Source organism: Candidatus Lokiarchaeum ossiferum (assembly GCA_025839675.1).
Classification (GTDB): domain Archaea; phylum Asgardarchaeota; class Lokiarchaeia; order Sigyniarchaeales; family Promethearchaeaceae; genus Lokiarchaeum; species Lokiarchaeum ossiferum.
In genome coordinates, this window is the sequence record CP104013.1 from 865,071 (window position 1) to 1,326,443 (window position 461,373).

Sequence of the window (461,373 nt, forward strand, 5' to 3'; positions counted from 1 at the left end):
GGGACAAATCACCTAACATAGTAAACGACCAATAACATCCAGCACTGATAATTGCAGCACCTAAATTCGAACTGGGAATCCATCTATCATAGACATATGGCCCACAATCAAGAACTTGAGTGACATTTGTAAAAACATCCATAGAGTCCAATTGATAAATAATTTCTGTTCCAATATTTTCTATCACTAAATTAATAGCCATTTCAGAAGGATCGCGCGAAGCATTAATTAATTGAATGCTTGTATGGATGCGAGAAAATTCCCGATCGTAATTGTTTTCCTGAGCTTCTGTTATCAATTCATTAGAACTTTGAAAAGCTGAATAAAGCATAGATCCCACTAACAGAGTACAAAGAAATAACATTCCAAAGGAAATTGATACTGATTGTCCCATTTTTTTTCAAGTTTTTTTTATGTTCAAAGAAAATTTCAAATTGAAAATTGATAAATTTCACTAATTCCTGATATAGCGATAACTATTTGATGAGAACCAGAATTAATTGACTCACCATCAGGAAAATACATGCGAACTATAATTGTCTCGAGTGGATCCCAAATATTGTTTCCATTGTCGTTCAAGATAGTTGCATTCCATCGAAAAAGACTTGTGTCCGCACTGTCAAGGTAATAATAGTCCCCATCTAAGAAGACATCCATTTCAGAGAAGGACCCCACAGATGCATCCCCAAGATTCTTCACATAACCATATATTGTTGAATTCCCCGCTTCTGTGTTTCCTATAGCAAGTACTTCAAAATCAGTATTAATTTGATTAGCAAAATTTTGACCGCTGTTGTTAATTGATGCACCTATTGCAGCCGCTACAGTAAAAGCCGCTGCGATGACAACTATAGTTGTTACAATCGACGCTGTAGACATTATTCCAGTTGATACTGCATTATCACTCATATAGAATACCTAAAAGGTTGACCTTTAGTTACTAGTTCTTAGTGAATTCCTTGCCAAATATTAAGAGTTTAAAATGATTTTTTGGAAAGATTTTGAAATAATTCTAAGGTCTTTTTTTGAAGGGAGAAATAATAGGGAGAAGATTGCATACTTTCGTTAATAGTCATGACAGAAGCAAAAGATTTATTATTAGTTTGGATCGGTCAAGCGGGAGTAAATATTGCCGAAAGATTTTGGGCATATGCATATGAAACGCTAGGTATTCCAGTACCAATCAAAACGGGAGATATTCCCGCAGACATTGATAAGATGCTCGATAAGAAGTTAGAAATGACAGAATTCTATACAGAATACGAAATTGAAGAAGCACGTCGGATGTTCTTCTACAATCTGCTAGATGATAAAGATCGAGCTAGTAATAAACAAAAAAAATATATCCCGCGATCTATTTTTATTGATTTGGAAGCCCAACCAGTTCGGAGTTTTCATGAACGAAATTCCCATATTTTTCCAAAGGATGATTTTATCTACAATACATTCGGATCTCATTCAATGTGGGCACGGGCCAAGCGTATTGGTACCAATTTAAAACCATACATCCTTGATCGAATTCAATCTCTTATTCAAATGCGTGCGATTCAAAACTTAGAAGGCATAATAATAATTCATGCAACGGGAGGTGGAGCAGGATCTGGACTTCTTGATAGTGTATTTGAAGTTCTGCAAGATAAGTTCCCAAAAGTCCCTACCCTCACTTTTTCAATTTTTCCAAGTCGAAAACTCAGTGGAAATGTTATTGAAGCATATAATACAATTTATGCAGCAAACAGTTTATTAGCAAATGCAAGTGCAACAGTGTTACTTGACAATGATAAAATAATTAATTTGGTAAAAGAAAAATATCAGATTGAATCACCCACTTATGAAGATATTAATATGATAATCTCTCGGTTAATATTCAGTGTGATTATGCAAATTGCAATGCCTGGTGCCATCATTCGGGCGGATTTCAATAAATTATTCACAAATTTAGTACCCTACAAATACATGAAATTTTTGTTAGCAGGTATTGCTCCCTTTAAATTTGATGAATTTTCTCAAAATTCTACAGAAGATCTAGTGAAAGAGCTCACTGATGAGCAGAATTATATGGCCGATGTAAACTTTGGTACAGGTAAATATGTATCTACCATGTATTTCTTCATGGGAAAACTAGGTCCTGAAGTGAAAACTCCTCTCCGAATTGCCAAAGAAAATATGGATTTTATGCCATGGATTCCGACTGGTATGTTCATAGGAATTACTCCACGAGAAAAAATGACCCTTGATGGGATGCCTCTTTTACGTCAAGGAATTGTTTTAGCAAATAATTCGGCAATGCGGTTTATATTTCAAAGAACTATGGCACAATTTCAAGTGATGTTTAATAAAGGTGCATTTATGCACCATTTTAAGAAAGAAAACATAGATGCGGAAAAAGAATTGAAACAAGCCGCAGCCAATATTACACGAATGATGAAATTTTATGAGATTGCAGAAAAATCTACAACTAAAAAACGAACTGTTAAATCCTAATTTTTTCCTTTCATTGTTTTCAATAAAACTAAACATTGTTTAATTTCAGAACTCCATTAGAAATCGCTTTTTTTTCTATATGATTAACAACATTGAAATATATTGTGATTTCATTCTCATTAACGATTTTTTTTAATACTTGAAGTTTAATTTCGGTTCCTGGAAGTACCATACCGGTAAATTGGCAATATATTTCCTTAACATTTGAAGGATTCCCTCCAGATTCTCGGTTGATAATAGAACTTACAGCTATAGCCAGAGTAGCAGTCCCCTGTAAAATATTACCGGGTAATTTAACAGAATGTGCAAATTTTGGAGAAGTATGAATTGGGAAGACTATATTTGTACATCCATCGTAGACATAGGGAAGACATAGATCAATGAATATATCTTCAACCCATTCAGGTTTTCCTTGCCATTTGTTATCCAAATAGGACGGCATAGTGGGAAGGTTACTAATCTCTGCCCCTTCTGGAGAACATTTCACACCTCGCAACATAATGCCTGTGTATTCGGTAAACACTCTATATCCTTTTCTGTCGGTGGCTTTAAATTCTCCAATAAAATGACTTCCCGCACGATGAGGTTTTATCGCTGCAATCTGCCCTTCGATCTGTAGACGATCCTTGGGTTTAATCAACCTATGGACAATAATATGTTCTGAATAATGAACCCCACGGGCTAAAAAATGTTGAGGAAAGTTTTGATCGATGATAAATTCAGAAATATTTTCAATTATTGGCCAATTTACAACAACTGGAAAGAGTGGATGAGCTACGAGCCCACCCTTTTGTTCATCATCGAAATAATAAGGATTGGAATCTTTTATTGATGCAGCATAATTTGTGGTTTGTCGCCAAGTTACTCGCGTTTTATATGGTTTAAGGATAGTTCCAACATATTTTAAATCGAGTTCCATTCTATTCTAAATTGTATTTTCTGTTCATTTTAAACTTTACTTCACTGGAAAGGAGTAATATACCAAAACTACTCGTATCTATTTCAGATTTGTAATAATCGAAGAAATTTTAAACTTCTATATTTGAAAGAAGAATCAATCATAAAAAATGCATTAGGAAACACCTTTCCATTTATAGAAGATTTATGTTTTTCACTAAAATTTTTACAAAATTTTTTTGCAAAATCATCTATATTAGTCGAAGGTGATAAATTTCTAGTAATCCGGAGAATTTTTTTCTATTCGGAACGGTGAATCATATGTCTGTACAAATCGAGGATATTTCTAATACCTATATTATGACAAAATCAGAAACTTTGTTTAAGATTTTGCAAGCGTTGAGCTTTAAGGGTGGTAGTTCAAGCACATCTTCATTAAAAATTGCTGTAATGCTGGATGATAACATTATCGCCGCAGCTTTGAAGGGTGGAGAACTTTTAAAATTCATTGAAAAAGATGAAGATGAATACGCCCTCACAGCTGAAGGTGAACGAATTTTAGAAGTCAGTAAAAAAGAACAACAAGATATGGTGGCTAAAAGCTATTATGCTATTGAGGGCTATCGAGATATTGTTTTTCGCATGAAAATGGCAAGCAATCAGATGCAAATGAAAGAACTTGAAAAAGCATTCTATATATTGGAAAAAGATATGCGTGATGAACTAAGAAAAGTAATTGTTGATAGTTTTATAGATTTTGGTCTTTATGCAAATGTTTTAGAAACTAATAATAATGCAGCCAATCCAGGAGTTTTATTAACCGCTAATGGAGTTTCGCAATTAGATGCAGTATTAGCAGCGAAAAAACGCAAACGTAAGGGAGGTACTGCCCCCACAGCAGCCAGTTCTGGTGGAGGCATTGTAAGTGATTTATCTTGTCAATCTTGTGGAAAAGCGATTATGCCAGACTTTGCCATGTGCCCCTATTGCGGTACTGCGTTAAAACGTTCCTGTAGCAATTGCGGTAAGGAATTACAACCAGGCTGGAAAATGTGTCCCTTCTGTGGAACCGGACAATAATCAATCACATCCTAAGGAATGTTTTGTCTTTATTCTTTTTTCTCTTTTATTAACAGGTCTTGCATTTATTTCCAAAAACAATTCTAAAATCCATATATATATATCTTCCAAACATCTTATTAAGTAGAGGTTTTAGTAGAGGCTTTCCATGAGTATTGGCGCAGATGATAAAGATGATCTTTTGTTTATCTTCATTGGTCAACGAGGACTTCAAATCGGTAGTATCTTCTTTAATTTAATTAAGGACGATTATAAAGGAAAGCGATATGATATTTTGGATTTTTTTTCCAAGGTATTTTTTATTTGTGAAACCGAAAGTCAATTCCGAGAAATTGGAACCATGATAGAAGGATATGTTCCCGAAGAAAATGTGCTTTTAATGGGAGAATTAAATACAAGCGGAGATTTATGGTCAAATATTGAAGAAAATGACGATATATTCGCAAGTAGAGTTTTTGCTCCATTAATGTACGCTGTTGATCAACTCGCAAAGCCAAATATTCTTCTTTTTTATGACCTTTCAAATGGAAAACAAGCAGGAATTTGTGATTATTTATTGATCAATTTTCCTTTAGTAAAACAACAAATGCCAATCTATGTGATTGCCACAACATCTATCGATGAAGGAGCAGGTGCTTTATCTATTTATTGGAGTATTTTAGGGCTAAACTCGATCATTCAAGGATCCACAGCAAAAGCTTGTATTCTATTAGATTATGAAGCAATTGGAAATTCAATTTTTCTAAAACGAATTAAGAAAATGGATGATATTGATTTTGAGAGTTATAACTATGTTGTAGCCCAATTAATTTACTCCATCACATATTATGATAGAGAACCATATTCAAATGCTGTGCCATTTTGTCAAATGATTGATAAACTCGTGATTTTCAATGACATGAAATTCATCATTCCCTTCATGACAATGCCTCGTCGTGAATTGATCGAAGATGAAACGTTTTCGGGCTATTTAAACGAGTTGGTAAATGATTGCAACCTATTTTCAATGAATTATAAACGCCCCATAGATGAAAATGGCGTTGAACAAGATTATCCTAAAATTAGTCTCGCTAATGCATTTATTGCCTTTGGGGAAAAACAAGATACACACTATCTAAACTTAATCCGGAATAATTTACCTCCGATCATGGAATATTTGCCTGGCACTAAAACGTTTTATACATATCCCCGCGGGGACCCTTTCTCCGTTTTTTTAGAGAATAATACAGTTGTTCGTCAATATTTTCAAGACCTTTTGGAGAAATTTGATATTCTTATCTCCCATCATTCTTATCTACATGTTCTTGAGGATTTAGGAATCACCGTAGATTCATTTTCGGATGCCTTAGACAAATTGGTCTCAATAGTGGATGCATACCAAGAAAGTGAGGATCTGCTCTATGATGATGAAGAATTCGATTATGAAGAAGAAATATCCAAGTATGATCAACCTGTTGATGAAGAGGAAGAACTAAAACGAAAGTATGGAGATACTACAGAAGGCACTTTAGAAGGAGAAATATCTGAGAAAATAAAGGGAATAAGCGACGCAAATGATCCTGAAAATAATGAATTTCAAGGAGAAGAAGGAAGCAAACCAGAAATTTCTTCACCAAAAACTGATGCTTCGGAAGATTCAATAAATAAAACACCAAAATTGGATAAAACTCAAATCATTAGAACAAAAGATGATGAAATCAATGATATTGATAAATTATCACAAAATATTGACGCCAAATCAATTTCAAACTTAAATGAACAAGCAATAAAACAAAATCCACGAAGATCCCGTCCAACTCGCACTCTGAAATTACAAAAAGCCGATCCAATTTTAGTCTCAAGGGAAGGAGGTCGAATTGTGAAAGAAGAAAAACCAGATAAAGCGGAAGGAAGCGCTTTAGGTTGGTTAGAAATGCGTGCCAATAAGGAAAAAGAAAAAGTTCAGCAAGAGAAGGCTGAAATCACCAGAGAACGAGAACGCATTGAACTTGAAAAACGCGAATTTGAAGAAGCACAAGAACTCATTCGGTTAGAAGAAGAGAAGAAAACCCAAGAAGAAACGGAAAAAACATTAAAGAAAAAAGAAGAACTGAAAGAATTAGCTAAAATGTTTGAAAATCTATAGGTTTTTTTATCCCTTACTTTTTAATTTTGATCGTTATGATGAAGAGTATTTTGCTTAAATTCTTGAAAAGTTGTCTCTAACCAAGCCATTCGATTTTTCCTCTTCACATATCTTGAATAAAGAAATATCAAGATTAAAGTTAGTGCTATTGTTGGAAGAATAAAGTACATTGCTGATCCCCGCACGATCAAAATATATCCCCATAACAAAATCGTAATCCCAAACCCATACAAAAATATTTTTTTTTCCAATGCCGCATCGGGAATCATAGTGTTCCCTTCTTCATGAGAATCAACCAAATCCTGATCTAATTTTGCACCTTCCATCTCATCTTGGTTGACTTGGATACCAATTTTTTCTGAAATGATTTTCTAACCTCCGAAACTTTTATGAAAATACAAGAAAAACATAGGTATTTGTATGTTTGGAGAAAAGTTTTTCGATTAAATTCTAAAAAAAATGAATAAGGAAAAATTCCATTAAAATATTAATTAATTAAAATCTATTCAGTAAAGAGAGTTTAGAATATATTAACCACTTGTTGAACCTAATTCTAAGAAATAATTGGAATTAAAAGCTATTCGATAAGATTCAACACACTTCTAAGAGAGAAGGATGAAAAATGAATGGTGAGAAAGAAAAATAGTTAAAACTTTAGAAAAAATTAAGAATTCGCTTCGTCTTGAATCAAAGAAGGTAAATTTTCTTTCGCTTTTATCGTTTTATAGAGAAGTAAAACAAAAACAATCCCTATGACTAAGAAAAGCAAAGAAATATATTCAAAATCGCGTGAAAAGGATCGAATAATGATAAAAAAGACATAGGAAATGCCGATTAGTGCGATTAAACCGTATTGGAATTTAATATGGTAATCAATCTCTAAATTAGCGATAACCCAGCCTGCAAACAGAGCAAGATTGAAAATTATGCCAAATTTGACTTCCGATAAGAATCCAGTCATCATCAAACTAATGATCACAACCATTAGAGAATAATAAAATCGATAGAGAAGATATTTTTCATTAGTTTTAGGACGATTAGAATATAAAAGTGAAACTATACAAGTACAGGCAATAACTGCAGTATAAATAAAGAGAAAATTGAATTCAAAATTATCGTCCATTATCCCCACTAACATTCCGAGACCAGAAAGACACGTAATTCCAAGTTGTTGCCACATTTTAGGGTGATATGAGAATAAAAATGTTAACAATATTTGCAATAGAATTATTTGTATCCAGAAATATTCACCAGAGATGAAAGTTTGTTGGATGAAACTACCGTAATAATATATTACTGCGAAGGAAATGACAGAAAATCCAAAATTAAAAATTAAATTCACGAGTAACAATTTTTGATCCTGGTTCGACGTTTTTGATTTTTTTTCTTTATGATTTTGCCGATCAAGAACCGAAAGACTAAGCTCAATAATTAACAAAAGAACAAAAACCAAAGGAATAAAGAGTCCAAACTGGGTGAAATCACTCTCAAATATAAAAATAACACAAATAGAATTCATGAGATTTAAAATCAACATGTAAGAAGAAGTTGAAATTGGATTCTCGGAGATTATATTTTTCATCCAGAAAACAAGAGTAGCGCCAAGAATAATGACAATTTTTGTCCAGGTTGCTAATAGATTATTGTAAGAATAATTAATCACTAATATTACAATGATGTTAATCGAATGGGCAAGAAAAGTGTTAATTTTTACATTGATTTGAGTATAAAAAATAATAAGCTGGAAAGCTACCCAAAAAATAGAGATAAATATTATCCAATAACTTGAATACCGAAAGAATTGAATACTCTTTAAAGATAATAAATAAATGGAAGCGAAATATGTTAAGATCCCATACTGCAATACAGATTTTTTGGAAAGATTGGTGTCCTGAGTTAAGAAAAACTTGCCGAATAGACCGGTGATTAATAATCCACCCATAAATATCGAAAATAGCACGAGAGTTTCTTGCATTATTGTCAAAATGAAAAGGACCCCTATGGAGGTTAAGAAAATATGAAGAAGGTTTATTTTAGTTTTTGCATACTCTACGAATTGGTCTTTTTTGGAATCTTGTAATATTTTCATGCCTACGATAAACGGATAAATAAAAAAGCATAAAATTAGAATAAATTCAACAATTTGTGTGGATCCCTCAAGATCTCCCATATATAGTTGAAGGATAAGAAAGTTAGTTAAGGATGTGATGAGAAGTTGAAGTGAAATAGCACTTTTTTCTCCAGAACCATCGATCGTTCTTGAATAATAGAGGGAAAATCCCAAGATTATCATAGTAATAATGAAGAATGCTGGTTTATCGGACGTATTTCTTTCGAAAAGACATATAATGAAACCAATCCTCGCCATCAATAAGTAAAATAAACGGACAAAAACTCGCACTTTGGAATATTCAAATTCCAAAAATTGAGTCATACTTAATGCCACGTAAAAGCTGAGAATGAACCCCAAAATAACAGCGAAATTATCCCAGATTACTCTAGAGAAAAGTGAAAAATTCAATAAGGTTATAAGGTTGATGAAAATTTGAACGGCGTGATTAATAAAAACAAGGAGCAGATAGGGAGTTTTTAGATCATGGCTTAAATCTTGCTTAATAATCCCAATTTGCTCTTTAATCTGAATATAAAACTGAGCTTGAAGAATGATGAATAAAACAACTATTTCTATACTCGAAGAATCTCGGTGATGAATATTGATTACAAGGAAATAATAAGCCGCCATTGGTAAAATTTGATTAATAATGAGAAGGACAAACTTAACTACACTGTTTTTGTAAAATTCATAGTGATCTCCGTATCCCTTTAATAGCAATCTCCCAAATATAATATTTACACAGATAATCAAACTTAGATTCAGGGATATAATTTCAGAAAATTCACCAATAAACGAGAGAATTGAGATGCTAATCATGACTGCAACTAAAGGAGTGAGGGATATTTTTTTAAGAGCTAACCCTGTTGCAACAATGATTAATGCAGCATAGAAGATTGTGTTAAGATTTTGATAATATATTCCTAAAAACTGATTATTAATAAAAGATGGAATTAAAACCAAGATAAGAATGCTCAAAAAGACTTCTCCAATGAAAAAATCATTGCGATACTTTATAAGAAGTATGATAAATACGAAAATGAGTGATATAATAGATAAGCACCATATTATTACGTTTAATACAGAGTCCCCAGATAAAACTGCTGTTGGGAGAATATATGCAAGCGACAGCCCAATTACCCCTAATCCGATAAAACTCCACGGAAAGATAAAAAGTTGTGATTTTTGAGATTTTATGTATTTATTTATCAGATAAAATCCAGCGATTAAGAATCCGGCTGATAAAATATAAATATAGATAAAAATATTTAAAAAGGTCAAAAAACCTTCCTCAAGCCACCTTATTAACATTAGAAAACTAATGTAAATTGTTACAGACAGTAAAATATAAAAGAAAAATAGAAGAAGATAGGGTTTTTTTTGATCGGAAGGAGTATTATACGTATTCCTTTGCGATTTTTTAGTTTGCTGGACCGATTTATTGTCATTTATACCTGGAGATCTTACTCGAGTATATTTCGATAATTCCTTGTGTTGAAGTAAATCTTTGTTTAAAAGTGGTACACTGGCAAGTTTTTTCTGAATAAAATTTTGCTCTTTTTGAATTTTTTGTTGAGAAACTGCATCAAACTTAGATACTTTTGTTGATTCTGTTAGTTTTTTTTTAGAATAAGATAAATCAGAAGGAAGATGAGGGAGAGCACTAACCAAATGATTTTTTTTAACCTCGTTTGTAGGTAGAGTTTTTTTCATCCCCAATCGCATCTGAATGGAATCTAAACTTGTAGCAATAGTATCAACTTTCATTTCTAATGAGGAAATTCGTTGAATCATGTTTTTGAGTTCAGAATTGGAATTGGGATCTGAAGATTTTTCTTTTTGTATTTTATCTTCCATTATTGCTTGATAGATTTTTGAATTTTAAACTTTTTTGGTCAAATTCTTTGTATTTTCCATTAAACCTATCTCCTTTATCATTATAATTTTTTATACTTGAATATGTATTCATCTAAGTTGAAATAAAAATGAATTATCTTAAACACATTAACTTTAAAAGAGAAAAAAATACACATTTTTAATATTTATAGTCAAGGGATTAATAATTTAAATCAGAAAGACCAGTATATGCTCTCGATCAATAGTCTTATTCCCAATACTCATCCTGGCAGTTACAAGACAGTGTGTTTTAGGAATTTCAACAAATTTTAGAATATTGTTCTCTAAACATCCCCATTACCTCGATCAAGGCTTTGTTTGTCCGAAAGTTTAAAATTTGGAAATCTCAATTAAAAAAATAACAAAAATACTCAATATATTTGACATTATAGGCTTCCAATGGTAATTGGATTACTATTGTATTATTGATTCTCTATTTTCCCTACATATTCTAATAATTTACTCTGGAATATATAGGATAAAATAAGAACTTCACTAAAGAGCCACTTTAAGATAATTTTTTGCTTTAATCTTCTTTCCTTCGTGCGTCATCTTTAAAAAAAAAAATTTCCATTGTTCGAAAAATAGGAAAATATATTTGTGAATAAGTATTCAGATAATATGATATAATTTGAATGCATTACAGTTTGAAAAAATGAAAAAAAGCTATTTTTATGATGAATTCATGCAGAAAGCTTTAGAATATGACAATCTCAAAATGGAAGATTATATGCATTTCATGCCCAAGGTTCTCCCTTTGATTTTAGCTCATACAGAAAGAGATCCTGTAGAACTTTTCCAAACCCTAATGGAAGAGTTACGAGAATTATGGGATGCTTCCGAAGAAATTCCTTTTCATGGTCCTTGGCATCATGGAATAATTCCCGCAGTATTGCTGCAAACTTTGCAAAATAATGGAGATAATATTTTAAAAGAAGATATAGTAGAAGCTTATGGGCGAGGTTTGAAAATAACAGCTGGAAGTTGTGGGTTTTGTGGTATATGTGGAGCGGGATCTGGGGTTGGAATAGCCTTGAGTATCGCATTGAAAGCAAATCCATTTCAGAATCATCCCCGAACATCAGTATTCGGTGCAAGTGCTCAAACAATCAAGAAAATTGGGCAGTTAGGTGGCCCTCGCTGTTGTCGATTAAGTTCCTATGTTGCTCTTGAAAAAGGAACGGAATTCCTCTCAAAAGCGGGATTTACGATAGAACCGCGCAAACTTACAGGATATTGCACAATCTTTGAGAGAAATGCAGAATGTCATACTATTCGTTGTCCATATTATTCTAAAAATAAATCTAGGATAGAAGAATGAACTTCACTTTCCCAATCTATCATTTTTTCAGTATTTCATCTTCAATCTGAATACTTCAATCCCAAAATTTAGTCGTAATTAAGAATTTTTTTGCTTAAAGATGGATTAAGAAAGAAAAAAAAATTGATACGAATTATTCTTCGTCTCGTTTATATTCATCGCTGAGTTTCTGAACGTTGTCTCGAGCCCCTGCGAAATCGTCTTTGGACATACCTTCAATTTCATACCAATTCAAGAATGCACCCTTGTCGAACATAAGGTTAAATTGGGCTAAGATCCGATTGAAAATTTCAGCCACACCAGTGTGATTAATTAAAGCAGACCCACTGCGTTCCAAACCTTCAGGAGCGGTGCCAGTCATACCATACTTAATACCGGTAGGAATGAATGAACTAAATTTAATGCGTCCTTTGATGTCTAAGAGAGCATTGGTAATATCTTGAGCAGTGTTTTCACCCCGGAAGAGGAGAGAACAGGCCAAGAATGTGCCTTTGGTGACATCGACTGCAGCCATCATATAATTTTCTTCGAAGAGAGCATTAGCGAGGTTACTGGTGGTCAATTTCGCATATTGGCGATCTTCCGCAGTTGCCATCGGAGCAAAGGAAGCCATGAGAAAATGACTGCGTGGATAAGGAACCAAGTTGACCAAGAATTCCTTCATATCGGTGTTGAGTGAACCTTTGAAGCGAAGGGAGGCAGTAATATCAGATAAAGCCTGAGAGATCACATGGTTCAAATCATCGTAAATAGGATCATCAATACCCATATTCTTCGTGACAATTTGGAACAAAGCATGATTGTCAATAACGACGGTTTCATCAGTATATTGAATCATTTTATCCAAAGACAAGATGGCGTTGTATGGTTCTACGACCGCATCGCTTAATAAGGGGCTTGGTAGGATGGAATAACTCCACAAAATTTTCTTGGGATATTCTTCTTTAATCTTTTCCATGATTAAACATCCCAAACCTCCACCAGATCCACCACCAACAGCATGGGTCATGATAAATCCTTGAAGAGATTCACATTTTGCAACTTCTTTCTTCAGTTGTTCCATGATATTGTCAATCATATCGCGACCTTCACCCAAATAACCTTTTGCAAAACTGTTTGCACCCCCATAGAGTCCATGGATCAGGTTTTTAGGATCGAAGAAACTTGGTAATTGTTCATTGCCAACTTGTCGAACGACCTTTGGTTCTAAATCAATCAAAAGAGCTCGTGGAACATATTTTCCACCACTTGCTTTCATAAAGAAACAATCAGGATCACCTTTAATATCCCCACCAATAGGGGCACCATTATGATCTAAATTGTGCTCAGCACAGATTTGTTTCCAATACATTGCACCAACTTGAATACCAGCTTGTCCAACGTGTAACATAATAACTTCTCGGCCCATTTTATGCGTCCTCCGTTAATTTTCTGTAATCATCGATCACTTTTTGGACCAATGCACGAGCATCATCGAGATCTTTTTCTTCGAAACCAGAATCAGTAAACCAGTGAGCGAATGCTTTTCGAGACCAAAGTCGATCAAAATTAGCGCCAATTCGCTCAAAGACTGAGACAATTTCAGAGTTGTTTCCTAACATAATGACACCTAAAGCACTATCTTTTGGAGAAGTTTCACTCTTTGAAATCTTGAATCCTGTTGGAATCCAGTTTACAAAGGAATTCTGTTCTTTGACAGTAGCCATAGCTTCATTTACATCACTAGTTTTGACAGCACCACGGAATAGTACGGAAGCTGCAAGATATCTCCCAGTGGTAGGTTTGCATGCCGCGCAAATATATTCATCACCAAATACTTGTGCCGATAATTCTTTGGCGGTCATTTTTTCATAACTTTCTTTACCTGCCAACACGAGTGGAGCAGTAGAAGCCATTAAGAAATGTAAGTTAGAGAATGGGACTAAGTTGGTGACTAATTTGCCAAGATCAAGGTTCAAAGTTCCGCTAAATCGTAAGGATGCGGTCACATTGGTCAATACTTGAGCAATGATTAAGTTTAAGTCTTCTAAACTTGGATTTTCCACTTCTAATTTCTTTTCTGCAATGCTAAATAAGGCTTCATTATCTAAAACAATGGAACAGCTAGCATATTTGATTAAATTAGATAATGTCATGATGGCATTATATGGTTCAACCACAGTTTCAGAAATTTTAGGACTTGGGAAGATACTGAAGGTAAAGATTGGGACCTTTGGATATCTTTCACGAATGGTTTTCAAAATTTTTGAACCAAATCCGGATCCGGTTCCACCACCACAGCTGTGGGTTAATATGAAGCCCCCGATCGATTCGGTTTCAGATACACGTTGTTCAACAACTTGCATAACTTTTTCTAATGTCTCAGCTCCGTGTTCATTGAAGCCAATTGCAAAGTTATTTCCGGCACCATCAGCACCTGAGACAATTGATTTAGGATCAAAGAGAGTCCCAAATTTTTCACGAATATTTTCCACTACTGCTGGTTCTAAATCCACAACGACGGCTCGTGGAATATATTTATCCCCAATAGTATTAAAGAAAATATCGGTATCGCCAACTACATCGATGGCTTTACCATTTACAGGATCAATGCCGTGTTCTGCGCAAATTTTTTGCCAAAACGCACCAGCAATTTGGTTTCCGGCTTGACCGACCTGTATACAAACGATTTCTCCTGCCATGTTTATCATACCCACTTGAAATTTTGCATTTCGAATATTATCGTTAAATTATTGGTCTTTATGATGTGAGACTCAATAACTATCGCGAAATATTTAATTCAAGAGTTATGTCAATTTTATGCGATCGAGCTAATAATAATATATTTTAAAAAATAGGGTCGAAAAATGATTGAAAAAAGCATGGAAAAATTTCTAATGTTGAAATATAAAAGAAACCACTAAATATCTATGAAAAATTAGTAGGATTGGAAAAATTTATTTTCTTGAAAAAAGGACGAAATCGGTAAAAAATGTTTTAAATTGGAAGATGGATTACCGACGATCCAAATACCGTGAAATAAAATAATAAATAACTAAAAAGCCAACTTCAGTAATAGAGAAAATAATACTTACAAGGAGCTGTGGAAAGATTCCCATTGCTTCTGTGATCCAATAGAAACTGATGATAATAAAAAGCATAGTAAAGATACGAATGATATCTTTTCGTTTAATAAAGGAATATACTATCAGCCCTAATAAAGCAACCATTAGTAATGCAGGAATGATATATAAATTACTAAAACGTTGCATACAAAAAATGGAAATTGTAAAGGAGAATATAAAATTAATTCCAGACATCACTAAATAGGTCAGCCCGATTTTATCAGTTAAAATTTCCCAATCCTCACTAGTATATAACAAATCTTTTTTTTCTTTTTTAACTTCAGTCATTAAAAATTACCGTCCCAGGATGAGAGTCATAATAATTCATGCAAAGAAGACTAATTTCAAGGAGTGTGATCACTAAAACAGGCCACACCCCCCAAATGTCTAATAATGCTAAAATGGTAAGAAACGTGCAAGCCACGATGATGTACGAAAAGATATTAATCATCAGAGAAAAATAATCTTTACGAACGAAAATCCAAAATAGAAGACCTAAAATACTAATTATTACAATAGGGAGGATCCATAAGTAAACTTTACTTTCTGAAACCAAAAAAATGACCCCTACAATAATAACAAGCAAATTAATAAAGGCATAAACAAGATGTGTGAATGAATTAGTTCTTACCATTTCTCCGGGAGTTTCTTCATTTCGATCAAAAATGCGTTCACTTCCATCACGAATCATAATAGATTAAGCTAATTTTTCCCTTTATTTGAACATTCAGAAATTTAGAGATAGAGATCGATCTACTTTATATGAACTCCTAAAATAGATAATAATCTTAATTTAAGGCTTTATAGCAGGAGCATTATCGAAATATTGGTTATTCATAAAATTAAGGAAAAAACTAAAAGAAGAACGAGAAATAAGAGATGAAAAGGAAAAAAAAAGGAATAGTTTTGAATTGTGACTTGTTTCTTACAATAATTTCATCATTTTCTTCAAATTACCAGACATGATTAATTGCATCACACCACGTGAGCCACCAATAACTTCTTGGATAGAAGAAACACCCCAAGTCCGCATCACACGAGTATTATCTGTCACAGAGACGCCACCCATCAATTGTTGAGTTTCATAAGCCGTTTCTGCAGCTAATTTTGCACAAAGATATTTAATTTGACCGGACCATTGAGCACTGGCTTTAGACATTTCTGGAGTGACTTTTTCACCACGTTGCATTACTTGCAATACATTCTCATCATACATCTTTGCAATATTAAAGGCTGCCATTGTAGCCGAAGAAACACGAATTAGAAGGTCAGAGAATGGATAGGATACAGCTTGATACTTCATGATTGGTTTTCCAAATTGGTTTCGAAGATTGCTATAAATTATACCATTAAGGATCGAACTCCAACAAATACCTAAACTGGAACCTACGATAGAGAGTCGTTCTGGAACTAAGCCATCAAATAAATTATGGTAACCTTGACCGGGTTTACCTGTGATCATTGCTTCAGGAACAACTATACCATTATAATGAGTTTTCCCAATATGTACTCTAGGCACGGCATTAATTTTCAACCGTTCAGTAGTTATCCCCATATCTCGGCTTAACATTGCTTGAACCATAGTACCGCGAGGATTCGCCTCATCTACGCAACCATACCCTAAGAAATAATCGGATTTTGGACCATTAGTGGTAAATATTTTCATTCCTTCAAATTTATATCCACCATCCACGGGGCTAACTTTAGCTTCCATATTGACTGTATCAGATCCATGGTTAGCTTCGGTCATTGCAATACACCCAACTTTGGTCCCTGAAAGTAATTCATCTTGGACTTTATCTAATTCAGGAGTCCCTCCATGTTGGAAAGTAGGATTTCCACACAAAATTCCAGAAGCAAGTCGTGCCAGATCAAATTCAGCATCCATCATAGCAAGGTTCATTCCCAATAACATTTCATATTTACAACCCGCTAATTTAAACTCCTTCCAAGGATTTAGGCGTTGAATGTATCCCTTTTTCCCAAAATCAGGAAACATTCCATAAACATCGGTTTCATAGTTGATCTTTGGATCATAATCAATACAAAATTCTTGTAATTCTTTCACAAACCCACGTTCTTCCTCTGTTAAGAGAAGATTGACTTGATCATTCCATAGTTTATACACATTTTCAAGGCGCATCTGTTCCTCGATATCTTGTGGAATTATTTTTACTTTATCGACCATATTATTCACTTTTTTAGAAAAATCCATACCCATTTTATACTAATTTATAAAAATGGACTATCAGTTTAGATTTAGAATGCAGAAAATAAAAAAGCTTTACCCACAAATATTTACAAATAGCTGATTATGTCGAGAAAATGCTGCAAAATAGTCATTTCTGCGGAAATTATAGGCATGAAAGATCATCATCAGTAATTTTCATGCCCCTTGAAATTAAATAATTCGGATTAGCGATATAAAAAGGTCTAACAAGAATCAAATTTTGGATGGTTAAAAAAAAAGAATAAAGTGTCAGGTTCTTCGGATGTAATGAAAATTGTTGTCAAAAAATTCTTTTTATTCTATTAGCACCATATAGTTACATGACTACCCCATGGATGAAACGATCGCTTTATTTGTAAGTCTTGGATTAATTGTGATTTTTATTTCATATACTGTATTGTACTATCTAATAGTTGTTAAAAAGCGTGAAGATATACAAGAAGGCTCAATAACAAGATCCGCAGTTCAAACATTAGAGGATTTATTTAAAGAACAAGAAATGGAATCGATCCGTTCGAAATTAGCGAATTTACACCAAATCGCGTCAACTAAAGGAATTCAAGAAGCGGGTCCACTTTCTATAAAGAAAGACGAAAAATTGCTTATTGATGAAGGAGAACAATTATGGAAAGAATGGAATGCCGAATTAGGGGAAGCCGAACCAATTTCTGATGAACAGCGTCAAAAAGATATTGAATTATTAAAAACAACCGTTTCTGCTTTAGAACAATTGGATAAAGAGCATTATAACGAATTAGAGAAAGAAGAAGTAGATATGGGGAAAGGAATGTTTTATGATTCGATCTCACGAAAGTTGGGGAGAATTTTAAAAAATAAAAATTGGAAAGAATTACCATTTATTCAAGCGGAAAAATTGGAAAATGAAGCATTAGGAACAGTTAAACACCTCGAACATGATGATTTTAAGGAAACTCTCAAATTGATGAAAGTTGTTGGGATATTTAAAGACATTGTTGAAATTGATCCTCATACTACACTCTTAGTTTTTACTAAAACGCCTTTAAAATTTTCCCTTGTTGAAAAAGTAGTGCTAAGTTTTATTGCCCATTCTGAAAATTCCTCGATCACCGAATTACAAAAGTTAACTGGATGGAAATCTTCATATTTATATCAAGTTATCGAAGATCTGGAACAGAGAAAAATAATTTTAAAACAAGAAAACCAACTCCAAGCAATTGGATTCATGACAAAGGAGGAACGCACAAATCGGCATCAAAAACTCCATGAAATTCAACTGAAAAAGGAAGAAAAAGAAAATAAAGTTAATCAGCTCCAACGTGAACAACAAGCGAAAATGAAAGCGGAACAAAAAGAGAAGGAACTTCAACAGAAATTAGAACTGGAACGGAAGCAGAAGGAATTAGAAGATGCACGATTGAAAGCAGAAATCGAAGCTCAAAGCGAATCTATGAAAATAGATGTTGATGAACCTGTTATGGAATCTTCAACTCCAGAATTGCTTGAAGTTCAAAAACGCGAAGAAATTATTCAAAATATTCAACAAATTTTTACAAACACAATGCCCTTAACGGGAGGAATTATCATCCTCCAAGCTTTACTATACTATATTAATCAAGGACCATATCCAAACATGCAAAAGATTGAATTGCTTCATTACATCGATATTATGAAAGAACGTCAAATCATTTATGAAGAAATTTCCTATTCGGGAGTAGATATCTACATTTTCCAAGATCTTATGATTGATGATGAAATGAAAGTAGCGCTCCGTCATTTTGTCACCCATGGAGAAATGGATATGGAGGATCTTGAAACTGCTACGGACTGGGATACTGAACATGCAAAACGAGTATTAAAACGTTTTTATGATCAAAAAATATTACAACTTAATCAGCGGAATCACTTTTATATACCGGGATTGTTCAATACTAATTAGAAAAATAGGAACCAAAAAAAAATGTTGTTGAACCTTCTCTCCAATGAAGGACAGCCGAAGATTAACGGAATTCTTTTTAAGATTTCATGCCTAAAACAAAATCAGCTAATAATTTTGCGGCGTCCTTGGGATTTAGAGTTCCTTTGGGAGGATTTTTAAATCCATAGCATGAAATTTCATTAATTGACCCGGAAGATCCTTGATGTAGAGCAATTTTCGTTGCACGGATAATGTCAGCTAAAATAGCACCTCCATTAGGTCCATCTTGAGTCTGAATTTTAACATCCATAACAATTTCTGATCCTAAAAAACCATGTCCCACAATCCAAAGCATAGAATTACGAGCATTACCCATGTGGGGAACATAATCAGAAGTACCTGCTACAATTGGTGCATCAATTTTTAGAGAAGAAGCAACAGTTTTACTTTTTATGTCACGTTTCAATTTTCGAGATCGATGAATTGTATTAAGGGATTCTGCTCCACCTCCAACATCTAATGCATAACTTTCTTTTATATGAACCCCTTGTTGAAGCATCTGTTGCAAAATCATTTTATGAACGATGGTTGCACCAAATTGGTCTTGTAAATCATCTCCAATGAGAGGCAACCCCGCATCATGATATTTTCGAGCAAATTCTTTATTTCCCGCAATAGTTGTCGGAGTTGCGTTGATAAAAGCACAACCAGCGCTTAAAGCAATATCTGCATAATATTCTACAGCCTTCGTTGCCCCAGAAGGAAGTAAACACAGGACTATTTCAGCAAGACTTTCTTTTAATTCTTGCACAATATTTACAGGTGTTTCCTCCGATGGATTAATTATTTTACGAGTTTCATCAATTACTCCATCCAAAATTTCACCCATTTGCACTTTAACTTCCGATGTAGGCATTGCCACTTGAAGAACAAATTCATTAGCTGCAATAGCTTCATTTAATGGTTTTCCCACTTTTTTTGCGGATATATCAAAAGCGGAAACAACTTCAATATCTGAAATGTGATATCCTGCCAAAGTCGGGTGTAATAACCCAATATTATTATTTCGGGCTTTATAAAATTCTATACCTTGAATTAAAGCTGAAGCGGCATTTCCGACTCCAATGATTGCTAAATTTATTTTTTGAGGCATTATTTGGACCTTATTTCGTTTTTTTATACGAGAAACCGTCATTCTGGAGATGTTGAAATGCTCCATCGCCTCATTATATGTATGAGATCCGAGGTAGCGAAGAACTTCATCGTCTCGAAATTTGGAATTCATTGATCAAAATATGTTACTATTATTTTTTAATGTTACTTTACAACTCCTAGCGTATTTTGTTTTTTTTGTTCTTATTCTTTTTTAAAAAGCGCATTATTTTCATGATTTTCTCTCAGATTCCAAAATTCTGGAAAATTTTCTTTCAATCAATACTAGTTTTTTGAATCAAATGTCACCACATTTTCCATAGATTTATTTAGGTTAACTGCAACAATATTGTCAGAATGCCAAATACTAAAACAAAAACTAAAACAAAATCTAAAAGTAAAGTGACAAAAAAGAGTTCAAAAAAAAATGTAAAAAGAAAATCCTCAAAAAAATCAAATAAGTCCTCTTTAAAAAAAACCAAAAAAACAAATTCTAAAAACAATCAAAAATCTACTAGTACACAAAGCGATTCTTCTAATCTCAAAAAAGAGGTTAAGTCACAAATGCAATTAAAATCGGAAGTAAAACCAAATAATATCCATAAGAAAGACAATGTGGAACCAAAATCTACAGTTGTTGCACGAAATCTTCTTCGACTTTATCAATACCTTCAAATGGACAAACCTATTGAAGAAACTAAATTGATAGAAGAAATGGAATTGAATACCCCAAATGAAAAATTACGACAAAAATTGATGCAAATTGAATTAGAAAGTCAATCGATTTATGAGGAAAATCATGCATTGAGGCAAAGCGCCCTTCAAACCCAAATTGAAGCTGAAGAAAAGGTTGAAGCTATTGAAATGGAGAATGAAGAATTAAAGGGAAAAATCAAACAATTTAATACACGAATTAAAGTTGAACTTGAAAAAGTGGCTCAGAAATATGAAGCGATTATAAAAAAATTAAAACTTGAATTAAATTCCGCCCAAAGTAAAAATGAAGAAATATCGGTGGTTAGTGACGGAATTGAAGGGTTACAAGCCAAATTCACATTACTATTTCAACAAAATGAAGATCTTCAAACTGAAAATACCGCATTAAAATCCACCATTGAAGATTTAAATGAAAAAATTGTTGAAAGCAACGAAAAACGAGAAAAACAACAAAAGAAAGAACGGGAACTGGAGAAAAAAGTGGAATTGCAGAAAATGGTAATAGATGGGTATAAAAGAAAAGAACAAAAAGAAACCCAATAGTGAATTCTTCAAAAGTTGATTTAATAGTAGTGGATTTCTAATTTGTTTCTATCTCTTAGATACATTTTTTTCCTTATAACAATTAAAGTTCTAATTTCCAATCTTCAATCTTTTCCAACAGTAAACTGGAGACATTTTCATGGATTATATCCATACCCGGTTTTATTTTACGCTCAAAAGTTTTTATATCAAACAATATTTTATGACCACCTGTGATAATGAATAACTCTTCCTTTGAAGCTTTAATGACCGACAATAATTCATGAGCAGTGCTAATGGACCGGACTTTTCTCTCTAAATCATTCAAAACATCCAACGCAGTTTTATTTTCTTGCGGATCTTGTTTTGAAAAGTTTTCTGAATTCATATCAGTAAATTTTAACGACAGTTTAGATAGATGATTCTTAATTTTTTGCGCTTCATTGAGAATTTCTGATCGAGAACGGTTCGTTTCATGCAATTGATATTTCAAATCTCGTAATTCATGAACTTCTTCTTCAATTTTACCAACTTTATCAGATAAGATCGAAAGTTCGTGTTTCATTTCACCTATATTCTGTATAAGATTTAAGCCAAAATTTTGCAAGATTTGACCAAAACCATTAATTTTTTCTTCAAGAGATTTCTTTGATAATTGATCTTGTGGGTTCGCCATACTAAATCACATATTTAGATATTGAAACTATAAAACAAATAATACACTTATAATCCTATTAATTAAGTAATAAGTTAATAAGATTTATATCTAAAGTATTTATTAAGAAAGAAAAAATCACTCAAAGCCGATTAAAAGAATGATACAACATGTCAATATTTTAACTATCGATGGAAAATCGCTACTTTTTCGTGAATATGGTGCAACTAAAGTAGATCAAGACTTACTTGCAGGATTTTTAAGTGCTTTCAGTGGATTTATGATGGAAATTTCCCAATCTGAAATTAAATCAACAATCACTGGCAAGTCAAAATTCATATATAGTAAAGCGAAATCAATAATCGTGGTGATTTGTGCAGATATTGCAGATAAGGATGATGAAATCATCCCAATTTTAGAAACGATTTTAAAAAAATTTATCGATCGGTATTGGGATGTGTTTAGAAATGATAATTGGAATGGGGAACGTTCTCTTTTCAATGATTTTTTTGACGAAATTGATAAACTTATTTTAGGTCCAATTAAAGTATCCATTTTAGGATATGCCGGTGTTGGAAAAACAACGATTACCCGCTTGATAATCGGAAAAGAAGCTAATTTAGAATATATCCCTACAATTACGGCAGATATCGCAAATTATGATAAATTGGGAAGTCGAACAATAGTTCTCTGGGATTTTGCAGGTCAAATTCAATTTACTGATTTATGGAATTCCCTATTAAAAGGAACTCGAATTATTCTTCTAATCACCGATTCAACTTATAAAAATGTGCAAGCTTCAAAAAAAATTATTGAAAAATTTGTAGAAAAACGTTATTCTGATGCCGAAATCATTGGAATTGCCAATAAGCAAGATCTTCCTAACCGATTAACAAGCACATTCGTTGAAAAAATCTTAAACATTCCAACATATGGTATGATTTCTACGAATGCCGACTATCGATTAATGATCCACGAGATTTTAAAAAAATCTATTGATCGAATTAATCAACAAGACAGTTTTCGCGAGATAAAATAGACGTTTTACCAAAAATTTTTTTTAACAAAAATAAATAGGTCTTTATTATGCAGCTACAAGTCGAACCCCTAGCAATTCAAGAATCAGATAAATTTGATGTGGTAAAATTACCCCTACTTTCTGAAGAACAACAGAAGATAATTAACCCTATAGTCCCGCCTACCTCAGGAATTCGAATGGTTATTTTGGACAAAAAGAATGATTTGTTATTGATGCCCGCAAATCGGCAATATATGTTCCTACGCGTATTCAAAGCAATAAGTGAAGTCGCAAAACAAGAAATAGGTAAACCCCAACCGGGAGTTTTGCTTGTTTCCGACGATCGACCTTCGGCAAATCATCTCGTTGGATTATACGCAAAAATATTGGCTTATGATGGATATAAAATTTATTTCCAAAAAACCTATGATCCCCAATCGAAAGCGGAAGCAGATAACGAGCCCTTTTATAGTCGCATGGGCACCCCTCATGGGAGTGCAAGTGTTGCTTTATTTGAGGAAATAGATTTAGTGATCGTATTAACTGCCAGTCATAATGATCTGATCTGGAATGGGGTGAAGTTTTACATTGATTTACCAATGCCTATTAGTGGAAGGGTTATGCAATCTGTTTCACAACGAGCATTAGAAATGTCCGAAATTCGGATGCAAAAGGATTTTTGTGCCCAATACATAGATGCAGATAAACGAAATAATGATTACATAATAGATTTAACCAAAAAAGTCATAGATCTTTCGATATTGAGAAATACGAAGTTACTTTTATGGCCATATATGGGACGTGCGCCAGAATTACGAGATCTATTCGAACGCGTTGGTGTAAATGTCGTTTTAATAGAAAGAGCCATGGAGCCCCCTAATCCAACAGTGAATATTGACTATCCGTATCTTGAATCCAAAATGCAGGAGCATCAAATATCCGTCGCAATTTTATTAGATACAGATCGCGATCGCATTGTCTTGGTAACACGTAATTCTAAAACTTCCAAACTGGAAACATTTTTACCTAATTCCCTGTATGCAGCGATGCATAGCATTCTTGCAAAAGATTTTCACAAAAATATAATTAATGTGCGGACAATCCCAAGCGATCCACGCGGTGATAGCGCTTGTAAATTGAGTTTTGTTACTGGAGTAGGATATAAACACCTTGGCATGATATTATATGGTGCTTTGGGAAAAACCATCGATACAGCCAAATTTGATACAGGGATATTGTACGTTGAACAAAATTCTAAATATGAAAAATTAAAACACATCCACGATATTCAACGAGCAATTCAACAATCTCCCATTCGTGGAGAAGATATCCTAATGGTCTTATGGGAAGAATCGGGAGGGCACACAATCAACCTCCTTGACATCACCGAAGACAACAATCACATGCAAATTTCCTCGAAAATCCCTACCATTGGGGATAAATATCCTGCAGAAGCATTATTAATCATTTGCACTCTATTAGCCAAAGGATATAATTTTAGTGACATACTCTCTAAGGAGATCGCAGGTACGCGAAAAATGATTGAGGCAGATGATGAAAAAAAAGTGAAAATTGTTTCAACTTTTGCCCAAATGGAAGGTCAATCTTTCCAAGTAAAGGAGCAAACATATACAATCAACACGTTTCAACAAGTCAATAACCAAATTGCGATCATTTATCTTAGTTCTTTGCAGACTAAAGTTTATTTCCGCCCCTCTGGAACGGGTCCGGGAGTGCGTGTCTATATTTTTGGTCCGAAAAACACCATTGACCAAGAATTAGATCAAATTATTGGTAGGATCAATACAATGTTTTAACTCTTTTTTCTACTTCTTTCTTTTCTTTAGAGATCTTCTTAGACAAATACAATCAAAAGATTCTTGTAAACTAATTTTACACGAATGAATAACTAATTAAAAGAGAAGTTCAAGTTACTAAAGGTTTAATTTTGAGTAAAAGGGGTAAAACAGTCTTCAAGGTTATAAACGATCCGAATTAAATCGCCTATAACCGTTCCAAGCTGAAAACCGATCAAGTTATAAAAGGGAAAGAAGAAATAATATTGAATCTATATGATATCTTTACAGTCACGGGCGATTCCCCAATCGACCGACTGCTCTTTCCCTAAGGATATCTTTCTTTTGAAAGAATTTAAAGCTTTACTTAATGAGCAGATCAAACTATTGGGGCTGGCCAAACGATTCCGTCCTCGGCTATATACATGGGCTGATTTTGTCTTCCCAAAATTATATGCACTTACTCGACAAATCTCAGTCCATGTTGCTTCTGAAGGTCTAAATGCTTTCCTTGTTAGACATTACAAGTCAAAATATCGCTTACAACCCAAACGATTTCAAGATAAAGTACGTCATCGACGATTTATCCCACATCAGACCGATGTCGACAAATTTTTCCGCCGGTTATCGAAAAAAGAAGTTCAAAATCTCTTCGGAAATATCAATATGGCCCTCTGTCGTAAGATCGCTACTTTCTTTGGTCCTTCTCAAAAATGGCGATTCTTGGTCGATAATACGGAATATCCTTATTATGGTTCAACTCAGACCCCGTATGAACAGAAGACCTTCAAGCGTCACATGGGTACAAAACAGTGCGTATGTTTCAAGGTCATTCAACTCATTGTCAAAATATTACCCTCTTTACCGATTTCTATTTACTGCAGAAAGGGGTGGGACGTTGGCTATCAATCCCAAATTCTGTTGATTGGTTGAAATTCAATAATTTTGGGTTTAATTATGGTCTAATGGATCGGGAATTTTATCGAGTACAACTCGTGAAAATGTTAAAAGATCGTAAAATTCCGATCATAATGCCAGCAAAGAAATACTCACATGTTAAACGCCGAATTAAAAACTACTTGCTAAAAACGGCCCCTTTAGTCTCAACTTACTTATTTAAACAGAAACCAGGTGCAAAACCCTGGCAAAGTTCGGTGAATCTACATATTGTCATTGTAGGACATGATGATCAACCTGCGTGGAAAATCCGTGATCAATTCTGGAAGAAGCAAATCACTTATGATGAGGCGATTCACCAATTATCAGCATTCTTTACAACCTTGGATCCTTGGAAAAATAAACGATCGTGGGCAAAATGGTTGACTAAGACCTATAAAATTCGATGGAATCAGGAAACAGGGTTCAGCTCTTTAAATAGAATTCATGAACAATTCCGATACCGCTATCCAACTGTACATCTGGCGGAATTGTACCTTCGTGTAATGATCCACAATGGATGGCAGTTTTATCGTAATCAAGGTTTAAAACAAGGGATTCATCATCAAGAATTAACTCTTTTTTGGTATAGAAATCGTATGTTAAATCAACTTGAGGAAATCATTGTAAGATCAAGCTATGAAAATGTAAAATATTTACAAAAAAGGAAAAGGAGGCTATACTTTGAAATATAGGTTATAACCTTTAAGACTGGGTAAAAAAAAAAGATGAATAAATTCATCTTGAATACTTAAACAAGTATATGCTTGCTACTTAATGTCGTTTTTTGTAAATTAAAGCGGACATGGTAATAGCGGCAATACCCATTAAAGCAACTACTGAGAAACCAGGAATACCTTTTGGAATTTCAGAATAGTCGAAGTCCCAGAGGTAGAAGTACAATTTACCCATAGCATTTCGAGCGGTGTTCTTACATCCAGTGAAGTATACGGATCGAGCGTTGCTAACGTATAAGTATGCCCAGACACCTTGATCAATAACACGTGCTTGAATGTCTTTGTAAATTTGTTCACGGAGGGTTTCATTGGTTTCAACTAAACCGGCTTCCATTAAGTCATTTAATCCAACAACAGGTGTTGAATCATTTACGTGTGCATGGTTAGAGGTTGAGGTTGGGGATAATAATGGGTTGATAAAGTTGCTAGGATCATTATAGTCTGGACCCCATCCCAACATAAAGATTTGGCATGATCCGTCATCTAATGAGTCTAAGAATTCACCCCAGGTTAATCCACTAACGGTGACTTTGATTCCAATTTTAGCGAAGTTAGCTTTTGCTAATTCTCCAACTCCTTCACGCATGGCGTTTCCAGAGTTATAGGTGTATGTGTAAGAAACAACGGTAGCTGCTTCCCATTGATCATCGGTAGAGCTTGCGGTTAATCCAGTGGTTTGTGATAAGGCTAAATCTCCAGTTCCTTCACCAGCTGCAATAGCGGCTAACATCTTTTCACGTGCCAAAGTAAGGTTTTGGACAGGTGCTTTAATGGTGTCATCATGGTACATAATACCTTTTGGCACAATAGAGGTCATTTGAGCTAATTCACCTTGACCTAATTCTTCAATGATGTAAGTATAGTTCAAAGCGGCTTGCATAGCGTTTCGAGTGTTTTTCTCAATCTTATTGAAATCGAATCCCATGTAAATGATAACGGTTCCTTGCATTCGGTCTCCAACGTCATGATATTCACTTGATTCGTATTCGTCCATGAATTCCATACTGATTCCACCGATTGCATCGATATCTCCAGAGAGGAAAGCTTGGTTCAAAGTGGTTGCATCATCGTATAATACCCAGTGCATTTCTAAAATGTCAGGGGCATCTCCACCATACCAGTCTTCAAAGTATTTGAATACAGTTAAACGGTCGGTGTTAGATTCTTGATAGTATGGACCGGTTCCGATTAAAGTATCGGTTGCGGTTACATAATAATCATCTTCAGGTGTACTTCCTTCGAAGTCGGATAAGATTACGGAACCTGCAAAGCATAATAATGGAATGAAGGCGACGTATTCATAGTTTAATAAGAATTTAACGTGGGTTGCATTAATTGCGGTAGTGCTGTAGATCAACAATGGAGTGTTTGGATATAATGAAGCCAAAGGTTCATATAATTCTGCGATTTGGGTGGCTGATTCGTTTGAACATAAGAAGTTTAATCGATCGAATGTAAAAACAACATCGTCAGCATTAAAATCGGATCCATCATGGAATTTAACTCCAGTTTTTAATTCAACGGTATAACTATATTTAGTTCCGTTTGTTGTACTTTCTTCACCCCAAACACCGAAGGCTTTAGCCAATTGTGGTTGGATGGCGAGGCTTGGATCGGTTAAATCATAAGAGAATAGACCTTCACATACTTGATCAATGTGGTCGATTGATGCACTATCCCATGCAAATTGTGGGTCTAAATCCACAACGAGCGAGGAAGTTCCATAAATCATAGGTCGAGGCTCTAATGCTTCATCAGCTGCTGCAATAGGTAACAGTGCGCTGAGAACCAAAGCTGCCATTACGACAAATACATTTATTTTTTTCATTTTAATCACACAGTTCCCAAATTTTTATTAAAAAACTTGAAAATTTTTAGGAACATTTACTATTTAGAATTTTGACTTTAAAAAAGCTTCCTTTTTGGGCTAAGTTAAGATCCTACCTTTTTATATTGTCAGTAAGATTTTTCGCCCGATCAAAAAATCATTGAATAAATGTGATTTTTATGGTCATCGGAAGAAAATGAGAATGAAAAATTTGATAAAGGAATAAGTTAGAAATATGGCCCAAAATTGCACCAAAATGGACTATTGATCAAATAGTGATCTAATCAATTAATACTATATGATACCATTTAAATTTTTCAACTGAAATCGACGTCGAAAATAATCGCTTGCAAAAAAAAAATTTCTACAGTGGATTATGCTAATGTTGAGCACAGAAAAAACCGAATAAATTACCAAATTTGGAAAATAATTTCACGTGATGAAGAATTTTTGATTATTCACAACTTCATTTTTCAAATTTGAAAAAATCCAATTCAAAGTGATTTTAAACCTGCAAAAAACTAGATTGAAACTAATATTAATATGAAATTTATCAAATACTTCTGTTTTCATATAACAGTAGAATTACAGGAAATGTGCACAATAAGGAACAAATCGGTAGCTTTGTGATGAAGCAAGACAAAACAAATTGGAGGTAATTTCTTTTTATTCAGTAGAAGAAGAAAATGAAAATTATGAACTTTAAACATACAAAAAATAATTTTATTGAAATTATTGAATAATTCTATAGACGCTGAGAATTCAGATCATAAGTTATTATTCCAATTTATAGAACGAGTCTTCCAAGGTATTATCACTGTACAGCGGAAAAAAACTTTTATAAAATGAGAATAAAAATTAATTATCATCAAAAACTTGTTTTAGTAAATTAAATTCAATTGAAATAAAATTTATTTTTGTCCCGCTTTTTTTTCATGCTGGAAAATTTCGATAAGCTTTGCTAGGTGATATTTTCAAATTGGAAGGAAAAGTTAATAAAAAATTGAACTTCGTTTGGTTTCAAAATTATGTAAAAATGAAAAGTTTTTTATTATTATCCTTTTTCATTTTTATTAAGATTTGATTTCTCAAAGCTAGAGTATCAAAATACCTAAAAACAATTACTCAAATGAAAAATCAAACGGTATTTGTTTTTTTATAATTTACATAAAACAATTTTTTTATATAGAGTTGAAAATTATGGTTGAAGAAACAGAAAAAAAAAAATTTTCCATAGATTTTAAGCGAATAACAAAATTTGTTGTAGCATTTTTGTTAATTAACTTCTTATTCTTCGGTTGGATTTGTAATACAGGTTTATATGATTCGATCCAGTTAGATCCAAACTATATTATGAATCTGATGGAAACGGAGTATATCCGAGAACCGAGGTTATTGTTCGTATACACAAATTTATGGGACTTCACAAATACATTCACACCAATGGGGATCCATTTACCTCCTGTAGTCGATTTTGTCGAATATTTACCAGGAGCCTTTTCTATCCTAATTTTGTTTTTTATTGGGATATATCAAGGATATCAAGAAGATTTTATGGTGTATTCCATCAAAAATAATTTCTGGATGGTTCCTTTCATTGTTCTTTTGTCGTGGATCTGGTCCGCAGTAGTGTACGTTGGAACTCGAAATATTTTCCAAATTATTGGAGACTATTTTAGCAGTTATCATGGGTATTTAAACATAATCTTCCTTGTTATCTGGTACACGAGCGCAGGAATTGTGGGAGGCATTTTGAAAAGTTACTTCTATCAGAAGGCCCATGCAGTTGAAGCAGGAGTTCTTGCTGAAGAAGAAGCGAGTGAAGAAATTGCAGCATAATTTTTTTTAGAATAATATAAAATGAAAATGGTTGAAAAATATGAGTTTATTAAAATATACTATTAGAAGGATATTAGCTTTAATTCCTATCCTCTTCGGAGTATTATTCATGTCGTTTGTGCTCACTCGTGCGATGCCCGATAATCCATATAAGGCACTACTTGGAGATGGGGGTTTCAAATCAGACGCGCAAAGACAAGAATATCTCAACAATGTGGAGAGATTGGGGTTAGATAAACCGGTTATCTCACAATTCCTTATTTATGTTGGAGCTTTATTCCGAGGGGATTGGGGAACATCTATATCTATGCAAAACGGGGCGGATGTATGGGATTTATTGATGGCAGCTTTTCCAAAGTCCATTGAAATTACCATTTATTCAATGGTTTTTGCCACAATAATTGGAATTCGTGCAGGAATTATTTCTGCAGTAAATAGAAATCGCCCTAAAGATACAGCCATTCGATTCGTGGCTTTGGCAGGGGTTGCAATCCCAGTTTTCTGGATGGGTTTAATGCTCCAATATATATTAGTTATCAAAGGACAAATTTTACCTTTCGCAACTAACTATAATTCAACGAAGTATGAAATTAGTTACGCTGATGATAAAATTACTGGATTACGTTTGTTGGATTCTTTAATCAACTTAGATTTCGGAATGTTCTGGGATACTTTCTTACACTTGATTTTACCAGTTTTCTGTCTGAGTTTCATTACCATCGCAGGAATCACGCGACAAACCAGATCGAGCATGTTAGAAGTACTGGAATTAGATTATATTCGAACTGCTCGAGCTAAAGGATGCACCGAAAAACAAGTTATCTACAAACACGCTTGGCGAAATGCCATGATCCCTACGATCACAATTGTTGGTCTGAATGTAGCGGGATTAATGGGAGGCGCAGTCTTAACCGAGCACACTTTCAATCTTTCAGGAATGGGAGTCACGACCTTACTTGCCATCAGAGCAGTTGATTATTATGTAATTAATGCAGCGGTTTTCTTAATGACCTTCATCTTTGTTGTGGTGAACTTAATTACCGATTTAATCTATGGGCTCGTAGATCCTAGGATCCGTTATTAAGGAGGAAAAAAATATGTCAGCAGAAGAAAATAATATTGAAGCACCTACCTCCGTCGTAGGAACTATTGATGGAGAAAAAGCCTGGGCGATTCGTCAAAGCAAATTGTACAAACCATCAAGCTACAAAGAACAGTTAAAAGAGGTTAAAGAAAAATACATTAAATTTATCTTAACCCCAAATGCTAAAGATGATGAGCTGATTCGACGAGATTTTGAATTTAATAAATTGAAAAGCAAACGTAAATTTGCATCAAAATTAAATAACTTCTTAACCGTCTTTGGAATATTAATTATCGGAATGATTTTATTATGGGTAGTTTTTGCCCCATGGATAGTATCTCGATTCTCATTTTCAGTTTTATCAGGAGTAAATGAAAGTATTCCCCCATATGCACCTCCAGACGATACTTATTGGTTAGGTACTGCAAAATTTGGGCGTGATGTATATGGCCGATTGATTTGGGGAGCTCGCTCTTCAATCACCATGGGGTTATTCTCAATCGCAATAAGTTCCATTTTTGGAGTGATGTTAGGAATCTACGCAGCCTTCCAAGGAGGTATCATTGATAATATCATTATGAGAATAATGGACATCATTATGGCTTTCCCAGGATTAATCATCATCATCATCATCCTCTCCATTGTTGGAACATCCATGCAAACGATCTTGCTTATTTGGGGATTTTTAGGGATTCCAGGATATGCTCGATTAATTCGTGGATCAGCCTTACAAGAAATTGGAAAAACTTATGTCGAAGCCGCAAAAGTAGCAGGGACAAAAGATGGTCGAATCATGTTCAAACATGTAATGCCTAATTGTATTGCTCCTGTCGTAGTATCAGTCACCTTCAATATTGGAGGAATGATCTTAGGTCTTGCGGGATTAAGTTATCTTGGGTTTAATGACCCCACATTAATTGAATGGGGAAATGATATTAGTTTAGCTCGAGATAAATTGTATAATGCAATCTGGGCCGCTTTAGTACCTGGGTTGGGTATTTTCATCACTGTGTTAGGTTTTATGTTGTTAGGTGACGGATTACGTGATGCAATGGATCCACGCCTTCAAGGGCATAAGATGAAAAAAGTCAAAAAATCAAAAAAGAAAAAAGCGGAATAAATTGAGATGAATATAAAAAATGAGCACAACTAAAAATTACGAAAATCTACTCGAAGTAAAAGATTTGCATACATATTTCTACACCGAAGAGGGAGTTGTTAAGGCCGTTGATGGTGTATCATTTTCAATTAAAGAAGATGAAATTCTTGGATTAGTCGGAGAAACAGGATGTGGCAAGTCAGTTACCGCTTTATCTGTCGTCAGATTAATTCGATCTCCTGGAGAAATTGTTTCTGGTGAAATATTCTTTCAAGGGGAAGATATGACAAAAAAAACTGAAAATGAAATGTTGAAGTATCGAGGAAATTCCATAACAATGATTTTCCAAGATCCAATGAATTCTTTAAATCCAGTGTTAAAATGTGGAGATCAATTATCTGAAGTCTATCTGATTCACCAAAAAGAATTCTTAGAAGCAGAATTGGAAAAAGCAAAACAAGAAAATGCTGTTTTAAAACAGAAATTATCTCAAATGAAACAGAATTTAAAGACAGCTTCTGCTGAAGGGGTTGAAACATTGAAAAAACAAATCAAAGCAATCAAAAGCCGAATTAAAACTCGAATTTCCTTGCAAGATATTGCAAATCGAGAATCAGCGAAGCTTTTAGATCGTATTGGACTTCCCAATGCTGAAACTTTGATTGATCGATACCCACACGAACTTTCAGGAGGGATGCGCCAACGGATCATGATTGCAATGGGTCTAGCTTGTAATGCTAAACTTTTAATTTGTGATGAACCAACTACTGCATTGGATGTAACCATTCAAGCCCAGATTCTGGATATGATTCGGGAGCTCAAAAAGAAACTTCATAATTCCGTACTATTCATTACTCACTCTTTAGGTGTAATATATGAATTGTGCGACAAAGTAGCAGTGATGTATTCGGGAAATATTGTAGAATATGGAACGGTGAAAGATATTTTTGAAAACCCTCAACACCCATACACAAAGGGGTTACTTGCAGCAATACCTCGAGTTACCCGTGAAGATAGAAGTCGAGAATTGGCAATTATTCCTGGAATGGTGCCAAACTTAATTTATCCCCCACGAGCTTGTCGTTTCCATCCTCGATGTGAACATGCAATGACAATTTGCCAAGAAATCGATCCAAAGTTGATCAAAATGCCAAATGATGTTCAAGTTGCATGTCATTTATTTAATGAAGATAAATCGGATCCAGAATTGTATCGAAGATTAACACTATCTGAACGTTTGGAGGATGAATTATAATGACAGAAGAAGTATCTGAAAATATTGAAGAAGTATATGATAAAACTAAAGAAATAATGACCGTAGAAAATCTTCAAGTGAATTATCCAATTCTCGGAGGGATTTTCATGCGAAAAATTGGTGAAGTACGCGCTGTGCGAGATGTTTCTTTTAAATTATATCCAGAACAAACTCTGGGAATTGTCGGAGAAAGTGGATGTGGAAAAACAACCATTGCCAAGGCATTGTTAAACCTTGTTGAATCCTCTGGAGGCGAAGTTTATTACCGGAATACTCGAATCGACAATCGATTGGACAAAGAACGAATGATTCGCCAAAAAGTCCAAATGGTATTCCAAGATCCTGATGCTTCATTAAACCCCCGATGGAAAATAGTTGATATTATTGGGGAACCTCTCCGAAATTTGCGAGGTGTTAAGGATAAAACAAAATTGCGAACAAAAGTTTTGGAACTCCTTCGATTAGTTTCACTCAAGGCAGAACATTTAGATCGATTCCCTCATGAATTTTCTGGAGGTCAAAAACAACGTATCGTAATTGCTCGTGCTTTGGCATGTGATCCTGAGATAATCGTTCTTGACGAACCAACTTCCGCATTAGATGTATCGGTCCAAGCCCAAATTTTGAATTTATTACAAAAAATTCAAAAAGAATTCCACTTAGCATATATTTTTATTACTCATGATTTAAGTGTAATTCATCACATTGGACATCGGATTGGTGTCATGTATCTGGGTAAATTTGTTGAAACAGGGGATATTGAAGATATTTTCTACAATACATCTCATCCCTATACCCGAGCATTACTTTCCGCCCGACCAGCAGTAAGTGAAATTGAAAAACAAGAAAAAATCATTCTTGAAGGAGAAATTCCAAGTCCTGCCAATCCTCCAAATGGATGTTCTTTCCACCCTCGGTGTCAAGAAAAAATGTTGCCTGAATGCAACAAGAAAATTCCGGAAGAAACCATATTAACTGACAGTCACCATGTATGGTGCTGGAAATACGCTAATCGCGACTAGATAGATTACTATCTCCTTTTTTTATTATTTTTAAACTTATTCAAGTGAGATTCAAATGTTTTCCAAAAATCAAAGTAATTCAAGAAAATCAATGTCAAAAATGCCGACAAAAAAAAATGATGGCGCTCCTATGATACCCTTCATAGATATTTTGAAAAGTAAAAATTTTCCTCAACCCATTTTGCCTATGCCTTGCAGGATAGATAAGGTTGTTAATGGAAGTACCTCTTTAACCATGCTACCAAAAAAACCAATCTCGATCGAATATGATTCCAAGATCATCACTTATGATTTTCATAAATTGTATTTATCTTTCTACCAAAATATCATCTATTACGCCAAAATCAAATACAAAGAAATGACTCAACGAGAACTCCCAATTTCATTAGCAAAAAAATGGTGGGTTCAGTCGAAACCTCTTAAAGGTCAGATTAAGAATTATTCTCAAGATATAGATTTTCTTTTAACAAGCTACTTAAAGGCTTACATTAATTATTTACAATCTAATAACCAAGAAGAAGCCTTATTGGAATATTGCAAAGAAATTATTGACTATTGTCAAAAAAAAATTGAAGAAAACTCAATAACCTTCAATTTTAAGGAAAAAGAAATTACAAAAAGAATGTATCGAACCAAAAAGAAGTACCATTTTCCAGATATTTGGGAGTTTGATGTTTTAAGTGAAGAAACACAAAAAACAACAAGAAAAGCTTTCATCCCAGTGATGATTTACGATGATCTACTTGAAAGCTTTCTTTATAATAAAATGAATTTAGAAAAGAAAATGGGGAACCTTCAGGAAGAATATGGGGAAACCGAAGAAAATGAAGATGAGATTGACGTGAATTCTATAGAATTTGTAGGTTTCAAAGAGTTAGAAGATATGAAAATTATAGTTCATATTCCAACGAATCAATACAAAGAAAATGATGTTGATTTAAAAAATATTATTAATAAAATTGAGTTTAGCGATATCTTTATTGATGTAGAGGAAGAAGACGATGATTTCTTCAATATCTAATTTTTTATCTCCTTATTATATATAACATTTTTAATGGAAAATTCATTAGCATGCATAGTAGGAGAGTTTATTAAAATATAATTTTTGACGAACGATTTTAAAGTAGAAATGAGAAAAAATTACAGATTTTGAATTTCCAAAATTTGTTTTTCGATTTTTTGTTTTAGTAATTCTAATCTTCCAACCTTCTGTTCATAATCTTCATCTGAAAGATCTCCAGTAATGTTTTCCATCTCAAGATCTAACATTTTGTTGTTTACATTCGCTAATTTAATTTTTAATTCAGTTACCATTTGTACAGAAGATTTAGTTTCCGTTGAAATTGACTCAGCTTTAACCGGAGGTGAAACATCGTGTTTATTAGAACTTTGGTCGAGATGTGGAATCGGGGGCGGAATAACAGCAGAAACAGATGCATTTGAAGAAGATGGTTCGTTTATGGGAGATAATATACTCGGACTTATACCCAAAGTAGCTTTTGAAAGCGGATTTTCTGGAGATTTGGGGGTTTCTTTTTTTGCTTGTAATTTGTTTAATAACATCCCCAATTGGTCCAGTTGTTGAGGGGGCTGAGATGCACCATCAGGAAGAACGGTTGATTTTGGTGCTGGAGGAACTTGTACAGAAGGCTTCGGAGGCACCTGAACGGGTGGTGCGGGAGGGACTTGCACGGAAGATGCTGGAGGAACTTGTACAGATGGCTTCGGAGGCACCTGAACGGGTGCTGCGGGAGGAACCTGCACGGAAGGTGCTGGAGGAACTTGTACAGATGGCTTCGGAGGCACCTGAACGGGTGCTGCGGGAGGAACCTGCACGGAAGGTGCTGGAGGAACTTGTACAGAAGGTTTCGGAGGCACCTGAACGGGTGCTGCGGGAGGAACCTGCACGGAAGGTGCTGGAGGAACTTGTACAGAAGGTTTCGGAGGCACCTGAACGGGTGCTGCGGGAGGAACCTGCACGGAAGGTGCTGGAGGAACTTGTACAGATGGCTTCGGAGCGTTTTGAATTGGTGTAGATGAAGAATCTTGGCTTGCAGGTGCCATTTGCTTTAGTATGGAGCGTATTTTCTGAGATTTTTCATTAAAATCTTGACTTACTCGATCGTCCCCTAATTCCAAGCTCAAATCAGCAAGCGTTTCAAATAATTTTACAGCAGCAAGAAAGTCTCCCCCTTCAAGAGCTTGTTCAGCTTCTTTTAATTTTCTATCGCGCTCTAATAGAGGTTTTAATAATGGTGAAACTTCCCCAGACATTTCTAAAATGTCAGCAATAATTGTAATCATTTTATCGCGATTATCCGGATCTGTAGCAATCATAGAATAAGCTTTGATATTCAAGTGTCTTTCAATATCTGCAATGGGAAGTGCATCTGGCAAATCTTGTTTGTTTCCAATTGCAGCTGCATGAGCATAAGGAGCTTCTTTTTTAATTAATTCAACAAAATATTTACTCTTTTCACAATTTTCCAGTGAAGAATCAGTGATCAATAACACTGCATCGGAACCTTTAATGAAATTATTCCACAAGAAACTAAATTGTTCCTGTCCTGCAAAATCCCATAAATGGAAATGCAGTTTTCCAATTTTTATTGTTCCAATATCTCCTGTAATCGTAGGTACATGTTCAACAGGAATATCTTCAGCAGTGATCAAACGAGTGATGGTAGTTTTCCCAACTCCTGAAAAACCCACTAAAGAAATTTTCGGCCGAAGATTCTTATGAATTAATTCAATTGTGGGATCAAAAATCTCAAAAGTATCTTCATCGAGTTTTTCATCCATAATTGATCCAAACATATCCATAAATTCTTTTCTGCACCGGGATAATTCTTTTTTCACGTTTGCAAATTTATCAGATAAATCAGAAACGAAGAAGAAAATTACGTTTTGTTCTGGAACGGATAAATAATTAATACGATATTTAAAGAAATCATGAAATTGAGTGTTTTCGGTTGCAATCTTAAAAGCTTCAGAAGATATTTGTTTATAGGCTTGATTGAATCCCTCATCATCTAACCCTTTTCCAAAATCTCGTTTGTAAATAATTTCACTATCTTTTGTTATGTAAACTTGTCGTAGCATGAATTTGATGCCTCACTCGGTATACTGTTTCTTCCTAGTAACAATTAATATATAGTTAATATAAATGATTTTATCCCCTTAATAGTTTCAGAGCGATTATTTTTTTGCGAGATTTTTGATTAAATGTTTGAAAATAGGAAAGCGATCTTCATTGATTTGATCTTGGTTTTCATGGGTTAATTCTAAGAATTCTTCATGCAAATCCAAATTCTCTATTTTAAATGATATAGGATTATTTGTAGATCTATCCAATGTGGAACTAATCCGTGTTATACTGGGCATATATTGAGCTAAATCTACATCTTTTGATACATAACTCATTAAATAAACGTGCTTTGCGAATGTTATTATGATATTGGCATCTTCCGATTCTAAAACTAAGCTACTAATGCTTTTCACCCCTAGTTCATCACCAACTTTATCCCTTTGGAGAATTAGATCCCATAATCGAGGAGAAATTAATTTCCCTTTTTGAAATTTTTGAATTTTTGAAGCTAAAATAATACCGTATTTATTTATAATGGCAGTATTGGTCCCTATCATATCAAAAATTTGCTGGACAACACTTTTCCAATTTATTTCTTCCGTTGTAGCCGATGTTTGCTGAGTCATTTTTTTTCTTGAATCGCTAATTTAATTATTTTAATAAGTAATATTTGGTTTCAGACCATATATATTTTTAACATGTTAATTTAATTATCCCTCAAAAGTCTAATGGGAATGCTTTTTTACTTTTAAAAAACAATTAATTAATTAGAAAGAAAATCAAGAATATATTATAAAAAAAATTGCTTCATTACATATTAGCATGGATTTAGTGACTAAAAATGGGAGATAAAGATTTAGAAAACATTATTTCTTCTATTGGACAAGAAGAAATGGCAGTAGCTCAAAAACAAGCTCAAATAGATCGCCTTAAACAGTTAATTATTAAGCAAAAAACAGAGATGGCGGAACAACAGAAATTGATTCAAGAATTGCAAGGACGAATAAATAATATGTATGATTTGCCTGCAGATATCGAAGAATTAAAACGAATGGTTGGAGAGATGAGGGCTGAAAATAATCATAAAGATCAACAATTACAAATGGCTTATGGAACTATTGCTGAAAAGGATGCTGAATTAAAAACAACCAAAGTCCAGATAGAACCATTATCGCGCAATCTTGATACGTACATCGCACAAGTTGGAGAATTAAAAGCGAAATTAATTGAACAAAATGGACTTATCAATATGAAGCAAAAAGAAATTGATGAACTCCAAATGGCCAACGAGGCTACAAACCAAAATTTAGAAAAAATGGAAATGGAATTTGCCCAACGGGTACAAGCGAGATTGAAACAATTCATGGATACTGAAGATCAGTATCAAAGCCGAATTTCTAAAATGGAAGCAGAATTCGAAGAACGCACCAAGAAAATGCAAGAACAATATAGTGTACAAGTTGATAAAGCTCAAGGATCAGTTCAAGACACGTATGAGCAATTAGCATCATTGAAAAGTGATTTAGCTCAAAAAGATGTTAAGATCACTATTTTGAGTCGAGAGCTTCAGGAAGCGAATACTTCGATTGTCCAAGAAAAATCAACTAACGAAGCTTTACAGAAAGAAATTAATTCAATTAAAGATAATCTTCGAGAAAAAGATATCGTATCTGCAGATTTTAAGAGTAAAATCGAAGCGGAATTAAAAAACGAGTTATTTACCGCAAAATCAGAATTTACTCGAAAAATTAATGAGCTTGAATCTCAATTATTAGATAAAAATCTTAAAATTCAGGAACTCACCCAAAACAGCCAAAGCGCAGATAAACGTGTGATCGAAATCAAAGCCCATTTAGACGAATTAATGGCAAAAAACAATGAAATCTCAACAAAATACCAAGAAATGTTGGAAAAATCTGAAAATCAAGATAAAACAAACGCTGATTTAATCGCATTTAAGAAGAAAAATGAAGGAATTGCAAAAAATATGGAAGGATTAATGCAATTATTCGAAGAAGAACCTCTATTCCGGACTTATTTATTAGTAAGAGATGTTGGTGCAATGGATCCGGGTTTATTAAAGAATGCCTTAGGTGTTCCAAGTATTACGGTGCAAAAATATATTGAGAAGTTTATGAAAGTGGATCTTTTTGAAAAGGTGGGTGAAAAGATTACTCTTAAACATAAACTTGCTAATTAGGGAATTTTTTTTTTATTAATTTGAGTTTTTTTGTAAACTTTTTTTTCGAGAATCAATCTTTTTCCAATTTAACTCTTTATCATGATCATATCAAGTTTTTCATGATATTTGAACCAATTATTTACAAAATCTTAAAAGTTAGTAGAGCTGAGTTATCATTATAGAATTATTGAATCGCAATATACTAAGTGGAGTAAAAAAAAAAATGCCTCAAGGAATTTTAGTATTACGCTGGGATAATGAAATAGGACCAGTTTTAATCGCAAGCTACCCTGAAAACTTAAAGGTTACCAACAATCTTTTAACTCAAGTTTATTCGGCACACAGATATTCATCTTTAACACCGGGTTTCAGTTCCCTGACATTAAAAAATAATAAAGTTGTTTCGTTCTTTTCCGGCTTGGGGGAAAAATATGTCGAAGTAGAAAACTATGTTGTTGCCTTATTATTACGTCGAGATGAAAGTGTGGCAAAATATAGAGGCATTTTGAATAAAATTGCAGCGAATATTTTAGGAAACATTGAAAACAACAAATATAAAAAATTGATTCCAAAACTATATCAAGATCTATCCCGTGTATAGATTTGTTTTACTGAAAATAATCTCGATCCATTTTTTCCAATTTCTTAAAAATCATTCAAGTTGAATAGGAGCTTTTGAATCTACTTTAACATCATAAAATGCAATTCCCTTCACATAATATTGTTTTTTTTTGATCTAAATTGATCCAATTTTGAAGAAAAATTAAGAAATCTTTAGAATTAATCTTCCAACTTTTAAGATTTTCGGTATATGTATATCTAAAAATATCTTAGTTAGAGATAAACTGCTAAAATTGAGAGTGATTGTCATTTCCGAAATGATTACTAAATTTTTTTTATAGTGCATGATTATCATATTTTATATATGACACGTAAAACGTTGAAAAAACTAGTACCTTTGATAATTCTATTTATAGTAATATATTCCATAAATTTTGGACCTATTAAAGAACAAAGATCCCGTAATAATACATCAATTGAACAGCCATCACCTTCAGAAATGGTTGGAACAATCCTTAATCCGCAATATTTTTGGATAGACCATCCTTTCGAAATTTCCTTTCGGATTGGGAATGAATATTTATTAAATTTTACACCTTATTTCGCAGGAGAAACCCCCCTAAGATGGGAAATCCACCACCAATTAAATGGAAGTCGAATATTAAATGGAACCTTCTCAAATGCAACATTAATAAGTCAAAATATCGCACCTAACTTTACGATTGATGGATTTTATTACATTAATTTGTGTTTTTATACTACAAATCACTTGTTCAACTCTTCGATCTCCGTAGATGTGCAAGAACGTCCTTCTGGACAGTATTTTTATACCAATCCACATGAAGTTGAAAATCAAATTCTCATAAATCAACCTTCTCAAATGGAATGGATTCCATATTTTGCAGGATATTCTGCTCAAGGTTGGGAACTTTTTGCAGGACAAATGGTTGAAGGAAATGACCCACAGCATCAATTAATTTACAGCGGTGATTATTATGATGGGGTGCCGTTTGTGTTAGATATTGGAAATATTTTTGACACTCCTGATAATTATGAACTTATATTAATTTTTGATACAGGGGAAGATCAGGTATTTTCATACTATTTCTATTACGAAGTTTTAGCAGAAGAATATTCCACTTACTTTGAAATAACTCATAATTCAAACATTCAGTTTAACTTAGGACAAATTCAGATTTTAGAGTACACACCTCATTTTTCGAACTATACTCCCTGGAGATATGAATTCTCTTATATTGATACTCATTCGGTCCTCGATATGGGAAGCTATGTAAATGCTGGATTTATTCAATATAATATTTCTCAGTGGTTTGAAAATCCTGGAAATTATACATTTAAAATGACTTTCTTGACCAAAGAGCTGAGATCCTTCACTGCAAACACAACGGTTGAGATATTTGAACAGTTAGAAGAAGATTCCACCCCTCCAGAGTGGAATGATCCAATAAACAATATTACAATCTTTGTAGGAACTCCAATTAATATTAATTTAAATTTCAGTGATTCTGGGGGTATTGCGAGCATAAGTACCAATGATTCAAGCCATATTTCAATAAATGAAACTGGTTTTATTCGCAATAGTTCAACTTGGAATGTTGGATCATTTGATATTAACATCTCAATCGAAGATTACAGTGGCAACATTCTAATAATCACCATTTCAGTATTCGTTCTCTCAACAAATGTAACTGAAACAACTTCTACATCAACAACAACTACTACTGAAACGACAGAAGAACCAACAAATTCGACCAGTAGTAAATCAGAGGGGAATGAATCTTCAAGTTTCTCGAATATTCCCGGATTTAAATCCCAAATCCTTGGTTTATCTAGTCTATTCATTCTTTTTAAGATATACAGAAAAAACAAAAAAGATAAATTGCATTAAGGAAGTTTTACTACTTTTTTTTACTTTTGCTTTTTACAGCATGAGAATTTATATTTCCACTTTGGAAGGATGACTACATTGTTTGATATTTCATCCCTTTCTCAAAGGCTTTCAAATTGACTTCATGATATTTTGAGGGAATATTCAATTTGATAGATTCCTTAAGATGATCTTCAGAAAATGGCATGTTGGAATTTCTTGCGAGAGCACCTAATAAAATGACATTCATTGATTGACTTAATCCCAATTCAGTACTATCTTTAAAGGCATCTACAAGAACAACATTTTTTGTCCAATTTTTCAACTCTTGAGTTAATTCTGAGATGGAAGGAGATTTGACTTTTCCATTTGATATCCTCACAGTTAAAGGTTGAAAAATAGTCGAATTGACAACGACAACTCCATCCTTCTTTAACCGTGGTAGGGATCTTACGGATTCCAATGCTTCCAAAGCAATAAGTACGTCTGCTTCCCCATCGGAACAAATGGGTGATTCTGTAGGATCAAAACCAATTGCTAAATCAGACACAACAACCCCCCCTCGTTGAGCTAAGCCATGAGTTTCCATTGTCATCACGGTGAGTCCAGCTAATTGAGCAGCCCGTGCAATTATTCGTGAGGTCGCCCCAATGCCTTGACCCCCCATACCAGTAATGTGTACTTTTAATTGTTTATTCATATCTCTCACCTTAAATTCGAGTAAAATCCTCCATTTGTTTTATCGGTTTCTCTTTCATCGGACAAGTTTGAACACAGCACCCACATCCAATGCATAATGAAGTATTTATTTCTGCTTGACCATTAATTTCTTCTATAGCTGGACAGGCAAATTCAAGCAAGCATTTCTTTATATTTCTACAAATATCATGATCGATATAGTATGGATTTGCTAAAGTCCCCGCTTTTCTCTCGGCCGTGCTCCTCATTAAGGCACAAGGTTCTTCTTGAATAACCACCGCAAGAGTCTTTTCAGTTTTAGCAAAATTAAAAGCATCAACAAGGGCATTTTCAAGCAACTCCTCATTATAAGCCGGCACTCGCTTAATAAATTTCACCCCCCATGCAGATAAAGTATCATCCATACTAATGGTTTTTGCATCAGCATATTTATGAGATAACTTCGCTCCCCGTGACTTTTTCCCAGTGTTTGGATTTGGTTGATGCCCAGTCATCGCAGTAATTCCATTATCCATGATCATCAACACTTGCATGTGCTTATTGAATATTGTATTCACAATCCCAGGCATACCTGCGTGGAAGAAGGTTGAATCACCGAGGAACGACATAATTGGAACATCTTTAAGTGCTAAAGACATCCCAGATGCAGAGGGCACTCCAGAGCCCATACTATAAAGTACTTTTCCTTGTTCATAGGGGGGGAGATAACCTAAAGTATAGCATCCAATATCAGCCATAGAATATCCCTTCAGTTTTTTCATTATTTTAGTCGCGACATGAAATGATGTTCGATGTCCGCACCCTGGGCATAGCTGAGGAGGTCTTTTAGGAACATCCAAAGTTGGCGTATATATTTGGGAAGGATTATCTATGCCTAGAATATCGGCCAGCATTTGAACCAAACGACTGGGGGAATATTCTGAAATCATTAGATCTATAAAATTCTTTTCTTTCATTTTGCCAATAATTTCCACATTGGATATTTGATTGTCAAAAAGAGCAATTTTTATAGCCGATTCGAAAATTGGATCTAATTCTTCAAGTATCTTGATTTTTTTATACTTTTTTATGAAGGCAAGTATTTTTTCAATCGGCAAAGGGTAAACAATCCCAATTTTTAGAATTGCAACACTTACACCTAACAGTCGAAGAGCGCTTTTAAGAGCAGCATAAGCATGACCACTGGTAATAATTCCAATTTGAGGAGATTCATCCCCATAGATTTCTTCAGTTAAAAGTTCTCCAGAGTTTGCCAAAGTTTTCCATTTTTCTAAATTTTCTAATGCTTTTCTTCTTAGAGGAGCTAAAGTAGCAGGCAATGGAATATAGCCACCTTCAAGATTTGGATCAAATTTTCTTGGGATTTCACTTACATGTTTGGGTCCAAACTTTACTACACCAGTCTGATGACAAATTCGAGTCGTAGAACGGATTACAACAGGCATTCTCCATTCTTGAGAATATTTCATGGCAAAACAGAAGAAATCTTTTGCTTCTTGCGCATTAGAGGGTTCCAACATAGGAATTTTTCCCAACTTTGCATAGTGACGATTGTCTTGTTCATTTTGAGATGAATGGGGACCTGGATCATCCCCTAAAATTATCACCAATCCTCCCGGTAAAGTATATTTACTTAATTGAACAAAAGAATCGGATGCAACATTCAATCCCACACTTTTCATGAACATGCACGATGGGGCTCCGCCAATTGAAGCCGTTGCAGCTATTTCTAAAGCGACTTTCTCATTTGTCGAAAATTCAAAATAAATATCACTTTCATCTTGTATTTGTGATAATCGAACCCCCATTTCACTTGTAGGAGATCCAGGATATGCTGTTGCCACTTTAACACCCGCTTCAATCATTCCCCGAACAAAAGCATCATTTCCTAATAGAATTTCTTGATGGGGGGCATCCTTCAGAATTGAGAATTTATAATCAACCATTTTTATTTATCGACCTCATTTTTGTCCACCTTAGATTTAGTTGATAGGGAGTCTATTTAAAAATTTAGCTTAAATTTTAATTGTGAAGTTAAAAAAAACCCTATAAAACGTGAGAATTAAGTGATACATGCCTAATTTTTGATTAAACATAAATATGAAAAAAATATGTTGAAATGACTAATTAAATTCCGTGCCACACAATTGACTGTGAAATCTATCCCCCTTTAAAGTGAAATAAAAACCCAATCATCGATCTGCGAATTTTCTATCTTTACTCAACTTGTTTTGAAAATTCTTGATTCGATGGAGATTTGAAAGAAAATTTCCGATAAATAGCAGGAGTATGTTTTTGATAAATATATATTAAATTGCACCATCCTACTCCAATGAAACCAATCAAATATGGCCAATTCAATTTATTATCTTTAGTTAAGGAAAACACATTTAATGCCAATCCAAAACTATTGATTCCTAAATTCAGGAACAAAATGAGGAGATAAGTGAAATGATTTCGGTAAGGATCCTCCTTCCTGTATTTTTGGTGAAATTTTTTAAATAAATAACCGTGGCTTAACAGCAGAATTCCTATACTAAGGCCAATTGAAATATATACAAGTAAATTCATATTTGCATAGACCCACACTTCATTTCTGTTTTCTTGAGGTGGTTCTTGGGAAAAGGTCCAATTTAAAATAAAGAGTATCAAGAGATACACGGCGGTTGTGAGAAATGTGGTAATGATAATCAAGAAATTCGCAGCTTGATTATATGGTTCTTCTATATTATTGCTATCAAATTGGTTCAATTTATTTTACCCTTGTCATTTTAAGTATTGCTTCAAATTTTAAATTTCTTCAATTTATTTTGTTGTTATATCCTTCTTTAGGAAAAATCCAAGAGTTTAAATCCAAAATAAAAAAACTCAACTTTTTCTCTTTAATTATTTCTAAAATAAAATAACCTATCTTCCAAAATCTCGACCCTTGTTTCCTATATATTATTTCTTCCTCGACAAAAATATCGTATATTTTCGGTTCGACTCTTCACAGTTTGCACCACTTTAGAGGTTCGGTTAAAAACTTTACTTCTTATCCGAAAGTTTTTTATGGTTTCTCTCACTACTGATCATAATCTTCTTCACTTTGTGTTGGTGGAGTCGAGGATGCAATGGTTCAACACATCCGAGATAGCCAAGCCTGGTCAATTTTGGTGTACTGGTAAATTCCTATATTAGATTATGGGTCAGACCTAAGACTATCGGCGCTGGACTTAAGATCCAGTTTCATAGGAATACGTGCGTTCGAAGCGCACTCTCGGAACTATCTTTTTCTTCTATTTAATGACGATAAGCGACTTTTGGGATACATATTCAAATTTCATTTAGTAAGGATGTGTACATTATATTGACATTAATAAATAAACTTGAGAAAGTCGACTGAATCTACCATTAGAAACAAAAAAATTGGTAAAGTTTAGCAATGAGTTCTTTGCTAAAAAGGGAATGAAAAAAAGTTAATTGAGAATAAATTTGCTCAACTTTTCAGATAAAGTTAAAAATAAACTCCCCGCAACCCTCTCTTCTTTAGCGACTAATTCTTTTCGGGAAGCGGAACATAATTTCAATAATTCAGAAACACCATCCATAAGAGAAAGATCAATAAAGGTTTTATGAGGTCGGAGAATCCGATCAGGATTTTGAAGGCTCACCACTATTTTTGGGGCAATTTCATCAATCACAGCATGCAATTGAGCATCTTTTCGATCGGGTTCAAAACTTTTATCCAGAATAGAATGCATTTTTTGCAAAACATCTTCGAGAAATTGTTTCATGGTATGATTTGGAGGGAAATTAATTTTGTCTGCCACTCGGCGTTCGGTAAATTTCATGATTTCTTCCCAAATGTGAGTGTATCGCCGCACTTGATTATAAACAACCTTATTGATTTCGGTGGAAACATGACCATGAAATTCTTTATCGGGTTTATCCATATAGTCATTAGAAGCTTGCATTATTGCAGTATTATCTAAAAACTCAAGAGTCGTGCGACCAATAGGCCCATTTGGATGACATATAGCAGGTAAAATGACAGCCCCTGTTTTTTTATGAAGAGAAATAAAACTTTGAGGAGTGTGAATTAGATAAGGTAGCTTACCATGGAGACAAGGGGTTCGAAGCTGGGAAGAAGAGGCATAATCATGGTAAACAACAATGGAATGATTATTTTTCAAATCTCGGGTTAAATGGGGAGCAAGGAAGGAAAAAGATGTGCTCCCATAAATATAGAAATTATCGTACCGTTCTCGATTGTTGTATTCATACATGGGAATATTCTTGATGCTCCCGATAGTTGACACTTTATAATGATTAGGATGGCAAACTAATCCGAAATTTGCATGAAAAAATTGACCCACATGCGGGGTAGTAATAATAACCCCTTTTCCTTGAGCAATCGCAGCTTCAAAACGCTCAAAATGTTTTAAGGATATATTTTTTCTTCCATTCCTGTGAACGATTAAGGGAAAATTGAAGAAAATATCCATCATTAAGGAACCCATATATTTGGAACTTGCATCACATAATTTTCGGATTGATTTTTCAGAATAATTTGGATGAAGTGCTCGAAGACCCGCTTTTGTTCTTCTTTTTACTTTTCTTGAAGTACCTAAGATAAAATGACCAATAAAATGACCTATGCTATTAAAAAAGTGCAAGGGAGTATAGAGAAACATGCGATAGATCCCTTTCGTGATGTAAAATCTTAAAAATGAATAAGCAGGACCAAGTGAATCGCCCCAACTTTGTCCCTCTTTTTTGTCCCTTATCCCTTTTACTTTTTCCTTTTTAGTTTTAGCCTTAAATTCAGTGCGAGTATGATTAATTTGTTTCGGGATGAAAATTTTTACTCCAACCATTTTTCAAAACTGGTACATTTTTGATTAAATTTATATTTTTTTGCTCAAAATGGAGGTTTCAGATTACCGATTTTTGGTATTTAATTGAAAAAGGGAAGAGAAAAATTCAAGAGAAGCCCTATATCAAATGAGATATTTTGAATTTAAAAATTGGAGGATTCACATCAAAAGGATGATTTATCCGTTTTTTCTTTAAAATAATTGTTCCTAAGATAATACTTTGAATCACAGCAACAAAAAATACACTGTAAGTCAAACGGATTAAATCGTTTGGAAAATTTAATTTGCAAAAGACTCATTTGAAAGCATAAAAAATGTAGTCTGTGAAATTAAAAAAGGTTCCCCATTAAAGAGTTCGATTATTTAAGGGAAATCTTTTATTGATGGAAATCATTGAAAAATATCTTGAAACAACACTTGCACATTTGGTCGTGTATCAGAGTCATGCAAAAATATGGAAATGTCCCCTTTAAAATCGGAATACAAAGTTTCCAACTCATGACCCCATCTAGCTTCAAACCGTACACCAAAGTTTTTAAGAGCATCCATCACAGGGCGCGTAGGACTCACTCCAATAACTAAAACTTCTAAAGAGTACTTCCCAGCCCGCATGATCAAATATTTATTTGAAATTTGGGCATGCCCAATTTGTCCTTCTTTTTGGGGAATGATAATTTGCTTTCGAGCAATGGTTTGGCGGATTTCTTCGACAAGATTTGCATCAAATTCAAGATTTGGGGCGGATTGAAGAAAAATCACATGGAAATTTTCATTATGAAACACCAATAAATATTCATAGGACTGACTTAGGGGCACCATTGATCAGTTAAAATATGAATTGCTACCTTAAATTTTTTAGGGCTCTCAAAAGACTTGAAAGGAAAATTTGAAAGAATGAATGAATAGAAAAAAGGAGAAAAACCTAGAAAACAAGATATTGTATAGGATTGTTAGCTATAGCGCATCATGGTATCAATACTTTTAACCGCTTTTTCGGCGATTTCTGCTGGAACTCGCACTTCAAATTGAGATTCTTGGGGGGTCCCGATAGATTCTAAAACGAGAAGGATTTTCTCAAGAGTGATTTTCTTCATATTTCGGCAAACAGCATCCGATGAAAGAGGAAATAGTTTTTTAGAAGGATATTTATCTTGTAGATGATCACTAAGACCAATTTCAGTCCCCAAAATGAATCCTGCAGGAATATCATGAGTTTCCACATACTGAATCATTCCAGAAGTCGAACCAACATAATCGGCTTGTCTTAGGACTTCAATGGGAGATTCAGGATGGCAAAGTAAATGAGCCCCTGGATGAGCGGCTCGGGCTTCATGAACATGATCAATAGAAAATTGATTATGAACCAAACAATTCCCATTGGGAGGAACGGGAATGACATTCAATCCTGATTCTTGCTTCACCCATGCAGCGAGGTTTTTATCTGGTCCAAATAAGATATTGTCGGTTTTCCAATCTTTGGCCACATTTTTAACAATGGTCAATGCATTGGATGAGGTGCAACATACATCCGCAGCAGCCTTAGTTTGGGCCGTAGTATTGACATAAACGATTAATGGTGCTTTAGGATATTGGCTTTTATACTCTAAAATTACAGAAGGATTAATAAAGTTAGAAAGAGGACAACCTGCCCTTAACTCCGGAGAAAGAACGACTTTATCTTGATTAAGAATTGAGGCTGTTTCTGCCATGAACTTAACAGCAGCAAACAGGATATAGGGAGTATTAATCTCATTTTTCGCAACTTTGGCTAGACCCAAAGAATCGCCCATAACATCGGCTATTTTTTGAACTTCCAAAGGTTGATAATAGTGAGCCAGTATGGTGACCCCTTTTTCGGTTTTAAGACGGCGAATTTTATCACTCAAGGACATTATACTTGGATTAATGCCACAATGAATAATAAGTTAATTTGAATCTTTAAGAAGGAAAACCACTATATCAAATATAACAACTCCAAATTTTTTAGAAGAAAATTTGTAATATATGTGATTAATTAATGCACAACCTTTAAAAGAATGGAGATCTTTAGTAACCCAGAGGAAACGAAACATGACCCTAACATGTGACTTAAGTAAAGATAATTGCTTCCAAGTTTTGATTGTTGGAGGTGGTCCTGCCGCAGTATCGGCCGCGATTTACTGTCATCGATTTGATTTGAAAACTATAATGATTGGTCAAGAATATGGAGGAGCAATCGCACGGACATATCTACTTGAAAATTACCCCGGATTTCCCGAAACTTCGGGTTATGATCTTATGGAATCATTTCAAAAGCATTACGAACACTTCAAAATCCCCTTTGTCTACGAAACAGTATCTAAAATTGAAAAAGATAATATTGATGAATTTACAGTGACGGTGTCAGGGGGAGAACAATATCACGCTTGCTCAGTGATAATTGCTACAGGCACAAAACATCGAAAGATGAATGTCCCGGGAGAAGATGAATTTCATGGAAGGGGAGTATCCTATTGTGGAACTTGTGATGGTCCATTTTTCCGTGACAAGGATATTATCGTCGTTGGAGGCTCGGATAGTGCAGCGGTAGAAGCCCTCTTTCTGTCTAGATTTGGACGAAAGGTGAATATTGTGTATCGAAGGGATAAAATCAGATCAGAACCCATCAATACTGCTCGATGTCATGCAGATGAAAAAATTGAGATAATTAATAATACGATCATCACTAAAATAAATGGTACCGATAAAGTGGAATCGGTTGAATTTCAAGACGGAACCATTTTTCCAACCGATGCGGTTTTTATTGAAATTGGAGCAATTCCTCAAAGCGATCTTGCAAAAGAGTTAGGTGCAAAACTTAATGATCGGGGTGAGATTATTGTAGATAAATACGCCCAGACCAATATTTCAGGATTATTTGCAGCGGGAGATGTCACAGATATTCGGGAAAAGCAAGTAATTACTGCTTGTGGACAAGCTGTTACTGCATCCTATTCTGTTCGCGATTATCTTGACGAAAAAGGTTGCACTGACGAATAATTCGATTCAGGATCCATTTGAGATCGCAATTTTTTTTATTAAGTTCTTCTATACGAAAGCTTTTAGAAACTTCATGAAGGCTTTTTGCAAAATATAATTATAAATAAGAATCTTGTTCTATGAGCCATAGGGCTAATTTTAAGAAGAATAAGAAATATCTTCAGGCAATCTAATATAAAAAATATAAAATAAAATCAAGTTTTGGTGGTTTCACGTAAAAATGGTTTTTAAGAAGATTCATAATAAAAAACACCTATTCATTCTCGGAATACTTGTGTATTTTTCAATCTTGAGCACTTTTAAAATTGGAAACTCAATTCCACCTTTAGAAACTGATTTAGAGTTTTCTGCAGGTGGGGGAGATTATATCATTTATTATTATGAAAATGGATTAGAAACATCCTACGAGACCTTTGAAACTGGGTATCGTAAAATTTTATTCACAGAAATCCAAAACTCGACGGAAAAAGTCGTATTTTCGATTTCAGAATTTACGAATTCATCCACAATTGAGAATTGTTTAGGGGATCAACTGGAGAATTGGACTTTAACTCAGACTTACAAAAAAACCGTGGATAAATCAAGTACCTCCATTTATAATTTAAAATATTTGATGCCGAAAGATATTACGGTTTTACATCATCTTCTCCAGAATGATACTTTTGAACAAAGCCAATTTGGACAAGAACGGGCAGAATATTTTTCCGACAATCGATTTATCGAAACTAACACGTTGTCTATTACTGGTACGAATTACACAGCCCAAATTGCTTGGAAAGTTGAATTCGCAAAAAATGAATACTCAATCATTTCCATCACTCGCCGATATGAATTAGAGGTAAATGTTGAAATGGAATATAATCGAGCAAATTTATTGAAGGAATATTCCGCAATGTGGTCAGAGCAAACAATTGAAGATACAGGCGCCCGAAAACCAGTAATTCATACCGAACGACTCATACTATATACAACCTCGATTATCGAACCCCCTGAACCACGAAAAGGGATTACAGGATTTCCAACTTTAATATTCATAGGAATTTTTATCGGAACCGCCCATATCCTACAAACCTCCCATCGAAAATGCTTATTGAAAAAATAAAATATCTTAGCTGAAAAAATTATAATCTGGATGGTATCGAGGGATTATTGACTTCTTCTTCAATTGCAAACTATTTTGATGAATTTTATCGACCAAGGCATCTATTATAAGATAAAATAAAATGATACCGCACAGAATGGCAAATTGAGGAATAAATACAAATCCGATAACAACACCAAGGGTTGCAAATATGAACAATTCAAATCCATGTAGTTTCAAACAAATCCTCCCCAAACACTTCATAGAGTTGAAATATTTAAAGATGTTGATTTATTTTTTCCAAGTTTTGAATTTTATAAAGGATACACTCAAAATATTGATAGATGATGGTCTTTAGGAATGGAATAACCAATTTTCTGGAATTTTTTGTTCTTTCCAAGAACTTTGGCGTATTTTTTGAAGTTCAAATTAAAGAACTACCACATTTTATCAATGTTTTCTATGTATAATATACAAAAATGGATCTTTTCTCGCCAATTATCATCCAATTTAATTGGTTTTTAAAAACTAAGAAATATATTGTAGCGATTAAAAAAAAGATGACTTTTTGTAATAACATTTTAAAAATCCCTTCATTTTCAAATTTTTTCGGAAAAAAAAGCCTTATTATAGATTCTACATAAACAAGTACATAGTTGGCGACTTAGTCTATTTTTTTAAAAAAATGTGATAGAATTGCCAATTAAAATTCGATTTATTTTGTAGAAAAAGGTTGTAAAAATGTTTGTTAATGTATGGTCTTTATGGCTTGTGTTACTTTCTGCTATCGTTTCACTTGTAGTAGCATTTCTTTTAAAAAAGAAAGTTAGCACAGCTGATCCAGGTAATGAAGAAATGGTTAAGGTTCAAGGGTATATTCGAGATGGTGCTAACGCTTTTGTAAGGCGTCAGTATAAAACCTTAGCAATTTTCGTTGGTGGATTAGCGATTGTAGTCGGAATTATATACTATATTTATCCTATCGAAACTGAAGGTACAAATGTTAAGTGGTGGGTAATGGTATTATCGTTCATTGTAGGATCCTCTGCTTCAGCTTGGGCTGGGTGGTTAGGAATGAAAGTTGGTGTTGATGCTAATGCCAAAACTGCTCAAGCAGCGACCAAAGGATTAACTCCCGCCTTCGATGTTTCCTTCTTTGGAGGGGCAGTTATGGGTCTTATTGTCACTTCTGCTGCATTAGGTGGAGTTTGGTTACTTTATTATATTATTGGAGAACCGATAGTAATTTTAGGATTTTCCTTCGGAGCTTCAACCATTGCACTTTTTGCTAAAGCCGGTGGTGGTATCTTTACCAAAACCGCCGATGTTGCCGCCGATTTAGTCGGTAAAATCGAATATTCCTTACCGGAAGATGATCCCCGCAATCCTGCCGCCGTGGCAGATAATGTTGGGGACAACGTTGGAGATATCGCCGGAATGGGTGCAGATCTCTTTGATTCATATGTGGCTTCCATAATTGGAGCGATGTTGTTAGGTTATAGCGTATCTTATACAGGTCTTTTTGATTTAGCTAACGCAGATATTTTAGCATCTTTTCCTTTAGTTATTAGCGCAGCAGGACTATTTGCATCCATCGTAGGCATTTATGTAATCTCTAAAATGAAGAAAACTAGCCCTGGAAAGGCACTTAATAGTGGCACATATCTTGCAGCAGCATTATTCATAGGCATTGGAGCATTATTTACTTTCCTCCTTACCACATCTAGCGGAATCGATACAAGTGGAAGTGGACGATTTGAAAATATGTCAGATAAATTATGGTTAAATTATGGAGCCGCAGCTTTTGGAGTTATCGCAGGAATTATTATTGGATTAACCACCGACTATTATACCGATGATTCCAAACATCCTACCCAAGCCGTAGCCGAATCTTCCCAACAAGGCCATGCCTTGAATATCTTAACCGGATTTTCCTATGGGTTAATGAGTGTCGCACCTCCAACACTTGGAATTGTGGTCGTAATGGGAATTTCATATGCATTAGATGGAGTTATTGGTGTTGCTAGCGCATCCACAGGTATGCTTGCAATTGTAGGAACGATCGTTGCAAATGATGCTTATGGTCCTATTGTAGACAATGCCCGTGGTATTGCCGAACAAGGTGGGCTTGAAGAAGATGTTATTGCCTTGTGTGATAAATTGGATTCCGCGGGAAATACCGCAAAAGCAGTTACCAAAGGATTTTCCATTGGGGCCGCTGCTTTAACCGTATTAGCCTTATTATATTCTTTCATGGAAGAGGCAAAACTTCTTTTAGTAGATACTGATTTTGTGACAGGACTCGATGTTCTTTCTGTTGATGTTATGATTGGACTTTTATTAGGAGTTATGATTCCGTGTATCTATTCGGCCGTTTTAATCTTTGCAGTGGATAAGAATGCCCAAGTTATGGTCAAAGAAATTCGACGCCAATTTGAAGAACATCCAGGTATTTTGGAAGGTACCGAAGCAGCCGATTTTGAAAAATGTATCGATATTGCAACTGTAGGTTCCCTAAAAGCATTGGTTGTTCCTTCATTATTATCAGTTGTTGCACCAATTGTTGTAGGAGTTTTATTCGGAGTACGTGCTTTAGGAGCTTTCTTGGCAGGAACTATCCTCATCGGATTCATCTTTGGATTACTCTTATCCAACGCAGGTGGAACATGGGACAATGCCAAGAAATACATTGAAGATGGTAACTTAGGTGGTAAAGGCACATTGGCTCACGCCGCTGCCGTGACCGGAGATACTGTCGGAGATCCGTTCAAGGATACCGCCGGACCGGCAATTAATACCTTAATTTGTGTGATGTCCCTTACCGCTAGTATGTTCCTTCGATTATTTGTGGGTATAAACAGTGGAGAAGGCTTAATTCAATTAGGTACATTAATAGCATAATAAAAAATTCATTTCTTTTGATTTTTTTTGTCTTTTTTTTTACAATTTTTAAAAATCCAATTCAAATAATGGAAGTTTTTCAATATAATGAACATTGATTAATTAGAAATCAAAAGACTTGTATTTCTAAAAGAATTTACATTTTTGAATCTGTATCAAAACTCAAAGAAAAAAAAATTATTTCCAATGGTGCAAAGAATAATATTTATCAACCATTTGATCAATATCAACTGTAGAATTCTTGGTCGGGCCTCGAGGTAAAGTTTCCTTAATAAAACGTTCAGGCAGGGTGTCATCCTTACGACTCAATCCAAACTTAGTATTAAGAGTATGTTGCAAATCTACGGATTTAGTCATAATTTCTTCAAGATGTTGAGGAGTATATTTAATTCCAGTACAAAAATTCAATAATTTTGAAGTAGTCTCAAACGTCAACACATCCATACATAACCCAATATTTTTACACATTGTCAAAGAATCTGTTAAAAGAGCGATTTTTTCAGAATAATAGACCAATGCTGCTTTTCCTTCTTCTGAAAGTCTATGAGCTGCTTCAATTGTCCCAAATCGTTTCAAAGATTCGTCTTCACGATTGGTTAATTCAAAAAATGGTTCTGCCCGTAAATGATCCCCACCACGTGATGCAATAGCATAAGTAAGTCCATAAGCTTTGATACCCCGTGGATCGCCGTTGATGATATCCAACCCTTTTACTTGTAAAACTAATTTTTGCGCTTCTTCTGAAAATTGTTTTGAGAATTTGTAAGCTCCCATTGCAAGTTTATCTCCAATTCCTTTCCGAAAAGTGATAAGCTCGATAATATTACGAACGCTATCAATATCTCCCCAGTCGAGAGTTATATCATCAATGTCACTAGGTAGAATTAATTTCTTTTCTTGACATTCCATAATCCAAGCAATAACTTCAGAAGTGGAAACAGAATCTAAACCCATTTGATTTAGGTAAGTATTCATTTCTAAAGCAAATGCAAGATTATTATTTCCAATCTTTGAAGTAAAGCTACATAGCGTTTCATATTCTGGACCTTCTGCTTCAAATTCATTACACACATAATATCGCGAGCAATGTAAGTTACAATTAAAACAAGCCTTATTTTTTACTTTATATTTCTGTGCTAGTTTTTCTCCCGATATTTCATCCAGATAATCACAAATCCCATCTTGAAAATGCTTTGTTGGTAAAATTCCTACCCCATTCAAGTCACTCATCAGCATGGTAGTACCCAGATTATACCTTTTTTGATACTCTCCATGATTTCGAATTAACTTCTTCATTGATTTCACTTCATCATAAAATGCAAGCGAATCAGCATAATCTAAAATACCGCTGCCTTTTACTGCAATAGCCTTAATATTTTTTGATCCCATCACAGCACCCATCCCTGTTCGGCCATTCACCCGATTTCCACTAGAAACAATTGTTGAATAAAGGACTTGATTTTCTCCAGCAGGTCCAATGGCTGCAACTTGAATTGAATAATCTTTTTGAGATTTTCTAATTGAATAGGTAGTATCCACAATAGTATGATGTTTTAATTCAGGGCACTCGATAAATTCAACACCCTTATTAGAAATATTAAGATAAAGAAGAGCAGAACTCTTCCCGGTTATTATGATTTGATCAAAACCAGTCAATTTCATTTCCGCTCCAAACTGGCCTCCTGCTGCAGAATCACCGAGAATCCCAGTCATCGGAGATTTTGCAGTTACAATTACATAACTTGAGGATGGAAGAATTGAACCCGTTAAAGGTCCAACTCCAAATATCAATAGATTTTCGGGTGACAAAGGATCACAATCAGGATCTAATTCTTCAAACAAGCGTTTGGTATTAGCCGCTCTTCCACCAATCACATCTCGAATCCATTTTTTATCAAGTTCTTCAATTTTAAATCTCCGTTCAGTCAAATTAATTCGTAAAATCTTTCCACCATATCCAAATTTAAGCATGTTTTTCCCCCCATTTCTTTCTTATCTCATTTCCTTTGGTGGCTATATATAGAAAACGTCTTTCAGAAACATTCATTCCTTTTGAATTCTCTTTAAAATTTGATAAACTTACCGTTTCGATACAATTTGGTGCAAATTGAATGGCTTGTTCAGTACAAACATCTACACATTGTGGATTACCACCACATAAATCACAAACATAATAAATTCTTTCAAAAACTTCTATTGCACCGATAGGACAGCTTTTTTCGCAGGCCCCACATCGAGTGCAAATTGTTGGACTTATGATAATTTGACCCATTGATCCAACCGTGAGTGCATTGAATGCACAGGATTTGATACAGAATCGTTCTTGGCATTGTTGACATACGATTGGTCCATCAATCCCAGTGGAATATGAGCTCATAATTTTAATTCGGCTAAGATTTCTGCTGCTTTTTCCTGAGCGTAAAAAAGCACATGTAGTTTCACATTGTCGGCAACCTGTACATTTACTAAGATCAATTTTTATCATCTTAACACCTTCAAATTTTAAATTTCTTCTACTTCAATCCGATATTGAACTAATCCATCAGGATCAGGGCAAGAAAACTGTTGAGTTTTTTTTACCCAATGTTTGTCATCAAGTTTATCTTTTATAGCTAAAATTGGAAATACAGGCATCATACTTTGTAATGCCCACAAGCAAATATGTTTCCCATCGGGAACAATAATCTTTGAATCAATAACATGAAAATAATCACCAATTAACATTGGTAAATTACAATATCCATGAATTTTTTCGACTGTTACTTTTATCGTAGTCATAGGAATTCATTTTTATGATTTTTAGAAATATAGATAATGTACTTCAATATTTTATTCTATAAAAACATAAAAATTGGGATATTCTCAAGAGGACTAAAAAATCGTTTATCACAGTATTGATTATAAAAAAGTAGAATTGAAAGAATAAAAAAAAAGTGTGGATAATCCACTAAGATATTCGAGTTAATTTTATAATTGAATTAACCCGGCACCGCCTCCAACAGCAACAAATAATGGTAAGAATATACTTGCTGTTAAAGACATTACACAAATTAAGGTATTGATGGCCGGTCCGGCGGTATCCTTGAACGGATCTCCGACAGTATCTCCGGTCACGGCAGCGGCGTGAGCCAATGTGCCTTTACCACCTAAGTTACCATCTTCAATGTATTTCTTGGCATTGTCCCATGTTCCACCTGCGTTGGATAAAAGTAATCCAAAGATGAAACCGATGAGGATAGTTCCTGCCAAGAAAGCTCCTAAGGAACGAATTCCGAAAATAATTCCAACAACAATAGGTGCTCCAACAGATAATAAGGATGGCACAATTAATGCTTTAAGGGAGCCTTTGGTTGCAATATCGATACATCGTTCAAAATCGGCTGCTTCGGTGCCTTCCAAAATACCAGGATGTTCTTCAAATTGGGTTCGAATCTCTTTGACCATAACTTGGGCATTCTTATCCACTGCAAAGATCAAGACTGCGGAGTAGACACATGGAACCATAACTCCAAGGAGTGCTCCAATCATTACATCAACATCTAACAAATTCAATTCCATTACAATATCAACGGTAGCTTCTTCAGCTTCGACCATGAAAGAGTAAAGGAGTGCGAGTACTGTAAGTGCAGCAGCGCCAATGGAAAATCCTTTGGTAATTGCTTTTGCGGTATTTCCGGCTGAATCTAATTTATCACAGAGGGCGATAACATCTTCTTCCAAGCCACCTTGTTCTGCAATACCTCGAGCATTGTCCACAATTGGACCATAAGCATCATTAGACACGATTGTTCCAACAATAGCAAGCATTCCAACGGAAGCACTGGCAACTCCCCAAACACCATCTAAGGTGAAGGAAATAGCCATAGCAACGACAATTCCAAGGGTTGGAGGGGCGACGCTCAATAAACCGTAAGAGAATCCGGTTAAGATATTCAAGGCATGGCCTTGTTGGGAAGATTCGGCTACGGCTTGGGTAGGATGTTTGGAATCATCGGTATAATAGTCGGTGGTTAATCCAATAACTAATCCAGCAACAACACCAATTGAAGCAGAACCCCAATTTAGCCATAAACGATTTTTCATTTCATCAGTAATTCCAGGAGTTGTGAAGGTTAATAGGGTAAACATAAGTGCAATTACTATGAATAAACCAGTAGCAATCCATGTACCAGAATTAAGCGCTTTTCCAGGACTTTCTTTTTGCATCTTTGAAATTATGATAATTCCAATGATAGAAGCAAATAATCCAGCGGCACTAATAATAATTGGATAAGTAGTAAACACTTGAGCATCAACAATTTCCATATTTCGGAAAACGGAGTAAGCTAATAACATAGCGGCAATTAAAGAAGCAACGTAAGAATCAAAGAGATCTGCACCCATTCCGGCGATATCTCCAACGTTGTCCCCAACATTATCTGCCACGGCGGCAGGATTGCGGGGATCATCTTCCGGTAAGGAATATTCGATTTTACCGACTAAATCGGCGGCAACATCGGCGGTTTTGGTAAAGATACCACCACCGGCTTTAGCAAAAAGAGCAATGGTTGAAGCTCCGAAGGAAAATCCTAAAATAATCAAAGGATCTTCAGCAAAGAAATATAATATGAATACTCCACCTAATGCAGAAGCGGAACAAATTAATCCCATAACTGCTCCTCCAAAGAAGGAAACATCAAAGGCAGGAGTTAATCCTTTGGTCGCTGCTTGAGCGGTTTTAGCGTTAGCATCGACACCAACTTTCATTCCTAACCATCCAGCCCATCCAGAAGCAAAGGAACCCAGGAGATATGAAAGAACCATTAAACTCCAGTGGAAATCAAGTGAACCAGATACACCGTAAAGAATACCAAGTGCAATTGCCAACCCTAATACAAATACTGCAAGGGTAGTATATTGGCGCTTGATAAAGGCTCCAGCTCCATCTCGAATATATCCTTGAACCTTAACCATTTCTTCGTTTCCAGCATCTGCGGTATCCACTTTTTTTTTAAGCAAGAATGCCGCGACAAAAGCGGCAATTGCTGCGACGAGGACCAACCAAATGGTCCAGACACCTGTTACTGCAAAGATCATTTTTATTTACACCATTTCAAATCGTTATTTCAAACAATTTGGTAATGTTCACAATAAAATCCACAAAAGTAAGGTTTTAATTTTTCAAACCAAACATTTCAACAGATTTTTTGTGGTTAGTGTAGGATCATGGTCGATTGTTTTAAAGCTTTATTTTTATTTGACTGAAAAAATTAAAAAATGATGATATATTTATGGTTACAAACCACCAATTTGCTCAGAAGACTGTTTTCGAATACTTTTAGCTCTAAAAAAGCTCGATTAACTGATCAAAAGCTTCTAAAAGAAAAACGATTTTTATTTTCCGCAAAAAATGTTTCATTTTCCATATTTCAATGATCAAAACAAAATATTATTTTAGAAAAATAGTCCACAATAGCAACAAAATGAAAAAAAGATAAATTTCTTATGAGTTTTTTCGTTGTATAATATTGAAATCTATATGGATTCGGTAAAATGTTATAATTGCAAAAAAGTGACGAATCTGATATGTCACAAATGCCAAAAACCAATATGTTCAAAACATTCCTACACAACTCATCACCATTTATATTGCGCAACATGTTTTTTAAGAGAACGCAAAGTAGGTATGGCGAAATCTTGGGGAATGCTTGCAGTTTTGATTGCGATCGGCATTGTAATAGTAATTATTGCAAAAGGATAAAAGAGTTAAAATTTTTTTTTTATTTCTGAATGATTGAGGATAGCTGCATAATTGAAGTTTTTATTAAATCCTTACACAAAACTTGAATTTTTTTCTTAGAGTAGATTTCAGCCAAATAATAAATAAAAATCAGATTATATAATAATGAAATACTTTTATCAACCTTGGAATCGATTCGATTAATTTCATTCAATATTTCTTTTGTAGGAGTTTTCCCTGCCTTCTCTTTATAAAATTCTTGGATCCAATTCCATCCACGAGTTTCAAAAATTTTTTGTCTTAATTGTTCTAAGGTTTTTGTAATCACCAAATAATAAATCATAACATCATCGCTATCAGTATCTTCCATCCCTCGAATATTTAACTCCATATTTTCTTGCAGAGTGGATAAATCCACATGAAATTTTTCTTCAAGGGAGTTCAAATAACCCGCAATATCATGATCATAAATGTGGGAAAAAAATTTATCGAGGTCTGAAATGAAGAAGTGTAACAAGTGTTCTAATCCTTCTACTTTGATATAATTATTCACATTAGTTCCCATTAAGAGATCATCACCTTGTCCCCTAACAACTAGTGCATAAACACCTAATTGCAACATTTCATTTTGAATTTCAGCCATTTTCTTCCTCAAAAATTTTGAATACTCTCACTCGATGTGATAGTTATACATGGATCTTATCGTCTAAATAAATTTTAAGATTTGGCAAACAAAAAATAAATGTATTTAATTTTAGAACGAAATTTGACTTTTAATTGAAGTTACTGCAAATTGCTGGAAACATCAGAAAAGATAACCAAAACGAAGTTAAAATATTCATTTCAGTTTTTCATTGAATGAAAAGCGGATTAAAAGCATAAAATTCCATAAATATGGATTTGAAGAAAGATTCCCAAGGATTCTTCAGCAGAATCAAAAAATTAGAGCAAGATTAAGAAAGAATCACATCAGAAAAAAGTTTTATTGTTAATGGGAAAGTGATCCCATTTAAAAATGCTGTATGAATCTAGTTGGTAAGCAAATGATTACCTTAGAAACACTGCTTGAAGAACAAAAAGCGGTTTTAGTTCTTAGTAATGGAAAAATTTTTCATGGAATCGGTTTTGGAGCCACAACTAAAGCAATTGGTGAATTAGTATTTACAACCTTCACTGCAGCAGGTTACAATTGTGCATTGACAGACCCAAGTAACCATGGGCAACTTTATACTCTAACCTACCCTCTTGTTGGAAATTATGGCGTTCCTCCATGGGAAAAGGATCAAACGGGGATAGAAAAGTGGTTTGAAAGTGATTCTATTAAGTGCTCCGGGTTTATCGTCCATGAAGCATGTAAAAATCCTTCTCATTATGAATCGACAAAGAATTTAGATATGTTTTTGAAAGAACACCATATTCCTGGAATTGAACGCATAGATACTCGTGAATTAACGAAAATCCTCAGGAAGGAAGGAGTTCAGTTAGGGTTGCTTCAAGTATTTGCCAAAGATGAACTCATACCCTCCGATACAGAGTTGTTGCAAGAAGTTAAAAATGCTCTAGATCCAAATCAACGCCATTTGGTCGCTGAAATTTCTAGAGAAAAAGTTCAAGAGTTAAGAATAGCCGAAGAAAGAAGTATTGGAACAGTAATTGTAATTGATTGTGGAGTAAAGAATAACATTTTACGTGAATTAAATAAACGAAACTTAGATGTAGTAATCGTTCCCTACAATACTTCTTATGAAGAAATAATGAAATATGATCCAGATGGAATCTTAATCAGTAATGGTCCTGGAGATCCTAAAAAGTGCATTGAAACGATTGAAGTAGCTAAAAACATCATAAATAACAATATCCCATGCATGGGAATATGTTTAGGAAATCAAATTATAGGGTTAGCTGCCGGGGGAGATACTTATAAAATGAAGTTTGGACATCGAGGCGGAAATAAACCAGTTATTGATTTACGTACAGGAAAGGGATTTATTACAAGTCAAAATCATGGCTATGCACTAAAAATCACCACCTTGCTTAAATCGGGATTTAAACCCCTTTTTACGAATGCTGATGATGGAACTAATGAAGGAATTTATCATCCAGAAAAACCGATCTTTGCGGTCCAATTCCACCCAGAAGCATACCCTGGTCCCGAAGATACAACCTATTTATTTGACGATTTTCTTCAAAACATCGCTTTTCGCGCTTTTACACATCCACGAGATAAAAATCAATCTATTGAGGAGGAGATTTAATGCCATTAGACCTCTCCATAAAAAAATCTTTAGTTTTAGGATCTGGAGCAATTCGTATTGGTCAAGCAGGAGAATTTGACTATTCAGGATCTCAAGTATTAAAAGCCCTCAAAGAAGAAGGCATTTATACAATATTAATCAACCCAAATATTGCAACTATTCAGACTGATCCAAATCTCTCTGATCAAGTCTATTTATTGCCAGTCACTGCAGAATTTGTTGAAGACATTATTAAAAAAGAACACCCTGATAGCATTTTATTATCTTTTGGAGGTCAAACAGCCTTAAATGTAGGAGTAGAACTGTATAAAAAAGGGATTTTAAAAAAATATGGAATTCGAGTTTTAGGAACACCGATTGAATCAATACAAAATACAGAGGATCGTGAATTATTCCGTAAAATAATGATGGAATGCGACGTGGAGATCTGCAAGTCCGCTACTGCAACGAATAAAGAAGAAGCAGAAAAAATAGTCCTTGATATTGGATATCCAGTAATGATTCGGGTGGCCTACACATTAGGTGGAGCAGGATCAGGAATTGCCCACAATAAAGAACAGTTTGATGCCTTAGTTGATAAAGCACTTGCTCAATCAGTAATTTCACAAATACTTGTGGAAGAATATGTAGGTGGGTGGAAAGAAATCGAATATGAAGTTATGCGCGACAAAGAAGATAATACAATCACAGTATGTAATATGGAAAACTTTGATCCTTGCGGTATTCATACAGGTGAATCGATAGTAGTTGCCCCAAGCCAAACTCTCACCAATGAAGAATATCAAATGCTTCGATCGGCATCAATTCGCGCAATTCGACATATTGGTATTATTGGAGAATGTAATATTCAATATGCACTCCACCCAACATCTAAAAAATATATTGCAATTGAAGTCAATGCACGTTTGTCTCGCAGTTCTGCTTTAGCGAGTAAAGCAACAGGCTATCCTTTAGCATACATTGCAGCGAAACTAGCTTTAGGTTATACCCTACTTGAATTGAAAAACAAGGTAACAAATATTACAACAGCTTGTTTTGAACCTGCTCTGGATTATGTCGCATTAAAAATGCCTCGATGGAATTTAGAAAAATTTCAACGCGTTTCTCGTAGAATTGGAACACAAATGAAAAGTGTTGGGGAGGTGATGGGGATAGGAAGAACATTTGAAGAAGCCTATCAAAAATCCATCCGTATGCTTGATATTGGTATGAGAGGGGCGGTTGGAAATGATCTTGAAAAAGAATGGAGTGAATTAAGCAGAGATGCATTAGAACATGAATTAAATTCACCCACAGACATTCGATATTTATTGATTCCTGTTGCCTTGAGAAAGGGTTTATCTGTGGATGAAATTTATGCTTTAACCAAAATTGATAAATGGTTTCTTCATAAAATTGAACATATCCTGCAAATAGAAAAAATGATGCAAAATATGCCTTTAGATACCGAAAATCATATAAAAAGCATGGTCATTGCTTATGCAAAACGATATGGGTTTTCTGATGGGCAAATCTGTCGTTATTTTGATCAAGAATCCTATGAAATTCGTAAATTTCGGCATAAAGCGGGGATTCAACCCGTTGTTAAGCAAATTGACACTTTAGCAGCAGAATGGCCAGCAAACACAAATTATTTGTACATGACGTATGGAGGAACTACTGATGATTTGGATTATTCCAATGCGGAACAAAACAACCTAAACATCAATGGTAAGAAGAAGGTCATAGTTTTGGGTTCTGGAGTTTATCGGATTGGATCTTCAGTCGAATTTGACTGGGGCTGTGTAAACATGGCTTGGGCACTTCGAGAACTTGATGTAGATGAAGTGATAATGATTAACTATAACCCAGAAACAGTTAGTACCGATTATGATGTGAGTGATAAACTGTATTTTGAAGAATTAAGTCCTGAGCGCGTCTTAGACATTTGCCATAAAGAATATGCCCAAGGATTGATTGTGAGTGTAGGAGGACAAATTGGGAATAATCTAGCTCAAGAATTTACCAAATATAAGAAAGCTTTCGATGCAACAGGAATAAAAATTTTGGGAACCTTAGGAAAAGATATTGATAAAGCTGAAAATCGCATGAAATTTGGAAAAATAATGGATTCTTTAGGAATTATTCAACCCCGCTGGGCTCAGCTCTTAGAAATGGAAGATGCCTTAATGTTTGCCAAAAATGTTGAATATCCTGTTTTAGTGCGACCATCATATGTACTCTCTGGAGCAGCCATGCGAGTGGCCACGCGAGAATCAGAACTGAGAGAATATTTAGAACTTGCAGCAGTAGTTTCCAAAGAAAATCCAGTAGTAATAACCAAATTTTTTACTGATGCACGAGAAATTGAATGTGATGGAGTTGCGGATGGAGAGAATGTGTTCATTGCTGGAGTAGTTGAACATATTGAAAATGCAGGTGTACATAGTGGAGACGCCACTATGAGTCTTCCCGCACCATCACTGCCGTATAAAATGTGGGAAAAAATTCAGCATGAGACACGCAGAATTGCATTAGCTATGGGAGTGCAAGGTCCATTCAACATCCAATATTTAGTAAGAGATAAAAAAATCTATGTAATTGAAATGAATCTCCGTAGCTCCCGATCCATGCCATATGTAAGTAAAACAATAGGCATGAATCTAATTAAGTTAGCCGCCGAAGTCATCATGGGAGGCAAAATACCCAAACGGTTAATAAAACATTCAATTCCCCCATATGTTTGTATAAAAACCCCTCAATTTTCTTTTATGCGCTTAGAAGGAGCAGATCCAATCTTAGGAGTTGAAATGATGTCGACCGGAGAAGTAGCATGCATTGGTGAAGATTTTCCTGATGCTTTAATTAAAAGTATGATGGCCGCAGAATTCAAAGTACCACTTGAATGTGGTAATATTTTGATTACAGTTGCCGGGATGGAGTTAAAACAAGCGATTACACCTTTTGCATTACGCTTGGAAGAGTTAGGTTTTAAAATTTTTGCAACCCCCCACACTGCGGATGTATTCATGGATCAAGGTATTAACGTGGGCATCCTCAATAAAGTAAGTCAAGAAGAAATCAAACCAAATATAGTGGATTATATTCTAAAACGCGATTTGGCTTTAGTCATCAATATTCCCCTTGCATCAAACAAAATTCACAGCAATCAGATTTTAGAAGATGAATATCTTATCCGTAGAAAAGCAATTGAATTCAATATTCCGGTGATAACCAACATCCAGCTTGTCGAAGCATTGGTTGAAGCGATTGAGAATTTGCATGATGCAGGCATAACCAGCATAGAAAAATACCATGAAAAAGTATTGATAAAATCTCTTTCTGATTACCATCAATATCTTCGTGAAATATACTGGTAATTTTTTTTTACATTCAATGATTTATTTAGGTTCATAATAACTTATTTGTTTGATTGCATTTGTTGAAAAACGTAACCATCATTGGAGAGAAAAAATCTGTTTATTCCAAGGATATAGCATTCTCTTTTATAACTCCAGATTTTCTCTCAAATTTCATGATTAACATAAATGAAGAAATGACAGCCCGGAAGTATTTCAATCAAGAAACCGTTTTAGATTTACTTTCAGTTAAGATCATCTGCTATAAAATTTTGGAACCTTTTCCTTTATTCTTTGCCTTAACGTACGATGATTCTATTGTCCCAGAGAAATTTTATCCAACATTACATTCTGTGATAGAAAAGACCTTGGATTTCTTAAAAGATAAGAAACCCGAAATTTTACAAAAAGAACCAACAGTTTTTAAAAAGCCCTTTGAGAAACTTGTCGATTTTGCTATGGAAAATAGACCCCCAAAGATATCAATATTGGGATACAATGGTGTTGGCAAAACATCGATCTGTAATTACATTGAAGGAATAAAGCCTGAAAAGTTATTACCAACAATGAATATTGAACGACATTCATTTCGATTATTCAATATTCCAATAATACTATGGGATTTTTCAGATGAAATCCCAGAAAACATGGTCCAAAAGTTTCTTTTAGGTTCTGATGCGGTTATAATTGTTCTTGATTCAACCAAAAAAAATGCTAAAGACAGTTTACATCTTTTAAATTTGACAAAAAAGACCGTCCCACATGCTGAATTAATTATTGTCGGGAATAAACAAGATCAAAAAAAGGCGGAATCAATTGAGAAATTAGAAAAGCTAATGAATCACCGAATTATACCGTTTAATGCAACAAATTTTGCTAATGCGCGATTAATTCAGGAACAAACCGCTGAATTATTAGAAATATGTTGTGAAGAATTAGATTATACTGACGAAAGCTATGTAGTGCAACGAAACGATTAATTTTTTTTATCTTCTTTCCATCTGGCGCCCTATGGATCCATCAGAGTAATGAGGAAATCATATATTTCTTACCCTAAATTAATTTAATTTAGATTTATGAAACTTTTCCTATCCAATCAGTAAGAAAAAAGATTCATAATATTACTAAAGAAAATTCCATTAAAGTTAATTAGGTTAAAATTTATGAGTGAATCAAATATAATGCTTAAAGTTGAACACATATCAAAATCTTTTGAAAATGTGCACGCTGTGAATGATTTGTCTTTCAATATTAAAAAAGGAGAAATCTACGGATTACTTGGACCAAATGGAGCGGGAAAAACAACCACAATTAAAATGATTTTGGGTTTATTAGAACCAAATGAGGGCAATATTGATGTATTAGGACTTCACCCTGAGAGAGATGAGGTAGAATTGAAGAACCGGATTGGTTATGTTTCCGAAGAACCTCTAATTTACAAATCACTCACTCCTAAGGAATTGTTTAATTTCATTGCTTCGATTCGAAAGTTGCAAGGAGAACGAGTTTCAGAAAAATTAGCCCAATATTTGGATAGTTTGGGGGCGGTAGAATATTATGAGAGATTGATATCGACCCTATCTAGAGGAAACAAACAAAAAATCCAAATCATCGCAGCAATTCTACACGATCCGGAATTACTAATCATGGATGAGCCTTTAGCAGGTTTAGATGCAAAATCTGTGAAAGTAGTTAAAGAAATTTTGGAATTACATACCCAACGGGGAGGTTCCGTCTTATTTTCGACGCACATCATGGAAGTTGCAGAAGATCTATGTGATCGAATCGGAATAGTTAATCAAGGAAAACTTGTTGCTGATGGAACAATTGATGAATTGCGCGAAAAGGCACAAAAACTTGGTCCAGATTATGATTTAGAAGATATCTTCTTAAAGTTAACAGATCAAGACGAATCGGTAAATGAGATCATTGAAAAACTTAGAGCAACTATGAATGGAAACCATAAGTAGAGGCATCGAATTCAATGAATAATAAACAATTATACAAAATTTCTAAGTTTGCTTACACGGAGGCATTCACACAATCTCAATTGGACATCGCAGGTTCTCAACAGAGCAAAATTTTGGAGAAAATGGAAAAAAATCGAAAATATATGAAGATGCAAAGTATTACCATGAAAATTGTTGTAGGTGTTTTCATTGCTCTAATGGTGATTATCCCGATTCAAGCATTCATTAGTATTAGAAGTGCTATTGCTGAAAATATTATCCCCGAAAGTTATTTGATTTTTGCGGGAAGCATGACGCTAAGTGCTTCGTTTTTAATTCAGATAATGTATCTGATTATGTTTGGGATGTTCTTTGCCTCAAGTTTACTTTCAGGCGATTATTTGAAATGGCTTTCTACATTACCCATTGAAATGAAAGATATGCGAAAAATTACAATGATGACATTCTTCCGTGGTATGGATGTACAATTTGTTGCTTTGCTACTCGTTCTTCCAATCGGTACCGCCATTATTACTCAAAGTATAGTGCTTACTCTGTTGAGTCTTCTGTTATCGATTATAAATATAGTCTTCTCATTTAGCTTACTTGTAATAATTGGAGAAAAAATCAATAGAATCATGAATAATAACGAAGCAAATTCGAAAAAAGCAACTTTTGCACGAATGTTTGTTATGCTTTCATATTTGATTGGTTCGATGAGTATGTCCTTGGGATTAAATTTTGCAATGAGATTCATTCCAACATTATTTACCGAAGCAACTTTAAGCAGTATTCCTTCATCTACTATTAATACCCTTAATCTTATATTCAGCGCCATACCTCTCCCTTTTACGGCAAGTTATTCTTTAGTTGAAGTATTAATCGTTTTAACAGGAAACGGAGAAATATCTACAACTTTGATTATCACATCTCTTCTCGGATTGCTATTGTTTATTGGATTTACATACATCTTATTAAATAAAGCACTTAAACTTCTTACGAATGTTTTTGTTCAGAAATCCAAATCTTTTGATGAAAATGCAAAAAAAACCACTATTGAGGATGTAAAGTTATGTATAGAAGAACCAGTGAAAGCATTTTTCCTAAAAGATAGACAAATGATTACTCGAGACATGCAAATGATGATGCTTGTTATCATGCCCATCTTACTTCCATTTATAGGAATCGCAACAACGGGATTTGTAGGCGAACAGGGAAATGAAGCCTTATTTGTACTTTTTACTGTGAATATCATCTACTCAGTTCTTTCTGGAGTTATGATTGTTTGGGGATTATTGAATGTGGAATCAACGGGATCAACAATTCATGCTTCCTTACCAATAACAGTAAGAGATCAAGTGAATGCAAAAGTGAGATGGATTTTCTTAGTATTGACAATTTCTTCTTTCCTTCCAACCATTTTTATGATTGGAAAAGAATATTTCATAGATTATTTGATAATAACCACTCTATTCTTCCCAATTGGACCCATCACAGGTATTATTACATTAGAACTAAAAGTTAGATTGTTCGGTAAAATGAAATATAAGTATGTAATAGAAGATGTGAATATTGGTCAGACATTACTAAAATGGATCTTAATTGGAGTGGTTGCATTATTGGTGTATATAGGAACGTTTGCAATGGTCATAATCTACATGTCAGAAATGACCGAAGGATATATTGGAAGGATGGCTACAATCATTCTTCCAATTGAAGCAACAGTCAGTGCATTATTATACTTCATCTATAATAAAATGTTCCCTAAACCTAAGATTTTCTAGCAAGGGTTATTTTTTTTTCATTTTTTCTGAGAAGTTTTAGTTTAATCGATTGAAGCTTCTTACTCAGTAAAATATTTAAATTTAAAAAGTTGTTTATCCTAGTATTGGAGCAATTTCTATGCAAAAATTAATTCTTGTTAATTGGGATATGCAACTTGGACCTCGAACCTTAGTTCAATTTCCTCCCGAAGAAAATTTCCCACCAAAAGAAGTTCTCTTAAAAATTTGGGCCCAACATGAAATTAATCCTAAAAAATACTTTATTTCCTATTATGATAACGAGCAGGATAAGTATTATTGCTCCTATTTAAAGAAACAAATTAGAACCATTAAGACCTATTTCATTGTGTTAGAACTGTCTCCAGAAGATGATGAGCGAATTTTTCAAGAGATCTTGGACAACATTGCGGAAGATTTAATTAACAAGATTGATCATCCTCATTTTAACCACGTATTGTCTGAAACATATCGAATTGTTAAAACCTATTCTGATCTTGACCAAGAACAATTATTTTTAAGATTATTTGAGGATAAAGTGAGATCGGACATTTTTTCAATATTAAGAAATGGGGTTCTCACGAAAAAGCAATTGAAATCTAAGTTAGAAGATTTATATGGTTACTCTGATTTGAATGTAGATCTTCTCTTAACTCCCTTCATACGATTAGGATTAATTCAAATAAATAATATCCCCGGTTCTCCAGATTCCCTTTTCTTGGTAAATGATGTTTATTCTTGTTTCTTACCTCCAAAAGAAAAACCTAATACAGATATAATTCGAGATGTAATAACTCAACGGTATATGTCACCTAAGATCATTCCAAATGAAGATTTACAACCCCTAATGCATTTATATCAAGAACCAGGAGTTAAAGAACTCATTTCATTATTGAATGAAGATATTCACAACGGTATGCCTTATGAAATCGCACTCACGGTTTTAAAGAATAAAGAAGACACAATTGAACAATTGGAAAAGCACAATATTGTTTTTGTTCACAATAAGAAAAGAATTTATCTCATAAGTCAATTGAATTTCATTAAATTCGTACCGACATATTTAATCTCAATTCTAGCTAAAAGATATCAAAAAAGTGAAATATCTTTAGATCAATTAGTTCAACAATTGGATTACATAAAATTAACAGATATGGAAAACACTTTGGGAGCAAATTGGAACCGGATCTATTAGGATTCCTATGATAACAAAATTGATATAAAATTATTTAGCTATGAAATAATTCCCATTTTTTTTTCTAGAATTTACGAAAAATTTTTGAAATGTAAATATATTAGTGCTTCTCTCATTTAAAATACTTGAAATCCACTTGATTAAAAAATAGGATTATTATGGATATTTATCGGTCGTTTGTAGAGAATTTTCATGGAATTGCATTTAGAAGATTACTAAATGACAAAATCGTTCTTTTCGAAGGTATGGTTAAAGAAATTTCTGGTTATGATAAAGAAGAATTCATGAATAAAAAAATTACGTGGAAAAAACTAATGCATCCAGATGATCTAGAAAGATTATCCGAAAATATCCATAGATTACATGTAATTAGAAATTATTCTACAGAACGCGAATATAGGATCAAAACTAAAAATGGAAAAATGAAATGGATTCATGAGAATTTGCGTAGAATTGATGAAAAAAACCAAATATATATTGAAGGAACTATTGTAGATATCTCAAAAATGAAAAATGCGGAACTTCAATTACGAGAGAGTGAAGTAAAGAGAAGCGAAGAGCAAATGCAAAAAGAAAAATTGGAATCGATAGCCCTTTTGGCGGGTGGTATTGCCCATGACTTCAATAATATCTTAACTTCCGTATTAGGAAATTTAGAATTAATGCAGATGGAATCTTTAGAGGGCGAAACCCAATTACTCCTAACTGAAACATTGCAAGCAACTCATAGAGCCACAAATCTTACACAACAACTTTTAACTTTTTCAAAAGGGAAAAAACCAATAAAAAAAACAGAGTCCATAATCCAAATCTTAGATGAAGCATCCTCTTTTGTTCTTCGAGGCTCAAATTGCAAAACTCAATGTATTTTTGAAGATTTAATCCCTCCCATTAATGTAGATGCAAATCAAATTTTACAAGTCATTAATAACTTGTTAATCAATGCAAAACAAGCCATGGAAAAAGGAGGTATTATAACAATAAGCTGCTCAACAATAGATATTAATCGGATTGATACAATTCCCCTTCCTTTTGGTAAATATCTTAAAATTGCAATTAAAGATACTGGAAAAGGCATTCCAAAGGAAATTCAATCAAAAATCTTTCAACCTTATTTTACTACAAAATCTAGAGGATCTGGTTTAGGGCTTGCAACGAGCTACTCGGTGATAAAAAACCACAATGGTCACATTAACTTTCAATCAACAAAAGGAGTTGGGACAGTTTTTAACATATTTTTGCCTGTCTGGGATGAAGCTTTTGTGATAGAAGAAAAACGTAATGAAAATTCTATACTTCCTGAGAATATGAAAGTACTTGTAATGGATGATGATAAAGCCATTCATCGGATGTTGTCACGAATTTTTAAGCGCTACAAATATCGGATGGATTCAACTTATGCTGGGGAAGAAGCAATAGAATTATATAACCAAGCTCTTCTAGAAAACACTCCTTATGATCTGGTAATAATGGATTTAACTATTCCAGCAGGTCTCGGAGGTGAAGCCACTGCAGGAGAAATTCTTAGAATTAATCCCGATGCGAAAATGATTGTTTCTAGTGGTTATTCAAACAATGAAATTTTAGCAAATTATAAAAAATATGGATTCCAAGCAATTCTAAAAAAACCCTACACAGTTGAAGATTTGCGAAAAGTTATAAACATAATAAGTTGATTTGAAATTCTGATGGAAAATCATATTAAAAAGTGCAATTTATTTTAAATTTCAAATTAGATTAATCCGTGCATAGGAAAGAAAATTAGCATTAATCAGCAATTTACGATGCTTTTTTAATCGTTTTAGTTGTTGGGGTACATCAAATTCCAGATTTTCCAAAATTTGCGACCATCTTTCAATTTCATTCTCATAATATTGAACTTCTTTCTCAACCCGCATAAATTGTTTAATACGTCGCTTTTTACGGACAGGATCACTAAGTTGATCTAGATTCTGTCGCTGTCGTTCAGTCGGAAGTTTAAGTTTTTTAGCTCTTAAGGCATTTTCGGTCAGTTTCATTTGGGTTTCTGCAAATTTTTTCTTAAAATTGGCATTTTTTAGCACTCTCATCTTTTGGGAGAGGTATTTTTCTTTATTCAATTTAATCAATCTTTGTGCTTTTTCAGAGATCTGATTTTTTGTTGATTGTTTTGCACTTTCCAAGCACCTTTCCAATTTTTCACGAGATATGGATAAGTGTGCTAGATCCAAAGAAGGAGCATTAAATTGTAATATCTTTGCAAAATTATGAGGTTTAGAAATAAATCGTCCCAAAATAGGTAAAAGTTCCAAATCATCTGTTATAAAGATGGGAATAACACTTTTTTCAATAATAACCCCAAGAAATTCAATTTCGAATAAGAATAAATTTAATCCAACTTCGAACCGTAGCAGACGTTTGAAAATATCCAATTCATCTTTGGGAATCCGGCTCCCATAAGGATAAATAAATAATGAGGCCCATTGTTTTATATCAATTGTCAGCTGGCATGAATTTCCACCAAAATCACTTTTTTGAGACCAATCAATTAAATTCATAACCAATGGATGACCTAATGAAAAGAAGTCAAATTCTTCTTGTTTCCGAGCCAAATCAATATCAAAAACGCCTTCATATCTCCGATGTGGAATACGAAGAGTTCGACGTAAAGCTTCTGAAAATTTAATGAGCCAAACTCCTATATCATGAGGTTTTTGAACAAGATTCAAATCCATCTGAAACTCAGGATATTGAATTCGAAAATTGGGATCATTTGTCACGTATCGGACAAAGATATCTAAAAAAATGTGAATATCAATCCCCGTTAAGAGTTCTTTCTTGGAAAGATCCCGTGAGATATAATCATATTGAAATGATCTTTTATCTAAAATGAGATCTTCTAATTTATCATATACTTCATCAATTTTATTACTGGTTTTGGAGATCACTTCATCTAATCTAAATTTCATTGGTGATTCATCTTCCTTTAAAACCAGAGAAGTTATTTGTCCTTCTAAACTCCCCAAAATAGGCTCTAATGCGCCAATAGACTCTTCGAAGAGATGAATACGTTCTGAAATTGCAGTGATAATGGAAGATTCGACAGTATCTTTGATATAAAAATTAAAAATGAGAATATCTTTTGTTTGCCCAAAACGATCTAATCTTCCAATTCGTTGTTCCAATCTCATAGGATTCCAAGGTAAATCATAATTTACAATGATATGACAGAATTGGAAATTTCTCCCTTCCCCACCAATTTCAGTAGAAAGCAAAATCGGTATATCATGTCGAAAAGAAGAAACTGAAGCCATTTTTTGAGATTCAGTTAAATCTCCATGAAATGGAGCAACTTTTATCCCTTCTTTTTCAATTAAATCTTGAAGATAAAATAGTGTTTTTTTAAATTGGGTAAAAATAATGAATTTTTCTTTAGGATCCGTTTTTATAACTGATTTTACTATCTCAAGCAATCGTGAAGCTTTGGAATCATAGTCTAAAGATTCCAAATCTTGTACAAATTCCTTAAGAATTCGTATATGTTCATTGATATCTAAAGAAGGTCCTTTCTTCTTAGGGATCATTTTTCTTTTCCTTGCTTGAATAACCATCCGATCTTCTACATCCAATTCATCTAGTCCCCAAGCGAGATCCATGCTAGATTCGTCTTCAGTAAATTCTCGTTGAGCTTCTTGTTCCATCCCAAGTTTTAAAAGTGTCTCTTTATTTTCTTCCAAATACAAAATTCTTTTTTTTAAACTTTTTAAAATCGCCGGAACCGAACTAGTCAAGAGTTTCTGTAAAATAACCATAACAAAACCCATCCCCGAGGGTCCCGTTTCGTAATTTTGAGAATAAATTTTGGCGAGATATAGATGAATTTTGTTATATACCTCTAATTCATCTTTAGTGAGATCTACATCAATTATTTGAGGGATTCTCTTAATAGGATTATCAGGAAAAACAACTCTTCTCCTATTTCGGATGACATACCGGCTTAAGAAATGTCTTTTCTCCAATTTTGCAATAATTTCTCTCCGAAAAGATTCAAAACGTAGTTTTTCATTTAATTCCGTTTCTGTGATCTTTATATGGAAGGATTGAATTTGATAAACCAATGCATCTCGTTCATAGGAATTAATACTCGTGAAAAGTTGCAGATTTTTTACAACCAAATTAAGTAAAGAAATTTTCTTCCGTTCTGCTTCAAAGGAATCAAAATTAGGAAATTCATAGGGGTTTAAAAGTTGGATCAAGGAAAATAAGTCAAAGGAATGCAATTGGATGGGAGTAGCAGTCAATAATAATAAACTTCGTGTTTTTGCAGACAAATTTTGTGCCAACTCATAAGCCAAGGTTGTTCGGTATTGTTCAGTTTTTTGATTGGCGAGATATCTTCGAAGATGATGTGCTTCATCAAAAATTACAATATCCCACTCAATACGTGTTAACAACTTGGCACATTGTGGTAGTCGCGCGTATTGTAATGTTACAGTACATAAGGTCAAATCTTGGCCAGTTTGGGAATTAAAAAAATTACCAGATTGATAGTTGATCTTCAAGTTTTTTACAATTTTTGATTTCAATCGAGTAAATTTTATATTAAATTTGTTTTCCAATTCAAACTCCCATTGACCTACAATAGAAGCGGGAGTGATAATCAGTACACGCGTAGCCAAATTTCGTGCAATCATTTCTTTGACATAGATCCCTGCTTCAATAGTTTTTCCCAAACCAACTTCATCAGCTAAAATGTATCGGGCTTGACCAATATCCAATAAATGATGTGCAACAGCGATCTGGTGTGGAAGCAGAGAAAGACGTGAATGAGTAATAATTTTCAAGAGATTGCTTGTATAGAGTGAATATATTTGAGCACCCCAGTACCGTAACAAAAATTGATATGTTCCATCTTGATTTCCCTTTAAAAATTCGTTCAATGGGGATTCAAGCTCACTAATAATATCTATTTCGGCAACAGTTTTTTTTGTTCCATCAGGGAGTAATAATGTATAATGGATTAAACCTGTGGGATGCGCTAAATTTCGACCAATTATAACACCAATTCCATCTTTAAAGCGAATTTCTTTATCCAGATCCCAAAGAAAATGAGAAATATCTTCTCTAAAGAGAGGTTTTTCTAAAAAAGCTGTAAATTCTACCAAAAATTGGTTGAATTTCTTTTTATCAATTAAAGAAAGAAGATCTTTATCGGAATTTCCTTCAAAAGATATAATTTTATTAGATTTTTTATGAGATTGGGCATGGAAAAGAGTTGGATTCGATTCATTAGTAGATTTTGCTTTTATTGGAATAATATCAGTAATTCTACCAATACCAAGTTCGGTTCGCTGTGGACAATGCACTCTGTTGCCTACAATAAAGACATGACTTCTGCAATCTTTATTAGAACACCTTTCTACCTTAAGTCCATAGGTTTTTGCTAACGGTGAATGACAATAGGGACACACATTGAAATTAGATTTGATCAAAATAGCTACCTTTTATAAATTTTATAAATGCAGCAAATTTTAATTAGATTTCGGTTTAAAAAGATGCAAAAAAGTGTGAGTTTATTCATTTGATTGCCAAAGATCATATTCTTTGAAAATATCATCAATTTGATTGATAGCACGATTTATTTTCCTTGCAACCCGCTTATCAAAAGTTTCATTTATAATATCTTGCAGTTTCAAGCCGTACTCATCAGTAATTTCCATAAGATTCATAAGATCATTACGCGAAATTCCTTCTTTCATCACAGCAATAACAATTTCATCCAATTTCTGTTTTAAAAGTTCTGTATTAGATCGAGATTTTTGAGAATTTACTAATAACTGGGAAATACGGAGTTGAAGTGCTTTTTCTTCGTCACTTAATTTTTTAGCCCCTTCTTCTATCAACCTGTCGGAAGCTAAGCGAACAACTCGATTATAGATTTCAATCGATTTTTCCAATATTTGACTACACTCAATGGGATTATAAAATCTACGCAACCGAGCTTCACATACTTTTAGATAAGCACTATCGTATAAAATTTCGATATTTCCAAAATCACTTTCTTCCCACAAAGCATCGATTTTCATAAATAATTCTTGCAATTGGGCATAAGGGGCACTAGTTGTTATTTTTCCAAGATCTTCTTGAAATTCTACCGATTTATTCAATAATTTTTGAGCCCTTTTTTCTACTACCAATAAATTTTTTTGATGTGCCTTAGCCATAATCCAAATAAATTTATTTACCGCCCGATCGATAAGTTTTTCTGCTTTTTTAGGCTTTAATACTAAAATATCTTTCGCATCTTGAATAAGCTGAACACCATCATCAAGTGCGAGTTCTACTTCAAAAAAGAAATCAAAAAACGTGATTTGAGCACGTTCTCGGAGAATAAGATCTTTATCATAGCTATCCTTAACCACACTTTTCATAGAGATATACCAAAAAATGGCAGAGGGAATCCAGAAAAGAATACCCATGTATAACATATTTTTATAGGAGCCTAAAAGCTGTAACAACCCAGCAGCAATCAATAAAGTTATACTTTTTCCAATCTGCTCGGTTAATTGAAAAAATGAAGTCGCAGTCCCTCGATGTTCAGGCAAATTCACATCAATCATCACCGCATTTTTGTTTGTAACCATACCTGCAGAAAAAAATGTTCCAAAGAAGGAAAATATCAGATAGGTAATATATTTCGGATAAGTAGTAAATATGGCTTTCATTGTTTCAAACATGAAAAAAACTTGATCTTCAGGAGCAATTGATTCTGGATATGTGATACCAAGTTGTGTTAGGGACACAGGTTCAAGTTGAAAAATCATTAAAAATACTAGTGGAATGGCAATAACATTGGTGATAAATGCAAGTAATGCTCTATATTGCCGCTTTTTTTTATATACAATATCCCCCAGCCAGGATAACACGATGCTACCCAACATATATCCAGCACTCGTCATTCCAGCCATGATTGTTGATACCTGAGTGCGAATATCTCCAGGAAGTTCTCGAAACATACCTTCTGTGGAATGGGAAAAGGTCATAATTAAAGAAAAAATGATAATAGTTCCTGGTACAATCGAAAAAAACCCATTTATGATTAAAGCTTTATTCGTCCGTTTATGAAGCAAGTTAAAAAGTTCTTTCTGATTGATTTTATATCCATATTCCATCTCCTCAAATTCATTAACCCTTGATAAACTTTCTTCTTTGGATCCCATTGCAGGAAGTTTTACAAAGAAAAGCATAATAGTAATGATAATTGCAAGAATTGTTAGAATTAAAAAGGGAAATTGCCACCCATATTGTAATAATCCAAGAGAGACAAATATATTAAGAGGACCCAAAAATGCAGACAAAAATTGACCCAAACCATTACTAATCGCAGAAAATATTGCTAAGAACCCAAATAAACCCGCACGTTCTTCTGAAGGAATTATATCACTTAAAACTGAATAAGCCACAGGTAATGCAAAACCTAAACCCGCTCCAGTTAAAATTCGTGCAAACAATAACTGAAGAAAATTTTGACAAAATGCAGTTCCAATAAAACCTATAACGGCTAAAAAGGCACCCCCAATAATAATTTTATTTCTATCAATTCGATCTGTGTAGTATCCCCATAAAATCATGATGAAAGCTGAGATTAAAACCGATAAAGAATCAGGCAAGTAAATCAAAGAATTTTTTATTCCAAAATCTTCAATAATCGGTGAATAAGAAGGAATAAGTACATTTAATGAACTAGTATATAATAATAAAAGTAATAAAACCAGTATTATGACATTTAACTCATTTTTGGAATATTTTTCACGCAGCGGAGTCATTTTTTTCATAAAGCATCATATTTCACAGAATTGCTAACAGTATAGTTTTGAAGCCAAGGACTTATCCAATTCTTATTTCAATATAATGAAAGAAATGCTTTCTTAAAGCATTTAGGATCGCATGTAGATAATCAAATATTCAAACTAATGAGAGAAAAAAATAATAGAAAAGGGATTTATTTTTATTAGTTAAAATCAACCTTTTTATCCATAACATCGGGATGTTCAGTTTTATAATCTCCAATTTCTTGTAAACATTCTAATGCTTCAATGTCGTCGGTAGTATTTAGCCATCTTGTTCTAAGATTGTCATATTTTTCTTGTGTTGTCATGTTAATCACTAATATTTTTATGGGTTCTTGTTCCCACAAAGATAAGTTGTATATTATATAAAAACTTTAGGAAAAAACGGTGAGACAAGTCGGTTTAAAACCAAAATAGCGTATTATTCTTGATTAAAATGAGAAAATGTAACAATATATCAAATAAATTGCACTTTATGACAGAATTTTCTTATGAATCCATTTTTATGGAGCTTTTGAATTTAATTCTGTATTTAAAATTCAAGAAAAATTTACAAGGATTTCATATAAATATTTTCATTTTTCTTCAAATAAATAACTATAGTCCACTAACCAAAAGTACACTTTTATTAATCCCGTTTTCCCATTTGATATCAAAGAAAATAAATCAGATTTTAAAATTTATCAGAGTAAAAGTTCACAAATTCAAAATTTTCCAAAATTGATGAAAATCCTCTTAAAAATATTCAAATGGTCTGCTTAAAACTTAAAAATAATTTGAAAAATGTATTAAAGTTCTTTTTCAATTTCTTTTAATACATTTTTCAAACTAGTATGGAGCGAACGAATTTTATGATTTCTCAAATCTACATCCACTTCAGTAATTGCTTTTTCAAGAGCAATTTGTGCACTTTTGGATGGAATTGACATCATTTTGTCAAAAAGTTCCTCCGACAGCAATTCATCCGGAACATTTATCACAAAAGGTGCCAGTAAATTAATATATTGCATAATGAAATCGATATCCCCTTTAAAATTATCCCGTACAATAAAATCTATACTTTTTCTTCCCAAATCCTCCAATATATACACTTTTTTTACTGGACCAAGAGGAGATTTCTTTCGGGAGCCTTTTATCATATTCTTTTTTCCTTCAAGTTTGGATAAAATTGGATATATAGTCCCAGATTTTGCCTCCCATGACCCCGCAAATAAAGTATTCAATTGTTGGATCATTTCATAACCATATTGCCCTACAGGATCCCCTTTATTTCGTAACTCCCGCGAGCGAAGTTGAGCTAAAATTAACACTTCAAGAGGACTGAGATTAATAGAATCTTTCTTTTTATCTTTAGAAGGACTAGTAGATATAGATTTGCCAAGCCAAAACATAATTTTATTCTGACCTCCTTTCGTCTGCCGAAATTTTTCTTTGTGTTTTAATCCTTTCTAATTCCTTATCAATCTTCCGATCTAACCAGCTTAAATCTTCAGATTCCCCTCGCTTAGGTACAATGTAATAAACAATGATTAAATGAAGTGCCAATCCAACAGCCCAAAACCCAAATACCCACAAAGACCACCATGGCGAAGTCCAACGGGGAGAAGAAGTAAAGCCATCAATAAACGCGATTAGAATGTTCGTACAGATGAAAATAAAGAGATGATAATAAAAAAGTAACTTCGCAATATTGACAATTCCCTTGGTATAAATCCAATACGAAAAAGAATGGATCAACAATCCTAACCCCCATCCAGATAAAGCCCATAAAAACCAAGGATATGATAAATGATTAACGAGAAAATTGATAATAAATAATAAAATATTAACAAATACATACACCCAACAATGTAAAATTACAACATATCGCCGAACAATCATTTGTTTGGCAATACGTCTTACAGAATCATCATTAAATTCATTTAATTTCTTTTCTTCAGTCATAACAGATTCCCTATCTATATATAATTTTGAATGGCTTTACACTTAAAATTTCTTACGTTCTATATATGCACTGAATAATAATAATTAATTTACCAATATAAATTGTTATATCTACATAGTAGAATTAATTTTTCCTTTTCTTTTTCAATTTCCTTCAGAAAGAAATTCAAAAAACCATCATGGTTTGGGATTTCTTAAGCACAAAATCTAATTGTATCCTATGAATAGTCATGATCATCCCTCCGCAAATGATGAAGAACAAATTCAAATTAATATCTCCTTGGACACTTTCATGCCAACTCCAAGTGTTTTATATACCTATTATGCAATTCTCAAGGAATATGGTATGGTTAAGCAAGTTTCTGCACCATTATCTCCTGAAAAAATGCAAGTTAATAGCAATACAATTAAAAACGATATTGAAAATCAACTTGTAATATAGAACTTAAATATATTAAATATTCTATACAAATTCAAATTTACAAAAAGGAAATACTATCCATTTTTCATAATTTCTTTTGAACTCAACTTATCAGGATGAATTTTAAGTTCAATGAAACCATTTGTAGAAGCAGAACAGATGAGATAACTAAAAAGCGGATTACGGTTCTCAGTTTAATCATACACTAAAATTATAAAAAAAGAGAATGTTTTTTCAAAAATATCAAGAACATAACTTAGCATGTGATTTATAACATTTTGGACAATAAATTCCATTGCATACTTTACATTGCTTTGAACACGGATCGCAAACCATTTTTCCACATTCCTTACATTCGAAAGCACAACTTTCACAAACAAATGATTTACATTTTTTGCACTTCACATATTCTTCAAGGGATTCATTGCAAACGTTACATACTCCAGGACTCATAAATGACCATATTTGAGATTATTTTTAAAGTTGAATATCAAGTTCTCAATAAAAATATAGAAACAGATCAAAATTTGGCATCAGCGGTAAGAAAAATATGAAAAAACAAACCATCTTCACAATAAAAAAAATCTTAAATAGAAATTTCCTTTTTTAACCCCACAAACCTTCTTTGAGTTTAGATAATTTCTGATCCATATCCTCAAGTTCTTTCCGACCTTCTTCATCCAGTATTTTTTGCCTTGGAATTAAAGATTTCAACGATTCTGATAATAAAGCATCATCTTTCCACATTGAAGTATGAGACCGGGCAATAAATTCATTGCGATGAAAAATCATTTCAACTAACTCTTGGGTAAGCCATGGTTGTTTATTCTTTTCTTTGGATAGTTGCTTATAAATTACTTTCGGAGCCTTTGGCATTAAATCTGCAACTAAATCACCGTATCGTTCGAGATGTTTAACCGCGTTGTTAAAAAGGATATAATTTTCAAGTAATTTCCTATCCATCAAAAATGATACACTTTCAGATTCGAACAGTGATACTGGACTATGCAGTAATAATCCATGAGTTACGTTCAAGATGCAATAATTATCAAAATTACCATCTTTAATAAGTTCATCATATTCACTCATTGAATAAATTAAAATCTTCTCTGCAAGTATTGGATGAACAGACGCAAATAGAGAATATAACAACTGAAATCGATCACTTTCCGGCTCATTCTCAATAAAAATTATGGGATACCGCATAAAACAACTTTCAAAGAAGTGTAAAAGATCATGTTTTGAAAAAGAATCCAAAATAAACTCAATATTTGTACGACCGAAATAATTCCGATATTTTGAGAGAGCCTTAGTTTTAATTTGCTCAATTTTCGCGGTCATCGACATAATATTATACTCAAATTGGAGATATCCTCTTACTGCCCCATTTTTATCGATATAAGAGTGAATTTTATGTTCGCAAATGACATTTTCAGGTATCATCACTGGTGTAGTTCCAGTTGTGCTTTTTGCAAAAATATCTACAGGAACTTGAACATATTTAGATTTCCGACACACTGGACAAATAAAAATTATATTTTTTGTTTTCGCCAATAATTTCACCAAAACTAATTATTATTTGATTTGTTTTTCTTATAAATAGATCTAATCGAATTTCACTATCAAATTATATGAGTTAATGGGAATGATAGAAATAATAGACAAACCAATTAGAAAATCTTTGAAAATTACCTACAGAAATTAAAATAAAAGTACCGCCCGAACTATGGATCTATAATGAACCGTCTAATTTTTTCTTTATTTGTAAAAGAAAATAGTTTAATTCTGTAAAATTCAACTACTTTTTGGAGATAAAAATGTTTGCTTTCAAAATTGCTCGAAGATTTCTAACTTCGAATAAATCCCAAACTTTCTTCATTATTTTAGGAATAGCGATAGGTGTGTCTGTACAAGTTTTTGTTGGGAGCTTGATTCAAGGATTACAGGTAGGACTGGTTAATAGAACAGTTGGAGCTCAGCCCCAAATAGTAATTACATCAGAAGCAGAAAATGGCTTAATTTCGGATTGGGAAACAATTAGCCAAACATCGATCCAGAATATTGATGGAATTAATCGGATAATTACGGCTGTAGATTCAGGCGCATTCATCATGGGAATAAATTCTGAATCCATAGAAGAACCTACACCAATATTATTAAGAGGGTTCGATTTAGAATCTGCAGATGGTATTTATAATTATTATGATAAAACCAATTTTGCAGGAAATAAACCGACAAAGGATAATGAGGTAATTATTGGAATAAATTTACAAGAAAATTTGGGAATTGAACAAGGACAAAATATCACAATTCAAGAGAATCCCAATCCAATTTTAGACAAATTCAATTTGACAGTTGTAGGATTTTTTGATTTGGGGGTGGCGAGTTTAAACGAACTGTGGATAATCACTCAAAATACTACAGTTTCGCAAATTTTTGGATATGGAAATAATGTAACTTCAATAAATATTCAAATAGAAGACTTTTTTGAAGCGGATATAATTGCGGATGAAATAGATGGTCTTATTGATAACTCAGATATAATCATAAGTAATTGGAAAGCCGAAAATCAGCAATTATTAGATGGTTTGAATGGACAAACAGCTTCGAGTATTATGATCCAAGTATTTGTCATCGTTTCCGTAGTCATTGGGATTGGATCAGTTTTAGCAATTACTGTCCTCCAAAAATCAAAACAAATAGGTATACTAAAAGCAATGGGTGTTACTGATGGCACAGCAGCCCTTATATTTCTTTTTGAGGGTTTACTCCTTGGAATAGGAGGGGCAATTTTAGGAGTTTCTTTGGGTTTAGGACTGGGATTTGCATTCACAACATTTGCACTAGACAGCACAGGAAAGCCGATTATAGATTTAGTGATTGATCCAAAATTCATGATATTATCAACATTTATTGCCATTATTGCATCGATGGTATCTGCTTTAATACCAGCTAAGAAATCTACAAGTTTAAGTATAATTGAGGTGATTCGTAATGGCTAATTCAATAATTCAATTAAATAAAATAAATAAAATATATGGGACCACGGTGAAGACTCAAGTATTACACGATATTGACCTTAAATTTGAACCAAATTCATTTAATAGCATTATCGGTCAATCTGGCAGTGGAAAATCAACATTATTAAACATCATTGGCACTTTGGATAAACCAACATCAGGCGAAGTATACATCAACCAGAAACGTACAGATAAGATGACAAAAAAAGGACTGGCAACTTTGAGAAATGCTGAAATAGGATTCATTTTCCAATTTCATTACTTACTTCCCGAATTCTCTGTGCTTGAAAATGTTTTAATGCCCTATTGGATTAAAAAAGAAAGAAAAGTACCTAGTGAAATCTTTGAACGAGCAAATTATCTTTTAGATTTTGTTGGACTAAAAGAGGTTAAAAATAATAATGCTTATGCAATTTCAGGAGGACAACAACAAAGAACTGCAATAGCACGTGCACTTATAAACAACCCTAAGCTCATTTTGGCAGATGAACCCACGGGCAATTTAGATTCAGACTCTACTGAGACAGTTTATGAACTATTAAGAAAACTGAACGAAGATTTCGGTACAACTTTCATTGTCATTACACATGATTCACATGTTGCAGAAAGAACAGATAGAATAATTGAAATACTGGATGGGAGAATCAAAATGGATATTCGCACGTAAGTGAGAAAATCAAAAAAGGTGAATAACATGGAAAACACAAAAAATATTAAAGAAAAAATTGCCAATCTTTATGCAGACCAAAGATTTGGTGTATTTGCGACAGTATGGAAGAATCAATCTCATCAAACTCTTGTTTGTTTTCAAGTCTCAGAAGATTTATCAACCATTATCTTTGGGACCCCAAAAAATAGTCGAAAATTTGTAAATTCACGAGTGCATGAAAAAGTTTCTTTCTTTGTTGATTCAGCAAATAATGATCCAAAAGATCTGTCTCAAGCAATGACGCTTTCGGCAGTGGGTCGTGCTTTCATAGGGGATCTTTTACCAAAAGAAAAGTTGGACTCACTTATTCAACGATTTTTAAAGAAACATCCATATCTGGAAAAGTTCATAACAAGCCCTAGCACCGATTTAGTGATTATTGAAATAGATCATTATCAAGTAGTTGAAGATTTCCAGACTGTAATTGATTGGAAACCATCCCCTAGTGAAAAACCAATCCTTTATCGCCAAATAAAAGGAAATTCTGTAGTAAAAGGACTCTTCAGAGGGAAAATTGCGACGATTGCATCGGAAAAAGATTTAGAACAGCACTTAGAGGATAATGCAATTTTCCTCCAAAATGAAGCGTTAATTGAGCAAATTATCAAATATAAATTTAAGGGAGTGATTTGTGAATCCGATGTTTCAAGTAAATTATTGGAAGAATTTTGCAGTAATCAAAAAATCCCCTTTGTGTCTAATCTAAACAATTTGAGCCAGAGTATTGAAGATAAGGATGAAATTACTATTGATGGATATTTAGGATTAATTATCATCCACAAAATCCGATAACCGGATAATTTCTTTTTTTCTTATGGGTTTCTTTAGTTAACACCACACCTCAGTTAACTCAAACAAAAATGTCATTAAATAAAGCATTAAATAGTTCTTTTGAATTAATATGTCTATAGATGAGCCATCAAACAAACCAAATTATCATAAATTTCACCTCTAATTTTCCTCATCTATTTGGTAACATGCAAAAATACCTTCCGCTCATAAATCATCTGTTAAGTGAAGAAACTCAGAATAAATTTTATATTGAAACTACTTTGGATGGATTAGTTTACATATACCAAGATTTCAATACCTTTTTCTTAATGAATAAACCCTATCCACCCGAAAAAATTAAAAAATTTACTGAAAATCATGAATTAGAACTTGATCCAAAGGTGCTTCCTAACAATGTCATTAATCGAGACAATTTTCCTCCTAACGGGGTACATTTTCAATACAAAATCTTCGGAGAAAATAAAGAAAAAATTAGTGATATGATTTTTACTCACTTCAAATCCTTTTTATACGATGACGTTTCAATAGTTAATAATCCAAATTATGATTTAACTTTGAAACTTCACAAATTCGAAAACATCGCTCTTTACAATCAAATGGTGTCCTCAATGTATTCGGGTATTCTGACAGAAGCAGGTCCCGAAATCACAAGAGGAGGAATTTCTAAAAAAATTAAAAATTGAAGTAATTTTGAGCATTATAATAACAAACATCTTGAATCAATTTGCCCAACAGTTCAGGATCATAAGGAATTTCACCTTTGTCGACCCATTTTCCAATTAAGTTACAAAGAATCCTTCGAAAGTACTCATGACGCGGATAAGAAAGAAAGCTCCGTGAATCCGTGAGCATCCCGACAAATTTTGATAATAATCCATGATTTGCTAGAGAAATCAATTGATTTTCAATCCCTAGCTTTTGATCGTTAAACCACCAAGCACACCCCATCTGCATTTTCCCTACAACTTTACCGTCTTGAAAGCTTCCCAACATCGTAGCGATAACATCGTTATCTTTGGGATTGATGGAATATACAATGGTTTTTGGTAAAGAATTTGTTGATTCTAATGCATTTAGAAATTTGCACAAAGATATTGCGATATTAAAATCCCCCATGGAATCATAGCCAGAATCAGGCCCTAATTCTTGGAACTTAAGTGAATTATTATTCCGTATAGCTCCAAAATGCAGCTGCATAACCCAGTTTTTTTCTGAATTCATTTTTCCAAATTCTATCATTAGACCAGTTTTCAACTGATCCTTTTGAAGAGTTGAGAGAGGAGAATGGCTTCGGATTTGCAAAAAGGCATCTTCCAATTCATTTTTGCTAGAAAAAGTGGAATATGGATGTTCCAACCCATGATCCGAAAGCCGGCATCCGAGAGAATGAAAAAAATCATGTCGTTTACGAAGAGCACGAATATAAGTAGAAAAATCATTGATGGTTGATTTGGTAATTACTTCCAATTTGTCAACCCAGGAATTGAAATCTTCGATGTTATCAAAATTTAGAGCTTTATCTGGCCGAAATGCGGGGAAAATTTGAATTTGAAAGGTTTTATCCCTACGTAGCTTTTCATGAAATTCTAAGTTATCTAAGGGATCATCGGTAGTACACACAATTTTAACGTTCATTCGTTCCAATAAACCACGAACACGGAAATGATCTTGTTTCAGAAGTTTTTCGGTTTGATAATATATATCACGACCCGTTTTCTCATTGAGAATACGGTCTTTTATATTAAAATAACGCAATAGCTCCAAATGAGTCCAATGAAAAAGTGGATTACCTAAAGTCGCCGGAACCGTTTGAGCCCAAGCATAAAATTTATCGAAATCAGTACCATCTCCAGTAATCAATTTTTCAGGAATACCGTTGGCTCGCATCGCTCGCCATTTATAATGATCTCCATTGAGCCATAATTGTGTGAGATTTTGAAATTGGGTATTCTCAAAAATATCTTTAACAGAAAGATGACAATGATAATCAATAATAGGTAAATTTTCGGCATATTCATGGTATAAAGTCTCGGCTATTGTCGAATTAAGCAAGAAATTTTGATCTAAGAATTTTTTCATTAGTTTATCACCGTTGAATTGTTTTGAATAAAAAGATCTATTTCGGATCGAGTAGGAGATTTGCCTGTCTTAACTTTTAAAGCAGCAACAATTCGGGCAAATTTTGCACATGCAATCACATTTTTTATTAGAGTATCAAGATCAAGATGATTTAATTCTTCTTTAGAGGAAATGCGTGAATTAAACTCAACCAAAAAAGCCGCCGCAAAAGTATCCCCTGCTCCGGTTCGATTTCTTACTTTTATTGAGATAATGGGAATGTGAACAGGTTGCTTATTAGAAACACATATCCAAACACCTTTTTTTCCGAAAGTGTAGACTCGAATTTTGGCAAAATGCGAGATTTGGAGATCATTTCGGATTACTTGCTGGGAATTCATTGATATATCTGTTTGAGTTTGAGAAAATGAGCAATCTTGTAATATAGTAGCAATATCTTGTAGATTCATAAATAGAATATCACAAGGGTGGTCATTAAGTAATTCTAACTGGGCTAAATTGTGTATTTTCTGAGTCTCAATAGTCACCGCTAGAATTTTATCATGTTTTGGAACCGCCAAATAGATTGGAGCAAATTTTGGAGCAAAAGGAGTGATGAAAACAATGTTATAGGGATAAAATTTATGAGTTGGAAATTGAATATCGGTGAAATTCATCTCCTTTTTGCAATTCGAAGCGAGAAGAATTTTAGTTATGGATGGATCTTCAATAATTGTACTAATTGGAGTCGGCGAAGATTTAATGTAAATGTTAGAAGTGCCTATGCCTAATTCTTGAAGTTCTTGAAGCATCCATTGAGAATTTTCACCAACTACAGACAACAAATCCACATTGGCACCCAAGTGAGCTAAAATTTCAGAGGAATTATTCCCATTCCCCCCTCTTTTTAGATAGGAATTCCCTTGAATCTTTTTATTGGTGGAATTAACAATATGAAGGATTTTGGATTCAATTTCTTCTTCTGATATATAGGATTGTTGATTTTGAAATAAGTTTTGACTTAAAATCTTGGCCAAAGATGAATAAACATCAGCCCGATAGAAGAGATCAATATGCAATTCTCCCACTACAATGATTCGATTCTCCATTAATGTCACTTAATTCAGTAGATTGGATAAAAAAATTAGAGGAGGGATAAATTACCTTCAATTGCGGCTTGAATTATCGGTCCAATTATTTCATCAACTTTTTCAATGGAAACAGGGTTTGGCATAGCTTGAAGTTTCATAGCATTTTGGGAAGCATCTTTTAATGCTTTTTGTTTATACGCAGCCTGCCAACCAGGCATTTCCGTCAATTTGGTTGGAAATCCCATGGATTCATACCAATTCAAAATAGATGTGGCAATAGATACCCCAAGATCACCCTCAACAGGAAGATGCAACATTTGGGCAATTGGACGTAATTTTTCAGCCACAACAGGATTTTTGGCATAATATGCCATATAATAGGGTAACATTATTCCTGTAGAATTACCGTGAGCAATTGTATCTGCCCAAGAAAACGAATTCATATGCGGTCCCCCAGTACCTTTAAATTTCTCGCCGCCGATGACCGTTCCACCTAAAACTGATGCATAAGCCATCATTGTTCGAGCATTACTATCATTTGGATTTTCGACTGCAATTTTTAACCACTTAAAAATTAGTTCGATAGATAATAGAGCATATTCATTGATTGATTCATTTCCTGGATCTTGCACAAGATTTAGGTATCCCTCCATACTATGAGTTAAAGCATCTAGACCGGCGGTTAAAGTTAGAGAAGCAGGACATGATTTTGTTATTTCAGGATCTATAATTGCATAATGTGGGTGAATAGCAATATCAGATATTAATTTTTTTAAGTGGAGGTTTTTGATGGTGACGTTGGAATATCGTGTTACTTCTGAAGAAGTTCCAGAAGTCGTTGGAATACAGATACAGGGAGAAATCCGCTCTAACTTAGGAGAAACAGCCCCAACTCCAAAATAGGGAGAAATATCTGTTTCGTTCAATCCCGTCAAAATAAGTGCAGCTTTTGCAGCATCCATTGCACTTCCTCCCCCTAACGCAATACAAACATCAAAATCATGTTGTAAATATAATTTTGCAATATCTTCCACGGTTTCTTTGGAAGGGTTTGGTTCCACACCTTCGAAAATAATTGCGCTTAAACCAGCATTATCCAAGGAAGTTAGTAAGGTATCTAAGGAACCATTTTTTTTTACGGATCCCCCTCCAATCACAATGAGAGCTTTTTTTCCAAATTCGGCAGCTCGCTTACCTACAGTTTTAAGTAAACCAGAGCCAAATTCAATTTTTGTTCGCGGCCAATGTTCAAAGATGTCATTTGCCCTTTGAATAATTTCTAAATCTCGATCGGTTAATTCTTCCATTTTTTCTTCATCTAAGTTAGGGTTTACTAGTTATTTTCTGTTCAATGGCTAAAAATGTATGGATGGATGTATGGAAAAAAAGAAATTATTCTTCTTTCAAGAGTAAATTTGAAAGATAATCAATATCCCGTCCCCGCTGGGTACGTAAGAATTTAACACTATTTTCGGCAGTCTCATAATCGTGAATTACGTTAGAAACGGCGAGAGTCACTGCTAATGGATCATCGAATCCAGGATACAATAAATTTCGACCAACAAGGGCACCTTTAATATTGGGCCCTGCTCCTAACCCTTTTTCAAAATTTATGATAGTATCCGTGGGATATCCGGTGGAAGCCCCTCCCAATAGCAAAATGGGGTTGCTAGTTGAGCGAGCAACTTGCTCAAAATTATCAACATAAGGTACTTTCAACCAAATTTTACTTGAAGATGACCCTCCAATTGCGGTAGCAACTCCAATTGTTTTGATTAAATCTACATAATTCAATTTTACTCGATACTTATTTTCTATACGTTCTACAGGCAAAGGTTCCACAAAAGCGGGTAAATTATACTTACCACATTCTCGAACCATATCAGCACAAGCAATAATAGTTTTTTGAGAATATCGGGCTTGACTTGATTGCAAATCTAAACGAAACATCATTTTTGCTCCATCTAAATTCATATCAAAAATTTCTTTTATTGTATATGCAGTGATCTGATCATCCATTTCATAATCGGAACCCGACAATCCACCACGATTCGTACACCCAATTAAAATACGCCCATTCAACAGTGATTCACCACTTACTTCTGTAATCATATGATCTAGAGCAAATAAATCGTCAAATATATCTGGAGTCGCCATAATCCCATCAACTTTTGGATCAATCAATGTTCGAACAATCCGACCTAAATATTGTTGACGATCTCCCATGGCCACTTCATTATCGCCAACAGTTGTAACAAATCGTGCAGGATGATCTGCTGCCACGATGATAATATTAGAATCCCAGGGGTAGGAACGTTTCTTTCTTTTCTTAGCATTCTCCAAAATTTGAGTTGAATGTTTGATTTTATATTCAGTTAACCGGTAAAATAACCTTTCGGGAAGAAATTGGCGAGTTTTGAATCGGTAGGCTCCAATGGCATAATTAACCATGATATGAGCTTCAGCATTTTTCATAGCAGCAATTCCAGTATAGATCACCGATTCACTTGATTGATCACCTATAGGCATGACCTCTAGGGCTATTCCCCCTTCAAAATCAATGTCCATTAAAGCAATATAAAATTCTTTTAATACTGTTGGAGTCACCGCCCCATCCGGATGATCCATACTTAGGTGAAGATCCCCATACGCATTCTTTTCTTCTTCTGCAACACAATTTGCCACATGAACCCAATTTAGAAATGGTTTCAAAGATCTAATAGTCTCAACTGTTTCAGGATAACCGCCATCAAAAATGAGAAACATGTGTGAAACATCATAAAGAAGGCCAAATTCATCATAACCTTGATCAATTTTGATTGTTTCAGCCACAGTTCGAGCATCAGAGGAAGGACCTATAAGTTGATTTTTTGTTAAACTATGATCAATCCGGTCAAATAGTTCCAAGGTCATTTTCAGAGGTTTTTTCCCTAATTTTTTCGCACATTTCCTATTGTAGCGACACATTTCTTTAATTGATAGAATTAAAGCGCGGATTGCATGTTTTCGATCTTCAGTACAATTTGTAGTTTCTGGATCTTTTCCGCTTAAGAAACAAAATGCCTTGGCATCAATCTCATAGGCTTCATCAATCAAATTTCTCATTCGATCCACAGCGTTAGAACGCTCAATTTCATTGATGGAAGAAATATCAGTTGGTTCTATCAGGTGATCCTCATTAATCAATTGAACGGGTTGCGCACAAAAAGAGACATAAAAATTCTCTTTCTTGTATAATGCAGCCATTTTCTTACGTAACATCGGATCTTTAATGGTTGTTACTTCAATTCCATTAAAATAATTTGTATTTTTTATCGAGTTAAAAGATTCCACCATAAATTTTTCGGAAGCTTCACCTAATAAGGTGGTTTTTCCATGACGTGGGCCTGGAAAAGCCATAAAATGTACAATACTTTTGATATTTTTTTCAAATGCCATTTTTTTCATCTTTTATTATTGATTTTTTTGATAATTTGAATAAGAATCATTGATTAAATTCCCCCGAACTGCTTGTAAGGGTTAGCATGCCTTGTTATAACCGAAAAATTCCAACAATTAGCATTTTTCATTTCAATCACTTTTAATGCCAAAAACAAATAAAAAAAAGTGTTTTGAATATTTAAAAAAGAGTCAATTTCCATGGACTTCTTGAAAATAATAGGGTAATATTGTACGAATATTCACACAAACCATTATAGAAAATAAGATGAATCAACTGGTAAACGATGAGAAATTCGATTTAACGCATCAATTGTACGAGTTAAAACAAGTAGTGCATCGGCTTTAGATAAATCTTCAGTATTCGTTGTGTGATAAAATCGTTCTAAATATTCAATTACTTCTTCCAATTGAAGATATCTATGTTTTGGATTTCTTCGATGACTTGATAGTTTTAAGGTCGTGTAAGTTTTGGGTTTCTTAGATGTTTTCTTTTTCTTGGAAACAGAATGGGAATTAAAATAAAGATATGGCCGCTCTTGTATATTTTTAATTATTTCCAAAACCGTAGTAGGATTAGAAACAACTTCGCGCAAATTTGATGCATATATTTCTCCCCCGTTAGTTTCTATGTATTCATATACGGAATCAATTATTTCAACCATAGATCTTTTTTTTTTTTCCATATGTAATCTTCTTCCGAATCCCTAAATAGATTTTTTGAGTGGAGTTAAGATCCCCACCATAAAGCTATAAAAAATTTAGTGGTATGTCATATAAATGTGTTTGAAAAAGAGCCCAAACATAAATCCTACATCATATAGTGCCTTTTCTGTCAATTCGTTTAAAATAATCAAACCCGGATTCGAAGAATCAGAAAAAAGGAAATGTTGAGCATTATTTTCTAAGTATGTCGTTTGCTTTGAAAAATCAAGCGTTTTTAATTCCGATGGAATAGAATCTGTATCATAAACATCAGCGAATTCATCCCCAAAATGTTCCAGCATGGTGTGAAATATGGGACTTAGTCGAGTAGCGGATTTTTTTCTATAGTGTTCGATTTTCTTAAATGAAAGATCCTTATTGCTCTCATAACCATCTTGGGATCCAGATACGATTGCTTTTTTGAATGGTAAAAAACCATCCCTTAGCCGTTTCTGAGTGAAAACCTCGTGTCCACTATGGAGTGCGGAGAGAATTTTCATCATTTTTTTTGGTTTCCCTAAATATTTAAAGATCTTCGAGTAAGGAACTGTTTTTGTGTGGAAAGGATGGCCCAAATCCGCTAAATAGTGAGTTGCGCGAGAATTAAAACGCCAATACCAATACTTATTCCGATTTGATTTTGCACGTTCCGCTGCGGAAAGATAATACTGGAAACATTGACTAGTACATCCAAATTTTTTGCCAAACAATGAAAACTCCATATGGCGATATCCATGGCTACCTTTAGTCAATTTTTGGGACCAGTGAAGGTTCAAATCACAATCTAGATGCAAATCAGGCTCGGTACAATATAAAAACAGAATCTTCCAAGGTTCTATCTTCAGTTCTGGATTAGGTTTAGATGAGTACTTTCCATTCCGAATTTCACAATCAAAACATTCATCAGGATTTAATTTAGTTTCAAAATGTGCAGATTTCTTATAGTAATCAATATGTTTGGGACCAATTCGCCAATCTTTAAAATTCGGATTAGGTTGTAAAGTCACTGGTTCAAGATCGTACATCCATTGATGAGGAAGTGTAGCATAATAGGTAAGATATTCATGGGTATAATACGGACCCCAAGCATCTTCGAGACGAGGATCTTCATGTAAAAGATAATCTACAACCATATCAAATGGTAATAGGTATAGATACTGTATAAAGAATTTTCATTGCCTTCCCTAGGAACCTTCGTAATTTTTTCTTTTTTTCAACATTTCTGACCTTTTTTTGTGAGTATACTTAATCTTCTGGTATTTTTCCAGAGTTAATAATTTGAGATATATATGTTTTTTATTAGAACTAATATGTACGAATATTAATGATTCCTAATTTAAGATCCATTCAACTTTTATTTTTATTGAACGAAAAATTAAAACATGCTTCTACAGATCACATTTGGAAAAGTAATAATTGGCATAATGATTGGTTTTCTCTTATTACTTCTTATTCTAGGTATTATATGGTTCTTACTTCCCTATTATTTCAAATATATTCGTATCCTAGATTATGATGGAACTTATGATCCAAAAAAAGATACGATCAAGAAACCTACGCCACTTTCAATCCAAACTACAATAGGAAAATTGCTGTTAGATAAAAAAAACTTAAGTTATTCCATAGATTTTGGAGGAAATCGGAAATTTACCAATGGAACAGTCCAAATATTTTATAAATCAAAATTATATTCATCCTATTCTTCTCAATTGGAGACTCAATTGACTTTTCGAGGGGAAAAACACCAAGAAGGCACGAATGATCTAGGCATTTTTCATAAAACCATTTGGACATGGCAAATCCCTCAAACTGAACTAACATTTCAAACACAGTTTTTAGAATTTCCAGAAAAAGATTACATTATATTCCAATTTCATGTTGAAGACTCTATTTCCAATATCAATATCAAGCAAATGAAGCAACCCAACGTAAAATTTCCGTGTTTTAATAATGAAAGTTATAATCAACGAATATTGACATATCGAGATGCTCAATTTCATCCCGCTCAACGTGATTTTGATTTTGTTACAGCTCCAGTTATGCTTTTTGATGATGCTAAAAATGTCGTCATAATTTCGGCATTGGATCATTTCATTACTAATGGAGTTGGAAAAAAACTCAATAACAAAAATGGAATGCAAATACAATGTGGAACCAATGGTCATGTTGCAATTATCCCTCAAAATCACACCCACCGCTACATTGTCGTTTTTCATCAAGGAATAAACGAGAGTATGCGTTATTGGGGATCCTTATTGAGAAAATTTCATCACGCACCAAAAAAAGAGCGGTATTCTGACGTCGTGTGCAATTCATTAGGGTATTTCACCGATAATGGAGCCTATTACTATTACAATCCTATCAAAGGTAAAAAATTTGATCAAACACTTATAGAAGTCAAAAAGCATGCAGATCAAATGAAAATTCCCTATCAATATTACCAATTGGATAGCTGGTGGTATATTAAATCCCTTAAGAAATGGAAACGTGATATTCAAGGATATTTTGGAAAAATTTTAGGAGGGGGGTTATTTGGAGGTACAAAGGATTGGAGCCCAGATCCTTATGCATTTGATATGAGCCTTGAAGATTTGTATCAAAAATTAGGACAAAAACCCTTTATAGCTCATAACCGATGGTTTTCGGATGATACAATATATGCTGACAAATTCAAATTTGATATCATCGAGAATCGCGCTCTTTCAATTGATCCGGACTTTTGGGACTATTTAATGGCTTATTGCAAAAAAAATCATATCGCTGTTTATGAACAAGACTGGCTTTCAACCCACATGGAAAAGATGCCACGCCTTCATTCAGAAATTGGGTATGCAGAAAAGTGGTTGGAAAATATGGCTATGGCAGCCGAAAAGCATGGAATCGCTATCCAATATTGTATGGCCACCCCTGCAATAATCATGCAATCAATTCACAATAAAGCCATTACAAATTCCCGATCCGCTGAAGATTACAATCCTCGTTGGCCTCATAGATATGATGTTCCGCCGTTCTTTCAATCCTCAATGTTTTCTTCAGCTTTAGGTTTAAATGTCATTAAAGATACCTTCCAAACTACGAGAATATCAAAGATGGCAGGAGAAAAATACCCAGAACTGATGGTTCTCACGGGAGCTCTTGGAGGAGGACCCATCAGTCCGGGTGACGCAATCGGACATATGAATGCAGAATTAATAAATGCAACTTGCCGTAAGGATGGATGGCTATATAAACCATCCCATCCTATGATTCCAGCAGATATCACATTTATCAAGAATTCAACTTACTTTATAGGCCATACATTCTCACAAATTGCGAATTATAAATGGATTTATAGTCTTACTGCGAATTTTTGGCCGAAACGAGTGAAAAATCCTGATTATTCATTAAAAGAGATCGGAATAGATGGAAGATACATTGAGTATGATTGGTTTTCTAAAAAAACACGCCTAGTTGATACAACGAGCAAGTTTGAGGACAAGTTAGAAGAAGAGCAATATATATTTTCTATATATTCCCCCTTAATTAATAAATCCTTTGCGCTACTTGGAGATGTAAACAAAATCATCATGATGAATGATTGTGAGTTTCTCTCTTTTAATGCTGGAGATAAGATATATTCCTTCATAATCTCTAATATTGAACAAGAAAGTATGGTAATCTTATTTTATGCCATCCATAAACCATCGGAGCTGCTAATTGATGAGAAACTCATTGAGGAAAGTGAAAAGAAGACAAATATATCATGGCAATATTCCAGTGAGAATAAATTAGGCAAAATTATGCTTTATTTTGCAAAAACTCGAGAAATAAATATCCAAGTCAAAATGGAAGATTGAGAAAAAGACCAAATCCACTTCAATATCTGATTATATTCTAAGAATAACTATGATGGGGATTATAGAACTATATTTTATGAATAACAGAATTTTTTTATTTTTCTCTACATTTTTTTTTAAACATTAATGATCATAAGATATAATTAAATTTGCATTTCTGCAAGTATTTGGTTGATCTACATGACATTTTCATCCCTCGTTCTATCATTAAAACAAAAATATTACTTACCCGTTTCCATTGGGATAATATTATCAATTAGTTTAAGTTCTGGTCTTTTCTATTTTTATGAAAGTTATCAAAACTATAGTTTTAGTTATACTTTTGAGGATTTTTCGGACATTGAATTAAAGCATGCACACATTATATGGCATGATACAGATGGAATTCGATATTGTAGCCCCAATGTGAATTTTCCCACCCTTTTTGCTGAAACGGATGAAATTGTCAATGAATCACTTCAAAATTCTGGTTTACGATATCAAAACTATATAAAATATGGATTGCTAGCCTTTGACATTGGGTTTGTTTCGACTGAAAATTATTCTCAAATTAAAGAGGTCTATGCTGCATCTACAGAGTTAATTTATAAAAAGGAATGCGTTTCCACAGAATTAATTTTTAATTTTTTTCAGGAGGATTATTACCTTTCGGAGCGATTTACAAATTATTTTACTATTATTGAAGGGAAAGCACCCTCAAGTCCAGATGAAATTTTAATTGACTATGGCATGGCTTCGAAATATGGATTTGGAATTAATTCTCCAGTAAATATTACAACGCGAATTGGATCAATACTAAAGAACCCTATTAGGAACTATCCTGTATTAACGAATTTAATGGATTTTCGCTTAACAAATATTAATGTTTCTGGTATATATGTACCCAGATATTATACTTTCACTTTAGATCAAGAGGATTATCGATACTCTTATAATTACCAAGATTTTCAACAAAATCGCCTTTATTCTGAAAATAATTGGGTAGATAAACCTGCAATCTTTACATACTCAAACTTTACAGAACCTAATTATAGAAATGTTGCTCAAGAACTTTTTTCGACAATACAAAACAGTTCTTTTGCTGGATTTCTGCAAAGAACGATAACTAAATCAGGATATTCTGTATTTTATTCAAGAAATGCAATAAATTATAAAAATATTCATCTTGAGACGAAGCAAATTGATAATCAGATATCTAATTTAATGCAATCTCTCCCAGTGAACATAGGAATCTCCAATATTATTTCACCTATTTTACTTGAGTTTATGCAAGAGAGCACTTCCTCGAATTTCATTCTTCAGCTACTTAACATCCCGATTATTATGTTTTCCTTATATTTTGGGTTGACCTCTCAGAAATCCATTGAAGAGAGGCGAAATAATGAACTATTTCATCTTAAAGTTAAGGGCTTTCCTTCAAAAGCCATTTCTTCCCAAATTCTCAAAGAAAGTGTAATTTTTGGAATTATCGATGGAATTTTGGGAATGATTTTAGGATTGATCATTTTCTTTGGTTATTTTGTGTTCCTTGGACCAATATTCCTTGACACCTTTCCAGTTTTTCTTTTACCCTTCATATCTTTCACTTCAATTATAATTTCACTCGTTTTAGGAATTATTTCACATCTTCTCATCAATATACCCATAATTAGAAAAGTGAAGAAAACGCATTTTGATGAGTTGTACAAAAAATTCAATAAAGATCCAAATATCATCCAAACCAATAACTTGGTTAATATAACAGAAGATGAAAACAAATCTGGAGAATATTTTGAAAAGAAATGGAAAAATGGTTCAAATTCGTTTGCCAAATTTTTGATTGTATTGGGATTATTACCATTTTTCCTACTTTTTCTTCCTCTTGTAGCAATAAAGATTCCGTTACCCGATTTTCTAATCGATATCGTAGAAATATTATCCGAATTGGGTATTTTATTTGATTTATTAGTCATCATATCCATGATTAGTTTTATCACGGGTATTATAACAATACTTTATCAAAAACCACCAAAAATAATCAAAATATGTTTGAATTCTACATCAAAATGGATATTCCAAGGCTACGAACCGTTGATTTATTCAGATATTTTTGGAAATAGAAAAAGAATGCATATTGGCAATAAATTGACCCAAATTTTGGCGATTAATATTTTTATTAATTTTCTATTTTACTCTACCTCTGCATTGAAACTACTTCCGATAGAACTTAATAGTTCCATTCAAGATGGCGTTTTTGACTCAATGATCTCCACAGAATTTTATCATATCATTTTAAATTTTATAGCATTTGCAAGTCTTATATTGGCGATCATTGTAGGTATCTCAGAATCTTTAGTAATGAATGAGAATTTTGAAATTAATAAAATGCTCTATAATCGGGGATTAAAGTCGAAGATCATTCAATCCATTTTCATCTACGAAATTTTGTTCATTTTCATTTTAGGAATGATTTTAGGTACTATTATCGGTTTTATCTACGCATTATTAGTTATAGGATTCAAATATGTAATAATTCAATTACAATTTTCAATTTCATCATATTTGAAATTTAGTGATGTTTTTACCTTCAATTTTCTATCATATTTAATAATTTTAGTCGCAATCTTGCTAATATCCTCATCCATTTCGTTCTTCTTAATTAAACGGCAGAAATTTCGTAATTCAACAAAGGCATTAGAAAGTAAAAAAGATCCCAAAATTGTAAAAGCTTTTCAATTTGATATATAGGATCAAAAAAATCCTTCTGGATTTAAGGTCCCTCCGCATTTTTTTAAGTATAAATGACTATATACCATTATGTTTGTAATCATCCCTGAATTAAAAAATACCTTCATTGGATTAATTTATGAAACGTTTATTATCCTTTTATTCGGTATACTCCTTATATTAATCGGTCGGCGGTTTAAACGGAGAAAAACTGAATACACTCGCAATATGTTCATCATTTTCTTGAGCTTCACAGTTGCAATCATTTTCTCTTGGCTTTCAAAACTGATTCTCTTAATTATGGAAGTTCCGAGTTTTGATTTTGTTGATCCAACCACGTCAGGATTCTTTATAATAGCCCGAATACTTCAATTTCGGGTCAGCTTCATACTAATGGTGGTGGGAGCATACTTTATCTATATTATGAAAGTGAAGATTTTCGAAGAAAAAGCGAACCCAATGGAAAAGTGGATCGTTCGCATCCTATCTTTAATCACATTTGCCTATTCAATGGTTTTTGTTGAACAATCCAATGTGCTACTGGATGTAATTGCATTCTTGTTTGCATTTTTAACCTTGATGGTTGTGTTTATTCCTTTTACAATTGCATCATTCAAAATGAGAAAAAGTATCAAGGGAAAAGTCTATAAAAATGCCGCTTTTTCTCTTGGCATTATGGGAATATGTTTTATTCTTATTTTATTTAATTTTCTCTTGGATCGATTATGGATGATGATTTTTAATGATGATGGATACACCTTTTTCTATTTTACTGCTTGGGCAATGGGGATTTTAGGAGCCATCACGGCATATATTGGTTATATTCGTCCTGAGCAACAACAAAAACTGATTCAAACCATGTCTCAAAATCGAGATGATAAAATTATTGAGGATGAATAGAACTCTCCTACTCTCTTCTTTTTTTAAATTACCTTATTCTTAGTTATTTCAAGATACAAATTTTGAAGTTTTCGTATAATAATTAATATTAAATGACCCTAAATGAGGAAATATTAAAAAATTGTTGAATAAGAAGAGAAAAAAAAGATTCAAAATTAGAGTTTCTTCATTTCATCATATATTTTTCGGTGGCACTATTTATTTCTTCAGTTCCCGCGGTCATTTCTTCCAAAGATAACTTTTGAAGATCATGAAAAAAATGGGTTTGTTTCGATCTACCCTTTTTACTTTCGTACAACTGTAGGCGGAATGGGTCGACGAATTGTTGAAGGTTCAATCCCAGCTCGCATTGCCATGATAAGACCTGCCGCTTCCAAATAATTTTCAACATAAATAAATTTATCATGCTCAGGAATATTAAGGACACTTCGATTTTCTTTAACTACAATAATAGGGATACCCGCTTTTAAGCAAGCTTCGTGAGGAGGGCCGAAACAACCATATGGAGAAACCATACAATCTATATCATCAATACTGAGACCTTTTTTAGCATTTAAACGCGGTGCTTTGTGAAGTCCCTTCAATATACAATGAATAAAATTTTCAGTTATAGTTTCTACTGCAATCCGCGGGTCCACAATTTCTTTTAATTCATTCAAGGCATAATCAACAGGTCCATGGGCAACAGGTTTTCCGATTTTCCGAGCAATTAATTTGGAGGCTTTGGCTTCCACACCTCCAACAGGATTAACTCCACCTGTTTCAAAATATTTTGTCATTGTATCCTTGTCCACAGTTATAGGGGTGGCAATTGCAAGAGCATCAAACTCCAAAGGTAGCACTTGCTCTACTAGCTCTTCCCACCCTTCAACATCTCCAGTGGCAATTTGATTCTCAAATTTCGCAAACATTTTCAAAGGAGTTTTTAATTCTAAGATTTCAGCATTTATTCCCAAGGAAATACGTGCGGCTGAAACAGCATTGATGGATTGATAATCGGCTTTATTTACAACTACCAGAATTTTATTAGAGTGCACTTTTTGCAAATAGGTTTTTCCTTGAAGGAACATATCTAGTTGACTGCCCTCCACATACAAGCTGTTGTGTGGCATTTCATTCAAATCAGAGGCGTTAACCACATTAGGGTGAAGCACTAATGTATCACAACATTGACCGAGAAGACGGGCGGCAACTTGTCCATCCCCACAATGCCCCCCAATTTCACATCCAATTCCAGTTGGGATTATCATAACAATATTCATGTTGATAATACTATGAGTTATATACTTTTAACATTTTATAATTCGAAATTAAGAATCAAGTCGATTCACTTAACACAAGGACCAGATTTTCGCACTCTCAGTAGTCAAAAGATGGGGTAATGTATGCGAAGCAGACATTATGGAAGTTCATTCATGGTTTCGTGCAATTCGGAGTGAATTGCGGATTTCAAACCATAGAGACACATTGACATACTAAAAGTACAGTGAAAATGAATGTTAGGTGTTAAATAGAGTCTAACATGGAGATAGGATTACCAATTATTTTGGAGTCAACTCAGTGAGACAAGATTGTACAGTGGTCATGTCATGTTTCACAGTGAGACTCTCTGGTTGGTCCAGAATTAAAAGTCTTTTATGATGGGGAAATGAAATTGATAAATTATTGTATTATACAAGAATCCAAAATTGTTCGGATATGGTTCAAATCATGTTTTTATTCAATAACTGGATAAAAAGCTTAATTTGTTCTAGGGGAAGTAAAAAAAAAATGAAAAAAATTCTTATCTTATATGGGAGTCCAAAGGGAAAAGGAAATACTTCAAAGATAGCTCAACTGTTTATGCATGCTTTAGATATTCACAGAGAAAATGAATATGTAGAATTTTATTTGAAGGATATGAATATTGGATTATGCAAAGGTTGTATGGCATGTGTTACCAAAGGAATAGAAAAATGTCCATTAAATGATGATGTATCTATGATAATTACGGAAATCTTAAATTCTGATGGTGTCATACTTGCATCCCCGAATTTTACTGGAAATGTTCCATGGTTGGTAAAGAATTTCTTTGATCGGATGTGTTCCTTTGCCCATCGACCAATTTTCTTCAATCAACCACTTGCTATAGTTACAACTTGTGCTGGTATTGGATTGGCAGATTCCTTGAAAAATCATTCTGAACTACCTAAATATATTGGATTTCATCCTATTACTAAACTAGGTGTTAAAACCCCTCCTCATTTCTCATTTAAGAAAATCAATCAAGCCATTCAAAAAAAAATTGAAAAATCAGCAAAATCTTTCCACCAATCTCTAATCTCAAAACAACCAAAATTCAATCTGGATTCTCTGATTTTTTATCAAATTTTTAAGAATATTATTCCTCTCCTTAGAAATTACTTCTCCAAAGATTTTAGCTACTGGAATGAACAAGGCTGGTTTTCCAAAGACAAAACGTTTTTTGTTTCATTCAAAGGAAAGAAATTACAAAAAATCCTCTCTCAATTTATTGGAAAAATGGCAGCAAGAAGTGTGGAAAAAGAACTGGTTCAAATAAAATCCAGTTCTTAGGTGGAAGGAATAAATGCATTTTTCCAAAAATAATTCCAAATTTTTTTAAGATAATCTATCCCAGATTTATCGGTCACATAGAAAGTCGTACCAAAGTCCGGTTTTTGATCAGAAATGGATGGAAACGACAGAAATCCTTCTCCTAAATCAGAAAATGCTACCGATATGGGGATTTTTTCCATAAATTTCACGCATAAGAGTGGTGGTTGAGGGAGTATTTTGGAATATTTCTCCTTTTCAGGTTGCAAATTCTGGGGTATTATTAGATCCACTTTTTTTTTTGATATATCTCCAGGAAATGGACTATCTGACATTATTGAGAATTTTTTTCCATTAATTAGGAAATCTGTCATTTTATGCACAAAATAACCCGTTCCATCAATAATTTCCGCGTTTTTTAATTGAAAAATGTCTCGCGTTAAATTAAATGGTAAATCAGAGATTCTATGGGATGTGAAATAATTTGAATTTACAAAGAGAAAATTCATTGGAGCAAAATTTTGAAGAATCAACATTCCATAATGTGCTAAATTATACTTGCGGGAGATAGGATCTCTCTCAACCAATTCCACATCAACCAAACGTTTTAAATGTCTTGATATCTCCGAATTTGAAATATTTCCTAGTTTAGCTGTTATTTCGGAGGATGAATATTCACAATCCTCAAGTAATAATAGAATTTGAACACGAATTGGATTCGCGAACACATTAAGTAAATCTTTGTATCCCATATAGTAATAACGTATTTTTGGCAGTTTAATTAATTTACACATATGTGAATACATTTAATTCCGTGTAAAATTCCACTGATTTAGCTGCTGTTTCAATTCTAACATTTTATCCTTTCCTTCTTGGAGCTGGCTTTTGAGAGTTTCTAATCGAATTTTTTCATTATTTATCATACTCTTTGTAGCTTTTTCGAGGAAAGAGGGATCCATCATTTTTTCAAGATGAAGTATTTTTTGCATCAATTTTTCATCCTTTGCCTTCAATATTCCTAGTTGACGCTCTAAATCAACAATTTCAGGATCTAAATAATCCCAGTTATTATCTCTTTGTTCCATTAGTGATTCCAATTGAGAGAAAGAAATCATTTGGAAGTGATTAGCATCCACTGACACATTGAATCGCTTTCCCTTGATTTCAGTATTTGTGTTGGAATGATGATGTCCATAAAGTTGCCAAGAGTTATGATGAGAATGAATAAATGAATGCATCGGATAATGACATAAAGTAATAGTTTTATCTAAAATTCGAATTTCTTTCAGAATTGAGACACTTGTGCAATATTTTTTATAATAGGATACCATGTGCTTATCATGGTTTCCTATAATGAAATGAAAATCTACAAGTTCGGTGAGTTGTTTTAGGATGGCAAGAATCTCCACGTGTTTTGATTTAGAAGCAAAACTAAAATCTCCGAGGAAATATACAACGTCTCCTTTGTTCACTGTAGAAAAAAACATTTTCAAAATGGAATTATTCATATCTTGAACATTACTGAAGGGACGTTCGGAATATTTGATAATATTTGAATGAAATAAGTACCAATCTGATGTGAAATATATATTTTGCAAGTTTAGTTCATTCCTTTTTCTTAAATATGAAATATCTCTTGAATCTTATTAATTTCTCCATTTATTGGAAAACCGGTCATAAATAAGTAGATGATGAGGCTGAATTAATTCTGTTATGCAGGAGCTCTAATGAAAAGGTGAGAAAAAAAATTAATAGTCTTTGCTATTTATGGATTTACTATGCTTCCTATTTAGTAACCAAATTATTCCTATTGTAAGCAAGAAATTCGCACCAATCCCAACTCCAGAATACCCCGGAATATTATTCTCATTTGTTGAAAATCCAATTGTTGGATCATGTAGTAAAGTGCCATTGAAATGTGAGAAAGAAATATAAGCCATTGGTTGCCCATTTTCTTCACCATCCTTCATTCTAGCTTTAATTGTCTTATTTCCTGCATGAGCGGTAGTTTCACTCTCTAAATATCCATTATCACCAAATTCGATTTTATTTCCATTACGAGATGCACGATTTTTGTTTCCTTGCAAATGAAATCCAAGAACCAACATTGCATTTTCATCCTTACTTATAAACTCATAATTTTCAATAAAAATATCAAATTTCAAACTAGAACCATTTACATTCAGGTGATTTCGAAATTGTAATGTGAAATTCTCTCCTTGACTTGTTAGATTAAAATGATAACCCGCCCCATCCGTTGTTATAGCACTAAAATTCCACGAAAGGGAAGCTAGAGCATCATTAGAAGACGGTACGATTGTTTCATTCCCTTTATCATATTCCCCATTTTGATTCTCATCGACTACTTCAAATATTCTGTTAAATTTTACCTGATATTTGGAATTATTTTGATTGAGTTGCCAAAGTGAATAAGCAGGAGTGTTGGCACCACCTGTGATACTGATGGAAATTTGATCATTTTGAATATAGAAATCATCATTCTTCCCAGCACTAGATCTATTACAAAGGGGCATAATGAAAAGGCATGCTATTATCAGAACTGTGAATCTTGTGAAAGATGTATTTTTCATATTTCCTCACTATTTAAATTAATTTCAACTATAAAAATAATCGGATAAATAACAAATGCAAAAATCATGAGATAAGAAAAAAAAACACAGGCACTGCAAGATAGCAGAAAGATTCCATTTAAGGATGACAAATAAAAACGTTGTATGATCAAAGATACAGACTTGGTACATCTAATGGAAAGCCTTCTTGTGATCTAGTGGGCAATCTATCTACAATGCAAGCAAATCACTATTTTCAGGCCTTTTATGATCCAGATTTGATAAATTATGGAAAGCTAAATTTCCTTTTTTATTCAAAAATCCTTAGGGCTTCTCAAACCCAACCTTCTCATACTACTAGGATCGATGTTCCACCCTTGTTTTTACAAATGGCAAAAAAAATCGGAAATAAAACAATTCAAAGTAATAGCTGTAAGTCCAATCAGTTTCAATCTGAACATGCGGATTTTGTATATGAGCAAAGTAATGATTTACTCACAATAATCCCTCAAATCACAAAAATTCCTTAAACTTGATAAAAGAATATAATCATCTTTAAAACCTTTCAAACGTGTAATAAACTCCAAATCTTGAAAGGCGGTCGTTTTGTAAATAAATGTATAGCTAAAAATCATAAAACTTTTAATATTTGATGAATTGAAATACTTAGACGAATTTAATTGTCTAACTCTTTCTTCATCGGGCCCATGGATTAGCGGTATATCGCTTGCTTGGCATGCAAGAGGTCGGGGGTTCAATTCCCCCTGGGTCCACCATTATTTTTCTTATTTTTTAAAAATGATTTTGGCTTTGAATTAATATCTTGATGCGTAAACGAACTTATTTTGATAATTACTTGTAAAAAAAAATCAAATCAACCATCCAGGTAATTTTTCGGTATAGCCTTTGATCGATGGGTACAAGGATATTTTTTATTGCACAATAATTATATCTTTAATTTGAGGAAAAATTATCTTCGTCTAGCAAAACTGATTGGAGGCAGAGGATTATTACATTCGAGTATAATGCCACTTGTTTCTGTAAAGAAAAGAAGTATTTATTCTCAACAGAATCAATCTTTGAAATCTGAAGAATGGAAGGAGAAAAAAACCTAATAAATAAAGGGACCTATTTTTAATCCTTCCAATAATAGTAAGCAGGGAAATTTGTGTTAGGTGCTTTTTCATTCGATAACAATTTAATTAGGTAAGCAAGTTGTCCTCTATGATAGGTAGCATGATCACAATACATCTGGATGTAAAGATCGCGATCATATAACTTATGTTCTTCATTTTTATTGGTAAATTCTTGATCCTTCAGGTTTTGGAAATACTCTTCTAAATTATTTAATTGCGTTCTCCAAAAAGTCAGAATCTCAGATTTGGACATTTTTGCAACAATATCATATTGTTCCCCAAATTCTTTCATTGTTTTAGTAGAAAGCATAAACCAACACATGGGAATGTGCATAGCGAGATGGCGTATAGAACTATCAATTTTCTTATTTTGCATTGAAAAGGTATCATCAGGGATTTTCTCAATTACACTGATAAATTTCTCTTCGGCCCACCTATAATAATCAATCAGATCACTTCGTGTATATTCAATCTTTTCCATAGTAATCACAATTTTTTTTTGTTTGTTTCTAATGATTCTGTTTTCATTCTCATTAGAACTTATCTCATATCTAGACCTTGTGCATATTTAATATTATTTGGTTATTAATTTAGTAGAATTTTCATTAAAGCAATGGCAATAGCACTCCGCTAAATTATAAGTAGGGAATGGCTGAAAATTCATTTTAAATCTCGACTATAAAGATTAAGGAAATTTTTTCGCTGGAACATCAAAAAAAACCATATTTCCATAGTTTCAATAAGCCAAAAATTTGAAAAGAAAGACACTATTATAGGACTTATCTTCACGATACTTCATTAGAAGAGGGAAAAAAATGCCAATAATAGGTTTAAATCACAATTTATGCACAAGGTGCCTACAATGTGTCAAAGAATGCCCCGCATTCTGTTTTCGTCATAATGAAAAATTAAAAATTATCCAATTTGAAAATAGTAATAATAGCTGTATCCTTTGTGGACACTGCATTGCTTGTTGTCCTGTCGAGGTCATCAACTATGCTGGAATGGGGGAACCAACCAAATTAACTAACTCATCAGAAATGCCGACCTATGATCAGTTACACAGCATGTTTCGTCAAAAACGATCAATACGCCATTATAAACCAGAAGCATTGTCGCCAGAAGATCTGAAAAAAGTCACGGAAGCCATGAAATATGGTCCAACAGGGTCTAATATTCGAGATATGAAGGTGACTATTATCAGTGATTCGGTTAAAATTCGAGAATTATCAAAGGGAGTGGTTGAAACGTTACTAAAAAGTCCTGACACCAGTGACAATTATCGCCAATTACTCAAATACAAGCAATCAATTGGATTGGATCCAATTTTCTTTAAAGCTCCACATGTGGTTATCATTTCAAGTAAAGAGAATTATGATATTGTGAATGCAACGATTGCCACCACCTATGGAATGTTGGCCGCCCACAGTTTACAGTTGGGAACATGTTGGATCGGTTTAGCCTATATGGCATTTCTCGCAAATCAAGAACTGGGAGAAAAAACAGCGCAAATAGAAGGCAAAATATGGAACGTGTTTACTTTGGGCCTCCCCAATATCAAATTTTATCGAAGTCCACCACGCCCACCTATGTTGTGATGTTTTTTTTTAATTTTTATGAACAAGAATAAATTCCTGCAAATCCAGTTTGAATCGCAAAATTCTAGATATACTTCGGAATCATAGGTATGGTCATGGTGTTTTTTAGCTTTTCTTATTTCATAACCCAATATCTTAAATTAACAAAATATAGGGCGGTTCTTCTAATTTAAGAAAGAAATTATCATGATTCAAGTGACAATAATTATACCAATATTATTTTTAACATAATAAATTGTACTCAAACCATATTCATAATCAGAGATTCGATCAAAGGAAGTATTTCGCTGACAAAAATTTACAGATCTTTTAAATTTTGATTAAAAGTTGATATCAATAGCGACAGACCAGCAAGTATAGGATAACATGCAAATACTTGCAAAGTTCCTCTTCCTTTAAAACGAGATTGAGGAAAAAAAATGAGATTCGAGAAATTTAATCGATTAAATAACCGTATGTTCTTTATCATCCTGCTATCGTTGGTGATATTTGGATTAAGTTCATCATTAACTAGCAATAATAAAGACATGTTTCAGAATGATTTCAAAAACACATCTATACAAGCCGCTCATAATAGAATCCCTCAAGTACCAATCACCATCTCAGGGGATAGTGCTATGGACAGTTATTTCACTGCAGAACCTTCAGATGGCCTATCATGGGAATCTGCACATAAAATGACGAATTTGTCAATAATTGGGACAGGTTCTGGAATCGGAATTGAAATTCTATATACTACAAGATTTCTCATTATTTCAGATTGCTTGATACAAAATTTCAGCTCAGGCATATACTTACGTTCCGTAGCAAACATTAGAATTGAAAAATCGGAGTTAATTAGCAATGATTATGCGGTTTACTTAAAAGAGTCATTGAATTGTTCAATAACCGAGAATGACAACATTTCTGAAGGTACAGATTTAATTCGCGTCGATGAATGCAGGAATATATCAATTAGCAACAATATTTTTACGGAATCAATTCAAGCATCAGTTTATATCAATCAGTCCAATGAAACTCACATCATAGATAACAAAATGAGTAACTTTTCGCGGGGAGTTAGCTTATATTTTAGTGACAGAAATGAAATCATGAACAATTCCTTTCATCGTGGATATCAAGGAATATCTTGTACGGAGGGACACGATAATATTTTGATTGGAAATCATATATCGTTTAATGATCACAATGGTATTTGGTTATCTGGAATGAGAAATTTGATAAAAGATAATATCATGGAATATTCATACTTTGGAATGTATATCGCTTATGACTATAACCAAGTAATCAACAATACAGCGAATCATAACATAAATGATGGGATTTTTGCAACAAATGCTCATTCAAACTTATTTGTTAATAATACAGCATATAATAACACTCATAATGGTATTTATATAACAGGAAACAACATGAATGTTTCAAATAATGTAGCTTTTAAAAATGGACAAAGTGGAATGATGATTCAAGGATCATATGGAATAGTATCAAATAACTCTGCATTCAATAATACTGAAAATGGGTTCTATCTACTGGGAAGCTATAATAATTATACAACCAATATCGCCAACAGCAACACTGAATATGGAATTTCGCATTCAGGATCTATGAACAATTTTACTTTTAGCAAATTAAGTGAAAATGAAGATGGTTTTGAATTGAAAGATGGGAGCAATAACAACAACTTCTCAGAAAACATCATATGGAATAACACAAATCGTGCTTTTTCTGTATATAGAGCACCATATAATATGATTTCTCGAAATGAAATATACAATAATACAATAGGAATAGAAATTAAGGAATCTCCACACACAATTACCAACGATAATCTTATTGTCAATAATTCGGCGTATGGAATTTATTTGTATAAAGGTGAAGCGGAACAAATATCAAGAAATACATTCCTCTCAAATTCTTATGGAATATATGTAACTTTGGCAAATGAAAAAAATATATCTGACAATAAATTTATCTCAAATACGTATGGAATTTATCTCTGGTATGGAGAAAATAATAGTATATCAAATAATGACTTTACTAAATCAAAATCATACGGAATTTATATTTACTATGGAACTTTGCATAATATAATCAAGGGAAATATGTTTTCAAACAATTTAAACCATGGATTAGGGTTAATTCAATCGAACCACAACTTAGTTATAAATAATACTTTTAGTAATAATCTCGCGAGTGGAATATATGCATATTTAACAGAATTTAATATAGTCACTCAAAATCTATTTGAAGGAAATGAACAACATGGTGCTTACTTTCGGGGTGATAAAAATACCACCATTTCATTCAATATTTTTAGATTCAATATCCAGAATGGAATTTTTGCGCAAAGCTCCGAAAACAGCCAAATAATTAATAATTTTGCCCATATGAACAATGTAAGTGGAATTTCAATCAGAACTGGAATAAATTATGAAGTCAAGGATAACATCGTGAATAATAATAATAAATCTGGTATTTCGCTATGTTTTTTCCATATAGCTTCATTTTCCAATAATTCTTTGACAGGAAATTCCTACTACTTAGAAGGACAAAGTATTCAACTTGAAACTCTTTCTTTTCTTAGTCCAAGCTATGTCAATAATAAGCCAGTGTATTTTTATAATAATGAAATACAACTATCGCCATCCAATTTTGAAAACGCAGGTCAAATTATTCTATACAATTGTTCGGGAGTAGAAATTTCGAATTTAAATTTAATATCGGGAACGGTGGGTATTGGATTGTACTTTTGTGAAAATATCTTAGTGACAAATAATTCCATTTCATCACAAACTTATGCAGGAATAATGCTCTATTTTTCAAGCAACATTATTATTACCAGGAATATAATGAGAAATAATTTAGGATATGGCCTTTTTCTGAAATCCTCCAATGATAATACAATCTTTTTTAATTCGATATATGCGAATTCATTATATAATGCCTACTCAGATTCAAGCACAAATAGCTGGGATAATGGAACAATAGGGAATTACTGGGGAGATTTTTTAATTCAAAATCCAAGTGCCCAAGAATTTTTTATAATCTGGAATGAAAAATATTTCATCGCAAATACTGATATTCAATTTGACAACTATCCGCTAAATAAACCATTTTCATCAATCTCCTTGGAAGAATTGAAACTTTATTATTTAGAAACACATTTCCTCGATGAAAATTCTACAACAACAACCACAACAACAACAACCACAACAACATCCACAACAACAACCACAACACCATCTACAACAGCAACATCGACTAGTACAAGTACAACAACTGCTTCAACTGAAAGTGAAACGAGTAGTAATCCTTTTGTAGATACTGAATCAATAAAAGGTTACAATTTTGGAATTATAGTTTTATCATTGATTTGTTTCGTTTTTTATATTAAAATGCGTTTTAGGCGATCTATTTAATTAATTCTTTTTTATTTTCAAGTTCAAAATTTATCGGAGTCCCCCACGTCCATCTATGTTTAAGCATTTATGAAGCAAAAAAAAATTTATATCTCTCCAAAATCGGTGTGGGTTTCGATATTCTTGAAGTGTTGCTTGAATCCGATTTTACTTTTTGGAATTTGTTCATTTTCCTTTTGTCTATCAGTCCAATATTTTATAAAGCCATAATTTGCAAGAAGGATGAAAAATTCTGACAGCAAAGCAACATAAGTCTTCGTTTTTATCACATAAATAACTGGGGATATAGTTATTATTACGAAGAAAAATATCCATAAGATCAAGTACGGATGGATTTTATGCCCCATAGGTCAATGGTTGTGATTTTCCTTTATAAATCTTAGGATAAACAGTTACATTAGAGTTCATTCAAATTGGTTGTGCTATTAAAATATAATTTTCAAGCCACACAATCCGTTTTGCGGGATCGTAAAAACATTAAAAAAGATAAAAACGATGTATTTTATATTCGGCCATTAAATTTCAAAGTGAAAATCGAGTTTGGATCAAAAAAATTTAAATTCTTACTAATCGGAGTAATTTTATTCAGTCTTTTTTCAAGAATTCCTTCTTCGGGAGAACCAGAGGGGATTCTAATTTTGGAAAATAAAAATTTACAGAGACCCAACACCCAAAGTGAAGGAATAAATGATCTCTCATATATTGGACTCCTTCCGGGGGATATTGTATTAATTGCGAATCCCAATAAATCTTATGATGAGCTGGTGCCGGGGTTGTATTCTCACGTTTTTGTTTATTGCGGAAGGGTATTAGAAGGACAAGCAGTCTGGGATCGCGATAATGCTAAGTGGATGGACCCAGGTACACCGTATGTGATTCATTCTTCGGCTCACAATAAGAGCCATTTAGGGTTGGGATACTCATCTTGGAAATCAAAAGTAAACCAGTATGGCACATTAGTGAAATCCATAAGAATTACCCATGTAAATCAAATTCAAAGAATTCAAGCATTGAATTGGATGATTGGAAGACTTACGGGAGGAAAACATGGATATCCCGTTGGACCCACCTATGATTGGGGTTGGAGTCATAAACAAATCAGTGGAAGAAATCCGGTATCCCAGATTGATGGATATTATTGTTCCGAAATTGTATGGGCGGCATATGAATATCTTTATGGAATAGATTTAGATCCTGATGGAAATGATTGGGATTTAACCACATACAAAGGAGTGTCACCCACAGAATTATTAGAATCAAGATACTCGTCAGAATTACCAATGTACTTTGGATATACACCCGAAATAGAAATAAATGATCAAATATCATGTAGCTTTTCTATCTGGGCAGATATGAACAAGGATAGGCTTTTTTCACCCAATGAATTGATTAACCAAAATTATACATCAATTGACCTGAATTCATGTGATATGCCGTTAGGTTTTATCCAAAATGTCTTGGGACTGACCATTACCGAAGAAAAAGAATTCATTATTCCAGCGGATGTCGATGAAAATGGTGATGGAATCGATGATCGAACTAATTGCTCCATATTGGGATATAAAACAGGCGAATATGCAAATGCATCTCTTAAATATCGAGTGAATATTTGTGCTATAAACGACACATGCTTAAATGACATTCCTACAAAATCATTGATCTCTCCAGAACCAACAACCCCAACTGATACAACAAATGATTCAGAAAAAGCTGAAAACAGCAAAAATGAGACAGCAGAACAATCGAGAGATGAAAATACAGATAATTCTACATCTAAAGAAACTGGTCAAAAGCTAAATGGATTTCCAGATATTTTAGCAATTTCAAGTCTATCAATAATTTTATTTTTTTACCTGTTTCAGACTCCAAATAAACGAATAAAATTACACTAGAAAACATGAATTTCACAAAATTTTTGAAGTTCTTCCAAGATTGCATTTAATAGATCTAAGCGTTAACCTAGAATCATGACAATTTCATTGGTCCCTTTTAGGATAAAAGATCATCTTCAGCGAACTGGTGAACTCGCCTCCTTTGCATGGCCAACAGTATCCAGCGTGGTGCAAAATGGGAATCCTCAAGCATTAATGGAAGAATATGTGCGATTAGCATATTTAGATAGCACATGGAGTTCCATATTAAAAATGGATAATGAAATTATTGGATGCATATTTGGTACCATCAGACCAAAATTAAAACTGAAGTCCAAATGGCACATTCTAAAACGTATGATGGCTCTTCCCAAGCGGCTAAAAAGAGGAGATTATGGTCATATAAATAACCCTCAAGAATTTTATTTTAAATTTATTGAAACAGAAAAAAAAATCGCAAAACTTGCGAAAAAGGACGAAGCTGAAAGTATGTTGGCAACCATTGATGCCGAAATCCGGTTCTTAGTTGTTGATAAAGAATTCCAAGGTCAAGGTATAGGAAAACAACTCGTAGAAGCCTTTCTAAATGAAACAAGGTTAAACAATTGCCATGCTGTGCAGGTACAACTGGATCTGCAAAGTAACTGGAGATTTTTTGAAGCATTAGGTTTTGGCCGAATCCATGAATTTGAGGATCCCTTGAATTCATTTATAGAAGGAACTCCCACTCAATCTTTCATCTATTATCGAGAGATTTAGTGAAAACTATCTTCAAAATGTAAAATAACGTAATGTCATAAGAAAAATCATCATTAAGAAACCTTTATTATTGAATCGAATGAAATTGGAAAAGATTTGAGTAAGCCATGGAAGAAAACAAAAAGAAAGTGAGATTAGCAAAGCAACGATTATCTCTAACAAAGGCAAAGGCGCAAATCATTTCAATAGTGGAACAATTTCTCAAAGAACGATTTCCAGCAAATTTGGAGGAATTAATGCAACAATTCCTTATTCAATATGATATACTCCTAAAAAAATATGAAGCGGAAGACAATAATGAATTATTACGTTATTACCGAATTACTTCACAGTACAGACTTGCATTAGCCTATGTTTCTGATTTGGAAGAATGTCTTGATGAATTATGCAAACAAGTAGATGCAAGATTCGATGAAGCGCATAAGGAAAAACATAATCAAACTGAGATTGAAGTTCCCAAAAAAAGAGAAGAAGTGGAATTTAAATATTATTGCACCATTTGCCACCAATCTTTTGACATTCCATCCGAAATGAAAGCAAAATTAGAGAATTCTCCCGAAAAAGTGGTGCTTCCAAAGCATCATGAAAAGGAAATGATTTTGAAGATATTTCAGGATGATTCTAAAGACAAAATTCTCTTCATGGGAAAACAACAATCAACAAATCATCATTTCTCAAAGACCGATGGAGGCCGCAAACCACAAAATAACCAAACTGCTGATACACTTCAAATGTTAAGTGTGGGAATAGATATTGGAAGTTCCACATCTCATTTAATTTTTTCACACCTTACACTCCACAGAGAATTTAGTTTTCTAAATAAAACGAACCGCTTCAAGTTGGTGGACAGGAAAATAATCTATGAAGGAGAAATCATATTTACCCCTTTACGTGATGATAAATATATTGATATTGAAAAACTAGTAGAATTTTTCAAGAAGGAATATATAAAAGCCAAAATTACTCCTGAAATGGTTGATACCGGCGCAGTGATAGTAACCGGAGAATCTGCAAAAAAGAAAAATGCAGCAGAAATTGTGGAAAAAATAGCCTCAGAATCGGGGAAATTTGTAAGTGCATCAGCCGGACCGAATTTTGAATCAACTCTCGGAATCATGGGAAGTGGTATGCTGGAAGAATCCAAACGCCTGACCAGCACAATTATGAATGTGGATATTGGGGGAGGTACAAGTAATATTGCGATTGCTTCAAACGGAAATATTTTGAGCACGTCTTGTATTAACGTGGGTGGGAGGTTATTAGGAATAGATAAATATTTTAAAATATGGAGAATCGACGAACCCACTGAATGGATTTTCAAAGAACTTGCGTTAAATTATCAGCTTGGAGATATAATCTCACAAACGGATATTTTAAGGGTTGTGAAAGTATATGCAAATGTTTTGCTAGAAGTAATGCAGGGTCCTGCAAGAAGTTCCATAGCTCGAAAATTGATGATGACCGAAAATATCCAAATTCCAACTCCTGTTCATAAGTATTCGTTTTCAGGTGGAGTTGCCGAATTAATATATAGCACAAAAAATTCACAGTTATCACCCAATATATCAGGAATATTAAATCCCTTCGATGATATCGGCATCTATCTGGCAATTGAAATACGAAATCTATGTGAAGAATTACAGCTTCCAATAATCGAACCAACCAGTAAAATTCGAGCAACGGTTATAGGAGCTGGAGCCTTTTCACTTTCAGTATCAGGGTCGACGTGTTATTGGGATGAAACCATAAAGCTCCCTTTAAACAATATTCCAGTAGTACCCATCGCTGTTGATTATAATAAATTTTTCTTTGAAGGATATCGAGAATATTTGCGACAAAAGGTTGAAATTGCTTTACGCAACTTTAACTTGGTGGAAGGGGAAGATGTATTTGCGCTCTACTTCAAGGACCAAATTTACCAATCAGCGATAGTACCCCTTGCCCAGAGTCTTGAAATAGTATTTTCAAACTCCATTAACAACCATAAATTGATTATAATTGTATTGGGAGAAGATGGAGGAAAAATGCTAGGACTGACTTTGAAAAGAGAGACCCTTATAAAAAACAACTTGCTCTGCTTAGACGAATTGGATTTGGAAGCAGGGGATTGGATCGACATAGGTGCCCCTTTAAATACTGGTGCGAAAAAATCTTTTCCAATCACAAAAAAGAGCCTCATTTTTAATAGCAATAAAAACTAGTTTAGCTAGATAAATAAATTTGGGTAGTTTAGCTAGTTAACTTAGGGATTCCATCATTTTTATCGTATTTGAGATTAAAATGCGGCGATTTACATAGGAGGATTCTTGTTGTTCGATTATTTACGAATGATCAATTGCAAAATTTACATCTGCGGATACATTTTTGTGAGGCATTTAAATAAGAAAAAGATGATATATCAATTAGACCAAAAATGAAGTAAATTTTAGGTGTCAAAAGGCGAAAGAAATGAAACTTAAAATACGTAAAATAACAACACTTCTAATCTTTTTCGCATTAATATGGGAAAGTGTGCCATTAATTAACAATTCCATCCAACGGAATATCAGTGATGGCGAAAACGAAAAATACCCTCCAATTCTTTATGGAACAACCATTTTTCCACAAAACGCCGATCCACATTTGTCTCACGACAACAAATCCTTGTTGTTAATAGAATTGATTTGTGAAGGGCTTTATACCCTGGATAGAACAACAAATTCAACCGAAATTATCCCATGCTTGGCAGCAGGAAACGAGGAAGGAGTATGGTCCGAAAATGGAACCCAATTTACAGTGAACCTTCGAAGAAATGTATATTTTCATGATGGGACAAGTTTGACTGCTTATACAGTCCAAAACTCATTTAAAAGAATGATGAATTCATTTTCAGATGAAAATACTAGAAATCCCTCATTGTATCAAAATTTTACTCCGAAAGCCACCCAAAACCCAGCTATACCAATTGTTTTAAACCGGACTGAAGTTTTAAGCGATTATGAAATTCGCTTTCATCTGAATTATCAGTATGAATCATTCAAGTCTTTACTATGTTTAAGTGGTACAAAAATTGTCGATTCAAGTATTTCCAATAGTACTCTATCCTCAATTGAATTGAATCGCTTGATTGGAACGGGTCCTTATGAGTTAAAGAAAATTGGACCAGAAAAATTGGAGTTTGAGCCATTTGATAATTATCATGGTGAACTCCCTGAAATTCGGAAATTGAATTGGATTCTTATTCCTGATGCAACTTATTTGAACCAAGGAACATTAAGCTGCGATATTGACATAATTGATGAAGTGATTCCTGATTTTCAAGAAGATTTTGAGCAATCAGAGTATCATAGTTACACAAATGGATCTCCAATTGTTTTCTGCAACTGGCTTTCAACCCAAAATCAAAATTTAACCAGTCTCATTGATTTTGTCCATCTTAGCTATGATGGTCCTAAAAAAATATCATTTATGATGATACATTCTTTTCATGATGAGCTAGAATTCATGGTGGCATGCATAATACTGTTACCCATCGTAGGAATCATGTGGGTACCTCTTCTCATTAAAAAGAGAAATGAACGAAATTTGTAGTTGAATACTAAATATCAATTTCAGATTTTAGTCTCCATTTTTTTAATATGCATAGTCAAAATCAATTAATATATAACTTTACAGCCATAAGTTTGGAGTTGCCGAATCATTTCTTCGATATTGGTGTATAGACCAAGATAGGCCATTCCAGAAATATCGAGATACACTAATTTTTCAAGTCGTAAGATAGAATCAGGTAAGTCTTTTAATTTATTCTTTGATAAAAACAGACGTTGAAGGTTTTTCCAGCGATGTATCCAAATAGGGATATCTTCAAGGTTGTTGCTCTTAAAATTTAACACTTTTAGTGAGGTTAAATGCCTAAAAATCGGTGGAATCATGCAAAAAATATTGTTGTTACATTGTAAGAACTCAAGATTTGTTAAATTTTTGATTGATAGGGGTAAACTCTGTAATTGATTATGGGATAAACGCAATTTCTTCAAATTTGACAGAGCCCCTAGCGATTCATTCAAGGATTCAAATTTATTCTGCCGTAAATCAAGATGCGTCAAGGATTTAAGCCCTCCTATTGAATCAGGCAATGTTGAAAGTTGATTTTGAGATAACCGTAATTTCTTTAGCTTAACCAAATGAGCTATTTCACATGGTAGAGTTGAAAGTTGATTCTTGCTTAAATTTAACACTTTTAGCTTGGTTAATTTACCTATAGAGTTAGGAATCGATGTCAAACGATTGGCAGTTAAAATCAGCCGTTGTAAAGAATTCATATCGCATAACCATTCAGGGATACTCTTTATATTCACATTAATCGCATACAATATTCGTAATTTATCAAAATATCGGATAATTTTGGGTATATTCTGTAACTCACAATTGCTTAGTCCCAATAATACAACTCTACCATTTTCTGCAATATAGCCGAAAAAATCAACTTCTACCGTTTCCATGTTACCCTGATGTAATTTTTTTCCCAGTAATTCTTCCAATTCCACTAATATTGTGTGGTCAGGTTCATGTATTTGAGCATAACTATCGATTTTTTCCATTAATATTTCCTCAATCTTCCATTCTTCATAAAAATTCTTGCTTCTCTTCTCTGGCCTTTCTCAACTATTTTGGTCTTTTTTAATGCTTCTCTTTGCAATGAAGCCCAATAAAATTAACTTAGATCTAAATATTGACAATTCCAAGAAAATTCATAATTTAAAATTTAATATTTTCATTCAACGACTAATCGCTCTTCAAATCAATTGGAAGTTTGAAAACTTACTTGTTGACACATTAGGCTTATCTTCTCAGTATATTTGGCAAATTCTTCTCTTCCATATTCAGAGATGTCAACAAATTGGAGAAATCGATCTTGATATTCTTCATCTTTAATAATCCACCCCTTTTTCTGTAGCACTGAAAGATGATAGTCTAAATTTCCTGATGTTAACTGCACTTTATTTTTCAAATCGGTCCAATTCATCCGTCCATAATCATACAAACAATAAAGAATATTGAAACGGTGTGGAGCAGTAATTAAATCATTTTTCTCTAAAATTTCTTGACTAAATTCTTTTTGTTTAATCAAGTTATCAGAATCCTTCACAATTTCGATTACTTTTTTAATACTAAAGGGTAAACCTTTCGATTTTAACAGTTCTTGTAAAAGGACAATATCTTGCGAAAATCTCTGTAAATTTTGCTGCGCTTCATACGTATTTCCTTCCAAAACATAATAAATCGTCTCAGTACCTAGCCGGTTCATAATTACAGTATTGTTGTCAAATTTTATTCGGTCTACAGAGTTGGACTCGAATTTTTCCCGAATTGAATGAATATCTAAATTAATTTCCTTCGCATCATCAATAGTCGAATAGAATTTTAGATTTGAATCGTCATTATCTGACACAATTTCTAACAATTTTGAAGTTTCAATCGAGTTTTCAAAAGAATCAATTTCTTTGGTCTTCAAGGTTAATTGTAAAATATCATCAATTGATGCAAATTTAAGACGATCGGAGATCTCAGATTGATGATTTTGAAAATCGGTCCATTTATCATAGTATTGTAAAAATTTATCATATTCATGGGATATTTTACGTTCTAATCGGACTAAATCATATTTACGTGCAATTCGCTGACCCATTATAAAGTTTTTTTGCGCTCGGTCAAAATTAAATGTAATTAAGTCAAATTTAGCTTGCAATAATTTAATTTCAGCTTTCAATTCTTGCGAATTACATGAATTGGCGATGCTTTCTAATTTTTCGAGCAATATTTTGATCTCATCTAAAATATATTCTTCGTTTGATTTAGCCAATTCTTCAAATAATAACTCACAATATTTTAGATGAAGAGGAGGATCATTTTGAAGGTCTTCGATCTTCATTAGATTGCGGAGAATATCGCCAGCTCTCACGATATTCCGTGAACCGCCTTTACTTTTTAAAAATAAAGCATGGGCAAAATCATATATTAGTTTAACTCGGCGATTATCATCCGTTTTTGCAATCTGTTCTAGCTCTTTAAAATACATTTCTGCTGCTTCGTAATCTTTTTGGAGAGTAAAATTTTCGACAATCTTGAAATAAGCACCTGCAATATTGAGATTATTCCCCAATTTTTTGACAAGCTTATAACCATGTTGAAAATAATCCATGGATTTCGGAAGATTCCCTTTTTGCATATAAATCTCCCCAATCGCATTAGAGAAGGCTCCCAATAAATATTCATTCTTGATTTCTTTAAGGATATCAAGACTTTGCTGGTAGTAATCTAAAGCAATATCTAATTCACCTAGGGTAGAATAAATTTTGCCTGTATTTCCCAAACAATAGGCTAACTGGTTAAAATTTTTTGTTAATTTTGAATGTTCGATCGATTTTTTGTAGTATCGAATTGATTTCAGTAATTCTCCTTTCAAATAATAAGCAACACCCAAATTATGATAAACTTCTCCCAATTCATATTTCAAGCCATACTTTTCACAAATTTCCAACCGCTTTTGATTACTCTCTAAGAGTTTATCTTTATGTAAGTGTTGATAATGATATAAGGATGACAAATAGTAGAAGTGATTATATAATAAGTCTCTCTCTTGCTGTGTACTTTCTATATCGCTCAAAATAACTTTCTTAATTTGTTGAATAGATTCAAAACATTCATCATTTTTCCCAAGACGAAATTCTGCAGTTCCTTTTGCTGTGAGTGATTCAACAAGCATTAATGTACTGTTTCCCTTTATAGCTAAGGTAAGAGCTTTTTCCGCTAAATCTAAGGCTTCAAGGTATTGATTCAACTTGTTAAGGGCCTTACTTTTTAAAATAAAAAACTCACATTGATCAACTGGGGATAATTGATCGAGTTCTTGAATTTTTTCAAGTTTAGTCAAAACAGCTTCATGTCGCTGTTCCATGGAACATTGCCGGGCTGCTTTAAGAAGCTGATTTTCGTTGTTTTTTTCGCCAAAATTCATTATATCATTATTACTTCGTGATTGAAATATTTCAATATTTGGGAACTAATATGGCTCTTTCTCCAAAATTCTCATAAATGAATTATAATTCGAGTAAATTCTGAATAATTATTGAAAAATTGGAAAAATTGGAAAATAACTGTTCGGACAATAAATGAAAAAAATGTTTAATTTAATAAAAAAATTTAACTTTCTATTTCCTCTATAGGAATTTTTCTTGTTTTATCCATTACTTTTTTCAATTTATCGCCTAATTTTTGATAAACTGAGTATCCATAAAGAATTGTAACTAAAAAAAAGAGAGTTCCTTGAATAATATGAATCCGGCAAAAATTTATTAATGCAGTGTTCGGAAAGCTAGGTTTTATACCATAAATTGCGATTCCTTCAAAGATTTTTGTTCTATTTCCTTCATTAAGAAATCTTTGATAATAAGGAACAACAATATGATCATTAAAGATGAATTGGCCCATAATATCTTTTTCAAAACTTGTTATATTGCAATAAAAGATTGAATTCCAACAAAATCTATGTTGAATTGATTTACTTATTTTTCCGAGATTCCCATTATCAATCATATAACCGTAGAAGGATGAAGTAACAGGTTGATGTTTTGAACTATAGCGATGAGCTTCGCCTCCAATAGGGTCAAATGATGTTATTGCCCATAATGTATTGTGGTTATCGAGATGAAAACTACTAGCATTTATTATTTTTTTTGAGGAGATAAAAGAGAAATCGTTTATATTATAACGAACATAAAACGTTGCTTTAGTTTTTTCATAAGAATTTATTCTCATAATCATATTGTAGCTATCATTTCGGATATCCAAATATTGAAATTGAATCAAATTTGCATCCAAAAATGGCATATCGCTTTCGTCAATTAGATTTTCAATCTCTTTGGGAATTGAAATGGATTGATTAAATTTTATTCCTAAAGAATTAATTGCTAGTAAATGAGGGATTCCATCATAGAAATTTATAAAATAATAACTATCGTTAGAATATTCAATTATTGTAGGTGTTGAATAAAAAATCCTTCTAAAGTCTATAGTTAAAACATTCGTATATTCAAGTTGGGTAAGATCTTCATTCAGTTGAAAGTGGTAAATAGATGTTTGATTAGTTTCACGATTGGACACAGTTCCAATTAAGGTTTGATTCTTCAAAATACATTCCCTATCATAGAAATCATCGGAAATATTTTGTCCTATCAATGAGAATTCACTAGAATCCTTATCGGTTTCAAATAAAGCCCCATAATGTGTTTGTTCAAATTCATTCTTTTTGGTAGCAGTATTGAGTGTTAATCCCCCAATCAAAATGAAGGAACCACTAATAACTAGATAAGCTAAAATTATTCCTTTTGCTTCATTTTTTTCAATATTTTTGTTAGATTTCAAAGAATTTTGAGTGTCCTTAATTGTATTCTTAAATAGTGATTTAACACGTCTCGAAAATAGGAAAAATAGAAGCACAAAACAGTTTAAAATAAAATATATTATGTTTAGAATGAAACTCACCGTGGTATTGTTGGAAATACTACTAAAATTTGTGATAATATCGATCATTTGGTTTAAATCATATGAAATGAATAAACCAACCCAAATAAAATTCTGAAAGATTAAAATGAATCGGCCTATCATATTTTTGTTTGAAATAGAAATTCCAAGAATAATGAAGAAAATAAATATCACAGGTAGCATAAAATTGATTTCTAAATAAAGAAAATAATAAAAAAGCTGTTGTTGCGAATATTCTTCAGTTGGTTGCAAAATAGCAAAGAGTAAATTTCCTTGAAAAAGTATAAAACAGAAGATTAATCCAAGAATTCCAATGATTATATAAAATCTGGCAACGATCTTTACGATCATTTCTGTCTCTTTTTTTGACATATAACTTAAACGTAGTATAAACTAAATTTAAATTTTTTTCAATGGCTAACTTATTTTTATAGTTTTTAGAGAAAACTAAACAGAATCAGATAATGAAATTATTAATAAAAAAACAGAAATTATGGAGTTTAATTAATTAGTTTTTGGCGACTCTCGAGGGGAATCTTTCTCTAAGTCTGGCATTGTCAGATAGCCATTCTATATAGATTTTTAATATACTGTCAGCATGGGATTATATTGATATTAAAATTCCTAAATTTAATGTTTTGAAACAATTGAATTACTTTTCAGCTTCAATCAAATCCATGATCACTTGTTATTTGCTACTAAATCACAGATATCAGCTGATTATTTTAGGAAACTTACCGGTACCAATTTCTCAAGGCTTGGAAAAAAAATGATTAAGGTGGATAAAAAATCATGAACAATGAATTGGGTATCTCAATCTTCCATTACATACAATTCCAACTTCATTTACTCCTTCAATATTTGAACGCTGGTTATCTTCACTAGAATTGCTTGCAAGATATTTTCCATCATTTCCAGAAATGTATCATGAATCAATAAAGTGGTTGTGGAATCAGCAAATTAGTCCTGGTTTATGGGATTTTGGGAGAAGATATGTAGGATCTACATCATTTCCTTTATCGACAGATTGGAGAACAAAAAATAGAAAATTTCATGACTGGAGCGCACGAATGCTCTTTCTTTTTGTTTCAATAGCCTAATTAAAGCATAGTTAACGCGAAAATAGCTGTTTTCAAAGTAAATCGATCCTAATTCGAGTAAGGAATAAACGGATTGGGAGACTCATATCCAAGACCCATCTCCTTGGCAATAGCTAAAAGATTTCTTAGCTTCTTTTTTTTTATATATTAGAATATTTTACCTTATTAGCTATATAAATCAGTTTAAATATTTCATCTTGATTCATATGTAATAATTTTTAAAATCAATTCTATTATTATTAAATTATGCAAATGGGATCCGTACCTTTTTCCATCATAATTGCAAAATTTGATGATATCAAAGGTCCAATTTGCCTATTTGCACAAAAAAAAAATTTCTGTAATTTCCTTGGTAAACCATGCGATGAGATAACTAATAATTGGATTATGGATTCGTTTCAAATAAAAAAAGATATCTTCATTTTCGATGATACAGAATATTTTATCCAAGGAATTTCAATACATTCGGAAAATAAAGAAGTTAGAGGATTTAAAGATAGATACGCTATTCTAATTCGATCTGAAAAAAAATTGGGAATTTTAAAAAAAAAAATTATTAACTTAATAAAAAATGACTTTTTGAAGCTAATAGATACAAAAAAAATTGACAAGTTAAATTTATTTGTTGGTTTTGCAAATAAATGGACAGAAAAATTACAAAATATGGGAAGTATTACAGATATATTAGAAAAAGATGAAGAATTAAGAAAAGCTAAACATGAATTGAAAGAAACGAAGCAAATTTTTAAGCAAGCAAGTGAAAAATTTATTATCCAATACTTCGGAGGTCTCTTATCGAAAATGTTAGATAAAGAGGTAAAATCATCCCAAGGATTAATATATTTATGCCTTAAAGAAGCATTTAACAACAATAACAAGATAAAATTAGATTTCGCAAGCCTTAAGGAGATCTTTTTTAATAATTTGGATGAAAAATTAATTTCATTAAATTTCACTAACCATGATTTAATTATTAATTCGCTTATTGATGAATTAAGACAACATCAATCATTATTGATGATGATGAACATATAGAGTGTGAGAAACTATTGACAGATATATTAACTATAGTAGTAATGGGGGCAATTTTCTTAGCAATATTAAGTGCTTTCAGTTTAGGACTTTTTATGACAATAAAAGCACTTCAAACTGAATACTATGATATAATTTATTATGGAATTGGTATTTTCTGTATGGGTTTACTCTATATATTTGAATTAAGTGGTTTGAGATTTTTTCAAGAAACTGTAAAAGTCATTGGATTGTTCTTCTTCTTAATATTTTGCAAGAAAAGCTTTTATAATGAAAAATCACCAACTGTTTTCACTCTCCTATATATATATCATTTCATCCTTCTTTTTATTAATCCAATTTTGAGTTTAAACTATGATAGATTTGCCATTATAATTAATCTCTTTTTTGGTTCCAGTTTAATGTTTATTTTTTTATTAATCTCTATTGGAGCATGGGTCGACTATAAGAAAATAAAAGTACTAAATGTTGAACCTTTTCTTAAGATAAGATATTTATTAGTCAGTATGGCGAGTTTTCTATTTATAATAACTGGTAGTTCAATTATAATTGGGCACATTTTCCGTAAATATGGTAGTGATAACATTTATAATGTGACAGAATTGATAACTATTTTTTCAGCACTTTTGGCTTCTATAGTTTTTTATTTAGCATTTGTAGGACCGAAGAAATTTAGAAAAATCTTTAATCGAACATATAAATCAATAGATATAGATTACAATGGCTTTATCGAGCAGGAAATAATAGGAGATTTATTAGATAAATAGAAAAATCAATTCCATTAATATAATGGAGGGTTTTTTTGCAGTATTAGATTTTTTTGAAAAATGGTGAAAATGCTTGTTTTAAAAATTGAAATGCCTTGGTCAATTGGGACTAAATCCAATACTTTATTTAATATTTGTTGATTTAAAAAGTCGTTTGAGTATTTCTCTTTATCCAACCCAGGATCATATTTATGCAAGAACAAATTCAATTCAATTTTTAATTTATCTACGTGAATATTTTTTAATATAATTTCAAAATAAGATAGAGATTCTTCATAGCGATCAGTATCTTGAATATCTAATACATAGATTATTTTGTCTATGTTTTCTAGGACTTCATCAGGTTTATTTGTGAATAAATCGCGATAAACAACTTGTCCTCCAAATTCATGGTATATTACCTCAGGTCTATATTTGAATTCCATATTAAGATCATAAAGGATAGAAGACATATGCTGTTTTCCTTCAGTGGGTTTTAAATTCTGATTAATAAATGCAAGTAGATTTTTTTTACCTAAAAAAGAAAGCAAAATTGAAGTTTTCCCACTTTTATCTAATCCCATTAGAAGAATGTTTTCTTGGTTTTTAGTTTTTTTTGAAAAAAGAGACTCTTGAGTGGAAATAAACGATTCTAAATTTTCAAAAAGGGAATAAATTTGTTTATTCCTTACCATTATATATTTCCGCGTTCCAGATTTTTTAGAACTAATAATTCCTGCATTTTTTAGGATTTTTATTTGTTTAAAGGTAGTAGATCGACTACGCCCTATTTTTTGCTCAAGTTCTCCAATAGTTAGTGTACCCTTCTGAAGAACCGATAAAATTTCGAACCTTGTCTCATCTCCAATAATTTTGATTAGCTCTAACAGCTGCTGATTGTTGTTCATTTTTCTTAACTTTTTTTTCTATATTATATTAAACTATTTCAATATATATAAATGATTCGGACATTTAATGTTGTGAGATCTCGGACATTTAAAAATATTATTTGATTTCAAACAAAAATTTTCCAAAAAATAATAGAAAATTCATAAATATATAAGGATCTAAATATGTCATATGTTCGAGAGTCCGAAACATTTATATAATCTAATTGATATGAAATATTTATGATTAGAATTTTTTTTAAAAAAAACTGGGATGAAAATGATGAACACAATAGATGTAGAATTAAAACAATCAGAAACAAATGATAAAAACAATCCAATAAAAGGTAAGAAGCTAGATTCAAAAATGAATGTCTGGTCATTCTTTTTGATTACTTATTTAATAAGTTGGATTTTATGGCTTCCTGGGATTCTAAGAACATTTGTCCTTCCTGATATTTCAAGAGGGTTAGTAGAAGGATTAGCTATGTTAAGCACAATTGTTCCCAGTTGTGTTGGATTGGCTTTCATCTTCAAGGAAAATGGAAAAGAGGGACTTGTCCAAGTTTTGAAAAAATCTTTCGATTTTAAACATTACAAATGGTTACTCCCATCCTTACTTATCTACTTGGCACTTATAGTAATAAGTCACTTAATCAATCTCATAAGAAAAGTTCCCTTTCCTGTTGGTTATATATGGCAGGAATGGTGGATGATAATACCTCTCTATATTTTAATGTTAATTATTGGTGGTTCGATTGGAGAAGAATTTGGATGGAGAGGATATGCAGTCCCTGAACTACAAAAACAATTTAATGCCTATACATGTGCTCTTATAGTAGGGTTTCTCTGGGCATTTTGGCATATTCCCACTTTCTTTATTGATGGCGCCAATCAAAGGGATGAAGGATTACCATTTATTCCGTATGTAATAACACTTGTTTGCTTTACGATTATTATGGTATGGCAAATAAATATTTCAAAAAGTAGTTTAGTCCCTGCCTTTACACTACATACTTTGATTAATATTACAAACGAATTTTTTCCAATCCTAAATACTGATACGGGAGATTATAGTGCTTGGATCATTATTGATGTACTTTTAATTTTGTGCTGTATCCTAATTCCACTATTTTATCGAGTTGATAATTTTCAAAAACGAAAAAAAAGTCAATCAGATGACCCCCTTTCTGTCTCAAAAGAACTACAATAACGATATTTACAAATGAAAATGAAAAAAAAATACAAAAAAAAAAAAAAACGGGAAAACAAAAATGAATCAAATATTAGAATCAAAAATGAATGTAAAGGGACAAAGAAACCCAAAAATTGTGGCTATTTGTGGTAGTCCTCGAAAAGGTCTAACGAAAAAAGCTTTAGATCAAATGAGAGATCTTTATCCTGATATTAACTTGAAAATACTCATGCTTAAAGATCTCTCATTAAAACCTTGCCTTGGTTGTTATTCGTGTGTTTTAAAAGGAGAAGATCGTTGTCCCTTAAAGGATGACCGAAAAATCATTTTGCAAGATATGATTGATGCAGATGGAGTTATTTTCGCATCCCCTGTCTTTGTGAATACAATTACTGCCATGATGAAAAATTTCTTTGAAAGATTAGGATATCTTGCCCATAGACCAGTCTTCTTTGAGAAATATGCAATGGTCATGTCTGTCTGTGGAGGATTTGGAACGGAACCAGCTAATAAATATATGCAAGATATTGCCCAATCTTTTGGTTTCAACGTGGTTAATTCTTTGGAATTAAAGTACTCATCAAGATCAGAAAAGGAACATAATTATAATCTACAATTCATCAAAAAAGCGATGGTTGATTTATTAAATGGAATTAACACTCAAATCAAAACCAAACCCACAATAACTCAAGTAGTGATGTTCAATCTCTTTAAGTATATTTCATCTGTGAAAAAAGACTATTTTAGCGCAGACTACGAGTACTATAAGAGTAAATCAGGATTCTTTGATGAGAGAAAAATCAATTTCTTTTATAATTGGATCGCTAAACAACAAATTAAAAAATTTAAGAAAGATTTTGTTCAAAATCGATAAAAATAAAAACTTAAGGAGATTAAAATGAAAAAATCACACTCCACGTCATATACCACCATCCCATGGCCTAAAATTCGAACATTTGTAACCGATTATTTAGAAATGGGGATGAAGAAACACAACGTCCATGGTTACGGAGAAATTAATGTTACGGTTCCAAAATCAATCATTAAAACGATTTATGCCGAAACTAATGAGAAAATTTCATTCACTGCATATTTTGTACATTCTCTAGCAAAAGCAGTTGGAGAACACAAAATGATGCATGCGATGAAACGCAAGAACAAATTAGTAATTTTTGATGATGTTGATGTGGTCACGATTATCGAACGAGATATCAATGGGATGAAGTATCCACAATCTCATATCATTCGAAAAGCTGATAAGAAAACCCTAAGAGAAATTAATGATGAAATTCGTTCCGTTCAACAAAACCCCTCTCCTCAAAATGGATTCAAAAAACTAGACAAATTTGTGCAATTACCTCGCTTTATACGACGAATGCTCTGGAGATATCTCATGAACCATCCGAAGAAACAAAAAGAATCAATGGGAACCGTGGGGGTGTCATCAATTGGAATGTTCTCACGACAAAAAGGTTGGGGAATTCCAATTGCACTCCCTACTCTTAGTTTTACTCTAGGAGGAATATATCAAAAAAAATTTTCATCAAGGGATTCTAAACATAATTCTCAATTTGAAAATCAACTCTGTTATACAATGACAGTGGATCATGATATTATCGATGGTGCTCCTGCTGCGCGCTTTGTAACCCGATTAAGCAATATAATTGAAGACGCAGAAAGTCTTCAAACTATTTCTACCAAGATGATAGTTCCAAATTTTTTTGTAAAATAATTTAACGTGATGAAAATGCAAATTGAATTTAAAAATAATAAATCTGATACACAGAATAAAGTGGTTTTATCCTCGATTTTGTATATTTTTTCAGGAACAGGCAATTCGTTAAATGTTGCCCTGAAAATTAAAGAAAAAATGCCCGAATTCAAAATTATATCAATAGTTGATGCCTATGAAGCCAAAGAATTTGAAATCAAGGCTTCCAAAATCGGATTTGTGTTTCCAGTCTATTTTTTAGACATCCCAAATATTGTAAAGAAATTCTTTAAAAAAATGAATATCATTGGAAACCCCTATATTTTTACCATTGCAACGGCTGGAGGCAAAATTGGAAGAACTTTTAAAACTATCAGCAAAATACTCACCAAAATCGATCGAAAGATGGATGCAGAATATGGTGTAATTACTCCAGGTAATTCGATTGTTATGATAGATGAAACAGATACTAATGAAGAAAAGGAATTGAAATTAACGACTTCACGGCAAAGAATAGAGGAGATCATAAAGTCAATAAGAATCAATGAAAAAATATCTTTTCCAACTAAAAAGCGCACATTTGGGGAATTAATGTTGTCAGTTTCAGGAAAAATATTTCTTTACCGAGTATTTAGCGATAGACTATTTCGGGTCGATAAAGAATTATGTAAACAATGTGGAACTTGTGAATCCGTTTGTCCGATGCATAATATTAAATTGATAAACGGAAATCCGACATGGAATCGAAACTGCGAGTGTTGTGCCGCCTGTCTTCATTGGTGTCCGCATCAAGCCATCAATAATTTGAATACAAAAGGTGTCTCCCGGTATCATCACCCAGAAATATCTCTAAAGAAAATGAAATCGTTTAGTGAGGGCGTGAAACATGAGTAACAATAATAACATCAATAGTAAAGAGACCCTTTTGTTTGTTTTTTCAGGAACGGGAAATTCTTTGTATGTGGCGCAAAAAGTCCAATCTCATCTCACCCATAGTCGCATAATTTCGCTCTCAAAAGCCCTAAGCGAACAGAAATTGGAATGGTCTGCACCTCAAATCGGGTTTATTTTCCCCGTGTACTTCCGAGATATTCCCCATGTGGTGGAAAAATTCTTAAAGAATATTTCTATTAAAGATAATCCCTATCTATTTGCTATCGCCACAAATGGGGGTGAAGGGGGTCATCCCTTCAAGCTTATGAATAAAATTCTTCACAAACAAGAGAAAAAACTTAATGCAGGATTTTTACTTGCAATGCCCCAAAATTCAATTGTGGGTGTTGATAAATTGCATAAACACGAAGAAATAATCCAAATTCTGGATAGCTCAGAAATGGTGATTTCAGATATTATTGAATGTATTCTTCAAAACCAAGAGAATCAAAAGGATTTTGTGAAACCTACACTATCCAATCGCATGATGGCTTGGGGAGGGAAATTCTCTATGTTTCGAGTTCTTAATGATCGGAAATTTCGGGTGGATGAAGAAAAATGCATTGGATGTGGAATATGCCAACGAGTGTGTCCCATGGAAAATATCGAATTAATTGACAAGAAACCAAAATGGAACCATAATTGCGAGTGCTGCACTGCTTGTATTCATTGGTGTCCACGTCAAGCCGTAGTGAATGTAGGGACCGAAGGAAAACCGCGATATCATCATCCTGAAATTTCAGTAAAGCAAATTAGCTCCTATTAAATTTTTGAAATAAGGAACTATTGATTTTTTTTCTTATACATTTTTCAACTAACCGGTCATAATTTTATGGTTTTTAACAATTTACACCCAATCTTAAAATTATAATAGGGTTGGCGGCTCTCGAGGGGAATCGCTCTTCTTGTTAGACAATTGTCAGACAGAACAACATAAACAAAAAAAAAAATAGTGCACATTTTGCTTAGTTTTCATTGAATTATACCTCATTTCAATTCAAAAAAAAAAAATAGGAATTATGTTTGAATAGGTTCTTTGGTTTTATCCACCTTTTTTTCTGCTTGAGGGATTTTCCTAGTCTTCTTCAATATCAAAATGCTCCAAATGAGAATAACTGCTTCAACGAGAAAATTGAATGCTGTCCGACCGTTAAATCCCGCGTGAATGAATTCACTAATTCGAGTTAGAAGAAGTAAACTCATAACTACTGCCACTACGGTTATGAGGATTGGTGCTTTTAATTCTTTCTTTTTACTTATCTTCCGTCCTACAACGAACATGAGGATTAACATAAGCAAGGAGATCACAATTATAACAACTGGAGGGAACTGGGCCACATCCTTCAAAAGATTTGTAGTAATAATTACCTCAGAATATTTAGGCATACTGATAAAAAAACCATCATATCCAATGGCAATCTCACCATCAAAAATTTTAGCAGCATCCCCTATAAATAATCTCTCAGCAATCTGAGATTCGGGGAGTGGTGGAATCATATGAGTATAAACTAAAAATTCAACATTTGCATTTTTAGCTGTTGTTGCTGCATCTTCTGGGGACATATGATAATCTTGGATATCGGTTAAAATAATTTCTCCATTACTTATACTAGAGCCACCTTCACTAGTTGCTTCATTAATCATTTGGACAACTTCAGCATTTAACGCTTCACAAATAAGTAAATCAGCATTCGCTGATTGTGCTTCTAAATTTTCAGAATACACAGAATCACCGCTAATTACAACACTCCGACCCTTGTATTCGAATTTATATCCCACTGCAGGTTCCACGGGATAATGATTTACGTTAAACATGGTGATAACAATACCTGCTTCATTAAAGATCTCCATACCCGCCATAGTGTCATTACTTATTAGAATAGGGTATGCTATACCACCACTTCCATTTATTGACACATTTTCTTCACCGTGATGTGCCGTCCTATAGGTAGCATCTAATTCGAAGGCATCATTAAACCCATCTACTACTGATGTAACTCCAGGTGGACCGTATATATGTAAAGGTGCGCTATTTCCTTCGGTAGCCCATCTTTGTAGCATTAATTCTCCCAAATCGGCAATGTGGTCTGAATGAAAGTGAGTCAAAAATACTGCGTCTATTAAACCAGGAGAAATCCCTGATAGCAAAAGATTTCTAGTTGAACCAGATCCTGAATCGACAATGAAATGTTTATCACCAGCAATTACCAAATTTGATGGACCAACCCGATCTGGATCAGACATTGGGGATCCAGTGCCTAATAACATTACATGAAGCCCTTGATCTATATCAGGATACGATCTTTGGGACCGAGCAGCCGTATTTACAATTTGTCTAGTTAACCAACTTGGAGGATTTGACAAAATGATCCCAATCCCCACAGATAATCCTAAAAGGATAGTTAAACTTATTCCTAGGGTAATTTTCTGATTCTTTTGCATTCAGTCTCAACTCCCATAATACACTAGCTTCATCATTTCATATGCGGTTTCCGCGCCATCATTTTGATTTTGTCCAGTAACAATCTGGTTCGATTCATCAATGGCTACCCAACTTGCAAACATATCCCGGAAGGCAGTCGCACTAACAAAATTGGCCCCTGCTTCTCTCAGTGCGGTTTCTGGATGTAGAGGTGTGTGGGAAATTCCTAACTCTTCAATTTGTTTATCCGTCACAGCAGTCATTGTTCGACCTTCAACTAATGGATTTCCTTCAGTATCATTCGCTTGTAAAAATCCTAATGCTCCATGACACACTGAACCCAAAATAACTCCACTTGCATAGGCTTCAGTAATTTTTTGACCAAGAATAGCAGATTGCCCTAAATCATAGGCAGCACCCCATCCTCCAGCCATATACACTACATCATATTCGGAAAAATTGATATTGTCAATAATTAATGAATTTTCCACTTTATCTAACAGATCAGCATCGTTTAAGAAACGCTTATCTTGCTCTGTCCTGAGAGGCCATTTCGTACTTACTGGTTCAACCGGGATTTCTCCTCCTTGAATACTTGCTACATCTACTGACATGCCTGCATCCAAAAATGAATAATATGGAACAGTCATTTCTGAAGCAAATACACCAGTAGCTTCCCCTGTTGCATCTAAAGTATCATGACTGGTAGTGATAACTAACGCTTTCTTACCACTCATATCAAAAATTTCGTCCCCTTCGAAATGTGGATGAAGACCCATACCTCGTAGTATTGATGGCAGTAATATTGTTGTCGTACTGAGTACCACCAAAAATATTGCACATACGATTAGGGCAGTTCTTTTTCTCTTTGTCATCATTGTTACTTCACCTTTTTTTGTTTGTTGTTTTGGTTTATAAAAAAAATTGCACAAATTACCATCATATCATTTTAAAATTACCATTTTCAAATAAAATGTGTAATGCTTGTCTCAACTCAGCCAACATATTATCTAACTGGGGTTTTTGCTGTGTTAGCAAATACTTGAACTTATATTCAAAACGAATACCTTGAGAGATATGAATAAGCATTTCTGTAGTTTGGTGAGTATCGGGAGAATTAATCTCACCATTTTGTTTAGCATCCTCAAGAACAGATTGAATCATTTCACGTTCTAATTTTAAAATTTTAAAGAGTTTCTCCTTAAGTTCTGGTAAAACTCGTTTTAAATTTAAATCACTTAATTGCTCAGTGATAATATTTTCATGGAAAAAATTTAGTCTCAAGCTAAACAATTCGATTAATTTTTCTTTAATCGGGGACCTTTTAGAAAAAATCTCTTCATATTTAAGTCTAAGCTTACTTAATTCATTTAAAAGGCATTCTACATAAATTTGTTCCTTTCCATTTTTGAAATAATAGTAAATATTTGCCTGACTTTGCCCTATTTCATTCCCAATTTCCACGATAGTTGTTTTTTTATAACCATTTTTTCTGAAAATTCCCCATGCTGCACTAATGATTTCATTTTTCTTGTTTTCAATCCTGGTAGGAGATGGTTTTCGAGGCATTTTTTAACTATTTTTTTATAATAAATATTAATTTATATAATTATTGATTTTATAAAATAATGAAAAATCTCAAGGAGAGAGCCGATCAAGAATAACCATAGGTAACACAAAATCTCGTTCTCATTCAACAAAGAATTTTAATACACCAAGAATTTTTCAGATTCTTCCATATGTCCTTAGAGAAAAATCTTGAAAGATGAAATCCGATACAAATATTATACTCCGGTGTTACATGGGTAATACAACCTTATGTATTACACCTGTGATACGAGTAGAACCGCTCTCGAGGGGAATCGATTTTAAAAGAAATTTTTTTACAACATAGCTTTTATTAATAATCAAATAGATAATTTTGTAGAACATTGAATTTATACTTCAAAATATCTATAATCTCTGATTTATTCAAGGAAATGTGATCTTATGTTAAAAAAAGTTAAAATTACTGTAATTCAACGTAGCGTGAATAAAGAGTTAGCTGAACAGCATCGCAGGGAAATTCCCCCAATTTGTAGTGTATTTGAAGAAGGACAAGAATTTATTGTAGACTCGTTCGAAAAACCTGCAAATTTCTGCGATTGGGCATGGATGGATATCCAGCGGGTTATTATTTCTTTCTTGTTTGACGGGAATTTGAGCCATTTTTCTTCCAATCCGAACGAATTTGTGATGTGTTGTACCGATGCTTATCGGCCAGTGAGCTTTAAAATTGAAAAAATTAATGATTAAAAGCTTTTGCTCATAAGAAAATAGGTCTTAACTCAAGTTTAACTCTAAAGGTGGTTCTCGAAGGGATTCGAAGAAAAAATCACATTTTTTGATTAATCATTCAATTACATCTGAGGCAATACATCTTTCAGGTTGAGAACCATCTAGATCTGTAAAACCATATTCCCTCGCTAAATTTCCAACATACAATACTTTGCTTGTTTTTTCCTTAATATTTGGGTCTGTAAGTAAAGAAACTACTGCTTTACCAATGTATCGGGTTGATTCAGTTTTTTTTAGAATTTCTATTTCTTTATAGTTATAATCATCAACCAGATATTCACGTTTGATTTTTTCAGTTCTCATCCATCCTGGAGATAGTGATAAGACAGCTATGTTATATTTTTTCAATTCCAGAGCCATGCAGTATGCTAACCTATTTACGGCATTTTTAGCGACATTATAGGGGAGAGGTGTAAAAAACCGACCTTCATCCCAAAAAGTAGTATTAATAATCAATCCGTACTTATGTTCCATCATTATTGGTGCAATATATTTGCTTGTTAGAAAATGCGCACGGACTCCACTATTGAACATCTTATCCCATCTCCATAGCGGTTGTTTCCAAAAATTATCATCAAAAGTGTTATCATACCTTTCATATCCTCCCCATACATTATTAACCAAAAGATCTACTTTACCAAATTTTTCTTTTATCATTCGACTTACTTTGATTATATCATCTTCTTTCGTATGATCACACATAATTGGATGACATTTGCCTCCTACTTCTTCAACCAATTGTGCAGTTTCATTCAAAGTTTCTGGATTTTTTTCTGTAAAATTATGATTTAAACTTCTTCCGGTGACTACTACTGTAGCACCCTGTTGCCCTAATTCAAGTGCGATCCCACGTCCAGCACCTCTGGTTCCTCCAGTAACAATACAAATTGCATCCTTTAGATTAGAAATCATTATTTAAATTTGGAACAGTTACTATATAAATTATGAGTAAAAATATTAAAACAAAATAAAGAGAAAGTAGGGTACCAATCTTTATAAAAAAAACACGTGAAATTACAAAAGTGGCAGCTCTCGAGGGGAATCGAACCTATTGTAAGACTTAGGTGAGAATAAATTTCCAATCATAAAGAGAAGTCTTGTTTTTAATCCCAAATAAACTAAATATCAAAATTATCCATAACGAGATTTTTCATCATTACTTTGAATTTCACTATGATTCCGTGCTTGATTTAATAAATCCGGTCAGAAAGAATAGTTCTGTTTAAACCATTCGACTGTTTTTTTAAATGCAGTCTCTTTTGAGATGATCGGTGCATATCCAAAATCAAGAGAAGCTTGTTTGCTTATAAATGTATGATCCAAGCAAGTTTGAACAACTGAGAAACGATTCAATGTTGCTTTGGGATACACTTTTTCAATGAGAGAAGCAAGAAAATAAGCAACTCGATAGGGAACTTTCCGTGTGGGAATGCAAAGGCCAAATTCTTGTAAATATGGTATCATGAAATCAAAAATATTTTCCCCTGGATAATCTGTAATAAAGTAGTGTTTTCCAGCAATATTAGATTCTGGAGAAAGCTTTTGTGCTGCTAAAAAATGAGCATATGCCGCATTTTCAGAATAAAGATGACTAAATTTAGCACACCCATTCCCAAGACGAAATTTATTCTTTTTTTGTGCCATTTTAATAAAATTTGCAAGATGATATTTATCTCCAGGACCATACATTCCAACTGGACGCAATGCACAAGTATTCAAGCCATTTTTTCCGTTGGCTTCAAGAACTAGCTGTTCTGCAATTATTTTGCTGCGAGAATAGTGATCTTTCGGGAGCTTATCAGGATAACTCATTGAATCATCAACATTGCAGTAGGCTTTTTTTTCATCCGAACAGACCACATCCATCGTACTGGTGTAAATTAATCTAGGAATGTGCAGTTCTTGACAAATTTGAACAACATTTTGGTTCCCAGTCACATTCACATCATAATAGGTGGATTTTGGCAATTTTGGGTCCCAAATTGCTGCTGCTGTTTGAAACACAGTATCTATATTTCGACAATTGTCTTCCACTTGCTCAATCTTTGTAATATCACCTAGTTGAAAATTCGGATGATTTGTTGAATTACTGATATCCATGATTTTTACGGAGATATCTTGATTTTCGAGTATTTGGACTAAAGCCCTTCCTAATAAACCGGTCCCACCAATAACAAGACAGTTACCCAAATCTTGCTTTTGATAAGTCTTTTCTGTGGCTTGATTAGTTAAATTATCGGTAAATTTTTCTGATTTCAGGTCATTTAAGGGATTTATAGATGAAATTTCGTTCATTTGTTCTCACTTTTTTAGTTTTGGAAGTATCGATAATCAAATTTTAAAATTATTTAATTTGAATTGCATGTTCTGGGCATTTTTCAACACATTGCATACAGCGGGTACATAACGAAGGATATAAGGGTGTAATCCTCCAATATTGTGGATCAAGGGGATCATCTTTTTGAAATAATTTCAATGATTGATGCAAGAGAAACAATGCAGGAGGGCAAATCTTCATACATATAGCACACTGACGAGGATCAATTTTGTGCCCATCTCCACAGATATCATAATTTATTTGAATTTTTGTTTTTTTCATTCATTGTGGCTTCCATTTAAGAAATAATTAATATCTTCCGCGCACGGCTTCCATTTCATTTCGGGGAATTATTTTAAGGGCATCAAATTTGCAAGCATGCATACAAACCCCACATCCATAACAGAGGTGAGGATCAATTTCGGTTTGCTTTAAGTTTTCATTAAAACTTATTGCTCCAAATTGACACTTCAGAACACATTGTTTGCATCCTTGACAATTATTTTCGTTATGCACCACCACATATTCGCCTTTATAAATAGATTTGATCCCAAAATCCAATCGAGGTCGAAATCCAGCACATTCTGGCGATTTGCAAGCGCAAAGATTGTTGATTAGGGGGTATGCACCATACCAAATCGTTCCAACATATCCTTTTTTATTAAATTCTGTAAATTTCCGAATTGCTTCTTCTTTAGAAATTCGGAATTGACTTTCATCGGGCTCTGGGATAAAGCGGGGAAGTTTATCAATAACATCACTCATAACCCCAAAATTAATACAACACGCTTCTTTCTCTGCTCTACTCATAAATCGGCACATGCAATATTTCATAATAATTGTATTTTCATCAACACACCGATCTAAAATCGCAATCGCATCATCGAGGGGAACTACTTGACCAATGTGCCCCTCGGCTTTGAATGGATTAAAAGTGGTTTTTTTTGTGTGTAACATGCGTTCTGCAAAAGTTTTGATCAAACGCCCCACAAGAGGAATTTGCATTTTATACCCTAAACCAACTGCGCTAAATCCTGCAACTTGTCGAACTTGCATCGCTTCAAAAGTTTTGTATTGCTCAAGCAGAAATTCTTTCAAAAAAGCTTCATCTTTACCCATTTCTTCAAGAACTTCTGCTGTATAGTTTTTTGCATTCAAATACCATTTTCCAGCAGAACCATGTTGCAGACAATGATCACACATACCTTGCTTATTTCTTAAGCAGAATCAAATTTAAACATTGAGGGTGAATCGTAATAAATAGAGCCAATTTTGCGAAATTCTTTTTCAATCTTCTCTATATAGTAGAATAGGTTAGTCTACATGGTTTTTTACATCACTTCTACATATAGATTAATTTTTTTTTTTGCCAATACATGAAAATGCCTAAGTTGGTAAAATCCATGAAAATGATTTTAAGATATATAATTGACCCAATTATAACATTTATTGGTTTTAGCTATTTAAAATTCACCTTCTTGCTATTTTTTGAAGGATTGGAATTAAATATTATTCAGATTATTAGAGATGGATTCTATAGCAATAAAATTTTTTTTAAATCTAAAAAAAAATAACCTTCATTGCATTGTATTTTAGGAAAATTTAATTTGAATTACTGACTAAAAAAGTCAGTTATTCAGATTTTTATATCGTATTTAGAATCATGAATAATCACAATTAAAAAAGTGAGAATAAAATGGACTCAATACAATCATATCAGAAACAAGCACGCGCAAGCGGAATACTTTTCTTAATGGCAATCCTTACGGGAATTATTGGCGCAGTCCTTTTCGGAGGTCTTTCCAATTTTGGAGCCGATATTACCCAGTTTTCGGAAAATCGATTGAAGATACTCTTTGGCAGCTTCATGATACTATTAATGGGGATAGCATGCGCCAGCATTGCAATTCCATTATATCCAATAATGAAAAAACAAAATCAACCAATGGCACTCGCAGCTGTAAGTTTTCGACTTTTAGAAAGTGTGTCTCACATCTTTAATGTTATACTTTTCTTAGTTTTATTAAATCTCAGTTCTGAATATGCTGCTTCCGAGGTATCGAATCAATCCTACTATGTGATTTTAAATTCTACTCTAAGTGATTTAAGTGATTCCCTTTCACTAATCGGAACAATTTGTTTTAACATTGGAGCATTGATGTATAGTTTAATAATTTATCAAACCAAACTTCTTCCAAGATGGATGGCAAGCTTTGCTCTAGTTGGCATCTTTTTAGCCTTGATGAATCAGATTCTCGTGTTCTTCGGTGTATACACAGATTCTAGTATTATTGCAACAATGTTTCATCTTCCGACATTAGTTTATGAATTAATTTTCGGTTTCACAATGGTGATAAAAGGATTTAATGTAGAAGCTATTCAGCAGTTGGATCAAAAGTAAAACCAAATTACAAAATGAAAACACAATTTAACTCCCAAACTTTTTTTTAATAATTCATATAAATTTGCATGGTTTTTGGTAGAGAATGAAGCAAGATAAGCGAAAACTCATTTTAACTGCGGCTGAACAGTGTTTTGCCAAGTATGGTTATAAAAAAACCACTATGGAAGATATTAGTCATATTGTTGGCCTCAGTAAGGCTGCAATGTATTACTATTTTAATAATAAAGGTGAAATTTATATTACTATAGTTACTGATGCTTATAGAACCCTCGTAAGAGAATTAAGGGAAGAAATTGAAAAAGATCTATCTTGTGACAAAAAAATTATCAAATATTTTCAAAAACGGCTTGAATGGCTCTATAAGCAATCGTATATTCTTACTCAAATCACCCAAGATGAATTAATTGCATTTAATAATTTCGGAGGAGGAATAGTTGAAGAAATTGGGATGGAAGAACGAAAAATTTTGATGAAGGTTCTTCAAAAGTGTATAAATGACAGTATTTTCAGAAAATTTGATGTAGAAAAAGTATCAAACTATCTCTTTATTTTAGTAGATGGAATATATAATTTTTATCAACCATCAACGAGTATGGAAATTATGACTCAAGAAAGAAATGAAGTAATCAAAAACGACATATCAACAGCACTTCAACTTTTTATTCGAGGAATGAAACCAGATTGATATACGAAATTTTTATTAAAAATTTGCTATGGATCTAAAGGAAAAACTTGATTATCGTAAATATTATTCAACTAAATAATAGGTTATTGATGTTCAGATATTGATATCATAATCAATTCATATTAAAAAAATAAGTATTAAATGAATTATAAATAAAGTATCAATAACGTGAAAATTCCATGCAAGATAAATTAAATTATAATGCAATAATTATAGGAGGGGGTGCAACTGGGGCAGGAATCGCGAGGGATCTATCATTGCGAGGGCTCAAAGTAATTGTATTTGAAAAAAAGGACATTGCAGAAGGAACTACAGGAAGATGTCATGGTTTATTACATTCAGGTGCTAGATATGTTAAAAGTGATCCAGTTGCGGCAAAAGAATGTTCAAAGGAAAACAAAATTTTAAAGAATATAGCCCCCCATATAATAGATCCTTGCAATGGTTATTTTGTGGGATTTGAAGGCGATGATCCTGATTATATAAAACATTTTCCACAATATTGCCTTGAATCAGGGGTTGAGTGTGAGGAAATTTCATTATCAACATTTAAAACTTTAGAACCAGAATGTAGTGATGAGATTATCAAAGTATATAAAGTTTCAGATGCTTATATCGATCCTTTCTTATTAACGTATTACAATATATTAGATGCTGAAAAACATGGAGCGAAAATTCATCCATACACGAAGGTTATTGATATTGTTAGAGATAAACAGAAAATAATTGGTGTCAAGACCAAAAATATGCAAAATGGGGAAGTCCAAAATTATTATGGGGAGATTATAGTCAATGCTACTGGACCATGGGCCAATGAAATTGAAGAAAAATTACATGTTTCAGAACCTTTACAACTAATTCCCATGATGGGCACCCTTATTATATATGATAAACGATTGGTAAATTCCGTTATTAATCGATTAGTATATCCGAAAGATGGTGATATAATTGTTCCATCACATCAATCCATAATAGTTGGAACAACGTCTATTCAAGTTAAATCAAATGACATTGATTCTGTTAGCCCTACAGATTCGGAAATTCAACAGTTAAAGGATGCGGGAGCTAAATTAATTCCTAAATTAGAAAAATCTCGCATGTTGCGGTACTATTCTGGAGTGCGACCTTTAGTTAAACTAGACCAAACAAAAAAGAAAGAAAGAGAGCGAGAACTTTCAAATATCTCTCGAAAATATGTTATTGTGGATTATGAAGAACAAGGATTTCCGGGTTTGATTACTGTTTTTGGGGGAAAAATGACCACTTACCGATTAATGGCCGAAGAAATTTCAAATTTGGTTTGTTCAAAACTTGGAAATACTTCAAAATGCATTACTCATGAAAAAATACTACCTGGCGGGAAAAATAGTTACTCGAAGATAGAATTGAAAACACTATTAGAAACTGATGACAAAAATGCTTTTGATATAAGTTTAAAATGGGGCTCTTTCATAGAAGAAATGACCGAAATCTGCCAAGAATGTTTGAATGGCAAATGGAAAATTATCAACGATCGTATTATTTGTAAATGTGAATCAGTGTCTGAATCAGAAATCCGCTGGGTTAAAGAAAATCTTCATGTATCGCGAATCGATGACTACAGAAGAAGAACACGGCAAGGAATGGGAAGATGTCAAGGGCAATTTTGTCTTTTTAAAATTGCAGATATCGAAACTCAATTGACTACAAAATCCCATGCTCAAATTATCGAAGAATTAAAAGAGGCACTATTCAAGCGCTGGAAAACGGAACAGTGGTCTGATCAAAATATGAAAAGGCAAATAAAATTATCAAAATTTATGTATCTCTTTGGAGGGGGATTAAATTGAATCAAAATTTAAAACCTTCAAACACCATTGAAAAAGACTGTGATGTTTGTATCATTGGGGATGGATTTGCAGGGTTAAATACGGCACGTTTAATGGTTAAGGGTAACTTCAAAACAAATATTGTATCATTAGGAACGGGAGCATCAAATTTTTGGCTTGGTTCTGTGAATATTTTAAAATCAATTGATAATTCCAAGGGATTTAATTTCAATTCATTTATTAAAAATAACCCAAAACATCCATTTCAATTTACCAATTCTGAATTGATCCAAGAAGCCTTAAAGGAATTCTACTCAGAGATGTCAGAATTGACTCCATTTAGAAATGAAGATTCAAAATTTACAAACAAACATATTTTAAGTCCATTTGGAACAATGAAGCAAACGAATGGAAAATGGAACTCAATATTTAGCGATTTCAAAAATCTGAAAGAAAATGCGGAAGTTTATTTAGTAGATTTCAAAGAATTTGATCTTTCTTCAATGAATTTAGTTGCTAAAGGACTTATGGAAAAATTTAAGGGCGACTATCAAGTGATTGAAGTTTCATTGAAAGAAGTATTTGAAAAAATCAAACCTAATTTCTTCACAAAATCGTATTCGGCCTTTTTATCGCCAAAGATGGTTGCAAATTTTTTCGATTCCAATAAAGAAAATATGGATCCGTTAATTGATATAATTCGGCCGCTCATCTATAAAAAAGAGCCTACAACAATAGATCCTATAAGGATAATCTTATTTCCACCAATAATGGGCTTACTCCATAATGATCTAATATTAAAAAATATTTCATTAAAACTTGATTGCCAGACCTATGAATTAATTTCTTTAACCCCTTCAATAATTGCAGAGCGATTAAATCTATCTTTTAAAAAAAGAATTGATAATAAGAATTCGTTGATTAAGATGGATAAAGGATACGCCTTAAAAACATTAATTAAGACAGATGAGGGATTCAATTGTGTCTTTGAGAACAAAAAGCATGAAAACATGATGATCCATTCAAAATATGTGATTATTGCTTGTGGTTCCATTTTTGCTGAAGGGCAATTCAAACTTTTTATAGAAAACTCACTACCGAATGAAAGCGATGTTCAAGATCTCATTCTATCCAAAAATTTTGAATTAGTTAGCACAGAAGTTTCAAAAGATGCAACTTCTTTTATGGATACCGGAAAAATTTTTGCAGCAGGAAGTTCTATCTTTTTGTTTTCCCCCGAGATCACAGACGACGATGAAATTCTAAATGAAACCGGAATGGGAACGGTAATAATCCCCGCTTATCAAATATTTAAGGAATTGACGAAAATAGAATAAAAGTGACGAATTAGAATTCTATGGTATTTTTTAAAACGCTTATCTTCAATTTCTATTAAGGTGATTTGAGGATTTACGAATGAGCAATCTACCTTTAATTTTTTTTTCGCACATCTTGGAATCGGGATTTTTTATAAGATTGAACAATATTAAAGCAGCTTGATGTCCAATTTCGTACGTAGGTTGTGAAACTGTTGTAAGAGGGATTGGAAGATGTGCGGCGAACACGCGATCATCAAACCCTATTACGGAAAAATCTCTCGGAATTGAAATTCCCCTTTCTAATCCTATTTTTATAACTAATTCCGCGATAGAATCGTTTACTGCAGCAATTGCAGTTGGACGTTTTGATTGTGGTATGTCCAGTAATAGATCAAATAAATAATTAATGGCTCGATGTTCAATATCTAAATCGGGTTTATAATCTGAAGGTATGTTTGCAATATCTTCTTGAAAATATAGATGTTTGTCCAATAATGGTACTTTATGATCGATATGAGCTTTGCAAAAGCCCTCATACCTTTCTAGCTCGGATGAAATTGAATATACAGATGTTCCTACAAAAATTATTTTCGAATGTCCTAATTCTAACAAGTGATTTGTGATCTCATAATATCCCGAATGGTTATCAGTCCAAATAATTGGAAAATCGAGTCCGGAAATTTTCCGATCTATTAAAACTAATGGAAATTTCTGGATGAGTAAACTACTATATAATTCCATGTTGATTGGAGAATCTGAGGGATATAATATAATGCCCTTAGAACCACGTTTAATAAGATCTAAAATTACTTTTTTTTCCGAATCAAGATTTGCGGTGGTTTGGTGAAATGTAACAAAGTAGTTTTGAGTTTTTGCCACATCTTCAATACCCTTCAAGAAATTTTGTTTAAAATTCTCATCATATGGGAGAACTAAGGATATGATATCAGGTGAAGAAGATGCTGTGACGAGGCTTTCACCGTAATTCTTGGCATATGATCCACTTCCTTGTATTTTCTTGATAAATCCATCTTGTTCAAGATCATTCAGCGCCCTAATTACAGTAATTCGACTTACTTTGAACTTTTTTGCAATTTCCATCTCAGTAGGTAATTTTTCCTCAGAGGCAATAATTTTCGCAAGAATTTGTTCCTTATAAAATTCGTAGATTATTTCATATTTAGGTTTCTTGGACATTATTAGCACATCCTTTGAGATTTTAATTTAAAATGCAAATAAAGTAATTTAACAAGCTATATAAATTTGATATATCAAATACGTTTTGAAAAGTCAAAATAATGGACTATAACTGTGCTAAGTGGAACAAAAGAAAAACATATATATGTTGATATAACATATTAATTAATATTTCAGAAGTTGATATATCTAATTTAATCAGTTGAAAAAAATAATGATCAAAAAAGAAATTTATCTCGTTCCATATGCACACTTAGACACCCAGTGGCGTTGGGAATATCCAACTACCATCAAAAAATATATTAAGAACACCATTGAAGAGAATTTGGAGTTATACAATAAATATCCTGAACATAGTTTCAACTTTACTGGTGCTATTCGCTATTCCATGATGAAAGAATATTACCCGGAGAAATTTGCAAAGATCAAGCAACTTATTGCCGACGGACGCTGGCATATAGCTGGAACTTGTCTTGATGAAACCGATGCATTGGTTCCTTCTGTTGAATCCATGATCAGGAATATTCTATATGGTGACCGTTGGGTTAGGAAAGAATTTGGAAAAACAAGTAAAGATTATATGATCCCAGATTGTTTTGGATTTCCTGCGAATATGCCGAGTGTTTTAACCCATTGTGGAATTCAAGGGTTTTCGAGTCAAAAATTGACTTGGAATTCAGCAGTTGGAATACCCTTTGAAATTGGTATTTGGAAAGGTCCAGATGGTGCGGAATTAGTAAGTGCATTAAACCCAAGAGCATATGTATCTCAACTTTTCCGGATGGTTCAACACAATAAGAAACGATTAGCTCATCTCCAAAGATTAGGATTAAAAAACGGGATATGGAAATCCTTTCAATACTATGGTGTTGGCGATATTGGTGGAGCCCCTAAAGAAGCATCTGTCAGAAATGCAATAAAAAGTATGAAAGCATCAACTGATGAATTAACTGTAAGACAAGGAGCAGCAGATCAATTTTTCATTGAGATTACTGAACAAGAAAAGCAAAAAATGGATGAATATACCGGAGATCTCTTACTGATCAATCATAGTGCGGGGACACTTACCTCAGCTGCAATTATGAAACGGTGGAATCGAAAAAACGAACAACTTGCTTTTGCTGCAGAAACTGCTGCAATATCTGGAACTCTCGTAGCGGGAGCAGTTTATCCCGCTGAAAAAATTAGATCTGCATGGCATCGCATGATTGGTAATCAAATGCACGATATTTTACCCGGAACTTGCACCCCAACAGCGTATTTATATTCACAAAACGATGAAGTCGTTGCTTTAAACACTTGGACGTCTGTTTTAGAAGATGCAGCAACTGCAATAGCGCCTTATATTCCAGGAGATGGATCAATTCTGTTATTCAATCCTCTTGGTGAATCCCGAAATGAGGCTGTTGAAGTTGGAATTGACCTTCCTGAACAAATTTCAAGCGTTAATATTTCAATATATGATTCAGAGGGTACTTCCTTTCCTGCTCAGTTCAAAAAGTATGAAAATGGAAAATGTTCTGCCATTTTCTCCCCAAAATTACCTCCTTTCAGCTGGAAAAGATATTCTTTTGATATCAATGAAACTAATTCAAACACCAATAATTATAATTCAATTCGAATTGAGACCACAAAAGAACAATTTTGCTTGGAAAATACATTTTATCGAGTACAAGTCACTCATAAGGGTAAAATTGAATCTATCTTCCATAAAAAGCTGGAAAAAGAACTTTTGAAAAAACCTCTGGCTTATGAATTTCAGAAAGAAAAGCCGAGAGCATTTCCATCTTGGAATATGGATTGGAATGACCGAAAAAAACCCCCTTATCAGAGAATTGAAGCTGGAGACACAGTTTCTATATTAGAGAATGGTCCTATTCGATGTACACTCCAAATTACAACTAATTTTAATAAATCTGTATTTGTAAAAGAAATTTCTCTGAGTCAAGATTCGGAAGTTGTCGAATTTACTGAGCGTATCAAGTGGAGAGAACTGGGTTGTTCTTGTAAATTTGCTCTTACAAGTAATATAGAAAATTCTGAAGTAACCTATAATTGGGAAACATCTCGAATCAAACGAGGTCTCAATAATCCGAAATTATATGAAATGCCTTCTAGGCTATGGGTAGACGTGAGCGATCAAGATTGGGGAATATCCTTAATGGAAGATTCTAAATTTGGGTATGATCATCCTGCGGATGACACATTGCGAATGACGTTGATCTACACCCCAAGCACCCGTCTATTTAATGGATTTCGAGATCAAAAATATCACGATTGGGGAGAACACGTGATAAGATATGGTATTTATGGCCATAAGGGAGATTTTAGATCAACAGACATTATGGCTCGTAGTTTTAACCAGCCAATTCGTTCATTTGCTATAAAAGACGAGATCTCATCTTATAAAAAAGATGAATTTTCTTTATTAGAGGTTTCATCGAAACAAATTGGAATAACTGCTGTAAAAAAATCCGAAGATAGTGATGGGATCATCATTCGCTTGTATGAACGATTTGGAAAAGAAGCGAATGCAACAATAAGTATTACATTCCCAACTTTAAAAATTGCTTCTGTTTGGGAAGTAGATGGTCTTGAAGAAAAGATTCGTAATACCGATCACACAAAAACCTCGTTCAAAGTACAAGTCCCCGCGAATGGTATTCGTTCATATCATCTAATCCTTCAAAATGATCAAAAATCTCCGAAAATATTGCAAAGTGTGGTAAATCTTGACTACAATTATCGAATGATTAGTAAAAATCATGAAGTACAAGGGTTATATCCAAATGAATTAGTTCCATCTCACATCCAGGCGGGAAATATATTATATCAGTTAGTGAAGGAAAAAAACTTAAATTCAGTGCGATGCAAAGGACAGGTAATTTCTCTTCCTCATGAATACAATACCCTTTCAATTTTAATTGCTGCAGAAGAAGAATGCAAAGGAACTTTTACATGGAGAAATTCGAAGGGAGAAGATTTTCAATCAACAATATCTTCAATCCCATCAATGACCAAAAAAGTAGGTTTGTGGGATACCCGGATATGGAAGAACCCTCCAAAACACTCCAAAAAATTCAAACGAGACTATATTTGGTATAATAAATGTATTGGAGTTGAACCGGGTTTTATCAATCGAAATCGCTTGGAATGGTATTCGACTCATACTCACCAAAATGGAGAAGATCAATACTATCAGTACGGTTATATGTATTCTAAAAAACTTGATATACCTACAGATGCTCAACAACTCATTCTTCCAGATGATGGACGCATCTTTATCTTTGCAATCACTGCATCTAATCAAATTGTACGAGTAAATAGCACCCAGAAACTCAATGATTCTTATGATTTTTAGTTTTCTGGTTTTTAAAGATATTTTTTTCTAAAACAAAATAAGTATAAACAAAAACATTAAAAAAGTGAAAAACTATGACATCCAATACAGTAATGGAAATTTCTGAAGTTATTCCAAGGAATAAAGAGTATCGGAAACAAATTTTGAATTATATTACAATAAAGATCCCTTTTGGGCTTATTCCAGGAGTATTTTCTATGATATATATTTATTTCTTCTGGGATTATCTGGGCTTAAATCAAACTCTGTATAACATTGCAATGATTATCTATGCTTTGTTTAATGCTCTAAATGATCCTCTCTTGGGTCAATGGAGTGATCGGATAGATATCAAAAAATGGGGATCCCGAAGATTGATTTTCATCAAATATGGTGGACCATTGTGGGCCATTATTTTCTTTTTTATGTGGTTCCCGTGGAGTTATGATAATCAAATCATTATTTTCCTCCATTTCGTTATTGCTTTGTTCTTTTTTGATAACATGCTCTCCTTAGTAATCATCGTATGGGATGCATTATTGCCAGAAATTGCAGAAACATATGAAGATCGCAACAAAATCTTCTTTTGGGCAGGAATTATTGGGACGATTGCAAGTATTCCGGTTCTTTTTTCAATCACCTTGGTGCAAAATAACCCCATTGGTTTTCGGATATTTACTGGAGTGATTGCTATTCTTTCTATAATTATTTTTTATGTTACTGCGTCAAATTTAAAGGAAAAACCCGAATATCACCAAGAAAATAATACCCCGGGAGTGATTCAATCTTTAATTCAATGTTTCAAATCCCGCGGGTTTGTAATCTTTACCTTGTATAGATTTTTCCGTGTTATTACCGAGACAATGCTTTTTTCATTTATTTTTATCTATTCCCTTCTCTTTCCTACGGGATGGGAAACAATTCTCTTAGTCGCTTTAACAATTGCAGGGATGTTGGGAAGTTGGATCTTTGTGAAATTATCGGAAAAATATGAAATGCAATCTCTAATTATGTGGGGAAGATTTCTGGAAATCTTGATCTCTATAACAGCATTCTTTTTTAGTATTCAGGCAGGATTGGATATTATTTGGTATTCATTATTTTTTATAAAACTCGTGTTGGGAGGCTATATTGTTTTTATGAATCCATATATTTATCTGGTTGCAGATGAAGATGAAATCAAATATGATACTCGGCGTGAAGGAATGTTTCTAGGAACAAATGCAATCTTCAACAAAATTGCTGAAAGTCTGGGTCCAATTATTGCTGTTGGTATTTTGGTGGCTTTTGGTTATTTGAACAATGCTCCTGAAGGCTATATCCCTTCTGAACAAGCGTTCTTTGGTATAAAATTTTTACTTTTAATTATGCCATGCATATTTGACCTCTTAGGTATGATAGTCTTACATTTCTATCCAATCAAAGGAGAAAGACTGAAAGAATTACAAGAAAAAATTCATTTATTGCATGAAAAGAAGAAAAAAGAGTATCTGGTTAAGCAATCAGAGGAAGTTATATAAGCAATTGGAAAGGAGAGAGAGATAAGGACGATGTATATTGTGGGAGTGGATGGAGGGGGTACCAAAACAAGTGTGATAGTGTTTCGTGCAACAGGAGAATGTTGTGGTATGCGAACCAACCCCTTTTCATCCAGTATCGATTCTGCACCCATAGAAATTGTCCATCGACAGATAGAACAAGCAATTATAGACCTTATTCCTCAAACACAAGAAAAAATTTATTTAGCCGCTATTTTTTTAGGAATGGGGGGGATAGTTTCCCCTACTGATGCTGAGCTTGTCCGATCCTTAGTTCAATCATGGTCAATTTGTACCCCTTCCACCATTATTCAAGTCAAGAATGACATATATAATGCACATGCAGCCGCTTTGCTTGGAAAACCGGGAATTTGTTTCATTATCGGCACCGGGAGTGTTGGATTTGGAATTAATGAGAATGGGAATGAACATCGGGTAGGTGGATATTCTTTCAAGGAAGGAGATCCGGGAAGTGCATATCATCTAGGACGATTGGGGCTCAAAAACCTTGCTAAAGCATTAGATAAGCGGATCCCATTCACGCCTGTTTTGAAGGCTATACAAGATCACTTCAACATTCTAGGGTATATTGGGTATGTTAATATCATCAACAGTATCTCGCGAGAAAAAACGGCCCAAGTCGCAAAAATAATAACCAAATATGCCGAGGTAGGAGATGAACTTGCCATACAATTAGTTGATTTAGCAGCAGATGAAATAGTACTAATGTTTAGGGCAATAATCGCAACTCTGAATATACAGAATCAAGAAATCGCTATTGTTGGAAGTTTGGGAACCCGCAATTCTGAGTTTAAGACCAAAATCTTTGAAAAACTTGCTAAAGCGGCACCTCTATATAAAATTTTTTCATCAAAGTGGGAACCAGTGGTAGGTTCTGCCATTCTTGCCTTCCGATCTATCAACAATGAAAATTACCAAGATTATTTGATCTCAAATTCTAAATTAATTCAAGATAGGAGGAAATAGAAGTGAAATATGTGTCCTTCGAAAGTGGCTATGAAAAAATCCCTCGGATAGAAATTGATTACCCGATTTATGAGAATATTGCGGAAATTATTGATAAGATTAAATCTACCCATAGTCAAACCATTGTCATTGAATGTTATCCAGGTATTGACTATCAACAAATCTTAACTCAACTTGTTGAACCGTTGGAATATGAGAAAATTATTAAAATCGATGAATTTTCCTATCCAATCAAGAAAATTAATAAGAAATTTGCCCCATATTTAACAAAAGACCGAATATTCGGTAAAATGTGTCCTTTTTCGATCACAGATTTATATCCGAAATCGATACAAGAAAAACTACAGAAATCGACCCATCAAACACAATCTACCATAATATATGGTTTTGGAGCATCTTTGGTTGATCATTATGATTTATTGATATATATCGACATCTCACGTTGGGAAATTCAGCAAAGGTTTCGGAGAAATGAAATTGGAAATTGGAAACTCAATAATCTGACAGAAGATGTGCTCCGAAAATATAAACGAGGCTATTTCATCGAATGGCGGATTGCAGATAGATTAAAAACAAGTTTGTTTGATAAGATTGACTACTATATCGATGGAAATAAAAATAACCATTTGAAAATGCTGAAAGGATCATTTTTTAATGAAATTTTGAAGGAAATTTCTACTCAACCTTTTCGGTTAACACCCTATTTTGATCCTGGAGTATGGGGAGGACAATGGATGAAGGAAGTATGCAATTTAGATCCTGAAAAAGTAAATTATGCATGGAGCTTTGATGGAGTCCCTGAAGAAAATAGTCTTACCTTTTCTTATCAGGGAATTGATTTAGAAATGCCAGCATTGAATTTAATTATGAAATATCCCCAAAATTTACTCGGAGAATATATATATCACAGATTCGGTGCCGAATTTCCTATCCGTTTTGATTTTTTAGATACTATGGATGGTCAAAATTTAAGCCTACAAGTCCATCCAATGAAAAAATATATCCAAGAACAATTTGGGATAGAGTATACACAAGATGAATCGTACTACATTTTAGATTCTCGAGAAAATAGTTGCGTTTATCTCGGAATGAAGGACGGAATAAATCCCAAGGAATTTATCACTGCTTTGAAAGAAGCCCAGATAAGTAATCAAATGGATGTAGAACGATTTGTCAACAAAATTTCTGTAAAGAAACACGACCATATTTTGATTCCCGCTGGAACAGTTCATGGTAGCGGGAAAGATACAATGGTGTTAGAAATCAGTGCAACCCCCTACATTTTTACGTTCAAACTATGGGATTGGAATCGATTGGATTTAGACGGAAAGCCAAGACCAATCAATATTGATCACGGTTCGAAAGTAATTCAATTTCAGCGAGATACAAAGTGGATCTCCAAAGAATTAGTAAATCGCATTGAAGTTCTGTCGAATGATGGAGGAGTCATCGAAGAACGAACAGGTCTTCATGACCTAGAATTTATTGAAACAAGACGATATTGGTTTGATAAAGTGATTGTCCTTCATACTCGTGATACAGTTCACGTTTCAAATCTTGTAGAGGGACAACAAGCGATTGTGGAAAGTCCAATCCATGCTTTCGATCCTTTTGAGATACATTATGCTGAAACGTTCATTGTTCCTGCTGCAGTTGGTGAATATACAATTCGACCTTTTGGAGTTTCGGAAGGAAAGACCATCGGTCTAATCAATGCCTATGTTAGACCGATTAAAACTACCCCAAAGTAACCTGAGTGAAATATTTATGAAAAATCATCTCAAAAGAAATTGGAAAATAGTATTACTGCACCATACTCATTTAGATATCGGCTATACGCACACTCAAGAAGAAGTATTAAAGATTCAGTTTCAACATTTAGAAACAGCCATGGATCTTATTGATAAACACAAGCATAAACCAGATCATTGTAGATTTCGGTGGAACCCAGAAATTCTATGGGCAATTGAGGAATGGGTGAAACAGGCATCGCCATCAGAAAAAGAGCGATTTGTGAGATTAGTTCAAGAAGGTTATATCGGTTTGGACGGATTGTATGCGAATGTATTAACAGGATTATGCCGACCAGAAGAATTGATGGAAAGTTTTCAAATTAAAACCCAAATGGAACACCTCACTAAGACACCAATAGAATCTGCAATGATTACCGATATTCCGGGATTGAATTGGGGACTGGTTACTGCCTTGGCAGAAAATAATATTCACTATCTCTCCAGTGGACCGAATCGAAGTGATCGTATTGGATATTTTCTTAAAGAGTGGGGCGATAAACCATTTTATTGGAGATCTCCTTCGAATCAAGAAAAGGTGTTAGTTTTTATCCATGGGAAGGGTTACTCATGGTTTCATTCAGGGATGTATGCTAAAAAGAATTTATCACGCAAATTGAATCCACGACGACTTTCTCGGTATCTGAAAAAACTTGAAGAGCAAAACTATCCATATGACACTATTATTATTCGCTACAATATAGGGGCAGATAATGGCCCCCCAGATCCCTTACTAAGTAATATTGTAGTATCTTGGAATCAGAAATACCCACATATGAAACTTGAAATCTCCACTACTGCCAAAGCCCTTGCCGATTTTTCTCGAAAAAATAGCAATCTCATTCCCGAATTTTCGGGAGATTTAACCCCCTACTGGGAAGATGGAGCAGCATCTACAGCGCGAGAGACTGCGATTGCCAGAGAGGCAGGAGAAAGACTCACACAGGCGACAATCTTGTCTGCAATGATGGCTCAGGATGACTTTCAAGATCGCATACTCACGACATGGAAGAAGACATATCTCTTCAATGAACATACTTGGGGTGCGCATAACTCCATTAGTTCGCCTGATCACCCCTTTGTTCAAAGTCAATGGGAGTGGAAAAAGCAAAAGGCATTAAATGCTAACAAAGATGCATTCCACCTTCTTGAGGACATTTCACACTGTAAACTCATCTACCCACCATCATATATAGAAAAGCTTAACTTTTTTGAAAAAAAAATCGATTGCACAGAAATCTCTGTGGTCAACACGCATAATTGGCCAATCACCCAAGTTATTAAAATCAATACGCCATATAACTGCATATCCGACGAACAGAGAAATTTCCTTAAAACTCAACGATTATCTGATGGTAAACTTGCGTTTATCGCCACCGATATACCGGGTTTTGGGAAAAAGAACTATTTCCTAAGCAACATAGAGACTAAGGACCAACGAGAAAAAGGTTTAATTTCTGATCAATTTACTCTCAAAAATGAATTTATCGAGGTTTCCATCGATGAAAAATGGGGTACCGTTAAGAATATCTCATATAAGGGAGAAGAACTTATAATGAAGACAGATACTAAACATTTCAATGGTTTTATTTTTGCCAAATCCAAATGGGGTACGCAACTTGTCCGTGATTCCTCCAAAAATGTGAAAATTGAGATTATTGATAATGGTCCCATTATATCCTCCATCAAAATCACATCTTCTGCTTTTCGAACTAATATGATTTCCTCTATCATCTCGATTGAGTCCATTTCAGCCAAAATCTATATTTCAAATCAGATTAATCGTCCAATTTCAAGAAAGAAAGAAGGCATTTATTTTGAATTTCCCCTCAGTATCAAAAATGGTAGGGTTAAATATGATACGATCTTCGGGTCTGCAGTTGTGGATAAAGATCAATTACTCGGAGCTAATCGAAATTTTATCTCCGCAACTCGTTGGATAGATATTTCCAATCAAAATTATGGAGTTAGCTGCGCTTTGCTGGACGCACCACTCTTCAAATCTGGAATCTTGACCCACGATCCAATTCGTTTTGGTCCTCCAAAACTATGTGGATGGCTTCGTAAAACAGAGTATAATGGCATTTTTTATTCCTATATAATGAATAATTACTGGATGACTAATTATAAGGCAGATCAACCAGGTAACACGTTATTCAGATATGTTTTTAATCCACACCAGAAATTTAATGAAAGTGTAACTACTCGATTTGCCCTCGAAGAGGGACAACCCTTGCTTGTTTTCAACAATACTCAAAATATTAGCAAGAATAGATTCCCTTTAGTAATTTCAAGCAAAAATATTATCATTACAAATGTGAAATTTGATAAAAAATTCATTTTTTATACTGTTAGAGTCTTTAATGCATCAAATTCAATACTAAACTGCAAAATAACCGTGAATACTGACTCGATCGCGGAAATTATAGGTCAAAACAAGCAAAATAGGTTAACCAAGGACATCCTTCAGCTCGAACCTCTTGAAATTATTTCACTAAAAATGCGAGGTGAAATTAAGTTAACGGAATTTAACCCTTGAAAACAAGAGAAATTTTTGCATTTTTCCCAATTATTCTATCAAATTTTAACATACTAGTTAAATGGGTTTGATCTATAAGATCTTGGACGCAATCTACAACTTCAAGATTAAGAGTTTTTTCACAAATATCCATAATTCAAGTCTTTTTTTATTCCTTGATTAAGTATATAATTAATATGGGAAAACTAGTTCTTCGGTCAGCACAACTCATTGGAGGACTTGCATGTCTCTTCTTTGGTGGCACTTTTATTCTCATCGGTGTTTCAAGTTTGTTTTCGGATGATCTTGGTTCATCTGATCCTCAAACATTTTACATTGAGCTTTTACCCAACCTTATTTTAATTTTCAGTGCGATAATTTGTTTTATAATATTCAATATAAAGAAGAAGTATAAAATCGGCGGTATCTTACTTATTAGTTTCGGCATTGCACTCTTCTGCTCAATAATAATAACTAAATTAATCCGAACCCATGATTTAGTAGAAAGCATAAGAGCAGGTTCTTTGGGAGGGATGATTTACGGCCCCCCGTTTATTCTTTCAGGAGTATTCTATCTGGCAGCAGCTAATTCTTATGAATCCATTGATGAGAAATAGCAGTAAAAAGAAAACTCTTATTTGTTAAATTATATTTGTATTTCTATTTATTTTTTAAAACCCTATGACTCATATTTTCGTTGACAATTGGGACATATTCCATGAGTTAGTTTAATTCCATGTTCAGAAGTCAAATATTCCGAAATTCGATCCCAATATCCATCATCTTTTCTTACGCTAGAACACCATGAGCATATGGGTACATATTTCTCAAGAATACTCATTTTCTTATTATTCTCGATTTCAGCTAATTTTCGCGCATGCACATCTACACAACTTCCAATATAACCCTTGAAAAGACCGTTTTCATCAAAAAAAGGAGCACACCGATCAAAAATCCACCGATATTCACCATCATGCCTCTTCAAACGGTATTCCATCTCAAATGCTTCCTTTTTTTCAAAAAACGAAATGTATGTTCCAACACATCCATCAAAATCATCAGGATGTACACCTTCTGTCCATCCATCACCTATTTCTTGATCAAAAGATCTTCCCGTAAATTTAAGCCATGTTTCATTAAAATAATTACATTTTTTACTCAGATCAGATCTCCAAATCAGAATAGGGGATTGTTCAACAATGGTTTCAAGTTCGGAATAAGATAATTTTTCGACCAAATAAAGTTCTCCTAACTACGTAAATTGATGTGAACCTAAATCATTTTGTTGAAAATTTTTCTTATTATATTCACAACCTAACATTTCGACTCACTCAAATTGTAGCAGCAAAAACATTAGGACTAAAGAGGGCAATTTTATTTACAGGTAATCAACAACTATTAGCTATAAAAAATATTTATTTTAGAAAACTTTTACCAATGTACTGCAGAAATTGCGTACGAATGTATGATTTGGAAAAGATAATTATGGATCTTCAAGTAAATGCTATTACAAAAGTATTAAAAGATATTAGTCAAATGTCAAATATTTATGGAGCAGCACTTTTTTCAAACCATGGAATATTGATCACGAGTCATTTACCAAATTCGATTGATAAACGTCAATTTTGTGCGATGTGTGCTACAATGGCGGGAGCAGCACTAACTGCAGGCATTTCAATTGGAAATCATAATGTGGAGCAATTGACCGTTCGTTTTGATGAACATTATTTATTGTGCGAAATTTGCACGGAGGAAATACTTTTAGTAATTGTGATAGATAAACATGAGGAAATGAATATGAGCATCTTAACACCATTTATTTCGGAAATCAAAAAACTTTCCAATAATATTTAGAGATATATTAAAAAAAATATTGCATCCTTTTTCCAAATTTATCCTATATATATTTATCAAAACCTTCAATGAGACATTTTGTAACCTATTAGAAAGGATTTTCAATAAAAATTTAAGCGAGATTTTAAAAAAAAAATTGATTTCTTTGCTAAAACATCATTATTTGCTCTTTGAAGATATATTAATATTATGAGTAATTCGAAAAATAACCTCTTAGGTATTGCCTACATTTATGAGAAGAATCGCTTTCGAATTGCTCGAATTACGTTATTATCTCCATTCTTGGAAAAAAAAAACTCCACACTGCAAGATTGGTTTCGCATGGTGGATGACCAATTTTTATTCGATATAATGGCTTCTATTTCAAATTATGACATTTCAGAATTCACAAAATGCCATTTAATTCAAGTGGAACTCATTCATACTAATAATGGGAGAAAATCATGGAATGTGTTTTTTGTTAATAGGAATTTCTATTTCAAAGAAATATTTGGGGATATAAAGCCAAATGGAGAATATAATTTTAAAAAAATACATTTGGATCAGTTGAATATTGTAACTAAATTTGTTTTGAAGCATTTAAATAAAGAAGAAGAATATTTCAATACATTTTCAGACCTTTTACCCGAATTAAATAAAAAATCAGACCATTTTTATGAAATTAATACCAAACCATTGTATTTTAATAGAAAAATTAATTCCTATCCACAATTGAATCAAAATAAAGATAAAAAGCCTTTAAGTTCCTTGATAGGATCAATAAAATTTATGAATACCATAATTTTGATAAGAAATTTTGTATTTTCAGGCGAATCCACCATTTCCTTTCAAATTAAGGGAAGAGATGCAAGATTATTAAATGAAATTCGTGGTTCATCCGATTTGATCTCATTTAGTTTATATTTTCCAACCAATACAGAAGGAACCCAACAGATTCTGGAACAAAAATTAATGGGAGATTTACTATTTCTCGAAAAAATAAAAGAGAACGAATGGGAAGCAGTAATAAGATACAAAGAGAATTGAATAACTGAATTACTTTTCCTATTGTGGGAAGAAAAGATAAGCCTTTTTTACCAGAGAAAGCTTACTCTTAAATGATTATTATGAAAGAATTTTCATATAAAGATATTAAGATTCAGTGGTTAGGTCATGATTCGTTTATGGTTATGGGAAAGACAAAGAACATTTATTTTGATCCATATCAACTTGAGAAAAAGAAGTATCCCAAAGCAGATATTATTATTTCCAGTCATGAACATATGGATCACTGCCATCCAGAATCAATAAACATCATTTCAAATGAGAAAACCGTTTTAATAGGACCAAAAGTTTGCCAAAATATTTTTAAAAAAGATATACCAATTAAAGGGGAGGTAAAAGAGCTAAATCCTTATGATAAACTTAGTATTGAAGATATAAAAATCACTGCAATACCTGCCTACAACTCGCATCGCTTCCGATCCCCCGGAATGCCATTTCACCCAAAAGAAGCAAACCATATCGGGCCGATAGTAGAAATCGATGGAGTAACCCTATATCACGCAGGTGATGCGGATTTTATCCCCGAAATGAAAGAAATTGATGTAGATATTGCTTTCCTTCCTGTCAGTGGAAAATATGTCATGGATGTGGAAGAGTGTGTCCAAGCTGCAGAAAATATTCAAACCAAAGTTATTATCCCCATGCACGTTGGGAGAGGAATTGGGAACTTAGAAGCTACAAAAGAACTTAAGGAAAAGCTACCGAATCGAGAAGTTATTCTTTTAGATATTGCAGATTAAGAAGCCAATTAATCTTCATCCTCTTTTTTCATCCCTTGTATTTTCTAAAAAGTAGTTCATTTTCAGTCTTCATGAAATCTAATTCTAAAAAAAATGAACACAGTTTGAATTCGCAGTTAAGTTTTTATTAAAATCCTAAAATTAAGAAGCTAAAGCGTTGTTAAGTTGTGAAATTATGAAAATAAACTTGTCTAAACTATCAAAGAAGCATATTGCTATAAGCATAGGGATTTTAGTCATATCCACAGCCACGATTACTGCAATTACGGTTGGTGATCTTCAATCTAAAATAAAAATAACCTATCTTGGACAGTCGGCATTCATGATAGAAGCTGATGGAAAACGTATCTATATTGACCCTTATAATTTGCCTGAAATCTATGCAAATAAGCCTGCAGATGGTGTGATTATCACCCATTCCCATTATGATCATTTTTCTCGAACTGCTCTGAATTTGATCTCTAATAATTTAACTGAACATGTTGGGCCAGATTCAATGGCAACATATAAAAATTTTTTCAATGTATCAGCAATAAATCCATTTGAAAACACAACGATTGCGGGATTTAATTTAGAAGCAATACCGATGTACAATCTTGGAAATTCACCAATGCATGCCAAAACCCAAGGTTGGTGCGGATATATTATTGAAATTCACGAGATTCGTATTTTTCATGCAGGTGATTCAGATAATATACCTGAATATGAAGACTTGAAAGGGAAGATAGATGTGGCATGTCTACCAATTGGCAATCGAAGGCAAACGATGGGTTTTAGTGAAGCTTCAGAGGCAATTGGAGTGATTGAACCAGAATATGTTATTCCAATGCATTATTGGGAGATTAAACCAAAATCGTTCAAAGAATACTGCGCCAAAGATCACCCAGAAACTACTTTCAAAATTATGAAAGAGGGAAATGTCTTTTATATATGAAAGTCTACTAAATATTCTTCTTTTTTCCTATTATCACAAAATTCTTTTTTTATATTTCACAATAATAATAGTCGCAAAATGAAACTCGGTTCGATAGATTTACCAACAGATTTAATCTTAGCACCTATGATGGATACTATGACCCCCAGTTTTAGGAATCTTATCATGCAACAAGGGGGAGTCGGAATGATTGTAACTCCCATGATCTTTGTTCAACAAGTTGCTGCAGCTCCAAAAACCGCTATCCCCCATTTAGAACATATTGAAAAACAAAAACCTTCCAGCGTTCAAATTGTAGCGAGTGGAAGAAATCCAGACCATATCAAAAAAGCATTGGATTTTTTAAGTTCATACAATTTTGATGTCTTAGATATCAACGGAGGTTGTCCTGCTCCCCATACAATGAAATCAGGAGGAGGAGGAGGTCTTCTTCGGGATTTTCATCGAGATAAATCTATTACTCGCTTACAAAATGTAGTTGAGACATGCATGAAATACTCTCATGTTCCAGTATCCTTAAAAACCCGCTTAGGATATGAAAATGAAACGGATATCTTAGAGATCAGTAAAAAATTGGAGGACAGTGGAATTCTTTTTCTCACTCTCCATGGTAGAACTGTCAGTCAAAAATATCGTGGTACTGCAAATCATGAAATAATCCGTCAAGTAAAGGAACAATTAAATATCCCGATTGTCGGAAATGGTGATGTATATGATTATCAATCCTATAAAAAAATGAAAGACCAGACCAATTGTGATGCTGTGATGATAGGAAGAGCTGCAATGTCGGATCCTGCGGTTTTTTCAAAAATTTGGCAAAACCAACAAGCCATTAGCAAGGGTGAAGATGAAATTATGTTTCCTGATTATCACGATTTTGATACGATTCGCCAATATTTGCGCATGGATGACGAATTTATCTCCAATAGTTCCAGATTTTGGAACACAGATCGATTTAAAGTCGCCGAGTTGCGTCGATTAACGATCTGGTTTATCAAAGGGATTCCAGGATACAAGCGAGTTCGTGAGAAAATCTCAAAAATTATGGATATCAATGAAATTCGAGATTATATTTATGGGCAAGCGATTGAAGATGATTTCAAACAAGGACAAATAACCCATCTATAGGCTTTTTTTCAGCTTTTATTTTAATTACGAATTTATACAAAATTTCTGGGAAATTTTCTAAAAGATTCCTTAAAGGATATTTTCATAGGAGTAAGGAAATGTAATTTCATAGGACATCTTTATAAAAAAAAAATGGGAAATTTCACGATGAACAGTAGCTCAGAAAAAACACCGACGGGAATTATTGGATTGGATGATGCCTTAAATGGAGGAATGCCAAAAGGTACAGTGTGCACAATTTCGGGTGGTCCCGGGTGCGGAAAAACAATTCTTGCTGCAGAATTCTTATATGAGGGAATAACAAAATTTGGAGATCCGGGTATTTATGTGTCTTTGGGGGAATCTAAAGACGAATTTTTATCAAACACCAAACCTTTTGGATGGGATTTTGCAAGTTTAGAGCGAGAAGGAAAGTTCAAATTTGTAGACTTTTCTTTTGAACGTTTAGTAAATATTAATGTGTGGTCCAAACAATCGAGTGATTATGATTCACCCAGTTTTCCACTAGATGGTTTAACTTTGGAAGAACAAACTTATATCAATATGATTCAAAATTTTGTGGGGACTATTATCGATTCAATCTCATTAATTGAAGCAAAGCGAATTGTTATAGATCCAATCAGTTCTTTGCGATTATTATTTCCAACCGAATTCATCAGCCGACGAGAATTTTTACGAATTTTCACAATATTACGAGAATCAAAAACCACTGCAATGGTTCTTTCAGAGTTGCCCAAAGAAGAAGGGTTTTCATTAGAAGAATTTGTGGGGAGTGGAGTTATTCGAGTCAATTACCGCAGAGGTGAAAGTGGTTCAATGAATATGGCAAGAACGTTAACGATTTTCAAAATGCGAGGAACAGCATTCAACGAAAAAGCTTTAAGTATGCGGATTACCTCAAGCGGTATTGAAATTTTGGGAGAAAGTTTAGGGTTTTGAACGATATTTTCCTTTTTTTTCAATTTTAAGTAAAATTAAATTTTCTATCTGAAAAAGATAAGTTCCAGAATTTGAAATAATAAATTTCCGCCTAGCGATGTAACCACTACCCCTAGCAGAAAAAGTGTTATCAAAGGAACCATCGGGCTAATCCAAATTTCTTGCAATCCCAATTTATGAAAATCCATGTAAATTTCTTTCATTTCTTCATGAGTATATTCATCTTCATAACTTAGATCAAAAATAGCTTCCCAGGATTCATCATCTTCATTATAATCTTCGAGTAATTTTACAAACTTGTAATCAACAAGATTTTCAACAGAAATTCGTCTCCCTAACAAAAATAAAAGCAATTTCTTTCCTCGTGATAAATGAGAAAATTCTTGAAACCATGTGGTGGAGGATTTTGAATTTTTTAATACTTTTTTATACAAAAAATAATTGGATACTCCAAGATAGCATAGAAAAAGAGCAAAAATGAGAAAAGTATTTGTTAAAACAGCAAAAATGGAGGGTGCAATATATAAATTCACACGAGAATAGTGCACCAAAGGAGAATGAAAAGGAAAAATCAAAGCAATGATAAAAATTCCAATTAAATCTGCAGGTCCCATTAAAAAAGTTCCACCAAAAATTTTTGGGATCATGCAAATGCCAATAAATATTATTGCGACAATCAAATTAATAATAAGAGATAACCAATAATAATTAGGAACGAATATAAAACCAAGAATATGCAATCCGATTCCAATTGTTCCGCCAATATACCAAATCCAATCATAGACCAAACGTTCTTTGATATCTTGATAGGTTGCAACAGTTAACACTAAGAAACACACAGAAAATTGAATCCAATAAAGAATATTCAGAGTTAGCATATCTTCCAACACCATCATATGAAATTATTCGTTTTTATCCATAGCCAGAGAATTTCGCGACTCGAAAGAAAGCCGTTTATCCAACTTCTCAATTAATTCACCTAAAGTTTTGCCGGTGACATTTTGGCTGAGAAAAGCAACCGAAGATACCCCATATTTAAGAATATTGACTGCTTTTACAACTAAAGCCATATTCGTTTTGGTATGTATCACAGAATAATCCATTTCACCAAAACCAGGTGTTTCTTTTAAAATGGACTGTTGATTTTTAACAAGGTTGATAATATGAGAAATATCATCCAAATCCATATCTGCAGTGGCTTTTTGGCTGATTACGACATTATCATCGTTTAGAAGAAAAATGGCACTTTTTGCTTGATCTTTAATTACATCATTGCAAAAATCTTCTATGGAATTACCTACTTTTGATAGATCATTCAAGATAATTTGCATTGATCTAAATAGAGTGTGAATTAGTTCGGGTTGAATCGAAGTGAATATTGTTTTGATCCCATAGTCATTATCCAAGATCTGTTTGATTTCCAAGAATTGTTTTGCCTTCTCTTGATTTGTTCCAGCAAGTAAATCAATCTTATGGCAAAAAGCATAGATTGTTGCATTTGCCGCGGTGGAATTTTTGGCATTTATAATACTATCCAAATTTCCAAGAACCTTTTCTCGCTCTTCTTCCCAATTTTTTACATCAAAAATATATATTACGATATCAGATTCTTCAAAAGCGATCATTCGTTCAAAACTATTCTGAGGAGAAACATATGATTCAAATTCTTGGCCAGAAGAATCCACAATACCTACTTCTGCATCGAGCCATGAATACACAAAATGGGCTAATCCACGAGTCGGTTCTGGTGCAGCTTGTCCAAGTAATATGCTAGGATCTACACCATCAAAGAATGCTTTTTTAATACACGTTTTTCCTGCTGAAGGAAATCCAATAAACAATAATTTTCGAGAAGCTTGTTGTTGATAAAATAGTTTGGCGAATTCTGAAAAAGTCAGAGCCCGATCTCGTTTATTCCGATTATAAAATGATTCTAATTGATCGGCTAATAAACCATAAAATTCTTTCACAGTATTGGTCTCATCAGCAGCTAATATTAACACAATCAATTCAATTTCATTGGTACCATAGATATGTTTTGTATTTACCAAAATAATTTTGTCATTATACTTTAATTCTAATACACCCTCGTCTTCACTATCCGTTCCAGTGATAATATTTACGATCTTTTGGATTAAACCACGTGATATATTGAATTCTTTCGGATAAGAACTATCTAAAAATCCTTTGAACTTGTTCGAGGGAGGTGTTTCTTTTACAGTAATTAATGCAAGACCTAAGGGCATACTAAGGTTGTATCGAAAAATTATAAATATAAAATTATGGTTGGAAAGTTGTTTTAAAGAAATTCCAAGAAAGTTTCCAACAAAACTAAAATAAAACCACGTCAATTCAAAAATTAAATTTTATTTACTGTCATTTTTTCTTGGTAAAATGAAAATAGGAAAAACTGTTAAACTTTTAACCATAAACTAAAATATTAACATAAGTGATTGATTATTTGAATAAATGAATGTCTTCACAAATATCTAAAGCGCAATAGATAGACATCAAGAAATTTCTTATTTTCAATTTTAACTATTTTAAGGGTATTCTCATGAAAAAGAATTATTCGATTATTCCAAAATTATTAGCTAAAGATACAAGATTAGCAAGATATGCCCTATATTCATTTGCAAGACAATATAAAGCCAAAAGAATTGATCGAAGACTATATCGAGGTAATGCAGGGAAGGTGGCATTACTCTATTTTCGAATTACCCCACTTTGCAACTTGCATTGTGTTATGTGTGGTCAAAGAGGAGATAAAGGGATATTAAAAGGTAAGTTTGCGGCAGAAGAAGCAAAAACCATAGTCCCAGTACAACGGTATAAAGAACTCATAGATGAAATTAAAGGACATCATCCAGCATTATATTTTTGGGGAGGAGAACCATTTATGTACCCTGATTTTATGGAATTAATTCAATATGCTGTCAAAAATAAATGTCTTGCATCTGTGAACACAAATGGCACATTCTTAGCCAAACACGCAGAGCAAATCGTTAGAGACGAGTGGCCAGCATTATTTGTATCATTAGATGGCTTTGAAGATATCAATGATGAAATTCGAGGAAAAGGATCGTATAGAAGGGTTGTTGATGGTTTTGCAGCAATCAATGCAGAAAAGAAGAAACAAGGTAAACACCTCCCTCATATGGGCATTGTCACAACGGTTAGTAATAAAAACTATCTTTATTTAGACAAATTAGCAGAAGCAGCCAAAAATTTTGGCTTATCATGGCACATTATTAATTTAGGAACATATACCAATGATAAAATTGTGGAAACCCATAAAAAAGAACTTCGCGAAAAATTGGGTGTTGAGAGTCGCTGCTTGGAGGCCTATAATACGGGATACAACGAAGGTATTGATGGAGATAAATTCAACATAATTCTTGAAAAAATCCATGCAATGAAAAATGGATATCCTATTATTACGGTTCCAGCCATTAATCCGAAGAAAATTACTGAGTACTACGCAAATCCAGAAGTTGTTGTCAGGAAAAATTGCCCCGTACCATGGTCGCAAGCAAACATTGACTATAATGGTAATGTTCATTTTTGCGCAGATTATAATGAATATAAAATAGGAAATATCAAAGAAAACTCGTTCAACGAAATTTTTACAGGAGAAAGGGCAAAAAAATTCAGGAAAGAATTAAAAAACAGCCCTGATGGGATTTTCCGGGGATGTTTAAGATGTTATCAAAACATGCTCTTTGGAGAACGTGTTATAGGATATTAATGCAATAAATTTAATTCTTTTTTCCTAAGGTAGATCCTAACAAATTTACCAAGAAATTTTTTTCACCCTTAATCGAATATAATAAAAGGTGATTTATATTCACAAATCAGATATCTTAATTCTTTATTAAGAGTTTTCATGTTATCTCCCATAATTTTTACAGTACGTCCCATTCCTGCATTTATTTGATCCAACTTGGCATTAATTTCAGCCATCGAAATTGGAGGAATTGTTTGATTTGAAAAATCTACATTAACCGATTCCATAGAAAGAGGTTGTGTAGGAGTTGAAGATGATGAATTTGTAATAGGACGCATCAAAGGGGGTGCAGGCATTGGAGGCCTCATTGTGGTAGATTCTTGAGATAAACGATCTAATTGTAAAGGAGTTACATTTGATGTGGCAGGTGATTGGGATTGTGGAGTTGAAGCAGAAGCAGAAAGATTCGAAATTGGGGTTTGTATGGGTGGTGACACACTTTGAGGGGAAGTATCTTTTTTTGGAGCCATTTGTGCAAGGAGATTCGGACTAATTTGAGCATAGTTTGTCTCTCCATATTTTAGATCATAATCATCTGGATGACGAATTTTCATGTGGCTAACAAGAAAATCTCGCTTATCAAACCCGGTTCCACAAAATTCACAAGTATATTTCTTCTTTTTCTTCGCATACAACTTCTTAACTTTAGATGCAATTCGAGTTTTAATTTCATCATCAGTTAAATCGTTTTCCATAAGTAATCATCTCATTTTCAATCAGAGAAAGATGTATCGCAGATTATAGACTGGAAAATACAAAAGCCATCAGTTCGTTACGCGATGAGCCTTTCCCCATTTTTTCCATGAAGACCATTAATTTAAGTTGGGTATATAGCTTTTCATAATCATCGACAGAATCATTTGTCCCAGAAATCAATGTCATTAACATTGGATCCGTCTTGGATGTATGGGAAAGTATGAATTGTATGCACATTTTTATTTGTTTTAAGACAGATTTTTCCAACTCTGTACATGCCGGTAAGAGATATGAGGTGTCAGGCATATAAGACATCGGTTGTTCAACTCGTACTTGTTCTGGAGGGGGAGTTGGAGGTTCTTGAACGGGAGGTTCATAGGTATCTGGAGGAGGTTGTGCATTTACATCTTTCCATCGATCCAGAATACTATTGAGATTTTGATTATTTTGACGTTTTGTTGTGGTGCGTTTCCTGGTATTTTCTGCTTTAGAACTTAACATACGCAACTTATCTTCGAGGGATTCCAGTTCACTCATCAATAATTGCTTATTTTCCCGTGATTTTTGCAGACCAGTTATTTTTTTTGACATCATAGCACACCGTATAAGAGAGTAGAAGATTTTATCGTTTTTTATTCATCATCATAGACATAAAACCTGCGAGCCATGCAGAATTTCCTTGATCATCGTTTGTCGGTTGCATACCCCCTCCAAACATTTTCGGTTCAAATAAGTATTGCAATAACTCATATTCGTGTTGAAATTTATCAAGTTTTTTAATTAATAAATCTAAGTATTCCTTGGACCCTTTTTCATAAGTAGAAAGTTTTTCTTCGTTTTCATTATCATTTTTCTTCAAAAGATTTGTTAGAAGAAGTGTAGTAACTGCATCTTGTCCACCCGCCATACCTGCAGCATTAGCAGCACTAGCAATCCCACCCATTCCATTAGACTTAGTACCAGCCGAATTACCTGTAGAATCCCCAGTAGGTAAAACAGAACCACTATCTCCACCACTGGCTAAACTTCCTCCACGACGATTGAATAAATCCACAAACATATTCATATTCTTGTTCAAGCTTTCCATAGTAGAATGGACTTCATTGATAGAATCAACTGTTTTTTCAATTTTTGTGAGCATTGGTCCTGTTGCTGCATTTGAATTATTTACTGCTCCAGAGGTTGATTGAGAATTAGTTTGAGCTTGGGCTTGGGCGATCTGTTGTGCCATAGAGTTAGCAGCAGTATTTGTGCTACCTTGTGCTTGGGGCTTGTTTTTCAACAAAGCCGCTTTTACTTGATCCTTTACAGAGCTTCCAGCACCTTGGTCTTTACCTTTCAGCATAGTTTTGAGGCCCTGTACGTTTTGGGATTGCTCAGCCATTGAAATTAACACCGGATGTTATATTTTTTGAGATTATGCAAATCTAAACGATTTATCTATATTACAGCATGTAATATCTCAATAATATATCTTAATCCTTCACTTTTTACTAATAGAGAGGAATAATCTACACTATTTGTATCTGCATTATAAGAAAAATTCCAAAAAAGAATCATATAAGAAACATTATGTGTTTTTACATCAAATCTAACAAAAGATAGTTGGAGTTTATATCCGACGCATACAATCCCATCTATTGCATTCATTAAACAGGTTTACTTTAGAAATATTCGACGATTTTTTCCAAAAATAGTTCTATAAATATGATTGCTTTTTTGGTATACATAAGAACTATCATCGAAGGAAAAAAAAGTGCAGAAATATTCCAAACTTTTCAAGTCGCAGGAAGCGAAGAAACATGATGTCCTTCGCTTAAATGAACTTCTTATGAGATATGAAGAAGCTCCGATTGATTTAATTGAAAAAACTATAAAACGAAAGCTCGTCTAGTATTTTTTTTCATTTCATTATCTTTTTTTTATGCTTGTTTTGCAATATTGTCTTTTTATTCTCAGAAATACAATAATTCATAAAGTCGATTTTTGATCATCCGAGAATTCCGAGATGTAAGAGAAGCGAAACAGTTTTTAACTTCTCAGTAAAATTACTAGTAAAAACCTTTTCAAAGTTGATCAAAAGTGGAAATGCAAAAAGTGAAAATCCTCGCGGAAGGCGAAGGAGAATTAGTAGGGTGGCATGATCCGGACGAAAATCGGGCGTGGATGAAACAAAAATCCCGGGCCATTAAAGATAAGCAAACGACACTGACAGAAGCAGTCGATAAATATGTAAACGACGGAGATGTTATTGCCATGGGAGGATTTGGCCATGTAAGAGTAAGTATGGCAGCAATCTTTGAAATGATCCGCCAAAAAAAACGTAATTTGACTATGCTTGGGAAAACAGGATGTCATGATATTGATGTAATGATAGGCGGCGGAATAATTAGTAAAGTAGAAGTAGCATATTCTTTCGGGCATGAAATGCGTGGATTATCAAAATGTGGAAGACAAGCTGTACAGTCTGGTAAGGTGAAAGTGACTTCTGAAATAAGCAATGCAGGCCACCAATGGCGCTTTTTAGGAGGAATGATGGGTGTTCCATTTATTCCAACCCGAACTATGCTCGGATCTGATACTTTTAGGAAATCTTCCGCAAAAGTCATTGAAGATCCATGGACTAAAAAACCGATTTGCTTAGTACCTTCGGCAAATCCCGATATAGTTATTATCCACGTTCCCCGATGCGATAAATTTGGAAATTGTTTATATGACGGATATATTGTAGAAGACTTTGAGCTCGCCCGATCAGCCCGTCGATTGATCATTACAACCGAAGAAATCATTGACAATGAGGTTATTAGACAAAATCCAGAACGGACGGTAATACCAGGATTCTTCGTCGATGCAGTAGTACAAGTAAAATATGGGGCTCACCCATCAAATCTTCCAGGATATTATTACTCAGACGAAGAAGCAATCAGTGAGTGGTTAGATCTTTCCCCAACTGAAGAAGGATTGACACAATGGTTTGATAAATATGTTTATGGCGTGAAAAATTTTGAAGAATATCTTGAATTAAATGGTGGAATAGAACGAATGAAATTTTTAGAAGAAGTAGAACATTATCGAGCGGAAGTGAAAGCACCGTGGCTAGATCGTAAGCTTGGAAAAACAGGAGGCAAGAAATAATGAGCGAGGAAAACTACTATACTGCAACTCATCTTATGGCAGTAACTGCCGCAAAATTATTGTTAGATGAACGTTCTATTTTTGTAGGTACAGGACTTCCCATGATCGCAGCCATGTTTGCTCAACGAACCCATGCTCCCAATTTACTCATGATTTTTGAAGCAGGATCTATTGGCACACAACTGAAATCCTTGCCTATATCTGTTGGAGATTCTCGAACAGGCCATCGTGCCATTTCCATTAGCACTATGCATGACAATATGTCATTCTGCCAAAATGGATGGGTTGACTATGGGTTCTTGGGGGGAGCAGAGATCGATAAATATGGAAATTTAAACACCACCTTTATCGGCAATACATGGGATAAACCTAAAGTCAGATTACCTGGATCTGGCGGAGGAAATGATGTAGCATCCCTCAGTCAAAATTTCTTTATAGTCATGCGACAATCCAAGCGTAATTTTGTGGATAAAGTATCTTTCATAACGAGCCCAGGATATTTAGATGGCCCGGGAGCCCGAGAAAGGGCAGGACTTCCCGCTAATGGAGGACCAGTCAAAGTTATCACTCAACTAGCAGTTTATGGGTTTGATGAAAAGACTAAAATCATGAAAGTGGAACAAATTCATCCTGGGGTGACCATTGAAGATATCAAGAATAATCTCAGTTTTGAGGTTATCATTCCTGATGAAATCCAAACAACTACACCTCCAACAAAGGAAGAAGTCGCCCTCTTAAGAGAATTGGATCCTCAAGGGATGGCTGTAGGAAAGTAATATTTTTCTTCTCCTTACTTTTTTTTTGGTATTTTAGTGCTATTTAGACTGTTTTAAAATCCCAAGTTTTACATTTGGGCAAGAATTCAATCACTCATGAATACCTCCCCAAAAAAATGCATCCCATGGGATAATGAAGTGAATTTTGCCATCACACTTAGTGATCAAGATGGAAAAATATTGCACATGAATAAAAAATCCGAAAGCACGTTTCTTAAAGGAAAAGAAGACGATTTGATTGGAAAAAATGTTTTGGATTGTCATCCCCCGGCAGCGAAAGCAAAATTAACAGATCTACTAAAATCCCATGAAACAAATGCTTATACAATTGAAAAAAATGGGCAAAAAAAACTCATTTACCAGACCCCATGGTATGAAAATGGAGAATTTCGCGGTTTGGTGGAATTGAGTCTCGTATTACCAAAGAACATGCCACATTATATTCGAAAGAACTAATGGAATTGAAGAAGAAGCGAAAATCAAAAAAAGGAACAAAATTATTTGACCATGAAGTAAAAACGTGTGCCCAATCGGAATGATTTATCAATTTTGGCCATTTTCCGCTCCACCAGGAAATCAAGCGCTTCTTTCACGCGAAATTCAGTCCAACCCAATTTGGTCATGATTTCTTCTTTTGTCAGAACCCCGGTGGTTTGAGCAAATTTCAATAAACGAGAAGGATCTTCAGTCAATTCTAAAGGATGGAATAATACCATATAATATCCCGTTGGAAGCTTTTGTACTTCAGAAATCAGCCCACTTTTGACCATTTTTTTAACAATTTTGACAAATTTTTTCATAGATAAATTCCAATCAGGATAATCTTGGGATATTTCAGTATATAAAGCAGCCATGGGTAATTGGACTTCTGCAACTTCTTTTAGTTCGGCACCCTTCATTAAGACATATGTACGAATTTGATTTTCAATTTCTTTATTCTTCTGCTTCCCTTTAAGACCAGCATGTAACTTACGAATACTAGTTTGTAAATCTTCAGCAAGTTCCTCAGCATGAACACCATTTTCATGATAAACGCGAAGTAGAACGGTTCCATGATCTTTATGACAATTCATTTGATATTCAATTAACTCTTTTGGGACACCTTGATCATGGATAACAAAAGATCGAGACGTAGTAAATCCCTTCTTTTTCTCATCAGTAATTTTCTCATCAAAAAGTTCATAGCTGGTAAATAATCCAACGATGCTTTGATCCAACATCTTGGGATCGGAAGAATCAAAGTTCAAATCCAAACTTTCAGTTGCTTGAACCATGTTGCTACTTTTCACATTAGCAATTAAATTTTGCAATATATTGAGCTTCATTTGTTCTGTTCGATCTATTTTTTGCTGTTCTAAAGCATTTTCCATGTGTTCTAATTCATCATCAGCATATTTTTCAAGAAAAATTTGAGTCGTAGGGCCTATTTCAACAGGCAATAAAGGCTGAGCTTTAATTGCAAACCCTCGAAGAATCATTATACCTTTACCCGCATCAATCGCACTTTTAACTTCTGTCCCAACATCATATATATTACCCAAGAGACCATCCTTGATGCTTGCTGTCCAATTCCCAGGTGTAATCGCCAGATTCTTTTCAGAAATGCCAAATGTGATCTCTTCAGCGTGGGATAAATTATATGGATATAAATCGACTGTATCATTTTGACTGAGAATTCCTGAGAGGTATTTATCAACTTCCAAGAGTGGAATGTCATTATGAGAAGAATCCTCCACAATTTCAAGAATTTTTACAATAAATGAATAGGTTTTCGATCGAATTGTGGAAATTGCAATATAAGTTTGACCAGAAGAAATATTCGGAGTTGATTCAGAGCAATGAAGAATTGCTTGCTTCCGAGTTTGAGGGCTAAGTTTTACTTTCATTTTCATTCACAGCTGTCTTTGTTAAAAAATATAGATTCAGAATTTATAATTTTATTGTTGGATCATTTGGATGATCTGAGAAACTTCATCTCGTTTCTCAAAATTTCCTCGAATGTTGTAAATATCTTGAAGCACATATAAGATTTCACAAGATTCTATGGCTTTTCCAGAAAAGATTAGATATTTTGCGCGCTTAAACATAGATTGCATGATATTGTCATCTTGCTGGAATATTTGATCATGATTTGGAAAATATTCAGCAGCTAACGGTGAAAGTCCATCTAAAGTGTTTTTAAATGCATTGATCTTATCAATAAAAGAAGGAATATGACGATTCATAACATTTAACATCATAGATAATCCTGGATAAGGTAATTGGATAGGAGCAGGAGCAATAATTTCTAAATTACGTGGGGTTTTTCCTTCAAATATACATCTTGATACAGATTGAATCATTAAATCCATAACCTCTGCTTTTATTTTTGCAATCATATCTTCTTGAATTTCTGCTTTCTGAGAATTCAAAATTTGGTGAAAACTAAAATATATATCACCTTGCAATTGAATTTCTTTATTTGAAGACATTTTTTTGGAAATATTAGTATTTGAACAAGAGAGATCTATGAAAATAGAAGATTTTTTTTTAAACATTCGTTTCAAGGTATTTTGGGGCAAATTTCCGAGAGAATGTGAAGATTTAAGCTTAATAACTTCATTTTCAAAGAGTTCCTTTGATGTTTCTAAAGGGGGAATCCCGCGCTTACTTTGATGATCTACATATCGTTTTCGTTTTTTGGTGCTTTCGACAAGAAAACTAAATTGTCCATGGCTCCAAATATGTTCAAAATTTCCCATGAGGTGTTTTAATAAGACTTGATTAATCATACCTGAGATCGGTATCATCAGATCGATAGAAAGGTGACAATAAGTGTTTATACTATTGAAATGTTCAATCGGAGATATTTCTTCGGTCATTTCGATTTCATTCGTGGATTTTTCTTCCGACGATAACTGAAACCATCGAGTTTTATTCTGTTCATCATCTTCCGAGGAATTGCTATTTGTGACTGCACTTATCATCTTTGGATAGTAGCGTGCTAAATTTTGTAAAGTTCTATCATCTACGCTAGAATGGAAGATATCCGCTGGATGAGAGTGATAAATACCAATCATCCCCACCCCATGAGGAAGGGAAGAACTAAGTTCTTGAACTTCTCGAGGATCGGGTGCCGCACCAATATAAGTCTGAAGCTGATATCGTTGACAGGCAACGGCTGTGAGAACGATTAAATCGCCTTCAGGATTTTCTCTCCCGATTAACCACCCATAGATTTCTTTTGGAGAAGATAAAGCATGGTTTTTAATAAAATCAAGTATCCATGGCGCAATAATCTTTTTTGGACCATCCTTACGAGTTATAATCTTTTTTTCCAAGTTTTTTTGGCGGTCCCATTCTTCTTCACCCATAATTTCTCTTTCTGACATTATTTCACCTTATTCTAAATCGGAACATGCAGGACATTTTGGATCTCTCGAAGTAATAAAATTTCGAAATTCACCCGTTAAAGCATTATAGGTTTGATAATCTACCAACGTTCCAAGATTTAACATATATTTTAATGCTTCTTGTACCTGCAACGAAGCAATAATTGCCATTGTTGTAGGTAATGAAGCAGTACATGCTTCTCCCCTCTCCTTTTTTTCATTCGTTCCTTTCAAACGAGCAGTGCACATCATGCAAGCACTTTTACCGGGAAAAATAGGATGAACATTTCCTGAGAGAGCAGAACGTGATACACCTGCATCAATTAATAATTTTTTATGATTGATGCATTTCTGATTACAAAAACTCCGAGCAGGATAATTATCAAGCCCCATTAAAACCAAATCAGATTTACTCACTGCTTCGTCAAATTGGTCATCAATACCCCACATCATAATATCCCCATGAACTGCGATAATATTAACATCAGGATTGATTTCAATTAAACGCTGTTCAACGACTTTGACTTTGGGAACACCTATATCAGCTTCCATGAAACCAACACGATTCAAATTTACTGCTTCTACAATGTCATAATCAAAAATATAAATTGTTCCTATTCCACACCGAGCGAGCATTTCAGAAGAGATGATTCCCAATCCCCCTACCCCAGCAATGGTAACAGATTTTTGTCTTAAGGACTCCCAAGAGATATCGTAACCAAATTGCCTTATTGCTTTTAAGCGAGTATATCTATCTTCTTTTTTATCCGATATTTGAGTTTCCAATATTGTTCAATCCGATTTCTGGTATTTTGGATATTATTTTTCTTGACTAAATATTGGATCAGATGTAATTAAAATTTTCGATAGTTACACTACTTGAGGGAATCTCAAAAAATGATTAAGATAAAATTTTAAATCATAACTGCCATAGATAAAGCAATATAATATCGCTATGTTTACGATAAAAAGATAAGAATTAGAAGATGAAAATTATGAGTGATAATACGATAATGTTCTATTTTACAACTCGGGTTGGTCCAGAGAAACGTCAGATCCCTTTTCCCGCAAGTCCTTCCTTAGATTTTGTAGATGTAATTGAAGAAGTATGTAAAAAATTTGGAGTTTCAATGCAAACTCTAAGTTTGGCCACCCCGACAGGATTAGTTCTAACAAATACAGATTTAATGGAGTCTGTATCAAAAGTTGCGGATAAATATGGATTTGCCTTTGAAATTATTGATCAAGGGGTTGTCGGTGGAAATTAAATGGTAAATGGGGAAGCAAAAGTTTCCGGCTGGAATGCTGGACTTGCAGAACGATATATCCCACCTTTCCAAGATAAATGGGGAAAAGTTGGTCCCAAACATTCAGCATGGCATGAACGAGTTAAACTGGAGATTATTTCTTTATCAAAATATGTAACTTTTTTAAAAAGTGAACTTCCCCGTCCATGGTTCCTATTAAAACCCGATGCAAATCCGCGATATAATTTTAGCCTATGGAAAGGACATCTCCAAATTCCGTCCAGACCAGAAATTCGGTTTGACATGGTAATTTTACTGAACTCAGAATATCCTCGAGTTATTCCCCGCTGCTTATTAGAGAAAAATATTGCCAATTACTGTGGGAAAATTTATCTAAAAAACTCATGGAAAGATCCTCAAACAGGTAAAGAATATGTCATGATTTGCCATGATCATATGGCTGAACTTGCAAATGCATGGGAATCAAATTTAGGCATTGTTCATTTCTTCATTCGCGAAGTTTGGTTCTGGTTTGCAGCGATGCAAAATATAATCATTAAAAATTGGGATAAAACCAATGAAACTTCAACTAGAAAGTAATTTTGAATTAAAAAAAATGATTTTCTCTCTTTTTTTGTGAATTAAGAAACCTCTTGCCGAATATCGAATAAACTAACCCATTGATAATAAACTTGATAACATTCAGGACAGAAAATCACTGCCCTGGTCACCAATTGATTATTCTTCACCTTATAAGACCCATCTTCTTGATCGAAATTCTTGAGAATGTTCTCCGATTTGCAGCGAGGACAAACATTAATATCTTGAAAATCAATGAAACGAAAATCAGGATTGAGAATTTTTTCCACCTTATCCTTTTCTTTCTGCATTTGTACAATTTTGTCCATCTCTTGCATGCCTTCATCATCTGCATGAATAGATTCGGTACTTTCTGAATCAATTTTTCCCAGTTCCCGAATTATCTGCCCATCTTTGATGATTAAAGTCCGATCCGCAATTTTTCGGACTTCTGGGTTGTGAGTGACTATCACAATAGATTTATCCGGATTTTTTTGAATGAACTGTCTAAAAATGTTCATAATTTTTTCTGACGAGATAGAATCAATATTACCCGTAGGTTCATCGGCCAAAATAATAGTGGGATTATTTGCAAATGCCATTGCAATTGCCACTCGCTGTTTTTCCCCACCTGATAGCGTAAAAGGACGATGATGTGCACGATCTTCTAACCCGATTTCTTTAATGAGCTCATGAACTCGAGTTCGTTTATACTCATTGCTCTTCTTCGCAATAGTCATAGGCAATTCTACATTTCCTTCTGCGGTCAAACTGGGAATAAGGTTAAAAAATTGAAAGACTATACCAATTTCATTTTGCAAAATTTGCTGCACTCCTTCATCCTTCATACGAGTAACATCAAACCCACGAATGAACACATGCCCTGCACTGGCTTGATCCATCCCAGATATGACGTTTAAAAGAGTTGTTTTTCCTGATCCTGAAGGACCCATAATCACAACAATCTCTCCAGCGTAAATATTCATATTGACTCCCTTAAGGGCGACTACTTCCAAATTACCTTGTTGGAAGATGCGAAAGACATTTTGACAACTAATGTTCACTTGTCGTTGTTTTAAAGGGAGACTCTTATCATCGGACGCATTTATAAAGCCTTCATCCATTTTAGATGCTTCAGTTTCATTTTTTATCATTTTTTTGCATACCTCAATACTTTAAAATTGATGGAAATAGTCGGTATATTTCCTTTTTGACTCCAAATAATAGAGAAGGAGATATATCAGAAAGGAAAGTAGTGGAATAATCGCAATAATCCCAACTAAATCAATTGCGTTCCAAAAAATAGGGGATCTATATGATGAACCTTCAAAATTGACCAATTTAATTATTTTGGAGAGTACAATTCCAAAAATGGAACCACTGATGATTCCATTAAATATTGGAATGAAGAATATGACAAAAATTTCCATAAATGTCAGCGCTAATAACCCTTTCTTCCCCACACCTCGAGCTAGTAGTGTTCCATGATAATGCTTGTCCATTTTCCGTAAGTAAACCAATAGTATTCCAATTCCAATCGCCATCAGAATTCCAATGATGATGAATTCAAAATAAAAAATTACATATGTTCCTGAGGAAAATTGTATTATATCGAGAGCCATATCATTCCACTGATCTTGATATATACTGACATAAGTATGACCATTAAAATTATCTGTGACTTCACTGATCTTGTTAGATAGTCCACTTTGATCCAAAGTGCAATTTTCATTCAAATTCATTAAAGTAAAAAATTGCAAACTATGCAAATATGAAGAATTCGTATTGACCGAACTTAGATCTATAAGCATGAACTCTTCTTCATTATAATAACTTGAACTTTTAGAAGTGTAAAAACCCGGAAGAGTGTCAATTACATCAAATATAATTGCTACAATCTCGTCCAATTGCATTCGATTTGTTAATGGGTCATAATAATAATGATTAATTGAAGTTTTCTCATAAAGGGATTTTAGATGAGCTTTTTGATATTGTGAATTAACGATTACACCTGGTAATTTTCCAGATGTAAGATTATTATTATACAGAGTCAAATTACGTAATCTATTATAAAGATTCTTTTCTGGTTCAAGTTTTTCTGGTTCTGATATAAGATCTAGATATTTGGAAACATTTGTAATATATTTCGTTGTTTCATGATACACTCTAAAATAAGCGGGACTTCCAGAATCTACAAACGTTGTGACAGCTTTGGTACTCATGTTTTGATTGTCAGTTAATGTCAAATTTAATAACTGATCTTCCATTGAATCAATATCTTCTGCACAGCGGATTTTTGAGGAAGAATCAAGCCCATTTTCTTCGTTAATTGGAATTTGAGCAAAACTAATCTTACAATCAGCTCCAATTTTTAAGTTACTATCAATAATTTCTGTTCTTACGGATGTCTGAAAATAAATATTAGAGAAAGTCAAGAGGGAGACAAAAATGCCTATAAGATACATAGTCATTATATAAGGCTTTTTTTTTATTATATTCAAGGCAACTAATTTTGATTTACTTTTTGAATAAATAGAAACGATTATCTTTGATAACCGTCCTAAACGACTAGGTTTTTCATAAGCGATTAGGTGAATTATTCCAACCACCATTAAAACAGGTGAAAGTATGGATAGTACTGCAAACGGCTGGCTGAAAGGAGAAATTAGTTCAGAAATCCAGATTAATGTATCATTGGTTCCTTTTCTCCCATTATCAACGATTAAGTAAAAGATCAGGGGAAAAAGAGAGAATAATATTAAAATAATGCCAAATCTATGAACTTTCCCCTTTTCATTCGAAGAAACAGTATCTTTGTATAAATTCTGATGTTTTAGAATTCTATCAATTATTAATGGTTTTTCTTTATTGCTTGATAACCTGCGAGCTGTTTCAGCGGGTTTTTTTTTTGATTTTTCAATATCATCAAGAAAATATGGGTTTTTTTCTTCAATATTGCCAGAAAAGAAGGGTAGATCATTTAAAGTAACATTCTTGGTTTTTGAACTGTTAAATAAAGTTATTTCGTCATATGTGATATCAAATGATTCTGAATTTACCTTACTAAGTAGTTCTTTTGTGGATACATTCTTTAGATATACCAATGAAAAAACATTGGCAACTTGGGTTATAATGATTCCGGCGAGAAATGTCAAAAGGACACTATTAAATGAAAAAAAAATAGGTAAATTTAGTGAAACTTGATTCCAGCTAACAAGACTTAATAAAGTAGTACGAAATGAATAAAATACGATAATCCCACAGAAACAGGCAAAAATAGATGAAGAAACTCCGATAAAAATTCCTTCAATAATCAATTGAATAGAAAGCATTTTTGTTGAAGCACCTTTACTTTTCAAGAGAAGAAATTCTTCAATCCGATTTTTCTGCTCAACTTTTAAGGCAAATGCTCCAATAAAAATCGCAAAGATAAGAATGGGAAGAACAATTAACTGAAGACTGATCCGGATATCCTTCAATTGAGTTGAAAATTCGCATAAAGCGAGATAGAGAGAATTATCAAAGTCCATATAATCAGGTAAAGTAAGAGAAAATTCGGATCCAGCTTCTCCAATATTGTTTGTGATTGTAGAGAGGAAATTAAAAGAGATAGAACTTCTATCTGAAATTAATGAACACCCTCGAATGGGAAAAAAGTTGATTATTGAAAAATCAACGTTGATTCGAGCTAAAACATCTTCTAATGGATTGGATGAAATGTTTTTTGATGTATTCAAGAATGTAAACAGAGGAGGATTGATTTTTGGATCTTCTAAAGAATTTTCTGATACAGGTGAAATTTTCTGGGTTAGTTCATCGAAGTGATAGCCAAAAAAATAATTGTCTTGTGAAAATTTTAAATGGGCCAATTTAGATGCATAAATACCGACAACTTCAAATTTTGAAAAATTTAGAGTGTGTACCTCATCTCGTAATGTTAATTGATCATCATCACCGTCATAAAGCGATGAATAAGCACAAATTTCAATCATTTGATCTTTTCCAATAGATAAATTCATCTTTTGTGCAAAATTGATATCAATTAAAATTTGATCCATAGAAGTGGGAAAGGTACCATTTAATATTTTAAAATATCGATTGAAGCGCGCAGATTCATAAAAATTTGTCGAATAGGCATTGTATTGCAATTGAGAAGAAAAATATTTATTCAGAACTGGTCTTTGGGAAGTTGGGATTTGGGTATAATTTTTGAAGAAAGCAACTCTACGATAATCTTGGATGATCTCAAAGGAATATTGTTCAATAATATCAATATGCTTGTTAAATTCAGAGAATGAAGGGATAAAATTTTCAATTTTTTCACTTTCCAAGGTATAAGTTGAATTATTATCTAAAGTTCGATAAAAAATGTTAAAATCATCAATTTGTCCAAAGGATTTTTGAAGGGTTTCTTGTTTATATGAATCTGTAAATATATAGATACCAGAAACCATACTTAAGGCGATCCCTAATCCGATAACAATTAACACACTTTTCTTTATACTTTTTCTTCCTTGTTTGAAATAATATTTTAAACGATTGTTCATGTTCTCACCGATTTGCTTATGTTCCGTTAAAACTTGTGGAAAAATGTAGAGATTTTTTTCCTCGCTTCATTTTTATAAATAAAATATGAAATTCCAAACGATAGTCCAATTATTAGACTAATTATTCCAATAATATCAAATAGATTGATAAAAATAGGTAAATCAATTGCGCTTTTTGATGGATCTAACGTTCGATCCATTTTAACAAGAACTGTCGAAAATACAACACCAATTCCCAGTCCAAAAAGAATAGCAATAAAGAATAATACAAAAAGTTCAGTTAAAATCAAACTTAATAATCCTTTTTTACCAAATCCACGGGCCAATAAAACCCCATTAAAATATTTCTTTTCTCGTTCTAGAGCAATTAATACAATTGATAAACCAAATGCAATTAGAATTCCAACAATAATAAAATCAATATATAACACGGTATAGAAACCAAGAATATCTAGGGATGTGTCTAATTCTAGCATCTTAAAATCTTGATCGTAAAAATCCAGTTCCTTATATAAAGTTGAAAAGTCACTTGTACAATTTTCAATATATGCTTCTAAAATTTTGGGATCTGACTCCACGGTGGGGTCAATATCAATCATCTGATAAATATGGCTTGAAGGGAGACAATAATCAGGTATCTCCAGAAACGAAGCATCGAATAGAATGACTTCATCATTTTTAGTTTGATAAACATATTCAGTATATAATCCAGGAAAAATATTGAGGGAACTTAGAATTTTGCATCGTAATTTCGAAAAATAAGGAGTATGAGTATCTAAATCATAAGATCTGTGTTTGACATCCAGTAAATCCCCCACTTTAACACCATTATTCTCTAAGAAAAGATCATTTACAATAATACCAGGGACCTGACAAGATGTTAAAGGAATACTCATAAGTTCTCCTATTGCAGGTTCTCCTTTTGAACTTCGATTATTATCATCTTGATTATCTATTGATGGTTCTTCTTCAATCTTTAGAAAATCATTATTATATTTAATTACTTCTTTAAATGATTGCTTAAAAGCAGAACTAGGATAATTTTTATTATTTTCCCCAATTATTTTGAAATATTTCTCAAATTCAATAACATAAATAGACCAATCCGGATTATTTACATCATAATCTTCTTTGTAATAGCTCAAAACATTATTTATGAGATATTTATCAGTCTCAGGAACTTGATAATTCAATAAAGTGTTTTCAAGATTATGCAACTCTGAAATTTTTGTTATATTTTCTGAATATTTATGAAGCGTTGCAGTGATATCAGCTCCAACAATATAATTTTCACTTAAATAATTATAACGTGCATTTGAATTCAAATAAATATTTGAAAAAGAAAAGAGAGAGGAAAATAGAGCTAATACTAAAATTAATATTTTATATTGTTTTCTTCTGAGCATTTCAATGCCAACTAAAAAACTCCTTTCCTTTATGAATAATTGAGCAATTCTTTGAGATAATTTGGAGAATAGTATTGGGATTTCAACGGTAATTAATCTTATTATTCCCCAAACCAAAAATACTGGAGATATCACAATGATAACGTTTAATGCGATAAACATAGCATCTTGTTGCAAGAATTCGACGACTTCAGTCAATGAATCAGACAAAACTCGAGATTTTGAATAATATATAAAAAGATAAATGCAAGTTGGAATAAAAGAACTAAAAATCAATAGAAATGAGTATTTAATTGGCTTCTTTTTTCTTTTAATTGGCGCGGTCTTTTTTTTATTTGAATCTAAGCCCAATTTTCTTAAATTTTCCTCATTTTTGCTTAAAAGGGCAAAATTTTCTCCATAGACCATTCTTTGTTTGAGTTCTTTGATTTTTTCAAAATCTTTTACTTCTTCTTTATGTTCTTTTTTCTTATCACGTTTTTTCTGTGCTCTTCTTTTTGAATTCCCTTGAGAAATTGTTGATTGATCGTTTAAAATTTTGTTCTCCGAGACAATAAAATCTCTGGTGTATATAGTATTACTATCGTCGGATTTTACTTTATTTTTCCGAGTCAATGTTTTTTCATTGAATTCAGCTTCAAAATCTTCTGATCCAATCTGTCCAAGAACTTTGCCGATATCTATATCAAGAATAGATTTCAAGGCACTTATACTCCCAATCAAAGATAAAATCTGCCCAATTGCAAAAATTTGTAAAATAATTGACAAGTTTACCGTGGGTTTAAGGAATTCGGAATAAATTAATATTCCTGTAAAAAATTGCTTAAATGCATAGAAAAAGAAAACCCCAAAAATTAAACTTAATGTTGAAGAAATTATTCCAATTAAAGAATTTTCATACAAAAATTCAATGAATGTCATCCTTGGGGGCGCCCCTTTACTTTTGAGTAATAAAAATTCTTCAGCACGAGAAGTTACTTCTGTTTTTCGTGCAAAAGATCCAAAAAGAATGGCTGCAATAATCAACGGAATACTTAAGACAATAAGTACTCCTCGAAGGAAAAGGGTATCAAGATATACTTTTTTCATTATTGGATAGAGTATAGAAGTAAGTTCAAACGAATCAGGCAAATTTGTCTCAATCACATTATCTTCAGAATTCAATTGTTTCGAAAAAGCATTATAATTATGAAATCCAACATTATTCCTGTTAATAATTCCAAAAAAACCAAAAAAGGCTTCTGAGACATGAGTTAGGGGATTATTATCAATTGTTTGATCAAACTGATAAATTAGTTCTTGATATGCAAATTTATCATCTTGTGAAGAAAAATTATGGACAGTTAAAATAGGTGCACTTTCAGGAAATTCTTGAGTATATTCAATTACTCCCGTTTCTGGATCATATTGATAATTTACTTCAAAATTTTTTGTGAGAAATCGATATTGTACCTTATTTGAAGCGTAAACACCAACAATAGTGGAGTTAAGGTGCACTCCATTATACTTTTCATTAAAGAAAGTTGATTTCAAAGGATGGATAGTCATAGGATCACCATAACTATCGAAAAATTGTTCAAAACCTTGAAGATTTTTTTCTAAGCATATGCTTAGATCTTGGTATCCATCCAATGTTATATTAAAATATTCCATGTAGGAGATATCAAGAATAATTTCATTAGAAGAGAGTGGTAATCGTCCTTCCAGCAACGTGAAAAAGGAATTAAACCTATCAGACTGATAAAAAGAATTTTCGATCTGAATTACAGAGAAAGGAAGGACGGATAATTGAGATTCTTCTGTAGGATCAAAGGGCAGCGATCTATTTAAAGCGAGTTTTAAAAATTCAGAATGAAAACACCCATAGTCAAATAATTGATCAAGTTCCATATCCCTTTCTTCTATCATTTTTTTTGCGGAAACGATTTTCTCTTGATTTTTGGCAAATGCCGCAGTTCCATTATAAGAATCAGCACTAACATCCACCGTAAAATCAACGACGTTTGTGAGTTTTCGATCAAGTAATTCTCGTTCATAAGAAAGGGAATATATATTTAGACCAAAAATCACACTAATTGTTAAAGAAAATGCAATGATAATTAAAATATTACTTCGTGTACTATGATATGCTCGTTTAATGTAATAGGATATTCGGGATCTAATTTTTACAACACCTTTCACTTTATTTGAAGAGAAAAACTTAATAAATGGTTTTAGAAACCAAAATATGTGATTTTCAGAGATTCTATATAAGTGTTAATTTTTTTGAATATTAAACTATTTTTATACAATTGCATAATCCTTTCAATTCTTTTTTTGTATTTAACGGAAGATCTTCCTTAAAAAATCTTATCCAAACTCACCTATTTCTAAACTATGTTATGGATTTTTGTCGATTAAAAACTACACCCTGGTATCAATCAAACACAGCAAATTATTGTCGGGACAAGAGCAAAAACTTCGACAAAAAATAAAAAATGGATAACAAGTTAACTCAACACTTCTAAAACTTCATTTTAGGAGAAGAAAGAGATTTTTATTCCGACAAAAATTTATTAATATTATAACAAAAAGATTTTTCGCGGATTTTGTCGCCCAAAAAATAAGAACCCTTCGGGTTTAGTGTAAAAACCTTCCAAAAATTAAGTGAACCCCTTAAATAGAGAACTAAACATTGATAATAATATCTATCGCTGCATAATATCTGGGTATATCTAACACAAAATAAATAGCAAAACAGGAAATTAAACAATGAGCATGTACAGAAAATATCTGTTGAAAAACAATTTTTGGCCACAATCTTCTAATAATGGAAGTGAACCAAACTGTTATGTTAAGCATGAAATTCATACAGGAGGAATTTATGCATATATTCAACATCGCGGAGTTAAAATCATTGCTAATAATGAGACACAATTTTTTAATAACTTTAAAATGCTCGATGAATATTTAGATGAATTATCTGTGAAAATGCGAAACGAAACATCAGATCTTATGAAGATTATCAACCGACGTACGACTTCCAATATGTTACGACAAATTCCTCTATAATTGTTTAGTAAAAATCTTCATGCAAAATCCAGAACATAGAAATGGAGAATAAACCCTATCGTCCACAATATCCCCCCGATCATTAGCCACAAACCATCCGGCCAGTCCCGCTTCTTTCCTATCCTTGGATCAACAAAAATAAAAATCCCATATACCATAATTAAAGCAAAAATCATAGATCCGATACCTAAATTTGGAAATATTGCCGATTTCAATCCTTGAGGATACCATATTGATCCAACTACAACAATAGGGATGTGCAATGTTAATCGCTCCAATATAACCCAAAGATCCACTTTTTCGGGTGAAAATTCTCCTCCTCCGGGTAAAACACTTTTATTTTGTTTCAATTTAATGAAAAATGGGATATCAAAAACAAAGATACAAATAACCATCATGGGATAGGTGCAAGCAACCACTAAATTGAAAGCATCATTTTGGAAGCTAAAGATCATCGCAATAAAGAAATATTCTGCTAAAAATCTACTGGTAAAATGGCGCTCATATTTCAATTGCTTCTTTAATTTTATTTCATTTACCCAAATACGAAAAATAAGGCCTAAACATCCAAAAATTACCAAAAATATATTCATTGAGAACAAGAATCACAATGTTTCACCAGATTAAAATACATCCAAAAAAAAAATAATATTAATTATATTTGTAGATTATGAAACCTCTTGCCGAATATCGAATAAACTAACCCATTGATAATAAACTTGATAACATTCAGGACAGAAAATCACTGCCCTGGTCACCAATTGATTATTCTTCACCTTATAAGACCCATCTTCTTGATCGAAATTCTTGAGAATGTTCTCCGATTTGCAGCGAGGACAAACATTAATATCTTGAAAATCAATGAAACGAAAATCAGGATTGAGAATTTTTTCCACCTTATCCTTTTCTTTCTGCATTTGTACAATTTTGTCCATCTCTTGCATGCCTTCATCATCTGCATGAATAGATTCGGTACTTTCTGAATCAATTTTTCCCAGTTCCCGAATTATCTGCCCATCTTTGATGATTAAAGTCCGATCCGCAATTTTTCGGACTTCTGGGTTGTGAGTGACTATCACAATAGATTTATCCGGATTTTTTTGAATGAACTGTCTAAAAATGTTCATAATTTTTTCTGACGAGATAGAATCAATATTACCCGTAGGTTCATCGGCCAAAATAATAGTGGGATTATTTGCAAATGCCATTGCAATTGCCACTCGCTGTTTTTCCCCACCTGATAGCGTAAAAGGACGATGATGTGCACGATCTTCTAACCCGATTTCTTTAATGAGCTCATGAACTCGAGTTCGTTTATACTCATTGCTCTTCTTCGCAATAGTCATAGGCAATTCTACATTTCCTTCTGCGGTCAAACTGGGAATAAGGTTAAAAAATTGAAAGACTATACCAATTTCATTTTGCAAAATTTGCTGCACTCCTTCATCCTTCATACGAGTAACATCAAACCCACGAATGAACACATGCCCTGCACTGGCTTGATCCATCCCAGATATGACGTTTAAAAGAGTTGTTTTTCCTGATCCTGAAGGACCCATAATCACAACAATCTCTCCAGCGTAAATATTCATATTGACTCCCTTAAGGGCGACTACTTCCAAATTACCTTGTTGGAAGATGCGAAAGACATTTTGACAACTAACGTTCACTTGCCTTTGTTTCAAGGGGACTTGTTTGTCTTGCGGTGTTACATTAGCGTCTACATCCGTTTTGGATGATTCATTTTCATTTTCGATCATAGTTTGACATTCCTTTTTTTTTTATTAAAATTGATGGAAATAATCCGTATAATTTTTTTTAGATTCAAAATAGTAGACAAGAAGATATATAATTATTGAGAAAACCGGTATCAATAATCCCACCAATAATATATCCATAAATTTGAAAAAAATGGGTGTTTTTATGTCTTGAAAGTTCAATTCAACAGCCCCTAACAATTTAGTAACAAAAATACCCTCAATTGCTCCGCTAAAAATTCCAGTGAATAAGGAAATCGTAAAAACCATCAGTGTCTCAGTTAATAAAAGCTTTAAAACACCTTTTTTTCCATATCCACGAGCTAAAAGGACACCTTGATTAAATTTATCCGCTTTCCTCAAAAATACTAATAATATTGCAACACCAATAGCAATAATTAATCCAATAGCAATAAAATCCAAATATAGCACGGAATAAATCGTATTGGTTAAAGCACCTTCAAATATATTAACATCATCCAAATTATAAGAATTCCAATCATTATCATAGGTATATATATCAAAATTGTCAAAAGCCCCTATTTTTATTGTTGTATTCATTGTTCCTTCTACGCAAAACTCGAAATTGGGTTCAACTACAAGATTGAAATCAAACATATGAATTATATTTTGACCATACATCATAGAAATATCTAATTCTAAAGCGTCAATATCAACTAGCATGCATGTATAATCAGAATAATAACTTCGGTCATAATACGAAATCCCTGGAATCAGATCTACAACTGAGATAATTTTTGCAAGGTAGGTTTTAGTAAAAGTCCTTATAAAGTTTGGATCATAATATTTGATGTCTATATTAATAATTTCACCAAGTTCTACCGAATTAAGTTCAAGATATTTAGAATTTACTGCTACCCCAAGATCAGAATCCTCAGGATTTCTATTATAATTAACTACTTCTTGAAACGGTGAAAATTTATTTTCGCTAATCAAATCTTTTCCATCTTCAGTAATACAAGTAGTGTATTTAGAGAGATTTAAGTAATATTCCATCTCATTATACCTCCCCGTGTTAAATCCCCGATATATGGTCAATACATCATCTATGTATGTTTCATTATCTTCATTAGTCAATCCTTTGTACGTATTTTCAATATCAACTAAATCTTGACCAGATTTAACTAATCCTCGCGGACCTGGTCTATCAGCATCAAGACGATAATCAATTTCCGGAGAATATGTTATTTTAGCATCCGCCCCAGCTTCAATGTTGTACTCTATTCGTTGATACCTAACTATTGAATTTAACATTATGTTTGAAAAGATGAAAAGTGACATAAATATTCCAATAAGGAACATAGTGGTGATGTATTGCTTTTTTCGAACCATATTTAAAGCCAAAATTTTATTATCCTTTTTCATAATAATTCGGGAGATTTTGCGAGTAAATTTAGCAAAACGGCTAGGTTTCTCAAGTGCAAGGAACCGAATAATTGCAAAAACAAGGAGAAGTGGTGCAAAATAAAATAGAAACATTATACCACTTATCCTATATCGTAAACCATAGAATAACGATTGATAAATATCGCTATCAGAATTCAAACTACCTAAGTAAAGAAAATAGAATATAACCGGAATTAAACTAAGTATTAGTAATAAATAAGAAATTGGCCATATTTTTTTTTCTCTTTGTGAAACACTATCCTTATAGAGACTTCTTCGACGATTAAATAACTTTTTTCGTTTGGATTTTTTTAAATTTTGAACTCTTCCCTTCGATTCAACAAATAAATGAGGAGAACTCTCTTGAACATTCTTAGAATAAAAAGGTGTGTCTTCTAATGCAATTTTTTTTAATTTAGACTTTTTGAAAACAGATTTTTCGTCATATATTGCTTCCATTGAGTCAGAACCTAAGATTTCAAGAAGTTTATTGGTATGTAATTTACCTATATAGATTAGTGAAAGGATACTGGCAATTTGAGTAGTAAAAATTCCTACGATTAGTGAGGTAATAATAGGTCTCTCAGTTAGAACAAAAGATAGAGCTAATTCTATTCCAGATAATCCCAGAAACTGGGTCAACATATTACGGATAACATAAAATACACCTATACCTATAGTTGATCCTGCGAGTGATGCAATTGTTCCAATAGCAAAACCTTCAAAGAGAATTTGATTTCTGATCATTCCAGCAGGAGTTCCCTTGCTTCTTAATAATAAAAATTCTTCAATTCGACTTTTTTGTGCAATTTTTAAGGAAAAAGAACCAATTATTAAAGCAAATATCAAAATCGGAAAATTGATTAATTGGAAAGCAATCCTAATCAAATTCAAGTCCATCCCAACATAACTCATTTGATATACCAAATAATTCATGAAGAACAGACCGTCAGGTAGATTGGATTGAATAATTTCAGTACTAGTTTGCATTTGTGTAATTGTCGAAGAAATATGATTAAAATCTATTTTATTATGATTTGCAATAGCATTTAAAGATTGAACTCGAAACACATCGGAAGAATTCTCATTCCATTTTTGAGATAAAAATTCAGTCAGAATTGAATTTCCATAGAAATTAGATTGATTATAATAAGCAAAGACTGGTGCTTGGATATTATAAACAAAATCACGATCATCTAAATTCGGGGAAGATACATAGGTATTTGTTTTAGTGTCAAATTCGTATTCGGACCTGAAGTTCATATTGGAAAATTGATAACTATATTTTAAACTCCCAAAAATACCCACTATTTTCACGTTTTCGATACAATATTTTGTCCATTTAGAGGGTACGACTTGGTAATCTCCATCAATTCTTTGGAAAATGGAATCACTGGATGGTGAACAGATGGTCAAGTTGTACACATTGTTAAATGAAAAGTTCATGAATTTAGCAAACTGAACATCTACAAGAATTTCTTGTTCATTTTTTGGAAAAGTTCCTTTAATTAGTTTGAAGAATTTATTAAAATTTGGTGTTAAGTAGAAATTCTCTTCAGGTTGTAGTAGATTCATCTTTTGAAAATAATAATCGCCAAATATTGGTTTAGATGTGTTTACATTGGTATAATTCTTGTAAAAATATGAATTCTCAGAAGAGTAAATAGACAGTTGAAAATACTCATCAATATACAATGATTTTTGATTTTCAGCAATATTTTGTATTATTGTTTTGTAATCATCAATTTCATCTGCATCCAAAAATGAATTATTATCATGCTTTTGCATATCGTAATATGAAAATGAGTAATCATTTACCTCGGTAATATTTTCTTCTATAAATCTATTCGAAAATGAATCCGAATAATAGGCTACACCTGCAACCATGCTTATAGCAATACTTAAACAGAATATAATTAAATATGCATTTTTTAAAGTAGATTTCGCCTGAGAGGCATAATATTTTAATCTGCCTTTGCCCATTATATCACCATTTTTGATTGAAAGACAATTCTTCTAATTGTTTCACAATAATCACTTATTTTGAAGGGGTAATTATTTGATATTTTCATATTTTCGTTGTACATGTTTTCATTTGTTAGAATTGATGGAAATAATCCGTATAGTTTTTTTTGGTCTCAAAATAATAAACCAGAAGATATATTGCTATGGATAGAATTGGAATTAGGAGTCCTAAAAGCAATAAATCCAGAGGATTAAAGAAAATGGGAAGTCTAATATCATTAAAATTGAAGGAAACGATCTTATAAAATTGTAAAAGAAGGACACTTTGAAGACCGCCGCTGAACAAACCAGATACAATTGAAATAGAAAAGACAATTGCAATTTCGGTCAATAATAATTTTAAAACGCCTTTTTTTCCATAACCTCGCGCTAAAAGAACTCCTTGATTATATTTATCCGCTTTTCGTAAAAATACCAATAAAATTGCAATACCAATCGCGATTATAATTCCAATGATGATTAAATCTAGATAAAAGATAGAATATACTCCAGAAACTTCAGAAAGGTTTGCGAGATCCAAATTTTTCAATGAAACAGAATCCCAAGAGTTATCATAATATTTAAATTCTCCTATTGGAATATCATAATCTAATGCAACGTTCCATATTTGGTTTTCAATATAAGTTGAATTTAGAGCAATTTCATAATTGAGATCAATCATTTGAAAAACTTGTGAGCCGTAAATAATATTCGAAGATAGATTCAAGCTATCAATATCAATTAAAATACACTGATCTGTGGAATAATAAAAGTAGTCCGGTCTATAGAGAATACCAGGAAATAAATCGCTTACAGCAACAATATTTACGGAAATCCTCTCGTGAACGAAATCTTCATCTTCAGGATTATAATAATCTAAATCCATTAACATAGATTCGCCGACATCAACAGAATTTTGTTCAAGAAAAGTAGGATTTACAATAATTCCAAGGTCAGAATTATCTGGATTGTCATTATAATCTAAAGTTTGTTGAATTTTTTTAAAATGATCTTTGCTAATAGCATCTTTGTGATCTTCCGAAATAATATTGAGGTATTTAGAAAGATTGAGGAAATATCGTTGATCTTCCAAATACCCTCCATATGTATTTTTCCTTTGAACTGTTAAAACATCATTTATGAAGGATTCATTCTCAGAATTATTCAAATTTTTGAGTGCATTTTCAAATGAAGTGAAATCATCCCCCGATTGAATTGGAGAGTCTTTTTCAAGGAATGTATCTGCAGAATCGTAATTGAATAAAAGACTTCCAGGTAACTCCAAGTTGAGATCTGCTCCAGATGCAATATTTGTATTCACACGATCATATCTAATTATAGAATTCAAAGTTACATTTGAAAAAACAAGAACGGATATAAAGACGCCCACAAGAAACATCGTGGTGATATATTGCTTTTTTCTAACCATATTCAGTGCAACTAAGTTACTATCGCGTTTTAGGAATATCTTGGAGATCTTTTTTGAAAATTTCGCAAACCGACTCGGTTTTTCTAGGGCTACAAAACGAATTATGCCAAAAACGAGTAACAAAGGAGCTCCGATGAAAAGTATTATTAGCCCTGCAAATCCACCCATAAAAATCGAAGCGATTATCCAATAAAAATAATCATTGTTTGTCTCCGCTGCACTAATATATAATAAAAATATAATAGCTGGAATCAAAGATAATAGAATGATTAAATATGAAAAGGGGCGTATTTTCTTTTCCTTGCTTTGCATCGTATCTTTGTATAATGATCTTTTTCTACGAAATAATCCCTTCTTCCTTTTTTTCCCACTTGTTTCATTATTTAACGCAGGATCAGAAAGAAAATGAGGAGAACTTTCAACAACATTTCCAGAATAAAATGGAGTATCTTCCAAAGTTATATTGGCATCTTTATGTTTTTTAAAGATCGTTTTTTCATCATACAATGCTTCCATCGAATCTGCCCCTAAAATGGATAACAATTTATTTGTGTGCAATTTGCTAATAAAAACAAGTGAAATAATGCTCGCAACTTGGGTTAAAAGCGTCCCCACTATAAAAGAAGTTAAAACCGATCTACCCGTTAAAATGAAAGGTAAAACAAGTCCAATTTCCCTTGATAAGAAGATTTTGGTTAAAATATTTCGTAAAATGAAGAAAACCCCAATACCTAATATTGCCCCTAATAGAGTTGCAATGGCACCAATGAAGAAACCTTCAACTAAGATTTGGTTTCTAATCATGTTCTGTGGAGTACCTTTACTTCTCAATAACAAAAACTCTTCTATTCGATTTTTTTGTTCAATTTTTAGAGCAAAAGCACCAATAAATAATGCGAATCCGATAATTGGGAGATTCAAAATCTGAAAAACGGTTCGAGTAAACCCAATTTCATAACTAACACTCAATAATTGATTGTAGATATAATTCTCGTACCGCATGGGCAATTGATCAAACAAAATATAATTGCTGATTTGCATTTCATTTATGGTGGAAGATATATGCTGAAAATCAATCTTACTGTAATCTGCACTAGCACATAACATTTGATCTCGATACAGTCGAACGTGGAAATCATTCCACGCGGTTACGAGAAAATTTGCAAATTTCGAATTTCCATATACGTTGGATATATTATAGTAGGTGAAAAATGGAGATTGATCGCGGTCGTAAAACGAGTTATATTGAACCTCAAAGGATTCTGTCTTTGTATCAAGTAGATATCTTGAATCATAATAATCGCCCAAAATTTGATAATTATCATCCTTAAGACAACCATATATCCCTACAACTTTAATATCTGAAATATTATAGAAAATTAAATCAGAATTTAATTCGGGACCATCTTGGGTCCATTCAAATATTCCTGAATTAGTTCCTTCTCCAACAAGATCTATTGTATAAGTTTTACCCAAGGTCAAATTCATTTCTTGTGCAAAAAGAACATCGATTAGTATTTCATTTTCACTGGTTGGATAAGTTCCATCCAATATTGTATAGAAATTTGAAAAACTGTCCGTTTGATAGAAGTTTTCTTGAACTTGATACAAATTAAAAGTGTGGCCATAAAATGAACTCGCCCCATTTGGGTAAATATCCAGATTTTGACTATTATTGGTAAAGAAATAAATTTCACTCGAACGATATACGGACATCTGATAATAACGGTCAATTTTTAATGCTTCTTGAGCGTCTGTAATTTGAGTTATTTGATCTTCAAATCCAAAAATTGTTTCAGCAGAAGTGTTTCTAAATTCATGACTATTACCATAATAACTGAAGGAATAATCAACTAATTCATTGATATTCGCCCTAATTATATAATTAGTATATGTATCTGAAAAATACGCAACGCCTGCAACCATACTTAGGGCAATACCTAAACCAATAATTATCAAATATGCGTTTTTCGTGGTCTTCCTCGCTTGTGAAAGATAATAATTTAAATGTCCGGTTTTCATCATTAGATTCACCCTGGTTTAAAATTTATGGAAGAATTTTGAAATATTCTGCCGGGATTCGATTAAAAAGGCCACATAGGAAATAATTAAAGATAATATCATAATTAACCCGAGTATGCCGAATAGTTCACCTAGATTAGCATAAATTGGAAAATTAGTACTTTGATTTGCCACTTCAAGGTAATTTCCAACTTTTACAAAAATTGCGGAAAAGGAAAACCCGCAAAATAATCCAATGAGAATTCCAATTGTGAATATCACGATTAATTCACTAAGAATCAATTGCAATAACCCCTTTTTACCAAATCCCCTTGAGAGAAGGACCCCATTGAAGAATTTATTTTCTTTTTCTAGAGCCAAAATTAAAACTGCCAGCCCTATAGCAATTAAAATCCCTACAATAATGAAATCAAAATATAAAACACCATATACACCCACTGTCCCTATAGTTGCCTTAAGTGAGACAGAATTCCAATTCTGATCATAAAATTCCATATGGTTGAACCTACGAATGAATCCTTGAGTGATGTTAGCGATATGATCTTCAATTAATGATGAATTAGAAGTCAGTTCGGATGTGATATCAAATAATTGATAAATAGCATCTCCATACATAATTTCAGGGGAACTATTAGCAAATTGTATATCGCAAGCAAGCATCGGTCGAGCAAACTGATTCACTCCAAATTTATGAAAAATTCCGGGTAAAATTTCAATAGTTTTCAATAACTTAACCAATATTGTTGTTGAACGAACTTCTTCGGTTGAACTATTTATGAAACTAAAGGTAAAGTTGAACAAATCCCCTTCATTTTTGAGGTTGTAGGTCAGAAAATCTTGGTTAACTAACACACCGGGAGTATTATTTTCAGGATTTTTATTGTATTTTATAAGGGCTTGCATGTCCCTTCGAAATTGTCCACTAGGTAGCATTTTTTTATCTTCATCAATTATCTTCATATAATTTTCATAGTCAAAAAGGTAGGGTGTATAATTTCGAGAGGTAGAATCAGGATTGTAGCATGTTACCATATTATTGACCATCGGATTCCCATCACTATAATTATAATTAAGGAAAGCATCTTCAAATTCAACAATATCCGACAAATTCTCCATATACAAATTAACCCCTGAGAGTTCAGTTCGAACATCTGCCCCTATCTCAAGATTTGCATAGATATTTTCATATCGAGCGTTTGTATTCAAGTAAACGTTTGTGAAACAAAATAATGCGGTAAAAATTCCAATAATCAGGATAACAGTTTTATATTGCTTCCGTCTCACCATTTCAATGCCCACAAGAAACCCTCGTTCTTTTAAAAACCACTCAGATATTTTTTTAGAGAGATTTGCAAAGAAACTTGGTTTTTCTTTAGTAAAAAGTCGAATTACTCCTAAAGCAAAGAATATCGGGGAAATTATAATGAATATTGTTAATACTGTTAGATTCTTTTTAAGATCAGCACTTAAAATAGCCAATTGATCAGAGGCTGATGGTAAAGATCCAAGATAGATTAGTGCAAACAAAATTAAGGGAATCGTGGACAGAAGTATAAACGCATAGGAGAAATTAATGATTTTTGCTTCCTTCTCCTTTAGAGGATCCACATAAAATGAAGTACCACTATCAGGTTCTCCTGAAGGAGCATTAAGTCCAGGTGAAGGATATGATTTTGTTTCTCGAACAAGTTGTCTTTGTAAATCTCTTTGTGAGTTGAAAAGATTGGTAGAATTCCATAAATTCCATTTCTTTTTTGGTTTTTTTGGTTTATCTTTTTTCTTTCTATCCGAGATTTTGGAGGGATCTTCATCTGTAGAGATTTCCCAAGATTTTTTCCCAAATAGTGATCTTTCATCATAAATAGCATCCATTTCTTGAGAACCAATGGACGATAGCAATTCACTTACAGGCATTTTGATGACAAAACGAATGGCAATAGCGCTCCCTAAGAATGAAAGCAAAATACCAAAGAGGAAAGTATCCAAAATGGAATTCATACTTATTCGTAAAGCAACTAAGGAGGCAGATTTCATATCAAAGATTTCGATAAACAAACTACGAAAAAGGAAGAATCCTCCTGTCCCACATATCAAGCCCAATGCAGTAGAAAAAAAAGCAATAAATAGACTTTCAACGATGAATTGATTTCCTATCATCATTGGAGGTACCCCCTTACTTTTTAGAAGCAAAAACTCTTCCAAGCGGGATTTTACTTCAGTTTTTCGAGCAAATGATCCCAATAATATGGCGGTCAATAAAATAGGAATATTCATTAATAGCAAAGTTGTTCTCACATAGTCAGTTTTTCCATAAAGTATGCGTAGAGCGGATTGTGTATAGTCTATAAATCTGTAATCGTTCGATATTTGATCCAATTGATTTCTGATAATGATATCTTCAGTTCGCATCTTGTTTGCAAGAGAGTTCATATTGCTTAACTTGAAACTACCTCGAGAAATTATCCCTCCAACACAAATTCGAGATTCAATCAATTTTACCAAATCATTTGAATCCCACTCATTTTCAATATTATAAAAAAGATTTCGAAAATAGAACGATTTAGAATCTTTTATATAATTATAGTATGTTAAAATAGGAGCAGAATGAATTTCTGCCGAAGAAAAAACGCCTGTTGTTTCATTAATATATGTTGGAAGAAGATTTGAGCTAAACTCAAAGACTGAAAACCGATAATTTTCCCGATTAGGTTTGAATATCCCAACAACAGTTGCATTTAAATTATACCCAAAAATTTGATCTTCAATAAAATCGGGCTGTTCATTTGGAATTGAATGATTTTCTAGATTGTCATATGCGTGGACACCGATTGCTTTTTCTCGATCAACACGAATATAAACGTTTGTGGTTTTAGATAAATTCATATTTAAATATTGAGCATATGCCGAATCGATCAAAATTTCTCCAGGATTTTCCGGTGATCTTCCCTCAAGGATTGTGAAAAATTCTGAAAAACGATCATAGTGATAAAACTCAGAATCAAAAGCCCCCATGGAAAAGGGCAGTGTGTTTTGTGAGATATTATCAAATAAATCTACACCTTGAGTTGTAAAATAACTAAAATATGGAATATGATCAGGAGAATATTCACTTTCTTCATAGAGATCATGGATGCGTTGCAATGTTCCGGGAATATTGTAAACAAGTGGAAGTTCAAAAGTATTTGAATTAAGCACCACTTCATAATCAATAACATTATTTAATTCAATGTCAAACTTGTAGCGTTGATATGAATCAGAATAGTAACCTAACCCGGAGATCAAACTCAGAGTGATTGAAAATGCGATAATTATTAAAATTGAACTCTTAACATTCCGCGTCCCTTGCGAGAGATAATATGTAAATCGATTTCCCATTAGTATTGTCCTTTGAGTGTTTTCTAATTTTGAATAACAAAAATATACACAATTTGTTATATAAATCTTGTTATCAAGTAAAAGAACAGAATTCATATTTTTTAGAAAAAGAAAGAAATGAAAAAAGGCTGGTGTCTAAAATTATTTGTCTGATTTTGGTTTTAATTCTTTAATTTGAGGGCGATGCTTGAACGTAATATCTTTGGGCTTTTTTTTTGTAAGAGCATCGGGTTTCAAATGAGGTTTCTCAAGTCTGATCGTATTTTCTTCATTTTGAACCAAATCAGAAGAAGGTTTGGGTACATCCGAAGTTTTCGCTAAAACAGGTGATGTTTTGGGAGATTTACTTGTGTCTGGGACCACTTTAGTTATTTTAGGACTTTCATCCGGCGCTTTATAGGGGGCAATAGTATCCCCTGAAGGTAAAACTAAAGAGGTAACGTCCGATTTAGTTGTAAACCCAGATTTTCGATTTCCTTTTGAAATATTGGATTTTAACTGTCCTTGAACCTTCCCAGGTAAAATATCCTTGACAAGATGAATGTAAGACCCCATAAATAAATCCTTCCGTGATTTTGTTGAAATATTGAACGATTTTCCGCGCTTCATTGATCGCTTAAGTTTTTTAATATCACGAACAATCTTTGGATATTTGTAGTACTTTTGATAAGCAATAAAAGAAGAAGTTAACCCCGCTAATGCGATACCCATAGTATAAAAAGCCCAAGACGGAATGGAATCAGTGGGTGGAGAAATAACATTCAAAGTAATTGTAAACTGATCAAACTTATAGTTTAACCCTTTGTACACAGTGATTATGATTTTATGAATTCCTTCGGGTAAATTATTTAAGAGTATAGTATAAACGTGGTTTTCATCTTCCAAAAGCGTTCCCGACCCTAAAGCAGACTGATATTCAACCAAACATCCAGATATCAGGCCCCCATTGTCAAGATCTTCAACAATTACACCTAAATCAAAATCTTCACCTGGCCGTAAAGAATAAGAACTATTATAATGTTGAGAAGTAATATTCGTACTTATAGGTCTTATTTTTATCTGGAAATTCTTTGTAAATTGGGCATAATTAGCTTTTTGAGACAACACAGTTATAAAGTGAACCCCCAATCCCATTTCGGTAGTATTTAATTGAAAATAATAATGGCTCCCCGAGGATCTATCTGAAAATTGACTTGAATTAAGTCCAACCAATGAAAAAGTAACCGCTGAAATAATATTTCCAGATTCCGAATCATATAAAGCCCCAGAAATATTTAAATAATGGGTTATGGGAACTTCAACTTGGGTAAACATAGAATAATCAGAATTATCAACAAAAACACCTAAGTTCACACTACGAGGTGTTATTTGTACTTCAATCAATTCGTTGTATTCTAGATGCTTAGGAGACGAAGCTACGAGGAAAATATAATAAATTCCTATGCTGAAATTAGTTGTATCAACAATGAATTCATGTTTTGTTGAAATCTGTCGATATGAAGAAGAGGCACCAGTCAATGTTACCGCTGCATCTAAAACGACATCAAATGTCACAGAATCATAAACTTGTGCAGTTAAATTCAAAGTTGAATTGTATTCGAGGTCAATATGAGGAGATAACGTTGAATTGATCCCATTCAAAAAAATATCAAAATATGAATCTCTCCCTAATACTTTGATCCGGATTTGTTGCGAAGACTGTTCATAATTGGATTTTCCCAGATATACTGTAATTAAATGGGTTCCTAATCCTATTTTGGAAGTATTTAATAGATATTGGTATCTATTCCCAATCTCTGAAAATTCAAAGGTGGAATCATCAATATTATTACCTACTAAAGAAATATTTGCATTGATTAAAGGTTCCTTACTTTCAAAATCATAATACCATGAAGTAATGTTCAATTGTGTATCATAGGGAACTTCTATAATTGGTGATTCAGTTAAATTGATATCATTGGAGAAGAGATCACAATAAGTGGGTCTTCCAATAATATTTATTTCTATTATCAGAGATGGTGTGTTATACCAAGTCCCTTCATTATCCGGAGTAATTTCTAACAAGTAGGACAACCCTGCAGAAACAATAGAAGTATTGATATCAAATTCATACAATCCATCGCCCAGAAAGAGAACAGGACTATGATTATCGACCCAATTTAGAGAAAACGCACTATTATTGATTGAAACAACTGGAGAACTTTCAGAATAATTTAGAGTGATCGTTTTCGTGGTATTCCAAATGACATCATAATTATTTTTGCCATCAAGTGTGTTTAAAGTGGTTTCAATCGGTTCCCGTGACTCTATCACATTATACCATACAATTAAATTAATATTATCAAGGAAAATAGAGACATTATTTACAAGATAGAATTCATCGGCAATATACAATAGAATAGAAATGGATGTGTTTTCACTAAATTTATTTTTATCCAAAAACAATGAAGAAACATCAAATCCATCCCCTTCATTAGTAGATTGAATTTCTGTAGTCATTGAAGATAAGAATATTTGTTCTGAAAGATAATTATCATTTATGCCTATTTGAATTCGAGAATTTGGAGTAAGGTATCCTATTTGTTCGCTTATATTATAGTCAAAACTTAAGGTTGCATTAACAATTTCAATTTCTTTATCTAAATACTCACTATTATTTAATTTATTAGCACTTTGAACAAGATCTAAAGTAGAAAACTGATCTATTCTTTTTTCATAACTAAATTCTAAACTAAAGTTTTTAATTAAAAGAGAATCCCAAATATCTTGATCACTCCACCAATTATCTTCACACCAAATTCTTATTCCCAGCGTTACTGTGAAATGAAAATAATCCTTGCTTAATACTGATGTAAGATAGATAATTAATGCCTCTTCAGATGTTGCATTAAAAACTAAATCAAGTAAATCATTGGAGCCAGTATCAGAGCCTAATTCGACAGTTTGATAAAACGCAACTTCGTAAGTATCATTTTTATCAAGATCAGATAGTAAAACATAAAATCTAGCATAGTCACCCGTCCCAAATTGAGGGGAAATAGGATCGTGATCACTTCTATCACTCGTATCATCCCCTGGGCATTCAATTCCACCCATCCACCCATCAGCAGCATCAGAAACGGAGGCATTAATTGTAGTTCTTACAGAAGCACTAGTAATGCGATATTCAGACATATTAACATCAGTTGTTAAATTTTTTTCCCAGTGAACACTCGGTGATTGATTCGCATCTTCATCCCATGCATGAGAAACCTCCAACATATCTTCTGAATTGAAAAGATGGGAATCAGGAAAAACTGGAAAATTTGGATTACTTTTTTCTAGCCAATCAATATTTGAGAATGATGGATTTATATCCGAGAAAGTATTGGAATTTCCAATTATTGTGGAATTCGAAACTTCGGTGGAAATAGCACCATCTAAATCAAATAGATCTCCGGTTTTTTCATAATTCCATGGACTATCGCCAAAATCTGTAGTAAAAGATGGATCATTAATTAATTGTTTCGAATAAAGCGTGCTATTTTTTAGTATAACAGAGGAGTTTGGATTATTAAATTTATTATCATTGTTATTTCCAGTATTTTTATATTCTTTAATTGTATTCTGTGTAACCACTTGACCAATAATGCAAATCATCAATATTGCCAAGGTGATTTTTTTTTTGGGAGAATTCATTTTTATTTTTCCACCTCTAAAAGCTTGTTTTTCCATATTTTCAACCTCTTGGTTAGTATTTTCTTCTTAAAATCATCCAAAAAAGCATTACGTCTTAAGTCATCCCGCCAAGTGCAAATATCAGATACAGATTTTGAAGAAATGCCACTTTTTTGAGCAATACCATATAATTGTTCCAATCCAAGTATTGTATCATCAATTTTTGTTTCATCGAGAGATTTTAAGATGTTATTAAAAACTATTTTAACCTTTTTCTCATCAACTTTCTCAGTTTTTTTAGGTTGTTCCTTATCGTTAGATACATTGAGCTTTTCTCCTGTTTTTCCTCCAATATTATGATTGTCATTTAACTTATTTTTTTGGTTTTCTGGGTTAATTTTAGAAGCGGGTGAAATATTATCTCCAATCGACATTGAAGGAGTTGTTTGTTTTTCCAATTCTTGCTTTTTTTTATGTTGTTGGAATTTTAACGCTGGAGAAAAGGGATCCACAATTGGCATTGAAGGTTTTGCTGGTTTTTCCAATTCTTCCTTTTTTTTTTGTTGTTGATATTTTAACGCCGGAGAAAAAGGATCCACAACTGGTATCGAAGAAGGGGCTTTTTTAGGAACTTTCTGCTCTGTTTTTACAATTTCTGAAAATTTCTTATAGGGAATAAAGGATTTTTCATTAGATGAAGAATTTTTAGTAATGTTCTGAGGGGGCTTATCTTGACTTATATTTTTAGAACTGGTTGTAGATAGAGATTGATTTTTATCTTCAGGTGTATCCTCAAAAGTTTCTCTCATGGATTTGATAGCTGCAGAGCTTAAAGTTCTTTTATCCGCATCGGATGTAAAAATATGGCTTTCTGGCGGTTCAATACTCAAAACATTATTAACAATTGGAGGTGCTGAAGCACCGGATGAAACGGGCGCTTCCGCCATTATGGGATGATTTGACAAAACCTTCGATTTTATCAATGGATTAGGTTTTTTACCCACAAATTTTGCAATTTCCGTCACTGGAAATCCATCTGGAAGGTTTTTGCTTGAATTACGCCAAGCATCTTCCAAAATAGGAACAAAAATTTTGATATGCTCTGGTAATATACTCCCAATACCTGCAACCTCCAAAGGTGATTGAGTTTGTTTTTCATCCGAATTGACAATACCTAAAATAATCTCCTCATAATCACGATTAATAGCCCACAAGTTCTTCAATTTACGATGTCGATAGTCAATATTATGACGGGAATCAAAATAAGCAAGTTTTTCCTTTTGATTTTTGTCTTGTTTGTTAATATTGCAACAGATTCGCACATTTATATGATTTCGGATTTTTTTAAAGGGTTCAATGTCAATATCGGAAAGCGACGGGGCTAGAATTAATAATCGCATTTTTGCACGTAATATTCCGTCATCTAATTGGGCTATCATACCTTCAGGAGTGCGAACAAACCAAACATCCTTCATTGTGAAATTAATCGATCCTTTGGACACTTCCCAAAATTCTTTGATAGAACTAATATTCATATCAAGCTGATCAACAATTTTCCCTAGAATATCATCAAGCGTAATAACCACTTTTTCAGAAAAAGTGTTTTTAAGCATTCCAAAGGAGCCCATAACTGAATCGGAGATATTAAGTATTTTATCTTGAGTATCAGAAAGAGTATCATCAAATTGAGTTAATACCGTAGAAAAGGAATTTTGAAGACCACTACTTACTTTACCCGCATTTTCAGAAATGAGCCCAATTTCTTTAGTCAATTGATCGAGCAGATATTTGAATTTGGATTCAAAAGTTTTCTGAAAATCGTCTCGAATTTTCTCCATTTGAGTATCAATACTTTTTTGAACAATATCTTCGACTGTTTTCACAATCACACCGAGTTGAAGCTTTTGCAAATTTTTCGATATTTTTTGCTTAAGCAATTCAAATTGATTAAATAATGAGATATAATGCTCATCTACAAGCCCAATACTCTGATCACGTAAAGAATTTATCCCAGTCACAATCTTCTGTTGATTTTGCAAGTGAACTAATGATTCATCAAGTAAATCACGCTGATCAGAAATATCTTTAGATAAGTTCATTTTAATATCAGAGAGATATTTGACAAAATCGAGTAAATTTTGGACACCTTGCGCTTTGTCTTCAAAATTTAAGAAGGAAGTATGTAAATCTGTTGGAGTAGAGATTTGAATCCCGCGGATCATCTGAGTAAATTTTTCAAGTTGATCTATTAAAGCAGCATAGGGAGGTAATGCTTGATAATAAATTGTGGCACCTTGGATTTCTTTAAACAATCCTTTTTGTAAGAAGCGTCCCGCAATATTTTTAGCACGCTCCATGGGAATACTTCCAAGAATTGCGATCTCTCCCAAAGATATGGGTCCCTTGCCTGATGTGTTAAGGAAAATTTCAATTTCTTCTTCAGAAAGATCGATTGAGCGTAATACTTTGCGCGATATATCCTCATTTTTTTTGTTATTTTGATCTATTGATTCCACAATTTCAAAGGATTCCACTTTCAATTTATTATTGATCTGAACTATTAAATTATGGGATGGTGCTCCGTGAATTGAATTCAAAGTGTACGGAAAACTATCTTTCTGGACAGAATCAAGATTCAAATCAAATTCAATATCCTGTAAGCATTTTTTGCATCGAAATATGATTTTTTTGGAATTATTTTTTGCCATTTCACTCACTTTAAAATTCTATCACTTCATTGTATGTAGAAACTAATAAATCCAGAGCAATATTTGCAACTTCTTTGGTGATGGGAGAATATAAAGAAAACTCATCGATAGAACCCATCTTCATGATTGTTCGATCGGAAATCTTATTCAAGATTTCTTCCGGAAAAATTGTAATCGGGGTAATCTGAGCTAACAAGCAAATCCACTCCCTGTTTGCTTTATCAGTTAAAATCTTAATAATCTTGGCTTCTTTCAGTTTTGCTAACACTTTGTCCATCTCAGAAAATTCGGACAAAATATGGGGTATTTTTTTCACAGGAATTGCACGAGTCTGCAATAATGCGAGGAAATCATATATATCGGGATCTAAAAGAAAATCTGCTAATAATTCACTTTCTTCGTTTATTTTTTCAGTAGGATTGTAATTTTGGTAAAATTTATATAGCTCTTGAAGGTATTGCGTCCCCACATACGAGTTATGTTTCATATCTTCAACTAATTGAATTGGAGGAGAGCGAACTAAAGCAATATCTTTGACTAAAAATAAGAATTCACCTTCCCCTCTCAATTTACCCGTCTTTTTGTTAAATTCACCCCGTGCCCAATCCCTTCGGATTAAATTGAGCTCCGTGAATGGTTTTAACAATAAATCGGTATTTATATTTCGCTTAATTTCAAGCATTTTTTGATTAAAAATCACTCGAGAAATTGGACCTTCGCGAAGAATTCTCAAGCACTCCATTCGCTCGAAACTTGAATAAATCAAAGCGGCTTTTTGTTCTTTGGATAAGTTAGATAGACGTTCGATTTGAAAAATCGCAAATTTCATCTCATTAAGAAGTTTATTTTCGATCCCTTCTACCACCCGAAAGTCATTTAAATTAGCAGTTATGAGAGTCTCAAAAACGGGCATCATTCGTTCGGTCATATGATAGAAAATTGGTTCAAACAATTCCACTTCACTTTCACGTTCGAATAAATTGATTATCAAATATTGAGATTCATCGGTTTCTTGGTGATAATAGGATAAACATTTATATGGTGCTTCTTTCAATCGACCTACAATATAATTTTTAATCTGACGACCCTTTTTAGTCATTATTCCTGTAGTATGATTATAGAAAAGGCGAAATTTATCATTATTTGATAGAAGATCTTCGAGATTATCATCTTGATGAAAATTCGATAGTTCAGATACAATTTCTTCAAACTTTGGTTCAATTTCTCCCTCGTCATCTTGATTAATCTTAAATTGATAAACTATAATTCCAACAACCATTTTATTTTCCCCATATTAGTTACAATTTTTTTCACTCTTACTATTCCCATTCTAGCTTCTCATATAACATTAAATTAAATTTGGTTTTATTCTTTTCATGTTTTTCATGTGAAATTGTGGAAATATTGTGATTTGATATTTCTAAAAGGAAATCTAAAATAAATGACATTATAGAGGGAATTCAAAGATTATTAGCTGTTTTCTGAAATTATAGAACTTGTTTTCCACGTTAAAGCCATTTATTAACAGTTTGCTCTAAGTTGGAGTGCCTTCCTAACCACTACATTTTCATCTTCACATTAACATATACGACTATACAATTATGACTATATAAAAGTTGAGATTCAATTTTGTCTGAACATGGAAAATTTTAATTTCACTATGAGTTTATGTGGATTATCTGAATAGCATTTAAATTATATGGAGAGAAAAGAAATTCATGTCAAATCTTGCAGATATTCATTGGAACCGTGATGTTCTGAATATAATTTCCCAATCAGAAGACTTAATACCAGATTTACCCGCAATTCTCATGATCCGCCATTCAGCACGAGAAGAACCAAAGGATCTACTAAATGCAATCAATGCGCCATTAACAGAACTCGGGAAAAAATTAGCTATTGAATTTGGGGATAAACTTAATATTTCAAAACAATATCGTATTTTTCATAGCCCCAAACCTCGATGCAAAAATACAGCACTTAAGATTCAAGAAGGTCTTGATGATAACCAGGTTAAAACCGAATTCAAAGGAGAATTAGATTCATTAATCCGTATAAATAGTGATCGAAACATATTTGCAAAATATTGGAATAGGGATGGGGAACATCGCTTTGTAGATTATTGGTTTAGTGGATTTTATCCAAAATGGGAAATTGAACCTGCAATTGTGGTTGCCCAACGCACAGCCAAGGATATTATGCATAATTTTCAAGAAATCGAATCAAATAAGGTAGATTTGTATATTTCCCACGATTACTCAATTCTTGTTTATTTACGGTATTGGTGTGGAATATTAGCAACCAAAGAATGGATCAATTATTTAGGTGGATTTTGGCTACAATTTCAAAAAAACCACATTTTTCTATTGTTTGGTGGTAATAAATACCACATCCCCTATCCTGCATGGTGGATCTGGAGACCAACACAATAAAATTACGATTCATACCATTTGTCAAATTCTGAATGAAATATATCCCAATCTTCTATAAATTGACGCAAAAATGATTGATTGAGGCAGTAAACAGTTCTTCCCATTTCTTTTTCCGTTATAACTATTTGCCTTTCAGATAAAAAGCGAATTATTTTATAAACAGTGTGCTGAGATTTCCCCAGAATCATTTCCAATTCCAAAATACCAAGTTTTTGATCTTTAAGAGAATCTAAAATCAAAAATCTATCGAAATTTCCCAAGCATTCTGTGAATGATAAGATATATGAAGAAAAATCAATATTCACATCATTCGGGGTTGGTTCTTTATGCACAAATTCAGATTTACGATTAATAATTTTGGAATTTTCAGTGTTTTTGGTTCCTAATGAAGGAGGAAATTCGTTAAAAGATAATAGCTCTGCAATGGAATTTTCAAAAGATATAGTTTTGATTGAAAATAGAATATTTTTGTTGAACCCATGAGAATCTTTGATTGATATCACTTTACTATCAAATTTCCCGAAAAATTTTATATAATCAAATTTTATAGTTTCATTGTCAGAAATCTGTTTGGAAAAAAGTTCATCAATTAATTGGTTTGCCGTCCACTTGAGGATAATTTGCTCTTCAAGACCAACCATAGTTGAAAACACAGAATTAATATATTTAATAATCCCAGTTTGAATTACAACTAATCCAACACGATTTTCATCTGCAATTGTTTGAAAATTGAAAGCCTTCTGCCTTCTTTCTACATTTTTCCTATGTTTATGTAAGGCCATTTCGATTGTTGTAAACAAATCTTTTTCTTTAAAAGGTTTATTCAGATATCCCAGAGGTTCTGCATTTTTAGCGTGGTTTAATGTTTCTTCATCATTGAAAGCGGTTAAAAATATAATTGGAATATTATAGTAAGAGTAAATATATGCCGCAGCATCCGTACCTTTCATCTCACCTTTTAACATAATATCCATGATAACAATATCTGGTTGAAATTCATAAGCCTTTTTGATTGCTTCTTGACCTTCTTTTGCAATTCCAACAACCTCAAATTCATTGTTCTCGAGAGTCATTTTAATATCGAGGGCAGTAATTTGTTCATCTTCAACAATTAATACTTTAGATTTCATTGTAAATACCTATTATTATTTTTCATTGGGGATTTCTATGATATATTTGGTACCATGATTTAGATCTAGAGATAGGCGTCCTTTGATTTGATCCGTCAGTATAGAAATCAATTGCAATCCAAATGTATTTGGATTTGCTAGATCAACAGATTGAGAAATTCCAATTCCATTATCAGCGACAGTTAAAATATTCTTATCACGATGGTTTTTGAATTGAATTGAAATTTTTCCTTGCGATTTCTCTGGAAAGGCATATTTAAGAGAATTTGACACAATTTCATTAATAATCAAAGTGATAGGAACTGATTGATCTAAGGTCAACCAGATATTATCTGCTTCCACATCATTTTGAATTTGAGCGGGGTCCACATGATATGATCGTAGAAGATTACGAAGTAAAGTCTGAATAAAGCGAATGAAGTTGATCGATTCAAAATTTTCTGAGAGATACAACGACTCATATACCACTAAAATAGATTCGATTCGATTTTTACTATTTTTGACAATTCGAGCAAAATTGGGATCTTTATAATAGCCAGATTGCAAATTTAGCATGCTGGTAATAATTTGAAGATTATTTTTCACTCGATGATGAACTTCTTTGAGGAGAATGTTCTTTTCATTTACAATTTGTTTTAATTTTTTTTCTCGATTCTTTATTTCAGTTATATTTCTCAAAGATCCTATAATGTATTGCGACTCTCCAGCATCATTCCTAAAAATGGTGTGATTATCACCTATCCAGAAATATGACCCTTGTTTTGAAAGTGAACGGTATTCAATATTATGAGATATTTGAAGATTTGGATTTGTCTCTAACGAAACTTCAGGAAACCTAAAATTTTTCAAATCTTCAGGATGAATTAATTGATTTATCTCATCGCTTGACATAGATTCGATTTCTTGATGAGAATATCCAAATATTTTTTTAATAACGGGACTCATATAATCATACTTTCCAGAAATACAATTGAATTTGTAGGCAGCATCAGTTGAGTGCTCCAATACTTCCCGGAATTTTTGTTCGCTTTTCTCAAGCATTAGTCTAGCTTTTTGCTGGAATGTTATATCTATACAAAAAGTAACTTCTTCTCCATCCCCGATTTTTAGATCTCTAAATTGTACAATTTTTTCACTATTATCTTTGCAAGTAACAATTCGTTCACGAATCTCACTTAAACCTTCATCCAAATAATTAGCTCTTAACGGGAGACTTTTTCGATAATTCTCATTTGGATAAGCACATTCCATCCATTTTTCTGAGTTTGGAATATCCTCGAGCGTGTACCCAAACATTTCTGTAAACTTCGGATTAATATATTTTAACTCATTTTCGGAACCAGTTACCACAATTGGAAAGGGAAAATGTTCCACTATTTTCTGATATCGTTGTTGTACATGTTGAATTTTTTTTTCAATTTTTTTTTTATCCGAGATATCTTCAAATATAGTGATAAATTCAGATTCGCTAATGCTGATATCTCGAAGAATAACAGATTTTACATCACCATTTTTACATTGAACATTATTAATACGAGGTTCGCTTAATTGATGAGTTACCTCATTTAATTGTGCAAAAATTGAATTTCGATAGGTTTCATCTGGATAAGCCAAATGGGCCCAATCTTCAGTTGTGGAAATTTCGTCTAAAGTATATCCAAAAGTTTCAGTAAATTTGGGATTTACATACAGATTGTGGTCTTGATTATCGCTTATAGCTAAGGGAAAGGGAAAATTCTCAATTATAATCCGATATCGTTCTTCACTTTTTCGATACGCAATATCTAAGAGTTTTGATTCTGTAATGTCTTGAATTGAGCCAATGCTAGCCATGGGATTTCCGTTCCCATCCCGAATAAAAGTCAATGCATCTCTGAACCACTTATATTCCCCATTTTTACAAAGAAACCGAGCATCTTGAACCAAGTTTATTTTCAAAGCAGTTGAATTTGTTAAATGAAAATTCAATTCTGCCATGTTTTTTTTTGCATCATCGGGATGAATATGGGCTAGAACAAAAGGATAAGTTATTTGTTCTTGCTTATATCCAGTAATTTCTTCCATGATGGGACCAACGTATTCATATTCTTCTGTTTTAAGATTGAGATGATAAGAAATAGTTCTTGAACCTTCTAATACTTCTTTGAATCTATCTTCACTTAACCTCAAAGCATCTAATTGTTCAATTGAAGAAGTAATATCTCGTATAGAACCGACAGAATAGAGAGGATTGCCATGTCTATCTTGATAGTAAGTAAATTTGTCACTAAACCACTTTATTTTTCCATTTGAACACTGAAAACGTGCAACATTCTGCATAGAAACAGTGCCATGCTTAGTTTGAGATAATTTTCTTTTTAATTTCTCTTGGTTTCGGAGCATATCCTCTTTATTTATCTTTGTTGAAATAAAATCTCTACTTGCTTCTTTAAGTGAATATCCGGTTACTATTTCAATAACAGGACTTAAATAATCATACAGTCCTGTTTTTAAATTTAAACGATACGATATATCATGGGAATTATCCAAGACTTCTCGAAACTGTTTTTCACTCTTGACTAGCTTATTTTGAATTGTTTTTTGTTTATCAATATTGCGGATTATTCCTAGGATGGAGACGAGTTGTTCATTCTGATTAATATTCTTTGAGAAAGATCCTTGTAACCACAAGCTGTGACCTAAAATATGTTTTCCTCGGAATTTACAAGTAAATTCGGTAAGTTTACCGTTTTGGAACTCATTGTATGAATTATTAAATATATCTATATCATCAACATGGATGATATCATCCAAGAATAATGTGTCAAAATTGCTTAAAGCATATCCTAAGACATGATATAGAGATGGGTTAGCATAAATCAGTTGACATTTCAAATTTACTTCGATTATAATGTCTCCACTTAATTCAACTAATCTTTGATATCGATAAAATTTTGATTTGATATCTTCAGAGTTTGTTATTGATGTGTGAGATTTTTTTGGATCTGTCAATTTTTCAACATCCCTACTGCATTTAAAAAATTTTGTTTACAAGGATTAATCCATTTTGCCATTGTGAGATTCTTGAATCCAATTTTTTAAGAATTGTTTTATTTCTTCCATAACTGGCTTGTTTGGGATATAAAAAGTATATTTTCCATCTTTCTGAGCTACAAGAAGTCGGGATTTTTCGAGAATCTTTACATTACGTGAGATTGTCGGTTGAGATTTACCGATAATATTCACTAATTCAGTAACCGAATAGTTTTCTTTTCCTAAATGATATAATATGTTAAAACGATCTTTATTCCCACCAACATCTCTAAATGCTTGATGAATTAACATTTTGCCTGAATCTTCTAAAAATTTTTTACGTTTCTGGGAAAAATATTCCAATAATTCAACTTCATTGGATTCTGGATGGAATTTTTTCAAATCTCTTAAAACAGAACTTCTTTTTTTTTTCTTTGGCTCATCCATTTTTGTTAATATTTCCTTTTATGTTTGATATATTTATTTAATTTTTACATATATAAATATGTGCAAAAAATTTAAAAGCCATCACAATCTTCATTGTTTAGAAATATGTATTTTGTAAGACATAAACGTCGATATTATTTCTGAAGCAACGAACAATCAAAGATATGTTTTACTATGAAATCTATAGAATCAATAATTTGTAAGCCTTTTGTTGAAATATCTATCATTTCAAAGCAAAAATCCCCTCAAAATGAGAAGGAAATATTGATGCTTTTGATAGAGCGTATTTCGTCAATTGAAGAAATATCCATAGAATGGTTCGGATCCCATGAAAATCCATCAATAAAGGTTACTTTTCCGAGTTATGATTACTTTCACATGTTTTATAGACGCGATTTCAAAATTTTAGAAAGAGCAGCCAAAATCTTACAATCAAATATGTCAAAAAATCGATCTATTTTACAATCCAAAGAGGATATGTGTAAGGATGATATTTTTCTCATATTAAGATATCGAACAAATTTCAAAAAACCCATGCGTGAGTCCTATCGATATAAACAATGGTTTTCTGACATGTTGGGTGAAAAAGTCTGGACTGAAGAGATTGAAGATGGATTCTTACATTTTTTTCAGACTTTAAATGATTTCCAGAGAGTTATTTTAGATTTGACAGAGCCTTCGGGGATTCAAGAATATATTTGCATGAAAGAAGGAATACTGGACAATAAAATTTGCCAACAACTATTGACCTTAGTATCTTAATTAAAACTTAGATTATCCAAAATTTTTGACAATCCCAAAAATTTTTTTTTTGTGTTAGTTATCATCATGCTAATTTATTAGAATTAGTTTCCGTTAAAAATTTGAAAATGAAAAACGACATGAGAACTTCAAGTCAAGTATTTCGGTTTTTAATTCTTACTATGCTAGGTATAATAAATTTTCTTATTTTTTCTTCTCTTGCTATGCATTATTACTCTGGAGGAACTTTAGAAAACCCACAAAATATGGGCTATTCTTTTATTTCAAATAAATTTAGTGATTTAGGGATGACAATATCCTATTCGGGAGTTTCCAATAAAATTTCCTTCTTGTTATTTAATTCTTCTTTGATTCTTGCAGGAATATCACTGATTCCATTTATACTTATAATTACAAGGTTAATAAGTGCCAATATATCCATTGAAAAGAAAAAAATGAAACAGCTTCAGATCTTAGGCATTATTGCTGCGTTAAATTTTAGTTTTGTTGGATTAACACCTAAAAATTTGCCATGGGCAATAGTCTTACACACGCTATTTCAAGATGTTGCATTTGTTGGATTATTTTTCTTCCAAATTTGGATAATTTATCTATTGAAAAAGACAAAGTTATCCAAAATCTTACCTTTTATTTTCCAAATTGTAGTCTTGATACAGGGTGTTTATCTTCTATTCCTTTTTCGAATTATCCCTGCAACGAATGAAATACATTGCATTGCTCAAAAAATTATCGTTTATGCGCAGTTGCTATCATTTTTAATTCAAAGCTTGCTCCTGCTCCTTAAAGAAGAGCAAACCAGAATAAACTTATTGATGAAAAAGAAAAAATGAAATTGCTCTAAAATCCAATTTTCATAAAAACAAATGGGAATTTAGCATGAAATATTTCTTGCTGCTTAATTTTTAAACCCACTTTTTCAATTAGTTTTCTTATATCTGAAAATGTAAATCGCCAGAGTTTTTCCATCAAGCCTATCTTTGCCCCTAAATTCATTAATTTTGACATGAGAGCATATTTAAAGCCCATTTTTTCCCCATGGCAAAAATCGACCACCAATATCTGACCATTTCGTTTTAACATAGATTTTGCTTCCAATAATATTTCTGAAGGTGATTCTACGACATGTAAAAGATTTACTACAATTATTTTATCATATTTCATCGCTAAATCATCTAAAGTAGGGTTTGAAGCATCTGAAACAATAAATTGTGCATCCAAAGAAGGATCGTCCAATAGCTCTAACTTTCGATTTGCAACTTTAATCATCTTTTCATCCAAATCAATCCCAATGAATTTTTTAACAATGGACAGAACAGGGATACTAATTAACCCAGATCCACATCCAAGTTCAATCACGTTATCTTCATAGGATACCGAACCAGTGATAAGAGGAATAATAGATTTGTATAGTGATTTAAATTGCCTATCATACCTCTTTGCCATCAATTTCCACAATAAATTTACCATTTTACTCCCTCATTCAATATGTGAAAAAAAATCAAAGATGCTTTGACAGAAATGGAATGACCCGAGATACAACTTCAGTAGTATTTTCTTGAAAGATGAGATGATCTGCACCTTCTATTACTTGAAATTCGTTTTCTTGATTAGGGAGTCGCTGAAATAAAGCTTTCAGAAAAGTTACGCTGAACAGTTTGTCGTTCTCACCATTTATGAACATTATTGGAATTTGAATTTCTTCTGGAGGACATTTTGGAGCTTCAACTATTTGAGTCTTGAGACTAATGAGAGTATATTTCGATGCTATGAGTGGATCTTGAATTAAATTATCAAATAACTTGGATCCATACTCTGTACTTACAAGTGACTTCTTAGGTAGGTACTTAAACACAGACATTTTTAATTTCGGGAAAATTTTGGCGAAGAAGGGCACTAAGGGAACTATCAGACGTAAAAATGCACCAATTTTTATGATCTCTTTGTGATGACCTTCATTAAAAATAGCTGCATTGTGACAGATAGCAAGATCAATTTTGGAATTTGCAGCAACGGCATAGAGGGAGGAAATGCCACCCAAACTTGAACCCATAATCGCAATTTTCCCAGGATATCTCTCCTTAATATGAGCTGTAATGAATTCTATGGAATCCGTAATTTTTTTCATAGTAAAATGTCCACGAATTCCTGAACTTTGACCATGGCCCGGTAGATCAGGTACAAATACTCGAAATCCATTACTTTTGAGTAAATATGCAAATTCCGCATAAAACCGACTGTAAACAGATGTTCCATGGATCATTATAACATTCCCTTTGGAATTATTTCCCAAATCATGACCGAATATATCCAAATGGATTTTGTCGTGTTTTGTGGAAATAAATTCTTCATGAAGTGCAGCTTCGATTTTTTTTGGATCTTCATGTCGAATATATTGATACCAGTAGTTATTTTGGTTTGAATGATATGTTGCCATATCATTATTACATAAAAGCAGATATTTAAGCACACCAGTGAGAAGATTAGAACTTAGTGTTTTTTTTTACACTAGATTAAATTACAAAATATTAAGGTAATGAATACCCAAATCTCTTATATGATATTTGATAAAACTGAATGGGAACCAATTGAAAAAATCATTATGGATTCCCAAAAAACAATTCGAACCCTCATTGAAAAGCATACTTTAACAAAAGATCATACGGATGAGCGTCAAGAATTGGAAGTACAATGGTTTTTGAATATTTTTCGCTTTATATCCCGAAAATGGAATGTCGATATCCTGTATCAATTGAGACTTCATTCAATGTTAACTTTTAATGATCTCCGCCGACATTTAAATGATTTATCTTCCCGGACACTCTCTGATTGTCTGAAACAATTGCAAGAATATAAATTAATCACGCGAGAATTACAAGATACCCGCCCCCCTACGGTGAACTATTCTCTATCAAAAGAAGGAATGGGATTTATAGAGTTATCAATGCTATTGGTTTTCTATTTAGCCGATATCAAATCAAAATAGAATTGTACAATTGATTGAAAAACAATTTAGTTTTTGCGGGTGGGAGCAAGGAAAATTAACTTATGGACATACTCTTTCCATAATTTCTGGAAAAAAATTGCTTAGTTATTTTAAATAAGGCTTTCATCCATAATCAACGGTATTGCGGAGTAATATTTAGTACGTTTTTCAATATCGTTAAGTATATGCATTAGCTGGACAACAATATAATGATATCCATGATAGACATTCAATTCCGAAGTTTTCTGAGAAAAATCATTAAAATATTGAGAAAATTTGGTCTTGTATTGTTCAAGTTTTTTTAACAAATTACGCTCTGTTTTTCCAAAACTATGAGTTACCGAATGCATCCGATAAGCTTTTGTATGAAGATCATAAGTTATAAGCCCAACATCAATCAATTCATCCAAGCGTCTCAGAATAGTTCTTCGATCATATTGAGTCAATTGTTCAAGTTGTGCTAAACTCAAACATTCACGAGTTAAGAAATAACAATTCAACCAAGTCATTTTTTCATCATTTTCTTGAAAATAATCTATGTCGATCAATTGTTGATGAAATTCAGCTTCGATGGACACAAATTCCGGAGAAAATTCATACTCTTCTACAAGTGGTGAGAGATTAATTTGAATAAAATCCCACTTTTTGTTTTGTTTGTGTAATTCCTCAAAATAATACCAATGAATAAACTCAATATCTTTGATTCGCTTGACCCAATGAGATTTTTCAAATGAATTAGATAGATTCTCTTTCTGGTTGATAGCGTCATTAAAGAATTTTTTCATAAACGAGATATTTTTTACTCGTGGATCTTGATTTCCTAATATTAACCGCCCATAGTCATAATTAATGATATATTCTTTTATTTTATCATGAATACCATCAGTTTTTATAACTTTCAAATCCAGTAACTCGAAAAGAATCGCTGAAATTGTACTTCTAGAAAAACCAGTTAGTTTTTTTAGAACAGGTTGATTCAATCGCTTATGTATCATGAAATAGGCATAAATCTCGACACATTTTTTAGCCCTTCCATAGGAATAATTAATATCAACATAGAAATCGATGAGTTCTTTTTCATATTTTCTAATTTTTTCATGGAAATAATGGATTTCCTCAATCATAATAATCAGTTTTTTTATTTGTACATTTTATTTGGAAAGTAAATACAATTTTATATAAGCATACAATTAAATTAATGTGTTTTAAGTTTATAAATTTAATTACCTTTTGATTAATGCTGTCATAATTTTCTTATTCTCAATTTAAAGAAATATTTAGAGTTTTATAAGATTTATCGTAAATAAAATCAAGAATATCTCATTTCGAATAAAATGCTAAAGTTTAAATTTCGATGTTTCCTTAATTATTTTAGGAATCTGTTATCACCTTTGGTTAAATAGGAGAATATCTTCATGCTTATACAAAAGAATGAATCTTTAGACAATGGAGGCAATGTAAAGTTAAAAGAAATAACGCAATCTTTTGATTTATTAACGACTTCAAAATTGCTAAAAAATAAAAAAAAGAATCTATTTAATCAAGGAATTAATAGGGCATTTTCACTTCATTATGATGAGATACATAATAATGCGATAAAACAACAGATAACCATGAGCTTTAATGAAACTATTTTCGATGTGAAAGAAAATTTATTAGAGGAAACAATCGAGGAAATGATTAAATATTTCTTCTTCTCGCTTCAAATGAAATCTATTATCATAATTAGAAATTCCTTTTCTATCCCACTACAAACTCTGTTAGAAGAATTCGGGGATTTTTTTTCCAAAACAATAGAAATTAAAAAAAAGAGATGGTTGGATTATCAAGGATGCTTTTTTACAAGAAAATCAATATTCGATTCCAATTTTTTCTGAATTTTTTCAATATTTCTTTTCTATCAACTAAATCTTCACTCATCACTCCCCCCTGATATTATCCATCGATATAAAAAAAAATTTGGGGATGAAAATTTAAGGAGAAAAAACGTACGTCTATTTATGCAAGTTAAGATAACCAATGTTTATACAAATAAGGGGCAAAAGGAATTGCACTTAAAGGGAGCATGGGGAAATTCCTTTCTTATTGAATATCCTGATGATAAGATCCTATTTGATCTTGGCTGGAAAGGGAAAATATTCTTGCAAAACTTAACCCACTTGGGCCATTCTCCCAATGAAATTTCTTCGGTCGTTTTTTCCCATGGACATCGAGACCATACAGGAAGTTTACCCCTCTTTCTTAAGAACAGAACAATAACAAAACCTTTATCCATTTATGGGCATCCTAGTATGACTGAACCAAAGAAACAGAAAATTTTGGGACCTATTCAACTCAACATGACATATCCAAACATGGATCAAATCGATCCAAATAAATATCAAGTACATTTAAACACTGATCCAGTGGAAATCCATGATAAATTATGGACAACAGGAGAAATTTTGAAGCGTAAAGAGAAGGATGGTACAAAAAAAGGATTGATACATAAAATAAACAACACTTGGAAGCGAGATCCGTTGTTAGATGATCTATCCTTGATATTAGAAGCGAAGGAGGGATTGATAATAATTGGGGGTTGTATGCATGCAGGATTACTCAATACAATTGAACATGTTCATGATCAATTTAAAGCATCTGGAAAAAAAATCTCAACCATAATTGGAGGAACACATTTATTTACATCTTCACCTGAAGATATCGACGCGATTATGCAAAAAATAGAAAATAAATATCAAATTGAACATTTTTATCTCAATCACTGCACCGGAACCAATGCACAAACAAAATTCAAAGAAAAATTCGGATCAGAAAGAGTTTCATCATGCCCTGTTGGTACACAATTATCTTTTGAAATTTGATTTTTTAATTTTAATTATTAAGGAGAAGAACACAACCAGCAGAACATTTACAACACCCATCTTCTGATAATTGCGAACAAAGTCTACAATTCGGAAATTTACGCCCTTTCATTGCACCAATAGGAAGTTTTTGTATCGCTTTAAGCCTGGAAATTCGAATTGAAAGTGGAGATCCATAATATAAAGATTGAGAACCTTTCATTATATTTTTGGGACTAAATTCTCTTGTTTTAGATTCCATCATTTATCCTAGTATATTTTGAAATTTGACTATATAAAATCCTAAAAAGATCTAGAAAACATCCAGATAACATGAAAATGAAAAAAAGGAATTTTTTGGTTTAAACAGGGATATCACGCTTGGTGAAGTAGATATTCGCGAGCAAACTTAAGATTAATGAATATCCAAATAATATTAAAATATTTCCAAGCGTCCCAGTAAAATCTTGATCGATTAGAACAGATCTGGAGTCAAAATAGGTAAAGAAGCTTAGATATTCAATATTGTCAACGGGAATACTTCCAGAATATGCCGAGAGAAACCATAATCCCATAACTATTGCAAATCCTACTGCTGTTGATTTTTTTCTATCAAAGATGGTTGAAATTAGAACAACCGTGCTTTCAATTGCAAATAGAAGCACCCCTAACCACACAAAACATACAATGAATCCTCCTATATCGACTTCTGCAACAATTATATTTGGATTTATGAGAATTGCGAATAAAGTAAATACTACCGAGAACACTAACACAGTCAGAATTGTCATGAGATGGCGCAATTGCTTTCCCACCACAAATTCCCATCTTTTCACAGGTTTTGAAAGGACTAAATCAATGGTTTTCTTTTCAAGTTCTTCTGGGATATCTTGAGCCACAATTAAAATAATGTAGAGCCCATACCACATCCAAGCAAATTCAAAGATATAAAGGTTGAAAAAGCCTTCAAACGTAGACATATCTACAATACCCCCGATCAATTCAAGAACTTCAGGAGAGATTGTTGACATGATATCATTATATTCAGCGAAAAATGCAGGTTCAAAGATTGAACTCATCAACAATATGAATCCCCCAATAACGCCCGCAAATATTAGAATAGACTTGATATTTCTATGAATTTCAAATTTTAAGACACTAAGAATTTCCATTAATTAGGCCTCCTTTCCTAATTCTTGATCTTTCATGTAATATTTCATGAAAATATCTTCTAATGCAGGGCTTGTGATGTTTAAATCGTCAAACGAAGCATTGGAAAGATTTTGAAGTATGATAGGCAAGTTTGCAGTTGAGCATACAAAACTCAAATGAGAATCTTTAATGCTTAAAGATCGCACAAATTCTACAGGTAATTTATCTGCAATGATTTCTGGGGAATTGGAATATAATTCAATTCGTTTCAGAGCGAGTTTTTTTAATTCTGAAATAGATGCAACTTCTACAAGCCTCCCATCTCGAATAATGCCAACACGATCGGCAACTTTTTCAACTTCTGGGAGAAGGTGAGATGATAAGAATACCGTGGCTCCAGTTTCTTGCTGACGTTCATGAAGGATTTTGTAAAATTCTATTTGCATTAAGGGATCTAAACCACTCGTGGGTTCATCAAGAATATACAGTTCAACATCGGGGGCTAAAACCAAGATATTTCCTATCTTTTGTTTATTTCCTTTACTCAAATCCCTCACTTTTTTATCCATATCAAAATTTAGTCTTTTAGCCAGTTTTTCAATGGTTTCCCATTCCACATCCACATCATACAATGATAATAGATACTTAAGATTTTGACGTCCTGTCATTTCAGTATACAAACCTAATTCCCCGGGAAGATAGGCAATTTTTTTTCGGATCTCAATAGATTCTTTTGTGATATCTAATCCTAGAACAGACCCATCCCCCGAAGTTTTATGCAAAAACCCGAGTAAAACTCGAATCGTGGTTGTTTTTCCTGCACCATTAGGACCTAAGAATCCAAATATTTCCCCTTTTTTTACTTCCAGGTTTAAATTTTCGATTCCTCGCTGCTTTCCATAAAATTTTGAGAGATTTTTACAGTCAATTATACTCATATGTTTTCACCCAACTCCAAATTCAATATTCGTGAAAATTGAAATCTTCAAAATATATTAGATAATATTAATATTTAATACTATTCAAATTTCACGAATATTGAAAACACTTAAATTGTGGTATTTTATATTCTTTATAGGCATGACAGAAAAAAAGGAGCTTATTTTTAGAGATATAGAAAGTAAGCTGATAGAAATCATCACCAAACTGAGCTATCAAAAAGGTCGATCATCAAAATTTTCGATCATTGCTGCGTATGCGTATGTTCGGGAAAACATCACTCAAAAAAAATTGCAAAAAATTACTCATTTTTCTCGAGGTACAATTTCTACCTCTCTAAACAAATTAGTAAACGACAACGTTCTTCAAAAACAATATGATTCTGAATCTCATCAATTTGTTTATCAATTAAAAGGAACTCTCCAATCAATACTCGGGGGATCAACTGCGAATATTGGGAGTTATTTCTCATCTATTTCCGATAAATTGAAAGAAGTAGAAACTCAATTAAATCAAAAAGATATGAAAGATAAAAAGGGATATAAAAACATACAAGATTTCATTCAAAAAATGAAAATAATTTTACCTGCATACGACCATATTATACGAAAATATCAAACATCTATTTCTCCTCCTGAGAAAAAAGTGAATACCAATGAACTCAAATAAGATTGAGCAAGATCCCCATGGATTTGATCCAGAAATTGTCCAAATTGAAAAAGATCTATTGGATTTTCTTGAAGATGGGATGGTCAATGTCAGCGGTCGGGATCCTATAGTATCGAAGGTTATGTCCACTTTTTATACCCGTAAGGAACTAACACAACAAGATTTGCAAAAATTGACTAAATATTCAGCCGGAACTATCTCAAAAACAGTTCGACAGCTAATAGATATGAAAGTAATTGTAAAAGAACTCATTCCAGGGACCCATAAACATATTTATAAAATGGAAAAATTACCTTATGGTTCCCCCGCCTACATTTTGAGCTCTGGCAAAATGATAGAAGGTGTATCCGATGAACTGAAGATGATTTTAGATGAACTAGAAAAAAATAAGGAAAATATGAAAGACCTTGAAGGATTTAATAGAGTTTATTCCATTACATCTCAGTTAGCAACCCTAATGACATCAGTTCCCAAATTTATGGCAATTTTGGAAAATGAATTAAGAGATTTCATGAAAAAACAATAATCAATTAAGAAATCGCCTTCAATTTAAGGTACTTATCACTTTTTTTAAGTAAGGATTAATTTCTTCAAAATCCTTTTTTGAAATTATCTAATATTAGGGATTTGGAAAGAATAGATCTGAATTTAACAGCTATGAATGATCCCCAAATAAGGAGAATAATTTTTCCATATCTGATTAAAGCAAAGGAATAACTTCAATATTTTTCTTGGAGTTCTATATCACCAATAGAAGTAGAGTTTTAAGAGCACTAACAGATGATTTATAACTTATTGGATAAACTTTTCTTAGTAGCATTTCTCAGAGCATTCATATAAATGTATTATTGAAAATTCTTACGCATTCATTTTATATTTCAACAATCATTCCGGATATCTGGTATTCATATTATGAAGAGATTGTTCGACTAATTGGGAGAGTATTTTATTGTCGATATCAGCAAGTTTCTTAATATAAAGACACGATTTTCCAATTTTGAACTTTCCCAGCTTATTTAAAAGCTCTTTATGTGTTTCAAAACCGTCCATAATGTACAATGTTAAATTTTGCTTTCGGGGTGAGAAAGCTATGCGCATCCAATCCCCTTCCCGTCCAGTTTTATATTTATAATGATATTTACCATAACCAATAATGGAATTCCCCCACATTATGGGTTCATTTCCAGATTTTTCTTGCAGTATTTGCATAATTACAAGGCTATCTTGTTTTTTTTGAGGGTTTTGAATAGTATCCAAAAAAGCTTGAACATTTTTATCATTCGCCTTTGTTTTTAATACAGCCATTACATCAATTATCGAATTAAAGCTAAAAAGATGAACGATTTTTGATAATAATGATAATAATTCCTATTCTTTTGAAATAAAAGTTTTAAAGAAGGTTTAATTCTCGACACATTTTTTAAGAATTTAACTTCTTTTTTTTCGAAGATTGTTTTGGTTAAACATTCTAACATATTTACATATTTACAATTCGATAAATTTAAAACTAAGTGAATATGTTTTTTAATAAACACTTTTGATCTTTTGAAAACAAAAAATTTCCAAATTAAGAGTGTTTACATCAAATAATTCAAGGAATTGCAAATAATGAGCATGAATCAATCAAAAGATAATATTCAACTTCATGGTGAATCCCTTTTTTATTCTTCCAAACCTCATCAATACATTTCGTTTGATGAATCCTTAGAAAATCTTGCCCACACTGCGGCAAAATATAAACACAATGAAATTTATCTTGAAATTCAAGACAAAAATTTAAAACAAGATACTTTTCCAAGTCTAAGTGAAGCGGTAAAAGCAATTGATCACTTTCTTAATAATCTTCATAGAACAAATCAATCCCTATACCATCAAATAAAAGGTATTACTTATGAAATCAGCACAACTAATTAAAAAATTACAAAATATTAGAGTACAGATGCTCCTTAACTTTGTAATCCCAGCATTCTTAGTCTTTGCAATAGCCATGACCATAACTTATTTTATTGGCACGTATTCTACAGGAGATATCTTACTTCCCTTAGTAATTGGCAATGGAGTATTGATACCATTAAGTTTGGGATTAATAATATATGCAATTTCCAACAATATTGCTAAACCAGTAAATACACTCACTCAAATGGCGCAAAAAATTGCAGATGGAGAAAGCTCTTCAGAATCAACGCAAGAAATAACTGCAAAAGGAGAATTACTAATCCTTTCACAAAGTCTTAATAAAATGATCACCCGAATCAATTCGGAATTAGAATATAATCGATTACTTGTCAATAATTCATCATCCCCCCTAATAAGCCTTTCTTCGGATTATCAAATTATTCAGGTTGGGACAAATTTAAAAAGCATAACCGGTTTCAATTCAAGCTATTACTTAAACCACCCATTATCAAAATTATTTGCGAATATGGACGATGGGAAGAAAGTTATTTCAGATTTAAACCGTTATAAAAAAGTTGATGGAATTTCATGCACTTTAAACAATTACTCAGGAAATCCCAATTTATTCGCAAAAATTTACATAAATCCATTAATTTCCAAAGATGGACAAAAATTGGGGTACTTAGCTACGATTATTGATGAAAGAAAAAACAGAACTATGACAAACTCTATACAAAAAGTTGCTGAAGAAGTATCATCAATGGCTCAACATATGTCTGCATCTACTGATCAATTATATTCATCTTTAAACACACTATCAATCAATTCAGAAGATTTAGCTAAAGGTGCAAGCACTCAATCATCCACAATGGGAGAAATAGGAACAGCCATCACAAATGTGAAGAATTTAAGTGAAGAAGTGGTTTCTGTTAACCAAGAAGTTGCAGCCATAACAATGGAAACAAAATTACTCGCAGAGCAGAGTAATGAGCAAATTAAAACGGTTTCATCGAAAATCAACACAATAAATGAAAATTCTCAAACATTATCTGCAATCCTTGCAAACCTCTTAGATAAAAGTCAAGGAATAACCAAGATAGTTGAAGTAATTACATCAATTGCAAATGAAACGAATTTATTAGCGTTGAATGCAGCTATAGAGGCAGCTAGGGCAGGTGATGCAGGAAAAGGATTTGCAGTTGTTGCAGAACAAGTCAGAAAGCTAGCGGAAGATTCAAAGGATGCAGGAGAGCAAATCAATCAATTAATATTGGATATTCAGGAAGAAGTTGAAAATGCAGCATTAAGTTCAGAAGCCACACTCGATTCTATATTAACGGGAGAACAGTCACTATCCAAAGCAAATCAAGAATTTATTAGCTTATTTAAAAGTATAGACAAAATCGATGAAAGTGTGAACCAAACTGCTCAAAAAATTTTTACGACAGATCAATTTATTGATGTAATCGCTAATAACTTCACACAAATTAATGCAGTAGTTCAACAAACATCTGGAACTGCTCAAGAATTTTCAACTTCAGCTATAGAAATAAGTTCTGAAATTGAAAAAGTAAATTCAAATACACTCCAATTAGAATCAACAACTAGACACTTGTTTGAGGAAATAACCAATCTCTAAGCTTTTTTTTCAATTTGGGGGAAAAAAAATGCAAATTAATGTGGAAAAAAAAAAACCGATCAGCGCTGAGATTTCAATTCATGGATTCGACAAATTCTCACCTATTTCAACATGTTTCTTTGAATTACTGGGAATACCTGGATGCATTATGAATAGTAAATGTGTGATTCTAGATACAAATCAACCTTTTGAAAAATTGCTCAATTATCCAAAGGAACAATTGATCGGTACTCGTTTGGCAGATTTAACCATAAATTATCAACATGATGGCGTTTCATCTTTAGCGTGGATTGAAAATGAATTGAAACCAAAAATTTTCCAAAAAAAAAATATCGTTGAAGAATTAACACAAAAAAATCATTCAATATTTCTTACAGGAGAGCAAAACTATATTGATTTGACCTTTAACCTGACATGGGTTGTATTCGAAAATCAATATTACGGTATTGCGACATTTGACGAGAAACATACTACAAAATGTTTAGAACCAAACAATCAATTTAAGAAGAAAACCGCATTATTAAACCAAAGCAAGAATAACATATTATCCCATTTAGCTGGAGGAATTGCTCACGATCTTAATAATACTCTCACAACTATTTCAGGCAATGTATCATTAATTCAACTAGAAGAAAATTTAAATTTAACTGTAGACCAACAGAACTTGCTAAAAGATGCAGAACTGGGAATAGAGCAAGCAACAAACTTAACATCGCAGCTTCTAAATTTTGCTAAAACGGGAGATATAATAAAGAATCCCGTTCCAGTTGGAGAAATTTTCAGGAAAATTGCAAAATTCTCCCTTAGTGGAACAGATATCAGCCCAGTTTTTGATATTGATGAATTATTGGAACCAATCAAAGTCAATTTGGCACAAATTGCAAGAGTATTTCAAAATATTACCATCAATGCAATACAAGCAAAACCCCAAGATAAGAAAATTATTTTCACTGCAAAAAATATTTCCTTATTACCTTTGAATAAATGGAATTTACTACCTGGAAAATATGTTTCCTTTTCAATAAGAGATACTGGAGAAGGCATCCCTGCATCAAATCTCTCAAGAATCTTTAATCTCTACTTTTCCACTAAAAATGAAGGAAATGGAATTGGTCTTGCTTTGTGTAAGCAAATTGTTGAAAATTATGATGGAGATATTCGAGTGGAATCAGAAATTAACAAAGGATCTTGTTTTCACATCTTTTTTCCATCTAAATTGATGTAGAACGAAGATAGCTCATTCATACTTAACGATCAGTTATTTGTTCCGCAGTTGGGAGGAATTATTCCGAGAGATGGTTTTCTTTTAACATACTTTTTTTTATTAAGCAAATTATTATAGACCAAAAATAAAATTTATAACATGTTAGAATGGTTAGAGTTCGTTTTTGAGGGAATTGCTATTGTGGCATCCTACCTCAGTGCTATAGTTGTTCTCAGAAAAAATTCAAAATATATTGGAAATCAGTTAATGTTTGTAACTTTCTTTTTATTCGGAACATATATACTTTCACTACTTACTTATGGAATCATTAAAACAGAGATAGTCATACATATTCTTTTTCGGGTTGGAATTAATTGCCTACTTTATGGCATGCTTTTTCTATTCTTTACAATGCAAGTAATGGTTCACTCAAGTGGATGGATCAATAATAAAAACCACATTCTTCCATTTATAATTCCAGCAGGATTATGGTCAATTTGGACGATATTTGCACATTTAGAGATTTTATCAATAGATCCAGTCAATACAAGTATGGCTCTCCCACCATTAATATTTCTAATATTGTCTTCGTTTGGATTGCTAATTAGTTCGATTATCAGTCTTTATAAGTATGGGATTAAAGAGACCAAAGGTGAGAATCGAAAAAAAATGCTAATCTTTATGGTAGGGTTAAGTATCAACTTAATAGCTCTTCTTATTTCTTTAGCGGCCCAACTTGAATCAGAAGGAATTTTAATGGATATAATATTCTTTGTGGTTCTTGCCTGCGGTTTGGTAATTGTCGCTTATGGGTTTACCCGAAATACAAAAATTAAATAGAAGCGAACATAAGAAGAAAAAAGATGATGGATCAAAATGCTCATGCAGCCCATGCATTTTGGCTTTACCAACTAACGCATCTAATTATTTTTTCATCATTACCTCCTACTTACTGGGGAACGCTCATAATAATTTGGGGGAATTTTCCAGATATTGATGCACTATTCCATTTATTACAAAAAAAAGATCCAAATGATATGAATTTTCAACATCACCTCGAATATTGGACACATTGGCCAATCTCGTACATTCCAATATTTTTAATGGCTATAATTAGTTGGATTCTGAATTGGCAAAGTGAGTTTTTTTTATTCCTTGTAGTCGGGATATTATCCCATTTAATAGCAGACAGTGCTTGCTGCGGAGATGGACTAATGTGGAGAAAAATACCATGGAAAAGTAATCAGTTTTCCCCATTTGTTAACTTATTTAGTTCAAAAACTGATGGATATCACGGAGGGTATTGGGTTCCAAGATGGAGACAAACAATTATGTTCAAAATTAGTATTTTTGAAACGATCCTAGGTATTTTTTTTTTGAGTTTACACACTATTTTTATTGAGAGCTCCTTCTGGTCAATTTTCGGAATTTTAATATTCTTAGTAACCCTTAGTTTGAGTTTCTGGCCTATTAACACCAAGTACAAGGAAGAACCCCCTGAAGGGCGATATGCAGATTACCGAAAAAATCCCCAATATTTAGCTTGGATGGAGAGATGTGGTTATTCCTTTAATAAAAAATATCAAGCAAGAAAAAAGAATAAAAAATAATCTCTTAGAAGGAGTAGTTCCAATTTGGAGTAAACATCCCTTGAAATTCTTTTCGCTCCTTGACATCATCAAATATAGCCAAATAATTAAAAACCAAATCAGTAAATTCCATCAAAGCAACCCCAGTAGATGTGATTATGTGAGAATCTTGAAAAGCTCGGGTTGATTGGAAGTTGTCCCATGGAAACGGATCTTCAATTTTATTTTCTTTAAAATGTTCTGGATTAAGGGAAGTAGTATATTTGTATTTTGATAACAAACCCGCTAGAGCAAGGTGGGTTGGTCCAGCACATATTGCCCCAATTAGTTTCTTTTGTGCATCAAAGTTTAAAATCAGATCTTTGAGCTTTGGATCCAAGAAGATATCAACACCACCGGGAAAAATTAGTCCCAGATAATCTTGATTCATATCTATATCATCGATAGAATAATCCGATGTGATATGCCATCCTTCTAAAGTAACAATTTCAGTTTTCTGAAGGGCAAAGGAACGCACTTTCACTTGTTCGCCATGATTAAGAAACCATCCAATAATGGACACTTCCGAAAGACAACATGTGTCATAAAGATAAATCAGTAATTCTTGCATGCAAAGATCAAATTGCCTTCACCTTATATAATTTCTTTTACTGCTTACAAATTTTAATTCATAATGATGGAAAAAATGAACTTCGAGGATTTTTGATAGAGAAACTGTTTGATTCTTTGGGGAAATATTTTTTCCTTCTAAACAATCGATTGTGAAGTTACTTCCCCAGTGATCGCATAATCAATCCGATCTAACCATTCACGAAGATGTGCATGCAAAAGTTTTTCTTGTTCTTGTTGGAGATTATGTCCTGCAGCATCTAAGACAACATAAGATGCCCGTGGGAATTTTGAGAGCAATTTAAAATGATCTTGGAAGCCTACAATATTATCTTGTCTACCTAAAAGAAATAAGGAGGGGCCAGAATAGATAGGAAGTTTTTCATCAACATCAAATGTAAAATTATAATTTCCTGTATCTTGGATATTGGCGAGGAACTCTTCATCTGCTCGTTTTAATCCAGGTGCGATTTCTTTCGCAAATCGATCCACAATTTCTTTAATTTGAACAATTAAAAAACCATCAAGTTCCTTCTGTTGGGAGGGATCCAAAGAATGATAATAAACTTCATCCCTTAGTACAGCATTGAATTCTGGAGTATTTCGTTTTGATTGTATTATTTCTCCCACTGAACAAATTGTACCAAGCCCTAGTATTTGAGAAAATTTCTTTAGCAATATCCCACGGGCTAAATATCCTCCATAAGATTCACCGATTAAAATAAATGAAGTCTTTCCTATTACCTTATCAATAAATTGTAACATGATCTCAAGAAAATCATCGCTTCTGTTGATCCAAGGTTCTCCCTTAGTAAGTCCACATCCGGGTAAATCAGGATATATTCGTTTATAACCAGAATTTCGTTGAAAAAAAGGTTCCAAACAAGATGTCATTAATTCATGGTCTGGCATCCAACCATGGAGTGCCAAGATTGGAATTCCATCCCCCACTATTTCATAATGAATAGTTATTTTTTCAAGTTGACAAGTTCTCATATATAGTTACATTAATGATTATTTTTTAAGAACCCCATTTTCGTCAAAATGGAGTAGAAATCCTGGTTAAAAGAGCTTTTCCCATCCCACCATTCGGTAAAAAACCATTCGAAATAGTTCTTAAACCCTTTCTCATGCAATTTTTCTTCACTAACAAATAACATCATATGGTTTTCATCTCGACTGTAAAAATCGACCTGCCCTTTAATTTCTTCAGGAGTCATTTCTTGATATCTGCCATAATGAACAATTCCCGTTCGGGCTCGCCCTTTTTGAAATGGAGGTTCAGATTTGGCATAGCCAAATGATAACGTTATCAATGGAAACACGTTATGATCGGGTAAATTAAGTATCTCATACACTTTTTCTAAGCCAGTGCGATGGAGCACATTAGTTATTAAGGAATCAACACCTAATGACTTTCCTGCCAGAACTGCTGTTTGGGCGGCTAAAACCGTATCAGTAGAGCAGGTGACAAAATCTACAATATCCCCAGCATACCAATCTTTACCTACATATTTTGCAAAGGCAGCAATACGATTGAGATCAATACAATAAACCAACGCTTTATTTCCTCCATAGAAAAATTTTGTTAGCAAATCATGGTCTTCTATCACAATAATGGAATAGGGCTGTCTCGCTGAAGAAGAAGCGGCTCGAAGACTAGCATCAATAATTGATTCTAATATATCTGGGCTGATGTCTCGATCCGAGAAGGAACGGATAGAACGCAGATTATGGATTGTTTTTAAGGTCTCATTCATAATTATCATCACAAGTTAAATTTACTTTTTATCCCAGAACCCCACCATTCTAGGGAGGAAGGAATAAATTGCATTATTATGTAATCGGGATCATTTACACCAAGTGAATAGTATTGTTCTGAACCTTCAACCCATAAACCCTTTTTAAACTCCATATCTTCAACAATTTTTAGTTTTCCATTCAAAGATAAGCCTAAAAATTCTTCAGTCCGGGTAATTAACACGCAAGCAGTAGGATCTTTTAGAACTTGCTGATATTTACTGGAAGACTGATTGGTAGAAAAGAAGATGGAAAAACCATCTTGATAAGGTTCTAAAGTAGGTTGAATTGTGGGAAAAAAAGATTTTCCCCTTAAATTGAACATAGAACGCGTATGTGGCAAACCATTTTCATCCAGCGTAGTTAAAAAGGCAAACTGAGATTCTTTAATTAGCTGTAGTCCAAGTTTTATTACTTTCTCTCTTTCTTCTTCAAAATTCATAATATCACCATCAATAAATTGAAAATTTTCTTATATAAGATAGTTCTATATAGAACATAAATTTATATAAATTTTACTATATCCAAACATTCTTTTCAAAATCGTGGAAATCAGAGATAGTATAACTTCCATCGAATATTGAACTTATTCTCAAAAATAAATCCCTTTACCAACCTTAATGACATGATCGCCAATTATTACACCTTTTTTTATTGCAGACTCATTTCTTTCTAATCTCTCAATTTTTCTTCCAAAAATCACCTTCTTTTCTTAAAAAAGATCTAATCAGCGGTGAGTTTTTTTATAACGCTTAAATGGATAAAATCGATCAATTATATCATGGCGGGAGGGTTTTTTCAAAAAGATAGTGAAGATGAAAAGAAATCATATGAAATTCCATATATTGGAAGAGCAGATGAATCAGGAAAAAATCTTGGGAAAGAGTTTTATGAAAAATCTTTAGGGATTATGACTTTGGGGTCTCTATTATGCTCTGCCACAACCTTATGGCGTCTCAATTCAGCCATACTTACTTTAAATTCGAATTTAATTCCTCTTTATATTGGGATAGCAGTTTTTTCTTTGTTATGCTGCCATATTTATTGTGCCAAAGGAAGTAATGGCACAAGTCTATGTGGATATCTTGCATTTAATTGGGCGCTTGGAGAATTAATTGGTCGATTACTCTTTTCATTTATTCCAGAATTCGAACTCGCTCCCATAAATAAAATGGTGATCATTATTGGTAGTGTTTTTCTTTCCGTCAATGGGGGAATTTGGCTCAATTCCATCGTAAAAACGCGCTATAATCAATCATCAGGAACAAATATAACAATTCTTTATTTCTTTATCATTCAATTAATCATAGGTTTAATTTGTGGTTTCATTACATATGTATTTTTGGTTGAACTAGTGTTAATGGGTTTGGTTTTGTTGGGCACCGCTCTTGGAGTGGGTGATGCATCCCTAAGTATTGAGGAAGGAAATTGGATGGGCGGAGTGCTAGCGGTTTTCTGGTACTCATTTTACATAATGTTGCGTTTCGGACGCCTTATATTTTATTTACTCTATATCATTCTACGGTGCTTGAAATAAATAGAGAGAAAAAACAGTGTAAATTGCAAAAAACTCTGGTAACTTAACCCCTAAGTTATAAAAATCCCTTTTTATAATACTTGACCATTTGTGAATCTGCTTCTTTCCACTCGTCGGTTGCAGCTTCAAAAATCAATCTGGCTTTTTTGCTCACATCACTTGTGATTTCCTCAACATTAAGTGAAGGAAATTCATTATCTTTGATAATAAAATCCCCATTGATGATTACATTATTAACTTCAGAGCCATTCGTCGAATAAACAAGATTAGGAATAATAGTGTGGAACGGATTGTCAATAACAGGTACTAAATTCAATTTTTTGAGGTTTAAAGTGATTACATCAGCATTTTTTCCAACTTTTAAAGAACCTATCTTCTGATCCAATCCTAAAACCTTGGCACCATTAATTGTCACTAACTTAATTGATTCCCATGGAGGCAAGGCGGTAGGATCTTTTGAAATAATTTTGGTTCCAATGCTGGCCAATTTTAGCTCTAAAAATAAATTGTGATGGCCCGGACCAGGGGCTTGATCTGTACCAATAGCTGCGGTACCACCTAGCTTCAGATAATGACCAATTGGTGGAAGAATTCCATCAATACAAGATATCGAAGACGGACATCCGACCATTTTAACATCTTTTTGAACCATTAACTCTCGTTCCTCAATTGTAGTATCATGAATATGAGCGGCGACCAGATTTTCATCCAAGAAATTCCGATCATTCAGAATGCTTATAGTCGTTGCCCCTTTTCCGTACCGTTTTTCTATTTGGGTGCGTTCTCTATTTCCTTGAGCGATGTGCATGTGAATTTTGCATTTTTTTTCTTTGGCTTTGGCTTGAACAATTTTTAGGGTCTCTTCAGAAACCATATCGAGCGCTTGTGGTCCATACATGGAAGTCACAAGGGGATGATCTTGAAAATCTTTGAATAGAGCATCCGCCCGTTTTAAAGGGTCCTTTCCAAGCTCGGAATCTAGTTCATACAAATCCGTCGGTTTAAGCTTTACTCTATCTGAAGCCATTTCATTTATGGTTTCAATTGCCACAACTCGAGTTTTAAACGGCAAATAAACATTGTTAACAAGAGAACTAACATGCGTTTCATATTCCGCAAATGTAGTGGTACCTGACCGGATTCCTTCAAGAACGCCCAATTGGGCCCCTGCCACCATCCCTTCAATACCTAAATGTTTCTTGAACGGCCCAAATCCTTTATTCATCCATTCACTTTCGGGCAAATCTTGGGCCGCCCCACGTAACAAAGTTTCACTGGTATGAATATGAGAATTAATTAACCCTGGCATTGTCAAAAGATTTGATCCATCAATGATATGATCAGCACTTTGGTATTGAAAATCCGTTGTTTTACCTACAAATGTGATCTTGCCATTTTCAATTGCCAGACCACCATCATTAATTATTCCCAAACCCCTCCCCTCGAAGGTTAACAGTTTGGTATTGATAATTGCGATATCCATAAATTTATGTAAATCATTGGAAAAATTAAATCTATTTGGGTCTTGAAAAAAATGACATTTTTTTCAGTAGCTGGAAAATGATACCATTTTAAAAATAAGCAATATATTTTTTATCGCAATCGGCAAATATGAAATAAGATTGTTACGCAAAATAAAAATGTGAGCGATTTATGAATCAAGATCAAAAAAAAGTAATATTCAAATCATCTGGAGCTTTGGCTATATCCATTTGTATGATGGTGGTGCTATCAATTCCATTTGGTATGATTCCTCCCCTAGGAAAATTTCTTCTTCCAGGTACGGGGATTTGGGATGTCCCTGATAACTATGCATCTTATGAGGAAATTTATGATGAAAACCTAAATGATGAAGTTAAAATATATCGTGATGAATTTGGAGTTCCTCACATCTATGGAAGTAACGAAGAAGATTTAATGTTCGCTCTGGGTTACTGTCATGCCCAAGATCGAATAATTCAAATGGATCTTATTCGGAGAAGTTCACGAGGAACCCTTTCAGAATTGGTGGGACCTTCTGCATTGGAAACAGATAAATTCAATATTCTTAAAATGGAAGCCTATTGGGCCAATTTGACTTACATTGAGATGAAGGCGAGTAATGATCCTCAAATACAAAATATTCGGACCATTATGGAGAAATATGTTGCAGGGGTCAATCTTTACATCTCAACAAGTGACAATGCACGACCTTTTGAATATCAATTTTTAGATGCGGAAATTTCACCGTGGGATGTAATCGATACCCTTGTATATGCAAAATATATTTCGGAATATTTTACATGGGGTTATTCCGATTTTCAGCGGTATTCTGATGTAATGACATTAGGTAAAGAAAATTATACTGAATTGTTTGGATTTCCAGCCCCTTATCAAATTCCTGTCGTTCCAAACTATGGAGAGTTTGATAGTATTTCTGTTCCTCCCAGTCTCCCAAATCCATCAAGTGATTCAACACCAGCATCTTCATATGCACAAGATTCAAAATTATCCCGGTTTTCTAAAGAATTTGCTAATGAATTTTTGAAAGGGATTTCGCAATTTCCTCAAGAAGCAGATAGAATAAATCCAGAATATATCATTGGATCCAATAACTGGGTCATTTCAGGCAATAAAACAGAATCTAGTTTTCCCTTACTATGTAATGATATGCACCTTGGTTGGAGTCTACCAGGTATGTGGCATGAGGCACATTTGATTGAGACAGATTCAGATCTAAACATCTATGCAGTGTTTCTACCGGGAGTACCTCTTCCCGTTGCAGGTCATACCAATTATCTCGGATGGGGTGAAACCATCGCAGCTTTTGATATGCAAGATTGGTATTACTATAATGGGATTAATGAAACCCATTATGAATACAAAGGAGAACCAATTCCTTATGAAGTTCATGAAGTATTAATTCCAGTTAAAGGAAATGAACCTGTCTTATATCGATTTAACGCGACCGTCCATGGACCCGTTTTCACAAATTTGATTTCTGTTCCTGAGTTATTTAAAGATAGTGTTATTGCCTGCAAATGGGTTTCCCAAAACATTACATATGATTATTTGGCTCTTTATGGATATATGCATGCGAAGGACGTTTATGAATTTGATGAAGCATCCCGGTTTTTTGCATGTCTTCCGTTAAACATTGCCTTTGGTGATGTAGATGGGAATATAGGGATGCGCCCCAACGCTAAAGTTCCAATTCGAAATGATAGCAATTTACCAGATTGGCATATCGGAAATGGAAGAATGCCATACAATGGATCAAAGGGGGAGGGAGAATGGATAGGTTATGTCGATTTCGATGATCTTCCAGTTTCAATTAATCCAGAACAAGGATATTTAACCTCAGCCAATCAACAAATTGCAGGACCCGATTTTCCAAATGTAGACTCAATCAATGGGGGAGGTTCTGTAGGATACCGAGCGCGACGTTTAAACACACTCCTCGCTTCAGGAAACGAATTCACAATTAATGATATGAAGGAAATTCAATTGGATTTATACAGTCCTAGAGCCGGAAATTTCACACCGTATTTAATTAATGCTTTAGCGTCAGTCACTGAGAAAACCAAGTTGCAACAGGATGTTTATGATGAATTGGTTAGCTGGGATTATATTATGTTAGGTTCATCCCCAGCAACGACAATATTTAACATCTGGAATGATGCTTATTTACATTCCACATTTTATGATGATATGGATTTGCGAGGAGATTTCAGTACACCATCTTGGGCAGTTCTGGAATACTTAACAAAAGAAGAACCAAATTCAAAGTGGTTTGATAATGTTTCAACATCGATTGTAGAAAATCGGGATAGTACAATTCTCTATGGACTTGAAAAATCTCTGAGTGCTTTGGAAAAATATTACGGAACTGACGACATCTCAGCATGGAAATGGGGTGATATTCACCAATTAACTTTTGATCATCTTCTAGGATTACCTGGATTAGGTGTTGGCCCATTTCCAGGAAACGGCACATCAGTAACTGTGAATCCATCCTATACCCAAAATTTTGTGAATTGGGAAGTCCGATATGGCGCTTCGCGTGGAGGCCCATCAGAGCGTATAATTGTGGATTTTTCTAATATGAATAATTCGCTCTCAGTAATACCATCAGGAGAATCGGCGATCTCGAGTTCAGAACATTATGCCGATCAATTGACACTATTTTTACAAGGAGAATTTCATAACCAGTATTTCAAAGCCGAAGATCCTGACACTCTTGAAAAATGGTGTAATGTTGAATCCATTTTAGTATTGAAAAAGGAGGAGAAATAATTGAAGGGTATAGACTTTACAAATGTCAAAAAGCATTCGTTTACTTTAGGGATCTTAGCTAGCAGTATTACGGGATTTTTATTTACCTTAATACCCATCTGGCAATTAGCCTTCATTCCAGGAATCTTAGGGGGAATATTAAATTCTAATCAAAAAAAGGGAACTTTGAGCGGAATGATTGGAATGCCCATTGCATGGAGCACATCAATTATTTATTATCTTTTGCTGAATAAAACCAATATCTTATTTGATCAATTGGGAGTCCTCATACTTAATCAAACTGGTATGGGCTGGTTATTTATCGTAGTAATCATACTTATTGGAATGATCATTGGAGCACTGGGGGGAATGATCGGTGCGGGAATAAATATATTATTCTTAGGAAACAAAAAGATTAAAGAACTAGATGTTGAGTCAATAGAAAAATGAAATTTTTTTCTTTTTTTTGATTTCTGCAGAAAATTTATAGGAAAAGTCAAGAATTTAAATATAGCAACATTTTAGATGCTTTATAGCAATTTTCTGATCCATTAAAAAAAAAAAGTGAGATTAAATCAACCATTTTCCGGCTTGATAAATAACTTTTCCATCAACAATTACTTTGGATTTTTCACTTTTCATGTCTTTGAGAATATCCCAATGGATGGCACACTCAATATTTTCACTTTTCGAGTCAGGGAATCCTTTCCCTAATGCCATATGGAGAGTACCTCCCATTTTTTCATCAAACAGCATACTTTTAGTGAATTTCTTAATTCCATAATTCGTTCCGATGGCGAATTCACCGATCTTATTTGCATTTTTTATCTTCAAAATCGAATCCAATAAATCTTGACCTTTTTCTGCTGTACCTTTTACTACTTTTCCATCTTTGAATTCAAGATAAATGTTTTTGATTTCCTTGCCCTGGTAAATACCCGGATACGTGAAACGAATGTGTCCATTGATTGAATCTTCAAGTGGACTCGTATACAATTCACCATCAGGCAAATTATTATTGCCACAACAGTTCACCCATGGGCGATCCTTAACTCGAAGTGTTAAATCGGTATCATCCCCTAAAACTTGAATGTTTTCGGCTTTATTCAAGATTTCAACTAATCTATCTTGCTCAGCTTTAATTTTTTGCCAAGTACTTGCAGGATCATCATTATCTAAGTGTAATGCCCCATATACAAATTCTTTGTAGGATATTAAATCCATGTTGGCTTCTTGGGCGAGACTGTCACAAGGATAAGGTACAATAACCCATCCAAGTTCCTTCTTTGCAACTCGTTTTTGGAATTTATTCATCATTTCCATATATTCAGGATTTTCAAAAATCTTAGTTTGTTTTTCAGACGGGATTAGTGACATCTTCTTCACATTATTGTCTGCAAGAATGCTAATAAAATGATCGACTACATCCACCCCAATCTTCATAATTGGGTCAACAAATTTTAGTTGTTCAGCATTTCCAAGGCGATATTTTGCGACGGATAGGTTTTTGATCAATGATTCCACCACAGGATGACCTCCTGCTTTTAAAACTTCGATATAGATTTCTCGAATTAAATCATTCGCAACTTCAGAGCCTTGAATTAAGACTACTTCGCCAGGTTGTACATTTTCCGCATAATTTACGGCCAATTTAGCTAACTTTACATTAAAATCATACATTATTTGTTCTTCCTCTAAATTCTTAAAAAAAAATATAATTTTCAATGAATTCTGTTTCACCAATTTGGACATTTACAATATTCTAACAGCCAACTGGGAAACTTTTCATTGAAATCAGATGTATTTAATTGAGTGAATCGTACTTTTTGTAATTTTCACTTTTTTTAGTAATTTATCACCCATTGGCTTTGAATCCCCCATTTTATACCACATTTAATTTTGTCGAGCAAAAGTGGACACGTTTTTTAGCATTCACAAAATTTCCCGTTTGCTAGGCCAAATTAGTGGATCTTAAATGATCTGATGATGAGCATAAAATCATGCCCAATTTCAAGATTTTAGATAATATAAAAACCAAAACAATTTTATTCTTGTTTTCCTTACACTAATATATTCAATATCTGGGGTGCATCAGCTATTCTAATATTCAAATATCGACGACGGCCTTCAATATATCAAATGCAGTTACATGATTATATCGGTCTGAAATCAACTCAAATACTTGAAATGTGGATTCCAAAGACATATCGCTATGTATATAAAAAATTTAAATGGTTTCCATTCAAGCGTCACGCCCGGAAAGCCCCTTCATTGATAGTTTCTAAATCCCAAACACGATTAGAGCATTATATATACGGAAATATTGCACATATTCTTCCCAAACGGAAGTACTTCATGCGATTTCGCAATCTTGGGCAAACAACTTATGATGATTATGCAAAAGGCATACTTCCGCAGTCAGAGTGGGATATGCTCCACACGCTACCAAAATTTTCAGGATATTTCAATCATATCTTTGAAATGAATGATCTTAGTTACTTTGATAAAATTCAAGATGAATTGGAGATACAGGGAGTTCATTTCAAAGGAATGTTCCTTCATGATATTATCGCATTTGAACTACTTCGTCGCCGCTTGGATTCAAAGATTATTCAGGTTTAGAAAAAATGTCATATTTTATTGGTGATAATCCTTTGAAGGGGATTTTACATGATTCTTACTACTTTCCCTCCGCGGATGATATCAGTTATATTATGAATCGTATCCCTCTTTCCCGAGTCATGGATTATTTTCATAACTTAGTTCGTGAAGCTATTGATCTTAGGATAATCATTCCTAGAATCATGATTTTTGATGGTCAATTTGTCAGAACGAACTGTAACAACAATAAAAATTCAAAAACAACAAAGTATAATGATAGTGATGCTGGATATTATCGTCATTCAGGGAAGAAGCTTGGTGTTGGATTTGTTCATTGGACACTTTATGCGTATTGTGGGAGCTGGAAACGGGCACTTCCAATACATTTTGAGACTTTTCCAGGCAATATGAACGATAAACCAGCATCCCGCAAAACCTTTACCGCTTTTAATAATCTTAAAATTGGAGAGTGGAAGATGGTGATGGGTGATACAGGTACGTATTGTAAGAAAAGTCTGGAATTTTATCAAGATCGGGGCATTTTTCCTTTGCTTCGTGCACCAAAACACCTTAAAACTCATCCAACTCGGGAATTAAAAAAAGGATTTTGGTTTAATTCCGATTATTTTCCACCTGGATGGACAGAGCAAGACATATTATTAATGTATGCTCAACGACCTTTAGTTGAAGCAGGTCAATCTGCAAACCCTACATTTTATAATCAAAAACGATTAAATACTCGTGGATTGAATATGGCCCACCTTCATCGTACCTTAACATATATACTGGATTTAATGCGAGCAATTACAGCATATAAATTAGGTAGAACTGACTTATTGACGAAATTAAGTGCATTTTCAACTGGAAGGGAGTTTAAAACAAACTCTATGTGGATTAAACTAGCACGAGATTCAGGTTTTTGTCAACTTCAAGAGATTGCTTTAAATCCACGACAAAAAGCATTTTGGGATAAACGTCGGAAGTGGGAAGCAGAATTAAGAAAAAAACGAAAAAACGGTAAATTTTAAGTTTTTAAAATTCACTCAATTCAGTTTTAATTTTTTCACATTGCATAAATGGGATTAAGATATATCTAATGATTAAATAAAGTGTGTATGGTTTAAAAACAGTGTGTATTTATCATAAGTTAAAAAACAATATTGTAAAAAGGAAGTTCAATCACTTTTCTCTTTCATTTTATGGGTAGAATTTAAGAGAGAATTGAATTCATCCACCATTTTATTGTAATTTTAGGATTTTTAAGGTAAATTTAGTTTTAGGTAGACATTCTTAGAATTCTAAAAATTTTGAGAATTTGAGGTAATTGTTTAGAGAAAACAAAACAAAAAAACGAAAAAAGATTAAATCAACCATTTTCCGGCTTGATAAATGACTTTTCCATCAGCAATAACTTTAGAATCATCGCTCTTCATTTCTTTCAAAATATCCCAATGGATTGCAGAATCTGCAACGGAACCAGATTCCAACATACCTTTTCCTAATGCCATGTGAAGAGTTCCGCCAATTTTTTCATCAAAGAGCATATTTTTTGTAAATTTGGAAATGTTATAATTTGTTCCAATAGCAAATTCCCCAATTCCATCGGCTCCAGGAATTTCAAGAAGAGTTTTTAAAAGTTCTTCACCTTTGTCAGCAGTTGCTTTAACTACTTTCCCTTCCTTAAATTCGAGGTAGATATTCTCTACTTCTTTTCCCATATAAATACCTGGATAAGTAAAACGAATATGACCATTTAATGAATTTTCGATAGGTCCAGTAAATACTTCTCCATCGGGAAGATTTTTATGCCCACAACAATTAACCCATTTTCTTCCTTTAACACTTAAGGTTAGATCGGTATCTTCTCCGAGTACTTGAATTTTATCGACTTGATCCAAAATTTTAATTAAACGATCCTGCTCTGCTTCAACCTCTTTCCAGTGGGCAACAGGATTTTCCTTAAGAGCAAGAGCAGAAGCAATAAATTCTTTATAGGCACGAATTCCAAAGCCAGCATCTTGAGCTAAAGCATGACATGGATAAGGGACAATCGTCCACGCGAATTCACCCTTCATTTCTCTTTCATCGAGGGTTTTGCGAAAAGCAGTATTTCCTGCAGATCCTTGGGAAATTCGCAATTTAGCTGAATCAATCGTTTCCAATTCTCGAGTATTGAAATCACCTTGCACAGAAATTAACTTATTATAAGTTTCTCCAATAGTAGTTAGAACTGGATCAAAATATTCAAGTTGCTCATCAGAAGCATAGGTATAGAACACTTCATTTAAACCATCAATTCGAGTTCTAACAGATGGATGACCCCCTGCTTTTAGAATTTCAATATATAGTTCTTGTATAAAGCTTTCAGCAAAAGAGGGAGCCATAATTATGACTTTATCCCCCTTCTGAACATTTACAGCGTATTGAACTGCCAATTTTGCGAGTTTATTATCAAAATCAAACATAATTTACCACTTTTTAATCTATGTCTCAAAAAAAGATCTTAAGATTAAAAAATAAACATCCTATTTTAGCTTTTCATTTCGAATATTCCATTCCCAAAATTATTATTTTATCTTATATTTCCCTTATTCAATTCTTAGACGGTGTATGAACGAAATGAAAACAATCGGATTAATTGGCGGGATGTCATGGGAATCATCTATTGAATATTATCGTATTCTTAACGAGCAAATTAAAGAAAAATTGGGAGGATTGCATTCAGCCCAATGTATTTTATCATCGGTGGATTTTGGACCCATTGAGAAATGGATGCGAAATGAAGAATGGGATAAAATAACAGATCACTTATGTGAAGTGGCAATCAATTTGGAGAAGGCCGGAGCAAACTTAATCATTATTTGTACAAACACCATGCATAAATTACTAGATGCAATTCAGTTGAAGATCCAAATTCCGATCTACCATATTGCTGATGCTGCTGCAGATAAAATCAAGGAGCTAGGGCTGACTAAGGTGGGTTTATTAGGGACACGTTTTACTATGGAAGGTGATTTCTATAAGAAAAGACTCTTGGATCAGCATCATATTGAGGTGATTGTTCCGAATCCCGATGAAAGAAGGGAAGTTGATCATATCATCTTCGAAGAATTAGTTCTTGGTAAAATAACAGATCCCGCTCGAGAAGTGTATAAACAAGTTATACGGAAACTCCAGAAAAAAGGGGCTCAAGGTATTATTTTAGGATGCACAGAAATACCCCTATTAATCAAACCACAAGATTCACCAATCCCCGTATTTGATACAACGCAACTTCATGCCGAATTCGCTGTAAAAAAAGCTTTGGAATTGTAAGCTATAAATCTTTAGGGGAAAAAGGTTTGTATAATTTATGAAAATTTTGATGGAAAAGGCATCAGAATCAGTCAGAATTCAATTCAGATTATCCCGATTTCGAAAACTAGTATTTAAATTAGAAGATTTCGAGAATTTTGTTTCCATTTGTGGCAAATTTTTTGAAAAACCTTCGTTAAAAAAAGAATTGAGAAGTACCGAAATCAAATTCCGTAGAAAAAAGTACTTTCTCTATGAAGAAAAACGCAACAACTATCTTTCAGGAGTTATTAAAATCCATAAAAAATTGATTACTTGGGCATTTTTGTGTTACATTAAAGAGCAATTAAACGAATTTAGTAGTTCTGATCAAATTAAAAAAGAAATCGAACAAGATACACATTAAATTTGTTTTCCATTTTTCCATTTGAAGTATCTTCTACGATGTTTCTACTTTTTTTTAAATATTGATTTTTGCATTTCTACTTATATATTTTTGGTGAGAGGATATCAATCAGAATTCCTAATTTATAAGAAAACAAATACCATCAACTTATGGATTTGTAATAATTAGGCACAATCATTATACCTTCCATTTATTAGGATAATCGAGATCATGAATATATGAGTATTTGGAAGAAATTCGGAGGATGTCTCGTTTTAATCCCGATTATTCTTGCAATAATCCTAACTTTGGCAAATATTGGTAAGGATAATAGTGGATTTTGGATATTGGGAGTAGTTTTCTTGTTAATTCTTGCATGTATTCTTTCTATTCCAGCAGGACTATTAGTATGGATAGGAGCTCGAAAGGATAAAAAGAAAAAGGAAAAAGAGACAAACGATGAGAAATTCAAGTTCCAAAGTTTTATTGATTGAAAAATAGAATCAGATCTTCCATTTGCCATCTTGGTAAATAATTTTTCCATCAGCGATAATTTTGGAATTTTCCCCAGACATATCCTTTAATATATCCCAATGAATAGCACATTCTTGATTTTCACTTTTTGTTTCAGGAAACCCCATTCCTAGCGCCATGTGCATCGTTCCACCGATTTTCTCATCAAAAAGCATATTTTTGGTGAATTTGGTCACTCCATAATTTGTACCAATGGCAAATTCCCCGAGAATATTAGCATTTTCAATTTTTAAAATAGTATCGAGCAGTTCTTGCCCTTTCTCGGCAGTTGCTTTAATCACTTTACCATCTTTAAACTCCAAATAAATATTTTCGACTTCTTTACCTTGATAAATCCCTGGATATGTGAAACGAATTTTTCCATTAACCGAATTTTCAATAGGACTTGTGAAAATTTCACCATCAGGCAAATTTTCATGACCGCAACAATTTTCCCAAGGTCTTCCTTTGACGGAAAGAGTTATATCGGTATCTTCCCCAAGAACTTGAATGTTTTCAACTTTATTCAAGATCTCTACTTTAAGATCTTGTTCTTTTTCTATTTTTCTCCATTCTTCTGCAGGATCTTCCGCATCTAATTTAAGAGCCTTGTAAACAAATTCCTTATATGATTCAGTATCAGTTTTCGCATCTTGTGCTAAAGCATCACAAGGATATGGAACAACAACCCATTTTAATTCTTTCTTTTCCACACGTTCCATATAAGTTTTCATTAACTCAGGAAATTCAGGATTTCGTTGAAATCTATTTTGTTTATCTGGATCAATATCGGTCATTTTCATCGTATTATAATCCGCCAGAATTTGAATCCGCGCTTGGAATTTTTGTATTAACATTTTCATTCCAGGCCCAATGTATTGTAATTGCTCATCATTTCCATATTTCAATGTGGCAACATTAAGTCCCTTAATTGCTGAAATCGGATATGGGTGTCCCCCTGCTTTAATTACTTCAATGCAAATTGCTTTGATCAAATCATTGGCCACTTCAGACCCTTCAACAGACACATCGTCTCCCGGTTGAACATCAATTGCATACTTGACGGCCAAACGAGCTAGTTTTTCATTAAAATCATTCATTGTTTAGTTTTCCTCTTAGATTTTTTAAAAAAAAAAAATTAGATCTGCCATTGCCCAGCTTCATAAATGACAATATCATCGGCTATTATTTTAGATTCTGAAGACTTCATATCTTTTAAAATATCCCAATGAATTGTACAATTAGTATTGGTACTTCCAGTTTTCGCAAATCCCATACCTAGTGCCATATGCATAGTTCCACCCATTTTTTCATCAAAAAGCATATTCTTTGTAAATTTTGAAATTCCATAGTTGGTTCCAATTGCAAATTCACCTATTAGATCAGCTCCTTCGATAGATAATATTGAATCAAGCAATTCTTGACCTTCTTCAGCAGTTCCTTTTATAACACGCCCATCTTTGAAATCTAAACGGATATTTTTAATTTCTTTTCCTTGATAAATCCCCGGATATGTAAATCTAATATAACCATTAATTGAAGTCTCAACTGGACTGGTGTAAACTTCTCCGTCCGGCAAATTTCTATGACCGCAACAATTTTCCCATTTTCGACCATTTACCGATAGATGAAGATCAGTATCTTCACCAAGAACATGAATTTCTTGGACAGAATTTAAATATTCAATTATTTCATCTTGTTTTTCTTCTGTCATCTTCCAATATTCAGCCGGATCTTCTTCATCGAGCTTTAGAGCACTATAAACAAAGGACTTGTATGCACGAGTATCCATTTTTGCATCTTGAGCATAACTATCACATGGATACGGCACAATTACCCATCTCAATTCCCCATTAGCTACACGTTCAGAAAATATTTTTTGCAATTCTTTCCTTTTAGGCGAATTTTGAGCAAGTTTCATTTTTTCCGGATCAATTAGAGCCATTTTTTGACGGTTGTGATCTGCAAAAATATTAATCATAACATCATAGGTCTTAAAAATAGTTTCACGAACAGGGCTGAGAAATCGTATTTGTTCATCATTCCCATATCTATACTTGTCAACAAAAGCTCCATGATAATAAGGGATAACAAGGGGATGTGCACCTGCTTTATAACATTCAATTGCAAGTTCTCGCATGAGCTCACTTGCAACTATATCACCTTCAATGAGCACTTTATCACCGTGCTTGACATTTACGGCATATCTAATGGCTAATTGGGATACTTTTTCATTGAAATCAGATGTATTCAATTCAGTTTGCATTTTTTTCACATTACTAATTTTTTTAGATATATCTGATGATTATATATAGTGTGTATAATTTAAAAATGATGTGTATTCATAATACCTAAAAAGACATTATTGTGTTTGGTTGTGGTTCAAGTCTGATTATAGGCTCCAAAATTGTTAAGAGCCATTTAAATTAATTTTCTTTAGAAAATAATTTACCATCCTACAATGAAAATGCTTGGTTGTTCAGATGGGATACTAGCAAGTAATAAAACGATCAGTTTCTGCATCTGCACAGGCATTTTTTCTACATCAGTACACGCATTGTTAACTACTGCATTATTGACAGGAAAAGTAATTACATTTTATTTACACCATGGAGAATTCTGAATCTGAAATTTTGAAAAAAATTTATTTTTTTTTTTAACAAATATTTGTTTATATAATTAAACACTTATTATATCCACTTATGAGTTATAATTACAAGCTTGCATTTATTTTTCTGAGAAATAGGAGAATAATGGTAAGTTTTTTTTTCTGACGGGAGAGGTTTTTATAGTTAAATTGTTATTAAATATTTAGGAAATTTTTAATAATTAAACAATCAAAATAATTAAATTAGAGGAGGATAGAATCGATGAGTGAACTCATGAAAAGAACTCGCTTTTGGAACGAATCCGTTCTGAATGTGAAATTAATTCAACCAACTTTGCTATATTTTCAAGATATTCATTCTGATGAAAAATTTAATAGTTATTCTCACCTTGTTGGAACCATTTTAAGTATATTCGGTTCCATTTACTTGATTTTTCGATCTTTCTCTTCATGGAAATTAATGATTTTCTCAGTAATCTATGGAATTTCCACCACATTTCTTTTTTTAGCCAGTACTTTATGGCATTCTCAGAAACAAACTATAGGTAAAGCTTCAATCTGGCAAAAACTAGATCACATAGCAATAGTTTTACTTATTAGCTCTACTCGAAATTGGATCTGGATTATGAACCCAGATCTAAATATTGAAACACTAATTTATCACTGGATAATTACTCTGGTGATAATTGCAATATTTGCTGCTCTAAACCACATTCCTCGTTGGACATACGCAGTAATTTATGTCTTTTTAGGATGGATATCTCTTTACTATCTCGCACCCATTTTTTCTTATCTCCCTATTGAAGCCATTGGGTTAATGATTGGAGGAGGAATATTATATACAATCGGAGCGATATTATTTGTATTAAAAAAACCCACATACTTCCATGAGATATTTCATGTATTAGTATTGATTGCTTCCGGTTTTTTTTATGTTGCGATTGTTCAGGTGGCTTTTTAATATAAAAATAAGCCCTAAAAGACTAAAAATTACTATAGAAATAACGGGACTAGATATAGAAGATGTTTTTGTTTCGGATATCACCAAGTATAGAGGGAAAGACTGCAAGGTTTCAACAGAACCATTTACAGCTGAAATCATAAAAAAATATGTTCCAACAGAATTTAAGGTTAGCGTGTATGATGGTTTTAAAATTCTTTTCGGTGATTTTTCATTCATGTAAAGAAGAAAATGATCATAGGACTCATTGAAATCCCATTCCAAATGGATTTTCCCTGGTTCAATCCGTTGGCTTGAATTAAGCCATATTGGAATTTCTTGGTATACTTCATTACTGAGTTTTGATGTCAATTTCCATTGACCAATCTCCTCCAAAACCGTATCACTCGCAATTTTTTGGATTTTTTGAGCTTCCTTCGGATCAATACTGGCAAAAAAAGATGTAGAACAATTTTCTTGAAATATAGAAACAAATACAACGGCAGCACCCATATATGACCCTAAAGGAGCAGGATGTGCATTATCTGCACCAAATAACTTATTTTTATAAGATTGATCCTGTCCAATTAAGTTTTCCCATGCAACTCCAATAGGCACTATTGCCACTTGCGTGTGAGATGCAATATACATAGTACCAGTCTTGATTTTTGTCATATAATCTGAATAAGAATAATGAACAAATTCTCCATGAATTTCCTGTATAGATACTCCATCTCTAAGTCCCCATACCATGAAATATAATATAGTAGCATAAGGGGATTTGCGAGTAATTTCTTTTTTGAAAGCATTGATCAAATTGATTTCTTTTTCGTATAAATCTGGAAAAGCAGATGTATCATCCGATTGCAGAATAATGAAATCCCATTGTTGAGAATTTATCTTTTGCAAAACTATAGCACTCTGAAGCAATTTAGTAAGACTCGCGCCATATACTAAAGCAGAGTCGACATTCACATTTTTTTCGGCAGAATTTGAGAAGTTTTGGAATAATTGAGGCATATCATGATAACCTGTTAAACTGTTCCCAATAAATAGAATTGAAACATTGTCAGTATTATCCATAGGAATAATTGGTACACATAGGGCAGATGCGAAATGCATGGAAATAATTATGGTTGATAATAGAGGAAAAAAGAGTAAGATGGGTTTTTTCATACTTGATTCTCAGGTATGTACTGAAAATATGATTAATTAAAACTCAGTATTTAATTTGAATTTCATTCAGAAAAAATAGTACTTGTATCGACATTCTATTTAAGAAAAAACCGTGATTTTTTGGAATTAGCCTTTTTTTTTTATTTCACTTTATGGAATGATTAGTGGTGGTTTTCAATATTTTGCGTATAATAGCCTTTTCTTCAGGAGTATGGACTATCTTTACATAGCCAAATATTAATACACCAATTACTAGAATCCCAATTGGTTCTAAATAGGTTAGTTCAAATCTAAAACACAAAAATAATAGAATTGTTTCAAGAGTGCCAAAGGAATACATTATTATTAGACTAATATTATATTTACGGAATATAACTCGGATGAATTCACTATCATATGACTCTAAACTAGATTTTCTTAACACTTGTTGTTCTTTGATAATCGGGACGGATAATAATACAGTGGCAATTATCGTAGGTAATGAAATCATGAGTGCAGATATAAGATTACGTTGACTTCCAATAATTATCAATATGACAATGTATATGATGAGACTTGATAGAAGCAAAAATACTTTCAGTTTTATGCTTTTAATTGTGATCACTTGTTAATTCAACCCGCAAGTTAAGAATTTGATGAAGTAGCTTATCGTTTTAACTTATTTAAATGACTCATTTTCTGAGAAGCTTATATTTTATTTTTTGGAAATTTCTTGATCGAGGAGAATCAAGTAATTTTTGATCATTTCAAAGCTAATATTCAGAGATATGGAATCAAGGTTGGTGAGATCATCCTTTCGCGAATGATAATTCCGCGGTTTGGTTTTGCCTTCATAGAGGATGTAAAAACTTGATGGAATCCCAACATGCGCAAATCGACCGGCATCTGATCCAGCAAAAGGAAGGGCGACAATCGAACATGGCAGGGCTTGAAAATTGGTTTTTTCTTCAGATTGTTGTTGATTATACATTTTATTGGCTTGGAGTAGTCGATTACACACTTCTGGATGATGTTTCGCATTATGCATAAATTCTTTGGAAATAATAAACACCCGGTCTCCTGCACCCACACTTTCAGGAATGACGGCTTGGGAAAAATTTGGATGAATTTCGCCAGATTTTAAATATTTTTTCACAAAAGCATGGGCACCTCGTTCACCACATTCTTCGCTTCCAAAAGATCCGGCCCATAATTCAACATTTTTTAACCGATTTTCTGATTTAGAAAAATAATCCGTCAAAGCAAGGGAAATACCGACACCTGAAAGATTATCATTTGCCCCAATTACGGGATCTCCCGATATTAAGCCATTAAGAAGATAAAGAAAACAGGGCAATCCTATTAAAGAGATTCCAATAAAAATCAGATCAATATATGTAAAAAGCAAAAATGAATTTGAATAGAGAGGATTTTGCACCCATATCAGATTACTTTGGGAAAGAAACAACTTTAAAATGAGAAGGAACAAGCTAATTAAAAGATATCCAACTCCAAGTAGTAGAAAAGTAAAGCCTTTATCCATTACGGACATTTCAAAAGCAGAATCGGTATGACCGCATACAATGACTTGTTTTTTTGTAATAGAACGGGAAACATTTGAATCACGGGGATATATTCGCCCAGTAGCATTCCAACTCTTTGATTTTTTGAATAGAAAATCAAAAGCAAATAATAAATTCATTCGAAATAGGGAAAGATAAATAATAAATAGTCCCAGAAGAAGCAGCCCCAAAGAGAAGAAAAGATACGGAAAGGAAAAGAAAATGGTAAAAAGGGCCCCAATTATCAATATTGAAGCCATTTTGAGAAATCCATGTGGATAAAATCGCGGATACACATCAAATTCGTCAAAATATGTATCATCACAATTTTCTTGGAGATTTTTATAAATATATTGAGATGCCCTATATTCTTCTTCCGACCCAGCGATCCTTGGACCGCATGAATTTACAATATTTTCAATATGCTTCCTTATGATTTTGTCCATTTATTAAATAATCTCCCAAAATTTGCTTCTAAAAATTTTAAACAAAATGATTTCCATCAATTAATTATGACTATCTATCTAAAACATTATTCCATTTCATTTTGTTAAAAAATTTTACATATATTTCAATAGAAATGCAAATTCATTCCAAAAACTAATAATCTGCGAAATTTTAAAAATATATACCCAATTCGTAGATCTAAAAACTGACACACATAAGTGGGTTTTCTTATTAAATTTCGCCCCAATTTTTAATACTCCTACATATTATGTAGGAATAATATGAGAAATTTTATAAAACAAAGAATCAAATAATTATTTATATAAACGGTTTTTTGATCAAATCTTCTTTACGAAAAATAACAACGGGATTCTCATGACAATTAAATCAAAACGTAAGAAATTCGTAAAACATATCATTAAATATAATGTTTTAGATTACTTTATTCCACGATTAAGAAGACTCTACAAACGATTGGGTATTTTAGATGTCATGGACAACTGTTTCTATTGGATTGCATGGAAATTATGCAATTGGGCATTTACAAAGGGTCGATTATGGAGTGGTGATTCCACCCATGAAGCAAATGTACCACAAACAGGCGCAGGAATTTTCATTGCAAATCATAGTCACGCCTTAGATCCATTCATTTCTGCATGTCGTATTAATCGAAAAGTCCACTGGGTTTCTAAAATAGAAAATTACTATCTTCCATTCTTCAGACCAATTCTTCAAAGTTCGGGAAGTATTCCAATCCGGCGGGGTGAATCGGATCAAAATGCTATGCGATTGATCCGCAAAGAACTCTCTCAAGGTGAATTTGTTGGGATGTTTCCTGAAGGAACTCGCACACGAAATGGATATTTGGGACGATTTCACACTGGTGCTGCACGATTATGCCTTGAATTCCAAATTCCTTATATTCCAGTTGGAGTTGTTGGCTCTTACAAAAGTAAAATTGGAGATAAAATTGATGTCCATGTAGGGCGTGCTCGCTATCCTCCAAAGGGTATGAAAGACAATTACGAAAATGCAAAATGGTTTGCAGAACAAATGCGCCAAGATATTCTTCGGTTAAGTGGAGCAGTTCCAGATCCACAGTATGTTAAAGCAAAAGCTGTCAATGCTAAGGTGGAAGAAATTCCAACAGCAGTTTCCACTCCAAGCATCACCAAGATGCATTAATCTTTTTTCTTTCTCATTTCTTTATTGCAATCTTTTTATAATTTCGATTGATTTTTGGATTTTAAGAAAATCTGTGTGGTTTCTTAAAGTAAAACTTCGAGAAAAAATTTACTTAGATTAACGCCAGAAGGTCTTTGATTGCTTTTTCCATCAATTTTCCTTCATGTAAAACCTTATACACTTGAGTTGTCAGAGGCAAATCGATACCATTCTCTTGAGCAAATTGATATATGGATTCTGCCGCCCAGACACCTTCTGCAACCATACCATGCATCTCATCACTAATTTGATCAAGGGTTTTACCTCGCGCTATCTCTTCTCCATAAAAATGGTTTCGCGATAACTTCGAACTACAAGTAGCGATTAAATCCCCAATTCCCGCGATTCCAAAGAAAGTCCCTCGGGTACACCCAAAATGTTTGCCAATCCGATTCATTTCATGCAATCCTAAGGTCATGATGCTTCCTTTTGAGTTATTCCCTAAATTCAATCCATCACAAAATCCTACGGCAATAGCTGTTATATTTTTAACGGCACCGCAAATTTCAATACCTCGTTCATCGGTGATAGCGTAGGGTTTGAAATATTCCGTATGAAAGAGATCCACGAGCTCAGGCAGGATTTCTTCGTGAATAGAAGCAATTACTGTAGCAGTAGGCTGCATATGCGCCACTTCGGATGAGAGATTAGGACCAGATAACGCAGCCACTTTCACATTAGATGGAAGAACTTCCCTTAATACTTCAGACATCAGCTTGAAGGTGGTATATTCCAGCCCTTTGGAGACGGAAACCAATTTATATTTTTGATCATTTTTAAAGAAAGGTGATATTTGCTCCGCAATCTTGCGAACGTGGCTGGAGGGAACCGCAAATACAAGAATTTCCGCGTTTGGAATCACTTCTTCGAATTTTGAAAATGCAACTAAATTTGAAGACAAGTGTATGGAAGGAAGAAATTGCTTGTTTTCGTGAAAATTATTTATATTGTCAACAGTTTCTTGTTCAAATGACCAAATTTTAACAAGAAATCCTTTTGTGGCTAGAAGATTACCAAGTGTTGTTCCCCAACCCCCCGCGCCAATCACCGATATTTCCGGTACCATAAAAATAGGAAAACCCACATTTTATATGAATCTTCAGCTTTAGGTTGAAAATCCTACTTTTGTCCATCGGATTCTTCGGATTGGATTCAAAATTTCGTTTTTCATATTTTTTTTCATGTTAGGTTCACCTTCGATTGAGAATATTATCTCAAACTTCATATTATTAGACTTCTTTTTCACATTCATATGAATGGTATCCTTAGTGCATTTTTAATGGTCATTACCTTTGCGCTCTCATTTATCCTTATTCGGAAAGTTGAACAGACTTATTCAACAGTTTTTATCAATTTCATACGAGCGATTATTGGACTTAGTTGTTTTGCACTCTACACCCTTTTTATCGGCCAAATTCATCATATATTCGATCTAAACTTTCTAATATGGGGAATTTTGGGTGCAAGCATCATTTTTGGAGTCGTGATCGGAGATACTGCTTTCTTTAAATGTCAAAAATTCATTGGACCAACTAATGCGGCCACTTTTGCCATCACATCCCCGATTTTTACAATGATCCTTGCGATTCTAATTCTTGGAGACTCATTTCAATGGATTTTACTTCTCTCATCCATTATCACTGGAGCGGGAGTATATTTATTGGTCCATTTACAACAAAATTCTGATGAAGAGCAAGAAGCAAAGACAACAGATAATCTCTCTGAGACTGAAATGAACAAACTTCGCTTGATTTCAGGAAGTCTCTTTGGTTTACTTGCATCTCTTGCATGGTCCTTTGCAAATATTTATAGTGAAATGGGACTTGGTTTGAGTGAAAATGAGCTGCAAATTGATTCCAACATTTATGTTGTCACTAATATCATCCGTTATCTTGTAGCCAGCACATGTATGGGAAGCTGGTGGATGATAAATCGATCCAAAAAAAAAAAAAATAGTGTTGATTTCCATAATAATGAAAGTCCAGATTCTTCTCGAAAATTGATGAGTATATTAATCCTATCTGCAATTTTGGGTACGTTTTTAGGAGAAATATTCTTTGGTATCACCATTGTGAAAATGGGTTCTACATTTATTGCTATAATGGGATCTTCATTACCTGTGTTTACCATTCCATTGAATTATATTATTAATAAAGAAAAATTAAATATCAAAAGTCTTCCAGGAATAGTGATTACTCTTGGGGGAGTTTTTATATTGATATTTGCCTCAAGCTAGTTGATGAAAAAAAAACTAGGAGTATTTCTTTCTAGATTGAGTGAATGGTATTAAAAGCGAAAAATATAAAAAACAAATAAACAACGTGGGCACGCTCTTTGAATATAATCCAATGGTTTCATTATACTCTACGTTTGATTCATATTTTTTCCAACGAAGCAAATAACTCTAATAAATCCGCATTTTTTGGAATATCGTGCATACTGTCACTATAATATGCATACTGAATAGTCCCTTGTTTGGTTACAATGATCATATCCGGTATCTGTCCCAGCCGCCAAATTTTGATCTCTTGTTTTCAACACAATAGACCAAAGTACTAAAAATTGTGAATAAATTCGTTAATAGTTCTAATTTAGCTGAATAATCATCAAATAGACAACTATTCTCTTTAAATTTTCAATATCCATCATAATTATGAACCTTTTCAAGGTGATATAATGACTAAAAAAAAAAATGCAATTTTATTAATTTTATCCGTTATTTTGCTGGAATTGGGCATGCTTAACTTAATTCCTACAATTCAATGCACTCCGATAAGTGAGGATGCACAAAATTATATCTACTCAACATATTTCGGAGGATCGGGAAAAGATGTAATCACAGATGTCGCTTTTGACTCCCAAGGAAATATAATTATCGCGGGAGGAACATTTTCTAGGGATTTAAACACTTCAAATGGATATCAATCCGAATATGGGGGAGGATCATCAAGTGATATCCATATTAATGGAGGAGATGGATTTGTATTTAAAATGAACCCTCAAGGAAAACGTATATGGGGTACGTATCTTGGGGGAAATAGTTTAGATGTCTGCGATCAACTTGTCATCGACTCTAACGATGAAATCTTTGTCACTGGAGAAACACAATCTTCAAACTTCCCCACTACAGAAGATGCAATTCAACCTACCTACGGAGGGGGCACGTCCGATGTGTTTATTACAAAATTTATGCCAAATGGTTCTGTTCAATATTCGTCCTTTATCGGAGGTTCTGGTGTTGATTCAGGCGGAAAATGTAAGATAGATGGATCAGATCAACTTTATATTTCCTTCTTTAGCGCTTCTTCAAACCTAAATGTTACTTCCAACGCCCACCAAACTTCCTTTGGGGGAGATTATGATGTGTATATTAGTAAATTTGAAAACAATTTAACCAAAATGTTATATGGAAGTTATTTTGGAGGAAGTGATATGGAATTAGTTAGCAATATTGAAGTAGATGAGGATGATTCACTAATTATCATAGGTAATATCATGGGAGGTAACATGCCTACTCTAAATGCGTTCAACGAAGTTTTTAATGGAGGTGATAGGGATATATTTATTTCAAAATTCTCAAATAACTATTCTCTCGAATTTTCGACATATTTGGGAGGAGATCAATTTGAAGATCCATTTGGTTCGACCATAGGTTCTCACAGTGATATTATAATTAGTGGTCGTACAATGTCTACCGATTATCCCACCGCCAATGCTCTTCAAAAGAATTTTGGTGGTGAAGTTGACGGAATCATTTCTGTTCTTTCTTCAGATGGCCAAGAATTAAAATATTCATCTCATTTTGGAGGAATAGGTTGGGATACAATTCATGAAGTAGTGTATGCTGATAATGGGAAAATATATGGATGTGGTGTTGCAAACTCTAATTTTCCGTTAAAAAATGCCTTTCAAGAATCCATTGATTTAACTACAGGCAATTTGGTGTTGCTTCAATTATCTAATGAACATGAATTTGAATTTGGTACCTATTTTGGTGATACAAGTGACCAAACTACTCCCTATGGGATCGATTATCATTCTGGTTACATTGTAGTCGTAGGAAGAACAAGATCTTCTTCATTCTTTAGGAGCGATGATGCTGATCAATTAACAATGAGTGATACTGAGGATGGTTTTATTTGTCGAATTGCCATTGAGGATTATATGGAGGGTAAGGATGTTTCTGGAAAACCAACAAATTTAATTTCTCAAACAATTCCAGGTTATAGCCTAATTTCTCTTGGAATTTGTTTAGCTCTGGCCCCAATGTTATTATCGTTGCATAAAAATAGGAAAAGGAGTAAAATCTTCTAATAACTGTGGTATCCAAGCATTTTTTTTCTTTCTTATTTCTGACCAAATTGATGGAGAAAAACGGGTAGATCTGTCCCAAATCAAGGAACTTACACAATAGGCTTTGGGATATAAACACATCAATCACTCGAAGGAATTAAAAAAAATAAATAAAATAAAAAAACAAACAGCGTGGGCACGCTCTTTGAATATAATCCAATGGTTTACATTATATTCTACGTTTGATTCATTTTTTTTCCAACGAAGCCAATAACTCTAATACATCCGCATTTTTTGGAATATCGTGCATACTGTCGCTATAATATGCATATTGAATAATCCCTTGTTTGTCTACAATGAGCATTCCCGGCATCCGTCCCAACCGCCAAATTTTAATTTCCTGATTTAATTTTTTGGCGACTTGGTTCGTTTCATCATAGAGAATAGGAAATTTTCCCTTCGCATATTTTTCTTCCATTTTTTGGGCATTTGTTAATTTATCGACTAAGATTGGAACTATTTCTGTGTTCAAGGCACGAAATTTCTCGTAAGCCATCGCTAACCGCCCGATGTGTGCCCGACAGAAAGGTCAATGAATATCGCGTAGAAGAACAATGACCAGATTGGATGTTGATCGCATATTCACCGAAGAAAAGGTTGCGCTACGAGAAGTGGGTAGCTCAAAATCCTCCAAGGGAGTTCCGACTATACCAAATTTATCCTTCATAAGTTCTTCAAATGTATATGAGGGAACAAAGTTTAAAATGCTTCTCGTTTCAAATGAAAGAATTCAAAAATAAATGACAATCTTGGAAAATTCTCAATCGGATTTTGAAGGAGCTGATGAAAAATCAAGTCGCATAGTTAAAACGATTCCGGCCTTTTCTGGACTAACTTTAACGATCTTCTCGCTCGTTGGGATATTTTTTTTATTATCCCAGCCCAAGATCAAACAACACTGATTTGTTTTTTGATGGTTTTTTCTTTTTCTTTTTGTTTCCCTTTCTATCCTTCCTACGGTGTTAGAAAAAAATCAAGAAATTTAATATTATGAAGAATACGGCTCCGCCCGTTTATATTGACGGGGAAGAACACAATCGACATTCAGCACTTCTGCAGTTTTCAAAACCCAATAGGGATTTCGCAATAGTTCCCGCCCCAACCATACAAAATCCGCCTCCTTTTTCTCTAAGATGGTTTCTATTTCGGTCGGAGTTGTAATTAACCCCCCCGTTATAACGGGTATATCTACTTGCTTCCGAATGATCGCCGCAAAGGGGACTTGATAACCGGCCACAAAAGCAATTTCGGGAACAGCTGCTGTCACACCTCCACTACTCACATCCAATAAATTCACCTGGGTTTGAGGATCTGCATTTAAAGACTTGATAATTTCCACATGATCCTCCGCATGAAGCCCCTGGGGTTCATATTCATCTCCAGAAATACGAAGAGCTACGGGTCCCACATAAACCTCCTTGATTGCTTTGATAATGGCAGTCAAAAAGGAAAGATTATACCGCGGGTTACATCCATAGGTATCGCTTCTTTTATTCACCAACGGAGACAAAAATTGATTGATCAAATATCCATGGGCTCCATGAATCTCAATAAGATCAAAGCCTGCCTTTTGCGCCCTCTCAGCCGCTTTTTTGAATGCTTGGGTCACGTCTTCAATTTGTGCGCGGGTCATTTCAAATGGTTCCGGATATTTCTCATTAAAAGCGATACTTGAGGATGAGAACCCTTTGCCGGTCCCAGTTTTTCGTCCAGCATGCCCTAATTGAATGGCAATCTTAGCTCCAAAATGATGCACAATATCAACTATCGATTTTAAGCCTTCAATATGGCTATCAGACCAAATTCCCAAATCCGCATTGCTAATCCGCCCTTCTGGTACCACAGCCGTCGCTTCCAAAATAATAAGTCCCACACCTCCCTGGGCTCGGGTTCCATAATGCACCACGTGAAATGGTTTTACCATGCCCGATTCATCCGAACTATACATACACATTGGGGGCATAACCACCCGATTTTTCACCGCTATCGTTCCAATTTTTTTTTCTGTAAAGATCATTTCTTTCCCTCTATTGATATATATTACGATTCTTGCGAAATATGAATTAATCGATTTTTTCCAAAATCTGAGATACCTAGCAATCGAAACTTTGATACGATTCTTCCACTTATCCAATAAACTTTTCATAGGATTCCATCAGAAGGAACATCATCTTTTGAATGTTTCCATTCAATTCTACTTTAAATTTATCAAATGTCATTCCGATGGTTCTTCGAGTAATGAATTTACACAATTCTCCATGGAGATAGCTATGTAGAATATAAGAAATTTCATATGCTGCATTTCTTGGGACTTTTTCTTGCATACTATTGTAAACTAATTCTGCAAATCGTTTTTTTAATTCTTCCGAAAATTGAGTTACTCGTAGCGGGATCGGCTCTTCTATTTTTTCTAACCAGATAAATCTAAAAAGACCTTCATGTTGATGGGCAAAATCGATTTGGGCATCAATAAAGGCAGGAAAATGTTCAAAATTTCGAGCCCGTGTTCCGACTTGCTTTTGGGTGAAAAGGATAATATTTTCCATGGTGTGTATCATAGCCGCATATAAAAAACTGTTAAAATCTCCAAAAAAATTGTAAATGTTTGTGTGCGCACATCCTGCCTTTCTAGCGATCGATCTCAGACTGATATTGTTCAAACCTTTTTTTTCATCAATCATTTGACAACAAATTTCTATGAGTTTTTGTTTTAGATTTCTTGATTGATCTGCTGGTTTTTCCATAATATCTACTTCATTATTTCATTTTTTCAATAATAAATCCATTTATTAAAATACATGGGAGCAACGCCGGGATTGATATTATTAGATAAAAAATAACCGTCTGCAAGGAATAGCCAAAAACCAGAATGAAACTGAAGTTCATAATATAATAGCCCAAAAAGATCAAAATAAAGAAAGAAATAGATTGATTTTTCCAATTTCCTGAAAATGATTCTTTCACTTTGTAATAATAGAGTGGTAATAATCCACCCGTTAGTGCAAAAGGTGAAATAAGTGCAAGATAGTACCATGTTTCCGCCCCACTGGGAACAACATAGTCAAAAAGTAATAGGAATTCCCCTAGAAAATGAAAAATAAGAAATAATAGAGGTAATAAAATAAATCCAATTAAACTTGTTATGATAATGGGTCTTTTAGGCGTTTTTGATGGTTCATTGATCACAATATCAGCTTTAAAAAATTTCGCAAGAATTACGCCTCCAATCAATAGATTCACAACATCAACAAAACAAACGAAATACTGCTCTAATTTATAGGGTGTCCAAAGATTAAATAACCCAGTATGATCAAAAGCGGTCATTCCCAAGACACCAGGAATTAGGACAACAATGGATCCGAAGATCCCATGAGTTAATCCCTTTTGAATAGGATTTCTCCCTGGGATATAATCCTTAGTCATCAAAAAAACAATTGAATAGCCAAATCCCATCAACGTATAAACGATTGCAACACTGATGATAAATCCGAATTCGGGCATTTCTTTCTCAAGCGCTAGTTGACCCTTTATTACTTGCATAATCATTCCCGATATCATCATTAGGACACCGGTAAGAAGGCATTTTATAATATTTTTTGAATTTAATTCTTCGCGTATCGTTACCACTGGTAATCAGTTACCATTGGTAATTAAGCTATATAAATTTTTCATTCCTCATGTCTCGTTAATAAATAGGCACCTCAAAATTCTATACTCCTGTTCAAGGTTTTTAATTATCGTGATTAGTTATTTTTGTTTCTGTTGTTTCTTTCTTCCCCTTCAGAACAAAAAAAAGCATTATTTTGGATTTAAAATTGCAAAAAACACATTTCTAAAATCACGGATGCCTTCGCTTTTGAATCATTTTGTTCCCCATATTATCAGACACAAATCTTCCCATATATATGAAACACCTAATTTTTACTGCTTTAAACCTCCTTTTTCTCACCGATCTTTGAGATCACGATCTATTTTTCTATTTCTTGAAAATGACCCGTTTTCATTATGATGCGGTTTGTGAAAAAATCATCCCTACTTGATCCAACTTTCGAGAATCTTTTTCATCGCGGGAAGGACTCCTTACCCAAAATTTTAGGAAAATCAGTTATCGTGAAAAATATAAGATTTCAGAGATCTTGACAATTTTCACAGATTTTTAAGTTTAGATTCATTTACACCGATATTTCGGATTTATCGAGTCAAAATTTGTAATTCTTCGAAATAAATGCCCAAAAATTCATTGGTCAATGTAGAAAAACTTCCCATAAATTTCTTGGATAATTTTGTCGAATGGCAAGATTTCTGCTCATAAATTCACCAAATTGCAAAACATTTAAATAGCAAACGAAGCTATATTAGAATTAGATTAGATTGATTTGCATGCGATTCCGACAAAAATCGGGACCAACTTGCAAAAAAAAGTCAATCTGATTGGTTGTAAAAAATACTTTCGCGGAGAAAGATTATTATGGCTAAAAAGAAACGATCATTTGCATGGAGCCCAGTTCGTAAGCTCATGAAAAAATCTGGTGCCAACATTGTTGCACGAGATGCTGTTGAATTATTAATTATCGACTTAGAAAAGACCGCAACTGTCTTGACCAAAAAAGCATTAGGGTTCGCCCATCATGCAAAACGCAAGAAGATTTCCAAAGAAGATATGGATTTGGCAATCAAATACCTCTAAAAATTTAACCCCTTTAGAGATATAAAACCCCTTTTTTTTCCCCTTCTTTCTTGTTTTCAGTTAATATCCTTAACATATTTCGATTATTAAGTAATTTGAAATTTATTTAAATAAGTTTAACGGATCTTTGCCTTTCTATATTACGAATTCAAGCGATACGGAAACCTTAGGATTAGATTTGAATACCATTGAGAACTCCTATATATTAAAGAGATAGCATGTTAGAGAACAAAAATGCCAATATGGAAAAAAAAAGAGACATAACAAATCTAGTTCTTTAATCTTCGAATCTGCTGCTAAGATGTTTTTTCCCGAAAAAATGCGTTCCTTATACCGAGATAAAACACATACAAGCCAATCCCAGCGATAATATGAAACCCATCATTCTGAGGTCTAAAAATCGCAGTCCCTTCAGGATTTAAAAAAATACCTTCCTGATCTTCAGGATAGAAAAACATTCCTCCCACAAATTGGAAGATTCCTGAGAGAAGAATGATGGTATTTCCAAGGAGGATGTTTTTACTAATGGGATGATCTTTTTTATATAAAAGAAAGCCCATGAAGTAAATCAAGATACTGCAGATTCCCAGGAGACCTACCCAAATGATAAATTTCCATTCGTAGATAATGGCGATTATAACATAAATAATAACCATAAAGATTGGTAAGAGTAATAACGGCTTATTGTTATCGGGTTTGACATGAAAAATGAGAGCGCTTACAACACACACAAAAGATAAACCGCCAAAAATCATGGTTGGGGGCCAAAAAAAAGCGACTAAGAAACCATCACTGAGAAAATGACTAATGGCTCCGAGAATTGCAAACATCACGATACATCCATAACCTCCAACCCAGAGTTTAAGGGAAGCATCAAAGATGTTGGCTTTTTTAGCTTTAGAAACAATTAAATATATCAAAAAAACAGCTTCAAGGGTCAATAATATGTCCGTCACCGAGGTTATCGGTTGGATGGGAACAAGTTCACTTTGCATTCTGATTTCACACTTCCTTTACTAGCATAAAACAATGTATCATATTTCGTCTATGTGATATAAATAGCTATTTAATATCAGAAAAAAGCCACTTGGTTGCGATATCACACTATTTTTTCTCAGAAATGATTATTAGAAATGATATCAATGACATAAATTGATAAGTTCTATCAAAATGGAGCAATGATGGTATGTAAGATATATTTTTAACTGAGGAATTCTGAATAAAGGATTTTTCACCTTCAATTTCAATTTCAATTTTTTCCAAGGATAGTTATTTTTGTTGATTTGGATCGTTGTATCGTCGTAAGTAGAAAGAAAAAGTCGTTCCTTTATGGACTTCCGATTCCACAGTTATAGCACCCTCATGTTTCTTAATAATAGAATAGCATACGGACAATCCTAATCCCGTACCCGTTGATTTCGTTGTAAAATAGGGGTCAAAGATTTTTTGAAGATTTTGCGGTGGAATCCCAGCTCCTTGATCTCTAATCGAGACTTTCACAAACTCTCCTGCTTTCAATCCCAGTGAGTTGTTAGAGGAAATTACACTATTCTCGGCCAGAATTTCAATAACACTTCCCTTATCAACAGCTTGAATGGCATTCAGCACGATATTTTGTAAGACTTGGCTAATTTGCCCCGCATCCACATATACTGGCCATAAAGAAGGCGAAATTTCATATTTTGCCAACACAGAACTTCCCCGAAGGGTAAAACTGGTTGATTCTCGAATTAATTTTTCAGTATCGTTCACACTTTTTTGAAGAGCCTCCCCCTTTGAAAATGTAAGCAAACGACGCGTTAATTCACTAGCACGATTTGCAGCATTTTCAATCTCCGCAACAATTTCATAATTTTCATTGGTTTCGGGGATTTCTAGCTTCAAAAGGGAGGTATTCCCAAGAATGGAAGTGAGATAATTATTAAAATCATGGGCGATGCCTCCAGCTAATAATCCGAGAGATTCGAGTTTTTGATTGTGAATCTGTTCTTCCTGCAAGTATGTTTCTTGAACTAAAATTTCCCGTTCCATGGAAATGATAATAGGTACGATAAGCAGGAAAAGATTTAAGATTAAGTCTAAGCTTAACATGATTTCATGAGCGTACCTAACATCAAAATCGGAAAGCACTGTATAAATGATGTCAAAGAGGCCAATAATCAATACATACATGAAAAATTTATAGGTAGGACTTTGTTTCTTCTGAGAGATCTTAAATAACGACCAAATTGCGAGAATTAATAGCAGAATAGTTATCAATTCAACAATAATTGAAATAAAAAAACGAAAAACATCAGCAAAACCAATATTTAGACTCAGAGTAAATATAGAGAAATAGCAGATGCTTAAATTCAAACCTTTTGACTTGTTTTTACTTTTTAAATTCATTAATTTGATATCATAAATGTCCATATAATCCCGAACTGAAGAAATGATGAAAATTAGCACTGCTAATCCGGAGAAAATAACATTTAACTCATAAATGTTCATCTCAGGCAATAAATTGTGGACTAAGGCAAACACACGACCAATGGTATGCATATAGTAAGCGACCATCCATAATAGAAGATCCCGTCTCATGGTAAAGACCGCTTTGGTCATTAATATATCCGCAACAACAATAATAATCAAGTTAGTAAGAATAATTCCCGTTCCTTCAACCATCACTTAACATATGGCAATTATACTTTTGGATTTATATAATATTGTTTTAGGAAAATTTTCACGTTCTTTTTATTCTAAAACAGTTTTGTGGTAGATCATTGGAAATAAAGTACGCTAAGGATTTAAGTTCAGTAGAATAGAGGATAAATGGAGTGAGGAATAGGAAAATGAAAGATTCGTTCAATGAATACTTAATTTATGAAAATAAGATGCAAAGACAAGGGTTATTTGAGGTGATATCCCAAAAATTTGAGATAAAAAAAGCAATATATCCTGGGAGTTACATTCATATCTCACCATCCTTCTATTTTGAAGAAGTTGTCTATATTGATATGGATAAAAAAGCGAAGAAATTTTTTACCGATAAAAGTTTTGAAAAAATAATAGAACAGAAAAAAGTGTATTCGAAGGAGTTTTGTTATAGATTCTATCCTTATGATTATAATACGCTAATGCACGAGGAGGTAGGAACATTTGATTTACTCATTTCGCAATATGCCGGATTAATTTCGCGAAGTTGTAAGAAATATCTTAAAAAAGGTGGACTACTTCTGGTAAATAATTCTCATGGAGATGCTCAATTTGCAAATTGGGATGCAGATTTTGAATTCATTGCAGTTATCAATCGCAGAAATAACAAGTTCTATTACTCCTCGGAAAATCTTAAGACCTATTTTAGACCTAAAAAGGAAGGGCTAAACATCAATTTGGAGTATCTTTTGTCAATTAATAAAGGGATTGGATTCAAAAAAGCAGCCGCCCATTACATATTCAGAAAAAAATAGTAGCTTGAAAGATTTTTCAGCGAGACGAACACCTTGCTCTTGTTATTAAGACCCATCTTTCGTGTTCCATTGTGTTAGCAATTTATTTCTTTGGTTTTTTAAATCCTATTCTCAATAACAGTTTTTTTGTAATTTTTTACATTTTTTTTAAGATATATTTCTGAAATGGATTATATTGGGCATGATTTCGGACTTGGTAAGACCAAATCGCATCTTGAGGACATAGATTAACACATCCATTACATCCAACACATCTCCACTCATTAAATCTTGGATATCCACTCGTGCTGATTTGAATCGCTCCAGAAGGACAAATTTGGTGAGCACAGAGAGTGCATTGATTGCATTTTATTTTATTTAAACGTTTGATTCCCACAGTTGCAGCCATCTGCCACCTTCTTGTTAAAAAAATTGACCATAGAGATATAATCCCATTTTTTTTGGGAGATTTTTCAGCAACAACTTGATCAGATTGCTTTGAAAGAATTCGAAAAATGAATTCTTTACACCTGCTTTGGGAAATTGGGGGTAAAAAGGACTGATTGGGGGCGGACAATGTGTTTCGAGGCATCCAAGAACGAAGGTTAGTGGTAATTGACACTTCAAAATAGCCTAAAAAGAGCCCCGCTTTTCGTTCCACTGCTTTATACAAATTCCATAAAGTATTTCCGGGCATCCCTCCGCTTGTACAAAATACAAAAAAAGGGATTTTTTCCAAAGACAAATGTTTGAGGTTCTGGGTTACGAACCTTGGGGCTCGAAATGAATAAGCAGGAGAACCAATACCTATCAGATCGTATGTTTGGAGATCTGGGTGAAAATTCCGCTTAATTCGCAAGTAAGACACAATATGGCCTGCGGATTTCAGCTCAGATCCAAAAATATCTGCAATTTTTGCAGTTCCTCCAGTCCCAGAAAAATAAATGAGCCCAATTCTCATATAAATTACTAAGAAAAGAAAAGATATATCTATTCCCGTCCATTTCCCCGCAATATTTTGAGAGGAAGAAGCCTATCAAATTATATCGACCTCCCATGAGTTGGTATGCAGCATCTTTTTTTTTCCGCAATTATAGAAAAGGAAAATAGCCCCCATTTTACGCAAGATGAAGGAAAATTATTAATCTCTAAAGATTGAACAAATAACGACAAAAGGGGACAAATTAATAAAAAAAGGAAAAAAGCAGAAGTTTAATCTTTTTTATATGTGATAGCTTTGATTATTTGCAATAATGCAACTGCAAAGAAACAATAAGCCCAAAAAGACATGAAACTCCACCATAAGGTTTCAGAATTGCCAAATAGCAACTCATTAAAGCCAAACCCGCTTGTTGCATCACTTAAAAGATCATCAAAAGCTAAACCAAGATCCAGCACTGACACTCCACAAACCGCTATAAATAGGGATTGAATAATGGATAAAATACGATACGCCATTTTTGTAGGGTTAATACGACCTAATTTAAATAGTTATCTGAATAATTCGCCATAGAATTTCCAGTTTTATCATGTAAGTATTGAAATAATATGTTTTTTACATTAAAGTCCAGAATTATGAATCAAAAAAAATAAAAAAGAAAGAACCTAGGAAATACGAATTAATGCCGAGTTTTCAATTTTTGGAAGGATAAGATCGCGATTAGAGAGATTCCAAATATTCCCAATAGGAATTCGAAGGAATATCCGGGAATATTTTCCAAATCAAAACCTAAGCCGTTATCATCGGATTTGGAAAGGTTATCCAAATTTTCACTAAGATCACTGTCAGATAACAACAGTTCCATCTTATATGTTTGAGTAGTTACGTTATTTTCATCAACATCTGTCTGTTCCATCCCCAAATGAGTTAAAAGCCCCTCATCAGAATAATTTGCTATAGTTTTGAAATAATATGCATCGGTGCCATTATATTCAATAACAACAGATTTACCTTCACCACCGATTGTATAGGATGTATCCGGCATTGTGAAGAGTGGATTAAATTCCTTAAACTGAAAATTCGATCCCATAAAGGGAGATGCAAAACCAAAGTAAGGAGGATTCGCCTGATGTTCAGGATTAATATCAAAATGATAGGATGAGGGAAATATTTCACCCGTCTCATTTAATTCGAGATCTTCGGGCATTTCGTCATCTTCTGGCATCATATAGGCATCAGGCATCCCTTCCCATAGCATTTCTGCATCGACGGCAACCGAAAAATCTGTTAAAGATATTGATTGAATAGTACCCCGCAATTTACCTTCAGATTGATTTTCTCCGCCATTTGAATCAATAATTGTGAATTTTGCATCCCATTCTGCCCAAGAGCCTTCGGAAAAAGCAATCCACTCCAAAGATGGTGTCATAGGATTAAAATTATTACCATCTACTATAACATCCATATCATATGAATCATTAGTGGATCCGGAGATTTTAAGATAAGACATAGAAATATCAGAAGTTGCAATAAAAACAAGAGATTTTCCCCATGTTTGTTCGGTCAAATTGTAAACAAAGAGGTTAGAAGCTTCATCAAATAACTCAAGGTTTAATGAAGACGAACTATTATATCGTAAATCGATGGTTAGTCTCTCATGATTGAGGAGCATCCCAAGTTGGTACCAATCATCATTTAAACACACAAAATTGGTATGAAATCCATAGTTTAAGACATAGGCTTCTCCCTGATTATCATTTGGTTCAGCCCAATCATCTTCTAGAGAAGGGCTACCATGCACAAAATACTGTTTTTTTTCGGTCCCACACATTTCTGAGTCAGTAAGTTTCACAACAGAAATAAATAAGATTGAGAAGAAAAACAGAGTTACAATTTTTATTTTTAGTTGATTTGTATCCACACTATACCACTTTTTTTTTGTAAACTCCAAAAGTAGAATAAAACATTCTAAATTATTAAGAAAATTAATGGAGTCTCACAAAATCAAATGATTCCTTGTAATAATAGCTTGATTCCAATATTTTTTCTACTAAAATCTATGGTTTTATTTTCAATGTAAAACAATGAATTTTTTAAAAGCACTATCAAATTTTAAACACAATAAAAAATCTAAAGAAGATTCCACTTCAACGATGTTTTTTAAACCAATCTTTATTAATTGAAGATGGAACAAAAAAAGGAAATAAAATAATCAGAACAAATTTCATGAAGCAATAGGATCAGCTTCGATGGTCATGTCTGTTTTCTTTCGAGTTGGAAATGCAACACACCAAGCTACGCCCCAATCAACAATTCGTTGCACAAAATATGAGCCCAAAAAGATAAATGGAACGAACAACAAAACGATCCACAAATTAGCTTTAGTGAATAGATTAATGTTAAAGATTCTTGTTATAATCTCTGAAAAAAGGATAAGCAAGGGCCTATGAAAAAGATAAACACCAAATGTTGTATATCCGAGAGTGGAAAAGATCTTCTGGACAGATTTTTCTTTAAAAATCCTGAACAACAATCGTTTCACTAAATAGAGGATGGATAAAGAAGACATTATGAACAGTACAGCGATTAAATTCATAAGAATTACTGCAATTGCAATTTCAAAGAATCCTGCTTGTTGCATTACAAGAAAAACAATATGGGGAGTACCATGCTGTGCATTGAGATAAGTATACGCGAGGTTTGCAGTTAAGAAATATACTGGTAGACACACCAAGGCAATAATTAGAGCAAGAAAGATAAATCCATTTTTATTCTTACTAAGTAGTTTTTCCTTCAATTTTTCAAATTCATTCGAAGTGTAAAATTTAGCGATGATGATTCCCAAAATAAAAAAGTTGTAATATTGGAAGAACCGATATTCTACAATCCCGAAGAGTAAATTAAGTGCAACAAAAATGCCCTCAATAATTATTGCAGCAGGAATAATCTTCTTTAATGAATCCAAATAACTCAGAAATATAAAGATCAAGTAATAAAGAACAATTATTCCTATAAACCAAATGGTCCAAATCGGATCTCCTCCAAGGGGAGCAAAGAATATTTGGAGTCCAAAAACATGAGCCACCCCATAAATGAAACTTGTTTCAAAATAAGGAAATATTATAAAATAAATAGTTAAGGCAATCCAGTAGAGAGGAAAAATGCGTAGGAAACGTTTTTTGAGAAATTGTCCAATTTTTGTGGGAGAATTTAAATTTCTATTGTTTTTACTAAGGAATAAACTAAATCCAGAGATAAATACAAAAGCACTCATTGAGTTATTGATTCCTAGAGTATGGAATAGATAACCCGTGTAAGTGCTGAAGTCTACATAAAAAGTATAACCATAATTATTTGGGATATGGATTAATACAACGACAACTAAACAACAGATGATACGAAGGATATCCAATTCAATCAAATTTTTTTTTTTCATTTTTTGAAAACCTCTTATTAACGGTAACGTGAATAGGCGCCCAATGAAAGTATTTCCTGAGGGCTCTTTGATATTCTATTCTATTTAGATGCTTCTGATTATAAAGAATGTTGAACGAGAATGAAATTTTATTCACATAAATTAGCACCATTTTTATGATTCAAACGATTTTATGCAATATTTGGAATCCATGGTTCTAAAAAAGATGACCAAGAAGGAAAAACCTTTATCCACTCTTTAAATGGTGAGTTAAGTTTATAATGGGTAGTATTATTTTATGGAGGTTTTAAAAATGAATATTACACGAAAAAAATTAGCAATAATTTTAATGTCAGTCTTCGGAATAGCATTAATTGGAGGTTTAACTACAGTAATTGCCTTGAATTCAGCAGATATTAAAATAACATTTATGGATTCAGGTGAAGAAGAAGCGATGTCGTCAATTATGATAGAAACAGGCGATACTCGGATCTATGTAGATCCATATGCAATAGATTCAAAGTATGATAAAAAGAAAGCAGATATAATATTTCTTACACATCCTCATGGAGATCATTACGATCAAGATGTTATTGATAGAATTAAGAAAGATTCAACAATAATTGTTGCCCCCACATCATGTACTGATATTTTCACTGCAAATAATGCAACTCATGAAGTAATTGGCGTGGCTCCCAATTATACAGGAACAGCAGGTGGAATAAGTTTTGAAGCCATTCCCGCATATAATATAAATACGGCGAACATGGGACACCTTAAATCATATAATTGGTGTGGGTATATATTTACTATTGGGGAATATACCATTCTTCAGACGGGGGACACCTCTTGCATTCCCGAATATGAAGATATAGCAGGTGAAATTGATATCGCCATTCTTCCTATTGGATGGGGATGCTCAAATATGGGAACGGAAGGTTCTTTAGAAGCTGTTGGAATAATTCAACCTACACATGTCATACCAATTCATTATGGTCCTTACCCCGAAACTTTCGATGAATTTGTTGCAGGGTGTTCTACCCAATATCCAGATCTAAAAATACATAAGACCACACTTTATGTATTCTGAAGTGTATTAAAGAATCTGGAATAATAACATTCTAACCTTTTTTTTCTATTTTTAATAATCAAATCCTTCATAGGTAATTCTGACCAACATAATTATCACAACCAAGAAATACTATCCAATTTATTAGCTATAAATCAAGGTTGGAAGGTATTCTGGGAGATGGGGACATGGGAGAGCGACTTTATAAAAAAGAGGGAAGCAAAAAAAAGTAAAACCGATAAATATGGGGGAGAATTACTTTTTTTTGATTTCACTTATTTTTGAAATTAACACAACTATGGGCAATGCAATTGTTGCCATCCAAACTGAAAAAGGAGCAGTAATTTCGGAGATGGTCTTAATTATAGTCGGAATAATTTGAGGAGAAATCCTTTTTACCAACAAAGAAGTAAATAACCTGTTATAAATTCGAAAAAGTAACCAAAATCTCTATTCTAAGGCAAGTTTGATTTAATATTGCATTTTTGTTATGATAAATTCCTTTTTTTGTAGACAGGGGATTAAAGTAAAAGCTTAGACTGATCATACACACTCTTTTTGAAAAATCGAATTTTACTCAAATATAAAATGACAAACCAACCATGAGGAGAAGCATAAAATTAATCTATGACGATTTATTCCCAAATTATAGGGTTAGGTTGATTTTTTCTTCATTTAAGTGAATTAGAGATATTTTAAACAAAACTAAAAATGTGATACACACTAAAAATACATACCTTTATATATTAGATACACCTTAATATAATTAGAAACACATCTCTAATACATAAAAAATGCGGTGCAAAAAAAATGAAAACTCACACTCAAAAAACGGAAAATGTCTGGAGCTTAGTCTCAACCCGAACCCAATACTACTAAACTTTTTTCACACATACAACCCCTGGAGAACCTAAAAAATGAAAACTCACACTCAAAAAACGGAAAATGTTTGGAGCTTAGTCTCAACCCGAACCCAATACTACTAATCTTTTTTCAAAAATACCCTTGGAGAACATCTAAAATGCGAAAAAATCACACAACACAAAATATCAAAGTCTGGGAATTAGTTGCTCCTAATCCCCGCTTCTATTAAAACCCCTTTTTTCAAAGATACACAAAAAAAAAAACAAAGTGAACTACCGTGAACACAAATTTAAAAACTTCCCGAACCGAAAATGTCTGGAGCTTTGTCTCAAACCGAACTCAATATTTCTGATTTTTTTTAAAAAACTACAACCTATAACACAGGAGATGCCACACTACAATGAAAAAAAATACCCCATCAATCTGGAATCAAATTAGCAATAAACAGTATTTCTAGTTTTTCTCCCCACTTCCTGCAATCCTCATTATTCAAGGAATATATCCTTTTCATCAATCCTTGTGCTGGACACATTTTAACCTACAATAAAAAATAAAACATACACCTTCTTTTTCCCAAAAAAAGTTAGAAATTCAGAATTAAAAAGCATTTTTACTAATTTCTAATGAAACCCATTCATATCATTTTTTGACTTGAAAACGATTGGATGAGTATGCAAGAAATTCCGATTTTTGACTCAACAAATCTTTCCGAAATAACCCAAAATATTGAAATCTTTATTAAAAATGCATTAAAACGATTGAAGAAGGATGGTGCAATAATTGGACTTAGCGGAGGATTAGATTCTGCTGTTACTGCAACCTTACTAGTGAGAAGTTTGGGATTATCGAAAGTAAAATTGTTAAACATGCCAGAAAAAGATAGTAAAAGCATCCATCAACGTCACGCGAAACAATTAGCAAATCATCTGGGAATTAAGTTAATGAAAAGGCGAATAAATGGTCCCTTGAGAGTGAGTGGAACATATCGTTTATTGCCTCTGCGTTTCATTCCGACTCAAAAACTCCGTGCATTGTTAATAAAAGTAGGAAAAAAGCGATTTTTATCAGATGGAGATGCCCATCTATTATTGGATCGCTTTTCCTATAGGCCAAGATCTTGGATGGCTCGAGCAAATGCATATGCAATGACTAAGCATCGAATGAGGATGACTTTCATTTACAAATATGCAGACTTTTTAAATTATGCAGTTGTCGGAGCTGCGAATCGTACAGAATGGTTAACAGGAACTTTTTCAAAATGGGGAATTGATCATTGTGCAGATATCATGCCAATTATTCATGTTTATCGATCTCAATTGGATCCATTAGCGAAATATTTACAAATACCAGACTATATTCGATTTAAAGGAGCAGATCCAGATATAATTCCAGGGGATTTAAATAAAGGGGATTTATTGGGAGGATTTTCTTTAGTAGATCAAATTCTTTTCAACCTTGAAAATGGATTACCTAAGGAGAAGTTGTTTGAGAAATTTGATAAATCGAGGGTCGAGATTATCGATCAGCTATGGAAAAATTCTCAATGTATGAGGGAAATTCCCTACCATCTATAATTACTGTTTTTGACAATAAAAATTGATTATATATAGGAAATGATTAATAATTGTTATTCCCCATAATTGATTTATCACAAATCGTTTAATTTACAAGATGAAAAAATGTCAAATGGATCTAATTTTGCTGGAACTATTATTGCCAGCATTTTAATTACATTAGTCTTAACCAGAACTAGGATGAATTTTGGGTTACCCTTAATACTTCCAAATATGACTAGCCATTTATCGGAGTGTGCACTTACCGATGATCTTACTGATGGTTGTAGACGGAAGGACCCAAAAGTACAAAAAAATAGGAAGATGAACTATTTTGAATTGTGATCATTTGAGTTCGAGTTAGAACTTTTTTTTGTTTTTGTATTCTTAACCGTTTGTTTTGCAGTCTTTACTTGTGTTTTTCTTGAAGTTTTCTTAGAAATTTTCTTTTTAAATGCAGTATCTTCTTTGGTAATTATCCGCTTTTGAGATTTTTTTTCAGTCATCGTTTTGTTTTGCAATTCGGTCTTATTTTCTATCTTGAGGTTTTCAGATTCAGAGGGAATTTTATTCTCAACGAGATTTGTTGTGTTTGCAAGATCCTTTAGATTTTGTTTTGCAGCACTAAGTTCTTCTTTAAAGATCGAATCACTTTTAGAACTATTATTATCTCCTTTCGATTTTTTAGGTATTATCTGTATTTCGTTGTTAGCTTCCATTGTATTTATACCAATTTTCTCTTCTGGATTGGAGAAATCAGCGACTTTATTGGATCGAGGAGGTCGAATAATTTGAGTTTTATCTTCATTTTTTTCAATTTTAGAATCACCAGGCATATCTTTCTGTTTACTCTCCTTAAAAATAGATTTCTTTTTGGTTACTGAAGATTCAGGTCCAATTCCATTTATTTTAGATGGTTTTTCCAAATCTTTGGGAGAATAAAACTTCTTTTGATGAGATTTAGAACTTTGTTTCAATTTTCCTAAACTGAATCTGCTCTTTTTTTCCTGAGATTTTGGCACTTCTTGCCTTCGAGAGACTTCATCAAGAATTTGACGATCGCTATCGGTCATCAAGATCACTTTATTTTCATCTATAGCATTTTTGGAAATATCTTCAGGTGTTATGTTGTCATATAATCCGAAGTTCCGTTGTCTCCAAATGAGAAATACAATAGTAGATATTGAGCCAGCTAGAAGTACAGCTAAAATACTAATAATCCACCAAAGTGCTGCATTCCCTCGATTTTCTGTTCTATCTCCAGTACCAATATCTGCATTTGGATCTTCAACCACAATTAAAACACTATCAGAAACGCTAACTCCGGAAGCAGAAACGAGAATGCACTCAAATAAATAGGTACCTACAGTTAAATTATTCACGTTGATAGCAATTGGTTCGCCACTTTGCCATTCGCCTTCATAGATGATAACCCCATTTTGTTTAATAATTACATTTCCAGGATTAGGAGAATTTCCATACCAAGTAATGGTTGAAGCAGTCTGATTCACATCTAAAACCACATCTTGTGGTTGAGAAATGGTTGGAGCAGGGTCTAAAACGATTACTACAACGGAGTCATATACCATCATTCCACTCGTCGAATTAAGGACGCACTCATAAAGATACGAACCAGCGATTAATCCATCAAGATCGATTGAAATGTCAAGCGAAGAAGTCCAATTATCGAGGAATATTACTTCTCCATCTTTCAAGATTTTAACTTTATCAGGTATTAAAGAGTTTCCCACCCAGGTTATGTTTTGACCAATCTGATTTATAAGAAAAGATTTATCTGGAGGATGGCTTATCTCCATATTTGGTTCTAAGACTGTAAGAATTACCGCATCATAAACAACGTTTCCAGTGGTTGTATTTAGATAACATTCATAAAGATATACACCTGGCATTAAACCATCAATGGGGAGAATGATATTTTCTGAAGAATTCCAAGGATTCTCAAAAATCAGAATATTGTCTTTAAAAATTTTAATATGATCCGGTATTGGGGACGTCCCTACCCAAGTGATATTATTATTTAAACTCAAAACAATATAGGAACGATCCTCAGGATGTGAAATTGTGGGAGGAGGTTCTAATACTGTGATAGTGATGGAGTCATATGCAATTTCATTTGAAGTGGAATTAACATAGAGTTCAAAAGTGTATATTCCTGGATCTAAGTCAGCAATCTCGATAATAAAGGGTTCATCACTATTCCATGATGTATTAGACTCAATTAATAAACCATTCCGATAAATTAACGCAGTATCTTCTAGAGGTGTATTTACCGACCATATAATTGGATTAACAAACTCTGTAACATTGAACACCACATCTTCTGTGGCTGTTATTATAGGATGTGTGCGAATTACTGTAACCAGAACACTATCACTTGAAAAATCACCTTGCGTTGAATTTACAAAGCACGTATACTGATAAATTCCGACTTGTAATGAATCAATATTAATTAGTATCGGAATATTGTTCTCCCATAACCCTGTTGCAATTATACTTCCATTCCGAGTTATATTGTAATAGTTGGGATCAGTAGTATTAGCATTCCAACTGATGCTAAAACCCGTGTACCCAAAATAATAGGATACATCGCCCGTGGATGAAATATTTGGTTTTGGTTGTAAGTTATAACCATCCCACCAAATAGGAAAACGATCTTCCCCATTGGGCAATATATAATATGACATATTACCAATATAATCATCATCCCAATCATTTCCAGCAAAGTCATCCCAGTAATTTCCCATTGTACCATTATCCCATAAATTTAGAAAGCCTTCATCAACTGCATGCAATCCATTAGATGAAAAATTATTGAAATAAATTTCACTAGATATCGCATTTGCATATAATCCAATTCCAATCCCTGTAGTATTCCAAATATAATTAGAAACAATTAAACTGTCTTGACAATCAGTGATTATATAAATTCCAAATGCTGTATTGTTAGAAATGCTACAATTGATAATCTCATTAGAATCACAATTGCTTTCCACTTTAATCCCATATTCTGAGTTAAATGAAATTGAATTATTATAAATTTCATTGGAATCACAGAGATCATGAAGGAAAATTCCATGTTGGTTGTTGTATGAAATATTATTATAAAGAATTTGACAATAATCGCTATCATCATCAATCCAAATTCCATGTAAGTTGTTATAGGATATATTATTCCATTTAATGAAGGATGAATCGCTTCTTTCATTAATATAAATCCCATAGCCATAATCCGCCGCACCATTGAGTCCATTATGTGAAATCGTATTATAATATATGGAGTTATTTATTGAGTCAGTCTCAATATAAATTCCATGATACTGAGTATTGCTTACATTATTGTAAAGAATTTGATTAAAACTACTTTCATCATCATAAAACATACCATAATTTCCTGACACGTTGTTATCTGAAATTTCATTGTATTGACATTCATCAAGAAAATAAATTCCATACCGATTATTTCTCATAAATGAATTACTAATAATATAATTGAAATTACAATAATCTTGGAAATATATCCCATCCCACTTATTATCCGATATGACGTTTTTTTTCAAAATGTTTCCATTACAATGGGATAAAAGTGAAATACCTTGTGAATAAGAACCAATACTTTGCGAAAAAATATTATTTTCAATTAAATTATTATTACAATAATTATCAAGGTAAATTCCATCGCTATAGCTGTTCCTGGCTCTTGAAATATTGTTTCCTTGAAAATTATTGAATGAACAATATTGATTGAGGTGCACAAGATGATTTTTACTGTAAGTTATATTGCACAGAGTGAAATTATTATTGTTTGAATAATAGAGATAAACTCCATTCAAAATTGCTCCAGTAAAATTGCAGTTAGTTATTCCAAGGTAATTTGATTTGTAAAGAAATATTCCATATTGACGATTGGTAATATCAAGATCTTCAATAATAGAATTATTTGTATTAATCAAATATAATTGACCTCCATTTGAAAAATCCTCTGGTAATAATCCATCTTCATCAACATAATAATAAATATATTTATTATCAACTGAATTGTTTAAATTAAAGAAATGGGTGTAATGGTTTTTGTTTGTTAGAGTTCCTTCTATGCCGAAACCAGTTTTAGTAAAATTATTATCCTCAATAAAAAAAAATTCACATGATGAAAGATATAAACCATAATCATTGTTGTCAAAAATTTTGTTATAAGATATATTAACTTCTAAGCAACCTGTATTAAACTTAACTCCATAATATGCATTTCCACCATTTTTAGAAACCAAATTAGAATGAATTGATACATTTTTAGAAGTAGATAATTCGATTCCATGACGAGTATTTTCTGAAATGTTATTGTTGAAGATTGTTAAATTTTCTGCCAAATTATAGGATATAGCAGCTCCTGAGATTCCATATAAATTTTTATTAATTTGATTTCTCGAGATTTCACAGTTATCAAAATATGATAAATGTATTCCTTGGCCTCCGTTGTTACTGATCTCATTTCTTGAAATATTGATATTTTGACAATAAGAAGTAAAGGAAGCTCCATAGTTCGTATTATAATTAATGCTGTTACCAACCACAGTTGTATTTATGCAATATCGATCAACATGCAATCCATCATTTTGACAATATTTCAGATCATTTAATTCAACCGTAATATTTTCACAATAGGTATCTAAATAAATACCATAACCAGGTGACCCATAGCTATTATAATTATATCCTTGGATACCATCGATATTATTACTCGAGATATTGCTATTTATCGTCTTATAAAAGTAAATCCCATCATAGTATGAGTCAGATATAATATTGTCGATAACTGATATATTTTTACATTCAATCGACACAACACCGTAATCAGTATATGAAAAATCTTGATTGGAAATTATCGAATCATTACATGTTATTAAATATATTTGAGCGGCATTTGTATAATTTAGTTCAGTTAAATTTGCGAGATTTTTAAAATAAAATATTTCCTTTCCATCCACAAAATTATCTTCGATGGTGTGGGTGTAGTATTCAATATCAAAAGATGAACCTCTTGCCCCATATATCCCCAAACCTGATTCAGTTAAAGTATTACTTTCAATTATCAAAAAACTCGAACTTGATATTCTGATCCCAAAAATTGTACTTTCACTAATTGAATTGAAAGATATATTATTGTAATTTGAATTACTCCTGATAGATATTCCAGAATATAAGGAAGTTGAGATAGAATTATATGTAATATTATTTTCCAAACAATTAGAAGATAGTATTATTCCATTATTATTTGCATTCGAAATGGTGTTATCTGTTATATTATTGAAATTACTACTTATTAGATGAATTCCATCTCTTTTTGGAGTATCCATCGTGTTTTGAGTAATGTTTGATAATTCACAACCAGTTAGATGGAGTGCATCATAAACATGTTTGAATATATTATCGAAAATGGTAATATTTTTAAAATTTGATGTTGAATAAATCCCATAATAGTTTTGTGTACTTTTACCTGTAATATTATTACTACTAATCGTAATATTTTCACATTTATCATAGAAATTTATTGCTCGGTAGTTGTCATTGAATTTGTTATTAGTTAAGATCCCATTAGTAACATTTGAAAAGAAAATACCACCATCTCTGTAATAATATGTATATTCATATCCGATAATCTCACAATTCTGAATTATGAAATGTGATTTAGAATCATGAATATAGAGCCCTTTATAATCATTTAATGCAAGATCTTCTAAAGTAACATTCTCAATTATATATGGATCGCCTTGAGTACCAGAACCGGAACACCAATCCTGAGATACAGCCCAAGACCAGTTTTTAGCACCAATACCCGTAGCATCTCCATCAATTTCCAAATTGGTAAACTCCCAGTTTATAGAAGATTTAGGTTGAATTTGATTTTTAAATTGTTCAAATCCATGATCAGAACTATCGAAACGAGATTTGAAAGAATTTGCACAAAATCCAAGGATAATAACTATAGTTAGGTAGGATAAAATAAAACAATAGTGCTTTTTTAGTGATAATTTAGTAAATAATTTCATAAAGCAATTTGGATCTTCTTAATATTTTAGTGTTTTTATATTTACAAATTGACAGAATTAACATATTTTAAGAGGAAACTATTCTTAGTGCTAAATTTACTTAGAATTTGAATAAATTGAAAAAAAAATTATATCAGAATTCAGTTTAGAAAGACATCTGGAAAAAGAGAATCTAATTCAAGACACCCTACTGGGAATATTAATATTACATATCCCTACAAAAAATATATGGTAAAAAAAAAACTTGGAAATAAATATAATTTCTATGCAGCCCCTCATCCAGCGATTGTGGCAGGAACTTTTGTGAATCAGAAACCAACCTACACCCCTTTAGGAGATTTTGGCATCCTTTGTGCCTACCCGTTACACGTTTACATCGCTTCTGTACACACTCATTATTTGAATCAAGGAATTATAGACAATTTGACATTTAGTGTTAACATCCCAAATGAAGATAATTTGGAGAAATTGGATTATGTAGGTATGGTATCGGGTCATAAAACAGATAAATCACAGGTTTTCAAATATTTTATCGGGGATCTAGAGACAGCACCCATGATTGAAGAATTTCCAGTCACTATGGAATGTAAAGTCCACAAGATAGAAAGAGTCGGACAAAATGATGTATTCATGGCAAAAGTAGAGAATATCTACGCTGATGAGATCTATATGGAAGAAGAGAAATTAAATATAGACAAAGTCAACCCGATAACGCTATTCATGGATTTAAGTTACAGAACGATAGGAAAGGTGATAGGCAGATCTTATCAAATGGGAAAAAATTACTTAAAAAAGCATCCATAATTACTCAAGTCCTTCGACAGTAAAAAAAAAACTTAAATCATGATGACCTATATTTCACGAGGGTTAAATTGTGAATAACAGAACAAAACAACTTTCTACAGTTATATCAGTATTTTTAATATTCATGGTGAGTTTCTCTTCACTTTCATCAAATGGAATATCAAAAATAGAGCAAGATGATTTATTGCCAAAATCACAAGCTGCAGCAACATTTGATTTTACTTTTCCTGAAATTGGAGGGCATGCAGATTATTCTGGTAAATCTAATGGAGATTATCTCAAGCTTTATGTTATGGTTGCTTCCCCATCAGGATCAATGCCCGATTTAGTTTATGCTATGATGAATAATGAAAAATATGAATTATCACCCATGTTTATTGATCCAGGACGAAATACACTTTCACTTCTTCCAAACGATATAAAATCGGGAATTTATTTTGGAACGGTCTTGGGAAATTTACCAGATAATAATTATACTTGTCAATTTTTTGTAGAACTCGGCACTAATGTCAAATCAACGAATTCTACATTCAATGCAAATGTATCCATCCCACTTCCGGATAATGTATTTGATCCAATAAGTTATTCTACAGGAAGAACTAAGCTGTACACTAACACTTATAGATTCACTTTTACTCATTTAAATCCTTGTGTAGACGTGCAAAGTGTCGCAGTTACAATTAATGGTACATCCGAGGAAATGAATTGGGATAAATATGAAGAAGAATTCTTTTTCATCAAAGATTTTGGATTAGATACTAATAGTACTTATCTCTATAACATGACTATGGTAATTGGAGGCATTTCTAACACAACTCGCAATCGAACTTTTACAATTTTACCAAAACCTTATGAATTTCAGAATATGTGGGGAATGGTGACTGATTATGGATGTGAGGCAGATACAAAATACGTCTATTTTGAGTGCAGTAATTGGGAAGATCAAGAACCTGAAGATATTATACTACAAGTGAATAATGTGAATACCACCTTGAAATGGAAAATCGAGCCCATTTATAAGACCTATGCAGATGGAACATGTTATAAAGAGATAATTGATTGGAGAAAAATCCAATCTCTCGATTTTGAAGACTATCCAATAACATTTCAAAATGGAATGGACTATAATGTTAGCATGTGGGTAGGAAATGAAACAGGTTATCAAGAATGTAAAATATGGGTAAATCGAACATATTATCGGATCGAACCCAATTTTACCATAAGTATTTTGAATCAAACCTTATTTATGGACAGTGAATTCGATTTTTACTTAAATGGAACTTTCAAAGTTCAAAGTACCTATGAAAATTTTACTTGGATCAGCCCATCAATCGGAAAGATAGAAGGTCCCGCTGGAAATAGTAATTTCTTTTGGTTATGGTATCAAGGAGGTGCCAATCTCACATCAGGAGAAATATATGGAAAGGAAGGATATTTATTTACTAATGAAGAAGGTATGTGGGGAAATTTTCAATATTTTATTGAGATCACATATGGATTCTTGTTAAATGGAACCAGAGGTACTGGAACTTGGCGATCTCCGGTATATACAATCAATTTACAAGAATATAATACAACGGAAGGAAAATATGGGGTTGAAGCAGAACAATGGTTCATCTATGATTCAACCGTAACCTATGAGTACGACCGACAAACAGATTGTAAACGTTCCACAGAAAGTTCTTGGCGATATATGTATGAAATTGTGGATATTGGAAGAAATTTAGGATCAGATTTTGTCGATTACAAATATCATTCTTGGGTACCATGTGCAAAACAATGGAGCAACACACAGATGATTTCTTCATGTAAACCACTTGATCGTCCAGGAATTTCTCGAAATTACATTGATCCAATGAATTCCGATACATATTTGAATTTTCTTATTCCAGAAGATAAGTTAGATTTTAGTTTTGATGAATTAATCAATTTAACCGCTGAAGGATACTTCTCTAAAAAAGGTAACACAATCTCGGGGTCGTGGGAAGAAGGAGTTTGGGAAGCAGAATACGAAATTGTGTTTGATCGAAAAGGGGTATTGCAATCAATGATTTTCACTGAAACGATAAACCATATGACTTCAACCTACACAGTTCAACTATTTTCTGAAGGGAAAGGAGACCTTCCTAACGATGATGGAACATGGAAAGAAAATGGACGCACCACGGTTTGGACAATCGTTTTAGTGGGAGGTATCGCGGGAGTAATAATCTTCTTGCGGAAAAAAGGATTTATTACTTCCAGTTCTCCCTAAACAAATTCAATTTACGCTATTATTTTTTATTGTTTTTTTACATAATTTTTTCTTAGATTTTGTCAATTTTGGACAAATTTTTCCAAATATCTGAGGATTAAAGATGAATTTTTATTTTCAAAGAACAAAGGGTCATTAGGGATAGTATGAAACCAACACCAAATAAAAACACCACACAAGATTTTTCAGCGGCAGATTCTAGTTTTCAAAGTCGATTGAAATGGATTGCTAAAATTCAAGCCGAAATTGTCAATAATATTCCGGGATTTTTGGTGGTAATGTTGGATTCAGATAAAAAGGTATGTTTTATGAACACTTTTGCATGTGACATGCTCGGTGTGAATCAAGATGCAATATTGAGCCAAAATTGGTTTAATGAGTTTCTTCCACCTCTTGAAATCAAAATATATGAACAAAAATTTGAAGATTTTCTGGCTGGAAAGACATTTGATTCAGTGATGGAATATTTTTTGGTCGCAAAAGATGGAACCAAATTTATAGTTCGATGGAATTTAGAATTGCTTAAAGATGAGCAAGGAAAAATTGTTGGATTATATTGTATAGGAAAGGATGTGACAGAAAAGCGCATTATGCAGATGGAACTAAAGCATCGTATTGCAATGGAACAACTTATTACAGAAATCTCAACCACCTTCCTAAATATAGATTTGGATCAATTAGATGAAAAAATTCAAGATCTGCTTGCCAATATTGGGGTTTTTACCAATACAAACAGGAGTTATTTATTTCTTTTCCAACCTTCCAATGAACAATTCTCGTTATCCCACGAATGGATCTCAAAGGGATTCAGTTCAATTCAGCCAGATTTAAATACAATTTCTATCAAGGATTTTAATAGGTTTTATAACCTTCTCACCGAAGGAGAAATCATCAATATTCCTACAACGAAGAAAATATCCCAAAAAGCGATAAATGAGAGATTGATTCTCCAAAGATTGAAAATAAACTCATTTTTATGTGCCCCCTTAATACAAAATGACAAAATGTATGGCTTCATTGGGTTAGATTCTCAAATTGAAAACAATATGTGGGAATTACATGATATTCAATTACTTAAAACCATAGCAAATATTTTAGTTAAAGTGTTTCATGAAAAAGAACTTCTTTTTGAAAAAGAAAAACTTGAAAAGATGTTTGAAAAAGCCTTCTATTCAAATCAGAATCTGATGATTATAACCTCCCGCAAGGATTATAAATTTGTCTCGGTTAATCAAAGCTTCCTAAATGCAATTGGGCTTCCCAAAGAGGAAGTTATTGGACATTCTTTACAAGAATTTGGTGTCCCATGGTCTCAAGATCAGATGAAAATTATTTCTAATCAATTGGATGAAAAAGGGAGGATTTCTTACTTGATTCTACCCTTCATAACGGGTGCAGGAGAAAGAAGAATTGGATTATATTCCATGGAAGCCTTTTCTAGCAACGATAGTGAATATGTTTTAACATCTGTAATTGATGTGACCGATCAAAAGCGCATCGAGAATGAATTAGAACTTTATAAACGCTTGATTGATACTTCCGATTTAGGTTTTGTAATGTATGATTTACAAGGAAATATTAAATATCTTAACCCGGCGATTTTGAAAATTTGTGAAATACATACACCCCGAGATTTATTCAAGGGAAATATTCATGAATATTATTCAGAAGAGTATAAACGACTAGTAACGAAAGAAATTATTCCATTAGTAATGCAAGAAGGGCAATGGATGGGCGAGATTACAATAAAAACAGCTTTAAATCATTTTGTTCCTTCAATTCAGAATATCTTTCTACTATCAAGTAATGATAAAAATTCGACCATTGTTGCAAATATAGTTCAAGATATTCGAGAACAAAAGGAAGTTGAACAAATTTTGGTTAAAAAGGAAAAGAGATTTAGGACTCTCGCAGAAAAAATTCCTCTTCCTATAGCGATTTCAGATACTAATGGAAATCACCTATATCTCAATCCTGCTTTTCAAAAACTTTTTGGTTATTCTTTGGAAGAAATACCAAATACAGAAGCTTGGATGAATTTAGCATATCCAAATGAGGAATATCGACAGTCCATTTATGATTATTGGATTGATATTAAGGCAGGGAAGCAAAAATATCAACCTAAGAATATTACATGCAAAGATGGAACGATTAAAAAAATTATTTTTCGTGAATTTCCCCTTGCTGATAATGAATTGGTTTCAATTTGCGAGATATTTGAAGATATCTCCGAGTAAGGATACATTAGACAGTTTTTTTCACAATTCTTGTGGAATTTTAAATAGAAGATTTAAAAATCCTTAGATCATCTTCTAAGATATGGGGACTCAACATAGAATCACAACACAAATGGATTTATTAGATAATAAGGGGCACCTAATAGAACCAGGTTATGCGACAAAACTACTTTGGAAGTACGATAGAACTAAAATCAAAGCGGGTTGGCATCGAATCAAAGAATGGGATTATTATTATATATTGAATGAAGATTATGGCATTACATTTACTATGTCTGATTTGGGATATGCAGGTATGCATGCAGTTGCGTGGTTAGATTTTCAAAATAATACAACAACCCAAGTAGATACACTATCTATTCTTCCGAAAGGAAAAACTAATTTTCCTTCTACATCCACATCTGGAAATGTAAGTTTTAAGGATAAAAAAATAGACATATCCTTTGAAGTTCATGATAATACACGTATACTAAAAATATCGTGCCCTAACTTTGAAAATAAGCGGGGAGAAAAAGGATTAAAAGGAGAACTAAGATTATTGCAAGAACCAGAAATGGATACTATGGTAATTGCGACTTCATGGAAAGATAAGCCTAAAAAATTTTATTATAATCAGAAAATAAACTGTATGCGAGCGGAAGGGACCGTTACCATCGGAGATCATGATTATAAATTTTCACCAGACTCAAGTTTTGCTGGACTGGATTGGGGACGAGGAAACTGGACTTATAAAAATCGATGGTACTGGGGTAGTGCATCAGGTGAATTAAATGGAGAACTTTTTGGCTGGAATATTGGATATGGTTTTAGTGATCGAAGTCCCGCTTCTGAAAATATGATCTTTTACAAGGGAAAAGCCCATAAGTTAGATGAAGTGACATTTGAAATTGACACAACCGACTATATGAAACCGTGGAGGTTCACTAGCAATGATGGAAGGTTTGAATTAAATTTTACACCTGCTGTGGATCGATATAGTAAAACTAATTTATGGCTAATCGTTTCTGAGCAACATCAAACTTTTGGACACTTTTCAGGTCATGTAATCTTGGATGATGGGACTAAACTAGAAATTAAAGATTTTCTTGGATTTGCCGAAGATGTCTTAAATTATTGGTAAAATTATAGGCTAGGATAAATTTCGTTGCCACATTTTAGGAAAAATTTTTATTTTTTGTAATTTTCTCACAAATCATGACTGATATTCTTCAAACGCCCTCGGGATCGACATCTAAACAAAAAAGAATCTCAGAATTACTTCTAGTTACTACAACAATTCTCTGGGGTACAACATTTATCATAACTAACACCGTCACACAAGTTGTACCACCGATGTTTTATATGGGAGTGAGGTATTTAATTGGATTTCTTGCTTTTTTGCCTTTCTTAGCCCATTTAAAACGAATTGACATAAAACAATTAAAAATTGCCTTTATTGCCAGCTTTCTGGTGTGGGCATCTTTCGCACTTCAGACTATTGGGATTAAATTAACCACTGCAACTAAATCGGCATTTATAACGGGATTAAATGTAATCATGGTTCCAATTTTTATTGCTATTTTTTATAAGAAAAAAGTTCCAGTAAAAATATGGATTAGTACTGTACTCGCTCTTTTAGGAGTATCAATCATGACCTTCGGAGGATTCGATTCAATTGAATTAGGAGATATTTTAGTTTTGATTTGTGATGTCTTCTATGCTTTGTACATAATTTACTTGGATAACAACTTAAAGCACGTAGATACAATTGGATTCTCTATTATCTTAGTTTTCTTGCTATCCTTCTGTTCCTTTATAGTTTCTTTTATTTTTGAACCCATTGATCAGATTTTTGGAGATCTATCATCACAAATTTTTACTCTAGGAAATCTTTGGATAATGCTGTACATGGGAGTAGTTGCTACAATGATTGCAACCTTAACTCAAACTTTTGGACAACGTCATGTTAATTCCACCAGAACTGCGATTATTTTTGCTTTGGAACCTCTTTTTGCAACCTTTTTTGCAGTGTTAGGAAATGAGAGTTTAAATTGGCAGACTATCATAGGAGGAATTATTATTATTCTGGGGATTTTTATTTCAATTGAAAGAGCTAAACCAATTGATGGACCAATTGATCTTAATGGACCTCAAATCACCCAAGAAGAGTAAATTTAATCACTTTTTGCTTTTTCTTCTCCTTCTTCTTCACTTTCAAACTAACTTTAAAAGGTTATTTCAACCTAATTACTATTAGGGAAATGCCAAAAATTATCCGCGTGAATTTAAAAACTCATCAAATAAATACAGAGAGTATTTCGAAAGAGCACCCTCTCAATTTATTTGGAGGTCGTAGCCTTACCTCGAAAATCGTATGTGATGAAGTACCTCCCAAAATTGATCCATTAAATTCTGAAAACAAATTGATATTTGCCAATGGACTATTGGGAGGGACATTAGCCCCTTGTTCAGGAAGGATCTCGATAGGAGCTAAAAGCCCATTAACTAATGGTATAAAAGAATCAAATGTTGGCGGTCGAACCCCCGCATTATTGAGCCATCAAGATATTCGAGCAATAATATTGGAAGAACATGCAAAGGAGTGGAGTTATTTATTATGTCATGACTCAAAAATTGAACTAATCATGGATAAATCTCTTGTTGGAATGAACAATTATGCTTTGAATAAACATTTCCAAGAAAAATATGGTGATAGAATCGGTCTATTTTCCATTGGGATTGCAGGAGAACGCCTTTATAAAGCCGCATCCATTGCCTCAACAGATTTGGAAGGATATCCTTCCCGCCATGCAGGTCGAGGAGGATTGGGAGCAGTAATGGGATCAAAGAAAGTGAAAGCAATAGTTGTAATTCCTGCTAAAGCAAATTTAATTTCTTATTCTAATAAGGAAGCATTCAAAAGCGCAGCAAAAGAGTGGGGATCAACACTTTACAAAAGTAAAAGGAACTTTTCCAAGTTCGGTACTCTCATTGGACTAACTTTTATGAACACAATGCATGGTTTACCCACTCAAAATTTTCGAAGAGGTGCATTTGAGGATGTTGATAAAATTTCTGCTGAAGCAGTTTTTGATTTTATTCAAACCAACCATGGAAAAACGGGTATTCCGTGTAGTCCAGGGTGTGTGATCCAATGTTCGAACTTGGTCTGTGATAGCAATGGAAAACATCTAACCTCAAGTTTAGAATATGAAACCGTTGCATTGAATGGATCTAACTTACTCATAAACAATATTGAGCATTTAAGCAAAATCGATCATATCTGCGATGATTATGGGTTGGATACCATTGAAATCGGGAATGCATTTGGTGTTTATATGGAAACAGGCAAAATAAAATGGGGAGATTCTATTTCAGTTATTGAAATCCTGGAAAAACTTGAATTAAAAGATCCCGACAGCATTGTTATAGCAAATGGAGCAGTCGCGGTGGGAGAAAAATACAATATCACACGAGTCGCTCAAGTAAAGGGTCAAGGTATTTCAGGTTATGATCCCCGAACTTTCAAAGGAATGGGAGTAACGTATCTAACTTCACCAATGGGTGCCGATCATACAGCAGGGGCCGCCATCGCAGGCCGTAAACCATACCCACAAAAAGAATATGGGGAACTTCATAGTGGAGACCATAAAGTAGAACTTTCTCAAGGCCTTCAAATATTTACAATGTTGCTGGATGCAATGGGACAATGTTATTTCGTGGGACCTACCTTTGAAACAGTTCCAATTTTGGTAAAATTGCTAAATGCTAAATACGGATGGGAGCTTGAAACAACAGATTTGATTTCTATGGGAAAAGAATGGCTGTTAATGGAAGAAAAATATAATATAACTGCAGGACTAAAAAAAACCGAACGATTACCTTCTTTCATGGAAACCGAAAAACTAGAAGAGATAGACACAAGGATATGGGATATCCCACAACCAGAAATTGATCGATTTTGGGATGATTTAGTGGTGGAGAAGGAATAAAATGAATCTACTATTGCAAGGAAAAAACATACTTATTACGGGTGGGAGCAAGGGGCTTGGTTTTGCTTGTGCAAAACTAATTGCAGAGGAAGGAGCTAATATAATATTAGCTTCCCGATCTCTCAAAAACTTAGAATCTGCAGCAAAAGAAATTGAAAAAGATATCGGAATCAAACCGACTATTATTCAAGCGGATTTAGCACAACTTGAATCGATTCAAAACTTGCATGCCGTAATTATGTCGAAATTTGAGAAAATTGATGGAATAATCCTAAACGCAGGAGGACCACCTCCAGGTATGTTATTAGACCATGATGACGAAGTTTGGCAATCTGCTATAAATACAAACCTTTTATCTGTTATCAGAATCTGCAAATTATTTGTTCCATCAATGCAAGGCCAAAATTATGGAAGAATTGTTGCGATTACATCCGTTTCTGCAAAACAACCTCTTGATCGGTTGGGATTATCTAATACAACTCGAATTGGAGTCATAGGATACCTAAAAACACTTTCCAACGAAATTAGTAAAAATAATGTGCTAATTAACACATTATTGCCCGGTCCCACTCGAACTGAACGACTAATAAAATTGAATGAAAATAAGGCTCGTTTAACGGGACGAAGCATTCATGAGGTAGAACAAGATTGGATTCAGAATATCCCAATTGGGAGATTGGGTGAGCCCGAAGAATTTGCTCCCTTAGCAGCATACTTAATTTCTGGTCGAAATACCTATATCACTGGTCAAGAGATCGCTATCGATGGTGGTTTTGTAAAATCCGCTTTGTGATGAAATCTATTTTCCCATATGGTTCATAAAGGAACAATAGGATCTTTTTTTTTACTTCGGTTTTCTTCTAATATAATAGGATATCTTATCCAAAGACTTAAAATGAACGAAATTTATCTCCCTCTAAAAAAATCCGACAGAAAATCTGACGATTCTCAAGAAATTGGTTATTCGTTGATTGCGACTGGTATATTTATTTTCTTGGTAAGTTGGAAATGGTTTAAATTGTTGATTTTAGGACTTATTATCTTTGGAATAATTAAAACAATTCAAAAATTGATTATAAGCAAGAATTATCGTAAAAATTGTCCTCAGAATGAACAAAAATCTTATGTCACTGAAGTTTTCATTGAAAGATTCAAATCTCAACAAACTGCTAAAAAGGATAAAATGGGTGATCCAGTATCGAACAATAATTTGGATAATTTTGAGATTCAAAAATCCCCATCTTCGAGTATTGAAGTGATTACATGTAATCATTGTGGTATCACACTAATTTCAGAATTAAATTCCCAATATATGCAACATGGATATATCTATTGTTATAGTTGTGGGATGAAGATTCAGAGCTGCCAATCTTGTGGACTTAACCTTGAATTTGATATGAAATGGATTTTAATTTCCACCCAATTTGTATACTGTTGTTATTGTGGGTCCAAAAATCAGTTGTAACCATTTTTTTTCTATTTTTCCAAATTTGTTCCATAAACCTTCCTTACTCGTTAAATTCTACTCTACAATTGGTAAGTATATTATAATTTTAAGAAATAAGAAGAGAAAGAGAAAAAATAGATCATTTGGAAAAAAGAAGGGAAAAACTATTTTCTATTCTTCTGAATAATTAGAAGAATAGTTGTGTTTAACACACTCGCTATGAAAACGAAATTCAGGTCCCCTATACCAATAGAACCGCCTCTTGATGGAGAACCGACATTATACATATATAATATTTTTCCAATGATTTCATCTTCATGGGTGATCTGAACTTCAATTTCTCCAGTTGAACCAGTTGCAGCTTGAATATACCATTGTAATGTAACACTTGAATCTGGAGCCATATTAGAAAGTGTTTGAGAACCAGTACCATTTACCAATGAAATATAATCATTTTCAACAAGATTAATATCAAGCTCAATGTCATTCGCTTCATTGTATTTGTTATCCAAAGTTAATTCCAACAGAATTGGTTGATTTGGCGTAATCCAGAGATATTTATAGGCTTCTTCTTGCTGAATTCCAATATTCTCTTCACTACCAGATAATAACGTTGAAACATCAAAATGTGTTCCGAAACTACCATTTCGAGATTCCACATATTCCATGGTAGTAGCCACCGTGGAATACGCATGTTTAATATGATATAGAATGGTTGGCTCATCTGTAAGAGGATTAATTGCAATTCGAGGAGACAATACAGAATAGGGTTGATTTGTCACCCGTTCATCCATCCAGTGTCCAGATTTATTAGTGGAGTACATAATATCCGTTGTATAATAGTGCGAAAATTCGGTTTGAGGATAACCAACGAATACAATATGAACATCTCCTTCAGAATCAACTGCTATGGAAGGATAACTTGTGGTAGCAGTCAAAGTATTTATAATGGCAGCATCTTCTTTGGAAGGGGTGTTATCAAGGCGCATATATTTGATATATGCTTGATGAACATCTTGCCCGTTTACAGAAGCCGCTTCAGTCTCAATGAATACAACATGAAGGTTGTCATTTTCATCACAAATAATTGTTGGTCTTTCAGCATAGTCTTTAGTTGTTTGTACGGTAGTAAGTCTAATGAGATCCGAAAAGTAAGGTTCCTCAACATTAGGATTAAATGTTTGATAAAATATATCACGCACTGCTATCGATCCTATCGCCGTATTATTCCAAGATCCTTCAAAAACAATATGAACTAACCCATTTGAATCAACTGCTATTGAGGGATTTTGTTCAAAACGGGTTATGGAATTATTTGTTTGATGTTGTTCATGGTGAGTGCTATTAATATAAGTAATTCCACCTTCATAACTACTAGATGATGATTCTAGCCAATAATAGACAAAATGTACTGCATTATCAGGGCCAATTGCCATCCGGGGTACAAAAGATTTCAATTGACCTCCACCCATACTTGTTTCAGTCCAAGAATTACCAGAATTATTGATATGAAAGGCACCACCACCATCTGCCCGATAGCTTACTTGACTATCACCTTCAAGATCAATTAAAATTTGAGGATTCATCGCTCCATAAGACGGATCAGCAATAGTTTCAGGCGAACTCCAACTTCCAGTTGCATTAGTAATAAATAACAATTTATCAGAATATTCTTCGGGATCTAAATATACGACTTGCATCGTCCCATCAGGTAAAAAAGCGAATTCAGCATTTCTTCCAAGACCAATTTGAGAAACATTAGGTGCAATCCACTTAATATCGGATATTTCAAGACTAGATGTACTCAAAGATGCTTGAACATTTGTAATTGTTCCAATCATCGAGAAAAAGACGCAAAACACAAATAATCTACGTCTAAATGTTTGTTTGTTCATAAGTTATCCCGTTATTTGTAAAGATATGATATATTTAGAATTTCAACTTAAAAATTTCATGGAGTTTTTATACAGATTTGGTAAAAATTGGAAACCACAAGGTCATTGTTAAACGAAAAAGGAAAATCTAAATGATTTTCTAAACAACTTAAATTAATCAATGAAAGATTACGCCATCATTTATAATCCCACTGCAGCCGCGGGAAAAAAAAAGAAACAATTTGACTATGTTATAAAAACCCTCGAAAATCTAAAAATCTCATTTAAACTATTAAAAACAGAATATTTTGCTCATGCAATCACCCTTGCAGAAGAATGTGCGAAAGATGGTTACCGAATTGTCGGATGGGGTGGCGATGGAACTTGTAATGAAGTTCTTAATGGAGCGATAAAATCAAAAACAAATGCACTTTTGGGATTTATTCCCATGGGAACGGGCATGGACATTCCCGGAGCGGTCGGATATCGTCCAGATAACCTTAAAAGAGCATGTGAAATTATTGCCAAAGCACATACTGGCAAATTGGATGTTGGAATCGCGACAAATGCGCAAAATGAAAAAAGATATTTTTTAGGAATAGGTAGCCAAGGATTTGATGCAGAAGTAACAAAGCGCACAAATGAAGGTAATAAAAACCTTCCTGGTACGTGGAATTATATCGCATCGGTTGTAAAAACAGTTTTCGGATTTAAAAAACACAAAATACGGATCATTCACGACAACGGAATCTATCAAAGCACATGCAATCTTGTTGCTGTCGGAAATGGCCCCACTTACGGAGGTTGGATGTACATGTGCCCCAGAGCACGGTTGGATGATGGCCTATTCCACATTTCCATCATTGAAATGGGACGATTTGAATTATTATATAATTTTAACACAATGTACTCACGTACGCTCCACCCCCACAAACATTTAACAGACTTAATCAGCAAAAAGATTCGTATTGAGATGGTAGAATTGAATGATGAACCATATATAGCTCAAGTTGATGGAGAAATCATTGGAAATTTGCCTATTGAATATAGTTTTCTTCCAGGACAATATGAATTTATCAAACCCGAACAAAATGAAGCAGAACAGTGGTTTCAGGAAAAACATGGAACAAAATTCGCAAAACATCTCTCCAAGCTCCAACGAGAAAAATCAGATTACTATACTAATTCAAAATTTGATTGAAAAATTCTCTTTTCTTTAGGAGATTCTGAATAAAATGAAACAGATAAAACAAGCGGGACAATCCTATCCTTTAATCGAAAAGAAATCAAAATTTATTGCTTCTATTGCTCCAGTTGCAACAGAAAGTGAAGCAAAAGCATTCATCAAAAAAATTTCTGAGCAACATTATAAAGCGAACCACAATTGTTTCGCGTACCGAATTGGGATAGATAAAGAACTTCTAGTTAATGAAAGTGATGAAGGAGAACCCTCAGGAACTGCCGGACAACCGATGATGTACGTCTTGGAAAAACAAGAAATTACAAATACCGTCGTGGTTGTTACTCGCTATTTTGGCGGAATCAAGTTGGGAAAAGGGGGATTGGTGCGAAGTTATTCCAAAGCAGTTAGTCAAATCATCAAAGCCATTGGACTTATCACAATCTAAGGACTATTTTTCTTAGAATAAGGAGATCTACTTTTCTTCTATATAGGGCATCTTTATAATTATTTTCTCGCAATGCGTTTGATTTATCAACCGACGGAAAGAATTTTGAGGTATTTGCAGCGTTTCAGTATTAATATTGGGATGGCAGCAAATTTCAGATGCATTCCAAATAGATTCATCCACAAAAAATATGGTTTTATGTTCATTATCATTGATTAACCCTAAAGGGGATACTGAGCCTGGTGTTAAACCCAAAATGGACAAAAGATCTTCAGCTTCTGCAAAACGAATTTTTGGAGCCTGTACAATTTTACGGAATTGTTTTAAATCTAATCGTTTTTTGCTGGGAATAGTAATTAAATAATAGCGCCCATTTTTCTTGTTTTTTAGGAAAAGATTCTTGCAATGAACCCCAGGAATGTGACCACAATGAATTTCTGCTTCAGGTACAGTAAATACGGCTTGATGCTTAAATAGAAGATACTTAATATTATTCAAATTTAACCATGTTTCAAGAGAAGGGTGCATTGTAGATCTACCTTTATATTCAACTGATTACTTGGCAAATTATTAGTTAACTTGCTCGTTTGATCAATCTAAGATTTAAATTAATTTAAAGAGGGAATTATAATAAATGCTGGTTTTTTTTTAATTATAAGAAGATCAGTTTTATTAGTTTTCAAACATTATATTATATAGTACTAGGTACCGAACTTTTTGCAATTCAAAAATTCCTAAGTGATGTTTAGATTTGGAATATTAAATCCTATTGAAACTTTGATTTCATTGTTAAATGAGTTGCACAAAAATACCGAGTTTAGATTGATAATATAAATAAGTCCTTCGTTAATTTGAAATACATTCAAAGGGAATTCTATCAAAAGGTGAAATTATGGAATATAAATATATACGCACAGAGAGCGGAGAAATCAAAAAAGTAGAAAAAAATAATAAATTGAGAATTAAACACGATAATTCTGCAGAGGAATATTCTTCTTTGAGAACCGATTTAAAGCAAAACCTTGTAGAAGTCAAGGAAGGGCTAGCTCAACTTTTAAGTCCAATTCAAAAAAGAGTTTTAAAAATAAATATTGAAAATATCGCCGGTACAATAAAATATTATTTTAGCTCTCAAGCAAATAGACCGAACGCATATCAAGATCGCTTAAACACCCAAAGTTTCACACAAATCCGTGAACTTGTTCGGAATATGCGAAATAAGACGGATGAAGTAGTCAATCGCGTTAAGAATCAATTAAAATATATAGAAGATACAATCGAAGAACAGCGAACCTACATCCTTGGAATAGAAGAACAAGGATCCGTGTTAAAGCGTAAAAATCAAAATTTTGAAAATTCGTTTTAGTAAAACTTTTGGCGTAAAGAATTTAAAAGAAAAAAATTCTTTATCCCATTATGAGTTTTTTTGAAAATTTGATATTGGGATTTGTTCAAGCTCTCCTTGAGTGGCTCCCTGTATCTTCTTCTGGAATTGTGTCCATTTTAGCATTAAATGCATTTGGAAAGACTGCCAGTGAAGCTTTCAGCTTAAGTATTTTTTTTCACTTAGGCACTGCCATATCGGTTTTAGTAAAATATTGGAAAACCTATTGGGATGCAATTTCGAAAGATCGTTCAATGTTAAGATTCTTAATCATTTCTACCGCATTTACGGGTATAATTGGGATTCCTTTGTATTTATTATTGAGAAATTTTTTCGTTGAATTGACAGGATTAGCTTTAACACTTATTATAGGAATATTATTATTGGTAACGGCGACACTGTTGCGAACAGGAAAAATCAAAGCAACGAACAAATTCGCGATGGAAGAAAGAAAGATTTCCGATGAAATTTTCTTAGGTGCGTGTCAAGGTCTAGCAATATTACCTGGAATTAGCCGGTCAGGTACAACTGTTACATTTCTTTTACTGCGTGGTTTTAAAAAAGAAGATGCATTCAAAATGAGTTTCATCATAAGCCTCCCTGCTATTCTTGGGGCAGTAGCATTTGAATTGCTTTTTCCTAATGAAGAAACTGCTTTTATCTTTGGTATTGAATACATAGTCGTCTTGCTCTTTGTAGCAATAATTGGATTTTTGACCATGGAAGCACTTCTTAGATTTGCCAGAAAAATGCCTTTTGATATAATCTGTTATGTTTTAGGTGGAATCACAATAATTTTGGTTATAATTTTCATGATTGTTGGTTCTTCTTAGGATTTGTAAAAAAAGTCATAATATATCAATTTATTTTATTTTTTTAATACATTCTGTAATTGATTCTTTAGTTATAATTGCCTGTAACACATTTTTGAAATTATTTATAAATTATAATGTATTTTGGATCGATTCAATTAAAAAAATATCGATATATTTTAATTGATAAATTAGTTATAAAACTATGAAAATGGCCTCACGAAGTGATAATTTAACTATTAAATTCGGAAGAGAAGAAGTCGATAGCATCGTACCCTACAATGTCGCCTTAGAACGATTGAAGCAGTTTGCGGCGAAATACACCCGAAATGAAGTTTATGAGACAATTCAAGCGAAAAATTCCAAACGAACCCGCAAGGATTATCCATCAATTGAAGAAGCAGCTAATACGCTTTCAATTTTATCCAACAAAATCCATAACAATATCGAATATTTAGCTAAAATATTGCAAAGCAAAAAATAAAGGAGAAATGAAAACAATGCCAATCGAAATAAATTTCAATAAATACTTACCCTCAGGAGCAACTTTTTATGCCTATTATTCAATTTTAAAAGACTTTGACGTCCCCAATAAACCCATTGACCCAATAGGTTCAAAATCAACCACTTTACTTGACTTTGGAAATTATATTTAATCCGTTTTTTTATTGTGTAATTTTTTTCTGCTTTTAACACTAATTTGATGAACGATCTCTTTTTTCGAGAATTAATGAACCAATAAAAGTTCTGGAAATTGTTCCAAAATACTTATAGCAAGAATTTACTGTAAAAGCAATTCTTACAGTTACCGTATGCTAAACTCAATTGAAGCTTTAAAATAAACAGTTTGTTTTGCAAATTTGAAGTATTTCCTAAGATTTTTTTTTGATAAATGATGAAATTGATTATGGATTTAAGTTGTAGAATTCTTCTAATTAACTTCTGAAACCTATGCTAACTAATAGGAGTTTATTTACTAGCAATACTTAAGATAATAGACAACATAGTAAAAAATGATTAGTAATAGGAAAGAAAGAAATTGACAGAAAAAGTCGAAGAAAAAAAACCAAAATTTGGAAAACAGATTTTTACAGGTTATGTGGCGTCAGAATGTGATCGAAATTTATTTCTCTCAATTTCTCGAAAATTTGAAACAAATTGGATGAAACCAGTAAGAAAGTTAAAGAAAGGAGATCGTCCAATTAGATCCCCTTCTTTTTTAAAAAGACTTGGACATAAATATGAAAAGGATGTGTATGATTTATTATATTCAAATCCAATTTCTTCCACTTCCTTTCGTTTGAGTAAAGAACGACCTGGAAATGAATCCCTTACGAAAGAAATATTTGAGGGTATATATGATAGAATCCAAGATGGCCAATATACCGATAAAATTCTTGCTGAATTTGAATATCAACCCCCTGCAACATTTTTTGAAGATCTTCTCTCTCTTTCACCCGATTTTCGAGGAATTCCTTTGGATTATGGTAATGTAAGACCGGACATTTTGATAATAGGCAACTCGTTGACTAAAACACAGAATTCTATTATGGAGATTCTTCCTAATGGGGAAATTAAGGAAATTTTAAACAAGGATTTAGAAACTCGCTTTGGAATAAATATATTTGATGTTAAAAATATTAATAAAGATAAAATCGGAAAAAAACAATTCATTGAAATTTCCTATTATGCATGGACCTTATCTTATTATCTTTCATCTATTAATATGAACCACAAATTTTTTGTTCAAATTGAAAAGAATGGCATATTTCCTCAATATGATAATCTTGAAGATCTTAAATTCAATAATCTTACAGATTTCTATCTCGCTATGATTCCAATAAAGTGGAATGAAGCAAATAGAATATTTACAAATGTGGCAAAAAAAATTAGGGAACTTTGGAAAAGTGCACCGAATACTATCGAAAATATCAATGTAAACATTCAACCTACTTGTGGGCAATGTAGTTATTTAAAAGACTGTATCTATACTTTAGGAAAAACGGAGATGTCTGAAGCGAAAGATTGGTCTTTAAAATTAATACCTTATACATCTAACTCCATAGCTCAGCAATTGGAAAAATTAGGTTTCGAAACCATCGGAGATGTTGGGAAGAACTTAAATAAAATAATAATTGGAGACATTCCAGAGCCCATCTATCCAGAATTGCCGCAACTAGCCCTAAAGACAGCTTCACTACTTAAAAATGACATAGTAATTCCAAAAGGAGGATCTATATATAATACCAGCATCCCCAAGTATTCTCCAATTAGCATTGTCTTTGTAGCCGAATCAGATCCAAGTAATGAACGGTTATTTGCATTTGGGATTCAATCAACAATGTCTATCCATCCGAAAGCACCATATTGTTTGGCTTTTGACAAGTGGTGGGAAATTTGGAAGGGGGCAATAGCCTCAGATGAACCTTCTGAGTTGATTCGGAAAAAAATTGAAGATGAACTATATCAAGAAATGAGTATTGAAGAGATCGACCAAATTAAGTCGTTGCTAACAAATTTATCAAATTTTAAAATTTATATTCCGGGAGATACTATCAAAAAGAAAAAAATAAATCATGCAAAAATTACATTCCAATTTTCCTATGTTACTGAAGGATTAGAGCCCGATGACGAATTCAAATTAATTTTAGAAGCATTCCCTCGAATTTATGCCCTTTTAACATTATGTAACTATATCGAAAATCACGTAGTCATTAAAGGAATCAAAGAAGGAACATTTTATGGCCCAGATTCTGCAATTTTTTACTGGTCCAAAGAGCAATTAAATAATATTGAGCAAATGATGCAGCGTAATTTAGACAAGATAATTAAGAACAAAAAATTGAAGGCTTATTTAGCAGAATTAGTTTCTTGGTTTGCACCAAGTGATTCTGAGGTAACTCACCCATATCAGCATAAAAAAATGTTCAACTTACAATCTTTTGCAGAAACTTCCATGGGATTTCCGAAAATCATAAACTATACGTGGCATGAAATAGCAAAAGATCTTTCTGGAACGATCAGTAATTCCCTATATTGGATACCTCATTTTAATTACATGGATTTTACAGCATGGCACGAATTTTTAATCAAAAAGGAAGATGATTTGCCAAAAGCATTAGAATTAAAAGAAATATTGCATAGGCAGATAAAACATAAATTGCGGGTCCTAAATTGGTTACGAATGAATTTTCAGTTTAAATCTAATAAAAATATCTCTAATAATTCGCGTCCCATAAAAATGGATTCACTTAAATCAATAAAATTGGATAGAAATTATCATCAAATTGCTTATGTATGGTATCTATTTTCGAAGTTAGAAGGTACTATGGATGAATTGGAGGCGGAGCATTTCAGAACCATCTATCCAGAATTTAGTATTGGAAAATTGGCCGCAGCTCGTGTTTCAAACTTACGAGCTCTTGAAACGGGGGATAAAAAAATTATTCATCGCTTTGAACTTCGAAATCTATCTTCCAATATGAAAATAAAAGAAGGAGATCAAGTTTTCTTAATTCCTGAGGAAAAACGAGATTTGAAGGTGGGACCATGGATCCGCGTCTGGATTATAACCATCGAACGAATGCAATGGAACACCAAAATCTCAGGGTATGAAGTAGAAGCAAAAAAGAAACCGAAAAATTTAATCGAAATTTACAAAGGGGAAGTCGAATTTCCACAAGAAAATCCTCAATGGTATTTGTATCCCTATGCTTTTGATGCATGGTCAACAAAGTTATTTAATCAAAAAGGAGAAGGGCTTTTACAAAATAATCATTTTGGAGATTCTTGGTTGGGAAAGCGATTATCTTTTTTCTGGGATATTCGTGCCAATCCAGAATTATTTTGGCCGAAATCTTGGCAATTTAGCACCCCAGAAGTATATTACTACGACCCATCTCAGCTCCCCGATGAAATTACAAAAGAATCTGAAAGTGAACAAAATATTCTCTACTCGGACATATATCCTTCCCCCGATCCATCTCAAAGTGATGCGATAGATTTCGCGTTAAGAAATGTACTTTATGCGATAAAAGGACCTCCAGGTACCGGCAAATCTCAAACTATAGCAGCGTTAATTGACGAATATATTTTACGATGTCAAAAGAAAGGACAAAAATCAGTAAAAATTTTAGTTACTGCATTTTCTTATTCTGCTATTTTTGTGTTGATTGATAAAATCCAAAAAAGTCGTAATAGCAAGCAAAAACCTACTCTTTCTGCCCAGTTACAAAAAATATTCATCCGTTCAGGTTCCCGTGATCCTATTGCCGATGAAAAGGGATGCCGGCACATTGATGATTTAGTTCGCGAAAATGGGGCATGGAAATGGAATGGTCTTTCACGAACAGTCACAAAAAAGAAAAAACTTGAAGAAGTTTTGGAAGAGAATTATATTATTTTTGCCAACGCACACCAATTATATAGATTAAGGGAGCGAGTTAAGGATTCATTTGAATTTGATCTAATAGTAGTGGATGAAGCCAGTCAATTACCCACAGATCAATTCATGGCAAGCTTACAATATATCCATAAAGAAACATTTCATCTTCAACCAAAATCAATGGAATCTGTTTCTCAAGCATTTGGCACAGAAATTGAGAATTTTGAATCAGTTCAAAAGTTAAAAAACATAAACCCAATCAACATAAATAATTTAACTAAAGTCGTTATAGTCGGTGATTATAATCAATTACCTCCAGTTCAGCGTATTAATCCACCAAAGAATCTTGAAAAAGTATTAGATAGTTTATTTAGTTATTATGTCAGGTATCACAAAATTAAATCGTCTCAATTAAAGGTAAATTATCGATCCCATGAAGAAATTGTTGCCTTTACATCTCAATTGGGGATTTATGAGGATTTAACCGCATTTTCTTTGAATGCAAAACGAAAAATTACCGGAAACGTAAATCAGATTAAAATTCCTTGGATAAAAACAATTTTAGATCCTGAAGTTATTGCTGGAGCAATCATTCACACCACTCAATTTGAAATTGCCATAAGTGCTATTGAGGCATCGATTGTATCTCAGATTGTGATACAATATTTTTTCATGAAAGAAATTCGGGATGAAAATGAAGAGAGAAAATTCTGGCAAGAAGCAATTGGGGTTGTGGCCCCCCATAATGCTCAAGGACGCCTTATCATCTTAAAAATATTTCAAGCCTTGACCGATCCAAAGGATACTTTAACTTTTCTTTCAAACACTGAACTCATGGATTTACTGAAAAGTAGCATTTATTCTGTGGAAAAATTCCAAGGATCGGATAGAGAATTTATTTTAGCCACCTTTGGACTCTCAGATAAGGATCAATTACGAGCTGAAGATGAGTTTATTTATGATTTAAATCGGTTTAATGTGCTTACATCCCGAGCTAAGTCGAAGATAATCGTCTTGTGCAGTCAAGAATTCTTAGATTATATCCCAGATGATAGGGAAATTATGGATCAAGCCGCTCAAACCCGAAATTATGCTTTAGACTTCTGTAACCATGAAACAAGTATGAAAGTCGAAATCGAAAAATCCACCGGAAAATTTGAAATGGAAACAATTCTATTCCGTTGGAAGGGTTAGCGATTTTAAAAGGAAGAAGTGTTAATAAAGAATAGAAAAAAAAAACAATCTGATAAAAATGGTTAAATTTCTTCATATTGCCGATACTCACTTGGGCTATAAACAATATAATCTTCAAACTCGATATAATGATTTCATCCAAGCATTTCAATTTATCTTAAATAAAGCAATTGACGAAAGGGTGGATTTTGTATTAATTGCTGGCGATATGTTTAATGATAGTAAAGTGAATCCGGAAACTCTAAGTAAAGTATATCAAATCCTATCTCAATATCAGGACACAACTAAATTGAAATTGAAGAAAGATATTCCCATTTTGGCAATTGAAGGGAACCATGATAGTCCAATTTTTTCATCTCAATCGTGGATGAAATTTTTGGCAGATTTAGGATTGATTCACCTCCTTTCAGGAGATTATAACACGACATCAAAAACAGTTACTTTCACACCCTATTCACCAGAAACAAATCGGGGAGGATTCATAGAACTAGAAGGGGTTAGAATTTATGGGCTGCCTTATTTTGGAAGTAATACACCTTTATTATTTCCAGCGATCTACGAAGCAATCCAAGAATCAGATGATTATTTTACTATTTTGATGATGCATTTTGGTATTGCTGGAAGAGATAAAAAAAAAGCGGGAATTAATTACACCCCAGAATTGGAAAAACTCCATAAAAAGGTGAATTATCTCGCTTTGGGTCATTTTCATACGATGTACACTTTTCCAATGGAAGATGAATGGATTTATAACCCAGGTAGCAGTGAAATAAATGATATCAAAGAATATGACGTAAATAGGGATCATGGAGCATTTTTAATTGAAATAAATGCAAGTGATACAAAGAATTTTGAAGTTACTAAAATTCTATGTGAAAATGGGGACTCCCAATCAAAAAATCTAATCCCAAATCGCACTTTTTATTCTCCCACTCCAATGAATGTTGGAGCTTCAAAAGCAACTTCCTTTAAAGAGACATTACAAGAAGTCATTAAAAATCTAAAGGCTTTTGGATTTAAATCACGGAAAAATGAAGATAATATAAACAAATCGGATAATTTAAACTATCCAATCTTAGTACTTACCTTATTTGGAACGGTACCTTATTCGCGGTTAGAATTCAATACTCGTCAATTACGGGAACACATTTTAGAGGAACTCGATATTTTGGATGCACGCATTTACAGCACTTCAATTCAGTCCGAATTAGATGGAATAATCATTGAAGGTGATGAAGAACTTTCAATTGATGAAATTGAGAAAAAAGTATTCGAATTTATGATTGATAGTAATAAAAATTATACTCCTGCAAGAACTGATTTATTAAACTTAATTTTCGATATCAAAGCACAATTGCAAGAAATCGATGCAGATCCTAAATTTCTAAAGGATCATATAAAACAATGGTATTCTTCCCATATTTCAGAATTGAAGGGCAAAGAAGGAAAGAAAATTAAAGAAAAAAAAATTCAAAATACTGAAAATGATGCAAATTTAGACGATATGGATGATCTATTGGGCGATTTAACGGAATATGAAGATTCTGGAGAAGAAGAATTTGATTTTGAATTATAGGAGGAATTTTACATATGATAATTGAAAAAATCCAATTACGGAATATTACTACTCATAAAGATACAACAATTTCATTTCAAAATGGTCTTAATGTCTTAGCGGGAGCAAATGGAACAGGTAAATCAACAGTTCTAAAAATGATTGGGCATAATTTATTTGATTTTCTCCCAGCAAAAAGTCAAAATGTCTATGTCAGGGATGCACCCGATGCTGGAAAGTCTGGGCTAGTAAAAATATGGGTTCGAGGAGTAGATGATCATCCCTTTTTAATTGAAAGATCCGTTGCCCGGAAACCGAATACTATCAAGGTAACCGATCTTTTAACAAGTACCATTATTGATAAAATCCATAATAAAGCCAATTTGCAAAAATGGTTAAAAATACAAACTGGAATAAACCAAGAGCATGATCTCTCAAAATTATTTCAAAATGCCATTGGAGTTGAGCAAGGGACATTTACTGAACCATTTTTACGACGTCCAAGTGATAGGAAAGATTTTTTTAACCCTTTGCTTAATGTAGAAATTTATAATAAAATCTACAAAAAATCGGCTAGTATTGTCAAAGAATTTAATGAAGAGATTAATGAGTATAAATTAGAAATTAAAGGGTATAAAACTCAATTAGAACGAAAAGTGGTTTTAGAAAAGAGTCTAAATAGGTTACAAGCTGAAATTCTGGACAATACAACAAAAAAAAAGATCTTATCCCAAGAATTTACTAAAATTCAATCAAAGTATCAAAAATCAAAACAAATTAAAGAGCAAATTGAGAAGCTTCAAAGGAATATTTCAGAATTAACTCAAGAACAAACTAATATCGCTCAGCAAAGTTCAATAATTACATCCCAAAGACAAGAATCAGAAAAAGCGAAAGAAATTTGCCAACAAAACTTATCTCCAGCTCAAGAATTTATTAAAATTAAAAAAATTGAAGAAGAACTCATTACTAAAAAAGAAAAATTTGATAGATTGATGAAAACTCAACATACCCTTGAGAAAAACTTGACAACCATTCAAACTAAAATCGAAGCATTTCAAAAGCAAAAAGAAGAAATCGAAAACTTGAAAGAATCATATCAAAATCTCAAAAAAGATTATGAAACCTACCAGAAAAACTCTCTTAGACTAGAACAAATTCAACAATTAAGTACTCAAACACGAATGAAAAGAGACATTTATGAAAAGCAATCAAAAAACATTCTAACCACTCAGAAATCCATTGATGATATTAAACAGAAAATTGTCAAAATTCCAGAGTTACGCACTTTAGTAGATCAAATGGAAAAAGTTCAAGAGGAACTTACTAAAATAGAAAAACAAATTTCTGTTCTGCTAACTCAAAAAAAGGAGTATGAAAAAAACAAGGAAAGCTCTAAAGATGGAAAATGTCCTTTTTTGGGATCCAAATGTCAAAATATAGAAGGAGAATCCCTAACCACTTATTTTGAAAAACTACTTGCTACCAATTTCCAGGCACTGCAAAAAAGTAATCAACATCGAAAAACGCTAATAAGTCAATTCCAGAAATGTAAAGAAGCTCAACAATCATTAGATCGATTAAAACTATTAGAAGCGCAAGTACAACAAAAATTAGAGTTAGTTAATCAACTCAAACTTGAAAATGTTGCGATTAAAGTATTTTTAGACGAAAATAGAAATGTGAAGACTGAACTTGACTCTCTTCAAAAGAAACAAATTTCATTAAAAAGCAAAGCAGAACAATATCAAATAGTTCATAGCAAAATTACAACAGATTTACCCATTTTGAATAAAAAAATATCTGTAATGCGTGAAAACCGGAAACCTATTGAGGCAAAAATTGCCCCGATTTTAAAATATCTGCAGGAAAATAATTCAATTTCTGAAAAATTAGGGCAAGTTCGAACCACTCTTAAGAAGCTCCTTCCAAGTTATGAGAAATATCAAACAAATCTTCAACAATCGAGAAAATTACCGGCTATTTTAGAACAACTTGACAATTTAAAACAAAAATCTATTGTGAATCAAAAAAAATTAAAGCAAATTCAGGTAACCCACCAAAACTTGAATAAACAATTTGATCTCCACGATTTTGACAAACTAGAGCAAAAAAAAGAAAAATTGAATAATGAATTGACTATGATCAAGCAAGATATTCTAAATAAAACCCAACAACAGCATGAACTCGAACGAGAATTTCAAGATTTACTGAAAATTGAAAATAAGCTCTCGGACATCATTAAAGATTTTGAGAATTTGGAAAACGCATTAGCTTTTACTCAAACGATACGCGATTGGTTTAGAGAAGCAGGACCCAAAATAACCGGGGCTTTACTAAATAATATTAATCGTCTTGCCTCAGAATTGTTTAGGGATCTCATGGGACTTGACGGGGTAAAATTAATCTGGCAAGAAGATTTTGATGTTTTAGTCATCTCCAGTCAAAATGAACGCGTATTTTCCCAGCTTTCTGGGGGAGAACAAATGGCTGTCGCCCTTGCCATTCGATTAGCCATATTACGAATTTTAACATCGATTGATTTTGCATTTTTTGACGAACCGACCACGAATTTAGACACGATTAAACGGCAGAATTTGGCCAAATGTATCCAAAATGTGCGCGGTTTTCGCCAACTATTTGTGATTTCACATGATGATACCTTTGAAGAAAATGCAGATCATGTAATCCGCTTTGAAAAAGATGAGAGTGAAACTACAAAGGTGGATTTTTTAAAAGTTTAAGTCTACTTAAACGAAAGTATATTTATGACATCTTTCACAACTCCTACCATATCTGGAGCTTGGAAGCACATGTATAATCCAAATCAATCCAAATTTACTCAACGATTCAATTGGATTAACCGAAATCGGTGGTATACGAATGATCACACCTTAGTAAAAACAAGTGATGGAATCTGGCACGGATATGGAATCATCGGGTTTCGCATTTTTAAGCAAGCTTTTGCATGGATTATTGAGCAAAATTTATTTCATATCTCTTCCCCGACCTTATATTCGGATTCGTGGATTGAACATGATTATGCCCTTGTTGCAAGTCGATCACAAGGAGAAAAATTCCTTTGGGCACCTCATGTGATTAATGTTGAAGATAGATTATATATGTTTTATTCTGTGGGAAATATTCGACCTTTTGCGAAGTTAGTTGCATCCCATGGAAATATTCATTTAGCCACTTCTACAGATGGAATAAATTGGATCCGTGATGAACGTAACCCGCAATTTAGTGGCCCCGGTCATGCAAGAGATACAATGCTATTGCAAATTAATGGAGAATACTACATCTATTATACTCAGACGGTGAATGATAAGGATAAACATTCGTGCATTGCGGTGAGGAAAAGTAAAGATCTCAAACGGTGGTCCGGTCCAAAAATTGTTCAAATTCAACCTTGGAAACGATGGCATTGGGCGGGAAATGCGGAAAGTCCCTTTGTGGTTCAAAAAGGAGAGATATTCTATTTATTTTCTTGTTTAGCCCAAGAATCCTATAATAGAACTGCCGTTTATTGGTCTCAAGATCCAGAAAATTTCCCCCTATCAAATCATGTTTGCGATTTACCCACCCATGCATCAGAAATATTGTTTGATGAGAAAGAAGGGTGGTTTATCACCAATACGGGGTGGGATAAAAAGGGATTATACATTGCTCCACTATTATGGGATTAAAAAAAATTGAGTTACTCTAATAAAATCAAACCAAGATAGTAGAATTCTTTAGGCTGATCTTTCGAGGTCAAAATTTTTTGTTGTAACCCTAATTTTTCTAACGTTCCCAAGATGTCGATGCACAATGAACTAATAGAAGGACGTGCTTGCAAAGGTTTCGCACATTCTTGAGAAATGTGGCACAGATCACATTGATGACAATGTGTTGGAAAAACAGCTAAAGCGAAGCGTAAATTATTTAACATCGCTTTCCGCTCAATTTCGAGCAAAATCGATTGAGCATTAATTGGAGCACCGAAATCCTGATCAGGGACAAATCTTATTAATAGTGCATTAGAATAATCTTTCAAATATTTAATGCATTGTACTGGAGATAAAGTATCATTGGGAGGACATTTTCGCTGAATTCCATAATTTTGGCATCCATACATACATTTCAACCGCACTTTTGGAGTGATAATTAACTTGTCCATTGAAAAGAGGGTATAATCAAAACATTCTTCTGCAATCATTAGATTTTGTAAATACTGAGTTAATTCTGGAGGTAGATTCATGATTACTGTACCTTCTTCACATTATTTGCAATAAAGGCGATAAGTTCTTCTTCCTTCAATGGAACTTTTTCTTGGGGAGTCAGTTTTAAGTTTTCGACGAGTTGATAATAAAGCTTAGATACAATTGGTATTTCTAAATTTGCTTGTTGCAATATTTGAGGTTGTGCATATAAATCTCGTCTTGAACCTTCAAATAATGTTTCACCTTGATTTAAAACAATAGTTTTTGAAAAGAAGAGCGGAATATGATCTATTTCATGACTGATGCATATTATTGTCTTGTTTCTCTTATTTAATTGATGCAATATGGAAATCAAATCTGATTTGCTTTTTGGATCGAGATTTGCAAAGGGTTCATCCAGAAGAAAAATATCAGGATCCATCGCATATATAGAAGCGAAAGCAATTTTCTTTTTCTCACCATAGCTTAAATGAAAAGTTTTCTTTTCCATCAAATTTTCCAGTTTCAATTCGGTAATTGTCTCTTCAATACGATTTTTGACTTGTTTTTCATTATAACCAAGATTAACCAAACCAAATTCTAACTCTTGATGAACAGTAGGGAGAAAGAGCTGGTCATTTGGATTTTGGAACATAATTCCGACCTTCCTGCGAATATATCGTTGATTTTTAGAGTTTACTTCCATATTTTCGACTAATATTTGTCCTTCGAACCGTGCTAATAGATTCAGTATGCATAGTAAAAGTGTGGATTTTCCTGATCCATTCGCCCCCATAACAACCACGCTTTCCCCTTTCTGAATCGATAAAGATAAATTTTTAAGAATAACTTGCCCTGGAATAAAACTGAAGGTTAAATTTTTGATCTCGATTTGAGATGTGTTGGTTATTTCCTTTGAATATGGAGTTTGGGTACGATTTGTCATAGTTTTCACTTTAGATGAATATAATAAATAGAAGTAAGTTTAGAATAACAAAACTTCCAACGTATAAAATGGTTGGGGTTAATTTTGCTTTGTAAGAAATATCAGGAATTTCCCCTGAGTATCCCCGGGCCATCATTGCTCGGTGAATTTTTGTTCCTCGTTGCATTGAGCGTAAAAGCAACATTGAAAAAATAGTCCCGATGTGATTAAACCGCTTTTTAAAGGGAAGTTTGGAAAATCGTCGACAATCATCTGCTCGTAAAATTTTAATAAGGTTTTCAAAAAAAAGGAAGAAATAGCGATAAGTCAGAACCATGATGGTTGTAATGATTTTGGGAAAATGCAATTGATGAAATACATGGATAATATGGATAAAAGGTGTTGAAAGTACAAGAAAAAGAATAACACTGACGTTGCACATGATGCGAAAGAAAAAATCACGTGCTCCAATCAAACCTAACTCTGAAACTGAAATAGTTAGTGAATGAATCTGAAAGCTCCATATAATAGATTCCTTTGTGATGAAAATGAGCGGAATTCCAACAATAATAGGATAAATTACACCTAATCCCAGTAACATCTTCAAATATCTTTTAATATTAATTTGAACCGCGATTGCAGCACTAAACAATAAGAGGATTAATCCAATCCATACTAAATAAGTGGTAATGAACTGATTTATAACAACTATCATGAAAATGGAAATCAATAATTTAAAAAGAGGAAAGACAAAAAATGTGCGGGTGGATTGACTTTGTTCATATTCAGTCAATAAATAATCTTGAAAACTATTATTGACCCGCGCTAAGAGACTCATTATATATAGGTTTAATAAGGGAAGAGATTCCTTAAACTTTTTGAACTATGTTGGTAGTTTGCATAGATGGTGATTTCTTCTTCTTATAGGTAATAATTTTTGTTAAAGTAAAGATAGCTACAAAGGTTAAGACAGAGCCAATTAAACCTACAATCCAAGTATGGAAATATCCATTCTCTGTACCTATAAATTCGTAATCTGGAAGAGGAGCTCCGTCATACTCCATATTCGTGTCTGGTTCCCATTCATCATCTCCAACAATATCAAATAATGACTTTTCTAATCCATCAGGTCCAGCTAAAAAGATTGGGGACCATAAAAACGCTGCAAGTACAACCATGGTTATACCGAAAGTTATTAAGACAAATTTAGATTGTTTTTTCATGGTTATTAACTCCAAATGAGGGTTTCTTCAAAATTAGGTAAGTATTCGGGAGCATATTTGTGGAAAAAGGCAACAATGACTGTGGTTATCAACCCTTCTCCTAAAGCAATCAGTAGATGATATCCCAACATAGTCGGAACAGTATATTTCAATCCAAATGGAAAGGAACTGGACAATCCGACTTCGATACCACAAATCGTTGCAGCTAAAACTACAGAAATATAAGCACCCACAAAAGTGGCAATGAGCAAATTTTGCGTATATTTTTTATCTTCTGTATTAGCTTTTGATTTTTTTCGAATAGACCAATACGCAAAATAACCAGGTAATGTGGCAATGCCCATGTTAAAGATATTGGCGCCAAGAGCAATTATTCCTCCATCAGCAAAAATAAAGGCTTGAATAATAAGAACCACAGAAATCATAATAAAAGCAGCTGATGGTGAAATTAAGATAGCCATCAGAATAAATCCAAGAAAATGGCCACTCGTCCCAGCAGCAATTGGGAAATTGAGCATTTGTAAAGCAAAGACCATTGCGGTGATAACAGAGATAATTGCAATTTGATCTTCCTTAATCGTTTTTTTTATTTTAAATAAGGAAAGCGATCCATACCCAATCGTAACAATCCATAGGGGGATGACAATCCATAAATCCAACAAACCTTCTGGGATGTGCATAATAATCACAATTGATATTTTCAGTTGAGTAATACTGATTTATCAACAAATAATATTTGATCATATTCGTTTTAAAATTTTTCATATTGTAATTATAATTCAATTCCAATGATTCTGCTATTCATGAAAACTTAAGTTCATTATCCTTCTATGCCTCTTCAATTATATCTGAATAGTATTGAAAGACCGAATTATCCACTGAAAAACACTATTGTGGACAATCCAAGATGATAAATTAAATGAAGTTTTTTAAATAAATTACACAAACTATCAAGGGATGACTTTAGATAAAAAAAAAGGAATTTCTGTAGATATTGTTATAATTCTAACAATTATGTTACTACTATTCTTCAGCTTCTTCATAGTGGATTGGGTAATATATTTTAAGGAGTTAGAAAATGTATATTATGCAGGTATAGCTAAGCCTACATTAACATTTCTATGCTTTCTATTGGTTATTTATATCAAACCTATAGCTTTGGATAAAAAGGACTGGTTTCTTTTATTCTTTGCATTTTTATGCATGGTACCAACGGATATTCTGATGAGTATTTATGGATTAAGCCCAAATATAGCTGCAGATTCACCCCTATTTATGATAGGAGGAATTCTTTCTATTGTTGCCCATGGAATATTTGCAATCCGTCATGGGAAAGGTTTTCCTTATTGGAAGAAATCACATGAATTTGTAACATTAGAGCAAAAATCAAGTGCCAAAAAATTTATTGATAAATTTTGGATAGGATTATCAATATTTGGAACAGGTATTATAATAGTAATAATATTGTGGACAGATATAGTTAGGATTGGACACACAATTATTGCTCCAATTTATCTTGCATTTTTCTGTATGTCAACATGGATTTCTTGGGAAGCAGTGCGATATAAATTATATCCTAAAAAAAATGGCATATTACTTGCAATAGGAATGACAGCTTGGTTTTTAACAGAAGTTGTTGGAGAAATTTATAACATTGGAATTGGAAATCCTTCCGAAATTGCATTCCGATTTGTGTGGGTATTTTATAGCACAACGATTATATGTTTGTCATTAAGTGGATTAGATTGGACTAAAAAAAGACAATAATCACATTTTTTTATAATATTCCATCAAATTTCTTCAAAATTGAGATTTTGATATTAGTTAATTGTTCTAATTCATATAACAATATATTAGATGCATGTAAAAATAATTAATGAGAATTCCTATGCAAGAATGGCACAAAAACAACTATTGATATGAAGAAGAATCATCACTCTCAATTTTTAATTTTTTCTGTTAGCTTTTTAAACAACTTATTAACTGACTCTTTACTCTTATATATGGTATTTAAATAAAAAAAAAAAAGTGATTTCTATGTCCGAAGAAGAAAAATTTACGTATAAGATAGAAAACGTTGTAGCGACAGTTGTAGCCGATATTGAAGAAAAAATGGATTTAAATGTGATAGCCCGTAAATATTCGGATGTTGAGTATAACCCTGAACGATTTCCTGGATTAGTCATGCGAATTGTTGAACCTAAGGCAACAATATTAGTCTTCTCAACAGGTAAAATGGTCGTAACGGGAATGAGAAGAGCTGATGAAGCAGAAACTGTAGTAAATGATGTAATTAAACGGATTTCAGATTGTAAAATTAAGATTTCCAATCCAGTGATTATTATTCAAAATATCGTTGCCAGTGGGGACCTCAAATGTTCCATCGATTTAAATATGGCTGCTGTTGTAATGGAAAATAGTATGTATGAGCCAGAAGTATTTCCAGGATTAATATTTCGGATGAAAGAACCCAAAACTGTGTTTTTAATTTTTTCTACGGGAAAAATTGTGTGTACGGGTGGAAAAACTAAAGAAATAGTGAGGGATGCGTGCGAAAAATTGTATTACGCAGTCCGAGAATATGATGTTGCTCGCGAACCTGGCGAGGAACCAGTTTATGAAGAAGAAGAAATGTCATTTCTCTAATAATTTTTTATCCTTTTTTTACTTAAGTTTGTTCCAAATCTTTCATTCCAATTGTAATCTTAAGTAATGATTTTGAGTATGTTGTAGAAATCTTGTGTTAAAATTCTTTGAATAACTTTATGAGAAGATGTAGTAATAGAAATAAAATAATAATTCACTTTAATGAAACGTGAAGTGATAAGGAAGGAAATATATCTGAAAATGTGAGTATCTCCAAAATCTTTATTTATTTCCTTAATAAAATGTTTATCGTGAATAATAATGGGACGATCAAAAGAAATTTTTAGAATTCCCAATATACTCCGTCGAAATGTTCTCACAGGGCATGATTCTCCTGTGGAAGCAATTATTGTGCGAGAAAAATATATTTTCTCTGCTTCTCGGTTTGGGAAAATTATTATTTGGGATTTACATACGGGAGAAATCATAAAATCATTAGAAGGTCATACAAGTAGTGTAAATTGTCTTGATTTTCAAAAAGGGCAGTTAATTTCAGGGAGTAATGATAAAACAATCCGAATTTGGTCATGTGACTCAGGAGAGTGTATAAAAATTCTCCACGGTCATACTGCAGCAATTCTTTCTGTTAGTATACAAGACAATTATATTGCATCTGGATCAGACGATTCAACAATCAAAATTTGGAAATTAGACTCGGGAGAATTAATCCAGACAATAGAGGCACACTCTCGTAGTGTTTCTGGGGTTAAATTTTGTGAAGATAAATTATTTACCGTTTCATGGGATCACTTTTTGAAAATTTGGGATATAAATTCTTGGCAATGTGTAGGATCCTATGAAGAACATTTTGATGCCATTGCTGCCATGGATGTATCCAGTAAATTTATTGTAACTGGGGATCAAACAGGATATTTCAATGTTTGGGATTCAAAAACCTATGAGCTTCTACATCATTTAAAACATCATCGATTATCAGTGATGGGAATAAAAATTGATGGAAATTATCTATATTCAACTTCAAAAGATAAAACTATCTTGATTACCGATCTCTCTACTGGAGTGATGGTAAAAAAACTAGAAGGCCACCAAGATGCAACAGTTGGAATCGATAAACTAGGAAATTTAGTTGTTACATCATCTGCTGATAAAACAATTAGTATTTGGGATGATTTTTCTTTGCACAGTCAATATAGAATCAAAGCTCATGATGGATTGATCTTAGGAACAAAAGCACAAAATAATACATTAGTTACAGCGAGTATTGACAATCTCTTGAAAATTTGGAATGTAAAAAAAGGAGAATTGATCAAAACCATCGCTCTTGAAGAAAATAGTTGGGTGTGGGGGTTGGCTTTTAGTAATAACCAAATTCTCGCTTCATCAGATGAAGGAGTTTATAGATTGTATGATCTGAATACGGGTCAAAAATTACTGGAACTAAAAGGACATGAAGGAAAAGTTTATCGTGCAATGATGCGCAATAATAAAGCGATTACTTCGGGTTGGGATACTACTTCTCGAGTTTGGGATTTAACCACGGGAGAATGCTTACATGTGCTTCGAGGACACACATATGCAGTTTATTCTTCTGTTATTACTGAAGATGGGATGTATGTTACCGGCTCATCGGATGGAACAATAAGAGTATGGGATTCTGATGGTCATTTAAAACATATTATTAACTATCATCAAGATGAAGTATTTCATCTCGAGACTCAAGGGAATTTGGTAGCTTCTGCTTCAGGTGATGGAATATGTGGAGTTTTTAACTATAAAACGGGGGAAACAATTGCCGAATTCGATGATCACACCGATCAAGTCTGGTGTGTTTTAATTCACAACGATATTGTGATTTCTGGATCTGCTGATAATAGTATTAAAGTTTGGAGTCTAAAAACCAAAGAATGTTTGGACACTCTTGAAGGTCATACCGATAATGTTAAGGATTTAGCTTTGAGTGGTAATTTTTTAATCTCAGGCTCATTAGACTCAATCATCCGAATTTGGGATATTAGTAAATATTTTGATGAAAAATTGGAAATCGATGAGACTATTACGCAGGATTTTGATGTTTTGGGAGCACAAATTCAAATGGCGCGCACTTATGATTTAGTGCCTGCAGAATTAGGTTCGCCTGGAATAATTCGGATTCTCTATGGTATGAAACCACTCAGTCCTGATACTTCCTGTGACCATGAGAAATTTGTCTTAGTATTAAAGAAATCTGCAAAAACGTGGTATAATTTAGGAAAATTAGGGTATGCACCATGGTTATCAGATATTCCACGAGGAATTGAAGGAGGGACAATCCCAATTGGAGAAACAGAGACATTGGGTATTGTTCTGGAAGAATTTATGAAAGGATTTCGAGATAATGGAGATCTTTTTTGGATGGGATTACTAAGACGGTTTGGCAACAAAATCGAAACATTGTTACCCGAAAAATGGTCCTTTGATTTGAATTTTTCTGGGCAAGGACCTAATCCAATTGAAGGCTACAAGTGGCATCATTTAGGTCCGCGCATTAATGAAGTGGAGTTAAAAGATCGGGAAGAAACTGCACTCATCTTTCAATTACGGTTAAAAAACATTAATGAATGGATATTACCATTAGTTAAAGCCTTTGAAATTCAAGTTAAAGACGATCGTGGGGATGTGGATTACATTAACTTTAGCAATTTCCGTCCAGATAAAGATGGAAACTGGTGCTCTACAGCAATGTTCAAAATTGATGCAGGTTATAAAATGGAGCCAAAAGCCATCATCTTCTTCACAGATGTGAATGTAATTTATGAAAGTTTATTAGCTCCCAGTTTTCAAGGGACTAATATTTTGAAGCAATTATCACTCCTTCGGCATGATAATGAAGATTTACGGGTGAAAGTTGATACTATACAACAACAATTTTTGCTACTCTCCGAAAAAATATCAACAACTAATACCAGCAAGATTGTTCCAAAGAAAAAGAACGATTTAGTCCCAAAAACCATCCTCCCAGGATATCAGTTGCAAAATTTATATACATGCCCCAAAGGGAAGAAAATTTTCAAGCGAATTGAGAAACAATATCAAGAACCAGCCATTGGAACGTTGAATGTGAATATTGGAGGATACTTCAATAAATTTCTTGAACACATTCAGCCAAAATTTATCCTCTTCACATCTGCTTCAAGTATTACTGCCGCTTTGATTATTATTTTACTCTATATCCAAGGAATATTCCAGATCAATTTCTTAGGAACCTCCATTGAAATTGCTGGTAACGAGATACAGTGGGCTGAAATTATTCTGAATCTTCTAATTTATTTTGTTCTAATATTTGTGTTGGTTATTAGCATCTCCAATTGGATTCGCTTCCAGCATAAAAAGAAAAAACGCAGATCATTTAATTAAATGATGCAAAAATACTGAAAAATCATTTTTTTTTATTTACCAAGCAATAGAAGAAAATTTAATGAAAAATAGCAAAGATGAACATATAATGGAAACGGAATTTTTTCGAACACATAATCCTGAAGATGCAAAATTTATTTATAAGATCGGTCAAAATTTGTTATTTACTCCAAAGATGTACAGCACTGCAATACCAGAAGAACGAAAACGGTATGCAAATTCAGGTTTCGTTATTGGAAATCATGAAATTCAAGTAGTTGAAAACTGGATTAAAGACAAACGCAATGTAATTATTTTAGGTAACTACAAAAATACTCCCACCCAGCCAAATATATTTGCATATAGTTTACTTTTAGGCGATGATAAAATCATTGACCAAGTTCAAAAATACGCTGAGGACATTTCATTTTGTAGTGAAAAAGCCCGAACGGTTATTAATTCTCGAGACTTCATGTATTTAATCCAGATTGGTATTTCTCCTTCTTATCACAACTTAGGATATGGGTCACAACTATTTCAAGCGGGATTTTCTAGTACATCGTGTCCAATTATTTCATTTGTGATTAAATCCCCCATTCATAACTACCCTTCCCTCTATGCCCATTTAAAAAATGGATATGAATATATGGGGGATTATACGGGAAAATATGACCAATTCGACAACTATCGTTCTGTGGGGCTCATATATTATCCAAATTCTACTCTTCCGACAAAAGAGGAACTAAAAATAAAATTTCAAAAAGCCTTACTTTAAAATATACGTTGGATTGATATTCGTCCTTATCGCCCCTAAAACCATAAAAAAAAGTTGAATCTCTATTTAAGGCTTCATCTCATAGAGATCTTTTAATTTAAAGACATGATCCTTCCAAATCTTTTCAAAACGAGGTTTATTCACTTTAGGTTTCTTTAACATTCGCTTACTAAACCATCGTTGTAATCCTGTGGCTTGAGGTTTGGAATAGAGTTGTAATGAGAATTTAGAAAAGTCTCGCACAATAAAATCGAAGATTTGATCTAACAAATCATCTTCAATAGCGTAGATTTTAGCATTCTCAATAATGAGCTGACCATAAACAATGAGTGTGAACATTTCACCCATAATTAATAGAAAATCTATATCTTTCGCTTGTTCTTTAGTTGGACGGGCAGCCATCAACATAAGTTTAAACATTCGAATTTGTTTTTTGAATATTTTGACATTACTGAGGTCCACAGAGCCATACACTTTGCTATAATCATGGAAACGAATTTTACTTAAACCTTTAGTTGAACCTTGGTCAAATAGAAAATCATCATTTTGTGGATCCATTTGTTTGGCGACTTCTGGGAATTCCGCATGTTTGAAGAAATAATTCGCCATAAATTTGATGATTAAAGCCATATTGACGTGAACCGTCCCCTCCAACTTGGGTAAAGCCCGAATATCTCGACCAGCAACAGAAAAGTACATATTTTTCTCAAAACCTTTCGCTGCAATGATATCCCAGAGAAGATTGACCACTTCTTCCCCTTGGGTGGTAACTTTCATTTTGACCATAGGATCGTAAAGAAGGTAACGGCGATCATTTTTAGATGCCGTCCGCATGTAATCCGAACCCCGAAGAGCAAAAAGTTTCATAGCCACCAACCGGCAATAGGAATCCATAAAGAGTTGCCGAATGTGAGGAAAATCGGTCACATAATGATTGAAGAGATTTCGATGGGAAGCGTGATTGATAGCTTCATATAAACAATGGGTACAAATTCCGATGGAAGCCCAGCCTAAATTAAATTTGCCGATGTTCACGGTATTCAAGGTCATATCCCATGCTTCGCGTCCGGTTGCTAAAATGTCCGCGTCGGTTATAGGATAATCATGGAGAGTATATTCGGCCACATAGGAACTAGTAGCAATCAAATTTTGGACACATTCATACTTCTCATGCTGACTGTTTACCGCAAAGAAAACATAATTTCCATATTTTTCATCTTTAGGATCTAAGCTTGGTTCTGTTTTCCCAAAAATGGACACTAAAGCCGCTTTATTCCCATTTCCAATATAATACTTACTTCCCCGTGCAGTATATTTACCCTCTTCAATTTGTTTGAGGATCATATCTGTGGAATAGATATCAGCCCCGTGATCTTGCTCTGACAAACCAAAAGCAAAAATTCCTCCTTCTTCCAAGAGCTTGGCGGTTTTTTTCTTGATTTCTTCATTTTTACTGATCCAAATGGGACCTAAACCTAATATTGACACTTGCCAAGTATACCAGTATTGCAACCCATAGAAACCCAAAATTTCATTGAATTCACAATTTCGATAAGTATCCCAGCGGGTTTTGCCTCCCCCATATTGTGTAGGAGTAAGTAGAGTTGAGAAGATTTTATTTTCTTTGACAAAATCCAGAAAATCTTGATACCAGACTCGATCGAAATCATCTTGTAAAAGCTTGACTTTTCCACGATCTTCAAAAAACTTAATAGTTTTTAACATAATTTCACGGGATTCATCATCTGGATATTCCCGTGTATGATTATTCGGATTTAATAATAACATTTCATTCACCATTTAATTTATTCAAAATCTATTTCTTGGGCTAAATAAATGTTTAGACTTCATTTTCCGAAAAATAAATGGATTTAGGGATCATTTTTTCGGAAATTTGATCAATTCACAATCGTTTTTGTGATATCCATGATCACCGTTAATTTATTAAGTTTAAAGAAAGAAACTCCAACTTAGGGATTAATTATGTTATTGCAAAACTTTCCATGGCCACAAGTTATCAATTATAGCCTTACAGCGTTATATTCACTCATAGCAATACTTATATTCGTAAAGATGTTGAAATATATTCGAAATGAGTTAAAAACTGCACCGAAATATACTTTTCGCCAAAAATTTACCAACTTCAGCTCAGGAGTAATATTTAGCTTAATGACATCTCTTTCGATAATGTTTGTTCTGGCTTTGATCTCATCTGCTATTAGTAAAAATGGTCAAATTATTTTAAATTCGGATCAAATCGATACAGACATTTCCAAAATTTTCTTGAATGAGATATTAGAAGCATTCGCTTTTCCTAGATATTTACCAATTATCCTCATTATCATCGCAATTTTTTCGTTGTTCTATCCACTCTATGAATATTTGAAACTTGCAAGTCCTGGACAACAAGGTGCCACAGAAATACAACGGCATTTGGAATCAAGATATATCGACCGATTTAATCCACCTTGGAGTTATATTGCAGCAATAGTTCTTTTCTTCTTCATTGTTTTACTCGCCCCAATAATCACTTCGATAATTGCAACAAACCAATGGAATATTCCAGAAAATATCACTGATAGTTGGGCGATTCGTCTAATTTTCTTTGTATGGTTATTGTTAGGACCAATGTTTTACTTGAGTTATTACTCAAATATTGGAGCAGTTCAAACATTCTTTAGAGGACGAAGAGTAAATTTAAAAAATGATAAAAAATTGGCAATATTTTATGGGGTAGCAATTCTAACCTTCATTTCTTCGGTCTGGTCCTTTTTCCAATATATTATTCCCATCATAACAAATACTTATCCTAAACCAGGTATAGATTTTTTTGAATCTCAAACTGATTTTGTAAACACATTGTTTGATATCTTTGATTTTTTAAAAATAGTCGATAAAGAAGGGCAAAGACCTAAAATAAGATTATTCTTTGCTGTTTTTCCCATTGATTTTCTTGGATTTATTTTAACCACAGCTGGTTTTGGTCTTATTGGAATATATTCCAAATTTATCAGTAAGGAACCATTAAATTCCCCCAAAATGGTATTATTCGCAGCGTATATTATTTGCGGTATAGCATTTTCCATCTTTGTTACCGCTATGGTAAAATGGCCCTGGATTTTTCCCGATGAAAATCTCCAAAAAATTGGATTAGATTTGATTTTATCTCCCGATGCTCGAAACCCAGAATGGACTGCAGAAAGGATGTGGGCAGATCAGGAAACAGTAGTTCGTTTATTTAGTACCGCAATTTTAGTGCAAAAAATATTGAATCTCATATTTTTAGGCAATTTTCTTTTCCATCGTAAAGAATTACGTCAAGAAGCGGATGAATGGGCACTAAATAAAGCCATATTAGAAAATGATTTTGAAACAATCAACAAATATAAGGTACATGAAAGTGTAGAAATGCGTAAAATTGTGGCTAATTCAGTTATTCGCTATGTTAAAATGAAAGACAATCTCAATGTTGAATCTTCCGAGCAAATCTCAAAAATTATGGAGGAACTTCTTTCCGATGAAAATACAGAGATTACATCTATCATTAAAGCACATCAATATGAAATCATGTTGAAATTAGATGAAGATTCAATCATCGCATCCATAATTAATTTGCTTAAGTCTGAGGATGCAAATAAAACAAAACAAGCCATAAAACTAACCCGACAAGTAGGAAAACGAAATATCGTAAATTTAAGTAAAATTATAGAAGAATTGAAACAAAAACAAATTCCAGATGTTGCTTTGAATAAGATTTTTAATGTAATAGCCGAATTTGATAGAGAAAATCATGAATATCTACGTGATTTGATTATACCACTTCTATCGGATGATTATGAACCTTTCATTCTTGCTTCGTTCCAGATTTTAAATGCCGCAACAAAGAATTTTCAAAAGAATTTGGATGTACTAACACCTTATTTTCATACTCTTCTTCAACATCACAGCTCAAAAATCGTTGCCAGGACCTTAGATACATATTCAACTTTGGCATCTTCAAATCAAAATGCCGTTGCTACTTTGATGACTGAATTTAATCATATTGATCGAACTGAGAATAACATTATTCAGGAAAAAATTGCCACAATCGTGAAATTTTGCATGATTCAAACGAAATGGTTTGAAAACTTATTTGATTACATGGAAATCTATTTGAAAAGCACAGAAAATCAAGTGATTAGTGACGCAGCCATCGGTTTAGGTAGTCTTTCCAGTAATATCAGTCCCGAAGAGTTTTTCAACCGAATTTTTCCCCATTTCAAACAATTAGTTCAACATTCTTCAACAGAAGTGAAGAAAGCAACTTTAGCATCTTTGGTGATTATTGCCCAAACTCGCCCAGAGATCTATAAAGATGAAAGATTTCAACATTTGTTCAGTGTACTAATCATTGATGAGGATGTGGATATTCGTCATCAAGTTTATCGCTTCTTTATTGAGGGCGATCCACACATTTTCATCAACGATATAGTTGCCATTCTTTCAGCACCATTATCAATTCAGATTCGGATCGATTTAATGAACATTTTGGCAATTGTGGCAGAAAAAATAGTTCCCTACATGGACGAAGTGTTATTATTTGAAGTTCTGAAGAAACAAGAGTTTATCCAGTCAAAAACACTATTTGGGTCAGAATTAAAATCACTTCAAGAAGATAACTCAAAAATATTTGGCTTCCACCGAAATTTTGAAGAAATCAACTTGATGGGAGCAACTGTGGCATTAATTTATGATTTATTATATTTTGCTCCGAATAAAATGCCTCAAATCGAAGATTTCTTAAATGAAAATGTTAAACATGGGGGAGATCTGGCCCTTGCTAAAAAATTCGAATTTTATTGCAAACAATCTTTAGATCATCTTGATGGAAAAACATTTATTGGTCAATTTGTTGATGTGAAAGAAACACTTTCCATTTTGGACAAGAACATCTATATAGTCAAACCTTTAGCACAAAAAGTTGTCGTGGAATTTTTATGGCAAGTATTTAAAAAAGATGTAAATTATCATAAGGAAATCCTTGTTTTACTTGTAGCAATTAGCTTGCAAAAAGATATGCCAGATGCTAATACTCGAAAAATGACACTTATATGCATGGCATCCATTTTTGCTCAATTTCCAGATATATATTTTGGGGAGATCCAATTCCAAAATTTAACCAACTTAAAAACTGCAACCGTAAATCCTTTTGAAAAGTATTTCAAACCCTATTTGCTAAAAAATATGGATTCAAATCAAAAAGAAGTACAAGATGGAATCACAACAGCCCTATATAAAATTTTGGAGGCTACAGATCAAGAAAAATTTATTCGGAAGCTTTTAATTGAAGCCATTAATCAATCCAAAGGAATAAATGCGAAAATAACAGCAATGAAAGCTATTGTTTCACTTCCGATCAAAATTGATGATAAAGAAACCACAGCAACATTGCTTCGGCAACAATCCTCTAAAAATATCGAAGTCAGAGCTCAAGCAATACGATCGTTAGGACAAATTATCCGAACGTATCCATCATATACAACCCGAAAACATTCCCGCCAGATTAGATCCTTGAAATCATTGATCTATCGAGTTTTATTCAACCCATATAAACCCAATGCACCGATCGAGATAAAAAAAGCAATATTGGAACATTTAGGGACAATAACTCTCATTCAACCAAATATTCCAGTTTGTTTATCCACAATTGAGGCCATTGGCCTTGATCCTGATCCAAAGATTGCCATACAAGCCGTGGAGATCTTCTTCCAATATGTTGATTTATATCCTGATAAAATGGCAGAAATTATGGTGGTCTTCCGTCGGCTTTCAAATTCACCTTTTGTGGAAATAAATCGGTTAATTGTCCAAAAATTGCTAGATCTTCAGCAATCCGGGATGAAAATGACTGCATTATATTCAAGTTTAATCAAACTGGCCACTTCACCTTCAAAAGAGATCCGAATTATCAGTTTACAAGCATTCTATGATATTTCAATTAAAGTTCCTGAACAGTTTGACTTCTTTATAGGTATTATAATGCAGTTATCAACCAACCGCCAGCCTGAAGTACGCCAAGATGCATGTAACTTCTTATTCAAATTTGCTTATTTGAAAGGAAATGAACTCAAGCCCCTTATCAAGATTTTAGCACGTCTCCAGAATCTTGCTGGGGATCCAGATATAGGTGTGCGAATTCAGCTATCTAAAAATCTTCAACAAATGGTAGACCATCTGCCCCAACAAATTAATGATGTGCTTCAAATCATCTATACTTTGATCCGGGGAAGCGGAAATCACAATGAAATTATTCAAAATTTAGCTTTGACCTTAAAAGGTATATGGAATACCCATCCAGATTTAAATGAAGAAATGTTAGCCAAACTCCAACGGTTTTATAAAAAATCCCAAAATGCTATCTTGTATACTTTAGTTAATGATTTAAAATCTGGAAAAGTCACAATTAAATAATTTTAACTCGATTGATTTTATTTGGTTTTTTTTACTTTTTCTTTTATTCCTATCGCATTAATCCGTTCAGCTTTATCTTATACGAATAGTTTTCAAGTATCATTGGTATTTTTCATAAAAAGTACTTTATTCACAGATAACAGGAACATTGGTATAAATTAGGAAAAAAAAATTAAGAAGAGGAATTAGCATTAGATTCGTTTTATTTCTTCAAACAGACGATTTGAAGCGGCACTAAGTTCTTCGGCAGCAGCGGTCATCTCTTCGAGCGTTGAAGCCATTTCTTCAGTTGACGAGGAGAGTTCTTCGGCAGTACTGGAACTTTCTTCGATCACGCCATTTATGTTTTCTACATTAGTCACAATTTGTGTAATTTGACCATCTTGAGTATTGACATTTACGATGGTGTCACGAATTCCAACATCCGTTTCATTGATCACAGTAAAAAGAGCGTCGAGTTGCAATTTTGTTTGATCAATGGCTTTGAATCCTTGTTTAGTAGATTCGACCGTTAAATCCGTAGCGCTCACTGCATCTTGCACTTCCTTCTGAATCATATTGATTAAATCATTGATTTGATCTGCTGCTTGCTTGGAATCTTCGGCAAGTTTTCGCACTTGTTCTGCTACAACAGCAAAACCTTTTCCAGCATCTCCCGCACGAGCCGCTTCAATTGCTGCATTAAGTGCAAGTAAATTGGTTTCTGTGGCAATCCCAGAGATCACATCTACAATTTTATTAATTTCTTTACTTTTTTGAGATAAAGAACCCATTGTATCAGAGACTCGTTCGGCACCGTTGTTAATTTCTTGAATTCGGAGTAATAAATCATCAGTCAAAGCTTTTCCTTTCTGTGCCATCCCTTGTCCTTCCTTTGATTTCACAGCAATTTCTCCGGTTCTATTCACAATATTATCACTTAAACTTTTGATTTGAGTCACAGCATCAGAAATCTGCATGACCTGCTGACTTTGACTTTGAGCCCCACGGGCGACTTCCTGGGATCCCCCTGTCACTTCTTGAACCGAAATATTGATTTGATTTGAAGATTCAGAGATTTGCTCGGCCATGGAATTCACTTCACTTGCTATTGTTTCCACATTTTCGATTAGACCTCTAATAGTAGTCATATCAACAAAAGTAGTCAGATTTCCAATATGCACTCCATTAGAAGTATAAAGAGATTTAACAAATGTATTCACAATGATTTTTTTATTCTTGGCATTTGTGAGTTCATATTCAAAATCGGAAAATCCACCATCCCGATTGAATATCTGAACAGCTTCGTCACAACGTTTCGGATCTACAAAAAACACATCAGGATTACGACCTAATATATCTTTTTCTTGGAATCCAGTTAATTCGAGGAATGATTTTCCAACCATTGTGATTGTTAAATTTTCATCCATAACCACTAAGGGAGATGAAGAAGAATCGACGATGCTTTTATTCATATCCATAAGAATTTTCGTTTTACTGACCATATCTTGTATATTGGAAGTCAATCCCATAATCTCATCATCATTTGATTTAGCATTAACTTCAATATTATAGTTACCATCTGCAACAACTTTAGCTTGTTTTTGTAATTCTTCAATGGGATTTGTAATGGAACGACTTAAATAGATTCCAATTATTGCAATGGCAACTATAAAACCTAAACTAATCAATACTGATTGTAATATACTGCTATTAATCATCTGCGTAATAGTTTCTTCCCGACTTAGAGCATCAATCACAAAATCCCAGTCATCCAATTGAGAATATGCAACTGTAGATACGCTTACTGTTGAAGAAACGGTTTTTATGCCTGCATTTATCCTTGATGACGTTCCAAAAATAGCAAGAAAATCATCGTTTTGTTTTTCGCCAGCGGGTAAAATATCAGCTAAATTTTCACCAATTAATTCTTCAAGGTTGTGAGAGACAATTAAACCATCCAAATCAGTAATAATTATTTCTATTCCATCGGCAGCCATATCCCCATTAACTATATCTCCCAAAATGGAAAAATCCAAGCCAGCTTTAATCATACCACCAAAGGACCCATTTGCCAAAGTTATGGAATAAACAAAATTCATCAAGAATAAAGATCCATCTAATTCAAAATCGATTGTTGAACCACCCGCAGTTTCTGCTGCAGTCCACCAACCTTCATCAACTTGTTGAAAATCTCCAGGAATCCCTCCTGCACAAGCATAGACATAACCTCGAGCATCGGTAACAAAAATATCAAGGAGTTCATTAGATTCTACAAAAAAATCCAGATATGCAGAAAAAGCAGGGTCTATATCATTGGTAAGGTCCAACGTCTTTTCAGTTTTAATTGTATTTTCGGATTCAGCAACATCATTATCAAAACTTCCACCTTCATAAGCATCCCATAGAGTATCAACAGATACGCCTCCTGCTGTCGCCGCAGATGATTTTGTCGAAGGATTATTTACGAGTTCCTCAATAGCATCTTCAGCTTCCGATAGGAAGGTATTAATGTAAATTCCCACAGAATCACGTTGAGCCGTCAAAGCCTTATTATTTTCACTCCGAATATTAGATGTGGTCTGAATAGTGGAGATGATGCTGAGTGAAGCCATAGGAACTATAGCTATTGCAAGAATAATTACCAGCAATTTAATTTTTAATTTCATTTTTTATACTTCCATCATTAATTTTTTTAAAAATTATATTCATTTTAGTAAATATCAACAACAAGATTAATACTAAATTATCAGAAAACTTAGAAAATTGATCTAGAAAATTTCTTCAAATTGAGGGTATAAAAGGAATTGGAAAATTTCCAAGAGATAAATAACATTTATACGAAAATCATGGACAGATAATATTTTTGGATGGTAATAAATGCAGTATTGTTTGAATCGAAAAAAAAAATTTAGATTCAATAAAATAATGCCATCTTTCTTAATGGTTCAACGCTAGATCGTGTTGGTAAAAATTTGGGTATTGAATATAAGCGATAAAACAATTCAGAAAATGAAATTTTTTTTTTTGATTTAATTTTCAATTAATTTCTCTTTACTTACTTTTTATTTTTTTCCCACAGTATTAAACTGAGGAAAAATTCTCAATTTCATGGCAAAAATTTTAGCGATTTATGGATCAAAATATGGTTCAACTAAGGAAATTGTGGAAACATTAGCAAAAGAATTAGAAAATCTCAAATTGATAACGCCTGCAGAATTTGTTAGAGAAGATAAAGATTATGAATGCGTTCTTATTGCTTCAGGAATTTACGCTGAAGAAATCCACCCTGAAATTGTAAATTTTGTGGATAAAAATGAACGATGGTTGAAGCAAAAAAAAATAATTCTTCTAGGTGTATGTTTAGCGGGGCAACGAGGGATAAGTTATTTGGATAAACTTAAGAAAAAATTGGGATCGTGCATCATTTGGGTAGGAATGGCTAAGGGAAGATTGATTCTTAATCGTTTAGGGGAAGAAGATTTTACAATGATGAAAATATTTGCAAACAAGGTGAAAATGCCATTTATTGATCGAGATTTCATAGATCCTGAAGAATTATTAGATATTTCCAGCCAAATTAACACAATTATGAAAGTTTAAAAATTTTTTTTTCATTCAAGAAATGATATCTTGGTAAGCAAATACTTTTTTTGTATCTATAAAATATTTCAAATTTGAAGACATTGAAAGGAAATTGTCGGCTCAAAGGTAATTTTGAGTAAATTTATTGCCTAAATCAGGACAAATATTATTTTCAGCAAGAGCGAATTATTTAAAAGAATTTGGGGATATTCTATTGGAATCCTTCTAAAAATTAAAAAAATGACCCATCTCAAAAAAAATGGCTTTTTGACCATTTTAGAGCACTTTAATGTATATCATTTGCTTGATATTTATAGAGATTATTGAATTCTGATCCTAAAAAATAATATTTTTTATGATAATTCTTTAGAATTTTTGTCAAAATATGCCTTTTAGTTAGAGTCTTTCTTTTCAAAGAATATAATACGGGGAAAAAAAAAATGCCTAAACAAAGAGTACCGACGCGAAAAGTATCAATTGACCTTCCGATGGATTTATGGGAACGATATCAAGAGCTTGGAGGATCATACGGAATGAAAATCAAAGAATTCGTTCTTGGAGCCTTTGAAGCGGCGGATTTTTTAGATAAATTCTTGTCTGAAACTTTAAATGAAGATCAGCTTCGTAATATTAGCCCACTTCTACGATCCAACTTGGAAAAATATGAAACCTTATATTGTGGAAAAACGCGTTCCAGAAATTTGGATCAACCCCACAAAATCTACTTTGATAAACGTAATGAATTACACCAGGATTCTACCTTAGCAATTCGAACTCACGATATAGTGAAAGAATTCAATAAGCAGGATCAATTTTCATTGGATCTTCTAAATGATAAAAGCCGAAAGTATAATAAGGTCATTGAAGAACTCATTATCCGATAAAAAGAAGAAAAGTTAAAAAAAGATTAGTCTTTAGGTTAGTTTTTAAATGTTTTTTTATGAACACGCGCCCGTAACACTTCATCATATATGTTTTCCAGGAATGATATGTAATTTTCTTTTGATAAATCATCGAGATCAAATTCATTAAGACTCCGATCTCTGAAACGACCCACTTTCACTTTCTCTTTCGACAAAAACACAAGATTATCTGTCATTTCATTTTCACCAACTTACTTAATCCAACTCACCCTTAAAAACATTGGTACCAATATCTTTTTGTTTAATATTCTTTAGCGTAATTTTTGTTAATTGGCAATTTTGTATTTTTTATGATCAAAAATAAACATATTTATTAAAGAGCCCCCTTTTTGATGGAAGAACCAATTACTACAAAAAACAAAGGTAAATTATCAAATAATTTTTATTCTATTACCACTACAAAAACTTATGGCCCATATATTCTACGCTGATAAACGAAATTTACGGTCTGATCAGCAACAAGGAGTGAACAAGGGAAATTTTCGGAAAAAGGAAGAAAACCAAAGTTGGGGATCTAGTATGAAAGGTATTTTTCGGTTTATTGCTTGGATCGGTCGCTATCGGATTTATCGCCCAAATAAGTTTTTGCCTTTATCTAATTTAAATGCGTGGGGACATCTAATAGGCAAGTTTCTTTTTGGGTCTTCTCGTTCGGTTCAAAAAAAAGCAAGAGCCAGCCTTAAAGCACTGTATCCTTCAATTTCAGAAAAAAAACTGACGAAATGGGTTGATGCCTTTGCAAAATATATGGGAATGCTATTTATCGATATCGGGTTTCGGTTACCTCTTACCAGCGATTTACCAATATCAACTTACTATGATTATGAAAATATCGAAAAACTTGATGAAGCACTCGCCTTAGGTAAAGGTGTGATTATTCCAACTTTACATATTGGACAACACCTTCATGTTCCTTCCATGTTATTTCAACATCCTAAGCACTACACAGTTACGAGTGTAATCTCAATCGCAAATATGACTATGTATGAAAATGGGAATCGAAAGGAATTCGATAACTTGTATTGTTATGCAAGTACAAAATTTTCTAAAATATCTCCTTATTTGAAGCGTCATTTAGAATCCAACCATATTTTATTAATGTATCACGATTATTCGACCAAAGGTCAATTAAAAGTGCCATTTATCCAGGGAAAATTTCCTTTTCTAATCAATGCCCCCCAAAGTTATATTAAACTTCACAGATTGACAGGTGCAATTATACTCCCCGCTATAGCAGTCCCCGATCAAACATTTGGCAAATCTCGTTTGATTTTTCTGGATAATTCTTCCATTATGAAAATATCGAAAGATTATCAAAATTCGACAACTCAAGAATTCCATGGAAGATTGTCCACGGAAATAAATAGGGTTTTATACCCCTTCGCTAGGAAATATGCTCATGTTTGGGAAGAATTAATGAGATTACCTACTCGGAGATGTAAAGACGAGTTGCGTTTCGAAAGCAATTCAACAATTGCAAATATAATTGAAAAATCGAAGCAAAAAATGATCTCTATCCTTGAAGATAGTTTTGAACCTGAACGAAATGATAAAGAAATTAAAAAAGTAATCCTAAAATTTTTCAATAAAATTGAATCTGATTTAAGTGATCCACAGAAAAACTTTCGAAATCATAAAACCAAGATCGATCTTAGTATTAGGGATTCATTATCAGAAATGTGTAAAATTTGTCAAGTATTGAACAATGAGCTTTCAAAATTAACAGAATTAAAAGCAGCTACTTCTTTTTCAGAGTTAGAAATAAAATTGAGTAATATTTATTTTCTTAAAGATCCTGAGGAAATACCGTTGCAATTCATTGATGATTTTGAAGAAGCCTATAATCTGTGTGTTAGTCAGCAGAATTTTATATCGGAGTGGAAATCCAAAATATGGAGAGTTATGAAGCGGTATATTTTGGAAAATAGAGTAACACTTCAGATGGAAGCATATAGGACGAATATAATCAACAATATTAAGATTTTGCACAATTGTATCAGTAAAAACACGATGATATCAGAAGATGAACTTTATTTATCACTGAAAGACCAAACCAAGACCGGAAATGCAGTGCAAGTATAAATTCATTTTTAAAAAATTTTTTTTTAATTTTGAAGAATTCTGTCGCAATTAACTAAGAGTTGATCATCACGAAAATTAGGGTGAGAATATTCATTAATCGGTTTTCATTTTATTTATTGTAGCAAAATTACAAGTGGTTTTAGAAAAATGTCCATTGAACGCGAAAACGATTTAACAGAGAAATCTGAAGAACAATCCAATGTTGACAAATCTTCAGATCAGGATACGAATGAAGAAAATTCTATTCCAGATGAGGTTCTTGAAAAACGTATTTTTTTCTACGGTTTTGGAATTACAGCAGCCCTTTGGCTATACATAATAATTTGGGGAGGATCAGCATTATACTTCATCCTTCCTGCGATTTTTATGACACTTGTTGTAGGCTTTCTTTTCATTCGATTTCAAAAGCGCAAAGCGAGTCAAAAATGGGTGGAATATTCATTTAGCGAATATAAAGAATCCCAAAAAAAGAAACGCCCTGAAGTCTAATTTCATGGGGTTTTGAAGCCTTAGTATATTTTTTTTCTAAAGTTTTTAAATTCTATTATCGGAGAACTGCAAACTTATAGGGTTCGGAAATGAGCATTTAAATTCCATAGGTTTATATATCTTAAGTTTATGAAGATGAATGAGGGAGATTGCATGAAACTTAAAGAGCTTATTCTTCTAGGAGTCATTTTAACTGTTATTGTTGGTTTGCTATTTTGGTACAATCCTATTGCTGGGGGATTTTTGGGTTTTTATCTTCTGTTTTTTTTGGGATTCCAATTATTATCTAAACGAAAAACACCTCAAATTCACTCACAAACATTATTTACCAATCAATAACACATTTTTTTTTTATTTCTATAAAATTCCAAAACTTATTTTTCCATACATTTTTTTTCTACATTTTTGTCATTATGTAGAAATGTAAGAAAAAGAAGTCAAAATTGCACTATTTTGAATTTTCGAATTAGTATAAACTACTTATACTCTATTTCCCATAAATAGTTAAGAGCAAAGAAAAATTATCTCGAAGATATTGTTAATATTTTGTTTTTAGATGATAAGATAAAATAATAGAGATTTTTGCAAAAAATTTTTTAAATTATTTCTATTACAAACGGTTCTATCTTGAGGAAAAACTCCAGTACTTCAAGAGCTTATTATAAAATTTATAAGACATTTTTCAATGTCTTCAACCATTTTAAGATTGGAATGATTCGTATTATTTTTTATTATTTTGTATCCCAGATCAATCAATTTTTTTTTTGATCCTTTAGATGAGACGAAAGTGTCAAAATCAAAATAATACGATTTCCTATTTTTTACCCAAAAAGAATACTTCTTAGGGTAGAATAAGATTCGATCCTATAAAGTATTCCGAATTCCTTCAATAATTCTTCTAATCATCGATTCCAAAGGTATAAGTAATTAGAACACTTTATTATTATTAGCCAGCAAGGAAACCTACGTTTGTCAGGTATCATTTGATCTGAAAGGGACTCGCCATCCCGCAACCCCTGGTGTTTTATCGGGGGTTGCATCTTGGCAAGTCCCGGACGGAACAAATTACATAGATCAAACACGAACAATATGGTGGCTCATATTGAAAACATATGGTGGCACATATGGTGGCAAGGACCCTGGCAAGGGCCTGTCAAACGTAGGAAAATCCTTTCGGTAAACACGAAAAGTGATAGCAATGACTGAAACAATTGGAAACTACCACAAAAAGAAACACCTTGGCGCAACCTTCGTCCATGACCCATCAACCGGATCAGATCATATCCCGATGGATTCGATTGATGGGCATGTGACACCTTCTGACACCTGTGAATCAAAACGACAATACAAAAAGAAGGATCGTTCACGACAAATTGGAAAAGTTGAAATTGATAGAATCGATTGCACCGATTGCGGATCTGAAGAACTTATTCAAGATGATGTGACAGGAGATTTAATTTGCACAAGTTGTGGTATGGTCGTAGAATCACATATGTTTTTCACAGATAAATCTGCTATCAGTTTTACCAATTATGATGATGAAATAATTAAAAAAAACTCAGTATCTGCCAAACGCAAAGATCCTATTAGTGAAAAATTATTCCAAAAGCTAAAAAAAGCAGAAAAATGGACTCACACATGGGCAGACATTCATCAAATTATTATGAAGAAAGAAATTAATAGATATATTTACCAATTAGAATTACCTGAATACATTGGAGAAAGTGCTGGAAATCTGTACGCGAAAATTTATCGCAAAAATGCAATTCAAGGAAGAGGAATAAAAGCAATGGTCGCTGCCACGGTGTATACCACTTGTAGACAACACCAAATTCCGGTGTTCTTCCAAGATATTGAGAAAGTTAGCAAACAAGAACATTCAACCATCCGAAAATGCTTTACTTATATCATGGATAATTTCCAAATTACACTTCCTGTTTTAAGTGCGAGACAATTTATTCCGCAATTGGTAGCTAAACTCCAATTTTCGGATTTATTGGAAAAAGTGGCCACAAAAGTCTTAACTCGATTAGAATCAAGCCAAATTGGAGATTCAATTAATAATCCAAAACATTTGGCATCCATATCCATCTTTTTTGCCTACAACATTATGAAAAGGGCAAATAAGCTGAATGTGAGTATCACCCAAAAAGATTTTTCCAATAAAGTCGGCATGAGTGAAACAACTCTCCGAAAATACAAAAGAATATTCCAACAAGCAATCACAGTAAGATAATTACAATTTTATTTTGTTTTTTCCCAATTTTTATTCAGATTTTGTTATACAATAAAATTTCAGCTGATTTTACATTTTTACAGATAATTCTTCCCAATTCATGAAATCATCGATAAATGTTAATATTGGGAGAATAATAAAATATTTTTTAAATTTTCAAGATGAGTAAATAGCATACTTATCACCAAGATGATCAAAGATTAATTAGGATATTTCAATGACCGCAAAATCTAATCCCGTAAAAAATTCTCGAATATCTTTTAGTCAAAAAAAATTGGATGAGGAACTCCAAAAGACATACCATTTACAAATGAAATGGATTCAGGAAGAATCTAACATTCAGTTAAATCATATAATCGATCAATTCACCCAAAAATCTGCTAAGAGGATTGAAAATCTTTCGATTAACTTGCTTCCCTATTTTAAAGAACAATTAAACTCAGATAATGCCCAAATTCGGGAATTAGCGGCCCGTGGTTTAGAAGAAATCAAAAAAAATTCCCCTCATTTAGTTTGAAAGTTGTTTTTACCAAAAATAAAAAAAGAAGATTATTTTAAACACCAGATACTCGTTTTAAAAACTCAAAAAGCAGGGTAAGTTTTTCAGAAAGTGAAACCAACTGTTCACCAAGATAATTGAAATGTTCTTCATTATTTTCAGTGATTTTTAGTAATTTAAAAAGAAATTTATTCATAGTGTCTTGATCAGTCTGAATTTTCAATATTTCATCCCGTTTGGCAAAGTTATTCAAAACTTCCATCACAGCTTCGTGGTTTGAGATCAGAGTATCCTGCTTAGCTGAAGCATTTATACTTGGCTTAAGACTTTCTTCTAAGGGATTTTTGATCTGTGAAACCATAATTTCTGCAAGATTGATTAGATTTTCCTGAGTTGCAGTATTTCCAATGAGATCTTGGACCGTACCTAATTTTGTTTGATTGACGAGTATTTTTTGTTTCATGTCTTCCGATAAACCCAGAAGATCATTATGTTGCCGCTCAAAGTAGTGTTTAAAACTATTTAGAGATTCTTCTTTAGCAAGCCTGTTTAAAGGCATCTTGATTTGATCCAAATACCGATCCCAGGCACCTTCCGATACATTCTCATAGATTGAATTTAAGGATGTGGTTGTGAATTCTGAAAATTTGTCAAATACCTTTGAATATTGTTCAAAATCTTCCCGGTTGGCTTTTGTTGTATCTTGTACAAGAGTCTGAATCGCAAATAATTCTTTCAAGTCCGCACGAACTTCAGCTTTCATTTTATCTAGAGAATCTTCCTTGGCGGTTAAGAGCAAGGCTTCTTCAATGATTTCAGGCAAACGTTCTTTCACAAGTAAATCGATCGATCTTTGAAAACTGGAAAATTCTTCGTGATTGGGTAAATTTGAAACGACTTTGCGAGTGTCTTGAGCCACCGACATCAAATTAGTGTGATTTTCATGTGTTTTTCCAATATTTGCAAGAATTTGATTAATGGAAATAGCAAAATCATGAGATATTGAATCCAAAACTTGTTTTTGTGCTAAAGGTTCGGTACACGAACGAACCACAGGTAATATAGCATTTTTTATTTCACCTAGAAATTCTTTATACCATTCGGGAGAAGTATTCTTTTTAATCTCAACCATGGTACTCTCTAAAGCAACTTTTCCATTCAGATTGTTAAGTGTTTTTTCGATATTTGTTGTATTTTCTAAGGACCGACTGGAAAATTGACTTAAATCTTGCTTTCCTTGATTTACTTGAGCATATAAATCTTTTGTGACGAATTGTACTAATTCAGGAACTTTTTGTGTACTTTTATTCAGATTTCCAAGTTCTTCTTGGGTTTTTGATAGGAGTTGAAAATGTTGTAGATGTTCCTTCTCAAGTTTACCAATTTCCCCCATAATTTCGGTTTTAATAGTAGGAAAACTTTTTTCATAGAGTAGTCGAAATTCATTTAAATTTTGATTTTTAGCAACAGTATTGAGTTGTGTATTAACTTGATTTAGTTTTTCACTCTGTTTAATCAGTAATTCTTTGTTAGCAGAAGAAACGGTGAAATTTTCCTTAGAAGCGCTTAAAACTTGTTTTGTATCTTGTTCCAAGCGGTTAGGTATAATTGTATCGGTATTTTGCCGTATTTTTTCAATTATTCCTTGGTTAGGCAGTTTTGCGACATCTTGACTAATTCTCAAGGTTTTTTCGGAGAGATCTTTTACTTCTTTTTGGGTAGCTAAGGGAGAAATCAATTTTTGAACTTCGGGAATCAAAGTTTTGACAATTGGAGTCGGATCTTGTTTTTGGATAGTCTTTTCCAATTGTTTCAAACTGCTTTCCAGACTTAATTGAGCCACTTGGGAGGATAATTGAGCTAAAGTTTTTTGAATGCTAACAACTTGGGCATCTTTGGGTGCTGTTTCAACATATTTAGCCAAATTTTTCTGTAATTTGTTGATTTCAGGGAGAGCGTTAATCAAATCCAAATCTTTTCGGAGTTTTTCTAAATCAACTGCTTTACTAGTTTTCGATATCTCTGATTGGAGAACACCTAGGCCTTCTCGGATCGAATTAATACTTTTTTCTTTTCCTAAAGCTGCTGTTGTCTGTAATATGGATGTATCAATATACTTCCCCAACTTAGAATTATTTTCTGAAATAGATTTTGTAACTTGAGAAACTAAGGGAGTGAAAAACGCAGGTGATTCGACTTTTCGAATATGATCTTCCATTCTTTGATTCGATTTGAGTAAAGTATTCTTTTCCAAGGAAACAAGCCGTTGATCAACATTTTGAATCATTTGTGGAATCGGAGAATTTTCAATTTTATTTGAAAGAAGTGCAGTATTTTTGTTAAGCTCCTTTCCAAATTCGATTTGTAGTTCACGCACCATATTTGGAACTGGAGATTCATTAATCTTTTGTTCAATTTGACCGACTTTTCGTGTAATATCTGTCCCAATCTGTTTCTGTAAAGATTCTAACATAGTAGGAAGTGGAGAAGATTCTATCTTCCGATAAATAGATTCCAGTTTTTGGACAAGCGATTCATACAAATTTTTTTGAAGATTTTTAACAAGATCTGCTGAGGCTAAGATTTTTTGGCCAGCTAATAATTCTGTGGTACTTAATTCCATTTTATTATGGAGTTTATCAGAGATATCGAGAAGCATCTTATTAAATTCTGCAATAAATTTCGCAAATTGCTCCTTACCTAACAAACTTTGTAAGGGAGCCAAAGAATTTAAAATGGTTTTTGTATCGTTTTCTAAAGTTTTAAGAATTTTCTTTGAACTTTGTTCTATTTCAGATGAATTTAAGTGAGATACATTGGAAGCAAACTTTTGAAGATGGGTTTGAAAATCATCAAAACCTTCACCAACAGTCTTAATTAAATCTCCAAGCACTTCAGTCTGGTTTTTATTCGCATTTTCAACCCCTTTGGAAAATTTGGATATTTCCAGCTTTACATTCTCCAAAACCAGTTTGTTTTCTTTATGGGCGAGGTTTAAATCGTCAAGCTCATCATTAAATTTCTCTTGAGTTTTTAAATATGCTTTTTGTTTTGGGAGTTCTCTAATAATTTCCTCCTTTAATTGTTCCATAATCTTGACTATTTCTGCGGAATCACTTTTTACCCGCCCATTTTCCATCATAATCTACTCCACAATCTGCATTACACTTTTAGAAGAGTTCATATATGTAACTCTTTCTTAAGTATGAAATACCAAATTGATTATATAATCAGTTCGTGTTAGGAAGTTTTTCAGAAGATTTGTGAAGAATCGATGGTTTTTGACTTCCAAATATTAAAAAATTAGATTTTTTTCAATAAAATTTTGCATTTTTTTTAACCATTTAAATATTAATGGCAAAAATGCACTCCTAATACTATAGAAACTATTTTCTTTTGTTCAAATCAAAAAAAATAATCTCGAAGGTAAGCTGACCAATGCAAATCGGAGAAATGGAAATATCGGCGTTACAAGAAATTGGAAATATTGGAGCATCGCACGCAACCACAGCATTGTCAGACATGTTAGATTCGATTGTATTGCCTACCCCGACTAGACCACCTGTGATAACAATGGCTCAAATTCCAGAGATCATTGCTCAGAGAGGAAAAGTCGTAACTATTTATGAGGAAGTATTAGGCACGGTAGAAGCAGGAATTTTAATGGTGATTCCGTATTTCTTTACCAACGTAGTAGTAGATAATGTTCTAGGGATGCCGATAGAACGAGAAGATCCAAATACCATTTCAAAACTCGGAGAAATGGATGAAAGTGCCATGACAGAAATTGGTAGCATTCTCAATGGGCATTACGTCACCAGTATCAGTGATTTTATTTCAGTCTCCATGGTATGCACCCCCCCCAAAATTGGATTTGGCACATTTCAAAATGTTAATCTACGCTCAAAAATTCAATACGCCCTGGTTATTCATAATGAACTAAAAATGGAAGGCGTGGATGCCATCTTGGGTGATTTCTTTTTCTTGCCCGACAAGGCCGCCATCGATTATATGATGAAAGCTTTGGGATTGGATATGATGTTAGCAATGTAATTAATAAAAAAAAGAATATTATTTTTTTAAAGTCTGTAACAATTCAAAATAGAGATGTTTGTATAAGGCAAGATCGTGCTGTGATTTTTCAAGTTTTGCCTGTAAGGTCTCGATTTCTTCTTTTAACTGAGAAACTTCGTCATTTTTTTCCATTATTTTTTGAAAAGTGGTATTCGACATACCAGACCCAAAGGTTTTTTGCAAAATTTTTTGCACATCACGTTGGGGCATGCCAGCTTCCAATAATTTTTTCGCGAGATTAACTTTAGCTTCACTGGATTTTGGCATTAAACCATCACTTTCCTTTATGTTGAGTCAAATTTTGTTGATGAAATCGAGAATTAATTGCATCATTCGAGTTTGTATTTTCTTCTGACATTTTAATTCGTTTACTTTCAACATCCTCCAAAATTTTCCTATGCTCAAAAATTAAAGAATTAAATGATGGTTCTAAAATTTCATTAAGGGATACTTTTTCCCGACAATTAGGACAGAAGAGATACTCTTGTTCCTGCAAAATTTCGATTTCTTTGGCAGTAAATTCTAACATTTCCTTACAAATGGGACACATGTATTCAGCTTTTTCCTTAGGAAAGGAGCTTCCTTTCTGAGGAATACTTGTATTTTGGTCTTGAATCGAATTATAATAAAACTCATTTTGCTCTTGTCTTAGTTTTTCTTGTTGATATTTTAGTTCTTCTTGTTTTAGATCCAATTCTTCTTGCTTTACCTTCAATTTATTTTGTCGGAGAAGACTTCTGTTAATTTTTTTATTGTGCCTTATTTTATCATAGTTTTCTAACCAAAGATTCATTTCTCCAGAAATCGGCTTGAAAAAACCTTCTGAATAAATTTTAATATTAAAATATTGAATTTGGAAAATAACACCAGATAAACTTAATACTATAACTCCAAAAATGATCGATAAGACTTGTAAAAATTCCCAACCTTGCATATTTAATAAGATTGAAAAAAATATAAGACCAAAAGAGATTATAAAGTCAGAAATCAGAAAGTATTTCCCATCATTCCATCCAATTTTTATAAAGAGAAAAGCAGATTGAAGGAGAACGAAAATCAGAAAAGAGATTAGATGCAAAATGAATTGATTGGGATAAATCATTGTGTTGAAGATTATAACGGGCCATATAATTAATCGAATACCATGAATTAAATCAAATAGAGGAGATTCAATTTTCTGTGCTTGCTTTTGTTTCTTTTGTAGTTGAGCACTCATAAATGGATTGATTAAGTAAATTTCAATGATAATTAGAACTATTCCGATTGGTGGAAATATAATAGAAAAAGCGATATTTAAAACAACACTGGATAGAAAAATCAAGAGGCTATAGTCTTTTTTACCATTCTTGAAGTAATCTTTGAGAGAATTCGGATGTGTTGGTATGAACAAGATAATTAGAGTAAAAATGGTAATTAATCCAACTGGAATGTAAGCAAAAGGAAGAATCCCCCAATTGAAGCGATTTAATCCCAAAAAGGTGATATAAAGAAATGACATACTTGCTAAAATAGAGATAGCAAGGGAAGAAAGCCAGGATCCATTGAATAGATAGTGAATATAATTTTTCATATTAATTTCAGCGGTTCCGATTTCTATATTTTGATCGCCTTTCTTACTGGTTTTGTTATCTAAGCTAGAGTCTTCAATAAATGCGGTCTTTGGGAGTGGAATAGAAAATAATTTTGAGATAGATTTAGAATTTTGACTTTTCACAAATCGTTTTTCTTCTTTAATCAATGATTCTTCAATTTTTCGCAATTCTTGATATTTTTGATAATCAGCCCGATCATAACCTGAAAATAAAGTGTAAGGAGGTTTAACAGTACGATCAGACCTCAAGGGAATTTCTTTTTCAGATTTCGATGTTGCATACATCCGCATTGCTTTCTTCTCTAATCTTTTAAGTTTACGATCAAAACGGGAATTAGTGATAACTGCGGGAATTTCGCTTATGATACAACCAATCTGAAGTGTTATCAAAAAGACAAGGCAGATAATCTGAATATAAAACACTTCAGAGAATTGTTTGAAAAAAGCAGAATAGTTAACATATCTTCCATAGGCTGGGTTATGCATAGCAGGAATTTGCAATCCAAAAATTCCAATAAATGTAAATATACATAATTCGATTATGAAATCTAATAAAATAGCTTTTATGAAATGAAAATCCTGAATTAACAACAAAAAAAAAATTATTGAACTTAAAATCAAAATAGTTGACGCTCCATCCTCAAAAATGGTATAACTTTGATCATTAAAGTAATAAACAACACATCCTATCAAAATAGCAGGTGTTAGAATAGAATAAGGTTTATAAATCTGTTTCAATTTAGAAATGAAGGCGTTTTGATCTTCATCATCCATTTTAGCACGAATTCGTTTCTGTGAAGAATAATAAATACCAGTTAAAATTCCGATGAAAATAGAATAGATCATTTCAGGAATAGTTAATCGAAAAACGATGTAGTCTATCAAAAAATGTCTATTTCCAAATTCTGGAATAAAGAAACCAACAATATAGAACAAAGTTATCATAAAAAAACTTGTAATGGAAGAATTATCGATTTTCAAAATGAGATAAGGAAGCACAAACACCCCCCACCATAATGCCCATATAATTCGGGTAGAAATACCGCTTTTAAATAATTGCGAATAAATTTGACCTTCAGCGGAGGTAATACTATAAGTAAGCGTAGTCCCAATTCCAACTAATAATGATTGAAGCATGAATTTTTTTTGTGTCTTTTGAGTCATTTAATTTCACTCCTATGATGGAATAATAGATAACATTGCTATTTAATTGTTATTATTTGCTATCTTTCTTGAAAAAAAAATATACAAATAAGTCATTAACTAAGCAATAATAATTTGATGTGGAAAATTGAAATGGACTTTATAGATTAATTGTCTATTCATTGCAAATACAGATAAAAAGTGAAGATATTAAAATATTGATGCTCAAGTCAAGACAAAATTTCTTACAATTAATCAGAATCTTGAATATTGGATTCCCAAATCGGTTTGAAATTCATCATTTTTTCCATGGAACATTTGGGACATTGAAAGAGATCCGCCGAGGTCTCATAGTACATCGTGGATCGTAAAAAACGCATTTTGGTTCCACATTCACGACATATTTCATGATCTGCTTTCTGATTCTGCACATTAGACTCATTCTCCATAATTGGTGTGGTCATGGGAACAAGTTCATGAGTATCATCAATCACAAAAAAACTATAAGTTGCTGAAGGATTAAGATTCAATTCTAGAGGTACTTCAACGAGCTGACGTTTTTTTTCCAAACCTTGCACTTCAAACGAAAGTTCTTTAACCTGTCCCTTAAACTTTTGATGGAGAGATTGAATAATTTCCATAGGATAAGGTATTTCCTTGGAAAAATAATTGTGGATGAGAAAGTCACGAATTTCTTGCCCTTTGATTAAAACTGAGTGGCATTGATCACAAAGAGAAAAATCAATACTTTTCTCGAGGGTCTGACATGAAGAACAATAACTAAATTGAGACACATCGATTAAATCTAAGACTTCCACCATGTTCTTTTTTATTTCTTGAAAATTTTCTTGTAACTCATTCAATTTAGAAACGGAGGAAATGATTTTTGGGAGATCTTCTTCTCCAAAATCAGTAATTTTATTCAATGAAGAATTAGTCTGGAAGATGGAGGCTTTTATTAGCAAGATTAAATGATTTATATGAGATTCTGCTTGAGAATACGATACATTTTTAGGTTTATTGGAAGTATCTACTTGAGTAAAAATAGGAAATGACGCAGAAATTTGACCTACAATTTGAATAATTTGAGCAACCCAATGATCAATCAAATTTTTCGGTGAAGTTTTTTGCTCAGACATAGAAATTTGACTCTCGGGAAAATCTTCAATGGAATTTATCTGAGTATTTTTTTGGGGTGCCATAGCCTATCACAGGATAATTTAAAAAAAAGAAAAAAATGGGGGAATTTCAACCAAATTCATCCCATCATTAAATTCTTTGGTGAATTCTGACGAATTCACAGCATTTTGGTAATAGTTTGGGGACTAAATATAATATTGTGGTTTTCGTTTGTTTATTTCGATTATTTTTTGTAATCGAACCAATTTTTTAAATTCACGTATTTCTTCTTCCAATAAACTTTCTACGACAAAGTCATCAAGTTCTTCAATTTCATCCCAATGTGAGGATTCATCGTAGCACGTGAGATCATTAGAATTTTGATTATTCTCCTTGCGCAACAGAAGACACATCCTAATAGCTCAATCAATGATTTTGTGAATTCTCATGATTTAACTGCTAAATATGATTGAAGAATTTTTTTACTTATGGGAGATTATTAAGAATAATTCCAAGAAATATTTTCTATCAATTCACCAAAAAGTCAAAAGAAGAGATTACGGATTACAACAACGGAAAACACATTTTCAACGGGCAAAATTTGTAAAAAGAAAATTTAATTCAGAATTTATCAATGTTTTTCCTCAAGGTTAAATTATTTTCTTACATAAAAGGTTGAACGGGTTCCGTAGAGTGTTTTGATAACAAAAATTGCAAAAAGAATAAAAAAACTTTAATGTAGATGACTTTTAATAAAATATGAGAAATTTGGTTGAAATCTATGAATTTTCCGATGATGGTGCTTGGTGTTGGTTTCAAGATCCCAGAGCAATCTTTATTAGAGGCATTTTTACCAAAACCTATGCTCAATGGATGACTCGAAAGGGAAAATTGCAATGTGGATCTTTCAACCATGAAACTAAAGAGATTAAAACTTTCACTTTAAAAAAAAACTGGGATAGAGACGATCATAATGTTGGATCGTTTCTGATTCTTCCTGATAATCGAATTATGGCCTTCTATGCCCGTCATGACAAACCGGGATTATATTCGCGTACTACCGTGAATCCAGAAGATATTTCTCTATGGGAGGAGGAAGTAACTGTCTGCAAACAACGAAAGGTAACCTATTCTCATCCGGTTTATCTTCATTCGGAAAAATTATTTTTTGTATTCTGGCGAGGAGAATCCTGGAAACCCACCTATAGCACCTCAAAGGATGGGAAAATGTGGAATTCCCCACAAGTTTTAATCCAAGACGAAGGAAGAAGTAAAAGATCTATTCGTCCATATACCAAAATATATTCAAATGGAAAGCGAATAATTCATCTTATTTTTACTGACGGGCATCCCCGAAATGAATCACAGAATTCTATTTATTATTTACAATATAAAAACGGTAAATTTCGCAAATTGAATGGAGATGTGATGGAAGTGACCGCAAACAACCCTATCCCCCACAGTAATTGTGACAAATTGTACGATGGATCTTTAACCAACGTACGTGCATGGATATGGGATATAATGACTGATGATAAGGATCACCCTTATGTATTATATACCCGATTACCATCTAAAACCGATCACCGATATCATTTTACCCGTTGGGATGGACATCAATGGTTAGACCAAGAATTGGTGAAAGCAGGTAGATGGTTCCCTCAAAGTTTTATCTCCAAATTTGAACTAGAACCTCATTATTCTGGGGGAATGGTGTTTAATCAACAAAATCCAAACATAATTTATCTCTCCCGACAAATTAAATCTAATTTTGAGATTGAGAAATGGGAAACGAAAAATTTAGGACACACTTGGATTTCGACCCAACTTACAGCAGATTCAAAAAATATGAATGTTAGACCAGTTTTTCCGCGAGGTTATGATCAAAATACCGATCATATCCTGTGGATGCATGGAAAATACCGGTACTTCAAATTCTTTTACAATACCAAAATTAATTTACTGAAAGGTTGAGAATTCAAGATAAAAAATTTTTGCAAAAAATTATACGAAAACATGCGTAATTTAAAACAAATAGGACATCACGTCATTAACAAATTTCACTTCCGATTCTAACCAAGCCGGATATTCTATGGGATGTGTTCCGATCATTTTCTTATTTCGCAAATACACAAATCGAAATGCTTCAATGATGATATTTTTTGCATAAGGGATGTAAGTTTCCACTTTGGCTTTAATACGTTCAGTTAAGGCGATTAAGAGAGAATTCAATACAGAAAATTCAATTTGACTTTTAGATTGTAAGAAAACCCGATTACGCTTTTCATCATAATAGAAATCTTCAGAATTATCCATTTCTACCGAACGAAGAATGTAAGAGATTTGGGTGAGAATTTCTTGACTCAAAGCAGATTCGATGTAGTTTTCTAAATCATCAAAAATTTGAGAATATACTTCGAGTAAAATATTGCGCTGATTCTGGATATCATCCACAGCTAACACACGCTGAATGGTTCGGATAAAATTTTTTTTTTGAACCGGTTTAACCAGATAGTCTTTCGCCCCATTATGCAATGCATTAATTACGGTCTCTTGTTCATCCAAGGCACTTAACATTACGATTTTCGCAGCGGGATCTTTCTTAATAATCGCTTCGATTGCATCTAATCCGTTCATTTCAGGCATAACAACATCGCAGATCATCAAATCTGGTTTTAATTCAAAATATTTTGCAATAGCTTCCTTTCCATTAGCAGCTTCCCCGACGACATCATATTCAAATTCTTTTAATAAGTTTCTAACCAATTGACGCATAAATAAGGCATCATCGACAATTAAGATTTTCGCAGCCATTCATATCACCTTAGATTTTTTTCATATCCTTACCGATTTTTTTAACAATGAGAACCCCATTATCACAATTGAAGAGGATGGTTCTGCCCTTATCACCCAAGCAATCTTCGGCTTTGAGGGGAATTTTATGTTCTTCTAGCATTGCTTTTACCGCTTCAACATTTCGTTTGCCAACATCAAAACGAGAGAAATTAAACATTTGAGCCCCTCCAGCAATTTTTGCAATGATTCGCGTTTTTTTGGCCCCCGCTTTTTCCATATAATCAATCAATAGTGGTACTGCGGTGTTAGCAAATTTCCCTGGATTAAATTTCTTGTGATTTCGAATCGCATTACTGTCAGGCAACATGATGTGACTTAACCCTCCAATTTTAGTTATGGGATCCCATAAAGCAATTCCAACACATGAACCAAGTCCAACAGTTATTAACAATGTATCTGCTTTGCCAAGACTCATTTCAGAAATACCAATGGTGATTCGATTCGATTTTTGAGTTTGAACTGTTGTTGTAGACATTTTTTCCATCCCCGTTTAGAGCCCCATTTCTGATAACATACTTGTAATTGATTCTGGAATTGGTAATATCAAAATATATCCTTCAATTTTCTTTTTCTCCACAATGATATCAGTGTTCAAAATTAAGGCAGTATCAACTTTTTCTTCCAATTCGATTTGGATAAAATCAATGACAGATCCAAGCATATCATAAGCCAAACTTGGAGGGCTAGGAATCATATGCAGCCCGGTAAATTCCGATAGAGCGGTCAAATAATGACTTCCTAAAATATTCGCAATTTCCATCAATGCAGATTCATCCATCTGGCCTAAAGGCTCATTCGTTTCTAATTCCTCTTCAGGACGTTCTTGAAACAATAATTGATCGGATAATCTCAATGCGCTGGATTTCTTAAACACCAGCATCATATACATTGATACATCTCCTTCAACACCCAAATAGATGGCAATGGTCAACTGATCAGAACCCCCAAGTTTTTCTGAGAGAAATTCAGTAGGAACAACATCTACCCGAGGCACTGAGATATCAACCCGTTTATCGATCATGGTGGAAAGGGCCGTTGCCGCATTTCCAGCTCCAATGTTTCCAATTTCTTGAATTAAGCTTCTTTGCATCTCATCTAAATCTTCGAAAGTTGTGTCCCGTTTTGTTGTAATGTTATCATATTGTGCATCCGGCAAGACTAATTTTCCTAAGGGAACTTCTTTTGGAGTTTCCAGAGTGATTTGAGGAGTATCAGTCTTTTTCCGAACGATCACACGTTTTACTTTTCTTTTCTTTGGTTGAACATCCACTTTTGAGTCAGTAGTATTGATTTTTAGTGCTTCAACATTTGAAGAAACAGCAACTTTTGGTGATAAATCCATGGAAATTTTTGGTTGCTCTGATTTTGAATTAAAATTGATATTTAATGTGGAATCTTGACTTTGACGAATTTTTTCGATTATTTCCATTTGGCGTTCCTTAAAGGTATCATCAATTTTAGTTGATTTACTATTTGTTTGAGTAGTGAGCTTTGCCTGGAGGGTCGAGAGAATATCATCTTTCTGTAAATCTTTCATTTTGAGAATTTCTGCTCGTATCTTTTCCCGCTCTTCATTTAACATCGTGGCTTTTCTTTCAACAATGCGCTTTATAATCGATTCTTCCTTTTGTTTGGCGACTAAATTAAGTACTTTGGCAATATCAAGTAACAGAATAAAATCAGAATCTCCATGAGCCTTATTAGCAGAAAAACTTGATTCTTCAAAATTTTGACCTGTTTCGTTAAGTCCCAATCCCACCAAATAATTGGCATCAATATTATTGACAAGATAACGAGGTCTTGGCTCAATATTATGGGAAGAGAGAAGCATTACTTCTGAAACGGAATCAACCACCAAGCCAGAGATTTCATCACCAAACTCAACGATTAATACCCTCCCATCCTCTTTATATTCTGTCACATCAAAACTCAAACGTTTCCGAAGGTTTACAACAGGAATGATTTGACCTCTGAGGTTGATGACGCCCATAATATAATCTGGACAATTTGGAACTCGTGTAATATCATCCAATCGGATGATATCCCGAATCTGATAAACATCGATTCCAAAATTTATATTCTCAATCTGAAATCGGACTATTGGAATTTCCGCCATCATTATTTGCGAATCTTTTATTGACATTTTTATTCGACCTATTTATTTAATTTTTCTTTCTTTGTTCTTTCTTATTCAATTTCCTAATAAACGTTATAATATGTTGTGGAATATCATAGAGGGGAGCCACCATATCGGCGTACGGAGCAGCCATCTTGGGCATACCAAATACAACGGAGGTAGATTCATCTTCGGTAATGACATACCCTCCCACATTCTTGATCAGATTGGATCCTCTTGATCCATCGCGACCCATTCCAGTTAAGACTACTCCCACAATATTGTTTGGGAAAATAGCCGCTGCTGATTCAAATAAATAATCTGCATTGGGTCTGACCCCGAGCATTTTTTCGCGTTCATCTAATTGAATACGAAAAAGGGGAAACTTACTTTTGGGATCTTTGACTATTGTCATATGAAAATCTCCAGGGGCAACATAAACATGGCCATTTTGTATAATTTCATCCTGACGGGCTTCAGAAACGGGTAAAATTGATAATGAATTTAACCTATCTGCAAATGATTTTGTAAAACCTGATTGCATGTGTTGAACGACTAAGATAGGACAGTCAATATTAATAGGTAGATTTGGAATCACTTCTACCAAAGCTCGAGGCCCCCCTGTAGAAGAGGCAATAACTAAGATTTTCTCAATAAATTGATTGGTACTCCTATTGGAGGATGAAGGTTGAAATGATATAGGACCACGAGAAATAGCTTGAATCTTACGTATTTTTGCTTGTACTGCTGATCTTAATTTGTTTAATATCTCCACTCGAATAGAGTTTAAATCTAACGAAATTTCACCGCTTGGCTTGGGAACAAAATCAATCGCACCTAATTCAATAGCTTTAAATGTTGATTGTGCTTCTTTCTGACTGTAGGCACTCAGCATTATGACAGGTCGGGGATATTTGTTCATGATATTATACAATGCTTCCAATCCATTCATAATGGGCATTTCAATATCGAGCGTTACTACATCAGGATTATAGATACGCACTTTGTCAAGCGCTTCATTTCCATTACGTGCTGTTGCAATCACTTTAAACTGAGGATCTGAATTTATTAAATCCGAGATTATTTTCCTCATAAATACCGAATCATCAACAACCAACACGTTATACATTTTCAATCTCCATTTTTTCACAAGTTTTTACTCTAAATTAAAAAAGCGAACTAACATCAATTATAAGAGCCACTTTTCCATCACCCAAAATTGCTCCACCGGAAACACCTTTAACACCTTTTAGCATTCCTCCCAGTGTTTTAATAACAATTTCTTGTTGCCCAATAAGATTATCTACCAATAAACCAACTTCCATTCCACCCCTTTCAATTACAATGATGGTTTTCATCGGAAGTGTGTCTAATTCTTTATCTTTTTCATTTTGGTTTTTGAATTGGACCAATTCACGGAGTCTCACAATGGACACAATTTTACCAAGGATAGTAATAACTTCCTTATTTTTAATCGTCCGAATTTCCTCTTCATGAATTACAATTGTGCGAACGACATTATTAATGGGAATTGCATAGGTTTCTTCATGATCGAACTGTTTAGCACCCAAACTCACCAGAAGAGATTTGATTATTGCAACCGTCAACGGCAATTTCAATCGAAAAGTAGATCCTTTGCCCATTTTGGACTCAACATCTACAATACCACCTAACGCTTCAATTTTTTGCTTGACAACACCTAACCCCACACCCCTGCCACTAATTTCAGATAACTTGTCGGCCGTACTGATCCCCCCCCCTAATAATAAACGTTTGGAGTCGTAATCCGTCATCTTTTCCGCATCTTCAGCGGTAATTAAGTGTTTTTCGAGCGCTTTTTCTTTGATTTTGTTAAAATCAATTCCTTTCCCATCATCAGAAATTTCAATAACAACGTAATTTTTATCCCGATACGCAAGCAATTTCAAGGAAGCGATCTGATTCTTTCCAATCTTTTCACGTTCATCAGGCATTTCAATTCCATGATCAATTGAATTGCGCAGTAAATGAACAATAGGGTCTCCAATTTGATCAATAATTGTTCGATCTAATTCAATATCTCGCCCTTCCATGGAAAAATCAATCAACTTCCCTAAAGACTTGGTTAAATCGCGTACCATGCGAGGAAAACGATCAAAAATATGAGAGACTGGAATCATTCGCATTTGTAGTACTTCTTCCTGCAAATCGAAGGTAATCCTATTGATTAAATTTAAAGTTTCATTTAATTCAGCAATATTATAAGTTTGAGCGACTTTGTCTAATCGGATTTTGGAAATCAATAATTCCCCAGTCATATTCATGAGGTTATCAAGATGTTTGATGGAGACCTTTACATTTTGAACGGAAAAATCTTTATCTTTCGACGTTTTATTGGATTTATTCTTCTTTTCTACAGCCGTTTCCGAAGATAACGATTTCTTCAACAATAATATATCAACTGTCTCAACAGCTGCCACACTTTCAATATCTTGCTGCAAATATTTGATTTTTTTATCATTATCAATGAACACAATAATACTAAATTCCGTCCCAAAGTTTTCTTCCTTGAGATCCGCTTCATCCGGAATCATTCGATAGATTGTGCCAAAATCTTTCACCTTTTTAACACACAAATAGGCTCGAGCATATTTCATCTCTGTTTTTTCAAATAACTTGATCTGAACCAGATAAACTGACTTGTTTTCTTGGGTTATTTTATTAATTGCTACAATATCCTCATCTATCAACATCAATTCATCCGCAAACTGATCGAGCAATTCTTCAGTACTATTAATTTGCGGTATTGTGTCGAGCGCCTCAAAGTTGCTTGATATCTCTTCAACCTCGCCTTCCCCTTTTGATTCGGATATTAATGGTTCATCATCAGTATTTTCATCACCATTTTTTTCAGAATCATGTTTACTCGAAAGCTTGTTGATATAGGCATCGAGTTTGTTTAAAATGCCACTATAATCGACACTCGATTCATCACCATTCTCAATTTCCCCAATCGAATTGTCAAGAACATCCCGACATTCAAACAGCAGACTCGTCGTCTCTAAATCTGCCAGATGCCCTTGATTTTTAATAATATCCATAATATTTTCCATTTGATGGGTAAGGTGTGCAAAATCATTAAAACCCATTGTGGCCGCCATACCTTTCATCGTATGCGCCGTACGGAACATATCTTCTACATATTGCAGGTTCCCAGGATCTTTTTCCAAGGCAAGAATCTGTCTATCCAATTCCTCTAACCGATCCTTACTTTCTTCCAGAAAAAGGTCTTTATATTTGTCCATATTTTGTCCCATATTCGTGCATCCTCTCTTCCATCAATGCCTACCAAAAAATATCCTGAATCTAATGCAAAACTTTATTTACCGCTTCCAACACTCGTGCAGGTTTGAAGGGTTTGATCACAAATTCTTTCGCCCCGGCTTCGATGGCCTCAACCAACAATCCTTGCTGCCCTAAGGCCGAACACATGATTATTTTGGCATCCGGATCATACGCAATTATTTGTTTAACTGCCTCGATCCCATTATCCCCCGGCATCACGACGTCCATGGTAACGAGCGAAGGACTCAATTCTTTATATTTTGCAACGGCTTCGGCTGTATTCTCTGCCTCTCCCGCCACTTCAAAGCCATTAGAGACCAGAATATTTTTAATCATCATTCGCATGAATTTGGCATCATCTACGATTAAGACTGTCTTTCCCATTGTAATTTTCACCATGTCATATATTCGGCAAAGGAGACCAACTGAATGACTCCAATCCCCCCAGTATTTAAAAACACATGAGATCGAGTCGGGTCCAAATTTCCGAAATATAATCAAGTATTAAGGAAGATTAATTCAACGACAGTTTAAGAATGTGGTTTTAGAAAGGTTTTGAAAAGGTTATCAAAAATATTGTAAAAGTTTTGAAAAAAAACTAAATATCAAGTTTATTGAGAATGATCAATAATAATTTCAGGATGGTTTTCTTTGAGATAGTCAAGAATAGTTGAAACCATGGTGGCTTTTTTCATTTTTTTAGTCAAAGAGAGATTCTTATATTCATTGAATTGGGCGATAATTTTAGCTTTGGTTAATGAATTCACATATTTTTCATAATGTCTAACTAATTCATCGGTCAATTCTGGTGAAGGTTGTGTATTTTCGTTTACTTGATTAGCCGAAGCGGCATTCTTCTTAGAGTCAACAGCAGCAATTAGAGCAGCAACATCATCATTGTTGATAGTTGTATCATCTGGAGCATCCAACAGATCAGCAGTCGCATCAACTGCAGATTCGTTATCGCTTTCAGCAGCTGCAATAAGGGCAGCAACATCATCATCAATATCATCTGATGGAGATGTTATATCTCCAGAAGAGTCTAGGAGTTTATCATCGGCAGGCGCTGAAATTTCATTCCCATCTTCATCAACATACACATATTCCACACCGTCTTCTTCCGGTAATTCTTCCCCTTCCTCAAGATAAACAACTTCCTCTTCTTCAGAAGATTTTTGGAGATTTATCCCAAGTTCTTCTTGGATTTCCCGTAGGGCAAGTTTACGGATCATCGCTTTTTCTTTTTCTAAGTATTTTTCTTTCGACATGGTAGTATTAGAAGAATAATTCATAGAAGAAAAAGCAGGATTACCTTCTTCAGCAATTATCGCCTGTGAAGCAGCAAGACGTCGATTTTCAGTTTGTTTCTCTTTGTCACCCCGATTTTTATCGAGAAAGGACTTTATTTCGTGTTCTCTTCCAAAAAGCATCCCTAAATCTTCCAATTCATCCCCGGAAAATATTTTACCGAGATCCAATAAGATGATTAATCGTTCTCCTTCTTCTAAATTTCCTACTCCAAGCAGATATTCTTGCTCAATTTCTAAGGACAGAAGATTATCTGGAACAGGCTCGATCTTCGTGAAGGGTAGGCTTAAAACTTCAGAAACATTATCAACAATCATACCTAGTAAGAAAGGTTGGAAATCTAATACAATGATTCGCATATTTTCTTCATTAACGGTATTAAGCGGTAAGTTAAATCGTTTTCTTAAATCAACTACCACTAACGGTTGCCCTCTATAATTAATAATTCCTTCAATGAATTTAGCAGCATAAGGTATGTTAGTAATATTTTGCATCCTAAGAATCGAATCTATCTTCTTTATATCAATTCCAAACTCTTCGGAGCTTAATTCAAATACAACCAATTTAATTGAATCAGAATATATCGATTGCGCCATCAAAATTTCACATATAAAAAACATTTACGTGCGGTTAATAAACTTGGTTTAAGAAATATTTTCAAAAATAGTGTAATAAAATAAAGATGAAAAATGAAGTAGAAAAAAAAATGGAATCGATTTTTTTTAATAAATAATCAGCACAACACCAATAATTGTGAGAAGAACTCCAAGAAATCCCCACGAAGAGATTTTTTCTTTATTGAAAATATAGGTTAAGGGCAGAGAAAACAATGGATTGGCACTGGCAATTAAAGCCATAGTTGTTGCACCAGCAATTCGTGTAGCTTCCATGTATAAATATGCACCAAGACTCGTTCCAATTAACGCAGCAAGAATTAGCCATACCCAAGATTCACTGGTTTTATTTTTAAGAGGATGCTTATCTTCTTTATATAACATGAAGAGCAAAATGACCAAAACGGCAGGAAATCGAATTGCACTGCCGGCAATGGAACTCATGGAACCAAGGTTTAGTAAGGCATTAATTTCATTGGTTGCATAATTAACCATCACTAAGGCAATAGCCCATCCCAAGGATGCAATTAATCCAAAAAGAACGGCAATATAATGTTTCGAAGAATCTTTTTGGAGGTTTTGATTAAAATCGGAGGTAAATTCCAGATCATCTTCACTTCTATCTTCTACTTTTCCATTAATATCTTCATCAGTGATTTCTTTGACACTATCTTTAATTTCATCCTTAAATTTATATTTTCCAATGATCATTACTCCGATTCCAATCAAAATAAGAGAAAGAACGAATTTAATCTCAAATTCTTGATCTAAAAAGATCATAGATAGGAGGAAGGTAAATAGTGGAAAAGTCATTGACACAGCCATGGCTTTTGTTGCACCTAAATGTTTTTGGGCTGTAAAATACGATGTATCCCCAATTACTTGCCCAAAAATGAAACTTACAATCAAGATAACCCACAATATAGGAGGAATCGCAAAAATATCTGCAAAAATTCCAAATATGAGTGCCATAATGAAAAAAGTGATTGTTCCAAGTAAAGTGCGAAATGTATTAATAAACTTGGGAGAAGCTTCATGTTCTGTTTTTCTAAACAACACATTGGAGATGACAAATGAAAGATTTGCGAGTATTGAAATTAGCACTCCATTCATGATAAGGAAAATATTACAAAGGTAATAAATATCTTCAATTCTTAAAATACAAAGGGATTGAGCTAACCATGCGCCAATGGAAATTTACGGTTGCCTTTGCAAATCACTTTGCAAAACTAAATGAAAAGGAGCCGAGGGAAAAACTAGCAGTTTTCGTGGTAGAAAGTTGTAAAATTGGGTGAACATCGGGAGATTTTTTTCCCTTTGAAGTGGCGATTGCGTCACTTTCGAGGGGAATGGAGGATAATTCATTAGAACAGTTGTCAGATGGAGAAATGCAAAGAAGGATACCATTATTTGTTGAAAAGAACATCATTGACACCCTGCCAGATGTAGTGATCATCGATCATGTCTCAACAGACAAACTTGAATTCTCCTTTATCCCTCCTCTTCCAAAACGACTCAAAGACTACAATTTTATCCAATAAAGGAAATAAATCTAAATTAGGTCTTAAATCAAATGAAAATATGAAAATAAACACTTGAAGAGTGATTTCATAGAAGATGAATATTGCATATAATGACCTTCTTTTCTTTTTTTTTTGTTCCATCAAGATTTTTAGAAGGGAATTCTAATAACAACGTAAGGGAATTCTAATGAAAAAATTACGAGAAAATGATTTTTCAGAAATAATTACACATTATCGGAACATACCCGAGATGCATATGAATCCTTTTGTAAGTGCTCAAGGGATTGTTAAAGATTTTGACTTAGGGGATTATTTAATTCGAGCCATAGATCATTTAGATTTAGAAATTGCCGAACATGAATATGTGGCAATAATTGGAGCTTCTGGAGCAGGAAAAACATCGCTTTTACATATTTTAGGAGGTTTAGATAAACCTACTGATGGTAAGGTCTATCTTAGCCACATTGATATAACTCCAATGGAAGAAGAAACTTTAGCGACCTTCCGTATATTTAGTGTAGGGTTAGTCTTTCAAAATTACAATCTTATTTCTTCTTTAACAGCACAAGAAAATATTATGTTTCCAATGCAATTATGTGGGATTTCCCATGAAGAGTGTGAAAAGCGTGCCTCGGAACTTTTAAAACAAATTGGATTGGAAGAACGAGCAGAACACCTCCCATTCCAACTAAGTGCAGGAGAACAGCAAAGAATTGCAATTGCGCGGGCTTTAGCTAATGATCCCCCAGTAATAATCGCCGATGAACCCACAGCCAATTTGGATAAAAAAAATGCGGAGTTTATAGGTACATTATTTGAACAATTTCGAAAGGAAGGAAAAACCATTATTTTGGCCACCCATGATGAAAAACTTTTCAAACATGCGCACCGTATTTTAGAAATGGATGACGGTAAAATAATTTCAGATAAACGTATCCACGAAATTGACTTTGTTGATAATGATAAGCTCGAGAGTTCATCGATTGAGGATTCCGACGAACAATCAATCCAAAACGAGGAATAAACCATGTCTTTTAACTTTGCAATAAAGGATTTGTATTTTTACAAATCCCAATCCAAATCTTACATGAAGATAAACATCGCAATAATTGCCCTAGCGATCTTTTTTGTAAATATCATTCCCAGTTTAGGTTTATTATTTTTACCCGAACGAATAAACACTTTCACTTACACGATCGTTGAGATTTTTACGCAATACAATTTATTTTTAATAATTCTCACCTTACTCTTAACCATTTTTATCATCATTACCAATAATCATGCCTTAATTCAAACTCGCAAAAAGGATATTGCAGTAATGAAGGCAGTGGGAACTTATCCGAGACAGCTGTATAGTTTCTATCTTTCAGAGCTTTTATTAATTCTGATGTTTACAGTCTTAGTTGGTTTTATAGTGGGTTTTGTTGTTTTTCTTGGTTTTTTCTTGATATTTAATCAAAATTTTCCCACAGCTCTTTGGCTTCCGGATACGTTTTTGGGACCAAGTTTAATCATTGGAATTTTATTCTTTTCTTATTTTATTAATGGATATGAGATCAGAAAAATTGGAAGAAAATCATATAATGCAACCAAAACGGGAAAAATTAGCGAATCCATCCATGCAAAGCTCGGTCCAAACCTAAAAAAATGGTTAAATAATAGATCGATCAATTTAACTATGGCTATCAAAAACCTTATGAGAAAAAAATATTTGGTTCGTGAGTATATTGTGATGATTGCTATAGCAGGAATGGTGATGTTTACTGGGATCATCGGTGTGCTCGTATTAAGCAATTCTGGATCAGCTTACGTTGAAAGTGCACAGGGGAGAAATATCATTATAATTGGAGCAGAACCGGTTGTTGATTCAATTGATCAAGGATACCAAAAATTTACCGATAATTCAATAGAACCCCTCATTATGGGAAATTACACCGATGAAGAATACAATTTAACTGCATACACATCGGAATTTGAGTCTACAATACAAACCTATAATTTGAATAAATGGGAATCAAGGTTATATTCTGTGCAGACCGTTTATGAACATCAAGGTTTTGCCATCGTAAACACGGAAACAACGAATGTATCTCTGCAATATAAATTAATTGGGGATGGAAATCATAGTCTAACCATTCCTGTGCAAGGGGTAGTCTTTGGTTCCACAGTGCAAAATTGGTACCATAATGGGGCGCTAATTAATTTCTTATCGGGAGCAGCAGTAGGCGATTCATTAGCCGGAGAACAATTTGAATCGGCTTTGAATCAAGATATTTCGGTTTACAATAATGAAACTGATATGAAAAGCGTTCATAAAATAAATGCAATTGTGATTGATCCGTTAAATAATGGGAACTCCGCATATTTCAACATCCTTGATTTACAAGAAGATCTTGGGAAAGCAAACTATACTAACTTGCTCTTCTTAGATTATTCAACCATTGCTGATGATAGTGAAAAAGTCAGTGAGCTCATTTCTGATCTGGAAGCAAGTGTTCTTGCCTATTTTGGAGATGGGTTTGTTGTTCGAAATTTTTCCCAACAATTTAGACAAAATTTGGACAACATTCATTCAGCCGAAACGATTACCTTAGGAATTAGTGTCATTATGGGGATTTTGATCTTATATATTCTCCATCACTACCAAAAAGCACGAGTTGAAGAAGATCAAAAGGATTTGATCATAATTAAAGCTCTCGGAGCAAAACGGACAGATATTAGAAATTCCGCATTTTTAGAACAGTGTGGTATGATCATTCTAGGGTTACTACTAGCGTTGATGGGTGCTATGATCATTTTAATATTTTTCCTCATGGAAGAGAGTGAACTTCCATCAATATTAGTGCCTTTAGGGATGTTCTTTGGGATATTATGTGTTTTATTAATTAGTTCATTCATTACAACTCATATAACAATTAAAAAGAACCATAAAAAACTCGCAACTTTGGAATTATAAATTTTTTTTTATTTCATTTTATTTCTTCGTTTTGCGCGGTCCAATCAAGGCAGTTACTAATTGCGGAATATCACGCAATTTCAACATTGTCTGGGGTGGAACTCGAAGTGATTTTCCAATTTTTTGAATTGATAAAAGAGCATAAATAATCCCTTCGAGATAATCGATAATATCGCCAGGAAACATGCGAACTTCATATTCATCTTGAAAAGTATCTACAATTTCAGAGATACTCATCCCAGAAAGGCGATAATCAAAAATAAATCCTTCAACATTACGTTTCCCACAATCACAATAAGGATTATCATCACAGGCACAGTTAAATATATCTTCCGACCAGGCCATGATGACATTATATAACCGGCGATTGATCCTTCCATGTTTTTTCTTTCCCAAGTGATCTGCACTGATCATGGAGAGGACGGAAGTTGAAAAGAAATTGTTGGATCGGGATTGTTTTTCATTTTTCATGCTTAATTCTGCGAGAATTCGGTTGGTAACGTAAACATTATTAAATTTATCAAGATGTTGAGCAATAACTAACATATCGGGAGCAGGTACAGTTTCTGAAACTGGAACAAGTAATTTTTTGCGAATTTCCAAAGCTTGTTCCAATGAAAAAAATGATTCTGCAGTCGCTTGACCAAATCGTGTTGTTCGATATTCCGTATTATTATTGATAGCCTTGATAAATCGATTAGAATGTAAAAATATCAAAGCTTGATGAAGATCAAAGTCACCATTGTACATCATAGCATGAAAATATTGTAAATTCTCTTTTGAAATCCCATGTTCTTGATCTCTTTGGGAGGAATACATTGCGATAATTGCCAAAACTTCCAAAAACATTCTATCTTCATTTGGTTCAAGTTTTAATGGTTCAATTTTGCCCTTAAGTAATTTTAAAGCGAGTTGCTCTTCCGTATCACTTTGATTCCCGGCATTCGTTTTTCCGGGCGATACAAGAAGATATACTGTTCCTTTGTCATGTTTTTTCAACCTACCAGCCCTTCCAGACATTTGTTCAAATTCTGCAACCGTTAGTTGTTGAATTCCCATGATTAGATTAAAGAAAATGACATTACTTGCAGGAAAATCCACCCCCGCAGCAAGAGCGGCCGTAGTAACAACACAAGCAATTTTTTGCATTTCAAAACTTTTTTCGACAAATTTCCGTTGCCCATACTCTAAGCCTCCATGATAGGCGTAAGCGGGAACATGGTTCGCACGCAAAAAATCTGCAAATTTTTCGGTGTTTTTACGAGAGTTTGTGAAAACTATGGTTTGACCTCTGAATCCAAAGGACGAACGGGTTTTATATTCTTCCCGAATAATATTTCGCATATTCTTCATTTTTGCATTTTCATCGATACACATTACTAAATGACGTTCGAGTTCGACCGGTCTGTCTGTATAATGAACTAAAGCAGCCCGTAAATGCTTAGCTAAGCCTTTTGGATCCGAAATTGTTGCACTCAAGTAGAGAAATTGAGCTTTTGGTAAATAAAGACGAAGACGAGCGATCATCCCATCCAGAATAAAACCTCGTTCAGCATCAGCAAGCATTTGAATCTCATCGATAACAATGGTTCTAAAATCCCTAAGAAGATGGGGATGAGAACTCCTTAGAAGAATGTCAATCGCTTCATATGTGGCAATAACAACATCAGCTTTTCCAAATTGACCAAATTCATCTTTGACATTCGATTTCCGAGAAATGTGTGACACCCCTACTTTTAAAGCAGAATTAACCCCATATTTTTTAAATTCTGCATATTCTCTGTGACGCATATTTGCCAAAGCCACAATTGGAACGACATAGAGCATGCGAGTCCGAGTACGGGTATTTTTCAATTTTTCAAGATACGATTCTTGCTCTTTTGTTAATTTTTGTTCGATTTTTGAGTCAAATAAGGTATCCTTGGAGTCAAATGGATTGGAAATCCCTTCTTGTTTTAAAAATTTTATTTTATCTTCCAAAATTTTCGAAATACCTGCAAGTTCTCCAATCATGGTTTTTCCTGAAGAGGTGGCAGAGACCACAAGTTCATCTTGCCGTTCTAATAATCCATTTTCAAGAGCCATGATTTGGGCAGGAAGTAAAGAAGTACGATGTTTTTCTTGATAGTATAATTTTAGGGGAGCAGGTAATGAAAAATCATAAATACTTTGTGGTTTTTGGGGGGATTGTTTAATTTTTTTCTTTTTAACTCCGACGAGCGTTGCTTCTCGATGATCAAGGATATTGAAATTTGGATTAAAGACATTAATCACTTTTACTACATCACGATAATTTAATAATAAATCGCGCAAATAGGTTTTTAAAGAGGAAGATACATCAATCTTCTGCTTTAAACTTGCAATCACTTCTTTTCCTGCACATCGCTTACATACATAAAACGCTTGATTTTTATAGCGTGTTTTTTCATCAATTAATGTATATTTTTTATCTTGCTTGCAAGAATGGCAAAAGAGATAATTGCGAATTTCAGAGTATTGAATTGAACTGCAATAATCATAAATTGGCTGAAGCACTTTCAAATATTCATCCATTTGATGTTGTTGAACTTCATGGGCGTCAGTTTCCACTACTTGATATTTCTCCAAATTATGTCCTTGGGGTTTGTTCAAATGATTCCCTGCAATAATGAAGGTAGCATTTAAAATAAAATTACGAAACTCGGTAGGATCGATTGGTTTTAATTGATTCTCAACATTTCTTGCTTTTAAATTACGTTTCCAAAATTTGAAGGGAATAAGAGTTTCTTTTTCAGGCTCTTTATCAAATAACACAAGTCCTGTGAAAAAAGGGCGATCTAAATAGCGAATTTCTCCATAGAAAATATCATCTTTAATCAGTTCAAAACAAATGACATCGAAGAAGGGTTTTTTAGGATGCTCTTCATCTTTATCAAGAATAATAAAATATTTTTTTCGTTGGAGAATACCAGATAGTGAAGGACTCATATATAAAAAAAACTAATATCCCATGATTTTTCTCTTTTATCATTACTTCTTGGATCAGAGATTGCTTCAATTCAATCAGAATCTTTGCTTCATTCCACACAGTATGGTTTAAACACATCCACATCCAAGGATGTCTCATTGAAAAAGTTAAAATTTTCTTGGAAATAGTGTTTAACACGAAAAAAAACTAACGTTATAAGACATAAACTGTATCAAACTTAAAAAAAAGGGTTTAAAATCCAAACGCAGATTTTATATCACGATATATTTGAGCAATTTGTTGCAATTTAGCATCATCATTCATGGCGGATTCTATCCAGCCAGCACAACCACCATCTTTTACCCAGTTTAAAAATATTTCTGCACTTTGCCGATCTTCACTCATTCAAATCACTATGTAATTAATAGGTTTTTTTCTTAAAAAAGGTTGATTTCTCGTTTTTTTCCTAAAAATAGTCGGAATTTTTTTAATGAAAAATAACGATAGATAAAGTACTGAAAAAGTGTATTAATATGAGTCCAGTAACTATTAAATCAGCGAATCCAGATGATATTTGGGATAGATGGAAAAAGAAGGCCGTAAAATCTCAAAAATTAGAGAAGCATTATGGAGTTAAAGGGGCAGTTTTTAATTTAGATAATATAACGGCTGCAGAATTTGTTAAGGGAGTAACCAAAGCAGCAATTGTATTTTTTGAAAAGAGTTATGAAGTAAAAGTACAAAACATTGCGCCTAAAAAAGAGAAAGGAGACGTTAGAGATATTGAAAAAATGAAATTTTATCAATTTAAGTCCAATCCTGTTAAAACCGAGTGGAAAGGAGATGAAGAAGTTCCTTTTGCAGCAACCTTAACAAAAGAAAATTGTTCTAAATGTACTGGGAAGGGTGGTGTTGTTTGTAAGAAATGCAATGGTACTAAATTAGTAATATGCCCAGATTGTAACAACAAGGCAAAATCATGCAAATCATGTGAAGGAACAGGAAAATACATGATTGAGGTAAAAGTTTTGGATGAAAAAAATAATAAAACCACCAAAAAAATAGAGGTCAAATGTAATGAGTGTTATGGAACTGGAAAGCTTACTTGCACCCGGTGTGGAGGAATGGGAAAAATAGCTTGCAAAAATTGTAATACAACTGGTTTCAATTCATGCTCAGAGTGTCGTGGACACGGAAGCTTATTTACCTATCAAATAAAGCCTGTACCATTTAAACATGAATCTTCTGCAGAACCTATCTTACTCTCTTCCATTAAATTATCCGGTTTGGAGAAAGAACTCGGAAAAGAGATCCAGAAAACGATAGAGCAAGTAGAAGGTATTCTCATTCGAAATCCTGAGAAAGAATTGGATCAAAAATTCATAGAACCAAATTTAGGGTATTATTCAAAAGAAATTGGAAAAATCAGCAAAGAAGCAGCTAAAGAAATTAAGAATTCAAAAAAAAATAAAGACATCAAAATCAAGATGCCTTTATTCCTTTTCCCTGTATTGGCTTTAGACTGTGAAACTAAAAAAGGAAAGAAATTCCAAGTCTATTCCATCGGTTCTGATAATAAGTTCCAAGTATTTGGCAGAATATAAGCAAATCGAACCATTTTTTTTTGTAATTTTCGGAGTGAACAATATGAAGCAAGGCCTTCAAGACATAAAAGGTAATGGAAGTAAAGATATTAAGGATTGGGTTTTGATTTTGTCCCTTGCTTTTTTGATGGGTATTATTGGAGGTTTTTCGGCAGTATTATTACGATTTCTGATTGAAACAATTACAATATTTTTCTTGGAGATCATTTTACCAATAATTTCTTTCTATATTGGCAGTTTTAACATAGGTTATATGTTTTTACCCGCTATAGGAGGGTTACTAGTTGGAATAATTATTCATTTTCGTGCCAAGGAAACGAAAGGATCTGGAATACCATACTTATTGGGACGAATGGCTTTAAAGGAGGCTCATATAAAACCTCAAACGGGTTTGTATAAAACCATCGTTTCTTCTTTAACCATTGGTTCTGGAGGAAATGCGGGGCGAGAAGGCCCAATCGCATTGATTGCAGCCTCGTTTGGATCATTTTTTGGAAAAAAATTAAAGCTAAAGATACAAGATAAGCGTTTAATTATGACTTGCGGTTTAGCGGCAGGCATTGCGGGATCATTTAATGCACCTCTCGGAGGAGCACTCTTTGGACTCGAAATTCTATATCAAGGAGTCTCAATCATTGGAAGCATTCCGGTTTTTTTAGCCGCTGTAATTGGATCTATTGTAGCAGGAACAATTTATGGTATTGATCCAACTTTTAATATCAATTTTACATTTGAAGCAATAAAGCCAATAGAATATCCATTTCTTTTGATTTTTGCTGTTTTAATTGCATTTCTCGCTTTCTTTCGATTTAAAATCTACCAATTTATAGAAAAGAGTTATCAAAATATTATAATTCCAGATTTTCTAAAACCTGCGTTGGGTGGTTTAATTACTGGAATTATAATCATGTTTTTCCCCTCTTTTGGTTTTTATGGGATTGGGTTTGAGGGAATCCAAATGGCTTTAAGAAATGAATTCACTCTTCTTCTGCTATTACTTTTGGGTAGCCTTAAAATACTCGCCACAGCAAATACAATAGGATCTGGAGGTAGTGGAGGCATTTTTGCACCCCTTCTATACATCGGATGTATGTTTGGAGGGGCTTATGGAATATTTTTGCATTTACTATTTCCAAACCTCATCTCAAACCCATTAATTTATTGTTTACTTGGTTCTGCAGCCCTTTTTGCAGCTTCTGCGCAAGCACCTCTTAATATTAGCATAATGATCGCCGAAATGGCACATAATTTTGTATTATTGCCCCCTTTACTAATCACTTCTGTAATTAGTTTTTTAGTGGGACGAATGCTTTTCAAAGGGGCATCTATTTATACAATGAGTTTAGAACAAGACGGAATTATTCTAAAACCTGATACAATTTACCTACTAGAAAATTTACGAGTGCATGAGGTAATGTCTTCCAATTTAATTACAGTTTCACCCGAGTTGCCAATTCTCGAATTCGCTCAATTGAGTGCTCAGCATAATGATCTTAATCAATTTCCAGTTATGAATTTTGGGAAATTAGAAGGAATAGTATTCTTAGATGCGCTATATACAGTAGCGCATGAAGATTGGGATAAAATATCAGTAAAGGAAATAATGTCAAATGATATTGATGGAATTTCTTCAGATTCAACTTTGCAAACAGCTATTGATTTGATGCACCAAAAAAATGTGAGAGCGTTGCTTGTTACGGAAAAAATGGAGTATGAAAATAAAACAACAGAAATAATTTTAAAAGGACTCTTAACATTAAATGATATTGTTAGAGCTTGGGAACAAAAAAAATCAATAGGCAATACAAAGTAGGACGAAGTTATGGTAAACTTAAAATATGAACTTTTTGAAACTCCGGGGATAGTAAATACAAAAAAAACGCTTGAGCTTGCAGCAGAAAATGCAAAACAATTAGAAATAGATAAGATTATCATTGCTTCAACCATGGGCGATACGATTAAGGAAGAGCTTAATTTTTTTAATCCCAAAAGAACCCAGATCGTCTGTGTGACTCATAATTACGGTTTCAGAGAAGGAATTCATCAAACTTTTCCTGAAGAATTAAAAAAAGAGTTACATGAAAAGGGAGTAGAGGTCGTTTCAGGTACCCTCGCATTATCTGGTGTAGGAAGTGCATTGTTACGAAAATTCCAATATTTTGACATGACAACAATGTTCGCAAAACTCATACGAACTATAATCTGCGATGGATTAAAAGTGGGAATCGAGATTGCATTGATGGCAGTTGATGCAGGCAAAATAAGTATGGGCGAAGACATCCTTACAATTTCAGGAACAGGAAGAGGGGCCGATACTTGTTGTTATCTCCAAGCAGCTTCATCCCGTTTGTTCGAAAAATTGCGAGTGAAAGCAATTTTAGCAAAACCAAAGTAAAAAAGAAACTTGAAAATAGAAATTACTTTTTTTCTCGTCTCATATATGATAAAAACGTGTTTTCCATTAACATTGCAATCGTCATAGGCCCAACACCACCAGGAACGGGAGTAATTGCGCTACATTTAGAGAAAACGGAATCATAATCCACATCACCAACCAATATTCCATCGTCAGTTCTGTTAATCCCAGCATCGAGTAATACTACGCCTTCCTTAATCCTATCTTTCGTTATGAAATTAATTTTCCCAACACCCACTGCAATAATATCTGCACGTTTTAAATGAAAGTCCAAATCCCGCGTATGTGAATGACACACAGTAACTGTTGCACTTCTATTCAGAAACATCATCACAATGGGTTTCCCAATAACATTTGTCCGATTAACAATTACGACTTCTTGGCCATCTATAGGAATATTATTCTCTTCTAAAAGACGAATCATACCTTTTGGGGTGCAAGATCCATAAGTTTCATCCCCGAATGTATTTAGTCCAATACTATTAGGATGAAATCCATCAACATCCTTATCTGAGGCAATCATTTCCATCACTTTGGATTCATATTGTCGTAAGTGTTTTGGCAGAGGCATTTGCACTAAAATTCCATCAACAGTAGGATCTGAATTCAAAGATTCAATATGCTTGTAAAGTTTCTCAATTGAAATGTTTTCTGGAAATATTTTTTTAAAAGATCTAATTCCCACAGCATCACAGGTTTTATTTTTCATATTGACGTAAACTTGAGAAGCTTTATCGTTTCCGACTAAAACAGTTGCCAATCCAGGAGGACGATTGAATTTAGATAGATTTTCGGTGATTTTTTGTTTCAAATCAGCCATTAATTTTTCCTTGAGTTTTCTACCATCCAATATTAACGGTTCCATTAAGATCGAAAATTAAAGATGAAATTATACCTTTTCTATCAAGAGAATCATAAATTAATTTTAAAAATTATTAAAAAAAGTGGAAAAGAAATAGTTATTAGATTCGATTTTTATATTTATAAACTAAAATTCCAACAACTACAATTAATCCAATAGAACCAATCCAGATTGCAGCAATCACCCACCCATTGCTTTCTATTTCCCATTTCTCTTCATTCATAACAGCTGATCGACTATCACTGAATGCTTCAGAATCCAAAATTTGGATGGTGGAAACAGCATAATAGGAGAGTTTGGCAGAAGATGGTAAAGTTGATTGATCAGAGTAATCGGAAAAACCATAATCCAAAGGATTTTGTCGATCTAATACCCAAGATAATGTTTCTGGATGAGTCTCAGATCCAATTAAATCCAAAATACTGACACTGTAGAATGTAGCCATCAAAGAACTTTGCACATTAGTTGTAGTTAAAGAATATCCTCCATAATGACGAAGATTATCACTTTCAGAAATATAATTTGCTTCAACGTATGATGCAATAGCCGTTTTCATGGTATCATCCACCAAATCCATCTGTCCGAGAATATTCAAAGCATCAAGAGCAAAATAGGTATCAATTAAAGATTCAAACCCTGTTGGACTTCCTTTAAAGGCTCCTGTTGATGCATCATAACAACTGATCAAGAAATTTGCGATTTTGGTAGCGTCGGTAGTTGAAGGAAGAGCACTCATAGTATCGGTTAAATTAAAAAATTTAACTGCAAATGCTGTATCTATAACATTGGATTCAATTGACTCTCCCCCTGCAAAACCGTTATCGATGGATGATAGGAAATTCTCAATTTTTCCAAATGCACCATCAGTATTCAAGTCTTCAACTGATCCATTTGTCAATAATGCCCCTTCAAATGCATACACCATCTCAGGAATACGATTATTCCCTTCAATAAACAGATCAACTTTATCAGCGAACCAGTTTTTGGTAAGGGACAGGTCGGTACTTATTTTTTCGAATTCAGGATCAACAATACTCAGAACATACACATTCGAATAAGTGGTAAATTCAGTAATTTCTTCGGCAGTTCCATTAATCGTATCTGTAAATCCACCAGTTGGTGTCTGATTTTGGGCACAAAAATCTGCCAATAGTACTTTTCTAGGAGTTGCAGAAGAGAAATCCAACCCCAAAGCAGAAAGTGTAAAAATTAGCAATAGTAAACTCGTTAACATATTACGTCGTTTCATTTTAATAAAACCTTACTCAATAAAAGCTATATTTGGTCAAAAGAATGCCAAATTTATAAAAAAAATTTTGGGTCACCCGATTGTATTTTTGCTAGAAAACTACATGGATGGAATGATGTCGTGAAATTTGACGATCACTGAATCGGGATTTTTGGTAAATTGTTCATAAGTCACCATAAATTTTTTAAAACTCGGAAGAGCCCCTAAAATTGCAGCTCCCTTGAAAGAGGCATAAAAACGATCCTTTGGAGTAATTATTTTGATATCGTTCATCGTGGTATTTGTTTTTTTTTCTAACAACGTAATTAAATCATTAATTTCATCTTCTGACCCATATTCCCCTTCAACTTCACTAGCGATATTAGCAAGCTCATCATCATCAATTGAAGTTTTTTTTATCAGTTTTTTTTCCTTACGAGATAATTTATGATGAGATTCATCAAGGATTTCAATCTGATTTACTTCCAGACTAAATCCGCAATAAGGACAAAAGGAACTTTCGTTTAAAATAACGATTTCTCCACATTTGGGACAATTATCTTCCGTTTTTTGGTTAAGTATTTCAGATGGTCTCTCAACTTTTTCCTCTGCATCTTCGATTTTCGGTTCATCTTCTTCTGGTGGAAAGGGTCCCAATTGGGGGAGAATTTTTTGAATTTCATCTACTAATCTAGGAACTAAGCCTTGCAGATAGGATGATCCTCCAGAAAAGATTATTTTCTTCAATAAAGGACGCCAATAAAATGGATCTACTGCTCTTAATGAATCAATTACAGCTTGAGGTAATGCTGGTGAATTCAATCCAATTAAACCCGGGTTAAATAATATTTCCCCACTCATAATTACTGATTGAGAATTAATAGTTAAGGGTTCTCCATCTGGTAAAGTAAATATTACATTATTTGCGGGATCGACAGAATCAGAAGTGGGATTGAGGGATATTTTTAAAACTTTTTCTTTAATCTCACGCACAATTTCCTTTTTTATAAAAATACCATATTGTGTTAAAGCCGAAGCAAGTTGCTCTTCAACATCTATTCCCGCCAAATTCAACCTTTTAATGCTGGGAGCATAGATTTGACCATTCATGACTGGAGTTACATGGGTTAATCCACACCCCAATTCTATGGATAAACCAGTTGTTTCTCCTATTGAAAAGACCGCAGTTGTTGCAGAATCGAGCATAGCCACAGATTTGCACTTATGAGTTTCAAATAAGACTCGAGCAAAATATTGTGCAATGTCTGGGAGGGTTAATGGAGGAATCAAATAAATAACATTACAACGTGCAGGCGGAATTCGTAAAACATTATAAAAAATGTGATTTAAAATTGCGAAATACTGATCCCAATCCATCACATTCCCACGTTTTATTGGATAATCTAATTTGAGAACACCACGCATTCGAATAGTATCATTTCCGACATAGATATCTTGAGTTTGGCCGCCTGCCATCTGTTGATATTTGGGTTTGCCGGTCACGGTAGGAAAAATAGAACGAGGGGTTTCTTCACCTGCAAATCCTACTTTTGTCGAACCTTGACCAATATCGATTATTATTGTATATTCATTGCTCTCTTCATGTGTCTCTGTACTCATGTTTTCACACTTATCATTTTTCTTTGTAACGGGCTTTGTGTTAAAAACTTGGTTCTTTTTGGCTATAATATTTTCCTTTTTGTTCTTCTTATTAATTTATACTATCCTCGAATGATTTCTTGGCAATTTCTTGGTTGATGATCTGAGAAAAATGATCCAATCTCTCTTGCACCATGGAGAAAAGTTCCACTAGATAGGTGCCCCAGGGAGTAACTGTGACATTGCCCCCTCCACCATATCCACCTTTATGTGAAATTACAACTGGACGCCCAGTTTTCTTAGTAATTGATCTCAATTTAGACCAGCCATATTTATAGGAGTAACCTAAATCTTCACTTGTTCGAGTCAAGTTTTTGGTTTTTTGTAAAGATTTTATTAAACGAACATCTCCCGGACCGAGGGTAAAGTTTTCAAAGCCCTTCAACCACAGTTTTGTTCCAATCTGAAAAATAGCATCATCTTTTTTTTGGTCTCCCATAACTTCTCCTCAATTGAATTTTAACTTAGAAGCTTAAATTTGTTATCTTTTAGGTGTTTTATGAAGTTAATCATCTTTGAGATGATTATTAAGTAAAGTATGGTTTTTTTCAACAAAATTTTCTCCGAAGCCTTTAATACTTTTGATTTTATCTGGGGAATTTAACAATGATTCAATAATTTCTATTGGATTATCAAAAGATTTTAACAATTTTTGAGCTTTCTTTGAGCCACAAAGGGTTAATCCTTCAATAAAAAATTGTTGGGCATCAGCTAAAAGTTTTTTTCGAGATTTTTGCCTTCCTACGTCGGGTATATGGTCTTTCACTTGTTCTCTAAAGGCGATACGAGTTAAAAATAAAAAAACATCATCCCAATTTCGAGCAGCGATTATTCCCGGAAATGAAAGATCACTAAGCGATAAAAAATCTATGGAGAGAGATTGGAGAAAAAGACGTTTTTTTTCTTTGATTCGATTAAAACCGTTAAAAATAATAACGCCATTAGAATGAATTTCCAAAAATTCGTAAAGAGCTTCTTTAATCCTTTGCATTTTCTTCTCATTATCAATATCTTTTGATCCTAACAGAAAAACCCATCCCAAAGGAGGAATAAAAACCAAATTTGCCCCTAAATTCTCTATTCTTGCCTTTATCACATAGGACTCTAATAAATTTTGGTGAGTTTCAATTTCTTTTTGAAAGGATGTATCAAATGAAATTAAATAAATTTTCTCGGTAATTGAGGATCCCATGACTTTAATAAACTAATGAAAAGTCTTTTATTTATTTACCCCAAATCTAGCTCATGAATCCAATATCTCATTTTGAAATTAATGCAGATGATCCCATTCGAGCGAAATTATTCTATGAAAGTGTGTTTCAATGGAAAATTACTAAATGGGAAGGGCAGATAGAATACTGGAACATTCAAACTAGCGAAATGGAAGGAAAATCTATTGATGGAGGTCTTCAAAAGCGTGAAGATCCCTTAGCAACAATACAAAATTTCATCACAGTTCCATCAATTGATGAATATGTCCAAAAGGTAAAAGAAAATGGAGGTCAGATAACCACACCAAAAATAACAATTCCGAGTGTCGGTTATTGCATATATTTCAAAGATACAGAGGGAAATACGTCAGGAATGATGGAGTGGGATAAAAATGCAGATTAAATCTCTGAAAAGAGTTTGTTGAGGTGAGAACACTTATGTAATTATGATCTCACCCAAATATATATATTGCCAAATGAAGTAGATAATAAACATTAAAGTCTTTTTATATTTGGGAGGAGATTTAAATTAGAAGAAACCAGCGGGTGGGAGTCAAAGGATTAGTTTTGGCATTATTTTTGTTCACAAATTTTTGTTTTTCAAGTTCAATTGAATATAATATGGAATCGGAGCTTGTAGAAAAAGATCAATTTAAAAATGGGAATGAACGTCCAACTACGGGTAATGAAGTATTAATTAAAGATCCGATGGAAATAGATCCAACAATCTACGATCAAGATCCAATCGAAACTTGGATATATATCGAAGGAGAATTGGGAAATAATGACTGGTATATTTCAGAAGTGACTATTCAATTAGAATGTTCTCGTTTAGAAGCCGATGTTTTTTTTTCTGTGGATAATCAAGGATGGGAATATTATGATGGTATGCCGATAATAATTGAAGAAGATGGAGAACACATCTTTTCTTATTATTCAGAAGACATGTCAACAGGCGAGATTGAAACAACTAATGAAGAAATCATAAAAATTGCAACATCAATCCCTGTAACCAGTTTTGAAATTATGGGAGAGTTAAATACTGATGCGACAGCATATGTTTCTGAAGTTTTTTTGACACTAGAGGTTTTAGAATTCTTTACGACAGAATTTGACATATTTTACATTATAAACAGCGGAGATCCCCAATTGTATCAAGGATCTATCATATTAGACGAAATTGGAATATATTTTATTGAATATTATGTAAGTATTGAAGCCAGAGAATATGATGCAGAATTTATCCCTGAATTTGAGATAACTATCGAGGAATATAAAATATTTTGCGATCTTATTGGGACAATTGGAGATGATAATTGGTACATATCAGACATTGAAATCACCATTGATAATTTTCAGATGGAGCCAATTTATTATAGTCTAAACGGTGATCCGGAACAGGAGTATACCAGCCCCATGATCATTTCTGAAGATGGAATGTATGATCTATATTTCTATTCTTCCATAAATGGACAGTTAGTTGAAGGATCTCAAATTTTTAGCATTGATCAAACATCCCCCACAACGGATATCGAAATTATGGGAATTATGGGACAAAATGAATGGTACCTTTCAGAAGTAGAAATTTCATTTGATAGTATTGATCTTAGTTCAGGGGTCAAAGAGACATATTATAGCTATGACCAGATGAATTGGAACGTGTATTCAACAATCATCTCAACCACAATCGAAGGTTCGAACACAATTTACTTTTATTCAACCGATAATGCTGGAAATGTAGGAGAAACATTGTCGCAAATTTTCTATATAGAAACTTCAGAAATTGAGGTAAATGTAGAATTCGATGGTTTAATGGGAGATAACAGCTGGTTTAAATCTGATGTAGAAATATCTATTACAACAAATCAAATTGCATCTGAAATCGCAGCTTTCACTTACAGTACAAATGGAATAGAATTTATTCCATACACAGGAACATTTTACTATACAGAAGAAGGAGTAAACTTTATCTATTTCAATATATCAAGTAATGCAGGACATAATTCATTTGGTTATAGAGAAATTTCTATTGATAAAACAAATCCTTTGACAACACTCAATATTTCTGGAATAATGGGAGAAAATGACTGGTATATAGCAAATATTGATCTCGATTTCATCTCTACTGATCTTGAATCAACAGTTGCATCGATCTATTATAGTTTTGATAATATAACTTGGTCAATTTTCGATGGAACTCCAATTAGCATTGATATAGATGGAATTTATTCATTATTTTACTACTCAAAAGATTTAGCGGGAAATATTGAACAATACAAATCAGAAATAATCAAAATTGATACAAAAGCTCCCGAAATTTATATTGAATATTCAGGTACAATGGGAGCCAATGGTTGGTATACCAGCGATGTTGATATATTAATTTCACTAAATAATAGTACGTCGGGAATTTATGAAATAAGCTGTACTTTGAACGGAAATATAATTTCTCCTTTTATCAACATGATAGAAGTAACTTCTGAAGGAGAAAATATCTTAAATATAGAAGTAACAAGTTTTAGTGGGGCAAAAATCACATATCATGACATAATCAAAATAGATAAGACAAGTCCTACAACCGAAATTTATTTTGATGGAGATGTAGGGTCGAATGGTTGGTATTTATCAGAAGGAAATGTTTCTCTAACAGCATCAGACAATTTGTTAAATCAATTTCAAATATGGTACAAGATTGATGCGAATGATTGGATGATTTATGAATTTCCTTTGGAATTTTTAAGCGACGGCATATATAACATATCCTTCTATTCAACGGATTTTGCTGGAAATAAAGAAAGTGTTAAAGAATTTAAACTTGCACTCGAATTAACTAAACCAGAAGTATTGATAAATATTTCGGGTATTGAAGGGAATAATGGTTGGTATAATTCTATAGTTCAAGTAATTCCGTTTGTAACCAATTCTATTTCTGGTCACACACAGTTTACTTACTCAATAAATAATGAATCATTTCTTCCATATTTTGTTCCATTAAATATTTCTGAAGAAGGATATAACGATATTAAATTTGAATTGTTGAGCATTGCTGGAAATATTGTTTTTCAAAATATTTCTCTTTTAATAGATTATTCTAATCCCACAATTCTGTGCAATATTAGTGGAGTTTTAGATGAATTTGATCAATATAAATCACCAGTAACTGTAAATTTAACTGGAATCGACAAATATTCAGGCATAAATAACATATCTTATAGTTTAGATGGAAATATTTGGAAATTATATACTAGTCCTTTAGAGTTTTCTGAAGATGATTTCTACATGCTATATTTCGTTGCACTAGACAACGCAGGAAATTTTGGAACTATAAACACTTGCAGTTTTATTATAAACAAAACCATTGATGAGCAACCATTGAGACACTGTTATGGTTGGACATTTATGTTTAAAGAACATCATTGGTGGTTTGGATTAGGAGAATTGTGCATCTATGAGACTCGAATTGATCTAACATGTGATAGCCAAATATTTAGCTGGGAAATATATGAATTTTCAGTCAATGGGCGTACAGAAATATATTTTGCTATGGAAAAACAAGAAAAATTAGCAATAATAATTCATTCTGGCAAATGGAATACAATTTGCATGGGATTAGGGTGTAACGTATTCTTTTTGTGTATTGATTAGAATAAAACTTCAAATCTTTTTTTTACACTATTTTTTATGATAAGAATTTTTAATGATAGTAAATGGAGATTATTCCCTCAAAAGCTCCCGACGCGCAACCAACAATCATAATGGATGAACGAGAAAGAGGGAAAATTAAGGAGGAAATGATCAAACTTCCTTGTTCATTACAGATTAAAACTTTAGAAATGGGAGATTATATCCTTTCGGAAAGAATTGCAGTAGAACGAAAACGGGGAGATGATTTTGTGAGTTCTATCTTTGATAGTCGTCTTTTCATCCAATTAGAAAAATTAAAACAGAGTTTTCTTAAACCAATAATAATCCTGGAATCGCCCAATCGACTATTTGAACGGAAATTTATTAATAAAAACTCCATAACAGGAGCAATGATCTACATGATCTATAGAATGGACATTCCATTAATTCCAACGAAAGATGAAAAAGAAACAGCCAATTTTTTGCTTAAACTGGCAAAATCGGAACAAAAACTTGGACATTGGCCAGATCTTTCAAAAATTATGACAAACCAATTTAAAAATGCTAAGATAACACGAGAAGATCAAATTTATTTCTTACAAGGGTTAGTCGATATTGGAAAATCTACCGCGGAAAAATACATTAACATTTTCGGAACCCCATATTTCGCCCTACAAGCATTGTTGCAAACAGATATCATCTTTACAAAAAATGGAAATCCAAAAGGAATCTCTGGTCTAATGGCCAGTATCAAGGGCAGTGGACCTAAAATGGTCAGTCGAAATCATCGAATGTTGAAAATGTCCTATAAAATGACAAAGAAAAGCAAAGAAAAAACCAGACAATAGAGATGATTGCATGAAAGTGGAAAAAACAAAAATTGATTATATTAAAGGCATTCTATTTCCCCTTCTTACTTTGCTGCTATTAACTGTTTTCCTTTTTAATTCTGGTTTAACTTCACTTTTATTTAAAAAACAAGATTTTTCTGGATATTCTCCTGAATCTATACTATTCTTACAAATTATCAGTGGTTTATGTACCATCTTTCTCTTTTTAGGTGGAGAGAGAACCCTCAAATCATTTAAAAAAGATCAATTTGATATTCAAACAATTCCTTTCATAAAAGGAATTCGAAATCGGGATTTATATGCCGTTTTCATCCAATATCCATTAACACTCCTTTTTGAAGAATTGCTTTTTAGGGGAATATTTTATGCACTTTTGTCTAATATCACTCCAATTATTTTCATCGTGTTAATTAATGCGAGTGTTTTTGGACTTTATCATATCCATATTTATATCACATCAAAAAATGTGAGAATTTCATCGATTTTTATCATCTTTAGTTTTCTTCTGGCAGTTCCATTGGGATTGGTTTTTTTATATTATGGGGTTATCGGGTGCTGGATTTTTCACTTAATATCTGTGACATATATATATTTGCGTTGGAATTCAATAAAGTTCAAATAACAATGCGAGAGCCATAGGTTTTTTTTTAAAGAATAATTTTAAATTCTGATCCTTGAGGAGAATTATAAAATGAAAAATGCCAAAGTATTGCCATTTCAGAAACAGAAATCAATTAAAGCGAATAAATCATATAAAACATGGCCGCTTTTTACAATATCATTCGTAAAAACTTTCGCAAATGCGATTTATAGTTTGGCGCTTTCCAATTATCTCATATATGAAAAAGGTATGGCTTCAAGCTTAGTAGGGACTATTTCATCCGCCACTGCAATAGCATATATTATTGGACCTTTCTTTGGAAATAAAATGAAGGACATTATTGGAATTAAAAATAGTATTATATTTTCATCCATTACAACTACTTTATTTATTGTTCTCCAATTGTTGTTTTTTGAACCTTGGATCTTGATATCAACCCGGATTTTGGATGGCATCATTATGGGGATGTTTTGGCCAAATTTATTAGTCCTTGTCAGCTCGTGGCAAAAAGTAAGTACTGAAGGACAATCCGAAACGAACTTTAAAAATTTTAACAAATCATGGAGCTTTGGATTAATTGGAGGGTTCGCTTCAGGTTATGTAATTGTATTCTTTTTAACTGATTATATCGCAATATTAATTTCTTTGGGAATTGGAGCGATAATGATTCCGATCTCATTTCTATGTGAAAATGAGATTAAATATGGAGAAGTTAACGAGAATCAAGACATTTTAATTTCTATCAGTGAAAAAAGTCAGTCAATTTCCCAATCAACATTTCCAGCGACAGTTTTTCCAATTGTTCTCTCATGGATTGGAATCATTTTCATGACATCCAGTAAAGCGATTTTTCAATTCTCTCTTCCATTTTTCTTAAAAGATGCAGGCAAAGATTCAGAATGGGTCTACATAATTACATTAGTGATTCAATTACTTCAAATTATTGCTTTGAATAAAGTTGCAACATTTAAAATTAGAGATAAACAACGTATTTTTCCAATTGGAATCGCAGGTATCAGTTTACTAGCGATTTTCGTGATATTATTCCAAAATATTTACGTAGTAATTCTAACAACAGTTCTTTTAGGATTAATGGTTGGATTAATTCAAGGTGTTTGTATGAAAATTATGTTGGATTGGGGAACTAAAACTGGATCATCGAAATATTCGACACTTAATGAGGTTATTGTTGGTGCTGGTTTTGGAATCACACCAATTATTGCAGGGTATGTGGTGGAAGTGAATATTTATGCCAATTTTGCATTTATAAGCATTTTCAGTATTGTTATCTTGGGATTAACATTTTATATCTATAAAAAGATGGCGCAATCTGAGAAAAGAAAATAATAATAAAAAAAACGATTATTCCCCGAGTTCCGATAGAATCTTGGGAATTAAAATCCTGAAATTCGCAAAATTGGACAAACCATTATTACGATCAGAATCACTAACGATGTTTAAAATCGCTAAATCTGCCCCATTAAAAAAGGCTGTACGAACAGAATTTTCTTCTAAACCTCCAGCAGCACTGATTAAACAATCAAATTTTGATTTTATTTTAGTAATATCTTTATAACGTATCAATTTTTGATTGTTACTTTCTTCATCCCGACCTTTATGAATAATAACAAAGTCGGGTTTCACCCTTAGAGGCATTAATTTCCTCAAGGGATTGATTACACCTAACATATCTACCATAGAATACATTTTGCGTTCTGAACAAGCATTTATAAAATGATTTAGTGTCTCTACTGGAGCAGAGCCCATTACCGTAGCAGCATTAGCACCATTGATTGCCGTCATATAAACTTCATCCGCAGCACCATCAGAACTCTTTAAATCTGCAACAATTACACCTCGCCAATAGCGACGGATCAAACGAATTCCAGCCATGCCCTCCCGTTTTATAAAGGGAGTTCCAGCTTCGATAAAAATTCGTGGATCATATGGGATTTGAGGTAATATTCGTTGAACTTCCGAAACATCTGAATTGAAGGCAATTTGAACATACCGCCGATTTGGTTCTAATCCCATTTTTTCTCCCCCTTTAAGGTTTAATCGTTCTAATTAGATCTGACATACTGCTATCCACATTTCCGGGCATAAAAATGACGATCTTTTCAGAAGGATCTTGTGCAATTTCTCGAATCGTTTGTAAAGCACGAATTTGCATGGCCCCTGGTGAAGAAGCCATCATTGTTGCAGCTTCTGCAAGTTTTTTAGAAGCCAGTAACTCTCCTTCGGCTTTGATAATTGCTGCCCGTTTATCACGTTCAGCTTCAGCTTGTTTCGCAAAAGCTCGTTTCATTTCGGAAGGCAATTCCATTTCTTGGATTTTGATACCCTTGATGTCAATACCCCAATCTTTTGTTTCAGCATCGACAATATTTCGGATATCTTGTGCAATTCGATCTCTTTCACCTAGTACTTCGTCCAATTCCATGGTCCCAAAAACATCTCTTAAAGCGGCTTGAGTATATTGTCGAACTGCATAAACAAAATTTTCGATTTTAATCACAGCATCTTCCGGTTGTTCAACTTTGAAATAAACCACTGTGTTCGCCAATACTGGAATATTATCCCGAGTCATTACTTCCTGTCTTGGAATATCTTGTGTGATAATTCGCAGATCGACTTTCTTTGCAGATTCCAGAAAAGGAATTACAAACACAATTCCTGGTCCAATAGTTCTTTTATATCTCCCTAAGCGAAATATAACTAAACGTTCATATTCTAAAGCAATTTTAATCCCTGGAATTACAAAAACAAATGCAATAAACACAAGGATCCCCACAATTACCCATAAAAATGTTAAATTTACTTGTAAAATCATATTTTTTCAACTCATTTGAGTAACTAACCATTGGTCTTCTCCCTATTTTAATATATAACATATTGGTTGGTTACTTAGATCACACTAAGAAATTGATGCATATATCTTCCATCCATCATACCCATCAAGTATTTATTGGTTTTGAAAAAATGTTTTGTAAACATATGGTTCTGATGGATAAAAATATTTTAAAAAAAAGGTTAAGTAGGAATTTATAAAATTGCGGGTAAATCGGTTATAATTTCCTTTAATAGTTCAAAAATAAATTCCGTACTGGAAATATGAACACGTTCATCAGGAGTGTGACATCCTTCGGTGATAGGAAGCATTGAAACCATTTGAACTCCGAGTATTTTTGTTGAAAAAATACCACATTCCAAACCAGCATGAATTGCCATTTTTTTTACAGGACGACCCAGTTTGCCCTCATATTTTTTGGTCACATACTGCAAAAAGGGAGTGTGAGGTTCCGGTTTCCATCCTGAATAGGCGGGTTTTAAATCAATCTTCCATCCCCCAAATGTTGCAATCTGAACCAATTTAGTACGGATTATCTTAAATTCGCTATCCACACTACTTCGAGCAAAAGATATAACTGTAATTTTTTTGTCAGAGGTCTTAATCACAGCGAGATTATTCGAAGTTTCTACAAGATTTGGGATTGTAGGAGAATATTTCAATACTCCATGAGGAATTAAGTTAATACTGGCAATGATTTTGGAACTAAGTTGCACTTCAAGGGATTTTTGAGGTTGAGTTTCAGTCAAATCGATAATCATATTGGGTTCAAAATGGAGAGACTTATCGTCTCCAGCTTGATAATAGTTAAATATCTCTTGGGCAATATGAATAAAGGATTGTTTTAAAGCCTCTGTGTGATCTTTTGAAACAGCAAATTTCGCAATCGATTCCCGATTGATGGCATTATGCATCGTACCCCCATTTATTGAGCTGAGGTGCAGATCATAGGAAGCATTAAGGTGGGATAAAATGGACATAATTAATACGTTAGCACTCGCTTTGGGGAGATGAATATCCCCTCCAGAATGCCCTCCAAGAAGTCCATGAACATGAAGTTCAAAAAATTGCAATTTTTCTTCAGAACCGGATAATTTTGGATCTATTTCCATTGAAAATTCCGTGTTTCCTCCACCTGCACATCCAATGATCATTGTTCCTAAATTTCCACCATCAAGATTGATAAGATATTTGCTTTGAATATTAAAGACTTGAGGATCTAAGGCCATAGCTCCTCCTAACCCCGTTTCTTCATCCACAGTGAGGAGAACTTCTAAAGGCCCATGTAAAAATTGTTCATCCTTGAGAAACAAGATACCCAAACCGAGTGCAATACCTATTCCGTCATCAGCACCTAAAGTGGTGCCATCAGCATCAACCCATTCCCCATTGTCTTGAATGCGAATTGGTATCGGATTATTATCAAAATCGAATCCTTCAGGTCGATCCGTTTCGCAGACCATATCCATATGAGCTTGCATCATCAAGCTTGGATAGTTTTCACATCCTTTTGAGGCGGATTTCCGAACTAAAATGTTTCCAGCAGTATCTTCGAGTATTTCAAGTTCAAGACCTTCTTGCTCGGCTTTATTTCTCACCCATTCTTTAATCTTTTTTCTAATTTTTTCTTCCTTCTTAGACGGGTGGGGAGTACTGGCCATAACATCTTCAAATATTTCCCACACGATTCGAGGTTTCAAGGATTCGAGGACCATTTTCTTGTTTAACGATAAGAAAAGATAAATAAAAAAGTAATCGAGAAAGGTTCAATTACAACTGTCTTCCAATTTCCTTAATAGAAAATCGACAATGATCTTCTCCCGTAGCATAGCACTCAAGCTCTGACGTTTCAAATTGAGAATTTAAGCGATTTGAAAATAACGTTGATAAAAATCCTTCATCAAGTTTACATACAGTCCTTCCCAAATCTGGAATATGTGAACATTCAAAACAATTATAAACATTAAAAAGTATTTCTCCGGGTTTAAAATCTAGTTCTTCAATTCGACCAAAGCCATTGCGTTTCCAAAATTTTTGTAATTCATAAACCAAATCACTTAATTCCCGAGATACAAAAAATCCCTCGAAATTTTTTCCCAATTTCAATCCAACATCATAATGAATTTTTGAACTTTCAGGAATACGAGCATCAATCACTGTTGTAAAAGTATTAAAAATGGATTGTAAAATGACCCCCGGATCTGAATCTCGTGATAAATTTCGATCTTGAAACATATTTTGAATGATTTCATCAGATAAAGCAATGCTATCACCAAATTCTTTCCCCCGAATATCCAGATTCTTATCAATGTATAGTGTGATACTGTGAGTAGGATTTCCATGGATATAACGAAAAGTAAATGGAAAATGTTTATGATCCTTATGCATTACTTCAGAAGGAATTTCAAAAGTAATATTTTGTTGACAATTCGGACAAAATACTTTCACCTGTCGTTTCTCTTTAGTATATTTAAACATATCAAAACTAAGAAACACGAAGGTAAAAAAGTTTATTTTTAACAAAATTTCTTAAAAATGGGATTTTTGTTCTCAAAAATATTAAATTTTCTACGTTTTTACCTAATGATTCCATTTGTACCATATGTCAAATCTATTTCACCTAAGGAATCATTATGTAAAATTGAATTATGAACAAACCAAAACTTATTTTTCTTTGTACAGGTAATTCCGCTCGCAGCCAAATGGCCGAAGGCCTTATGCGCCACCATAGCGGGGATATTTTCGAAGTTTATAGTGCAGGATTGAAAGCTGAAGGTATAAATCCCCATGCAATTGAAGTTATGAACGAAATAGGAATTGATATCTCAACACAAAAATCCAAAAATATTACAGAATATCTAAACAAAATCAATTTTGATATTTTAATCACTGTCTGTGCAAATGCGGATAGGAATTGTCCTATAATTCCTGGAATTAAAGAAAAAATTCATTGGGGGTTTGAGGATCCAGCAGCATTTCAAGGTTCAGAAGGGATGCAACTCGCAAACTTTCGCGAAGTCCGTGATTTTATTAATACTCGAATTCAAAATTGGCTAAAAATAAATAGACCGCTTTATGAAAAATAAAAAACTAAGATGAAGACTTAATTTCAGCAATTAATTCTTCATTGAACTTTCCAACTCTGTCAATAAATTGATAATTTTGTTTCACATCTTCGGGATCCATAGCAGTACCAAAAATAATTTTCTTGAATCGAGCTTTACAGTATGAAAAAGTATCTTGCATGGACCGAACGGCGTTTATACCTCCAGATTGCACAACATCTTCATCCCCATAAACTAATACCCCAGCCATGATTTTTTCAGACAATTTAAATCCTTCTTTGGTATGAAAAGCATAGAGACGATCCATAAAAAGTTTCGTTTGAGCTGATACAGAAAACCAATAAATGGGTGAAACAAAAATAATGCAAGATGAATCTTGAATATCAGAATAGAGAGGCAACATGTCATCTTTTTGTATACATTTTAGATTTCCAGATCGAATACAACTATCACACGCTTTACAAGGGTTGATAGACAATTTATCTAAAACGAGAATTTTGGAAGTGAAATTTGCTTCATCAAATCCTTGTTTGAGTAATTTGCTTATGTAGGCTGAATTTCCTCTAAGCCGTGGACTTCCATTAATAATTAAGATTTGGGTCATGATACTAGTTAAACAAAATTCTTATAAATTAATTTTCCTCTTAATTAATAAAATCTGCATAACTTTTCCTTATGCAATCATTAATATTTGATTAAAAGAAATAACAATTAGTCATGAGTGCAATTGAATATTTAAATCACATTTTTAACCAAGATAGTCGGAATATGCATCAATTAGCGGATAAATCCATTGATTTAATGATAACCTCGCCACCTTACAACGTCACGAAACAGTATGATGAAAATTTGAATTTAGATGAATATTTAACCTTAATTTTTGAAGTGTTAAGAGAAACTCTACGAGTATTAGCTCCAGGAGGAATTATTGGTTTAAATGTTGCAAATTTGGGAAGGAAACCTTACATCCCGCTTGATTGCTATATTATCGAAATCTTAACTGATTTAAAGTATACAATTTTGAATGAAATCATCTGGAACAAAGCAGCGAGTGCAGGTGGAAGTTGTGCGTGGGGAAGTTGGCTTTCAGCATCAAATCCAACATTACGTGATGTCCATGAATATATAATTATTGCTCAAAAAAAAAAATCCAATTCTGATAAATGCAGAGTCAACCAGTCAAAAGACATTGAATATTTACCTTTCTTGGATGGAAAAAAAAGCACCATGACTGAAAAAGAACTATACTCAAATATTTGGACTTTTGGAGCAGAAAGTGCTAAAAAAGTGAACCATCCCGCCCCCTTTCGAGTAGAACTACCCTATCGCTTGATCCAAATGTATTCAAAGAAGAATGATCTCATACTGGATCCTTTTATGGGTTCAGGATCAACTGCAATTGCAGCGATTATAGCTAAAAGAAATTTTGTGGGGTATGATACTAATTTAGATTACATTCAAGCAGCTAATCGAAGAATTCTTGAATTTGTACAGAAATGGGAGAAAAAATAGAATGGCAAGGAAACGAACAAGAACAAAAGATTTTGGAGTTTCAAAACGGGAAAGTCATGATTCTTCTGCATTTTATGCTTCACGTCTTTATGAAACGATAAATTTCTCTTCAAAACACGACATTGTGGAAAATTCAAAAGAATTTTTAAGATTAAATATTAATCCTATGCAAAAACATTCTTATTCGAATCTGATTAATAAAATTCCTCCATCAAGCATCCATTTGGTAATTCTTGAAGTAAACTTGGGGATGATTGAATCAACAGAATCATTAAATCTCAAATTGGAAAAGTATTCCGAGAGAATTCATGAACTTAATAAAAAATTGATAACCGGAGGGAGAATAGTTATAATCGTTTGCAATATCATCAAAATTGATGAGAAATCACCGTTCTATGTTCCTCTACATGCGAGAATAACTAAATTTTTGTTAAAACAACACTTTTTTCTGCGGGGAAATATTGTTTTAGTTGAAGAACAGGGAATAATGGAACAATCGACAGACCCAATATCCAATAAATACAAGATTGCAATCATTGCTTCTAAAGAAAGGATGAAGCGCGAAAAAAAAAATAAAAACAGGAATTTTGAGAAAACTGATACAATTTCTCGAGATGAGTTTCTGTCAGCAACCAAGTCGATTTGGTATCCAAATCTACCAAAATTTGAAAAATTAGAAAATGAAAAGAGTATTTCTTGTGAATTAGAATATTACAAACAGCTTATTCAATTATATTCTTTTCAGGAAGATGTTGTTTTGATTTTGAAAAATGATATTTGGGACAATTTTTTAAGATCTTGTCATAAAATTCGCAAAAATTGTTTCTGCTTTAACCAATGATAAATGAGTGCAATATTAGCAACAAAAATCTGGCAATCTTCTTATTTATCCCATGGAATTGGAATATTTCTAAAATCTTTAAATTAAATAGCAAATTTTTTCATATTAAATGTTGAAGCACCCATGAGCACAGACCAATCCTTGCAAATAACCCTTCGTCTTGCCGAAATTTTAAACGATTCACAAAAACTTGGTAATTATGAGTGTCTTCCTTCCAATGATCTTATTTCTTATGAGGAACTAGTTTCATTTTCCGAAATGGTACGAGAAATATTTAAGAGCAGCTTCGCAGCTACCATCGTAGTAGATCACCATGGGTTATTGATTCATGAAGATATTGCCCAAGATGGTATTAAAGCTTGGTTAGTAGCACTCTCATTTATTTCTTCCCGAACTTTTATCAAAACAGAACAATTTGCGACTTACACCCATATTTTAAGTTCAAAAATTAAAATTATTGTACTTACTAATGAAAAAGGGACAAATACAGAATTAAATCAAGAATTAAAACTCATTTTAGCACTTTTTCCATCTTTCCATTAAAAAATGATTTTGCCCTAAAAGTAGTGAACTCCAACCATTAAAAATTTGAACATGAATAAAAATATTGAACACATTATTACAAGCATATGAGCACTTCCCCATCCTTGTTTTACAAATATAAAACCATGTCGATTTCACATCTCCCCGAATTACTCGCTTTCATGAATGATTTAAAATCGAGGAATTTGATAAGCGATAATAAAACTTTTCATCGTTATATTGATTATATGGAATTTAATGCACCAAAAGACCTACCAAATGCTAAATCAATAGTTATTATGGCTGTTGCATCCCAATTGGGAACTATTGACATACATCATAATTCAACTGTTAGAAAAGCATTTGTCCCCCAAAATTACTACGATATGGGTCCTCCAATGGAAAAATTAATCGATATAATTCAAAATGATATAATTAAAGAAATAGGATATAATTGTGTTAGAACGAGACTCCATCTTAAAATGTTAGCAGTTCGAAGTGGATTAGCAAAATACGGCCGAAATAATATAACATATGTTGACGAAATGGGAAGTTTCTATAACTTATTTGCATTTTTCACCGATTATGAGTTTGCCGAAGATGATTGGAAGGAAATGGAAATGCTCAAATATTGTAAGACATGTAATATTTGCTTGAATAATTGCCCAACAGGAGCAATTCGACCTCAAGAAATGGTTATTGATGTTAAAAAGTGCTTGCCTCTTTACAATGAAATTCCTGGAGAAATACCAGATTGGATCAACAAAAAGGCTCATAATGCTTTGATGGGGTGTATGAGGTGTCAAGCTCCATGTCCAGGTAACAAAAAAGCAATTCAAAATTTACGGAAGTTTGATGACATATCTGCAAAATCAGTTGATCTTATTTTGAATAGGGCGGACAAAGATGAATTTCAACGAATTTTTGGCCCCATATTTGACATTGTAGACGAGGAAGGGGTAGAGTATTTTTTCCCTGTTTTCAAACGCAATTTGGAAGCGTTTTTACAAATATAAGTTTTTTTTCAAGAAGAAGTTTTTTTTTATTAATTCCGAAAATTGTGCTTCTACGTAAACATTTATTGGGAATGATTGGTCTAAAAAGTTTATCTAATGAACTTTCCATTAACTCCCATCACTGAATATAAACGGTATGAAAAAAAGATACCAACAGATTTACCCACTCATTTCTCAAAACGTATTATATTGATCTCCGATACTCATATTTCAAGCAATCAATCTTCTGCATTTAATAATATGATGTTTCGAAAAGGGATAGAGGAAATCTCCCAAATTCGGGATGTAGATTATATTATTCATTTAGGAGATTTAACTCATGATGGTACCTATTTAGATTATCAAGTTGCAAAGGATTTGATTCGGAAATTTACGGATGAAAATTTTCATATTATCCCCGGAAATCACGATGCTCGTAATGTAGGATACTTATTATTCGAAGAGCTATTCAAATCGCGTACATTTGAAATTCAAGAACCAAACCTTTATGTTTTGGGGGTTGATAGCTCAATCCCAGATCAAGATGCGGGGCATATTGGAGAAAAATTAATTAATATCAGTAAAAATGCCTTCTATAATAATCAGAATAAACTCAAAATCTTTTGTTTTCATCATCAGTTGATTCCAATCCCCTATACGGGTAGGGAACGATCTGCAATTTTTGATGGTGGTGATGTACTAGATATGGCCTTAAAAACCAATGTTGATATAATTCTGAATGGCCATCGACATATTTCAAATACTTACACGTGTACAGACGGAGATAGTGATCTCGTTATTTTCAATTGTGGTACTTTGTCTTCTAATAAAACCCGGTATCGCGAATTATTTAGTTACACAATAATGGATATCAACGATCGAACAGTAAAATTTACCACCAAGCAGCTTTTAGATGGATCATACTCTGAAAGATGGAAATACATCAATTATAAATTTGAAACACCAAAACCGCGTGTAGAACAACCATTTCTAAAAATAATTCATACGGGAAACACCCATTTTGGAAAAATTTCTTATAATAAACAGATTCTTGAAAGCGCACTTCAACAAATACAAGAAGTCCAACCAGATTTATTAATTCACACTGGAAGTGTAACTGCAAACAATCAAGATGAAGATTATGCTATCGCGAAGAATTGTTTTCAAAATTTACACTTACCAAAAATTATACTCCCAGGATTCAAAGATTTAACAAAGTATGGTTGGGATCGTTATGAAAAATGGTTTGGGAATTTGGATCCACATTATGAAGATTCAAAATCCCGAATTATTGGGATTAACACGGTAGATGCTCATATATCAAGTGGACGGGTGGGAAGAAAACATATGCGAGAAACATGTGAAAACTTCATGAATACGAATGATTCTAAGATAAACATTGTGGCTTTTAATCATCGGCTTATTCCCCCTCCTTTATTAAAATTTGATGCTATTTTGACAGATGCAGGAAGTGTGTTAAAAAATTTTACAGATGTCAAAAACAATATTAATCTGATTTGTATGGGCAAAAATAATTCCGCTTTCAGCTTACAATGTGAAGAATCGATCCTATCATATTGTGGCTCCATCTCCTCTAACAACACGGTAAAAGTAGATAATCATTCTTTCAATGAAATCCAATTCTATCCCGATGGAGCAGTTTTTGTATACAAACACTTAGTTGAAAAAAATGAAAGTGAATTGATTGGAGCCTATTGGCAAAAAAGGAATTTGCAATGAAGCAAATAATGCAGGTTTTTTTAAGCGATTGCATCAAAAATAAATCATTTTTGTTTTTTTTGTCTAATTTTGACAAGTATTTTGCGATTCCAAAAGTTATTGTTGAATTATTCTTTTTTTATTTTATATGAAAACGAAACGAGAACCATCAAAATATGCCAAAATTCGACCTCTATGGATGGCAGTATTTAGTGATATCATTGGTTTTTCTATTCTAATTACAGTTTTACCAAGTTTTGCAGATGACTTAGGAATTACACCGTTGGCAGTAAGTGTAATTTCTGCAACGAATGGATTGTTTTCCTTTCTTTCAGCACCTATTTGGGGAAAACTATCAGATAAATATGGTCGTAAAAAACTGTTAAATCTGGCACAAATGGGCACTATTGCGGGTTTTTTGCTCTTAGCCTTCGCGGATAACTATTGGATGCTAATTCTTTCTCGGATAGTTGATGGAATTTTTGGAGGAAATTTCCCAATTGCTAAAGCAGTGATAAATGATGTCGTAGAACCAAAAGATATGGCAAAGCAAATGACGAATATTGGAGTTGCTCACAATGTGGCTAACTTATTTGGTCCCGCTTTAGGAGGATTTTTATATGTCAATTTTGGATTGATGGGCCCTGGATTAGCAGCAGCATTTACATCTGTTTATACGTTAACGATAACATTCCTTAAATTACCCGAAACTGCACCAATAAAAACTAAATCCAATGATCTGTTAGAACCCCCCATAAAATCAAGCTCTGAAAAAAGGCAAGAAAAACCAAATTTGGAGATTGATGAAAAGACACGTGAACCTTGGCATCACAATCAAGCATTGGTTCAATCACTATTAATATTAGCTTTTTCTTCGTTTGGTTTTATGACAATTGTTTCAAATATTGCCATGTTTGCTCTAAAAAAATTGAGTTTAGGACCTCAAACCATGGGTATATATTTAGCTGGAACGGCCGTATTACAAATTTTGATCCGATATACGGTCTATATGCCCGCATTAAAAAAGCTAGGTGAATATCGAATTGCTCTAGTTGGATTTATTATATATCTGATAGAATTTATACTGTTTGCCTTTGTGAAAAATGAAATTCACTTTGTCCTAATGTTAATCTTAAATAGTTTTGCAACTAGTGGCACCCGAGGATCTTTAAGTGCTTTCATCAGTAATTTAGCCAATCCTTGGGAACGTGGAAAAGTTCAAGGCATCGCATCTTCAATAGATACATTTGCTCAAATCATAGGGCCGCTAATTGGAGGTACCTTACTAACATTTTTACCTCTTGAATGGTTTACCTCTGTGAGCTGGGTTTTTATGCTAATTGCATTGTTAATACTGGTGAATTCTAAACAGTTGCATAAATCAATAAACCATGTTCCTAAAAAATGGAAATCTATTTCAGCACGAAACGAATTGAACCCCGAATAATTTTTTATTACTTTTTCCATCAATTCATTTATGGCAAAAAGTCGACAGTTTTATTTTGATTCAAGCTAAAAATTAAACGATGTTCAAATGAAAAACCAACTAAAACGCGTTTTAATCGCTACGGGTATGGGAGCGATTTTAGGAATTTTTTGCATCATAGGTCAATCCCAACGTATGCCACTTAATCCAAATCCCAACGCAACCATTTACCTTTTAGCAGCATGGTATAATCGAGTAATAATGGGGATGTTGATAGGATTTGCGGGGGAATGGTTTCTTCTAAAAAATAAGCCAAGATTAAATTCAGTCGTTCGAGGAGCGATTTTAGGGACAGTTGTGTCCATAAGTTTTGGACTGTTACAACAAAGAATAGAGATCATGTATTTCTTTGCGGGAATTGTTTGGGGATTATTAAATGATCTCATTACCACAACACTAATGAATCGTATTTTGAAAAAATCTCACTTAGAATAATCTAGTTCCCAAAAGAAGAATAAACTTTAAAACTCCCAGAAGCCAAATTTTGGACTCCATTTTTTTGATATTTCATATCTTCTACAATTTATATAATGAGTCTAGATCTAATTACCCAAGAAAATCAAATCAGCAATATCAATATTGACAAAATTACTATTTCTTCCGAAACTATTGACGATAATACCCCAAAATATATGAAGCAAGCAAAAATTCTCTCGATTTCGCTATATTTAACCGGTATCTTTGCGATAGTTGGAGCACTTTACCGATGGGGAGATGGTCCAATATTTAATGCACCAGCAGGAACAGATCTTCAATTATACATAACAGATATGTTGATCACAGCACCAGCAACAATTATTTCTGGATTTGGGTTCCAAAAATTGAAAAAATGGGTGGTTATTTCTGGTATCTTCACATCGGGAATTTTAATTTATGGATCAGCTTTGGTGTACGTTGATGTTATATTAAACGGAGCACCATATCTCTTAAAGTTAATTATCCCTCCCATTTTTGGAATAAGCCTTTCAATTGTAATAATGATTTGGGTTAAAAAATATTACACCCTACTATAAAACCAAGAAAGGAACTAATTTCTCGACAAATCAGTATTTTTTCTCAAAGGTTTTAGGTTCAATATTCATTAGATCATTGAGAAAACCAAAATGTGTCCATTCAAGCAATCAACAGATATTAATGAACTAAAGGAAGTAATTGAAGAACTCGTAGAATCAAGAGAAAAATATCGAAACATTGCTGAGATGGCCGCATTGGGATTAATGATCGTACAAAACAAAAAAATAACCTTTGTTAACCAATGGTTAGCAGATCTTCTAGAATATTCTGTAGAAGAAATTATGACATGGGATTTGGATCGAGCCAACCAGCAAGTTAATCCGGATGATTTAAGTCTAATTCAAATGGACCAAGAAAAAGATTTTCCAAACATGAAATTCCGGTTGATGTCTAAAACAGGTATTAAGTATTGGGTTAGACAATACTCAGAGAAAATTCATATTAATGGAAAAATCGCCGATCAAATCATCATCTTGAATATATCGGATCAGATAAATGCTGAATTGAAGTTAAAACACACAGCAAAAAAATTCCGTGAAATTTTTGAGTTTGCTCCAGTAGGGATTCTTACTTGTGATAATCAAGGGCAAATATTAACATCTAATAATAGACTGTTAAAAATACTTGGTTCCGATTCCCATGAAAAAACAAAACAAATCAATCTTCTTAATTTTCCACCTTTAAAAAAAATTGGTTTTTCCCAGAAATTAGCGGAGTGCATTCAGAAGAAGATTGAAATTAACGCAGAAACAGAATATGTATCAAAATGGGGTATTAAATCCTACGTTCAATACAAATTGGTACCTTTAGTAGATGAAAATGGGAAAACTTATGAAATTCTTTGCAATATCAACGATATCACACATATAAAACAAGCTCAAGATGATTTAAGGGCGAAAGATCTTTTATTTCAAAAGATGTTCAATTTAGCTCCATTTCCAATCATGATCATTTCAGTAATTGGTTCTGTTAAATTTTTAAACCAAAAAATTATGGATATGTTGAAATTAACCGATATTGAAAATTTGGAGATAGATGATTTAATATCTATGAGTGAAATTTTAGTTCAAGATCAATTTTTAACAAGAGAAAATTTCAAAGAACGCTGGAATGAAGTTTTAAGCGTTATCAAATACCAAGATTATAAAACAGAACTAACGTTTCAAGGAAATGACATTTCTCCTATCCAATTATTTTGTACAATTTCTTTAATAGAAAATCAGATATTATTCATATTTGAAGATTTAACAGCTAAAAGACAAATAGAAAAGGAATGGCTCCAAACACAAAAGTTGGAATCCCTTAATATATTGGCAGGAGGAATTGCCCACGATTTCAACAATATATTAGTAGGAATCGTAGGAAATATTAGCTTACTGCAAATGTCCGAAGGATTAGATGAAGAAACAAAATCATGTCTGGCAGATCTTGAGAAAGCAACAAATAGAGCAAGGGGTTTAACAAGTCAATTATTAACATTTTCAAAAGGTGGAAAACCCATAAAGAAGGTGGGAAATTTGGCAGATTTGATGGAACAAACATTGCAACTCGTCACACCCGGGTCAAATTGCAAAATTAAGTATAAAAAACCCGCCAATACTTTTTGGGCAGATATGGATGCAAGCCAAATCCAACAAGTATTCAACAACTTGATCATTAATGCGATGCAAGCGATGCCTCGAGGAGGAAATATTTCAATTACCATAGAAAAATTTGATTCAGCCCCTATAAGTACAATGCCCAGAACAAGTAACGGCTATGCACAAATTTCTATTTCAGATGAAGGACAAGGAATACCGAAGGAATATGCAAATCGAGTTTTTGAACCATACTTTACCACAAAAGATACCGGAAATGGATTAGGGTTGGCATCAAGTTACAGCATAATTCGAAACCATCAAGGATATATTAAATTTGATTCTCAATTAGGACAAGGAACTACATTTTACGTCTACATCCCACTTACGAAAATTAATTTAAATATTCCTTTATCTTCTAATGAAAATTTCAAAAATTATAAAAAGCGCGCTTTAATAATTGATGATGATGTAATTGTTTGTAAAACGATGCAGAAAATGCTCCAAAAATTTGGAATAAAGTCAGATGTTGAACATGATGGGTTTTCTGCAATAAATCGCTATGAACAAGCATTAAAGACGGGTATTCCATATGATTTTACCATCATTGATTTAACAATTCCTGGCAGTATTGGAGGTAAAGAAATTATCCAACGACTAATTGTTTCAGATCCCAATGTCCAAGCTTTAGTTTCAAGTGGATTTTCTCATAATCCTATAATGGCAAATTACCAAGAATATGGTTTTAAAGATGTACTAGTGAAACCTTATAATTTAAGTGAAATTCAGGTAAAATTGAAAAATCTTTTTACAAAATGACAAGTAAGTAGATAATTGATGGCAATTTTCAAAGAAAAGCACCTTAAGGAAATTTGTAAGGATATTCTGATTTCCCAAGAACAAAGAAAAATTGCTTTTCTGTGGTTAGAAAAATTAAACCAAAATAATCGTGATACTATTACATTTCTACAAAATTTTACAAGTTTGATATTAAATAACATATTACAGCTAAATATCTCCTCAAGTTTTGAGAATTTTACAAGTTCAAAATACTATCATGGAACTTTAAAATACCCGTTAGATGTTGAGCTTCTGGTGGAAAATGCATTTTTTAGTGAAAATACACCATCCTATTCAGCCCAATCTCCTTCCCAAATCAAAACAAAACTCACAAATAACCTTTGGAATACTCTAAAAATTTCAGCCTGTCAATTTGGAATAGCAACGGATGGCAGATTTTTTCTTTTAATGGTCTATGGCTTCGGAAAATATAAAACCCAATTTCTGGATTTTACTGATATTGTCCATGACGAAGATAATTTTAAAATATTTATCGGGATTTTCACTCTGACAACTCAATCTGGAAAAAAAAGAATGCAAGTTTTACTTAACAAAGCAATTTTGGAAGAGCAAAAGAAGCAAAGAAAATTTTATCACTTGATTCATGAAACTCGAATTATGTTAAAAGACGAATTTGCAAAGACTTGTGAAATACCGAAAGAAAATGTATCTCGACTGGCGAATACATTTCTAAACCGAATTTTGTTATTTTTTTTTATGGATAATTATGAAAATGTGAATAAGACGAGAAGCAGCGCAGATCTTCAACATCTCATCTCGAAAAAATGGAAACAATCTCAAAACTCCACTTTGTTTTTTCAATCTTTATTAAAAATGTTTAAACTTCAAGATAAACAACACACATTTTTAAAAAATAACCGAGAATTTTCAATACTAAAAATATCATATTCTCTCCCCAAATCGATCAAAGTTTTCGATAATAACCCCCTTATACAGAAATTGGTGTCAATTTCATTATATTTCTATCAAGAAAAAATAACACTTCATCAATTAGGTACCCTATTCGAGCAATCTTTTGAAATATTCACAACAAATATTAAAAAAAATAATCAATTCAGAAAGGATTCAGGTAGTTTTTATACCCCAGAATATGTTACCGACTTTTTAACACGAAAAACGATAGTTCCTTATCTTTCTAAGAAAAATACAGAGACGATTGAACAATTGATTGCTGAACATGAAAACGATATAGAAACACTCCAAAACAAAATAGATTCTATAAAAATTTTGGATAATGCATGCGGGGCGGGAGCATTTCTAATTAAGGCAACAGAAATTTTGGCAATTATTGAGGAACAAATCGAAAAATTCAAGAAATCTCCGAAAAAAGAACAAAGAAAGCAAAATTATGACCAAATAGACACGGATCTCGAATATAATCAACTATCACCCTACTGTTTTTATGAATTAAAAAATTTTTCTCATTTAAATAAATCAAACATCTACTCAAATAACATTTTTGGTGTAGATTTGAATCAGAAAGCGATTGAATTCGCCAAATTATCTATCTTCTTGGACTTAAAAATGACAAGGGGATGTAATTCCGATTGGAATAATAATCTAAAAAGTGGAAATTCCTTATTTGACCAAGATGAAGGATTTATAAAGAGTTCTTTTGATTGGGAACAAAATTTCCCTTCAATTGTAGAATCAGGAGGATTTGATGTGATTATCGGGAATCCTCCCTACATTGATATCAAAAAATTATCGTCAGAAGAAAGCCAATACATTTTTCAAAAATATTCAACGTCTCATAATCGAATGAATCTATATTCTACCTTTATCGAACGGGGACTTCAATTACTAAAATCTACAGGATATTTTGGTTATATTATCCCCAATTCGATTCTATATAATAGTTCATATAAGTTAATTCGTTCAAAACTCTTAGATTCCACTGAAATCTGTAAAATCATTAAAATGCCGGATAATGTTTTTGCTGATGCACGTGTGGAAACCATCCTTCTCATTTTTAACAAATCTCACAAAAAAGATACAGAATGTGAGGTAGTAATTTTTCCACGAGAAATTCCTCTAAACCACATTGCACCATCTTTTGCTAAAAAGCATTTTTTCATGAATACGGAAAGATGGAGTCATAATAAATTAGATACCAACAAAAAATCAAAAGAAAAATCAACATCACATCAAGATACAGCCCCTTTTTTATTGATTGATAATTTAACTCAGACATTGTTGGAAAAAATAGAACGTAATTCCCCGTTATTAGGAATTTCTTCTACAAATTATGATGCAATCTGCGAAATCTCATTAGGTATAACCCCTTATGATAAGTATTGCGGTCATACTAAAGAGCAAATTCAGAAAAAAGTCTTTCACTCACCTACCAAAATAAACGATGAATACAAACCACTTATAAAAGGTGGAGATATTGTTCCCTATGGTGTTTTTTGGAGTGGTGATCAGTTCATCCGCTATGGTCCATGGCTTGGAGCTAAACGAGAAGAAAGGTTTTTTAAATCAAAACATCTTGTCATCCGCCAGATTTTAAGTGGAAACCCCCCTCATATATTAACAGGACTTGTTGAAAACCAAGCTTTGTATAATACTCAAGTAGCGTTTAATCTTATCCTCAAATCCCAAAAGCACTTTCAGTATGAATATTTACTTGGATTATTGAATTCAGACCTTTTGACATTTTATCATAAAAATAAATTCCTAGATACCACAAAAATCTTGTTCCAAAAAATTTTGATTCAAAATGCGAAAAAATTGCCAATAAAAATGACTTCAAAAGTATTGCAAGATAACCTTATACATGTATCGAAAGAGTTAATAAAATGGACCCAGAAAATTTATGAATTAAAACTAGAATATTGGACTTCAATGCAATCCCGAATCCTATTGAAAAGGATTACTCCAAAGATGCTTAAATTTCCCTCAATAACTATTGAAACACTGCTTAAGGAATTAGAAAAGAATGCGATTAAATCTTTAAGTATTCAGCAAGAACAATTATTAATCCAAGATTTGAATAACTTTGGAATTCAATTTAATCTATACTATGATAAAATCTGTCAACTGAGAAAACAAAGCAACGGTATCGTGTATGAAATATATGGACTCACAAAAAAAGAGATAAATCTTATTGAAGAAGATTTATCTGTGATTTAATTATTTCTTAGACTTTATTCACAATAATTTTCCCCGTCACTTAATAAAAAGAAATCACGCATAAGCTTTGAGTTGGGAGTGACAGAATATTGTTCCAGATTGCATATTCCGTTCTTCATTAATACTTCATCATCGATGAAGAAATTTCCAGTTACTTCTCGACTAGATTCAGTAAGAATATAGTAGGCGGCATCCGCTACAATCTCGGGCTTTCGTGACCTTTTTGCAGTAGCTTTTCCTCCAAGAAGATTTCGCACAGCAGCAGTATCAATGGCAGTACGAGGCCATAAAGAATTAACGGCAATACCATCATCCTTTAATTCTTCTGCTAATCCTAGCACACTCATGGACATTCCATATTTTGACATTGTATATGCTAAATTATTCTTGAACCACTGTGGCTCTAAGGATAGAGGTGGAGACAACATTAGAATATGAGGATTCGATCCTTTCTTCAAATGGGGGATACATAATTTCGAAGTCATAAACGTTGCCCGAACATTAACAGAAAACATTAGATCAAAACGCTTCATGGATGTTGCAATCGTTGAAGTGAGACTGATTGCACTAGCATTATTCACTAAAATATCTATCCCACCAAAAACATCAATGGTTTTATCTACTGCATTTTGTACTTGATCCTCAAACCGAACATCGGCAATAATGGGTAAAACTTCCCCTCCAGCATGTTTTATTTCTTCAGCGGCAGTATACACGGTCCCGGGTAATTTGGGATGGGGTTCTTTCGTTTTTCCAATTACCACAATATTGGCTCCATCAGCAGCAGCCTTCATAGCAATTGCTTTTCCAATACCCCGAGAACTTCCTGTGATAAAAATTGTTTTTCCTTTAAGAGATCTCATAGATTACAATTAGTTCATAGATATAAAGGAGTATCCCTTGAGAGAAAAAAGGAAAGTGAAAAAAAATCAAATGCTATGAAAAAAAAAAGTGGAGAAAATTTATATTACAATATTGTGGTAAGAACGGGCTCAATGAAATTATCCAAAAACATCATAATTACAAATCCAAAGATAATTCCAAAAGTTACTTGGCGAGAATGCTCTTTCCCATGGGTTTCAGGGATGATTTCATCCGCCACAACAAAAATCATTGCCCCCGCGGCAAACGCCATTCCAAATCCTAAGAAGAAACGAGCAATATTTACCACAGCCACTCCAATGAAAGCACCAACAGGCTCAACAATCCCCGTAAATGTCGCAATCAAAAATGCCTTCTTTTTAGAGTAACCTTCACGCAATAATGGCATCGCTACGGCAGTTCCTTCAGGAATATTCTGTAATCCAATTGCAATAGCCACAACTAGCCCCATGGCAATCTGAGATACATCTCCACCTCCAAAACTCACCCCTACAGCTAATCCTTCTGGAAAATTATGAATAGTAATTGCTATGATGAACAACCAAGTAGCAGCAAGTCGTTTCGAAACCTTCCCTTCAGGACCTTTAACAAAATGTTCGTGAGGTGCCCAGCGATCGATAATATCTATAAAAAATGCACCCGCTAGGACCCCGATAACAACAATTCCAACAGTCCATAAGTTTTGCAAATTTTCAGAATTGAAATTAGGCGCTCCACCATCTTCTGCAGATAAATTTAAAGCAGGAACCAGTAAACTAAAAGCAGAGGCTGCTAACATCACACCTGCAGCAAACCCGAGCAATAAATCAAGGGCTTTATCGGAAATGTTTTTTTTAAAGAACACTGGAAGAGCCCCCAATCCTGTTGCTAAACCTGCTCCAAGAGAGGCGAGAGTTCCAATCAAAATAATATTCCAATCCATAGAATAAATTTTCTGATAACCTTCATTAATGTTTCCATACAATAAAATTTCTGATAAGTTTCATAATTTTTCTATTTTCTTCCATATTTTTGGATCTTTAGACTCAATAAATCACTTTAAGGAGTCCATTTACAATCGCATCGATTTAGAAAAACAACTGCATTTAATAGATCTAAGAAAGAACACTTTTTTTTATTCCATTATAAGAGATTAGCAAAAACCTAAGCTTTATAAACAACATTCTCACTAAGAAAGATATGAACATCGCAGTTTTAATATTCGCAATATTACTAATGGGAATAGTGTCCTTAAATCTTCATCATTTCATTGAACGGAGACGTGAAAATAAAAAGGATGAACAAATTTATTTCATCACATTATTTGCATTTTTTATGCTTTCAGCGATTAATTATTTATTTATTGGAATAACGGATACAAAATATCTCCCAGTTTCATTTGGAATCTCAATTGGTTTTCTTTTCTTCTTACTCGCGGCAGGGATGGCTTTAATTCAAAAGCTGAAATGGTCGAAACCGATTGGAATAATAGGAATAGTATACAGTCTATTCTATATTGCTTTAAGCCAAGCAGGAGTATTCGAAAATTGGGAAATGACAGAAACAGTTAATCTAATTACTAATGGGATCTCTGGACTTGTTTGCATTATCACTCTAATCATTTTTGGATTTTATTATTTCAAAACGCGAATGTCTCCTCTTTTGGGATTATTTTTAGGGATATTGATTCCAACTATTCAATTCATGACAATTATCATCACCGGAGTGGATATTCCTGAAATCTATAATGTTATTCTTATAATTGTGATTAATTTAATCATGTTTTTAGGGTTTAAGGGAAAACTAGACTTTAAAAAACGAGAATAGTATAGCATTCCCTCATTTTTTTAACTTATTGGAAATTGACGAAAATGAAAATAATATCAATTTTTGGAAGCCCACGAAAGAAATATTCATACGAGTATACTTCACTTGTCAAAAAAATAATGGATGAAGAAAGAAATTCCATCGAATATCAAGACATTTTTCTTCAAAAGATTTTGCAAGATAATTGTAATGGGTGTTATCAATGTATGAAAAAAGGTGAAAAATTCTGCAAGGATTACCAGAAAATTAATCCTATAATTCAATCATTGGATAATGCAGATGGATTAATCATTTCTTGCCCAGTTTATGTGGATAATGTCTCTGGACTAATGAAAAATTTCATCGATCATCTTGCCTATCTTTTACATCGACCGAGATTTTTTGGAAAAAAAGCCATAATAATTGTTTCTACCCTTGAAACCGGAATCAAAAGTGTATCCCATTATCTTTCTAAAACAGTATCGCAATGGGGATTTGATGTAGTGGGGACTATTGGAATTAAGGTAAAGGGGTTTGAACAAAATGAAATTAAAAGAAGCAAATATATGAAAAAAATCAAGAAATTGTCTTTGATCTTTCTCCAATCCATAATTCAAAACAAAAAACATTCTCCAAAATTAGAAAATCTGATTTTCTTTCATTTGTTCAAAGTCTTAGTCAACCATACCCGGGATCTAAGCCCTGAAGATTATAATTATTGGGAAAAAAAAGGGTGGTTTGAAAAAAACTATTTCTATAAAATTTACTTAAATCCAATTACTCTCACAATGGCAAAATTCGTAGCTTTTTTAGTGAAAATCCGTATTGCCAAGAATGAAAAAAGGAAGATGAAATAACGCCATTGGTAAAGTTTCCAGAGAAATCTCTATTAAAACTCAGATAATTGTAGCAAAATTTTCATAAAGGGAATAATTTGAAAGAACAAATGGCAAAAATTCCTGCACCCATCACAGGATTAGGTTTAGGATTCGCAAGTTTGGGATCTTTAACATTAAATTTCAGTTCAATAGCAGGGAATATGCTTGGAATTTTGGCAGCGTTTATTTTATTAATTTACCTTTCAAAAATCATTTTAAATTTTCCAGCGTTTGTCCAAGATTTAAAACACCCGGTATATAGTTCCACTCTTCCCACATATAGCATGGCTTGGATGATATTAGCAACTTATGTTGGGAGAATCAATTTGACGGCAGGAACTATAATATGGATAAGTGCTGTTTCTTTTCATATATTGTTACTGATTAGCTTTCTGTTCAATACCTTTAAAAAATTCAATTTCCAAAATTGGATTCCCAGTTACTTTATTCCTCCTGTAGGGATTATTGTGGCTTGTGTAAGTGGAGGAATGTTTAATTTTCCTCTGATGTGTGAAATTGTCTTTTATTTTGGTTTCATTAATTACCTAATTATTCTTGCTTGTGTACTACTCCGATTAAAGTTAGGGGAGATTCCCACTCCAAAAAAACCAACCATTGCAATTTTAGCTGCACCAGCAAGTCTCTGTTTAACAGGCTATATTTCTCTCACTACGATTATAAACCCTATTTTTATTTACATCTTAGCACCACTCTCTTTTCTAATGATCTTAGTAGTCTATGCCCTACTTTTCAAGCTTCTAAAACTAAAATTTAATCCAGGATTTTCTGCCTACACTTTCCCGCTGGTTATAAGTGCTATTGCAATGTTGAAATTCGCGGAATTTTTAACAAATTCAGGAAATAACTGGGGAGGTTTTGTTTGGGTAATCGGATTGATAGAATACGGAATTACTTCTTTGGTTGTTACATATGTCGGAATTCGATATCTGCTTTATTATTTGATCTTGAGTAAAAACTTCAAACGCGAAGAAATATGCAGACAAATCTAGGAAATTGATTAAAACTCTCATATAAGATGAGGGGCAAAATTGTAAATATAAAGAAAATCTAAAGCTTCATTAAGGTATAAGTGCATTTTAAAATAGGTCTTGCTACAACATTAGTGCCAATAATACACTTCTTCCATCTTGTGAAGTAATTGAAGAGCATGAAATGCCATATTTTGTTCAGAAAACGCGTGATCAACTTCATGGTGTCCAGCTAATTCTCCTTCAAAATTATCAATCACTGTCTGGTTTGAGGCGATCATACAAAAATAAAGAAAATCTGAGCATATATATCTGATAGTTTGTAAATAATTGACAAGTTTATTGGAAAATATACCAAAATCACCCCCCTTTGTCAAAAAAAGTGATTATTTGATTGATTATTTTTTTATTTATTCAAACATTGATTTAGTGTATCTTTTGATAGGTATTATTGTCAAAAAATTTCACTCACTGGTTATTGTATGAAGCGCTTGGTTTAGCAAGTCAAATAAAGGAATGAACATTTCTAATTATATGCCTACAATCTTATCTCTCCCAATTTCATTATCTGAGCCTCTACCATCTGAATTTTCGAGTGATGATGTCCGCTATTCTGAACGTTTTGTGGAGTATTGTCTAAAAACCTTTTCCAAGCAAAACGATATAATTTTTGATCCTTTTGCAGGTTTTGGAACCACGCTACTAATTGCAGAAAAAATGAAGAGAACTTCCTTTGGTGTTGAAATTGACAAACAACGCGTTGATTATATTACTTCAAAACTCAATACAAAGGAATCCATAATCCATGGAGATATCACAAACTTATCTTCGATTGCGATGAAGAACTTCGATCTTTTACTCACATCTCCACCCTATATGAACTCATTTGAACAAGAGAGCCCTTTTGATAACTTTCAATCAAAATCCAATTATTCAGAATACTTAAATAAATTGGAGATGATTTTCCAAGAACTGGAACCTTTTATGAATAAGGGAGGAAATTGTCTTGTTGAGGTGGCTAATTTGTATGCTGAAGGAAAATTAACGACATTAGCATGGGATATTGCGGGTCGATTAAGAAAATTTATGGACCTTCAACGAGAATTTATCATCTGCTGGGAAGGAGAAGAATTAAAAGAGAATCGAGGCATCTATGGATATGGATATGATCATAGCTATTTACTCGTATTCCACAAGAGAGAAGAGAGTAATTCAAAAAAGAACTCACTGTAACAAAATAAAAAAAATAAGCTTTACTGAAGGGTTTGCGCCCACTCTTTGGCTTTTCGATAATTTTCACCCCAGTTTTCTTCATGAGTACCTTGCAAATGGAGTTCACCGACTAAATTACATTCAGGAAGGGCTTTTTTAAATCGTTCAGCAGCTTTTTTCTTTGGTCCCATACTCCCCATCCAAAAGGCAACTTTTTTATTGGTCAAATCATGTTGCTTAAGAAAACTTCGCATGGGAGGAGAAAGCGTCCAGGCCCACACTGGTGATCCAAGGATAATAAAGCCATATTTCTCTACATCAAATTCATAAGGTTCCAAATCGGGAGTTTTATTCATCTTCGCTTGATAGCCTCCCCACACAAATTTCATCGAACTCTTTGAATTGAGACTTTTTATTGGTTTGAGTGCAATGATGTCTGCATCTAGAACTTCTTGAACAATTTCAGCAACAGCTTGGGTATGGCCTGTCAATGAAAAATAAACAACTGCAGTTTTTTTTCCCATAGTAAGAAGCTCTGATTTTTGTCTCCTATGAACATGCGGATTTAGTTGTATAAGAAAAAATACCATTTTTAATTTAAGAATTCTGTTCTAATAATTTTGGATTGGATACTGCCTATTTATGATCAAACACACTGTTTTAAGCCAGCATAGAAAATGAAGGAAAGGTTTTAATGTAAAATAAATAAAATAAAATAAAAAAGAGAAGCGCTTCATGACTTCTTTTTTGCGGTTATCACAACACTCACTCCGCTATATGGTTATTCGTTTCTATATCCCGCGAGGGTTACTTCTTCTGATAGTTCTTCAAATTGATTGAATACAATTTCTTGTCGATGAATGTTAAATTTGCGTTGATCTAAGAAATTATATAATCGACTAACATTGGAAGATAGGGTTAACTCATGCATGGTGACAGCAAGAACTCCACAGGCAAACCCAGCAATAATACAAAATCCAAAAATAAAGAAGATCACATTAAAACGAACGTTCCTTGGAAAGTTTTGGATAGAAGCTAAGATCGGAGATCCTTGAATAAACCGGATATAACTGAAAATGGCTCCAATTCCTAAAAATCCTTTCAAGTAATTTGAAAACCAACCGCCCACAGACTCAACATCTTCGGGTTGGGTGGATTTTAGATCCTTGGTATAAAATAGAATTCCCGCATCATCTAATAACCAAGAAGTAGGAATAAGCCAGAAAAAGAACGGCACCGCTATTAAACCTGGAATTATTAAATATATGAAGAATCCACCAATATATTCAATAAAATTACTATCAGTTAATCCAGTAATTGTAGCAATGTTTCCAACATTAGAATTGAAATATTGATTTGTATAATCAAAAAACATCAATCCAACTGAGAGGATGAGTGCAATAATAGATAAAATACGTGAGATTAATCCCCCAACTCCAGTATTTCTCCCAAAAGGTGGAATAATAATCATTTTATACTTGATATTTTTCGATTCTTCTAAAGCTTGATCGTCCAACGGCACTTTTCGTTTAAAAGCTTTGAAACCCTCCTTTTTGGCATGGAAAATTTGATTTAAAATAATGATCCAACTGGAGATCCTCGGTGCCAGCAAAATATAAAGGCCAGCGCTGATGAATAATGTCGAGAAAAATGTGAATGTGACCAAACCCGAGTTCCGAGTAAAATTGGTGATAGCAATTTGTTCCGGACTTTGTCCGAATTGAATAGATTGATTATTTTCAATGGTTTGAATCATTAAGAGCAATGTAAAATATAGTAAAGCTACTGCTGCAACTGCAAGAAATGCCATGATAATAAATCTTTTTTTGCTTGGTATTGTAAATTTGATCTTTGTTTTTCTGAGTAATATTGTATCTAAAACAAGCACTAATAACCCAAAGAAGAGCATTATTGCACCAGTTATAAAAATGCCTTTTGTAGCAGGATTGGTTGCTTGTTGAAGCAGTTCATTTTGTTCTATTATTTCCATTTCTCGATTGAAGATGACATAGCGATTTTGAAGTAACAGATCCCCAACACCATCACCATCTGCGTCAGAAAGTGGGGAGATTTTGTTATAAATAAACCATTCTGACTCAAAATTCATATATAATGATTGATTTATTACCTCTTTTTGGGTTATGGTAAAATATGGACCATTATTATCATAAAGAAAATCAGAATCTTGAAAAATAATCCCTGGGATCAAAATATCAGTGCTTTTATCCCCATCAATATCATAATCAATATTGAAATTATAACCAACAGAATTTTCATACAATAAGCTACTATAAAATATATCAAACAGATTAGGACATTCAAAGGAAATAGGGGTTATATCGAAAAGGGTCAAAAACGAACTATTTACAACAACTCCCGCATATTCACTTGATAAAAAGAAGAGATCACCAGCAACAACAGGCATTAATTTATCAGAAATGCTTACTATCCGAGGATCTTGTTTAGAGAAAATCAAAGCAAAGGAAGTTGTTTGATCAGATCCACCTTCCAAAATAATAGGAAGGATTCCAACACATACCCCCCATTCATTAGTAGAATTTGGAGGCTCGTGATTATCCGAAAGAACCCCTTCCCTAAAGCTTATGATCTCGAAAGTTTTTTGCTGACTTTGGATATTGAGAGATACAATTTGTGACATTTTTATTGCTTGAAACATCTGGTTCTCATTTATATTTGGATCACCGTCATTAAAGGAAGGATACTGTTCACGATATTTTGAATTTAATCCGAGATCATATTCATCTACTGCCTGAAAAATATGGGTTATTCCCGTGGGATCTCCAGTCGCATTGAATGAAACATACGCATTTCTTTCCCAAATGTTTTCAATTTCTAAAATTTCTGGATCCATGGAATCAAATAGGGTATAATTATAAAAGAGCCATGAATTTGATGTCGCATTCATAGGCCCAGATCGTAATTGAGATAATTTTGTTAAAAAGAATGCTGTAGAGTTAGGTGCATTTCGATCAACATAGTACATATAGTAGTAGGGATATTTCCAATGATTTTGGAGTTCATTTGTAGGCATTCTACAAAAAGCTCCTTTAAATTCATAGTTAATATTTTGTCCGTCAGAAATATTGTAGTAGAATGGACCCACACTATTCCAATTAATTTGAGATATTGGTTCAAGTGTCTCGGGATTGATAAAATCCATAACTTTTATAGAATCATCATCAAGATATTCAAAGGTGTTTTCGATAATTAGCACATCTTCAGAATATGTAGAATTAGGAACATTTTGAGAATTATTTCCTAAATAATTTATATTGAGATTAAATAGATCCCAATTGACTCCCTCTTCACCCAAAGATGAAACATTTAATTTAAAATCAATATCGAGGGTAGCAATATCGATGTGTAACAGATGAAATTGATTTGTAGCTGCAGTATTAATTTCATAATAGTATTCAATGTTATTTTGATCGGATTCATCACCATCTTGATTTTCTGAAAGATGAGGAATTCCAACAGAAGCTAAAGCAATCACATCATTATTTGCAGTACGAATGAGACTTGTCGGCAAGCTTGGGGAAATAGTCCAATTCTGAAAATCGGAATAAGCCCTATACCTAATTAATTCTCCGGTGGCACCATCAATTATAGCAGTTTGGGTTTGGTGTTGAACTTTCCCAGAATTTTCATCCCAGCTATTATAATATGGATTAATCCAATAGAATAAATCGTTTATTCCATCTTGGTTTACATCCTCAATCATGATTGAATCACTTGGAGATGATAATTCGCTAAAGGGATAAACCCATCCGTCCGCAGAACTTGGAGGTACATCTTGATTGATTCCTGCAATACCCCCTAGTAATAACCCCATAGAAATTAAAATCCATGCGATTTTTACACCACTTTTATAAGTAGAACGATCATTTATCATTTTTACAACTCAACATTCAATTGATTTATGAATATATAATCTTTTTGTCAATAAACCTAATAAACTGTGATGATTCAAACAATCGGAAAATCTTAGAATGATCAGCTGACCATAAATTTTGGACAAAATTATTTACCTTTTTCCGTTAGACAGAGAACACCAATTTAAAAAAAAAAATTTTCATAATTCATTAGAAGTTATTTTCGAGGATCGTTTTCACATGAAATGTAAAAAAAAAAATCAACTAAAAAAAAAGCCAATATCACAGTTTTTATTAAATAGGTCTCTTTTTATTTCGATTTACAGTAATTATTACGAATACAGCACCGAAGAGAGTTAGAAGAACAAGCCCTGGACTTCCAAATGATATAGATGGGGACCTACGTCCAGTTGGTGAAGTACCATTTGAAGTATCATGTGCAGTATATGTCTCATCTGGTTCATCATCCCAATCAAAATCAATATAGTAATCAACATAAACATGTTCAATATACACACAATTAGACATTGGACTCAATCCATTAGCATTTTCTGCAACTAGAACAAAATAATTCATTTCTCCTTCGTTAAGATAGAAATAGGTATTATTTGAAAATACAATATCAATAGGAGTTAAATTTTCAATCGTTATAATTTCTACAGAATCCCGATAAACATAATATGTATTTTCAGGATTATAATTCCAAGCAAGTTGAATATAATAATCAGTTGTGTTTTTCGGATCAAACTCATCAAGAATTGGGGCCAAAGGTAAAGAATTAAAGACTTCTACGCATACACAATTCGATAAATTGCTACTCCCAATTCCATTTTCAGCAATAATTGCATAATAATAAATTCCATCGAGTAAATCATAATCATAATAATTACTCCAAGGGCTACTGGTAATAGGAAGTAATCCATCAGTAGTATTGATTTCTTTTGAATCACGATATACCAAGTAAAAATCGCTATCTGGATCATCACCCCAATTTATAAGTACATCACCATCTCTATCGATGCATGGTAAAATTTCATCGACAATGGGAGCATCCGGAGCCGAAAGTAATACCGTCACATTTTGACATTGTGATAATGAACTATAGCCATTTCCATTTACTGCCACGACAACATAATAATAGATGCCATTTGGTAAATTATAGTCATAATAATAGGTCGAATATGGAGACCTAGTTGCAATAGGAGCCATTCCTTCGATGGAAGTAATTAATGTATTTGATCGATAAACGTGATATTCATCAGCTTCATCAATATAATTCCAATCCACTTTAACATCACCATCTTTATCGACAAGGGGATAAAATTCATGGAGATTAGGAGCTTCTGGAGGAACATTGTGAACGATTACAGATTCACAATTTGAGATGGAACTATTTCCATTCTTATTTGCTGCGATGATCACATAATAATATGTACCATCGGGTAAATTTTCATCATAATAATAGCTCGATGTTGTAGTAGCAATTGGAACCTTTCCAGTCACTGACGTGATAAATGAAATTGATCGAAATACATAATAATCTTGGGTATCACTAGCATAATCCCAATCTACTTCGACACGACCATCATGATCAGGGTTGGGATAAAATGAAGAAAGTCGTGGTGCCTCCGGAGGGGTATTTATTACTTGCACACTTTCACAATTCGAAATTGAACTATTTCCATTGTGGTTGCAGGCCACAACAACATAATAATAGGTTCCATCAGGCAAATTATCATCATTAAAATATGTCGATGAGGAGGATCTCTCTGCAATGGGGTCCATCCCTTCAACAGATGCTATAGTTGAGGTTGATCGAAAAATAAAGTATTCATCTGCTTCATCAACAGAATTCCAATCCACTTCAACATTACCATCATGATCAGGATTGGGATAAAATGAGTAAAGTCGTGGCGCCTCTGGAGGGGTATTTATTATTTGCACACTTTCACAATTTGACATTGTACTATTTCCATTTTCATTTACAGCAATGACGACGTAGTGATATATACCGTCGGGTAAATTATTATCATAATAATAGGAATACGATGAAGATCTAATTGCAATGGGGGTCATTCCTTCAATGGATGTGATTACTGAACTTGATCGAAAAACTAAAAATTCGTCAGCTTCATAATCACTACTCCAATCAACTTCCACAGAACCATCATTATCAGGATTTGGATTGAATTCATAGAGAATAGGTGCATTTGGAGGAACATGTGATACAGTTACTCCTTCACAATTTGACATTGTGCTATTTCCATTTTTATTTACTGCTACAACGACGTAGTAGTAAGTTCCATCGGGCAAATTATTATCATAATAATAGGAATAAGATGAGGATCTAATTGCTATTGGAGTCATTCCCTCAAAAGTGGTAATTATTGAGTTTGATCGAAAAATTAAATATTCTTCCACATCACTAACCCCGTTCCAATCGACTTCCACATCTCCATCTTTGTCCAATTGTGGATAAAACTCATAAAGAATAGGAGCATTGGGAGGAATATTTGTGACCGAAACGGCTTCACAATTCGAAATAGAACTATTTCCATTCGCATTGCTTGCCACGATAACATAATAATAGGTATCATCAAGTAAATTATTGTCATAATAATAACTGGATGTAGTAATAGCAACCGGCTCCATCCCGCTAATCGAAATGATTTCTGAAGTGGATCGATATATGTAATACTGTGCTGTATCGTATGAATTACCCCAATCAACTTCCACTTCTCCATCAAAATCGGGATTGGGGGAAAAAGAATTTAGTTCTACAGGTTGGGGTGCGCAATTCTCGACAATGATCATTTCACAATTGGACATTGTGCTATTACCGTTATGATTCACCGCCACAACAACATAATAATAGGTACCATCAGATAAACTATAATCATGAAAAATGCTGGAACTGGTTGTAGAAACAGGGCTCATCCCCTCAATAGAAGTTATATTTGAAAATGATCGAAAAACAAGATATTTGTCAGCATTATTGATAGAATACCAATCAACGGTCACATCACCATCTCTATCAGGTGAATGACTAAATCCAAAGATGATTGGAGCTTCCGGTGGTTCATTTACAATGGAGACCAATTCGCAATTAGAGGGTATACTATTTCCGTTCCCATTTGCGGCCACAATAACATAATAATAAGTTCCATCAGATAAATAATAATCATCGTAATAACTGGAGGTTGTTATTGCAATTGGATTCAACCCGATTAGGGATTCAATTGTTGAAGTTGAACGATATATATAATACTTACTTATTTCAGCAACATCGTTCCAATTAAGATTCACAATCCCATCGTGGTTTGGATTTGGTGAAATTGAACTTAGAGACGGTGCATTCGGGGGAAGTAAAGTTACAAGCACACTTTCACAATTAGATATTGGACTTTTTCCATTCGAATTTTTCGCCACAACTATATAATAATAGGTTCCATTATCCAATCCTTCATCATAATAATAAGTTGAAGAAGTTACCTCGAGGGGCACCTGATCTTCTAAGGACGTGATTAGAGTGGAGTTTCTATAAATTAAATAGGATGTGGCTCTATCAGATCTACTCCAAGAGAGACGAACAATCCCATCAATATCAGGATTTGGGGAAATTGAAGAAAGAATGGGCATATTTGGAACAGAACGAATTATCTGAACTGCTTCCGAATTAGAAAGACTGCTGTTGCCAATTTCATTTGAAGCAATTACAGCATAGTAATAGGTTCCTTCTTGAAGGTTATATTCGTAAAAATAGCTTGATGAGGTCGTTGTCAGGGGTTGCATTCCAGTTGTAGATAATATTTCAGATCCGCTTCTAAATAGATAATATGTTGAAGTCTCAGGGATATCATCCCATTCAACTTGAATATTCCCATCATAATCTGGTTCTAAAGAAAATGAATCCAAGACGGGTGCGGGAAGTATTGATTGAATTACTTGAACATGTTCACAATTGGAAATACCACTACTGCCAAGCTCATTCTCAGCCCTGATAACATAGTAATAATTACCGTTTTCAAGATCATTGTCATAGAAATAGCTCGATGAAGTTGATGAGTAGGGTGCCATTCCGTTAATAGATGTGATAGCAGTGTCATTTCGATAAATATAGTATGTATCAGCCCCCGAAATAGAATTCCAATCAAGATGAACATCTCCATCAGTATCGGGATTAATTGTAAAACTCGATAATACCGGTGTAGCTGGAACAGTGTAGGAAATTTGAATCGATTCACAATTCGAAAGTTCGCTATTGCCATACTCATTTGAGGCAACAACAGCATAATAATACGTGTTTTCAAGTAAATCGTATTCATAATGATAACTACCTATAGTGCTGACATGATAAGTCTGACCTATTAACGATGTAATTTCGGAGGTGTTTCGGTATAAGTAATAAGTATCGACATCACTTACATCATTCCAATTAACATATATATCGCCGTCAAAATCTACTGCAGCTGAAAATGTAGCCATAGTCGGAGTCGAAGGTTCCTCGGGATCTACAATCACGCTTCTACAGGCAGATAGAGTACTATTTCCATTTTCATTTGACGCAATCACCGCATAATAATACAGACCATAGGGTTGATCGAGATCATTATAGCTACTACTTGCCGTGGAAATATAATAGGGGCGTCCTTCAATGGAAGTAATTTCGGAAGAGTCCTTAAAAAGATAATACATATCGGTGTCAGAAGTGCTTCCCCAATCAATCAAAATATCGCCGTCTTTATCGGTGCTAGGAGAAATTGTATAAAGAGAAGGTGTAGTTGGTTCAGAATTAATAATGATGACGCTTTCACAATTTGACATTGAGCTATTTTCTTCTCCATTGGAGGCGATTATGACATAAAAATATTCTCCATCAAGAAGATCAACGTCATTAAAGTAACTTGAAGTAGTAGAAGAAATTGGGACAAGTCCTTCAATAGAGGTAATTTGGGAAGTATTTCGATAAACATAATAAGTTGAAACGCCCGTTACATACACCCAATCCACATAGACATCTCCATCACGATCGATTCTTGTAGGAAATGCATATAATCGTGGAGAATCTACACCAGCGCTTTTTGGAATAATATAATTAGGAGGTAAATTTGAGGACAACACATTACCCGCAATAATATTCAAGGCTAATATCATTAGGAGGTAGAAACATCGGAAGGAGCCTTTTTGCTTCATACATTATTATTAGCGAAATGACTAAATAAATACATAAGATACTTTTGAATCTATGATTTTTGAATCGGACATTCCCAAGGATAGATTTCGCGCATCTATGAACCCATCCGAAGGATTTTTGATTTTTTAAATAACTCCTTAAAAAAAAGGTTCCAGTGATGAGATAAAATTTACCAATAAAGCAAAAAATTATACCAATACTGCAATTAGTAGAATACATAGGGCCACTATCACAATTTTGACGATAGTCCAGCCATGTTTCATAAAAAAATTACTTTTGGTGTCTCGTTTTTTTCGCAAATCTTCTTCATCCATGGGAATTTGGTGCTGATATAAATCGTTGTATCGACCTTCATTATAATTTTCCCGACGCATCATATCGAACTTTGTTAAATCGATCACCATAGTTACCTATTTTAAGCAAAAAAGAGACTAAAAACAATTTCCGCGGGGTTCAGATGAAATCATATGCTACCATCTGTAAATCTGCAAAACTCATTTCTTTTTAATTGATATCATTCCTTTTTTTCTCAACCCATTAATTTTATAGTAAAGAACTTCTAACTAGGTTGTAGGGGCCATGACTAAAGTAAATAAATTCTGGGATAACCAAGCAAAAAATTATGACAAAAGTGAAGAACATTATGACCAAATTCACCTCAAGATTACTAAAAACACACTAAAATATCTCCATGAAGATAATATTGTATTAGATTATGGATGCGGGACTGGGACTAAAACTCTTCTTTTGGCCGATAAAGTCGAAAAAATACACGGAATTGATATCTCATTAAAAATGATTGAAAAAGCAAGAAGTAAAACCATTAAACATAAGATTATGAATGTGAGATTTGAACATTCTCCAATATTAAAAACGGATTTTGAAAATGAAAAATTTGATGTGATCTTAGCGTTCAATGTATTGCATGTTATTGACAATATTCATCAAGTTCTCCCAAGAATCCATCAATTATTAAAACCTGGTGGGTTATTTATTTCGGCAACCCCTTGTTTAAAAGAAAAAATGCAATTTCTAAAAAAATTGCAATTGACTTTTTATTCCATTATGATTAAATTCGGCGTCGTTCCAAATTTTTTAACCAAATTTAAATTCTCAGATATAGAAAGACATATTTCTGATGAAAAATTCCATATTTTGGATTCTGAACACCTATATTATAAGGTTTCGAACTATTTCATTGTCGCTAAGAAACTATAAGGATATAGAAAAGAAGCTCAGGGATTAACACTTTAAAAAAACGAAATTGTTGGCGATAAAACAAATAAATCAAAGGAGTAAGTATTATTGGAATATTGTCATCACTTTTTTAGCATTTTTCTAACACGATCAATTTTTATCATAGGATTTTTCAAAAGTTAGCTTGGTAGTATAAGTGGTGACAGAAATGACTAGTCAAAAAAATAAATTTCGAAGTGATGGAACCGATGGTATTCGGAGGGCGGTTATTAAGTTTTATCGAAATCATGTATACGGAGCATATAATGATATTTTAGAATGGACCCAAGAAAATAAAATACAAATTTTGGACTTACTCCAGCAGGAATTCCAGGATTGTGATAGCAAAACTATAGAATCTATTATGGATTCGTATTATTCCGATTTTTAGCCAAATTACATATTGTAAAATATTAAGCAAAATTAAAACCAAAATAAAATTCAATTACATTAGTATTGTCCAATAATTTCACCGATACATGAATTCAAAAATTTTTTTTTATGAGAATTCATAGAGCATCCTAGGTTCCAATATTTCATTCAAAGATACTTCTCGATGGGATTAAGGTTTTTTATTGTTTGTATTCTGAATATAAAATAAAACAATTGCTTGCATCAATGAAACGTAACCCCATCCAAAATTTGTCAACGTGTAATTTACTCGCACGGGAGAAGTTTCAAAAATCTTCCTTTCCACAACTTGCTGGTTTTCAAGAAAGCGTAATCGATCTGTCAGAATACGGGATCCAATTCCTTGAATTTCTTGTTTTAGGTCATTAAAAAAGGGATTCCCTAAGCGAACTAGAGCATAAATTATCTCTACCATCCATTTTCCAGTAAATATTTCCCCTACTTGTTTGAAAATATCAAGTTCAAGAGATTTTAGTTTATCAGAATGAGGAAATTCATGGATCTCTTGGGAAATTGCTTGCATCATCTCTTTTTGCAAAATACTTATTTGGGATATTGGACTTGCAAAACGTTTTAGAAGGTCATTTTTGGTTTCCTCTAAATTCTCATCCTTCGAATTTTCCTTCATTCTAAATCTAAGTATATAAAACTGCACTTACTAAAAAAAACCACACTTTTTACTTCATATAGAACAACCCTCAATATTAAGTATGAACTATTCAAACCTTAACTTAACGGATGTAAATCATCCGATAGTTCAACATGTTGTACGCAAACTAACTGGAACCTCGAAAAGCAATACAGAAAAAGTTCACAACTTCTTCATGTTTATCAGAGATGAAATTAAATTTGCGTTTCCACTTGAAGGAGACTTTGTCTCCGCTGCCGACATAATTAAAACCAAAAAAGGTCAATGCAACAACAAAGGCACGCTATTCTACACCTTATGCAAAGCCGCTGGAATCCCTGTTCGGATGCATTTCTCTGCAATCGATAAAGTGATCCAACGAGGTCTCTTTAAGGGGTTATTCTATGAAATGTTACCACAGCAACTCTCCCATAGTTGGATCGAAGTCCAGTTAGATGGCAAATGGATTGCCATTGATTCCTATATTAACGACTTTGATTATTATGTCGCAGGAAAAAAGAAATTGCAAGATAATGGATGGAAAACAGGATTTTCAATCTCATGCGAAAAGGAAGAATCTTCAGCAGATTTGAACTTGGAAACGGAAAAATTTGTTCAGATGGATGCTGTCACTGAAGATCATGGCCTTTGGACATCACCGGAGTTATATTATCAATCGGATTGTTATCACAACCGCCCGAGTATACTCAAATTAGCAATATACAAAATTCTAATCCGAAGAGTAAATCGTAGAATTAAAAAAATTAGGCAATCTATGCTAAAGTCGATAGCATAAGTCCTTTGATGAATCGAAATCCATCTCATTCTTCTCTAAAACAATCATTAACATGAGGAGAACATAGATTTTTCTTATTAGTACTAAATCAGGACATAATTCAGTGCTACTACTATATGACTATAGCAAACGAGGAGACCAAAGGTAATCTGCTCATAAAAATCCGAATAATTTCTTTTCGATTTGAAAAAAAAATAGATATCGTTAAGTTCAAATAATGCAAGCTTATCATTTTCAGGAAAAAGCATTAAACCAAAAAACTTGTTTATTTTCTTGCTTATTCATGGTTTTTTAAAATTAATTGTGATAATTCCTTTGTTGCTGTGATGATCTACAATTTCAAATCCAACTTCTTGCAGTTTTCCAATTGTATTTTCTTCGACTATACCCATCTTAGAATGGAAAGGGATCATATCTAACAAACCTTCTTCAAAGATTGTTAAGGGTCTATCCGGTTGCAATAGATCCGTGATTAGTCCCACCCCATTAGATTTTAAAACACGAAACATCTCTGAATATATCCAGCTCGTATCATCTTCATGCAATGTAAAATATACCAGTGCCTTATCAATGGAACTTGTAGGAAGTTCTGTCTCCTTGGATTTGATATGATTTTTAGGTTTTAATTGGAGAACAGTCATTACCGATTCTAGGTCTTCCGATTCTATACGATTTTGTGCCAATTGAAATTCATTAGAGGTATTGCTGGTAATGATATATCGCCCTAGAGGCTTTAGATGGGTTGCCAATCCAAAGCGCACCCATTCAAAGTATGGTTTTGAAAAGTCCATGATAGTGGGAGAAGTGCTTGGGTCTAAAAACACAAGTAAATCTTCGAAGAAAAGCGGATATTTTGCCATCATTTGATATTCAAGAATAATCATTAGATCCTGAAAAATATTAAGAATTATTTGCTTCCCTTTTGAAGTGAGGGTGTACATTTTTCGATTTGCACCCCTTTTTTGGTGGATTCTTTGTGAGAGATAACCTTGAGTAGTAAGAGAGTTCAGAGTGGGATATAGTTGCCCCGGACTGATCTTACTATTTATAATTTCAAGCGATTTCATAATCTCAAGGCCATACATTTCCCGATCCCAGAGCCAAACACAAATTTTCCGTTCTACCCAGTTTAAATCAACTTTTTTTCGTTTCTTCATATATATCACTTTTCTAGAAATATCTGATTCATATTTTACAAATTTATTATATAATTATATCATGAATTTGATATATTATAACCTTATGTTTAACACAGGAAATAGTGAATAAATTGAATTTAATCAAACTGATATTAACAAAAATGCCTGAAAAATGGCAAAAGAAGATTACTGTAAAGCTTATCAGTTCAGGTAAAATCTTTACAACACCGATATGGAAAATGTTATTTCAAACACTATCATTTTATGGGGGCGATGAGATGAAAATCCGAAGGGCTTTAATTCAAGAACATGAAGATATCGAATCCATTGTATGCAAATTGGATCAACTCGCAAAGGAAACACTTCAGACAGCCAATAAGGAGAACGATAACTCGAGTATAGCATCACAAAATAATCCAGAAACACTTTATTTAGAAGCAGCGTTGTATTACGCCGTAACATTCTTTTTCATTTCGGACGAAAAACGAACTCGCCAAATATTTGCTAAGGCATCGGTTTGCTTCGACAAATTCCGAAGTATAACAACCCCCCAAGTTCAAAAATGGGAATTTCCTTACAGAAATGGCAAATTCTTTGCACATACATATATACCAAACGGCGAAGGTCCGTTTGGAGTAATTATTATGTACCCTGGTAATGAGGGGATAAAAGAACACATGGCCACATATGCAACATACGCAAAAGCTCGAAACCTCGCCACTATAGCCATTGATCCTCCAGGTTGGGGTGAAAGTGGTTTTTCGGGATGTAAATTCACAGAATTAGAAGACTATAAAAAATGTACACTTCAAATTTTAGAAAAGATAAAACACCACCCGAAACTGGATTACAATCACGTGGGGAGTTTTGGTGTGAGTGGAGGCTCACTAACATCAATCATTGTTGCAGGATTTTTGAATCAAATTCAAGCCGCTGCGGGAATTGGAGCACCAGATTATAAAACAATGGTTAATGTATGGAAAAATGCCTTAGCAGAACAGAAACGGCAGACCTACACGTGGACAGGTTTAACTAAAAAGAAAGATGCAATTAAATTCCTTCAAAAATATGCTGAGGATACCGATCCTCTGTTAGACCATGTTTCATGTCCAGTATTATTGATTCATGGTGAAAATGACTATATTACTAAAGCGATAAAAGGTAAAGATATAACAGACAGGATCGGCTCTCATGCCACCCATCGTATAATCCCAAATGACGATCACCTCTGTTCCAATTCGATCGGGAAGGGATTAGCTGATGAAATTTTTGATTGGTTTGCAAAAAAATTAGTATAATAAATTCTCTCTTTCTTTTTTTTTTTTGCTCTACAATTTGCCTCCTTCAAGTAGCATCATTTCAAAATTCAAGTAAAAATCCTTACGCAATAGAAATGAGATTGACAATTAGGGTAATTTTGGGTATGAAATAGCAACATCACTTTCATCAATGATATATATCCCTACGCAAAATCGATCAATTAATTAATCACTCGTGAGGGAGAAGTTCTGATAAAATTTCTATATAAAATCTGATGAATTTCCAGAAAACGTAAATTGTCTGTCAAAACACATGATCTAAATCCTTGAATTTCTTATTTCATATCGTGAAAAGAAAGATTTCTTAATCATACTAATGGATAATTTATTTCAACCATCCATTTTCCAGTAATTTTTTACCACAGAAAATTTCCCACAGTTGGATTGAAGTTCATCTAGGGGGTAAATGGATAGCTATTGATTCTTATATCAACGATTTTGATTACTAAGTTGCAAAAAAAAAATAAGGGAGCAAAACTGGAAAACCGGATATTCTATTTCTAACGAAAAGGAAGAGTCTTCGGTAGATTTGAATTTCAAAAGTGTATAATTTGTTCAAATGGATGTAGTTTCAGATAATCATGGCCTTTGAGATTCACCCGAAGCATATTATCAATCAAAATTTGATCAAAACCGTCCGAGCAAAGTCAAATTGGCAATTTATAGAATCTTAATCCGAAAAGTAAATCAGAGAGTTAAAAAAATGCGACAATCTATATTTATATCAATGGTATAATATTCAAGGATGTTCAAATTTCGTTACTTCTTTTTTTGAGTATTTAGAAATAAAAATACGAACATTGAAAGGCTAATTGCAGCCCATGAGTAACCAGAGATCGCGCAAAAATTGTAGCCTCTAACCCTTTTAATATTACAAATTTATCATCTTCTTGTTTTTCTAAGGCAATATCATCATCAACGTCCTTTTTTCAAGATAAGGAGATGTATTTAAAAAGACAGTGTAGATCTTCTTAGGTTATAAGAAATTAAGTGAATTATGAATCCTTCTGATTTCTTCAATACTTCGAAAACATGGAAATCTTATCAGGAGAAAGAAATTGAGACTGCATTATTAGAAGTAAAAAAAGAGACTTCTACCCCCTTGATGAAATTGATTGAAGAATTTTTAATTTTGGATCAAACTATTTACAAAATGCAAAATTATACGCTCGCAAAAGAACTATCTTCAAAATTGTTGGCGAGAGTATCTGAAAAAGAAAATCCGATTCTATTCGCACATACTCTCTTGGTAGATGGAGAAATTGAACGATTTACAGGCCAATTAGTTTCAGCAAAAGAAAAAATAGAAAAATCGAAAACCATTTTTGAAAATCAGAGTGATTCGTACGAGTTTGGAACATTACTTGCGAATAGAAAACTTACAACAGTTTATTATAATCTGGGTGATTATAAAACAGCAAAAAAATATTGCAAAACAGGATTAAACTTAATTTCCAATAAGAAAAAGTATGTTATCATTTACCTCGAATTATTGAATAATCTGGCGATAATTTCTCAAGATCAAGGACACATGCAAAAATCGTTGAAAATTTTGGATGAAGCATTCAATCTAGCGAATCAAGAACAAAAGTTTCGCATTGCAACAATATTGGCAAATAATTTGGCCGATCTTACAATAAAATTAGGAGAATACAAAAAAGCGAAGAAATATCTTGCTATTGGTATGGAAAATGCAAAAAAACGAGATTATAAAGAATCGATATGCTATTTATATGAAAACTCAAGTATCCTATATTCCTATCAAGGAAAATTTAAAGAAGCGGAAAAATATTTTGATCTGGGAATAAGTCTCTCAAAAAAATATGCGAAATTTTTACACCCCATGTTCTTATCGTCACAAGCTATGCATTATCGAAGGAAAGGAAATTATGCGGAAGCAATTAAAATATTTAGAAAATCAATCTCATCATATTGTGAAAATAATATCGAAAACATGTATTATATCCAAACCCTTTGCAGTTTTGCAGATTTATTAGGAATAGTAAAAAAATATGAAGAGGCCTATGCAAATTTAGCTAAGGCGAAATCTTTGGCTCGAAAAAAAGAAGCATTAGGAGATAAATTATTAATTGATTTAGTATTTGCAAGAATTCAATTGATAAAGGGAGATTTTATTAGTGCGAATTATTTGCTTGCTGATGTTATTGACCAATGTAATGAAGAAATTGACTATCACTTCATTGTGGAATGTAAATTATCTCAGGTGGAGGGTCATATTCTGCACTACCAAAATTCCCAAAAGGTAGGTTCAATCCAATCTGCGAAAGAAATTTTAGACGAAATCATTTTAATGGGGGAAAAAAAACATCTGCTCCCCGATTTAATTCACGCCAAATTCCTCCAAGCAGTTTTAATGGCAACTAATCCAGAAAATACAAAAAATGCTGTAAAAGAGTTAAAATCAACAATTTATTCTGCAAAATCTAGTGGAATAACAAAGTATGAACGATTTGGAGAAATAATTGTAGAAGATCTTGAACGAAAAGAATATAATGACAGAGAACTCATGGATCTATTTATGAATCACTTTAATTCTATGAGCTATCGAACAACATTATCTAATGAAGAAAAAAAATTCATCAATCAAATCGGTATGATTCTTATCTCACAATCTGACTATGGTCCAGAAATATCTAAAAGCCATAATAGACCAGAAGAATTTAGATGAAGTAAAAGGGATGAAAGTTGCGATTTCAATTTCAGTTTCTGTCGGACAAGGCCAGGAATATCATAAAGGATTATTTGGCCCACTACCAACAGCATTACCATCCAATTCGCTTGCATTTATCTACTCCCTGATATTAACGGATGACGAAAGTCAAGATAAAAGATTAAATGAAGCCAATTTAGCTCTGGTCACCTTATTAATTCCCGAGGAAATCATTAAATTTTTCAATGACAGAATTCTCCTTGAATCTATGTTTGATCAGCAATTCAGCCATATAAAAAAAATGGCTGAAATCACTGAAAAATTCTTAGAACGCTTTCTAAGCAAAATTAAACAACGAATCATCCCTATTGTGCCAGAATGAAAGCGGAATTTTTTAAATTTATACATAAATATCACTTTTTTCTCTTTTAGCATCAATCTCCTTTGCTTTTCATTGATTTAAAGAATAGGATCGGCAGTTCAATAGATATGAAGGAACAAAGAAGATAACTCCACAAAAGATCTTGCATCATTATCTCCCAACTGTCTTCATTATTGTCGGAGAATTTCATCTTCTCAATAACTATATATGAGTTTTGAAACGCTAGTTTCAAAACTTGTTTCACAAAATCGAGTATTCCTAAAAATATTTATTTAAGACATTATCAACCAATATTTCCTTATAGCTTATAGATGAGAATATACGAATTGGTGGAGAGATATCAATCATATTAATATCATCATTTCGTTTTGGTTAAATCAGGAAAATATGGCCAAAAATAAAAAAAAATCATAACCTTATAGACAAAAAAAAAAAAACCGAGAGATTAGATATACATATATTCATGTTCCCAATTATTCACAGCTTGCTCTACAATAGCATTTCTACAAGAAGAGCAAAGACCATAATATTGATTTGCTAGATCTGAATAATCCATTGAACAGGCGTGAAATACTCCATCAATAGACATATCCTCATCTACATGCCCATTATCTCCCTCTCGTAATTGTCCCAATTCATGGGCTAATTCATGAAGGGTGAGGATATCATCTCGATGATTGGGCCAATCAATCTGTATTCCAAAGTCAATATATTTTCCTGATGGTTTGTAAGAAACAAGACAACCATATGGAGTTGAATCGGTATTTGCAATCCCATTACATTTATATAAACCAGTTGTAAATCCAATCACTACGCTACCGTCCTTAGTTCCATGATCAAGACCCGCTCGATACATATCACCGGTTAAATCATGTATCATATCCCATTTGTCCGTCCTCTTATGATAAGGCATTCCAATCGCAGTCCTTCGAGTTGGTACATCACTTGTATCCCAAGTTCTCCCATGATCCACAACCTTGAACTTAATGCGTTCATAGTAGTTGACATAACCAATTTTACTTTCTAAGTATTGAACCGCTTTTTCTACATTAGGTTTGGCTTTACTGGCATCTTCATTACTTTGAAGGTCAGTATAGATATGAATCGTAGCATAGTACACTTTTATTTTATTCTTCACCATTCCCGGTTCCCTTGCCATTGCAAACATAAATGAATTCAAACAAATAAGCACACAAAAAGATACTATTAGTGTTTTTTTTTGTGACATTTTTTTTTACCTTCTTCTTTCACTTTTTTCTGCCAGACCAATATTCTTATCGAGGATCTATTACTTGACCACTAGTTCCTAAGTAAAAATTACTATCTGAACCGAAGCTAGAACCGACCCATCTTTGCGGGGTTTGAGGAATACTCATAGGATCTACAATTTTTAATAGATCGTCGTCAGCATTTGGATCAAAAACATAATCTACATATTTTTCACGAATAAAATCATCGCTATAATCATGCAGCTCTTTAAGAGAAATTAATCCATTATTGTTTGTATCTACATCATGCCCATCTAAATCAAAATCTAAACCACTATAAATTCCCCATGTCCACAAAGAATGTGAATAATATGAGAAAGCAATTTGATTATACGCGCAAGAAGTATAGATTGCACGGTTTTGATTATCATTAAGATTATCAATGAACGACCCTGAATGACAAGGTCCTAAGAAGATGATCATTTTTTCACAACTAATCGCATCTAAAGCATTATCTAATTGGTTTGCGTAAAGTACTTCTGTATTGACAGCAAACCGATCAATATTTCCATGACCAGCCCAAAAAATAACCACTTGATCATAAGAACGAGTATTTGCAATTGTATTAATCATTGTCAAGATTTTGGCCACGCTGAACCCAGGTGTGGATGGACCAATGGAATAAATGTTACTAAATCCATATTCTTCTCGCAATGTTTTCGACATTTCAAATGTATCCCGTAGAAATCGTTTATCACTGTTACCTTGGACAATCAGTGCAACATTTCTATCGGAAGAACTAGAAGCAGCGCTTGCTTTCGAAATAGCATTGGAAATAACAGATCCGCCGAACATAAGGATCATAAATGCTAGAAAAACAACTCTTTTTGACTTTTTCATTTTTATCACTTGATTTTTTCGAATTATTCCTTGTCATTATTTGGAATAACTCTATATTCTTGGTCTTCATCCAAATATATAAATACATTTGATGAAAACTACACAAAAATGCCAAATGATGTATTATTTTTACCAGAGTGGTATTTTTGGTACATTTTTTCAAATGATATCCTTCAAAAAAGCTAATCTTTTGGAAGGTCAAGATTTCAATGAGTGTGAAGGGTTGTGATAGTGATTCCCTTTATTCTGAATTAGTGGGACATCAACGTTCAGTGTTTAGGCTATCACCATCTTGATTTGGAGATTGTACCATTTCCCACCTTGAAGCGGTTGGATTTTGTCAAAAGAATCAGTCTTGTTTTAACATGTATTAGTAGTGGGTTTTTTCTGCTTACGCTGTTGTAATACTTAAAATTTTCAAATTTCAAATGAAAAAAAATAGATTTTAAAGAACTTATGTGCTATTTATACGATAACTCAAGTATCTTACATTCCTATCAGAGAAATTTTGAAGAAGCAGAAAATAATTTTGATCTGGGAAAGGAACTCTTAAAAAAATATTCTTTATTTTTGCCGAAAGAAAATCATATTTTGGAATTCCAGATGTTCTCCTTGGTCTTGTATAAAAATCGTCTCCCCATCCCACAAGCCCCCAATAATTAAGACTTCTTTGGATGAGAAGGGCACCAATACCGCTTTGAGAAGCGGTATAAAGCAAAACCCATCTCTTTTTTCGATTTTGGTATTTCCGAATTCCTTTGATTCAGTATAAAGAGAACATACTCGATGAAAAAGAGTATAATTCCCAGAAAGATCAAAGTTTTCGAGGGGATAAATGCGTGGACAAAAAATATAGTGAGATTTCTCGAGTGACAATATCATAATCAAATCCGACTCCCCGCTGAATGAACTTCCAGAAATGAATCTAACTTCATAGCCCATTTCACCTAAGAACCAGTGCTTCAATTTAAAGGTAGTCGAATTAATTGGGATCATTCTCATGTTTTGATCCAGATAGTTAATTTTCAGTCCCCTATTTGAAGTTTTAATTGTGGCAATTTGACCATCAATAATGTAAGTTCCAACATATTGTTCTAACTCTGCTTGTGAAATATAAATTTCATCCTTTGAAACAATTTTTTGAGGCGATATTCCCGTTTTGGTTTCTAACATGAGTTCTAATATCTCAAAAATCAAATTTTTGGCCGGTTCTTCGAAATTGTCATGATTCCCAAAGAGAATAACACCTTGTTTTGTTTCTGGAATATAGGCAAAACACGAATGTCGACCTAAATTAACTCCGGTATGAAATACTACCTTTTTTGCCAATTTGTGGGTGTTGATCTGAAATCCCAACCCAGTTTCTTGTGGATCTCTATCTGAACAATATTGAAGATCATACATGGCATTAATTGTATCGAAGCTTAAGATTCGTTCTTCTTCAGAACCAGCATCCTTAACTAAGATTTGGAAAAACTTTTGAAGATCACCCATTTGTGAAAGCATGGCACCTGAACCGAGACTATTAATATCCATATCATGATACGGGACAGTTTCATGACCATTCTGATAATAGCCAACTGAAATTAATGACGGATCTATAAAATCAGATGAAAAATAATGGGTCCCCCTCATATTCCACTTATGAAAGAAATTTTCTTCCATATAATAGACAAAGGATTGATTCCGCAACGATTCTATAACATGGGCTAAAAGGTCATAGCCAATATTCGAATATTTATATCGAGTCCCTGCAGGATATGATAGAGTACTTTCAGCTAAAGATTTCATTTGATCTTTAAGACAATCCGTACCATTATCCCAATGCCATAACTCCAGATTATCATTGCGAGGTAATCCCGCTCGATGACTTAGGATATGACGAATCGTGATTGGTGTTGAATTGAAGTGGGATTTAATGTAGAATTCGGGCAGATAATCCGTAAGCGGGTGATCTAAATCAATCAGTCCGTCTTCTACTAAGTGCATGATTTCAATCGCTGTAAATAATTTTGTTATAGAGCCAATTTTTAACACAGTCGTATTCGAAAAGGAGATCTTTGCATCCTCATTTGCCCATCCATAATACTTTTCCATTATTATCTCTTGTTCATCTAAGAGTGATACAGCTGCACCAGGGACATCATATCTACGGATTATTTGGTTGATTTTGAAATCCACGACTTTCGTCGTAAAGGAATAATCACCAATCGGAATAGATACCGGTTTAATCGGACCTTTTACAAGACGGATTCCCCCGCTGATCCCCCCCATAGTAATCATGAAAAATAGGAGAACAGACATACTTTTTTTATGTGTTATAATCCTTGACATATATCAGTGCCAATAATATGGGACTATAATTAAAGAGGAGTCCATCGGTTATCTGTTCATAAAAATGTGAATAACTCCTTTTCAACTAAAATTTTTTTAAGAAATTTCTTTTTAAGTTCAAGCAATGCATGTTCATTACTCAAACCCTAATTCTTTTTAAAGTTAAATTTAGAATTGACCCTCCCCAAAGATTTTTTATATTAAATCCTCCATAAACAATTTAATGAAAAAGGACGAGGTACCACCAAATGAAATTCTTATTCTATCAAGTGGACGAGGGAGTATAATCCACTATGTATTTCGATGCTTGATAATTTTGGAATTAATCTTCCCAACAATACTCTTATATTATGATATGCCATGGTTTGCAGTTTTAGGAGCAATATCAGCCATTTTGTTTTTAGCGTTTTTTTTACTTGCACCGCTTATGAACAAAAGAATACTCACCAAAAGTAGAATGATATCCCTCGTTATTTCTGGAGTGTTTATTTTTGAAACTTTAGGGCATCTCCTTGTTATGTTTTTTGTATTGTTCCTGCACGGAGGAAGTTCGATGGTTGGCATTAACATCGCTAAATTTAGCTTTGCATGTTTGCTTATTCCGAGTATGCTGTGCAATATTTTAGACGTCAAAGAAGATTTTTCTGGTGTTCGTTTACAAAACTTAATGTCCATAGAAGATGAGAAGATCGCCCACATCAAAAAAGTGAAAATAATTGGCGTTATCACAGGATTTCTGAGTTTTATTAGCCCGCTTTTGTTTTTATTTCGAAAATATTAGAGTAATTTTCAAAAATCTCAATATTTATTCTAAACAAAATTGATCTTATATCATTGTGATTTTTTTGCAATTCAAAAAAAAAATGAAAGGATTAGATCTATTCAATCTATCCTAATTATGTAAAAAGTATTTTTTATACATAAATATCTTCTTTTAATGTATTATTCACACTTGAGATTTATAAAAGAATAGTATCTACTATCACATGTAAAGTAATCGAACTTAAATCGAAGAACTTTATGTTGGGATAAACATGAATTTTAAAGCAAAAAAAATGGAAATCGCGGCATTGTTATTTATTCTAATTACAATCGTTCCAATAATTACAGTATCAGGGGCGCAAGAAATTCCTCCTGAAGACCCACCAGCACCAACGATATATACCGTCACTGGATATCTAAGATCTGATGGCTATGGGTTTATTCGAAATGAAAAATTGAATATTTATGCAGGATCTATCTCTTTAGGAGAAGCATATACAAATGATTTGGGATATTTTTCCATGTCATTCAATTCTTACATGACAATTAATGATATCATTGTTAAAGCAGATATTGCAGGATTTGATTATGCACAGTTAAGTGTTCACTCAACTGGAGTAAATTTTAATTTTGGCCAGTTCTATTTAAATTTACAAGAAGATAATACGTGCCCCACAATTAATCATCCTAGCGATATTTCCTATGAAGCAGGTACTGTTGGAAACATAATCACTTGGATAGGAATAGATGATCATCCTGATCAATATACATTATATAATTCTAATGGAGAAGTTGTGCAAATTGGAATGTGGTCTTCAAGTATTGGAATAACGATTAATTTCGATGGTCTAGTACCCGGTACCCATACATTTTATATCACTTTACAAGATCATCTTCCATATCAAAATGGATTGGCAAGGGATGAAGTAATTGTTAAAGTTTACGATGTTATGACTGTTTTTGGAGTGATTAAAAATGATTGGGATTCGAATCCAATGTCAAATGTCAATGTTCAACTCCACGGCCAACTTGTTGGAGGAAGTACCGAGGAACTCATCGATTCATGCTCAACATCAGGAAGTGGAACATATTCGGTAGAGGCCCCAATAAATGGAGATTATTCATCATTTAAACTCACTTTATCAAAATTGGGTTTTTTCTCGTATACTGAAACATATGGTCCCTATGTTGATGCTCATGACTTAAATGTAATGCTAATACCGGAAGATGACACAATACCTACTGTAACCAATAGGGGAAATATCAACATAATTGATACAACAGGAATTCAACGACCGATGGTTCAATGGGATGTTTCTGATAATTTTCCTACATATTACAGAATCAGTCAAGGTGCAGATATTAGCAATTGGTATTCATGGAATAATGGAGATTTAATTCAGGTGGATCTTAGCGATTATTCCCTTGGAGAATATAACTTTGAGATTACTCTTAAGGATTATGGCAATCATATTGTTACGGATACAGTAAATGTGAAATTACTAAAAGAATTTCGAATGGATGGTATTGTAATCTCGGATCATCGCGATATCCCTCTGAAATCTGCCAACATCCAAATTTTGGGAATGACGGATTATTGGAGGGAGATACACAGATTTGGTACAAATGATAGTGGACAGTTTGAGGAGTCTTTTGGTTATGATCCCAATATTAGCCAACTTCAAGCAAAAATAACATATCCAGGCCATAGTTCACGCACAATTTCATTGAATATGGCACAAAGTCATTTTTCAGGTGAAATTTCCCTAGATCCAAGTGATATTACAGTACCCACTTTAACTCGCACAGGGACAAATTCAGACACAACTCACTTTTACATTGAGGAATTTGGGGATGTGTCTTTTGGTTGGAAGGCAATTGATGATCATCCTTCAGGTTATGCTATTTTTATAAATAATGTATTCACTGAATCAGGAGATTGGAATTCTAATCAAGAATTTAACTTTGAGTTATCAAATTTGGCATTTGGTGAATATAGTTATACTTTAAGAGTTGATGATTATGGAAGCCATTATGTCTCTGATACTGTGTATATCCATGTTGGGAGAGAACTATCCATTTCGGGAATTTTGTATGATGAGTGGATAAATTCCCCGAAGGATGGGAGTCTTATGTCACTTCAATATTACTCAGAAGGATCAGGATGGAAAAGCTTTACGAATGGTGATGCTCATGCTTTATCTGGTGAACAAAACACCCCAGGGTACTATTCATTTTCCGTTCAATATTACAGTCCAATGATACTTGCTCGAATCTTTATTGCAGAATACGCAGGATATGCAGAATTAGCTCATGAATTCAATCTTGGCTCAATCCCTCCAACCAATCTTTACTTACAACGTGTTGAAGAAGATAATGCCCCATGGGTAAATCATCCAGCCGATATGGTGATTTTTTACCAAGAAGAAGCTAACATCTCTTGGATGGCAAATGATGGACATCCTGTCGCAGCATGGATTTCAGAAGATAATACTGATACCTTTCTTCGCCCCCGCTTTCATTGGCTCGGAGAAGATATTGACTTTTGTTTGAAGGTATTGGCTGTGGGATCCTATAATATTACTCTACATCTCGAAGATTCTACAGATAATATAGTAACCGACACCGTCGAAGTTATAGTTAAGAGTAGAAAAACAATAGTGAAAAAGATCGACTATTTTGAAGACGAAGAAATTACACCTGATTGGCAAACTCGAATTTCAACCCCTGGAATAGAACAAACCTTCAGTGAAGGGAATTACAACACCGGAAATTGGGGAACTCGAAATGTACTCCGAATGGATGAGGGAAATACCGGTACGGGACGAAGTCGTTATGATTATTATCAAGACTTAGGGGAATCCTTCTCGGGAGATTTTGAATTATCCGCGATCATTGGATTGTATCAACCGTATTCGGGAGAAATGGCGTTTAACGGATTAACGATTTTAGATGAAAACTGGAATCCAATTGCTTACGGAGGAATGTATGACGCATGGTCAGGTAGTACTAAAAAAGATTGTGCGGGTATAAATGGACAAACTTATTCCACTGGATATATTTTCAATACCCCAAATCGAGCGATCGGAGTTAAAATCCAACGAGTTGGTGATACATGGACAGTCTATCTTGATACGGATCAGGATTCTGATTTTACCGAATTCACTACCCCTCTGTTAACTGAAACCTGCACCACAACTGCCCGATATATTGGTTTTTACTTCTATCAATATAGCACATATAAAAATCCGAATTATTTCGCATGGACCGATGATTTCAATTTCAAAGCCAGTCCTATCTCAAGTGATACATTTGACGATAGTAGCATTAATTCAGTGTGGGATACTCGAATCATCACTGTAGGGATGGAGCAAACCTTTACCGAAGGCTCGGCTAATACAGGAACATGGGGTTCACGAGATATGTTACGTATGGATGAAGGCACTACTGGTACGGGAAGAAGTTATTATGCTGTCTTCCAAGATTTAGGGGATTCCTTCACCGCTGATTTCACAATGTCAGCAATTGTGGGAATGTATCAACCAACCTATGGAGAAATGGCTTTCATTCGTTTAGCCATCTGGGATGAAAACTGGAATGTGATTGCGGAAGGAGGATTGTATGATGCTTGGGCAGGAACGGCTAAAAAGGATTGTGCTTATTTAAATGGTCAAGCGTATTCAACAGGTTATAATTTCATGGCAAATCGAGCCCACGGTGTCAAGATCCAGCGTAGCGGCGATTCATGGTCAGTCTTCCTGGATACTGATCAAGATAGCAACTTTGGCGAATTCTCGACCCCCATTTTAACCGATACATGTACTAGTGTTCCACGCTATGTGGGATTTGAATTCTTCCAATACAGCACGTATAAACAAGCAGGCCAATATTGTTGGGCCGATGATTTTAGCTTTTCCCTATAAATCTGACCTTTTTTTTTTTTTACCAGATAGTTCCATCAAAATGAATTCTGAGTGATTTATAAGATCAGCAAAAATTTTACTCCACCCATAAATTTTATGAATGTGAAGGTTCTGGGATTATTTTTTAAAATAAATTAAAGAATACTAGAATCAGGATAATTTAACCCATATTATTATTGTGATTCATAAATTGGAAAACTTCTTGTCCTAAATTAGAAAAGATGCCAAAATCACTCAAATATTACAAAAAAACGAGGATAGAAGCCTATTCTTTTGATTCTTAAATATCACGATGCCGCTCATTTCTTCCTTTCGTTTTCGATCTCAAATGATGGTTTAGTAATAATGTCGGAAATTTGCGGTTACAAATTCATTTAATCATAGTCCAGCATTTTAGCTAAATATAATTCATAACAATGAAACTAAATTTGAATTTAGGTCATCACTAATCGGTAATTTAAGACATTTCAACTTTTTTGCATAAACTATTAATTTATCACCAAATATTATTCTACTAATCATTAAAAAAGTCGAAAAATATGATAGGACTATCTTGGAAAAAATGTGCATTGCACATACATACCCCTGCATCTCATGATGTCCCCAATGATTTATATACACCCGAAGAACTGATTGAAAAAGCCATTCAATGCAAAGTAGATGTGTTAGGAATAACTGATCATAATAATGTTAAATGGATAGATAAAGTTAGAAATGCAAACCAAAAAAATGGTTCACAACTGACCATATTTCCTGGAGTTGAACTTGATACTAAAGATGGTATTCATGTTTTAGTATATTTCGATCCAAATATAGAAATTTCAAAATTAACTGATTTCTTACATGAATTAGGAATACACGAACAACATTATCATGTTCCAACTCAAACAACTAGCGCAATTTTAAATAAATTCGAAGAATTTTACGAAAAAATTAAAGAATTCTCTGGATTTTTAATTTTTGCCCATATTAAAAGCAATCCTAAATCCCTTTTGATTCGAGCTGGTGGGACGGAATTTTCAAAGAATGAATTGAAGAATTATAATTGTCCCTTCGAAGTAAGAAAAGAAATAAAATCTGAAATAATGAATACACATCCTGGACGAGCGATAATAATAAAAACAGATTTTCATACACTTGAAGAATTTGATAACGGAGACTACACTTGGATCAAATTTGGAAATGAAATCACCTTGGAAAGTCTTAAACAAATATCTTATGATCCATCACTTCGAATCGATTTTGAAGTACCTCAAATCAAACATCCATTTATCTCAAAATTAATATTACCAACGAGTTATTTTCATGATAATGAAATTGATTTCAATCCATTTTTGAATGTGATAATTGGAGGACGAGGAACAGGAAAATCAGTAATAATTGAATCCATAGACTTTGTATTCCAGAATTATTCAAATCCAGCCCTATTTAATGATAAACCACAATATTATGAGAAACTGAATAAAATCTTCATTGGAAACGAAAAAATTTCAATAGAGATAAATTATGATACTCAAAGCTATCGCTTGTCCCGAATATTTAAGAAATTTCCTCTTAATAAGAAATGGAAATCTGATCCAAAAAAGCTTCAAGATGATATTCAAGCTTATGATCATGCAAATATACAGATTTTAGAACAGTACATAGATGATAGTTGGGAAGAAATCCAATTAGAACCAATTTTAACTGACTTATACCCACAACTATTTACTCAATCCTGTGTAAAGAAAATTGGAGATCAATCCGAAAAATTATTATCATTTATTGAACAAAATACTCACTTAAGCACACGTTCGATTAAATATGAGAAAAATAAGATTGATTTCTGCAATTTATTAAAAAAAATAAGTGATATTGAAGATTTGATTTTGGATCTTTATTCGAAATTATCTATTCCAGAAGAAATTGAGCATGATATTCAAAAAACTAAAAATGAAATAGAAGGACTTAACGCCCGGGTGTCTAATATTGAGTTAAAGAATAAACAGAAATTGGATGTTAATCAAGAAAAAATTAAAAATTTTATTAAGAAAGTACCAGAAAAAAAATTTGATAAATCACAACTAGAAGAAATTGAGATAGATTATGTGGGATGTGAGTTAATGAACCAGAACATAACAAACGATACAATCTCAATAAATTCCCACATCGAAACAATAAATACAGACATTAGCAATTTAAATAATTCAATTCTTTCATTTGTTCAAAATTTGGATCAAAACTGGGATTCTTTTTATAAAATAGAAAGGGAAAGGATACGTTCCACAGGAATTGATTGGAATTCTGACGAATCTCAATTAACTCAAAAAATGACTGATCTCGGGATTCTGCTAACAAAATATAGTGAAGAAAAAAATAAAAATGAAACAACTATTGCTAAAATAATGGAACAAGAGACACTGAGGGATGAATTGAAATGCACATTAAATGCAGTAAATAATAAAATAATAAGATTTCAAAAAAGAATCGGGAGAAAAATAGATGGAATGATTCAAATTCCCAACACTTCATTTAAAATAATTGCTGAATCTGATAATGATTTAGTTTATGATATTTTAGATTCAATAATATTAACAAATGCTCATAATAAAGAAGAAAAAATTCAATCCATTTTAAATGAAATTGATCCTAAGGACCTTTTATTGTACATTACATCAGGAAATACTTCAGTAGGAGAAAAATTAGCTGAATTAGGTCTTACAGAAAAAAATATTGAAAATTTCCAAAATAAATTTACATGTAATTTCAAGCAAATAACCAATATTAGAGGAATAAATCACAAAGAATTACTAGAATGGGATAGATTATTAAATCGATCCAAAGTTCAATTTACTCTCCAAAAAGAAGGACTATACAAAGATATCTCTGATCTATCGCCAGGAGAAAAATGCGCTTTAGTTATGGCAATCATTTTAATTAAAAATTCAAGAGTGACTATTATCGATCAACCTGAGGATGAGTTGGATTATAAAACTCGAAAAGATTTGGTCAAGATGATTTCAGATAAGAAGATTACATCCCAAATTATCATTGTTACTCATTATCAGAACATTCCTGTTCTTTCTGATGGCGATAATATTCTTTTACTTGAAGAGAGAGAACATAAATCTAATATTGTAAAACAAGGCTGTTTTGAGGACATGATCGATAACATTATTGACATGGAGGGCGGTCCTGATGCGATTAAAACCAGATTTGCAAAATATAAAGAAAACTTGCCTAAATATTGATTTCCTCCATTTTTCGATTATTGTAATAAGATGCATATTTTGCGAAGAATTTTAGAGAATTATTTCAATTAATTCAAAAAATAAATCGTCTTTAGTAAAAATTCTCAATTTTGTAGGGTCTCGCAAAAAAATACACTTTCTACCACTTTTTGAAGGTAAGGCCGCATTGAAGATATATGTCTACCATGAGAAAAAAATATATGAAAAAAAATTATTTTACTACTGAGAAAAATGAGTGAATCGTCCTTGTATTAATTTTTGATTGGTTGAGCTTAGTTTGTACAGATTCTAAGGAGATTTCACTAATATTAGCACATTTAAAAGCAGAATAGAACATTTTCGCATCCTTCTTAATTTGTTCCAGAATTATTTGATCTATAACATATTCGGTTTCTGCAGGATGTGCTTGAATTGTATAATTTTTTTTTGGATGTATATAAAGAGGGATAACTTCCTTATTTGAATAGATTTTTTTTGTCCATACAACAGAATTAGACATTTGACCAACTTGGCCTTTGTTTATTCCCTGTGATGATATTATGACCTCATTCTTACATTCAATAGCGTAAATTTTATTATTGGGCAAAGCCCATAAATTATCAGGCCCATCCTTTAACTCTTTCTCAGGACGAAACGATGCAAAACCTAACATAGACCCTAATTTTTTTATTGCTTCTTCAAAAGCAGAAGCAGAAACACCAAAATTGAGATCAGCAAATAAAGCAGTAATATCAACCATCATATCGTTGAAAGAATCGTGAGTTCGTATAAATTGATGAATACCTACAGCTTGATCCCGAACTTCTAGTTTTATAATCCGGTTTTTCTTTGAAATAGGAGGAATCGACAAATAGGGATTTAATTCATGAGCAGTCTGTTGAATTAAGAAGGAATCTTCATTGCTTTCACTATACTTGTACGAAGCCATCTGTTCAAAATACCAACCTCGCTCTTCAGATGTTAAATTGGTATCCAGCAAAATCCGATCAATCAAATCATTACAAAGTGAAATATTATTATCCCTATAAGCAATATATGCATTCCTTTCGAGTTCAGCATCGTTAGCAACAGATTCTTCGAAGGGTTGAGGTTCAATCTCTTCCATTTTCTGTTGGTAATATTTTTTCCAGCTTTCATCTCTTTCAATAAACTGATTTATAAATCCTTCTAGATGCAGTAATAATTTTTCTTCTTCAGACTCAGCACTATTTATATTGGAAATTATACTATTACCGATTTCTATTTGTTTTTTCACTTCATTAGATAAGAATGCTTGCTTTTTTCCTTCTAGAAAGAATCTTGATAGCTTTACTCCCAAAATAATTACTAAACAATAATCATTTTTCCCTCTTATCCCCCTCCCAATTCCTTGTTCTATTCTTTGAGCAATATTTTTATACATCAATAAAGAATTTGGCAGAATCATGTGTAAGAACTCATCATAAATAGTTTGATATTCAGGAATCAAATCTAATACTAAAACTCGGCATAAATTATCAGGTAAATCTATTCCATCGTATTGATTTATTAATACATTGGGTTTTTTCAAATCATTTGCCTTAATTTTTTTTTTTATTTTGACAATTTGATTATGAATATCTCTAACAAATAATATTTCTGCACCATTTTCCTCCCAAGATGATTTACTATTTCCAGAAGGAACTATTGAAAATATTCCAAAATCTCCTTTTGAATTTTTTGAGAAATCACAAATCCATTTGACAAGTTTTGAACGATTTATTTCAGAATTGATTAAGCTTGGAATAATAATAGGTCGCTCTCCACTGTATTTGATCTCTTTGTAGGTTAATGGATTTAATACTGCATCCTTATCAATTCCGAAGTCTTTAATTAAGAAAACATCATCAGTTAAAGTAGCCGAAAGATAAATTCTTTGATTAGCATTTTCAAATGAAGGAATCATGTCAAGAGGCAAAATTCTCGGAGTTATTTCAATTCTGTGTCCTGAAATAAAGCAAAGACAATCCTTCAATGTAGTATTTATCAAATCCCAACTAAACTTGATATTATTCAAATTTAAATAATCGCTTAGTATTTCCCGAATTCTCATTACATGAGATTTCCAGGCCCAATACGGAACTTGCATTATTTTATTTGAATCATGACTTATATCGAAGTATAAGCCATCATTTTGGGCGATTAAATCGCTTTCAAATAGTCGTAGTATTTTGTGGTAGATTGGTAGATATTCTTTTCTCTTTGGAATTTGAATAGAAAAAGATTTTCGAATGATTGCTAATGATTTGTGAGCATCATCCATAACAATAGCACCAATTTCCATTATTTCCTTTCTGGGATTATTTTTTATGCCAAATAAGGACATTCCATTAAATAACTTATCAACAGATGTGATTAAAATTGATTTACTATTTATAAAATCCATTGGCAAAGGTTGTCCCTGAACTGCTTTGACTACAGAAATACCAAAATCTTGAGCTTGATCAAAAATTTGATCCACCAAATATTTATTTGGACATAGAAATAAACCGGGTTTATTCAGTTCATTCATTTTTGATTGAATAATTAATAAACCAACAAGTGTTTTACCATGACCAGTATGCAATTTTACAATAACATCATGATTTGACCGATTTTTTAAATTCCACTCTTTTAATATTTCTCTCTGAGAATCTCTAATATATTCTTTTCCTTGAAAAGTATCTAAATTATTAAAAATTTGAATTGGATCTAAAGTTTTCTCAACTTTATTCTCTTTCAACATTTTTGTAAAATCAACCATAAAATGAACTATTTATACTATTTCTTAAACTTATTGAAAATCAGCAATTATTAAGATATTGTCATATTTTTTCTATTTTTGGTAATAATATCTTAGTTTTTTCTCAGCAGGATATCCCACCATTTCACAATTAAAAAGAAACGCGACGATTGAATAGATTTAAATTTTGCGTAATTATTATTAATTTTTAAATTATTTACATATTTCAATTCCCCATCGTTAAAGAGTTTGAAGTCTTGACCCACCAGAGAACCTCACTGTGAAAATGACATGACCATTGTACAATCCTGTCTCACTGGGTTGAATCCACAGTTAGCGGTAATCCAATCTACATGTTTGAGTATATTTAACATCCACGATTCTCTTTTCACTGTACATAATATCATGTCAATGTGTCTTTGTGGTTAAAAATCTTTAATTTACTCGGATTTGCAGGAAACCATGAAAAGACTTCGATAATGTTGTCTTCGCCAACATTTTCCTATCTTTTGGATACTGAAAGTGAAAAAAACCTGTTCATGGTGTTTAGTGAACTGACTTAATCTCTAAAGTATATTTAAAAAAAAAAAAATAAGATATTTGGGAAGAAAAAAGGATTGCAATACTTTCCCTACAATAAATATAATGGACAAGTCACAATTGATTCATTTAACGCTAATTTGGTTTTTTGCATTTTATTCATCTTCAATATCCCATTCTTGCAATTGAAATCCAAATTTTGCTGTGATCTCTGGATTTTGAGTTAAGAAATAAGCATATTCATCCCCAACACCGTCATCATTTAATTTTATTCCATGTTCCTTCCATTCTCTAAAAATTAAAGTGAATTGATGAAATCGTTCAATAAATCATCGATAGTGTTGCAATCACTCGTCGCCATTTGCCTCTAAATATCGAGTAAAATTTTTCCTTAGTCATAAATAACTTATTGCAAGGATTTTAATAAAAAAACAATGAAGTAATTTATCAATTAGATTGTATTTTTTTTGACCTTCATCATATTTATTGAATGGGATAAAACTTTTCCATACAATTCCAGAATCAAATTTGCTATTTTTGAAATCATAATATAGAAGAAAAAGAAGGGTTAGTGCCTTCGGTCGGATTTGAACCAACGATGCCTGGATCTCAATAGATTGGGCGAGATGCCCAATTTTCTTCAGTCCAGTGCCTTCCCGAGCTTAGCCAAAAATATCGAATTGATATTTTTTTAGGCCACGAAGGCACGTTTTCACCCAGATCTACTCAATAAAGAATATGAGCAAGAAGCTTCATATCCTTTTCTTATGAGTATCTCTTGAGATATTCAATATTTCATCTTATTAAAAATTTTGTGTGGGGAGTGTTACAATCATTTTCTCTACATGAAGTGTTTATAAAACATGGCTCTTGGACAAAACAGTATTCACGATTAATTATTAATATAAAAGGGATTTTTCCCACTTTAGCATGTACCCAACACATTATCGAAGTTCATGCAATTATCTTGATTATTCTGAACAATAGATAATAAAAAAGTGCTGTTTTCTGATTCACTAAAATTGATTTCTTTTAAGAACTCCTTTTAGAAAATCCAACATTTCCAACAATTGTCGAAACTTTCCAATTTTCTCCACATATTGCTTTTTTCCTTCAGAGGATCTTAAAATCGATAATAATATCCCAGTAGTCTTTTCTGGAGCAAAATACGTTGCATTATCGAATTTTATACGGATTTTTGTTCCCTTTGCTAAATAGTATCGATAAAAATTAAGATACTCATACCGGAAATCCTTGCGAAAATCTTCATCAGCGATTATTTCATCATTTTCAGCGATCATACTCATATTTTGCCAAAGATATTCTAAGAAATCAAGAAAATCACCATAATATTCCTTTTTTTTATCGAAATAACTAATATTGAGTAAAAATTTCAATGTAATTTTTCCATGGTCTACTATAGAACTATTTTTTTCAATTTCAATTAGTAAAAACTTCAGAATATCAAAAAGGATTTCGTGGATTAATGCTAAATTATAAGTTTGGTCCAAATTAGGAATTGAAGGAAGAATTTGTTTAAATTTCTGATATTTTTCAGGGAGAAACATTGAAGGTTTATTCGAGTATAAAAATTTTGCAAATTTTTTGAAATCTGACAAGGCACTATAATTGATCATAGCAAATGTTTTTTTTCCTATTTCGGATGATATAGCCCCAGAAGTTTTCTTTGAATCTCTCGGTGGTTGATAAATATTTTTCTGTGACATTTTAAGAAATCCGTGTAGTAACCGCTCAATAGTAGATAGGAGAAATTTTGTTCCACTGAATCCAAAACTTTGCTTCTCAGAATTACCTATGATTGTTCCATCCCCATCAAAAGATCCTCGAATATAATCAGGTATTAAATGAGTGGGAACAGTATCTTCTGCCGCAATATCTGAATCCCAAGCATCTTTCAAAATTGTAATTGATTTGGAATAATTTTTAATCTGTTTTTCAAATTCCATTTTTTCTCTTGGAGATGGATTGAAGAGAGATTTTAAAGTATCGTCTGATAGAGGGAAGTTCAAATCCCTTGAAAAAACGGCATATTTCTGTTCTCCAATATCAAATTCAGTCGCGGGAAATTTCAATGCATGTGATTTTAAGCGACCGGGAATCATTCCCTTGTTAATTAAATCATAATAAATGGACTTCTTAAGAATACTCAAGCTCAAATTATATGTTCCGTGTACTTTATTCCAATGAAAATAGATTTTATGATTGCTTCCCATCAAAGCACGAATTTTATAGAGCCAATGAATATCTGAGAAAGAACTAGTGATCTCTAATTGATAATTTCGCTTATTTACTTCAGTTCGAAGGGATCCATCTGCTCCGATGACACCCAAAATATACGCTTTTTCAGGAGTATCAATTACTGCAAAGAAACTTTCATCAATTGAATATTTTCTCCCTCCAGTATAAGTTGGTGGCAGAAAAATCGAATACTTAGAACGATTATTGAATAAAGTTTCCCATTTCTCCCCTTTTTTGATTTTCACAATTTTCTTATAAAATGCATTACCAGAAAATATAATCACGGCACATCCAATTCCTTTTTGTATAATTTTATTCATTTGAGATTCACGATTTATTAAATTTTTTGTCAGATTTCCCCTATTGCACAAAATTTGAATTGAACTCAGTGATATATTATAAATCAAATTGAAATATTACTTATTCAATTTTACCCACCCAAATCACATTTAGATGATTATAATCACATATAATGAAAATATATTTCCATAGTTAGTTAATTTTTCAAATATTATCAACTGAATTTTATTTCATACTTTTTTCGCAAGTATAATCTGATATACCCAAATAACCATAGACATCCCACCTATAAAAAGCTATTTGATCATATTTAAGAATTATTTCCACTCATTCATATCCTATATTTTACTATTCATTCACTTTCAACCCTTAATATCACTAAAATACCCCTTCAATATTTTTACCTTAAGAAGTGTTTTGAATTTTGAATAAAAACTCATTTAGTTTAAGGTCATTTTGCCTAACACAAGTCTAATCTGGAAAATTTTAGCTCTTAAATTGTAAAAATATATAATAAATTTTAACGCATTTTTGAATTGTGCTGTAATATTTACAATTAGGCCTAACGAAAGCATTGCATTAGGAGTCTTTTGATAGAAATTAATTTATCAACATTATCCCACCCGAACGATTGATCATAGGTTTCCATCAAGACTGATTTTCACCTTTAAATACTCAAACTTTAAAAACGACCAAAATCATCCAAAAATCATTTTAATCATATTTGATAAGCGATATACATGTTCTTTGAAGTTTGAATTCTCTAACTTTAAGTTCAATAGACATGTCTTCTAAAGAGTGTAATTTAAAGAAAAAAAAACTAAACCATGAGATTGATAAACTCAAAAATTATGATTTTTAATTGGGTGCTCTCTTTTTTCTGTTCAGTTTTTTTTTATTTCTCATTTATGTTTATAATTCTTGTATCAATTAGATGAGTGTTTGAATCAAGATTTCTTGAATCAATATTTGATTCAAATACTTTGGTATTTGGAACAAATTTTCGAGTGATTGGAAAATGAAAGTTTTTGCATATTACAGGATAAGCCCTAATCCGAGAAAAAATACTCCAGAGAATAATCAGATTAATGAGATTGAAAGTTATTCCTTACAAAAGAACATCGAAATTGTTAAGGAATATAAAGATTTACTTGTTTCTGGTAAAATTATTAATCAAAAGGGGTTTAATGAAATGCTAAGCAATTTATCAAAAGTAGATGGAAATATCATTTATGATGTATCTCGCTTTGGTAGAAATGCTAAAGAAGCGATTCCGTTATTTATCAATATTCTTAGCATGAAGAAGGCTATTAAATTTGTCAAAGATAATAAAACTCTTGATTATTCAGATAGTTCAGATATGTCAATTTGGGAAATGTTAGTTCCAATAATTGAGCTATTTCAAGCAGAAGAATACATCAAAAATCTTCATATTATGTAAAATTGGCATCCCTTCCCTCCATCAAAATCACCATTGAATTAAATAAATTAAGCAATATCCCACATTTTCCTTGATATTTTAACATCTTCATCGACCGAATTCTTTAAATCTTTTAGCCAACTAATAATTTCTTTATTTGTTGCTTCTTGTATCCAATTTTCTATTTGGTTATATTCTCTAGAATATCCAGATTTAATATCCATACCAGAATATGAGCGGACAGTGGATAAAAAACTTCTAAATATGTTATAGTTAAAATCAGTATTATCCTTGAATTTCAAAATTAATCTTTGATATACTGGATTAAATAATTGCTCAGATGATGATTTTTGCAATAACCTTCCTATTAGTTTCCCTAAAGATTTTGGATTAATTCTATATAATTTCACCAATTGTTCAAAATTAAATTTATTTAAAATATCTATATCTCCAGATATTTCAAATTTTATTAGGACACTATGAAGTTTTGTATATTCTTCCAGCATTGATTCTTGAAACATCAGAGTTAATATATTATAGATTTCATCCTTAAATTCCCCCATTGCTGATGTTAGAAATCCAGTAGATTCATACTCTGAAATTGAAAAACCCGTAATTAACCAAGGATTAAATAAATCAGGTTCTTTTTTCCCACATTCAATTAGAAAAGGAAAAGAATAGGTTTTTTTGAGAATATGTTCAGAAAATTTATGAAATTCCTTTAAAAAGGTTTGGGAAAAAAGATTATTTAATATATCTGGATATTTCTTGTATACTTCCTCAATTCTTATTAAATATATATTAAGGTCGTCATCTTCTGAGTACTTTCTCATTTTTGAAAAGTTAAATTCTTGAGAGCTTAGCTTCTTAATACTATTAACTAGAAAATTTCGAATTTCCCCTATTGGTATTTCAAAATTGAAATCTTTTATGACAATTAGAGTTAAACAAGGTTCTATATCAATCTTTTGTGTATTAATCATTAGTTTAAATTTATTCCAAAGATTTAACGAAAAAATCTGAGGGATAAACAGAAATTTTTCCCTATAACTAACCAATTTTGGATTATCCCACAAATCTTCAAAAACTGAATCAAATATTTCCTTGTTTTTCACTTGAAGCGAGTATAAGAGACTTATTAGAAAATCTGAAGTATTTGCCACATTATCTACTTTTTCTATTAAATTGGTAAGAAATGAGATTTGTTGGACTAATTCATGTGGATCATATTTTTTTGCAAAAAACTCTCCGAATTCTCGGCTACCCTTAAAATTTTCTTCTAATATTAATCTATAAATCTGATCCCTATTGATTTTTTCAAGCTCTAATAGTTTTGAATGGACATTTTCATATATTTTAAATAATTCTGCCTTTCTAGTATCCCTGTCCCTATATTTATGAAATAAATCCATTGAATAAAGATCATAATCGAAATATTTCCTAAAATAATCTTCTGTGGAGAGATTTTCTTCTAATTGCTCATCAAAAGTTAAAATTTCTTGAAGAGTGGTTTGATCATAACCATTTCTCCAAGAATCATATGCTTTTAAATTTCTAATGTGATCCCTAAAAATATCTCTATATTTAGATTCATTACTGAATTCCCTACTTAGAAATTCAGATATTGAATGCCAAGGTATATATTTTGTCCAAAAAATTAAATTACTGATTAAATATCTAAAAATTTCTTCTTTATAAGTCATATTACTAATCTCTTTATAAAACTGCATAAGATAGAAGAAATTCTTCTTTCGATAATCCTCTAAATTTTCAATTTCGGGATCGATTCTTGTATGATTAAATCTAATTGAAAAATTATCCATTCTTGAAAATGTATGCCATTGAAGTTCCATAAATGTTTTTAATGCAAGAATTTTCAATTTTATAAATGCATTTTGATATTTCTCAGGCCAACTTTGAGTATTCTTGAGATTTTTAATATAATTCCATCTTGTTTCTAACCTAACGTCTCCAATTAAACAGTGGCAATTCTCTGTAAATTGATCTAACCCAATTCTTGCTGAATATCCATAGGAATGTTCTTCATATTTTTTTATATTTACCAGATATATCATGCTAAATTTTTTTAAGATTTCCATTGATTTCTCAAAAAAAATTTCATACTTTGCAACTTTTGATAAAAACCATAGAATAGGTTCTTCTGGACTTCTAGGTTCGTATATATTGCTTTGAAATGGAAAAAGTTCATTTAAATCATCTAATGATATTCTTTGGAACCAATCGTCAAGAATCTCCATTGATTCTCCTTTAAAGACGTATGATAATTGTGAAAAAATTTCACTTTTCGTTTTATCTCTCAAAATTAAGATGTTTTGAAAAGGGCCATTTTCATCATAAAATAGATGACTGATTATTCCAGAATACGACTGATTTAACATACTCGTATTGCATATTTTTGACATAAACTCTTTTAAGTAAAAATCACTGGGTTGTTCATTCAAATAATTAAAGATATTTGAAAAAAAATCATAATCTTCTTTGATTTCATTAATTGTATCAATTAAAATACTATTGGAACATATAGTGTAAAAATTTCCAAATTTACTTAAGATATTAGTTGTATTTTTAATTAGAATATCGAAATAATTTTGGATCTCTTCATCAGATAATGTCTTATTTATTAAATCTTTAACTATCGGTCCTATATTTTCAAATTTTTCATTTTCATTGAAATAAAATTTAGAAAACAATGAAAACAACATAATAATTTTTTTTAATTCTCCCGATTTGGTTGAAGGAAAATATTGTTCTATGTATTTTAACCTAAATGGTGTAGTGAAACTAAGGAAACTTATAATTTCTTGAATAATCCTATTTAAAACGGAATCAATGTAATAATAGGATTCTTCATCTTTTACTTCATATTCATAAAAAGTAATATCGACTAATTTTGTTATATTTTCTTCTTCTTTTTCATTTTTTTTTGATGATTTTAACGGAGGTTTTAATCCAATTACAATAATATCTAGCATCTTTATGAGTCCTAATAAGTAAGTTAACCAAGGATCCATTGCATCATCTAAAATTAGAACGATGTCTGATTTTCGAAAAATTGTTCTTAAAAATATAGGTTTAATATTCATTCTACTATTGATTGAATAAAACTTGAATCCATTTTGTTTCGCAAAATGTCTTAAATACTTCTCAGTTTCTTGAAAATGTATTTTTTCTTGTTCTTTCTCCAAGGATTCTTGTTTTTCATCAATTTTTATGTTATTAATTACATATAATCGAGATTTTAAGGAATTTTCGTCATTCAAAAGTAAATTTAGAGCTAAAGTAGTCCTAATATGCTGTTTCTGAGTTAAACTTATATTTTCATCAATCTCTAACTCGCATCGACCCTGATCAAAATCCAGTGGTCTATAATTTAGTGTGACATGTTCTATTTCCATTATTTTTTTTTTTGATATAAATGCTATCTTATATTGGGCATTATTTTTTCTCTCCAATATGGTATTTGGAGTATCAAATTTATCCCAATAAAATATCTCGATTCCATTTAGGAAGTTAAATGCTTCTGAGATAATAATTCGGTCGTCAAAGGCATTGATAAAATTATTGTGGATGGGATAGAATAAGATGTCATTTTCTTCAATCTTATCCTTCAGAAATGTTGATTTATTTTTATTTTCGTCTTGAAATTCTTTAATTAATTCGATTAAAATTTCTTTGTTCTTTTCATTCATTTATTCTTGCACCATCCTTCAAATTGTTTTTTAAAGTTGAAATATCCAATCCCATAATTTCAATTCTTTTAATAATATCATCAGTAGGAACCGACCATCTTCTAAATTTATGATTATACACCCATTCTTCCTGATTATTATCCCAAGCTATTAAAGAATATTCTACTGATCTGCCTCGCATGAATTTCAACAAACAGCATTTATTTGGATAATTTTTTTTTGAAAATGTAGAACCAAGTTTGAGATGAAGAGTTTCAGAATCGGGATATATGATAATATTCTCATTGTCTCTGGTTTCATGTTCATGTCCAGTTATTAAAACATGAGTTTTTCTCCTAATTCTGTCAAAATCGTTGTCTTTCTTCCTATTATCAGCAAACCAGCGTTTCGGATGATGAAAAAGAGTAACAACAAATGGTAATTCTTCTCGGTCAATTCTATTTTTGTTTTGGAGAACTGAAAAAAATAAATCTCCTAGCCATAATTTTTTTTTATCTGTAGAAGAATTTTTACTAAACCAACAGGAATTTAAAGATATAAAATAGATCTGTCCAATTTTTCTAAAACCAAATAAGTAATTCTTATGATACTTCCCATGTTTGTCACCATATTCAAACTCTGGTATTTTTAAGTCTTTACTCATAAAAGAAATGTAATCTTCAAAACCTGAAAAATAATGATCTAGGTTTGTTTCTAACTCGTTTTCTACTTCATCTTTATCATCAATGTAGTCAATAATATGTGATTTACTTCGAAGTCGATCATGATTACCTGGTGTTATTAATAAATTCTCCATTGGAATAGATAATTCACTTAGAAATTTGTCAAGCCAATCTTTTTTAAAATGCAAATAATCATCATTACTTCCATAATAAGCTATATCACCTACAATAACACAGATATCGGGTTTTGATTCATCTGGAAGAGTCTTAATTTGATCAATTAATTTATCTAAGCAAATCATCCTCTTGCTGAAATTTGCATCATTTGGGTCTTTTGACTTATAAGATGTAAAATGAATATCAGAAAGACACAGAACTACATTTTCCATTTTTTTATTTAATAATTTATTTTGACTATATATTAGCTTTCGTCTCGGTAAGAAAAAACATGGAATTCTATTTTTTTTATAATCAATTTTTGGGGAATATAGGAAAAAAGGAACAACTTTTCAACTGTCCCTTTTCTATTCTAATTTACAAACAAATCCTTATAACTATTGTTAAGTAAACTCACCAAAATTGTCAAAATAGAATAAGCAAAAAATAATGTTACAAGATAAAGCGCTGAGGCATTTTTCCAGTAAATTTCTTCAATAGGTTCTCTAAAGGGAGTGAATTTATCATTATTTTAATTATATTACTCTAAATATTGTTTTAACTTAGAAAATGAACCAAATACGGAAGGATACCTTTTAATTCTCTCTTTAAAATTCATCTCTACTTTTATATCACATTTTTCAAAGTATAGTTCAGTATTCAGATCAATCCATTCATAAACAACTATGAAACATTCAATTTCATGATGTGGATATAATTTCTTCAAAGCTTTTTTCTTTTTGATTAGTTGTTTAATAATTTCTTCCTTACTATGCACAAAATATTTACACTCATAGCATGAAAGTACATTTTCATCTTTCAAAATATAAATATCAATTTCTTCGCCATAAATACTTTTTCCCCAAGATATTTCAAAATTGGGATATTTATTTGTATACCATTGATATACAACTGCCTCGAAAGCAAAACCCTTTCTTTTGTCTATATCCATTTCTAATTTTTTTAACTTATCTTTTTGAGAATGTATAATTGAATATTTGGTTTTTCCCTGAAGATATTTAAGCAAGATATCCATTTTTAGATGAATAACATCAAGGGTTATAATCAAAAGGTTTGAATTAATGGTATCCATGATATTTTTATAAAGTGAAGGTCCAAATCCATGATAACCATAGGTAGCTACATTGAAGAAAAATAACCAACCTGAAAAATCAGAACCAATAGTTCCATAGCCTTCCATCAATACTGCAACTGAAATATCACCTGAAGTTCCATCTTCGTGCTTAAAAATTTTTATTTGTAGCTTATTCTCAAAATTTTGATTCTTTCTTCTAAATATCTCACCTCTAATTAGCGATAAGCATGTGTAATAGCCATTGAATAATGTGTCATTTCCTTCCAATACATCCACTTTATACCAAAATAACTTCTGATCCAAAATATGAGATATTTGTTTTTCAGACATACCATCATTGATTTCTTCAATTTCATGTTTCTTTGAAAAAAAGGGCATAACAATCTCTTTTTTAATTGGACATTTCCATTTAACTAGTTCAATTAACGAAAGATAGGAAAGCTGAGATTCGTAATTTTGAATTAATTGCCTTATTCCTTTAAAAGTCCACGATATTAAGGACCAAATCATATTTACCATTATCTGCTTGCTTATTTTTTCGTTTGTAATTTGTTCGTCGTAAGGAGACAAGAACCTACTCCAAAATGAAAAATTAGATTCGAAATCTGTATCAGTAAACTTCTTGATCTGAGAAGTTATAATTTTCAGCCCAGAGTTAATTGTTTTAATATTTTTTTTCTTATTTCTTTTGAAATCTTCTGGAATTCCCATTTCATGTTCTTTATACAAGTTTTCTATGGATTTTGAAATAAAAAAGTTAGATATTTCCCCATAATTTGATTTTAAGATTGAAACGGTGTTTATCAAATTGACTAAATTATTTTTCTTAATTAAATCGCTATATTCAATAATTTTAAATTTATCAATAAGAAATTTGATCGTAATAAGATAACCGGAGATTATTTTGAGAATAAAAATTCCGGTTAGTTTAGTTTGGTTAAACTTATTGAAAAAAATATTAGGTTCTTTGTGATCTACGGTTAAATAATCTAATAGTTCGTAAAATTCAATAATTTTTATTTTTTTACTAATATCTCCATCTAATAGATATCCATTTTCAGATATATAAGCTAATAAAACATCAATAAACTTATTTATCAAAGTGATATGTTCTTTGATTTCATCAAATGATTTAGCTTTTCTTATTTTTCTTCCTAAATTAATTAATCCTTTAATAAATTGAATTCTCTCACAATTTTCGGGGATATCATTCAAATTTACTTTGTTAGAATAGAAACCTCTCAAGAAATTTTTATTATATTCTAAATCTAAGATTTCATCATTATCAATTTCCTTAATAACATTTGACCAAGAAAGATTCAAAATAAATTTATATCCAAAAAAAATTTCCTTCGTTTGGAAAATTTCAAGGTTATGAGTATAATAATTTATATAATTCAAAAACTCATCAACATAACACATTTTTTTAAAAATTTTAACTGCCCCTATAATATTTATTTCTTTTCACCTATTTGATGCTTTATTAGATGAGTACTCATAATTAAGTCTTTATCAAAGCACTTAAATTCGAAACCTAATAATATTGATTCTACATATTGATTATTTTTTTTATGCGTTATGAATATAAAGTCGCCCCCCATGTTCCCATATCCCAGATTTCCAACACATGGTGAATTTTGGCAAACACTTTCGATAAAATTTCTGGGTCGTGGTTATAATACTATTCAGAATTACCTATGTAGGATATAGTAAGGAATGGAAATCAAATTAATTTTTGAAACTCATAAATATGAATCTTATCTCAACACAATTACTAATCAAATATTCTTACATACATTGTACAAATTACGTTATATTATGATTTGCACCGCTTTTAGAGCAATAATTTGGAATGGATATAGTTCCAAATGATTTGAACCGAAATAGATAATTTTTAGAAAAAATGGATTTATTTTTTCGAATTAAATACCCATAATAGAAAATCTTCATCCCCGCGGGTCTTGCCCAAATAAAAACTAGGAATCTTATATTTCACAGAGATTTCCAGCAAACGAATGGTGAGTAATTTCGTCAAGGGAGTCAAATCGAGAATCACATTGGAATCTTTTTGCTCTGACTGGATGAGAGATTCCAAATTTTGAAAAATGGAACTATCATCATTACGATATTCTAAATAAGGATATTCATGGACGACATCAAAAGTCTCGAATTTTTTGGCGTCTTTAAGGTTGGATTTGGGGGTGACAAACGCTACGATCCGAGAAATGACATAGCCTTCTTTTTGGAGAAGGGCTTTAGATTTGAGGGGAATTTCATAGGAGGGGCCAAAAGTAGGGCTATCCAGACCAAATCCGGTGATAAGCGTATAATGATCCTTAGAGATCCCAAGGAGGGAACGAACCCGTTGTATAGCATTGGGATGAATCGCAATTTCATTCAAGGACACATTACCAACGGTTGCCAAAGTTTTTTTTGTGATTAAATCCGCTTCTTCTAACTTATTTAAATTATAGAGAAGACCTGCCCCCGAAATGCCAATAGCCATAGCAAGATCTTTTTGCTGGTAAGGTTTTTTCTCCAAAAGAGCCAGAATATGGAGTTGCTTGTCATTTAAATGGTAGTTAAAAGTGCGGTTAAACATTTGAATCTAATGATAATTGGTCACAGCAAGACTTTAAAGATTTCTTTAATCGCCGTTAAAAAAAAATTAAATAGCCGTTAAAATTATTCTTAAATACCATTAATGAGTTTATTTAATCGTGAAATTTGAGGAATTTAACTTTGAATTCGATCAACTTATCACAAAAAATGGGAGGATGAGAAAATGCAGATCGACTTACATGGATATAACTTGGCCGAAGCCATTGAAGACGTGTGCTGGAGGGCAACCGAAGCGGTACAAAGTGGAGATCATGTTTTGGAAATTGTGCATGGATTCCATCGTGGACAGGTCCTACAAACTCATTTCACTTCGTATGCCTTCAAGCAGGAAATGCAACGAATTGGAATCCAAATTCAGTATGACCCCGCGTCGTCCGACGAGGGGTTCTCAGTGTTTACAATGACCGCGCTAGCCCATCACATACCACATCAAAAGACCTACATAGGGAGGTGAACACACAGACATGGCAAAAAAAGCAATGGATAAAGCCGCCGCTCGACGGATCCAATCCGCTCAAGATAAGAAGGGAGCGAAGGGGGATGCACGATTCAAAAGTGTAGCCCAAAGTAAAGCGGCCAAAAATACCCAAAAGAAATAAACGGGGTTTTTTTTAGGATAGAAGGTTGCTTCTATCCTTTTTTTTGTGTTTGTTAGAGAAGGAGAAAGCGAAATGTATTTACCAGAAAAGAAACGAATTCACGATCCAAACACCGAAGTGGCCATTTTTTGGGATTATGAAAATATTCGGGTGGTCGCAAAAGGCATCAAGGTTCCATTAGCAGAAGCCTTGGATGCCTATACAGCAAAAATCGGATTCTTGCGTATTAAAAAAATCTACTCCGATTGGACCGATATCAATAAGGCAATCATCAAGGCCATGTATATGCTCTTATTGATATTTAACTTGTGGAACATTAGAGGAAAATGTATTTTGCGGAAGAATTTTATATAAAGTTTAAATTTCACAAACAGATTATTATTATAATTTAGAATTCCCAAAAGGTAAACCATCTTGTTAAAAAAAACACAAATCAGAATTATCTCTTCAATATTTTTCTTATTATTCTTATTTTCCTTTGATTCAACATTTATTTTTTTAAACTCATCAAAATTAGAAAAAAAAAGAGGACTCATAATTAAAAAGAATATTGGAGGATGTAAATCTAATAACAAACAACAGGATCTTCCAACAGATGAAGAAAAATTAGGAGGATTGCTGATTTCCACTTATTTTGGAGGAAGCAATATGGAGTCAAGTAAAATGATCGTAGATGAAATGGGATATATATATATTGGAGGCGTAACTAGGAGTAAAGATTTCCCAACAACTCATGGAGCATTAAATAGAACACATGATAGTTTTACAGAAATATTTATCTGCAAATTTAATAATGATTGTTCGAAATTGATTTATTCCACTTTTATTGGAAGTTCTGATGGAGATTATTTATCTGATTTAGCAGTTGATAATTATGGATGTGTTTACATAACAGGTTCAACAAATCAATCAATTTTTCTTAATGATTCAGTAATAATTCCCCCCAGAATAGAGGTTCCAGAAGTTTCAGGTAATTCAGATATTTTTATTTGCAAAATCAATAATAAAGGCACGGATATGGAGTACTCCACACAAATGGGGGGATTAAGAAATGATTACGCCATAAGTATTATCATAGATGATGATAATTGCACATATATTACAGGTACGACTGAGAGTTATAATTTTCCATCCACAAATGGAGCTTATGATGAAAGTCACAATGGTAACAAGGATGCTTTCATATGTAAATTAAATAATAATGGAACCGATTTAGAATATTCAACATTTTTAGGAGGATCTAACACTGATCAAGGATTAGATATAACAATTGATGACTTCAGAAATGTATATATTACTGGTTATACCTTCCACTATGAAGGTACACTTTTTCCAACAACAGATGGAGCTTTTAATCGGGATCATGGAGGTCAATATGATGCTTTCATTTGTAAAATGAATAGCGATGGCACGGATTTAATTTATTCTACATTAATAGGAGGGAGAGGAGAAGAAAAAGGACATGCAATTTGGGTAGATAATGAATATTGCGCATATATAACAGGGTACACAAATTCATGGCAAGATTTTCCTATTACAGATGATTCATATGTTTCAAATTCTTTGGGACAGAATGATGTCTATGTATTCAAGTTAAATCCAGAAGGAAGCCAAATAGTTTATTCTACATTAATTGGAGGATCAGATTGGGAAACGGGATTAGCAATATGTGTAGATTCTTTTGGTTACTCTTATGTAACTGGAAAAACTATGAGCAAAAACTTTCCTACAACTCCAGGCGCAATTGATGGAAAACATAATGGTCGAAGAGATGTCTTCCTATTAAAATTAGACCAAAATGGAACACAAATAGATTATTCCACATATCTCGGTGGATCAGAATATGATGAAGGTAATAGCATTGCAATGTGTAATTCAGGTACAGTCATAATTTCAGGAGAAACAGCATCACATGATTTTCCAACGACTAATGGTTCATTTCAAGAAATACAAAGTGGTAATTATGATATTTTTTTTAGCAGAATTTATGCAAAATCAAATAATGAAAAGAAAATTCAAAGTTTTCGAATTCAGTCCATAAGTATTATTAGTATCATTTCAATATGGGCAATCACTTATATAAAGAGAAAAAAGCTTAAATTTATGAGGACCTAACAAAAAGAGTTTATCGCAGGGCTAAAAATAATTTGCACATTTAAACTAACCAATAGTAGCATCCATTTTTTCATTATATTTTCCCTCAAAATTATTTGGGATTATGAAAACATCCGGGTGGTCGTGAAGGGGATTGAAGTACCTTTAGCGGAGTCCCTAGATGCCTATACAGCAAAAATCGGATTCTTGCGGATTAAAAAAATCAACTCCGATTGGACCAATGTCAATAAAACAATCCTTAAAGCCATGTATAGTCTCGGATTTGAACCAATTCAAGTATCCATGGGCAAAACTAATAGCGTGGATGTCAAAATTGCAGTGGATTGTCTGGACACCGCGCAATTAATCCCCAGCATTAGCACGTATATTATTGTCACGGGAGATAAGGATTTCATCCCGGTCATTAATTGGCTAAAATCCCACAAAAAACGTGTGATTATCATTGGAAAGGCGGATTTGGTGAGCGATCATCTCCTCCTAAGTGCGAATGATTTTATTTCCCTCGAAGAACTCTCGAAACTGGAAAAACAACAGAAATCCTCGAAAGAAAATGGAAAGCAAAAGTTAACCATTTCATTTACGGAAGCAGTGAAATGTTTGGTTCAGAGTATTCACCAATTGCATTCCAAGGGCAAACCAAGTCGTTTTTTAACCTTAGATAAGTACATGCGAAGTTTGGATCAATTCAATTATCGGGGGGCCGCTTCGATAGAAAAACCCAATGGAAAGGGAAATTTTACATCCTTTACCAATTTGGTGAAAATGGCGGAAAGTCAAGGCAAAGTGAAATCCATTACGGTAAATGGGTTCCGAGAAATTCGAGTCAATCCATCCAAAAAAGAGAAGAAAAAAGCATAGAGAGACACCGTCTTATTTTTTGGCGCTTCGAGTTTTTTTGAAAATTTTCGGACGGGAACGACCATCTTTCTTCACCAGAGACCCCATAAAATCTTGAAATTGATTGACCAGATCCGGGATATTTTTCTCGGTGATTTCCTTCGATTTTAATTGCACATTATGGAAAAATTCTTCAATGGGTTTGCCCGTCGCCAGGATTTTTTCAAACTGACCAGTAAATTTAAGATGACCGGAACTCGCCTTGGCATGCTCTTGGTCACGTTTTTCTTGAATGAGGGTATCAACAGGAATTTGAAGAAGTTCCTGCACAACTCGGCTGGACAATAAGGCAAAAGCAGATAGTTTATCGGTCTCAACCGTTAAACCATTCCCGCGGTGATACATGTCGTTGCGAATCGTGTGATAGAATGTTAGCTGCTTAATCGTCGCTTCGGGTAAAATTTGGGGGGAGATTTCCGACACCAATTCGAGTTTACCCGGATACGAATTGCGCACCCGTTTATATTTCTTCCAATTGACTTTTTCATTGGGCACTCGAAAATGAATGAATGCATTCAAGCTGGCTTCAACGGCATTATCAAAACTGATCATCGCTAACCGCTGATCAAAATCTGACTCCTTTCCCATATGATCATAGCCGTGCCACAGTAATTCAATCGGGCCCGAGATCCACGGTTTGTTTTGCATAAGTCAGTATCACATTAGTGTCGAATCCTAATAAGTATTTAGAATAGTTAGCCAAATTTCATACCATTCCTAAAAAAAAAAGCATGAAAAAAATTCGATAGGAACTGGGCTCGATATCATTCTAATGAGAGGCTCCGAAAACAAAGTTGACTTTTACATTAGTTATTTAATTTTAATGCTGATAATTTAAAAAAAAAAAGGTGCTTAAATGAAAATGGAAAAATACTCCTTACAACAAACTGAAATATTTGCCCAGAATCCAGAGGAAAAGCGGAAATTCTTCCAAATTGATTTAATGAAAGCGATTATGATTGCATTAGTCATTATGGATCATAGTTTCACTCATGCTTTCTTACGTCAATATGGATCCTACTTCTGGGAAAGAATAGCTATCCCGATTTTAATGATTATTATGGGATTTAATATGGGAAAATCATATAAAGGAAAGAAATTTGCTACTTTGAAGGAATATTATACTCGATCATATTTTGAATCTAAGTTAAAACGGTATATGATCCCTTATCTTCTATTGTATGTACTTCATGGAATAATTCGATTGATAGTCACAGAGGCAGAAGTTATTGTAAATTCACCAGCGGGATATGATTTACCAAGTTTTCGTTATATTGGGTTTACTTTTTTCTATGGACCGGGGTTATGGTTTATACCCGTCCTGTTTGGATCAATCCTAGTGTTTCCAATCTTATATTATAATTTCAATAAAAATCCCAAGGTTACTTTTGGTTTAACGTTTGCAATAGAATTTTTAACTCATATTGTATTATTAGGAGCAATTCTCATTCACAATATTGGGAGATCTATGGATGAATATGAACCACCGATGCTATTTTTTATCTTACTCTATAGTCTTTTTATATTGATTAGCTCAGTTGGAATTGGACTATGGCTATCCGTAGATCATGATATCACATCAAAGCACAATCGTATCCTTTGGGTGTTGTTTCCTATTAGCGTAGTTTATATGATACTCTATTTTTTGGAGGTTCTCCCGATTCCTTTTCCAATGGGTGATTATCAAATGTTTTTCTTTCCCTATTCAGCAGTTATTTTTATGACTTTGATGAAAATTGTACCTCCAAACCCTAAGGGATCTTTTAGCCATTTCATACGAAAAGTTAGTAGAGCGACTTATCATATTCTTTTAACTCAAATTTTTTATTTCTCTATCATATTCCAATTTTTCTTAATAATAACAGATGGAAATAATTCAACATTGGATGTATTTGATGCAAATCCTTTAAATTATCTATGGTTTTACCCACTCAATCTAATAATTACTTTTGGGATAGGTTTACTTTGGAAAGAATTGGAGGATCGATTTTATGCAAAGAGGGATGAAAAGAAGAGTTTTCAAAGAATTTACCAAGTAACAATTATTTTAGCAGGAATAGCATTTGTAGCTTGGTTAGTAAGCTCAACAATTTATACGATAATAAGTCTTATATCACTCTAATGGATAGTAGGCAATTTTTTCTTTTTTCCGATATACCTTTATTTTTATCACTTTCGCGCACTTGTTTTTAGTGTGCACACTTAACTGACCACTTTTTGAGAAACCAAAGGAGGTTTGAATGGTAAAAAGATCTTTTACTATTTATCTAACAATTTCATTATTGGTTTTCTCTCAAATGTTTTTTTTGTACTTTTCTCTCAAAAATCATTAATTTTTGTCTTCTAAGTTCATGATATTCTGATAAACATAATATTTAACAGTTATCGCATTAATTTCTTTGAAAATAAGTAATCCAGATAACTAATACAATACCTAGAACAATATCGGAAATCCAATCAAAGAACAATGTAGCAGAAATCAATCCAAAATAATCAAAAAAAAATATCGAACATCCTCAGTCAGAGATTTTTATTTTCGTTTCCAAATTACTCGATAATTCATATGTTGAAGAATTATATTTTTGAACACGGATCTCGTTTTCGATTCAACAATATTATGGGGATTAAGAGGAAACAACAAAAAGTTATTGGAAACGAAAAACCATGAAAATTGGGAGATTTTGATGGAATATTTGAAGGATTCGATTGAGTATTACTTGAATTGGTTGAACTTGTAGTAGTAGTTGTAGTAGAAGAAGAAGTGTTTGTCGGTTCAGACACAATTACATAAATGGTATACATTTTTTTTTAAATCTTAAGGATCATGATTACGAATTATGAATTTCTTAAGTAATCCTTTGAGGAAACTTTAGTAAAGGTGAAGTATAAAACTGGAAATCATCAATCATGAAATGCATACTTATATTGGGTCCTCCCGCTGTTGGAAAAATGGCCGTTGGTATGGAACTCGTAGCTCAAAAGAACTTCAAGTAAGTTCATAATCACTCTTTTATGAAAATTCTCAATCGGTTGTTTGACTGAAGTTCGGAAGCATTTTACAGACTTGATAATGAATTTTATTGGCGAGTTTGTGAAGAATTTGTTCTTAGTAATCCCCCTGGAGTTATTCTAACTAAATTACGACTGTTGGATAAAGAAAATGACAATGAATTTGTAGAAAAAACGCTTGACATATTTCGGAAACAAGGAGCGGACATTTTTCAAGTTGAAGTATATGCTACCCTAGAAGTGAGAAAGCAGCGGAATAAAAACCCACTGCGCTTGCAAGAAAAAGTATCTATACGCGATGTGAAGCAATCCGAAAAACATTTACATGTTTATGAGAAGTATCAAATTAATTCAGATCATGAACCTGGTTTAATTTCTCCTGCCTATCTGAAAATTGATTCCACTAACAAATCGGTTTTAGAAACTGTGGATGAAATAATTATTCAATTGAAATTGTAAAGAAAATTTGACTCTTAATTGAGTAAGTATGATTCTTGTTTATCAAGATATCAGAGCAAATGAAAAAAAAGTGAAAATATGATTACTCATTATATTTAACGTGATTGTATATATCGACATACTCACCATCAACATACACTTCTTTTTTCAACGTTGCTTCTACATGATAACCGGCTTTTTTAAAAGCTTTTTGAGATCCAAGATTGGGAGAAAAGATTCCAGCTTTCAATTTCCGCAAATTTAATTCTTGAAAAGCATATTTAGTTAGTAAAATTATCATTTCAGTGCCTAAACCTTTCCCCCAATAGTCTTGTTCTCCAATAAAAGTTCCAAGCTCTGCTGTACGATTTATCCATGATATACAGTGTAGATTACAAGTCCCAATCGGTTTTTTATCTTCTTTATGCCATACCTCAAAAGAGTAATAATTCGTTGATTTCACTGAGGCAGTAAACCAATTTTTGACTTCTTCTGTGGATCGCGGAAAGAAAAAACGACAATAACGACGAAAATCCTCATCATTTCCCCACTTATCGTATAGAGCCAAATGATCAAAATTGAGGGGGACAAGATTAATTCTGTCTCCTTTTATAAAGGCATATTCCTCCTTTTGTGTCATAATATATATGGATGAATACATAATATATAAACGTTCGAAAAAATGAAAAATACAATATGATTTTGGATTCTTTTTTCTTTCACTAAATGGATGTTTATTTTCTTTGACTGCTAAAAATTTTACTTTTTTTGCCATTCTCTTTTCAAGAGAGAATTCATCTGAAGATCCCCTAAATTGCCCTTTTCACACTCATAATCACGGAGAACTCCTTCCATTTGAAAACCTAACCGACGTAAAAACTTTTGTGAGGGCATATTTTTCAGATTCACCAATCCTTCGACCCGATTTAGATTCAGTTCATTGAATAAAAAGTATTTCAGAATTGGAAACAACAGAATATAAAGAAGTTTTGATAGCTCGTTTATTGGAATAGATTATTGAATAACTCACTTTTTCTTTTTGAACAATATTGATGTCTTCTAAAACCTCTAAATTATATAGTGTGGTGATTCGAGCCATTTCGGTATTTTTTAATATAGATTTTTGATCCAAGGGAAAATATAGAATCAATTTATTTAAATTTAACATAGTTGGTAATTTTAGATACACGAGCCCCACAAGAATTGAATTAAATGAAGTACTTTTTTTGCTGAAAACCTCAAGTTGTCCGATTTTGTGCTTTCCCTTAAACGGGGATATAATGGTGTTTATGTTATTATTCCTTGGAGCGATTATAATTGGATCTGGATTAATTATTCAATCAATAAGTGATTGGCGAGTGACGAAATCCATACCAATGTTATTTATAGCCTATTTTTGATACGATCAAATTATATCCATTTGATGGATTTTTTTTTGATGATATAAACAAGGTATGAAAAATGAAAAATATACGAAAAGTGCAGGTATCAATAATTTTTATGCTTGTCCTGGTCTCTTCTACAGGTATTGAGCAGGCTCTGGCATTCGATAGTAACTGCACAAATGAAAGTAGAGAAAACGTTAAAATCTCTATATATTATGATCCGAAAGATGATAATATTGCAGATACAGTTAAGAGGTATGAGCAGATCAATTTTACTCCCGATTTACAAATGACATGGTTTGAAATCAGTACTTTTGCTGATTTGAATCGTATGACTAAAACAGATGATAGTATCAAAATATTTGTTTTTCATGGAATAGAAGAAGGATTCCAGATAAATAACGAAGTGATAGAATGGAATAAATTATCAAATTTGCTTAAAAATGATAATACTCAATATAATATATTGATGCAATGTTTTTCGAGTAAAATTGGAATGATTCCAGATAAGAAAATTCTCAGTTATGAAGAAGAAGTTGATATTGAGATAGCATATATAGATTCACTATTCTTCCTTAGCGATTTTATGAGAGGAAAAAATGATCTGATAGGTGAAAAATTATTCAACTTTGCAATAGAGCAGATAGAAGAATTGGGTTATGAATATTTTGAAAGAATAAATAATCCAAAGGAGTCTTTGGGTCTTTCTTCAACAACAATGAATGGAATTGAAAAAAATTTCTATTATATTTGTTGGTTGAAAATGTTTGAACAATTGAGCTATTCCATAGAAAATACATATTATCCCATTTTAAATGAATTTTCACTTTTGCATGATGTCAATGTTGCAAGTTTGCAAGCAGTTGGATTAATTTTTACAGGATTATTTGGAGCAGCGACATTAGGTATCCCAGGTTCAGCAATATTTTCAATATCCACGGCACTTATATCAGCAAGCTTCACTAAAGTTACTGATTATTCAACTACATCAAAATATGAAGATGCAAAAGATAATTTGTTCAACAGTCAAAGTGTGGAAACAGATGTTGATGCCTTATTATCAATTTTACCTGATGATATTGTCGCCAAAATTGGTAAAGTTGTAGTATCACAGGCAATCAAGAGAGATTATGTAAATCTCATTTATGCAGGAATGTTAGATATAATAATGCTAGAATCATTAGAAACTGAACTTGGGAGCACAACTTCTCCAGGAAGATTAGAAAATGATTATGTATTAAAACATCTTAAAGGTACTTCAGGTTTAATGAGCAAAATGAGGGAATTTGTTGATGCACTAAACAACAACTTCGACAATGTTAAAGCAAAAGCATTAAGTGTTAAAAATATCGTTGAAAACATAAATAACGATGAAAACTATTTAAGACTCCCTTCATTCTTGAGTAAGCCTTGGAAGGCATTCTTTCATAACTTAGAAGAAATGTTAGATAATTTTATAGACAATTCTTATCCTATCATAGACAAATTAGGATCGAGTTTTGCTTATCAAGAATTTTACTACCGAATTCATTCAAATTATTGGGATGATAAAATTTGGGTAAGTTATGAAATAAGAAATCCTGGAGGCAATCAAGTTCCAATTGTTAAATATCATGGTAAGTACACGGAAAGTACTCAAGGAAATGTGCATTATGAGGACATTAATTTCTTCACGACATCACAGAACTATATCACACCTGGAAATTCGTTTGCAGGATCTTTTACGATTAATCGAAGGCGATTTGTGTCTGGAGTTTCTGTTCCCCATGTTTTCGATTTAGAGGTAGTAGATTATGACACTAAAGGTACAACATATCGATATGGATATTTTCGAAATGGAGTCCAATATTTTCCGAAAACAAGTTATGCCAGAATAAACTTCAATTTAGGAACTCCTATTACCCAAGTATTTGTTGCGATATCACAAAGAGCTGATAGTTATAGCCGGTATTTCAGAATTAGGGCAAATGGTGCAATTATATTTGAACGAATTGTAGGATCTGGGACATACTATTTCACTCCTGATGATATCAATTTAAATGGAAAATATACCAGTTTAACATTTGAGATCTACTGGGGCGGATACAAATATCAAGGATGGAGCATAGATAAGTTACTCATCGGATCAAAAGGTTAATTTAGTACATATTTTTTGATTTTTTTTATTCTTATTAGCTTGGGACAACTTTCCAGCTTAACTACTAATTAGAATAAAAACTAATTTGGTTATCAACGAATTTTTTCAAATTTTGGCAATTATCCGATTATTAGTTCGTGACCTTCTTTCCAACTGAGATAAGAAAGCTTTTGAATTTAATATATGGATATAGATCGCATCTTCTATGAAAAGTAGTTCGAAATTAGAAGGAGAATACAAAACTCACAAAATATGCATGAATTCTCCATTCATGCAATGAAATTTCATCTCGTAGTTAAAAAGGTAAAAAAAAGAAATTGATTGTTATATGCAAACCAAAAAAAATGAAAATAGTCAATCAGTTATTTTAGATCCAAGTGACATTGATATTGTTATGTCCCATTTGGAATGCTTTCCAGAATATTTATTAGTACTTTTGCAGATATTCATAATTCAAAGCAATTGAATGAATTATGGATCTGAAACTCTCATTAATAGAGTAGAAAAGAGAACGTTTTTTTTGCTTCTTTCTAACAATTCCAGTATCCTCAAGTATTCGTAAATTATACAGTGTAGTACTTCGAGCCATTTTAGTATATTGGGAAATCAATTTTTGATCTAAGGTGTGATATTCTGTTAAAATCTCCAATATGAACCGAGTTGTCGATTTTAAATACAATACACTAGCTTGAACTAATTTAAATGAAGTATCAGGTTTGAAATATACATAAAATTGGTTAAACTTTTGTTCTTTAATTAATTTGGAATCCTTCAAAACGTTTAAATGCCATAGCAGTTGGTTTGGTCCAACATCAATTTTTTTTCGTAAAAAATTCAGATGTAAACCAGGATATATAGATAATAATTTCATAATTTTTAGTCTGATGGAATTAGATAATACATTTAGGGAGATTTTATTATCTTGCATAAATAGATAACCTGCTCGAATATATTTTTCAAGTAAGTTCCGAACATAGGATAAATGATAACAAAAATGTCTAGCAATTTGATGAATTAGAGCATCAAAATATAAAACTTTTTTTTTTGGAAAAATACGTTGAATATATTGAAAAACGGGATTAGTGCTAATATTTGCACGATATACTAAGTAAGATTCATTTTGAAAGGTCATTCGAATAATCACTTATTTAATAATCAAATCTTTTATCTTTCGATTTAGAAAACATCAGATGTTCTCAATAATTTCAATCGTATATCTGGAATATAAAGACATTGTAGAATAAGTACATGAAACAATTTGATTTGTGTATAATATATACATTCTTTCATGATAATTCAATCCCTTAGCGGGTTTCAACCTATAAAATTTTTTAAAAATAATAAAAATAGCATGGTTTTAGGGTTATCCAATTGATCAATTTGTGGATTAATCGGTTCTCTTTACAATTTGATTAGAAATGAAAACCAAGTAGAAAAATTAAATTAAAAAAGGTAAAGACTTCGTTCTAAAATGATATCTTCTGATATTCATGATGAAGAGGGTTTCCAGGGCTTAGGTAAAAGGCATGTTCTTGGAAATCATAAAACCACGACCAGATAGTGCCGAATTTTATGCCCATAAAATCTCCATCTTCATGAATCCCCCCCTTACTATGGCTAAGAGAGCAAAATTCTTTAATTTTGACCGAATTAATTTTACCTTTCTGTTTTGCTAACCATTTCTGAACATTTTCAAACCGAATTGGGCTTGAAACGGGCATTCTTGATTCATCCTGACGATCAATCATACTATCAACAATGATATGATTAGTTTGAATCACATTTTCATCGTTGAATAGATCAACCACGACTCCATCAGGTGTTCCAAGAATTCGAGCAATATTTCGATCTTGATCTACAACAAAGTAATGAAATGCTCCGGTATGGGGGACAGATTTTATATAATTTGCCGCTTCTTGTGCTGTACTGTAATGGGTAAGAACCCATTGGACTAGTAGGTTCATCATGACTCCTGGTATCCATTCCCCATCATAAGTCGCGGCAGCCGTGATACCAATCAGTAATCCCTTTTGATTAATCCCTCCATAGGCACCGCCCCAAAGATCTGTAAAGGAAATAGATTTATTCCCATTGGTAGGTGATAGTATCATTTTTGCCATAATTTTTTCTGACGAATAATCCCAATCATAATTTCTTAACATAAACGGGTGGCCGGTAGCGGAATACTCAGAAGAAATATAAGAGATTGTACAAGAGGGTTTTGGGGGTTCCCAACCATAATTTAATACCAGAGGTAGGACTTTAATCATATCATAATCATAAGATCCCCCTTCTGCAAATCCTTTTAAGAATTCTATCAAATCAGGCGCATAATTTTTGACTTGTTGCTCACATTTTTCTGCAAATTCATAACGATGCATCATATTTTCATCATAGATGGGTGCTTGGAAAGGAGAATGTTTCATAATCATCCCATATTGCTTACCCATTTCATACCAATTTCCAATTAATTCAATTTCAAACATATTATTCACTCATTTTTATCCATACTTATTATATAATCAAGTTAATCAGCCTCAATTCTTGGAAGTTCAATGATTGCAGATTAACTGTATAAATCATGAAAAAGAATCACTCTATATAAATCAAAAATATGATTTTTTTTATATTCATCATATTTAGGCGTATAAATTTTACCTAATTTTCATGAATAATATTCAATTTTTTTAAATATTTTCGTTCACTTCCAATAATATGGATTCCTGTGATGCATTAGGAGAAATGCAAAAACGACTATTTGATGGTGAAGAATTCATAATTCCTTTAAGTAAAGCCATTTCACACCCATTTCGCTATAAAATCATGATTTTTCTTTATTCCAAAGCGAGATCATTCCAATATTTGGAGCAAAAATTGATTATTGGACGGACCGCCCTTTCAAATCATTTAAAGCATCTACTCGATGCAAAGTTGATTCGAAAACCAGAACGAGGACATTATATTTCTACAGAAAATGGGAAACTTTTTCTAAAAATATTTTTAGATTACTATAATAAAATTAAAGTAAAAGAATTAAATAAAGCGAGAGAAATTCAGCAATTATATAAACCTAAATATCAAAAAGCGGGTGAATTCTTTTCCTTTCACGTTTCAAACCCTGCAATTTATCACCAAAGCTGGTTATCATTTTTAGGAGCCTTTCTGGGAGTTTTGAAGTCCCATAACGGAAAATGGGAATTATATGAACTGGGAGGAATGACAGGTTATTTTTTTATAACAAATGTGGCGAATAATCTCTTATGCCCATCTGGTCCAACCGCATTAAGCAAATACATTTGGGAATCTATGAATAAGCAAGTTGAATCATTAGGAATTCATATCCAGCACTATTTGGATCTTGTTAGTTATCCTTCGAATGAACAATTATCCCCAAAGGATCATTTGCGAGCCTTAAAATTTAAAAACTGGGTAATCGATCAATTGAAAACTACAAAAAATCCCATTATTGCATGGGGAATTCCAATTCCGGAATTTGGAATCATCAATGGAATCCAGAATAACCAATATATTTGTAGTACATTTCGCCACTTAATCAATATGGAAGATGATCCTGTTTTTTTTGAACACCTTCAGGCACCAGGTGGTTTATGGGGATATTCTCTTGAAATTCAAGAACACTTTGGACAAGAAAAATATAAGGAGGAATGGGATTTAAGCAGCTTAAAGTTAGGCCTTAAGTTTAATACAGAAACTCCAGCAACAGAAGGATACACCAATGGTATACAAGCATATTCAGAATGGGCACAAAATTTAGAATCATTAAGCCATACCGAGAGTGATTATCATGGAAATAGCTATGTAGGGGCGTGTTTATGTGAACAAAAAGCGGGATTAAGTAAATATTTGCAAAGTATGAGTGATCGGTATTCTGGTAAACCCCAAGCCGAATATCTACATCTTGCGGCTAAAGAATATCAACAAGTGGCAGATATCCTACAAAAATTCACTCAAATTTTTCCTTTTTCTTTGAGGGGATCATTTTCAAATAGTGATAGAAAAAAGGGTAGCGGATTGTTACGTTCAATTCCACCTTTTGAAGAGGAGGCTTTAAAGTATTTACGAAATGCGATAAAATTCTGGAATTTAGAATAAAACCCATCAAAACATAGGGAGCAATTTCTGTAAAGAATCACACCATTACATGGTAATTGAATCATTAGAAGATGCACTCCATTTTTTCTTCGATTCTCTTAATTCTATTAACCCATTGTTCATTAAGTCGATTCTTTTTTCACCATGACTCGGAAAAAAGGCACACAGTAAAAATCGGACTCAATTTATTTATAATAGAAAGATGTATTAATTTTAATATGAAAATATTGGCTATAATTAGCAGTCCCCGAAAAAAGAATACGTATCAGGCCATAAAAACCATTGAAAGCATGCATAAAAAGAGGTATGATTGCGAATACGAATATCTGTTTTTGCATAAGGTCGATCTAAAAGGATGCATTGGGTGTCATCTCTGCTTAACAGAGGGAGAAGATTCTTGTCCTTTGAAGGATGATAGGGATATGATAATCAGTAAAATTGAAGCCGCCGATGGAGTGATACTGGCCAGCCCCAATCACACGATGAATGTAAATTGGCGAATGAAAAATTTTATCGACCGGTTTTCATATTTAATGCACAGACCTCGCTATTTCAATCAACGGTTCATGATTCTGATTACGAGTGGGAGTTATCAAGGGATTAAAGGAGCATTGAAGGCTCTTGCGCCAATGGTCTCAGGGGGGAAAATCATTAGTAAATTTGCAGTCACGAACTCTCCCGGTATGAATGATAAGAAAAGAAAAAAGCAAGCAAAGAAATTACAAAATGAGGCAAGAAAATTTATAAAAAAAATGAAAAAACCTTTTATTCATAATCCTCCGTTTGGCTACCTGATTTGGTTTTCGGTCTTTAAAGCAATGACCAAAGAAACTGGAAAAGACTCTCCCGCTGATTTTGAATATTATTCTACGAAAGAATACTTTGTCAAAACGGATCTCTCAAAGGGTCAGCGGTTGATTTTAAAAATATCCATAGCAATATTTGGATTTCTAATTCGGATTGGAATGATATAATTCTTTTTTTATTCATTAATTTCCAAGGTATTTTTAAAAAATAATGCACTTGACCGTTTGAAATGTCAGATAATTTGAGAACAAATCACTTGAAATATTCTCCCAAGGGACATTAGGATCGATAAACAGGAGAAAATTGCGGATTAAAAGATGGGCAAGATGATCCAATCCTTCTGCAAAAGTTTATCTCATCTACAAGCGATGATGTCAAAGTTAAAAACCCGATCTTGGGGAAAAGTAAAAAATTTGTCATTCCATTGAGCAATATCGGGCGCTTGAAGTGGATTAGGCATTTCCATCTCCATCATAACAATCCAACAAAAATGAGAGATATAGTTCACACCCTTTAATATAAATTTTTTAATGGAAATCTCTTTATTATACAAAAAATAAATGTAAGGATATGCTCCCGAAATTGATTAATTTGGAGAAAATTCTTCTAGAGGTTATGAACCCCATTAGAATTCAGATTTTACAAATTTTAAATGAAGAAGATCAGAATCTATCCAAGCTAGCTACAAAAATTGGGCTAGTATCTAATTCGGAAATATCAAGACACCTAAGTCGATTGGGAGAACAATCTTTAATACGAAAAGAAAGAGAAACAGGAAGATACTATCAAATAACAGCCTTTGGAAAAGCAATAATGAATTCTTTAGATAATTTTGTATTTCTTTCAATAAATTCAGATTATTTTACTGATCATTCAATTGCAGATATTCCTCTTTCACTACAGAGTCAAATCTCTGTTTTGCAAAATGCCGAAATTATTTCTGGAACAGGGAATGTGATGCACAAAATAAAAGAATTCATGGAATTACCTATAAAAAAATTACGTATCATTGTGGATTCAGGATATCCTTTTCTAAATACTGAGGCAGAAATTTCAGTAATCGTCCCTGAAAGTATGAATACAACGGAAAATCAGGAGGATCCTAGTTTGAAATCATTTAAAATTGGATTATTGCCATCCGTACCAATAACTATGGCACTATGCGATTTGGAAATCGGTATTATCGCTTTCCCAAGAGAAAGTGAAAACAATCCAGATGTGTCAAAATGTTTCTATATTCAAGATCCCCAAGGAATAAAATTTTTGGAGCAAATTTGGGTTTTTTTTTGGGATAAAGCACAAAAAATATCAAATTAGATTTAGTATTTCATAACATCCCGTAATTATTGCTCAAACCAAAAGTATTGGATATGACCGAAATTTTATTTATTAACCCTCCACCAGTCATTCATTTATGCTTAAACATATGCAACGTATGAAGAAATGGTATTTTTTGCAGATTTTGCTTGCAATATTGACACTTTTTGCTTCTCTTGGAGGATTGTTCCTTTCTGATTTATATTCAGATTCTGATTCTATTATTGCTCAAGCAATAGGACAAGATTGGGTCACAGCCTTTTTTGTGATTCCATTGTTTATCCTTGGATTGGTTAAATCCAAGGGTGGGTCAATTCATGGGACAATTATTGTTATAGGATGTCAATTATATTTAGTTTATTCATATTTGTTATACATCTTCATGGGAAATTATAACATGTTCTTTCTATTGTACACCCAAATTGTTGCAATTAGTTTCTACTCCCTATTAAAATTCTGCTACAATCTCGATTTTGAAAAATTAAAATCGAATATAGATCCAAATATGCCATTCAAAATGCTCGGATGGTACCAAATCTTAATTGCGTTGACGTTCTACTTCTTGTGGATGCAAGAGATACTAAATAGTTTGATTTTGAATTATTTTCCAGCGATTGACATGGAAGATCAAAAAACGATAATTGCAATGGATTTGTGTTTTCTTTTACCATTAATCATCTCTTCTGCGATTAAAGTTTTAAAACGAAATATAATTGGAATATTTTTAAGTGGGGTGATTTTAATCAAAGGGATTACCTTAGGATTAGCGGTTATATGTATGGGCATTTTTGAATATACAATGAATCAAGCGACTTTCAACATAACATGGTATATTTTTATAGGGATAACTGCAATCTGTACGATAATGATAGTTTATTACTTCAAACACATTCATCCCATCCCAAAATAGCCCAATAATTTCCTTTTTTCTATTATTGAAAAATTCTAATATTGAGAAGTTACAAAAAAGGGAATTTTGCCCAATTTACATGGAAATTCTCCATTTACGATATTTGGATATAAAAAATTAAGTAACATACATCATTTCATATTTAGATATAACAGAATTTAGAGTAGGTCTGACATTTCGATTAATGGAATAGATTATCGATCGATGAACATCGCAGCCTTAGGAAGAATAGGACGCGGAAGTTATTTGAGTAATCGTAAACCTCGCCTATCTACGAAATATGGGCATCGAATCGTTCGACATCCAGAATATTTAATGTATATATTATTTTTTGTAAGTTTTCCCTTCATCACCTTGAATTTATAGTTTCTTTTACTACTTCCAGGAATTTGGGCGTACTATTATTTTACGAAATCAGAGGAAATCTATTTAATGGAAGAGTTTGGTCAAGAATACATTGATTATAGTAAAAAAGTAGGTAGATTTATTCCAAAAATATGGTTACGTAAGAAACAGTAAATTTGGTCAAAATATTCAAGACATCTGAAGATTGAAAAAAAATATTTCTTACCCACAAGTCAACCTCATCTAAAGAGCCTATTTGAATTGTTCCTACGGCTGAAATTTAAACGCGACAGGATAGTGATTTAAGAAATCATGATTGTTTTCCAAATAAGAGTTAAAAATTGAATAAAAAAAAGATCGGAAAAACCATATTTAATGGAAAGATCGGTTTACTTAATCCCAAATGATATCTTTCTTTTTGGCGGTTTTGATGCCAACAACATGCAAGCCAATTAAGATAAAGGGGGAGGCAGTAATTCCAATGAAGCCAAGGGTGAAAGAAAGCCCAAGAACAATAATTAGGGTTGCGAGCCAGACCCCCAATCCCCAAAAACCCCATTTGAGACAATTTTTTCCACTTTGAGGTCTTTGTAGAATGGCAAACAAAAAGGCAAAACACCAACCTAAGACAGGAATAAGGAAACTGAGGATTATGGTTGCATTTGACGGTTTTCGGAGAGCTATTTGTTCCGGAGTCAATGTTCTTCTTAAGAAATAATCTTCTTCGGCAAAATTGATAACATAATTAACCTTGTTGGATGCAGGATTCAGGACCTTCTTTCGATGGCGCAATTCAAAGTAGGCTAATCCAAAACCCACGGTAAGGACGAACACAATTATTTGATTTAAGTGGGAATAGAAGATATTTCCTGTGTGAAATTGAAAATCAAGGTTGTCAATTGGGAAGGGAGAATTATAGGTTAAGCCAATGGTCAATGTTGGATAATTGTTAGAAACGACTAAACTCGCGGAAGTTTTGTACCAACTGGGAGCTTCAAATCCTAGATCCCCGAATTCCGAATCAAATAAAATCGAATCAGGCATGCTAGTTGAAGCCATATAGTTTTTCGCCCAGGGACCTCGAAAATCGAACCCTCGAAGTTTGTCATACACGATCCCACGCCACATCTCATCCGTCATTCGTGAATCAATACCTACTTGAAATTCATAATAGGAAAAGACGGGTCCCACAACAGCCATAGTTCCTCCGTCCCAACCAGGGACAATAGCAACAATATGCTCAAATAACCCCGTGGCAATTTCTAAAACTTTCTGGGTAGCAGTATCAGTGTGAATATCAGCAATCAACGACACGTGACTGTTAGGTTCTTTACTTAGTGCGTTATACCCATAATCGATATTGGCTAATAAATCCGTTAACCACCCATGGGCAGTATAGCCACTATAGAAATCAAAGGTTCTGAAGAACACCGATTGGAGAAATTCCTGCTGTTCGGCAGACAAACTCCGTTGTTCCAACTCATTTTGCGCAATGGAAGACAACATAATCAATGCATCTATCAATTGGGAAGCCCCTTCGTCAGTTTCGGAATATTGAATTGGAATAGAATTTTCCACAAAGTTTATCCAAGCGCTATATTCGGAAACCATTCTGGCCAATTTTTGATAAAATTCGGGGTAAGGTTCCACATACCCCGCGGGAGTAGAGCACATAATCCCTCCAGAACCTTGTTGAATATACAGGATCATATCATGCTTTAGTTGCGCCCAAGAACCTAAGATGGTGGTCATTTGTTTATCTTGCCATATGGGACTAGCCATAAACTGAGGAATTACAATATTGGACGTGTTCGCCATTTTGGGTTCGGGCGAGGCGATTTCTTGCAAAGAGTCATACCACCGCATAGTAATGGAAGCGTTAGAGGATTCAGTCCAATTTTCCTTCGCTTCTCTCAAATCTAACAATTTATCTTGATAGGGAGAATCTAATCGATTAAGGGCATGATCTGAATCCATTACGATGGCTGCAAATTCTAATCCCGAAGGAAAGGCTTTCCCTTGTATATAGGGATTTACCATTTGGTTGAGAAGATAGGTATCCATTTGTAATCGTTCTCCAATAAAATGAAACGTTTTTGGGTCCATATTAAAGGATTCCATCGCTTTTGCAATTAGGCCAGTCCCCAAGGGATGAGTAATAGATTGATTAGATAGAATTGCTTGGCGTATAGTTTCAAGAGAACCGGTAGAAACATCGGTAATGTTGTTTTGATCTAGAGTCATCCAGTTCTGTGTTTCGCCAAGTAGATCAGGAATAGTCACAGAATAGGATTTTCCCACCACTTTATCTAAAAACTGATTAAAGGTTGTATAGATACCTAAGCTATCTAGGGTAGAACTTTGCTGGTAATATTTACTGTAAGTAATTTCACTATTTTCAACTAACCAAGAAAGAATTAGGGCAGAATGAAACATATCTTCTTCTTCTCGTTTTAATAAGGATTTTGTATTATACTCATCAAAATAGAATGGAATTCGGGCCAACCACTTGAATAATCGAAAGTATTTTTTTAGGGTCTCTGAATGTGTATAATGGCCTCGGGGCATATATTGACTGTAATCATCAATAAATCTACATTCGTAGTCAGAGGATAAGGAAGAAATAACTTGGGCATAAGGAGTATTCCCCATGATCAAATCATAGATCTTCTCCGCTGCAGACTCTACTTCTGGAAGTTGAGAAGAATAATCTTCCCCAATTATTTTCAAAGCTGTAGTCAAATAGATTCGTACATCTTGAATGGCGAGACTTGCTGTAACGGGAAATTCTGTTTTTGAAAAACTTTCACTCATTAGATCATGCATATTCAAAATCATTTTGCTTAAACTTTCAAAGAAGAATTGTTCTTCTAAATCTTCCAAGCGTTCATCAAATAACAAATGCCAGATATGAAGCATCATATCACTGGTGATCATGATTGGAAGGTCTTCTTCCCAATAATAAATAAAGGCATCTAAAATATCATCAGTCGCGAGTTTATTTAATACAACAAATTGATTTTTTTCGAGTAAATTTCTTTCTGCTTCATTCATATCTAAGCTGTTATTAATTAGCTCCATATATTGAGCATTCGATGAAGCGGCGTTCACAGGTAGGAAAAAAAAAGATCCTATTGTAACTCCTATCAGCATAAATACCACGATTTTGTCCTTCTTGAATTGTAACCACATATTTTGAGTCTCCTTTGGGTATAAGAATAAAATGAAATTACAGTCTATATAAATTTTATAGAAAAACCTTCAGCATTTAACATCGTGCTCTAAGTGAGGTAAGAATCTCATAAAAAATGCAAAGAAATGTTTCGATATTTATTTGAGAAAAAATAAAAAAATGGATTACCCAAATCCCCTATTCACTTCGTTTTGATACCGATCGAGCATATATTTAACACAAGTACCAGAAATATTCAAATTATGCAGTCATGATATCTGAATTGTAGTCAGTATTTATTCGTTTCTTAAACCGCGGTGTTGGTAGTGTTAGTGGTTGGAGGATTTGTTACTTCCTGCGAATGCACTTCTTCTGGTTGATTCACAATTTTAATGGTGTGAACTTGTCCGAAGATGCTACTGAGAAAGATCACAATTAGACCGAGCACTCCAGCCCCTAAGTAAGTGGATGAAATACCAATTAAATCACCAAAATAACCTGAAAGTAACACTCCAATCGGGGCACCAATCGCACTTATGGTTGAATCAATGGATATAACTCGCCCATGAGCTTCTTTTGGAGTGGACCGTTGCAGATACGTGAGATAAATAGTATTTATAATTGGAAGGAAGAAAAACATTACAAAGAAGTTCACAGACATTAACCAAAAGGTGCCAAGGGGAATTATTTTCAGCAACACGATACCAAAGAAAATTACAACACATCCCCCAATCATCCAAAAACCACCTTTCTTCCACTCTTTCTTTGCACTCATTACCAAGGCACCACAAAGCATCCCAATTTGTGAAACAATCCCGATAATAGAAAATATCATAGCAGAACCTCCATGATCGTTTCGGATAAACAGGAGAAGTAATACATTGATAGGTTGAAGCGCTACATTCGTAAATAGGGAAATTATCATTAAGGAGAAAAGCACGGGAGTCTGACGAATAATTTGAAAGCTTTCTTTATAATCATCTGTGAATGTTTTCAACCGATGCGTTTTTTTGTCAGGTTCAACTTTGACTTCCCGTACTAGAGTGGGGATCTTAATACCAAACAAAAATATTGTGGCAACGAACCAGGTGGCAACATCGATCCACATAATATTTTGTAATGTCCAAAGTTCTACTATCAATGCAGCCAGTAAAGATCCGATGATTTTCACTCCAAATTCCGTTAAAAATTTGAGACTATTGATTTGACTGAGTTTATTTTTGGGAACGATTTGTGTGGTGGAAGCTTGAAGGGCATTTCGATGAAAAACGCCGCCAATTGATCGAACTGCATTGAGAATGATAATTCCAAGTATGCCAATGCCTCCAAAGTGCATTAAAACTATCATCAGAACTGTGACGATAGCTTGAAAAACATCAGCAATTATCATGATAATTTTGCGATTAAAACGATCGGTAAAAAATCCCGCGAGGGGGCTTAATAGAATCTGCGGAAGCAGTAATAGCAAATATGAGAGAGTAACCATTTGTGTATTCGTATTCAATCCGGTAATCCACCAGATAACAGCAAAAGCTACAATTTCACTACCTAAAATGGAAAGTAATTGCCCGCTCCACATTAACCAAAATTTTCGAACCGAGGTAAGTTTTGAATCGTCAGTATTGATGGGTGTATTCATTATGATCACTTAATATGTAGTTGAAAAAAATAATACACATCAAATATATAAAGCTTTTGCAGTTTCATTTTAGTTAA

General features: G+C 33.1%; 361 protein-coding genes, 1 tRNA gene and 1 pseudogene (1 of these 363 cut by a window edge). 190 read left to right on the top strand and 173 right to left on the bottom strand.

What is annotated here, in order from left to right:
- Together NEF87_RS03505 and NEF87_RS03510 are read right to left on the bottom strand one after the other, a co-directional pair.
- Positions 1-394, bottom strand: partial view of a hypothetical protein gene (locus NEF87_RS03505; RefSeq protein WP_457918669.1) — the 5' portion only. Its footprint begins 143 nt before the window's first position; 394 of the gene's 537 nt are visible here — the first part of the coding sequence; it begins with the start codon at positions 392-394; the stop codon falls past the left edge of the window.
- A gap of 35 nt (positions 395-429) precedes the next feature.
- Entirely contained in the window at positions 430-909 is a 480-nt protein-coding gene (locus tag NEF87_RS03510) for a hypothetical protein (protein WP_371805012.1), read from the bottom strand.
- 165 nt (positions 910-1,074) lie between these two features.
- Between NEF87_RS03510 and NEF87_RS03515 the strand changes: the two genes are divergently transcribed.
- Entirely contained in the window at positions 1,075-2,484 is a 1,410-nt protein-coding gene (locus tag NEF87_RS03515; protein ID WP_457918670.1) for a hypothetical protein, read from the top strand.
- A 28-nt stretch (positions 2,485-2,512) separates the two neighbouring features.
- Here the strand turns inward: NEF87_RS03515 and NEF87_RS03520 are convergent, their stop codons facing one another.
- On the bottom strand, positions 2,513-3,403 hold the full coding sequence (locus tag NEF87_RS03520; RefSeq protein ID WP_457918671.1) for a MaoC/PaaZ C-terminal domain-containing protein: 891 nt from the start codon (positions 3,401-3,403) through the stop codon (positions 2,513-2,515).
- Positions 3,404-3,702: 299 nt separating this feature from the next.
- On the opposite strand from NEF87_RS03520, the gene NEF87_RS03525 reads away from it, so the two are divergent.
- A complete protein-coding gene (locus NEF87_RS03525; RefSeq protein WP_371805015.1) occupies positions 3,703-4,461 on the top strand; it encodes a double zinc ribbon domain-containing protein in 759 nt (252 codons plus the stop codon).
- Positions 4,462-4,609: 148 nt separating this feature from the next.
- Positions 4,610-6,586 (top strand): hypothetical protein, encoded by a 1,977-nt coding sequence (locus NEF87_RS03530; RefSeq protein ID WP_457918672.1) that lies wholly within the window; start codon positions 4,610-4,612, stop codon positions 6,584-6,586.
- A 20-nt stretch (positions 6,587-6,606) separates the two neighbouring features.
- Here the strand turns inward: NEF87_RS03530 and NEF87_RS03535 are convergent, their stop codons facing one another.
- Both NEF87_RS03535 and NEF87_RS03540 read right to left on the bottom strand, forming a co-directional pair.
- Positions 6,607-6,912: a hypothetical protein gene (locus NEF87_RS03535; protein WP_457918673.1), complete on the bottom strand. Its 306-nt coding sequence runs from the start codon at positions 6,910-6,912 to the stop codon at positions 6,607-6,609.
- Between the two features lie 338 nt (positions 6,913-7,250).
- On the bottom strand, positions 7,251-10,556 hold the full coding sequence (locus NEF87_RS03540) for a hypothetical protein (RefSeq protein ID WP_457918674.1): 3,306 nt from the start codon (positions 10,554-10,556) through the stop codon (positions 7,251-7,253).
- A gap of 694 nt (positions 10,557-11,250) precedes the next feature.
- Between NEF87_RS03540 and NEF87_RS03545 the strand changes: the two genes are divergently transcribed.
- Complete coding sequence (locus tag NEF87_RS03545; protein ID WP_457918675.1) at positions 11,251-11,916, top strand: DUF5714 domain-containing protein; 666 nt, start codon at positions 11,251-11,253, stop codon at positions 11,914-11,916.
- Between the two features lie 133 nt (positions 11,917-12,049).
- On the opposite strand, the gene NEF87_RS03550 is transcribed toward NEF87_RS03545, so the two are convergent.
- The 5 genes from NEF87_RS03550 to NEF87_RS03570 form a co-directional block, all read right to left on the bottom strand.
- Positions 12,050-13,324, bottom strand: a complete 1,275-nt coding sequence (locus tag NEF87_RS03550; RefSeq protein ID WP_457918676.1) for a tubulin beta chain — start codon at positions 13,322-13,324, stop codon at positions 12,050-12,052.
- Between the two features lies 1 nt (position 13,325).
- Positions 13,326-14,597, bottom strand: coding sequence for a tubulin beta chain (locus NEF87_RS03555; RefSeq protein WP_371805021.1), 1,272 nt, complete (start codon positions 14,595-14,597; stop codon positions 13,326-13,328).
- A 312-nt stretch (positions 14,598-14,909) separates the two neighbouring features.
- Positions 14,910-15,308, bottom strand: coding sequence for a hypothetical protein (locus NEF87_RS03560; protein ID WP_457918677.1), 399 nt, complete (start codon positions 15,306-15,308; stop codon positions 14,910-14,912).
- Complete coding sequence (locus NEF87_RS03565) at positions 15,301-15,711, bottom strand: hypothetical protein (protein WP_371805023.1); 411 nt, start codon at positions 15,709-15,711, stop codon at positions 15,301-15,303. Before NEF87_RS03565 ends, NEF87_RS03560 begins: the two co-directional genes overlap by 8 nt.
- Before the next feature lie 234 nt (positions 15,712-15,945).
- On the bottom strand, positions 15,946-17,208 hold the full coding sequence (locus tag NEF87_RS03570; protein WP_371805024.1) for an acyl-CoA dehydrogenase family protein: 1,263 nt from the start codon (positions 17,206-17,208) through the stop codon (positions 15,946-15,948).
- Between the two features lie 373 nt (positions 17,209-17,581).
- Here NEF87_RS03570 and NEF87_RS03575 point away from each other — a divergent pair, with 373 nt between their 5' ends.
- A complete protein-coding gene (locus tag NEF87_RS03575) occupies positions 17,582-19,168 on the top strand; it encodes a cell envelope integrity protein TolA (RefSeq protein ID WP_457918678.1) in 1,587 nt (528 codons plus the stop codon).
- A gap of 76 nt (positions 19,169-19,244) precedes the next feature.
- Here the strand turns inward: NEF87_RS03575 and NEF87_RS03580 are convergent, their stop codons facing one another.
- On the bottom strand, positions 19,245-20,432 hold the full coding sequence (locus tag NEF87_RS03580) for an inositol-3-phosphate synthase (RefSeq protein ID WP_457918679.1): 1,188 nt from the start codon (positions 20,430-20,432) through the stop codon (positions 19,245-19,247).
- Positions 20,433-20,863: 431 nt separating this feature from the next.
- Between NEF87_RS03580 and NEF87_RS03585 the strand changes: the two genes are divergently transcribed.
- Entirely contained in the window at positions 20,864-21,559 is a 696-nt protein-coding gene (locus NEF87_RS03585) for a hypothetical protein (RefSeq protein ID WP_371805027.1), read from the top strand.
- An 82-nt stretch (positions 21,560-21,641) separates the two neighbouring features.
- Here NEF87_RS03585 and NEF87_RS03590 read toward each other — a convergent pair whose 3' ends face one another.
- Positions 21,642-22,214 carry a hypothetical protein gene (locus tag NEF87_RS03590; protein WP_371805028.1) on the bottom strand — a complete coding sequence of 191 codons (573 nt, stop codon included), beginning with the start codon at positions 22,212-22,214 and terminating at the stop codon, positions 21,642-21,644.
- 139 nt (positions 22,215-22,353) lie between these two features.
- Between NEF87_RS03590 and NEF87_RS03595 the strand changes: the two genes are divergently transcribed.
- From NEF87_RS03595 to NEF87_RS03610, 4 genes are all read left to right on the top strand, one after another.
- Complete coding sequence (locus tag NEF87_RS03595) at positions 22,354-23,232, top strand: ADP-ribosylation factor-like protein (RefSeq protein WP_371805029.1); 879 nt, start codon at positions 22,354-22,356, stop codon at positions 23,230-23,232.
- A gap of 47 nt (positions 23,233-23,279) precedes the next feature.
- Positions 23,280-25,028: a hypothetical protein gene (locus NEF87_RS03600; RefSeq protein ID WP_457918680.1), complete on the top strand. Its 1,749-nt coding sequence runs from the start codon at positions 23,280-23,282 to the stop codon at positions 25,026-25,028.
- Between the two features lie 255 nt (positions 25,029-25,283).
- Entirely contained in the window at positions 25,284-25,940 is a 657-nt protein-coding gene (locus tag NEF87_RS03605; protein ID WP_457918681.1) for a hypothetical protein, read from the top strand.
- Positions 25,898-26,638 carry a hypothetical protein gene (locus NEF87_RS03610; protein WP_457918682.1) on the top strand — a complete coding sequence of 247 codons (741 nt, stop codon included), beginning with the start codon at positions 25,898-25,900 and terminating at the stop codon, positions 26,636-26,638. The genes NEF87_RS03605 and NEF87_RS03610 overlap by 43 nt, the downstream gene beginning before the upstream one ends.
- 79 nt (positions 26,639-26,717) lie before the next feature.
- On the opposite strand, the gene NEF87_RS03615 is transcribed toward NEF87_RS03610, so the two are convergent.
- Positions 26,718-28,508: an ABC transporter substrate-binding protein gene (locus NEF87_RS03615; RefSeq protein WP_457918683.1), complete on the bottom strand. Its 1,791-nt coding sequence runs from the start codon at positions 28,506-28,508 to the stop codon at positions 26,718-26,720.
- Between the two features lie 1,200 nt (positions 28,509-29,708).
- Between NEF87_RS03615 and NEF87_RS03620 the strand changes: the two genes are divergently transcribed.
- From NEF87_RS03620 to NEF87_RS03645, 6 genes are read left to right on the top strand one after another with little or no spacing between them, the layout of a single operon-like run.
- Positions 29,709-30,347: a hypothetical protein gene (locus tag NEF87_RS03620; RefSeq protein ID WP_457918684.1), complete on the top strand. Its 639-nt coding sequence runs from the start codon at positions 29,709-29,711 to the stop codon at positions 30,345-30,347.
- Positions 30,348-30,387: 40 nt separating this feature from the next.
- Positions 30,388-31,431, top strand: a complete 1,044-nt coding sequence (locus tag NEF87_RS03625; RefSeq protein WP_457918685.1) for an ABC transporter permease — start codon at positions 30,388-30,390, stop codon at positions 31,429-31,431.
- A 13-nt stretch (positions 31,432-31,444) separates the two neighbouring features.
- On the top strand, positions 31,445-32,551 hold the full coding sequence (locus tag NEF87_RS03630) for an ABC transporter permease (protein ID WP_457918686.1): 1,107 nt from the start codon (positions 31,445-31,447) through the stop codon (positions 32,549-32,551).
- A 19-nt stretch (positions 32,552-32,570) separates the two neighbouring features.
- The gene (locus NEF87_RS03635; RefSeq protein WP_457918687.1) at positions 32,571-33,785 is read left to right on the top strand and encodes an ABC transporter ATP-binding protein; all 1,215 of its coding nucleotides are present in this window, start codon (positions 32,571-32,573) and stop codon (positions 33,783-33,785) included.
- Entirely contained in the window at positions 33,785-34,807 is a 1,023-nt protein-coding gene (locus tag NEF87_RS03640; protein WP_457918688.1) for an ABC transporter ATP-binding protein, read from the top strand. The genes NEF87_RS03635 and NEF87_RS03640 overlap by 1 nt, the downstream gene beginning before the upstream one ends.
- 55 nt (positions 34,808-34,862) lie before the next feature.
- Positions 34,863-35,828: a hypothetical protein gene (locus NEF87_RS03645; protein ID WP_457918689.1), complete on the top strand. Its 966-nt coding sequence runs from the start codon at positions 34,863-34,865 to the stop codon at positions 35,826-35,828.
- Positions 35,829-35,947: 119 nt separating this feature from the next.
- Here the strand turns inward: NEF87_RS03645 and NEF87_RS03650 are convergent, their stop codons facing one another.
- Together NEF87_RS03650 and NEF87_RS03655 are read right to left on the bottom strand one after the other, a co-directional pair.
- A complete protein-coding gene (locus NEF87_RS03650) occupies positions 35,948-37,909 on the bottom strand; it encodes an ADP-ribosylation factor-like protein (RefSeq protein ID WP_457918690.1) in 1,962 nt (653 codons plus the stop codon).
- 96 nt (positions 37,910-38,005) lie between these two features.
- Positions 38,006-38,521, bottom strand: coding sequence for a hypothetical protein (locus tag NEF87_RS03655; RefSeq protein WP_371805039.1), 516 nt, complete (start codon positions 38,519-38,521; stop codon positions 38,006-38,008).
- Between the two features lie 215 nt (positions 38,522-38,736).
- On the opposite strand from NEF87_RS03655, the gene NEF87_RS03660 reads away from it, so the two are divergent.
- The 3 genes from NEF87_RS03660 (at position 38,737) to NEF87_RS03670 (ending at position 42,547) form a co-directional block, all read left to right on the top strand.
- Positions 38,737-40,095: a coiled-coil domain-containing protein gene (locus NEF87_RS03660; protein ID WP_371805040.1), complete on the top strand. Its 1,359-nt coding sequence runs from the start codon at positions 38,737-38,739 to the stop codon at positions 40,093-40,095.
- Positions 40,096-40,300: 205 nt separating this feature from the next.
- Positions 40,301-40,678, top strand: a complete 378-nt coding sequence (locus tag NEF87_RS03665; protein ID WP_371805041.1) for a hypothetical protein — start codon at positions 40,301-40,303, stop codon at positions 40,676-40,678.
- Positions 40,679-41,002: 324 nt separating this feature from the next.
- Complete coding sequence (locus tag NEF87_RS03670; protein WP_457918691.1) at positions 41,003-42,547, top strand: hypothetical protein; 1,545 nt, start codon at positions 41,003-41,005, stop codon at positions 42,545-42,547.
- Positions 42,548-42,620: 73 nt separating this feature from the next.
- Here NEF87_RS03670 and NEF87_RS03675 read toward each other — a convergent pair whose 3' ends face one another.
- From NEF87_RS03675 to nadA, 6 genes are all read right to left on the bottom strand, one after another.
- The gene (locus tag NEF87_RS03675; RefSeq protein ID WP_457918692.1) at positions 42,621-43,226 is read right to left on the bottom strand and encodes an indolepyruvate oxidoreductase subunit beta; all 606 of its coding nucleotides are present in this window, start codon (positions 43,224-43,226) and stop codon (positions 42,621-42,623) included.
- A 10-nt stretch (positions 43,227-43,236) separates the two neighbouring features.
- Positions 43,237-45,171, bottom strand: coding sequence for a thiamine pyrophosphate-dependent enzyme (locus tag NEF87_RS03680; RefSeq protein ID WP_371805044.1), 1,935 nt, complete (start codon positions 45,169-45,171; stop codon positions 43,237-43,239).
- 271 nt (positions 45,172-45,442) lie between these two features.
- Positions 45,443-45,976, bottom strand: coding sequence for a hypothetical protein (locus tag NEF87_RS03685; RefSeq protein WP_371805045.1), 534 nt, complete (start codon positions 45,974-45,976; stop codon positions 45,443-45,445).
- A 707-nt stretch (positions 45,977-46,683) separates the two neighbouring features.
- Positions 46,684-48,084, bottom strand: a complete 1,401-nt coding sequence (locus NEF87_RS03690; protein ID WP_457918693.1) for an LpxL/LpxP family acyltransferase — start codon at positions 48,082-48,084, stop codon at positions 46,684-46,686.
- A gap of 390 nt (positions 48,085-48,474) precedes the next feature.
- The gene (locus NEF87_RS03695; RefSeq protein ID WP_371805047.1) at positions 48,475-48,903 is read right to left on the bottom strand and encodes a hypothetical protein; all 429 of its coding nucleotides are present in this window, start codon (positions 48,901-48,903) and stop codon (positions 48,475-48,477) included.
- A gap of 131 nt (positions 48,904-49,034) precedes the next feature.
- The gene (gene nadA, locus NEF87_RS03700; RefSeq protein WP_457918694.1) at positions 49,035-49,976 is read right to left on the bottom strand and encodes a quinolinate synthase NadA; all 942 of its coding nucleotides are present in this window, start codon (positions 49,974-49,976) and stop codon (positions 49,035-49,037) included.
- A gap of 178 nt (positions 49,977-50,154) precedes the next feature.
- Between nadA and NEF87_RS03705 the strand changes: the two genes are divergently transcribed.
- Positions 50,155-51,102, top strand: coding sequence for an NAD(P)/FAD-dependent oxidoreductase (locus tag NEF87_RS03705; protein ID WP_457918695.1), 948 nt, complete (start codon positions 50,155-50,157; stop codon positions 51,100-51,102).
- A gap of 220 nt (positions 51,103-51,322) precedes the next feature.
- Positions 51,323-52,204: a hypothetical protein gene (locus tag NEF87_RS03710; protein WP_457918696.1), complete on the top strand. Its 882-nt coding sequence runs from the start codon at positions 51,323-51,325 to the stop codon at positions 52,202-52,204.
- A gap of 6 nt (positions 52,205-52,210) precedes the next feature.
- Here NEF87_RS03710 and NEF87_RS03715 read toward each other — a convergent pair whose 3' ends face one another.
- Positions 52,211-52,423, bottom strand: coding sequence for a hypothetical protein (locus NEF87_RS03715; protein ID WP_457918697.1), 213 nt, complete (start codon positions 52,421-52,423; stop codon positions 52,211-52,213).
- Positions 52,424-52,924: 501 nt separating this feature from the next.
- Here NEF87_RS03715 and NEF87_RS03720 point away from each other — a divergent pair.
- A complete protein-coding gene (locus NEF87_RS03720; RefSeq protein ID WP_457918698.1) occupies positions 52,925-55,084 on the top strand; it encodes a sodium-translocating pyrophosphatase in 2,160 nt (719 codons plus the stop codon).
- 177 nt (positions 55,085-55,261) lie between these two features.
- Here the strand turns inward: NEF87_RS03720 and NEF87_RS03725 are convergent, their stop codons facing one another.
- From NEF87_RS03725 to NEF87_RS03740, 4 genes are all read right to left on the bottom strand, one after another.
- Positions 55,262-57,055 carry an aldehyde ferredoxin oxidoreductase family protein gene (locus NEF87_RS03725; RefSeq protein ID WP_457918699.1) on the bottom strand — a complete coding sequence of 598 codons (1,794 nt, stop codon included), beginning with the start codon at positions 57,053-57,055 and terminating at the stop codon, positions 55,262-55,264.
- Complete coding sequence (locus tag NEF87_RS03730; protein ID WP_457918700.1) at positions 57,048-57,569, bottom strand: 4Fe-4S dicluster domain-containing protein; 522 nt, start codon at positions 57,567-57,569, stop codon at positions 57,048-57,050. The genes NEF87_RS03725 and NEF87_RS03730 overlap by 8 nt, the downstream gene beginning before the upstream one ends.
- 17 nt (positions 57,570-57,586) lie before the next feature.
- A complete protein-coding gene (locus NEF87_RS03735) occupies positions 57,587-57,862 on the bottom strand; it encodes a TIGR04076 family protein (protein ID WP_457918701.1) in 276 nt (91 codons plus the stop codon).
- A gap of 189 nt (positions 57,863-58,051) precedes the next feature.
- On the bottom strand, positions 58,052-60,160 hold the full coding sequence (locus NEF87_RS03740; protein ID WP_457918702.1) for a sodium-translocating pyrophosphatase: 2,109 nt from the start codon (positions 60,158-60,160) through the stop codon (positions 58,052-58,054).
- Positions 60,161-60,602: 442 nt separating this feature from the next.
- Here NEF87_RS03740 and NEF87_RS03745 point away from each other — a divergent pair, with 442 nt between their 5' ends.
- Entirely contained in the window at positions 60,603-60,824 is a 222-nt protein-coding gene (locus tag NEF87_RS03745) for a hypothetical protein (RefSeq protein WP_457918703.1), read from the top strand.
- Positions 60,825-60,843: 19 nt separating this feature from the next.
- Here the strand turns inward: NEF87_RS03745 and NEF87_RS03750 are convergent, their stop codons facing one another.
- On the bottom strand, positions 60,844-61,446 hold the full coding sequence (locus NEF87_RS03750; protein ID WP_457918704.1) for a hypothetical protein: 603 nt from the start codon (positions 61,444-61,446) through the stop codon (positions 60,844-60,846).
- Positions 61,447-61,846: 400 nt separating this feature from the next.
- Here NEF87_RS03750 and carA point away from each other — a divergent pair, with 400 nt between their 5' ends.
- The 7 genes from carA to NEF87_RS03785 all read left to right on the top strand — a co-directional run bounded on the left by carA (position 61,847) and on the right by NEF87_RS03785 (position 72,997).
- Complete coding sequence (carA, locus tag NEF87_RS03755; RefSeq protein WP_457918705.1) at positions 61,847-63,058, top strand: glutamine-hydrolyzing carbamoyl-phosphate synthase small subunit; 1,212 nt, start codon at positions 61,847-61,849, stop codon at positions 63,056-63,058.
- Entirely contained in the window at positions 63,058-66,417 is a 3,360-nt protein-coding gene (gene carB, locus NEF87_RS03760) for a carbamoyl-phosphate synthase (glutamine-hydrolyzing) large subunit (RefSeq protein ID WP_457918706.1), read from the top strand. Before carA ends, carB begins: the two co-directional genes overlap by 1 nt.
- A gap of 62 nt (positions 66,418-66,479) precedes the next feature.
- Complete coding sequence (locus NEF87_RS03765) at positions 66,480-67,376, top strand: Rab family GTPase (RefSeq protein ID WP_457918707.1); 897 nt, start codon at positions 66,480-66,482, stop codon at positions 67,374-67,376.
- A 183-nt stretch (positions 67,377-67,559) separates the two neighbouring features.
- Positions 67,560-68,366, top strand: coding sequence for an ABC transporter ATP-binding protein (locus NEF87_RS03770; RefSeq protein ID WP_457918708.1), 807 nt, complete (start codon positions 67,560-67,562; stop codon positions 68,364-68,366).
- A gap of 14 nt (positions 68,367-68,380) precedes the next feature.
- Positions 68,381-70,129, top strand: a complete 1,749-nt coding sequence (locus NEF87_RS03775; RefSeq protein WP_457918709.1) for a hypothetical protein — start codon at positions 68,381-68,383, stop codon at positions 70,127-70,129.
- 118 nt (positions 70,130-70,247) lie between these two features.
- Positions 70,248-71,321: a hypothetical protein gene (locus tag NEF87_RS03780; protein ID WP_457918710.1), complete on the top strand. Its 1,074-nt coding sequence runs from the start codon at positions 70,248-70,250 to the stop codon at positions 71,319-71,321.
- A 158-nt stretch (positions 71,322-71,479) separates the two neighbouring features.
- Entirely contained in the window at positions 71,480-72,997 is a 1,518-nt protein-coding gene (locus NEF87_RS03785) for a hybrid sensor histidine kinase/response regulator (protein WP_457918711.1), read from the top strand.
- A 51-nt stretch (positions 72,998-73,048) separates the two neighbouring features.
- Here the strand turns inward: NEF87_RS03785 and NEF87_RS03790 are convergent, their stop codons facing one another.
- The 5 genes from NEF87_RS03790 to NEF87_RS03810 all read right to left on the bottom strand — a co-directional run bounded on the left by NEF87_RS03790 (position 73,049) and on the right by NEF87_RS03810 (position 81,094).
- Positions 73,049-76,792 (bottom strand): helicase-related protein, encoded by a 3,744-nt coding sequence (locus NEF87_RS03790; RefSeq protein WP_457918712.1) that lies wholly within the window; start codon positions 76,790-76,792, stop codon positions 73,049-73,051.
- Positions 76,793-76,873: 81 nt separating this feature from the next.
- A complete protein-coding gene (locus tag NEF87_RS03795) occupies positions 76,874-79,126 on the bottom strand; it encodes an MFS transporter (protein WP_457918713.1) in 2,253 nt (750 codons plus the stop codon).
- 185 nt (positions 79,127-79,311) lie between these two features.
- Positions 79,312-79,458, bottom strand: coding sequence for a hypothetical protein (locus NEF87_RS03800; protein WP_457918714.1), 147 nt, complete (start codon positions 79,456-79,458; stop codon positions 79,312-79,314).
- A 480-nt stretch (positions 79,459-79,938) separates the two neighbouring features.
- Positions 79,939-80,541, bottom strand: coding sequence for a PadR family transcriptional regulator (locus tag NEF87_RS03805; RefSeq protein WP_457918715.1), 603 nt, complete (start codon positions 80,539-80,541; stop codon positions 79,939-79,941).
- 4 nt (positions 80,542-80,545) lie between these two features.
- The gene (locus NEF87_RS03810) at positions 80,546-81,094 is read right to left on the bottom strand and encodes a 2TM domain-containing protein (RefSeq protein ID WP_457918716.1); all 549 of its coding nucleotides are present in this window, start codon (positions 81,092-81,094) and stop codon (positions 80,546-80,548) included.
- A 220-nt stretch (positions 81,095-81,314) separates the two neighbouring features.
- Here NEF87_RS03810 and NEF87_RS03815 point away from each other — a divergent pair, with 220 nt between their 5' ends.
- Positions 81,315-81,536 carry a hypothetical protein gene (locus NEF87_RS03815; RefSeq protein WP_457918717.1) on the top strand — a complete coding sequence of 74 codons (222 nt, stop codon included), beginning with the start codon at positions 81,315-81,317 and terminating at the stop codon, positions 81,534-81,536.
- Positions 81,537-82,121: 585 nt separating this feature from the next.
- Here the strand turns inward: NEF87_RS03815 and NEF87_RS03820 are convergent.
- Entirely contained in the window at positions 82,122-83,069 is a 948-nt protein-coding gene (locus NEF87_RS03820) for a hypothetical protein (RefSeq protein WP_457918718.1), read from the bottom strand.
- 263 nt (positions 83,070-83,332) lie between these two features.
- On the opposite strand from NEF87_RS03820, the gene NEF87_RS03825 reads away from it, so the two are divergent.
- The 4 genes from NEF87_RS03825 (at position 83,333) to NEF87_RS03840 (ending at position 86,719) form a co-directional block, all read left to right on the top strand.
- Positions 83,333-84,517 (top strand): ABC transporter permease, encoded by a 1,185-nt coding sequence (locus NEF87_RS03825; protein ID WP_457918719.1) that lies wholly within the window; start codon positions 83,333-83,335, stop codon positions 84,515-84,517.
- Positions 84,510-85,202: an ABC transporter ATP-binding protein gene (locus NEF87_RS03830; protein WP_457918720.1), complete on the top strand. Its 693-nt coding sequence runs from the start codon at positions 84,510-84,512 to the stop codon at positions 85,200-85,202. Before NEF87_RS03825 ends, NEF87_RS03830 begins: the two co-directional genes overlap by 8 nt.
- Before the next feature lie 27 nt (positions 85,203-85,229).
- Positions 85,230-86,036, top strand: a complete 807-nt coding sequence (locus NEF87_RS03835; RefSeq protein WP_457918721.1) for a hypothetical protein — start codon at positions 85,230-85,232, stop codon at positions 86,034-86,036.
- A gap of 119 nt (positions 86,037-86,155) precedes the next feature.
- Positions 86,156-86,719 (top strand): hypothetical protein, encoded by a 564-nt coding sequence (locus NEF87_RS03840; protein WP_457918722.1) that lies wholly within the window; start codon positions 86,156-86,158, stop codon positions 86,717-86,719.
- On the opposite strand, the gene uxaC is transcribed toward NEF87_RS03840, so the two are convergent.
- The 6 genes from uxaC to NEF87_RS03870 form a co-directional block, all read right to left on the bottom strand.
- Positions 86,709-88,115: a glucuronate isomerase gene (gene uxaC, locus NEF87_RS03845; protein ID WP_457918723.1), complete on the bottom strand. Its 1,407-nt coding sequence runs from the start codon at positions 88,113-88,115 to the stop codon at positions 86,709-86,711. The two genes, NEF87_RS03840 and uxaC, sit on opposite strands and share 11 nt — an antisense overlap.
- Positions 88,115-89,203, bottom strand: a complete 1,089-nt coding sequence (locus tag NEF87_RS03850) for a carbohydrate kinase family protein (RefSeq protein WP_457918724.1) — start codon at positions 89,201-89,203, stop codon at positions 88,115-88,117. The genes uxaC and NEF87_RS03850 overlap by 1 nt, the downstream gene beginning before the upstream one ends.
- A 35-nt stretch (positions 89,204-89,238) precedes the next feature.
- Positions 89,239-90,492 (bottom strand): iron-containing alcohol dehydrogenase family protein, encoded by a 1,254-nt coding sequence (locus NEF87_RS03855; RefSeq protein ID WP_371805079.1) that lies wholly within the window; start codon positions 90,490-90,492, stop codon positions 89,239-89,241.
- Positions 90,493-90,577: 85 nt separating this feature from the next.
- A complete protein-coding gene (locus NEF87_RS03860) occupies positions 90,578-92,623 on the bottom strand; it encodes a Cgl0159 family (beta/alpha)8-fold protein (RefSeq protein WP_457918725.1) in 2,046 nt (681 codons plus the stop codon).
- A gap of 254 nt (positions 92,624-92,877) precedes the next feature.
- Positions 92,878-93,309: a hypothetical protein gene (locus tag NEF87_RS03865; RefSeq protein WP_371805081.1), complete on the bottom strand. Its 432-nt coding sequence runs from the start codon at positions 93,307-93,309 to the stop codon at positions 92,878-92,880.
- Positions 93,310-93,384: 75 nt separating this feature from the next.
- A complete protein-coding gene (locus NEF87_RS03870) occupies positions 93,385-94,461 on the bottom strand; it encodes a phospholipase C/P1 nuclease family protein (protein ID WP_371805082.1) in 1,077 nt (358 codons plus the stop codon).
- Between the two features lie 249 nt (positions 94,462-94,710).
- Between NEF87_RS03870 and NEF87_RS03875 the strand changes: the two genes are divergently transcribed.
- From NEF87_RS03875 to NEF87_RS03885, 3 genes are all read left to right on the top strand, one after another.
- Entirely contained in the window at positions 94,711-97,164 is a 2,454-nt protein-coding gene (locus NEF87_RS03875; RefSeq protein ID WP_457918726.1) for a hypothetical protein, read from the top strand.
- Positions 97,165-97,344: 180 nt separating this feature from the next.
- Complete coding sequence (locus NEF87_RS03880) at positions 97,345-99,891, top strand: hypothetical protein (RefSeq protein WP_457918727.1); 2,547 nt, start codon at positions 97,345-97,347, stop codon at positions 99,889-99,891.
- A gap of 69 nt (positions 99,892-99,960) precedes the next feature.
- Positions 99,961-100,770, top strand: a complete 810-nt coding sequence (locus tag NEF87_RS03885) for a hypothetical protein (RefSeq protein ID WP_457918728.1) — start codon at positions 99,961-99,963, stop codon at positions 100,768-100,770.
- Positions 100,771-101,054: 284 nt separating this feature from the next.
- Here the strand turns inward: NEF87_RS03885 and NEF87_RS03890 are convergent, their stop codons facing one another.
- Positions 101,055-102,032: a DUF3326 domain-containing protein gene (locus NEF87_RS03890; RefSeq protein WP_457918729.1), complete on the bottom strand. Its 978-nt coding sequence runs from the start codon at positions 102,030-102,032 to the stop codon at positions 101,055-101,057.
- Positions 102,033-102,540: 508 nt separating this feature from the next.
- On the opposite strand from NEF87_RS03890, the gene NEF87_RS03895 reads away from it, so the two are divergent.
- Positions 102,541-103,344: a flavodoxin family protein gene (locus NEF87_RS03895; RefSeq protein ID WP_457918730.1), complete on the top strand. Its 804-nt coding sequence runs from the start codon at positions 102,541-102,543 to the stop codon at positions 103,342-103,344.
- On the opposite strand, the gene NEF87_RS03900 is transcribed toward NEF87_RS03895, so the two are convergent.
- The 3 genes from NEF87_RS03900 to NEF87_RS03910 form a co-directional block, all read right to left on the bottom strand.
- Positions 103,341-104,075, bottom strand: coding sequence for an ArsR family transcriptional regulator (locus tag NEF87_RS03900; RefSeq protein WP_457918731.1), 735 nt, complete (start codon positions 104,073-104,075; stop codon positions 103,341-103,343). The genes NEF87_RS03895 and NEF87_RS03900 overlap by 4 nt on opposite strands.
- A 54-nt stretch (positions 104,076-104,129) precedes the next feature.
- A complete protein-coding gene (locus tag NEF87_RS03905; protein WP_457918732.1) occupies positions 104,130-104,921 on the bottom strand; it encodes a metallophosphoesterase family protein in 792 nt (263 codons plus the stop codon).
- Between the two features lie 150 nt (positions 104,922-105,071).
- Positions 105,072-105,914 (bottom strand): hypothetical protein, encoded by an 843-nt coding sequence (locus NEF87_RS03910; RefSeq protein WP_457918733.1) that lies wholly within the window; start codon positions 105,912-105,914, stop codon positions 105,072-105,074.
- 215 nt (positions 105,915-106,129) lie between these two features.
- Here NEF87_RS03910 and NEF87_RS03915 point away from each other — a divergent pair, with 215 nt between their 5' ends.
- A complete protein-coding gene (locus tag NEF87_RS03915) occupies positions 106,130-106,423 on the top strand; it encodes a hypothetical protein (RefSeq protein WP_457918734.1) in 294 nt (97 codons plus the stop codon).
- A 171-nt stretch (positions 106,424-106,594) separates the two neighbouring features.
- Positions 106,595-106,669 (top strand) — tRNA-Ala (locus NEF87_RS03920).
- Positions 106,670-107,027: 358 nt separating this feature from the next.
- Here NEF87_RS03920 and NEF87_RS03925 read toward each other — a convergent pair.
- Complete coding sequence (locus NEF87_RS03925; RefSeq protein ID WP_457918735.1) at positions 107,028-107,510, bottom strand: DinB family protein; 483 nt, start codon at positions 107,508-107,510, stop codon at positions 107,028-107,030.
- 334 nt (positions 107,511-107,844) lie between these two features.
- Between NEF87_RS03925 and NEF87_RS03930 the strand changes: the two genes are divergently transcribed.
- Together NEF87_RS03930 and NEF87_RS03935 are read left to right on the top strand one after the other, a co-directional pair.
- Complete coding sequence (locus NEF87_RS03930) at positions 107,845-108,627, top strand: nitroreductase family protein (RefSeq protein WP_457918736.1); 783 nt, start codon at positions 107,845-107,847, stop codon at positions 108,625-108,627.
- Between the two features lie 419 nt (positions 108,628-109,046).
- The gene (locus NEF87_RS03935; protein ID WP_457918737.1) at positions 109,047-112,049 is read left to right on the top strand and encodes a right-handed parallel beta-helix repeat-containing protein; all 3,003 of its coding nucleotides are present in this window, start codon (positions 109,047-109,049) and stop codon (positions 112,047-112,049) included.
- Positions 112,050-112,135: 86 nt separating this feature from the next.
- Here the strand turns inward: NEF87_RS03935 and NEF87_RS03940 are convergent, their stop codons facing one another.
- Entirely contained in the window at positions 112,136-112,396 is a 261-nt protein-coding gene (locus NEF87_RS03940; RefSeq protein WP_457918738.1) for a hypothetical protein, read from the bottom strand.
- Between the two features lie 291 nt (positions 112,397-112,687).
- Between NEF87_RS03940 and NEF87_RS03945 the strand changes: the two genes are divergently transcribed.
- From NEF87_RS03945 to NEF87_RS03960, 4 genes are all read left to right on the top strand, one after another.
- Positions 112,688-113,941 carry a hypothetical protein gene (locus NEF87_RS03945; protein ID WP_457918739.1) on the top strand — a complete coding sequence of 418 codons (1,254 nt, stop codon included), beginning with the start codon at positions 112,688-112,690 and terminating at the stop codon, positions 113,939-113,941.
- A 75-nt stretch (positions 113,942-114,016) separates the two neighbouring features.
- Positions 114,017-114,679, top strand: coding sequence for a GNAT family N-acetyltransferase (locus NEF87_RS03950; RefSeq protein WP_371805094.1), 663 nt, complete (start codon positions 114,017-114,019; stop codon positions 114,677-114,679).
- 107 nt (positions 114,680-114,786) lie between these two features.
- Positions 114,787-116,880: an ethanolamine ammonia-lyase reactivating factor EutA gene (locus tag NEF87_RS03955; RefSeq protein ID WP_457918740.1), complete on the top strand. Its 2,094-nt coding sequence runs from the start codon at positions 114,787-114,789 to the stop codon at positions 116,878-116,880.
- 247 nt (positions 116,881-117,127) lie between these two features.
- On the top strand, positions 117,128-118,249 hold the full coding sequence (locus tag NEF87_RS03960) for an ABC transporter substrate-binding protein (protein ID WP_457918741.1): 1,122 nt from the start codon (positions 117,128-117,130) through the stop codon (positions 118,247-118,249).
- Positions 118,250-118,314: 65 nt separating this feature from the next.
- Here NEF87_RS03960 and NEF87_RS03965 read toward each other — a convergent pair whose 3' ends face one another.
- From NEF87_RS03965 to NEF87_RS03975, 3 genes are all read right to left on the bottom strand, one after another.
- On the bottom strand, positions 118,315-119,259 hold the full coding sequence (locus tag NEF87_RS03965; protein ID WP_457918742.1) for a leucine-rich repeat domain-containing protein: 945 nt from the start codon (positions 119,257-119,259) through the stop codon (positions 118,315-118,317).
- A gap of 200 nt (positions 119,260-119,459) precedes the next feature.
- Positions 119,460-121,676: a tetratricopeptide repeat protein gene (locus NEF87_RS03970; RefSeq protein WP_457918743.1), complete on the bottom strand. Its 2,217-nt coding sequence runs from the start codon at positions 121,674-121,676 to the stop codon at positions 119,460-119,462.
- A gap of 185 nt (positions 121,677-121,861) precedes the next feature.
- Positions 121,862-123,574: a hypothetical protein gene (locus tag NEF87_RS03975; RefSeq protein ID WP_457918744.1), complete on the bottom strand. Its 1,713-nt coding sequence runs from the start codon at positions 123,572-123,574 to the stop codon at positions 121,862-121,864.
- Between the two features lie 980 nt (positions 123,575-124,554).
- Here NEF87_RS03975 and NEF87_RS03980 point away from each other — a divergent pair.
- Positions 124,555-125,337: a hypothetical protein gene (locus NEF87_RS03980; protein ID WP_457918745.1), complete on the top strand. Its 783-nt coding sequence runs from the start codon at positions 124,555-124,557 to the stop codon at positions 125,335-125,337.
- Between the two features lie 14 nt (positions 125,338-125,351).
- Positions 125,352-126,101: a hypothetical protein gene (locus NEF87_RS03985; protein ID WP_371805102.1), complete on the top strand. Its 750-nt coding sequence runs from the start codon at positions 125,352-125,354 to the stop codon at positions 126,099-126,101.
- Positions 126,102-126,115: 14 nt separating this feature from the next.
- Here the strand turns inward: NEF87_RS03985 and NEF87_RS03990 are convergent, their stop codons facing one another.
- On the bottom strand, positions 126,116-126,988 hold the full coding sequence (locus NEF87_RS03990; RefSeq protein WP_457918746.1) for an ADP-ribosylation factor-like protein: 873 nt from the start codon (positions 126,986-126,988) through the stop codon (positions 126,116-126,118).
- A 259-nt stretch (positions 126,989-127,247) separates the two neighbouring features.
- Between NEF87_RS03990 and NEF87_RS03995 the strand changes: the two genes are divergently transcribed.
- From NEF87_RS03995 to NEF87_RS04015, 5 genes are all read left to right on the top strand, one after another.
- Positions 127,248-128,180: a CPBP family intramembrane glutamic endopeptidase gene (locus NEF87_RS03995; protein WP_457918747.1), complete on the top strand. Its 933-nt coding sequence runs from the start codon at positions 127,248-127,250 to the stop codon at positions 128,178-128,180.
- A gap of 61 nt (positions 128,181-128,241) precedes the next feature.
- On the top strand, positions 128,242-129,036 hold the full coding sequence (locus tag NEF87_RS04000; protein WP_371805105.1) for a flavodoxin family protein: 795 nt from the start codon (positions 128,242-128,244) through the stop codon (positions 129,034-129,036).
- A 24-nt stretch (positions 129,037-129,060) separates the two neighbouring features.
- Positions 129,061-129,894, top strand: coding sequence for a 2-oxo acid dehydrogenase subunit E2 (locus NEF87_RS04005; RefSeq protein ID WP_371805106.1), 834 nt, complete (start codon positions 129,061-129,063; stop codon positions 129,892-129,894).
- Between the two features lie 15 nt (positions 129,895-129,909).
- Complete coding sequence (locus NEF87_RS04010) at positions 129,910-130,767, top strand: EFR1 family ferrodoxin (RefSeq protein ID WP_457918748.1); 858 nt, start codon at positions 129,910-129,912, stop codon at positions 130,765-130,767.
- Positions 130,760-131,572, top strand: a complete 813-nt coding sequence (locus NEF87_RS04015) for an EFR1 family ferrodoxin (RefSeq protein ID WP_457918749.1) — start codon at positions 130,760-130,762, stop codon at positions 131,570-131,572. Before NEF87_RS04010 ends, NEF87_RS04015 begins: the two co-directional genes overlap by 8 nt.
- A gap of 251 nt (positions 131,573-131,823) precedes the next feature.
- Here NEF87_RS04015 and NEF87_RS04020 read toward each other — a convergent pair whose 3' ends face one another.
- The 3 genes from NEF87_RS04020 to NEF87_RS04030 form a co-directional block, all read right to left on the bottom strand.
- A complete protein-coding gene (locus NEF87_RS04020; RefSeq protein WP_457918750.1) occupies positions 131,824-133,248 on the bottom strand; it encodes an MBL fold metallo-hydrolase in 1,425 nt (474 codons plus the stop codon).
- A gap of 6 nt (positions 133,249-133,254) precedes the next feature.
- A complete protein-coding gene (locus NEF87_RS04025) occupies positions 133,255-134,106 on the bottom strand; it encodes a type 1 glutamine amidotransferase domain-containing protein (RefSeq protein ID WP_457918751.1) in 852 nt (283 codons plus the stop codon).
- A 61-nt stretch (positions 134,107-134,167) separates the two neighbouring features.
- Positions 134,168-134,797, bottom strand: a complete 630-nt coding sequence (locus tag NEF87_RS04030) for a TetR/AcrR family transcriptional regulator (RefSeq protein WP_457918752.1) — start codon at positions 134,795-134,797, stop codon at positions 134,168-134,170.
- 420 nt (positions 134,798-135,217) lie between these two features.
- On the opposite strand from NEF87_RS04030, the gene NEF87_RS04035 reads away from it, so the two are divergent.
- Positions 135,218-135,523 carry a TIGR04076 family protein gene (locus tag NEF87_RS04035; RefSeq protein WP_457918753.1) on the top strand — a complete coding sequence of 102 codons (306 nt, stop codon included), beginning with the start codon at positions 135,218-135,220 and terminating at the stop codon, positions 135,521-135,523.
- Between the two features lie 96 nt (positions 135,524-135,619).
- Here the strand turns inward: NEF87_RS04035 and NEF87_RS04040 are convergent, their stop codons facing one another.
- From NEF87_RS04040 to NEF87_RS04055, 4 genes are all read right to left on the bottom strand, one after another.
- On the bottom strand, positions 135,620-136,477 hold the full coding sequence (locus NEF87_RS04040; RefSeq protein ID WP_457918754.1) for an SDR family NAD(P)-dependent oxidoreductase: 858 nt from the start codon (positions 136,475-136,477) through the stop codon (positions 135,620-135,622).
- A 291-nt stretch (positions 136,478-136,768) separates the two neighbouring features.
- Complete coding sequence (locus tag NEF87_RS04045; protein WP_457918755.1) at positions 136,769-137,860, bottom strand: NAD-dependent epimerase/dehydratase family protein; 1,092 nt, start codon at positions 137,858-137,860, stop codon at positions 136,769-136,771.
- 49 nt (positions 137,861-137,909) lie between these two features.
- Entirely contained in the window at positions 137,910-138,164 is a 255-nt protein-coding gene (locus NEF87_RS04050) for a 4Fe-4S dicluster domain-containing protein (protein ID WP_457918756.1), read from the bottom strand.
- Between the two features lie 27 nt (positions 138,165-138,191).
- Positions 138,192-139,085, bottom strand: coding sequence for an ATP-binding protein (locus NEF87_RS04055; RefSeq protein ID WP_457918757.1), 894 nt, complete (start codon positions 139,083-139,085; stop codon positions 138,192-138,194).
- Positions 139,086-139,578: 493 nt separating this feature from the next.
- Between NEF87_RS04055 and NEF87_RS04060 the strand changes: the two genes are divergently transcribed.
- The 4 genes from NEF87_RS04060 to NEF87_RS04075 all read left to right on the top strand — a co-directional run bounded on the left by NEF87_RS04060 (position 139,579) and on the right by NEF87_RS04075 (position 144,116).
- Positions 139,579-140,283: a DUF4386 domain-containing protein gene (locus NEF87_RS04060; RefSeq protein ID WP_457918758.1), complete on the top strand. Its 705-nt coding sequence runs from the start codon at positions 139,579-139,581 to the stop codon at positions 140,281-140,283.
- Between the two features lie 85 nt (positions 140,284-140,368).
- Positions 140,369-140,971, top strand: coding sequence for a TetR/AcrR family transcriptional regulator (locus NEF87_RS04065; protein WP_457918759.1), 603 nt, complete (start codon positions 140,369-140,371; stop codon positions 140,969-140,971).
- A gap of 179 nt (positions 140,972-141,150) precedes the next feature.
- Positions 141,151-142,800: an anaerobic glycerol-3-phosphate dehydrogenase subunit A gene (glpA, locus tag NEF87_RS04070; protein WP_457918760.1), complete on the top strand. Its 1,650-nt coding sequence runs from the start codon at positions 141,151-141,153 to the stop codon at positions 142,798-142,800.
- Positions 142,797-144,116, top strand: coding sequence for a hypothetical protein (locus tag NEF87_RS04075; protein ID WP_457918761.1), 1,320 nt, complete (start codon positions 142,797-142,799; stop codon positions 144,114-144,116). The genes glpA and NEF87_RS04075 overlap by 4 nt, the downstream gene beginning before the upstream one ends.
- Positions 144,117-144,161: 45 nt before the next feature.
- On the opposite strand, the gene NEF87_RS04080 is transcribed toward NEF87_RS04075, so the two are convergent.
- A complete protein-coding gene (locus NEF87_RS04080) occupies positions 144,162-145,295 on the bottom strand; it encodes a LacI family DNA-binding transcriptional regulator (RefSeq protein ID WP_457918762.1) in 1,134 nt (377 codons plus the stop codon).
- Positions 145,296-145,509: 214 nt separating this feature from the next.
- On the opposite strand from NEF87_RS04080, the gene NEF87_RS04085 reads away from it, so the two are divergent.
- From NEF87_RS04085 to NEF87_RS04110, 6 genes are all read left to right on the top strand, one after another.
- A complete protein-coding gene (locus NEF87_RS04085) occupies positions 145,510-148,656 on the top strand; it encodes a glycoside hydrolase family 38 N-terminal domain-containing protein (RefSeq protein ID WP_457918763.1) in 3,147 nt (1,048 codons plus the stop codon).
- Between the two features lie 74 nt (positions 148,657-148,730).
- A complete protein-coding gene (locus NEF87_RS04090; RefSeq protein ID WP_457918764.1) occupies positions 148,731-150,155 on the top strand; it encodes an MFS transporter in 1,425 nt (474 codons plus the stop codon).
- Positions 150,156-150,185: 30 nt separating this feature from the next.
- Positions 150,186-151,160: a BadF/BadG/BcrA/BcrD ATPase family protein gene (locus NEF87_RS04095; protein WP_457918765.1), complete on the top strand. Its 975-nt coding sequence runs from the start codon at positions 150,186-150,188 to the stop codon at positions 151,158-151,160.
- 2 nt (positions 151,161-151,162) lie between these two features.
- On the top strand, positions 151,163-152,911 hold the full coding sequence (locus NEF87_RS04100; RefSeq protein WP_457918766.1) for a class I mannose-6-phosphate isomerase: 1,749 nt from the start codon (positions 151,163-151,165) through the stop codon (positions 152,909-152,911).
- 16 nt (positions 152,912-152,927) lie between these two features.
- Positions 152,928-155,489, top strand: coding sequence for a glycoside hydrolase family 38 C-terminal domain-containing protein (locus tag NEF87_RS04105; protein ID WP_457918767.1), 2,562 nt, complete (start codon positions 152,928-152,930; stop codon positions 155,487-155,489).
- A gap of 176 nt (positions 155,490-155,665) precedes the next feature.
- The gene (locus NEF87_RS04110) at positions 155,666-156,085 is read left to right on the top strand and encodes a hypothetical protein (protein WP_457918768.1); all 420 of its coding nucleotides are present in this window, start codon (positions 155,666-155,668) and stop codon (positions 156,083-156,085) included.
- 62 nt (positions 156,086-156,147) lie between these two features.
- On the opposite strand, the gene NEF87_RS04115 is transcribed toward NEF87_RS04110, so the two are convergent.
- On the bottom strand, positions 156,148-156,705 hold the full coding sequence (locus NEF87_RS04115) for a PAS domain-containing protein (protein WP_457918769.1): 558 nt from the start codon (positions 156,703-156,705) through the stop codon (positions 156,148-156,150).
- 248 nt (positions 156,706-156,953) lie between these two features.
- On the opposite strand from NEF87_RS04115, the gene NEF87_RS04120 reads away from it, so the two are divergent.
- From NEF87_RS04120 to NEF87_RS04145, 6 genes are all read left to right on the top strand, one after another.
- Positions 156,954-157,322 carry a roadblock/LC7 domain-containing protein gene (locus NEF87_RS04120; protein WP_457918770.1) on the top strand — a complete coding sequence of 123 codons (369 nt, stop codon included), beginning with the start codon at positions 156,954-156,956 and terminating at the stop codon, positions 157,320-157,322.
- Between the two features lie 189 nt (positions 157,323-157,511).
- A complete protein-coding gene (locus NEF87_RS04125; protein ID WP_457918771.1) occupies positions 157,512-158,348 on the top strand; it encodes a hypothetical protein in 837 nt (278 codons plus the stop codon).
- 80 nt (positions 158,349-158,428) lie between these two features.
- Positions 158,429-159,106 carry an MBL fold metallo-hydrolase gene (locus tag NEF87_RS04130; protein WP_371805132.1) on the top strand — a complete coding sequence of 226 codons (678 nt, stop codon included), beginning with the start codon at positions 158,429-158,431 and terminating at the stop codon, positions 159,104-159,106.
- 175 nt (positions 159,107-159,281) lie between these two features.
- Entirely contained in the window at positions 159,282-160,040 is a 759-nt protein-coding gene (locus NEF87_RS04135) for an MBL fold metallo-hydrolase (RefSeq protein ID WP_371805133.1), read from the top strand.
- Positions 160,041-160,118: 78 nt separating this feature from the next.
- The gene (locus tag NEF87_RS04140) at positions 160,119-161,168 is read left to right on the top strand and encodes a tRNA dihydrouridine synthase (RefSeq protein ID WP_371805134.1); all 1,050 of its coding nucleotides are present in this window, start codon (positions 160,119-160,121) and stop codon (positions 161,166-161,168) included.
- Positions 161,169-161,315: 147 nt separating this feature from the next.
- Entirely contained in the window at positions 161,316-162,107 is a 792-nt protein-coding gene (locus NEF87_RS04145) for an ATPase domain-containing protein (RefSeq protein WP_371805135.1), read from the top strand.
- A gap of 44 nt (positions 162,108-162,151) precedes the next feature.
- Here NEF87_RS04145 and NEF87_RS04150 read toward each other — a convergent pair whose 3' ends face one another.
- On the bottom strand, positions 162,152-162,985 hold the full coding sequence (locus NEF87_RS04150) for an A24 family peptidase C-terminal domain-containing protein (RefSeq protein ID WP_457918772.1): 834 nt from the start codon (positions 162,983-162,985) through the stop codon (positions 162,152-162,154).
- A 24-nt stretch (positions 162,986-163,009) separates the two neighbouring features.
- Positions 163,010-164,353, bottom strand: a complete 1,344-nt coding sequence (locus NEF87_RS04155) for a GTPase domain-containing protein (protein WP_371805137.1) — start codon at positions 164,351-164,353, stop codon at positions 163,010-163,012.
- A 311-nt stretch (positions 164,354-164,664) separates the two neighbouring features.
- Between NEF87_RS04155 and NEF87_RS04160 the strand changes: the two genes are divergently transcribed.
- Positions 164,665-165,855 carry a radical SAM protein gene (locus NEF87_RS04160; protein WP_457918773.1) on the top strand — a complete coding sequence of 397 codons (1,191 nt, stop codon included), beginning with the start codon at positions 164,665-164,667 and terminating at the stop codon, positions 165,853-165,855.
- A gap of 68 nt (positions 165,856-165,923) precedes the next feature.
- On the opposite strand, the gene NEF87_RS04165 is transcribed toward NEF87_RS04160, so the two are convergent.
- From NEF87_RS04165 to NEF87_RS04175, 3 genes are read right to left on the bottom strand one after another with little or no spacing between them, the layout of a single operon-like run.
- Entirely contained in the window at positions 165,924-166,589 is a 666-nt protein-coding gene (locus NEF87_RS04165; protein WP_457918774.1) for a hypothetical protein, read from the bottom strand.
- A 43-nt stretch (positions 166,590-166,632) separates the two neighbouring features.
- Positions 166,633-167,181 carry a hypothetical protein gene (locus tag NEF87_RS04170; RefSeq protein WP_371805141.1) on the bottom strand — a complete coding sequence of 183 codons (549 nt, stop codon included), beginning with the start codon at positions 167,179-167,181 and terminating at the stop codon, positions 166,633-166,635.
- Positions 167,182-167,212: 31 nt separating this feature from the next.
- Positions 167,213-167,974 carry a hypothetical protein gene (locus NEF87_RS04175; protein ID WP_371805142.1) on the bottom strand — a complete coding sequence of 254 codons (762 nt, stop codon included), beginning with the start codon at positions 167,972-167,974 and terminating at the stop codon, positions 167,213-167,215.
- A 704-nt stretch (positions 167,975-168,678) separates the two neighbouring features.
- Between NEF87_RS04175 and NEF87_RS04180 the strand changes: the two genes are divergently transcribed.
- From NEF87_RS04180 to NEF87_RS04190, 3 genes are all read left to right on the top strand, one after another.
- Complete coding sequence (locus NEF87_RS04180) at positions 168,679-169,725, top strand: CoA transferase subunit A (RefSeq protein ID WP_371805143.1); 1,047 nt, start codon at positions 168,679-168,681, stop codon at positions 169,723-169,725.
- Positions 169,725-170,501 carry a CoA-transferase subunit beta gene (locus tag NEF87_RS04185; protein WP_457918775.1) on the top strand — a complete coding sequence of 259 codons (777 nt, stop codon included), beginning with the start codon at positions 169,725-169,727 and terminating at the stop codon, positions 170,499-170,501. Before NEF87_RS04180 ends, NEF87_RS04185 begins: the two co-directional genes overlap by 1 nt.
- A 96-nt stretch (positions 170,502-170,597) precedes the next feature.
- Positions 170,598-170,957, top strand: coding sequence for a diguanylate cyclase (locus NEF87_RS04190; protein WP_457918776.1), 360 nt, complete (start codon positions 170,598-170,600; stop codon positions 170,955-170,957).
- Between the two features lie 41 nt (positions 170,958-170,998).
- Here the strand turns inward: NEF87_RS04190 and NEF87_RS04195 are convergent, their stop codons facing one another.
- Genes NEF87_RS04195 through NEF87_RS04205 form a run of 3 tightly spaced genes read right to left on the bottom strand, consistent with a single transcriptional unit; the run spans position 170,999 to position 174,658 of the window.
- The gene (locus NEF87_RS04195) at positions 170,999-172,387 is read right to left on the bottom strand and encodes a hypothetical protein (protein ID WP_457918777.1); all 1,389 of its coding nucleotides are present in this window, start codon (positions 172,385-172,387) and stop codon (positions 170,999-171,001) included.
- 51 nt (positions 172,388-172,438) lie between these two features.
- The gene (locus NEF87_RS04200; protein ID WP_457918778.1) at positions 172,439-173,872 is read right to left on the bottom strand and encodes a Mov34/MPN/PAD-1 family protein; all 1,434 of its coding nucleotides are present in this window, start codon (positions 173,870-173,872) and stop codon (positions 172,439-172,441) included.
- Positions 173,873-173,881: 9 nt separating this feature from the next.
- On the bottom strand, positions 173,882-174,658 hold the full coding sequence (locus tag NEF87_RS04205) for a HesA/MoeB/ThiF family protein (protein WP_457918779.1): 777 nt from the start codon (positions 174,656-174,658) through the stop codon (positions 173,882-173,884).
- Between the two features lie 209 nt (positions 174,659-174,867).
- Here NEF87_RS04205 and NEF87_RS04210 point away from each other — a divergent pair, with 209 nt between their 5' ends.
- Both NEF87_RS04210 and NEF87_RS04215 read left to right on the top strand, forming a co-directional pair.
- Positions 174,868-175,140 (top strand): hypothetical protein, encoded by a 273-nt coding sequence (locus tag NEF87_RS04210; RefSeq protein ID WP_457918780.1) that lies wholly within the window; start codon positions 174,868-174,870, stop codon positions 175,138-175,140.
- Positions 175,141-175,719, top strand: coding sequence for a hypothetical protein (locus NEF87_RS04215; protein WP_457918781.1), 579 nt, complete (start codon positions 175,141-175,143; stop codon positions 175,717-175,719).
- A 41-nt stretch (positions 175,720-175,760) separates the two neighbouring features.
- Here the strand turns inward: NEF87_RS04215 and NEF87_RS04220 are convergent, their stop codons facing one another.
- The 3 genes from NEF87_RS04220 to NEF87_RS04230 are packed head-to-tail and all read right to left on the bottom strand — an operon-like array spanning position 175,761 to position 183,832.
- On the bottom strand, positions 175,761-176,852 hold the full coding sequence (locus NEF87_RS04220) for an ABC transporter ATP-binding protein (RefSeq protein ID WP_457918782.1): 1,092 nt from the start codon (positions 176,850-176,852) through the stop codon (positions 175,761-175,763).
- 21 nt (positions 176,853-176,873) lie between these two features.
- On the bottom strand, positions 176,874-180,245 hold the full coding sequence (locus tag NEF87_RS04225) for an FtsX-like permease family protein (RefSeq protein WP_457918783.1): 3,372 nt from the start codon (positions 180,243-180,245) through the stop codon (positions 176,874-176,876).
- Between the two features lie 26 nt (positions 180,246-180,271).
- Positions 180,272-183,832: an FtsX-like permease family protein gene (locus NEF87_RS04230; RefSeq protein WP_457918784.1), complete on the bottom strand. Its 3,561-nt coding sequence runs from the start codon at positions 183,830-183,832 to the stop codon at positions 180,272-180,274.
- 570 nt (positions 183,833-184,402) lie between these two features.
- Here NEF87_RS04230 and NEF87_RS04235 point away from each other — a divergent pair.
- Positions 184,403-184,702, top strand: a complete 300-nt coding sequence (locus NEF87_RS04235) for a hypothetical protein (RefSeq protein ID WP_457918785.1) — start codon at positions 184,403-184,405, stop codon at positions 184,700-184,702.
- A gap of 17 nt (positions 184,703-184,719) precedes the next feature.
- Here the strand turns inward: NEF87_RS04235 and NEF87_RS04240 are convergent, their stop codons facing one another.
- From NEF87_RS04240 to NEF87_RS04275, 8 genes are all read right to left on the bottom strand, one after another.
- On the bottom strand, positions 184,720-185,295 hold the full coding sequence (locus NEF87_RS04240) for a hypothetical protein (RefSeq protein ID WP_457918786.1): 576 nt from the start codon (positions 185,293-185,295) through the stop codon (positions 184,720-184,722).
- Positions 185,296-185,370: 75 nt separating this feature from the next.
- The gene (locus NEF87_RS04245) at positions 185,371-186,462 is read right to left on the bottom strand and encodes an ABC transporter ATP-binding protein (RefSeq protein ID WP_457918787.1); all 1,092 of its coding nucleotides are present in this window, start codon (positions 186,460-186,462) and stop codon (positions 185,371-185,373) included.
- A gap of 24 nt (positions 186,463-186,486) precedes the next feature.
- Positions 186,487-189,849 carry an FtsX-like permease family protein gene (locus tag NEF87_RS04250; protein ID WP_457918788.1) on the bottom strand — a complete coding sequence of 1,121 codons (3,363 nt, stop codon included), beginning with the start codon at positions 189,847-189,849 and terminating at the stop codon, positions 186,487-186,489.
- 115 nt (positions 189,850-189,964) lie between these two features.
- Positions 189,965-193,324 carry an ABC transporter permease gene (locus NEF87_RS04255; RefSeq protein WP_457918789.1) on the bottom strand — a complete coding sequence of 1,120 codons (3,360 nt, stop codon included), beginning with the start codon at positions 193,322-193,324 and terminating at the stop codon, positions 189,965-189,967.
- A gap of 15 nt (positions 193,325-193,339) precedes the next feature.
- Positions 193,340-196,696, bottom strand: a complete 3,357-nt coding sequence (locus tag NEF87_RS04260) for an FtsX-like permease family protein (protein WP_457918790.1) — start codon at positions 196,694-196,696, stop codon at positions 193,340-193,342.
- A gap of 141 nt (positions 196,697-196,837) precedes the next feature.
- Positions 196,838-200,374, bottom strand: coding sequence for a hypothetical protein (locus NEF87_RS04265; protein ID WP_457918791.1), 3,537 nt, complete (start codon positions 200,372-200,374; stop codon positions 196,838-196,840).
- Positions 200,375-200,376: 2 nt separating this feature from the next.
- Complete coding sequence (locus NEF87_RS04270; protein ID WP_457918792.1) at positions 200,377-203,061, bottom strand: hypothetical protein; 2,685 nt, start codon at positions 203,059-203,061, stop codon at positions 200,377-200,379.
- A 10-nt stretch (positions 203,062-203,071) separates the two neighbouring features.
- Entirely contained in the window at positions 203,072-204,340 is a 1,269-nt protein-coding gene (locus NEF87_RS04275) for a hypothetical protein (protein ID WP_457918793.1), read from the bottom strand.
- 439 nt (positions 204,341-204,779) lie between these two features.
- On the opposite strand from NEF87_RS04275, the gene NEF87_RS04280 reads away from it, so the two are divergent.
- On the top strand, positions 204,780-205,493 hold the full coding sequence (locus NEF87_RS04280) for a histidine phosphatase family protein (protein ID WP_457918794.1): 714 nt from the start codon (positions 204,780-204,782) through the stop codon (positions 205,491-205,493).
- 2 nt (positions 205,494-205,495) lie between these two features.
- Here NEF87_RS04280 and NEF87_RS04285 read toward each other — a convergent pair whose 3' ends face one another.
- The 3 genes from NEF87_RS04285 to NEF87_RS04295 are packed head-to-tail and all read right to left on the bottom strand — an operon-like array spanning position 205,496 to position 210,082.
- Positions 205,496-206,623 (bottom strand): response regulator, encoded by a 1,128-nt coding sequence (locus NEF87_RS04285; RefSeq protein ID WP_457918795.1) that lies wholly within the window; start codon positions 206,621-206,623, stop codon positions 205,496-205,498.
- A gap of 15 nt (positions 206,624-206,638) precedes the next feature.
- Entirely contained in the window at positions 206,639-209,614 is a 2,976-nt protein-coding gene (locus tag NEF87_RS04290; protein WP_457918796.1) for a PAS domain-containing sensor histidine kinase, read from the bottom strand.
- Positions 209,615-209,659: 45 nt separating this feature from the next.
- Complete coding sequence (locus NEF87_RS04295; protein ID WP_457918797.1) at positions 209,660-210,082, bottom strand: ArsR/SmtB family transcription factor; 423 nt, start codon at positions 210,080-210,082, stop codon at positions 209,660-209,662.
- Positions 210,083-210,256: 174 nt separating this feature from the next.
- On the opposite strand from NEF87_RS04295, the gene NEF87_RS04300 reads away from it, so the two are divergent.
- Together NEF87_RS04300 and NEF87_RS04305 are read left to right on the top strand one after the other, a co-directional pair.
- Complete coding sequence (locus NEF87_RS04300; RefSeq protein WP_457918798.1) at positions 210,257-210,844, top strand: hypothetical protein; 588 nt, start codon at positions 210,257-210,259, stop codon at positions 210,842-210,844.
- A gap of 107 nt (positions 210,845-210,951) precedes the next feature.
- The gene (locus NEF87_RS04305; protein WP_457918799.1) at positions 210,952-211,674 is read left to right on the top strand and encodes a hypothetical protein; all 723 of its coding nucleotides are present in this window, start codon (positions 210,952-210,954) and stop codon (positions 211,672-211,674) included.
- Positions 211,675-211,681: 7 nt separating this feature from the next.
- Here the strand turns inward: NEF87_RS04305 and NEF87_RS04310 are convergent, their stop codons facing one another.
- Positions 211,682-212,311: a class I SAM-dependent methyltransferase gene (locus NEF87_RS04310; RefSeq protein ID WP_457918800.1), complete on the bottom strand. Its 630-nt coding sequence runs from the start codon at positions 212,309-212,311 to the stop codon at positions 211,682-211,684.
- Positions 212,312-212,342: 31 nt separating this feature from the next.
- Complete coding sequence (locus NEF87_RS04315) at positions 212,343-213,278, bottom strand: alpha/beta fold hydrolase (RefSeq protein WP_457918801.1); 936 nt, start codon at positions 213,276-213,278, stop codon at positions 212,343-212,345.
- Positions 213,279-213,398: 120 nt separating this feature from the next.
- Between NEF87_RS04315 and NEF87_RS04320 the strand changes: the two genes are divergently transcribed.
- Positions 213,399-213,827 (top strand): winged helix-turn-helix transcriptional regulator, encoded by a 429-nt coding sequence (locus NEF87_RS04320; RefSeq protein ID WP_457918802.1) that lies wholly within the window; start codon positions 213,399-213,401, stop codon positions 213,825-213,827.
- Between the two features lie 110 nt (positions 213,828-213,937).
- On the opposite strand, the gene NEF87_RS04325 is transcribed toward NEF87_RS04320, so the two are convergent.
- Positions 213,938-214,951 (bottom strand): hypothetical protein, encoded by a 1,014-nt coding sequence (locus NEF87_RS04325; protein WP_457918803.1) that lies wholly within the window; start codon positions 214,949-214,951, stop codon positions 213,938-213,940.
- Positions 214,952-215,242: 291 nt separating this feature from the next.
- Between NEF87_RS04325 and NEF87_RS04330 the strand changes: the two genes are divergently transcribed.
- Together NEF87_RS04330 and NEF87_RS04335 are read left to right on the top strand one after the other, a co-directional pair.
- A complete protein-coding gene (locus tag NEF87_RS04330; RefSeq protein ID WP_457918804.1) occupies positions 215,243-215,704 on the top strand; it encodes a hypothetical protein in 462 nt (153 codons plus the stop codon).
- Between the two features lie 123 nt (positions 215,705-215,827).
- Positions 215,828-216,688, top strand: a complete 861-nt coding sequence (locus NEF87_RS04335) for an MBL fold metallo-hydrolase (RefSeq protein WP_457918805.1) — start codon at positions 215,828-215,830, stop codon at positions 216,686-216,688.
- A 341-nt stretch (positions 216,689-217,029) separates the two neighbouring features.
- Here NEF87_RS04335 and NEF87_RS04340 read toward each other — a convergent pair whose 3' ends face one another.
- Positions 217,030-217,839, bottom strand: coding sequence for an ABC transporter permease subunit (locus tag NEF87_RS04340; RefSeq protein ID WP_457918806.1), 810 nt, complete (start codon positions 217,837-217,839; stop codon positions 217,030-217,032).
- A gap of 3 nt (positions 217,840-217,842) precedes the next feature.
- A complete protein-coding gene (locus NEF87_RS04345) occupies positions 217,843-218,757 on the bottom strand; it encodes an ABC transporter ATP-binding protein (RefSeq protein WP_457918807.1) in 915 nt (304 codons plus the stop codon).
- 142 nt (positions 218,758-218,899) lie between these two features.
- On the opposite strand from NEF87_RS04345, the gene NEF87_RS04350 reads away from it, so the two are divergent.
- Positions 218,900-219,427, top strand: a complete 528-nt coding sequence (locus NEF87_RS04350; RefSeq protein ID WP_457918808.1) for a hypothetical protein — start codon at positions 218,900-218,902, stop codon at positions 219,425-219,427.
- Entirely contained in the window at positions 219,414-219,953 is a 540-nt protein-coding gene (locus NEF87_RS04355; RefSeq protein WP_457918809.1) for a hypothetical protein, read from the top strand. Before NEF87_RS04350 ends, NEF87_RS04355 begins: the two co-directional genes overlap by 14 nt.
- A 359-nt stretch (positions 219,954-220,312) precedes the next feature.
- On the opposite strand, the gene NEF87_RS04360 is transcribed toward NEF87_RS04355, so the two are convergent.
- Positions 220,313-220,732 (bottom strand): DUF1801 domain-containing protein, encoded by a 420-nt coding sequence (locus NEF87_RS04360; RefSeq protein ID WP_457918810.1) that lies wholly within the window; start codon positions 220,730-220,732, stop codon positions 220,313-220,315.
- 303 nt (positions 220,733-221,035) lie between these two features.
- Between NEF87_RS04360 and NEF87_RS04365 the strand changes: the two genes are divergently transcribed.
- The 5 genes from NEF87_RS04365 (at position 221,036) to NEF87_RS04385 (ending at position 225,776) form a co-directional block, all read left to right on the top strand.
- Complete coding sequence (locus tag NEF87_RS04365) at positions 221,036-221,341, top strand: hypothetical protein (RefSeq protein ID WP_457918811.1); 306 nt, start codon at positions 221,036-221,038, stop codon at positions 221,339-221,341.
- Entirely contained in the window at positions 221,319-222,962 is a 1,644-nt protein-coding gene (locus tag NEF87_RS04370; protein ID WP_457918812.1) for a methyl-accepting chemotaxis protein, read from the top strand. Before NEF87_RS04365 ends, NEF87_RS04370 begins: the two co-directional genes overlap by 23 nt.
- A 28-nt stretch (positions 222,963-222,990) precedes the next feature.
- The gene (locus tag NEF87_RS04375) at positions 222,991-224,187 is read left to right on the top strand and encodes a two-component system sensor histidine kinase NtrB (RefSeq protein ID WP_457918813.1); all 1,197 of its coding nucleotides are present in this window, start codon (positions 222,991-222,993) and stop codon (positions 224,185-224,187) included.
- Between the two features lie 138 nt (positions 224,188-224,325).
- Positions 224,326-225,006: a hypothetical protein gene (locus tag NEF87_RS04380; RefSeq protein WP_457918814.1), complete on the top strand. Its 681-nt coding sequence runs from the start codon at positions 224,326-224,328 to the stop codon at positions 225,004-225,006.
- Positions 225,007-225,029: 23 nt separating this feature from the next.
- Complete coding sequence (locus NEF87_RS04385; protein ID WP_457918815.1) at positions 225,030-225,776, top strand: hypothetical protein; 747 nt, start codon at positions 225,030-225,032, stop codon at positions 225,774-225,776.
- 4 nt (positions 225,777-225,780) lie between these two features.
- On the opposite strand, the gene NEF87_RS04390 is transcribed toward NEF87_RS04385, so the two are convergent.
- The 4 genes from NEF87_RS04390 to NEF87_RS04405 all read right to left on the bottom strand — a co-directional run bounded on the left by NEF87_RS04390 (position 225,781) and on the right by NEF87_RS04405 (position 228,606).
- Complete coding sequence (locus NEF87_RS04390) at positions 225,781-226,365, bottom strand: DJ-1/PfpI family protein (protein WP_457918816.1); 585 nt, start codon at positions 226,363-226,365, stop codon at positions 225,781-225,783.
- Positions 226,366-226,502: 137 nt separating this feature from the next.
- Positions 226,503-227,360 (bottom strand): alpha/beta fold hydrolase, encoded by an 858-nt coding sequence (locus NEF87_RS04395; RefSeq protein WP_457918817.1) that lies wholly within the window; start codon positions 227,358-227,360, stop codon positions 226,503-226,505.
- An 11-nt stretch (positions 227,361-227,371) separates the two neighbouring features.
- Positions 227,372-228,124, bottom strand: coding sequence for a nitroreductase family protein (locus NEF87_RS04400; RefSeq protein ID WP_457918818.1), 753 nt, complete (start codon positions 228,122-228,124; stop codon positions 227,372-227,374).
- A gap of 8 nt (positions 228,125-228,132) precedes the next feature.
- On the bottom strand, positions 228,133-228,606 hold the full coding sequence (locus NEF87_RS04405; protein WP_457918819.1) for a pyridoxamine 5'-phosphate oxidase family protein: 474 nt from the start codon (positions 228,604-228,606) through the stop codon (positions 228,133-228,135).
- A gap of 339 nt (positions 228,607-228,945) precedes the next feature.
- Between NEF87_RS04405 and NEF87_RS04410 the strand changes: the two genes are divergently transcribed.
- Complete coding sequence (locus NEF87_RS04410; RefSeq protein WP_457918820.1) at positions 228,946-229,701, top strand: hypothetical protein; 756 nt, start codon at positions 228,946-228,948, stop codon at positions 229,699-229,701.
- Positions 229,702-229,756: 55 nt separating this feature from the next.
- Here the strand turns inward: NEF87_RS04410 and NEF87_RS04415 are convergent, their stop codons facing one another.
- A complete protein-coding gene (locus NEF87_RS04415; RefSeq protein WP_457918821.1) occupies positions 229,757-231,184 on the bottom strand; it encodes an amidohydrolase family protein in 1,428 nt (475 codons plus the stop codon).
- A gap of 170 nt (positions 231,185-231,354) precedes the next feature.
- On the opposite strand from NEF87_RS04415, the gene NEF87_RS04420 reads away from it, so the two are divergent.
- Both NEF87_RS04420 and NEF87_RS04425 read left to right on the top strand, forming a co-directional pair.
- Positions 231,355-233,976 carry a penicillin acylase family protein gene (locus tag NEF87_RS04420; protein ID WP_457918822.1) on the top strand — a complete coding sequence of 874 codons (2,622 nt, stop codon included), beginning with the start codon at positions 231,355-231,357 and terminating at the stop codon, positions 233,974-233,976.
- The gene (locus NEF87_RS04425; protein ID WP_457918823.1) at positions 233,977-234,405 is read left to right on the top strand and encodes a hypothetical protein; all 429 of its coding nucleotides are present in this window, start codon (positions 233,977-233,979) and stop codon (positions 234,403-234,405) included.
- Positions 234,406-234,525: 120 nt separating this feature from the next.
- Here NEF87_RS04425 and NEF87_RS04430 read toward each other — a convergent pair whose 3' ends face one another.
- A complete protein-coding gene (locus NEF87_RS04430) occupies positions 234,526-235,635 on the bottom strand; it encodes an aminopeptidase (protein WP_457918824.1) in 1,110 nt (369 codons plus the stop codon).
- A 459-nt stretch (positions 235,636-236,094) separates the two neighbouring features.
- On the opposite strand from NEF87_RS04430, the gene NEF87_RS04435 reads away from it, so the two are divergent.
- Together NEF87_RS04435 and NEF87_RS04440 are read left to right on the top strand one after the other, a co-directional pair.
- Positions 236,095-236,577 carry a hypothetical protein gene (locus NEF87_RS04435; RefSeq protein ID WP_457918051.1) on the top strand — a complete coding sequence of 161 codons (483 nt, stop codon included), beginning with the start codon at positions 236,095-236,097 and terminating at the stop codon, positions 236,575-236,577.
- A 5-nt stretch (positions 236,578-236,582) separates the two neighbouring features.
- The gene (locus NEF87_RS04440) at positions 236,583-237,584 is read left to right on the top strand and encodes a hypothetical protein (protein ID WP_457918052.1); all 1,002 of its coding nucleotides are present in this window, start codon (positions 236,583-236,585) and stop codon (positions 237,582-237,584) included.
- A gap of 333 nt (positions 237,585-237,917) precedes the next feature.
- On the opposite strand, the gene NEF87_RS04445 is transcribed toward NEF87_RS04440, so the two are convergent.
- Positions 237,918-239,021 (bottom strand): aminopeptidase, encoded by a 1,104-nt coding sequence (locus NEF87_RS04445; RefSeq protein ID WP_457918825.1) that lies wholly within the window; start codon positions 239,019-239,021, stop codon positions 237,918-237,920.
- A gap of 154 nt (positions 239,022-239,175) precedes the next feature.
- Here NEF87_RS04445 and NEF87_RS04450 point away from each other — a divergent pair, with 154 nt between their 5' ends.
- The 3 genes from NEF87_RS04450 (at position 239,176) to NEF87_RS04460 (ending at position 240,729) form a co-directional block, all read left to right on the top strand.
- Positions 239,176-239,871 carry an aspartate/glutamate racemase family protein gene (locus NEF87_RS04450; RefSeq protein WP_457918826.1) on the top strand — a complete coding sequence of 232 codons (696 nt, stop codon included), beginning with the start codon at positions 239,176-239,178 and terminating at the stop codon, positions 239,869-239,871.
- A 37-nt stretch (positions 239,872-239,908) separates the two neighbouring features.
- Complete coding sequence (locus NEF87_RS04455) at positions 239,909-240,256, top strand: hypothetical protein (RefSeq protein WP_457918827.1); 348 nt, start codon at positions 239,909-239,911, stop codon at positions 240,254-240,256.
- A gap of 218 nt (positions 240,257-240,474) precedes the next feature.
- A complete protein-coding gene (locus NEF87_RS04460) occupies positions 240,475-240,729 on the top strand; it encodes a hypothetical protein (protein WP_457918828.1) in 255 nt (84 codons plus the stop codon).
- 9 nt (positions 240,730-240,738) lie between these two features.
- On the opposite strand, the gene NEF87_RS04465 is transcribed toward NEF87_RS04460, so the two are convergent.
- Together NEF87_RS04465 and NEF87_RS04470 are read right to left on the bottom strand one after the other, a co-directional pair.
- The gene (locus tag NEF87_RS04465) at positions 240,739-241,848 is read right to left on the bottom strand and encodes an aminopeptidase (protein WP_457918829.1); all 1,110 of its coding nucleotides are present in this window, start codon (positions 241,846-241,848) and stop codon (positions 240,739-240,741) included.
- Between the two features lie 38 nt (positions 241,849-241,886).
- Positions 241,887-243,014 (bottom strand): aminopeptidase, encoded by a 1,128-nt coding sequence (locus tag NEF87_RS04470; protein WP_457918830.1) that lies wholly within the window; start codon positions 243,012-243,014, stop codon positions 241,887-241,889.
- Between the two features lie 195 nt (positions 243,015-243,209).
- Between NEF87_RS04470 and NEF87_RS04475 the strand changes: the two genes are divergently transcribed.
- Together NEF87_RS04475 and trhA are read left to right on the top strand one after the other, a co-directional pair.
- Complete coding sequence (locus tag NEF87_RS04475) at positions 243,210-243,371, top strand: hypothetical protein (RefSeq protein ID WP_457918831.1); 162 nt, start codon at positions 243,210-243,212, stop codon at positions 243,369-243,371.
- A 247-nt stretch (positions 243,372-243,618) separates the two neighbouring features.
- On the top strand, positions 243,619-244,317 hold the full coding sequence (gene trhA / locus NEF87_RS04480; RefSeq protein ID WP_371805203.1) for a PAQR family membrane homeostasis protein TrhA: 699 nt from the start codon (positions 243,619-243,621) through the stop codon (positions 244,315-244,317).
- Here trhA and NEF87_RS04485 read toward each other — a convergent pair.
- The 3 genes from NEF87_RS04485 to NEF87_RS04495 all read right to left on the bottom strand — a co-directional run bounded on the left by NEF87_RS04485 (position 244,261) and on the right by NEF87_RS04495 (position 247,459).
- Positions 244,261-245,472, bottom strand: coding sequence for a hypothetical protein (locus tag NEF87_RS04485; protein ID WP_457918832.1), 1,212 nt, complete (start codon positions 245,470-245,472; stop codon positions 244,261-244,263). The two genes, trhA and NEF87_RS04485, sit on opposite strands and share 57 nt — an antisense overlap.
- A gap of 145 nt (positions 245,473-245,617) precedes the next feature.
- Complete coding sequence (locus NEF87_RS04490) at positions 245,618-246,076, bottom strand: hypothetical protein (RefSeq protein WP_457918833.1); 459 nt, start codon at positions 246,074-246,076, stop codon at positions 245,618-245,620.
- A gap of 90 nt (positions 246,077-246,166) precedes the next feature.
- Positions 246,167-247,459: a M28 family peptidase gene (locus NEF87_RS04495; protein ID WP_457918834.1), complete on the bottom strand. Its 1,293-nt coding sequence runs from the start codon at positions 247,457-247,459 to the stop codon at positions 246,167-246,169.
- Between the two features lie 376 nt (positions 247,460-247,835).
- On the opposite strand from NEF87_RS04495, the gene NEF87_RS04500 reads away from it, so the two are divergent.
- Positions 247,836-248,645, top strand: coding sequence for a lysophospholipid acyltransferase family protein (locus tag NEF87_RS04500; RefSeq protein ID WP_457918835.1), 810 nt, complete (start codon positions 247,836-247,838; stop codon positions 248,643-248,645).
- A gap of 112 nt (positions 248,646-248,757) precedes the next feature.
- On the opposite strand, the gene NEF87_RS04505 is transcribed toward NEF87_RS04500, so the two are convergent.
- Positions 248,758-249,750 carry an NAD(P)H-dependent glycerol-3-phosphate dehydrogenase gene (locus NEF87_RS04505; protein WP_457918836.1) on the bottom strand — a complete coding sequence of 331 codons (993 nt, stop codon included), beginning with the start codon at positions 249,748-249,750 and terminating at the stop codon, positions 248,758-248,760.
- A gap of 186 nt (positions 249,751-249,936) precedes the next feature.
- On the opposite strand from NEF87_RS04505, the gene NEF87_RS04510 reads away from it, so the two are divergent.
- On the top strand, positions 249,937-250,920 hold the full coding sequence (locus tag NEF87_RS04510; protein ID WP_457918837.1) for a DMT family transporter: 984 nt from the start codon (positions 249,937-249,939) through the stop codon (positions 250,918-250,920).
- Between the two features lie 440 nt (positions 250,921-251,360).
- Positions 251,361-252,998 (top strand): SBBP repeat-containing protein, encoded by a 1,638-nt coding sequence (locus tag NEF87_RS04515; RefSeq protein ID WP_457918838.1) that lies wholly within the window; start codon positions 251,361-251,363, stop codon positions 252,996-252,998.
- 226 nt (positions 252,999-253,224) lie between these two features.
- On the opposite strand, the pseudogene NEF87_RS04520 reads toward NEF87_RS04515, so the two are convergent.
- The 5 genes and pseudogenes from NEF87_RS04520 to NEF87_RS04540 all read right to left on the bottom strand — a co-directional run.
- Positions 253,225-253,554, bottom strand: a pseudogene (locus NEF87_RS04520) (peroxiredoxin family protein); the annotation flags it as partial.
- A gap of 12 nt (positions 253,555-253,566) precedes the next feature.
- The gene (locus NEF87_RS04525) at positions 253,567-253,704 is read right to left on the bottom strand and encodes a hypothetical protein (protein WP_457918839.1); all 138 of its coding nucleotides are present in this window, start codon (positions 253,702-253,704) and stop codon (positions 253,567-253,569) included.
- 321 nt (positions 253,705-254,025) lie between these two features.
- Positions 254,026-255,054: an NADPH dehydrogenase NamA gene (gene namA, locus NEF87_RS04530; RefSeq protein ID WP_457918840.1), complete on the bottom strand. Its 1,029-nt coding sequence runs from the start codon at positions 255,052-255,054 to the stop codon at positions 254,026-254,028.
- A gap of 109 nt (positions 255,055-255,163) precedes the next feature.
- A complete protein-coding gene (locus NEF87_RS04535; protein ID WP_457918841.1) occupies positions 255,164-255,781 on the bottom strand; it encodes a TetR/AcrR family transcriptional regulator in 618 nt (205 codons plus the stop codon).
- Positions 255,782-255,794: 13 nt separating this feature from the next.
- Entirely contained in the window at positions 255,795-256,664 is an 870-nt protein-coding gene (locus NEF87_RS04540) for a hypothetical protein (protein WP_457918842.1), read from the bottom strand.
- Between the two features lie 841 nt (positions 256,665-257,505).
- Between NEF87_RS04540 and NEF87_RS04545 the strand changes: the two genes are divergently transcribed.
- On the top strand, positions 257,506-257,724 hold the full coding sequence (locus NEF87_RS04545) for a histone-like protein (protein WP_371805217.1): 219 nt from the start codon (positions 257,506-257,508) through the stop codon (positions 257,722-257,724).
- Between the two features lie 296 nt (positions 257,725-258,020).
- On the opposite strand, the gene NEF87_RS04550 is transcribed toward NEF87_RS04545, so the two are convergent.
- Both NEF87_RS04550 and NEF87_RS04555 read right to left on the bottom strand, forming a co-directional pair.
- The gene (locus NEF87_RS04550; RefSeq protein WP_457918843.1) at positions 258,021-258,719 is read right to left on the bottom strand and encodes a DUF6962 family protein; all 699 of its coding nucleotides are present in this window, start codon (positions 258,717-258,719) and stop codon (positions 258,021-258,023) included.
- 274 nt (positions 258,720-258,993) lie between these two features.
- The gene (locus NEF87_RS04555; protein ID WP_457918844.1) at positions 258,994-260,388 is read right to left on the bottom strand and encodes a two-component system sensor histidine kinase NtrB; all 1,395 of its coding nucleotides are present in this window, start codon (positions 260,386-260,388) and stop codon (positions 258,994-258,996) included.
- A gap of 167 nt (positions 260,389-260,555) precedes the next feature.
- Between NEF87_RS04555 and NEF87_RS04560 the strand changes: the two genes are divergently transcribed.
- Positions 260,556-261,173: a hypothetical protein gene (locus NEF87_RS04560; RefSeq protein WP_457918845.1), complete on the top strand. Its 618-nt coding sequence runs from the start codon at positions 260,556-260,558 to the stop codon at positions 261,171-261,173.
- Between the two features lie 136 nt (positions 261,174-261,309).
- Here NEF87_RS04560 and NEF87_RS04565 read toward each other — a convergent pair whose 3' ends face one another.
- The 4 genes from NEF87_RS04565 to NEF87_RS04580 all read right to left on the bottom strand — a co-directional run bounded on the left by NEF87_RS04565 (position 261,310) and on the right by NEF87_RS04580 (position 265,528).
- A complete protein-coding gene (locus NEF87_RS04565; RefSeq protein ID WP_457918846.1) occupies positions 261,310-262,113 on the bottom strand; it encodes an EFR1 family ferrodoxin in 804 nt (267 codons plus the stop codon).
- A gap of 251 nt (positions 262,114-262,364) precedes the next feature.
- Positions 262,365-262,610 (bottom strand): hypothetical protein, encoded by a 246-nt coding sequence (locus NEF87_RS04570; RefSeq protein WP_371805222.1) that lies wholly within the window; start codon positions 262,608-262,610, stop codon positions 262,365-262,367.
- 161 nt (positions 262,611-262,771) lie between these two features.
- The gene (locus tag NEF87_RS04575) at positions 262,772-264,013 is read right to left on the bottom strand and encodes a hypothetical protein (RefSeq protein ID WP_457918847.1); all 1,242 of its coding nucleotides are present in this window, start codon (positions 264,011-264,013) and stop codon (positions 262,772-262,774) included.
- A gap of 303 nt (positions 264,014-264,316) precedes the next feature.
- The gene (locus tag NEF87_RS04580) at positions 264,317-265,528 is read right to left on the bottom strand and encodes an acyltransferase family protein (RefSeq protein WP_457918848.1); all 1,212 of its coding nucleotides are present in this window, start codon (positions 265,526-265,528) and stop codon (positions 264,317-264,319) included.
- Positions 265,529-265,820: 292 nt separating this feature from the next.
- On the opposite strand from NEF87_RS04580, the gene NEF87_RS04585 reads away from it, so the two are divergent.
- The 3 genes from NEF87_RS04585 to NEF87_RS04595 all read left to right on the top strand — a co-directional run bounded on the left by NEF87_RS04585 (position 265,821) and on the right by NEF87_RS04595 (position 269,338).
- A complete protein-coding gene (locus tag NEF87_RS04585) occupies positions 265,821-266,597 on the top strand; it encodes an MBL fold metallo-hydrolase (RefSeq protein WP_457918849.1) in 777 nt (258 codons plus the stop codon).
- A 1,514-nt stretch (positions 266,598-268,111) separates the two neighbouring features.
- The gene (nadE, locus tag NEF87_RS04590; RefSeq protein WP_457918850.1) at positions 268,112-269,014 is read left to right on the top strand and encodes an NAD(+) synthase; all 903 of its coding nucleotides are present in this window, start codon (positions 268,112-268,114) and stop codon (positions 269,012-269,014) included.
- Positions 269,015-269,119: 105 nt separating this feature from the next.
- Positions 269,120-269,338: a hypothetical protein gene (locus NEF87_RS04595; protein WP_457918851.1), complete on the top strand. Its 219-nt coding sequence runs from the start codon at positions 269,120-269,122 to the stop codon at positions 269,336-269,338.
- Here the strand turns inward: NEF87_RS04595 and NEF87_RS04600 are convergent.
- Positions 269,323-275,058 carry a right-handed parallel beta-helix repeat-containing protein gene (locus NEF87_RS04600; RefSeq protein ID WP_457918852.1) on the bottom strand — a complete coding sequence of 1,912 codons (5,736 nt, stop codon included), beginning with the start codon at positions 275,056-275,058 and terminating at the stop codon, positions 269,323-269,325. The genes NEF87_RS04595 and NEF87_RS04600 overlap by 16 nt on opposite strands.
- 228 nt (positions 275,059-275,286) lie before the next feature.
- On the opposite strand from NEF87_RS04600, the gene NEF87_RS04605 reads away from it, so the two are divergent.
- From NEF87_RS04605 to NEF87_RS04640, 8 genes are all read left to right on the top strand, one after another.
- Positions 275,287-275,862 (top strand): flavin reductase family protein, encoded by a 576-nt coding sequence (locus NEF87_RS04605; RefSeq protein ID WP_371805229.1) that lies wholly within the window; start codon positions 275,287-275,289, stop codon positions 275,860-275,862.
- Positions 275,863-275,932: 70 nt separating this feature from the next.
- Positions 275,933-278,116: a hypothetical protein gene (locus tag NEF87_RS04610; RefSeq protein WP_457918853.1), complete on the top strand. Its 2,184-nt coding sequence runs from the start codon at positions 275,933-275,935 to the stop codon at positions 278,114-278,116.
- 146 nt (positions 278,117-278,262) lie between these two features.
- A complete protein-coding gene (locus tag NEF87_RS04615) occupies positions 278,263-280,353 on the top strand; it encodes a PAS domain S-box protein (RefSeq protein WP_457918854.1) in 2,091 nt (696 codons plus the stop codon).
- Positions 280,354-280,435: 82 nt separating this feature from the next.
- A complete protein-coding gene (locus NEF87_RS04620; protein ID WP_457918855.1) occupies positions 280,436-281,473 on the top strand; it encodes a DUF2804 domain-containing protein in 1,038 nt (345 codons plus the stop codon).
- 74 nt (positions 281,474-281,547) lie between these two features.
- Positions 281,548-282,504 (top strand): DMT family transporter, encoded by a 957-nt coding sequence (locus tag NEF87_RS04625; protein WP_457918856.1) that lies wholly within the window; start codon positions 281,548-281,550, stop codon positions 282,502-282,504.
- 89 nt (positions 282,505-282,593) lie between these two features.
- On the top strand, positions 282,594-284,324 hold the full coding sequence (locus NEF87_RS04630; RefSeq protein ID WP_457918857.1) for an aldehyde ferredoxin oxidoreductase N-terminal domain-containing protein: 1,731 nt from the start codon (positions 282,594-282,596) through the stop codon (positions 284,322-284,324).
- Position 284,325: 1 nt separating this feature from the next.
- A complete protein-coding gene (locus NEF87_RS04635) occupies positions 284,326-285,117 on the top strand; it encodes an SDR family oxidoreductase (RefSeq protein ID WP_457918858.1) in 792 nt (263 codons plus the stop codon).
- Between the two features lie 102 nt (positions 285,118-285,219).
- Positions 285,220-285,789 carry a hypothetical protein gene (locus tag NEF87_RS04640; protein WP_457918859.1) on the top strand — a complete coding sequence of 190 codons (570 nt, stop codon included), beginning with the start codon at positions 285,220-285,222 and terminating at the stop codon, positions 285,787-285,789.
- Positions 285,790-285,935: 146 nt separating this feature from the next.
- On the opposite strand, the gene NEF87_RS04645 is transcribed toward NEF87_RS04640, so the two are convergent.
- The gene (locus NEF87_RS04645; protein ID WP_457918860.1) at positions 285,936-287,666 is read right to left on the bottom strand and encodes a hypothetical protein; all 1,731 of its coding nucleotides are present in this window, start codon (positions 287,664-287,666) and stop codon (positions 285,936-285,938) included.
- Between the two features lie 160 nt (positions 287,667-287,826).
- On the opposite strand from NEF87_RS04645, the gene NEF87_RS04650 reads away from it, so the two are divergent.
- Together NEF87_RS04650 and NEF87_RS04655 are read left to right on the top strand one after the other, a co-directional pair.
- Positions 287,827-288,846, top strand: a complete 1,020-nt coding sequence (locus tag NEF87_RS04650) for a diacylglycerol/lipid kinase family protein (RefSeq protein WP_457918861.1) — start codon at positions 287,827-287,829, stop codon at positions 288,844-288,846.
- A 34-nt stretch (positions 288,847-288,880) separates the two neighbouring features.
- The gene (locus NEF87_RS04655; RefSeq protein ID WP_457918862.1) at positions 288,881-289,273 is read left to right on the top strand and encodes an IMPACT family protein; all 393 of its coding nucleotides are present in this window, start codon (positions 288,881-288,883) and stop codon (positions 289,271-289,273) included.
- Positions 289,274-289,300: 27 nt separating this feature from the next.
- Here the strand turns inward: NEF87_RS04655 and NEF87_RS04660 are convergent, their stop codons facing one another.
- Positions 289,301-289,801 (bottom strand): prolyl-tRNA synthetase associated domain-containing protein, encoded by a 501-nt coding sequence (locus NEF87_RS04660; RefSeq protein WP_457918863.1) that lies wholly within the window; start codon positions 289,799-289,801, stop codon positions 289,301-289,303.
- A gap of 364 nt (positions 289,802-290,165) precedes the next feature.
- Here NEF87_RS04660 and NEF87_RS04665 point away from each other — a divergent pair, with 364 nt between their 5' ends.
- From NEF87_RS04665 to NEF87_RS04700, 8 genes are all read left to right on the top strand, one after another.
- Positions 290,166-290,639 (top strand): hypothetical protein, encoded by a 474-nt coding sequence (locus NEF87_RS04665; protein WP_457918864.1) that lies wholly within the window; start codon positions 290,166-290,168, stop codon positions 290,637-290,639.
- 50 nt (positions 290,640-290,689) lie between these two features.
- Entirely contained in the window at positions 290,690-291,490 is an 801-nt protein-coding gene (locus NEF87_RS04670; protein ID WP_457918865.1) for an undecaprenyl-diphosphate phosphatase, read from the top strand.
- 190 nt (positions 291,491-291,680) lie between these two features.
- Complete coding sequence (locus NEF87_RS04675) at positions 291,681-291,953, top strand: hypothetical protein (protein WP_457918866.1); 273 nt, start codon at positions 291,681-291,683, stop codon at positions 291,951-291,953.
- Positions 291,954-291,969: 16 nt separating this feature from the next.
- On the top strand, positions 291,970-292,125 hold the full coding sequence (locus tag NEF87_RS04680; RefSeq protein ID WP_457918867.1) for a hypothetical protein: 156 nt from the start codon (positions 291,970-291,972) through the stop codon (positions 292,123-292,125).
- 383 nt (positions 292,126-292,508) lie between these two features.
- Positions 292,509-297,047 (top strand): DEAD/DEAH box helicase, encoded by a 4,539-nt coding sequence (locus NEF87_RS04685; protein ID WP_457918868.1) that lies wholly within the window; start codon positions 292,509-292,511, stop codon positions 297,045-297,047.
- A gap of 58 nt (positions 297,048-297,105) precedes the next feature.
- A complete protein-coding gene (locus tag NEF87_RS04690) occupies positions 297,106-298,623 on the top strand; it encodes a metallophosphoesterase family protein (RefSeq protein WP_457918869.1) in 1,518 nt (505 codons plus the stop codon).
- 14 nt (positions 298,624-298,637) lie between these two features.
- Positions 298,638-301,346, top strand: coding sequence for an AAA family ATPase (locus tag NEF87_RS04695; RefSeq protein WP_457918870.1), 2,709 nt, complete (start codon positions 298,638-298,640; stop codon positions 301,344-301,346).
- A 24-nt stretch (positions 301,347-301,370) separates the two neighbouring features.
- Positions 301,371-302,291, top strand: coding sequence for a family 43 glycosylhydrolase (locus tag NEF87_RS04700; RefSeq protein ID WP_457918871.1), 921 nt, complete (start codon positions 301,371-301,373; stop codon positions 302,289-302,291).
- Between the two features lie 11 nt (positions 302,292-302,302).
- Here NEF87_RS04700 and NEF87_RS04705 read toward each other — a convergent pair whose 3' ends face one another.
- Genes NEF87_RS04705 through NEF87_RS04725 form a run of 5 tightly spaced genes read right to left on the bottom strand, consistent with a single transcriptional unit; the run spans position 302,303 to position 305,614 of the window.
- Positions 302,303-302,845, bottom strand: coding sequence for a DUF2284 domain-containing protein (locus tag NEF87_RS04705; RefSeq protein WP_457918872.1), 543 nt, complete (start codon positions 302,843-302,845; stop codon positions 302,303-302,305).
- A 2-nt stretch (positions 302,846-302,847) separates the two neighbouring features.
- A complete protein-coding gene (locus tag NEF87_RS04710; protein WP_457918873.1) occupies positions 302,848-303,732 on the bottom strand; it encodes an energy-coupling factor ABC transporter ATP-binding protein in 885 nt (294 codons plus the stop codon).
- 10 nt (positions 303,733-303,742) lie between these two features.
- Positions 303,743-304,549, bottom strand: a complete 807-nt coding sequence (gene cbiQ, locus NEF87_RS04715) for a cobalt ECF transporter T component CbiQ (protein WP_457918874.1) — start codon at positions 304,547-304,549, stop codon at positions 303,743-303,745.
- A gap of 31 nt (positions 304,550-304,580) precedes the next feature.
- Positions 304,581-304,934, bottom strand: coding sequence for a PDGLE domain-containing protein (locus tag NEF87_RS04720; protein ID WP_457918875.1), 354 nt, complete (start codon positions 304,932-304,934; stop codon positions 304,581-304,583).
- 5 nt (positions 304,935-304,939) lie between these two features.
- Complete coding sequence (locus tag NEF87_RS04725) at positions 304,940-305,614, bottom strand: energy-coupling factor ABC transporter permease (RefSeq protein ID WP_457918876.1); 675 nt, start codon at positions 305,612-305,614, stop codon at positions 304,940-304,942.
- 277 nt (positions 305,615-305,891) lie between these two features.
- On the opposite strand from NEF87_RS04725, the gene NEF87_RS04730 reads away from it, so the two are divergent.
- From NEF87_RS04730 to NEF87_RS04745, 4 genes are all read left to right on the top strand, one after another.
- Positions 305,892-306,701 carry a hypothetical protein gene (locus NEF87_RS04730; RefSeq protein ID WP_457918877.1) on the top strand — a complete coding sequence of 270 codons (810 nt, stop codon included), beginning with the start codon at positions 305,892-305,894 and terminating at the stop codon, positions 306,699-306,701.
- A gap of 270 nt (positions 306,702-306,971) precedes the next feature.
- A complete protein-coding gene (locus NEF87_RS04735) occupies positions 306,972-307,580 on the top strand; it encodes a TATA-box-binding protein (RefSeq protein WP_371805255.1) in 609 nt (202 codons plus the stop codon).
- A gap of 261 nt (positions 307,581-307,841) precedes the next feature.
- Entirely contained in the window at positions 307,842-310,934 is a 3,093-nt protein-coding gene (locus NEF87_RS04740) for a WD40 repeat domain-containing protein (protein ID WP_457918878.1), read from the top strand.
- A 61-nt stretch (positions 310,935-310,995) separates the two neighbouring features.
- Positions 310,996-311,688, top strand: coding sequence for a hypothetical protein (locus NEF87_RS04745; protein WP_457918879.1), 693 nt, complete (start codon positions 310,996-310,998; stop codon positions 311,686-311,688).
- 66 nt (positions 311,689-311,754) lie between these two features.
- Here the strand turns inward: NEF87_RS04745 and NEF87_RS04750 are convergent, their stop codons facing one another.
- Positions 311,755-313,476, bottom strand: a complete 1,722-nt coding sequence (locus tag NEF87_RS04750) for an acyl-CoA dehydrogenase (protein ID WP_457918880.1) — start codon at positions 313,474-313,476, stop codon at positions 311,755-311,757.
- A gap of 195 nt (positions 313,477-313,671) precedes the next feature.
- Between NEF87_RS04750 and NEF87_RS04755 the strand changes: the two genes are divergently transcribed.
- Positions 313,672-318,138, top strand: coding sequence for a hypothetical protein (locus NEF87_RS04755; RefSeq protein ID WP_457918881.1), 4,467 nt, complete (start codon positions 313,672-313,674; stop codon positions 318,136-318,138).
- A gap of 191 nt (positions 318,139-318,329) precedes the next feature.
- Here NEF87_RS04755 and NEF87_RS04760 read toward each other — a convergent pair whose 3' ends face one another.
- Positions 318,330-320,786 (bottom strand): methyl-accepting chemotaxis protein, encoded by a 2,457-nt coding sequence (locus NEF87_RS04760; protein ID WP_457918882.1) that lies wholly within the window; start codon positions 320,784-320,786, stop codon positions 318,330-318,332.
- 442 nt (positions 320,787-321,228) lie between these two features.
- Here NEF87_RS04760 and NEF87_RS04765 point away from each other — a divergent pair, with 442 nt between their 5' ends.
- Both NEF87_RS04765 and NEF87_RS04770 read left to right on the top strand, forming a co-directional pair.
- Complete coding sequence (locus NEF87_RS04765; RefSeq protein ID WP_457918883.1) at positions 321,229-321,720, top strand: flavodoxin domain-containing protein; 492 nt, start codon at positions 321,229-321,231, stop codon at positions 321,718-321,720.
- A gap of 422 nt (positions 321,721-322,142) precedes the next feature.
- A complete protein-coding gene (locus NEF87_RS04770) occupies positions 322,143-322,586 on the top strand; it encodes a hypothetical protein (protein ID WP_371805262.1) in 444 nt (147 codons plus the stop codon).
- 35 nt (positions 322,587-322,621) lie between these two features.
- Here NEF87_RS04770 and NEF87_RS04775 read toward each other — a convergent pair whose 3' ends face one another.
- Positions 322,622-322,801: a hypothetical protein gene (locus NEF87_RS04775; RefSeq protein WP_371805263.1), complete on the bottom strand. Its 180-nt coding sequence runs from the start codon at positions 322,799-322,801 to the stop codon at positions 322,622-322,624.
- Positions 322,802-323,033: 232 nt separating this feature from the next.
- On the opposite strand from NEF87_RS04775, the gene NEF87_RS04780 reads away from it, so the two are divergent.
- The 6 genes from NEF87_RS04780 to NEF87_RS04805 all read left to right on the top strand — a co-directional run bounded on the left by NEF87_RS04780 (position 323,034) and on the right by NEF87_RS04805 (position 327,949).
- The gene (locus tag NEF87_RS04780; RefSeq protein ID WP_457918884.1) at positions 323,034-324,707 is read left to right on the top strand and encodes an LpxL/LpxP family acyltransferase; all 1,674 of its coding nucleotides are present in this window, start codon (positions 323,034-323,036) and stop codon (positions 324,705-324,707) included.
- A gap of 147 nt (positions 324,708-324,854) precedes the next feature.
- Entirely contained in the window at positions 324,855-325,196 is a 342-nt protein-coding gene (locus tag NEF87_RS04785; RefSeq protein ID WP_457918885.1) for a hypothetical protein, read from the top strand.
- Positions 325,197-325,349: 153 nt separating this feature from the next.
- Positions 325,350-325,535: a hypothetical protein gene (locus NEF87_RS04790; protein ID WP_457918886.1), complete on the top strand. Its 186-nt coding sequence runs from the start codon at positions 325,350-325,352 to the stop codon at positions 325,533-325,535.
- 702 nt (positions 325,536-326,237) lie between these two features.
- Positions 326,238-326,402, top strand: coding sequence for a hypothetical protein (locus tag NEF87_RS04795; RefSeq protein ID WP_371805267.1), 165 nt, complete (start codon positions 326,238-326,240; stop codon positions 326,400-326,402).
- Complete coding sequence (locus NEF87_RS04800; protein WP_457918887.1) at positions 326,395-327,432, top strand: TFIIB-type zinc ribbon-containing protein; 1,038 nt, start codon at positions 326,395-326,397, stop codon at positions 327,430-327,432. The genes NEF87_RS04795 and NEF87_RS04800 overlap by 8 nt, the downstream gene beginning before the upstream one ends.
- Positions 327,433-327,649: 217 nt before the next feature.
- Positions 327,650-327,949 carry a hypothetical protein gene (locus tag NEF87_RS04805; RefSeq protein WP_457918888.1) on the top strand — a complete coding sequence of 100 codons (300 nt, stop codon included), beginning with the start codon at positions 327,650-327,652 and terminating at the stop codon, positions 327,947-327,949.
- 37 nt (positions 327,950-327,986) lie between these two features.
- Here NEF87_RS04805 and NEF87_RS04810 read toward each other — a convergent pair whose 3' ends face one another.
- Positions 327,987-331,073, bottom strand: coding sequence for a hypothetical protein (locus tag NEF87_RS04810; RefSeq protein WP_457918889.1), 3,087 nt, complete (start codon positions 331,071-331,073; stop codon positions 327,987-327,989).
- Positions 331,074-331,369: 296 nt separating this feature from the next.
- Between NEF87_RS04810 and NEF87_RS04815 the strand changes: the two genes are divergently transcribed.
- The gene (locus NEF87_RS04815) at positions 331,370-331,984 is read left to right on the top strand and encodes a chemotaxis protein CheC (protein ID WP_457918890.1); all 615 of its coding nucleotides are present in this window, start codon (positions 331,370-331,372) and stop codon (positions 331,982-331,984) included.
- Between the two features lie 18 nt (positions 331,985-332,002).
- Here the strand turns inward: NEF87_RS04815 and NEF87_RS04820 are convergent, their stop codons facing one another.
- The 4 genes from NEF87_RS04820 to NEF87_RS04835 all read right to left on the bottom strand — a co-directional run bounded on the left by NEF87_RS04820 (position 332,003) and on the right by NEF87_RS04835 (position 336,271).
- The gene (locus NEF87_RS04820; RefSeq protein ID WP_457918891.1) at positions 332,003-332,272 is read right to left on the bottom strand and encodes a hypothetical protein; all 270 of its coding nucleotides are present in this window, start codon (positions 332,270-332,272) and stop codon (positions 332,003-332,005) included.
- A 7-nt stretch (positions 332,273-332,279) separates the two neighbouring features.
- Positions 332,280-334,760: a hypothetical protein gene (locus NEF87_RS04825; RefSeq protein ID WP_457918892.1), complete on the bottom strand. Its 2,481-nt coding sequence runs from the start codon at positions 334,758-334,760 to the stop codon at positions 332,280-332,282.
- Between the two features lie 230 nt (positions 334,761-334,990).
- A complete protein-coding gene (locus NEF87_RS04830; protein WP_457918893.1) occupies positions 334,991-335,941 on the bottom strand; it encodes a hypothetical protein in 951 nt (316 codons plus the stop codon).
- A 123-nt stretch (positions 335,942-336,064) separates the two neighbouring features.
- Positions 336,065-336,271: a hypothetical protein gene (locus NEF87_RS04835; protein WP_371805273.1), complete on the bottom strand. Its 207-nt coding sequence runs from the start codon at positions 336,269-336,271 to the stop codon at positions 336,065-336,067.
- A gap of 355 nt (positions 336,272-336,626) precedes the next feature.
- Here NEF87_RS04835 and NEF87_RS04840 point away from each other — a divergent pair, with 355 nt between their 5' ends.
- A complete protein-coding gene (locus tag NEF87_RS04840) occupies positions 336,627-337,832 on the top strand; it encodes a BNR-4 repeat-containing protein (RefSeq protein ID WP_457918894.1) in 1,206 nt (401 codons plus the stop codon).
- A gap of 51 nt (positions 337,833-337,883) precedes the next feature.
- Here NEF87_RS04840 and NEF87_RS04845 read toward each other — a convergent pair whose 3' ends face one another.
- The 8 genes from NEF87_RS04845 to NEF87_RS04880 form a co-directional block, all read right to left on the bottom strand.
- Entirely contained in the window at positions 337,884-338,672 is a 789-nt protein-coding gene (locus NEF87_RS04845) for a response regulator (RefSeq protein ID WP_371805275.1), read from the bottom strand.
- Positions 338,673-338,682: 10 nt separating this feature from the next.
- Positions 338,683-339,189, bottom strand: coding sequence for a chemotaxis protein CheD (locus NEF87_RS04850; protein WP_371805276.1), 507 nt, complete (start codon positions 339,187-339,189; stop codon positions 338,683-338,685).
- Positions 339,190-339,204: 15 nt separating this feature from the next.
- A complete protein-coding gene (locus NEF87_RS04855) occupies positions 339,205-340,857 on the bottom strand; it encodes a chemotaxis protein CheW (RefSeq protein WP_371805277.1) in 1,653 nt (550 codons plus the stop codon).
- Positions 340,858-340,876: 19 nt separating this feature from the next.
- Positions 340,877-341,959 carry a protein-glutamate methylesterase/protein-glutamine glutaminase gene (locus tag NEF87_RS04860; protein ID WP_371805278.1) on the bottom strand — a complete coding sequence of 361 codons (1,083 nt, stop codon included), beginning with the start codon at positions 341,957-341,959 and terminating at the stop codon, positions 340,877-340,879.
- Between the two features lie 37 nt (positions 341,960-341,996).
- Entirely contained in the window at positions 341,997-344,126 is a 2,130-nt protein-coding gene (locus tag NEF87_RS04865; RefSeq protein ID WP_457918895.1) for a chemotaxis protein CheW, read from the bottom strand.
- A 49-nt stretch (positions 344,127-344,175) separates the two neighbouring features.
- Entirely contained in the window at positions 344,176-344,655 is a 480-nt protein-coding gene (locus tag NEF87_RS04870) for a response regulator (RefSeq protein ID WP_457918896.1), read from the bottom strand.
- 110 nt (positions 344,656-344,765) lie between these two features.
- Positions 344,766-346,058: a chemotaxis protein CheW gene (locus NEF87_RS04875; RefSeq protein WP_457918897.1), complete on the bottom strand. Its 1,293-nt coding sequence runs from the start codon at positions 346,056-346,058 to the stop codon at positions 344,766-344,768.
- A 126-nt stretch (positions 346,059-346,184) separates the two neighbouring features.
- Complete coding sequence (locus NEF87_RS04880) at positions 346,185-347,189, bottom strand: DMT family transporter (protein ID WP_457918898.1); 1,005 nt, start codon at positions 347,187-347,189, stop codon at positions 346,185-346,187.
- Positions 347,190-347,425: 236 nt separating this feature from the next.
- Between NEF87_RS04880 and NEF87_RS04885 the strand changes: the two genes are divergently transcribed.
- The 3 genes from NEF87_RS04885 (at position 347,426) to NEF87_RS04895 (ending at position 350,555) form a co-directional block, all read left to right on the top strand.
- Positions 347,426-347,617, top strand: a complete 192-nt coding sequence (locus tag NEF87_RS04885) for a hypothetical protein (RefSeq protein WP_371805283.1) — start codon at positions 347,426-347,428, stop codon at positions 347,615-347,617.
- 169 nt (positions 347,618-347,786) lie between these two features.
- The gene (locus NEF87_RS04890) at positions 347,787-348,623 is read left to right on the top strand and encodes an ABC transporter ATP-binding protein (RefSeq protein WP_457918899.1); all 837 of its coding nucleotides are present in this window, start codon (positions 347,787-347,789) and stop codon (positions 348,621-348,623) included.
- 3 nt (positions 348,624-348,626) lie between these two features.
- Positions 348,627-350,555, top strand: a complete 1,929-nt coding sequence (locus tag NEF87_RS04895) for an FtsX-like permease family protein (RefSeq protein ID WP_457918900.1) — start codon at positions 348,627-348,629, stop codon at positions 350,553-350,555.
- A gap of 18 nt (positions 350,556-350,573) precedes the next feature.
- Here the strand turns inward: NEF87_RS04895 and NEF87_RS04900 are convergent, their stop codons facing one another.
- Both NEF87_RS04900 and NEF87_RS04905 read right to left on the bottom strand, forming a co-directional pair.
- Complete coding sequence (locus NEF87_RS04900; RefSeq protein WP_457918901.1) at positions 350,574-353,522, bottom strand: DUF5814 domain-containing protein; 2,949 nt, start codon at positions 353,520-353,522, stop codon at positions 350,574-350,576.
- A 232-nt stretch (positions 353,523-353,754) separates the two neighbouring features.
- Positions 353,755-353,907 (bottom strand): hypothetical protein, encoded by a 153-nt coding sequence (locus NEF87_RS04905; protein WP_371805287.1) that lies wholly within the window; start codon positions 353,905-353,907, stop codon positions 353,755-353,757.
- 128 nt (positions 353,908-354,035) lie between these two features.
- Between NEF87_RS04905 and NEF87_RS04910 the strand changes: the two genes are divergently transcribed.
- Genes NEF87_RS04910 through NEF87_RS04920 form a run of 3 tightly spaced genes read left to right on the top strand, consistent with a single transcriptional unit; the run spans position 354,036 to position 357,501 of the window.
- Positions 354,036-355,106 (top strand): hypothetical protein, encoded by a 1,071-nt coding sequence (locus NEF87_RS04910; protein WP_457918902.1) that lies wholly within the window; start codon positions 354,036-354,038, stop codon positions 355,104-355,106.
- Between the two features lie 43 nt (positions 355,107-355,149).
- Positions 355,150-356,919 (top strand): chloride channel protein, encoded by a 1,770-nt coding sequence (locus NEF87_RS04915; protein ID WP_457918903.1) that lies wholly within the window; start codon positions 355,150-355,152, stop codon positions 356,917-356,919.
- 9 nt (positions 356,920-356,928) lie between these two features.
- Entirely contained in the window at positions 356,929-357,501 is a 573-nt protein-coding gene (locus tag NEF87_RS04920; protein ID WP_457918904.1) for a pyruvate kinase alpha/beta domain-containing protein, read from the top strand.
- Between the two features lie 22 nt (positions 357,502-357,523).
- Here NEF87_RS04920 and NEF87_RS04925 read toward each other — a convergent pair whose 3' ends face one another.
- The 5 genes from NEF87_RS04925 to NEF87_RS04945 form a co-directional block, all read right to left on the bottom strand.
- Positions 357,524-358,387, bottom strand: a complete 864-nt coding sequence (locus NEF87_RS04925) for a bifunctional 5,10-methylenetetrahydrofolate dehydrogenase/5,10-methenyltetrahydrofolate cyclohydrolase (protein ID WP_457918905.1) — start codon at positions 358,385-358,387, stop codon at positions 357,524-357,526.
- 97 nt (positions 358,388-358,484) lie between these two features.
- Complete coding sequence (locus NEF87_RS04930) at positions 358,485-359,633, bottom strand: prenyltransferase/squalene oxidase repeat-containing protein (RefSeq protein WP_457918906.1); 1,149 nt, start codon at positions 359,631-359,633, stop codon at positions 358,485-358,487.
- Between the two features lie 99 nt (positions 359,634-359,732).
- Positions 359,733-361,232, bottom strand: a complete 1,500-nt coding sequence (locus NEF87_RS04935; protein ID WP_457918907.1) for a hypothetical protein — start codon at positions 361,230-361,232, stop codon at positions 359,733-359,735.
- Positions 361,233-361,323: 91 nt separating this feature from the next.
- Positions 361,324-361,710, bottom strand: a complete 387-nt coding sequence (locus tag NEF87_RS04940) for a winged helix-turn-helix domain-containing protein (RefSeq protein WP_457918908.1) — start codon at positions 361,708-361,710, stop codon at positions 361,324-361,326.
- Between the two features lie 66 nt (positions 361,711-361,776).
- Entirely contained in the window at positions 361,777-362,463 is a 687-nt protein-coding gene (locus NEF87_RS04945; protein ID WP_457918909.1) for a hypothetical protein, read from the bottom strand.
- 53 nt (positions 362,464-362,516) lie between these two features.
- Between NEF87_RS04945 and NEF87_RS04950 the strand changes: the two genes are divergently transcribed.
- The 5 genes from NEF87_RS04950 to NEF87_RS04970 all read left to right on the top strand — a co-directional run bounded on the left by NEF87_RS04950 (position 362,517) and on the right by NEF87_RS04970 (position 368,905).
- Positions 362,517-362,885, top strand: coding sequence for a VOC family protein (locus NEF87_RS04950; protein WP_371805296.1), 369 nt, complete (start codon positions 362,517-362,519; stop codon positions 362,883-362,885).
- Between the two features lie 218 nt (positions 362,886-363,103).
- A complete protein-coding gene (locus NEF87_RS04955; RefSeq protein WP_457918910.1) occupies positions 363,104-366,127 on the top strand; it encodes an OmpL47-type beta-barrel domain-containing protein in 3,024 nt (1,007 codons plus the stop codon).
- 62 nt (positions 366,128-366,189) lie between these two features.
- Positions 366,190-366,954 (top strand): ERCC4 domain-containing protein, encoded by a 765-nt coding sequence (locus NEF87_RS04960; RefSeq protein ID WP_457918911.1) that lies wholly within the window; start codon positions 366,190-366,192, stop codon positions 366,952-366,954.
- Between the two features lie 10 nt (positions 366,955-366,964).
- Positions 366,965-367,579: a CPBP family glutamic-type intramembrane protease gene (locus NEF87_RS04965; protein WP_457918912.1), complete on the top strand. Its 615-nt coding sequence runs from the start codon at positions 366,965-366,967 to the stop codon at positions 367,577-367,579.
- A 69-nt stretch (positions 367,580-367,648) separates the two neighbouring features.
- Positions 367,649-368,905 carry an MFS transporter gene (locus NEF87_RS04970; protein WP_371805300.1) on the top strand — a complete coding sequence of 419 codons (1,257 nt, stop codon included), beginning with the start codon at positions 367,649-367,651 and terminating at the stop codon, positions 368,903-368,905.
- A gap of 15 nt (positions 368,906-368,920) precedes the next feature.
- Here the strand turns inward: NEF87_RS04970 and NEF87_RS04975 are convergent, their stop codons facing one another.
- From NEF87_RS04975 to NEF87_RS04990, 4 genes are all read right to left on the bottom strand, one after another.
- Positions 368,921-369,592, bottom strand: a complete 672-nt coding sequence (locus NEF87_RS04975; RefSeq protein WP_457918913.1) for an orotidine 5'-phosphate decarboxylase / HUMPS family protein — start codon at positions 369,590-369,592, stop codon at positions 368,921-368,923.
- Positions 369,593-369,605: 13 nt separating this feature from the next.
- Positions 369,606-370,391 (bottom strand): slipin family protein, encoded by a 786-nt coding sequence (locus NEF87_RS04980; RefSeq protein WP_371805302.1) that lies wholly within the window; start codon positions 370,389-370,391, stop codon positions 369,606-369,608.
- A gap of 212 nt (positions 370,392-370,603) precedes the next feature.
- On the bottom strand, positions 370,604-372,124 hold the full coding sequence (pepD, locus tag NEF87_RS04985; protein WP_457918914.1) for a beta-Ala-His dipeptidase: 1,521 nt from the start codon (positions 372,122-372,124) through the stop codon (positions 370,604-370,606).
- A gap of 55 nt (positions 372,125-372,179) precedes the next feature.
- A complete protein-coding gene (locus tag NEF87_RS04990; protein ID WP_457918915.1) occupies positions 372,180-372,887 on the bottom strand; it encodes a V4R domain-containing protein in 708 nt (235 codons plus the stop codon).
- Positions 372,888-373,057: 170 nt separating this feature from the next.
- Between NEF87_RS04990 and NEF87_RS04995 the strand changes: the two genes are divergently transcribed.
- A complete protein-coding gene (locus NEF87_RS04995) occupies positions 373,058-373,495 on the top strand; it encodes an arsenate reductase ArsC (protein WP_371805305.1) in 438 nt (145 codons plus the stop codon).
- 4 nt (positions 373,496-373,499) lie between these two features.
- Here the strand turns inward: NEF87_RS04995 and NEF87_RS05000 are convergent, their stop codons facing one another.
- Positions 373,500-374,078 (bottom strand): flavodoxin family protein, encoded by a 579-nt coding sequence (locus NEF87_RS05000; protein ID WP_457918916.1) that lies wholly within the window; start codon positions 374,076-374,078, stop codon positions 373,500-373,502.
- 113 nt (positions 374,079-374,191) lie between these two features.
- On the opposite strand from NEF87_RS05000, the gene NEF87_RS05005 reads away from it, so the two are divergent.
- From NEF87_RS05005 to NEF87_RS05050, 10 genes are all read left to right on the top strand, one after another.
- The gene (locus NEF87_RS05005) at positions 374,192-374,986 is read left to right on the top strand and encodes a DNA-methyltransferase (RefSeq protein WP_457918917.1); all 795 of its coding nucleotides are present in this window, start codon (positions 374,192-374,194) and stop codon (positions 374,984-374,986) included.
- Position 374,987: 1 nt separating this feature from the next.
- Complete coding sequence (locus tag NEF87_RS05010; protein ID WP_457918918.1) at positions 374,988-375,827, top strand: hypothetical protein; 840 nt, start codon at positions 374,988-374,990, stop codon at positions 375,825-375,827.
- A 123-nt stretch (positions 375,828-375,950) separates the two neighbouring features.
- The gene (locus tag NEF87_RS05015) at positions 375,951-376,370 is read left to right on the top strand and encodes a hypothetical protein (RefSeq protein WP_457918919.1); all 420 of its coding nucleotides are present in this window, start codon (positions 375,951-375,953) and stop codon (positions 376,368-376,370) included.
- A gap of 86 nt (positions 376,371-376,456) precedes the next feature.
- Entirely contained in the window at positions 376,457-377,365 is a 909-nt protein-coding gene (locus NEF87_RS05020; protein ID WP_457918920.1) for a 4Fe-4S double cluster binding domain-containing protein, read from the top strand.
- 96 nt (positions 377,366-377,461) lie between these two features.
- Positions 377,462-379,084: a metallophosphoesterase family protein gene (locus NEF87_RS05025; RefSeq protein WP_457918921.1), complete on the top strand. Its 1,623-nt coding sequence runs from the start codon at positions 377,462-377,464 to the stop codon at positions 379,082-379,084.
- A 127-nt stretch (positions 379,085-379,211) separates the two neighbouring features.
- Positions 379,212-380,510 (top strand): MFS transporter, encoded by a 1,299-nt coding sequence (locus NEF87_RS05030; protein WP_457918922.1) that lies wholly within the window; start codon positions 379,212-379,214, stop codon positions 380,508-380,510.
- 87 nt (positions 380,511-380,597) lie between these two features.
- A complete protein-coding gene (locus NEF87_RS05035; protein WP_457918923.1) occupies positions 380,598-380,984 on the top strand; it encodes a hypothetical protein in 387 nt (128 codons plus the stop codon).
- A gap of 95 nt (positions 380,985-381,079) precedes the next feature.
- Positions 381,080-381,562 (top strand): hypothetical protein, encoded by a 483-nt coding sequence (locus NEF87_RS05040; RefSeq protein WP_457918924.1) that lies wholly within the window; start codon positions 381,080-381,082, stop codon positions 381,560-381,562.
- Between the two features lie 90 nt (positions 381,563-381,652).
- Positions 381,653-383,959 (top strand): ATP-binding protein, encoded by a 2,307-nt coding sequence (locus tag NEF87_RS05045; RefSeq protein WP_457918925.1) that lies wholly within the window; start codon positions 381,653-381,655, stop codon positions 383,957-383,959.
- Between the two features lie 18 nt (positions 383,960-383,977).
- The gene (locus NEF87_RS05050; protein ID WP_457918926.1) at positions 383,978-387,136 is read left to right on the top strand and encodes an Eco57I restriction-modification methylase domain-containing protein; all 3,159 of its coding nucleotides are present in this window, start codon (positions 383,978-383,980) and stop codon (positions 387,134-387,136) included.
- 14 nt (positions 387,137-387,150) lie between these two features.
- Here NEF87_RS05050 and NEF87_RS05055 read toward each other — a convergent pair whose 3' ends face one another.
- On the bottom strand, positions 387,151-387,999 hold the full coding sequence (locus tag NEF87_RS05055; RefSeq protein WP_371805318.1) for an SDR family oxidoreductase: 849 nt from the start codon (positions 387,997-387,999) through the stop codon (positions 387,151-387,153).
- Positions 388,000-388,103: 104 nt separating this feature from the next.
- Complete coding sequence (locus tag NEF87_RS05060) at positions 388,104-388,940, bottom strand: ZIP family metal transporter (protein WP_457918927.1); 837 nt, start codon at positions 388,938-388,940, stop codon at positions 388,104-388,106.
- A 257-nt stretch (positions 388,941-389,197) separates the two neighbouring features.
- Here NEF87_RS05060 and NEF87_RS05065 point away from each other — a divergent pair, with 257 nt between their 5' ends.
- The 3 genes from NEF87_RS05065 (at position 389,198) to NEF87_RS05075 (ending at position 391,691) form a co-directional block, all read left to right on the top strand.
- Entirely contained in the window at positions 389,198-389,824 is a 627-nt protein-coding gene (locus tag NEF87_RS05065) for a hypothetical protein (protein WP_371805320.1), read from the top strand.
- A gap of 44 nt (positions 389,825-389,868) precedes the next feature.
- Positions 389,869-390,660 (top strand): flavodoxin family protein, encoded by a 792-nt coding sequence (locus NEF87_RS05070; RefSeq protein ID WP_457918928.1) that lies wholly within the window; start codon positions 389,869-389,871, stop codon positions 390,658-390,660.
- An 89-nt stretch (positions 390,661-390,749) separates the two neighbouring features.
- The gene (locus tag NEF87_RS05075) at positions 390,750-391,691 is read left to right on the top strand and encodes a TDT family transporter (RefSeq protein WP_457918929.1); all 942 of its coding nucleotides are present in this window, start codon (positions 390,750-390,752) and stop codon (positions 391,689-391,691) included.
- 110 nt (positions 391,692-391,801) lie between these two features.
- Here the strand turns inward: NEF87_RS05075 and NEF87_RS05080 are convergent, their stop codons facing one another.
- Positions 391,802-391,951 (bottom strand): hypothetical protein, encoded by a 150-nt coding sequence (locus NEF87_RS05080; RefSeq protein WP_371805323.1) that lies wholly within the window; start codon positions 391,949-391,951, stop codon positions 391,802-391,804.
- 253 nt (positions 391,952-392,204) lie between these two features.
- Between NEF87_RS05080 and NEF87_RS05085 the strand changes: the two genes are divergently transcribed.
- A complete protein-coding gene (locus NEF87_RS05085; protein ID WP_457918930.1) occupies positions 392,205-392,903 on the top strand; it encodes a TRM11 family SAM-dependent methyltransferase in 699 nt (232 codons plus the stop codon).
- 20 nt (positions 392,904-392,923) lie between these two features.
- On the opposite strand, the gene NEF87_RS05090 is transcribed toward NEF87_RS05085, so the two are convergent.
- The 4 genes from NEF87_RS05090 to NEF87_RS05105 form a co-directional block, all read right to left on the bottom strand.
- A complete protein-coding gene (locus tag NEF87_RS05090; protein ID WP_371805325.1) occupies positions 392,924-393,406 on the bottom strand; it encodes a flavodoxin family protein in 483 nt (160 codons plus the stop codon).
- A 257-nt stretch (positions 393,407-393,663) separates the two neighbouring features.
- Positions 393,664-396,795 (bottom strand): hypothetical protein, encoded by a 3,132-nt coding sequence (locus NEF87_RS05095; protein ID WP_457918931.1) that lies wholly within the window; start codon positions 396,793-396,795, stop codon positions 393,664-393,666.
- A 274-nt stretch (positions 396,796-397,069) separates the two neighbouring features.
- The gene (locus tag NEF87_RS05100; protein WP_457918932.1) at positions 397,070-401,968 is read right to left on the bottom strand and encodes a hypothetical protein; all 4,899 of its coding nucleotides are present in this window, start codon (positions 401,966-401,968) and stop codon (positions 397,070-397,072) included.
- A 189-nt stretch (positions 401,969-402,157) separates the two neighbouring features.
- Positions 402,158-402,373, bottom strand: coding sequence for a hypothetical protein (locus NEF87_RS05105; RefSeq protein ID WP_457918933.1), 216 nt, complete (start codon positions 402,371-402,373; stop codon positions 402,158-402,160).
- A gap of 175 nt (positions 402,374-402,548) precedes the next feature.
- Between NEF87_RS05105 and NEF87_RS05110 the strand changes: the two genes are divergently transcribed.
- Positions 402,549-403,187: a class I SAM-dependent methyltransferase gene (locus tag NEF87_RS05110; RefSeq protein ID WP_457918934.1), complete on the top strand. Its 639-nt coding sequence runs from the start codon at positions 402,549-402,551 to the stop codon at positions 403,185-403,187.
- 187 nt (positions 403,188-403,374) lie between these two features.
- Positions 403,375-403,596 (top strand): hypothetical protein, encoded by a 222-nt coding sequence (locus NEF87_RS05115; protein WP_457918935.1) that lies wholly within the window; start codon positions 403,375-403,377, stop codon positions 403,594-403,596.
- 171 nt (positions 403,597-403,767) lie between these two features.
- On the opposite strand, the gene NEF87_RS05120 is transcribed toward NEF87_RS05115, so the two are convergent.
- Entirely contained in the window at positions 403,768-404,244 is a 477-nt protein-coding gene (locus tag NEF87_RS05120; RefSeq protein ID WP_457918936.1) for a winged helix-turn-helix transcriptional regulator, read from the bottom strand.
- Between the two features lie 82 nt (positions 404,245-404,326).
- Here NEF87_RS05120 and NEF87_RS05125 point away from each other — a divergent pair, with 82 nt between their 5' ends.
- The gene (locus NEF87_RS05125) at positions 404,327-405,040 is read left to right on the top strand and encodes a transglutaminase-like domain-containing protein (protein WP_457918937.1); all 714 of its coding nucleotides are present in this window, start codon (positions 404,327-404,329) and stop codon (positions 405,038-405,040) included.
- A 281-nt stretch (positions 405,041-405,321) separates the two neighbouring features.
- On the opposite strand, the gene NEF87_RS05130 is transcribed toward NEF87_RS05125, so the two are convergent.
- Complete coding sequence (locus NEF87_RS05130) at positions 405,322-406,197, bottom strand: helix-turn-helix transcriptional regulator (RefSeq protein WP_457918938.1); 876 nt, start codon at positions 406,195-406,197, stop codon at positions 405,322-405,324.
- 113 nt (positions 406,198-406,310) lie between these two features.
- On the opposite strand from NEF87_RS05130, the gene NEF87_RS05135 reads away from it, so the two are divergent.
- The 3 genes from NEF87_RS05135 to NEF87_RS05145 all read left to right on the top strand — a co-directional run bounded on the left by NEF87_RS05135 (position 406,311) and on the right by NEF87_RS05145 (position 410,551).
- Positions 406,311-407,477, top strand: a complete 1,167-nt coding sequence (locus NEF87_RS05135; protein WP_457918939.1) for an alpha/beta hydrolase — start codon at positions 406,311-406,313, stop codon at positions 407,475-407,477.
- Between the two features lie 1,018 nt (positions 407,478-408,495).
- Positions 408,496-410,187, top strand: coding sequence for a tetratricopeptide repeat protein (locus NEF87_RS05140; protein WP_457918940.1), 1,692 nt, complete (start codon positions 408,496-408,498; stop codon positions 410,185-410,187).
- The gene (locus NEF87_RS05145; RefSeq protein WP_457918941.1) at positions 410,138-410,551 is read left to right on the top strand and encodes a hypothetical protein; all 414 of its coding nucleotides are present in this window, start codon (positions 410,138-410,140) and stop codon (positions 410,549-410,551) included. Before NEF87_RS05140 ends, NEF87_RS05145 begins: the two co-directional genes overlap by 50 nt.
- A gap of 445 nt (positions 410,552-410,996) precedes the next feature.
- Here the strand turns inward: NEF87_RS05145 and NEF87_RS05150 are convergent, their stop codons facing one another.
- From NEF87_RS05150 to NEF87_RS05160, 3 genes are all read right to left on the bottom strand, one after another.
- On the bottom strand, positions 410,997-411,692 hold the full coding sequence (locus NEF87_RS05150; RefSeq protein WP_457918942.1) for a hypothetical protein: 696 nt from the start codon (positions 411,690-411,692) through the stop codon (positions 410,997-410,999).
- Between the two features lie 133 nt (positions 411,693-411,825).
- Complete coding sequence (locus tag NEF87_RS05155) at positions 411,826-412,659, bottom strand: C13 family peptidase (RefSeq protein ID WP_457918943.1); 834 nt, start codon at positions 412,657-412,659, stop codon at positions 411,826-411,828.
- A gap of 564 nt (positions 412,660-413,223) precedes the next feature.
- Entirely contained in the window at positions 413,224-414,963 is a 1,740-nt protein-coding gene (locus tag NEF87_RS05160) for a serine hydrolase domain-containing protein (RefSeq protein WP_457918944.1), read from the bottom strand.
- A 253-nt stretch (positions 414,964-415,216) separates the two neighbouring features.
- Here NEF87_RS05160 and NEF87_RS05165 point away from each other — a divergent pair, with 253 nt between their 5' ends.
- The 3 genes from NEF87_RS05165 to NEF87_RS05175 all read left to right on the top strand — a co-directional run bounded on the left by NEF87_RS05165 (position 415,217) and on the right by NEF87_RS05175 (position 422,908).
- Positions 415,217-415,774: a hypothetical protein gene (locus NEF87_RS05165; RefSeq protein WP_457918945.1), complete on the top strand. Its 558-nt coding sequence runs from the start codon at positions 415,217-415,219 to the stop codon at positions 415,772-415,774.
- Between the two features lie 253 nt (positions 415,775-416,027).
- Positions 416,028-419,678 carry a hypothetical protein gene (locus NEF87_RS05170; RefSeq protein WP_457918946.1) on the top strand — a complete coding sequence of 1,217 codons (3,651 nt, stop codon included), beginning with the start codon at positions 416,028-416,030 and terminating at the stop codon, positions 419,676-419,678.
- A 569-nt stretch (positions 419,679-420,247) separates the two neighbouring features.
- Positions 420,248-422,908, top strand: a complete 2,661-nt coding sequence (locus tag NEF87_RS05175) for a PHP domain-containing protein (protein ID WP_457918947.1) — start codon at positions 420,248-420,250, stop codon at positions 422,906-422,908.
- A gap of 211 nt (positions 422,909-423,119) precedes the next feature.
- On the opposite strand, the gene NEF87_RS05180 is transcribed toward NEF87_RS05175, so the two are convergent.
- Together NEF87_RS05180 and NEF87_RS05185 are read right to left on the bottom strand one after the other, a co-directional pair.
- Positions 423,120-425,669: a DEAD/DEAH box helicase gene (locus NEF87_RS05180; protein ID WP_457918948.1), complete on the bottom strand. Its 2,550-nt coding sequence runs from the start codon at positions 425,667-425,669 to the stop codon at positions 423,120-423,122.
- A 1,535-nt stretch (positions 425,670-427,204) separates the two neighbouring features.
- Positions 427,205-428,767 carry a hypothetical protein gene (locus NEF87_RS05185; protein WP_457918949.1) on the bottom strand — a complete coding sequence of 521 codons (1,563 nt, stop codon included), beginning with the start codon at positions 428,765-428,767 and terminating at the stop codon, positions 427,205-427,207.
- A 998-nt stretch (positions 428,768-429,765) separates the two neighbouring features.
- Here NEF87_RS05185 and NEF87_RS05190 point away from each other — a divergent pair.
- Positions 429,766-430,188 carry a recombinase family protein gene (locus NEF87_RS05190; protein WP_457918950.1) on the top strand — a complete coding sequence of 141 codons (423 nt, stop codon included), beginning with the start codon at positions 429,766-429,768 and terminating at the stop codon, positions 430,186-430,188.
- 47 nt (positions 430,189-430,235) lie between these two features.
- Here the strand turns inward: NEF87_RS05190 and NEF87_RS05195 are convergent, their stop codons facing one another.
- From NEF87_RS05195 to NEF87_RS05210, 4 genes are all read right to left on the bottom strand, one after another.
- Positions 430,236-433,877: a hypothetical protein gene (locus NEF87_RS05195; protein ID WP_457918951.1), complete on the bottom strand. Its 3,642-nt coding sequence runs from the start codon at positions 433,875-433,877 to the stop codon at positions 430,236-430,238.
- Complete coding sequence (locus NEF87_RS05200) at positions 433,870-434,928, bottom strand: metallophosphoesterase family protein (RefSeq protein ID WP_457918952.1); 1,059 nt, start codon at positions 434,926-434,928, stop codon at positions 433,870-433,872. Before NEF87_RS05200 ends, NEF87_RS05195 begins: the two co-directional genes overlap by 8 nt.
- Positions 434,929-435,236: 308 nt before the next feature.
- Entirely contained in the window at positions 435,237-437,213 is a 1,977-nt protein-coding gene (locus tag NEF87_RS05205; protein ID WP_457918953.1) for a hypothetical protein, read from the bottom strand.
- A gap of 487 nt (positions 437,214-437,700) precedes the next feature.
- The gene (locus NEF87_RS05210) at positions 437,701-438,393 is read right to left on the bottom strand and encodes a winged helix-turn-helix transcriptional regulator (RefSeq protein WP_457918954.1); all 693 of its coding nucleotides are present in this window, start codon (positions 438,391-438,393) and stop codon (positions 437,701-437,703) included.
- 484 nt (positions 438,394-438,877) lie between these two features.
- On the opposite strand from NEF87_RS05210, the gene NEF87_RS05215 reads away from it, so the two are divergent.
- From NEF87_RS05215 to NEF87_RS05230, 4 genes are all read left to right on the top strand, one after another.
- Positions 438,878-439,012: a hypothetical protein gene (locus NEF87_RS05215; RefSeq protein WP_371805351.1), complete on the top strand. Its 135-nt coding sequence runs from the start codon at positions 438,878-438,880 to the stop codon at positions 439,010-439,012.
- A 72-nt stretch (positions 439,013-439,084) separates the two neighbouring features.
- Positions 439,085-439,366, top strand: a complete 282-nt coding sequence (locus NEF87_RS05220) for a hypothetical protein (RefSeq protein WP_457918955.1) — start codon at positions 439,085-439,087, stop codon at positions 439,364-439,366.
- 60 nt (positions 439,367-439,426) lie between these two features.
- Entirely contained in the window at positions 439,427-441,127 is a 1,701-nt protein-coding gene (locus NEF87_RS05225) for an SBBP repeat-containing protein (protein WP_457918956.1), read from the top strand.
- Positions 441,128-441,220: 93 nt separating this feature from the next.
- Entirely contained in the window at positions 441,221-441,985 is a 765-nt protein-coding gene (locus NEF87_RS05230) for an NYN domain-containing protein (protein ID WP_457920117.1), read from the top strand.
- A 12-nt stretch (positions 441,986-441,997) separates the two neighbouring features.
- On the opposite strand, the gene NEF87_RS05235 is transcribed toward NEF87_RS05230, so the two are convergent.
- Positions 441,998-442,672 (bottom strand): hypothetical protein, encoded by a 675-nt coding sequence (locus NEF87_RS05235; RefSeq protein ID WP_457918957.1) that lies wholly within the window; start codon positions 442,670-442,672, stop codon positions 441,998-442,000.
- Positions 442,673-442,886: 214 nt separating this feature from the next.
- Here NEF87_RS05235 and NEF87_RS05240 point away from each other — a divergent pair, with 214 nt between their 5' ends.
- On the top strand, positions 442,887-444,146 hold the full coding sequence (locus NEF87_RS05240; RefSeq protein WP_457918958.1) for an acyltransferase family protein: 1,260 nt from the start codon (positions 442,887-442,889) through the stop codon (positions 444,144-444,146).
- Positions 444,147-444,598: 452 nt separating this feature from the next.
- Here NEF87_RS05240 and NEF87_RS05245 read toward each other — a convergent pair whose 3' ends face one another.
- A complete protein-coding gene (locus NEF87_RS05245) occupies positions 444,599-444,805 on the bottom strand; it encodes a hypothetical protein (RefSeq protein WP_457918959.1) in 207 nt (68 codons plus the stop codon).
- A gap of 366 nt (positions 444,806-445,171) precedes the next feature.
- On the opposite strand from NEF87_RS05245, the gene NEF87_RS05250 reads away from it, so the two are divergent.
- On the top strand, positions 445,172-445,492 hold the full coding sequence (locus tag NEF87_RS05250; RefSeq protein WP_457918960.1) for a hypothetical protein: 321 nt from the start codon (positions 445,172-445,174) through the stop codon (positions 445,490-445,492).
- 82 nt (positions 445,493-445,574) lie between these two features.
- Here the strand turns inward: NEF87_RS05250 and NEF87_RS05255 are convergent, their stop codons facing one another.
- From NEF87_RS05255 to NEF87_RS05265, 3 genes are all read right to left on the bottom strand, one after another.
- Positions 445,575-446,111 (bottom strand): GNAT family N-acetyltransferase, encoded by a 537-nt coding sequence (locus NEF87_RS05255; protein WP_457918961.1) that lies wholly within the window; start codon positions 446,109-446,111, stop codon positions 445,575-445,577.
- 119 nt (positions 446,112-446,230) lie between these two features.
- Entirely contained in the window at positions 446,231-446,365 is a 135-nt protein-coding gene (locus NEF87_RS05260) for a GNAT family N-acetyltransferase (RefSeq protein WP_457918962.1), read from the bottom strand.
- Positions 446,366-446,408: 43 nt separating this feature from the next.
- Complete coding sequence (locus NEF87_RS05265; RefSeq protein WP_457918963.1) at positions 446,409-446,660, bottom strand: hypothetical protein; 252 nt, start codon at positions 446,658-446,660, stop codon at positions 446,409-446,411.
- A gap of 272 nt (positions 446,661-446,932) precedes the next feature.
- Here NEF87_RS05265 and NEF87_RS05270 point away from each other — a divergent pair, with 272 nt between their 5' ends.
- Positions 446,933-448,993 (top strand): hypothetical protein, encoded by a 2,061-nt coding sequence (locus NEF87_RS05270; RefSeq protein WP_457918964.1) that lies wholly within the window; start codon positions 446,933-446,935, stop codon positions 448,991-448,993.
- Between the two features lie 427 nt (positions 448,994-449,420).
- Here NEF87_RS05270 and NEF87_RS05275 read toward each other — a convergent pair whose 3' ends face one another.
- Together NEF87_RS05275 and NEF87_RS05280 are read right to left on the bottom strand one after the other, a co-directional pair.
- On the bottom strand, positions 449,421-450,125 hold the full coding sequence (locus tag NEF87_RS05275) for a hypothetical protein (RefSeq protein WP_457918965.1): 705 nt from the start codon (positions 450,123-450,125) through the stop codon (positions 449,421-449,423).
- A 334-nt stretch (positions 450,126-450,459) separates the two neighbouring features.
- Positions 450,460-451,479 (bottom strand): C45 family autoproteolytic acyltransferase/hydolase, encoded by a 1,020-nt coding sequence (locus NEF87_RS05280; protein WP_457918966.1) that lies wholly within the window; start codon positions 451,477-451,479, stop codon positions 450,460-450,462.
- Between the two features lie 229 nt (positions 451,480-451,708).
- On the opposite strand from NEF87_RS05280, the gene NEF87_RS05285 reads away from it, so the two are divergent.
- From NEF87_RS05285 to NEF87_RS05305, 5 genes are all read left to right on the top strand, one after another.
- Positions 451,709-453,106 (top strand): hypothetical protein, encoded by a 1,398-nt coding sequence (locus NEF87_RS05285; protein ID WP_457918967.1) that lies wholly within the window; start codon positions 451,709-451,711, stop codon positions 453,104-453,106.
- Between the two features lie 218 nt (positions 453,107-453,324).
- Positions 453,325-454,080 carry a flavodoxin family protein gene (locus tag NEF87_RS05290; protein ID WP_457918968.1) on the top strand — a complete coding sequence of 252 codons (756 nt, stop codon included), beginning with the start codon at positions 453,325-453,327 and terminating at the stop codon, positions 454,078-454,080.
- 448 nt (positions 454,081-454,528) lie between these two features.
- Complete coding sequence (locus tag NEF87_RS05295; protein WP_457918969.1) at positions 454,529-455,230, top strand: ArsR family transcriptional regulator; 702 nt, start codon at positions 454,529-454,531, stop codon at positions 455,228-455,230.
- Positions 455,231-455,327: 97 nt separating this feature from the next.
- Positions 455,328-456,140, top strand: a complete 813-nt coding sequence (locus NEF87_RS05300) for a hypothetical protein (protein WP_457918970.1) — start codon at positions 455,328-455,330, stop codon at positions 456,138-456,140.
- Between the two features lie 204 nt (positions 456,141-456,344).
- Positions 456,345-456,506 (top strand): hypothetical protein, encoded by a 162-nt coding sequence (locus tag NEF87_RS05305; RefSeq protein WP_457918971.1) that lies wholly within the window; start codon positions 456,345-456,347, stop codon positions 456,504-456,506.
- A 372-nt stretch (positions 456,507-456,878) separates the two neighbouring features.
- On the opposite strand, the gene NEF87_RS05310 is transcribed toward NEF87_RS05305, so the two are convergent.
- Together NEF87_RS05310 and NEF87_RS05315 are read right to left on the bottom strand one after the other, a co-directional pair.
- Positions 456,879-459,677 carry a DUF3160 domain-containing protein gene (locus NEF87_RS05310; protein ID WP_457918972.1) on the bottom strand — a complete coding sequence of 933 codons (2,799 nt, stop codon included), beginning with the start codon at positions 459,675-459,677 and terminating at the stop codon, positions 456,879-456,881.
- Between the two features lie 287 nt (positions 459,678-459,964).
- A complete protein-coding gene (locus NEF87_RS05315; protein ID WP_457918973.1) occupies positions 459,965-461,296 on the bottom strand; it encodes an MFS transporter in 1,332 nt (443 codons plus the stop codon).
- Between the last annotated feature and the right edge of the window lie 77 nt (positions 461,297-461,373).

Excerpts from the sequence above, each read along its gene's own strand:
- NEF87_RS03705 (WP_457918695.1), top strand. The coding sequence starts at position 50,155 with ATGACCCTAACATGTGACTTAAGTAAAGATAATTGCTTCCAAGTTTTG.
- NEF87_RS03815 (WP_457918717.1), top strand. The coding sequence starts at position 81,315 with ATGAATAGTCATGATCATCCCTCCGCAAATGATGAAGAACAAATTCAA.
- NEF87_RS04380 (WP_457918814.1), top strand. The coding sequence starts at position 224,326 with ATGTTAGAATGGTTAGAGTTCGTTTTTGAGGGAATTGCTATTGTGGCA.
- NEF87_RS04635 (WP_457918858.1), top strand. The coding sequence starts at position 284,326 with ATGAATCTACTATTGCAAGGAAAAAACATACTTATTACGGGTGGGAGC.
- NEF87_RS03770 (WP_457918708.1), top strand. The coding sequence starts at position 67,560 with ATGAGTGAATCAAATATAATGCTTAAAGTTGAACACATATCAAAATCT.
- NEF87_RS04295 (WP_457918797.1), bottom strand. The coding sequence starts at position 210,082 with ATGGATGAGCCAAAGAAAAAAAAAAGAAGTTCTGTTTTAAGAGATTTG.
- NEF87_RS03525 (WP_371805015.1), top strand. The coding sequence starts at position 3,703 with ATGTCTGTACAAATCGAGGATATTTCTAATACCTATATTATGACAAAA.
- NEF87_RS04630 (WP_457918857.1), top strand. The coding sequence starts at position 282,594 with ATGCCAAAAATTATCCGCGTGAATTTAAAAACTCATCAAATAAATACA.
- NEF87_RS03600 (WP_457918680.1), top strand. The coding sequence starts at position 23,280 with ATGCAGCTACAAGTCGAACCCCTAGCAATTCAAGAATCAGATAAATTT.
- NEF87_RS03540 (WP_457918674.1), bottom strand. The coding sequence starts at position 10,556 with ATGGAAGATAAAATACAAAAAGAAAAATCTTCAGATCCCAATTCCAAT.
- NEF87_RS05275 (WP_457918965.1), bottom strand. The coding sequence starts at position 450,125 with ATGACCTTTCAAAATGAATCTTACTTAGTATATCGTGCAAATATTAGC.
- uxaC (WP_457918723.1), bottom strand. The coding sequence starts at position 88,115 with ATGAAAAAATTCTTAGATCAAAATTTCTTGCTTAATTCGACAATAGCC.
- NEF87_RS05030 (WP_457918922.1), top strand. The coding sequence starts at position 379,212 with ATGAAAACGAAACGAGAACCATCAAAATATGCCAAAATTCGACCTCTA.
- NEF87_RS04045 (WP_457918755.1), bottom strand. The coding sequence starts at position 137,860 with ATGAACGAAATTTCATCTATAAATCCCTTAAATGACCTGAAATCAGAA.
- NEF87_RS04825 (WP_457918892.1), bottom strand. The coding sequence starts at position 334,760 with ATGACTCAAAAGACACAAAAAAAATTCATGCTTCAATCATTATTAGTT.
- NEF87_RS03660 (WP_371805040.1), top strand. The coding sequence starts at position 38,737 with ATGGGAGATAAAGATTTAGAAAACATTATTTCTTCTATTGGACAAGAA.
- NEF87_RS04025 (WP_457918751.1), bottom strand. The coding sequence starts at position 134,106 with ATGATGACAAAGAGAAAAAGAACTGCCCTAATCGTATGTGCAATATTT.
- NEF87_RS05305 (WP_457918971.1), top strand. The coding sequence starts at position 456,345 with ATGAACATCGCAGCCTTAGGAAGAATAGGACGCGGAAGTTATTTGAGT.
- NEF87_RS04990 (WP_457918915.1), bottom strand. The coding sequence starts at position 372,887 with ATGTTTAAATATACTAAAGAGAAACGACAGGTGAAAGTATTTTGTCCG.
- NEF87_RS04760 (WP_457918882.1), bottom strand. The coding sequence starts at position 320,786 with ATGAAATTAAAAATTAAATTGCTGGTAATTATTCTTGCAATAGCTATA.
- NEF87_RS04860 (WP_371805278.1), bottom strand. The coding sequence starts at position 341,959 with ATGTATAACGTGTTGGTTGTTGATGATTCGGTATTTATGAGGAAAATA.
- NEF87_RS03980 (WP_457918745.1), top strand. The coding sequence starts at position 124,555 with ATGGGATCCGTACCTTTTTCCATCATAATTGCAAAATTTGATGATATC.
- NEF87_RS04970 (WP_371805300.1), top strand. The coding sequence starts at position 367,649 with ATGAAAAATGCCAAAGTATTGCCATTTCAGAAACAGAAATCAATTAAA.
- NEF87_RS04165 (WP_457918774.1), bottom strand. The coding sequence starts at position 166,589 with ATGGAAAACGATTTAACTGATGATGAAATTAAAACTCGAATTGCATCT.
- NEF87_RS04740 (WP_457918878.1), top strand. The coding sequence starts at position 307,842 with ATGGGACGATCAAAAGAAATTTTTAGAATTCCCAATATACTCCGTCGA.
- NEF87_RS04645 (WP_457918860.1), bottom strand. The coding sequence starts at position 287,666 with ATGAACAAACAAACATTTAGACGTAGATTATTTGTGTTTTGCGTCTTT.
- NEF87_RS04665 (WP_457918864.1), top strand. The coding sequence starts at position 290,166 with ATGGAATATAAATATATACGCACAGAGAGCGGAGAAATCAAAAAAGTA.
- NEF87_RS03785 (WP_457918711.1), top strand. The coding sequence starts at position 71,480 with ATGGATATTTATCGGTCGTTTGTAGAGAATTTTCATGGAATTGCATTT.
- NEF87_RS05190 (WP_457918950.1), top strand. The coding sequence starts at position 429,766 with ATGAAAGTTTTTGCATATTACAGGATAAGCCCTAATCCGAGAAAAAAT.
- NEF87_RS03940 (WP_457918738.1), bottom strand. The coding sequence starts at position 112,396 with ATGGGGCATAAAATCCATCCGTACTTGATCTTATGGATATTTTTCTTC.
- NEF87_RS03825 (WP_457918719.1), top strand. The coding sequence starts at position 83,333 with ATGTTTGCTTTCAAAATTGCTCGAAGATTTCTAACTTCGAATAAATCC.
- NEF87_RS04535 (WP_457918841.1), bottom strand. The coding sequence starts at position 255,781 with ATGGAAAAACCAGCAGATCAATCAAGAAATCTAAAACAAAAACTCATA.
- NEF87_RS05295 (WP_457918969.1), top strand. The coding sequence starts at position 454,529 with ATGAACCCCATTAGAATTCAGATTTTACAAATTTTAAATGAAGAAGAT.
- NEF87_RS04350 (WP_457918808.1), top strand. The coding sequence starts at position 218,900 with ATGACAGAAAAAAAGGAGCTTATTTTTAGAGATATAGAAAGTAAGCTG.
- NEF87_RS03780 (WP_457918710.1), top strand. The coding sequence starts at position 70,248 with ATGCAAAAATTAATTCTTGTTAATTGGGATATGCAACTTGGACCTCGA.
- NEF87_RS04525 (WP_457918839.1), bottom strand. The coding sequence starts at position 253,704 with ATGAAGGATAAATTTGGTATAGTCGGAACTCCCTTGGAGGATTTTGAG.
- NEF87_RS04150 (WP_457918772.1), bottom strand. The coding sequence starts at position 162,985 with ATGCTAACTCTGAATATTCTTTATTGGATTCAATTTTCTGTGTGTTTC.
- NEF87_RS04455 (WP_457918827.1), top strand. The coding sequence starts at position 239,909 with ATGAAAATTTTGATGGAAAAGGCATCAGAATCAGTCAGAATTCAATTC.
- NEF87_RS05065 (WP_371805320.1), top strand. The coding sequence starts at position 389,198 with ATGAACATCGCAGTTTTAATATTCGCAATATTACTAATGGGAATAGTG.
- NEF87_RS04270 (WP_457918792.1), bottom strand. The coding sequence starts at position 203,061 with ATGGCAAAAAATAATTCCAAAAAAATCATATTTCGATGCAAAAAATGC.
- NEF87_RS05005 (WP_457918917.1), top strand. The coding sequence starts at position 374,192 with ATGAGTGCAATTGAATATTTAAATCACATTTTTAACCAAGATAGTCGG.
- NEF87_RS04275 (WP_457918793.1), bottom strand. The coding sequence starts at position 204,340 with ATGGTTGTTGGAATTATAGTTTATCAATTTAAGATTAATCAAGATGAC.
- NEF87_RS04650 (WP_457918861.1), top strand. The coding sequence starts at position 287,827 with ATGAAAGATTACGCCATCATTTATAATCCCACTGCAGCCGCGGGAAAA.
- NEF87_RS03515 (WP_457918670.1), top strand. The coding sequence starts at position 1,075 with ATGACAGAAGCAAAAGATTTATTATTAGTTTGGATCGGTCAAGCGGGA.
- NEF87_RS03570 (WP_371805024.1), bottom strand. The coding sequence starts at position 17,208 with ATGGTCGATAAAGTAAAAATAATTCCACAAGATATCGAGGAACAGATG.
- NEF87_RS04245 (WP_457918787.1), bottom strand. The coding sequence starts at position 186,462 with ATGATCGAAAATGAAAATGAATCATCCAAAACGGATGTAGACGCTAAT.
- NEF87_RS04420 (WP_457918822.1), top strand. The coding sequence starts at position 231,355 with ATGAATCAAGATCAAAAAAAAGTAATATTCAAATCATCTGGAGCTTTG.
- NEF87_RS03895 (WP_457918730.1), top strand. The coding sequence starts at position 102,541 with ATGAAAAAAATTCTTATCTTATATGGGAGTCCAAAGGGAAAAGGAAAT.
- NEF87_RS04255 (WP_457918789.1), bottom strand. The coding sequence starts at position 193,324 with ATGATGAAAACCGGACATTTAAATTATTATCTTTCACAAGCGAGGAAG.
- NEF87_RS04315 (WP_457918801.1), bottom strand. The coding sequence starts at position 213,278 with ATGGCAACATATCATTCAAACCAAAATAACTACTGGTATCAATATATT.
- NEF87_RS04830 (WP_457918893.1), bottom strand. The coding sequence starts at position 335,941 with ATGGCACCCCAAAAAAATACTCAGATAAATTCCATTGAAGATTTTCCC.
- NEF87_RS03900 (WP_457918731.1), bottom strand. The coding sequence starts at position 104,075 with ATGGGATACAAAGATTTACTTAATGTGTTCGCGAATCCAATTCGTGTT.
- NEF87_RS04935 (WP_457918907.1), bottom strand. The coding sequence starts at position 361,232 with ATGAGTACAGAGACACATGAAGAGAGCAATGAATATACAATAATAATC.
- NEF87_RS05310 (WP_457918972.1), bottom strand. The coding sequence starts at position 459,677 with ATGTGGTTACAATTCAAGAAGGACAAAATCGTGGTATTTATGCTGATA.
- NEF87_RS04810 (WP_457918889.1), bottom strand. The coding sequence starts at position 331,073 with ATGATGGAAAATGGGCGGGTAAAAAGTGATTCCGCAGAAATAGTCAAG.
- NEF87_RS04885 (WP_371805283.1), top strand. The coding sequence starts at position 347,426 with ATGGAGGATAATTCATTAGAACAGTTGTCAGATGGAGAAATGCAAAGA.
- NEF87_RS05125 (WP_457918937.1), top strand. The coding sequence starts at position 404,327 with ATGAACTATTCAAACCTTAACTTAACGGATGTAAATCATCCGATAGTT.
- NEF87_RS03545 (WP_457918675.1), top strand. The coding sequence starts at position 11,251 with ATGAAAAAAAGCTATTTTTATGATGAATTCATGCAGAAAGCTTTAGAA.
- NEF87_RS04145 (WP_371805135.1), top strand. The coding sequence starts at position 161,316 with ATGAACAGTAGCTCAGAAAAAACACCGACGGGAATTATTGGATTGGAT.
- NEF87_RS04725 (WP_457918876.1), bottom strand. The coding sequence starts at position 305,614 with ATGCACATCCCAGAAGGTTTGTTGGATTTATGGATTGTCATCCCCCTA.
- NEF87_RS04895 (WP_457918900.1), top strand. The coding sequence starts at position 348,627 with ATGTCTTTTAACTTTGCAATAAAGGATTTGTATTTTTACAAATCCCAA.
- NEF87_RS04660 (WP_457918863.1), bottom strand. The coding sequence starts at position 289,801 with ATGCACCCTTCTCTTGAAACATGGTTAAATTTGAATAATATTAAGTAT.
- NEF87_RS03590 (WP_371805028.1), bottom strand. The coding sequence starts at position 22,214 with ATGGCGAACCCACAAGATCAATTATCAAAGAAATCTCTTGAAGAAAAA.
- NEF87_RS04325 (WP_457918803.1), bottom strand. The coding sequence starts at position 214,951 with ATGATTGAGGAAATCCATTATTTCCATGAAAAAATTAGAAAATATGAA.
- NEF87_RS05170 (WP_457918946.1), top strand. The coding sequence starts at position 416,028 with ATGAATTTTAAAGCAAAAAAAATGGAAATCGCGGCATTGTTATTTATT.
- NEF87_RS05315 (WP_457918973.1), bottom strand. The coding sequence starts at position 461,296 with ATGAATACACCCATCAATACTGACGATTCAAAACTTACCTCGGTTCGA.
- NEF87_RS03745 (WP_457918703.1), top strand. The coding sequence starts at position 60,603 with ATGGATTCGGTAAAATGTTATAATTGCAAAAAAGTGACGAATCTGATA.
- NEF87_RS03720 (WP_457918698.1), top strand. The coding sequence starts at position 52,925 with ATGTTTGTTAATGTATGGTCTTTATGGCTTGTGTTACTTTCTGCTATC.
- NEF87_RS03670 (WP_457918691.1), top strand. The coding sequence starts at position 41,003 with ATGACACGTAAAACGTTGAAAAAACTAGTACCTTTGATAATTCTATTT.
- NEF87_RS05155 (WP_457918943.1), bottom strand. The coding sequence starts at position 412,659 with ATGAAAAAGTCAAAAAGAGTTGTTTTTCTAGCATTTATGATCCTTATG.
- NEF87_RS03950 (WP_371805094.1), top strand. The coding sequence starts at position 114,017 with ATGACAATTTCATTGGTCCCTTTTAGGATAAAAGATCATCTTCAGCGA.
- NEF87_RS03630 (WP_457918686.1), top strand. The coding sequence starts at position 31,445 with ATGTCAGCAGAAGAAAATAATATTGAAGCACCTACCTCCGTCGTAGGA.
- NEF87_RS04855 (WP_371805277.1), bottom strand. The coding sequence starts at position 340,857 with ATGTCAATAAAAGATTCGCAAATAATGATGGCGGAAATTCCAATAGTC.
- NEF87_RS04890 (WP_457918899.1), top strand. The coding sequence starts at position 347,787 with ATGAAAAAATTACGAGAAAATGATTTTTCAGAAATAATTACACATTAT.
- NEF87_RS04375 (WP_457918813.1), top strand. The coding sequence starts at position 222,991 with ATGCAAATTAATGTGGAAAAAAAAAAACCGATCAGCGCTGAGATTTCA.
- NEF87_RS04080 (WP_457918762.1), bottom strand. The coding sequence starts at position 145,295 with ATGTCCAAGAAACCTAAATATGAAATAATCTACGAATTTTATAAGGAA.
- NEF87_RS04445 (WP_457918825.1), bottom strand. The coding sequence starts at position 239,021 with ATGTTTGATTTTGATAATAAACTCGCAAAATTGGCAGTTCAATACGCT.
- NEF87_RS04800 (WP_457918887.1), top strand. The coding sequence starts at position 326,395 with ATGACTGAAACAATTGGAAACTACCACAAAAAGAAACACCTTGGCGCA.
- NEF87_RS05255 (WP_457918961.1), bottom strand. The coding sequence starts at position 446,111 with ATGACACAAAAGGAGGAATATGCCTTTATAAAAGGAGACAGAATTAAT.
- NEF87_RS04485 (WP_457918832.1), bottom strand. The coding sequence starts at position 245,472 with ATGAAAAAACCCATCTTACTCTTTTTTCCTCTATTATCAACCATAATT.
- NEF87_RS04600 (WP_457918852.1), bottom strand. The coding sequence starts at position 275,058 with ATGAAATTATTTACTAAATTATCACTAAAAAAGCACTATTGTTTTATT.
- NEF87_RS04090 (WP_457918764.1), top strand. The coding sequence starts at position 148,731 with ATGACATCCAATACAGTAATGGAAATTTCTGAAGTTATTCCAAGGAAT.
- NEF87_RS03885 (WP_457918728.1), top strand. The coding sequence starts at position 99,961 with ATGTTTGTAATCATCCCTGAATTAAAAAATACCTTCATTGGATTAATT.
- NEF87_RS05070 (WP_457918928.1), top strand. The coding sequence starts at position 389,869 with ATGAAAATAATATCAATTTTTGGAAGCCCACGAAAGAAATATTCATAC.
- NEF87_RS04170 (WP_371805141.1), bottom strand. The coding sequence starts at position 167,181 with ATGTCAAAAAAAATAACTGGTCTGCAAAAATCACGGGAAAATAAGCAA.
- NEF87_RS04695 (WP_457918870.1), top strand. The coding sequence starts at position 298,638 with ATGATAATTGAAAAAATCCAATTACGGAATATTACTACTCATAAAGAT.
- NEF87_RS04995 (WP_371805305.1), top strand. The coding sequence starts at position 373,058 with ATGAACAAACCAAAACTTATTTTTCTTTGTACAGGTAATTCCGCTCGC.
- nadE (WP_457918850.1), top strand. The coding sequence starts at position 268,112 with ATGCAAGAAATTCCGATTTTTGACTCAACAAATCTTTCCGAAATAACC.
- NEF87_RS04240 (WP_457918786.1), bottom strand. The coding sequence starts at position 185,295 with ATGAATATATTTTTGGTAATTTTTGGATGTTTAGGCCTTATTTTTCGT.
- NEF87_RS04675 (WP_457918866.1), top strand. The coding sequence starts at position 291,681 with ATGGCCTCACGAAGTGATAATTTAACTATTAAATTCGGAAGAGAAGAA.
- NEF87_RS04925 (WP_457918905.1), bottom strand. The coding sequence starts at position 358,387 with ATGGAACCGTTAATATTGGATGGTAGAAAACTCAAGGAAAAATTAATG.
- NEF87_RS03605 (WP_457918681.1), top strand. The coding sequence starts at position 25,284 with ATGATATCTTTACAGTCACGGGCGATTCCCCAATCGACCGACTGCTCT.
- NEF87_RS04505 (WP_457918836.1), bottom strand. The coding sequence starts at position 249,750 with ATGGTACCGGAAATATCGGTGATTGGCGCGGGGGGTTGGGGAACAACA.
- NEF87_RS04395 (WP_457918817.1), bottom strand. The coding sequence starts at position 227,360 with ATGAGAACTTGTCAACTTGAAAAAATAACTATTCATTATGAAATAGTG.
- NEF87_RS04190 (WP_457918776.1), top strand. The coding sequence starts at position 170,598 with ATGAATACCTCCCCAAAAAAATGCATCCCATGGGATAATGAAGTGAAT.
- NEF87_RS04475 (WP_457918831.1), top strand. The coding sequence starts at position 243,210 with ATGAAAATGCTTGGTTGTTCAGATGGGATACTAGCAAGTAATAAAACG.
- NEF87_RS05140 (WP_457918940.1), top strand. The coding sequence starts at position 408,496 with ATGAATCCTTCTGATTTCTTCAATACTTCGAAAACATGGAAATCTTAT.
- NEF87_RS04495 (WP_457918834.1), bottom strand. The coding sequence starts at position 247,459 with ATGGACAAAATCATAAGGAAGCATATTGAAAATATTGTAAATTCATGC.
- NEF87_RS04370 (WP_457918812.1), top strand. The coding sequence starts at position 221,319 with ATGAAATCAGCACAACTAATTAAAAAATTACAAAATATTAGAGTACAG.
- NEF87_RS05205 (WP_457918953.1), bottom strand. The coding sequence starts at position 437,213 with ATGTGTTATGTTGATGAGTTTTTGAATTATATAAATTATTATACTCAT.
- NEF87_RS04750 (WP_457918880.1), bottom strand. The coding sequence starts at position 313,476 with ATGTTATTATTAAATCCGAATAATCATACACGGGAATATCCAGATGAT.
- NEF87_RS04280 (WP_457918794.1), top strand. The coding sequence starts at position 204,780 with ATGTCAAATCTTGCAGATATTCATTGGAACCGTGATGTTCTGAATATA.
- NEF87_RS04845 (WP_371805275.1), bottom strand. The coding sequence starts at position 338,672 with ATGGCTGCGAAAATCTTAATTGTCGATGATGCCTTATTTATGCGTCAA.
- NEF87_RS05130 (WP_457918938.1), bottom strand. The coding sequence starts at position 406,197 with ATGAAGAAACGAAAAAAAGTTGATTTAAACTGGGTAGAACGGAAAATT.
- NEF87_RS04850 (WP_371805276.1), bottom strand. The coding sequence starts at position 339,189 with ATGTCTACAACAACAGTTCAAACTCAAAAATCGAATCGAATCACCATT.
- pepD (WP_457918914.1), bottom strand. The coding sequence starts at position 372,124 with ATGGTCCTCGAATCCTTGAAACCTCGAATCGTGTGGGAAATATTTGAA.
- NEF87_RS04335 (WP_457918805.1), top strand. The coding sequence starts at position 215,828 with ATGCAAGTTAAGATAACCAATGTTTATACAAATAAGGGGCAAAAGGAA.
- NEF87_RS04980 (WP_371805302.1), bottom strand. The coding sequence starts at position 370,391 with ATGATTTTACAAGTAAATTTAACATTTTTATGGGTAATTGTGGGGATC.
- NEF87_RS04400 (WP_457918818.1), bottom strand. The coding sequence starts at position 228,124 with ATGAATGAGACCTTAAAAACAATCCATAATCTGCGTTCTATCCGTTCC.
- NEF87_RS05235 (WP_457918957.1), bottom strand. The coding sequence starts at position 442,672 with ATGCAAAACAAACCGTGGATCTCGGGCCCGATTGAATTACTGTGGCAC.
- NEF87_RS05060 (WP_457918927.1), bottom strand. The coding sequence starts at position 388,940 with ATGGATTGGAATATTATTTTGATTGGAACTCTCGCCTCTCTTGGAGCA.
- NEF87_RS04545 (WP_371805217.1), top strand. The coding sequence starts at position 257,506 with ATGGCTAAAAAGAAACGATCATTTGCATGGAGCCCAGTTCGTAAGCTC.
- NEF87_RS03805 (WP_457918715.1), bottom strand. The coding sequence starts at position 80,541 with ATGTTTTGGCTTGGCAAATCTATATCTACTAGTCCTTCTAAAGATAAA.
- NEF87_RS04770 (WP_371805262.1), top strand. The coding sequence starts at position 322,143 with ATGCCTAAACAAAGAGTACCGACGCGAAAAGTATCAATTGACCTTCCG.
- NEF87_RS04875 (WP_457918897.1), bottom strand. The coding sequence starts at position 346,058 with ATGGCGCAATCGATATATTCTGATTCAATTAAATTGGTTGTATTTGAA.
- NEF87_RS04785 (WP_457918885.1), top strand. The coding sequence starts at position 324,855 with ATGTCCATTGAACGCGAAAACGATTTAACAGAGAAATCTGAAGAACAA.
- NEF87_RS03880 (WP_457918727.1), top strand. The coding sequence starts at position 97,345 with ATGACATTTTCATCCCTCGTTCTATCATTAAAACAAAAATATTACTTA.
- NEF87_RS04755 (WP_457918881.1), top strand. The coding sequence starts at position 313,672 with ATGTTATTGCAAAACTTTCCATGGCCACAAGTTATCAATTATAGCCTT.
- NEF87_RS04175 (WP_371805142.1), bottom strand. The coding sequence starts at position 167,974 with ATGGCTGAGCAATCCCAAAACGTACAGGGCCTCAAAACTATGCTGAAA.
- NEF87_RS04415 (WP_457918821.1), bottom strand. The coding sequence starts at position 231,184 with ATGGATATCGCAATTATCAATACCAAACTGTTAACCTTCGAGGGGAGG.
- NEF87_RS05015 (WP_457918919.1), top strand. The coding sequence starts at position 375,951 with ATGAGCACAGACCAATCCTTGCAAATAACCCTTCGTCTTGCCGAAATT.
- NEF87_RS03625 (WP_457918685.1), top strand. The coding sequence starts at position 30,388 with ATGAGTTTATTAAAATATACTATTAGAAGGATATTAGCTTTAATTCCT.
- NEF87_RS04565 (WP_457918846.1), bottom strand. The coding sequence starts at position 262,113 with ATGAGAATTGGGCTCATTTATTTTTCTGGGACTGGAGGAACTGCAAAA.
- NEF87_RS03535 (WP_457918673.1), bottom strand. The coding sequence starts at position 6,912 with ATGGAAGGTGCAAAATTAGATCAGGATTTGGTTGATTCTCATGAAGAA.
- nadA (WP_457918694.1), bottom strand. The coding sequence starts at position 49,976 with ATGTCCTTGAGTGATAAAATTCGCCGTCTTAAAACCGAAAAAGGGGTC.
- NEF87_RS04930 (WP_457918906.1), bottom strand. The coding sequence starts at position 359,633 with ATGAAACGACGTAATATGTTAACGAGTTTACTATTGCTAATTTTTACA.
- NEF87_RS04585 (WP_457918849.1), top strand. The coding sequence starts at position 265,821 with ATGAATATTACACGAAAAAAATTAGCAATAATTTTAATGTCAGTCTTC.
- NEF87_RS04625 (WP_457918856.1), top strand. The coding sequence starts at position 281,548 with ATGACTGATATTCTTCAAACGCCCTCGGGATCGACATCTAAACAAAAA.
- NEF87_RS05270 (WP_457918964.1), top strand. The coding sequence starts at position 446,933 with ATGAAAAATATACGAAAAGTGCAGGTATCAATAATTTTTATGCTTGTC.
- NEF87_RS04500 (WP_457918835.1), top strand. The coding sequence starts at position 247,836 with ATGACAATTAAATCAAAACGTAAGAAATTCGTAAAACATATCATTAAA.
- NEF87_RS04310 (WP_457918800.1), bottom strand. The coding sequence starts at position 212,311 with ATGGTAAATTTATTGTGGAAATTGATGGCAAAGAGGTATGATAGGCAA.
- NEF87_RS04040 (WP_457918754.1), bottom strand. The coding sequence starts at position 136,477 with ATGATTTCTAATCTAAAGGATGCAATTTGTATTGTTACTGGAGGAACC.
- NEF87_RS03800 (WP_457918714.1), bottom strand. The coding sequence starts at position 79,458 with ATGACAACACAAGAAAAATATGACAATCTTAGAACAAGATGGCTAAAT.
- NEF87_RS04735 (WP_371805255.1), top strand. The coding sequence starts at position 306,972 with ATGTCCGAAGAAGAAAAATTTACGTATAAGATAGAAAACGTTGTAGCG.
- NEF87_RS05240 (WP_457918958.1), top strand. The coding sequence starts at position 442,887 with ATGGAAAAATACTCCTTACAACAAACTGAAATATTTGCCCAGAATCCA.
- NEF87_RS05110 (WP_457918934.1), top strand. The coding sequence starts at position 402,549 with ATGACTAAAGTAAATAAATTCTGGGATAACCAAGCAAAAAATTATGAC.
- NEF87_RS04110 (WP_457918768.1), top strand. The coding sequence starts at position 155,666 with ATGGGAAAACTAGTTCTTCGGTCAGCACAACTCATTGGAGGACTTGCA.
- NEF87_RS03555 (WP_371805021.1), bottom strand. The coding sequence starts at position 14,597 with ATGGCAGGAGAAATCGTTTGTATACAGGTCGGTCAAGCCGGAAACCAA.
- NEF87_RS04005 (WP_371805106.1), top strand. The coding sequence starts at position 129,061 with ATGAAAAAATCACACTCCACGTCATATACCACCATCCCATGGCCTAAA.
- NEF87_RS04095 (WP_457918765.1), top strand. The coding sequence starts at position 150,186 with ATGTATATTGTGGGAGTGGATGGAGGGGGTACCAAAACAAGTGTGATA.
- NEF87_RS04580 (WP_457918848.1), bottom strand. The coding sequence starts at position 265,528 with ATGAAAAAAAAAAATTTGATTGAATTGGATATCCTTCGTATCATCTGT.
- NEF87_RS04160 (WP_457918773.1), top strand. The coding sequence starts at position 164,665 with ATGAAAAAGAATTATTCGATTATTCCAAAATTATTAGCTAAAGATACA.
- NEF87_RS03620 (WP_457918684.1), top strand. The coding sequence starts at position 29,709 with ATGGTTGAAGAAACAGAAAAAAAAAAATTTTCCATAGATTTTAAGCGA.
- NEF87_RS03690 (WP_457918693.1), bottom strand. The coding sequence starts at position 48,084 with ATGGTTGGAGTAAAAATTTTCATCCCGAAACAAATTAATCATACTCGC.
- NEF87_RS05285 (WP_457918967.1), top strand. The coding sequence starts at position 451,709 with ATGGATTCCTGTGATGCATTAGGAGAAATGCAAAAACGACTATTTGAT.
- NEF87_RS04465 (WP_457918829.1), bottom strand. The coding sequence starts at position 241,848 with ATGAATGATTTTAATGAAAAACTAGCTCGTTTGGCCGTCAAGTATGCA.
- NEF87_RS03585 (WP_371805027.1), top strand. The coding sequence starts at position 20,864 with ATGCAATTAAAATCGGAAGTAAAACCAAATAATATCCATAAGAAAGAC.
- NEF87_RS05050 (WP_457918926.1), top strand. The coding sequence starts at position 383,978 with ATGGCAATTTTCAAAGAAAAGCACCTTAAGGAAATTTGTAAGGATATT.
- NEF87_RS05260 (WP_457918962.1), bottom strand. The coding sequence starts at position 446,365 with ATGCCCTCACAAAAGTTTTTACGTCGGTTAGGTTTTCAAATGGAAGGA.
- NEF87_RS03860 (WP_457918725.1), bottom strand. The coding sequence starts at position 92,623 with ATGGCATTTGAAAAAAATATCAAAAGTATTGTACATTTTATGGCTTTT.
- NEF87_RS04015 (WP_457918749.1), top strand. The coding sequence starts at position 130,760 with ATGAGTAACAATAATAACATCAATAGTAAAGAGACCCTTTTGTTTGTT.
- NEF87_RS05010 (WP_457918918.1), top strand. The coding sequence starts at position 374,988 with ATGGCAAGGAAACGAACAAGAACAAAAGATTTTGGAGTTTCAAAACGG.
- NEF87_RS04320 (WP_457918802.1), top strand. The coding sequence starts at position 213,399 with ATGATATTTGATAAAACTGAATGGGAACCAATTGAAAAAATCATTATG.
- NEF87_RS04700 (WP_457918871.1), top strand. The coding sequence starts at position 301,371 with ATGACATCTTTCACAACTCCTACCATATCTGGAGCTTGGAAGCACATG.
- NEF87_RS04035 (WP_457918753.1), top strand. The coding sequence starts at position 135,218 with ATGTTAAAAAAAGTTAAAATTACTGTAATTCAACGTAGCGTGAATAAA.
- NEF87_RS03530 (WP_457918672.1), top strand. The coding sequence starts at position 4,610 with ATGAGTATTGGCGCAGATGATAAAGATGATCTTTTGTTTATCTTCATT.
- NEF87_RS04470 (WP_457918830.1), bottom strand. The coding sequence starts at position 243,014 with ATGCAAACTGAATTGAATACATCTGATTTCAATGAAAAAGTATCCCAA.
- NEF87_RS04010 (WP_457918748.1), top strand. The coding sequence starts at position 129,910 with ATGCAAATTGAATTTAAAAATAATAAATCTGATACACAGAATAAAGTG.
- NEF87_RS05080 (WP_371805323.1), bottom strand. The coding sequence starts at position 391,951 with ATGATCGCCTCAAACCAGACAGTGATTGATAATTTTGAAGGAGAATTA.
- NEF87_RS04900 (WP_457918901.1), bottom strand. The coding sequence starts at position 353,522 with ATGAGTCCTTCACTATCTGGTATTCTCCAACGAAAAAAATATTTTATT.
- NEF87_RS03835 (WP_457918721.1), top strand. The coding sequence starts at position 85,230 with ATGGAAAACACAAAAAATATTAAAGAAAAAATTGCCAATCTTTATGCA.
- NEF87_RS04570 (WP_371805222.1), bottom strand. The coding sequence starts at position 262,610 with ATGGCGTATCGTATTTTATCCATTATTCAATCCCTATTTATAGCGGTT.
- NEF87_RS04210 (WP_457918780.1), top strand. The coding sequence starts at position 174,868 with ATGAGTGATAATACGATAATGTTCTATTTTACAACTCGGGTTGGTCCA.
- NEF87_RS04345 (WP_457918807.1), bottom strand. The coding sequence starts at position 218,757 with ATGAGTATAATTGACTGTAAAAATCTCTCAAAATTTTATGGAAAGCAG.
- NEF87_RS03750 (WP_457918704.1), bottom strand. The coding sequence starts at position 61,446 with ATGGCTGAAATTCAAAATGAAATGTTGCAATTAGGTGTTTATGCACTA.
- NEF87_RS04820 (WP_457918891.1), bottom strand. The coding sequence starts at position 332,272 with ATGCCAAAATCCAGTGAAGCTAAAGTTAATCTCGCGAAAAAATTATTG.
- NEF87_RS03850 (WP_457918724.1), bottom strand. The coding sequence starts at position 89,203 with ATGGAGAATCGAATCATTGTAGTGGGAGAATTGCATATTGATCTCTTC.
- NEF87_RS05150 (WP_457918942.1), bottom strand. The coding sequence starts at position 411,692 with ATGGTGAAGAATAAAATAAAAGTGTACTATGCTACGATTCATATCTAT.
- NEF87_RS04300 (WP_457918798.1), top strand. The coding sequence starts at position 210,257 with ATGAAATCTATAGAATCAATAATTTGTAAGCCTTTTGTTGAAATATCT.
- NEF87_RS04945 (WP_457918909.1), bottom strand. The coding sequence starts at position 362,463 with ATGGGATCCTCAATTACCGAGAAAATTTATTTAATTTCATTTGATACA.
- NEF87_RS04355 (WP_457918809.1), top strand. The coding sequence starts at position 219,414 with ATGAACTCAAATAAGATTGAGCAAGATCCCCATGGATTTGATCCAGAA.
- NEF87_RS03830 (WP_457918720.1), top strand. The coding sequence starts at position 84,510 with ATGGCTAATTCAATAATTCAATTAAATAAAATAAATAAAATATATGGG.
- NEF87_RS03730 (WP_457918700.1), bottom strand. The coding sequence starts at position 57,569 with ATGATAAAAATTGATCTTAGTAAATGTACAGGTTGCCGACAATGTGAA.
- NEF87_RS04670 (WP_457918865.1), top strand. The coding sequence starts at position 290,690 with ATGAGTTTTTTTGAAAATTTGATATTGGGATTTGTTCAAGCTCTCCTT.
- NEF87_RS03740 (WP_457918702.1), bottom strand. The coding sequence starts at position 60,160 with ATGATCTTTGCAGTAACAGGTGTCTGGACCATTTGGTTGGTCCTCGTC.
- NEF87_RS04655 (WP_457918862.1), top strand. The coding sequence starts at position 288,881 with ATGAAACAGATAAAACAAGCGGGACAATCCTATCCTTTAATCGAAAAG.
- NEF87_RS03575 (WP_457918678.1), top strand. The coding sequence starts at position 17,582 with ATGGATGAAACGATCGCTTTATTTGTAAGTCTTGGATTAATTGTGATT.
- NEF87_RS05115 (WP_457918935.1), top strand. The coding sequence starts at position 403,375 with ATGACTAGTCAAAAAAATAAATTTCGAAGTGATGGAACCGATGGTATT.
- NEF87_RS05210 (WP_457918954.1), bottom strand. The coding sequence starts at position 438,393 with ATGTTTAACCGCACTTTTAACTACCATTTAAATGACAAGCAACTCCAT.
- NEF87_RS04360 (WP_457918810.1), bottom strand. The coding sequence starts at position 220,732 with ATGGCTGTATTAAAAACAAAGGCGAATGATAAAAATGTTCAAGCTTTT.
- NEF87_RS04805 (WP_457918888.1), top strand. The coding sequence starts at position 327,650 with ATGACCGCAAAATCTAATCCCGTAAAAAATTCTCGAATATCTTTTAGT.
- NEF87_RS05185 (WP_457918949.1), bottom strand. The coding sequence starts at position 428,767 with ATGAATAAAATTATACAAAAAGGAATTGGATGTGCCGTGATTATATTT.
- NEF87_RS05200 (WP_457918952.1), bottom strand. The coding sequence starts at position 434,928 with ATGGAAAATGTAGTTCTGTGTCTTTCTGATATTCATTTTACATCTTAT.
- NEF87_RS04140 (WP_371805134.1), top strand. The coding sequence starts at position 160,119 with ATGAAACTCGGTTCGATAGATTTACCAACAGATTTAATCTTAGCACCT.
- NEF87_RS04060 (WP_457918758.1), top strand. The coding sequence starts at position 139,579 with ATGGACTCAATACAATCATATCAGAAACAAGCACGCGCAAGCGGAATA.
- NEF87_RS04790 (WP_457918886.1), top strand. The coding sequence starts at position 325,350 with ATGAAACTTAAAGAGCTTATTCTTCTAGGAGTCATTTTAACTGTTATT.
- NEF87_RS04065 (WP_457918759.1), top strand. The coding sequence starts at position 140,369 with ATGAAGCAAGATAAGCGAAAACTCATTTTAACTGCGGCTGAACAGTGT.
- NEF87_RS05075 (WP_457918929.1), top strand. The coding sequence starts at position 390,750 with ATGGCAAAAATTCCTGCACCCATCACAGGATTAGGTTTAGGATTCGCA.
- NEF87_RS04975 (WP_457918913.1), bottom strand. The coding sequence starts at position 369,592 with ATGGGATTAGAACCAAATCGGCGGTATGTTCAAATTGCCTTCAATTCA.
- NEF87_RS04955 (WP_457918910.1), top strand. The coding sequence starts at position 363,104 with ATGGAATCGGAGCTTGTAGAAAAAGATCAATTTAAAAATGGGAATGAA.
- NEF87_RS03875 (WP_457918726.1), top strand. The coding sequence starts at position 94,711 with ATGCTTCTACAGATCACATTTGGAAAAGTAATAATTGGCATAATGATT.
- NEF87_RS05290 (WP_457918968.1), top strand. The coding sequence starts at position 453,325 with ATGAAAATATTGGCTATAATTAGCAGTCCCCGAAAAAAGAATACGTAT.
- NEF87_RS03725 (WP_457918699.1), bottom strand. The coding sequence starts at position 57,055 with ATGCTTAAATTTGGATATGGTGGAAAGATTTTACGAATTAATTTGACT.
- NEF87_RS04880 (WP_457918898.1), bottom strand. The coding sequence starts at position 347,189 with ATGAATGGAGTGCTAATTTCAATACTCGCAAATCTTTCATTTGTCATC.
- NEF87_RS04560 (WP_457918845.1), top strand. The coding sequence starts at position 260,556 with ATGAAAGATTCGTTCAATGAATACTTAATTTATGAAAATAAGATGCAA.
- NEF87_RS05095 (WP_457918931.1), bottom strand. The coding sequence starts at position 396,795 with ATGATAAATGATCGTTCTACTTATAAAAGTGGTGTAAAAATCGCATGG.
- NEF87_RS04730 (WP_457918877.1), top strand. The coding sequence starts at position 305,892 with ATGACTTTAGATAAAAAAAAAGGAATTTCTGTAGATATTGTTATAATT.
- NEF87_RS03995 (WP_457918747.1), top strand. The coding sequence starts at position 127,248 with ATGATGAACACAATAGATGTAGAATTAAAACAATCAGAAACAAATGAT.
- NEF87_RS04195 (WP_457918777.1), bottom strand. The coding sequence starts at position 172,387 with ATGAAAGTAAAACTTAGCCCTCAAACTCGGAAGCAAGCAATTCTTCAT.
- NEF87_RS04605 (WP_371805229.1), top strand. The coding sequence starts at position 275,287 with ATGGTAAAAAAAAAACTTGGAAATAAATATAATTTCTATGCAGCCCCT.
- NEF87_RS03965 (WP_457918742.1), bottom strand. The coding sequence starts at position 119,259 with ATGGAAAAAATCGATAGTTATGCTCAAATACATGAACCTGACCACACA.
- NEF87_RS04905 (WP_371805287.1), bottom strand. The coding sequence starts at position 353,907 with ATGAGTGAAGATCGGCAAAGTGCAGAAATATTTTTAAACTGGGTAAAA.
- NEF87_RS05120 (WP_457918936.1), bottom strand. The coding sequence starts at position 404,244 with ATGAAGGAAAATTCGAAGGATGAGAATTTAGAGGAAACCAAAAATGAC.
- NEF87_RS04330 (WP_457918804.1), top strand. The coding sequence starts at position 215,243 with ATGCTTATACAAAAGAATGAATCTTTAGACAATGGAGGCAATGTAAAG.
- NEF87_RS05040 (WP_457918924.1), top strand. The coding sequence starts at position 381,080 with ATGAGTCTAGATCTAATTACCCAAGAAAATCAAATCAGCAATATCAAT.
- namA (WP_457918840.1), bottom strand. The coding sequence starts at position 255,054 with ATGATCTTTACAGAAAAAAAAATTGGAACGATAGCGGTGAAAAATCGG.
- NEF87_RS05035 (WP_457918923.1), top strand. The coding sequence starts at position 380,598 with ATGAAAAACCAACTAAAACGCGTTTTAATCGCTACGGGTATGGGAGCG.
- NEF87_RS05045 (WP_457918925.1), top strand. The coding sequence starts at position 381,653 with ATGTGTCCATTCAAGCAATCAACAGATATTAATGAACTAAAGGAAGTA.
- NEF87_RS04305 (WP_457918799.1), top strand. The coding sequence starts at position 210,952 with ATGAAAAACGACATGAGAACTTCAAGTCAAGTATTTCGGTTTTTAATT.
- NEF87_RS04030 (WP_457918752.1), bottom strand. The coding sequence starts at position 134,797 with ATGCCTCGAAAACCATCTCCTACCAGGATTGAAAACAAGAAAAATGAA.
- NEF87_RS04910 (WP_457918902.1), top strand. The coding sequence starts at position 354,036 with ATGAGTCCAGTAACTATTAAATCAGCGAATCCAGATGATATTTGGGAT.
- NEF87_RS04815 (WP_457918890.1), top strand. The coding sequence starts at position 331,370 with ATGCAAATCGGAGAAATGGAAATATCGGCGTTACAAGAAATTGGAAAT.
- NEF87_RS03935 (WP_457918737.1), top strand. The coding sequence starts at position 109,047 with ATGAGATTCGAGAAATTTAATCGATTAAATAACCGTATGTTCTTTATC.
- NEF87_RS04020 (WP_457918750.1), bottom strand. The coding sequence starts at position 133,248 with ATGCAAAAGAATCAGAAAATTACCCTAGGAATAAGTTTAACTATCCTT.
- NEF87_RS05215 (WP_371805351.1), top strand. The coding sequence starts at position 438,878 with ATGGCAAAAAAAGCAATGGATAAAGCCGCCGCTCGACGGATCCAATCC.
- NEF87_RS03890 (WP_457918729.1), bottom strand. The coding sequence starts at position 102,032 with ATGAATATTGTTATGATAATCCCAACTGGAATTGGATGTGAAATTGGG.
- NEF87_RS04940 (WP_457918908.1), bottom strand. The coding sequence starts at position 361,710 with ATGGGAGACCAAAAAAAAGATGATGCTATTTTTCAGATTGGAACAAAA.
- NEF87_RS03635 (WP_457918687.1), top strand. The coding sequence starts at position 32,571 with ATGAGCACAACTAAAAATTACGAAAATCTACTCGAAGTAAAAGATTTG.
- NEF87_RS04125 (WP_457918771.1), top strand. The coding sequence starts at position 157,512 with ATGAGTAATTCGAAAAATAACCTCTTAGGTATTGCCTACATTTATGAG.
- NEF87_RS05195 (WP_457918951.1), bottom strand. The coding sequence starts at position 433,877 with ATGAATGAAAAGAACAAAGAAATTTTAATCGAATTAATTAAAGAATTT.
- NEF87_RS03595 (WP_371805029.1), top strand. The coding sequence starts at position 22,354 with ATGATACAACATGTCAATATTTTAACTATCGATGGAAAATCGCTACTT.
- NEF87_RS04510 (WP_457918837.1), top strand. The coding sequence starts at position 249,937 with ATGAATGGTATCCTTAGTGCATTTTTAATGGTCATTACCTTTGCGCTC.
- NEF87_RS04460 (WP_457918828.1), top strand. The coding sequence starts at position 240,475 with ATGAGTATTTGGAAGAAATTCGGAGGATGTCTCGTTTTAATCCCGATT.
- NEF87_RS04215 (WP_457918781.1), top strand. The coding sequence starts at position 175,141 with ATGGTAAATGGGGAAGCAAAAGTTTCCGGCTGGAATGCTGGACTTGCA.
- cbiQ (WP_457918874.1), bottom strand. The coding sequence starts at position 304,549 with ATGAGTCTCTTAGCGCGGGTCAATAATAGTTTTCAAGATTATTTATTG.
- NEF87_RS05085 (WP_457918930.1), top strand. The coding sequence starts at position 392,205 with ATGCCTACAATCTTATCTCTCCCAATTTCATTATCTGAGCCTCTACCA.
- NEF87_RS03580 (WP_457918679.1), bottom strand. The coding sequence starts at position 20,432 with ATGAATTCCAAATTTCGAGACGATGAAGTTCTTCGCTACCTCGGATCT.
- NEF87_RS04410 (WP_457918820.1), top strand. The coding sequence starts at position 228,946 with ATGGCGGGAGGGTTTTTTCAAAAAGATAGTGAAGATGAAAAGAAATCA.
- NEF87_RS05020 (WP_457918920.1), top strand. The coding sequence starts at position 376,457 with ATGAGCACTTCCCCATCCTTGTTTTACAAATATAAAACCATGTCGATT.
- NEF87_RS03510 (WP_371805012.1), bottom strand. The coding sequence starts at position 909 with ATGAGTGATAATGCAGTATCAACTGGAATAATGTCTACAGCGTCGATT.
- NEF87_RS04155 (WP_371805137.1), bottom strand. The coding sequence starts at position 164,353 with ATGCCCTTAGGTCTTGCATTAATTACTGTAAAAGAAACACCTCCCTCG.
- NEF87_RS03975 (WP_457918744.1), bottom strand. The coding sequence starts at position 123,574 with ATGTCAAAAAAAGAGACAGAAATGATCGTAAAGATCGTTGCCAGATTT.
- NEF87_RS03645 (WP_457918689.1), top strand. The coding sequence starts at position 34,863 with ATGTTTTCCAAAAATCAAAGTAATTCAAGAAAATCAATGTCAAAAATG.
- NEF87_RS04450 (WP_457918826.1), top strand. The coding sequence starts at position 239,176 with ATGAAAACAATCGGATTAATTGGCGGGATGTCATGGGAATCATCTATT.
- NEF87_RS04705 (WP_457918872.1), bottom strand. The coding sequence starts at position 302,845 with ATGAATCTACCTCCAGAATTAACTCAGTATTTACAAAATCTAATGATT.
- NEF87_RS04835 (WP_371805273.1), bottom strand. The coding sequence starts at position 336,271 with ATGTGTCTTCTGTTGCGCAAGGAGAATAATCAAAATTCTAATGATCTC.
- NEF87_RS03955 (WP_457918740.1), top strand. The coding sequence starts at position 114,787 with ATGGAAGAAAACAAAAAGAAAGTGAGATTAGCAAAGCAACGATTATCT.
- NEF87_RS04965 (WP_457918912.1), top strand. The coding sequence starts at position 366,965 with ATGAAAGTGGAAAAAACAAAAATTGATTATATTAAAGGCATTCTATTT.
- NEF87_RS04050 (WP_457918756.1), bottom strand. The coding sequence starts at position 138,164 with ATGAAAAAAACAAAAATTCAAATAAATTATGATATCTGTGGAGATGGG.
- NEF87_RS04120 (WP_457918770.1), top strand. The coding sequence starts at position 156,954 with ATGGATCTTCAAGTAAATGCTATTACAAAAGTATTAAAAGATATTAGT.
- NEF87_RS05055 (WP_371805318.1), bottom strand. The coding sequence starts at position 387,999 with ATGAGATCTCTTAAAGGAAAAACAATTTTTATCACAGGAAGTTCTCGG.
- NEF87_RS03925 (WP_457918735.1), bottom strand. The coding sequence starts at position 107,510 with ATGGAAAAGATTGAATATACACGAAGTGATCTGATTGATTATTATAGG.
- NEF87_RS03970 (WP_457918743.1), bottom strand. The coding sequence starts at position 121,676 with ATGAATTTTGGCGAAAAAAACAACGAAAATCAGCTTCTTAAAGCAGCC.
- NEF87_RS04710 (WP_457918873.1), bottom strand. The coding sequence starts at position 303,732 with ATGACAAATCGTACCCAAACTCCATATTCAAAGGAAATAACCAACACA.
- NEF87_RS03680 (WP_371805044.1), bottom strand. The coding sequence starts at position 45,171 with ATGGTTGATTATAAATTCTCAATTCTGAAGGATGCCCCCCATCAAGAA.
- NEF87_RS04780 (WP_457918884.1), top strand. The coding sequence starts at position 323,034 with ATGGCCCATATATTCTACGCTGATAAACGAAATTTACGGTCTGATCAG.
- NEF87_RS04385 (WP_457918815.1), top strand. The coding sequence starts at position 225,030 with ATGATGGATCAAAATGCTCATGCAGCCCATGCATTTTGGCTTTACCAA.
- NEF87_RS03550 (WP_457918676.1), bottom strand. The coding sequence starts at position 13,324 with ATGGGCCGAGAAGTTATTATGTTACACGTTGGACAAGCTGGTATTCAA.
- NEF87_RS04435 (WP_457918051.1), top strand. The coding sequence starts at position 236,095 with ATGCAGTTACATGATTATATCGGTCTGAAATCAACTCAAATACTTGAA.
- NEF87_RS04950 (WP_371805296.1), top strand. The coding sequence starts at position 362,517 with ATGAATCCAATATCTCATTTTGAAATTAATGCAGATGATCCCATTCGA.
- NEF87_RS03665 (WP_371805041.1), top strand. The coding sequence starts at position 40,301 with ATGCCTCAAGGAATTTTAGTATTACGCTGGGATAATGAAATAGGACCA.
- NEF87_RS04235 (WP_457918785.1), top strand. The coding sequence starts at position 184,403 with ATGAGCATGTACAGAAAATATCTGTTGAAAAACAATTTTTGGCCACAA.
- NEF87_RS03910 (WP_457918733.1), bottom strand. The coding sequence starts at position 105,914 with ATGAAAAATACATCTTTCACAAGATTCACAGTTCTGATAATAGCATGC.
- NEF87_RS03795 (WP_457918713.1), bottom strand. The coding sequence starts at position 79,126 with ATGACTCCGCTGCGTGAAAAATATTCCAAAAATGAGTTAAATGTCATA.
- NEF87_RS03710 (WP_457918696.1), top strand. The coding sequence starts at position 51,323 with ATGGTTTTTAAGAAGATTCATAATAAAAAACACCTATTCATTCTCGGA.
- NEF87_RS04765 (WP_457918883.1), top strand. The coding sequence starts at position 321,229 with ATGGCAAAAATTTTAGCGATTTATGGATCAAAATATGGTTCAACTAAG.
- NEF87_RS03735 (WP_457918701.1), bottom strand. The coding sequence starts at position 57,862 with ATGACTACGATAAAAGTAACAGTCGAAAAAATTCATGGATATTGTAAT.
- NEF87_RS04515 (WP_457918838.1), top strand. The coding sequence starts at position 251,361 with ATGACTAAAAAAAAAAATGCAATTTTATTAATTTTATCCGTTATTTTG.
- NEF87_RS05180 (WP_457918948.1), bottom strand. The coding sequence starts at position 425,669 with ATGGTTGATTTTACAAAAATGTTGAAAGAGAATAAAGTTGAGAAAACT.
- NEF87_RS04135 (WP_371805133.1), top strand. The coding sequence starts at position 159,282 with ATGAAAATAAACTTGTCTAAACTATCAAAGAAGCATATTGCTATAAGC.
- NEF87_RS04405 (WP_457918819.1), bottom strand. The coding sequence starts at position 228,606 with ATGAATTTTGAAGAAGAAAGAGAGAAAGTAATAAAACTTGGACTACAG.
- NEF87_RS04595 (WP_457918851.1), top strand. The coding sequence starts at position 269,120 with ATGTCAAATGGATCTAATTTTGCTGGAACTATTATTGCCAGCATTTTA.
- NEF87_RS04775 (WP_371805263.1), bottom strand. The coding sequence starts at position 322,801 with ATGACAGATAATCTTGTGTTTTTGTCGAAAGAGAAAGTGAAAGTGGGT.
- NEF87_RS05165 (WP_457918945.1), top strand. The coding sequence starts at position 415,217 with ATGAAAAAGGACGAGGTACCACCAAATGAAATTCTTATTCTATCAAGT.
- NEF87_RS03650 (WP_457918690.1), bottom strand. The coding sequence starts at position 37,909 with ATGCTACGACAAGTTTACATAACAAAAGATAGTGAAATTATTTACAAA.
- NEF87_RS03675 (WP_457918692.1), bottom strand. The coding sequence starts at position 43,226 with ATGAATAAACAATTAAAAGTACACATTACTGGTATGGGGGGTCAAGGC.
- NEF87_RS04200 (WP_457918778.1), bottom strand. The coding sequence starts at position 173,872 with ATGTCAGAAAGAGAAATTATGGGTGAAGAAGAATGGGACCGCCAAAAA.
- NEF87_RS05160 (WP_457918944.1), bottom strand. The coding sequence starts at position 414,963 with ATGTCTGTTCTCCTATTTTTCATGATTACTATGGGGGGGATCAGCGGG.
- NEF87_RS05220 (WP_457918955.1), top strand. The coding sequence starts at position 439,085 with ATGTATTTACCAGAAAAGAAACGAATTCACGATCCAAACACCGAAGTG.
- carA (WP_457918705.1), top strand. The coding sequence starts at position 61,847 with ATGATTACCTTAGAAACACTGCTTGAAGAACAAAAAGCGGTTTTAGTT.
- NEF87_RS05145 (WP_457918941.1), top strand. The coding sequence starts at position 410,138 with ATGGTCCAGAAATATCTAAAAGCCATAATAGACCAGAAGAATTTAGAT.
- NEF87_RS04615 (WP_457918854.1), top strand. The coding sequence starts at position 278,263 with ATGAAACCAACACCAAATAAAAACACCACACAAGATTTTTCAGCGGCA.
- NEF87_RS04185 (WP_457918775.1), top strand. The coding sequence starts at position 169,725 with ATGAGCGAGGAAAACTACTATACTGCAACTCATCTTATGGCAGTAACT.
- NEF87_RS04180 (WP_371805143.1), top strand. The coding sequence starts at position 168,679 with ATGCAAAAAGTGAAAATCCTCGCGGAAGGCGAAGGAGAATTAGTAGGG.
- NEF87_RS03695 (WP_371805047.1), bottom strand. The coding sequence starts at position 48,903 with ATGGTGCCCCTAAGTCAGTCCTATGAATATTTATTGGTGTTTCATAAT.
- NEF87_RS03565 (WP_371805023.1), bottom strand. The coding sequence starts at position 15,711 with ATGATTCGTGATGGAAGTGAACGCATTTTTGATCGAAATGAAGAAACT.
- NEF87_RS05105 (WP_457918933.1), bottom strand. The coding sequence starts at position 402,373 with ATGGTGATCGATTTAACAAAGTTCGATATGATGCGTCGGGAAAATTAT.
- NEF87_RS04920 (WP_457918904.1), top strand. The coding sequence starts at position 356,929 with ATGGTAAACTTAAAATATGAACTTTTTGAAACTCCGGGGATAGTAAAT.
- NEF87_RS03640 (WP_457918688.1), top strand. The coding sequence starts at position 33,785 with ATGACAGAAGAAGTATCTGAAAATATTGAAGAAGTATATGATAAAACT.
- carB (WP_457918706.1), top strand. The coding sequence starts at position 63,058 with ATGCCATTAGACCTCTCCATAAAAAAATCTTTAGTTTTAGGATCTGGA.
- NEF87_RS04640 (WP_457918859.1), top strand. The coding sequence starts at position 285,220 with ATGAACGAAATTTATCTCCCTCTAAAAAAATCCGACAGAAAATCTGAC.
- NEF87_RS04430 (WP_457918824.1), bottom strand. The coding sequence starts at position 235,635 with ATGTATGATTTTAATGTAAAGTTAGCTAAATTGGCCGTAAATTATGCG.
- NEF87_RS04085 (WP_457918763.1), top strand. The coding sequence starts at position 145,510 with ATGATCAAAAAAGAAATTTATCTCGTTCCATATGCACACTTAGACACC.
- NEF87_RS03960 (WP_457918741.1), top strand. The coding sequence starts at position 117,128 with ATGAAACTTAAAATACGTAAAATAACAACACTTCTAATCTTTTTCGCA.
- NEF87_RS04365 (WP_457918811.1), top strand. The coding sequence starts at position 221,036 with ATGAGCATGAATCAATCAAAAGATAATATTCAACTTCATGGTGAATCC.
- NEF87_RS04390 (WP_457918816.1), bottom strand. The coding sequence starts at position 226,365 with ATGCAAGAATTACTGATTTATCTTTATGACACATGTTGTCTTTCGGAA.
- NEF87_RS04680 (WP_457918867.1), top strand. The coding sequence starts at position 291,970 with ATGCCAATCGAAATAAATTTCAATAAATACTTACCCTCAGGAGCAACT.
- NEF87_RS04105 (WP_457918767.1), top strand. The coding sequence starts at position 152,928 with ATGAAAAATCATCTCAAAAGAAATTGGAAAATAGTATTACTGCACCAT.
- NEF87_RS04260 (WP_457918790.1), bottom strand. The coding sequence starts at position 196,696 with ATGGGAAATCGATTTACATATTATCTCTCGCAAGGGACGCGGAATGTT.
- NEF87_RS04720 (WP_457918875.1), bottom strand. The coding sequence starts at position 304,934 with ATGAAAAAACAATCTAAATTTGTCTTAATAACTTTCGGTATAACCATG.
- NEF87_RS04690 (WP_457918869.1), top strand. The coding sequence starts at position 297,106 with ATGGTTAAATTTCTTCATATTGCCGATACTCACTTGGGCTATAAACAA.
- NEF87_RS05025 (WP_457918921.1), top strand. The coding sequence starts at position 377,462 with ATGAACTTTCCATTAACTCCCATCACTGAATATAAACGGTATGAAAAA.
- NEF87_RS04555 (WP_457918844.1), bottom strand. The coding sequence starts at position 260,388 with ATGGTTGAAGGAACGGGAATTATTCTTACTAACTTGATTATTATTGTT.
- NEF87_RS04340 (WP_457918806.1), bottom strand. The coding sequence starts at position 217,839 with ATGGAAATTCTTAGTGTCTTAAAATTTGAAATTCATAGAAATATCAAG.
- NEF87_RS04550 (WP_457918843.1), bottom strand. The coding sequence starts at position 258,719 with ATGCAAAGTGAACTTGTTCCCATCCAACCGATAACCTCGGTGACGGAC.
- NEF87_RS04620 (WP_457918855.1), top strand. The coding sequence starts at position 280,436 with ATGGGGACTCAACATAGAATCACAACACAAATGGATTTATTAGATAAT.
- NEF87_RS04440 (WP_457918052.1), top strand. The coding sequence starts at position 236,583 with ATGTCATATTTTATTGGTGATAATCCTTTGAAGGGGATTTTACATGAT.
- NEF87_RS04220 (WP_457918782.1), bottom strand. The coding sequence starts at position 176,852 with ATGATAAAAAATGAAACTGAAGCATCTAAAATGGATGAAGGCTTTATA.
- NEF87_RS03775 (WP_457918709.1), top strand. The coding sequence starts at position 68,381 with ATGAATAATAAACAATTATACAAAATTTCTAAGTTTGCTTACACGGAG.
- NEF87_RS05300 (WP_457918970.1), top strand. The coding sequence starts at position 455,328 with ATGCTTAAACATATGCAACGTATGAAGAAATGGTATTTTTTGCAGATT.
- NEF87_RS03655 (WP_371805039.1), bottom strand. The coding sequence starts at position 38,521 with ATGACTCAGCAAACATCGGCTACAACGGAAGAAATAAATTGGAAAAGT.
- NEF87_RS03840 (WP_457918722.1), top strand. The coding sequence starts at position 86,156 with ATGAGCCATCAAACAAACCAAATTATCATAAATTTCACCTCTAATTTT.
- NEF87_RS05280 (WP_457918966.1), bottom strand. The coding sequence starts at position 451,479 with ATGTTTGAAATTGAATTAATTGGAAATTGGTATGAAATGGGTAAGCAA.
- NEF87_RS03855 (WP_371805079.1), bottom strand. The coding sequence starts at position 90,492 with ATGGAAGAATTAACCGATCGAGATTTAGAAATTATTCAAAGGGCAAAT.
- NEF87_RS03560 (WP_457918677.1), bottom strand. The coding sequence starts at position 15,308 with ATGACTGAAGTTAAAAAAGAAAAAAAAGATTTGTTATATACTAGTGAG.
- NEF87_RS04915 (WP_457918903.1), top strand. The coding sequence starts at position 355,150 with ATGAAGCAAGGCCTTCAAGACATAAAAGGTAATGGAAGTAAAGATATT.
- NEF87_RS03810 (WP_457918716.1), bottom strand. The coding sequence starts at position 81,094 with ATGACTGAAGAAAAGAAATTAAATGAATTTAATGATGATTCTGTAAGA.
- trhA (WP_371805203.1), top strand. The coding sequence starts at position 243,619 with ATGAGTGAACTCATGAAAAGAACTCGCTTTTGGAACGAATCCGTTCTG.
- NEF87_RS05090 (WP_371805325.1), bottom strand. The coding sequence starts at position 393,406 with ATGGGAAAAAAAACTGCAGTTGTTTATTTTTCATTGACAGGCCATACC.
- NEF87_RS04250 (WP_457918788.1), bottom strand. The coding sequence starts at position 189,849 with ATGGGCAAAGGCAGATTAAAATATTATGCCTCTCAGGCGAAATCTACT.
- NEF87_RS04745 (WP_457918879.1), top strand. The coding sequence starts at position 310,996 with ATGAAAAATAGCAAAGATGAACATATAATGGAAACGGAATTTTTTCGA.
- NEF87_RS04285 (WP_457918795.1), bottom strand. The coding sequence starts at position 206,623 with ATGAAATCTAAAGTATTAATTGTTGAAGATGAACAAATTACTGCCCTC.
- NEF87_RS04000 (WP_371805105.1), top strand. The coding sequence starts at position 128,242 with ATGAATCAAATATTAGAATCAAAAATGAATGTAAAGGGACAAAGAAAC.
- NEF87_RS04265 (WP_457918791.1), bottom strand. The coding sequence starts at position 200,374 with ATGAATTCTCCCAAAAAAAAAATCACCTTGGCAATATTGATGATTTGC.
- NEF87_RS03990 (WP_457918746.1), bottom strand. The coding sequence starts at position 126,988 with ATGAACAACAATCAGCAGCTGTTAGAGCTAATCAAAATTATTGGAGAT.
- NEF87_RS03865 (WP_371805081.1), bottom strand. The coding sequence starts at position 93,309 with ATGGAAAAAAAAAAAAGATCTATGGTTGAAATAATTGATTCCGTATAT.
- NEF87_RS03870 (WP_371805082.1), bottom strand. The coding sequence starts at position 94,461 with ATGGTTGTAGATTATCTTTTACATGAAGATCCTCGTCTCGAAGATGCT.
- NEF87_RS05000 (WP_457918916.1), bottom strand. The coding sequence starts at position 374,078 with ATGACCCAAATCTTAATTATTAATGGAAGTCCACGGCTTAGAGGAAAT.
- NEF87_RS05100 (WP_457918932.1), bottom strand. The coding sequence starts at position 401,968 with ATGAAGCAAAAAGGCTCCTTCCGATGTTTCTACCTCCTAATGATATTA.
- NEF87_RS04225 (WP_457918783.1), bottom strand. The coding sequence starts at position 180,245 with ATGAACAATCGTTTAAAATATTATTTCAAACAAGGAAGAAAAAGTATA.
- NEF87_RS03930 (WP_457918736.1), top strand. The coding sequence starts at position 107,845 with ATGCCAATAATAGGTTTAAATCACAATTTATGCACAAGGTGCCTACAA.
- NEF87_RS04865 (WP_457918895.1), bottom strand. The coding sequence starts at position 344,126 with ATGGGACAAAATATGGACAAATATAAAGACCTTTTTCTGGAAGAAAGT.
- NEF87_RS04960 (WP_457918911.1), top strand. The coding sequence starts at position 366,190 with ATGGAGATTATTCCCTCAAAAGCTCCCGACGCGCAACCAACAATCATA.
- NEF87_RS04055 (WP_457918757.1), bottom strand. The coding sequence starts at position 139,085 with ATGTGTGATCATTGTCTGCAACATGGTTCTGCTGGAAAATGGTATTTG.
- NEF87_RS03615 (WP_457918683.1), bottom strand. The coding sequence starts at position 28,508 with ATGAAAAAAATAAATGTATTTGTCGTAATGGCAGCTTTGGTTCTCAGC.
- NEF87_RS03915 (WP_457918734.1), top strand. The coding sequence starts at position 106,130 with ATGCAAGCAAATCACTATTTTCAGGCCTTTTATGATCCAGATTTGATA.
- NEF87_RS03520 (WP_457918671.1), bottom strand. The coding sequence starts at position 3,403 with ATGGAACTCGATTTAAAATATGTTGGAACTATCCTTAAACCATATAAA.
- NEF87_RS04130 (WP_371805132.1), top strand. The coding sequence starts at position 158,429 with ATGAAAGAATTTTCATATAAAGATATTAAGATTCAGTGGTTAGGTCAT.
- glpA (WP_457918760.1), top strand. The coding sequence starts at position 141,151 with ATGCAAGATAAATTAAATTATAATGCAATAATTATAGGAGGGGGTGCA.